The sequence below is a fragment of the Arthrobacter zhaoxinii genome, from assembly GCF_025244925.1.
Taxonomy (GTDB): Bacteria; Actinomycetota; Actinomycetes; order Actinomycetales; family Micrococcaceae; genus Arthrobacter_B; species Arthrobacter_B zhaoxinii.
Genome location: NZ_CP104275.1, coordinates 2510128 through 2965197 on the forward strand (window position 1 = coordinate 2510128; position 455070 = coordinate 2965197).

At 66.3% G+C, this 455070-nt stretch carries 417 protein-coding genes, 6 tRNA genes, 2 pseudogenes and 1 riboswitch (2 of these 426 cut by a window edge); of the genes and pseudogenes, 136 read left to right on the top strand and 289 right to left on the bottom strand.

Annotated features, from left to right (window positions below):
• Both N2K95_RS11700 and N2K95_RS11705 read left to right on the top strand, forming a co-directional pair.
• A protein-coding gene (locus N2K95_RS11700) for a DUF58 domain-containing protein (protein ID WP_260651694.1) crosses the window boundary here: on the top strand, positions 1-931 show its 3' portion. The gene continues 362 nt to the left of window position 1, outside the view; 931 of the gene's 1293 nt are visible here — the last part of the coding sequence; its start codon lies beyond the left edge, outside the window; its stop codon occupies positions 929-931.
• A gap of 2 nt (positions 932-933) precedes the next feature.
• Positions 934-1608, top strand: a complete 675-nt coding sequence (locus N2K95_RS11705) for a DUF4166 domain-containing protein (protein WP_260651695.1) — start codon at positions 934-936, stop codon at positions 1606-1608.
• A 13-nt stretch (positions 1609-1621) separates the two neighbouring features.
• Here N2K95_RS11705 and N2K95_RS11710 read toward each other — a convergent pair whose 3' ends face one another.
• The 4 genes from N2K95_RS11710 to N2K95_RS11725 are packed head-to-tail and all read right to left on the bottom strand — an operon-like array spanning position 1622 to position 5519.
• Positions 1622-2740 (bottom strand): uroporphyrinogen decarboxylase/cobalamine-independent methonine synthase family protein, encoded by a 1119-nt coding sequence (locus N2K95_RS11710; protein WP_260651696.1) that lies wholly within the window; start codon positions 2738-2740, stop codon positions 1622-1624.
• Positions 2724-3101, bottom strand: coding sequence for a chorismate mutase (locus N2K95_RS11715; RefSeq protein WP_260651697.1), 378 nt, complete (start codon positions 3099-3101; stop codon positions 2724-2726). The genes N2K95_RS11710 and N2K95_RS11715 overlap by 17 nt, the downstream gene beginning before the upstream one ends.
• 43 nt (positions 3102-3144) lie before the next feature.
• Complete coding sequence (gene mnmA, locus N2K95_RS11720) at positions 3145-4296, bottom strand: tRNA 2-thiouridine(34) synthase MnmA (protein ID WP_260651698.1); 1152 nt, start codon at positions 4294-4296, stop codon at positions 3145-3147.
• Complete coding sequence (locus N2K95_RS11725; protein WP_260651699.1) at positions 4293-5519, bottom strand: cysteine desulfurase family protein; 1227 nt, start codon at positions 5517-5519, stop codon at positions 4293-4295. The genes mnmA and N2K95_RS11725 overlap by 4 nt, the downstream gene beginning before the upstream one ends.
• Before the next feature lie 157 nt (positions 5520-5676).
• Here N2K95_RS11725 and N2K95_RS11730 point away from each other — a divergent pair, with 157 nt between their 5' ends.
• The 4 genes from N2K95_RS11730 (at position 5677) to N2K95_RS11745 (ending at position 8886) form a co-directional block, all read left to right on the top strand.
• Positions 5677-6429, top strand: a complete 753-nt coding sequence (locus tag N2K95_RS11730) for a nucleoside/nucleotide kinase family protein (RefSeq protein WP_260651700.1) — start codon at positions 5677-5679, stop codon at positions 6427-6429.
• 157 nt (positions 6430-6586) lie between these two features.
• On the top strand, positions 6587-7561 hold the full coding sequence (locus tag N2K95_RS11735; protein WP_260651701.1) for a J domain-containing protein: 975 nt from the start codon (positions 6587-6589) through the stop codon (positions 7559-7561).
• Positions 7562-7602: 41 nt separating this feature from the next.
• Positions 7603-8070: a tRNA (cytidine(34)-2'-O)-methyltransferase gene (locus tag N2K95_RS11740; protein WP_255790227.1), complete on the top strand. Its 468-nt coding sequence runs from the start codon at positions 7603-7605 to the stop codon at positions 8068-8070.
• A gap of 15 nt (positions 8071-8085) precedes the next feature.
• Positions 8086-8886, top strand: a complete 801-nt coding sequence (locus N2K95_RS11745; protein WP_260651702.1) for a class I SAM-dependent methyltransferase — start codon at positions 8086-8088, stop codon at positions 8884-8886.
• A 51-nt stretch (positions 8887-8937) separates the two neighbouring features.
• On the opposite strand, the gene N2K95_RS11750 is transcribed toward N2K95_RS11745, so the two are convergent.
• From N2K95_RS11750 to N2K95_RS11765, 4 genes are all read right to left on the bottom strand, one after another.
• On the bottom strand, positions 8938-9681 hold the full coding sequence (locus tag N2K95_RS11750; protein WP_260651703.1) for a PIG-L deacetylase family protein: 744 nt from the start codon (positions 9679-9681) through the stop codon (positions 8938-8940).
• A 1-nt stretch (position 9682) separates the two neighbouring features.
• Positions 9683-10630 carry an electron transfer flavoprotein subunit alpha/FixB family protein gene (locus N2K95_RS11755; protein WP_260651704.1) on the bottom strand — a complete coding sequence of 316 codons (948 nt, stop codon included), beginning with the start codon at positions 10628-10630 and terminating at the stop codon, positions 9683-9685.
• Between the two features lie 67 nt (positions 10631-10697).
• Positions 10698-11537: an electron transfer flavoprotein subunit beta/FixA family protein gene (locus N2K95_RS11760; RefSeq protein WP_260651705.1), complete on the bottom strand. Its 840-nt coding sequence runs from the start codon at positions 11535-11537 to the stop codon at positions 10698-10700.
• Between the two features lie 237 nt (positions 11538-11774).
• On the bottom strand, positions 11775-13193 hold the full coding sequence (locus N2K95_RS11765) for a S1C family serine protease (RefSeq protein ID WP_260651706.1): 1419 nt from the start codon (positions 13191-13193) through the stop codon (positions 11775-11777).
• 326 nt (positions 13194-13519) lie between these two features.
• Here N2K95_RS11765 and N2K95_RS11770 point away from each other — a divergent pair, with 326 nt between their 5' ends.
• Together N2K95_RS11770 and N2K95_RS11775 are read left to right on the top strand one after the other, a co-directional pair.
• The gene (locus N2K95_RS11770; RefSeq protein ID WP_260651707.1) at positions 13520-15625 is read left to right on the top strand and encodes a TPM domain-containing protein; all 2106 of its coding nucleotides are present in this window, start codon (positions 13520-13522) and stop codon (positions 15623-15625) included.
• Positions 15626-15727: 102 nt separating this feature from the next.
• Entirely contained in the window at positions 15728-16462 is a 735-nt protein-coding gene (locus N2K95_RS11775; RefSeq protein ID WP_255790243.1) for a PspA/IM30 family protein, read from the top strand.
• 97 nt (positions 16463-16559) lie between these two features.
• Here the strand turns inward: N2K95_RS11775 and N2K95_RS11780 are convergent, their stop codons facing one another.
• From N2K95_RS11780 to N2K95_RS11795, 4 genes are all read right to left on the bottom strand, one after another.
• Positions 16560-17105 carry a DUF6328 family protein gene (locus tag N2K95_RS11780; RefSeq protein ID WP_260651708.1) on the bottom strand — a complete coding sequence of 182 codons (546 nt, stop codon included), beginning with the start codon at positions 17103-17105 and terminating at the stop codon, positions 16560-16562.
• A gap of 82 nt (positions 17106-17187) precedes the next feature.
• Positions 17188-17261, bottom strand: a tRNA-Met gene (locus N2K95_RS11785).
• An 89-nt stretch (positions 17262-17350) separates the two neighbouring features.
• On the bottom strand, positions 17351-20353 hold the full coding sequence (locus N2K95_RS11790; protein ID WP_407080082.1) for a UPF0182 family membrane protein: 3003 nt from the start codon (positions 20351-20353) through the stop codon (positions 17351-17353).
• Positions 20354-20565: 212 nt separating this feature from the next.
• Positions 20566-21774, bottom strand: a complete 1209-nt coding sequence (locus N2K95_RS11795) for a YlbL family protein (protein ID WP_260651709.1) — start codon at positions 21772-21774, stop codon at positions 20566-20568.
• Positions 21775-22050: 276 nt separating this feature from the next.
• Between N2K95_RS11795 and N2K95_RS11800 the strand changes: the two genes are divergently transcribed.
• Positions 22051-23541, top strand: a complete 1491-nt coding sequence (locus N2K95_RS11800; RefSeq protein WP_260651710.1) for a zinc-dependent metalloprotease — start codon at positions 22051-22053, stop codon at positions 23539-23541.
• Positions 23542-23608: 67 nt separating this feature from the next.
• Here the strand turns inward: N2K95_RS11800 and N2K95_RS11805 are convergent, their stop codons facing one another.
• Positions 23609-24193 carry a M48 family metallopeptidase gene (locus N2K95_RS11805; RefSeq protein WP_255790246.1) on the bottom strand — a complete coding sequence of 195 codons (585 nt, stop codon included), beginning with the start codon at positions 24191-24193 and terminating at the stop codon, positions 23609-23611.
• A gap of 169 nt (positions 24194-24362) precedes the next feature.
• Here N2K95_RS11805 and N2K95_RS11810 point away from each other — a divergent pair, with 169 nt between their 5' ends.
• Positions 24363-25451 (top strand): ThiF family adenylyltransferase, encoded by a 1089-nt coding sequence (locus N2K95_RS11810; RefSeq protein WP_260651711.1) that lies wholly within the window; start codon positions 24363-24365, stop codon positions 25449-25451.
• Between the two features lie 13 nt (positions 25452-25464).
• On the opposite strand, the gene N2K95_RS11815 is transcribed toward N2K95_RS11810, so the two are convergent.
• Positions 25465-27591, bottom strand: coding sequence for an ATP-dependent DNA helicase UvrD2 (locus N2K95_RS11815; RefSeq protein ID WP_260651712.1), 2127 nt, complete (start codon positions 27589-27591; stop codon positions 25465-25467).
• Positions 27588-28550 carry an NAD(+) diphosphatase gene (gene nudC, locus N2K95_RS11820; RefSeq protein WP_260651713.1) on the bottom strand — a complete coding sequence of 321 codons (963 nt, stop codon included), beginning with the start codon at positions 28548-28550 and terminating at the stop codon, positions 27588-27590. The genes N2K95_RS11815 and nudC overlap by 4 nt, the downstream gene beginning before the upstream one ends.
• Before the next feature lie 157 nt (positions 28551-28707).
• Between nudC and N2K95_RS11825 the strand changes: the two genes are divergently transcribed.
• From N2K95_RS11825 to N2K95_RS11840, 4 genes are all read left to right on the top strand, one after another.
• The gene (locus N2K95_RS11825) at positions 28708-30099 is read left to right on the top strand and encodes a phosphotransferase (protein WP_313771083.1); all 1392 of its coding nucleotides are present in this window, start codon (positions 28708-28710) and stop codon (positions 30097-30099) included.
• A gap of 162 nt (positions 30100-30261) precedes the next feature.
• Positions 30262-30642, top strand: coding sequence for a GntR family transcriptional regulator (locus N2K95_RS11830; protein ID WP_227918398.1), 381 nt, complete (start codon positions 30262-30264; stop codon positions 30640-30642).
• A complete protein-coding gene (locus N2K95_RS11835; RefSeq protein ID WP_260651714.1) occupies positions 30639-31577 on the top strand; it encodes an ABC transporter ATP-binding protein in 939 nt (312 codons plus the stop codon). The genes N2K95_RS11830 and N2K95_RS11835 overlap by 4 nt, the downstream gene beginning before the upstream one ends.
• A complete protein-coding gene (locus N2K95_RS11840) occupies positions 31574-32263 on the top strand; it encodes a hypothetical protein (protein ID WP_260651715.1) in 690 nt (229 codons plus the stop codon). The genes N2K95_RS11835 and N2K95_RS11840 overlap by 4 nt, the downstream gene beginning before the upstream one ends.
• Positions 32264-32304: 41 nt before the next feature.
• Here the strand turns inward: N2K95_RS11840 and N2K95_RS11845 are convergent, their stop codons facing one another.
• The 3 genes from N2K95_RS11845 to N2K95_RS11855 all read right to left on the bottom strand — a co-directional run bounded on the left by N2K95_RS11845 (position 32305) and on the right by N2K95_RS11855 (position 39604).
• Positions 32305-35832, bottom strand: coding sequence for an ATP-dependent helicase (locus tag N2K95_RS11845; RefSeq protein WP_260651716.1), 3528 nt, complete (start codon positions 35830-35832; stop codon positions 32305-32307).
• Positions 35829-39158, bottom strand: a complete 3330-nt coding sequence (locus N2K95_RS11850) for an ATP-dependent helicase (RefSeq protein WP_260651717.1) — start codon at positions 39156-39158, stop codon at positions 35829-35831. The genes N2K95_RS11845 and N2K95_RS11850 overlap by 4 nt, the downstream gene beginning before the upstream one ends.
• Before the next feature lie 86 nt (positions 39159-39244).
• Positions 39245-39604 (bottom strand): MGMT family protein, encoded by a 360-nt coding sequence (locus N2K95_RS11855; RefSeq protein WP_260651718.1) that lies wholly within the window; start codon positions 39602-39604, stop codon positions 39245-39247.
• Positions 39605-39679: 75 nt separating this feature from the next.
• Here N2K95_RS11855 and N2K95_RS11860 point away from each other — a divergent pair, with 75 nt between their 5' ends.
• The 4 genes from N2K95_RS11860 to N2K95_RS11875 all read left to right on the top strand — a co-directional run bounded on the left by N2K95_RS11860 (position 39680) and on the right by N2K95_RS11875 (position 43389).
• Positions 39680-40402: a 3'-5' exonuclease gene (locus tag N2K95_RS11860; protein WP_260651719.1), complete on the top strand. Its 723-nt coding sequence runs from the start codon at positions 39680-39682 to the stop codon at positions 40400-40402.
• A gap of 259 nt (positions 40403-40661) precedes the next feature.
• Positions 40662-41642 (top strand): methionine ABC transporter ATP-binding protein, encoded by a 981-nt coding sequence (locus N2K95_RS11865; RefSeq protein WP_260651720.1) that lies wholly within the window; start codon positions 40662-40664, stop codon positions 41640-41642.
• A complete protein-coding gene (locus N2K95_RS11870) occupies positions 41639-42427 on the top strand; it encodes a methionine ABC transporter permease (RefSeq protein WP_260651721.1) in 789 nt (262 codons plus the stop codon). The genes N2K95_RS11865 and N2K95_RS11870 overlap by 4 nt, the downstream gene beginning before the upstream one ends.
• Positions 42428-42549: 122 nt before the next feature.
• Positions 42550-43389, top strand: coding sequence for a MetQ/NlpA family ABC transporter substrate-binding protein (locus N2K95_RS11875; RefSeq protein WP_260651722.1), 840 nt, complete (start codon positions 42550-42552; stop codon positions 43387-43389).
• 73 nt (positions 43390-43462) lie between these two features.
• Here the strand turns inward: N2K95_RS11875 and hemL are convergent, their stop codons facing one another.
• From hemL to hemE, 8 genes are all read right to left on the bottom strand, one after another.
• On the bottom strand, positions 43463-44788 hold the full coding sequence (gene hemL, locus N2K95_RS11880) for a glutamate-1-semialdehyde 2,1-aminomutase (protein WP_260651723.1): 1326 nt from the start codon (positions 44786-44788) through the stop codon (positions 43463-43465).
• On the bottom strand, positions 44788-45771 hold the full coding sequence (gene hemB / locus N2K95_RS11885; protein WP_260651724.1) for a porphobilinogen synthase: 984 nt from the start codon (positions 45769-45771) through the stop codon (positions 44788-44790). Before hemB ends, hemL begins: the two co-directional genes overlap by 1 nt.
• 34 nt (positions 45772-45805) lie before the next feature.
• Positions 45806-46669: a uroporphyrinogen-III synthase gene (locus N2K95_RS11890; protein ID WP_260651725.1), complete on the bottom strand. Its 864-nt coding sequence runs from the start codon at positions 46667-46669 to the stop codon at positions 45806-45808.
• A gap of 24 nt (positions 46670-46693) precedes the next feature.
• Entirely contained in the window at positions 46694-47653 is a 960-nt protein-coding gene (gene hemC, locus N2K95_RS11895) for a hydroxymethylbilane synthase (RefSeq protein WP_260651726.1), read from the bottom strand.
• Positions 47653-48846 carry a ferrochelatase gene (locus N2K95_RS11900; protein ID WP_255790282.1) on the bottom strand — a complete coding sequence of 398 codons (1194 nt, stop codon included), beginning with the start codon at positions 48844-48846 and terminating at the stop codon, positions 47653-47655. Before N2K95_RS11900 ends, hemC begins: the two co-directional genes overlap by 1 nt.
• On the bottom strand, positions 48843-49550 hold the full coding sequence (gene hemQ, locus N2K95_RS11905; RefSeq protein WP_260651727.1) for a hydrogen peroxide-dependent heme synthase: 708 nt from the start codon (positions 49548-49550) through the stop codon (positions 48843-48845). Before hemQ ends, N2K95_RS11900 begins: the two co-directional genes overlap by 4 nt.
• Before the next feature lie 74 nt (positions 49551-49624).
• On the bottom strand, positions 49625-51142 hold the full coding sequence (gene hemG / locus N2K95_RS11910; protein WP_260651728.1) for a protoporphyrinogen oxidase: 1518 nt from the start codon (positions 51140-51142) through the stop codon (positions 49625-49627).
• A 3-nt stretch (positions 51143-51145) separates the two neighbouring features.
• Positions 51146-52207: a uroporphyrinogen decarboxylase gene (hemE, locus tag N2K95_RS11915; protein WP_260651729.1), complete on the bottom strand. Its 1062-nt coding sequence runs from the start codon at positions 52205-52207 to the stop codon at positions 51146-51148.
• A gap of 144 nt (positions 52208-52351) precedes the next feature.
• Here hemE and N2K95_RS11920 point away from each other — a divergent pair, with 144 nt between their 5' ends.
• A complete protein-coding gene (locus tag N2K95_RS11920) occupies positions 52352-53686 on the top strand; it encodes a glutamyl-tRNA reductase (RefSeq protein WP_260651730.1) in 1335 nt (444 codons plus the stop codon).
• Positions 53687-53692: 6 nt separating this feature from the next.
• Here N2K95_RS11920 and moeB read toward each other — a convergent pair whose 3' ends face one another.
• The gene (gene moeB, locus N2K95_RS11925; protein ID WP_260651731.1) at positions 53693-54883 is read right to left on the bottom strand and encodes a molybdopterin-synthase adenylyltransferase MoeB; all 1191 of its coding nucleotides are present in this window, start codon (positions 54881-54883) and stop codon (positions 53693-53695) included.
• Between the two features lie 118 nt (positions 54884-55001).
• Here moeB and N2K95_RS11930 point away from each other — a divergent pair, with 118 nt between their 5' ends.
• Genes N2K95_RS11930 through N2K95_RS11940 form a run of 3 tightly spaced genes read left to right on the top strand, consistent with a single transcriptional unit; the run spans position 55002 to position 56199 of the window.
• Positions 55002-55616 (top strand): TetR/AcrR family transcriptional regulator, encoded by a 615-nt coding sequence (locus tag N2K95_RS11930; protein ID WP_260651732.1) that lies wholly within the window; start codon positions 55002-55004, stop codon positions 55614-55616.
• A 47-nt stretch (positions 55617-55663) separates the two neighbouring features.
• Positions 55664-55888, top strand: a complete 225-nt coding sequence (locus N2K95_RS11935) for a DUF3107 domain-containing protein (RefSeq protein ID WP_255790299.1) — start codon at positions 55664-55666, stop codon at positions 55886-55888.
• A gap of 11 nt (positions 55889-55899) precedes the next feature.
• Positions 55900-56199: a hypothetical protein gene (locus tag N2K95_RS11940; protein ID WP_260651733.1), complete on the top strand. Its 300-nt coding sequence runs from the start codon at positions 55900-55902 to the stop codon at positions 56197-56199.
• Positions 56200-56320: 121 nt separating this feature from the next.
• On the opposite strand, the gene N2K95_RS11945 is transcribed toward N2K95_RS11940, so the two are convergent.
• Entirely contained in the window at positions 56321-57034 is a 714-nt protein-coding gene (locus N2K95_RS11945) for a ferritin-like domain-containing protein (RefSeq protein WP_260651734.1), read from the bottom strand.
• A gap of 340 nt (positions 57035-57374) precedes the next feature.
• Between N2K95_RS11945 and N2K95_RS11950 the strand changes: the two genes are divergently transcribed.
• Together N2K95_RS11950 and N2K95_RS11955 are read left to right on the top strand one after the other, a co-directional pair.
• Complete coding sequence (locus N2K95_RS11950; protein ID WP_260651735.1) at positions 57375-59081, top strand: DEAD/DEAH box helicase; 1707 nt, start codon at positions 57375-57377, stop codon at positions 59079-59081.
• 19 nt (positions 59082-59100) lie between these two features.
• Positions 59101-59997: a DNA-methyltransferase gene (locus tag N2K95_RS11955; RefSeq protein ID WP_260651736.1), complete on the top strand. Its 897-nt coding sequence runs from the start codon at positions 59101-59103 to the stop codon at positions 59995-59997.
• 21 nt (positions 59998-60018) lie between these two features.
• Here the strand turns inward: N2K95_RS11955 and N2K95_RS11960 are convergent, their stop codons facing one another.
• Positions 60019-60876 carry a PHP domain-containing protein gene (locus tag N2K95_RS11960; RefSeq protein ID WP_260651737.1) on the bottom strand — a complete coding sequence of 286 codons (858 nt, stop codon included), beginning with the start codon at positions 60874-60876 and terminating at the stop codon, positions 60019-60021.
• A gap of 102 nt (positions 60877-60978) precedes the next feature.
• Between N2K95_RS11960 and N2K95_RS11965 the strand changes: the two genes are divergently transcribed.
• Positions 60979-62562: an aminopeptidase P family protein gene (locus N2K95_RS11965; protein WP_260651738.1), complete on the top strand. Its 1584-nt coding sequence runs from the start codon at positions 60979-60981 to the stop codon at positions 62560-62562.
• 63 nt (positions 62563-62625) lie between these two features.
• Here the strand turns inward: N2K95_RS11965 and N2K95_RS11970 are convergent, their stop codons facing one another.
• The gene (locus tag N2K95_RS11970; RefSeq protein WP_260651739.1) at positions 62626-63537 is read right to left on the bottom strand and encodes a general stress protein; all 912 of its coding nucleotides are present in this window, start codon (positions 63535-63537) and stop codon (positions 62626-62628) included.
• Positions 63538-63656: 119 nt separating this feature from the next.
• Here N2K95_RS11970 and N2K95_RS11975 point away from each other — a divergent pair, with 119 nt between their 5' ends.
• The 3 genes from N2K95_RS11975 to N2K95_RS11985 are packed head-to-tail and all read left to right on the top strand — an operon-like array spanning position 63657 to position 66721.
• Positions 63657-64943 carry a magnesium transporter gene (locus tag N2K95_RS11975; RefSeq protein ID WP_255790326.1) on the top strand — a complete coding sequence of 429 codons (1287 nt, stop codon included), beginning with the start codon at positions 63657-63659 and terminating at the stop codon, positions 64941-64943.
• On the top strand, positions 64936-65526 hold the full coding sequence (locus N2K95_RS11980; RefSeq protein WP_260651740.1) for a DUF1003 domain-containing protein: 591 nt from the start codon (positions 64936-64938) through the stop codon (positions 65524-65526). The genes N2K95_RS11975 and N2K95_RS11980 overlap by 8 nt, the downstream gene beginning before the upstream one ends.
• 4 nt (positions 65527-65530) lie before the next feature.
• Positions 65531-66721, top strand: coding sequence for an Mrp/NBP35 family ATP-binding protein (locus N2K95_RS11985; protein WP_260651741.1), 1191 nt, complete (start codon positions 65531-65533; stop codon positions 66719-66721).
• Positions 66722-66746: 25 nt separating this feature from the next.
• Here N2K95_RS11985 and N2K95_RS11990 read toward each other — a convergent pair whose 3' ends face one another.
• The 4 genes and pseudogenes from N2K95_RS11990 to sigE form a co-directional block, all read right to left on the bottom strand.
• Positions 66747-67193, bottom strand: a complete 447-nt coding sequence (locus tag N2K95_RS11990) for a Sec-independent protein translocase family protein (RefSeq protein WP_260651742.1) — start codon at positions 67191-67193, stop codon at positions 66747-66749.
• A 48-nt stretch (positions 67194-67241) separates the two neighbouring features.
• On the bottom strand, positions 67242-67961 hold the full coding sequence (locus N2K95_RS11995; protein WP_260651743.1) for a hypothetical protein: 720 nt from the start codon (positions 67959-67961) through the stop codon (positions 67242-67244).
• A 138-nt stretch (positions 67962-68099) separates the two neighbouring features.
• Positions 68100-68162 (bottom strand): annotated as a pseudogene (locus N2K95_RS16330) (hypothetical protein); the annotation flags it as partial.
• A 3-nt stretch (positions 68163-68165) separates the two neighbouring features.
• Positions 68166-68771, bottom strand: coding sequence for an RNA polymerase sigma factor SigE (gene sigE, locus N2K95_RS12000; protein WP_260651744.1), 606 nt, complete (start codon positions 68769-68771; stop codon positions 68166-68168).
• 326 nt (positions 68772-69097) lie between these two features.
• On the opposite strand from sigE, the gene N2K95_RS12005 reads away from it, so the two are divergent.
• Both N2K95_RS12005 and map (N2K95_RS12010) read left to right on the top strand, forming a co-directional pair.
• Positions 69098-69733: an O-methyltransferase gene (locus N2K95_RS12005; protein ID WP_260651745.1), complete on the top strand. Its 636-nt coding sequence runs from the start codon at positions 69098-69100 to the stop codon at positions 69731-69733.
• A gap of 49 nt (positions 69734-69782) precedes the next feature.
• The gene (map, locus tag N2K95_RS12010; RefSeq protein ID WP_260651746.1) at positions 69783-70562 is read left to right on the top strand and encodes a type I methionyl aminopeptidase; all 780 of its coding nucleotides are present in this window, start codon (positions 69783-69785) and stop codon (positions 70560-70562) included.
• On the opposite strand, the gene N2K95_RS12015 is transcribed toward map (N2K95_RS12010), so the two are convergent.
• The 6 genes from N2K95_RS12015 to N2K95_RS12040 form a co-directional block, all read right to left on the bottom strand.
• Entirely contained in the window at positions 70559-72199 is a 1641-nt protein-coding gene (locus tag N2K95_RS12015; RefSeq protein WP_260651747.1) for a leucyl aminopeptidase family protein, read from the bottom strand. The two genes, map (N2K95_RS12010) and N2K95_RS12015, sit on opposite strands and share 4 nt — an antisense overlap.
• Positions 72200-72209: 10 nt before the next feature.
• The gene (locus N2K95_RS12020) at positions 72210-72377 is read right to left on the bottom strand and encodes a DUF3117 domain-containing protein (RefSeq protein ID WP_260651748.1); all 168 of its coding nucleotides are present in this window, start codon (positions 72375-72377) and stop codon (positions 72210-72212) included.
• Positions 72378-72523: 146 nt separating this feature from the next.
• On the bottom strand, positions 72524-73759 hold the full coding sequence (locus tag N2K95_RS12025; protein WP_260651749.1) for a hypothetical protein: 1236 nt from the start codon (positions 73757-73759) through the stop codon (positions 72524-72526).
• On the bottom strand, positions 73749-74327 hold the full coding sequence (locus N2K95_RS12030) for a DNA-3-methyladenine glycosylase I (protein WP_313771084.1): 579 nt from the start codon (positions 74325-74327) through the stop codon (positions 73749-73751). The genes N2K95_RS12025 and N2K95_RS12030 overlap by 11 nt, the downstream gene beginning before the upstream one ends.
• Entirely contained in the window at positions 74324-74665 is a 342-nt protein-coding gene (locus N2K95_RS12035) for a DivIVA domain-containing protein (RefSeq protein WP_260651750.1), read from the bottom strand. Before N2K95_RS12035 ends, N2K95_RS12030 begins: the two co-directional genes overlap by 4 nt.
• A gap of 43 nt (positions 74666-74708) precedes the next feature.
• Positions 74709-75479 carry an LOG family protein gene (locus N2K95_RS12040; RefSeq protein ID WP_260651751.1) on the bottom strand — a complete coding sequence of 257 codons (771 nt, stop codon included), beginning with the start codon at positions 75477-75479 and terminating at the stop codon, positions 74709-74711.
• 148 nt (positions 75480-75627) lie between these two features.
• Here N2K95_RS12040 and N2K95_RS12045 point away from each other — a divergent pair, with 148 nt between their 5' ends.
• The 4 genes from N2K95_RS12045 to N2K95_RS12060 all read left to right on the top strand — a co-directional run bounded on the left by N2K95_RS12045 (position 75628) and on the right by N2K95_RS12060 (position 79034).
• Entirely contained in the window at positions 75628-76407 is a 780-nt protein-coding gene (locus tag N2K95_RS12045; protein ID WP_255790361.1) for an amino acid ABC transporter ATP-binding protein, read from the top strand.
• Positions 76408-76525: 118 nt separating this feature from the next.
• Positions 76526-77371, top strand: a complete 846-nt coding sequence (locus N2K95_RS12050; RefSeq protein ID WP_260651752.1) for a glutamate ABC transporter substrate-binding protein — start codon at positions 76526-76528, stop codon at positions 77369-77371.
• Positions 77372-77454: 83 nt separating this feature from the next.
• A complete protein-coding gene (locus N2K95_RS12055; protein ID WP_260651753.1) occupies positions 77455-78132 on the top strand; it encodes an amino acid ABC transporter permease in 678 nt (225 codons plus the stop codon).
• On the top strand, positions 78129-79034 hold the full coding sequence (locus N2K95_RS12060) for an amino acid ABC transporter permease (protein WP_260651754.1): 906 nt from the start codon (positions 78129-78131) through the stop codon (positions 79032-79034). The genes N2K95_RS12055 and N2K95_RS12060 overlap by 4 nt, the downstream gene beginning before the upstream one ends.
• 89 nt (positions 79035-79123) lie before the next feature.
• Here the strand turns inward: N2K95_RS12060 and dapE are convergent, their stop codons facing one another.
• Positions 79124-80218 carry a succinyl-diaminopimelate desuccinylase gene (gene dapE, locus N2K95_RS12065; protein WP_260651755.1) on the bottom strand — a complete coding sequence of 365 codons (1095 nt, stop codon included), beginning with the start codon at positions 80216-80218 and terminating at the stop codon, positions 79124-79126.
• Positions 80219-80248: 30 nt separating this feature from the next.
• Here dapE and dapD point away from each other — a divergent pair, with 30 nt between their 5' ends.
• From dapD to galE, 3 genes are all read left to right on the top strand, one after another.
• Entirely contained in the window at positions 80249-81229 is a 981-nt protein-coding gene (dapD, locus tag N2K95_RS12070) for a 2,3,4,5-tetrahydropyridine-2,6-dicarboxylate N-succinyltransferase (RefSeq protein WP_260651756.1), read from the top strand.
• 13 nt (positions 81230-81242) lie between these two features.
• Positions 81243-82112: a hypothetical protein gene (locus N2K95_RS12075; protein ID WP_260651757.1), complete on the top strand. Its 870-nt coding sequence runs from the start codon at positions 81243-81245 to the stop codon at positions 82110-82112.
• Between the two features lie 64 nt (positions 82113-82176).
• On the top strand, positions 82177-83193 hold the full coding sequence (gene galE / locus N2K95_RS12080; protein ID WP_260651758.1) for a UDP-glucose 4-epimerase GalE: 1017 nt from the start codon (positions 82177-82179) through the stop codon (positions 83191-83193).
• Between the two features lie 68 nt (positions 83194-83261).
• Here galE and N2K95_RS12085 read toward each other — a convergent pair whose 3' ends face one another.
• The 3 genes from N2K95_RS12085 to fdxA all read right to left on the bottom strand — a co-directional run bounded on the left by N2K95_RS12085 (position 83262) and on the right by fdxA (position 86252).
• Positions 83262-84554 carry a citrate synthase gene (locus tag N2K95_RS12085; RefSeq protein WP_260651759.1) on the bottom strand — a complete coding sequence of 431 codons (1293 nt, stop codon included), beginning with the start codon at positions 84552-84554 and terminating at the stop codon, positions 83262-83264.
• A gap of 202 nt (positions 84555-84756) precedes the next feature.
• Positions 84757-85932: a succinyldiaminopimelate transaminase gene (dapC, locus tag N2K95_RS12090; protein ID WP_260651760.1), complete on the bottom strand. Its 1176-nt coding sequence runs from the start codon at positions 85930-85932 to the stop codon at positions 84757-84759.
• Positions 85929-86252 (bottom strand): ferredoxin, encoded by a 324-nt coding sequence (gene fdxA, locus N2K95_RS12095; RefSeq protein ID WP_230020973.1) that lies wholly within the window; start codon positions 86250-86252, stop codon positions 85929-85931. The genes dapC and fdxA overlap by 4 nt, the downstream gene beginning before the upstream one ends.
• 142 nt (positions 86253-86394) lie before the next feature.
• Here fdxA and N2K95_RS12100 point away from each other — a divergent pair, with 142 nt between their 5' ends.
• Positions 86395-86634 (top strand): putative acetyltransferase, encoded by a 240-nt coding sequence (locus N2K95_RS12100; RefSeq protein ID WP_260651761.1) that lies wholly within the window; start codon positions 86395-86397, stop codon positions 86632-86634.
• A gap of 112 nt (positions 86635-86746) precedes the next feature.
• Here N2K95_RS12100 and N2K95_RS12105 read toward each other — a convergent pair whose 3' ends face one another.
• The 6 genes from N2K95_RS12105 to N2K95_RS12130 form a co-directional block, all read right to left on the bottom strand.
• Positions 86747-87130: a hypothetical protein gene (locus tag N2K95_RS12105; protein ID WP_260651762.1), complete on the bottom strand. Its 384-nt coding sequence runs from the start codon at positions 87128-87130 to the stop codon at positions 86747-86749.
• Positions 87131-87192: 62 nt separating this feature from the next.
• A complete protein-coding gene (gene typA, locus N2K95_RS12110; protein ID WP_230020977.1) occupies positions 87193-89115 on the bottom strand; it encodes a translational GTPase TypA in 1923 nt (640 codons plus the stop codon).
• 338 nt (positions 89116-89453) lie between these two features.
• Entirely contained in the window at positions 89454-91148 is a 1695-nt protein-coding gene (locus N2K95_RS12115; RefSeq protein WP_260651763.1) for an ABC transporter ATP-binding protein, read from the bottom strand.
• Complete coding sequence (locus N2K95_RS12120) at positions 91145-92098, bottom strand: ABC transporter permease (RefSeq protein WP_260651764.1); 954 nt, start codon at positions 92096-92098, stop codon at positions 91145-91147. Before N2K95_RS12120 ends, N2K95_RS12115 begins: the two co-directional genes overlap by 4 nt.
• Complete coding sequence (locus N2K95_RS12125) at positions 92091-93017, bottom strand: ABC transporter permease (protein WP_260651765.1); 927 nt, start codon at positions 93015-93017, stop codon at positions 92091-92093. The genes N2K95_RS12120 and N2K95_RS12125 overlap by 8 nt, the downstream gene beginning before the upstream one ends.
• Before the next feature lie 133 nt (positions 93018-93150).
• Positions 93151-94800, bottom strand: a complete 1650-nt coding sequence (locus tag N2K95_RS12130) for a peptide ABC transporter substrate-binding protein (RefSeq protein WP_260651766.1) — start codon at positions 94798-94800, stop codon at positions 93151-93153.
• A gap of 368 nt (positions 94801-95168) precedes the next feature.
• On the opposite strand from N2K95_RS12130, the gene N2K95_RS12135 reads away from it, so the two are divergent.
• Positions 95169-95780 (top strand): NAD(P)-dependent oxidoreductase, encoded by a 612-nt coding sequence (locus N2K95_RS12135; RefSeq protein ID WP_260651767.1) that lies wholly within the window; start codon positions 95169-95171, stop codon positions 95778-95780.
• Positions 95781-95988: 208 nt separating this feature from the next.
• Here the strand turns inward: N2K95_RS12135 and N2K95_RS12140 are convergent, their stop codons facing one another.
• From N2K95_RS12140 to N2K95_RS12240, 20 genes are all read right to left on the bottom strand, one after another.
• Entirely contained in the window at positions 95989-98298 is a 2310-nt protein-coding gene (locus N2K95_RS12140; RefSeq protein WP_260651768.1) for a beta-glucosidase, read from the bottom strand.
• 111 nt (positions 98299-98409) lie between these two features.
• Positions 98410-99225 carry an ABC transporter ATP-binding protein gene (locus tag N2K95_RS12145; RefSeq protein WP_260651769.1) on the bottom strand — a complete coding sequence of 272 codons (816 nt, stop codon included), beginning with the start codon at positions 99223-99225 and terminating at the stop codon, positions 98410-98412.
• Positions 99225-100112: an ABC transporter ATP-binding protein gene (locus N2K95_RS12150; RefSeq protein WP_260651770.1), complete on the bottom strand. Its 888-nt coding sequence runs from the start codon at positions 100110-100112 to the stop codon at positions 99225-99227. The genes N2K95_RS12145 and N2K95_RS12150 overlap by 1 nt, the downstream gene beginning before the upstream one ends.
• A complete protein-coding gene (locus N2K95_RS12155) occupies positions 100109-101032 on the bottom strand; it encodes an ABC transporter permease (protein ID WP_260651771.1) in 924 nt (307 codons plus the stop codon). Before N2K95_RS12155 ends, N2K95_RS12150 begins: the two co-directional genes overlap by 4 nt.
• A gap of 11 nt (positions 101033-101043) precedes the next feature.
• The gene (locus N2K95_RS12160) at positions 101044-102033 is read right to left on the bottom strand and encodes an ABC transporter permease (RefSeq protein WP_260651772.1); all 990 of its coding nucleotides are present in this window, start codon (positions 102031-102033) and stop codon (positions 101044-101046) included.
• A 66-nt stretch (positions 102034-102099) separates the two neighbouring features.
• A complete protein-coding gene (locus N2K95_RS12165) occupies positions 102100-103782 on the bottom strand; it encodes an ABC transporter substrate-binding protein (protein ID WP_260651773.1) in 1683 nt (560 codons plus the stop codon).
• A gap of 233 nt (positions 103783-104015) precedes the next feature.
• Entirely contained in the window at positions 104016-105047 is a 1032-nt protein-coding gene (locus N2K95_RS12170) for a LacI family DNA-binding transcriptional regulator (RefSeq protein WP_260651774.1), read from the bottom strand.
• 280 nt (positions 105048-105327) lie between these two features.
• Positions 105328-105903: a GNAT family N-acetyltransferase gene (locus N2K95_RS12175; RefSeq protein WP_260651775.1), complete on the bottom strand. Its 576-nt coding sequence runs from the start codon at positions 105901-105903 to the stop codon at positions 105328-105330.
• Positions 105896-106426 (bottom strand): putative immunity protein, encoded by a 531-nt coding sequence (locus N2K95_RS12180; RefSeq protein ID WP_260651776.1) that lies wholly within the window; start codon positions 106424-106426, stop codon positions 105896-105898. The genes N2K95_RS12175 and N2K95_RS12180 overlap by 8 nt, the downstream gene beginning before the upstream one ends.
• 344 nt (positions 106427-106770) lie before the next feature.
• Positions 106771-107355, bottom strand: a complete 585-nt coding sequence (locus N2K95_RS12185; protein WP_260651777.1) for a hypothetical protein — start codon at positions 107353-107355, stop codon at positions 106771-106773.
• Positions 107356-107445: 90 nt separating this feature from the next.
• Positions 107446-107895, bottom strand: coding sequence for a hypothetical protein (locus N2K95_RS12190; RefSeq protein WP_260651778.1), 450 nt, complete (start codon positions 107893-107895; stop codon positions 107446-107448).
• A 219-nt stretch (positions 107896-108114) separates the two neighbouring features.
• On the bottom strand, positions 108115-108621 hold the full coding sequence (locus N2K95_RS12195; RefSeq protein ID WP_260651779.1) for a hypothetical protein: 507 nt from the start codon (positions 108619-108621) through the stop codon (positions 108115-108117).
• Between the two features lie 91 nt (positions 108622-108712).
• Complete coding sequence (locus tag N2K95_RS12200; RefSeq protein WP_260651780.1) at positions 108713-110782, bottom strand: alpha/beta hydrolase family protein; 2070 nt, start codon at positions 110780-110782, stop codon at positions 108713-108715.
• 397 nt (positions 110783-111179) lie between these two features.
• The gene (locus N2K95_RS12205; protein ID WP_146361241.1) at positions 111180-111461 is read right to left on the bottom strand and encodes a pyrophosphorylase; all 282 of its coding nucleotides are present in this window, start codon (positions 111459-111461) and stop codon (positions 111180-111182) included.
• A gap of 393 nt (positions 111462-111854) precedes the next feature.
• On the bottom strand, positions 111855-112415 hold the full coding sequence (locus N2K95_RS12210) for a hypothetical protein (protein ID WP_260651781.1): 561 nt from the start codon (positions 112413-112415) through the stop codon (positions 111855-111857).
• Between the two features lie 1182 nt (positions 112416-113597).
• Positions 113598-119060, bottom strand: coding sequence for an NACHT domain-containing protein (locus N2K95_RS12215; RefSeq protein ID WP_260651782.1), 5463 nt, complete (start codon positions 119058-119060; stop codon positions 113598-113600).
• A gap of 979 nt (positions 119061-120039) precedes the next feature.
• Complete coding sequence (locus N2K95_RS12225) at positions 120040-122562, bottom strand: DUF4268 domain-containing protein (protein ID WP_260651783.1); 2523 nt, start codon at positions 122560-122562, stop codon at positions 120040-120042.
• Positions 122563-123351: 789 nt separating this feature from the next.
• The gene (gene ychF, locus N2K95_RS12230) at positions 123352-124437 is read right to left on the bottom strand and encodes a redox-regulated ATPase YchF (protein WP_229949860.1); all 1086 of its coding nucleotides are present in this window, start codon (positions 124435-124437) and stop codon (positions 123352-123354) included.
• Positions 124438-124458: 21 nt separating this feature from the next.
• A complete protein-coding gene (locus N2K95_RS12235; RefSeq protein ID WP_255790388.1) occupies positions 124459-125544 on the bottom strand; it encodes a 4-hydroxy-3-methylbut-2-enyl diphosphate reductase in 1086 nt (361 codons plus the stop codon).
• A 67-nt stretch (positions 125545-125611) separates the two neighbouring features.
• Positions 125612-126433, bottom strand: coding sequence for a hypothetical protein (locus tag N2K95_RS12240; RefSeq protein WP_260651784.1), 822 nt, complete (start codon positions 126431-126433; stop codon positions 125612-125614).
• 144 nt (positions 126434-126577) lie between these two features.
• On the opposite strand from N2K95_RS12240, the gene xseA reads away from it, so the two are divergent.
• Positions 126578-127846: an exodeoxyribonuclease VII large subunit gene (xseA, locus tag N2K95_RS12245; RefSeq protein ID WP_260651785.1), complete on the top strand. Its 1269-nt coding sequence runs from the start codon at positions 126578-126580 to the stop codon at positions 127844-127846.
• A 71-nt stretch (positions 127847-127917) separates the two neighbouring features.
• Positions 127918-128154 (top strand): exodeoxyribonuclease VII small subunit, encoded by a 237-nt coding sequence (locus N2K95_RS12250; protein ID WP_255790392.1) that lies wholly within the window; start codon positions 127918-127920, stop codon positions 128152-128154.
• A 183-nt stretch (positions 128155-128337) separates the two neighbouring features.
• Here N2K95_RS12250 and N2K95_RS12255 read toward each other — a convergent pair whose 3' ends face one another.
• The 8 genes from N2K95_RS12255 to N2K95_RS12290 all read right to left on the bottom strand — a co-directional run bounded on the left by N2K95_RS12255 (position 128338) and on the right by N2K95_RS12290 (position 136134).
• Positions 128338-129555: a pyridoxal phosphate-dependent aminotransferase gene (locus tag N2K95_RS12255; protein ID WP_255790394.1), complete on the bottom strand. Its 1218-nt coding sequence runs from the start codon at positions 129553-129555 to the stop codon at positions 128338-128340.
• Between the two features lie 85 nt (positions 129556-129640).
• Positions 129641-130591, bottom strand: a complete 951-nt coding sequence (locus tag N2K95_RS12260; RefSeq protein WP_255790893.1) for an ABC transporter substrate-binding protein — start codon at positions 130589-130591, stop codon at positions 129641-129643.
• A complete protein-coding gene (locus N2K95_RS12265) occupies positions 130591-131352 on the bottom strand; it encodes an ABC transporter permease (protein ID WP_260651786.1) in 762 nt (253 codons plus the stop codon). Before N2K95_RS12265 ends, N2K95_RS12260 begins: the two co-directional genes overlap by 1 nt.
• Before the next feature lie 2 nt (positions 131353-131354).
• Complete coding sequence (locus N2K95_RS12270; protein WP_260651787.1) at positions 131355-132107, bottom strand: ABC transporter permease; 753 nt, start codon at positions 132105-132107, stop codon at positions 131355-131357.
• 1 nt (position 132108) lies between these two features.
• Positions 132109-133209, bottom strand: coding sequence for an ABC transporter ATP-binding protein (locus N2K95_RS12275; RefSeq protein WP_260653800.1), 1101 nt, complete (start codon positions 133207-133209; stop codon positions 132109-132111).
• A 220-nt stretch (positions 133210-133429) separates the two neighbouring features.
• Positions 133430-133873: an NUDIX hydrolase gene (locus N2K95_RS12280; RefSeq protein WP_260651788.1), complete on the bottom strand. Its 444-nt coding sequence runs from the start codon at positions 133871-133873 to the stop codon at positions 133430-133432.
• Complete coding sequence (locus N2K95_RS12285) at positions 133863-134849, bottom strand: N-acetylglucosamine kinase (protein WP_260651789.1); 987 nt, start codon at positions 134847-134849, stop codon at positions 133863-133865. Before N2K95_RS12285 ends, N2K95_RS12280 begins: the two co-directional genes overlap by 11 nt.
• Positions 134850-134886: 37 nt before the next feature.
• A complete protein-coding gene (locus tag N2K95_RS12290) occupies positions 134887-136134 on the bottom strand; it encodes an MFS transporter (RefSeq protein ID WP_255790401.1) in 1248 nt (415 codons plus the stop codon).
• Between the two features lie 133 nt (positions 136135-136267).
• Here N2K95_RS12290 and N2K95_RS12295 point away from each other — a divergent pair, with 133 nt between their 5' ends.
• Positions 136268-136744: an Lrp/AsnC family transcriptional regulator gene (locus N2K95_RS12295; protein WP_260651790.1), complete on the top strand. Its 477-nt coding sequence runs from the start codon at positions 136268-136270 to the stop codon at positions 136742-136744.
• Between the two features lie 74 nt (positions 136745-136818).
• On the opposite strand, the gene N2K95_RS12300 is transcribed toward N2K95_RS12295, so the two are convergent.
• The 4 genes from N2K95_RS12300 to galU all read right to left on the bottom strand — a co-directional run bounded on the left by N2K95_RS12300 (position 136819) and on the right by galU (position 140567).
• Complete coding sequence (locus N2K95_RS12300; protein WP_260651791.1) at positions 136819-138063, bottom strand: aminoglycoside phosphotransferase family protein; 1245 nt, start codon at positions 138061-138063, stop codon at positions 136819-136821.
• A 27-nt stretch (positions 138064-138090) separates the two neighbouring features.
• Positions 138091-138858, bottom strand: a complete 768-nt coding sequence (locus N2K95_RS12305) for a hypothetical protein (RefSeq protein ID WP_260651792.1) — start codon at positions 138856-138858, stop codon at positions 138091-138093.
• A 176-nt stretch (positions 138859-139034) separates the two neighbouring features.
• A complete protein-coding gene (locus N2K95_RS12310; RefSeq protein ID WP_260651793.1) occupies positions 139035-139655 on the bottom strand; it encodes a GNAT family N-acetyltransferase in 621 nt (206 codons plus the stop codon).
• 6 nt (positions 139656-139661) lie between these two features.
• Positions 139662-140567, bottom strand: coding sequence for a UTP--glucose-1-phosphate uridylyltransferase GalU (galU, locus tag N2K95_RS12315; RefSeq protein WP_260651794.1), 906 nt, complete (start codon positions 140565-140567; stop codon positions 139662-139664).
• 67 nt (positions 140568-140634) lie between these two features.
• Here galU and N2K95_RS12320 point away from each other — a divergent pair, with 67 nt between their 5' ends.
• The 3 genes from N2K95_RS12320 (at position 140635) to N2K95_RS12330 (ending at position 142520) form a co-directional block, all read left to right on the top strand.
• Positions 140635-141252, top strand: a complete 618-nt coding sequence (locus N2K95_RS12320) for a 5-formyltetrahydrofolate cyclo-ligase (RefSeq protein WP_260651795.1) — start codon at positions 140635-140637, stop codon at positions 141250-141252.
• A 53-nt stretch (positions 141253-141305) separates the two neighbouring features.
• Entirely contained in the window at positions 141306-141599 is a 294-nt protein-coding gene (locus N2K95_RS12325) for an FmdB family zinc ribbon protein (RefSeq protein ID WP_255790412.1), read from the top strand.
• Positions 141600-141782: 183 nt separating this feature from the next.
• Positions 141783-142520, top strand: a complete 738-nt coding sequence (locus N2K95_RS12330; RefSeq protein WP_260651796.1) for an SAF domain-containing protein — start codon at positions 141783-141785, stop codon at positions 142518-142520.
• Positions 142521-142548: 28 nt separating this feature from the next.
• On the opposite strand, the gene N2K95_RS16285 is transcribed toward N2K95_RS12330, so the two are convergent.
• The 11 genes from N2K95_RS16285 to groES all read right to left on the bottom strand — a co-directional run bounded on the left by N2K95_RS16285 (position 142549) and on the right by groES (position 157157).
• On the bottom strand, positions 142549-142809 hold the full coding sequence (locus N2K95_RS16285; RefSeq protein WP_313771085.1) for a hypothetical protein: 261 nt from the start codon (positions 142807-142809) through the stop codon (positions 142549-142551).
• Between the two features lie 3 nt (positions 142810-142812).
• On the bottom strand, positions 142813-146688 hold the full coding sequence (locus N2K95_RS12335; protein WP_313771086.1) for a DUF4011 domain-containing protein: 3876 nt from the start codon (positions 146686-146688) through the stop codon (positions 142813-142815).
• A gap of 148 nt (positions 146689-146836) precedes the next feature.
• Positions 146837-148426: a glutamine-hydrolyzing GMP synthase gene (gene guaA, locus N2K95_RS12340; protein WP_260651797.1), complete on the bottom strand. Its 1590-nt coding sequence runs from the start codon at positions 148424-148426 to the stop codon at positions 146837-146839.
• 83 nt (positions 148427-148509) lie between these two features.
• Positions 148510-148926, bottom strand: a complete 417-nt coding sequence (locus N2K95_RS12345) for a DUF3817 domain-containing protein (RefSeq protein ID WP_255790417.1) — start codon at positions 148924-148926, stop codon at positions 148510-148512.
• On the bottom strand, positions 148923-149738 hold the full coding sequence (locus N2K95_RS12350) for an SURF1 family protein (protein WP_260651798.1): 816 nt from the start codon (positions 149736-149738) through the stop codon (positions 148923-148925). The genes N2K95_RS12345 and N2K95_RS12350 overlap by 4 nt, the downstream gene beginning before the upstream one ends.
• A gap of 55 nt (positions 149739-149793) precedes the next feature.
• Entirely contained in the window at positions 149794-150270 is a 477-nt protein-coding gene (locus tag N2K95_RS12355) for a PTS sugar transporter subunit IIA (RefSeq protein ID WP_260653801.1), read from the bottom strand.
• 93 nt (positions 150271-150363) lie between these two features.
• Complete coding sequence (locus N2K95_RS12360) at positions 150364-152088, bottom strand: glycerol-3-phosphate dehydrogenase/oxidase (protein WP_260651799.1); 1725 nt, start codon at positions 152086-152088, stop codon at positions 150364-150366.
• Between the two features lie 64 nt (positions 152089-152152).
• Entirely contained in the window at positions 152153-153292 is a 1140-nt protein-coding gene (locus N2K95_RS12365) for a GuaB3 family IMP dehydrogenase-related protein (protein ID WP_255790427.1), read from the bottom strand.
• A gap of 150 nt (positions 153293-153442) precedes the next feature.
• A complete protein-coding gene (gene guaB, locus N2K95_RS12370) occupies positions 153443-154960 on the bottom strand; it encodes an IMP dehydrogenase (RefSeq protein ID WP_260651800.1) in 1518 nt (505 codons plus the stop codon).
• A 213-nt stretch (positions 154961-155173) separates the two neighbouring features.
• Positions 155174-156784, bottom strand: coding sequence for a chaperonin GroEL (groL, locus tag N2K95_RS12375; RefSeq protein ID WP_255790430.1), 1611 nt, complete (start codon positions 156782-156784; stop codon positions 155174-155176).
• Positions 156785-156860: 76 nt separating this feature from the next.
• A complete protein-coding gene (gene groES, locus N2K95_RS12380) occupies positions 156861-157157 on the bottom strand; it encodes a co-chaperone GroES (protein ID WP_087076694.1) in 297 nt (98 codons plus the stop codon).
• 336 nt (positions 157158-157493) lie between these two features.
• Between groES and N2K95_RS12385 the strand changes: the two genes are divergently transcribed.
• The 5 genes from N2K95_RS12385 to N2K95_RS12405 all read left to right on the top strand — a co-directional run bounded on the left by N2K95_RS12385 (position 157494) and on the right by N2K95_RS12405 (position 161789).
• Complete coding sequence (locus N2K95_RS12385) at positions 157494-158435, top strand: siderophore ABC transporter substrate-binding protein (protein ID WP_260651801.1); 942 nt, start codon at positions 157494-157496, stop codon at positions 158433-158435.
• 66 nt (positions 158436-158501) lie between these two features.
• Positions 158502-159542 (top strand): ABC transporter permease, encoded by a 1041-nt coding sequence (locus tag N2K95_RS12390; RefSeq protein ID WP_260651802.1) that lies wholly within the window; start codon positions 158502-158504, stop codon positions 159540-159542.
• Entirely contained in the window at positions 159535-160551 is a 1017-nt protein-coding gene (locus N2K95_RS12395; protein ID WP_260651803.1) for an iron chelate uptake ABC transporter family permease subunit, read from the top strand. Before N2K95_RS12390 ends, N2K95_RS12395 begins: the two co-directional genes overlap by 8 nt.
• A gap of 37 nt (positions 160552-160588) precedes the next feature.
• Positions 160589-161347, top strand: a complete 759-nt coding sequence (locus N2K95_RS12400) for an iron ABC transporter ATP-binding protein (RefSeq protein WP_260651804.1) — start codon at positions 160589-160591, stop codon at positions 161345-161347.
• 139 nt (positions 161348-161486) lie between these two features.
• Positions 161487-161789, top strand: coding sequence for a hypothetical protein (locus N2K95_RS12405; RefSeq protein WP_260651805.1), 303 nt, complete (start codon positions 161487-161489; stop codon positions 161787-161789).
• A gap of 10 nt (positions 161790-161799) precedes the next feature.
• Here N2K95_RS12405 and N2K95_RS12410 read toward each other — a convergent pair whose 3' ends face one another.
• Positions 161800-162948, bottom strand: a complete 1149-nt coding sequence (locus tag N2K95_RS12410) for a MalY/PatB family protein (RefSeq protein WP_260651806.1) — start codon at positions 162946-162948, stop codon at positions 161800-161802.
• A 54-nt stretch (positions 162949-163002) separates the two neighbouring features.
• Between N2K95_RS12410 and N2K95_RS12415 the strand changes: the two genes are divergently transcribed.
• Entirely contained in the window at positions 163003-164220 is a 1218-nt protein-coding gene (locus N2K95_RS12415) for a class I SAM-dependent methyltransferase (protein ID WP_260651807.1), read from the top strand.
• Between the two features lie 57 nt (positions 164221-164277).
• Here N2K95_RS12415 and N2K95_RS12420 read toward each other — a convergent pair whose 3' ends face one another.
• Positions 164278-165090: a shikimate 5-dehydrogenase gene (locus N2K95_RS12420; RefSeq protein ID WP_260651808.1), complete on the bottom strand. Its 813-nt coding sequence runs from the start codon at positions 165088-165090 to the stop codon at positions 164278-164280.
• Between the two features lie 161 nt (positions 165091-165251).
• On the opposite strand from N2K95_RS12420, the gene N2K95_RS12425 reads away from it, so the two are divergent.
• Positions 165252-166397 carry a glutamate--cysteine ligase gene (locus tag N2K95_RS12425; protein WP_260651809.1) on the top strand — a complete coding sequence of 382 codons (1146 nt, stop codon included), beginning with the start codon at positions 165252-165254 and terminating at the stop codon, positions 166395-166397.
• 60 nt (positions 166398-166457) lie between these two features.
• Here N2K95_RS12425 and tsaD read toward each other — a convergent pair whose 3' ends face one another.
• The 13 genes from tsaD to glmS all read right to left on the bottom strand — a co-directional run bounded on the left by tsaD (position 166458) and on the right by glmS (position 182528).
• The gene (tsaD, locus tag N2K95_RS12430) at positions 166458-167540 is read right to left on the bottom strand and encodes a tRNA (adenosine(37)-N6)-threonylcarbamoyltransferase complex transferase subunit TsaD (protein WP_255790446.1); all 1083 of its coding nucleotides are present in this window, start codon (positions 167538-167540) and stop codon (positions 166458-166460) included.
• Positions 167537-168019 (bottom strand): ribosomal protein S18-alanine N-acetyltransferase, encoded by a 483-nt coding sequence (rimI, locus tag N2K95_RS12435; RefSeq protein ID WP_260653802.1) that lies wholly within the window; start codon positions 168017-168019, stop codon positions 167537-167539. The genes tsaD and rimI overlap by 4 nt, the downstream gene beginning before the upstream one ends.
• Positions 168020-168048: 29 nt before the next feature.
• Positions 168049-168717 (bottom strand): tRNA (adenosine(37)-N6)-threonylcarbamoyltransferase complex dimerization subunit type 1 TsaB, encoded by a 669-nt coding sequence (gene tsaB, locus N2K95_RS12440; protein WP_260651810.1) that lies wholly within the window; start codon positions 168715-168717, stop codon positions 168049-168051.
• A gap of 140 nt (positions 168718-168857) precedes the next feature.
• The gene (gene tsaE / locus N2K95_RS12445) at positions 168858-169436 is read right to left on the bottom strand and encodes a tRNA (adenosine(37)-N6)-threonylcarbamoyltransferase complex ATPase subunit type 1 TsaE (RefSeq protein WP_260651811.1); all 579 of its coding nucleotides are present in this window, start codon (positions 169434-169436) and stop codon (positions 168858-168860) included.
• Positions 169433-170713 (bottom strand): alanine racemase, encoded by a 1281-nt coding sequence (gene alr / locus N2K95_RS12450; RefSeq protein ID WP_260651812.1) that lies wholly within the window; start codon positions 170711-170713, stop codon positions 169433-169435. The genes tsaE and alr overlap by 4 nt, the downstream gene beginning before the upstream one ends.
• Positions 170710-171234, bottom strand: a complete 525-nt coding sequence (locus N2K95_RS12455) for a GNAT family N-acetyltransferase (RefSeq protein ID WP_260651813.1) — start codon at positions 171232-171234, stop codon at positions 170710-170712. Before N2K95_RS12455 ends, alr begins: the two co-directional genes overlap by 4 nt.
• Complete coding sequence (gene mgrA / locus N2K95_RS12460) at positions 171235-172281, bottom strand: L-glyceraldehyde 3-phosphate reductase (RefSeq protein ID WP_260651814.1); 1047 nt, start codon at positions 172279-172281, stop codon at positions 171235-171237.
• Positions 172282-172413: 132 nt separating this feature from the next.
• On the bottom strand, positions 172414-174156 hold the full coding sequence (treZ, locus tag N2K95_RS12465) for a malto-oligosyltrehalose trehalohydrolase (protein ID WP_260651815.1): 1743 nt from the start codon (positions 174154-174156) through the stop codon (positions 172414-172416).
• Positions 174153-176483 carry a malto-oligosyltrehalose synthase gene (gene treY, locus N2K95_RS12470; protein WP_260651816.1) on the bottom strand — a complete coding sequence of 777 codons (2331 nt, stop codon included), beginning with the start codon at positions 176481-176483 and terminating at the stop codon, positions 174153-174155. Before treY ends, treZ begins: the two co-directional genes overlap by 4 nt.
• The gene (glgX, locus tag N2K95_RS12475) at positions 176480-178660 is read right to left on the bottom strand and encodes a glycogen debranching protein GlgX (RefSeq protein WP_260651817.1); all 2181 of its coding nucleotides are present in this window, start codon (positions 178658-178660) and stop codon (positions 176480-176482) included. The genes treY and glgX overlap by 4 nt, the downstream gene beginning before the upstream one ends.
• Positions 178661-178734: 74 nt before the next feature.
• Complete coding sequence (locus N2K95_RS12480) at positions 178735-180267, bottom strand: NAD(P)H-hydrate epimerase (RefSeq protein ID WP_260651818.1); 1533 nt, start codon at positions 180265-180267, stop codon at positions 178735-178737.
• Between the two features lie 10 nt (positions 180268-180277).
• Entirely contained in the window at positions 180278-180628 is a 351-nt protein-coding gene (locus N2K95_RS12485; protein WP_260651819.1) for a holo-ACP synthase, read from the bottom strand.
• 13 nt (positions 180629-180641) lie between these two features.
• Positions 180642-182528 (bottom strand): glutamine--fructose-6-phosphate transaminase (isomerizing), encoded by a 1887-nt coding sequence (gene glmS / locus N2K95_RS12490; protein ID WP_260651820.1) that lies wholly within the window; start codon positions 182526-182528, stop codon positions 180642-180644.
• Between the two features lie 122 nt (positions 182529-182650).
• Here glmS and coaA point away from each other — a divergent pair, with 122 nt between their 5' ends.
• Positions 182651-183631: a type I pantothenate kinase gene (gene coaA, locus N2K95_RS12495; protein WP_255790471.1), complete on the top strand. Its 981-nt coding sequence runs from the start codon at positions 182651-182653 to the stop codon at positions 183629-183631.
• 23 nt (positions 183632-183654) lie between these two features.
• Here coaA and glmM read toward each other — a convergent pair whose 3' ends face one another.
• The 36 genes from glmM to N2K95_RS12675 all read right to left on the bottom strand — a co-directional run bounded on the left by glmM (position 183655) and on the right by N2K95_RS12675 (position 210691).
• Complete coding sequence (gene glmM / locus N2K95_RS12500; protein WP_260651821.1) at positions 183655-185025, bottom strand: phosphoglucosamine mutase; 1371 nt, start codon at positions 185023-185025, stop codon at positions 183655-183657.
• 220 nt (positions 185026-185245) lie between these two features.
• Positions 185246-185743 carry a 30S ribosomal protein S9 gene (gene rpsI, locus N2K95_RS12505; protein WP_255790477.1) on the bottom strand — a complete coding sequence of 166 codons (498 nt, stop codon included), beginning with the start codon at positions 185741-185743 and terminating at the stop codon, positions 185246-185248.
• A gap of 39 nt (positions 185744-185782) precedes the next feature.
• Positions 185783-186226 (bottom strand): 50S ribosomal protein L13, encoded by a 444-nt coding sequence (gene rplM / locus N2K95_RS12510; RefSeq protein WP_146361130.1) that lies wholly within the window; start codon positions 186224-186226, stop codon positions 185783-185785.
• A gap of 307 nt (positions 186227-186533) precedes the next feature.
• A complete protein-coding gene (locus tag N2K95_RS12515) occupies positions 186534-187463 on the bottom strand; it encodes a tRNA pseudouridine synthase A (protein ID WP_260651822.1) in 930 nt (309 codons plus the stop codon).
• A 38-nt stretch (positions 187464-187501) separates the two neighbouring features.
• Positions 187502-188044 (bottom strand): 50S ribosomal protein L17, encoded by a 543-nt coding sequence (gene rplQ, locus N2K95_RS12520; RefSeq protein ID WP_260651823.1) that lies wholly within the window; start codon positions 188042-188044, stop codon positions 187502-187504.
• A gap of 65 nt (positions 188045-188109) precedes the next feature.
• Positions 188110-189120, bottom strand: coding sequence for a DNA-directed RNA polymerase subunit alpha (locus tag N2K95_RS12525; RefSeq protein ID WP_260651824.1), 1011 nt, complete (start codon positions 189118-189120; stop codon positions 188110-188112).
• A gap of 182 nt (positions 189121-189302) precedes the next feature.
• Positions 189303-189704 (bottom strand): 30S ribosomal protein S11, encoded by a 402-nt coding sequence (rpsK, locus tag N2K95_RS12530; protein WP_049829160.1) that lies wholly within the window; start codon positions 189702-189704, stop codon positions 189303-189305.
• Positions 189705-189770: 66 nt separating this feature from the next.
• Positions 189771-190148 (bottom strand): 30S ribosomal protein S13, encoded by a 378-nt coding sequence (rpsM, locus tag N2K95_RS12535; protein ID WP_230021123.1) that lies wholly within the window; start codon positions 190146-190148, stop codon positions 189771-189773.
• 202 nt (positions 190149-190350) lie between these two features.
• Positions 190351-190464 (bottom strand): 50S ribosomal protein L36, encoded by a 114-nt coding sequence (rpmJ, locus tag N2K95_RS12540; protein WP_012397712.1) that lies wholly within the window; start codon positions 190462-190464, stop codon positions 190351-190353.
• An 83-nt stretch (positions 190465-190547) separates the two neighbouring features.
• On the bottom strand, positions 190548-190769 hold the full coding sequence (infA, locus tag N2K95_RS12545) for a translation initiation factor IF-1 (protein WP_055239372.1): 222 nt from the start codon (positions 190767-190769) through the stop codon (positions 190548-190550).
• A gap of 173 nt (positions 190770-190942) precedes the next feature.
• On the bottom strand, positions 190943-191473 hold the full coding sequence (locus tag N2K95_RS12550) for a glycerophosphodiester phosphodiesterase (protein WP_260651825.1): 531 nt from the start codon (positions 191471-191473) through the stop codon (positions 190943-190945).
• A gap of 244 nt (positions 191474-191717) precedes the next feature.
• Positions 191718-192542 (bottom strand): type I methionyl aminopeptidase, encoded by an 825-nt coding sequence (map, locus tag N2K95_RS12555; RefSeq protein WP_260651826.1) that lies wholly within the window; start codon positions 192540-192542, stop codon positions 191718-191720.
• Between the two features lie 47 nt (positions 192543-192589).
• On the bottom strand, positions 192590-193162 hold the full coding sequence (locus N2K95_RS12560; protein ID WP_260651827.1) for an adenylate kinase: 573 nt from the start codon (positions 193160-193162) through the stop codon (positions 192590-192592).
• On the bottom strand, positions 193159-194469 hold the full coding sequence (secY, locus tag N2K95_RS12565) for a preprotein translocase subunit SecY (protein ID WP_260651828.1): 1311 nt from the start codon (positions 194467-194469) through the stop codon (positions 193159-193161). Before secY ends, N2K95_RS12560 begins: the two co-directional genes overlap by 4 nt.
• Before the next feature lie 244 nt (positions 194470-194713).
• The gene (gene rplO / locus N2K95_RS12570; protein ID WP_255790492.1) at positions 194714-195169 is read right to left on the bottom strand and encodes a 50S ribosomal protein L15; all 456 of its coding nucleotides are present in this window, start codon (positions 195167-195169) and stop codon (positions 194714-194716) included.
• A gap of 1 nt (position 195170) precedes the next feature.
• Positions 195171-195383, bottom strand: coding sequence for a 50S ribosomal protein L30 (gene rpmD, locus N2K95_RS12575; protein WP_227918717.1), 213 nt, complete (start codon positions 195381-195383; stop codon positions 195171-195173).
• A complete protein-coding gene (rpsE, locus tag N2K95_RS12580) occupies positions 195383-196063 on the bottom strand; it encodes a 30S ribosomal protein S5 (protein ID WP_227918719.1) in 681 nt (226 codons plus the stop codon). The genes rpmD and rpsE overlap by 1 nt, the downstream gene beginning before the upstream one ends.
• 29 nt (positions 196064-196092) lie before the next feature.
• Positions 196093-196476 carry a 50S ribosomal protein L18 gene (gene rplR / locus N2K95_RS12585; protein WP_229949992.1) on the bottom strand — a complete coding sequence of 128 codons (384 nt, stop codon included), beginning with the start codon at positions 196474-196476 and terminating at the stop codon, positions 196093-196095.
• A 2-nt stretch (positions 196477-196478) separates the two neighbouring features.
• Entirely contained in the window at positions 196479-197015 is a 537-nt protein-coding gene (rplF, locus tag N2K95_RS12590; RefSeq protein ID WP_230021134.1) for a 50S ribosomal protein L6, read from the bottom strand.
• Between the two features lie 18 nt (positions 197016-197033).
• Entirely contained in the window at positions 197034-197432 is a 399-nt protein-coding gene (rpsH, locus tag N2K95_RS12595; protein WP_146361106.1) for a 30S ribosomal protein S8, read from the bottom strand.
• A 90-nt stretch (positions 197433-197522) separates the two neighbouring features.
• Positions 197523-198092: a 50S ribosomal protein L5 gene (gene rplE, locus N2K95_RS12600; protein WP_227918727.1), complete on the bottom strand. Its 570-nt coding sequence runs from the start codon at positions 198090-198092 to the stop codon at positions 197523-197525.
• On the bottom strand, positions 198092-198451 hold the full coding sequence (rplX, locus tag N2K95_RS12605; protein ID WP_255790507.1) for a 50S ribosomal protein L24: 360 nt from the start codon (positions 198449-198451) through the stop codon (positions 198092-198094). The genes rplE and rplX overlap by 1 nt, the downstream gene beginning before the upstream one ends.
• Before the next feature lie 3 nt (positions 198452-198454).
• Positions 198455-198823, bottom strand: coding sequence for a 50S ribosomal protein L14 (gene rplN / locus N2K95_RS12610; RefSeq protein ID WP_055239356.1), 369 nt, complete (start codon positions 198821-198823; stop codon positions 198455-198457).
• 383 nt (positions 198824-199206) lie between these two features.
• Complete coding sequence (rpsQ, locus tag N2K95_RS12615; protein ID WP_279326965.1) at positions 199207-199512, bottom strand: 30S ribosomal protein S17; 306 nt, start codon at positions 199510-199512, stop codon at positions 199207-199209.
• Entirely contained in the window at positions 199509-199838 is a 330-nt protein-coding gene (gene rpmC / locus N2K95_RS16290) for a 50S ribosomal protein L29 (RefSeq protein WP_304658988.1), read from the bottom strand. The genes rpsQ and rpmC overlap by 4 nt, the downstream gene beginning before the upstream one ends.
• 2 nt (positions 199839-199840) lie before the next feature.
• Positions 199841-200257 (bottom strand): 50S ribosomal protein L16, encoded by a 417-nt coding sequence (gene rplP / locus N2K95_RS12625; RefSeq protein ID WP_055239353.1) that lies wholly within the window; start codon positions 200255-200257, stop codon positions 199841-199843.
• Positions 200258-201100: a 30S ribosomal protein S3 gene (gene rpsC, locus N2K95_RS12630; protein WP_227918732.1), complete on the bottom strand. Its 843-nt coding sequence runs from the start codon at positions 201098-201100 to the stop codon at positions 200258-200260. It lies immediately after the preceding gene.
• Positions 201101-201466, bottom strand: coding sequence for a 50S ribosomal protein L22 (gene rplV, locus N2K95_RS12635; protein WP_255790509.1), 366 nt, complete (start codon positions 201464-201466; stop codon positions 201101-201103). It lies immediately after the preceding gene.
• 38 nt (positions 201467-201504) lie between these two features.
• On the bottom strand, positions 201505-201786 hold the full coding sequence (gene rpsS, locus N2K95_RS12640; protein ID WP_104052734.1) for a 30S ribosomal protein S19: 282 nt from the start codon (positions 201784-201786) through the stop codon (positions 201505-201507).
• A 12-nt stretch (positions 201787-201798) separates the two neighbouring features.
• Complete coding sequence (rplB, locus tag N2K95_RS12645) at positions 201799-202638, bottom strand: 50S ribosomal protein L2 (RefSeq protein ID WP_146361090.1); 840 nt, start codon at positions 202636-202638, stop codon at positions 201799-201801.
• 30 nt (positions 202639-202668) lie between these two features.
• The gene (gene rplW / locus N2K95_RS12650) at positions 202669-202974 is read right to left on the bottom strand and encodes a 50S ribosomal protein L23 (protein ID WP_104052736.1); all 306 of its coding nucleotides are present in this window, start codon (positions 202972-202974) and stop codon (positions 202669-202671) included.
• Positions 202971-203585 (bottom strand): 50S ribosomal protein L4, encoded by a 615-nt coding sequence (gene rplD, locus N2K95_RS12655; RefSeq protein ID WP_227918737.1) that lies wholly within the window; start codon positions 203583-203585, stop codon positions 202971-202973. The genes rplW and rplD overlap by 4 nt, the downstream gene beginning before the upstream one ends.
• 4 nt (positions 203586-203589) lie before the next feature.
• Positions 203590-204246: a 50S ribosomal protein L3 gene (rplC, locus tag N2K95_RS12660; RefSeq protein ID WP_255790511.1), complete on the bottom strand. Its 657-nt coding sequence runs from the start codon at positions 204244-204246 to the stop codon at positions 203590-203592.
• Positions 204247-204263: 17 nt separating this feature from the next.
• Complete coding sequence (gene rpsJ / locus N2K95_RS12665) at positions 204264-204572, bottom strand: 30S ribosomal protein S10 (RefSeq protein WP_146361073.1); 309 nt, start codon at positions 204570-204572, stop codon at positions 204264-204266.
• A 498-nt stretch (positions 204573-205070) separates the two neighbouring features.
• Entirely contained in the window at positions 205071-205202 is a 132-nt protein-coding gene (locus tag N2K95_RS12670; RefSeq protein ID WP_260651829.1) for a hypothetical protein, read from the bottom strand.
• A gap of 32 nt (positions 205203-205234) precedes the next feature.
• Positions 205235-210691, bottom strand: a complete 5457-nt coding sequence (locus N2K95_RS12675; protein ID WP_260653860.1) for a hypothetical protein — start codon at positions 210689-210691, stop codon at positions 205235-205237.
• Between the two features lie 612 nt (positions 210692-211303).
• Between N2K95_RS12675 and aroA the strand changes: the two genes are divergently transcribed.
• Genes aroA through N2K95_RS12690 form a run of 3 tightly spaced genes read left to right on the top strand, consistent with a single transcriptional unit; the run spans position 211304 to position 217603 of the window.
• The gene (gene aroA, locus N2K95_RS12680) at positions 211304-214339 is read left to right on the top strand and encodes a 3-phosphoshikimate 1-carboxyvinyltransferase (RefSeq protein WP_260651830.1); all 3036 of its coding nucleotides are present in this window, start codon (positions 211304-211306) and stop codon (positions 214337-214339) included.
• Positions 214336-215586 carry an acyl-CoA dehydrogenase family protein gene (locus tag N2K95_RS12685; protein WP_260651831.1) on the top strand — a complete coding sequence of 417 codons (1251 nt, stop codon included), beginning with the start codon at positions 214336-214338 and terminating at the stop codon, positions 215584-215586. The genes aroA and N2K95_RS12685 overlap by 4 nt, the downstream gene beginning before the upstream one ends.
• Positions 215587-215605: 19 nt before the next feature.
• Positions 215606-217603 (top strand): oxidoreductase, encoded by a 1998-nt coding sequence (locus N2K95_RS12690; RefSeq protein ID WP_260651832.1) that lies wholly within the window; start codon positions 215606-215608, stop codon positions 217601-217603.
• A gap of 49 nt (positions 217604-217652) precedes the next feature.
• On the opposite strand, the gene tuf is transcribed toward N2K95_RS12690, so the two are convergent.
• The 17 genes from tuf to rpoB form a co-directional block, all read right to left on the bottom strand.
• A complete protein-coding gene (gene tuf / locus N2K95_RS12695; RefSeq protein ID WP_230021153.1) occupies positions 217653-218843 on the bottom strand; it encodes an elongation factor Tu in 1191 nt (396 codons plus the stop codon).
• A 219-nt stretch (positions 218844-219062) separates the two neighbouring features.
• Positions 219063-221177, bottom strand: a complete 2115-nt coding sequence (gene fusA / locus N2K95_RS12700; protein WP_255790522.1) for an elongation factor G — start codon at positions 221175-221177, stop codon at positions 219063-219065.
• Between the two features lie 110 nt (positions 221178-221287).
• Positions 221288-221758, bottom strand: a complete 471-nt coding sequence (gene rpsG, locus N2K95_RS12705; RefSeq protein ID WP_146361062.1) for a 30S ribosomal protein S7 — start codon at positions 221756-221758, stop codon at positions 221288-221290.
• 1 nt (position 221759) lies between these two features.
• Positions 221760-222134 (bottom strand): 30S ribosomal protein S12, encoded by a 375-nt coding sequence (gene rpsL / locus N2K95_RS12710; RefSeq protein WP_146361060.1) that lies wholly within the window; start codon positions 222132-222134, stop codon positions 221760-221762.
• 341 nt (positions 222135-222475) lie between these two features.
• Complete coding sequence (locus N2K95_RS12715) at positions 222476-223201, bottom strand: IclR family transcriptional regulator domain-containing protein (protein WP_260653803.1); 726 nt, start codon at positions 223199-223201, stop codon at positions 222476-222478.
• Between the two features lie 76 nt (positions 223202-223277).
• Positions 223278-223943, bottom strand: coding sequence for a 3-oxoacid CoA-transferase subunit B (locus N2K95_RS12720; protein ID WP_260651833.1), 666 nt, complete (start codon positions 223941-223943; stop codon positions 223278-223280).
• Positions 223940-224623, bottom strand: a complete 684-nt coding sequence (locus tag N2K95_RS12725) for a 3-oxoacid CoA-transferase subunit A (RefSeq protein WP_260651834.1) — start codon at positions 224621-224623, stop codon at positions 223940-223942. The genes N2K95_RS12720 and N2K95_RS12725 overlap by 4 nt, the downstream gene beginning before the upstream one ends.
• Before the next feature lie 32 nt (positions 224624-224655).
• Positions 224656-225855 carry a thiolase family protein gene (locus N2K95_RS12730; RefSeq protein ID WP_260651835.1) on the bottom strand — a complete coding sequence of 400 codons (1200 nt, stop codon included), beginning with the start codon at positions 225853-225855 and terminating at the stop codon, positions 224656-224658.
• A 57-nt stretch (positions 225856-225912) separates the two neighbouring features.
• Positions 225913-226317 (bottom strand): 4-carboxymuconolactone decarboxylase, encoded by a 405-nt coding sequence (gene pcaC, locus N2K95_RS12735; protein WP_255790528.1) that lies wholly within the window; start codon positions 226315-226317, stop codon positions 225913-225915.
• Between the two features lie 4 nt (positions 226318-226321).
• Complete coding sequence (locus N2K95_RS12740; RefSeq protein WP_260651836.1) at positions 226322-227134, bottom strand: alpha/beta hydrolase; 813 nt, start codon at positions 227132-227134, stop codon at positions 226322-226324.
• Positions 227131-228543: a lyase family protein gene (locus tag N2K95_RS12745; protein ID WP_260651837.1), complete on the bottom strand. Its 1413-nt coding sequence runs from the start codon at positions 228541-228543 to the stop codon at positions 227131-227133. The genes N2K95_RS12740 and N2K95_RS12745 overlap by 4 nt, the downstream gene beginning before the upstream one ends.
• A 2-nt stretch (positions 228544-228545) precedes the next feature.
• Positions 228546-229112, bottom strand: a complete 567-nt coding sequence (pcaG, locus tag N2K95_RS12750) for a protocatechuate 3,4-dioxygenase subunit alpha (protein WP_260651838.1) — start codon at positions 229110-229112, stop codon at positions 228546-228548.
• Complete coding sequence (gene pcaH, locus N2K95_RS12755) at positions 229112-229936, bottom strand: protocatechuate 3,4-dioxygenase subunit beta (protein WP_407080083.1); 825 nt, start codon at positions 229934-229936, stop codon at positions 229112-229114. Before pcaH ends, pcaG begins: the two co-directional genes overlap by 1 nt.
• A gap of 116 nt (positions 229937-230052) precedes the next feature.
• Entirely contained in the window at positions 230053-231249 is a 1197-nt protein-coding gene (locus N2K95_RS12760; protein WP_260651839.1) for a 4-hydroxybenzoate 3-monooxygenase, read from the bottom strand.
• 100 nt (positions 231250-231349) lie between these two features.
• Positions 231350-232117, bottom strand: coding sequence for an IclR family transcriptional regulator (locus N2K95_RS12765; RefSeq protein ID WP_255790535.1), 768 nt, complete (start codon positions 232115-232117; stop codon positions 231350-231352).
• Positions 232118-232197: 80 nt separating this feature from the next.
• Positions 232198-236088, bottom strand: coding sequence for a DNA-directed RNA polymerase subunit beta' (locus N2K95_RS12770; RefSeq protein WP_255790536.1), 3891 nt, complete (start codon positions 236086-236088; stop codon positions 232198-232200).
• Between the two features lie 191 nt (positions 236089-236279).
• Complete coding sequence (gene rpoB / locus N2K95_RS12775) at positions 236280-239780, bottom strand: DNA-directed RNA polymerase subunit beta (protein ID WP_255790539.1); 3501 nt, start codon at positions 239778-239780, stop codon at positions 236280-236282.
• 506 nt (positions 239781-240286) lie between these two features.
• Here rpoB and N2K95_RS12780 point away from each other — a divergent pair.
• Positions 240287-241522 carry an acetyl-CoA C-acetyltransferase gene (locus tag N2K95_RS12780; protein WP_255790541.1) on the top strand — a complete coding sequence of 412 codons (1236 nt, stop codon included), beginning with the start codon at positions 240287-240289 and terminating at the stop codon, positions 241520-241522.
• 98 nt (positions 241523-241620) lie between these two features.
• Here N2K95_RS12780 and rplL read toward each other — a convergent pair whose 3' ends face one another.
• The 8 genes from rplL to N2K95_RS12820 form a co-directional block, all read right to left on the bottom strand.
• Positions 241621-241995 carry a 50S ribosomal protein L7/L12 gene (gene rplL / locus N2K95_RS12785; RefSeq protein WP_227918771.1) on the bottom strand — a complete coding sequence of 125 codons (375 nt, stop codon included), beginning with the start codon at positions 241993-241995 and terminating at the stop codon, positions 241621-241623.
• A gap of 61 nt (positions 241996-242056) precedes the next feature.
• Positions 242057-242626 carry a 50S ribosomal protein L10 gene (gene rplJ / locus N2K95_RS12790; protein ID WP_260651840.1) on the bottom strand — a complete coding sequence of 190 codons (570 nt, stop codon included), beginning with the start codon at positions 242624-242626 and terminating at the stop codon, positions 242057-242059.
• Positions 242627-242945: 319 nt separating this feature from the next.
• Positions 242946-244028: a GNAT family N-acetyltransferase gene (locus N2K95_RS12795; protein ID WP_260651842.1), complete on the bottom strand. Its 1083-nt coding sequence runs from the start codon at positions 244026-244028 to the stop codon at positions 242946-242948.
• A 126-nt stretch (positions 244029-244154) separates the two neighbouring features.
• Entirely contained in the window at positions 244155-244862 is a 708-nt protein-coding gene (gene rplA / locus N2K95_RS12800) for a 50S ribosomal protein L1 (protein ID WP_255790545.1), read from the bottom strand.
• 113 nt (positions 244863-244975) lie between these two features.
• On the bottom strand, positions 244976-245407 hold the full coding sequence (gene rplK, locus N2K95_RS12805) for a 50S ribosomal protein L11 (protein WP_230021192.1): 432 nt from the start codon (positions 245405-245407) through the stop codon (positions 244976-244978).
• Between the two features lie 129 nt (positions 245408-245536).
• Positions 245537-246310 (bottom strand): transcription termination/antitermination protein NusG, encoded by a 774-nt coding sequence (gene nusG / locus N2K95_RS12810; protein WP_255790548.1) that lies wholly within the window; start codon positions 246308-246310, stop codon positions 245537-245539.
• 94 nt (positions 246311-246404) lie between these two features.
• A complete protein-coding gene (secE, locus tag N2K95_RS12815) occupies positions 246405-246686 on the bottom strand; it encodes a preprotein translocase subunit SecE (RefSeq protein WP_255790549.1) in 282 nt (93 codons plus the stop codon).
• Positions 246687-246770: 84 nt separating this feature from the next.
• Positions 246771-246843 (bottom strand) — tRNA-Trp (locus N2K95_RS12820).
• Between the two features lie 294 nt (positions 246844-247137).
• On the opposite strand from N2K95_RS12820, the gene N2K95_RS12825 reads away from it, so the two are divergent.
• Positions 247138-248358: a pyridoxal phosphate-dependent aminotransferase gene (locus N2K95_RS12825; RefSeq protein WP_260651843.1), complete on the top strand. Its 1221-nt coding sequence runs from the start codon at positions 247138-247140 to the stop codon at positions 248356-248358.
• A gap of 4 nt (positions 248359-248362) precedes the next feature.
• On the opposite strand, the gene N2K95_RS12830 is transcribed toward N2K95_RS12825, so the two are convergent.
• Together N2K95_RS12830 and N2K95_RS12835 are read right to left on the bottom strand one after the other, a co-directional pair.
• Positions 248363-249022 (bottom strand): LuxR C-terminal-related transcriptional regulator, encoded by a 660-nt coding sequence (locus tag N2K95_RS12830; protein ID WP_255790552.1) that lies wholly within the window; start codon positions 249020-249022, stop codon positions 248363-248365.
• Positions 249019-250404, bottom strand: a complete 1386-nt coding sequence (locus tag N2K95_RS12835; RefSeq protein WP_260651844.1) for an ATP-binding protein — start codon at positions 250402-250404, stop codon at positions 249019-249021. The genes N2K95_RS12830 and N2K95_RS12835 overlap by 4 nt, the downstream gene beginning before the upstream one ends.
• A 134-nt stretch (positions 250405-250538) precedes the next feature.
• Here N2K95_RS12835 and N2K95_RS16295 point away from each other — a divergent pair, with 134 nt between their 5' ends.
• The 5 genes from N2K95_RS16295 (at position 250539) to N2K95_RS12860 (ending at position 254699) form a co-directional block, all read left to right on the top strand.
• Positions 250539-252026: a PspC domain-containing protein gene (locus tag N2K95_RS16295; RefSeq protein ID WP_313771087.1), complete on the top strand. Its 1488-nt coding sequence runs from the start codon at positions 250539-250541 to the stop codon at positions 252024-252026.
• Between the two features lie 2 nt (positions 252027-252028).
• A complete protein-coding gene (locus N2K95_RS12845; RefSeq protein WP_260651845.1) occupies positions 252029-252409 on the top strand; it encodes a hypothetical protein in 381 nt (126 codons plus the stop codon).
• 77 nt (positions 252410-252486) lie between these two features.
• Positions 252487-252729 (top strand): PspC domain-containing protein, encoded by a 243-nt coding sequence (locus N2K95_RS12850; RefSeq protein WP_260651846.1) that lies wholly within the window; start codon positions 252487-252489, stop codon positions 252727-252729.
• Between the two features lie 71 nt (positions 252730-252800).
• The gene (locus N2K95_RS12855; RefSeq protein ID WP_260651847.1) at positions 252801-253832 is read left to right on the top strand and encodes a 6-phosphofructokinase; all 1032 of its coding nucleotides are present in this window, start codon (positions 252801-252803) and stop codon (positions 253830-253832) included.
• A gap of 150 nt (positions 253833-253982) precedes the next feature.
• On the top strand, positions 253983-254699 hold the full coding sequence (locus N2K95_RS12860) for a GNAT family N-acetyltransferase (protein ID WP_260651848.1): 717 nt from the start codon (positions 253983-253985) through the stop codon (positions 254697-254699).
• Positions 254700-254706: 7 nt separating this feature from the next.
• Here N2K95_RS12860 and N2K95_RS12865 read toward each other — a convergent pair whose 3' ends face one another.
• The 4 genes from N2K95_RS12865 to N2K95_RS12880 form a co-directional block, all read right to left on the bottom strand.
• Positions 254707-255108, bottom strand: coding sequence for an ankyrin repeat domain-containing protein (locus tag N2K95_RS12865; protein ID WP_260651849.1), 402 nt, complete (start codon positions 255106-255108; stop codon positions 254707-254709).
• A gap of 58 nt (positions 255109-255166) precedes the next feature.
• Positions 255167-256258 (bottom strand): CAF17-like 4Fe-4S cluster assembly/insertion protein YgfZ, encoded by a 1092-nt coding sequence (gene ygfZ / locus N2K95_RS12870; protein ID WP_260651850.1) that lies wholly within the window; start codon positions 256256-256258, stop codon positions 255167-255169.
• Positions 256259-256305: 47 nt separating this feature from the next.
• Complete coding sequence (locus tag N2K95_RS12875) at positions 256306-256905, bottom strand: nitrobindin family protein (RefSeq protein ID WP_255790563.1); 600 nt, start codon at positions 256903-256905, stop codon at positions 256306-256308.
• A gap of 273 nt (positions 256906-257178) precedes the next feature.
• Entirely contained in the window at positions 257179-257871 is a 693-nt protein-coding gene (locus N2K95_RS12880; RefSeq protein WP_260651851.1) for a hypothetical protein, read from the bottom strand.
• 192 nt (positions 257872-258063) lie between these two features.
• Here N2K95_RS12880 and N2K95_RS12885 point away from each other — a divergent pair, with 192 nt between their 5' ends.
• From N2K95_RS12885 to N2K95_RS12920, 8 genes are all read left to right on the top strand, one after another.
• Positions 258064-258768 (top strand): winged helix-turn-helix transcriptional regulator, encoded by a 705-nt coding sequence (locus tag N2K95_RS12885; protein ID WP_260651852.1) that lies wholly within the window; start codon positions 258064-258066, stop codon positions 258766-258768.
• 61 nt (positions 258769-258829) lie between these two features.
• Positions 258830-259819 carry a mycothiol synthase gene (gene mshD, locus N2K95_RS12890; RefSeq protein ID WP_260651853.1) on the top strand — a complete coding sequence of 330 codons (990 nt, stop codon included), beginning with the start codon at positions 258830-258832 and terminating at the stop codon, positions 259817-259819.
• Between the two features lie 89 nt (positions 259820-259908).
• Positions 259909-262134 carry an RNA degradosome polyphosphate kinase gene (locus N2K95_RS12895; protein ID WP_260651854.1) on the top strand — a complete coding sequence of 742 codons (2226 nt, stop codon included), beginning with the start codon at positions 259909-259911 and terminating at the stop codon, positions 262132-262134.
• 8 nt (positions 262135-262142) lie between these two features.
• On the top strand, positions 262143-263099 hold the full coding sequence (locus N2K95_RS12900; protein ID WP_407079903.1) for an NUDIX hydrolase: 957 nt from the start codon (positions 262143-262145) through the stop codon (positions 263097-263099).
• A 69-nt stretch (positions 263100-263168) separates the two neighbouring features.
• A complete protein-coding gene (locus N2K95_RS12905; protein ID WP_255790580.1) occupies positions 263169-263972 on the top strand; it encodes a thymidylate synthase in 804 nt (267 codons plus the stop codon).
• Between the two features lie 10 nt (positions 263973-263982).
• Positions 263983-264669: a dihydrofolate reductase gene (locus tag N2K95_RS12910; RefSeq protein WP_260651855.1), complete on the top strand. Its 687-nt coding sequence runs from the start codon at positions 263983-263985 to the stop codon at positions 264667-264669.
• A gap of 73 nt (positions 264670-264742) precedes the next feature.
• A complete protein-coding gene (asd, locus tag N2K95_RS12915; RefSeq protein ID WP_260653806.1) occupies positions 264743-265828 on the top strand; it encodes an aspartate-semialdehyde dehydrogenase in 1086 nt (361 codons plus the stop codon).
• A gap of 166 nt (positions 265829-265994) precedes the next feature.
• Complete coding sequence (locus N2K95_RS12920; RefSeq protein ID WP_260651856.1) at positions 265995-266426, top strand: hypothetical protein; 432 nt, start codon at positions 265995-265997, stop codon at positions 266424-266426.
• A 51-nt stretch (positions 266427-266477) separates the two neighbouring features.
• Here the strand turns inward: N2K95_RS12920 and N2K95_RS12925 are convergent, their stop codons facing one another.
• From N2K95_RS12925 to N2K95_RS12960, 8 genes are all read right to left on the bottom strand, one after another.
• Complete coding sequence (locus N2K95_RS12925; protein WP_260653807.1) at positions 266478-267542, bottom strand: UDP-N-acetylmuramate dehydrogenase; 1065 nt, start codon at positions 267540-267542, stop codon at positions 266478-266480.
• A 5-nt stretch (positions 267543-267547) separates the two neighbouring features.
• Positions 267548-267979 carry a MaoC family dehydratase gene (locus N2K95_RS12930; RefSeq protein ID WP_255790585.1) on the bottom strand — a complete coding sequence of 144 codons (432 nt, stop codon included), beginning with the start codon at positions 267977-267979 and terminating at the stop codon, positions 267548-267550.
• A 5-nt stretch (positions 267980-267984) separates the two neighbouring features.
• Positions 267985-268434 (bottom strand): MaoC family dehydratase N-terminal domain-containing protein, encoded by a 450-nt coding sequence (locus N2K95_RS12935; RefSeq protein WP_260651857.1) that lies wholly within the window; start codon positions 268432-268434, stop codon positions 267985-267987.
• On the bottom strand, positions 268431-268670 hold the full coding sequence (locus tag N2K95_RS12940) for a hypothetical protein (RefSeq protein WP_260651858.1): 240 nt from the start codon (positions 268668-268670) through the stop codon (positions 268431-268433). The genes N2K95_RS12935 and N2K95_RS12940 overlap by 4 nt, the downstream gene beginning before the upstream one ends.
• A 31-nt stretch (positions 268671-268701) precedes the next feature.
• A complete protein-coding gene (locus N2K95_RS12945) occupies positions 268702-269649 on the bottom strand; it encodes a DUF2797 domain-containing protein (protein ID WP_313771088.1) in 948 nt (315 codons plus the stop codon).
• Positions 269650-269730: 81 nt separating this feature from the next.
• A complete protein-coding gene (locus N2K95_RS12950) occupies positions 269731-270297 on the bottom strand; it encodes a type 1 glutamine amidotransferase domain-containing protein (protein WP_260651860.1) in 567 nt (188 codons plus the stop codon).
• 230 nt (positions 270298-270527) lie between these two features.
• Positions 270528-270601 (bottom strand) — tRNA-Met (locus tag N2K95_RS12955).
• Between the two features lie 75 nt (positions 270602-270676).
• A tRNA-Thr gene (locus N2K95_RS12960) sits at positions 270677-270748 on the bottom strand.
• Between the two features lie 175 nt (positions 270749-270923).
• On the opposite strand from N2K95_RS12960, the gene N2K95_RS12965 reads away from it, so the two are divergent.
• A complete protein-coding gene (locus N2K95_RS12965) occupies positions 270924-272306 on the top strand; it encodes a protein kinase domain-containing protein (RefSeq protein WP_260651861.1) in 1383 nt (460 codons plus the stop codon).
• A gap of 131 nt (positions 272307-272437) precedes the next feature.
• Here N2K95_RS12965 and N2K95_RS12970 read toward each other — a convergent pair whose 3' ends face one another.
• Positions 272438-274336 carry a DEAD/DEAH box helicase gene (locus N2K95_RS12970; protein ID WP_313771089.1) on the bottom strand — a complete coding sequence of 633 codons (1899 nt, stop codon included), beginning with the start codon at positions 274334-274336 and terminating at the stop codon, positions 272438-272440.
• A 403-nt stretch (positions 274337-274739) separates the two neighbouring features.
• Positions 274740-276029, bottom strand: coding sequence for a glycosyltransferase 87 family protein (locus tag N2K95_RS12975; RefSeq protein WP_260651862.1), 1290 nt, complete (start codon positions 276027-276029; stop codon positions 274740-274742).
• Between the two features lie 158 nt (positions 276030-276187).
• Between N2K95_RS12975 and N2K95_RS12980 the strand changes: the two genes are divergently transcribed.
• A complete protein-coding gene (locus N2K95_RS12980) occupies positions 276188-277366 on the top strand; it encodes an amidohydrolase (protein ID WP_260651863.1) in 1179 nt (392 codons plus the stop codon).
• On the top strand, positions 277366-277806 hold the full coding sequence (locus N2K95_RS12985; protein WP_260651864.1) for a hypothetical protein: 441 nt from the start codon (positions 277366-277368) through the stop codon (positions 277804-277806). The genes N2K95_RS12980 and N2K95_RS12985 overlap by 1 nt, the downstream gene beginning before the upstream one ends.
• A 96-nt stretch (positions 277807-277902) precedes the next feature.
• Here the strand turns inward: N2K95_RS12985 and N2K95_RS12990 are convergent, their stop codons facing one another.
• From N2K95_RS12990 to N2K95_RS13005, 4 genes are all read right to left on the bottom strand, one after another.
• On the bottom strand, positions 277903-278151 hold the full coding sequence (locus N2K95_RS12990) for a hypothetical protein (protein ID WP_260651865.1): 249 nt from the start codon (positions 278149-278151) through the stop codon (positions 277903-277905).
• Positions 278152-278429: 278 nt separating this feature from the next.
• On the bottom strand, positions 278430-280271 hold the full coding sequence (locus N2K95_RS12995) for an HNH endonuclease signature motif containing protein (protein WP_260651866.1): 1842 nt from the start codon (positions 280269-280271) through the stop codon (positions 278430-278432).
• 177 nt (positions 280272-280448) lie between these two features.
• On the bottom strand, positions 280449-281594 hold the full coding sequence (locus N2K95_RS13000; RefSeq protein ID WP_260651867.1) for a cystathionine gamma-synthase: 1146 nt from the start codon (positions 281592-281594) through the stop codon (positions 280449-280451).
• Between the two features lie 70 nt (positions 281595-281664).
• Positions 281665-283044 (bottom strand): cystathionine beta-synthase, encoded by a 1380-nt coding sequence (locus N2K95_RS13005; RefSeq protein WP_260651868.1) that lies wholly within the window; start codon positions 283042-283044, stop codon positions 281665-281667.
• A 232-nt stretch (positions 283045-283276) separates the two neighbouring features.
• Between N2K95_RS13005 and N2K95_RS13010 the strand changes: the two genes are divergently transcribed.
• Entirely contained in the window at positions 283277-284206 is a 930-nt protein-coding gene (locus N2K95_RS13010) for a DNA-3-methyladenine glycosylase family protein (protein WP_260651869.1), read from the top strand.
• A 172-nt stretch (positions 284207-284378) separates the two neighbouring features.
• Here the strand turns inward: N2K95_RS13010 and N2K95_RS13015 are convergent, their stop codons facing one another.
• Positions 284379-286031 carry an AMP-binding protein gene (locus tag N2K95_RS13015; RefSeq protein ID WP_260651871.1) on the bottom strand — a complete coding sequence of 551 codons (1653 nt, stop codon included), beginning with the start codon at positions 286029-286031 and terminating at the stop codon, positions 284379-284381.
• A 112-nt stretch (positions 286032-286143) separates the two neighbouring features.
• Between N2K95_RS13015 and N2K95_RS13020 the strand changes: the two genes are divergently transcribed.
• The gene (locus tag N2K95_RS13020; RefSeq protein ID WP_260651872.1) at positions 286144-286434 is read left to right on the top strand and encodes a putative quinol monooxygenase; all 291 of its coding nucleotides are present in this window, start codon (positions 286144-286146) and stop codon (positions 286432-286434) included.
• Positions 286435-286441: 7 nt separating this feature from the next.
• Here the strand turns inward: N2K95_RS13020 and N2K95_RS13025 are convergent, their stop codons facing one another.
• From N2K95_RS13025 to N2K95_RS13050, 6 genes are all read right to left on the bottom strand, one after another.
• Complete coding sequence (locus N2K95_RS13025) at positions 286442-288034, bottom strand: ammonium transporter (RefSeq protein WP_260651873.1); 1593 nt, start codon at positions 288032-288034, stop codon at positions 286442-286444.
• A 322-nt stretch (positions 288035-288356) separates the two neighbouring features.
• Positions 288357-289577 (bottom strand): formaldehyde dehydrogenase, glutathione-independent, encoded by a 1221-nt coding sequence (gene fdhA / locus N2K95_RS13030; RefSeq protein WP_255790625.1) that lies wholly within the window; start codon positions 289575-289577, stop codon positions 288357-288359.
• 213 nt (positions 289578-289790) lie between these two features.
• The gene (gene trxA / locus N2K95_RS13035) at positions 289791-290192 is read right to left on the bottom strand and encodes a thioredoxin (protein WP_146360930.1); all 402 of its coding nucleotides are present in this window, start codon (positions 290190-290192) and stop codon (positions 289791-289793) included.
• A gap of 63 nt (positions 290193-290255) precedes the next feature.
• Positions 290256-290693 (bottom strand): MarR family winged helix-turn-helix transcriptional regulator, encoded by a 438-nt coding sequence (locus tag N2K95_RS13040; protein ID WP_260651874.1) that lies wholly within the window; start codon positions 290691-290693, stop codon positions 290256-290258.
• Between the two features lie 92 nt (positions 290694-290785).
• Positions 290786-290867 (bottom strand) — tRNA-Tyr (locus N2K95_RS13045).
• Positions 290868-291017: 150 nt separating this feature from the next.
• The gene (locus N2K95_RS13050; protein WP_260651875.1) at positions 291018-291350 is read right to left on the bottom strand and encodes a hypothetical protein; all 333 of its coding nucleotides are present in this window, start codon (positions 291348-291350) and stop codon (positions 291018-291020) included.
• A gap of 134 nt (positions 291351-291484) precedes the next feature.
• On the opposite strand from N2K95_RS13050, the gene N2K95_RS13055 reads away from it, so the two are divergent.
• Positions 291485-291976: a YajQ family cyclic di-GMP-binding protein gene (locus N2K95_RS13055; protein ID WP_146360925.1), complete on the top strand. Its 492-nt coding sequence runs from the start codon at positions 291485-291487 to the stop codon at positions 291974-291976.
• Positions 291977-292066: 90 nt separating this feature from the next.
• Here N2K95_RS13055 and N2K95_RS13060 read toward each other — a convergent pair whose 3' ends face one another.
• The 3 genes from N2K95_RS13060 to N2K95_RS13070 all read right to left on the bottom strand — a co-directional run bounded on the left by N2K95_RS13060 (position 292067) and on the right by N2K95_RS13070 (position 295051).
• Complete coding sequence (locus N2K95_RS13060) at positions 292067-292747, bottom strand: histidine phosphatase family protein (protein ID WP_260651876.1); 681 nt, start codon at positions 292745-292747, stop codon at positions 292067-292069.
• Between the two features lie 42 nt (positions 292748-292789).
• A complete protein-coding gene (htpX, locus tag N2K95_RS13065; RefSeq protein WP_260651877.1) occupies positions 292790-293662 on the bottom strand; it encodes a zinc metalloprotease HtpX in 873 nt (290 codons plus the stop codon).
• Positions 293663-293779: 117 nt separating this feature from the next.
• Entirely contained in the window at positions 293780-295051 is a 1272-nt protein-coding gene (locus tag N2K95_RS13070; RefSeq protein ID WP_260651878.1) for an MFS transporter, read from the bottom strand.
• An 87-nt stretch (positions 295052-295138) separates the two neighbouring features.
• On the opposite strand from N2K95_RS13070, the gene N2K95_RS13075 reads away from it, so the two are divergent.
• A complete protein-coding gene (locus tag N2K95_RS13075) occupies positions 295139-295915 on the top strand; it encodes an MBL fold metallo-hydrolase (protein ID WP_260651879.1) in 777 nt (258 codons plus the stop codon).
• On the opposite strand, the gene N2K95_RS13080 is transcribed toward N2K95_RS13075, so the two are convergent.
• Together N2K95_RS13080 and N2K95_RS13085 are read right to left on the bottom strand one after the other, a co-directional pair.
• Positions 295912-296664: an esterase/lipase family protein gene (locus N2K95_RS13080; RefSeq protein WP_260651880.1), complete on the bottom strand. Its 753-nt coding sequence runs from the start codon at positions 296662-296664 to the stop codon at positions 295912-295914. The genes N2K95_RS13075 and N2K95_RS13080 overlap by 4 nt on opposite strands.
• The gene (locus N2K95_RS13085; protein ID WP_260651881.1) at positions 296661-297449 is read right to left on the bottom strand and encodes an alpha/beta fold hydrolase; all 789 of its coding nucleotides are present in this window, start codon (positions 297447-297449) and stop codon (positions 296661-296663) included. The genes N2K95_RS13080 and N2K95_RS13085 overlap by 4 nt, the downstream gene beginning before the upstream one ends.
• A 112-nt stretch (positions 297450-297561) precedes the next feature.
• Here N2K95_RS13085 and N2K95_RS13090 point away from each other — a divergent pair, with 112 nt between their 5' ends.
• Both N2K95_RS13090 and N2K95_RS13095 read left to right on the top strand, forming a co-directional pair.
• Complete coding sequence (locus tag N2K95_RS13090; protein ID WP_260651882.1) at positions 297562-298014, top strand: Fur family transcriptional regulator; 453 nt, start codon at positions 297562-297564, stop codon at positions 298012-298014.
• Positions 298015-298065: 51 nt separating this feature from the next.
• Complete coding sequence (locus tag N2K95_RS13095; protein ID WP_260651883.1) at positions 298066-299556, top strand: catalase; 1491 nt, start codon at positions 298066-298068, stop codon at positions 299554-299556.
• A gap of 81 nt (positions 299557-299637) precedes the next feature.
• Here N2K95_RS13095 and N2K95_RS13100 read toward each other — a convergent pair whose 3' ends face one another.
• From N2K95_RS13100 to N2K95_RS13125, 6 genes are read right to left on the bottom strand one after another with little or no spacing between them, the layout of a single operon-like run.
• A complete protein-coding gene (locus N2K95_RS13100; RefSeq protein WP_255790901.1) occupies positions 299638-300486 on the bottom strand; it encodes a prenyltransferase in 849 nt (282 codons plus the stop codon).
• A 35-nt stretch (positions 300487-300521) separates the two neighbouring features.
• A complete protein-coding gene (locus N2K95_RS13105; RefSeq protein WP_313771090.1) occupies positions 300522-300887 on the bottom strand; it encodes a lycopene cyclase domain-containing protein in 366 nt (121 codons plus the stop codon).
• Positions 300884-301276, bottom strand: a complete 393-nt coding sequence (locus N2K95_RS13110; protein WP_260651884.1) for a lycopene cyclase domain-containing protein — start codon at positions 301274-301276, stop codon at positions 300884-300886. The genes N2K95_RS13105 and N2K95_RS13110 overlap by 4 nt, the downstream gene beginning before the upstream one ends.
• Positions 301276-302997: a phytoene desaturase family protein gene (crtI, locus tag N2K95_RS13115; RefSeq protein ID WP_260653809.1), complete on the bottom strand. Its 1722-nt coding sequence runs from the start codon at positions 302995-302997 to the stop codon at positions 301276-301278. Before crtI ends, N2K95_RS13110 begins: the two co-directional genes overlap by 1 nt.
• Before the next feature lie 2 nt (positions 302998-302999).
• Positions 303000-303932 (bottom strand): phytoene/squalene synthase family protein, encoded by a 933-nt coding sequence (locus tag N2K95_RS13120; RefSeq protein ID WP_260651885.1) that lies wholly within the window; start codon positions 303930-303932, stop codon positions 303000-303002.
• 3 nt (positions 303933-303935) lie between these two features.
• Complete coding sequence (locus N2K95_RS13125) at positions 303936-305003, bottom strand: polyprenyl synthetase family protein (RefSeq protein WP_260651886.1); 1068 nt, start codon at positions 305001-305003, stop codon at positions 303936-303938.
• 35 nt (positions 305004-305038) lie between these two features.
• Between N2K95_RS13125 and idi the strand changes: the two genes are divergently transcribed.
• The gene (gene idi / locus N2K95_RS13130; protein WP_260651887.1) at positions 305039-305560 is read left to right on the top strand and encodes an isopentenyl-diphosphate Delta-isomerase; all 522 of its coding nucleotides are present in this window, start codon (positions 305039-305041) and stop codon (positions 305558-305560) included.
• Here the strand turns inward: idi and N2K95_RS13135 are convergent.
• On the bottom strand, positions 305551-306345 hold the full coding sequence (locus tag N2K95_RS13135; RefSeq protein WP_260651888.1) for a glycosyltransferase family A protein: 795 nt from the start codon (positions 306343-306345) through the stop codon (positions 305551-305553). The genes idi and N2K95_RS13135 overlap by 10 nt on opposite strands.
• Before the next feature lie 88 nt (positions 306346-306433).
• On the opposite strand from N2K95_RS13135, the gene N2K95_RS13140 reads away from it, so the two are divergent.
• Positions 306434-307060, top strand: a complete 627-nt coding sequence (locus tag N2K95_RS13140) for a hypothetical protein (protein WP_260651889.1) — start codon at positions 306434-306436, stop codon at positions 307058-307060.
• 129 nt (positions 307061-307189) lie between these two features.
• On the opposite strand, the gene N2K95_RS13145 is transcribed toward N2K95_RS13140, so the two are convergent.
• From N2K95_RS13145 to N2K95_RS13180, 8 genes are all read right to left on the bottom strand, one after another.
• Positions 307190-308380 carry a TerC family protein gene (locus tag N2K95_RS13145; protein ID WP_260651890.1) on the bottom strand — a complete coding sequence of 397 codons (1191 nt, stop codon included), beginning with the start codon at positions 308378-308380 and terminating at the stop codon, positions 307190-307192.
• 140 nt (positions 308381-308520) lie between these two features.
• Positions 308521-309171 carry a nucleotidyltransferase family protein gene (locus N2K95_RS13150; protein WP_260651891.1) on the bottom strand — a complete coding sequence of 217 codons (651 nt, stop codon included), beginning with the start codon at positions 309169-309171 and terminating at the stop codon, positions 308521-308523.
• 82 nt (positions 309172-309253) lie between these two features.
• Positions 309254-309553: a DUF4193 domain-containing protein gene (locus N2K95_RS13155; RefSeq protein ID WP_146360892.1), complete on the bottom strand. Its 300-nt coding sequence runs from the start codon at positions 309551-309553 to the stop codon at positions 309254-309256.
• 421 nt (positions 309554-309974) lie between these two features.
• Positions 309975-310325: a hypothetical protein gene (locus N2K95_RS13160; RefSeq protein ID WP_255790671.1), complete on the bottom strand. Its 351-nt coding sequence runs from the start codon at positions 310323-310325 to the stop codon at positions 309975-309977.
• Positions 310326-310428: 103 nt separating this feature from the next.
• On the bottom strand, positions 310429-310824 hold the full coding sequence (locus tag N2K95_RS13165) for a DUF779 domain-containing protein (RefSeq protein WP_260651892.1): 396 nt from the start codon (positions 310822-310824) through the stop codon (positions 310429-310431).
• A 129-nt stretch (positions 310825-310953) separates the two neighbouring features.
• Complete coding sequence (exaC, locus tag N2K95_RS13170; RefSeq protein WP_255790678.1) at positions 310954-312477, bottom strand: acetaldehyde dehydrogenase ExaC; 1524 nt, start codon at positions 312475-312477, stop codon at positions 310954-310956.
• 97 nt (positions 312478-312574) lie between these two features.
• Entirely contained in the window at positions 312575-313972 is a 1398-nt protein-coding gene (locus N2K95_RS13175) for a helix-turn-helix domain-containing protein (RefSeq protein ID WP_260651893.1), read from the bottom strand.
• Between the two features lie 143 nt (positions 313973-314115).
• On the bottom strand, positions 314116-315537 hold the full coding sequence (locus N2K95_RS13180) for an FAD-dependent oxidoreductase (RefSeq protein ID WP_260651894.1): 1422 nt from the start codon (positions 315535-315537) through the stop codon (positions 314116-314118).
• A gap of 171 nt (positions 315538-315708) precedes the next feature.
• Between N2K95_RS13180 and rarD the strand changes: the two genes are divergently transcribed.
• The gene (gene rarD / locus N2K95_RS13185; protein WP_407080084.1) at positions 315709-316785 is read left to right on the top strand and encodes an EamA family transporter RarD; all 1077 of its coding nucleotides are present in this window, start codon (positions 315709-315711) and stop codon (positions 316783-316785) included.
• 287 nt (positions 316786-317072) lie between these two features.
• On the top strand, positions 317073-318632 hold the full coding sequence (locus N2K95_RS13190; RefSeq protein ID WP_260651895.1) for an HNH endonuclease signature motif containing protein: 1560 nt from the start codon (positions 317073-317075) through the stop codon (positions 318630-318632).
• A 307-nt stretch (positions 318633-318939) separates the two neighbouring features.
• Here the strand turns inward: N2K95_RS13190 and N2K95_RS16355 are convergent, their stop codons facing one another.
• From N2K95_RS16355 to N2K95_RS13205, 3 genes are all read right to left on the bottom strand, one after another.
• On the bottom strand, positions 318940-320676 hold the full coding sequence (locus N2K95_RS16355; RefSeq protein ID WP_260651896.1) for a CAP domain-containing protein: 1737 nt from the start codon (positions 320674-320676) through the stop codon (positions 318940-318942).
• A 172-nt stretch (positions 320677-320848) separates the two neighbouring features.
• Positions 320849-322204, bottom strand: coding sequence for a 4-aminobutyrate--2-oxoglutarate transaminase (gabT, locus tag N2K95_RS13200; protein ID WP_260651897.1), 1356 nt, complete (start codon positions 322202-322204; stop codon positions 320849-320851).
• A gap of 51 nt (positions 322205-322255) precedes the next feature.
• Positions 322256-323686 (bottom strand): gamma-aminobutyraldehyde dehydrogenase, encoded by a 1431-nt coding sequence (locus tag N2K95_RS13205; protein ID WP_255790687.1) that lies wholly within the window; start codon positions 323684-323686, stop codon positions 322256-322258.
• A gap of 144 nt (positions 323687-323830) precedes the next feature.
• Here N2K95_RS13205 and N2K95_RS13210 point away from each other — a divergent pair, with 144 nt between their 5' ends.
• The 4 genes from N2K95_RS13210 (at position 323831) to N2K95_RS13225 (ending at position 326899) form a co-directional block, all read left to right on the top strand.
• Positions 323831-325240 (top strand): PucR family transcriptional regulator, encoded by a 1410-nt coding sequence (locus N2K95_RS13210; protein ID WP_260651898.1) that lies wholly within the window; start codon positions 323831-323833, stop codon positions 325238-325240.
• A gap of 9 nt (positions 325241-325249) precedes the next feature.
• On the top strand, positions 325250-325879 hold the full coding sequence (locus N2K95_RS13215) for a putative glycolipid-binding domain-containing protein (RefSeq protein WP_260651899.1): 630 nt from the start codon (positions 325250-325252) through the stop codon (positions 325877-325879).
• Positions 325880-325956: 77 nt separating this feature from the next.
• A complete protein-coding gene (locus N2K95_RS13220; RefSeq protein ID WP_260651900.1) occupies positions 325957-326385 on the top strand; it encodes a hypothetical protein in 429 nt (142 codons plus the stop codon).
• A 7-nt stretch (positions 326386-326392) separates the two neighbouring features.
• Positions 326393-326899, top strand: coding sequence for an HIT family protein (locus N2K95_RS13225; RefSeq protein ID WP_260651901.1), 507 nt, complete (start codon positions 326393-326395; stop codon positions 326897-326899).
• A 160-nt stretch (positions 326900-327059) separates the two neighbouring features.
• On the opposite strand, the gene N2K95_RS13230 is transcribed toward N2K95_RS13225, so the two are convergent.
• Genes N2K95_RS13230 through N2K95_RS13240 form a run of 3 tightly spaced genes read right to left on the bottom strand, consistent with a single transcriptional unit; the run spans position 327060 to position 330203 of the window.
• Positions 327060-328115, bottom strand: a complete 1056-nt coding sequence (locus N2K95_RS13230) for a polyprenyl synthetase family protein (RefSeq protein ID WP_260651902.1) — start codon at positions 328113-328115, stop codon at positions 327060-327062.
• 52 nt (positions 328116-328167) lie between these two features.
• Positions 328168-329496, bottom strand: coding sequence for a geranylgeranyl reductase family protein (locus N2K95_RS13235; RefSeq protein ID WP_260651903.1), 1329 nt, complete (start codon positions 329494-329496; stop codon positions 328168-328170).
• On the bottom strand, positions 329493-330203 hold the full coding sequence (locus N2K95_RS13240) for a demethylmenaquinone methyltransferase (protein WP_260651904.1): 711 nt from the start codon (positions 330201-330203) through the stop codon (positions 329493-329495). The genes N2K95_RS13235 and N2K95_RS13240 overlap by 4 nt, the downstream gene beginning before the upstream one ends.
• A 119-nt stretch (positions 330204-330322) precedes the next feature.
• On the opposite strand from N2K95_RS13240, the gene N2K95_RS13245 reads away from it, so the two are divergent.
• The 5 genes from N2K95_RS13245 (at position 330323) to N2K95_RS13265 (ending at position 335212) form a co-directional block, all read left to right on the top strand.
• A complete protein-coding gene (locus tag N2K95_RS13245; protein WP_260651905.1) occupies positions 330323-331672 on the top strand; it encodes an isochorismate synthase in 1350 nt (449 codons plus the stop codon).
• Between the two features lie 195 nt (positions 331673-331867).
• Complete coding sequence (locus tag N2K95_RS13250) at positions 331868-332647, top strand: basic amino acid ABC transporter substrate-binding protein (RefSeq protein WP_260651906.1); 780 nt, start codon at positions 331868-331870, stop codon at positions 332645-332647.
• Positions 332648-332810: 163 nt separating this feature from the next.
• Positions 332811-333599 carry a basic amino acid ABC transporter substrate-binding protein gene (locus N2K95_RS13255; RefSeq protein ID WP_260651907.1) on the top strand — a complete coding sequence of 263 codons (789 nt, stop codon included), beginning with the start codon at positions 332811-332813 and terminating at the stop codon, positions 333597-333599.
• 72 nt (positions 333600-333671) lie between these two features.
• Positions 333672-334457 (top strand): amino acid ABC transporter permease, encoded by a 786-nt coding sequence (locus N2K95_RS13260; RefSeq protein ID WP_255790698.1) that lies wholly within the window; start codon positions 333672-333674, stop codon positions 334455-334457.
• 5 nt (positions 334458-334462) lie between these two features.
• Positions 334463-335212 carry an amino acid ABC transporter ATP-binding protein gene (locus N2K95_RS13265; RefSeq protein WP_260651908.1) on the top strand — a complete coding sequence of 250 codons (750 nt, stop codon included), beginning with the start codon at positions 334463-334465 and terminating at the stop codon, positions 335210-335212.
• Positions 335213-335581: 369 nt separating this feature from the next.
• Here the strand turns inward: N2K95_RS13265 and menD are convergent, their stop codons facing one another.
• Positions 335582-337348: a 2-succinyl-5-enolpyruvyl-6-hydroxy-3-cyclohexene-1-carboxylic-acid synthase gene (gene menD / locus N2K95_RS13270; protein ID WP_313771091.1), complete on the bottom strand. Its 1767-nt coding sequence runs from the start codon at positions 337346-337348 to the stop codon at positions 335582-335584.
• 222 nt (positions 337349-337570) lie between these two features.
• Here menD and N2K95_RS13275 point away from each other — a divergent pair, with 222 nt between their 5' ends.
• Complete coding sequence (locus tag N2K95_RS13275) at positions 337571-338659, top strand: tartrate dehydrogenase (RefSeq protein ID WP_260651909.1); 1089 nt, start codon at positions 337571-337573, stop codon at positions 338657-338659.
• 106 nt (positions 338660-338765) lie between these two features.
• A complete protein-coding gene (locus tag N2K95_RS13280) occupies positions 338766-340394 on the top strand; it encodes an SLC13 family permease (RefSeq protein ID WP_260651910.1) in 1629 nt (542 codons plus the stop codon).
• 36 nt (positions 340395-340430) lie between these two features.
• On the opposite strand, the gene N2K95_RS13285 is transcribed toward N2K95_RS13280, so the two are convergent.
• Positions 340431-341372, bottom strand: coding sequence for an o-succinylbenzoate synthase (locus N2K95_RS13285; RefSeq protein ID WP_260653812.1), 942 nt, complete (start codon positions 341370-341372; stop codon positions 340431-340433).
• A gap of 148 nt (positions 341373-341520) precedes the next feature.
• Here N2K95_RS13285 and N2K95_RS13290 point away from each other — a divergent pair, with 148 nt between their 5' ends.
• Complete coding sequence (locus N2K95_RS13290) at positions 341521-342429, top strand: phosphatase PAP2 family protein (protein ID WP_260651911.1); 909 nt, start codon at positions 341521-341523, stop codon at positions 342427-342429.
• Between the two features lie 114 nt (positions 342430-342543).
• Here N2K95_RS13290 and N2K95_RS13295 read toward each other — a convergent pair whose 3' ends face one another.
• The 5 genes from N2K95_RS13295 to pdhA all read right to left on the bottom strand — a co-directional run bounded on the left by N2K95_RS13295 (position 342544) and on the right by pdhA (position 348689).
• Positions 342544-343773 (bottom strand): MFS transporter, encoded by a 1230-nt coding sequence (locus N2K95_RS13295; RefSeq protein ID WP_260651912.1) that lies wholly within the window; start codon positions 343771-343773, stop codon positions 342544-342546.
• A gap of 41 nt (positions 343774-343814) precedes the next feature.
• A complete protein-coding gene (locus tag N2K95_RS13300; protein ID WP_260651913.1) occupies positions 343815-344672 on the bottom strand; it encodes an MBL fold metallo-hydrolase in 858 nt (285 codons plus the stop codon).
• Positions 344673-344734: 62 nt separating this feature from the next.
• Positions 344735-346312 (bottom strand): dihydrolipoamide acetyltransferase family protein, encoded by a 1578-nt coding sequence (locus N2K95_RS13305; protein WP_260651914.1) that lies wholly within the window; start codon positions 346310-346312, stop codon positions 344735-344737.
• A complete protein-coding gene (locus N2K95_RS13310) occupies positions 346309-347445 on the bottom strand; it encodes an alpha-ketoacid dehydrogenase subunit beta (RefSeq protein WP_260651915.1) in 1137 nt (378 codons plus the stop codon). The genes N2K95_RS13305 and N2K95_RS13310 overlap by 4 nt, the downstream gene beginning before the upstream one ends.
• Before the next feature lie 26 nt (positions 347446-347471).
• Positions 347472-348689: a pyruvate dehydrogenase (acetyl-transferring) E1 component subunit alpha gene (gene pdhA, locus N2K95_RS13315; protein ID WP_260653813.1), complete on the bottom strand. Its 1218-nt coding sequence runs from the start codon at positions 348687-348689 to the stop codon at positions 347472-347474.
• A 184-nt stretch (positions 348690-348873) separates the two neighbouring features.
• Here pdhA and N2K95_RS13320 point away from each other — a divergent pair, with 184 nt between their 5' ends.
• Positions 348874-349326 (top strand): Lrp/AsnC family transcriptional regulator, encoded by a 453-nt coding sequence (locus N2K95_RS13320; RefSeq protein WP_260651916.1) that lies wholly within the window; start codon positions 348874-348876, stop codon positions 349324-349326.
• A gap of 128 nt (positions 349327-349454) precedes the next feature.
• Here N2K95_RS13320 and N2K95_RS13325 read toward each other — a convergent pair whose 3' ends face one another.
• The 7 genes from N2K95_RS13325 to paaA all read right to left on the bottom strand — a co-directional run bounded on the left by N2K95_RS13325 (position 349455) and on the right by paaA (position 354680).
• Positions 349455-349703 carry a DUF6480 family protein gene (locus tag N2K95_RS13325; protein WP_227918970.1) on the bottom strand — a complete coding sequence of 83 codons (249 nt, stop codon included), beginning with the start codon at positions 349701-349703 and terminating at the stop codon, positions 349455-349457.
• 215 nt (positions 349704-349918) lie between these two features.
• Positions 349919-350686 (bottom strand): enoyl-CoA hydratase/isomerase family protein, encoded by a 768-nt coding sequence (locus N2K95_RS13330; RefSeq protein ID WP_260651917.1) that lies wholly within the window; start codon positions 350684-350686, stop codon positions 349919-349921.
• Between the two features lie 9 nt (positions 350687-350695).
• Positions 350696-351829 carry a 1,2-phenylacetyl-CoA epoxidase subunit PaaE gene (gene paaE, locus N2K95_RS13335; RefSeq protein ID WP_260651918.1) on the bottom strand — a complete coding sequence of 378 codons (1134 nt, stop codon included), beginning with the start codon at positions 351827-351829 and terminating at the stop codon, positions 350696-350698.
• Positions 351830-351833: 4 nt separating this feature from the next.
• Positions 351834-352352 (bottom strand): 1,2-phenylacetyl-CoA epoxidase subunit PaaD, encoded by a 519-nt coding sequence (gene paaD, locus N2K95_RS13340; protein ID WP_260653814.1) that lies wholly within the window; start codon positions 352350-352352, stop codon positions 351834-351836.
• A 119-nt stretch (positions 352353-352471) separates the two neighbouring features.
• Entirely contained in the window at positions 352472-353290 is an 819-nt protein-coding gene (gene paaC / locus N2K95_RS13345) for a 1,2-phenylacetyl-CoA epoxidase subunit PaaC (protein WP_260651919.1), read from the bottom strand.
• Entirely contained in the window at positions 353287-353706 is a 420-nt protein-coding gene (paaB, locus tag N2K95_RS13350) for a 1,2-phenylacetyl-CoA epoxidase subunit PaaB (protein WP_260651920.1), read from the bottom strand. The genes paaC and paaB overlap by 4 nt, the downstream gene beginning before the upstream one ends.
• Positions 353707-353708: 2 nt before the next feature.
• Positions 353709-354680: a 1,2-phenylacetyl-CoA epoxidase subunit PaaA gene (gene paaA, locus N2K95_RS13355; protein ID WP_260651921.1), complete on the bottom strand. Its 972-nt coding sequence runs from the start codon at positions 354678-354680 to the stop codon at positions 353709-353711.
• A gap of 139 nt (positions 354681-354819) precedes the next feature.
• Here paaA and N2K95_RS13360 point away from each other — a divergent pair, with 139 nt between their 5' ends.
• Together N2K95_RS13360 and N2K95_RS13365 are read left to right on the top strand one after the other, a co-directional pair.
• A complete protein-coding gene (locus N2K95_RS13360) occupies positions 354820-355530 on the top strand; it encodes a hypothetical protein (RefSeq protein WP_260651922.1) in 711 nt (236 codons plus the stop codon).
• A 72-nt stretch (positions 355531-355602) separates the two neighbouring features.
• Positions 355603-357780, top strand: coding sequence for a S9 family peptidase (locus tag N2K95_RS13365; RefSeq protein WP_260651923.1), 2178 nt, complete (start codon positions 355603-355605; stop codon positions 357778-357780).
• A 390-nt stretch (positions 357781-358170) separates the two neighbouring features.
• Here N2K95_RS13365 and N2K95_RS13370 read toward each other — a convergent pair.
• Positions 358171-358851 (bottom strand): annotated as a pseudogene (locus N2K95_RS13370) (VTT domain-containing protein); the annotation flags it as partial.
• 156 nt (positions 358852-359007) lie between these two features.
• On the opposite strand from N2K95_RS13370, the gene N2K95_RS13375 reads away from it, so the two are divergent.
• From N2K95_RS13375 to N2K95_RS13390, 4 genes are all read left to right on the top strand, one after another.
• Positions 359008-359502 (top strand): hotdog fold thioesterase, encoded by a 495-nt coding sequence (locus N2K95_RS13375; protein WP_260651924.1) that lies wholly within the window; start codon positions 359008-359010, stop codon positions 359500-359502.
• Positions 359499-360863: a phenylacetate--CoA ligase PaaK gene (gene paaK / locus N2K95_RS13380; RefSeq protein WP_260651925.1), complete on the top strand. Its 1365-nt coding sequence runs from the start codon at positions 359499-359501 to the stop codon at positions 360861-360863. Before N2K95_RS13375 ends, paaK begins: the two co-directional genes overlap by 4 nt.
• Positions 360864-360880: 17 nt before the next feature.
• Entirely contained in the window at positions 360881-361600 is a 720-nt protein-coding gene (locus N2K95_RS13385) for a TetR/AcrR family transcriptional regulator (RefSeq protein ID WP_260651926.1), read from the top strand.
• A 128-nt stretch (positions 361601-361728) separates the two neighbouring features.
• On the top strand, positions 361729-362775 hold the full coding sequence (locus tag N2K95_RS13390; RefSeq protein WP_260651927.1) for a hypothetical protein: 1047 nt from the start codon (positions 361729-361731) through the stop codon (positions 362773-362775).
• Between the two features lie 29 nt (positions 362776-362804).
• Here N2K95_RS13390 and N2K95_RS13395 read toward each other — a convergent pair whose 3' ends face one another.
• The gene (locus N2K95_RS13395; RefSeq protein ID WP_260651928.1) at positions 362805-364106 is read right to left on the bottom strand and encodes an MFS transporter; all 1302 of its coding nucleotides are present in this window, start codon (positions 364104-364106) and stop codon (positions 362805-362807) included.
• A gap of 206 nt (positions 364107-364312) precedes the next feature.
• Between N2K95_RS13395 and N2K95_RS13400 the strand changes: the two genes are divergently transcribed.
• On the top strand, positions 364313-365023 hold the full coding sequence (locus tag N2K95_RS13400; RefSeq protein WP_260651929.1) for a CGNR zinc finger domain-containing protein: 711 nt from the start codon (positions 364313-364315) through the stop codon (positions 365021-365023).
• Positions 365024-365054: 31 nt separating this feature from the next.
• On the opposite strand, the gene paaZ is transcribed toward N2K95_RS13400, so the two are convergent.
• Positions 365055-367130: a phenylacetic acid degradation bifunctional protein PaaZ gene (gene paaZ, locus N2K95_RS13405; protein WP_260651930.1), complete on the bottom strand. Its 2076-nt coding sequence runs from the start codon at positions 367128-367130 to the stop codon at positions 365055-365057.
• Positions 367131-367378: 248 nt separating this feature from the next.
• Here paaZ and N2K95_RS13410 point away from each other — a divergent pair, with 248 nt between their 5' ends.
• Positions 367379-368350, top strand: a complete 972-nt coding sequence (locus tag N2K95_RS13410; protein ID WP_260651931.1) for an SGNH/GDSL hydrolase family protein — start codon at positions 367379-367381, stop codon at positions 368348-368350.
• Here N2K95_RS13410 and N2K95_RS13415 read toward each other — a convergent pair.
• From N2K95_RS13415 to N2K95_RS13425, 3 genes are all read right to left on the bottom strand, one after another.
• The gene (locus tag N2K95_RS13415) at positions 368347-369726 is read right to left on the bottom strand and encodes an FAD-binding oxidoreductase (RefSeq protein WP_260651932.1); all 1380 of its coding nucleotides are present in this window, start codon (positions 369724-369726) and stop codon (positions 368347-368349) included. The genes N2K95_RS13410 and N2K95_RS13415 overlap by 4 nt on opposite strands.
• Before the next feature lie 115 nt (positions 369727-369841).
• Positions 369842-370909 carry an ATP-dependent DNA ligase gene (locus N2K95_RS13420; RefSeq protein WP_260651933.1) on the bottom strand — a complete coding sequence of 356 codons (1068 nt, stop codon included), beginning with the start codon at positions 370907-370909 and terminating at the stop codon, positions 369842-369844.
• A 10-nt stretch (positions 370910-370919) separates the two neighbouring features.
• Positions 370920-371471 (bottom strand): RBBP9/YdeN family alpha/beta hydrolase, encoded by a 552-nt coding sequence (locus tag N2K95_RS13425; protein ID WP_260651934.1) that lies wholly within the window; start codon positions 371469-371471, stop codon positions 370920-370922.
• A gap of 74 nt (positions 371472-371545) precedes the next feature.
• Here N2K95_RS13425 and N2K95_RS13430 point away from each other — a divergent pair, with 74 nt between their 5' ends.
• Both N2K95_RS13430 and N2K95_RS13435 read left to right on the top strand, forming a co-directional pair.
• A complete protein-coding gene (locus tag N2K95_RS13430; RefSeq protein ID WP_260651935.1) occupies positions 371546-372565 on the top strand; it encodes an LLM class flavin-dependent oxidoreductase in 1020 nt (339 codons plus the stop codon).
• Positions 372566-373392: 827 nt separating this feature from the next.
• A riboswitch (SAM riboswitch) is annotated at positions 373393-373526 on the top strand.
• 15 nt (positions 373527-373541) lie between these two features.
• Entirely contained in the window at positions 373542-373946 is a 405-nt protein-coding gene (locus N2K95_RS13435; protein ID WP_260651936.1) for a hypothetical protein, read from the top strand.
• A gap of 73 nt (positions 373947-374019) precedes the next feature.
• On the opposite strand, the gene N2K95_RS13440 is transcribed toward N2K95_RS13435, so the two are convergent.
• The 8 genes from N2K95_RS13440 to N2K95_RS13475 all read right to left on the bottom strand — a co-directional run bounded on the left by N2K95_RS13440 (position 374020) and on the right by N2K95_RS13475 (position 384717).
• Positions 374020-374784 (bottom strand): CPBP family intramembrane glutamic endopeptidase, encoded by a 765-nt coding sequence (locus N2K95_RS13440; protein ID WP_260651937.1) that lies wholly within the window; start codon positions 374782-374784, stop codon positions 374020-374022.
• Positions 374785-374825: 41 nt separating this feature from the next.
• Positions 374826-375707 carry an NAD(P)H-hydrate dehydratase gene (locus N2K95_RS13445; RefSeq protein WP_255790744.1) on the bottom strand — a complete coding sequence of 294 codons (882 nt, stop codon included), beginning with the start codon at positions 375705-375707 and terminating at the stop codon, positions 374826-374828.
• Positions 375688-376428 carry a histidine phosphatase family protein gene (locus N2K95_RS13450; protein ID WP_260651938.1) on the bottom strand — a complete coding sequence of 247 codons (741 nt, stop codon included), beginning with the start codon at positions 376426-376428 and terminating at the stop codon, positions 375688-375690. The genes N2K95_RS13445 and N2K95_RS13450 overlap by 20 nt, the downstream gene beginning before the upstream one ends.
• Positions 376429-376466: 38 nt before the next feature.
• Positions 376467-377699: an MFS transporter gene (locus tag N2K95_RS13455; RefSeq protein WP_260651939.1), complete on the bottom strand. Its 1233-nt coding sequence runs from the start codon at positions 377697-377699 to the stop codon at positions 376467-376469.
• A 34-nt stretch (positions 377700-377733) separates the two neighbouring features.
• Positions 377734-378480, bottom strand: coding sequence for a respiratory nitrate reductase subunit gamma (gene narI, locus N2K95_RS13460; protein WP_260653815.1), 747 nt, complete (start codon positions 378478-378480; stop codon positions 377734-377736).
• A gap of 65 nt (positions 378481-378545) precedes the next feature.
• A complete protein-coding gene (gene narJ / locus N2K95_RS13465; RefSeq protein ID WP_255790748.1) occupies positions 378546-379244 on the bottom strand; it encodes a nitrate reductase molybdenum cofactor assembly chaperone in 699 nt (232 codons plus the stop codon).
• A complete protein-coding gene (gene narH / locus N2K95_RS13470; RefSeq protein WP_260651940.1) occupies positions 379241-380998 on the bottom strand; it encodes a nitrate reductase subunit beta in 1758 nt (585 codons plus the stop codon). The genes narJ and narH overlap by 4 nt, the downstream gene beginning before the upstream one ends.
• Positions 380998-384717 carry a nitrate reductase subunit alpha gene (locus N2K95_RS13475; protein WP_260651941.1) on the bottom strand — a complete coding sequence of 1240 codons (3720 nt, stop codon included), beginning with the start codon at positions 384715-384717 and terminating at the stop codon, positions 380998-381000. The genes narH and N2K95_RS13475 overlap by 1 nt, the downstream gene beginning before the upstream one ends.
• Before the next feature lie 150 nt (positions 384718-384867).
• Here N2K95_RS13475 and N2K95_RS13480 point away from each other — a divergent pair, with 150 nt between their 5' ends.
• Genes N2K95_RS13480 through N2K95_RS13490 form a run of 3 tightly spaced genes read left to right on the top strand, consistent with a single transcriptional unit; the run spans position 384868 to position 387900 of the window.
• The gene (locus tag N2K95_RS13480; RefSeq protein ID WP_260651942.1) at positions 384868-385821 is read left to right on the top strand and encodes a 1,4-dihydroxy-2-naphthoyl-CoA synthase; all 954 of its coding nucleotides are present in this window, start codon (positions 384868-384870) and stop codon (positions 385819-385821) included.
• A gap of 7 nt (positions 385822-385828) precedes the next feature.
• Positions 385829-386965 carry an AMP-binding protein gene (locus tag N2K95_RS13485; RefSeq protein WP_260651943.1) on the top strand — a complete coding sequence of 379 codons (1137 nt, stop codon included), beginning with the start codon at positions 385829-385831 and terminating at the stop codon, positions 386963-386965.
• A 50-nt stretch (positions 386966-387015) separates the two neighbouring features.
• Positions 387016-387900, top strand: coding sequence for a 1,4-dihydroxy-2-naphthoate polyprenyltransferase (locus N2K95_RS13490; RefSeq protein WP_260651944.1), 885 nt, complete (start codon positions 387016-387018; stop codon positions 387898-387900).
• Between the two features lie 14 nt (positions 387901-387914).
• On the opposite strand, the gene N2K95_RS13495 is transcribed toward N2K95_RS13490, so the two are convergent.
• Positions 387915-388220, bottom strand: coding sequence for a DUF4229 domain-containing protein (locus N2K95_RS13495; protein WP_260651945.1), 306 nt, complete (start codon positions 388218-388220; stop codon positions 387915-387917).
• Between the two features lie 84 nt (positions 388221-388304).
• Between N2K95_RS13495 and N2K95_RS13500 the strand changes: the two genes are divergently transcribed.
• Positions 388305-388685 carry a PLD nuclease N-terminal domain-containing protein gene (locus N2K95_RS13500; protein ID WP_260651946.1) on the top strand — a complete coding sequence of 127 codons (381 nt, stop codon included), beginning with the start codon at positions 388305-388307 and terminating at the stop codon, positions 388683-388685.
• A gap of 136 nt (positions 388686-388821) precedes the next feature.
• On the opposite strand, the gene ccsB is transcribed toward N2K95_RS13500, so the two are convergent.
• From ccsB to N2K95_RS13525, 5 genes are all read right to left on the bottom strand, one after another.
• Positions 388822-389850: a c-type cytochrome biogenesis protein CcsB gene (gene ccsB, locus N2K95_RS13505; RefSeq protein ID WP_255790756.1), complete on the bottom strand. Its 1029-nt coding sequence runs from the start codon at positions 389848-389850 to the stop codon at positions 388822-388824.
• Entirely contained in the window at positions 389850-391571 is a 1722-nt protein-coding gene (gene resB / locus N2K95_RS13510; RefSeq protein ID WP_407080085.1) for a cytochrome c biogenesis protein ResB, read from the bottom strand. The genes ccsB and resB overlap by 1 nt, the downstream gene beginning before the upstream one ends.
• Positions 391572-391632: 61 nt before the next feature.
• Entirely contained in the window at positions 391633-392430 is a 798-nt protein-coding gene (locus N2K95_RS13515) for a cytochrome c biogenesis CcdA family protein (RefSeq protein ID WP_260651947.1), read from the bottom strand.
• 5 nt (positions 392431-392435) lie between these two features.
• Positions 392436-393071, bottom strand: coding sequence for a TlpA family protein disulfide reductase (locus N2K95_RS13520; RefSeq protein WP_407080086.1), 636 nt, complete (start codon positions 393069-393071; stop codon positions 392436-392438).
• A gap of 59 nt (positions 393072-393130) precedes the next feature.
• Entirely contained in the window at positions 393131-393793 is a 663-nt protein-coding gene (locus N2K95_RS13525; RefSeq protein WP_260651948.1) for a histidine phosphatase family protein, read from the bottom strand.
• Positions 393794-393952: 159 nt separating this feature from the next.
• Here N2K95_RS13525 and N2K95_RS13530 point away from each other — a divergent pair, with 159 nt between their 5' ends.
• From N2K95_RS13530 to N2K95_RS13540, 3 genes are all read left to right on the top strand, one after another.
• A complete protein-coding gene (locus N2K95_RS13530; protein ID WP_260651949.1) occupies positions 393953-394492 on the top strand; it encodes a YceI family protein in 540 nt (179 codons plus the stop codon).
• A gap of 207 nt (positions 394493-394699) precedes the next feature.
• On the top strand, positions 394700-395389 hold the full coding sequence (locus N2K95_RS13535; RefSeq protein WP_260651950.1) for a hypothetical protein: 690 nt from the start codon (positions 394700-394702) through the stop codon (positions 395387-395389).
• 358 nt (positions 395390-395747) lie between these two features.
• On the top strand, positions 395748-397409 hold the full coding sequence (locus N2K95_RS13540; protein ID WP_260651951.1) for a hypothetical protein: 1662 nt from the start codon (positions 395748-395750) through the stop codon (positions 397407-397409).
• Here N2K95_RS13540 and N2K95_RS13545 read toward each other — a convergent pair.
• Together N2K95_RS13545 and N2K95_RS13550 are read right to left on the bottom strand one after the other, a co-directional pair.
• Positions 397406-398167 (bottom strand): redox-sensing transcriptional repressor Rex, encoded by a 762-nt coding sequence (locus N2K95_RS13545; RefSeq protein WP_260651952.1) that lies wholly within the window; start codon positions 398165-398167, stop codon positions 397406-397408. The genes N2K95_RS13540 and N2K95_RS13545 overlap by 4 nt on opposite strands.
• Entirely contained in the window at positions 398167-398418 is a 252-nt protein-coding gene (locus tag N2K95_RS13550) for a glutaredoxin family protein (RefSeq protein ID WP_255790764.1), read from the bottom strand. The genes N2K95_RS13545 and N2K95_RS13550 overlap by 1 nt, the downstream gene beginning before the upstream one ends.
• Positions 398419-398484: 66 nt before the next feature.
• Here N2K95_RS13550 and N2K95_RS13555 point away from each other — a divergent pair, with 66 nt between their 5' ends.
• Entirely contained in the window at positions 398485-399297 is an 813-nt protein-coding gene (locus N2K95_RS13555; protein ID WP_260651953.1) for an HAD family hydrolase, read from the top strand.
• 124 nt (positions 399298-399421) lie between these two features.
• Here the strand turns inward: N2K95_RS13555 and N2K95_RS13560 are convergent, their stop codons facing one another.
• The 5 genes from N2K95_RS13560 to N2K95_RS13580 all read right to left on the bottom strand — a co-directional run bounded on the left by N2K95_RS13560 (position 399422) and on the right by N2K95_RS13580 (position 403330).
• Positions 399422-399520 (bottom strand): 30S ribosomal protein bS22, encoded by a 99-nt coding sequence (locus tag N2K95_RS13560; RefSeq protein ID WP_003792170.1) that lies wholly within the window; start codon positions 399518-399520, stop codon positions 399422-399424.
• 207 nt (positions 399521-399727) lie between these two features.
• A complete protein-coding gene (locus N2K95_RS13565) occupies positions 399728-399940 on the bottom strand; it encodes a helix-turn-helix domain-containing protein (RefSeq protein ID WP_255790768.1) in 213 nt (70 codons plus the stop codon).
• A gap of 197 nt (positions 399941-400137) precedes the next feature.
• On the bottom strand, positions 400138-401478 hold the full coding sequence (gdhA, locus tag N2K95_RS13570; protein ID WP_260651960.1) for an NADP-specific glutamate dehydrogenase: 1341 nt from the start codon (positions 401476-401478) through the stop codon (positions 400138-400140).
• A 104-nt stretch (positions 401479-401582) separates the two neighbouring features.
• Positions 401583-402071 carry an ArsR/SmtB family transcription factor gene (locus tag N2K95_RS13575; RefSeq protein WP_260651961.1) on the bottom strand — a complete coding sequence of 163 codons (489 nt, stop codon included), beginning with the start codon at positions 402069-402071 and terminating at the stop codon, positions 401583-401585.
• 50 nt (positions 402072-402121) lie between these two features.
• A complete protein-coding gene (locus tag N2K95_RS13580) occupies positions 402122-403330 on the bottom strand; it encodes an acetoin utilization protein AcuC (RefSeq protein ID WP_260651962.1) in 1209 nt (402 codons plus the stop codon).
• A 195-nt stretch (positions 403331-403525) separates the two neighbouring features.
• On the opposite strand from N2K95_RS13580, the gene N2K95_RS13585 reads away from it, so the two are divergent.
• On the top strand, positions 403526-404848 hold the full coding sequence (locus N2K95_RS13585) for a TrkH family potassium uptake protein (protein ID WP_260653818.1): 1323 nt from the start codon (positions 403526-403528) through the stop codon (positions 404846-404848).
• 22 nt (positions 404849-404870) lie between these two features.
• Positions 404871-405509 (top strand): potassium channel family protein, encoded by a 639-nt coding sequence (locus N2K95_RS13590; protein ID WP_255790914.1) that lies wholly within the window; start codon positions 404871-404873, stop codon positions 405507-405509.
• Between the two features lie 1232 nt (positions 405510-406741).
• Here the strand turns inward: N2K95_RS13590 and proC are convergent.
• From proC to trhO, 7 genes are all read right to left on the bottom strand, one after another.
• Positions 406742-407587: a pyrroline-5-carboxylate reductase gene (proC, locus tag N2K95_RS13595; protein WP_255790775.1), complete on the bottom strand. Its 846-nt coding sequence runs from the start codon at positions 407585-407587 to the stop codon at positions 406742-406744.
• Positions 407588-407666: 79 nt separating this feature from the next.
• Positions 407667-408521 (bottom strand): sugar phosphate isomerase/epimerase family protein, encoded by an 855-nt coding sequence (locus N2K95_RS13600; protein ID WP_260651963.1) that lies wholly within the window; start codon positions 408519-408521, stop codon positions 407667-407669.
• Positions 408505-409527, bottom strand: coding sequence for a Ppx/GppA phosphatase family protein (locus N2K95_RS13605; protein WP_260651964.1), 1023 nt, complete (start codon positions 409525-409527; stop codon positions 408505-408507). The genes N2K95_RS13600 and N2K95_RS13605 overlap by 17 nt, the downstream gene beginning before the upstream one ends.
• Positions 409528-409552: 25 nt before the next feature.
• A complete protein-coding gene (gene topA, locus N2K95_RS13610; RefSeq protein ID WP_260651965.1) occupies positions 409553-412285 on the bottom strand; it encodes a type I DNA topoisomerase in 2733 nt (910 codons plus the stop codon).
• A 167-nt stretch (positions 412286-412452) separates the two neighbouring features.
• Complete coding sequence (locus N2K95_RS13615) at positions 412453-414066, bottom strand: class I SAM-dependent methyltransferase (protein WP_260651966.1); 1614 nt, start codon at positions 414064-414066, stop codon at positions 412453-412455.
• 87 nt (positions 414067-414153) lie between these two features.
• Positions 414154-416073 carry an FAD-dependent oxidoreductase gene (locus N2K95_RS13620; protein ID WP_260651967.1) on the bottom strand — a complete coding sequence of 640 codons (1920 nt, stop codon included), beginning with the start codon at positions 416071-416073 and terminating at the stop codon, positions 414154-414156.
• A gap of 158 nt (positions 416074-416231) precedes the next feature.
• Complete coding sequence (trhO, locus tag N2K95_RS13625) at positions 416232-417125, bottom strand: oxygen-dependent tRNA uridine(34) hydroxylase TrhO (protein WP_255790783.1); 894 nt, start codon at positions 417123-417125, stop codon at positions 416232-416234.
• Between the two features lie 83 nt (positions 417126-417208).
• Between trhO and N2K95_RS13630 the strand changes: the two genes are divergently transcribed.
• Both N2K95_RS13630 and N2K95_RS13635 read left to right on the top strand, forming a co-directional pair.
• Positions 417209-417862, top strand: a complete 654-nt coding sequence (locus tag N2K95_RS13630; RefSeq protein WP_260651968.1) for a GNAT family N-acetyltransferase — start codon at positions 417209-417211, stop codon at positions 417860-417862.
• 69 nt (positions 417863-417931) lie between these two features.
• Positions 417932-420274, top strand: coding sequence for a DEAD/DEAH box helicase (locus tag N2K95_RS13635; protein WP_260651969.1), 2343 nt, complete (start codon positions 417932-417934; stop codon positions 420272-420274).
• Here the strand turns inward: N2K95_RS13635 and N2K95_RS13640 are convergent.
• From N2K95_RS13640 to ssd, 7 genes are all read right to left on the bottom strand, one after another.
• Positions 420271-420756: an Rv3654c family TadE-like protein gene (locus N2K95_RS13640; protein ID WP_260651970.1), complete on the bottom strand. Its 486-nt coding sequence runs from the start codon at positions 420754-420756 to the stop codon at positions 420271-420273. The genes N2K95_RS13635 and N2K95_RS13640 overlap by 4 nt on opposite strands.
• Entirely contained in the window at positions 420734-421171 is a 438-nt protein-coding gene (locus N2K95_RS13645) for a TadE family type IV pilus minor pilin (RefSeq protein WP_260651971.1), read from the bottom strand. Before N2K95_RS13645 ends, N2K95_RS13640 begins: the two co-directional genes overlap by 23 nt.
• A gap of 10 nt (positions 421172-421181) precedes the next feature.
• The gene (locus tag N2K95_RS16300; protein ID WP_313771097.1) at positions 421182-421634 is read right to left on the bottom strand and encodes a DUF4244 domain-containing protein; all 453 of its coding nucleotides are present in this window, start codon (positions 421632-421634) and stop codon (positions 421182-421184) included.
• A 196-nt stretch (positions 421635-421830) separates the two neighbouring features.
• The gene (locus N2K95_RS13655; RefSeq protein ID WP_260651972.1) at positions 421831-422451 is read right to left on the bottom strand and encodes a type II secretion system F family protein; all 621 of its coding nucleotides are present in this window, start codon (positions 422449-422451) and stop codon (positions 421831-421833) included.
• Positions 422448-423260, bottom strand: a complete 813-nt coding sequence (locus N2K95_RS13660; protein ID WP_260651973.1) for a type II secretion system F family protein — start codon at positions 423258-423260, stop codon at positions 422448-422450. Before N2K95_RS13660 ends, N2K95_RS13655 begins: the two co-directional genes overlap by 4 nt.
• 7 nt (positions 423261-423267) lie before the next feature.
• Entirely contained in the window at positions 423268-424500 is a 1233-nt protein-coding gene (locus N2K95_RS13665) for a TadA family conjugal transfer-associated ATPase (protein ID WP_260651974.1), read from the bottom strand.
• Positions 424501-424502: 2 nt separating this feature from the next.
• The gene (gene ssd / locus N2K95_RS13670; RefSeq protein WP_260651975.1) at positions 424503-425672 is read right to left on the bottom strand and encodes a septum site-determining protein Ssd; all 1170 of its coding nucleotides are present in this window, start codon (positions 425670-425672) and stop codon (positions 424503-424505) included.
• A 227-nt stretch (positions 425673-425899) separates the two neighbouring features.
• On the opposite strand from ssd, the gene N2K95_RS13675 reads away from it, so the two are divergent.
• Positions 425900-428341, top strand: a complete 2442-nt coding sequence (locus N2K95_RS13675) for an alpha/beta fold hydrolase (RefSeq protein WP_260651976.1) — start codon at positions 425900-425902, stop codon at positions 428339-428341.
• Here the strand turns inward: N2K95_RS13675 and N2K95_RS13680 are convergent.
• Positions 428338-428604 carry a hypothetical protein gene (locus N2K95_RS13680; RefSeq protein WP_260651977.1) on the bottom strand — a complete coding sequence of 89 codons (267 nt, stop codon included), beginning with the start codon at positions 428602-428604 and terminating at the stop codon, positions 428338-428340. The two genes, N2K95_RS13675 and N2K95_RS13680, sit on opposite strands and share 4 nt — an antisense overlap.
• Positions 428605-428731: 127 nt before the next feature.
• On the opposite strand from N2K95_RS13680, the gene N2K95_RS13685 reads away from it, so the two are divergent.
• Positions 428732-430435, top strand: coding sequence for a bifunctional 3'-5' exonuclease/DNA polymerase (locus N2K95_RS13685; RefSeq protein ID WP_260651978.1), 1704 nt, complete (start codon positions 428732-428734; stop codon positions 430433-430435).
• Positions 430436-430442: 7 nt separating this feature from the next.
• Here N2K95_RS13685 and N2K95_RS13690 read toward each other — a convergent pair whose 3' ends face one another.
• The 3 genes from N2K95_RS13690 to N2K95_RS13700 all read right to left on the bottom strand — a co-directional run bounded on the left by N2K95_RS13690 (position 430443) and on the right by N2K95_RS13700 (position 433224).
• The gene (locus N2K95_RS13690; RefSeq protein WP_407080087.1) at positions 430443-431120 is read right to left on the bottom strand and encodes an NUDIX hydrolase; all 678 of its coding nucleotides are present in this window, start codon (positions 431118-431120) and stop codon (positions 430443-430445) included.
• Positions 431117-431845 (bottom strand): endonuclease III, encoded by a 729-nt coding sequence (gene nth, locus N2K95_RS13695; RefSeq protein WP_260653820.1) that lies wholly within the window; start codon positions 431843-431845, stop codon positions 431117-431119. Before nth ends, N2K95_RS13690 begins: the two co-directional genes overlap by 4 nt.
• Positions 431846-431970: 125 nt before the next feature.
• The gene (locus N2K95_RS13700; RefSeq protein WP_260651979.1) at positions 431971-433224 is read right to left on the bottom strand and encodes a hypothetical protein; all 1254 of its coding nucleotides are present in this window, start codon (positions 433222-433224) and stop codon (positions 431971-431973) included.
• A 302-nt stretch (positions 433225-433526) separates the two neighbouring features.
• Between N2K95_RS13700 and acs the strand changes: the two genes are divergently transcribed.
• A complete protein-coding gene (gene acs, locus N2K95_RS13705; RefSeq protein WP_260651980.1) occupies positions 433527-435515 on the top strand; it encodes an acetate--CoA ligase in 1989 nt (662 codons plus the stop codon).
• 103 nt (positions 435516-435618) lie between these two features.
• Here acs and N2K95_RS13710 read toward each other — a convergent pair whose 3' ends face one another.
• Positions 435619-436038 (bottom strand): organic hydroperoxide resistance protein, encoded by a 420-nt coding sequence (locus N2K95_RS13710; RefSeq protein ID WP_260651981.1) that lies wholly within the window; start codon positions 436036-436038, stop codon positions 435619-435621.
• A 95-nt stretch (positions 436039-436133) separates the two neighbouring features.
• Between N2K95_RS13710 and N2K95_RS13715 the strand changes: the two genes are divergently transcribed.
• The 4 genes from N2K95_RS13715 (at position 436134) to N2K95_RS13730 (ending at position 439587) form a co-directional block, all read left to right on the top strand.
• The gene (locus tag N2K95_RS13715; RefSeq protein ID WP_260651982.1) at positions 436134-436706 is read left to right on the top strand and encodes a TetR/AcrR family transcriptional regulator; all 573 of its coding nucleotides are present in this window, start codon (positions 436134-436136) and stop codon (positions 436704-436706) included.
• A 79-nt stretch (positions 436707-436785) separates the two neighbouring features.
• Positions 436786-438123 (top strand): MFS transporter, encoded by a 1338-nt coding sequence (locus N2K95_RS13720; RefSeq protein WP_260651983.1) that lies wholly within the window; start codon positions 436786-436788, stop codon positions 438121-438123.
• A gap of 19 nt (positions 438124-438142) precedes the next feature.
• The gene (gene aroQ, locus N2K95_RS13725) at positions 438143-438604 is read left to right on the top strand and encodes a type II 3-dehydroquinate dehydratase (protein WP_260651984.1); all 462 of its coding nucleotides are present in this window, start codon (positions 438143-438145) and stop codon (positions 438602-438604) included.
• A gap of 2 nt (positions 438605-438606) precedes the next feature.
• Entirely contained in the window at positions 438607-439587 is a 981-nt protein-coding gene (locus N2K95_RS13730; RefSeq protein ID WP_260651985.1) for a DUF2332 domain-containing protein, read from the top strand.
• A gap of 9 nt (positions 439588-439596) precedes the next feature.
• On the opposite strand, the gene N2K95_RS13735 is transcribed toward N2K95_RS13730, so the two are convergent.
• Positions 439597-440778, bottom strand: coding sequence for a MarP family serine protease (locus tag N2K95_RS13735; RefSeq protein WP_260651986.1), 1182 nt, complete (start codon positions 440776-440778; stop codon positions 439597-439599).
• 222 nt (positions 440779-441000) lie between these two features.
• Here N2K95_RS13735 and N2K95_RS13740 point away from each other — a divergent pair, with 222 nt between their 5' ends.
• Positions 441001-441678 (top strand): Crp/Fnr family transcriptional regulator, encoded by a 678-nt coding sequence (locus N2K95_RS13740; RefSeq protein ID WP_146360700.1) that lies wholly within the window; start codon positions 441001-441003, stop codon positions 441676-441678.
• A 115-nt stretch (positions 441679-441793) separates the two neighbouring features.
• Here N2K95_RS13740 and N2K95_RS13745 read toward each other — a convergent pair whose 3' ends face one another.
• The 3 genes from N2K95_RS13745 to N2K95_RS13755 are packed head-to-tail and all read right to left on the bottom strand — an operon-like array spanning position 441794 to position 443335.
• Positions 441794-442705 carry an NUDIX hydrolase gene (locus tag N2K95_RS13745; RefSeq protein WP_260651987.1) on the bottom strand — a complete coding sequence of 304 codons (912 nt, stop codon included), beginning with the start codon at positions 442703-442705 and terminating at the stop codon, positions 441794-441796.
• Positions 442698-443180, bottom strand: coding sequence for a RidA family protein (locus N2K95_RS13750; RefSeq protein ID WP_260651988.1), 483 nt, complete (start codon positions 443178-443180; stop codon positions 442698-442700). Before N2K95_RS13750 ends, N2K95_RS13745 begins: the two co-directional genes overlap by 8 nt.
• On the bottom strand, positions 443177-443335 hold the full coding sequence (locus N2K95_RS13755) for a DUF4177 domain-containing protein (RefSeq protein WP_255790806.1): 159 nt from the start codon (positions 443333-443335) through the stop codon (positions 443177-443179). Before N2K95_RS13755 ends, N2K95_RS13750 begins: the two co-directional genes overlap by 4 nt.
• Positions 443336-443370: 35 nt before the next feature.
• Here N2K95_RS13755 and N2K95_RS13760 point away from each other — a divergent pair, with 35 nt between their 5' ends.
• From N2K95_RS13760 to N2K95_RS13770, 3 genes are all read left to right on the top strand, one after another.
• A complete protein-coding gene (locus N2K95_RS13760; protein WP_260651989.1) occupies positions 443371-445638 on the top strand; it encodes a transglycosylase domain-containing protein in 2268 nt (755 codons plus the stop codon).
• On the top strand, positions 445638-446594 hold the full coding sequence (locus tag N2K95_RS13765; RefSeq protein WP_260651990.1) for a metallophosphoesterase: 957 nt from the start codon (positions 445638-445640) through the stop codon (positions 446592-446594). The genes N2K95_RS13760 and N2K95_RS13765 overlap by 1 nt, the downstream gene beginning before the upstream one ends.
• A gap of 150 nt (positions 446595-446744) precedes the next feature.
• Positions 446745-446821 (top strand) — tRNA-Pro (locus N2K95_RS13770).
• 70 nt (positions 446822-446891) lie between these two features.
• Here the strand turns inward: N2K95_RS13770 and N2K95_RS13775 are convergent.
• Entirely contained in the window at positions 446892-447800 is a 909-nt protein-coding gene (locus tag N2K95_RS13775) for a phosphoribosylaminoimidazolesuccinocarboxamide synthase (RefSeq protein WP_260651991.1), read from the bottom strand.
• Complete coding sequence (gene purD, locus N2K95_RS13780) at positions 447797-449137, bottom strand: phosphoribosylamine--glycine ligase (protein ID WP_260651992.1); 1341 nt, start codon at positions 449135-449137, stop codon at positions 447797-447799. The genes N2K95_RS13775 and purD overlap by 4 nt, the downstream gene beginning before the upstream one ends.
• Before the next feature lie 296 nt (positions 449138-449433).
• Between purD and N2K95_RS13785 the strand changes: the two genes are divergently transcribed.
• From N2K95_RS13785 to purM, 5 genes are all read left to right on the top strand, one after another.
• The gene (locus tag N2K95_RS13785) at positions 449434-450438 is read left to right on the top strand and encodes an asparaginase (protein ID WP_255790812.1); all 1005 of its coding nucleotides are present in this window, start codon (positions 449434-449436) and stop codon (positions 450436-450438) included.
• A gap of 4 nt (positions 450439-450442) precedes the next feature.
• Positions 450443-450808, top strand: coding sequence for a sterol carrier family protein (locus N2K95_RS13790; protein WP_260651993.1), 366 nt, complete (start codon positions 450443-450445; stop codon positions 450806-450808).
• An 81-nt stretch (positions 450809-450889) separates the two neighbouring features.
• Complete coding sequence (locus N2K95_RS13795) at positions 450890-451210, top strand: hypothetical protein (RefSeq protein WP_260651994.1); 321 nt, start codon at positions 450890-450892, stop codon at positions 451208-451210.
• 50 nt (positions 451211-451260) lie between these two features.
• Positions 451261-452820 carry an amidophosphoribosyltransferase gene (gene purF / locus N2K95_RS13800; protein WP_260651995.1) on the top strand — a complete coding sequence of 520 codons (1560 nt, stop codon included), beginning with the start codon at positions 451261-451263 and terminating at the stop codon, positions 452818-452820.
• The gene (purM, locus tag N2K95_RS13805) at positions 452817-453935 is read left to right on the top strand and encodes a phosphoribosylformylglycinamidine cyclo-ligase (protein ID WP_260651996.1); all 1119 of its coding nucleotides are present in this window, start codon (positions 452817-452819) and stop codon (positions 453933-453935) included. The genes purF and purM overlap by 4 nt, the downstream gene beginning before the upstream one ends.
• Before the next feature lie 155 nt (positions 453936-454090).
• Here purM and N2K95_RS13810 read toward each other — a convergent pair whose 3' ends face one another.
• Positions 454091-454324: a DUF3073 domain-containing protein gene (locus N2K95_RS13810; protein WP_227912583.1), complete on the bottom strand. Its 234-nt coding sequence runs from the start codon at positions 454322-454324 to the stop codon at positions 454091-454093.
• Positions 454325-454601: 277 nt separating this feature from the next.
• Between N2K95_RS13810 and N2K95_RS13815 the strand changes: the two genes are divergently transcribed.
• Positions 454602-455070, top strand: the 5' end (the start) of a protein-coding gene (locus N2K95_RS13815) for a septum formation family protein (protein WP_260651997.1). 893 nt of this gene lie beyond the right edge of the window; only the first 469 of its 1362 coding nucleotides appear in the window; it begins with the start codon at positions 454602-454604; the stop codon falls past the right edge of the window.

Consider the following 455070-nt stretch of genomic DNA (forward strand, 5'->3'; position numbering starts at 1 on the left):
CGGAATCCTGACGAGCGGGCATGTGGCGGTGCGCAGTTTCGGGCCGATGGGGCTGGCGGCGCGCCAGCGGACCCTCCCGGTGCCGGGGGAAATCCGCGTACTGCCTCCCTTCCATTCCAAACGGCATCTGCCCTCCAAACTGCGCCGGCTGAGGGAGCTGGACGGCAACACGTCGGTGCAGCTCCGCGGGGCCGGAACCGAATTCGACTCCCTGCGTGAATACATCCGCGGAGACGATGTCCGTTCCATCGACTGGCGTGCCACCGCCCGGCGCCAGGACACTGTGGTGCGGACCTGGCGTCCGGAACGCGACCGCCGGGTGGTCATTGCGCTGGATACCTCCCGGACGTCGGCTGCCCGGATCGAGGACGAACCCCGCCTGGACACCGGCATCGAGGCCACCCTGCTTCTGGCAGTGCTGGCCCGCAGCGGCGGGGACCGGGTGGATTTCCTGGCCTTCGACCGGCGGATCCGGGCACGCGTGGACTCCGGCGGCCGGGAAAACCTGCTGAGCCGGCTCGTTTCGGCCGTGGCTCCGCTGGAGCCCGAACTCATTGAGGCGGACTTCTCCCTGCTGCCCGGAGCAGTGCAGGCCGTGACTGCGCGCCGCTCGCTGGTGGTCCTCATCTCCGCGCTGGATTCCGGCGCTGTCGAGGAAGGGCTGGTGCAGGTCCTGCCCCGGCTGCTGGAAAAGCATGTGGTGGTGGTTGCCTCCGTCCGGGATCCGGGCCTGGATGAGCTGCGCAGCGGCGGCGGAACCACGCCGGCGGTCTTCCGTGCCGCTGCCGCCGAGCGGGCACTCCTGGACCGGGCTGCCGTCAGCGCGCAGCTGCGTTCCATGGGCGCGGAAGTCGTGGACGAGCCGCCGCATGAACTGGCCCCGAAGCTGGCAGACATGTATCTGCGGCTCAAGGCCACCGGAAGGCTGTAGCCGTGGACTCCGTGTACCGGCAGGTCCTGGGGTCCCGTTTTCAACGCCTGCAGCCGGAGCTGCAGCAGTATTTCAGCCTGGGGGCGGACAGCGGCCGGTTCGGGGAAGGCACCGGCGTCTTCCTCCGGGCCGGCTGTCCGCGGCCCTGGCTGCGGCCGCTGCTGCCGCTGGTTCCGGTGTCCAACGCGTTCTTCCCGGAGTTCGGAACCTCGGTCCCCTTCTCCATCCGCAACTTTCCGCACCGGGACCCGTGGGGCAGGCCGGCGCTGACCGCCGTCCGCAGCTTTGATTTTCCCGGCCGGCGCCGGATCTTCGAAGACACCACGGTGCTGACCGGCCCCGGAACGCTGACCGACTATCTCGGACGGCGGCGCAACCTCGCAACGGACCTGGTCCTGCGGGTCACGGAGGACGGGCATCTGCACATGAATTCGCCGGGCAGCCGGCTCTTCCTGGGTCCGCTGCGGCTGCCCCTCCCCCGCGTCACGGGTGCCGACGCGCAGGTGGAACAGTGGTGGGACCCGCAGCAGCAACAGTTCCGGATCCGTACCCGGGTGATCCAGCGCCAGGTCGGCACCGTCTTCGAATACGACGGCGCCTTTAGCTACACATACCGCGGATTCGACGGCACCCTGCCGCCCGGCGTCGAACCGGAACGCTGGCAGCACCGAACCTAGTGCGGTGATCCGGCTATGCCTCGGCGACCACCTGGTCCAGGGCGGAAGCCGTCTGTGTAAGGCGTGCCAGGACCTTCCGCGCTGCCTCCGGAGGCAGCTCCGCGAGGCCAGCTGACGGTGTGAGCCGAAGCGCGGGCAGGTCCTGCAGCGACAGCCCCAGTTTCCGCCAGGGCCGCAGCACCCGCTCCACCAGGGCACTCACCTGGGGCAGTTCGGTTCCGGCTGCCGGCACGGGCAGGATACCCAGCCAGATCCGCCGGCCGCTTTCGACGGCCTCGGCAATGCCTTCCCAGTCCCGGGCATCCAGCCCGTCCGCTGCCAGGGCCGCGCCCTGCGCACCGGCCCCCAGCGCCAGTTCAAACGGAGACTGCGTGCCGGACCGGAGCGGACCGAAGCCTTCTGCCCGGGGCAGGGAAAAGACTGCGTCCGCGCCCACCGCCTCAACTGCGTCACAGACCTGGTGCCAGGCGCCGGAGACCTCGGAGGAGGGTACGGACCGGAGGGTGCGGTACCCGCTGGCCGTGGGGATTCCGCCGGCCAGGACGGCGGCAATGTCCGGTTCCTCGATCTGCACCGTGATCCGTGCCCCGGGTGCCGACGACGCCGCACGGGCCACGTAGTCCCCGATCCCGGCGGTGAACGACTGGACCATGTCCCGGCGGGCTCCGGCGTCGGACAGCGCCCGCTCACCGTTGTGCAGATACAGGTTCGCGGCAAGCGAGAGCGGCCCGCGGAGGGAGATTTTCAATGCCTCGCCGGTACGTTCCTCTGCGCCGATGACGTCCGCCAGGACGTTCAGGTCCTGGGTCAGCAGGGAAACCGCGCGGCGGTGGTCCTTGCCGGGGCGTTCCACCAGGCGCCAACCGTGCGGCTGGATGTCCACGAAAAGATCCACCAGCAGGGAGGCACTGCGTCCCAGCGCGTCCGCGCCGGGACCGCGCTGCGGCAGTTCCACCAGGAAGGGCAGGTGCGGATCGCCCAGCTCGCCGCGGACCACCCGGCTGGATTCGACCGGATCGGTCCCCGGCCAGCTGCCCGCCGCCGTCGCGGTGACCAGGCCGTTGCGCGCTTCGGGGCGGGAGGGGACGTCCGGAGCTGCCGGGCCCTGTTCCGGTTCAGGCCTCTGCGGCATCTGTTCCACCGTTGCGGGTCTGGGAAATCGCCTGATGGTGGCGGATTACCTCGCTGATGATGAAGTTCAGGAACTTCTCCGCGAAGGCAGGGTCGAGGTGCGCGTCCTCGGCGAGGCGGCGCAGACGGGCAATCTGGGCTACTTCCCGTCCCGGGTCGGCCGGCGGCAGATGGTGCTCCGCCTTCAGGTGGCCCACCCGCTGGGTTGCCTTGAAGCGTTCGGCAAGGAGGTACACCAGGGTCGCGTCGATATTGTCGATGCTGCTGCGCATGGCAAGCAGCTCTTCCATGACGCCCTCGGCGACCTTCCCGGAAAGGGAACTTGCCCGCGGATCAAAGTCTTCGTCGGGTGATTCACTCATTGGTCCTGTATGGCTCATTGGTCCAGTTTAGGTGGACCCGGAGCTAGGCGACGGCGGCCGGGTTCCATTCCAGGGAACGCGCCGAGTCGATGGTCGCCTGGCCCAGCACGCGGGTGCCCTGGTAGAGCACCATGGACTGGCCGGGGGCAACTCCGCGCATGGGTTCCGTCAGGCGGACCACAAGCTCTTCACGGAGGTCTCCGGTGGCGTCATCGGTGACGTCTTCCATCCAGCCGGTGGCTGCCACGGGGTCTCCGTGCGCCCGCACCTGGACCTTGCAGTCAAACTTCGTCCGGGCAGCGATCTCGGGGATGGGACGTCCCGCCCAGGAGATTTTGATGCCGCGCATCTGGTCGATGTTCAACAGCTGCTCGGGCCCGACCACAACCTTGTTTTCCTTGGGCCGGATCTCCAGGACGAAGCGGGGCTTGCCGTCCGCGGCGGGCGTGCCGAGCTTCAGGCCGCGGCGCTGGCCCACGGTGAACGCATTGGCGCCGGGATGGGTGCCGAGCTTCTCGCCCGTCTCGTCGACAATGTCGCCCTCGGTCATGTCGATGCGCTCTTCGAGCCAGCCGCGGGTGTCGCCGTCGGGAATGAAGCAGATGTCGTGGCTGTCCGGCTTGTTGGCCACGGACAGGCCGCGGCGCTCGGCCTCGGCCCGGACCTCGGCCTTGGACGGCGTCTCGGCGAGCGGGAACATGCAGTGGCGCAGCTGTTCTTCGGTCAGCACACCCAGCACGTAGGACTGGTCCTTGGCCCAGTCGGCGGCCCGGTGCAGCTCCGGATCGCCCTCGGCGTTGGTGATCACCTTGGCGTAGTGGCCGGTGCATACGGCGTCGAAGCCCAGCGCCAGCGCCTTTTCCAGCAGGGCGGCGAACTTGATCCGTTCGTTGCAGCGCATGCAGGGGTTGGGGGTGCGGCCGGCGGCGTATTCGGCCACGAAGTCGTCCACCACGTCTTCCTTGAACCGCTCGGAGAAGTCCCAGACGTAGTAGGGAATGCCCAGGATGTCGCAGGCACGCCAGGCGTCCCGGGAGTCCTCAATGGTGCAGCAGCCGCGGCTGCCGGTACGCAGGGTGCCCGGCATCCGGGACAGCGCCAGGTGGACGCCGACGACGTCGTGTCCGGCCTCAACTGCCCGTGCCGCGGCCACGGCGGAGTCGACTCCGCCACTCATTGCTGCCAAAACCTTCATGAAGTAAAACCTGTTCCTGCTGTCTGGATGCTGCTTACGTGTCCGGCCATGCCGGCTTTCTTGGCCCGCTCATATGCTTCTGGAAGTGCCTGCAACAAAATGTCAACGTCTTCGGCGGTCGTTGTATGCCCGAGGCTGAACCGCTGGGCCCCGCGGGCCTCGGTTTCGGTCAGTCCCATCGCCAGGAGTACGTGCGAGGGGCGCGGGACACCGGCCGTGCAGGCGGACCCCGTCGAGGACTCGACGCCGGCCAGATCCAGCAGGAAGAGCAGCGAATCGCCCTCGCAGCCCGGGAACGTGAAGTGGGCGTTGCCCGGCAGGCGGCGCCCTCCGCCGTCGTCGTCACGTGCCCCGCGCAGGACGGCCTCCGGAATGGCCCGCTCGACGCCGGTGATGAGGTAGTTCCGCAGGGTTCGCAGGCGTTCGGACTCGTCCGCAAGGTGCTCGGCGGCGTCCTGCGCTGCGGCAGCGAAGGCTGCGATTCCTGCAGTGTCCAGGGTTCCGGAGCGGATATCGCGTTCCTGCCCGCCGCCGTGCTGCACGGGAGTCAGCTTCACTGACCGGCCCACCACGAGCGCCCCTACGCCCACCGGACCGCCGATCTTATGGGCGCTGAGGGCCATCGTGTCCAGGCCGGCGGCACGGAAGCCGATCGGCAGCGCGCCGAAAGCCTGGACCGCATCCGAGTGCACGGGCACACCGTATTCGTGGGCCAGGGAAGCGATCGCGCGGATGTCCTGGACGGTACCGACTTCGTTGTTCGCCCACATGGCGGTGAGCAGCGCCGTACTGTCCGCATTGGCCTCGAGTTCCCGGCGGATGGCCTCGAGGGAAATGACGCCGTCGCTGTCCACCGGGATCCAGACCGGCACCGCGCCTTCGTGTTTCTCCAGCCATTCGACGGCGTCCAGCACGGCATGGTGTTCGATGCCTGAGACCAGGATCCGGTTGCGCACCGGATCGGCGTCGCGCCGGGCCCAGAAAAGACCCTTGACGGCGAGGTTGTCCGCTTCGGTGCCGCCGGAGGTGAAAATGATCTCGGAGGGATGGCAGCCTGCAGCAGCGGCCAGGATTTCCCGGGAGTCTTCCACCACCATTCGGGCGCGGCGGCCCGAACCGTGCAGCGACGAAGGGTTGCCGCTGCGGCTGAGTTCTGAAGTGAGTGCGGCGAGGGCCGAAGCCGAAATCGGCGTGGTCGCCGCGTGATCTAGATACACGGGCACCAGCCAATTCTAGCCGCCTCGGCTCCGGTAACCGATTCGGGTGGCTGCGATTTTCCTGACCCTCAGCCTGGGCGCGGCAGCGCAGGCCCCTGGCTGCTCCCGAGACCCGCTTATTCCGTGACCCTTCCGGGACGGGGAGTCGTGGCAGACTGACCCGATGCAGCCTCATGACCCGGTGACCCGGCAGGTTCTGCACCCGCACCCTGCGCGGAAACGGAACGCAGTGATGTCGGATCTGGCCGTGCTGTTGCTGTCCCGGCGGCCCGGCAGGCGTCTGCTGGTAGCAGTCGACGGTGTGGACGGAGCAGGTAAAACCACCTTCGCGGATGAACTTGCGGTTGCCCTTAGTTCCGCCGGCGGTGCTGCTGGCCGGCAAATTCTGCGGGTCGGCATGGATGACTTCCACCATGTACGTGCGGTCCGGCACCGGCGTGGACGCTGCTCGCCGGAAGGTTTCTGGCTGGATTCCTACAACCTGGACCAGTTCACGGAGTACGTCCTGGCGCCCCTGGCCTCCGGCGCCGCCGCGTTCCGGGACCGCGGCCACGACCTCTCTACGGACGCGGTCCTGGCGCCCGAACCCGTGATGGCCGCCAAGGATGCCGTAGTGCTTATCGACGGGCTTTTCCTGCACCGGGAGGAGCTCCGACACTATTGGGACTTCTCCGTGTTCCTGGACGTGCCGTTCGATGTGACGGCTGCACGTATGGCAGCCAGGGACGGCACAGGGACGGGTCCCCGGCAGGCCGGGGTACTGACTCCGGGCAAGGACCGGTATGTCGGCGGACAACAGCTCTATTTCGCTGCGGCGGACCCCGCCGCACGGGCGGACCTGGTGCTGGACAACAGCCGCGCGGACACGCTGCGGGTGATCAACGGGAGCGGCGCCGGCTACCGGAAGCAAGGGTGACCGCACGCCTGGAAAGCTCCTCACGGACGGCCGTCCCGGACACTCATTGGCGCGGAGAATTCATCTGCCCGAATAGCCCTCCCCGCCCAGGCCGCGGCGCAGGGACGACCGGTAGACTTGCCTCACGCAGCCGAACCCGCCCTCGAGAGGAACCGCTTTGAGCCCGTCAGACCCGACGCTCTACGAGGTCCTGGGCCTGACGCCCGCGGCATCGGCGGTCGAAATCAAGACCGCCTACCGGAAGGCAGCCCGCAACGCCCACCCGGATCAGGGCGGCACAAGCGAGCGCTTCCACCGGGTCACGGAAGCCTACCGGGTGCTCTCGGACCCGCGGCAAAAGGCCTCGTACGATCAGCGGCTTGGCCGGAGCGCGGGTGCCACGGACGGCGGCACAGGCAGCGGCACCAGCGCAGGCCGTCCGGCCAGCCGTGCCGCGGGGCCCCGGTCCGCGCCGGAACGGACCGCCGCGGATCTGGACCGGCCGCCGGTCTTCGTCCCCGACTTCTCCCCGAAGAATCCTCCCCTCATCCCCCTCACCCTGGCCGGGCAGCAGGTCCACGGCGTACCGCGCCGTCCGGGTTTCCTCGCGCGGATAGGTTCCAATGCCGCCGGACGCTTCGACGCGGAAAACCGGACCATCCGCCTGCTGGAGCGTGAGCTCCTGGATGAATACCCGGCCGGGCGCCTGGTCAACGGCCTCCATATTCCGGACGCGGGCCCGCGCGGCGGCAACCTCGACGTCGGCCACGTACTGCTGGGCGGCTACCGCATGGCCGTCCTGGGGTCACTGATGGCTTCACCCGGCAACTACCGGTGGGACGGACAGCATCTGCTGCACCGGGGCCGGGAGGTTTCCACCCTGCGGCTGGCCGATGCAGTGCGTACCCTCCAGACCCGTTTTCCCGAGTGCAACGCCACCGGCTGGCTTGTCCTCCACAGCCCCAACGGCAACCCCTTCGAGCCCATCGTCGATTACCCGCCGACGCTGAGCCGGTCAGCACCCGCCACGCTGCACATCGCGAACCCGGGCGGCCTGCTGCGGGAACTGCGCCGGTTCTTTGCCGAAGGCCCCTCACCGAACACCGTCCAGCTGCCGGTGCTGGCACCGTTGATCGACGCGTCCACCCGGTGACGGATGCTCCCGGGCACCGGCGCCGGGCATAGGATGGGGGTGTGTTCCGTATCCTTTTCCACTCCCCTGAAATCCCCGGTAACACCGGAAACGCCATTCGCCTTGCCGCCATCACGGGCGCCGAACTCCATCTGGTTGAGCCCCTCGGCTTCAGCCTGGAGGATTCCAAACTGCGCCGCGCCGGCCTGGACTACCACGACCTTGCCGTCCTGCATGTCCACGCAAGCCTGCAGGATGCCTGGGAGGCCCTGCAGCCCGAACGCGTATATGCCTTCACCTCGGACGGCGATACGTCCTACACGGATGTCGAGTATCGTGCCGGAGACGTCCTTATGTTCGGCCGCGAGTCGGTCGGGCTTTCGGACGAGGTGAAGAAGGATCCGCATGTCACCGCCCGGGTCCGGCTGCCCATGCTGCCGACCCTGCGCTCCCTGAACCTGGCAAATTCCGCCTCCATAGCCGTCTACGAAGCCTGGCGCCAGCACGGCTTCGCCGGTGCCCAGCTCTAGCGAAGGACACTTCCCATGCCTGAACTCCACCTCGGCAACGCGTTCGACGACGGCGCCGCCGACTTCGAGCGGCTCGCACCTTCGCTCTGGAATCCCATGGGAAACGCCCTCGTGGCGGCGGCGGACATCGCCCTCGGTGACCGGGTCCTGGACGCCGGCTGCGGCAGCGGTGCCACCACCATTCCGGCCGCCCAGTTCGCCGGCCCCGACGGCCTCGTCGACGGCGTGGATCTCAGCGCCCGGATGCTGTCCCTGACCCAGGCCAAGGCAGACACCCTCGCACTCAGTAACGTCTATCTGGCGCAGGCCGACATCACGGCATGGACGGCCGAGGCGCCCTACGACGCGGTGGTCTGCGCTTACTCCCTGTTTTTCCTTCCGGATATGGATGCCGGCGCCGCCCACCTCGCGTCGCTGCTCCGCAGCGGGGGGCGCTTCGCCCTCAGCACCTGGGCGGAAGGATCCTGGGAGCCCTTCAGGGAGCTGCTGTGGAAAGCCTGCCTGCAGGAACGACCCGAGCTTGAGACCCTTCCCCAGCCGGGTGCGGACAACGTGCAGCGGCTTCAGACACCGGAGAAACTCGCGTCCTGGCTCGAGTCCCTGGGCCTGACCGACATCACCGTGGCGGCCACGCCCGGGCGCGTCCAGCTCAGTCCGTCCCTCGCCTGGTCGCTGGTGCTCGGCGGCGGCTACCGGATGCTGCTGCCCGAGGACCCGGCAGCCGTGGACCGGGTCCGCACTGCTTTCCTCGCAGAGCTGGGCGATGACTTCGAACTCAATGCCGACACCCTGATCGCCACCGCCGTACGCCCCTAGTCCGCCCGATCACGGTCCGGGGGCCGGGGCGGCCGGCGGCCCCGAAGGCCGCTAGAACCCGGCGATGGTCTCCGGGGTATTCACACCGACCGCGTGGAACGTCTCCGCACTGGCACCCTCGGGCAGGCCGTGACGGCGGGCGTTGTCCTGCAGGAACCGGCGGACCGAGGCGTCCATGCCCTCAAGGTCCGGATGCTGGCTCGCGTGGACCCGGATGGCAGCGAGTTTGACTTCCACCGTGGAGCTGACGTCCACGGCAATGTTCTCCCGCTCCCGCGGCGCACCGTAAAACACCAGCCACGGCACCTTGTACGCTTCCAGCCCCTGCTCCGCGAGTTCCGGGTAGGCAAAGGGGTTCTCGGCGGCAGGGTAAACCGCGCGGGTGACGATTTCGCCGCAGGCCAGATGGTCCGGATGGCTCGCCTGGAGGCGGTCCCAGTTCCGCTCGGGATGCAGGGAGAGTACGACGTCGGGACGCACCCGGCGGATCTGCTCCACCACACGGGCGATCACCGCGTGGTTAACCTCCAGATAGCCGTCCCGCTCCCCCAGGAACACAATGTCCTGCACCCCCACCTGGCGGGCTGCTTCGCGCTGTTCCGCGCTGCGGAGCGCACTGACACCGGAGCGGTCGGCAGGGTCGAAGCCGCCGGCATCGCCGGCGGTCATGATGCAGTAGGTGATTTCCGTACCCTCGCGTGCCCAGCGGGCCAAAGTCCCCGCAGCGCCGAAGTCGATGTCGTCCGGGTGCGCGGCGAAGGCCAGGACCCGGGCGGGAGCCGACGTCGGAAACATGTCAGGCCCTGCGCTTCCGGATTTCGTCGGCGGCCTGGGGCAGCACGGAGAACACATCGCCGACAATGCCGAAGTCTGCGATCTCGAACACCGGAGCGTCGGCGTCCTTGTTTACCGCAACGATGACCTTGGCGGTCTGCATGCCGGCCTTCTGCTGGATGGCGCCGGAGATGCCGGCGGATATGTACAGCTGCGGGGAGACCGTCTTGCCGGTCTGTCCCACCTGGGCGGAATGTTCGATCCAGCCGGCGTCCGTGGCGGCACGCGAGGCGCCCACGGCTCCGCCGAGCAGGTCCGCCAGATCCTCCACGGGACCGAAGTTCCCGTCCATGCCGCGTCCCCCGGCAACGATGACCCGGGCCTCGGCCAGTTCCGGACGTCCGCTGACGCGCTTTCCGGAACGGCCGGTCACCCGTGCGGCAGGGCCGGCGTCGGAAAGCGGCACCTCGACGCGCTGCGGAGCCGCGGCAGCCGGATCAGCCGGCGCGGGCTCGACGCTGTTGGCCTTGACCGTGATGACGGGCGTGCCCGTCCGTACCCGGCACGTTGACGTGTAGGACCCGGCCAGCACCGACTTGGTGACGGCGAGATCGGGCGCCACGGCAACTGCATCGGTGATGACGCCGGACCCCAGCTTGATGCCGGTGCGGGCAGCGATCTCCCGGTCTTCGAAGGAATTGCCCAGGAGGATGGCTGCGGGCTGTTCGGTCTTCGCAGCGTCGGCCAGGAAGGCAGCCTTGGCGGCCACCAGGACGGTATCCAGTTCCCCTGCCGGCTCGTAGACCTTTACCGCGCCGTGGGAGGCAAGCGCATCGAGCATGGCCTGATCCGCACGGTGTGCCGCGGCGACCACCGGTTCGCCGACGGTGCCGGCAAGGGTCAGCAGTTCACGGGCAGCCCGCGGCAGGGGCAGGGCTGGGACATCAAGAAAAACCAGGACGGACGCCATGATGCGCTCCTTCGGGACGTAGGCGGCGGCGCCTGCGGAGCGCCGGAAAGCAAAGCAGGGAGAAGTCTTAGATGAGTTTCTGGGCGGCGAGGTATTCCACCAGCTGCACGCCGGCGGTGCCGTCGTCGGTGATGATGGTTCCCTGCGAGCGCGGCGGCCGCGGCGCAGAGGCGGCTACGGCTGTCCAGGCGCCGTCGTGCCCCACCTGGGCGGGGTCCACGCCGATGTCGGCGAGCGTCAGCACGGTGACGGGCTTCTTCTTGGCCGCCATGATCCCCTTGAAGTTCGGGTAGCGCGGGCTGTTGGCCTGGTCGGTCACCGAGACGAGGGCCGGCAGCGGTGCCTCGACGGTCTCGGTGAAGGAGTCGCCGTCGCGGCGGGCCTTGACCACCGGGGCGCCGTCGACGTCGGCCACTTCGAGTTCGGAGGCAAAGGTCACCTGTGCCAGCTGCAGCCGTTCGGCGAGCTGGGCGGGAACCAGCGAGGTTTCACCGTCGGTGGACGCCATGCCCGTGATGACCAGATCCACCGGCCCGTTGGACTCTGCGACGGCACGCACGGCGGCGGCAAGAGCCAGTGAGGTACCGGCCGCATCGGAGCCGGCGAGGGCGTCGTCGGCCAAATGCACGCCGGCGTAGGCGCCGATCTGCAGGGACTTCTTCACCGCGTTCACTGCCGCCGCCGGCCCCATGGCCAGGGCGGTCACCCGGTTCCCGGCACTCTCCCCGCCGCGTGCTTCGGCCAGCTGCAGCGCGGCTTCGAGGGCATACTCGTCCAGCTCGGAGAGAATGCTCTCGGCGCGGTCCAGGGTGTGCCCGGGTCCGGTGAGGTGCCGGTCAAACTGCGCGTCCGGGACGTGCTTGACCAAGACAACAATGTTCAGCGGACGGGTGGCTGACTCCTGCATTCGGCGCCTTTCCGGTAGGAAAATCGATTCCGGCGGCCTGGAAATCCTCCCGCCGACGCGCACCGCCCTATGGAGCGGTGCGTTTAAAGCTAATCACACACTGGCGGGGCTTTCCCGTCGGTGCAAATGGAAGGCCTGCAGACAGCCGAAGGGCCGCCTCCGGATACTTCCGGAGGCGGCCCTTCCTGTCCTGCTGGATGCAGCGCTGCTAACCGCTGCCCTGCCGAAACAGCGCCGCTACTGCTTCGCCGAATCGCCGAGGGTAACGTCCGTACTGTCCGCGTTGCCGCCGCGGGTGTAGTCGATGGTCGCCTTGCCGCCGGCCGGCTGCATGCGGATTGCAGCGGTGAGTGACTGGGCATCGGTTACCGGGATGCCGTTCACCGAAGTGATCACGTCCCCTTCGCGCAGGCCAGCCTTTTCACCGGGCGAACCGGACACCACCTCGGCTACTTCGGCCCCTACCGTGAAGGTCGACGCCGAGTCGGACGCGGTTGCCGGGGTGACGGACACGCCGAGGTAGCCGTGCGTAGCGGAACCGTTGTCGATGATTTCCTCGGCAACCCGCTCGGCGTAGCTCATCGGGACGGCAAATCCGACACCGATGTTGCCGCTGTCCTCACCGGCGGAGCCCGATGCTGCGGAGGCGATAGCAACGTTCACGCCGATAACTTCACCCTCGCTGTTCACCAGTGCGCCGCCGGAATTGCCGTGGTTGATGGCGGCGTCTGTCTGGATGACGTTGAGGAAGATCGAGCTTTCCGCGGCGCTCTGGTTCTGCGACGATCCGTCCGGCGGAGCGAAGCGGAAGCCGAAACCGTTGTCCTCGGGTTCATCGGAGCTTTCCGATTCCTCCGGTGCCGCGGAGGACTGGACACTGATCGTGCGGTTCAGCGTGGAGACGATACCGTCCGTGACGGTTCCGGACAGGCCAAGGGGTGCGCCGATGGCAATCACGGTGTCCCCGACGTTCAGCTTCCCGGAGTCCCCCAGGGCGGCCGGCGTGAGGTCGTCGGCATCCACCTTGATCACGGCGAGGTCCGATACGGGATCCGTGCCGACGATGGTGGCGGTCAGTACCCGCCCGTCGGATGTCTGGACTTCAACCACGGGGTCCCCCGCGGTGCCTCCGAGCGTCACCACGTGCGTGTTCGTGAGGATGTGGCCGTCGTCGTCGAGGATGATCCCGGACCCGGTGCCGGTGCTGCCCGAAGCGGCGACTTCAATGGTCACTACGCTCGGAGCCGCCTTCACTGCCGCGGCCGTGACTGCGTTGACGCTGTCTTCGTTGTTCACCACAACCGTCTGCGGCTGGGTGGCCGAGCCGGCGGTGTCACTGTCCTCCATGAGGGCGCCGGCGCCCACGGCCACTCCGCCGCCGAACAGCCCTGCCAGCAGCATGCCCGCCACCAGCGTTCCGGCCCCGAACTTCTTTGACCGGGACTCGCCGGCCGGTGCGGTGCCGGCCGGGGCGGTGAACGCCGTACCCGGGTCCGCCGACCCGTACGGGGACGATCCGTGAGCCGCTCCGTGGGCGGCGGGGCCGTTGCCGGTGGAGGCCTGGTCCCCCTGCGCTGCGCCAGGGAACGACGACGGCGGAGCGGGCGGCCGGGGAGGCAGCGGACGCTCGTCGGCTCCCCCGTGTTGCTCAGTCATGTGGGTTGTCCTTTCAAGGTTCGTTTACCCATGGTCTAGCCACAACGTGTTGTTACCACTATGACAGTGCAAGCTGGGACATACGAGGACGGTTGCTGGACATCAGCTGTGAACATCCCGAATGCCGTTGTAGCGGCAGCATGCGCGAGGGAAGCGGCAAAAGCGCAGGTCAGACGGCCATGCCCGACGTCGACGGAGCGTTGGGCCGCCTGGTACGCGGTGGACGCGGCATTGGACGGCCCCTAGAATCGGTACCAAGGTCCGTGGCCGCATGTGCTGCCCCCTACGGCCCCTGGAACCGAGCAGGACAAACCAAAGGATATTTTATGCGGTCACGGAACAGGTTGGGGGCCGTACTAGGCCTGAGTGCAGTGACGGTCCTGGTCCCGGCCGCTGCCTTCGCCGGGCCCGTGGACCCCTCCCGGTCCGCAGTCGGATCGGTGCTCCAGGTTCCGGTTGAGTCCCCCGTGCGGATACCGCCCGGCGAATACGTGGTGGACCCGGCCAACGTGCTGGGCGGCGATGCTTCCGAGGTGGATGCGGCCATTTCCGAGGTGCAGCGGAACACCGGGTACACCCTCTACGTCGTCTACGTGGATTCCTTCACCAGCCCCTCGGACCCGGCCGCCTGGTCGGAGCAGGTGGTCCGGGGCAAAGGGATGGGCGCCAAGGAAGCCCTTCTGAGCATTGCTACCGAGGACCGTAAAATCCAGGTTTCCACCGGGGACCAGAGCGTCCTGAACCAGGCACGCCGCAATGCCATCCTCGCCGCGGCCACCGACCCCCTGCTGGGGTCCTCCGACATTTCGTCCGCACAGTGGGCCAACAGCGCGGTGAACGCCGCTGAGTCGCTGGAAGATATTGCCCGCGGCGGAAACGGAGAAGTTGCCGCCGCGGAAGAATCCGGCGGAGCGGACATTGCGCCCCTGCTGGTCGGCGGCGTTGTGGTTGCCGGCGGACTGGGAACAGCCCTGCTGGTCCGCAGCCGCCGCCGCAAGTCCGTTGCTGCCGCTCCCGTTCAGCAGCAGGGACCGGCTGCACCGGTGGATCCGCTGGACACCATGAGCGTTCCCGACCTGCGCAAGCGTGCCGGAAGCCTGCTCGTCGCTGCCGACGATGCCATCAAGTCCAGCGAGCAGGAGCTCGGTTTTGCGATGGCCGCCTACGGCGAGGACGCCGTCACCACCTTCTCCGAGGACCTGGCCGCGGCACGCGCCCACATGGGCGAGTCCTTCAAACTGCAGCAGCAGCTCGATGACCACATTCCGGACACCGAACAGCAGCAGCGCACCTGGCTGAAGGAAATCATCCGCCGGTGCGAGGCGGTCAACGATTCCCTGCAGGCGCACAAGGAAGAGTTCGATTCCCTCCGGGAACTGGAGAAGAATGCCCCTGCCGCACTGGCGGCGGCACGGGCAGCTGCGGATCAGACCTCCTCACGTCTGAGCACCTCGGCGGCAACACTTGATTCGCTCCGCTCCCGTTATGCCGCCTCGGCTGTCAGCCAGGTCAGTGACAACATCGACCAGGCCCATGAGCGCCTGGCGTTCGTGACCAATGCGGCCGCAACAGCAAACGAGAAGCTGTCCGAAGGTGACACGTCCTCGGCGGTGGTTTCCGTCCGCGCGGCCGAAGAAGCCGTCCATCAGGCGGACGTGCTGCTGGATGCCATCGACAAGCGCAGCCAGGAACTCGACAGTGCCCGGCAGGAGCTCCAGCGCGCCGTAGCGGATGCCAACCAGGACCTGGCCCAGGCCGGCGCCATCGCGGCGGGGGGAACCACCCCGGGCCTCGCCGGCCCGGCGGCAGGCGTCCGTGCCGCCCTTGACGCAGTTCACCAGGCGACGCAGGCCGGGCCGATTGACCCGGTGGATCTGCTGCGTCGGCTGGAGGCGGCCAACAGCCAGCTGGATGCAGCGCTGGAAGGGATCCGTGACCGCCAGGAACAGGAGCGGAGGGCACGCGATTCCCTGCAGCACGCCATCATGGCCGCGCAGGCCCAGATCTCCGGTACCTCCGACTACATCCGCGCACGCCGCGGCGGCGTGGGCAGCGAGGCACGCACGCGCCTGGCCGAGGCGGAACGGAACCTGCAGCAGGCCGTGGCCATGCAGGCCGGCGATCCGGTGAGTGCCCTGGCCTATGCCCAGCAGGCCAATGCCCTGGCCGCCCAGGCTGCGGAAATGGCGCAGCAGGACGTTGACGGTTTCGGCGGCGGCGGCTTTGGCGGCGGGTTCGGCGGCGGAGGCGGCGGCAACGGGCTGGGAGGTGCCCTCCTGGGCGGTATCCTCATTGATTCCATCCTGCGCGGCGGCTCACACGGCGGCGGATGGGGCGGCGGCGGGTTCGGCGGCTTCGGCGGCGGCGGTTTCGGCGGAGGCGGAGGGTTCGGCGGGGGCGGCGGCTTCGGCTCCTCCGGAGGAAACTTCTAGACGGTACGAGCCAAACACGCGAAAGTACACCAAGATGTACCCGTAACGTCCCATGGCGGAGACGGGATTTTTCCGAACACAGCAGATTGAAAGGCAGACACCGTGGTTAAGCAGTCGATTTTCGGACGTATCACCCAATTGGCCAAGGCCAACATCAATGCCATCCTCGACCAGGCCGAGGACCCGCAGAAGATGCTCGACCAGATGGTGCGCGATTACAGCAACAACATCGCCGAAGCCGAGAGCGCCGTAGCGCAGACCATCGGCAACCTGCGGATGCTCCAGGACGACTACAACGAGGACATCCAGAATGCCCAGAACTGGGGCAACAAGGCCCTGGCTGCGTCCCGCAAGGCCGATGAATTCCGCGCCGCCGGCAACACAGCGGATGCCGAGAAATTCGACAACCTTGCCAAGGTGGCCCTCCAGCGGCAGATTGCCTCCGAAAACGAAGCCAAGGGCGCCCAGCCGACCATCGCTTCCCAGGAAGAAATCGTAGAGCGCCTCAAGACCGGGCTGAACCAGATGAAGGGCAAGCTGGACCAGCTCCAAAGCAAGCGCGATGAACTGATTGCGCGCGCCCGCAACGCCTCGGCCCAGACGCAGATGCACGATGCCATGAAGAGCATCGACGTAATGGACTCCACGTCCGAGGTCGGCCGCTTTGAAGAGAAGATCCGCCGCGAAGAAGCACGCGTCCGCGGCGCCAACGAGCTCGCGTCCTCTTCCCTGGACGCACAGTTCGAGTCGCTCGAGGATCTCGGCGAGCAGACCGAGGTGGAAGCCCGCCTGGCGGCCCTGAAGTCTTCGGGCACGAAGTCCGCCATCGAGGACTAGCCGCTCCGCTGCAACCAGTACTGCCCGAAGGGCGGGCACCGCTTCCGGTGCCCGCCCTTCGTCTGTCTGTCCCCGTCCCCGGCTGCCGGCGCTTCGGCTATCCGTCCTTTGGCTCTCCGTCCCGGTGCCGCCGGTGCCGGGACTGCCAGGCGCGGCGCCGCAGCGCACGCCGCCGCAGGAGGAGGGGAAGCAGCAGCCAGAGCAGCGCCACCAGCACCGCGACCGACACTGCGGCAACGGCACCCGCGGCACCGGAGAGCACCAGGTCGAACACCAGGCCGATGGTGCCGACCAGGATCAGGCCAACCAGGACCAGCGTGACCCGCAGCAGCAGGTCCGCGCTGTCCACCAGGTCCCGTTTGATCCGCCGCTGAAAGAAGGTGCGGTGCATCACCACCGTGGACAGCAGCAGTGCAGTGACAAGGACCGACAGCACTACCAGGGACAGGTAAATGCCCACCTGGGCCGGATTCAGCGCCGTGAACCGCTGCTGGAACGGCAGCGTCAGGAGGAAACCGGTCAGGATCTGGATGCCGGTCTGAAGCACCCGCAGTTCCTGCAGCAGGTCCGTCCAGTTCCGGTCCTGTTTCTGCAGCGGGGTCTCGCCGCGGTCCGGGTCCCGTTCCGCCGGGGTATCGCCCATACGGGGAGTCTAGTTTGTCCTCCGGAGGACAAAACAGAAGTCCCCCGAGGTTCCTTGCGGATCCTCGGGGGACTTCCTTTTGTTGCGGGGGCAAGATTTGAACTTGCGACCTCTGGGTTATGAGCCCAGCGAGCTACCGAACTGCTCCACCCCGCGGCGCAATATCTAACTCTACCCGCCGCAGGTCGAGGGTGCAAACCGGATGCCGGCCGGCGGCGGAGCACGGGGTGCTCCGCCGCGGCGGGTTAGCTGCCTTCGCCGTCCTCCGCCGGTGCGGTGGCGTCGTCGGCCGGCGCTTCGGCGTCGTCCCCGCCGGCGTCGCCCTCCATCCGCTCCTGCGCTGCGGTTGCGCGGGCGATGGCGTCCTGGAGCCGGGTCTGCGCCTCGCCGTACGCGGCGAAGTCGCCGCTGCCGAGGGCTGCCTGGCCGTCCTGGATGGCCTGTCCGGCGTCGGAAAGCGCCGTTGCCAGTTCTGACTGGGCCGTGACGTCCGCCCCGTCTTCCGGAGCCGGCGGTGTGGCTCCGACGTTGCCGGCGTCGCCGGTGGCCGCACCGGAGTCGCCGCCGAAGATCTGGTTCAGCGCTTCATCCAGGGTCGGAGCGAAGCCGACCTTCTCGCCGAAGTTGACCAGCACGCGCTGAAGCGTCGGGTACGAGGCCTCGCCGGAGGACTGGACATAGACCGGCTGGACATACAGGATGCCGTCGCCGACCGGCAGGGTCAGCAGGTTGCCGTTGATGACTTCCGATGCACCCTGGCGCAGCAGGTTCAGGGCGTTGGAAACGGTGGGATCGGAGTTGAACGTGTTCTGTGCCTGGCCGGGGCCGGGCACAGCCGTGTCCGTGGGCAGTGCCAGCAGCCGGAGCTTGCCGTAGTCCTCGCTCCTGACACCGGGTTCACCGGTGCCTGCGTCCGCCTCTGCGGAGAGGAAGCCGTAAAGGACGTTGCGGGGGTCGCCGCCTTCGCTCACGAAGGGGATAAACGGCGTCGTCAGGGAGAAGGTCGCTTCGTCCTGTCCGGGCATCTGCAGCGACAGGTAGTACGGAGGCTGCTTGATGTTGCCGTTGCCGCCCGTGGGGTCGGCAGGAACGCTCCACGCGTCGTCGTTCTGGTAGAAGGAATCCGGGTCGGTGACGTGGTACTTGCCGAGCAGTTCACGCTGGACCTTGAACTGGTCCTCCGGGTAGCGGACGTGGGCCATCAGTTCGGCGGACATGTCGCTGTACTTCTTCAGGGTGGAGGGGAAGACACTCTGCCAGGACTGAAGCAGCGGATCCTCATCATCCCAGGCGTACAGCTCGACGGAACCGTCGTAGGCGTCAACCGTGGCCTTCACCGCGTTGCGGATGTAGTTCACCTGCTCCTGCGGGAGGGCCGCGGCGCCGGGGGTCAGCGAGTCAGTGGTGGCGTCCTGCAGCTCCTGCTGGGTGGAGTACGGGAAGTACTTGCTTGTGGTGTATCCGTCCACGATCCACTTCACACGGCCGTCAATGACCGCCGGGTAGGCGTTGCTGTCCACCGTCAGGTACGGCGCAACCTTCTCGACCCGCTCGCGGGGGTCGCGGTCATACAGGATCTGCGATTCCTCGTTGATCGCGTCCGCAAGAAGCAGCTCGGTGGACTGGAACTTGATCGCGTAGACCAGCTGGTTGAAGAGGTTCCCGACACTGGGTCCGCCGTCGCCGCTGAAGGTGGTCTGCGATTCCTCTTCCGAGTTGCCCGTCTGCGGACGGTCGATTTCCACCGGAGCGGTGCCCTCGGGGGCGCCGACCACGGAGTACGCCGGGGAGTTCTCCCCGAAGTAGATCCGCGGTTCGTATGCGCCGCCGTCGGTGAGGACGCCGGTGGAGGGGATGCCGGATTCCATGAAGCTCGGCTTGCCGTCCGGCCCGACGGTCGAGCCGCGTGCCGCCACCACGCCGTAGCCGTGGGTGTAGAGGATGTGTTCGTTGACCCAGCCGGTGGGTACGCCGCCGACATTGAGTTCACGGACGGCAATAACGGTGTCCTGCACCTCGCCGTCGATCTCGTAGCGGTCCACGTTCAGGGTCTGCGGGAACTGGTAGTACTGGCGGAACTGCTGCAGCTGGCCGAACGCGTCGGAGACGACGTTCGGGTCCAGGAGCCGGATATTGGCGGTGGTGCCGGCGTCCTGCGCGAGGGCTCCGGCATTTGCGTTCACCGTGGCGTCGTAGGGGATGACCTCGGTGTCGGTCAGCCCGTAGGCCTCCCTGGTCAGGTCGATGTTGCGCTGGATGTATTCCCGTTCCAGGCTCAGCTCCGAGGGCTGCACCTGGTAGCGCTGGACAATCCAGGGGTAGACGCCGCCGGCCACGATGGCCGTAATGATCAGCATCGCGGTGCCGATGATGGGCAGGCGCCAGCGGCCGATAACGGCGGAAAGGATGAACAGGACGGCAACAATCACGGAGGCGACGGCCAGGATGGCCTTCGTCGGGATGACGGCTTCCACATCGGTGTAAAGCGCGCCGGTCCAGGTTCCGGAGGTGCTCAGCAGGGTGTCGTAGCGGTCAAGCCAGAAGTTGATGCCCTGCAGGATGAGGAAGGCTGCGGCGATGATGGCCAGGTGCAGGCGGGCCGGGCGGCTCACGAACACGCCCTTCTCCTCCAGCCGGATGCCGCCGTAAAGGTAGTGGGTCAGCAGGCCGGCAATTCCGGCAATAACGACGACGCTGATCAGGAAGCCTACGAGGAACCCGATAAACGGCAGGGTGTTCAGGTAGAAGCTGAAGTCCATGTTGAACTGCGGATCGGTCTGGCCGAAGTCGCGCCGGTTGAAGAAGAGCAGCGCCTGCTGCCACATGGACATGGCAGCGGTGCCGGCGAAGCCGCCGACCAAAACCGGGATGCCGATCATCAGCAGTTTGCGGACCGGCTCCAGCTGGGCCTGGTAGCGGTTCAGGTTGTCCTGCAGCGCACTGTCCGGCGCGTAGATGGGCCGCGAGGTGTAGGCCACCCGGATGCTCGCGAACACGCCGGCGGCCATCACGAGGAACGCCGCCAGGAACATGGAGATCCGGGTCAGGTTCTCCTTGACGAAGACTTCCAGATAGCCCAGCTGGTTGTACCAAAGGACGTTTGCGTAGACCTGGGAGAAATACACAAAGCCAATGACCAGTACGGCAACAACGATCAGCGTCGCGATCAGCGGGCTGCGCCGTCGTCGCCTGCCGACGGCCGTGGCCGTGCCGGGTCGGGAAAATGGGCCGTTTGGTCCGGAAGTCACAGTTACCTCATCGTTCGGTGCGTCGGCTCGCGGCCTCCCCGGGGTTCACCGGCGGGAATGACTTCGGGCCGTGTCTTCCGCCCTGTGTCCCCGCCGGACGGCCGGGAAGCCGTCCGTAAGTCATTCTGCCTTGGATTGCTCTGTGGCTGCCACTTCGATCCGGTGCCGCAAACAACCTTGTCCCGATCGTAACTAGGGCGGGCCATCCACCACTAGGGGGTGCACTGAGGCAGGTCCGCCGCGCTTCCACCGGCGGCGAGCTTTTCCACCGCCTGGACAGCTTCATCCAGGGTGGACACCTTCACCACCTCGAGGCCGTCAGGGATGTGCCCGACAACTTCGCCGCAGTTGTCCGCAGGGGCAAGGAAATACTCCGCGCCGGCGTCGGACGCCCCGATGAGTTTCTGCCGGATTCCACCGATGGGACCTACGTTGCCGGCCGCGTCGATGGTCCCGGTTCCGGCGAAGTGCCTGCCGCCCGTGAGCGGTTCCGGGGTGAGCCGGTCCACGATCCCCAGGGCGAACATCATTCCGGCGGACGGTCCGCCCACCTGTTCCATTCCCGCGCCGATGCTGACCTCGAAGGGGAACTCGAAGGACGTCGCCAGCTCAATGCCGAGCTGATAGACACCCGAGTCGGACTGCCGCGGCGTCACGGATTCGGTGACTTCGTTCCCGTCCCGGCGCACCGTGATCTCCGCAGCCGAGCCGCCGCCGTCGTTCAGTACCGCACGCAGGCTGTCGATGCCGTCAATCAGGGTGTCCCCCACCGCGGTCACGGTGTCTCCCGCCTGCAGCACGCCTTCGGCCGGCGAGCCTTCAACCACGGCGGCGACGGTGAGTTCCTGTGTAAAGGGGATGTCCAGCTGCGTCAGGGCAGCGGCGACGGCGGATTCCTGCGACGACGTCATGGCAGCGGCGTTTTCCTCGTCCACCTCGTCGCTGGTGGTTCCCGGCGCGTAGAGGAATTCGGTGGGGTACACAACGTCGTCGTTGTTCGCCCAGCCCCCCACAGCCTGGAAGATGCTGATATTGGTGCTGGGTCCGCCGGAAACGTACACCGTGGTCAGGTCCAGTTCACCCTTCGTGGGATAACTCCGGCGCCCCTCGATTTCAATGATCTCCGAGTCTCCGGCGCTGCCCAGCGTGTTGAACGTGGGCCCCGGGGACTCCACCACGTACTGGGCGGGCAGCAGCACGGCGGCGGCACCAAGTACGACGGCGAGCGCTCCCGAGACGATCATTGCGCGGGAGCGGACGGTGCGTTTCGCCGGTGCCGGGCGTCCCGGGCCCAGGCCCTGATAGGGGTACACGGAGTAGCTGCCGTCCGGCTGCGGGGCCGGGACGGGGAACTCCCCGGGTGCGGGACTGACCGGCCCGCCCTGCGCCGCGGTCCTGCTGTCGTCATGAGAGGGGCGCAACTGACCAACCTTTTCCTGCGCTCGTGTGCTGTGCTCGTGCTGTGCGTCTGCGGTAACGTGCCGGTGCCCGCTGTCAGGCTGCCAACCCTGCAAGCCTACGCCCGGCTCCGTACCCGGGTGTGCAGGGCAGGCTTTGCCTACAGCGAACGAAAACAGGCTGTGCGGGACAGGGGTTGGCCGCTGCCGGTAACGTGGTGGGAATATGCTCGGCCGGTGTCGGGCACCGCAAGCCGAACTTTCCGCTTTATTTTCTTCCACAGGACCGGTGGTTATCCCATGAGCTCCAATCCATCCGACCGCGGCGACGACCCGCAGGATCCGCTGTCCGAAATGCTCGCGCGCCTGTTCGGCGCCGGCGGAGCAGGGGGCATGGATCCCTCCGAGCTGGCGAAGGCCGCCGGACTGCCCTCGGACCCCAACGCGATGGCGATGATCTTCCAGCAGGTCCAGGCCATGTTCAGCTCATCCTCGGACGGTCCGGTGAACTGGCAGCTCGCCAAGGACAACGCCAGGCGGGTCGCGGCAACCGGCAGCGACCCCTCCACCAGCCCGGCCCAGGCCCGCGAGGTTGACGAAGCCCTGCACCTGGCCGAGCTCTGGCTGGACCCTGCCACCGATTTTGCGTCCACCGCCAGCCTCGGCCGCGCCTGGTCGCGGGCGGAATGGGTGGAAGCCACCATGGATTCCTGGCGCCGCCTGACCGAGCCCGTGGCCGTGAGTATTTCGGAGGCGCTGTCCAACGCCATCACGGCGCAGATGCCCGAGGAAATGAAGTCCATGATGGGCGGAGCATCCTCCATGCTCGCCAATATGGGCGGGGCGATGTTCGGCATCCAGCTCGGCCAAGCGGTGGGAGCACTGTCCAAGGAAGTGGTCAGCTCCACCGATATCGGCCTGCCGCTGGCCGCCGGAACCATGGCGCTGCTGCCCGCCAACGTTGCCGCCTTCGGCGAAGGCCTGGACGTACCCGAGGCGGAGATCCGCCTGTACCTGGCCGTCCGCGAAGCCGCGCATGCACGCCTCTTCGCGCGGGCTCCGTGGCTCGCATCGCATCTCTTCGGCACCATTGAAAGCTATGCCCGCGGCATCCACATCGATATGTCCAAGATCGAGGAAGCCGCCCGGGACATCGATCCTTCCAATCCGGAATCCATCCAGTCCGCCCTTTCCGGCGGCGTTTTCCAGCCCCAGCGCACGCCGGCGCAGGACGCAGCCCTGGAACGGCTCGAGACCGCACTGGCACTGGTGGAAGGCTGGGTGGACGAAGTCACCGCAGCAGCCACAGCGAACCTTCCCTCGGCAGGCGCCCTGCGCGAAATGATCCGCCGGCGCCGTGCCAGCGGCGGCCCGGCAGAGCACACCTTCGCCTCCCTGGTGGGGCTTGAGCTCCGTCCGCGGCGGCTGCGCGATGCCGCCGCTCTCTGGGCGCACCTGACGGAGGAACGCGGCATCGAAGGCCGCGACGCCGTCTGGGAGCACCCGGACCTGATGCCCACTTCCGAGGACCTGGACGATCCGAAGGGCTTCGGCCGGCGGCGCGAGCTGCTGGAGGCTGCCGACTCCGACGTCGATGCCGCCCTTAAGCGCCTGCTCGAGGGCGGATTCGATACCCCTGCAGAGGGATCGGAGGAGGCTGCTCCGGACGCCCCGGACGCAGGAACCGAGACCCCGGACGCAGGATCCACCGACGGCGGCGCCGACCAGGCCGGCGGCGAAGGCGACACCGATAACGGAAACGGCGGGGACGGCAAGCCCGGAGCCAGCTGACGCGAACCGCTCCACCACAGTTACTCCAGAGGCAGCAGTCTCTGGAGTAACTGCGTTAAAGGGCCGCTCAGTCCTCCCCCATCTCCCCCTTCAGGCCGCGGGCGCTGGCGAAAGCGGCGCCGGAGAGGAAGGCCTTGGCGGTCTCTGTCTGCGGATAACCTTCCAGCAGACGCCAGAAGGCCGGACCGTGCGAGGGTACGAGCAGGTGGGCGAGTTCATGCAGCAGCACGTAGTCCACCACCCACTGCGGCATGCCCTGCAGCTTGTCTGACAGCCGGATGGTTCCCCTGCCCGGCGTGGCCGACCCCCAGCGCGAGTTCTGGTTGCTGACCCAGCGGACGGACTCCGGACGGGCCCGGCCGGAGAGATAGGTCCGGGACAGTTCCGCGGCACGCAGCATCAGGTCATCTTCCCCGGTTCCGGAATCCGACGCACCGGCCACGCGCTCTTCCAGCCGCACCACCATCCTCCGCACCCATTCGGCTTCCTGGGCGGCGGAGAAATGTGCAGGGATGGAAATCAGGGCGACCCCGTCACGGAAAACAGCGTTGACGGTCCGCTTCCGACGGGCGGACCGGCGCACCTGGATGGGTGTTCCATTGCTGGTGGTGGCCGGGATGGAGGCATCAACGGTCTGGTGCGGGGAAGGCATATTCCAAGCGTAGCCGCCGCCGCTGACACCCCTGCTGCCTGTGGATAACGCCGCCCCCCGGGGTCCGGCGTGCCAGCATGGTTCCCTGCCCGGATGAGCGGGCAGTGCTGCCGGTGCGGAGAATACGTTCCGGAACCGGGCAGGAAGAACCAGACCACGGGAGCAGACCATGCGGATCAATCCGGGAATTCACGTGCTCGAGGTTTCGCCGGGGGCCCGTCAGCTGGGGATCGGTCCGGGGTCCCTGCTGCTGCGCAACCTCCAGGACGCGGATGTCGCGTTTCTGGCGGTCCTGCGGCAGGGTGTTCCGGACGGAACGGAGCAGGAGGCGGCAGCGGCCCTGTTCCTGCTTCCGGACCGCGCAGCTTCGCTGCTGCAGGTGCTGGGCCCGCTGCTGGTACCGCACGAAGGAACAGCGGACCCCATCCCCTCCCTGCGTTCGGAACGGCTGCTTCCCGACGCGCAGCGTCTCTCGTCCGCTTACCGGGTCAACGGCGAGGAATCCATCCGGCGGCGCGCCACGGCAGCCGTGTCCGTGGACGGACTGGGACGGGCAGGGGCCCTGCTGGCACGGACCCTTGCCTCCGCAGGTATCGGAACCCTGCTGCTGACGGACCCGGCAGTGGTGTCCCCCGCGGATGTCGGCAGCGCCTATGCCATGACGGACATCGGGATGAACCGCGCAGCTGCCGTGAAGCGCCACCTGTTCCGGGTGGATCCCACCGTCCAGGTGCTGACCATGTCCTCCGGCCGTGGCCGGCAGGTCCCCGCCGCGGTGGACCTCGCCGTCGCCGTCCGTGCGGTGGGCGCGGTTCCGCCGGACCGGCCGCCGGAGCTTCCCGGAGGCGACGGCAGCGTTCCGCGCCTGATACTGACTGCACAGGAAGGCGGATGGGACGTCGGCCCGCTGGTGGTCCCGGGACTCACGCCGTGCCTGGAATGCCTGGACCGGCACCGGGCAGACACCGATCCGGGGTGGTACGCCGCCATAGGAGCCCTCGCGAAGGGCAGCCGGGAGGTGCCCGTCCCCTCCGGAAACCCGTTCGGTCCCGAGGGCGAGGAACTTGCCGGGTCAGTGCTCGCCGCCGGGGCTGCAGCCATGGCAGCACTGGTGTTTCTGGACGGCATCAATCAGCCGGCCGTGCTTTCCGCGGTCCTGCGGCTGCGGACCTCCGACGGGTACCCGCAGCTGAGGAAGCTGGACTACCACCCGGCCTGCGGCTGCCGGCTGCAGCGCAGGGGCACCCGGGTGGCCTAGAACAGCCGCCCGGCTAGGCCTCGGTGCTCTCCGAAAGCACCTTCAGGACTGCCTCGCCGTAGCGCTCCAGCTTGGACGGCCCCACCCCGGGGAGGGTGGCCAGCCGGTTCAGGGACGGCGGGCGGTCTTCGGCAATGGCAACCAGCGTGGCATCGGTAAACACCACAAAAGCCGGAATGCCTGCCTCGGCGGCCGTCGCACGGCGCCATTCGCGCAACGCGTCGAAGGTAGCCTCCTCGTACGTCACAGGGCAGTCCCCGCAGCGTCCGACCTTGCGTTCGGCCCCGGTGGTCAGCAGGGCACCGCAGCTGCGGCACTTTGCCGGCCCGGTGACCTTGCGCCGGGTCTGCCGGGCCGGTCCTGCGGTACGCCCGGCGTCCCGCTCGGTCCGGGGCCGCAGCCCGTCCAGGAACCGCGACGGTTTCCGGTTGGCACGCCCGCCCGGCGTCCGGGCCGTGGACCAGGACAGGGCCAGGTGCTCCCGGGCACGGGTAATGCCGACGTACAGCAGCCGCCGTTCCTCATCGACGGCTTCAGGCGTGTCGGCAAACGAGATCGGCATGAGGCCTTCGCTCAGCCCTACCAGGAAGACGGCATCCCACTCGAGGCCTTTCGCGGAGTGCAGGGACGCGAGGGTCACCCCTTGGACCCGGGGCGCGTGCTGGGCTGCAGCACGTTCCTCAAGTTCCGCCACGAAGTCCTGCATCGTGAAGATGCTGTCCGGGTCGCGGGTCCGGGTGACCTGCAGCTCTTCGGCCAGGGACACCAGGGCGGCCAGCGATTCCCACCGCTCGCGGGTGGCTCCGCCGCCGGCCGGCGCCTCGGGGGTGTAGCCCAGGGAAGCCAGGATGTCCCGCACCAGCTGCGGCACAGGTTCGTTGCCCACGGACCGGGACGCCGCGCGCAGCTGGAGCACGGCGTCGCGGACCTCGCGGCGGGCGAAGAACCGTTCTCCGCCGCGCAGCTGATAGCCGACGCCGGCCGACGCCAGCGCCTGTTCGTAGGCCTGCGACTGCCCGTTGGTGCGGAAGAGGACAGCTATCTCGCTGGCCTGGACTCCCTGTTCGATCAGTGCCTTGATGGACGAGGCTACGTGCGCGGCCTCTGCCTCGTCGTCGGCGCATTCGGTGAACGTCGGCTCCGGGCCGGCGGGCCGCTGGGCCACCAGCTCCAGCGGAGTGGGCCAGGCCGGTGCCGTCCGGTTCCGCTCCCCTTCGGCCGTGCGGGCGGCGAGGATCCGGTTCGCCAAGCCGACCACCTGAGGGGTGGAACGGTAGTCGCGGACCAGTTTGACGACGTCGGCGTTCGGGAACCGCTTGGTGAAGTCGAGCAGGTGCCGCGGCGTGGCACCCGTAAAGGAGTAGATGGTCTGGCTGGAATCGCCCACCACGCACAGTTCGTCCCGCGGCCCCAGCCACAGGTCCAGGAGCCGCTGCTGCAGCGGCGAAACGTCCTGGTACTCGTCCACGACGAAGTGCCGGTACTGGTCCCGGACCATGGCCGCCACCCGCTCGTCTTCCTGCAGGATTCCCACCATGATGAGCAGGACATCCTCGAAGTCGATGATGTTGCGGTCCACCTTGACGTCCTCGTAGGACTGGAAGATCCGCGAAATAGCAGTCAGGTCAAAGCCTGCCGGTGGCTCCCGGTCCCCGGCTGCCTTCACGTAGCTGTCCGGGGTGAGCATGGAGACCTTCGCCCACTCGATCTCCGCTGCGACATCGCGGATGGCGGCGCGGTCGGTGGACAGCCGGAGTCGGCGCGCGGCTTCGGCGATGATTTGGGCCTTGTGGTCCAGCAGCCCGGGCATCGCTCCGCCCACGGTGTGCGGCCAGAAGTACTGCAGCTGCTTCAGAGCGGCAGCGTGGAAGGTCCGCGCCTGCACACCGCCGGAGCCGAGGTCCCGCAGCCGGGTCCGCATTTCCGCTGCGGCCCGGGCCGTGAACGTCACCGCCAGCACCTGCTGCGGCTTGTAGACGCCGGTGGCCACGCCGTACGCCATCCGGTGCGTGATGGCACGGGTTTTACCGGTGCCGGCACCGGCCAGGACGCAGAGCGGGCCGGTGAGGGTGGTGGCTACTGCGCGCTGCTCGTCGTCAAGCCCTGCCAGGATTCGTGCTTCGGGTGATCCACTGCTCATGGGCGGGCGTTGGCCTCCGGTTCAATAATGGTCCCGCCGTACCAGCGCTCGATCAGGTTCCGGGCGATGGAAATGGGTCCCGCGATGGTGATTTCGCCGCTGGACACGGCGTCGGTGAGTTCCGCGCGGCTGAACCAGCGGACGTCGGACATTTCGACGCCGTCGGCCCGTGCCTCGGCGTTTACAGCCCGGGCGGTGAAACCCAGCATCAGTGAACACGGGAACGGCCACGGCTGCGACCCGAGGTACTGCGGGCTGTGGACAACCACCCCGGACTCTTCGGCCACTTCGCGGATGACCGCGGCCTCCAGCGACTCCCCCGGTTCCACGAAGCCGGCGAGCGTGGAATACCGGTTTCCGGCCCAGGCTGCGGCCGAGCCCAGCAGGATGCGGTCCTCCTCGTCAACAACGGCGACGATGATGGCGGGGTCGGTGCGCGGGAAGTGGGAGCTGTCATCCTCGGGACAGCGGCGGACCCAGCCGCCCTGTTCCGGAACGGTCTGCGCCCCGCAGCGCGGGCAGTGGGTATGCACGGCGTGCCAGTTGGCTATTGCGGCTGCCTCGACGAACAGTCCGGCATCCAGCGCGCCCAGATGCGTGGCAGATTCGCGCAGGCTCACCCAGGCGGCGCCGTCCACGGCGAGCGCGGGATCCGGTTCGGGCAGCGTCATCAGGACGACGTCGGTGCCCAGCGGCACCTGTGCATCCTCCAGGGTCCGGCCGAGGTAGACGGGGACATCACCGAAGCCCGACGCCGGCGGGTTCAGGAGCACCAGCGCGCCGTCGCGGACCAGGGCGCGGCCGCCGGCCAGGTACATCACGCGGGTCCCGCCGTCGGCGCGGATGGTGTCGAACAGATCCGGGGCGACACGGCGGTCGGACCCCCGGTCCACGGCCGTCCGGGCCAGCGGTAACAAACCCAGGGGAAAAACTTCTGCTGCCGGTGCCGGGATACTCATACCACCTACCGTACTGACTACCTCCCCCCAAACTGTAGTTGGCCCCCTGCGCCCTACCCGGTCTGAGGTTTTCCTCACGGTTTAGGCGACTCGCCGCCCGGCAATGGTTATCCGGAGCACATCTGCCCCTACGGTTGAACATGTGAAACGGACCCCCATGGAATTGGCTGCAATGGCCAGCGCTGCCGTCCCAGGGCTGACCCCCACCGGCGTTGCCGGTTCCCCGGACGACGCTGCGGATTTTGACGCGGCACTGCTGATTGACGATGCCGGCCGCAGGTGGCGCGTCCGGTCCCCCAAACATCTCGAGGCCAGCATGCGACTGGAGACCGAGCTACTGGTCCTGCGCACGTTTGTGCCTGCGGTCCGGGCCGAGCTGCCGTTTGCCCTGCCGTACGTGGCGGGCACCGTCCGCCAGGGTGATCTGTGCACGTTTGTCTACTCGCACCTCCCCGGCGCCCTCCGCAGCATCGACTCCCTGATGACGGCCGGAAGTTCCGTAGCAGCGGAGATCGGCCGCGCCATGGCCGCTATCCATGCCATCCCCCGCGACCTGGTCACTTCCGCGGACCTGCCCAGCTACAGCGCGAACGAGTTCCGCCAGCGGCGTTTGAATGAACTGGACCAGGCAGCCACCACCGGAAAGATCCCCTCCGTCCTGCTGCGACGCTGGGAACACGCGCTGGAGGACGTCTCACTCTGGCGTTTCAAGCCCACCGTGGTCCACGGCGACCTGCATGAAGACAACATCCTGCTCACCGGCGAACGGGTCAGCGCGGTGACCGGCTGGACCGATCTTCGGGTCGGCGACCCGGCGGATGATTTTGCCTGGCTGATCGCCGCCAACGATCCCCGCTTCACGGAGGCCGTACACGGCGCCTACCTGGCGGCGAGCAAGGATCCCGAAGACCCGCATCTGATCCGCCGTGCAGCCCTGTCCGCGGAATTCGCCCTCGCCCAGTGGCTGGTGCGCGGCGTCGCCGCCGAGAACTCCACCATGGTGGACGAAGCCGTGGAGATGCTCGGCACCCTCGAAGAGGATGTACGGGCGCAGGAAGCATCTGACCGGCGGGACAGCGAGGCCCGCGCTGCCGATGCCCGGGCCGAAGCTGCTGCCGGTGCCCAGGCCGAAGCCGCAGCCCGAGCCGCAGCCACAGTCCGACCGGCGGCTGCCAAGGTTACCGTCGTCCCCATGGCCCCGGCCACGGCTCCTGCCGTGTCGGGCGCGGACGACGCCGGCGTTGCCGATACCGGAACAGAGCCGGCCACGGAAAACGGCACGGATTCCTCAACGGCAACGGAGAACCGCGGACCCGATGGGACTGCGCAGGGAATGGCCGCACCCGACGCGGGAAGGCCCGGAGAACCCGGCCCGGCTGAAGCTGCAGCCCCCGCCGCGGACGCCCCTGCCGGGAAACCGGACGCCGGCACCAACGAAGACAGTGCCTCCGGCGACACCGCTCCGCGCGACAGTGACGGTGACGGTGACGGCAACAAGCCGGGCACCGAAACCACAGCCCTCCCGCTGACCCCGGTCCCGGAGAAATAGCCCCGCACGCCCGCACTCCGGTGCCCCGCCGATTTCGGCGGGGCACCGTTTTTCTTTTAAAGCTGTTGCAATGCCCCGGTTCCTGCCTTAGGTTAGTTACATCAGTAATGAACCAAGGAAGTAGTGAACCGGGGTCTCCGGCACGAAAACACAGGAGCCGCTTTGATAGATGACAGCAGGCCGATCTTTCAGCAGATCGCCGAACGCGTCGAAGGCGACATCCTTGACGAAACCCTCAAGGAGGAAAGTCAGGTGCCTTCCACCAATGAATTCGCGGCCTTCTACCGGATCAACCCGGCAACGGCGGCCAAGGGCATCAATCTCCTCGTGGATGAGGGCATCCTCTATAAGCGCAGGGGCATCGGCATGTTTGTGGCGCCAGGAGCCAGGGAAGCCGTCCTCAAAAAGCGGCGGGAACAGTTCTACGAGCAGTACGTCCGACCGCTGACAATCGAAGCGCGGAAGCTGGGTATTGACGGCACCCAGCTCGCCGGATTGATTCAGCGCAGCGCCGTCGACACCGAAGGGAGCATGGCGCCATGACTGCCGGCACCACGAACGTGATAGAAACCCGGAACCTCACACGCCGTTACCGGGACCAGCTAGCGCTCGACAACGTTGACCTGGATATCTCCGGCGGCCGCATTTATGGGCTGCTCGGACGCAACGGGGCGGGCAAGACAACCCTGATGTCCATCCTCACGGCCCAGGGCTTTGAGTCTTCCGGTGAGGTACGGGTTTTCGGAGAACACCCCTTCGAGAATGACCGGGTGCTGCGACGGCTGTGCTTCGTCCGCGAATCGCAGAAGTACCCGGACGATTTCACCGCTGCCAACGCCTTCGCATCCGCCGGGCTCCTTTATCCCAACTGGGATGCCGGGTTCGCCGCCTCGCTCGCGGAGGAATTCCACCTCCCGGTCAAGCGCCGGTTGAAGAAACTTTCCCGCGGCCAGCTGTCCGCCGTCGGAGTGGTTCTCGGACTGGCATCGCGTGCCGACATCACCTTCTTTGACGAACCCTACCTGGGGCTCGACGCCGTGGCCCGGCAGATCTTCTACGACCGGCTGGTCGAAGACTTCGCCGAGCATCCGCGCACCATCATGCTCTCCTCGCATCTGATCGACGAGGTCGCCCTCCTCCTGGAGCATGTGATCGTGATCGACAACGGCAGGATTGTCCTGAATGACGACGCAGAGAACATCAGGGGCAGTGCCGTGACCATCAGCGGCACGGCGGACATCGTCGAGGCTTTCATCGCCGGGTATCCGGTACTGCACCGCGAAGCCCTGGGGTCCCTCGCTTCGGTGACCGTAGAGCACCGGCTCGGCGACGCCGGGCGCCGGGAAGCCGCCGAGCTTGGGCTGCAGCTGACGCCGGTGTCCCTGCAGCAACTCATTGTCCGCAAGACCCTGCAGGCCGACGGCGTAGAGAAGCCGTCCGGCACTGCGGCAACAGACAGCCTGGAGGCGTTCCAATGAACCGTGCAGTAGCCGTGGCGCGGATGCAGCTGACCAATAAGTGGATCTACCTGTGGATTCCGCTGATTATCCTGGCATCCTCCACGCTGATTTCGCTGGCCATCTTCGCGATGATCCCGGATGATGCCTCGAACGTCATTTCGGGCTCCGGGCAGGCGGTGATGTGGTACTTCTTTGCCCTGGGGATCCAGGCCATGACCCTGCTCTTCCCCTTCTCGCAGGCCCTCAGCGTCAGCCGGCGCGCCTTCTACATCGGCACGATCGGGTTGTTCTCCCTGGTCGCCCTGGCTCTGGCGGTCCTGTACTGGGTACTGGGGCTGGTGGAGCAGGCGACCGACGGCTGGGGCATGAAGGGCGCCATCTTCGCCATCCCGTGGATTGCCGAGGGCGCCTGGTACACCCAGATCCTCTTCTATTTCGCGGTCACCATCCTGCTGTTCCTGCTGGGCTTCTGGAGTTCGACCATCTACAAGCGGTGGCGGACGATTGGACTCACGGCAGCGCTGGTGGGTGCCGGCGCCGTCCTGCTGGGAGTCATCGCCTTGATCACCTGGCGGGAGGCCTGGGCTTCCGTCGGCGCCTGGATAGTGCAGCTGACGCCGCTCTCCCTGGCCGGCTGGCTGCTGGCTGCCGGTGCACTGCTTGCCCTCACGTCCTACGCCACGCTTCGGCGAGCTGTCCCCTGACCCTCCCCCAACCGGTTCAGCAACCGACCCCGTCCGCCGGATCAGAACCCGGCGGACGGGGTTTTTGCTGCCTCGCGGATGATCTCCTCGAGTTCGGCTTCACCGGCCAGGTTGTAGGGGCGGATCAGCTTGTCCGCCGCCACATAGTAGAAGGCGGCGCGCACCTTCTCCAGGGGAACCCCCTTGAGCCGCGCCCACGCCAGCCGGTACACCGCCAGCTGCACGGACCGCACATCAAGCTTCTGCGACGACGGCGGGGCGCCGGTTTTCCAGTCGATGAGGTCCCAGGTGCCGTCCGCGTCCTGGAACACCGCGTCGATCCGGCCGCGGACGACGACGGTGTCCACCTTGGTCTCCACCGGCACTTCGATGAAGGCAGGCGTCCGCTGCGCCCAGTCCGAGGCCTCGAACGTGGCGATCATGTCCTCGAGCTGATAGGCCTCATCCACATAGGCGTCGGCGGCCCCCGGGTATTCGTCGATGTCCAGCATTCCGCTGGTACCGAAGAATTCCTCGACCCACGCGTGGAAGGCGGTGCCCTTGCGGGCGGCCATCCCCGGCTGGCGCGGAACCGGCCGGCGGAGCTGGCGGGTGACCTCCGCCGGGTTGTCCTTCAGATCCACCAGCATGGACGCTGAAATGTGGGCGGGGAGTTCCACCTGCACCACTTCGTTCGGCGGCCGGTGCCGGGCCAGGACGAGTTCCGTTTCCCGGCTCCAGCGTCCGGAGGGGGCCGGAGCCTGAGCCGTATCCGGTGCGGCCTCCCCCACGGGGGAAACATCGTCCTCCGCCCGGCCTTCCTCCCGGGCCGCGGCCCGTGCCGCCCGGTGTCCGGCAGACTCCAGGACGGCCTCCGCAGCGGCTTCCATTGCCTGCCTGCGGGGTCCGAGCGGATCAATCGGCCACTTGGCCCGCTCCGTCTCGGCATTGGCAGGGTTTTCCGTGCCCTCGTCTTCGGGCGTCACCCAGTGCAGGAGCCGGTAGCCCGCGGCGCCGGACTGTTCCAGGTCGTAGAGGTCCTGGAGGTACCGTGACACGCCCAGCGGTTTGGACCGTCCTCCGCCCCAGGCGGAGGAGGTGCAGATCAGCACGGACTTGGCGCGGGTGAACGCCACGTAGGCCAGCCGCCGTTCCTCCCGTTCGGCGTGCCCCTTGGCGTCTTCGCTGAAGAGCTTTTCGCTGTCCAGCCAGGACTTCTGGTCCACCTGTTCCCAGTCCCACTGCGGCAGGTCCAGGCTGTCGCCGCGCAGGGTCCACGGGATGGAGGAATCTCCGCTGCTCCAGCGCGAATCCTTGTCGCTGGGGAACGAGGCTTCGTTCAGTCCGGGGACCACCACGATGTCCCATTCCAGGCCCTTGGACGCATGGACGGTGAGGAGCTGGACCGCTTCGCGGCTCGGTTCCAGCGGTGTCACGGGCAGGCCGTTTTCCTCGGAGTTGGCGGCTTCCAGCCAGGCGAGGAAGGCGGCCAGGTCCACCCGCTCCGCGGAGGAGCTGAACGTGGCTGCGGCGTCGATGAATGCGTCCAGGTTCCGCCGGGACTCGTGCAGGGTAACCCCGGGCTTTGCCGCGACCTCGATGTCGAGCAGGATCCGGCGCTCCACCTCGCCGATCAGCGTGGTCAGATCCTCGCCGACAAACCCGCGCAGGTCCCGGAGCTCGTTCCGCAGCTGCGTCAGGCGCTTCAGCCCCTCCTCGGAGAGGGACCGTCCGGCGCTGGAGACCCAGCCGGGACGCGGCAGGGAGTCCACGGCTTCCACCAGACTGCCGGCCTCCACCAGGTCCGCCTCCACCACCAGGTCCGGAGCTTCATCCGGGCCGTGGATATCGGCGGCGTCGGCCACCCGGACGGCCCGTTCACGGACCCGGACCAGGTGCCGGGACCAGTCCGCCAGCGCCATAAGGTCCGCCGGACCGATCCGCCACCGGGCTCCGGCCAGGATCCGCAGCATGGAATCCGAACGTCCCGGATCGCCCAGGACCCGCAGGACCGCGAGCAGGTCAACCACTTCGGGGGTGGACAGCAGTCCGCCCAGGCCGACAATCTGCACCGGAATGCCGCGCTGCTCCAGTTCCTTGCGGATCGGCTCGAACTGCTTGCGTCCCCGACACAGCACCGCCACGGTGGGGGTCTGTTCCTTGCCGCGGTCATCAAACCCGCCCAGCTCGGCTTTGCGGCTGCGGTGGAAGGCCACCTGCTCCGCCACGGCTTCCGCCTCCCCCAGGATCCGCTCCGGAGTGCCCTTGCCGGGCTCCACCGAGACATCACAGAGGTAACGGCCCAGATACACCTCGCCGACGGGGGCATTTTCCCTGGCCTGCAGCTCGGGTACGTGCGGCAGGCGCTGGTGCTTGAGCCAGGGGGCAACGCCGTTGAGCGCGGTGGAGACGGTGTTGGCCGCGGCCAGCACGGAGGTGGAGTTCCGCCAGGCCACGGACAGATTGGCCAGCGGCGCGAGCTGGCGGCCGGTGTCGGTGAACAGCGGGAACTTCTCCCGGAAGGTGCCCAGCTGGCCGGCGGAGGCCCCGCGGAACCCGTAAATGGACTGGTGCGGATCCCCGACGGCGGTGACGGAGCGGCCGTCGCCGAACAGGTTGGAGAACAGGACCATCTGCGCGTGGGAGGTGTCCTGGAACTCGTCCAGCAGGACCACCTTGTACTTGGCGCGTTCCATCTCCACCGCTTCGGGGATGGTGGCCGCGATCCGTGCCGCCAGCTCCACCAGGTCGCCGAAGTCCAGCTGCCGGCGTTCCGCCTTGGCCCGCTGGTAGGCCTCCACCAGTTCGGTCACGGAGATGCGCGTCCGCAGGCGGTTGATCAGCTTCCGAGCGGCCTGGGTGGGTTCCTTGGGTTTGCCGAACTGATAGGGCAGGGCTGTGACCGCGTCCACGTGGGCAGCGAGTTCGGCACGGACCTCGGCAGGGGTGCGCAGGTGCTCGGAGCATTCACCGGCCATCTGCAGCACTGCGCCGACCAGGGTGGACTTGGCGGCAGTGAAATGTTCGTAGTCCCCGGAATAGGCTTCCACCACCTCATTGGCCAGCTGCCACGACTGCGCGCCGCCAAGCATCACGGAATCGCGTTCGACGCCGATCCGCAGGCCGTAGTCGTTCACGATGCCGTTCGCGTAGGAATGGTAGGTGGAGACACTCGGCTCCATCCGTTCCTCGCCGCCGCCGGCGGTATCCGGATCCGCTGCTCCGCCGGGTCCGGCGTCGAGCTGGTGGTAGAGCAGGTTCAGGCGCGCCCGGATGCGGGAGGCCAGCTCGCCCGCTGCCTTGCGGGTGAAGGTGACCCCGAGGATCTGTTCGGGCCGGACCAGTTCGTTGGCCACCAGCCAGACCACGCGGTCCGCCATCGTCTTGGTTTTGCCCGACCCGGCACCGGCGATCACCAGCAGCGGCTCAAGGGGACCCTCGATGATGCCGATCTGGTCGTCGGTGGGGTACTGCACGTCTGAGTTCGGATCGGTATGCAGCAGTTCCGCCAGCCGCCTCGCGGAGTACTTCGGGACGGGCGCGGCCTGCGGCAGCCCGCCGGGAACCTCGTCGGTTACGGACGCACTCACTCGGTGACCTGCTTTCCTTCAGCGCAGAGAGGACAGATTTCGGGCAACCGGCAGCCGTTGCCGCCAAAGCCGCTGCGGCCCGGATCGTGGACCGTTTCGAAGAATGCCGCGGACATCAGCGCGGCCGCGTTGCGGACCATGTCCCGCGCCGTGGTGTCGTCCGGGTCCAGGGGCTGCTGTTCCTGCACGGAAACCCCCTTGTTGGTGGTGCCCAGCTGCACCAGGGCGGCGCCGCCGGGCACCCTCGGGGCGTCCGGCAGGGCACCTTCCCGAACGGCCTCCTGGTAGGCGGCCAACTGCGGATGCCCCTGCAGATCGTCCTTCTTCGGGGCGGACTTGCCAGTCTTCAGGTCCACGATGAACAGGCGGCCGTCGGCATCGACTTCCAGGCGGTCGATCTGGCCGCGCAGCAGGGCGGTGCGGACCGCGCCGTCGATCTCCACCGGCAGCTCCACCTCGAAGTCCTTTTCGACGGCGACGAGCGAGCGGCCGCTGCGGCGCATGGTGATGACGTATTCGGCCAGTTTGCGGACCATGGTTTCGGCCCGCTGGTAGTCCATCTGGCCTTCCCAGTTGTCCTTCATGCCCAGGGACGGCCAGCGTTTCTGCAGCTCCTGCACGTATTCGCTGCCGGCGGCGTCCGGCATGTCCTGCGCGATGGAGTGCACCAGCGTGCCCAAGGACCGGGCGAAGTCGGTGGCCTGCTCGCCGCCGGCCGCGGAGACGAACCAGCTCAGCGGAGATTTCAGCACGGCGTCGACCTTGGAAGGCGACACCGGAATCCGGGCCTCCGGGGGCAGGATCGGAGCTTCACTGGACAGCGGCGCGAGTCCCCACCACTTCCCGGGGTGGGCTCCCGGGACCGGCACGGCGTGGTTCACCATGGTGCCCAGGTGATGGACGGCTTCGGCGGCCAACTCAGGGTCTTCGTCCGGCTGCTGGGCGTACCGGCGCAGTTCGGCGACCAGCGAGCGCAGCGTGTACGGGCGCAGGACCTCGGTGCGCTGACGCTTTTCGGCTCCCGGCTCCAGCGGTGCCACCAGGTCCAGGAAGGCGGAGGGCTGTTCGTCCTCGGAGGAGACCGCCGTGCAGATCAGCACTTCGCGGGCACGGGAGATGGCGGTGGAGAAGCTGCGCAGTTCGTCGAAGCGGATAGACTGCATCAGCGTCAGCGGGCTGCGGTGGGCACGGAAGTTGTCCCCGTGTTCCACGGCCGCCACGAGTTCCCCGCTGCCCAGCAGTTCGCCGCGGAGGCGGAGGTTGGGCCAGACATCCTGCTGGATGCCGGCGACAATCACCATCGGCCATTCGCGGCCTGCCGCGCTGGCAGGGGTCAGCAGTTCCACGGCCTCGCGGCGCTGGGCCCGTGCGGCCAGGGTATCCATGGGCAGTTCGGAGCTGGTGAGGTAATCGAGGAACTGCGCCGGGGTGGAACCGGGCAGCTGGTCAACGTACCGTTCCGCGGTCTGGAACAGGGCCATGATCGCGTCCAGGTCCCGGTCCGCGCGGGAAGCACCCGGGCCGCCGGAGAGCGCCGTTTCCGCCCACCGCTTGGACCAGCCGGAGACGGACCACAGTGCCCACAGGACCGTCTCCGCCGTGGCACCGGGTTCCCGGGCAGCCTCCCGCCCGGCGGCGAGCATGGCGGAAATGCGCTGGGCGGCCGGACGGGCATCCCAGCTCAGGCCGGCCAGTGCCCGCCCGGACTCCGACTCGGGGTCCAGCAGCGATTCCACCAGCAGTGCGTCGCTGGTCCGTCCGCCGCCTGCGCTGCGCTCTTCGCGGCGCAGTGCCTGCCTCAGCCGGCGCAGTTCCAGCGTGCTCGCGCCGCCGATGCGCGAGGTCAGCAGTGACACTGCCAGTTCGGGGGTGAGCAGCTCCGGGTCCAGGACGACGGCAAACGCGTCCAGCAGCGGACGGACGGCGGCTTCATCGCGCACCGCCCGTTCCGCGACGGGGACCTTGACCTCAATCCCCTGTCCGGTGAGATAGCGCTGGAGGGCAGCCAGCTGGGCGCCGGTGCGGACAATGACGGCGATGTCCTCGAGCGAGCGGTCCTGCAGCAGCTGGGCTTCCAGGATCCGCTGCGCCACGTAACGCTGCTCGTGCATGGGAGTGTCCACGACATGCGCCTCGGCCGTGCCCGCAGCCGGTATCTCCGGGACTTCGGGGGTCTCCGTGGCCTTCTGGGCCGCAGTTGTTTCCGGAGCCTCGAGTGCCTCGGGTGCCTCCTGGACGTTGCCGCCCCCGGGCGCCGTCCCGATGAACCGGGCATCTGCCACGGCAGTGCGGTAGGAGGGCAGCTGGCCGACCACGGAAATCCTCGAGGCAGTCCGGGTCCAGGCACCGGCCAGCGACCCGGTCAGGCGGTGTGAAGTGGTCAGGACGCGGGTATCGAGCCTGCCCTCGAAGCGTTCGGCCAGCCGGCCCACCAGATCCGGGCGCGCACCGCGGAAACCCTGCACCACGGTGTCGGGGCAGGCGGCGGCGATGGAATCTCCGGTACCGGCCAGCAGTGCGTAAAGGCTGTGGATGGCGGGGTTGGCTTCCTGCAGGTCATCCACCAGCACCAGCTGCTGGCGCTCCTGTTCGGCGGCCAGGAACTCCGGGTCCGAGTGCAGGATGTTCAGGGCCGAAGTAATGATGCCTGCCGGGTCGAAGGACTCGGGCATGCGCAGGTCCAGGACGTCCCGGTACTCGGCGTAAAGCTCTGCGGCCGCCTCCCAGTCCGGACGGCCGTGCCGCTGCCCCAGTTCACGCAGTTCTTCGGCGGAGATGCCGTACTCGATCACACGGTCGAAGAGCTGGCGGATTTCCTGGCGGAAGCCGCGGGTGCCCAGAGCCTGGTCCAGGCTGTCCGGCCATGGAAGTTCCGGCACTCCCTGCTGTCCGTGTCCGGCCAGCAGTTCCTTGATGATGACGTCCTGTTCGGCGCCGGAGAGCAGCTTCGGCGCCCGCGTGAGGTACGGCAGGCGGCCTTCGGTCTTGGCGCGCCGGATCAGGTCGAAGGCGTAGGAGGCCCAGGTCCTGGCGGGCGCGGTGCTCAGGGTTCCCTGCAGCCGGGCCGAAAGCGCATCCCGCAGGCCGGCCGCGGCAAGCCGGGAGGGTGCCAGCATCAGCAGATGGGAAGGGTCCAGCCCGTCGCGTTCGATCCGTGCGACGGCGGCTTCCACCAGGACGGTGGACTTGCCGGTTCCCGGCGCTCCCAGGACAAGGACGGGTCCGCTGCCCGTGGGCAGGTCCACCACGGCCTGCTGGTCCGCGCTGAGCCGGGGCGCGGACAACGCGCTTGCAGCCGGCCCGACGAGTTGGAGTTCAACGCTCATGGTTCCACTTCATCATGTCCCTCCGACATTCCTGATATCGGCGCTTCGAAGCTCCCGGTGTCCGGGTCGACGCCGCCCGGGCCGGACTAACGCAGACCTCCCCGGAGGCTGTCCAGGAGTTTCCATTCCGCCTCGCCGGGCTGCCAGCGGGCACTGTCCATCCGCACCCGATAGCCGGCGCCGTCGTCGTCCGCCGTCCCGCGCACCGGGGTGCCCTCCTGCCGGTAGTGCTCCCAGGCGCGCACCTCGTGGTATCTCAGCGGCTGCCCCGAGGACCGCAGGACCCGCCACCAGCAGACCTCGGAGCCCCGCGCGGACATCACCGCGCCCACCTGCCGCGGACCGCCGGCGTCGAGCAGCTCGGCAATGTCGCCGTAGGACAGCACACGTCCGGGCGGTATGAGATCGGCCACAGCGAGCACCGCGTCGGCATAGTCCCTGCGCATATCCAGTAGGGTACCGACGCCGCCGCGGCTGCCGCCAATCCCGGGAATGTCACCGCGCCCGGATAGGTTTGTTGCATGAACAGCTGGCATGAACTTCCCCGCGCGGCCTTCGATCTGGAGACCACCGGCCGGGATCCGCAGACCGCGCGGATCGTCACCGCATCCATCATCCTGGTCAACGGCCGGGGCGAGACCCTGCAGCACCACGAGTGGCTGGCCTGCCCGGAGATCCCCATCCCGGCAGAGGCGGCAGCCATCCACGGCATCACCAACGAACGCGCCCGGGCGGAGGGCGGGAACCCCGCCGCAGTCACAGCCGAGGTGGCGGAGGTGCTGGCCGGTATGTTTGCCGCCGGGATTCCGGTCCTGGCGTTCAACGCCTGCTATGACTTCACCGTGCTGGCCCGCGAATGCGAGCGCTTCGGGCTGACGGTCCCCCATCCCATGCCCGTGATCGACCCGTACATCCTGGACAAGCAGGTGGACCGGTTCCGCCGCGGCAAGCGCACCCTCACCGCCATGGCCGAGCACTACGGCGTCGGCTTCGAGAACGCCCACACCTCCGCCGCCGACGTCGCGGCCACCCTGTCCGTGGCCGCGGTCATGGCGGAAAAGTATCCGGAACTCCAGTGCGACGCACGCACCCTGCACGATTCCCAGGTCAGCTGGGCCGCCGGCCAGGCCGCCAGTTTCCAGGACTACCTCCGGCGCCGGGACCCGGAAGCCGTCATTGACGGAAGCTGGCCGTTCCGGGCCGCACCGGACCGCGAACCCGGTTCCGTCCTGGATCCCGCCTGATTCCTGGCTGCATACCTCCTGCGAACCTCTTCACAGGCCGTCACTTTGGCCGGGTCGCCGCAGCCATCATGCGATACTGGTTACTGTGTTTGGCGCTGATGGCGCCCCAGGCGTACCCGCGTGTACTGAACGCGCGTGACGTCTCGCGCCACGAGATTGGCAGACACCCCTCCGCACGGCCGGCATCCAGGCACGGCACAGAACCGTGCCCCTTTCTGCATGCTCCGGGCCGGCCATCTAACGCATATGACGAGGACGAATGATCACAGTTACCGACCTTCGCAAGGTCTACCGGCAGGGCGAGCGAACCGTCACCGCACTGGACGGCGTGAGCCTGAGCGTGCCCAAGGGGTCGATCCACGGGATCATCGGGCACTCCGGTGCCGGTAAGTCCACCCTGGTCCGCTGCCTGACCCTGCTGGACCGGCCGACGTCGGGCTCCGTCACCATCGACGGCCGTGAGCTGACCGCGGTCAAGGACTCCGAGATCCGTGCGGCCCGCCGCCGCATCGGGATGGTGTTCCAGCACGCGAACCTCATGGATTCCCGCACAGCCGCCGCCAACATCGCGCACCCGCTGGAACTCGTCGGCACCAAGAAGAGCGTCATCGATGCCCGCGTACAGGAACTCCTGGCCCTCGTGGGACTGGAAGGCAGTGCCGGGGCATACCCCGCCCAGCTTTCGGGCGGACAGAAACAGCGTGTGGGCATTGCCCGGGCGCTGGCCTCCGATCCGGACGTACTGCTGTGCGACGAGCCGACCTCGGCACTGGACCCCAGCACCACGGATGACATCCTGGACCTCATTTCCGACCTCACCCGCCGCCTGGACCTGACGGTCCTGATCATCACGCACGAAATGAACGTGGTGAAGCGGATCTGCGATTCGGTGTCCCTGCTGGAAGCCGGACGCGTCGTGGAACACGGCCCGCTGCGCGAGGTTGCCTCGGACCTGCGCGGCCGGCTGGCCAAGCAGCTGATCCCGCTGCCCGTCACTCCGCCGTCACCCGGCGGTCCGGTCCTGGAACTGCTGTTCACGGGCCAGACCACCTCGGATCCGGTGCTGTCCGCACTGACCCGCCGGTTCGACACCGACGTCAACGTTCTTGCCGGCAGCGTAGAGCTGCTGGCCGGCACCCGCTTCGGACGGCTGCGCATCCAGTTGGATACGCACACCGACATGGCCGCCGTCCATGAATACCTCGCCCTGCAGGGCGTCACCGTGGAGGTGGCAGCATGAACTTCCTGACCGGACTCTTCGACAACCCCGGAATCACCAAGGCCCTGCCGGAGGCCGTGGTGGAGACCCTCCAGATGGTGGGCATCGCCGGGTTCTTCACCCTGCTGATCGGGCTGCCGCTGGGCGTGTTCCTGCACGTCAGCGCCCCCGGGGGCCTGCTCCCCATGAAGATCGTCAACCGGATTGTCAGCGACATCATCGTCAACATCACCCGGTCCGTGCCGTTCGCCATCCTGATGGTCACCCTGATTCCGCTGGCACGCCTCATCACCGGCACCTCGATCGGCCCCGTGGCGGCCTCGGTTTCGCTGAGCATCGCGACCATCCCGTTCTTTGCCCGGCTGGTGGAAAACGCGCTCCGCGACGTCTCCGGCGGCAAGATCGATGCGGCCCTGGTGATGGGCTCAACCAAGATGCAGGTGGTCACCAAGGTGCTGCTGCGCGAAGCCCTGCCCGGACTCGTCGCCGCCCTGACCACCACATTGGTGACCCTCGTGGGCTACTCCGCCATGGCCGGCATCGTCGGCGGCGGCGGCCTCGGCCGGCTGGCCTACAACTACGGCGTCCAGCGCTTCGACACCCAGGTCATGGTGGTCACGATCGTCATCATCGTGGCCCTCGTCCAGATCATCCAGCTGGCCGGCGACTTCGCCTCGCGCCGGGTGGACCACCGGTCGGCCTCAGGTACCGGACGGCGCAGCCGCCCGGCTGCCGCGGCAGAAGGCATCAGCCCCGCCGCCGCCCCCGCCGGCACCGCCCGCGAACCCGATAAGACCATGGTCTAACCTCCGTCTTCGCAGAGCCCGGCATGCCCGGGCCCTGCGGACCTGCAGCCAGTAGCCGCTAGCTGCACCTTCCCCGGACGGCGGACATCCGCTTCCCGGGTTACGTGAAAGGAACGCATTCGATGCGTAAAACACTTACCCTCGTTGCCACCGGTGTGGCCACGGCTCTGGCGCTGACGGCTTGCGGCGGATCTGATTCCGCCTCCAGCGCCGTAGACAGCCTTGACCCGGAAAAGCCGGTCACCCTCACCGTGGGTGCCAGCCCCACGCCGCACGCCCGGATCCTGGAGTTTGTCCGCGACAACCTCGCCGAGGGCACCGGCCTGGACCTCGAAATCCAGGAGTTCGACGACTACGTGACGCCGAACATTTCCCTCAACGACGGCGACAGCGACGTCAACTTCTACCAGCACCTGCCCTACCTGGAATCCCAGATGGAGAGCCAGGGCTACGACTTCGAGCACGGCGCCGGCATCCACGTGGAGCCCTACGCCGCGTTCTCGGAGAAGCACGAGGACGTTTCCACCATCAAGGAGGGCGCCCGGGTCATGGTCACCAACGACCCCTCGAACCAGGCACGCGCCCTCAAGATGCTTGAAGAGGCCGGACTCATGAAGGACATCGCGGACGACTCCTCCGTGCTGACCCTGACCGAGGAACAGAATCCCAAGGACCTGGACTTCCAGGAAAACCAGCCGGAACTGCTGGTCAATGACCTCAGTGATCCCACCGTGGACCTTGCCATCATCAACGGCAACTACATCCTCGAAGCCGGGCTGAACACGGACGATGCCCTGCTGGTGGAATCTGCCGAGGACAACCCGTACGCCAACTTCCTCGTCTGGAAGACCGGCAACAAGGACGCACGGATCGACAAGCTCGAGGAACTGCTCCACTCCCCCGAAACCAAGGCCTTCATTGAAGAGACCTGGCCGAACGGTGACGTGACCGCCGCTTTCTAGGCCGGACACGAAAAACCCCGCACCTCCCGTCAAAGGGAGGTGCGGGGTTTTTTACTGCCCTAAACCGCCGGACCTACGGCTGCGCCTCGGCTGCCGCCTTCGCGGCGGCGGGGAGGGCGTCGTAGATCCGGTTCATCGCGGCGTCGTCGTGGGCGCCGGAGAGGAACCAGGCCTCGAACACGGACGGCGGCAGGTACACGCCGGCGTCGAGCATCGAGTGGAAGAACGGCTTATAGCGGAAGGACTCCTGCGCCTGGGCCTGCTCATAGTTGTGCACGCCGGTGGCGGAGGTGCCGAAAGCGACGCTGAACAGGCTGCCCGCGCGCTGGATGCTGTGGTCCACGCCCGCGGCTTCCAGTGCGGCGGAGACGGCGGCGGAAAGCTCCGCGGAGCGTGCATCCACCGTGGCATAGACCTCGGCGGTGGCGGCCTTCAGCGTGGCCACGCCGGCTGCCATCGCGATCGGGTTACCCGACAGGGTGCCGGCCTGGTAGACCGGGCCCAGCGGGGCCAGGTAATCCATCACGTCGGCACGGCCGCCGAGCGCGGCTACGGGCATGCCGCCGCCGATGACCTTGCCGAAGGTGAACAGGTCCGGCGTCCAGCCTTCCTGCGCGCCGGTCAGGCCCCAGTAGCCGCCCGGTCCGGTGCGGAACCCGGTGAGTACCTCGTCGAGGATCAGCAGCGCGCCGTGCGCGGAGGTGATGCGGGACAGGGCGGCGTTGAAGCCCTCGTCGGGGGTGACCACGCCCATGTTCGCGGGTGCTGCTTCGGTGATGACCGCGGCAATGTTCGCGCCGTGTTCAGCGAAGGCCTTCTCGACGGCGGCTACGTCGTTGTACGGCAGCACCAGCGTTTCCGCGGCAGTGGCTTCGGTGACGCCGGCCGAGCCGGGCAGCGCCAGGGTGGCCAGGCCGGAGCCGGCGGAGGCCAGCAGCCCGTCGAGGTGGCCGTGGTAGCAGCCGGCGAACTTGATGACCAGGTTCCGGCCGGTGTAGCCGCGGGCCAGCCGGATGGCGGTCATGGTGGCTTCCGTACCGGTGGACACCATGCGCAGGCGCTTCACGCCCGGCACCCGGTCCATTACCAGCTGCGCCAGTTCCGCTTCGGCCGGAGTGGACGCACCGAAGGACAGCCCGTTGTCGACGGCGGCGTGGACGGCCGCCAGGACGTCCGGGTGGGAGTGGCCCACCAGGGCCGGACCCCAGGAGCAGACGAGGTCCACGTATTCGCGGCCCTCCGAGTCCGTAATGTACGGGCCCGTGGCGGAGACCATGAAGCGCGGCGTGCCGCCCACGGAGCCGAAGGCCCGGACCGGGGAGTTCACGCCACCGGGCATCAGGGCCCGGGCGCGGTCAAAGAGTTCTTCGGAGGAAGACGGTGAGACAGGTGAGGACATTACTTGCTTTCCTTCAGCCAGGCCGCCAGCTCGGTGGCCCAGTAGGTGAGAATCATGTTGGCGCCGGCCCGCTTGATGCCCAGCACGGACTCTTCGATGGCCCGGCGGCGGTCGATCCAGCCGTTGGCGGCAGCCGCTTCAATCATCGCGTACTCGCCGGAGATCTGGTAAGCGCCCACGGGGACCGGGGACATGGCGGCTACGTCGGCCAGCACGTCGAGGTAGCTCATGGCCGGCTTGACCATCACCATGTCGGCGCCTTCTTCGAGGTCCAGTTCAACCTCGAGCAGCGCTTCGCGGCGGTTCGAGGCGTCCATCTGGTACGTGCGGCGGTCACCCTTCAGCTGCGAGTCCACGGCTTCGCGGAAGGGGCCGTAGAACGCGGAGGCATACTTCGCCGCGTAGGCGAACAGGGAGACGTCGGTGTAGCCGGCGGTGTCCAGCGCGTGGCGGATGACGGCGATCTGCCCGTCCATCATGCCGGACGGGCCCAGCACGTGGGCGCCGGCGCGCGCCTGCTCCACGGCCATCCGGCCGTAGATGTACAGGGTGGTGTCATTGTCCACCACGCCGTTTTCATCCAGGACCCCGCAGTGTCCGTGGTCGGTGAATTCGTCCAGGCAGACGTCGCTCATGATGACCAGTTCGTCGCCCACTTCCTCACGGACGGCAGCGATGCCGCGGTTGAGGATGCCGTGGGGATCGGTGCCGGCACTGCCCACGGCGTCACGCTCGGCGGGGATGCCGAAGAGCATGATGCCGCCGATGCCCAGCTCTGCCGCTTCGGAGGCGGCTTTTTTGAGGCTGTCCAGGGTGTGCTGGACGACGCCGGGCATGGAGGTCAGCGGGTTGGGCTCGGTGATGCCCTCACGGACAAAGGCCGGAAGGATCAGCTCGGCGGGATCCAGCCGGAACTCTGCGGTCAGCCGCCGCATGGCGGGGGTGGTGCGGAGGCGGCGGGGGCGGTGCTGGGGGAAGCTCATGGAGGTAATTCTGCCTTCCGGTAAAGATGGGGAACTAGGGGGTAGGACCCGTAGACATAGCAATGGACAGTGCCTGCGCTATTCCCGCCGGGGTTGGCTGCTTCGCCACGGCATCCGCGTCCGCGCCCAGCTCGCGCATCCGCGCCGCCGTGCTCTCGCCGATGGCGACCAGCAGTGTTCCGGCGGGGACCGGCGCGCAGCGGCGCACGAACCGGCGGGCAATGCTCGGCGAGGTGAGGACGACGGCGCGGGGTCCGGCGGGTGCCGATGCGGCAAAGGCTTCCGGGTCCAGCAGCCCCTCCCCGGGGACCGCCGGGGTAAAGCGCACGCCGGCGGCGGGATAGTCCACGGTGCAGTATGCGGTCACGGCCCGCACGTCCCACCCCAGTGATGTCAGGGCATCGTTCAGGGACGGATCGGCGACGTCGGCCTGCGGGAGCAGCACCCGCAGGTCCCCGCCCTCCGGATCGGATCCCGACGGATCCGGCCAGGAGGCGGCCAGGCCGCGGGCGGACTGGTCCGTGTCCGGCAGGAAGTCGATATCGAAGCCGATCTCCTCCAGTGCCTGCCGCGTGCCGGCGCCGACTGCCGCGATGCGGGTGTCCGCGGGAACCACGGCGTCGGGGCGGATGCCCAGCGCTGCGCACCGGCGGGTCACGGCCCGGACGGTGGTGACACTGGTGAAGACCACCCAGGCGAACCGGCCGGCCTTCAGTGAATTCAGGGCGCGGTCCAGCAGGGCGGTGTCCGCGGGGAACTGGAAATCAATCAGGGGCATCAGCGCCACGGATGCCCCGCAGTCTTCCAGCTCCCGGACCATCGCCGAAGCACGGTCCGGGGTGCGTGGAAGAACAACGAACAGTCCGGCGAGGTCCGGCCCCTGATGCCTGGCTGCCATCTCAGCGGCTCCCGAAGCCGGGCATCAGCTGGCGGGCAGGTCGGTGAGCTGCCCGGCGCCTGCCGCGAGCAGCTCCTCGGCCACCTGCACGCCAAGGGCACGGGCGGCGTCTTCGGTGCGTTCGCCGGCGACGGCGGTGCGGCGCATCAGGCGCGTGCCGTCGTCGCTGCAGACCACTGCCTCGAGCGTGATGCCGTCGGCGTCGACGCGGGCCAGTGCCCCGACCGGAGCTGTGCAGCCTGCTTCAAGCCGGCCGAGCATGGCCCGTTCGGCAGCCACGGTGAGGCGGCTGTCGGCGTGGTCGTAGGCAGCAAGTGCCTTGGCGAGCTGACCGCCGTCGGCTGCGTCCGCGGCACGGCATTCCACGGCCAGGGCTCCCTGTCCGGGGGCGGGCAGCATCACGGCGGGGTCGATGTACTCGGTCACCATGTTCAGCCGGCCCAGCCGGGCCAGTCCGGCGGCAGCCAGCACCACGGCGTCGAGGTCTCCGGGGGCGCCTTCGACGAGGCCGGCAACCCGGCCCAGGCGGGTGTCCACGTTGCCGCGGATATCCACGATCTCGAGGTCCGGGCGGGCGGCCCGGAGCTGGGCGGCGCGGCGCGGGGAACCGGTGCCGATCTTCGCCCCGGCGGGAAGCTGTGCCAGGGTCAGGCCGTCCCGGGCGCACAGGACGTCGCGGACGTCCACGCGTTCCGGAACCGCACCCAGGGCCAGGCCGTCCGCCGGAGCGGTGGGCAGGTCCTTGAGCGAGTGCACGGCGACGTCGCAGTCACCGCGCAGCAGCGATTCCCGCAGCGCTGCCACGAAGACGCCGGTGCCGCCGATCTGCGACAGGGCGGCACGGTTGATGTCACCCTCGGTGCGCACCCGCACCAGTTCGATGTCGAAACCGCCCAGCCCCGACAGTGCCTCGGCGACGGTGGTGGTCTGGGTGACGGCCAGGGCGCTGCCGCGGGTGCCGATGAGGACGGGCGACTGTGCCACTACTCGACGCCCACGGTGGAATCGGCGCCGGCGATGGTCGGCTTTTCGCCGCGCAGGTTGGCGCAGCAGCCGGGACGGCAGACGTCGTACCAGGGGCCGAGGTCGGTCATGGCGGGGCGGATGGCAATGTTGTTTTCCAGGGTGCGTTCCTGCAGCAGGTCCACCAGGCCGGACACGAAGGTTTCGTGGATGCCCGGGGTCGGCGTGCGGTCAGCCGCCAGGCCCAGTTCCTTGCAGGTATCCATGGCCTCGGTGTCGAGGTCCCAGAGGACTTCCATGTGGTCGCTGACGAAGCCCAGCGGAACAATCACTACGCCGTTGACGCCCTTGGCGGGCAGTTCCGCAATCGCGTCATTGATGTCCGGTTCCAGCCAGGGGATGTGCGGGGCGCCGGAGCGGGACTGGTAGACCAGCTGCCAGTCCAGGCCTGCGGCTTCGGGGATACGGTCCATGATGGCGCGGGCGTTGGCCAGGTGCTGGGCGACGTAGGCGCTGCCTTCTTCGAACTCGCGGTCGCGCGGGCCGGAGGCTTCAGCGTCGGCGGTGGGGATCGAGTGGGTGGAGAAGAGGATCTCGATCTTTTCGTTCTCCACGCCCTTGGCGGCGAGCTGGGCCCGGACCTTGGCCACGGACTCGCGGACGCCTTCGACGAAGGGTTCCACGAAGCCGGGGTGGTCGAAGTACTGGCGGACCTTGTCCACGTGCAGCTTCTTGTCCAGTCCGGTCTTCAGGAGGTTCATGCCCAGGTCTTCGCGGTACTGGCGGCAGCTGGAGTACGAGGAGTAGACGCTGGTGGTGATCATGAGGATGCGGCGGTAGCCGTTGTCGTAGGCGTCCTGGAGGACGTCCTTGATGTACGGCGCCCAGTTCCGGTTGCCCCAGAGCACGGGCAGTTCGACGCCGCGGCGCGCGAGTTCGGCTTCCAGTGCCGCCTTCAGTGCACGGTTCTGCTCGTTGATGGGGCTGATGCCGCCGTTGGCGCGGTAGTGGGTGGCCACCTCTTCCAGCCGTTCATCGGGGATTCCGCGCCCGGCAGTGACGTTGCGGAGGAAGGGGATGACGTCTTCCTGGCCTTCGGGACCGCCGAAGGATGCCAGCAGGATGGCGTCATAGTGCTTCGGGGCCATGCGGCCGTTGTCGTCGACGCCCTCGAACGGGTCGAAAGCGGGCTCGTTGGAAACAGCGGATGTCATTTGAGTACCTCGGCAACTTCGGCGGCCGGAATACGCCGGCCGGTATAGAACGGGACTTCTTCACGGACGTGGTTGCGGGCCTCGGTGGCACGCAGGTGGCGCATCATGTCGACGAGATCAACCAGATTGGGAGCTTCCAGGCCCAGGATCCATTCCCAGTCGCCGAGGGCGAAGGAGGCCACGGTGTTGGCCAGGACCTGGGGGAATTCGCGGCCGAGCATGCCGTGGTCACGCAGCATCTTGCCGCGTTCCTCGGCGGGCAGCTGGTACCACTCATAGGAGCGGACAAACGGGTAGACGCAGATCCAGGTCTCGGGGTCGATCCCCCGGGCAAAGGACGGCCAGTGGTTCTTGGAGAACTCCGCATCGCGGTGCACGCCCATGGCGGACCAGGCGATCTCGGTGCCGGCGAAGAGCTCGGTCCGGCGCACCTGGCGCAGGGCCGCCTGCAGCGCTTCGGGGGCGCTGCCGTGCAGCCAGACCATCACGTCCGCATCCACGCGCATGGCGGAGACATCGTAGAGGCCGCGGAGCGTGACGTTGCTGGCGGTCAGGTCCTTGGCGAGGGCTTCAAAGGCTTCAACCGCACCGTCGGAAACAGGTGCTTTGGGCGTGGAAGACCGCTTGAAAACGGTCCAGAGGGTAAAGAACTGTTCTTCGTTGCCGGCCGCCTCGGCGGGGCTGCGGTCCATCGTCTCACTCATGTTTAACAGTCTGCCCTTTGCATATAGGTAAGTCGAAACACAGCACTTCTACCATGTGTAGAAAGTGTGCAAGGTCACAGCAGGGCGCGGAAAAGCGCTGCCATCCGGGTCCGGGTGTCGGCAGTGACTGCCGCCAGGCCGGTGCCGGCCAGCCAGGCCCCGACCGCTTCCAGTCCCGGTGCTTCGGCCACGGCCGCACGGACGGCCTCCACCCGGTCCTTATGCCCGACGACGGCGGAGGGCAGGGCCCCCACCCACCGGACAACGTCCCAGCCCACGACGTCGTCGGCCTTGATCCGGACCTGCAGCAGGCCGGACGCATCGGCAACGGCCTGCCGGAAGAGATCGTCATCCGCGCGGTCCACGTGCGCCGGTTCCGCCGCGGCATCCTCCGGGGAGAGCGCCCGGCCGTAGGACAGGCGCAGCACGTGGGTTCCGGGACCGGTGGACTCCGCGAGCCACTGCCATTTGGCGGTGGCGTGGGTGATGGCCTTGGCATCGATGCCCTCCACGTCCCGGGCCACCAGCACTCCGGTGCCGCGCGGCATGGCATCCAGTTCCGGCAGGTCCACCACGAGGGTTACCAGGGCAACGCCCGGACCCGGCTGCGGCCGGTAGGCGGATACCTCGGGCAGTGCGGTGGCGATCAGGTCCACGGCGGCCGGACCTTCGGCGGCCACCACTACGGCGTCGGCGGCCAGTTCCTGCCCGTCGCTGCAGCGGATCCGCCAGTCTTCGGCGTCACGGGCCAGGGATTCGGCACGGATGCCGGTGCGCAGGAGGGCCCCGGAGGTTTCCAGGTCGGAAACCAGAGCCTCCGTGAGCCGGCCCATGCCGCCGTCGAGTCCGGCCACTGCGGATCCGGCGGGGGCCGCCGCACGCAGAGCACCCACGGCTGCGGCAAGGGAGCCGTGCCGGGAGATGGCAGCGCGCAGCCCCGGCGCCACGGAATCGACGTCGAGCATGTCGGGGTCGGAGGAATAAACGCCGCCGACCACAGGGGTGACGAGCCGGCGGAGCACTGCCTCGCCCATCCGGGTCCGCACCACCTCGCCCAGGCTCATGGACCCGCGGCGGTTCAGGGAACCCACCGGCAGGACCTTGTCCATGGCCGCCCGGGCCGCACCGGCACGCCCCAGGGCATGGACAATGTCCGGGTGCCTCGGGTCGGCGGGAATGCCGAGCAGTCCGCTGCTTGGCATCCGCTGGGCGCCCGAGGGCAGGTCTTCCGCTGCCAGCTGCAGCCAGGACCCGGCCGGGTTGGGCGCCGCCACCGAGTCGGCCAGGCCAAGTTCCCCGATCAGTTCCGGAACGGCGGGTGAGCGCGTGGCGAAGGACTCCGCGCCGCTGTCCAGCTGGATGCCGGCGACGGTGTGCCGCCCGACGCAGCCGCCGAACGTTTCCGAAGCCTCCAGTACGGTGACGCGGATGCCCGCACGCTGCAGGTCCCGGGCCGCGATCAGCCCGGAGATGCCGCCGCCCACAACGACGGCCGAGGGGCCTGCCGGCGTTTCGGGCGGATGCTGTGCACCGGTTTTACGGGCACTCCGGCCGGCTGCGTTCTCCGGCTTGGCGAGGAAACGGTGCGGCATGGGTTACGGCTCCACCGAATGAATCAGTTCAACCACCCGTGTGAGGACGGCTGCGTCCGTTTCCGGCGGCACGCCGTGGCCCAGATTGACCACATGGCCCGGCGCGGCGGCACCGGCGGCGAGGACCTCGCGGACGTGTGCCTCCAGGATGTCCCACGGGGCGCGCAGCAGCGCCGGGTCGATGTTGCCCTGCAGCGGTGTCGTCCCGCCGAGGCGGCGGTTGGCTTCATCCAGCGGCAGCCGGTAGTCCACGCCGACCACATCCACGCCGACGTCGCGCATGGCCACCAGCAGCTCGGAGGTGCCGGTGCCGAAATGCACCAGCGGCGCGCCGAGGCCGCGGACATGGTCCAGGGCCCGGGAGGAGGCCGGGGCCACGTGCCGAACGTAGTCCGCCAATCCGAGGGAGCCGGCCCAGGAGTCAAAGAGCTGGCCGGCGCTGGCGCCGGCTTCGAGCTGCGCGCGCAGGAACATTCCGGACGCGTCGGCGGCCCAGGCCGTCAGGGCCTGCCAGGCATCGGGATCGGCATGCATCATGGTGCGCGGGCCGAGGTGGTCGCGGGACGGCTTGCCCTCCACCATGTAGGCGGCCAGGGTGAACGGTGCACCGGCGAACCCGATCAGCGGCTTGGAGCCGAGCTCGGCCACCGTCAGCCGGACGGCCTCGCGGATGGGTTCGAGCGCTTCTTCGGTCAGCCGGGGCAGGGCGGCGACGTCGGCGGCGGTCCGCACCGGGCGGCCCAGCACGGGGCCGACGCCGGGAACAATGTCCACGTCCACGCCTGCCAGTTTCAGCGGAATCACGATGTCGGAGAAGAAGATGCCCGCATCGACGTCGTGCCGGCGCACCGGCTGCAGGGTGATCTCCGCCGCGAGCTCGGGACGGAGGCAGGAATCCAGCATGCCGATCCCCTCCCGGGCCTTAAGGTATTCGGGCAGGGAGCGGCCGGCCTGGCGCATGAACCACACCGGACGGCGGGCGGGAGTGCCGCCGCGGTACGCAGTGATCAGGGGCGAGTCGGCCGTGCGGCCATCCAGCAGCGGGTGAGTGGCGCTAAGAGTCATACCTTGATTCTCTCCAAAATCCGGGGCAAGCGATAACCGGGCCCTTCCGGGCGGCCCCGGTGGCGCTTCTCACACCTCTAACGATCGATTTCCGGCCGGACCGATTGAAGGTATCCTCCCGGGCGTGGCTAGTATTGACCTACTGTGGTTCTACTTTCCCTCATTGCTACGCACACCGACGTAGACCTGGAGACTGTCGCCCGGCTGAGTGCCGGCGCATCCGAGGTCTCGTCTTCGCTGGTCGATTCCGGAACCGCCGTCTCCGGCTCCGTTGTCCTCGCAACCTGCAACAGGTTGGAGGTGTATTGCGAAACCGGCTCGGACGCCGATATTGAAGCCGCCCGTTCGGCTGTTGTTGCAGAAATCAGCCGGCACTCCGGCATGAGCGAAGACCTCGTCTCCCGCTCCTTCGCCACGAACATCGGCGAATCCGTACCCCAGCACCTGTTCGCCGTTGGCGCGGGACTGGATTCCGCCGTCGTGGGCGAACGCGAAATCGCCGGCCAGGTGCGCCGGGCACTTATTGAAGCCCAGGAGAGCGGAACCGCCAGCGGCGGCCTCACCCGCTTATTCCAGACCGCTTCCCGCACCGCCAAGGATGTTGGCGCCCTGACAGCCCTCGGTAAACGGGGGCTTTCCATTGTGTCGGTGGCCCTGGGCCTGGCCACGGACTTGTCCGAAGACCGCGACTGGTCGAAGAAATCGGTGGTGGTGTTCGGTACCGGCGCGTACGCCGGCGCCACCATGGCCCTCCTCAAGGAGCGCGGCTGCACCGATATCAGCGTCTATTCCTCCTCGAACCGTGCGGAGTCCTTCGCCGCCTCACGCGGCGGAAAGCCCCTGACCCGCGAGTCCCTGCCCGCCGCGCTGACCCGCGCCGACGTCGTCATCGGCTGCAGCGGCAGCGACAGCCAGGTCAGCGCCGAAGATGTCCGCCGGGTCCGCGAGGCAGCCGGCAAGCCGCTCATCATCATTGACCTTGCGCTGACCCATGACTTTGAGCCGGCGGTCCGCGAGATCGACGGCGTCGAGCTGATCACCCTGGAATCCGTCCGGCTGGCCGCACCGGCCGAGCAGGCCGAATCCCTGAAGCAGGCGAGCACCATCGTTGCCGACGCCGCGAAGAACTTCTCGAAGCAGCAGCTCAGCCGCGAGATGGACTCGGCCATCGTCGCCCTGCGCCGGCACACCCTGGACGTGCTCGAATCGGAGCTGGAGAAGGTCCGCGCCCAGCACGGCTGCACCGGCGCCGCCCAGGAAGTGGAGTTCGCCATGCGCCGCATGGTGAAGCAGCTGCTCCACGTCCCCACGGTCCGGGCCCGTGAACTGGCCGCCAGCGGTCAGCAGGAGGACTACATCCGGGGCCTGGAGGCCCTGTACGGCATCACCGTGGAGCGCGGCGACGCCGCCGCTCCCGCCAAGGATGCCGGCTCCGGCACCGCCCCCAGCGAGGACGACGCCGAGCCGAAGTCCGCGTAGCGAACCTCAGTAGACCGGCTTCTCCGGTTCCACCCGTCGCACCCACTCCAGGATCCCGCCGGTCACGTTGTAGACCTCCGGATACCCCTCGCGGCGCAGATAGGCTGCGACCTCCGCGGACCGCACGCCTGACTTGCAGTGCACGTACACCGGCCGGTCCCGGTTCGGCCGGAACTCCCCCGCCAGCACCGCGGCCCGCGGCGCCAGGCGGGCGCCGTCGATGCGGACAATCTCATGCTCCCCCGGCTCGCGGACATCCAGCAGCTCGAAGTCCAGCGCTCCTGCCGAGCGTTCCGCCAGCAGGTCCCGCAGTTCCGTCACCTCGACTTCGGCTCCGGCCGGGCCGGGTTCCGCGGGCGCAATGCCGCAGAAGGCCTGGTAGTCGCTCAGCTCGGTCACGCGTTCCGCCTGCGGATCCCGGCGGACCCGGAGTTCGCGCCAGCTCATCTCCAGGGCATTAAACACCAGGACCCGGCCCAGCAGGGTCCGCCCCGTTCCGGTGATGAGTTTGATGGCCTCGTTGACCATGACCGAGCCGATCTGCGCGCAGAGCACCCCGAGCACTCCCCCTTCCGCGCAGGAGGGCACGGACCCTGCCGGGGGCGCCTGCGGGAACAGGTCGCGGTAGGTGGGTCCGTGTTCGCCCCAGAACACGCTGACCTGGCCGTCATACCGGAGAATCGATCCCCAGACGTACGGCTTGCCCAGGATTTCGGCGGCGTCGTTGACCAGGTAGCGGGTGGCGAAGTTGTCGGTCCCGTCCACAATCAGGTCATAGCCGGAGAAGATGTCCAGGACGTTGGAGTTGTCCAGCCGCTCCCGGTGCAGGATGACGCGGACCAGCGGGTTCAGTTCCGCGACGGAGCGGGCGGCGGACTCCGCCTTGGGGGTGCCGACGTCGGACACGCCGTGGATGACCTGGCGCTGCAGGTTGGAGACGTCCACGACGTCATCGTCGACAATTCCCAGCGTGCCCACTCCCGCGGCTGCCAGGTACAGCAGGGCCGGTGATCCCAGCCCTCCGGCCCCCACCACCAGCACCCGGGCGTTCTTCAGGCGGCGCTGCGCTGCGGCGCCGAAGCCGGGGATGATCAGGTGCCGGGAGTAGCGTTCGGTTTCATCGCGGGTCAGGTCCTCGCCGGGCGCCACCAGGGGCGGTAGTTCGCCGGCGGGAACGGATGCACTTGCTATGGTCATGAAGTCCAATCTAAGCCACGGGTATGGCGGTTGGGCCTGTCGCTTCGAATACCCGCAGGTAAACTAAGGGTCATTGTCCGTGCAGCTCAGTGCTCCGGAACTGTTGAGAGGTCCACCAGTGAGTAACCAGGCAGCCGGCAAACCGGTTCGGCTCCCGCGGGAGGAACGCCGCCGGCAGCTGCTCAGCGCAGCGCAGGAAGTGTTCGTCAGCAACGGCTTCCACGGCGCGGCCATGGACGAGATCGCCGAAGCGGCGCACGTCAGCAAACCCGTCCTGTACCAGCACTTCCCCGGCAAGCGGGAGCTGTACATGGCCCTGCTGGACAACCACTTGAATACGCTCACCGAGTTCCTGGCGACCGCACTGAACTCCACCACGGACAACAAGCTCCGGGTCCGGGAGACCATGCGGGCCTATTTCCGCTTCGTGGCGCAGGACAGCCAGGGACACCGGATGGTGTTCGAATCCGACCTCACCAATGATGCCGAGGTCAGCGCCCGCATCGAGGAATTCAATGCCCGCTTCGCCAACAGCATTGCCGGGGTCATTGCCGAAGACACCAAGCTTTCCCACCTCGAGGCCACCCTGCTGGGCCGGGCCCTGGCCGGAATGGCGCAGGTCAGCGCCCGGTACTGGCTGGAAACGGACGGCGACCTGGACATCGATGCGGCCAGCGAGCTGGTCTACCGTTTAGCTTGGCGCGGAATCAGCCGGTTCCCCAAAGAGATCTAGAGTAGATTTCGGATTAGTTCGTAAATCGTTAATCAGGAGGCATCACGGTGGAAGTAAAAATCGGCATTCAGAATGTAGCCCGCGAAATTGTCTTCGAATCCGGCCAGAGTGCCGATGAAGTTGCCGACGCCGTGGAGCAGTCCCTCGCCAGCAGCGCGCTGCTGCGGCTGAAGGACATCAAGGGCCGGCTGATCGTTGTTCCCGGCGCTTCCATCGGCTACGTCGAAATCGGTGCCGAGGAAGTCCGCCGGGTCGGCTTCGGGGCCCTCTAGCCCGCCGCGCCATGCTCAGCCTGATCCTGGTCACGTTGACCGCCGCCGCCGCAGGTTTCGCGGTGTGGGCGGTTGACCGCCATCGTGCCCTCTACGGTGCGCTGCTGCTGCCCGGCATCGCCGTGTGCGCCGCACTGCTCACCTGGCTGGCGCTGCGGGCCGCAGGCGCCGCTTCCTTTGAAGCGGACTGGGTCGGCTGGGCTGTTCCGGTTGCCGTATCGATCCTGGCGCCCATCGTGGCTGCTGTTCCGATCGGCCGCAGCCGCGCCAGGGCGGACACCGCCGAGACCGAGCGCATCCTGCGCCTGTAGCTCCGGTGACGCGGTGCCGGCCCGGAAGCGGGAACAGGACAGACGTACAGGACACGGAAAAGGGCGGTGCTTCGGCACCGCCCTTTTCTATGTTCTGCACCGGGATAAGCCCGGTGCACGGCTAGGCTGTCAGGCCGAGAAGACTCATGCGTTTTGAGTGGTTCCGTGTCAGCTGCGCCGTGAGCGACTTGATTTCGGCGTCGACGGCCCCCTGGCCTTCACCATCGAGCAGCCCGCCCAGGAAGGCCCGTTCCATCAGGACCCGCTGGGCCTGGGTGAGTGCTTCACCCACCAGCCGCCTGCCCCACAGTGCCAGCCGCGAGGCCAGCCGCGGGTCATCCGCAAGGGCTTCCCGCAGCCGGCCGAGCAGGATTTCGCCCGGCTGCTCCGTGGCCTTGAGTCCCTGGAACAGGCTGTTGGTTTCCGCGTCCAGCCGGGACGCCACCGCGGAATAGAAATCGTCGGAGATGGCGTCCGTGACATAGAACTTCATCAGGGACTCGTACCAGTCCGCAGGCCGGGTGCGGTCGTGGAACGCGTCCACGGAGGGCTGGAAGGGCCGCATGGCTTCTTCCGGGTCCGCGCCCATGGCACTGAGCCGGGCACAGATCAGTTCGAAGTGCGCGTATTCATGCACCGCGAGGCGTCCCAGGGTGGCGCGGTCATGCAGTGTCGGGGAAAAGCGGGCGTCGGAGGACATCCGTTCAAACGCCGACAGTTCGCCGTAGGCGATGGCTCCGAAAAGGTCCGTGAGGAACCGCTGGTAAGTGTCTCCGGTGTGCTGCGCGGCCGCACCGGATGCGGCCGGATGATCCGAATGGTGCCCGTTAGTCATACCCGCCAGCGTACCCGCCGCCGCCGGCGCGGGCCGCGCCCGCAGCCGGATGCGCGGTGTTCAGCGGCTGGCGGGTAGACTGGGAAAGTAGAAATTGGATGCCCGGTCGTCTGTCCTTGAAGTTGTTGTTTTTGCTGTACTGACCAGACCCGCAAACCCTACGCGATCTTGAATTTTCGGCCGCCGCCGTGGCCAATGGAGCACAGGCGGCCAGCAGTTGTTAGCCCGCGATCGGCTTCCGCTGGACGCACCGCGTGCGTGCCATCCGCTCCGGGATGGGCTGTAACAGCCACTCGTCGAGCCTGGCGCCCCCGCGCTGCCTAAACTGAACGGTATTTAATTGAACACTGAACTTTCCGAGGTTGACGATCGTCACCTCACTGCCGATGACAGCACCGAAGCACTTGCGGTCGCCGACACCCTCGCCGTCGAGGCGAAGGCTGCCGAGATTCCCGAACTGACCTTCGCCGACTTCGGCGTCCGAGCAGACATCGTCGAATCCCTTGCCGACGCCGGGATTACCCATCCCTTCCCCATCCAGTCCATGACGCTGCCCGTTGCCCTCGGCGGCCACGACATCATCGGCCAGGCCAAGACCGGCACCGGCAAGACGCTCGGTTTCGGCATTCCCGCTCTCCAGCGGGTGGTGGGTCCCGAAGACGAGGGCTACGCCGAACTCGCCGTTCCCGGCGCGCCGCAGGCCCTGATCGTGGTGCCCACCCGTGAACTGGCAGTCCAGGTGGCAGGCGACCTCACCACCGCCGCCCGCCGCCGCGGCGCCCGCATCGTCACGATCTACGGCGGCCGTGCCTACGAACCGCAGACGGAAGCCCTGGCAGCCGGCGTCGAAATCGTGGTCGGCACCCCCGGCCGCCTGATCGATCTCTACAACAAGAAGCACCTCTCGCTGAAGAACGTCCGGGTCGTCGTCCTTGACGAGGCCGACGAAATGCTGGACCTCGGCTTCCTGCCCGACGTCGAAACGCTGATGGCCGCCACCCCGGCCGTGCGCCAGACCCTGCTGTTCTCGGCCACCATGCCGGGCGCCGTCGTCGCCATGGCCCGCCGCTACATGACCAAGCCCACCCACATCCGGGCCGCTGATCCCGACGATGAAGGCCTGACGAAGAAGGACATCCGGCAGGTCGTCTACCGGGCGCACAACCTGGACAAGGCCGAAGTAGTGGCCCGCATCCTGCAGGCACGCGGCCGCGGCCGGACCATCATCTTCACCAAGACCAAGCGCACCGCCGCGAAGCTGTCCGAAGAGCTCGTGGACCGCGGCTTCGCCGTCGCTGCCATGCACGGCGACCTGGGCCAGGGTGCCCGCGAGCAGGCCATGCGCGCGTTCCGCAATGAAAAGGTCGATGTGCTGGTGGCCACCGACGTCGCCGCGCGCGGCATCGACGTCGACGACGTCACCCACGTCATCAACTACCAGTGCCCCGAGGACGAGAAGACCTACCTGCACCGCGTTGGCCGCACCGGCCGCGCCGGCAACAAGGGCACCGCGGTGACCTTCGTGGACTGGGACGACGTCCCCCGCTGGGGCCTGATCAACAAGGCCCTGGGCCTGGACCAGGCGGAGCCGGTGGAAACCTACTCCTCCTCCCCGCACCTGTACACGGATCTGGACATCCCCGAAGGCACCAAGGGGCGCCTGCCCCGCAACAAGCGCACCCACGCGGGCATCGATGCCGAAAAGATCGAGGATCTCGGCGAAACCGGCAAGTCCGGCGGACGCAGCGCATCCTCCTCCCGTGAGGGCGGCCGCTCCGGCTCCGGGCGTCCGGAGCGCAGCGGTTCCGGGCGCTCCTCCGACCGTGCCCGCAGCGGCGGACAGGGATCCCGCCGGGGCGAGTCGCGCTCCGGTGACTCCCGGTCCGCAGACCGTCCTGCTGAAGCGCGGACCGCCGAAACCCGTCCGGCCGAAGCGCGGACCGCGGCTCCGGCAGCGGACGGCACGGCCGCCGACCGCCCGCGCCGGAGCCGGACCCGCCGCCGCAACGGCGAGGTTGTTCCCAAGACCGGCCCGGCCGCCGAATAGCGGCGGCGCAGGCCCTGCCATGAGCACCCCTCTGTGGACGCCGGACGGCGGGTCGCTGGTGGTACACGCGGATAACGCGGAGTTCCTCCCGACCCTGCCGGACGGCTCCTTCACCATGATTTATGTGGACCCGCCCTTCAACACGGGGCGGGCCCAGCGCCGCCAGCAGACCACTATGGTCCGCAACCTGGACGGCGCCGGCGACCGGATCGGCTTCAAGGGCCGCAGCTACAGTACGGTCAAGGGGCTGCTCTCCAGCTACGACGACGCCTTCGAGGATTACTGGGCGTTCCTGGAACCCCGGCTCGCGCAGGCCTGGCGGCTGCTGGCCGATGACGGCACCCTGTATGTGCACCTCGATTACCGCGAGGTGCATTACGCGAAGGTCATGCTGGACGCGTTGTTCGGCCGGGACTGCTTCCTGAACGAAATCATCTGGGCCTACGACTACGGCGGACGGGCGAAAAACCGCTGGCCCGCCAAGCACGACAACATCCTGGTCTATGTCAAGAACCCGGAGACCTACCACTTCGACAACGCCGAGGTGGACCGCGAGCCGTACATGGCCCCGGGTCTCGTGACGCCCGAAAAGGTGGCACTGGGCAAGCTGCCCACCGACGTCTGGTGGCACACCATCGTGTCCCCCACCGGCCGGGAGAAGACCGGCTATCCCACGCAGAAACCCGAGGGGCTGCTGCGGCGTGCCGTCGCAGCCAGCAGCCGCGAGGGCGACTGGGTACTGGATTTCTTTGCCGGGTCCGGCACGCTGGGCGCCGTTGCAGCCAAGCTGGGTCGGAAGTTCGTCTGCGTGGATGCCAACCCGCAGGCAATCGATGTTATGGCCCGGCGGCTGGGTTCGGCCGCGACGGTGGTTTCCGCCGACACAGGTTCGCCGCTGCCGGCGGCCGGTATCTAGGTCCCGGCTCCGGACCGTCCCCTACCGCGGCAGCGGTCCGACGACGGCGGCTCCGGTTCCCAGCCCGGCGATGCGTTCCAGCACCGCCGGTTCCGTCGTGAACTCGCCCAGCAGGTTCGGCTTCCCGGTGCCGTGGTAGTCGCTGGAACCCGTGACCAGCAGGTCATGTTCCTTTGCCAGCCGGCGGAGCCATTCCCTGCCCGGCTCGGGATTATCCCGATGATTCACTTCCACACCCAGCAGGCCGGCGTCGATCATTTCGGCGAAAACCGCCTCTCCAACCACCCTTCCCCGTGAGGAAGCGACGGGGTGTGCGAAGACAGGCACTCCGCCCGCCTTCCGGATCAGTTCCACTGCCAGCGCCGGATCCGGCGCGTAATGCGCCACGAAATAGGGCGACCTCGCCGTCAGGATTCCGCTGAAGGCAGCTGACCGGTTCGGCACGACGCCGGCGGCCACCAGGGCGTCGGCAATGTGCGGGCGCCCGATGGTCGCTCCCGGGGCCACCTGTTCCTGCACGGATGCCCAGTCGATGGGGAAATCCTCCGCCAGCCGCTGCACCATCAGTTCCGCCCGGGAGACGCGGGCTGCGCGCGACCGGGCAATTTCCTCGAGCAGTCCCGGATGGCGCGGATCATGCAGATAGGACAGCACATGGACGCTGATCCCCTCGCTGCTGCGGCAGGAGACCTCCATCCCGGGCACGAACGTGATCCCGTGGCTCCGGGCGGCAGCAGCGGCGTCGTCCCAGCCCGCCGTGGTGTCGTGGTCGGTGAGGGCAATTGCATCGAGTCCGGCTGCGGCGGCGGAGGCGATCACGTCCGCCGGCTGCTCGGTGCCGTCGGACACGCAGGAGTGGGTGTGCAGGTCGATTTTCACGCTTTCAATCTACGCCCCCGGACGCCGTGTCCCGTTCCGGGCCGGTACCCCGGGCAGTCCGGGATGTTTTGCCCGCCCGGGAGGCAATGAGACCATGGAAGGGTGACTACTGAAGCGAATTCGACGACATCCCTGCCCGAGCCCTCCGAAGGCCAGCCGCTGGAAGACCGGGTCAACAACCGGTCCCAGCGCCCCTCCTCCGAAGCCTTCAAGAAGTTCATGTCCTCCGGCTGGGCCGCGGAATCCGGCGAGCTGCCCGAACCCGACGCCGTGGCGCCGTTCGCAGCTCGCCGCCGCCGCGCCCTCTCCGAGCGTTTCCCCGGCGAACGGCTGGTTATCCCGGCCGGCCCGCTGAAGGTGCGCTCCAATGACACCGACTACCGCTTCCGCGCGCACTCCGGCTTTGCGCACCTGACCGGCCTCGGCGTGGACCGCGAGCCGGATGCCGTGCTGGTGATGGAGCCCACCGAACCGGGTGCAGGCGACGACGGCGGCAACCACACTGCGGTGCTCTACTTCCGCCCGCTGGCCGGCACTGAGAGCGACGAGTTCTACTCCAACGCCCGCTACGGTTCGTTCTGGATCGGGGACCGGCTCGGCCTGGCGGAAATCAGCGCGCTGATCGGCCTGCCCACCCGGCACCTCGACGAGGCGGAAACCGCCATCACCAACAACATCGGCGACCCGCAGTTCGGCGGCATCTCCGTGCGCCTGCTGCGCAGCGTCGACGAAATGGTCGATGCCCTGGTGGACACCGTCCGCTACAACACCGCCCTGGACCCGGAGAACGCCGATCTCAGCGCATTGGATGCCCTCGACGGGGAACTGACCGAGGCCCTCTCCGAACTCCGCCTGGTCAAGGACGAGTGGGAGGTCGAGCAGATGAAGGCAGCCGTTGCCGCTACGGTCAACGGTTTCACCGAAGTGGTTAAGGCACTCCCCCGCGCCATTTCCCACCCCCGCGGCGAACGCGTCGTCGAAGGCGCCTTCTTTGCCCGCGCCCGGGAAGAAGGCAATGACCTGGGCTACGACACCATCGCCGCCTCCGGCAACAACGCCACGGTCCTGCACTGGATCCGCAACAACGGCGCCGTCTCCGCCGGGGACCTGCTGCTGCTGGACGGCGGAGTTGAGGCCGAAAGCCTCTACACAGCCGACATCACCCGCACCCTGCCGGTCAACGGCACCTACACCGAGGTCCAGCGCCGGGTGTACCAGGCAGTGCTCGACGCCGCCGATGCGGGCTTCGCGGCCGCCAAGCCCGGTGCCAAGTTCCGCGACGTGCACGCCGCAGCCGTGAAGGTCCTGGCCGAAAACCTGGATGCCTGGGGCCTGCTGCCCGTGCCCCTCGAGGAAGCCCTGTCCCCCGAAGGCCAGCAGCACCGCCGGTGGATGCCGCACGGCGTCAGCCACCACCTGGGCATGGATGTGCACGACTGCGCCCAAGCCCGCGCCGAGCTGTACCTGGACGGCACCATCACCGAGGGCATGGTCTTCACCATCGAACCCGGTCTTTACTTCAAGGACACCGATCTGTCCGTGCCCGAGGAATACCGCGGCATCGGCGTGCGGATTGAGGACGACGTCCTCATCACCGCCGACGGGCCCGTGAACCTCAGCGATGCCCTGCCGCGCAACCCGGGAGACGTCGAAGACTGGATGGCCGGCATCTACGCCGCCGAGTAACCCTCCGGTTTCCACAGAAAAGGTCCGCATCCCCGAAGGGATGCGGACCTTTTTTCGTGCGTCCTACTGGCGGGGCTGCTCGTCCCGCGGGCCTTCCGGCTGCCCGGACGCGGGCTGCGTTGCCGCCGGCTGCGCAGAATCCGGCTGTACGGCCGGCTGCGCAGAATCTGGCTGCCCGGAATCGGACTGCACGGCGGGCTGGACGGGACGGCGGACACCGTACTGCGGGCGGCCGTCCGGAAGGTCGGGGAACTGGCCGCGCGGCGTAGCGGGCTTGGCGCCGGAGGCGGCTGCTTCTGCGCCGGCTTCCACGGCGTGTGCGCCGCCGGCCGGAGCCTGCCCGGCGGGATCGGAGTCCGGAGCGGGGCTCCCGTAGGGGTTGGCCCAGCCGGACGGCCGTTCCGGTGCCTGCTGTCCGCCTGCCGGCGGGCGTAGTGCGTCATGGCGGGGACCGGCGGCCGGGGCCTGCGGATGCCCGGCCTGGCCGACCATGGGCAGCCGGTGCAGCAGCTGCCGGGCGTCGTTGGCAGCCTCGCGGGCCACAATGACGTCGTAGCTGGTGGCGATGACCTGGCTGGTGGAGGTGAAGTCCCTGCGTCCGCGCTGCAGGGCATAGGCCAGGACCCCGAAGAGCACCCAGAAAACGGCGCCCAGCGCCATGGACGGAAGGATGGAGATCGCGGCGGCGCTGCCCCCGAAGAGCATCAGGGCAAGGCCCACAAAGAGGCCGAACCAGGCACCCGTCAACGCGCTGGAGCCCGCCACGCGGGGGTACGTCAGGCGGCCGGTCACCCGTTCAACGGACTTGAGTTCGTTGCCGACAATCGAGACCAGCTGGACCGGGAACTTGTTGTCGGCAAGGTAGTCCACGGCCTTCTGGGCGTCGAGGTAGGCCGTGTAGCGGCCCACCGTTTCACCCTGGGGCAGGCTGCGGCCCGCGTCACGCGGAGGGGTGGCACCAAATAGGTTCGACATTGCTCCATTCTCGCCCATACCTGCCCCGGACGGTGAACGTATCGCTCGCAGTGAACGGACTCACCTCCCGCGTACCCCGTGATACCGCGTTACCGGCGGGCACAAAGTAGCCTTATAAGGTGAGCACAAATCCAACCCGAGTCTTTATTGCGCGCCTGCTCGGCCTTGACGTCTTCGACCCGCTGGGTGACCGTCTCGGCCGGCTGCGCGATGCGGTCGTGCTTGACCGCGGGCCCGGCCGGCCGCCCCAGGCCGTAGGCATTGTCGTGGAGGTCCCCGGCAAGAAGCGCGTCTTCGTCCCCCTCACCCGCATCACCTCAATGGATCCGGGGCAGATCATCTGCACCGGGCTGGTCAACCTGCGCCGCTTCGAACAGCGCGGGGCCGAGATGCTGGTGGTCGCGGAACTCTTTGACCGCCGCGTGCAGCTGCGCGACGGCAGCGGCGAAGCCACCATTGAAGACATTGCCATTGAGCAGAACCGCGCCGGAGACTGGCATGTCTCCAACCTCTTCGTCCGCCGCGGCGGTTCCCCCTCCCGCCTGCGGTCCCTGCGCCGCAGGGGGGAACAGATGATCCTGGACTGGAAGGACATTAAGCACTGGGATGCCACCGGCCCCCAGGCCGCCACGTCCTTCGTCGCCCAGAATGATGACCTCAAGGCCGCGGACTTCGCCGACGCACTGCACGAGATGAGCGGCAAGCGCCGGATCGAAGTGGCCAGCGAGCTGCAGGACGAACGCCTGGCAGACGTCCTGCAGGAGCTGCCCGACAACGACCAGGTCCAGATCCTGCAGTCCCTGGACCTCGAACGGGCCGCGGACGTGCTGGAGGAAATGGACCCCGACGACGCCGCGGACCTCCTCAACGAGCTGCCCGAGGAGCAGAAGGAAGAGCTCCTGGCACTGATGGAGCCCGAGGACGCCCGGGACGTGCGGCGCCTGCTGAACTATGACGAAGACACGGCCGGATCACTGATGACCCCCGTGCCGGTCATCCTGCCGCCCGAGGCCACCGTGGCCGAAGCACTGGCGCACGTACGCCGCGAAGAGCTCACCCCCGCCCTTGCCTCGTCGATCTACGTCTGCCGGCCGCCGCTGGAAACACCCACGGGCAAGTACCTCGGCGTGGTGCACATCCAGCAGCTGCTGCGCTCGGCACCGCCGGAAGCACTGGGCAACATCCTGGACACGGACCTGGAACCGGTGCGTGACCACGCCACCATCAGCGAAGTGTCGCGGATGCTGGCCACCTACAACTTGAACTCACTGCCGGTGATCAACGACGCCGGCCGCCTGGTCGGTGCGGTGACAGTGGACGATGTGCTGGACCACCTGTTGCCGGACGACTGGCGCATCTCCGACGAAACCGGCCCGATAACGCAGCAGGGAAGGACACATGGCTGAAAAGATCAAGTCAACAACCGCCGGCCTCGACACTCCCCGCTCTGCACGGACCCGATGGCTCCCGAGGCTCTCCCCGAACCCCGACGCCTTCGGCCATGCCACGGAGAACTTTGCCCGGTTCATGGGCACCCCGCAGTTCCTGGTCTACATGACGGTCTTCTGCCTCGTGTGGCTCGCCTGGAACACCTGGGGGCCGGAATCGGCCCGCTTTGACAGCGCAGCGCTGGGCTTCACCGTCCTGACGCTTATGCTCTCCCTGCAGGCCTCCTATGCCGCTCCCCTGCTGCTGCTGGCCCAGAACCGGCAGGATGACCGGGACCGCGTCTCGGTGCGGCAGGACCGTGAACGCGCCGAACGCAATCTCATGGACACCGAGTACCTCACCCGCGAGATCGCCGAACTGCGGATCGCCCTGCGTGAGGTTGCCACCCGCGACTACGTGCGTTCCGAGATCCGCGGACTGCTGGAGGAACTCCTCGAGGCCAACGATGACCGCGAGGACGGCGGCACGCGGCGGCGCCGCCGCAGCCCGGAAGGCACCGACAGCATGCCGAAACTGAATCCCGGCGGGAGGGAACGCTAGAGCCGTGCCAGTATCCGAATCTGCTTCCGCACTGGAAGCGCAGGTGCGCCGCGCCCTGGACACCGTCCAGGACCCGGAGCTGCGCCGGCCCATCACCGAACTCGGGATGCTCAAGGACGTGCGGCTCGACGCCGAGGGCGGCGTGAGCGTCGACGTACTGCTCACGATTGCCGGCTGTCCGCTGCGGGAGACCATCACGGCCGACGTCGAACGCGCTCTTGCCGCGGTGCCCGGAGTGAACACCGTGGACGTGAACCTGGACGTGATGACGCCGGAGCAGCGCAACGCGCTCAAGGACCGCCTGCGCGGCGGCGACCCGGTACGGACCATCCCGTTCAACCGCCCCGATTCGCTGACCCGGGTGTACGCCGTGGCCAGCGGCAAGGGCGGCGTGGGCAAGTCCAGCGTCACCGTCAACCTCGCAGCGGCCATGGCCTCGCTCGGCCTGCGTGTGGGGATTGTCGACGCCGACGTCCACGGGTTCTCCGTGCCCGGCCTGCTCGGGATTACCCGGCCGCCCACCCGTGTGGACGAGATGATCCTTCCCCCGGTGGCCTACGGCATCAAGACCATTTCCATCGGGATGTTCGTGGACGGCAACCAGCCCGTGGCCTGGCGCGGACCCATGCTGCACCGCGCACTGGAACAGTTCCTGACCGACGTGTATTTCGGGGACCTCGATGTCCTGTTCCTGGATCTTCCCCCCGGCACCGGCGATATCGCCATCTCCGTGGGGCAGCTCCTGCCGGGGTCCGAAATCCTGCTGGTGACCACACCGCAGAGCGCTGCGGCGGACGTCGCCGAACGTGCGGGCAGCGTGGCCCGGCAGACCGGGCAGAAGGTCACCGGCGTGATTGAGAATATGTCCTGGCTGGCACTGCCCGGCGGCGAACGCCTGGAAGTGTTCGGTTCCGGCGGCGGTGCCGCGGTTTCCGGACGGCTTGGCGAGACGCTGGGCTATCCCGTTCCGCTGCTCGGCAGCATCCCGCTCGACGTTGCCCTCCGTGAAGGCGGCGACGGCGGCCTGCCCGTCGTGTTGGCGGACGCGGAGGCAACGGCTGCGGGACACTCCGTGGGCGCTGAGGAGAACCCCCGGGAAGATACCGCGGCAACCGAACTGCGGCGCATTGCCCGGGAACTGGCACACCGTCCCCGCGGCCTGGCCGGACGCAGCCTGGGGGTCAGCCCGGTCTAGGCGCCCGGCGAGGTGATGAGTGGCCCTACGTTGCTTCGATGTCGAACGGGGCTGGCTCTCCCGCAGCAAGGCGTTCCAGCGGTTTGACCGCAGGCGGCCGGCTCTCCGCCGACGGCGCCGCAGCGGATACCGGGGAGGGTGCGGCAGGCTGCGCGCCTGAAACCGGAGGGGCCGGCGCCGCGGACGACTGCCCCTTCACGGCTTTGGCGGCGTCCTCGAAATCGTCCAGCAGCGCTTCCTTGATGATGCGCCGCGGGTCGTACTGCCGAGGGTCCAGCTTCCGCCAGTCCACCTCGTCAATTTCGGGGCCCACTTCTTCGCGCAGTTGTTCACGGGCACCGGAGGCCATCCGCCGCACTTCCCGCACCAGCCGGGCCAGCTGCGAAGCGTATTCGGGCAGGCGTTCAGGACCCAGTATCACGACGGCGATTATTGCCAGAAGGATGAACTCGTAACCGTTGATTCCTACCACTCTTGAAGACTACCTTTTCCCGGGAGCAGCGAGCTACTTGCCTGCACGCTAGAGGCTCCAGCCGGCGCGCGTAAACATGGCCAGGCCCCGGACAATGCGCTCCATCGGCTCCGGATCGGCGCCGGCGCGTGCGAGGCGGGCGGATTCGAGCAGCGACAGCTCCTCCACGGCCCGCGGGAGTGATTTCACCGGGAGGCTGGATTCGAAGGTGTAGGTGACGCTGCCCGCCGCCACCACCTTCCGGCCGGGATGCTCGTCCGAGCCGAAGACCGCCGGGCCCGCCGGCGACCCCGCTGCGGAGAACCCGTCTGCGGCGACGGGCCGTCCGGTCACCCCGTTGATCACCGGCTGGCCGTCTTCACCCGGCAGCGGATGCTGCTCCACGAGCATCAGCCGTTCGCCGTCTGCCGTGAAGGTCATTTCGACTGCAGGACGCCCGTTGACCTTGAGGGAGCGGGCGGACTCCAGCGTCAATCCCAGATCCGCCAGTTCGGGGCAGGACCAGCCATGTGCACGCAGCTGCTGCAGCTGATCGGCTGTGAGGGTTCCGTCTCCCGCAACTTCCTCCCACCCCGCGGTCATGGCGGCCTCTGCACCTGCCGGGGCGGGGACCTCCAGGATGCTTCCGGCGATATAGGCACCGCCCAGCAGCACCGCACCTGCAGCAGCCACCGCCCCGGCAGCGGCCAGGGCATGGCTGCGCCGGTCCAGCATTTTCGGATCCCGCCCCGCGGCGGATTCCGGGCAGGCGGACTGCGCTGCGGTCAAGCTCTCCGCAATCCGTGCCGAGAGCTCCGGCCCGGCCGGAGGAACTTTGAGGGAACGCAGCCGACTGCGCAGCCGGCGCTCTTCCGCGGCGGCGGCCCGGCAGGAGGCACACCGGGAGAGATGTGCCTCGATGGCGCGGTGGCGCCGAAGGGGCGTTTCGCCGTCGATGTAACTTCCTAAATGCCGCGTGGGGTGTCGCACTCTTCAGTTTGCTCCCGCGACTCGGGGCAGTTTAAGGCGCGGACGCGCAGCCGGCCGCAGCTGCGGGTCACGGTGTGAGAGTTTTTCCTTCAGCATGGCCCGGCCGCGGTGGATCCGGGAGCGGACGGTGCCGAGCTTGACGTCCAGCACGCGGGCAACTTCGTCGTAGGAGAGGCCCTCCAGATCACACAGGACGACGGCGGCACGGAAGTCGGGCGGCAGTTCTTCCAGTGCGCGGGCAATGTCCACATCCAGATTGTTGAATTCGAAGCTTCGCTCCGGGCCGGGGCCGTTGCTGGGCAGCTTGCTGGAGGTTTCCTCGGTCATGCCGTCAAAACGGATCCTGCTGCGGCGGCGGGCCTGGTCCAGAAAGAGGTTGGTGGTGATGCGGTGCAGCCAGCCGTCGAGGGTACCCGGCTGGAAATTGGCCAGTGACCGGAAGACCCGGACGAAGACTTCCTGGGTCAGGTCTTCGGCATCGTGCTTGTTGCCGGTCAGCCGGTAGGCGAGCCGGTATACCTTCGCCGAATGCGCCTGGACCACTTCCTCCCACGTGGGGCGCACCCATTCCGCGGCCATGTCCGCTGCTGTGTCCGGCGTGGTTGCCATAGTCTTCCTCCTCCCTTCCAAGCTGCGCACCGCTCCTGCATTCCACCTCTACAGCCGCTTCGCGCGGTCCCGTTCGTCGGCGGAAAACCGGGATGTGCGGGGGAGGAACTGCGGCTGCCCTGAGGGGTGCCGCGGCGGATCCGGCGGGGATGTGCATTACTGCTAATAATGGTCACGCATCAATCTGGGAGTTGTCTGTTAGCACGCCTTTAGCAGCACGCCTGGTACTGGAACAAGGCGTCGAGGGTAATGCATACGCGGTTACGCCCTGCTTGGCCTTAAGCTTGTCGAAGCAGGAATTCCTCCGGACCGAAAGTGATAAACCCATGCGCGCCGACAAGCAGACCAGTTGGTCCTACACGGAGGCCCTGCCGACCGAGGATGAGGTGCTGATCCGCGCCCGTGAGCGCTCCTTTGAATTGGGCGTCAGCGCCGTCTCCAGCGGGGTGGGTGCGGCACTGACCGTCCTGGCCGCGGCAAGCAAGGCCACCACGGTGGTGGAGATCGGCACGGGTGCAGGAGTATCCGGCGTATGCCTGCTCCGCGGCCTGGGCCGCAACGCGGTGCTGACCACCATAGATTCCGACGTCGACCACCTCCGTGCGGCCCGGGAGGCCTACGCCGAGGCAGGCATTCCCGGTAACCGTACCCGCACCATCTCCGGCCGCGCCGCCGAGGTACTCCCCCGCCTGACGGATGCCGCTTACGACATGGTGTTCATTGACGCGGACAAGCCTTCGTTCCCGCTCTACGTCAACCAGGCGGTCCGCCTGCTCAAGCGCGGCGGGCTGCTGGTGGTCAATGATGCACTGGACCACGGCAAGGTGGCGGATCCGGCCGTCCGTGAGGCCATCACCAACACCATGCGCAAGGTGGGCAAGGCCATCCGGGACAACGAAGACCTCGTCTCGTCCCTGCTGCCCACGGGTGACGGCCTGCTTCTGGCCGTGAAGACCGCCTAGCCCGCTCCATCACACCTGCCTGTGCGCAGGATCCCCAGGAAGGCGCCACATGATCGAGATCCTCAACCCAGCCGAGCTGTCCCGGGCGAAGGACACCGGTGCGTTGGTGGCCGATATCCTGCAGACGGTCAAGGCCCGCACCACTGCGGGCACCAACCTGCTGGACATCGACCAGTGGGCCAGGACCATGATCGTCGAGGCCGGTGCCAAGTCCTGCTACGTGGACTACGCGCCGTCGTTCGGACGCGGTCCGTTCGGCCATTACATCTGCACGTCCGTCAATGACGCCGTGCTGCACGGCCTCCCGCACGACTACGTGCTGGCCGACGGCGACCTGCTGACGCTGGACCTGGCCGTATCCCTCGCCGGGATCGTCGCCGATTCGGCCATCACTTTCACCGTGGGCGGCTCCCCCTCCCCGGAGGATGCCGCCATGGTCAACGCGACCGAACGCGCCCTGGCCGCAGGAATAGCCGCAGCCCGCCCCGGTGCCCGCATCGGGGACATTTCACACGCCATCGGCTCGGTCCTCACTGATGCGGGGTATCCGGTCAACACCGAATTCGGCGGGCACGGCGTCGGGTCCACCATGCACCAGGACCCCCACATCGCGAACAACGGACGGCCGGGCCGCGGCTATAAACTGCGCCCCGGGCTCCTGCTTGCCCTGGAACCGTGGGTCATGGCGGATACCGCCGCCCTGATCACCGACGCAGACGGCTGGACGCTCCGCAGCGCCACGGGCTGCCGGACGGCCCACAGCGAACACACCATCGCGGTCACCGCCGACGGAGCGGAAATCCTCACCCTGCCGAAGGCCGCCCGCTAGCGGGCGGTCCGGCCCAGCCCGGCAAGATAGGACAGCAGCAGTCGCACGCCGAAGCCGGTGGCTCCCTTGGTCAGTTCGCGGCTGTCCTTGGTGGCACGCGAGGGACCCGCAATATCGATATGAGCCCAGGGAACGCCGCCGGTGAACCTCTCCAGGAACAGCGCGGCAACAATCGCCCCGGCACCGAATTTCGCCTGGACGGGCGCAATGTGGGAAACATCGGCAATGTCGGAGTCCAGCACGTAGCCGTAGTCGGCCACCAGCGGCAGCTGCCACACGGCGTCGCCGGAATTCTGACCGGCCGCTTCCAGCCGGGCCAGCAGCTCCGGGGTGTTGCCGAAGAGGGCTGCGTGGTGCATTCCCAGCCCCAGGGCAGCCGCACCCGTCAGGGTGGCGACATCCACCAGCACATCGGGAGCGAGCTCGGCGGCAGCGTACGCCAGGGCGTCGGCAAGGACCATCCGTCCCTCGGCGTCGGTGTTGCCCACTTCCACGGTGGTCCCGTTGTAGGTGGTGACGACGTCGGCGGGCCGGTACGAGGCAGCGCCGATGGCGTTCTCGGCCAAAGCCAGGACCGCGGTGACCTTCACCGGAAGCTTCAACGCAGCGGCAGCCTCGGTCACGGCCAGTACGGCGGCGGCGCCGGCCATGTCCGTCTTCATGGTCATCATGGCATCCCGCGGCTTGAGCGAGATTCCGCCGGAATCGAAGGTGATGCCCTTGCCCACGAGGACCACATGCGGCGCCTCGCCGCCGTCGGGCTGATAGACAACCTCCACCAGCCGCGGCGGATGCTCGGATCCGGAGCCCACGGCAAGCAGCCCGCCGAACCCCTCGGCTCTGAGTTCATCTTCGGCGCGGACCCGCACAGTGAGTCCGCTGTTCCCGGCGATGCTCCGGGCCTGCTCCGCGATCCAGTCCGGCGTGGCCGTCCCGGCGGGAGTGTTGGTCAGGTCGCGGGCAGTCCACACGGCGCGGGCGGTCACGGCTGCACGGGCGGCTGCTGCCTCGTCCAGTCCCGTCAGTTCAAGGGATGCGGCAATCGGTGCCGGAGCGTCGGTGATGCCGGCCCGGGGCGGACGGTACCCACCCAGCAGGAAGCCCTCAAGGAAGGCTTCCTGCCTGTCCGGGTCCAATCCGTCCACAACGCTGCCCCGGATCCGCCGGGCGCCCATAGTGGCGCGGGCAAGGGCGGCACCGGCCCGCCGCAGGGCAGCCGGCGACTCGTCGCCGGCGCCTACATAAATCAGTTTGCCGGGCAGGTCCGCGGCATCGCGGGGCGGCTCGATCACAAGGATCTCACCCGCCCTGCCCGTCACCTTGGCGCTGCGGGCGCGTGCAGCGACGTCGACGCCGTAGCGTACTGCCGCTTCGACCGCGCCGCGCCGCGGCTGCGGAACCGGGTTCGCTGCCTCGTCCGCGTCCTCCCGGCCTGAACCGGCCGGAGCCGGCGTCATGGCGACGGCGAGGATATCCACGCCTTCCTCCGGGACCGGCTGCAGCCCGCTGCCGGACTCCGCCGTTCCAGTGCGCGGGTTCAGCGCCGCCAGGGCAGTGACTCCCGGCAGCGATGCGGTGATGAAGGGCGATGCCGGAGTGGATCCGGTCCGGGCTGAAGACTTCGGAGGCAGCTGCATGAATTAAAGGCTAGCCCGTAACGCCCACAAGGCAGTCCTTGAGCTTGCCTGCTTCTTCCACATTAAGCTCAACCACCAAGCGGCCGCCGCCGTCTATCGGCACCCGCAGAATAAGGCTGCGCCCCTCCTTTGTAACCTCCATTGGACCGTCGCCAGTACGTGGTTTCATCGCAGCCATTTCGAGATTCCCCTTTCACAGCGCCCGGTTTACCCGGATCACCTGTAATCCGCTGCCTGCGAAAGTAAAATATCCGCCCGGCAATTGCTGTCATTATTCCGCACAAGTACCGAGCAAACGAAATTCCGTGTGTCGCGTGCCACAAACTAGGGTGGGTAATCCCCTCCGCCGGGTAATTCCGTCCACCGCCACAGCCACACCACCCAGACAATCTGCAGCACCGCGAACGCTGCAGCGACGGTCCCCCGGTAGGCCCTGGACCGGCTGAGCCACGCCGTCGAAAGTGCCAGCGGGAACAGCGGCAGCAGGAGCCGGAACGTACTGGTCTGCGGATTCAGGAACACCAGCAGGTACAGCAGGTAGGCCGCACACCACAGCTGCAGTTCCAGTCCGAGCCGCCGGACCGGTGCAGACATCAGGTAAAGCGCCGCGGCTCCGACGAGCACTACCAGCACCAGGGGCCCGAACAGCGGACCGAAGAGGTACCCGGACATGGTCAGCCAGGGCTTGAACGGGACCAGGTCCCCGAACCGCCAGGCACTCTCGGTATCCGTGTAGGCGCGGAGGTCTCCCGTGGACGCCCAGGCGATGACCGGCCAGGCCAGCGCGGAGAATCCCGCCGCCGCCGCCAGCCCCGTGAGCCGCCATGCCTCGCCGGCAGGGAAGTCCACCCGGTGCCGGCGCAGGAACCGCACGGCCAGCACCACGCCGACGGCGAGCGCGAAGGGAACCCCCACGGGCCGGGAGAGGCACATCAGGGCCACGACCGGGATGGCCGTGAGATAACGGCCGGCCACGAACAGATACAGCGACCCTGCAAGGAGCAGCAGATTCAGGGACTCCGCATAGGGGATCTGCAGGATCGGCGACACGGGGAAAACCGCCACGAAGACCACGGCCCACATCGCAGTACCGTGTCCTGCCCGGAGGCGGAACAGCCGGTAGATGACCAGTGAGGCGGCGAAACCCGCGACCGTGGCAACCACGGGAGCCAGGACGGCCCAGCCCAGGTGCGTGACGGCGTCGAGCCCGCGCACCAGCAGCGGGAACAGGGCGTAGAAGGCCCATTCGTTTTCCTGGGCATTGCCGGCGGCGTCACGCGGCACGCTCGCGGGATAGCCGTCGGCGAAGATCCGGGAATACCACTCGGCATCCCAGATATTGATGAAGTTCCAGTACGACGGAGACGCGCCTCCCCACGGACCTGCCGGCTGGAACCGGGCGGTGGCGGCCAGGACCGCAAAGGAAAAGAGCCGGGCGGCCAGCCACAGGGCCAGGACCTGGACGTACCAGGGCCACCGCTGGACGACGGTGCGGGCACGGTGCGCCGCGGCCTGTGCCCGGTCGTTTGCGGACGGACGCCGGGATGCTTCAGTCTCCATGGCGGACCCAGCAGTCGGCGAGGTGGTCGTTGACGTAGCCGGTCGCCTGCAGCATCGCATAGGCGGTGATCGGCCCGACGAAGCGGAAACCGCGTTTCTTCAGGTCCTTGGCCAGGGCCGCGGAATCGGCCGTGGAAGCGGGGACCTCGGCCGGCGTCTGCGGTGCAGGCCGGTCCGCAGGTGCCCGGTACCGCGCCAGCAGGCCGCCGAGGCTCTCGCCGTCCGGCAGTGCCAGCAGCGCACGGGCGTTGCTGATCACGGCATCGATCTTCGCGGCATTGCGCACAATGCCCGGGTCGGACAGCAGACGCGTCCGGTCGGCGTCGCCGAAGGCCGCCACGGCGTGCGGGTCGAATCCGGCGAAGGCGGCGCGGAAGGCCTCCCGCTTGCGCAGGATGGTGATCCAGCTGAGGCCGGATTGGAAGGCTTCCAGGCTCAGTCGCTCAAAGAGTGCCGACTCCCCCTCCACGGCGCGGCCCCATTCAGTGTCGTGGTACCGCTGGTAATCCTCGCTGGCCAGTGCCCAGCCGCAGCGCAGCCGGCCGTCAGCGCCCGGCACAGCGCTCAATTTCCGCTCCCGCCGGGGACGGTATCCCCTCCGGCCGCTTCAAGCTCGCGGATCCGGGCATCACGTTCCGCGAGCGCTCCGGCCAGCCGGTCCAGCACCGCGTCAACCTGGTCCATCCGGTAGCCGCGCAGTGCCACCGGGAACCGCAGCCGGGCAACGTCGCCGGCTGCGGGATGCTCGGGCAGCAGTACGGGCGGCAGCCGGGGGTCCGGCTCCGCCAGGCCCTGCACGGTATTCAGGACAGCGGTTCCGGACGACGACGGGCGCAGCCGGCCGATGCCGAAGACGGCTGCCAGGCCCAGTACGGCAATGGCAAGGAAGACCAGGAGGAGTGTCACAGGACAATGGTGCCAGACGCCGCGGCTTCCCGGCCGCTGTCCCCTAGGGGGAAACGTGTCCTGCCGCGTCGGCAATCATCAGCCGCACCGCCTCCGCCGGGTCATCCACCACGTGCAGCAGCTTGAGGTCCGCTTCACCCACCATTCCCTCGGCGAGCAGGGTTTCACGGATCCAGCCCAGCAGCGGATTCCAGAAATCGGTACCGATCAGCACGATCGGGAACGATGTGACTTTTTGTGTCTGCACCAGGGTCATGGCTTCGAAGAGTTCATCCAGGGTCCCGAACCCGCCGGGCAGCACGATGAACCCCTGCGCGTACTTGACGAACATGGTTTTGCGGACGAAGAAGTACCGGAAGTTGACGCCCAGATCCACCCATTCGTTCAAACCGGTCTCGAAGGGAAGTTCAATGCCGAGACCTACGGACAGGCCGTCTGCTCCCACTGCCCCCTTGTTGGCGGCTTCCATGGAGCCGGGGCCGCCGCCGGTGATCACCGCCAGGCCCGCTTCGGCCAGCAGCCGGCCAACCTCTTCCGCAAGCTTGTAATAGCGCGATCCGGGGACGCTGCGGGCGGAACCGAACACACTCACCGCCGGCCCCAGCTCGGACAGGGTGCCGAATCCTTCCACGAACTCGCTCTGGATCCGCAGCACCCGCCAGGGGTCGGTATGCGTGAAATGGGCGGAGCCCGCCGTGTCCAGCAGGAAACGGTCCGACTGCGGGGTCAGGGCCGCTCCCCGGCGCAGCTCCACCGGGCCCCGCTTTCGCGGCAGGTCGGCGGGCACGGGACGGGGATCATCACTGATAGGCATGCCTCTAGGCTATCCATGATGACGCCGGTGGCAACGCGGCCGGCGTCATCGCCAGGGTTCGCGCCGGACAGGTTGCGCTTGAGTCACAATTACCTGCCCCGGTGGATCGTGTCACACGCCGGCAATAATCAATGGTTAGATTTTCCTTATGACCAGTGACACATCACCAGGCACATCCGTGCCTGAATCCGCTGCACCGCTTGTTTCGCTGAAGAACGTGAACAAGCATTTCGGGGACCTCCATGTCCTGCAGAACATCAATCTCGATATTGCCCGCGGCGAGGTAGTGGTGGTGATCGGACCTTCCGGGTCCGGCAAGTCGACCCTGTGCCGTGCCATCAACCGCCTTGAGACCATCGACGACGGCGAAATCACCGTTGACGGCGCCGTCCTGCCGTCCGAAGGCAGGGCGCTTGCCAAGCTGCGTGCCGACGTCGGGATGGTTTTCCAGTCCTTCAACCTGTTTGCCCACAAGTCCATCGTGGACAACGTTTCGCTGGGACCGGTCAAGGTCCGCAAGTCCAAGCCGGCTGAGGCGAAGAAGCTGGCCATGGAACTGCTGGAACGCGTGGGCGTGGCCAACCAGGCCAACAAACTCCCGGCGCAGCTCTCCGGCGGCCAGCAGCAGCGCGTGGCGATTGCCCGTGCCCTGGCCATGAAACCGAAGGTCATGCTCTTTGACGAGCCCACCTCGGCCCTTGACCCGGAAATGATCAACGAGGTCCTGGACACCATGGTGGGCCTGGCGAAGGACGGCATGACCATGGTGGTCGTGACCCATGAAATGGGCTTCGCCCGCAAGGCTGCAGACCGGGTGATCTTCATGGCCGACGGCCAGATAGTCGAAGAAGCCACTCCCGAGGAGTTCTTCACGAACCCGAAGAGCGACCGCGCCAAGGATTTCCTGGGCAAGATCCTGTCCCACTAGCAGGTTTCCGGCACTACCAGCTCCACCAGCAGTACCGGGGTTTCACCACTTGGCAGCAACCCTTATGAGGCTAGGAACTCCGCTTTTGCGCGGAGGACCGCAATGCAAGGAGAAAAACATGCGCAAGACCCGATACGCCGCAGCGGCCATCGCCGCCGTGGCAGCACTGACTCTGTCCGCCTGCGGCGGCGATTCCGGCTCCGAATCCGGCAGCTCCGAAGGCTCCGGCGAGAAGATCCGCATCGGCATCAAGTTCGACCAGCCGGGCGTGGGCTTCAAGGACGGCAACGCCTACACCGGCTTCGACGTCGACGTCGCCAAGTACGTGGCCAATGAGCTCGGCTACCCGGAGGACCGGATCGAGTTCATCTCGACGCCCTCCCAGCAGCGCGAAAACATGCTCGAGAATGACCAGGTTGACATGATCTTCGCTAGCTACTCCATTACGGATACCCGCAAGGAGACGATTGCTTTCGCCGGTCCGTACTTCGTGGCCGGGCAGGACCTTTTGGTCCCGTCCGACAGTGACATCGGCGGACCCGAGGAGCTCGACGGCAAGACCCTTTGCTCCGTGACCAGTTCCACCTCCGCCCAGAAGATCAAGGACAACTACGCTGCGGGCGTGAACCTGCTGGAACAGCCCAGCTACGCCGAGTGCGTGACCGCCATGCAGGGCGGTTCCATTGACGCGGTCACCACGGATGACATCATCCTTGCCGGCCTGGCCTCCACCGACGCCAACAAGGGCAAGTTCAAGGTTGTCGGCAACACCTTCTCCGAGGAGCGCTACGGCGTCGGCCTGCCGAAGGAAGAAGGACTCGTCACGTGTGAAGACATCAACACCGCCATCACCAAGATGGTGGAAGACGGTGCCTGGGACGAAGCCATCAAGAAGAACACCGAGGGCGTCGACTACACCTTCAATGCAGAGCTGAACCCGCCGAAGACGGACGCCTGCGCCTAGTTCATTCCGTTCCACCCTGCGCGGGGAAGCCGGCACTGCCGGCTTCCCCGCTGCGGGCTTCTCCCACCATAAAGAGGTGAAACATGGAGGGTTTTACTGCCCTCTTCGAGCAGTACGACGTCGTCGGCGCTTTCTGGGTGAATATCCAGCTCGCGTTCTGGGCGGCGCTCTGGTCGCTGATTCTCGGTACCGTCCTGGCGCTGATGCGGATCTCCCCGGTCCCCAGCCTGCAGTGGTTCGGTGCCGCCTACGTCAATATCTTCCGCAACACACCGCTGACCATCATCATGGTGTTCGGTTCGCTTGCGCTGTGGTCGCAGCTGAACGTCAGCCTGTCCAGCGACTTCACCACGAATTTCTTCCGCCTGGCCGTCCTGTCCCTGACCATCTACCACGCGGCGTTCTTCTGTGAGGCGATCCGCAGCGGTGTAAACACCGTTCCGCTGGGACAGGCCGAAGCAGCGCGGGCCATCGGTCTGGGCTTCCTTCCGGCGGCACGGATCATCATCATGCCGCAGGCCTTCCGCGGCGCCATCGCCCCGATCGGCAACGTCCTGATCGCCCTGGTCAAGAACACCACCGTGGCCGCAACGGCCGGCGTTGCCGTGGAAACCTCCAGCACGATGAAAACAATGATCGAGTTCTACCCCAACCTGATGACGCAGATCTTCCTGACCTTTGCCATCGGCTACGTCATCATCGTTATTCCCATCGGCCTGCTCACCACCTGGGCCTCGAAGAAACTGGCGGTGGCACGATGAGCGCACAGAACGTCCTGTTTGACGCTCCCGGGCCCAAGACCCGCCGGAACATCAGAATCGGCAACATCCTGGGTGTGCTGCTGATCGCAGCGCTGCTCTGGGTGGCAGTGTCCGGGTTGGCCGAGAAGGGCCAGTTCGAGGCAGCCAAGTGGACGCCGTTCCTGGAGTGGGGCACGTGGGAGTTCTACATCCTCCCGGGGCTGCTCTCCACCTTGAAGGCCGCCGCCGTTGCCGTGGTGACGTCCATTGCCTTCGGCCTGCTCTTCGGCATCGGGCGTCTTTCGTCCTTCAAGCCGATCAGCTGGATCTGCGGGATCGTGGTGGAATTCTTCCGCGCCGTTCCCGTGCTGCTGATGATGGTGTTCTTCTACCAGTTCCTCTCCAAGTCCACGTCCGTGGAACCGGCGCAGGTCCCGTTCTTCGCGGTGGTCATTTCGCTCACCCTCTACAACGGTTCGGTAATCGCGGAGCTGGTCCGCTCCGGCGTCTTCGGTCTCCCGAAGGGCCAGCGCGAGGCCGGCCTGGCCATCGGCCTGACGCCGGGACAGTCGCTGCGCACCATCGAGATGCCGCAGGCCCTGGTGGCCATGCTGCCGGCCCTGCTGAGCCAGTTCGTGGTGATCCTGAAGGATTCGGCCCTGGGTACCTTCATCGGCTACACGGAACTGCTGGAGTACGCCCGCCGTCTGGCCTCGGGAGAGGGCAACATCCTGCCCGCCCTGCTGGTGACCGCGGCGATCTTCATTGCCATCAACTGGCTGCTCACCTTCGCCGCCCAGCGCCTCTCCCGGCGCCTGGGTGCGCGGGCCGGCAAGGTCCTGAAGATTGAGGACACCATCGAGCCCGAGGGCATCGAAGCTCCGGTACCGGCTGCCGCACCGGCAAAGGGTGCGGCCCAATAGCCCCACCCTGAGGCAGTCTGCACAAAGAAAAAGGAGGGGACCGGCACGGCCGGTCCCCTCCTTTTCTGCTGCTTCCCTGCTGACCGTAGCTAGCCCAGCCAGGACTTCAATGCACCGAGGCAGTCCCGGATGGCGGAGGCAGACACGTGTTCGTTGTCGGTATGGGCCAGCAGTGCGTCCCCGGGTCCGAAATTCACGGCGGGAATCCCCAGCGCACTGAACCGGGCGACATCGGTCCAGCCGTATTTGGGCTTCGGCTCGGCACCCACGGCGGCCACGAAAGACGCAGCAGCGGGCAGGTTCAGCCCCGGCCGGGCACCCGCCGCCGCATCGGTGCGCACGACGTCGAACCCTGCCAGCAGCTCCCGGACGTAGGCTTCGGCTTCCTCGATGCCCTTGTCCGGGGCGAAGCGGTAATTGATTTCCACGGTCGCCTCATCCGGAATCACGTTGCCCGCGGTCCCTCCCCAGATCCGAACGGCATTGAGGGATTCGCGGAAATCCAGCCCCTCCACGTTCACCGTGACCGGAGAGTGGTCGCGCAGCCTTACCAGGATGTCCGCTGCTGCGTGGATGGCGTTCTCCCCCATCCAGGCGCGGGCGGAGTGCGCGGCGCGGCCGGTGGTGGTGGCGTGGAAGCGCATGGTGCCGTTGCAGCCGCCCTCCACAGTCCCGTTGGTCGGCTCCAGGAGAACGGCGAAGTCCGCCTTCAGCCACTCCGGATGGCTGCGCTCCAACCGTCCGAGCCCGCTGAGCGAGGCATCGACTTCTTCGTGGTCGTAGAAAACGTAGGTAACGTCCCGGGCCGGTTCCGTCAGCGAGGCCGCCAGGGCCAGCTGGACTGCCACCCCGCCCTTCATATCGGTGGCGCCCCGGCCGTAGAGGAGCTCGCCGTCCCACGCCGAAGGCACGGTTCCGCGGGATCCCGGCACCGTCGGCAGCGGCACGGTATCCAGGTGTCCGGCGAGGATCACCCGCTCCGCCCGCCCCAGCCGGGTCCGGGCCACCACGGAGTCACCGTCCCGGGATACTTCAAGGTGCGGGTAGGCGCGGAGGGCGGTTTCGACGGCGTCGGCGAGGGCGGTTTCGTTGCCGGAAACGCTCTCGACATCCATCAGGGCCGCCGTCAGGTCTGCCACATCGCCGGTCAGGTCCAGGGGGATCACAGCTGCGTCAGTCACCATCCCACAGTACCGCTCGGTAGACTGGGGCTCATGACTTCACGCTCTACCCCCACCCCCGCCGACTCCGACAACGCCGGCCGCACTGCCTCAGGCCTCGGCCTGGCCACCGTCACTTCCGACGGTGTTGTCCTGGATGTCTGGTTCCCCCGACCCCTGCTGGGCGCCTCCGTTCCCGACGAGGAGCTGCAGGCTGATCTCGAGGCCGCCGCCGAAGCCATGGCCGACGGCATCCGCGGCACCTACGGCGAAGTGCTCGCCACCGAGATCGACCTCGACGCCGCGCCCGCAGATACAGCGGACGCGTACCTGCGCCTGCACCTGCTTTCCACCCGCCAGGTAACGCCGAACAGCATCAACCTTGACGGCATCTTTGCCGCCCTGCCCAACGTGGTGTGGACCAACCACGGCCCCTGCGCCGTGGCCGACTTCGAGGCCGTCCGCCTGCGGCTGCGCAGCCGCGGCACCGTGACCGTCTACGGCGTGGACAAGTTCCCCCGCATGACCGACTACGTGCTGCCCTCCGGCGTCCGCATCGCCGACGCCGGACGGGTCCGGCTGGGTGCGCATCTGGCCGAGGGCACCACCGTAATGCACGAAGGCTTCGTCAATTTCAACGCCGGAACCCTCGGCACCTCCATGGTTGAAGGCCGCATCTCCGCCGGCGTCGTGGTGGGCGACGGAACCGACGTCGGCGGCGGCGCCTCCATCATGGGCACCCTCTCCGGCGGCGGCAAGGAAAAGATCACGCTGGGCGAACGCGTCCTCCTGGGCGCGAACTCCGGCGTCGGCATCAGCATCGGTGATGACAGCGTCGTGGAGGCAGGGCTGTACGTCACGGCCGGCACCCGGGTCAGCGTGCTGGACAGCGACGAGCCCCGCCTGGTCAAGGCCGCCGAGCTCTCCGGCGTTCCGAACCTGCTGTTCCGCCGCAATTCCGCCACCGGCGCCGTGGAGGCCCTGCCTCGCAACGGAAGCACCGTGGAGCTGAACTCCGCGCTGCACGCGAACTAGCGGCCCTGTCACCATGCAACTGCTCCAGCAGCATGAGACGCGCAGCTTCCGTGTGCTGCTCCTGCTGCTGGTGCTTTGCCTGGCCGCATTCGCCGCGCTGTTCGCGGTATCCGCCCTGACGGGAAAGAAGGAGGCGCCGGTGATTGCCGAACGCTGCGTCGCCGTCGTGGGCGGCGCCGAATACCGGCTGACGCTCGAGCAGGCGGCACATGCCTCGACTATTTCCGGCGTGGCGGTGGCCCGCGGGCTGCCGCCGCGCGCCGTTTCGATAGCCCTGGCCACGGCACTGCAGGAATCGGGCCTGCGCAACGTGGATTACGGTGACGACGCCGGCCCGGACTCCCGCGGTCTCTTCCAGCAGCGTCCGTCCCAGGGCTGGGGCAGCCAGGAACAGGTCATGGACCCCTTCTACGCCGCAAACGCGTTCTACAACGGGCTGGAGCAGGTGCCCGGCTACCTGGATCTCCCGATCACGGAAGCAGCACAGACCGTCCAGCGCAGCGCCTTCCCTGATGCCTATGCCAAGCACGAAGGCCCTGCCCGGGCCTTCGCGTCCGCCCTCACCGGGCAGACCCCCGCAGCCCTGTCCTGCACCCTGCACACCCCTACTGCCACCGCTGATCCCGCGCAGAGTGCTGCCGCCGTCGAGGAAATCTACGGACCGCTGAACGGTTCCGTGCTGGGACCCCTCTACCTGGCCGACGTCGAGGGCGCCTACGGCTGGTCCGTGGCGCAGTGGTTCGTCGCCAATGCCAAATCCCTCGGCATCGAGTCGGTGGCCTACGAAGGCCGGACCTGGCACCGGGGCACAGCCGTCTGGGAAGAGTCGGATGCCGCCGCAGGCCAGGTCGCCGTCACCGCATTCACCCTTCCGGCGGACTAAACCGTCCGTGTCTTCGGCCAACTACGCTGCGGATCCCGCTGCGGAAACGTTTAGGCTTAGGACCATGCGTATTCTAGTCACCGGTGGCACCGGTTATATCGGATCCCACACCACTCTCGCCCTCCTCGAAGCGGGCCATGACGTGGTGGTCGTGGATAACCTCCTGAACTCAAGCAGGGAATCCCTCCGGCGGGTCCAGGAGCTGACCGGCTGTAAGGCCGAGTTCATCCAGGCAGACCTGCTGGACAAGGCCGCACTCGACGCGGCCTTCGAAGGGCGGTCCATCGACGCCGTCATCCACTTCGCCGGTCTGAAAGCCGTGGGCGAATCCGTGGCCAAGCCCCTGTACTACTACTCCAACAACGTGGTCGGCACCATCAACCTGCTCCATGCCATGGACCGCCACGACGTCCGGACCATTGTCTTCAGCTCGTCCGCAACCGTTTACGGTGCGTCCGAAGAGGTTCCCCTCACCGAGGACTCCCCCATGGACGCAGTGAACCCGTACGGGCGCACCAAGGAGCAGATCGAGGACATCCTCAGTGATCTGGGCGCCGCGGATCCGCGCTGGAGCATTGCCCTGCTGCGGTACTTCAACCCTGCCGGTGCCCACGAATCCGGCCGGATCGGTGAGGACCCCACAGGCGTCCCGAACAATCTGCTGCCGTTCGTGGCACAGGTTGCCGTGGGCCGCCGCGACAAGGTTATGGTTTTCGGCAACGACTACCCCACACCGGACGGCACCGGAGTCCGCGACTACATCCATGTAGTGGACCTCGCCGCCGGCCACCTGGCCGCCCTGAACTTCCTGGGTGAAGCCCCCGGTGTCCACCGCTGGAACCTTGGCACCGGAAACGGTTCTTCCGTCCTTGAGGTCCTGACCGCCTTCTCAGCCGCGGCCGGCAGGGAAATCCCGTACGAGTTCGCCGCCCGTCGCCCCGGGGATGCCGCCGTCAGCTACGCGGACCCCGCCGCTGCACACGCGGACCTGGGCTGGCGTGCCGAACGCACGCTGGCGAGCATGTGCGAGGACCACTGGCGCTGGCAGAAGAACAACCCCCAGGGTTATGCCGCCGAGTAGTAAATAAACAAAAAGGGAAGGTCCCCGGAATTCTCCGGGGACCTTCCCTTTTTCTCTTTCCAAACAGATCAGCGCTGCGGGTAGTTCCGCTCCGGCGCGCCCGTGTAAAGCTGGCGCGGGCGGCCGATCTTCGTCTGCGGATCCTGCATCATTTCGCGCCACTGGGCAATCCAGCCCGGCAGGCGGCCAATGGCGAACAGGACCGTGAACATCTTCTCCGGGAATCCCATGGCCTTATAGATCAGGCCGGTGTAGAAGTCCACGTTCGGGTACAGCTTGCGCTCGATGAAGTAATCATCGGCCAGGGCCTTCTCTTCAAGGCGCATGGCGATGTCCAGCAGCTCGTCGTTGCCGCCGAGCTTGGCGAGGATATCGTGCGCCGTCGCCTTGACGATCTTGGCGCGCGGATCGTAATTCTTGTAAACACGGTGTCCGAAGCCCATGAGCTTCACACCGTCTTCCTTGTTCTTGACCTTCTCCATGAAGGTTTCCGGCTGCATGCCGGTGGACTGGATGTCCCGGAGCATGTTCAGGACCGCTTCGTTGGCGCCGCCGTGCAGCGGGCCGAAGAGTGCACTGATGCCGGCCGAAACGGACGCGAACATGTTGGCGTTGGAGCTGCCGACCAGGCGGACCGTGGAGGTGGAGCAGTTCTGCTCGTGGTCTGCATGCAGGATCAGCAGCAGGTCCAGGGCCTTCACCAGGTCCGGATCCACGTCGTACGGCTCGGCAGGCAGGCCGAAGGACAGCCGCATGAAGTTCTCCACCAGGTTCATGGAGTTGTCCGGGTAGAGCATCGGCTGGCCGATGGACTTCTTGTGCGCGTAGGCCGCGATCACGGGCAGCTTCGCCATCAGGCGGACCGTGGAGAGCTCCACCTGCTCTTCATCGAACGGGTCCAGGGAATCCTGGTAGAAGGTGGAGAGGGCGCTGACCGCAGAGGAGAGCACCGGCATCGGATGTGCATCGCGCGGGAACCCGCCGAAGAAGCCCTTGAGGTCCTCGTGGAGCAGGGTGTGGCGGCGGATGCGCTGGTCGAAGTTCTCCAGCTCGGTGGGCGTCGGCAGTTCCCCGTAAATCAGCAGGTACGAGGTCTCGAGGAAGCTCGAGTGCTTGGCCAGCTGCTCAATCGGGTAGCCGCGGTACCGCAGGATGCCCTGGTCGCCGTCGATGTAGGTGATCGCGGAGGTGGTGGCCGCCGTGTTCATGAAGCCGGGGTCAAAAGTGACGGTACCGGTCTGCTTCAGCAGTTTGGAAACGTCGAAGCCGTTGTTTCCCTCCGCTGCGGCAACGCGGGGCAGTACAAGCTCGTCTTCCGGGTTTGGCCCGTACTGGAGCTTGGCACTTGGTTGCTCAGTCATTAATTCTCCTTTAGGAGTTTTCGAAACCGCCGCTATGTACATCCGCTTCCGGCGGACATAGTGCATTCCACTAAACTATTTCGCTAAAACGCTACCGGTTTCAGTGCCCTTACCACTAATCGGGGCGGGCACTGTTGTACAAGCGCAACATGGCCAGGCGCCGCATGCCGGTGCAGTGCCCAATACTATTCCTACCCGGTGCTTATCCGCGCCCTGTGCTGTCGGCCCCGGCAGCTGCGTGCAGGCGCTGCGCAGCGGCTCTGATGCCCTCATCGGTGCCGGTGAGGGCAATCCGGACGAATCCTGCCCCCGCGTCGCCGTAGAAGACCCCCGGACCCACCACTATGCCGCGCTCCGCAAAACGTGCAACGGTCGTCCAGGTGTCCTCGCCCGCGCTCGCCCAGAGATACAGCCCTGCCTCGGAGTGCTCGATTTTCAGTCCGAAGGCTTCCAGAGCAGGGAGAAGCAGGTCCCGGCGGGAGCGGTAGAGGTCCTTCTGCGCGGCCACATGCGTATCATCGCGCAGCGCTGCGGCCATGGCGGCCTGCACCGGGGCCGGAACAATCATTCCGGCATGCTTGCGGCTGTTGACCAGGTTCGCGATCAATGCCGGGTCCCCGGCCGTGAACGCGGCACGGTAGCCGGCCATGTTCGACTGCTTGCTCAGGGAGTACACGGCGAGCAGCGACTCGGTGCTTCCGCCGCTGATCCGCGGATCCAGGATGCTGGGGACGGGTTCGCCACCGCGGGAGGGATCCCAGGAGTCCCAGCCGAGCTCGGCGTAGCATTCGTCGGAGGCGACTACGGCGCCCACGGCCCGGGCCTCTTCCACGAGCGTGCGCAGCGAGTCTACGGAGCGCACGATGCCGGTGGGATTGCCCGGGGAGTTCACCCAGACGAGCCGCACGCGGGAACGTGTCTGCTCATCCAGATCCGACAGGGAATCGGCAGCGACCGCCGTCGCCCCGGCGAAAACTGCTCCCATGTCGTAGGTGGGGTAGGCCACCACAGGGCGGACGACGACGTCGCCCTCCCCCAGCCCGAGCAGCAGCGGCAGCCAGGCGACGAGTTCCTTGGAACCGACGGTGGGCAGCACTGCCTCCGGATCCAGTCCGGGGACGTTCCGGCGCCGGGCAAACCATTCCGTGACGGCGGCACGCAGATCGGCGGTGCCGTGGGTGGTGGGATACCCCGGAGCATCCGCTGCCGCTGCCAGCGCCTCACGGACGACGGCGGGCGTGGGATCGACGGGAGTACCGATGGAGAGGTTCACGGGCCCGTCGGGGTGCTCTGCGGCCCGGCGCTGGTACGGCGCCATGGCGTCCCAGGGGTATTCCGGCAGATCCAGGCCGAACGCCCGGGACGCCGCCGTGCTCATGCCTGGTTCTGCGGCGGCAGGGCCGCGATGATCGGGTGGTCGGTGTGGGTGTTGCCTACCTTGGCTGCGCCGCCGGGGGAACCCAGGACGTCAAAGAACTCGACGTTGGCCTTGTAGTAGTCGGCCCATTCCTCGGGAGTGTCATCCTCGTAGTAAATGGCCTCCACCGGGCAGACGGGTTCACAGGCACCGCAGTCGACGCATTCGTCCGGGTGGATGTAGAGGGATCGTTCGCCTTCATAGATGCAGTCCACGGGGCACTCTTCAATACATGCCTTGTCTTTGACATCCACGCATGGCTGCGCAATTACGTACGTCACGTCCCTTGCCTTCCTGATCTGCGGACCGTCGGCCGGTAGGACGGCGGGTCGCTGGGTGTTGGTTCCACGTTAGTAGCCTTGTCCATTATCTCCCAGCCGGAGCGTCCCGGTGACTACTCCGGCCCCGCCGTAGGATGGAGGGATGACTTCCGACGCCGCCGCCCTGCTGCGCGGACTGCAGCCCGGCGTACGGGTGGTGGTCCGCTACCGGATCGACGGCGGCTTTACGGACGCACTCGGCACCCTCACGGACATCGGGAAAGAGGAATGCACCGTTTCCACCCGTCGCGGCCACGTCGTGATTGCCTATCCGCTGGTCACCGCTGCCAAGCCGGTCCCGCCGGCTCCCCCGCGGCGGCCGGCCCGGGCACGCCCACTGTAGGGCCAATGCCGGGGCGCTGCCGGGGCGCTGCCGGGGCGATGCCGGGGCGATGCAAAAAGGCCGCCGGAACCAATGGTTCCGACGGCCTTTTGCCTTTAAAACTTGCGCGGAGCTACCCGGCGGTTCCTGCTGCGCGGTCCCGGCCCAGCACGCGGGCACAGGCAAGGACGGCTGCCACAGTGGCAACAGCCTGCCCGAACAGCCAGACCAGTCCGGCGATAACCACCGGCGGCTGCTCCGGCGCGGACGAGCCGGTCACGATCAGCGGCACTTCGCTGACCAGGGCCAGCGAGAAAAGCCCCAGCACCAGGTACGTAACCACACCGGTCACGGCGCTGAGCAGCGCGCTGCGCTGCCACAGGCCGATCAGCAGGGCCACGGCGCAGCTGAACACCACGGCCAGCAACGCACCGACCGGCAGACCGCTGTCACCGGTATACACCACGTGGCCGTGCAGGGAGGTGCCCAGCACTGCCGCGAGGATTCCGCCGGCCACGGCGGCAAGAGGCCCCCGCCAGCGCGGGGACCTCTTGCCGGTGTCAGCCGTAGCGGAAATGACTAGGCCTTGGCGCGGGCGCGGTTGGCCTTGGCGCGGTCGTTCGCGTTCAGGACCAGCTTGCGGATGCGGATGGACTCCGGGGTGACCTCGACGCATTCGTCCTCACGGGCGAATTCGAGCGACTCTTCCAGGGTGAGCTTCCGCGGCGGGGTCAGGTTCTCGAAGGTATCCGAGGACGCGGCACGCATGTTGGTGAGCTGCTTTTCCTTGGTGATGTTCACGTCCATGTCATCCGCGCGGGAGTTCTCGCCGACGATCATGCCTTCGTAAACCTCGGAGGTGGGCTCCACGAAGAAGGAACCGCGTTCCTGCAGCTTGATCATGGCGAACGGGGTGACGACGCCGGAGCGGTCGGAGATCAGCGAACCGTTGGTGCGGTACTCGATCGGACCGGCCCAGGGCTCGTAGCCCTCGGCGATGGACGAGGAGATGCCGGCGCCGTGGGTTTCCGTCAGGAACTTGGTGCGGAAGCCGATCAGGCCGCGGGCCGGAACGATAAATTCCATGCGGACCCAGCCGGTGCCGTGGTTGGCCATGTTGACCATCCGGCCCTTGCGGACAGCCATCAGCTGCGTAACGGCGCCCAGGTATTCCTCGGGTACGTCGATGGTCATGTGCTCCATCGGCTCGTTGACCTTGCCGTCAACGATCTTGGTGACTACCTGCGGCTTGCCGACGGTCAGCTCGAAGCCTTCGCGGCGCATCTGCTCCACGAGGATGGCCAGGGCGAGCTCGCCGCGGCCCTGGACTTCCCAGGCATCCGGACGCTCGGTCGGAAGGACCTTCAGCGACACGTTGCCGATCAGTTCCTTGTCGAGGCGGTCCTTGACCTGGCGGGCCGTGACCTTGGCGCCCTTGACCCGGCCGGCCAGCGGCGAGGTGTTAATACCGATGGTCATGGAGATCGCGGGATCGTCCACGGTGATCAGCGGCAGCGGCTTGGGGTTGTCGACGTCGGTCAGGGTCTCACCGATGGTGATGTCCTCGATGCCGGCAACAGCCACGATCTCGCCCGGTCCGGCGGATTCGGTGGGAACGCGGTCCAGTGCCTTGGTCGCCAGCAGTTCGGTGATCTTGACGGTCTTCATGGTGCCGTCGTGGCGGGCCCAGGCAACGGTCTGACCCTTGCGCAGGGTGCCGTTGAAGATACGCAGCAGGGCCAGGCGGCCGAGGAACGGGGAGGCGTCCAGGTTGGTGACGTGCGCCTGGAGGACACCCTCGGGGTCGTACGTGGGAGCCGGGATGTGGTCGATGATCGTCTGGAACAGCGGTTCCAGGTTGTCATTCGCGGGGGCTGAGCCGTCGGCCGGCTGCTCCAGGGAGGCTGCACCGACGCGTGCGGCGGCGTAGACAACGGGAACGTTCAGGACCAGGTCAAGGTCGAGGTCCGGAACTTCGTCGGCGAGGTCGGAGGCGAGGCCGAGCAGCAGGTCCATGGACTCGCTGACAACTTCGTCGATCCGGGCATCGGGACGGTCGGTCTTGTTGACCAGGAGGACTACCGGCAGCTTCGCGGCCAGCGCCTTGCGCAGCACGAAGCGGGTCTGGGGCAGCGGTCCTTCAGAGGCATCAACGAGCAGCACAACGCCGTCGACCATGGACAGGCCGCGCTCGACCTCGCCGCCGAAGTCGGCGTGGCCGGGGGTGTCGATGACGTTGATGGTGATGGTTTCACCCTTGGCGGCCGGACCGTTGTAGAACACGGTGGTGTTCTTGGCCAGGATGGTGATGCCCTTTTCGCGCTCCAGGTCACCGGAGTCCATCACGCGGTCTTCCACGTCACCGTGGGCGGCAAACGAGTTCGTCTGCTTCAGCATGGCGTCGACGAGAGTCGTCTTACCGTGGTCAACGTGGGCCACAATCGCAACGTTGCGGAGATCGCTTCGTACTGCGGTATTTACGGCCGTGTTGGTTTCTGACATGCGTGAGGACTCAATTCATAGGAGATCAGTTCGGGGTGTATCTTTTTTCGGCCGGATTGGTACCGGCGTTTCCGGCTGTTCTGTACGAATGCTGATTCAATCGCTTGCTCAATCACCAGTCAGAATCCACCGAAGGCCCCGCCGTCAGCGGGCACGCTAACATTCTAGTCGCAATACCATACGATCCCTAATGCGTGCCTCTGCGGGGAGAAACGGAGCAGGCTGCTCCGGGGCCCGGACAGGGACCGGGACAGGCGCGGCACGGGGGCCGTTCCGGACGCAGCGAAGGCGGGAAACCTGTCCGGTTCCCCGCCTTCAGTACATGTGCTTCCGGGCCGCTAGGCGACTTCCGGCGGCAGTTCCAGCCGGGATCCCGGGATGGCGGCGAGCAGGGCCTGCGTGTAGGCCTGCTGCGGGGCGTCGAACACCTCGTCAGTGGTGCCGGTCTCCACGAGCTTGCCCTTTTCCATCACGCAGACGAAGTCCGCAATCTGCCGGACAACCGCCAGGTCATGGGTAATGAACAGGTAGCTCAGTCCCAGCTCCGACTGCAGGTCCGCCAGCAGGTTCAGGATCTGGGCCTGCACCAGGACGTCAAGCGCAGAAACCGCTTCGTCGCAGATGACAACCTCGGGATCCAGTGCCAGGGCACGGGCGATGGCTACGCGCTGGCGCTGGCCGCCCGAGAGCTCGTTCGGGAACCGGCGCATGACCGAGGACGGCAGGGCCACCTGGTCAAGGAGCTCGCGCACCTTGGCCTCGCGGCTCTTGGGCGTACCGATCTTGTGCACCCGAAGGGGCTCTTCAATGGTGCGGAAGATGTTGTACATCGGGTCCAGGGATCCATAGGGATCCTGGAAGATCGGCTGGACCCGGCGGCGGAACTCGAACAGGCGCTTGCTGTTCAGCGTGGTCATGTCCACCCCGTCGAACAGAATGGATCCGCTGGTAGGCGTCTCCAGGTTCAGCACCATGCGTGCCACCGTGGACTTGCCCGAACCGGACTCCCCCACGACGGCGGTGGTGGTGCCGCGCTTGATATTGAAGGACACGTTGTCCACGGCGGTGAAATCGGTGGACTTGCCGAGCCCGCTGCGGAGCTTGAAGACCTTCGTCAGGTCCTTCACTTCAATGACGTTATCCGCAGCCTTAAGCTTGGCACCGTCTTCGGAGGTGAGCAGGTCTGCGCTTTCCAGGCCGCGGCTCTTCGCCGAGTCGATGCGCTTGGAGGCCAGCGACGGCGCCGATTCCACCAGCTTGCGCGTGTAGGGGTGGCGGGGGTTGGTCAGGATTTCCAGTGCCGGCCCGGATTCCACCACCCGTCCCTTGTACATCACAACAACCTTCTGTGCCCGTTCCGCGGCGAGGCCGAGGTCGTGCGTAATCAGCAGCACCGCGGTGCCCAGTTCATCAGTCAGGGTGCCCAGGTGGTCCAGGATCTGCCGCTGGACGGTGACGTCCAGCGCCGACGTCGGCTCATCGGCGATCAGCAGCCGCGGCCGGCAGGACAGGCCAATGGCGATCAGTGCCCGCTGGCGCATACCGCCGGAGAACTCGTGCGGGTACTGCTTGGCGCGGTTTGCCGCATCCGGCAGGCCCGCCTGCTCCAGGACCTTGGCAATGTCTGCCGCGGAATGCGGCAGCCCGTTGGCGCGCAGGGTTTCCTTGACCTGGAAACCGATCTTCCAGACCGGGTTCAGGTTGGACATCGGGTCCTGCGGAACCATGCCGATCGAGTTGCCGCGCAGCTCCTGGATCCGCTTGGCGCTGGCATTGGAAATGTCCTCGCCGTCAAAGAGGATCTGGCCCGAGCTGACCCTGCCGTTGCCGGGCAGCAGGCCGATGGCCGCCAGCGCCGTCGTCGACTTGCCGGAGCCGGACTCCCCCACGATGGCCACGGTCTCGCCGGGCATGATCGTCAGGTGTGCGTCACGGACTGCTTCAACGTCGCCGTTGGCGGTGGCGAACGTGATCGCCAGGTCGCGGATTTCCAGCAGTGGCTGGACGGGGGTGTTTTGGGTATTGATGGTCATCGTTTGCGCGCCTTCGGATCAAGAGCATCACGGACCGCGTCGCCGAGCATGATGAAGCTCAGCACGGTGATGGAGAGGGCGGCCGCAGGCCAGAGCAGCGTTGAGGGGTTGGACCGCAGCGAGGACTGGGCAGCCGAGATGTCATTTCCCCAGGACATGATGCCCGGCGGCAGCCCGATGCCCAGGAAGGACAGCGTGGCTTCCGCAACGATGAACGTTCCCAGCGAGATGGTGGCGATCACGATCACGGGAGCGGTCGAGTTGGGAATAACATGCTTCACCAGCGCCGAGAACCGCGAGACCCCGAGGGAGCGGGACGCCACCACGAAGTCCGAGTTGCGGACCGAGATCACTGCGCTGCGGGTAATGCGGGCCACCTGGGGCCACCCGAAGATCAGCAGCGTGAAGACCACCGTGATGACCGTGCGGTTCTCGCGGAAGGTCGGCAGCTGCATGATGATGATGGCGCCGAGGATCAACGGCAGGGCGAAGAAGATATCGCCGACCCGGGCGAGGATGGCGTCGAGCCATCCGCCGTAGTAGCCGGCCAGTGCTCCCGCGATGCCGCCGATGATCACGACGGCGATGGTGGTCAGCAGACCCACCAGGACGGACGCGCGTGTGCCGTAGATGACCCGGGCGTAAACGTCGCAGCCCTGGAAGGTGAAGCCCAGCGGGTGCCCCGCCGTGGGTGCCCCGTTGGAGTTGGCGAGCAGGCAGTTTTCATCCGGTGACGCATTCGTGAACAGGCCAGGGAAAGCCGCAACCGTCAGGATCAGCAGGATAAGCAGGGCGGAAATGATGAACAGCGGCTGGGTGCGCAGGTTGCGCCAGGCCTCCCCCCAGAGGCTTAGCGGCTGAACATCTTCCTTGACGCTGTCCGTCGCCGCCAGTGGGGTTTCCTCCAGCGGGGCGACGTAGTGCTCAATGTGTGTGGTGTCTTTATTCATAACGGATCCTCGGATCAAGCCAGGCGTACAGGAGGTCTACCAGGAGGTTGGCGATGACGTAGACAAAGACGAGGACGCTCACGATCGACACGATCGTCGGCCCCTCTCCCCTGATGACTGACTGGTAAAGTCGCTGTCCCACTCCGGGGACGTTGAAGATGCCTTCGGTGACGATGGCGCCGCCCATCAGCGCACCCAGGTCTGCCCCGAGGAAGGTCACCACGGGAATCAGCGAGTTGCGCAGGATGTGCACGGTGACCACGCGCGGCCGGGAAAGCCCCTTGGCGGTGGCGGTGCGGACGTAATCGGCGTTCATGTTCTCGATGACCGATGTGCGCGTCAGGCGCAGGACGTAGGCGAAGGACGCCAGGCCCAGGACCACTGCCGGCAGGATCAGGTCCGCCCAGCCGGCGTCGCCGCCAACCGTTGGGCTGGTCCATTGGAGTTTGACGCCCACCAGGAACTGCAACAGGAAGCCGAGCACGAACACCGGGATCGCGATCACAATCAGGGAGACAACCAGGACGGTGCTGTCGAAGATCTTGCCCTTCTTCAGGCCAGCCATGAGGCCGAAGGCAATACCGAAGACCGCTTCGAAAAGCAGGGCCAGCACGGCGAGGCGCATGGTGACCGGGAAGGCCTGGGCAAGGACGGCCGAAACTTCGCGGCCGGAGAAGTCGACACCCAGGTCAAAGGTGACCAGGTTCTGCAGGTAGAGCAGGTACTGGATGATGAAGGGCTGGTCCAGGTTGTACTGGCTGCGCAGCTGTGCGGCAACGGCTTCGTTAACCGGCTTATCGCCGAAGAGCGCGGCGATGGGATCTCCCGGCAGGGAGAACACGAGGAAGTAAACGAGGAAGGTGGCCCCGAAGAAAACGGGGATCATCTGGAGGAAGCGTCGAAGGACGTAGCCCGCCATTAGGGGTGGCCTCCTGCCAGCTGTGGGGGATTGGAGTCTCGCATTTTTTTGTATGCCTGTTCTTGGTAGAACCCGAATACAAGCCGGGGCCCGGCCTTCTGGCCGGGCCCCGGATCGGTCGGTCTAGATACTGCTACTTGGCCGTGACTTCGTAGTACACCGGGACGCCGTTCCAGCCGGTTTCAACGTTGTCCACGTTTTCACTCCAGCCGGACTGTGCCACCTGGTACCACAGCGGGATGTTGGGGAGGTCCTCGAGCAGAACTTCCTGCGCCTTGTTGAGCGTTTCAGCGCCCTCTTCCGGCGTGGAAGCACCGAGGCCTTCGTCCAGGAGCTTGTCGAACTCTTCGCTCGAGTAGCCGCCGTCGTTGGAGCCGCCGCCGGTGCCGTAGTTCGGGCCGAGGAAGTTGGCCAGCGACGGGTAGTCCGCCTGCCAGCCGGTGCGGATGGCACCGGTCAGGGTCTTGGCAGTGGCGTCCGCGCGCAGTTCCTTGAACGTTGCGTAGGGCTTGCCTTCGGCCTGGATACCGAGGTTGTTCTTGAGGCCGTTGGCGACGGCGTCAATCCATTCCTTGTGGTTCGCGTCGGCGTTGTAGCCGATCGTGAAGGTCTGGTCGGCGGGCCAGGGCGAAACCTTCTCGGCTTCTTCCCACAGTTCCTTGGCCTTTTCGGGGTCGAACTCGAGCACCTCGTTGCCGGGGATGCTGTCGTTGTAGCCGTCGATCACCGGGGCGGTGAATTCGGTGGCCGGTTCGCGGGATCCCGAGAAGACAACGTCGGTGATTTCGTCCCGGTTGATGGCCATGGAAATGGCCTGGCGGCGGAGCTGGCCCGCTTCGCCGGAGAACTCCGGAAGGTAGCCGGGGATGGTGATGGTCTGGTTGCCGGCGTAGGCCTTCTCGTCGAAGCGGCCTTCACCCAGATCCGTCTTGAACGTCTTCAGCGCCATGTTGGGAATGGTGTCGAGGATGTCCAGCTCGTTGGACTGCAGGTCTGCGTAGGCTGCGTCGAAGGAGGAGTAGAACTTGAAGGTCACTCCGCCGTTCTGCGGTACACGGGTTCCGGTGTAGTCCGGGTTGGCGACCAGGTCGATCTGGATCTCGTGCTGCCAGGCGTCGTCGCCGTCCAGCATGTACGGGCCGTTGCCGATGGGATCCTCGCCGAACGCGGCGGGGTCCTCGAGGGCCTCGGCGGGCAGCGGGAAGAAGGCGGTGTAGCCGAGTCGCTGCGGGAAGTCGGATTCCGGCTGGCTGAGCTTCACGGTGAACGTGCTGTCATCCACCACGGTCAGACCGCTCATGGTGTCGGCCGTTGCGCCTTCCGCACTGACTACGTCGTAACCTTCGATGCTCTCGAAGAAGTACGAGTTGAGCTGGGCGTTCTTGGCAGCTGCACCGAAGTTCCAGGCGTCAACGAAGGACTTGGCCGTGATGGCCTCGCCGTTGGTGAACTTCTGGTCCGCCTTCACCTTGATGGTGTAGGTCTGGGAATCTTCGGTCTCGATGGACTCGGCGAGTTCGTTGACCGTATTGCCGTCAGCGTCGTAGCTGACCAGGCCTTCGAAGAGCAGGTCCATGATGCGTCCGCCGCCAACTTCGTTGGTGTTGACCGGCATCAGCGGGTTCTGCGGTTCGGTGCCGTTGGCAGTGATGATCGCGGTGCTGTTGCCCTCGGTCTCACCCGAGCCTTCGGCCGATTCGTCGGATCCTCCACCGCAGGCGCTCAGCGTAAGTGCGGCAAGTGCCGCTACGCTCAGCATTTTGGAAGTGCGTGTGACGCGCATTCCGCCTCCTAGTTCTGTTCGGTTCCGGCGTTGATAACGCCGGTGTTGCGGCTCTGCCAAATGGTGAACCGACTCACAAAGCCAAAAGCATAAGCCCACTTTGTTGCCTAGACGTAACCAAGTCCGCCATGTGGCACCCGTATGGGCACCGTGTTGCCGATCACACGGCGCCAAAGACCCTGATGACGTGGGGAAAGGCCGGACCACACCGTCTGGTAACGATTTGGCATACGGGGACTGTATTACATGCAATGACATGTCATATGGCGTGTTTTTGTGTCTCACCCGGGCAAGGGAGGAGTCGGTTCCAGCCATGAGTGGGATGCTCATGGGGTACCAACCGCACGACATCTCGAAGTAGGGGTTCCATGAAAATTACGATTATCGGCGGCTCGCAGGGCACCGGTGCGCAGCTCGCTTCCCTCGCACAGGACGCCGGCCATGAGGTCACGGTGCTCTCCCGGTCCGGCCGTGCGCCCTCCGGTGTTTCCACGCTCACCGGCGACGCTGCGGATCCCGAAACAGTGTCCGCCGCGGTGTCCGGGGCCGACGCTGTGGTCGTCACCGTGGGCGGAGCCAAGGGAGTCCCCCACCAGAGGGCTGCAGTTACCCGGGCAACCGTTAAGGCGATGCAGGCGCAGGGCGTGCGGCGCCTCGTTGTGCAGTCCTCATTGGGCGCAGGAAATTCCTCCTCGCAGCTGCCCGGTCCGCTCGGACTGATCACCCGGGTGGCGCTGGCCAAACCGCTGGCCGATCACAACGAGCAGGAGTCCGCCGTGACCGGCTCCGGGCTGGACTGGACACTCGTCCGCCCGACCGGACTCACCGACAAGGATCCGACCGGTACCTGGCGTGCCCTGGAGGTCGGCAGCGAGGGAAAGCTGCGAGGTTCGGTCCCCCGCCGCGACCTTGCGGCCTGCATGCTGCAGATCCTCACGGACGATTCCACCGTCGGCAAGGCCCTGGGCGTGAGCAGCTAGGGCGCCGGACCCAGCGGCTTCACCATGATCGACGCCGGTGCCGTGAGCAGCGCGCTCGACCACGGTCAGTGCTCGTAGACCATCTCCGTGAAGACTGCCCCGGTGCCGGGTGTTCCCATCGAGTAGCTACTGTGTGGCTCTCTCCGCCCAGGGTCCGGGTGCATCCCCGCCAGCAGCGGGTTGGTGAAACGCATCCGTGCTCCGGCTTTCATGCACCGGCTACCGCCACCGGCGTGACCAGGATGCGGTCGCTACCTAGAACGCGGCGCTGCCCGGTGACGGTGATCCGTGCCTGCTGGCCGTCGTCCTCGGCATCGTGGGCCACTGCGAGGGTCGCTTCGAGCGGGCCGATTTCCCACTGTCCCGACTGTCCCACGTAGCTGAAACGCTCGGCGGACACCGTGAAGGTGACGGTTCGGCTGCCTCCGGCCTCGATTTCCACAGCCGCGTACCCGATGAGCGTCGAAACGGGGCGGGTGACGTGTGCTGCGACATCCCGCAGGTACAGCTGCACCACATCGGTACCGTCACGCTCACCGGTGTTCTGCACCTTTAGGCTCACCTGCACCGTTCCCGCGCTGTCGATCCGGTCTGCATCGAATGCCAAGTCGGAGTGGGTGAAGGTTGTGTAGCTCAGGCCGTGGCCGAACGGGTACACGAACTCGGCCCCCAGTGCGGTCACCGCCGAAGTCCCGGCGAGCGCCGGACGCAGATAGGTGGCCGGCTGGCGACCCGCAGAGTGCGGGAAGGACAACGTGGTGCGCCCGCGGGGATTGATGCGGCCGGAGAGGGCTCCCGCCACGGCCGAAGCGCCTTCCTGTCCGGGGAACCACGACTGCACGATCGCCGCGCACCGGTCCGTGGCCCAGGAGATGTCGTACGGGCGCCCTGTCACCAGCACGAGCACAACCGGCGTCCCGGTGGCGAACAGCGCTTCAACAAAGCGACGCTGCAGCCCGGGCAGCTCGAGCGAGTCGACGTCGTTGCCCTCTCCCACCGTGCCGCGGCCGAACAGCCCTGCCTGGTCTCCCATCACGGCTACCACGACATCTGCGGCGGCGGCCTGCGCCACAGCTGCATCGAACCCTCCGGCGTCATCGCCTTCCACCTCGCAGCCACGGGAGTAGTCAACGGAACCGAATTCGATCCCCATGGCGTCGAGGATGGTCGGAATATTGATTCCGTCAGCGACGTCCGGATAGTGGGCTTCCACGTGGTTGGTGAAACTGTAGTCACCAAGCAGGGCGGTTCGGCTGTGTGCATTCGGCCCGACGACGGCGACCCTGGTGGCGGCGGACAACGGCAACGTCCCGTCGTTGGCCAGCAGGATTGTCGACTTCTCCGCCACTTCCCTGGCGAGGTTGCGGTGTCCGTCCGGGTTGAGGTCGGGAGCAACCGCTTCGGTGCCGGCCCGCTCTGCATAACCGGGGGCCGCCTCCAACCCGGGCAGCAGTCCGTAGTGCTGCTTCTGCCGCAGAACCCGGCGGAGGGCCGTGTCAACGGCGGCTTCCTCCAGAACCCCGGAGCGAACGGCGGCCACAAGGTGCGGGAAAGCTGCGGCATCGGGAAGTTCGATGTCTACGCCGGCCGAGAGTGCTCGTACTGCTGATTCCGGGCGGGACCGGGTGACCCCTTGGGTGGTTTCCAGGAAGTTGACTCCAAAATAATCGGAGACGACGGTGCCGTCGAAACCAAACTCACTGCGCAGCACGTCGGTGAGCAGGTGCTTGTCCCCGTGCGAGGGCACGTGATCGATGGCTGCATACGACGGCATGATCGATCGCGGCGAGCTCTCGCGGATTGCGATCTCGAACGGGTAGAGGAACACCTCGGCCAGTTCGCGGGGACCGGCATCGACGGGGCCGTGGTTGCGGCCGGCCCTGGAGGCGGAATACCCCACGAAGTGCTTAGGGGTCGCGATGATGTCGCTGCTTTCCAAGCCGCGGATATATGCAGCGCCCAGTGTGCCCACGACGTACGGGTCTTCTCCGAAGGTCTCTTCGACTCGTCCCCAGCGAGCATCACGGGCTACGTCGAGCAGGGGCGCGAGCCCTTGGTGAACTTCGAGCTCCCGCAGGCTGTCACCGATCGCCGCGCCCACCCGCTCGATCAGCTCGGGATCCCAGGTCGCCGCATATGCGGGCGGTGACGGGAACGTGGTGGCTCCCCAGGCTGACACGCCGGTCAGGCATTCCTCGTGCACAATCGCGCCAATCCCGTGCGGAGCGGCATCGCGCAGGCCGGCTTGCAGTCGGCGGAGCGTCTCCAGTCCGTACTGGGCCGACACCGGGCGGGTGCCGTAGAGACGAGTGATCTGGCCGAGGCCCTCCGCTGCGGTTTTTTCCCAGGGCTTGGACTCACCGGTGTTCTCTGCCTGCGCGGGCGCCACCTCACCGCCATCCGCTACCCCGATCCAGAGGCCCACGAGCTGGGCCACCTTCTCCTCCAGTGACATCGCGGCGATGAGGCTGTCCACGTCGGGGGCTTCGGTCAAGGTGTGTGAGGTCGAGTCAGTCATGGCGTACTTCCTTTGGAACGAGTCGAATCGAGGAACGACGGAGTGAACAGGGTTCGGGTCAGTGGGGTATTGGAGGCGGGTGGCCGTGCGGTCACAGCAGAGCCCGCGGGACTACGCTTTGCTGCGCAGCCCAGCAAAACGGGGGTGGGTTCCCGGGTCGGGGGCGGCCGCCAGCAGGCGTTTCGTATACGCGTGCTGGGGGTCGAGGATCACGGCATCGGACGGTCCGTGCTCAACTACCTCGCCCCGATACATCACCAGAATTTCGTCCGAGAAATGCCGGGCTGTTGCCAGATCGTGGGTGATGTACAGTACGGCCAGGTCTTCCTCCCGTTGCAGCTGTGCCATCAGGTTGAGCACGCCGAGCCGAATCGAGACGTCGAGCATTGAGACCGGTTCGTCCGCGATGAGTACCCGCGGTTTCGGCGCCAGGGCCCTGGCGATGGCGACCCGCTGGCGCTGCCCGCCGGAGAGTTCGTGCGGTCGGCGGTGGATGAAATCGACCGCCGGGGAGAGATTCACCCGCTCGAGCAGCTGGAGCACCTTTTCGTCATACCCGTCGGCGGATGCGGCCTGCCTATTGAGCTGCAACGGCCGCCGCAGGTGATGGCTGATGGAGTGGTAGGGATTCAGGGAAGCGAACGGATCCTGGAACACCATCTGCACTGCGCTGCGGTAACGGCGCAATGCCCGGCCGGCAGAGGCGATCTTTTGTCCATCGAGTTCGATGGTGCCGGCGGTGGGTTTTTCCAGTTGGGCGATCATGCGGGCCACGGTGGACTTGCCGCTGCCGCTCTCCCCCACCAGCGCAACCGTCTTTCCCGAACTCAGTTCGAACGAAACGTCGTTCACTGCGCGCAGTTTTCGCCGGGTACCGGAGGGGGCGGGGAAATCCTTTACGAGGCCTGTGACGGAAAGGGTGGACATCAGAGGACCCCTGCGGTTGTGGTTGAACTGTTGATGGACTCCCCGGTGCGGATGAAGTCCCCGCGTGCCCCGGTCAGCGACGGGAACGACTTGAGGAGTTTGCGAGTGTACGGGTGGGCGGCGTCGGCATAAATCTCCTCGGCCGTGGCCAGTTCCACAATCTCGCCGGCGAGCATCACGGCTATCCGGTCGGAGATCTCGAGCAACATGGGCAGGTCATGGGTGATGAAGATCACTGCGAATCCGAACTCGTCGCGCAACCGCTGGATTTCACCGAGAATTTCCCGTTGCACCACTACATCCAGGGCAGTGGTCGGCTCGTCCATGATCATCAGTTGAGGGTTCAGGGCCAACGCCATGGCGATCATCACCCGCTGCCGCATGCCGCCGGACAGCTCGTGCGGGTAGGCCTTGATCCGGTCGGCGGACACTCCGACCAATTCCACAAGGTGGCGGATGCGTTCGCGCCGTTCCGCACGCTTCATGCCCGGTCGATGAGTGGTCAGGACGTCGTCTATCTGGTCGTACAACGACAGAACAGGGTTAAGCGAGTTCATTGCCCCCTGAAACACCATGGAGGTCTTATCCCACCGGTAACTCCGCAGCTTTTCGCCGGACAGGGCGAGAATGTCGATGTCACTGCCCGAGGAATCGTGGAAGGTCACCGCACCGCTTTCGATGGCGGCGGGCGGCTTGAGCAGTTGGTTGATGCCGTACGCCAGGGTCGATTTGCCGCATCCGCTCTCCCCGGCCAGGCCGAGGATCTCGCCGCGGCGAATCGTGAGGCTCACGTTCTTGACCGCGTGCACCCGGGTGGCGGCGTGATAGACCACGTTCAGGTTTTCAATGGTGAGGAGGGCATCGGTCGGTTCGATCTGGCTGCTCATCGAGTGCCCTTTCGTGTGGCCTTGGCCGCAGTGCCCAGGCGTAGCTTGGGGTTGATAACCTCGTCGATGGCGAAGTTGATCAGAGCCAGCCCGGCTCCGAGCAGGGCGATCATCAGCCCCGGCGGCATGAACCACCACCACGCACCAAGTTTCAGCGAGAAGGCGTTCTGCGCGAAGAACAGCATGCTGCCCCAGGAGAACGTGCCCGAGACACCCAGACCGAGGAACGAGAGGCTGGACTCACCGAGGATCGCGAAAATAACCGCGAACACGAACTGGGAGGCGAGGACGGGCAGCAGGTTGGGCAGGATCTCGACGAGGATGATGCGCCAGGTCGGTTCACCGGCCACCTTGGCTGCAAGCACGTAGTCGCGGTTGCGCATCGACAGGGTTTGGGCCCGAAGCACCCGGGCGCCTCCGGCCCACGAGGTGAGGGTGAGGACCAGGATGATCATCATCAGGCCTTTTTGCTCAACGTAGCTGGCCACAACGATCATCAGCGGGATGCCGGGGATAACCAGGACCACATTGGTGAAGAGGGAGAAGCCTTCATCCCAACGCCCGCCGAGGTAGGCACCCAGGATTCCGATAAGTCCGGAGAGCACCACAGCAAGAAAACCGACGGTGATGCCCACGACGAGCGATCCGCGGGTGGCGTGAGCGAGTTGGGCGAGGACGTCCTGTCCCGTCTGGGTGGTGCCCAGGAGGTGGTCCCCCGATGGACCGGACAATCCAACATCATTGATCGCCATGGGGTTGACGACCAGCAGCGGTCCGACAAGTCCGAACAGTGCAATCGCGAAGGTGATGCCCAGACCGATGACGAGTTTCGGAGTCCGGGGCGGAAGGCTCCGCCGGATCCCGTCGAAGCGTGGCTTCGGTGCGGGAGCGTAGGTGGCCAGTTGCGCGGTGGAGGTCATGATCTGGCCCTCTATCCTTGGTGCCGGGTTCGGGGATCGATGAGTCCGTAGACCATGTCGATGAAGAAGTTGGTCAGCAGCACCGAGGTGGTGATGACCAGGAAGACACCCTGCATGAGTGCGTAATCGTTGTTCTGTACGGATTGCAGCAGGGTCTGGCCGATACCGGGATACGAGAACACCTGTTCGGTGAGAATCGCCCCGCCTACGACGGCGCCCAGCGCGATGCCGAAGCCCGCCACCGACGGGAGGACTGCATTGCGTCCGGCGTACATTGTCATGATCCGGCGGGGCCGGAGCCCCTTGGCCTCTGCGGTGACAATGTAGTCCTCGGCCATGGTGGAGACCATCATGTTGCGCATACCCACCAGGCCGGCACCGAGGGAGCTGATCACGATGGTCAACGCCGGCAGGGTGCCGTACTTGATCGCGCTTCCCAGGAATTCCCAGGTCCAGCCGGCACTCACCGTACGGTAGTCATATCCGCCGCTGATGGGGAAAACCCCCAGGGTCACGGCGAACACGTAGCTGAGGATGAGGGCCAGCCAGAAATAAGGCACCGCCTGCAGAACTGTCGACGCGGGGATGAAGCTATCCAGCCAGCCGCCGCGCTTCCAACCGGCAAGCATCCCCAGCAGCTGCGCGATGACGAACGACATCACGGTGGCGATGCCCACCAGCAGGATGGTCCATGGCAGTGCCTGGCCGATCACCGTAACCACCGGCGTCGGGAAGAAAGTGACTGAGACTCCCAGGTCCCCCTGGAAGATGTTGACCAAGTAGTCGCCGTATTGGGAAAGAAGCGAGGCGTCGTCGGTAGTCCCCAACATGGCCTCGATAGCTTCGCGTGTTTCGGGCGCCACCTGACCGCGCTGGGCCAGCTTCGCCAGCATCACGTCGACGGGGTTGCCGGGCAGGAGGCGGGGCAGGGCAAAGTTGATGGTGATCGCCGCATAGAAGGCAACGATGTAGAAAAGGATTTTCCTCAGCAGGTATCTCACGCGGTTCTCGTTCCGACATAGACCAGTGGCGGGCTCGTAAGCCCGCCACTGATCCCGATGGGATTCTTACTTGACGGTGAGGTTCTTGAGTACCTGACCGTAGTCGGGTGCCTGCCACACCATGGGAAGCGCGTAGAGGTCGTCATCGCTGGGCCAGCCGGTGACAACGTCCGTGCGGAACGTGCTCAGGCTGCCGTAGGACTGAATGGGGATGTACGGCATGTCCTCCACGATCGCCTCCTGAATGATGGCGTATTGCTCCATTTTCAGTGCCTCGTCGGTCGTGGCATTAAGAACGTCCAGCGCCGCGTCCACGTCCGGGTTCGAGTAGCGGGCCCAGTTCGGGTTCGCCGACTCACCGACCGGTGCGGTCGATTCGCTGTCGAAGAAAGACTTGTAGAGGTAGTAGGGCTCAGAGCCCGCACCGGGCCACAGGTTGTTGACCAGCAGCTGGAAGTTTCCGGTATTCGTGGCTTCCGTCCATTCGTTCCAGGACATCTGCTCGGCCTTCAGCTCGATCCCGACCGGCAGCAACTGCTGAGCCATGGTCTCGATTCCGGCAATCCAGTCCGTCCAGCCGGTTACGGTCTTCACCGAGAAGCTCAGCCGCTCGCCGTCCTTCGCATAGATGCCGTCGGCTCCCTTGGCATACCCGGCATCGGTCAGAAGCTTCTCCGCCTTGTCGGCGTCGCCCTTGTTGGAGGCGACCGGCTCATCAATCGACGGAGAGATCCACTTCTCGTCCCGGGGAAGGAGCGCATAGGTAGGACTCACGTCACCGTTGAGATCGGAGAAGGCGAGGGAGTTGAGCTGGTCACGGTCCATCGCTGCATAGATGGCCTGGCGAACGGCCGGGTCAGTTTGCGGGCCGGTGCAGCCGAGGTCCACGTTTGAGCAGGTCACGAGCGACAACTGGTTCTGGACGGTGTTGACGTATTCCACGTCTTCCTCCGGCCCCAGGAGAGTTTCGACCTCGGGAATGAACATACTCATCCAGTCAACGTCGCCGTTGAGGATCGAATCGACGCCGGCCTGGTTGCCGGACAGGGACACGTAGCGAACGCCGTCGAGCTCAGGCTTGCCTTCTTCCCAGTAACCGTCGTTCTTTTCCAGCAGGTAGCTCTGCGGGGAGAAATCGGACACGGTGAACGGTCCGGTACCGACGGCATCTTCGTTGATGAAAGTGGCCGGATCGTCGACCTCGGACCAGATATGCTCCGGCACGATGTAGATGGAGCTGAGCGCGCCGATGGAGTTGAGCACATCGGGCTTTGGGTACGTGACCGTGAGCTCGTTGTCGCTCGTGGCCGCAGCGACCCCGTCAAAGCCGCCGGTGTTCAGCGCGGGTGTGTTGGCTATCAGGTTGAGGGTGTAGACGACGTCGTGGGCACTGAAGGGCTCGCCGTCGCTCCACTCGACGCCCTCCCGGGTGGAGATGGTGAGGACAGTGCCCTCATCGTTGTACGAGTATTCGGTGCCGAGGAGTGGTACGGGTTCGCCTTCGGCTGCCCGGTTCACGAAGAACAGGGTCTCGTAGACGGTGGACTGCACACCGAGGAGGGCCGTGGTGGAGAACGGGTTGAAGTTTTCGGTGAACTGGGTCGACGAGTTGCCGGGAATTGTCAGGATGGCCTTGCCGGCGTCCGCGTTTCCCTCGTCTCCGCCGCCGCCTGCCTGGCATCCGCTGAGCAGCAGGGCCGTGGCTGCCAGCGCGGCGACTCCGGTGAGTCTTTTCCGTGAAGTGAACATCATTGTCCTTTCATGAGATCGAGTCTGCCTCGACCGCTGTGTGCCCGAACCCGCATCCAAGCGTCAGACTTGGGATGCCTCAGTAAGCGCTATCTCGGAGACTAGCGGCGAAATCTGGGCGCGTCAATGAATCATTTTGGGAGGTTCGCAGGACTGACTCAGCCCGTCAGTCATTTCATGAGTAAGCGCGTGCACGGGTCGTATGGAGACATCACCCGCAAACGGACGGCTTTCTAGAGGGAGTCTCGCCGCGTGAGGGTGCTCGGCAGAACGCGCTGCACGACCGCGGTGCCGGAGGTTGCCATAAGGGAGGCCAGCGCGTCGACCATCTGTTCGCCCATCAGCTCCAGTGGCTGATGTACCGAGGACAGCGGCGGATTCGCCACCTCTGCCAGGACCGAGTCGTCATAACTGACCACCGAAACGTCGTGCGGTACGCGGCGCCCGGCTGCCGCCAGAACCTGCAGTGCTCCCGAGCCCATGTAGTCCGAGCTTACGAAGACACCGTCGATGTCGGGATAGGCGGCGAGTAGCCGGGTCATGGTGTCGGATCCACCGGCCGGCGAAAACGCCCCGCGGGCAATTCGGTGGGCATCGAGGCCGTGCTCGGCCAGGCTTGACCGCCAGCCGTCGAGACGGTCCCGGGCCGCCGTCAGCCGATCGTTGCCGGCCAAAATGGCGATGCGGGATCGTCCCGCTTCAATGAGAGCCTCGGTGGCCAGCCGCGCACCGCCCACGTTGTCGACGTCGACATAGGACTGGGCCTCGGCGTTTCCCAGCGGCCTGCCCAGGTACACGACGGGAACCCCTGCATCGCGGAGAAGCTCGGGCAGGTGGGAAATCTCGTCTTCGAGGATGACCATCGCGCCGTCCACACCGGTGCGGCCCAGGTACTCGAGGAGGTGTGATTCCTGTTGCGGACTGCCCGACAGAAGTATCACAATCTGCAGGTCATGCCGGGCGACTGCCGACAACACGCCGTGCAAAGGTGCCGAGGTGAAGGAATATGGCTGCGAGAGGTCGGCCTCGGAGATGATCAGGGCTACGGCCCCGGTGCGGCCCGTGGCCAGTGTGCGGGCGGCCGCGTTGAATTGGTAACCCATCTGCCGGGCAATCGCCTCCACCCGAAAGGCCAGGTCGGGATTGACCGTCGGAACGCGGTTCATCACGCGGGATACCGTGGCAGTGGACACCCCGGCTGCCGCCGCGACGTCGGCAAGGGTGGTGACGGACCTCCCTGGGCGCCTCGCTCGAGTCTCGGTCATGGCTACAAGTTTGTCACAGCACCGCGGGCGGACACGCCGCTCGGTAAGCGCTTACGACGTTATTCCTTTCGGCGTCTGGCATGGAGGGTGAACCTTTTTCATGGCGACGGGCCGATCAGGCACCCTCGGGACTCGCAGACAGCGGGGCCGGGTACGGGCCCAGCCGTCACAGGCGCAATGTTAGCCGTACCTGAGTCGACCTCACCATGAGTAGCCCAACGTGGCGGCACAGCCCGCTCCGGACCGCGGCGGCCTTCGTGCGGTGCGTCGTACGCTGCACTCACTTCCGGGCGATCGGCTTCACCATGATCAGGCACGGTGTGGCGTCTCCCCACAGGTCCGTCTCTTCCAGGGGCAGGAATCCCCACGTCTCATAGAAGTGTCGGGTTCGCGCGTAGCCGGAGTCCGGATGCGAAGGGCCGAGGGTCTTCACCTCAAGGATTCGTACCCCGCGCCTGACCGCGTCGGCTTCGATGGCCGCGAGCATCGCAGTGCCGACGCCGGTGCCGTGAGCGGCGCGCTCGACCACGGTCAGGTGAATCTCCGCCACGTGCGGAAAGTGCCGGTCCACCAGGGTGACCCCGACGACGGACCCGTCGACGTCGCGCACGGTCCAGGTTTCCTTGCTTCGGGCAGCGTCGATGTGCTCGGCATTCGAGTCGGGCTGCCCGAACCATTCGGGCACGCTGGCGAGAAGGCGGGCGACGTCGTCGGGAACGGGGTGATCCTGAGTCGCCGTCCAGGACCGGGCGATTTCACCTTGGGCCGTGGAGTCGGTGCCATGTATTGCCGGGTCCGGCCCGGCCTGCGCAGTCATGGCGCCGGTGCCGCGGCCGCGACGGTAGAACCTAGGCAATCTGGACCTGAATCTCACGGATTGCCGCTCCCAGGATGCCGCGTGACAGCAGTCCCTCTCCCAGTGGACCGGCGGAGTCAGCACCTACGGGCGGAAGCAGCCGCAGCACCGCTCGCTCGCTCTCGCTCAGATGTGCCAGCTGCCACCGGATTTCCTGCTGGACCGCCTCCGGTTGATCTGCGTTCGCGAGCGAGACTGCCTTCACCGCGTAGGCGGCCGCACCCAGAGCATGGGCGCCCATGTGGGCGACCGCGGCTGCCTGGGCGACGGCGCGGGCTGCCGCAGCGCCGGCCGGCGTGGTCGCAGCATTCGCGATCTTTACGACGATGAGCCGCTTACTGATTTCTTTGGCGGCCGTGCCCGATCCTGCACTGTACGCACGGGTGCGGGCGAGCGCATTCCGGGCGGTTTCTTCCGCGGCCTCATCTGCTTTGTAGAGCGGGAGGACACGTTCAGCGCATGCTGCCGCCCATCGTGCGATGACGCGCCGGTTCGGATCGCTGAGAGTCTGGGGTGGGGCCATCTCCAGATGATGCCACACCGGCTTGCGGGCCCGCCCTGGTGCTGGTGGACGACGCCTCCCCGCTGAACCCCAGCCAGAAGTCGGGACGCCCTTAAGACTGCTGCTTCGCCGCAGCCGGGTCCAGAGGGGAGCGCTGCTTCTGAAGCTACCTATAACAGTCGAAGCAGCTCGCCTGCGGAACACCCTCGTAAGTGAAGAGCAGGTTCCCCGTTCAAGAATGGGCGCCTTGATGTCCAGGGAAGAAAGTAGCAGCGCTCAGACGGTTACTGGGAACACACCCAATCAGAACTGCCCGACTGTCGGTCGGCGCCCGGTATCGGAGCGGCTGGGATTGTCTCGTGGAGTTACTGCGGAGGCTCTTCCTTAAGCACGAGGCCTTCGTCTCCGGGGAGTACTTTGCCTTGATCCCGCTCTGCACTGTCCTCCTCATTCAAGGTCCAAGCGTCGCCCGGCGAGCAGGGAGCAGTAGCCCCGATACTGTACGACTCGTCGGACGCATAAGTATCGAATTCAGCCCGGAGGACGGGACCGCCCTCGGCGAAGACAGTCGGGTGGGTTGTCGGATTTACCGTGCGTACGCTCATGCCCAGGGACTCCCAATACTCGGCGACGCGTTTGGCGTCCCCAACATGGTCGGTTCCACGGGGGGCCCAGCGGTCGTAGCTATAACTGGCAGTTGCATCCTCGATACCGCTGCGGCTTTTGGGGATGCACTCATCAGCCGCCGCCGCACCGTTGCGGGGCCACCACCCGGTGATGTCGAGCTGTTCGGCAGTATTGAACACGAGTTCCACCACCCGGTCCCGCCCTTCCCTGGCACTGATTGCCGTACTGGGCTCCTTCTCGGCGCAGGCCGTTATTGTCATTCCCATCATGAGCGCGGAAGCCGCTGCCGTGAGGATCCTTATATGTGGCTTAGCGGCGGACATTTCATTCCTTCGATTAAGGGCTTTAGAAGACCAGCCGGTCCCACCGGAACCTGCGGGCGGGGCACCGGGAGGGGTAATTGCTTCGTGGAGTTACTGCGGAGGGTCCTGAAGGACGAGGCCTTCGTCTCCCGGGAGGACTTTGCCCTGATCCCGCTCGGCACTGTCCTCCTCATTCAAGGTAAAGGCGTCGCCCGGCGAGCAGGGGGCAGTAGCCCCGATGCTGTACGACTGTTCAGGTGCATCAGTATCGAATTCAGCCCGGAGGACGGGACCCCCCTCGCCAAATACGACCGGGTCTTTTGTCGGGTTTATGGTGCGTACGCTCATGCCCAGGGACTCCCAATACTCGGCGACGCGCTGGGCGTCCTCAACATGGTCCGTTCCTTGAGGGGCCCAGCGGTCGTAGCTGTAACTGGCAGTGGCATCCCCCAGTCCATGGCTGCTTTCGGGGGTGCACTCCCGCGCCCCCGCTGACCCGTTGCGGGGCCACCATCCGGTGACATCGAGCTGTTCGGCGGTATTGAACACGAGCTCAACCACCCGGTCCCGCCCTTCCCTGGCACTTATTGCCGGACTGGGTTCCTTCTCGGCGCAGGCCGTTATTGTCATTCCCATCATGAGCGCGGAAGCCGCTGCCGTGAGGATCCTTATATGTGGCTTAGCGGCGGACAATTCATTCCTTCGATTAAGGGCTTTAGAAGACCAGCCGGTCCCACCGGGACCTGCGGGCGGGGCGCAGGCTGGGATTGCTTCGTGGAGTTACTGCGGGGGCTCTTCCTGAAGCACGAGGCCTTCGTCTCCGGGGAGGACTTTGCCTTGATCCCGCTCTGCACTGTCCTCCTCATTCAGTGTGTAAGCGTCGCCCGGTGAGCAGGGGGCGATAGCGCTAATACTGTACGACTTCTCCGGTGCATCAGTATCGAATACGGCCCGGAGGACGGGACCACCCTCGGCGAAGACGGTCGGGTGCGTTGTCGGATTCACCGTGCGTACGCTCATGCCGAGTGACTCCCAATACTCGGCGACGCGTTTCGCGTCCTCGATATGGTCAGTGCCCTGGGGCGCCCAGCGGTCGTAACTATAAGCGGACGTGGCGTCCCCCCGTCCATGGCTGCTTTCGGGGGTGCACTCCTGCGCCCACGCTGCGCCGTTGCGGGGCCACCACCCGGTGACGTCGAGCTGTTCGGCGGTATTGAAAACGAGTTCAACCACCCGGTCCCGCCCTTCCCTGGCACTGATTGTCTCCGGCGTCTTCTTCTCCGACATTGTCGTGCTTATCTCCTTCTCAGTGCATGCGGTCATTGTCAGTCCCATCAGGAGTGCGGCTGTCGCGGCCGTGATCATCCTAAGGCGCGTCTTACGGGGCATATTTCATTCCTTCCAGCCAGATCTCCTGTTGATCAGTCGGCCCCAAGGGAACATACGGGGTGACCTTCTCCGTTTCTCCTCCAATCACCCAAGCCGTGTTGTATAGGGATTCTGTTCCTTTGTCAAAGTATCCGGCCTCTTCGCCGTCATCAGACATATGCGTGGAGTGGTCCGTGACGGCCCGTCCGGCGCCACCCCCGGTATCAGTGCCAAAAGCGTGGGACCCGAACCCGGGTGTCATTGGGTTCACGTGATGATCTTCGCTAAAATCCCGACCGGTCCAAGCCCATTGGTCCCCGCTTTCGGATTCAATAAAAGGTATCTTGTCCCTCGCATGCCCTGAATATACCTGTCCTGCGTTGAGATCGGCGGCACTATCGACGCTGTCTGGCAGGCCTGCCGAGCCGAGGGTGATGAAGTTATCCACGTGGATGCCCGGCTGTGTGAGGGTCACCGCTGCCGTCGTCGTCCCATATGAGTGGGCCACGATGTTAACCTGCGGCATGGTCTCACCGCGGACTGCGGCCAGGCCACCAAGCGCACCGGCAAGGTTTTGCCCGCCAGCTACTGCTCGATTCACATCGAGAACGCCGAAGTCGACATTTCCCTCTCCCGGCACGGGCGGGGTCTCGTATCCGATCCATGCCACTACGGCGCTTCCCGGAGGAAGCAGGTCATGCAGGTTTTGGCCGGATTTTGTCCACCCGGTCATGTCCTTATAGGAAGTTGTGCCCATTCCCGGAACGGCGTAGGTAACACTGTCAGCGGTATCGAGATCACCGATCGACACCGCAGCCAAGGGAGGATTGTCTTCGGTGAAGGTGATCAATTGCCTTGTTGCCTTTCCTTCTGGAGATTGGAGCGCCTTTTGGATGTTGTGCAGCCCGTCGAGCTGCTCCTGCAAAAGTGAATTTTTCACCACGTCCGCGAACGGCGGCATCCCGCCGTCGACCTCGGTGCCGTCGAGGAGACACTGCTTTTGCGCTAGTTGCGCCTCCAGGTCGGCTATGGCCGACTTGAGTGCGGTTTGGTTTGCGTGGTCCCGGGCGGTGTACGGGAGACCTTCCAAATTCCCGAAGACCTCTGGGAAATTGGTCAGCAAGAGGTCCTGCCGGGTTGAGAACGGGGTTCCGGTGCCCGTTTGCGGGTTCATGGCCGTCCACCACGAATGGATCTCGGCGGGGTCTATCGACATGAGCTGTGACTTCAACTCAGGAGAGGCCGCCAGCATGGCGGCAAGCTCCTTCGCCGGCAGGGACGAGAGCTCATCCAGCAGTTCCTGGTCGCTCAATGGAGCGGCAGCAGTGGCTACCAGATCAAGCGCATGATCCAACAGGGCACCCCCGCCGGCGGCAGCGAACGCGTTAGCTACATTTTCGATCCAATCGGCATCCGACCGATTTTCGTCCAAGAGCCGTTCGAACCCGCCAAGGAACGTGTTGTTGTGCAGCGGAACCCAGGAACACGAAGAGGTGAATGCCGTCCACGCGTTCCCCAGCCGTGTGAATTCGTGGCTCAGTCCTGAGTCATCCGCTCTGGCCTGGGACACGAAGGTGCGTAGATGGTCCGGATCAGCAGAGCTTTCCGATGTCGACGAAGCACCTCCTCCTGAGGCGCGGATGCGTTCCGTGGGAGAGAATACCGCCCAGATGAAAGGAGGCGCTTCGGGTGTCTCAGAGGGTTTCGGATCAAACAACCTGTCCATGCCGACGCCGATATCTCCGAAGAAGTTCTCGTTTTCACGCCTGGTTTCACGTTCAGCCTCGCGTTCCCGCCAATCGGCCAGTTCGGTCTGCCTGTCATTTTCCTTCCGTGCTTGCTCTCGTGCCACTTCCACCTGCGCAGCAAGATCGTCAAGCACAGTGGCCAGCCTGCCGCGATCCTGGACCTCAATGGCCGCAGCGGCTTTGAACAACTTCGCATACCCGCCAGCGAAGTCCGCTGCCGCAGTCTCAACGGCGCCACGACGCAGCACACCTACATCGCGGAGCCGCCCGTCCACCTCACGGGCAACCCTGACCAGCGACGCGGCAGCGTCATCGTCAAACTCAACCGACACAGTTTGCTCCTTCAACAAGGACGGACTCATTCTGTGTCTGTTCTTTCGGCCGCGACGCTGACTCGAATGTCCGCCGCACCGACCCAGCTACCCTGTAGCCGAACCGCTCCCGGTCATCCTCCGGTAATGGCCGCACCTCAGTTAAACGATCCAACCCAAACATGCTCAATGCCCCCCACTGGAAAAATACGAAAAGAGAAAAACTACGGCCACGGCCTTTTTAGGCCGAGGAACGAACACGCACCCACAATCGGGCCCCGAAATGGAAGGACAAACCCTTCAGGACCGAAAACCTGCACCGCAGACAGAACCGGCAGCCGCAGTCACGTCCGGGCCGCCGGTCCGCTCAGCGGAGCGAACCGACTCCCCGGATGCTAGGTGCAGACATGTGTGAGGCTTAGGCGCCGCCGCCGGCGGAGAAGATGTTCTCTGAGATCTTCTGGAGCTGGGTGCGGAGCTCTTCAAGTTCCTGGCGGGCCTTATCCAGGGCGGCCTTGGTTTCCGGCCACGTGGATCCGCGGAACTGGGCAGCCAGCGGGCCGTCCCAGGTGTTCGGATCGGACAGGATCTTGCCCTGCGCATCCAATGCCGAGATCTGGTCGGTGAAACCGCCGTTGATGATGGACTGCACCTGGTTGATGGCGGACTTGGCCTGCTCAGTAGACAACACACGTGACATATAGATTCCCCCGTTGCGACAGTTGTTTCCTCACCGGCATACATACCGGCGACCGAATGGGGTTGACGGTACCAACACGACCGCTATAAATCCACTGTGATAAATGAACTGTCATCCAGGCAAAGTGTCTACCGGTTCCCCTGCGCACGTCGTGGGTAGCGCATATTCGCGGCGCTTCAGCTTCCATTCCCCAGGAACAGCACATCTTTAAAGCTATCGACCCCGGCTATAAGAAATGCCGCCCCTCGAATACTTACGAGGACGGCATTTATTGTTTCAGGCGAAAAACCTAGATGTTGAAGCGGAACTCCACCACGTTCCGTGGCCGAATAACCTTACGATCATGTGGAGTGAGGTCCTGCCTCAAGGCATCGTCGAGCCCGCACCCCTGACTCATCCGGTGGGTCCGCTGCCCCAAACAATCTCACTATCCAGCCCGTCCAACTCCGTGGGGTAACCATCCGGAAAGCTCGGCGGGTCCTGTACCTTCGGCCTTCCGAGTTCCTCGGGGCCCAGTTCCTCGTGCAGCGCCAGGATGCCCGGAAGAGTCCATTCCCTGGCCACAAACAGCTGTCCTTCCCCGAACGGGGCCATGCGCTCCCCCTCGACCGCGGGAACCTGATCGTGGGCCTTGGCCGAAACCCAAGCCAGATAGGCCGCATGCGAAACGTATCCCTTACCCATGCGTGCGCGGATGGCCGATATCGTCATGAACCTCGCTGCGTCAGGCTGCCAGATTCGCACCAGATCCAGGAACAAACGGGCAGCGGCAGACGGTGGGCCAAGTGGAAAATCTTCCGGAAGGTCGACTGTGACCTCGTTATCCCTCGTAAATCCCGCAGCTACGCTGATACTCGCCAACGGGTTCATCCGCTGCGCTGGATCCTCGTACAGGAAGAGGTAGGTACCCGAGCTGTCGAACTCGCTTCCCGTCGTCGCTTTGGTCTCTTTCACGACACTTTCCAAAGAGCCCGGATCCTCCGGGACAGGAACCGTCCCTCCGCCGTTCTCGTCCGTGGGTAGATACCAGTTCACGGATCCTGCGGGGTATCTGTCGGAGATGAGAGACATGGTTGGGGCCAGCCGGCGGGAAACCTCCAGCGCAGATTCCTTCCGGCCTTCCCAGATCAATGAGATAAACGGCTTGCGGCACTCCGGCCCCAGGACCTCTCTGACAGTTCTCATGCCCCCCAATGTAATAGTCCGCCTCTACCAACCAACGATTAGACCTACCTTTCCACAATAAAAATGCCGCCCTCATTCACCGAGGGGCATTTCTATTGGTTCAGGCGAAAGATCTAGACATTAAACCTAAATTCCACCACGTTCCGTAGCGGAATAACGTCTAAGCTAACCGTGGTTTGTCGGCTTCGGGATCGAGGCCCTCTTCGTTCAGCCCCTGCTGGTCGGGGCCCGAAGCCTCTGTCAGCGCCCTTGAACGGCGTGCACCACCAGAAGTCGGGACGCCCTGAAAGACTGCTGCTTCGCGGCAGCCAAGTCCAGAGGGGAGCACTGCTTCTGAAGATACCTATAACGGTCGACGCAGGTCGCCTACGGAACACCCTCGTACGTGAATAGCCACGCTCGACCATGGGCGACTTGATGTCCAGCGAAGAAAGTAGCAGCGCTCAGATGGTTACAGGGAACACACCCAATGAGAACTGCCCGACCGACGGTCGGCGCTCGTTGGCCGGGATTCGGCTGGGATTACTTCGTAGAGTTACTCGGGGGCTCTTCTCGAAGACGAAGCCTTCGTCTCCCGGGAAAGTACTTTGTCTTGATCCCGCTCTGCTTCGTCCTCTTCATTTACGAGGTCCACTTATCCCAGCTGTTTTCAAGACGCAGACTTTTCGGCTGGGCAGTCAGATTCGAAGAAAGTACTCGGACATCCGTGGGCCCGAATCCCGTCTCTCGCGAGAATACAGGAAGGACGCCCGAACAGAGTCAGCATGCCGCCGATGAGCTTTATCACACCACCGAGTAATCCCGGCACTGGGCCCAGAGTCGCCGCCTTTGCCCACCACATCCGGCTCCGCCCTTTTCTCGCCTTTTCCCGCTACACCGCCGCATAGGTCAAGAATCCTGGACTTATCAGCGGGCACGGTCGCAGGTGCACTGCCGTCCTAAGATGAGCCGCTATTGCCCACGCAGCAGCGAAATACCGGCAGACCAAACTGGCCCAGCTCTGTTCAAGAAGGGGTCGACAACCACAGTGCGAGGATCGACCCTACTCAAGGTTTCTAAGCACGCATTGAGATCGGCTCGCTCTAGCTGGCCACTACGTTGCAACGCGAGCGCACTCACGAATGTTCGCTGCGCATTGCGCTCCAACGATTTGACGTGCGTATCCTCTTCGGGCTCCCGGCGCCACAAAGCGTTCGTCGAGTCTTTCGCGAACAATGGAGAGTCTTCGTTCACGGCCTCGACTCCAAGAGATGCGCGTAGGGACTCGGCGGCGGCTCGGTCGTGTCGCACTCGGTGGAGCAGTGGTGCTGTCAGCTCCCAGAGTGAATCGCTCATCATCTCCAAGCGCATTGGTTGGAAGACTCGCTCGACAATCGAGGGCAGTACCTCAGTGGGTGATGCTCCGAACGATATTGCAGATAATTCCAACCAGGAGGCAGGTGCACCTGCGGGATTAACGCCGTCTGTAAACCATGATCCAAGGCCCCTCAGCCATTTCTGGGTGAGGGCGTCCTTTGGATACAGGAGGGCCCAGACTGAGCGACGGAATACGAACCGCTCGTCTTGCCATGCACGATCTGAATCCCAGACACCCGGCTCATTAACCGACTGGGAGTCGCGCGGCGGTACGGTGCTTCGTGCTCGTTCAACCACACCGGCGGCCAGTACTTCGCGGACGTCGGAGGTCCTGACCTGCCACTGCTCGGCGTCCAGCAGTTCGGTGAGCGCCCATTTGGTAATTCCGTCGAATAGATCGTGGTTGTCCCAGCTCTCGTCCGCGGACCGGACAACCAATTCGAGGCTTGACCGGTCCGCCCTGAGACGCCGCTTTTTCGCCTGGACGACGGGTAACGAAAGACTGAGCGAATCGCCGCCGCTTTCAGTCTGTGCTGCCAGATATTCGTCGACCAAGTCGGCGATGGCAGGGTTGCGGCTGGCGCTAGTTGCTAACGCCCTTACCGCTCGGAGTCCGTGCCTGTCCTGCTCAGATGGCTTGAGCCGACTAGCGGACAAGCGTCGAATGAGCGAGTCCCCGAAGTGAGCCTTCAGCTCTTCCCATCGGTCGGCGACCAAGGTGACGAGGAGCGAATCTGGTGACCCATAGATGTCTGCCAGGTCGACGCCTGGCTCTTCAGGATCGCCGATCGTCTCTTTCAGCCCGTCAATCAGGGTGAGGTCGTTAAGGAGCAGCATACTCAACCACGCGTGGCGACGGTTTGAATCCATGTGCGGCCCGTACCCACAGAGGTCCTGACGAACCGATTCTCGCCATTTCTCCATCTCGGGAGTCACATGGGCGCGGCTCGCCTGCTCGCGAATGAGGGCCTGTGTAAGTCCTACTGCGATGGTCCGTCGTACACCGTCGTCCGGGTCGTTCTTCCAGGAGCTAAAAATACTCAGAAGGTCGTTCCCCGGGATGCTACTCATGCACAGTTCGTGCGCCAAGACCTCTCGGACTTCGGGGTCGAGAAAGAGCATTAGTCTCATAGCGAGATCTACTACACGGGCGGAATCGGCTCCGGGTTGCTTCACGTGTGCTCTCAGAGCTGCGGAGTGAATTGTGTCGGCGATTCCTTCTGTTACGTGCCGATTATTCAGTAGCGCCGCAATCGCATAGTCGACGGTCAGTTTAGGCCAAGTGTAGATAACGTCAGCGACTTGCCATCCGAGGTAAGAGTCTACGGCGGTGCACGCACCGCAAATATCTACTTCAGCGTGCTCGGCCAAGACTCGACGGGCCTGAATCAGTCGCTCCTCAGGGGTTGAGTCCGCCGTGCCGAGCAGCTCTTCCTCCGGCTCTTGCCCGGCTTCGTTGGCTGCGACTGCGTTCCGCATGTGTCGCCATGCTGTTGCGACGGCTTCGGCAAGGAGGACTTGCTGCTCGCCATCGGCTTTCCAGTTGGGGGCCAAGGTGTTCTTCAAGAGACCGAGGATTCGAACAAAGCCAGCTTCGGTTCCCAGAACCGAGACAGCGACCGAGGCAATATTGCCGGCCTTGTCGTCGTCAGCGAGGATTCCTCGCAGGGCCTCGTCAACGTCTTCGTCGTCTGGAAACTCCTGCACAAGACTCCAAGCGACGCCCTGAGGGCGAAACCCTGTCAAACCCTTCAGCAACAGGGCCTTGCGCTGCTCCACCGGAAGATGTTGGGCGATCACCTGTGTAGCGCCAAGGGCCCCTTCAATCTGCCTATCGGCGTAATCTGCCAAGGCTTGTGCGAAGGCAGGGTCGTTGCTCCACTTGCTGGGCACCAAAGCGACGTTGTAAAGGACCAATCGGTGTTTATCCGGTGAGCTGAGTTCGCCCCGGACCCAGTCCCGCATTCGGTCCTCGTCGGCAAGCGCCTCACACGCCAGCCTCCAGCACAGGCTTCGATTGCCACCCGTGGCGCCGTTTGTCTTTAGCGTCTCCAGTACGAAATCAGCGATCTCGGTGCGGTACCCCACTGGTGCTTCGGCGGTGAGACACAGTACGAGCTCAGTGGTCATCTCGGACCACTCGTGCTCGGAGATCCACCGCTCTTCGTAGATGTGCCCGAGTATCCAGTCGATTTCGTCCTTGCGAAGCAGAGAAGACAGCCTGGTGTCGGGTTCATTCTTCATGAGCAGGTACATCGATGTGATGCGCAGCGTGACGCGGCTCTGTCGCCGTCCCCATTCCAAGTGCTCGCGCGTTGTCTCTTCATCTGGCCAGCCGGTTGCCAGTGCAAGGAGCGCAGTTGCCTGCGCTTTGACCGTTGGGCCTTCCTTCACGAGGCGAAGCAGCGGATGAAGGTGCTTTGGGTCCGCGTCCTCCCTAGGCTCAGGGAGGACAGCCGTATTAGTGTCGTGGTCAAGCCTCGGGGACCCGAAACGATGTGCGTACGCATAAGCCGCGTTCCCGCGCACATCGCCCGCTTCCGCTCTCATTGCGTGCAACAGAACTGTAGCTGCGGAGTCATCCAGGACATCGAGGTCCCGGAGTGCATACAGGGCAGGCGCTGGATACGGTCGAGTTGCGTCGAGCCAACGAATGAAGGTCGGAAGGAGTCTCCGACGCACTGAGGGGTTGGCACATGCCCGAACCAGAGCGGCAACGACGTTCACCCTGTGCTCCACAGTTGGTGACGTCTCCACCTCGCGAACCAGCTCGTCAATATAGGCAGCGGTTTTCCATGGGGGAAGCTCGACTTCTGAGGCGAGTGCATGAGCAACTAGCTCGATCGCCGACTCAGTTTGGAACTCCTGGAGCGGCCAATGGGTGTCCTCTTTGGGCGCCGACACCTTGTCCAGTAAGTCGGCCACCGTGTGCGGATTGGACTGCGCTGTGAGCGATGCCAGAAGAACGTCTAGCCAGGCAGGGTCGGTGAGGCGTTCCTTGAAGACCCTTTCCTGCTCAGCGGGCGCCATTCGGGCAAGCCGCCTGCCTGCGAGGTGGTCGAGAAGCACTCGGTGAACGAATCCGACGTGGTCAGCGCCTTGAGGAACGAGGAGACCGAACTCATCTTCAGCCATCCGCAGGGCCGCCTTAGCCATCCGGTGGGACTCGGCAGCCGGGTAGCCCAAGACATCGCCGTCGCAAAGCGCCTGCATCACGAGTTGCTGCATCTCAAGAACGGGGACCGCGTATGTGCTGCCGGCACTCACTAAGGCGTAAGCCACGGCTTCCATCAACGTTTTGAATTCACGTTCGTCCAGTGGAAGATCGACCATTACTGAGAATCTGCGACGCATTGCCGGATGGCGACGAACCATCAGGTCGACGATCTCATCGTAAAGCGCAAAACGCTTTGGCGGCAGCGGCTCTCCGTGCCAGCTTTTAGCCAGGAGGGCAAGGAACAACGGTTTCCGTGCCAGGACCGCGAGCTCAGGCACACCTGCGAGCTCGTCGAGGAACGGGGTTACGTGCGCGCGGTCCCAGACGGCAACATCCTCGACTGCTGGCTTGTCGTCGCCCTCAAGGTTCAGATCGGGGGCGTCCGGAGGCGACAAGTACTGCGAAGACATGGCGCGCTGCTGTCCGTCATCTAGGTCGGCGATGTCAGCGCGTGACCACGGCAATGAAAAAGTCAGCCGCTCGACGCCGTAGGGCCGTGAGGACAAAACGGCAGCCGCCTCAGGCCGCTGACCAAGGAACGATTCTAATGCGCCGAGGGCATCGTTAGCAGCGGCTGGGCTCTTCCACTCGTCAATTCCATCGACCAGCAGCAGGAGTCGGTCATCGCTAAGGGCACGTTCGACCAGCGGCCACGTCTCGGACATGCCGCGGGCCTGCATCCAGGCCTTAGCCGCCGACACGAGCGAGTTTCCGTCGTCGTCGGCGAGGTGACGAGTGAGGAAACCGAACGGCAACCAAACGGGCAACCGACCGCCGTATGCTTGCTGGAGTGTGGTCGATTGCGGAGCCAGGCTCAGCACGTCAACCGCTACGAACCGCAGCAGGCTCGACTTTCCCGATCCCGGGGCCCCGACTAGGAGCGCACGTCGGCTGCTAGTGAGCCAATCGTCAGCGGTCTGCCGGAAGCTGTCGTCACCTGAGCTGGTCCGGTTCTCGCCGAGCAGCGCTTCGACTGCTCGGAACGAGCGTCGCGGGCGGCCCAAGCCAGTCTGGGCACGAGCCTCGCCCTTCCGCGTAGCAGCAATGTCAGCCGGCTCTCGGCCTGAGGTGCGCGATGTTTCTCTCCTCGAAACACGCGCGTCGGCTCGGTCGCCTGTGCCAGATGACGTTCCCTCGTCACTGGGGCTCACCGTTCCAAGGCGTGGAGTCACATCGACGACGATGAAATCATTACTGGGCGGTGCGGGCCTGCTGGTGTCGCCGCCGAGGCTGCCTGTGGTGTGCGGTGTCGGCCGCGGGACAGCATTCTGTGCTGCGAAAATCGCCAGGTAGTGCGCCGAGAGTTTCTCACGCAGCGACTGAGCATCAATCCATTCGAGCCTTCGTTGGACGCGTTGCAGTCCCTCCGGGCCGCAGAATGGTTCAACCCACGCCCTGCCGAAGAAGTCATCAACGAGTTCGGGCAGTGTTTTTAGCATATTGCTGATCTCGACCGCGCCCCACGGTTCGAATTCAATCTCTCGTGCGCCTAGAGTTATGGCGGCTCGGCGTACTGCGGCGTCCAATTTTGTATCGGTCAGGTCATAGCTGGTCGCGAGGATGTACTTGCTTGTTTCTTCGGGCCAGTTTCCCTCAAGAAAATCTGCAATGGCGGCATCGATATCGGCCGCCCCCAGCTTCTTCACTCGTCTTGACTGAAGCACTACGTACGGGCGGCCCGCTGGACCGCTCGAACCGGTTGTCTGCATTCGTGCATATGCGTCGATGCCTTCTTGGTCCTGGCCACGGGTACCGTACAGCTTCGCCCACTGGACTTCACCCACGCTGGCGAGCATGCGCATGAACAATCTCTCGACGTTCTCCCACTCCAGTTCGCCCACTGGGAGCTCTGTGATCCGTGTTTCGACCGGCGGAGTGGGCATCTGGCCGTTAGGTGGTGACCATAGCCAACCTGCGGGATACACCAATTCTGCAGAGACGACATCATTACGGCAGACGGTCGCGGAGCCATCAGGTTCGCCTGCAAGTTTGGGCACGGTTCATTATCCACTACAAATCTAAGGGTCTGCTCTGCGATGGCGTGTCCATCCATCCCGCTGGCTGTTAGCGCGGCCCTTTCCCGTGCCACCATGCAAAGGGCTCAGCGATGGCCCGCATTTCCCCTGACCCAGTGGAGTCACTAACTCGCTGATTTCACAGCCAAACCTAGGCTAATAACGAGTTTAAGCGAGATCGGCCCCTTCTGAGCAGGCGCTAAACGCAAAACCTAAACTCCACCACGTCCGACGCTGAATAACGCGTGAACCAGTGCCCGACGCTCCACGGACAGCGAAGTCCCGGCTCACACTCAGTCGCGCTCGATGGGGAACCAAAGTTCGCACGTCGCCGTGCTGAAGCCCGGGCACGGTCGAGTACAGAGACGATAGACGGACCTGGCCGCAACCGCCACGGGTTGGACGGGATTCACCCGCCGCCGACGCCGCGTATGCCTCCTATAGGGCCGAGGGATGCGGACCTGAATCCCTGAACCACCCAGTTACTGCGTCCACGTCGATCACGACGAGGTCGTTGGGAACCTTGGCGGCGGAGTCGACCTCCACGTTCGTGCAGGCACTTCGAGGGTCCTCGATCCCCCGCTGACACCGGGGTTTGTATCCGCCCGATGGATCATCCCCCGGCACTGGGCCGACGCCGCGACTACTATCGATTCTCTAACAAGAAATGCCGCCCTCATCCGTTTCACGGGGGCGGCATTTCTATTGCTTCAGGCGCGGGATCTAAACGTCAAACCTAAATTCCACCACGTTCAGTAACCGAATAACCTTTGGTGAAGCCTCGAAAGCCGGCACAAGTAAATTTTCATAGATATTTCGGCAAGACCCTCGCAAACGCGTCTGCCGTATCGACAAACCAGTCAACTAGCTCTTGTGTCTGGGCTTCATCTAGGAAGTTGCCAGGACGATGAATGGCGAGCTTTGATGCCTTCCTGTTTGGCTTACTGCTCCACTCCAATTCGAAACCGAGGTCCTCCTCTATCGCGGCGCGCTGAGACAGTAACTTGGAGTAGAGGTCTTTGTCATGGTTGATCCAGAAATGCGTGGTGACAAGTGTCTTCTCTGTGTTCACCAAGATCGTGAGCTGTCCGCTCTCGAATCCGATGACGTCGTAGTAGTTCTTTTTCGAAGGCTTGCGCCACGCTTCGATGTTGGGGGCGTTCTCCACGCCTTGGTCTCGCACTCGCTTGAAAAACTCAAGTTGGGCGTCCTTCAGAGGGGCCCCGCTACGAGCAATCACAGGCTTGCTCCCTTTGCGACGCCTGGCTATCACGTCCTCATTTAGGTCGAGACCCACCGCTGTCGCTAGCTCTTCCGCCCCAATGAACTGGTCGCGGTTCGCACGCCCGTCGGCATCGAATTCCACCCCTTCCCCCTCCAGCACAGTCCTAGGGTCATCGGATCTACCAGGCTCACTCCAACGGAATCCAGTTGAGATCGTCCCGCCGCTCTGCAGGACTCGCCACGCGTTGGCCATTGGGGAGCTAGATAATACGGCAGCCAACGGTTGAGGGTATGTGTTCGCCACGATTGCGACGTCACCATACGATGTCCAGCGGCCGGCCGGAATCCCTGCGATAATCGACGCAACTTGGCTGCGAAATTCGGACGGTTCACGGTTCGCAACGGCGCTCTCATCCGGCCCCGGCCACAACTCAATGATCTTCTCTGCCAATTCAGCGCTTCGGGTATCAATCTCCAGAGCACCCCAAGTCACGTGTGCGGCGATTGCCTGGTTCATCGAGAGACCGCTCTTGGCTAGCAACTCGCGCTTCTCAGCGAATGGCTTGTTGCTGAGCTCGCTGTTATACCCACTTAGCGTGAGGTTTCCAAGCGTGTGAACGATCCGCTCGTGTTCGTAGTTGATATCGGCCTCTGCACTGAAGCCAGCGGCAAACGCCTCGCGGACAGAATCGGACATCGTCTGGGGCAACACGTGTTCAATCGTCAAATGCTGCGGGGCAATGTCGACGATCTCCTTCGGGCGATAAGCCTCTTCTAGCCACTGCAAGATGAGCTTTTTCTGTGTACCGCGACCCTGCCAATAAAACGGGACCGTCTTCGTAGCTTCGCGAACCTGTAGATCAGTCGCGAAGTACTTGCGGCCTTGCGACAAATAGTCCCGCAAAGCGACGTCGATGTGGTCCGCTTCGCTGATGGCACTGACGGCCTGGAGAAGCGTTCGATTGAGATTCGCAGTAGCCCGCCCGATCACGACGCGCCGCACGAAGTATGACTCCAGATACATCAGCGCGCGCGCAGTTTCATCATCCGAAGTGCGGCCGACGGCGCGTCGAGCGAGGATCTGCATCACCACCGGATAGGCGGTGGTCGAGCCCCAAGACTTAATCCTGGCAAGGCGACGGCGTATCTCAGTGTGCTTCTCCGTGGCAGGCATGAGTATCGTCGCAAGAACGTCGCCCAGTTGAGCGATGCGCACCACCTCCGCCTCAATCTCATCGACAGTCCTGAGCCGATCGAGCCGTCGTTGCTGGCCAACGTAGGTATCAGACTGTTTCGCCCGCTCGTCTCGCTGAGCGAGATCGAGCCAAAACAACAATTCGAGGTTCTCAGAATCGAGCTTTCGCTCCAGCGGGAGCCAAATGTTCTCATAGACCGACTCCGCGCGGTCACCTAGTCGCATGAACAGGTAGTTCTTAAGCAGGTCACTCTGCGTCAGGCGTAGACCCGTATTGTTCAGCGACTCGAAGATCCGGTGTGCGTTGTCGGATGGCTCTGCCGTAACGACGACGAGCGCAAGACCACGGACGACGGCGGCTTCCAGCAACTCCAGGTCGTGAGGATCATCCGGGTCATCAGCTGCGGCAATCTTCGCGAGGAAGAACCGGTAAGCGTAGCCGACGCCATCTTCCCCGCCCGCCTGGGGAGCCCTATTAAGAACCGCCATGTAGGCAAACCGATCCGTTTGCGTCGGCATGACCTTAAGCGGCTTACCGTTGTCATAGATGTTAATCAAGTACTGCGCGTCAATACCGTTTGCCCGCTCGGTATGCCCCGTACCGATCAGATGATCCCGAAGCGCAGCCAGAAGCAGGGTCAGTGTAGTCAGCCGTTGTTGGCCATCGACAACGAGGAACTTGTTAACGCCGATAGCACCGACATCAGGACTGCTAGCAAGGACGAGCGAGCCGATGAAGTGCGATGCCGTGGGATCCTCTGCTCGAGTGCGCTCCAACTCGACAACGTCTGACCATAACTGGTCCAGCTGTTTCTTGCGCCACGAGTAGACACGCTGATAGAGCGGAATCTGGTATTGCTTCTTGCCTTCCAGAACACCTGCAAGCGTCCCGTTTTCCGCCCTAACCACATATACCTCCCTGTACCAACCCAATGGAACGAGAGTACAGGTGGAATTCAGCGGGAGTTGATGTGTGCCTTGCCCTTATGCGCGTCGATGAGCCTTATCCAACTATTGGTCATGATGATTGGAAGAACCCTGGGACTGCAACTAGGGAGTCGTCGCCAACGCAGTCAGCAGACCACCAACGAGAGCCATAACACCGCAGACCAATCCCGGCACCCCTTGGGTCCAGAGACGACCCCATTCGCGTTCAACTTCATCCAGCTCCCGGGCCTTCCTCGCCTTTTTCCCGCTCGACGGCAGCATAAGTAAGGACCCAATCATCCTCCCCTCGCTTCTCAAGAAGGTTAGCTAGCTCTGCCCGCAGACGATCTAGCTCTGGCTCTGGCCGGTATTCCGATTGCTCCTCATAATTGCTGATATCCGCATCGTGATCCCCCCACCACTCCCGCAGTTTCTCCTTGAGTTCAGCGATGCGGGCCTCACGGACATTCGATTTAATTTGTCCATTCCTCAACTCGGCGCGTCTACGCCCGGTCGCCACGATTACCCAAACTGCTTGGAGCATTGCAAGGGCCGGACCCGATCAGTACTTGCCACGTTCCGAGTGTTGTCATAATGAAAAGACTACGTTCATCTACTGACGTCTGCCTTCTGTCATTCCTCTATCCGCCACTCACGAACCCTCGGATCGGGGCGTGACAGCCCTGCGCCCTTTTCCTCTACTACATACGAAAATGCCGCCCCCGAAACTTAGCAGAGAGCGGCATTTCTGTGTTGAATCAGGCAAGAAATCTAAACATTAAATCTAAATTCCACCACGTCGCCGTCGACCATGACGTAGTCCTTGCCTTCGATGCGGACCTTGCCGCGGGACTTGGCCTCGGCCATGGAGCCGGCGTCGACCAGATCGTCGAAGGACACAACTTCGGCCTTGATGAAGCCGCGCTGGAAGTCGGAGTGGATGACGCCGGCAGCCTGAGGCGCGGTGTCGCCCTTGCGGATGGTCCAGGCGCGGGTTTCCTTGGGGCCGGCAGTCAGGTAGGTCTGCAGGCCGAGGGTGTGGAAGCCGACGCGGGCCAGCTGGTCCAGGCCGGATTCTTCCTGGCCGTTCATTTCCAGCATTTCGCGGGCTTCTTCTTCGTCCAGCTCCACCAGGTCGGCTTCGAGCTTGGCGTCGAGGAAGATCGCGTCCGCGGGTGCCACCAGTTCGCGGAGCTCGGCCTGGCGGTCCGGGTTGCCCAGCACGGCGTCGTCGACGTTGAACACGTAGATGAAGGGCTTGGCGGTGAGCAGGCTCAGCTCGCGCAGGTGTTCCATGTCCAGTTTGTCGCTGGCCACGGAGGAGAAGATCGTGTCGCCGCGTTCCAGCACAGTGCGGGCGGCCTCCATGGCAGCCAGCTGCGCGGCGTCGCGCTTCTTGATCTTGACTTCCTTCTCCACCCGCGGGATCGCCTTTTCCAGCGTCTGCAGGTCAGCCAGGATCAGCTCGGTGTTGATGGTTTCCATGTCCGAACGCGGGTCCACCTTGCCGTCCACGTGGATGACGTCGGGGTCATCGAACACGCGGATAACCTGGGCAATGGCTTCGGCTTCGCGGATATTGGCGAGGAACTGGTTGCCCAGCCCTTCACCCTCGGAAGCGCCCTTGACGATCCCGGCAATATCCACGAAGGACACCGTCGCCGGGAGGATGCGCGCCGAACCGTGGATTTCGGCCAGCTTGGCCAGCCGCGGATCGGGAAGGGACACGACGCCGACGTTCGGTTCGATGGTGGCGAACGGATAGTTCGCCGCCAGCACGTTGTTGCGGGTCAGCGCATTGAACAGGGTTGATTTGCCGACGTTGGGCAGGCCGACGATGCCAATAGTAAGAGCCACGTTAGTAAATGATACCGGGCGCTAGGACTCGTCGGCACGACGGCGGCCGCCGAGGCCGCGGGAGGAGTCCCCCATGGCCTTGAGCGTGGCACGGATTTCCTTCGGCAGGGAGAAAATGATGTCCTCTTCGGCCGTCACTACCTCTTCGACGTCGCCGTAGCCGTACTGCGCCAGCAGGTGCAGCACGTCCTGGACCAGGTTTTCCGGCACGGAGGCGCCGGAGGTCACGCCGACCGTGGCCACACCCTCGAACCAGCTTTCATCCACCTCGTTGGCAAAGTCCACGCGGTAGGAGGCCTTGGCGCCGTATTCCAGCGCCACCTCCACCAGCCGGACGGAGTTGGATGAGTTCGCCGACCCCACCACCAGCACCAGGTCCGCTTCCGGGGCGATCTTCTTGATCGCGGCCTGGCGGTTGGACGTTGCGTAGCAAATGTCATCGCTGGGGGGATCCTGCAGGGAGGGGAAGCGTTCGCGCAGCAGGTTCACGGTGTGCATGGCTTCATCCACGCTGAGGGTGGTCTGGGAGAGCCAGATGACCTTGTCCGGGTCCCGGACGGTGACCTTGTCCACGTCTTCGGGACCGTTGACGATCTGCATGTGCTCCGGCGCTTCGCCATAGGTGCCTTCGACCTCTTCGTGGCCTTCATGTCCGATCAGCAGGATGTCGAAGTCGTCGCGGGCAAACCGGACGGCTTCGCGGTGCACCTTGGTGACCAGCGGGCAGGTGGCGTCGATGGTGCGCAGCTGCCGGTCCGCCGCGGACTGCACGACGGCGGGTGAGACGCCGTGGGCGGAGAAGATCAGCAGCGAGCCCTCGGGCACCTCGTCGGTCTCGTCCACGAAGATTGCACCCTTTTCCTCCAGCGTGGTGACCACGTGGAGGTTGTGGACAATCTGCTTGCGGACGTACACGGGCGGACCGTAGGCTTCCAGCGCCTTTTCGACGGCGATGACCGCCCGGTCCACTCCGGCGCAGTAGCCGCGCGGTGCCGCCAGCAGCACGCGCCGCGGACCGAAAACGGGAGCGGCAGCTGCCACTTCCTCGGGGGTGCGGCGCCGCCGGGGCACGGTGGGCATCGGCACGGAGATAACTGTGCTGGTCATGTCCCTATGCTATCGGGTGGGCTATGCGATCCCGTCCCCGCGGGCCGTGGGTACGCTCACAGCGGAGCTACCGCCCGGACCTGCTCAGCACCCTCGCCAGGAGCCCGGCGACGAACACTCCGGCACCGGCCAGCATCAGGCCGACGGTCCAGGTGCGGAAGCTGTCCGCTGCCTGCCCGGCGAAGGCCTCTGCGAAGGCAGACGCCACCGCGCTGCCCACCTGCTGCGCGGACACCATGCCCGGCAACATCCCCGCCGCCAGCCACAGCACTGCACCGGCAAGCGCCACCCCCACCCCCAACAGCGCGAACGTCGTGGACCGGCGTCGTGCAGCGATCAGGGCAAGGAGGCCTGCGACGGCGGCGGCGAGCGCCAGGAGCGGCCAGGCCTCGCCGGCCCGCTGGACGTTGGAGATCAGGTCCGCATGCCCCGCTCCCCCAATCTCCACCGGAACCTGCTCCGGTGCCGGCACCGATGTGCCGAGTTCCCCTCCCACGCTTCCGGTGACAAGTCCCACCAGGGGCGCGACGTCGAGCGTCACCGCACTGCCCGCCCCCTCTGCGGCATTGCCGAAGGTCAGTGCATGCGAGCGGCGCAGCGTCTCGCTCCAGGCCTCCGGGTACTCCGGCAGCGACTGGACCTGTTCCACGGCCGACGTAATGAGCGGCCCCACCAGCCCGGCCAACGGCGCGGGAACCTCCGCCGACACGGCATCGGACAGGGACAACGCGAGTTCATCCTGAAGGGATTCGTCCCGTGCCAGCGGCTCCCCCAGAGCGGCAAACCCGTTTTCCGAGACCACGTTCGTGTTCAGCCACGCCCCGCAGAAGGCCGCTGCGGCAAGCAGGACGGCGAGCAGGCCGAAAACGGCCGAGACGAATGTGCGCATAAAAGTTCCTTGTCCGTGGGGTTCCGGGCGGCCGCTGGAAGGCCGGGAGAACCGGACCGGGGGAAGCACCTGATAGACATTAAGCCTGGGCCGGTTCCTCCACCGGACCGATAGCCAGTGCCAATCCACCGCGGGAGCATCCAGATGCAAGACGACAGCGGACCGTTGAGTCCCGAGAATACCCCGGAGCAGACCACCCTGCCCGCCACGGCCGCGCAGACGTCCCCGGAGAACCCCTGGCCGCTTGCCCTGCTTTCAAAGAACCTCAAAAGCTACATTGACCGCGCCCCGGCCACCTGGGTGGAGGGCCAGGTGATCGAACTGAACCGCCGGGCCAATGCCTCCTACATCACGCTGCGCGACGTCGACGCCGAGGTCTCGCTGTCCCTGACGGCGTGGAGCACGGTCATGAACCGGCTGGAGCTGCCGCTGGAGCGCGGTGCCCGGGTGGTGGCCCTGGTGAAGCCGGATTTCTGGGTCAAGACCGGACGCCTGTCCATGCAGACCCGCGACATCCGGCCGGTGGGGCTGGGCGATCTGCTCGCCCGGATTGAACGCCTGCGCCATGCCCTGGCCGCCGAAGGACTCTTCCGCGAGGACCGCAAGCTCCCGCTGCCGCTGCTGCCGGGCAGGATCGGGCTGATTACCGGCCGGAACTCCGACGCCATGAAGGACGTGATGCGCAATGCCGCGCTCCGCTGGCCGGCCGTCGAGTTCGAAGTCCGCGAAGTGGCGGTCCAGGGCGTCAATGCGGTGGCCGAGGTGTCCCGGGCCCTGGCGGAGCTCGATGCCATGCCTGAAGTGGACGTGATCATCATTGCCCGCGGCGGCGGCTCGCTGGAGGACCTGCTGGCCTTCAGCCACGAGGATCTGGTCCGTGCGGTCTCGGCGGCCTCGACTCCGGTGGTCAGCGCCATCGGCCACGAAGCGGACCGTCCCCTGCTCGACGACGTGGCCGACCTGCGTGCCTCCACCCCCACCGATGCCGCGAAGCGCGTGGTGCCCGACGTCGGCGAGGAACTGGCACGGATCCGGCAGTCACGGGCCCAGCTGCGGCGCATCCTCGACGCGGTGCTGAGCCGGGAAACGGACCGACTGAACCACGTCCGCTCCCGCCCGGCCCTGGCCGCACCGCTGTCCATGGTGGACCGGCGCCAGGAAGAGGTGTCCCGGCTGCGGTCCCGCGCCCTGTCCGCTGTTACTGCGGAGGTCCGCCGCGATGCGGACCGGATCGGCCACCTGCGCGCACAGGTCCGTGCCCTGTCGCCGCAGAACACCCTGGACCGCGGCTACGCCGTCGTCCAGCTCCAGGACGGCTCCGTGGTGCGCGAGGCCGAAACGGTCCCGGCCGGCGCGCAGCTGCGGATCCGCGTGGCCGTCGGCGCACTCACGGCCACCGAAGGCACCCGCTAGCCGGCCCGGCTGCCCACCCCGTTTACCCAGCCCGTTTACCTACCCCCAGCAAGCCCGTAAAGGACAAGAACATGAGTGAAACACCGGCAGTACCCGCAGTACCGGCAGACATCGAGGCCATGAGCTACGAGCAGGCCCGCGACGAGCTCCTGTCCGTCGTGGGCCGGCTCGAAACCGGCGGCGCCAGTCTGGAGGAGTCCCTGGCCCTGTGGGAGCGCGGCGAGCACCTGGCCACCCGCTGCGAATCCTGGCTTGAGGGCGCCCGCCAGCGCCTGGACGCTGCCCGCGGGCAGGCTGCCGGCGAGTAAGGCGGGGCTGGGCAGGGCTGGGACAGCCCGTGAGCCCCGCATCGCCGAGCGAGGAACGAGCGGGGAAGCAGCGAACCAGAGTTCCCTGACCGAGCATGCGAGGCGAGGGGTGGTTCGCTGCGCTAAGGGGCGGCGGGCTGTCGCCTGCCCTGCCCCCAGCAGGGCCCTGCCCCCGCCTGACCCCTACGGCTTGTAGCTCCCCAGGAACTCGGCCAGACGTGTCATGGCGTCCTCAATGTCCTCCACGTTGGGCAGGGTCACCATCCGGAAGTGGTCCGGGCGCACCCAGTTGAACGCGGTGCCCACCGATACCAGGATCTTCTGCTGCTTGAGCAGGTCCAGGGCGAACTGTTCGTCGTCCTTGATCGGATACACCTCGGGGTCCAGGCGTGGGAACAGGTAGAGGGCGCCCTGCGCCAGTTCACAGGTGACGCCGGGGATGGCGTTGAGCATCTGGTGCGCCTTGTCGCGCTGGGCGCGCAGGCGTCCGCCGGGCAGGATCAGGTCATTGATGCTCTGATAGCCGCCGAGAGCGGTCTGGATGGCGTGCTGGGCGGGCACATTCGCGCACAGGCGCATGTTCGCCAGCAGGTTGATGCCCTCGATGTAGTCCGCTGCGTCCCGCTTGGGGCCGGAAATGGCCATCCACCCGCTGCGGTAGCCGGCAATCCGGTAGGCCTTGGACAGGCCGCTGAAGGTCAGGCAGAGAACGTCGTCGCCGGTGACCGTTGCCGAGTTCACGTGCACGGCGTCGTCGTAAAGGATCTTTTCGTAGATTTCGTCCGAGAAGATGATCAGCCCGTGCTTGCGGGCCAGGTCCACGATGGCCTTCACCACGTGCTCCGGGTAGACGGCACCGGTGGGGTTGTTCGGGTTGATCAGGACAATGCCCTTGGTGCGGTCCGTGATCTTGGAGGCGAGGTCCTCCACGTCAGGCCACCAGTGCTCGGATTCGTCGCACAGGTAATGCACCGCCGTGCCGCCGGCCAGCGAGACCGAGGCGGTCCACAGCGGGTAGTCCGGCGCCGGGACGAGGATCTCATCGCCGTTGTTCAGCAGCGCCTGCATCGAGAGCGTGATCAGTTCGCTGACGCCGTTGCCCAGGTACACGTCATCGACGTCGATGTTGTTAATCCCGCGGCTTTGGTAGTACTGCACGACGGCGGTGCGGGCGGAGAAGATGCCGCGGGAGTCGCTGTAGCCCTGGGCCTTGGGCAGGTGCCGCATCATGTCCACCAGGATGGCTTCGGGCGCTTCAAAGCCGAACGGGGCGGGATTGCCGATGTTCAGCTTGAGGATCCGGTGGCCTGCTGCTTCCATCCGCTGCGCGTGTTCGAGCAACGGTCCACGGATGTCATACAGGACGTTGTGGAGTTTGTGCGACTGCTTGAATTCTGCCATTTCCTTAGGATGCCACAGGCGGCGTCCGGAGCAGCGTATGTTTCGCTGCTCCGGGCGCCGCCTGCAGCCCGGAAGGCAGGACGGGTCAGGCCAGGCCCTTTTCCTCCAGCCAGTCCTGCGCGGCCTCGGCCGGGTCGAGCTTCTGGTCACCGCTGACGGCCTGGTTCAGGGCAATGAGGTCTTCGGTGGTCAGCTGGGCGGATACCTCGTCCAGCACCTTCCGGGCCTCGTCGTTCACGCGGTCATCGGCGATCAGCGGGATGACCTGCTGGGCCGGCCAGTTCTGCTTCGGGTCCTCCAGAACCACCAGTCCGTTTTCCTCGATGGCGGGGGTGGTGGTGTAGATGTCCGCCACCTGGACGTCGTCGTTCAGCAGGGCGTCGACGGTCAGCGGGCCGCCGCTGTCACCGATGGGAGTGAATTCCTTGAATTCGCAGCCGTACTTTTCCTTCAGGCCGGCGAGGCCCTGGGTCCGCTCCGCGAACTCGGCAGGTGCACCGAGGGTCAGTTCGCCGCAGACCTTGGCCAGGTCCTCGATGCTCTCAAGCTGGTACTTCTCGGCCGTGGCGGCAGTGACCACCATGGCGTCCTTGTCTTCGGCCTCGGAGGGCTCCAGGACCACCAGGTTTTCCGGCAGTTTTTCGCTGAGGGAATCCACTATTTCGCCGGCGTCCACCAGGTCCGTTTCCGGGTCCGCGTGGACCAGCAGGGCTCCGGTGTACTCCGGAATCAGGTCGATCGAGCCGTCCTCGAGGGCGGGGATGTAGACCTCGCGGGAGCCGATGCCGAGCCGGGTTTCGGTCTCGATGCCCGCCGCGTTGAGGGCGCCGGCGTAAATCTCGGCAATGGTGCTGCTTTCCGGGAAGTCGGCCGAGCCCACCACCAGTGTCTGCTCGGTGCTGCTGCCGGAAGCTTCGGGGGTGGCTTCGTTTTCCAGCGGGTCCCCTCCTCCGCTGCAGCCGGCCAGGGCCAGGGCCATGCCGCCGGCCAGGACGGCCAGGGCCTTCCGGCGTGCGGTGGGGCGCGGGTGCTGCATCATGGTTTTCCTCCTTGTGCGCCGGCTGCGGGTACTCCGCTGCCGGTCGATGTACCGGCCGCGCCGGGGCGGCCGAGTCCTGACGGGATCAGAAAGCGTGATCCCAACGCAATCACGGCATCCACGGCGAGCGCCAGCAGGGCAATGATGACCGCTCCTCCGAAGACCCGCCCGTAGTCCCCCACCGCCAGGCCGTCGATCAGATAGCGGCCCAGGCCGCCCAGGTTGATCGTGGCCACCACGGCGGCCGTTGCCACCACCTGCAGGGTGGCACCGCGCAGCCCGCCCAGGATCACGCGCATCCCGTTGGGGACCTCCACCCGGAACAGTACCTGTACCTCGCTCATGCCCAGGCTGCGGGCGGCGTCGACGACGGTCCGGTCCACCGAGGCGACCCCCGCGTAGGTCCCGGCCAGCAGCGGCGGAACGGCAAGGAGCACCAGTGACCAGATGGGCGGCATCAGCCCCAGCCCGGCCAGCAGGACGAACAGGGTGAGCATGCCCAGGGTGGGCAGTGCCCGCAGCAGCCCGGAGACGGCCACAACCGCTACCTGCCCGCGTCCGGTGTGCCCGATGAACAGGCCCAGCGGCACCGCGATGAGCGCGGCGATCAGCAGGGCCAGGCCCGTGTACTGCAGGTGCTCCAGGGTCCGCACCGGGATGCCTGCCTGTCCGGACCAGTTGGCCGGGTCCAGAAGCCATTCCCAACCCTGCCCGAGGGCGTTGGTACTGGTGTAGTCGGTGCGCGGGATGCCAACCATGCCTACGCCCCCTTCAGCGCGACGTCGGGCGCGGCCGCCGCCGGGCGGGCGGCGGGTGCCGGTCCCCCGCCCTCCGTGCCGCCGGTGCGGTTGGCGCGGCTACGCGCCGCCCGGCCGGATCCGCCGGCGCGGGTCCAGGGCGTGAGCAGACGCTGCGCCAGGACCAGGACAAGGTCCATCAGGAACGCCAGGACCAGGGTGGCGATGATCCCCACCACGATCTCGGTCAGGAAATAGCGGCGCAGTCCGTCGGTGAAGAAGAACCCGAGGTTTTCGACGCCGATCAGGGCACCGACGCTGACCATGGAGATGTTGCTGACCGAGACCACGCGCAGCCCGGCGATGAGTACCGGAACGGACAGCGGCAGATCCACGGTGAGGAACCGGCGCAGCGGCCGGTAGCCCATGGCCACCGCGGCCTGGCGGACGCCGTCGTCCACGGAATCAAACGCGTCGATGCCCACGCGCAGCATCAGGGCCACGGCATAGATGGTCAGGGCCACGATGATGTTGGCGAGGTCGAGGATGCGGGTGCCCAGGATGGCCGGAAGGGTGACGAACAGGGCCAGCGACGGAATGGTGTACAGCAGTGACCCTGCGGAGAGGACGAAGCCCCGGATCTTCCGCCGGCCGCGCACCAGCTGTGCCAGGGGAAGGGCAATCAGGACGCCGATCACCAGGGGCAGCACCGACTGGTAGAGGTGCAGCCCGCCGAGCCGGAAAACGTCGTCGGTGTGGGCCAGGAACCATTCCATCTCAGCCCCCGGCCCGCTGCAGGCGTGCGGCCTCGATCAGGGCCAGGATTTCGGTGGCCCGGACGACGCCGGTCACCCTCCCGGCCGCGTCCACGGCCACGCCCAGCCCGGACGGGGAGGAGAGGGCAGCGTCCAGCGCGCGGCGCAGGCTGGTTCCCTCCGGATAGAGGGAACCGCCCGGCACCAGGTCCCCGGTGCCGGTGATGGAACCCCGGCGGCCTGCGGGCACCCAGCCCAGCGGGGCGCCGTCGGCATCCACGCACAGGGCCCAGCCGTCGTCGACCGTTGCGGCGGGGTCCGGCAGCCTGTCTGCGGCGATGAGCTGCACCGGATGCAGGGGCACGGCGTTGCCGTCCTGGAAGGACAGGTGCCGGAAGCCGCGGTCCCTCCCGACAAAACCCGCCACGAAGTCATCAACGGGCGCCCGGAGGATCTCCTCGGGGGCGGCATACTGGGCGAGCCTGCCGCCGGTGGCGAAGACCGCCACCTTATCCCCCAGAATGGTGGCCTCATCGATGTCGTGGGTGACGAACACGATGGTCTTGGCCAGTTCCTTCTGCAGCCGCAGCAGCTCTTCCTGCAGTTCGGCCCGCACCACCGGATCCACTGCGCTGAAGGGTTCGTCCATCAGCAGCACCGGCGGGTCCGCGGCAAGGGCGCGGGCAACACCGACCCGCTGCTGCTGTCCGCCGGAAAGCTGGGCCGGATATCTGTCGCCCAGGCCGGAGGCCAGCCCGACGACGTCGAGCAGCTCCGCGGCCCGGCGCCGCGCCTCGCGCCGCGGGGTGCCGTTCAGGCGCGGCACCGTCGCCACGTTGTCCAGGACGGTCCGGTGCGGCAGCAGGCCGGAGGACTGCATCACGTAGCCCATGGAACGCCGCAGCTGCGCGGCCTTGACGGTGGAGATGTCCCGGCCGTCAACCTCGATGCTGCCCGCCGTGGGTTCGACCATCCGGTTGATCATGCGCAGCGAGGTGGTTTTCCCGCAGCCGGACGGGCCGACAAAGACGGTGATGGACCCGCGTTCGATGTCCAGGTTCAGGTTCCGGACCGCCGGCGCGGCATCGCCGTAGGTCTTGGTCACTGTCCGGAACCGGATCATCGGCCGGTCGGCGGCGGTGCCGGCGGCCGGCCGGAGGGACTCGGAACGATCAGCGGGTTCTGGCGGCGGAGTCATTGGTGCATGCCTTCCGTGGGGGTGCCGGTGTGCCGGGCAGCTCGCGACGTGCCGTGAAGCATCACGGTATTTCACACGTGCGGCGCTAGTCCAGCGTCCATAAGGTCCGGAATGGAAAGGGGGACGGGGAGTGGTTGTGTGCCTCTCAGGGTATCCGGCGGCCGGAGGCGAGCATTCGCAGGCCGGTGTCCACCAGCTCGGTCCGGTTGAGGGCCGGGACCTCGTCCAGCGGTATCCACGCGGCCTCATCCGTGCTTCCGCTTTGTTCATGGCGCAGCGAGCCGCCGGTCAGCGTGGCCCGGTAGATGATCCGCAGGGCATGCAGCATCCGGGGTTCCCCGCGCATGCGTTTTTCCGGAGGAATGAAGATGCTGTCCACCCCCAGCAGCTCCTCGAGCCGGGCGTCATAGCCGGTTTCCTCCCGCACTTCCCGCAGGGCGGCGGCGGGGGCGTCCTCGCCCCGTTCCAGTCCCCCTCCGGGGAGCGTCCAGCGGGAGTTGCCGTGCTCGTTCCAGTGCGCCAGGAGCAGCTGCCCCTCACGGACAACAACTGCGTACGCCCCGACCCGGACGTCGAAGTCAGCGGACATTGCCGCTGCCGACCGGGTTGCTGCCCGCGGGCCCGGAACCTCCGGCGCCGAGCAGGTAGGCCACGCCGAAAACGGGGTCGGCCGTGAGGAAGCGGATGTCCGTCAGTCCTGCTGCGGACAAGCTGTCCCGCAGCAGATCCTGCAGCATCGGCTGGTGCATCCCCAGTCCCCCGCCGATCACCACCGGTCCGGAGACCTGCAGCAGGCCGGCTACGTCCAGGATGAGTCCGGTCAGGTGTCCGGCGGCCTCGGCCACGATTGCTGCGGCTGCGGAGTTCCCTTCCTGCGCCGCTTCGAAGACCAGCCCCGCCTTGCCTGCCCAGTACCGGCGGTCGGTGGGCCCGTGGAACAGGCCGATCAGCGACTCGGGGTCAGCCGCACCGCACCCGCGCAGCAGGGCAAGGCTGAGCGAGTCCGGTTCGAGTGCCAGGTTGCTGCGGCGGAGCGAGTGCCGGACGGCTTCGCGTCCCATCCAGTAGCCGCTGCCCTCGTCGCCGAGCAGGTAGCCCCAGCCGCCCGAGCGGGCCTGCCTGCCGGCGCCGTCGATGCCCCAGGCCACGGAGCCGGTGCCGGCAATGACCGCGATACCCTCCGAAGCTTCACCTGCCGCCAGGATCAGCCTGGTGTCGTGGATGACGTCGACGACGGCGCCGGGCACGTGTTCTGCGATCAGGGCGCGCAGGGCGTCCTCGTCCTGTGCTGTGTCCACTCCCCCGGAGCCGGCGATCACCCGGCCTACGCCGTCGGTTCCCAGCGCGGCGAAAACTTCCGCGAGGGATTCCCGGGCGGCCGCTACCGGAACATTCTGCACGTTGGCGCTGCCGGCAATGAATTCGGCTGCGGCAGTGCCCCGGTGCAGCCGGATGCCGTGTGTCTTGGTGCCGCCGATGTCGAGGCCGATGGTGTCGAGGCCCGTGTCGTGGCCGGCGTCGTGAGAGCCGGCGTCGTCGGTAGCGGGAGGAGGGAATGCTTGCATTCGTCCACCCTACGTTCGGCGCCGGTGCGGGGCGAACCTAGCCGGCGAAGCTGCGGCGCCGGTTCCGCCGCAGGCTCAGGACGGCCAGGGTCAGGCACGCTGCGGTAATCAGTCCGGAGAACCAGGCCACCGAAACATCCAGTCCCCAGATGCCGCCGGCGGCACCGAGGCCGAGCACCGGGATGGCGCTGCCGAGGTATGTAATGACGTAGACCGTGCTGATGATCCGGGCGTGCTCGGCCGCCTCGACCGCTGCGGCAACTTCGTTGAACACCACCCGGAAGGCCATGCCCTGTCCGAAGCCTGCCATGAGGCAGCCCACCGTCAGGAGCACGAGGCTCCCGGTGGCCCCGGCCACGGGGATCAGCGCAATGCCGGTGCCCATGGCGGCGAGCCCAACGGGTGCCGTGTAGCGGCCGCGGATGCCGGTGAGCTGACTGACCGCCGACGCCCCCAGCGCCAGGGCGGCCAGCAGTCCGATGGCGGGCCGCCACGTGGTGCCGGCGATCGAGGAAAAGTAGGTGGGCGCCAGCGACAGGCAGAATCCGAAGGCCGCGAAGCTGAGGAACCCGGTGGTCGAGGCAATCCAGAACTGCGAACGGGCCCGGTGCGAGACAGCAGGCTTGCGCGGACGCAGCATCGCCAGCGGCCCGCCGTCGGGAAGGGAGATGGCCGGGCGTGCCTTCAGTAGGCACAGCGGAACCAGAAGTGCGGCCAGGACTGCCGAGTGGATGAGGAACGGCGTCATGGTGGGCGAGGGCAGCAGGGACAGCAGCCCGCCGATCACCGGGCCCGCCGCAACACCGCCGGCTGAAACGAGCAGAGTGAACCGGGTGGCCCATTCGGGTTTATGCGGCAGCAGCTCACGCAGGGCGGCGGAGCTGGCACCGGTGGCCAGGGCCACCGAGGCGCCCTGGAGGGCGCGGCCGAGCATCAGGGCGCCGACCCCGGTGGCGGTGCCGAAGATCAGTCCGCCGGCGAGGGAGACGACGCCGGCCACCACCATGGCGGCCCGGCGGCCGATGTAGTCGGACCAGTGCCCCACCAGCAGCAGGCCTGCCACCAGGACCAGCACATAGGAGGCGAACGCCAGCGTGACGCCGAAGTAGGACAGGCCCAGCGACTCGCCCAGCAGCGGGTACAGCGGGGTCGCGAGGTTGGCGCCGATCAGCAGGGTGCCCATGACGGAAATCGTCAGGATCAGCCGGGGCCGGATGGCCGCATCCCACTCCTTCCGCCTGGTGCGGGCGGCGGGCTGCATACGCAGCTCACTAAGCACTGTCACGGGGCACATCCATCCTATTTGTAGCTAATGCTCCTACAGGATGAAGGACCGGCGAGCAGTGCAGACACATTAGACTGGTTTTTTGATCGATCCGCTCAATAAAGTCTTGAGTTGCTGACAGGAGCTGCGCTAGATGGCCAATCTGGACTCGCTGGACCGCCGGTTGCTGCTGGAATTGGTTCGGGACCCCCGGGCGCAGATCAGCGACCTGAGCGAGAAACTCGGTGTGGCCCGCAACACCGCCCAGAGCCACGTACGCCACCTGATGCGCACCGGCGTCATCCGCAACAGCGGCCGCGACGTCGATCTGGCCAAGCTGGGCTACGACGTGCAGGCCTTTGTCACCATCGAGGTGAACCACCGGGATCTCGACGGCGTCATTTCCGGACTGCGCACGCTCCCCCAGGTGCTTGAAGTGCACGAGATTTCCGGGCGCGGTGATGTCTGGTGCCGGCTCACCGCCACGGACACGCAGCAGCTGCAGCAGACCCTGCGTTCAGTCCTGAGGATCAAGGGAGTGATCCGGACGGAAACGGTGCTGGCCCTGCACGAACACATTCCGTACCGCACCGAACCCCTGCTGGAAAAACTGGTCCCGCCCACGGTGTGATGCTGCAGGCAGTGGCTGCCCCGGCTACAGCCGGGGCAGCGGCTACCGTCCGGCGGCTCCTACTATCCGGCGGCCTATCCGGCGGCGCGAAGCAGCCGGTGTGCCGTTTCCAGCCGGACCAGGGCATTCCGGGTTCGGCTTGCCCCCTGTCCGGCACGTGCACCGGACACGAGCGTGAGCACGACGCCGGCGGCCCTGGCGTTCAGCGCTGCCGGATCCACGGCCTCTTCAAAGACCCGGCGGTAACCGGCCAGTGCCCGGTCCAGCTGGGGGCGCCCGGGATTGGCGGCGGCAAGGACGGCCAAATGTCCCAGCAGGCAGGCCAGATCATCCACCCGCCGTCCCGGGCCCAGTCCGTCGACGTCCAGCAGGCCGGTGACCGTTCCCCCGTTCAGCAGCAGGTTGCCCTCATGGAAGTCCCCGTGGGCCGGTACGAGCGGCCCCGCCGGAGCGGAGTCCACTGCCTCCCGAATGCCGCGGGCAAGGTCGCGGATGCGGGCTGCCTGCCCGGGCAGGGCTGCGGCCGCAGTTGCGGCATAATCCTCGGCACGGTCCGCCCAGGACCGGCGCAGCGGCAGATCCAGCGCGGCGGACGGCAATGCGTCCAGCAGCTCCAGGAATGTTTCGGGCCGTACCTTCGCGGCGCCGTCGTCGACCAGGAGCCGGAACAGGGAGGTGCCGGGAAGAGCGCTGAGGACGGCTGCGCCGCGGGCAGCGTCCGCGGGAGCCGGAAGGAGCCGCGGGGCCGGTACGCTGCCGGCCTCCAGCAGGCGGTGCCGCCGGCGCAGGCCGGGCAGCAGCGCCGGAGGAAGAAGCTTCAGGTACGCTGCCTGGCCGGAGTGTTCGGCGCGGAGCACGGCCCGGCGCAGCGGCCGGTAGGCGACGAGCGAAAGCCGGACCGGCTCCGCTGCGGCAAAGACGTCCCTGGCCACGGCCGCGGCATCAGTGGCCCAGGGCAGGGACCGGAGCACCGGGTCGTGGGGGTGGACCCACAGCTGGAGCTCCAGCCCGGCGATCCGGGCCGCGGCGACCTCGGGTCCGGCGGCGACGGTGCCGTCCGCGGTGGTGGCTCCGAGGTGAAGGGTGAGGTCCGTTCCGGGGTTCGGCCCGCCGCCCCCGGCCGGCCTGCGGCAGCGGACCCGGTAAAGGGCCGAGACGGCCCCTCCGGGACGGTGGTGGCTGCGCAGGTGTTCCCAGTGCTCCAGCTTCAGCCCCCGGGCCCGGAGCAGGTCCTGCAGGGGTCCCCGCATCGCGGCGCTGCTGAGGACGGAAAGTGTATCTGCAGCCGGCACGTGGCGGCGGTTGGGTACGGCCGGCACGGCAGGCGCCTAGCCTAGCGTCGGGGCCTAGGCCCGCCGGCGCTGCAGGACGTCGTCGAGGTTGATCTTGCCGGTCTCCGGGCGTGCCTGGTGGGCAGGCGCAGCAGGTGCAGCGGGTGCGCTGGAAGGGCGCAGCGGAGTCTTGGCCAGGGACCGCGGGGTTTCGGGCAGGACAATGGGTTCCGGGGCCGGGCGCTCCGCCTTGGGCGCATCGACGTACACCGGCTTGGGCAGCTCAACCGGCTGCCACGGCGTGGTGCTGGGCCGGGCGGGGGGCTGAACGGCGGCTGCAACGGACTGCAGGGCCTCCGTGCGCGGTTCCTCAGCCGTGGTCCGGGCCGGGAGTGCACCCCCTCCGGCTACGGTTTCCTCCGGCACGGGCGCGGACTCTCGGTCAAAAAGGACCGTTTCGCGCTGCGGCTCGGTGTCCGCTTCGGGGATCTCCAGCTCTGCGGCGGACAGGTTCTGCAGCTCACGGGGGTCGGCTCCCATGGCGGCGCGGAATGCGTTGTCGACCCGGCGCCTGCGGTCGCGCAGGGCGAGGGAGCGGAGCATCGCGACAACCGCGGCCAGCGCGCCCAAGCCGACGACGGGGAGGAGCCAGGATACGGCGGTGAAGGCGGCAAGAAGCGTGCCGATGACAACCGTCAGGACGGCGGCAAGGCCGGCAGCTGCAAGGACGGTGCGGCCGGTGCGGATCCGGAAGGCCTGTGCGGGCTCCGCCGGGCGCGCGGCTTGCTGACCGTAGACGTGCAGCGACCCGCCCCCGCTGGGTGTGGTGCTGATGTTGTTCATGATGATCCCCTGGGACCCCTTGTCCGGTGAGGCGGACGGGCGGATGGTGTTGGCGGACGTGGTCTGCTCAGCATGCTGTTTAGAGAGAAGTCCACACCTATGACGGTAGAAGCTCCGGACCACCGGTACCCGCATTCGGTCCGGTGTGTCGGCGTGTCCGGCTGGAAAATCGCTGACTAGTGGCCGCGCCGGGATTTCCAGCGGTTCAGCAGGCCCTCCGGGACCTCCTCGGCAGTGAGCGCAAAGCTCCGGTGGTCGGCCCACGCGCCGTCGATATGCAGGTATCGCTCGCGCATGCCTTCGTCCCGGAATCCGAGCTTTTCCACCACCCGCAGGCTTGGGCCGTTCTCCGGCCGGATGTTGATTTCCATCCGGTGCAGGGCCAGCGCCTGGAAGCAGTGGTCGGTGGCCAGCGCCACCGCCGTCGGTACAATCCCCCGGCCGGCCCTGGCCTGGTCCACCCAGTAGCCCAGGGTCGCCATCCGGGCCGATCCCCAGACGATCGTGGAAACAGTCAGCTGTCCCACGATCGCCGGCGGCCGGGACGGATCCTGCCGCTCCGTGATGAGGAACGGCAGGGCCGAATCCTGCCGCGCCTGGCGGTTGAGGCTGCGCACCATGTCACCGTAGGTCGGCGGCTCGCCCCCGGAGACGGGATTGCTCGCCTCCCAGGGGCCTACCCAGCCGGCATTGCGGGAACGGACTTCCGTCCATTCCCGCCGGTCCCGGTGCCGGATCGGCCGGAGGATGACGTCGTCACTCTCCAGCACCACCGGCCACGCCACCGAATCAGGCATCAGTAGTTACTCTTCGAGCGTGCCGGTGAAATCCTTCAGCCAGTCCCGCAGCGCCGGGCCGAGATCCTCGCGTTCGGATGCCAGTGAAACCACGGCCTTGAGGTAGCTCAGCTTGTCGCCGGTGTCATAGCGGCGGCCGCGGAAAACGACGCCGTAGACGCCGGAGCCTTCGCCCTCACCGGCAGCCAGCGTCTGCAGTGCATCCGTCAGCTGGATTTCGCCGCCGCGGCCCGGACCGGTTTCCTCGAGGACTTCGAAGACCGACGGGTGGAGGACGTAGCGCCCGATCACTGCCAGGTTGGAGGGCGCATCGGCGACGTCGGGCTTTTCCACGAGCTTGTTGACGCGGACGTAGTCCTCGCCCTCGACCACGGAGATATCGGCACAGCCGTAGGCGCTGATCTGCTCCGGATCCACCTCGATCAGGGCAATAACGGAACCCCCGGTCTTTGCCTGGACCTCGACCATCTTTTCCAGCAGGTCGTCACGGGCGTCGATCAGGTCATCGCCCAGCAGGACGGCGAAGGGTTCGTCGCCGATGTGCAGCTTGGCCCGGAGCACGGCATGGCCCAGCCCCTTGGGGTCGCCCTGACGGAGGTAGTGGATTTCACCGAGCTCGGAAGCAGCCCGCACCAATGCGAGCTTTTCCAGGTCGCCCTTATCTTCCAGCGTCTTCTCGATGAAGGGCACCCGGTCGAAATGGTCCTCAAGGGAGCGCTTGTTACGCCCGGTGATCATAAGAATGTCCGGCATGCCCGCGTTGACGGCTTCCTCGACCACGTACTGGATGGCCGGCTTATCCACCACCGGAAGCATTTCCTTCGGCATGGCCTTGGTGGCGGGGAGGAAGCGCGTACCCAGGCCGGCGGCGGGGATTACGGCTTTGGTTATGGAGGGGCGTGACGTCGTCATAGTCGTAAGCGTACCTAAGAGGTCTTAGATTGCACCAAATAAGCATCCGGATAGGGACAATGGGCATATGCGTGCACTAAACAAGGACCAGGCCCGAAGAGATTTCCTGCGCTTACGCCGGGAAATGACGGATGCCGAAAAAGCCGATGCCGCCTCCGGCCTTGCCCGGCTCGGACTCGCCTGGGCGCAGGAACTGGTGCCGCACGGCGGAACGGTGGCCGGATACCTGTCAGTGGGGAGTGAGCCTGGCACGGGCGAGTTGTTGGAGGGCCTGTGCACAGCCGGGTACCGCGTTGTGGTCCCGGTGTGCGAACCCGGACGCAGGTTGTCGTGGTGTGACTGGACACCCGAAACCGTGCTGGCACCGGGACTGCACGGCTCGCTCCTGGAACCGACCGGAGAACGTTTCGCCGCCGCCGATTTGACGGAGCTCGGCCTCGTGCTCGTACCGGCACTGGCAGCGGATTCCAGCGGCGGGCGGATGGGCAAGGGCGGCGGTTACTACGACCGGTTCCTGGCACGTCTGCGTGCGGACGGCAACCCCGCCCCCGCGGCCGCAGTGGTCTACGATCACGAGTTCGTTCCGGCCGGGAGCTTCGAAACCACACCCCTGGATGCAGCGGTGGACGCTGTGCTCACACCCTCCGCGTGGCGGCAGGTGCCATCGGACCCCATGTATACTTAGCACTCAAGGCTTGAGAGTGCCAGCTTGAGAGTTGCCCAAGGAGGATCACCAGAGTGCCCACGTATGCCTACGCCTGCAAGGACTGCTCCCATTCGTTCGATATCCAGCAGTCCTTCAGTGAAGACTCCCTGACGGTCTGCCCCGAGTGCGGCGGCCGCCTGCGGAAGAAGTTCAACAGCGTCGGAGTTGTCTTCAAGGGCTCCGGTTTCTACCGCACCGATTCGCGCGACGCCGCATCCACGGTCCCCGCAGCTCCTGCCAAGTCGGATAGTTCCCCCGCGGCACCTGCCGGAGCCGGAACCTCCGCACCTGCCCCCGCCGCAGGTTCGGGCAGCTCACAGTCCTAAGTTCCGCCGCCGGACCGGGCTTCCCGGCACCGTAACTGCCCCGCTGCCGCGGCGGAACCCCGGGCCGGCCTTTCTTCGACCTTTCCTCCACATCGGCACTTTTGCCCGGACGTAGCTGGCACCGCGGGTGCTTCCGGAACCGCGGCTGCTGCCGCGAAGCGTCCCATGGCTAGCGTGGCTGCCATGCCTTTTCGCCGCCTTATCGCCCGGCCGTTTGCCGGTCCCTATCCGGGCCTGCCTTCCGGTTCCACAGGCCCTGCGGGACGTGTTCGCCGCTTTATTGTCCGCCACCGCCGTCTGCTGGCAGCCCTGGCCTGCTGTGCGGCCGCCGGATCCGCTGTGGAGGCGTTGGTCCCGGAGACCGCGGTACGGTCCGCAATGGTCCGCGCTGCCCGGGATTTGCCCGCCGGTACGGTGCTCAATGCCGGAACCCTGGAGACGGTACGTGTGCCCGCAGAGGCCGTTCCGCCGGGCGCCCACAAACAGCCGGAGGCCTTGCTGGGCCGGCGTCTCGCTACCCCGCTGCTCCAGGGCAGCCCCGTCACTGAAGTCTCCCTCGCCGGCGCCGGGCTGCTGATCGGCTCTCCGCCCGGGTCCGTGGCCGTTCCTCTGCGCCCTGCAGATCCTTCCGTCCTCGATCTGCTCGGTCCGGGGCAGCTTGTCAACGTTGTTGCAGGGGCCGACGGTGCGTGGGGCAGCACGGCAGCCGGCGACACGACGGCGGAGGGCGGCGGTGCGGTTGTCCTGGCCGCCTCGGTGCCGGTGCTGTGGGTCTCCGGCGGCGATGCGGCCGGCGGGTGGCCGGGCAGCGGCGGCGGCGAAGGGTTGGTGGTGGTTGCGGCGGACCGGGACAACGCCGCCCGCCTCACAGCGGCCTCCGGGTCAGGCGGGGTCTATCTGGTTCTGACGGACGACGGCTAGGCTGCCGCGGTGCGGGCAGCCCTGCCGGTCATCCCCAGTGCGGGGGGCGCTGTTCCCGCAGCCAGGAATCGCTGTCCTCAAGGCTGTCGCCCCACACCCGGGGATCGTCCTCCTTGGCGGTCACGGGCAAAAGCCCGGCCGCACCGACCGATCCCGGTGAAACCGCCCGGCGGTTGCCGCGCCGTCGGGGGCTGCGCGGGGCCTCGTGCTCCCCCGCAGCCGGGGCGTTCCCGGAGGCTGCGGCGGTGTTCTCCGCTGCAGCCTCCGGGTCCACCGGTTCCTCAGTCATCGATTACTCTCCTGCAGTGCTGTCCGGGACGGGGCCCGGCCTCCGGTCACGCATCCGGCTGCTTCCGTGCGGGGTCACCTTCACCTGTTCGGTCTCCCCCGCGGCATCGTTGGCATCGCTTCCGCCCCCGCTGTTTTCGATCACGTCGTTTTCGACCGCTTCAGCGCTGCGGGGCACGGGCTTCTGCCCCACGGGTGGATCCGGCAGCTCAAGGTACCGGCTGACAAGGTCAGCACAGGCGGACGGGTCGCTGAAGACCTCGATGGTCCACAGCGGCATGTACCGCCAGCCGCGGCGTTCCAGCAGCTGCGGACGGAGCCGGCTGCGTTCACGGACGGACATGGCACGGTACCGTTCCGTGCCGTCGGATTCGATGGCCAGCGGTGCGGGCGTACCCGCGGGACCGGCCGAATGGGGAGCCGCAGCGACAATGTCGATGGTGCCGTCGTAGTGGTCCCAGACCTTGGCGCCGCGTTCACGCAGGCGGCCCACCAGGTCCGCGACCAGCGGATCCTCTTCCATGATGCCTCCGGCGGCGGGGGCTTCCACCCGGCCGGTTTCCGGATCGAGTTCACGCTTAATGAGCTCGTAGAAGTCCAGTGCGCCGTAGCCCAGGCGCGTCCGGTCCAGGTCCGCGGGTTGGAAGCAGGTCAGCACGTGCTGCTTGTACCGCGCCCGGGTCATGGCAGTGACGAACTTCTTGCGTCCGTCAGGTGCCGAAAGCGGCCCGAAGTTGTGCAGGGCGCGCCCGTGCGGGGTGCGGCCGAAGCCGAGGGAGAAGATCACGCAGTCCCGGACCATGCCTACGGCACGGTCCACCGGGACCACCCGGAAGGACTCCGACTTCGCCGTGAAGAAATCGGCTGCCCAGGGGAAGTTGGCCATCTGGACGCGGATTGCCTCGGCTACCCGCACGGCGTGGCGCGGGCTGGCGGTAATGACACCGAGGGACTGGTGCGGGCGGCGCCGGATGTGCTCGAAGACCAGGTCGACCACGCGGTTGACTTCCGCCGCAACGCTTTCCACGCCTTCATGGTCGGCGCTCGGCATGCCGGTTCCGTCGGGCAGGTATTCCACGGAGAGTGCGCGGTGTCCGGTGGTGACTTCGTCGGCACTCGGGACCATGGTGAGGCGGCCGCTGTAGAAGGACTCACTGAGCTGGCGCAGCAGTGCCTTGTCGGTTCCCCGGTACACGGTGGAGAGGGAGCGGCTGGGCAGGACACGTTCCAGCGCTTCGAAGGCGCTGATCAGTTCCACGTGCTGCGGAGCCGTACCGGCGGGTTCGACGCCGATGGTGAACGGCCGCGGGCCGCCCAGGCAGCTGTCGCCGAAGGCAATCACCTGCGAAGCGCGGGCCAGTGCCGGAACCGCGGACTGCAGGCTGGTGGACTCCGCATCAAGCAGGACCACGGTGTCGAAGCGGCGGTGCTCAGGGAGGACCATCGGCAGCACCAGGGGGCTCGCCGCCCACACCGGCAGCAGGGACGAAACAAGCTCCTCGGACTGCTGGCCCAGGCTCTCCAGGGACAGCTCGCCGTCCTTGAGCAGCTCGCGCAGGTCCTCGGCAGCACCGCGTGCCGCCTGGACGCCGGCACGCCAGCGTGAGGCAAGGCTCCAGCGCAGGCGGGCGGCACCGGAGGCAATGTGGGCGTTGTCCGCCAGGCGGTACTCGGCTTCCAGCCGGCGCAGGCTGTTGCCGTCCGACATGGCAAGGTAGTCGTCCCCGCTGATCATGGCTTCGAGGGCGGACTGCCACCAGGCCAGTTCCAGCTCATAACCGACGTGGCGGGGCTGGACCTCGCGTGCGCTCAGGTCATCCAGCAGTTCACCGAGGCCCTGGGCACGCATCTCGTCGAGCAGCAGGGTCCGCTCGGGCAGCGTTTCCAGGGTTTCCCGGTCCCCCGCCAGCTCGCTGAGCTGCTTCTCGAGTTCATCAAGCGGCAGGGAGGCCAGATCCGGGTGGAACGGGGTCTCGGCCAGGATCTCGGTGAGGGTATCCAGCTGGCGCTTCACCAGCAGGTAGGAGCGGTTGATCTCGGCCAGCCCGGTGGGCACCGAGGGGTGGCGCTGGGTGGTCGCATAGCGGGTCCAGACCGCACGCTGCTGCTGGACTTCGGCCAGGGAAGCGTGCAGGTCTGAAATGTGGACACCGGGACGGACATATTCCTTGGCCACGCGCCGCAGGCGGGAGCGGGTCATGGAACTCATGTCGATGCCGCGCTCGCGCCGCCAGGAAGACGAGGCGGTTGCGGAGATCAGGTCCGTTACCGGGCGGTCGAAAATGTCCGGGGTGAACTTGTCCAGGCTTTCCCGCACGGCAACGAGCAGTTCAAGCTGCTCGCCCCACTGGGCAAAGGTTTCACCAAGGCGGATTTCGGAGTGCCCGGCCACGTCCTGGACCTTGGCGCGCAGTGCCGGAAGGTCCGCGGCAAGGGTCTGGGTCAGCGTGTACGCCTCTTCCGTTTCCTTGCGGTTGAGCAGTTTGGCGCCGTACCACGGGCTGGTGGTTGCGGCCCGGCTGAAGCTGCCCAGTTCGGCGGCCCGGCGCAGGCGGCCGGAAAGTTCGGTGCGGTCGGTGATGCTGTCCAGGACGCTGCGCTTGAGCCGGACGGTGGTGGCCGGCGCCGGGTTCATGGAGGTCAGCTCGGCCAGGGACTGCATGGCCTGGTAGGGCGAGCAGCCCCAGCGGCGGCGGACGTTGTGCAGCGACTTCACGTGGTCGCGGAGCTGGTGGCGGTTTTCGAGCAGGACCTTGTGCAGGCTCTGCAGTTCCGGGGCCTGCGACTTTTCGTTGCGCACGATGGCCCGGACCAGCTGGTCCTTCAGCTGCTGCTGGGTGAGCCCGGCGTTAACCTGCAGGATCAGGGAGCCGAGCTGCATTGAATCCAGTTCGGAGACGAACTGGTTGAGGGTGCCGCGGCGTTCGGCGACTACCAGGACGGACTTGCCGGCGTTGGCCAGTGCGGCGACGGCGTTGAGCGCCGTCTGCGTCTGGCCCGTACCGGCCGGCGCGGAGACCACCAGTGACTGGCCTGCGTTGATCAGGTCCAGGACTTCCTGCTGCTGCCGGTCGGCGTCGAGGATGAGCAGTTCGTCCGCGGGGTCGCGCTCGTCCAGTGCCGGAAGGTCCAGCGGTTCGGCGACGACGGGACCGGCAGAGCCGTCCCGTGCAGCATCGATCAGGGCGCGGAGGATCGGGTGGGCGGGATCCAGGGCAGGATCCTCGCTCAGGTCCGACAGGTCCGCGAAGGTGGAGACCAGCAGACGGTGTTCAATATTGATCCCGCGGACGCTGCCGGTGACGGCGCGGAGCTTTTCCAGCACCGGGTGGGGATCGAAGCGGGCGGTGCCGTACGCCAGGCGGGTCAGCGCGTCGACGTCGATGTCCAGGCCCTGTTCCTGCTGCAGGTGCCGGACCAGGGCAGGATTCAGCGCTGCCTTTTCGGTCAGCTGCAGCTCGTAGTCATCCTGCGATGCGTGGACCGTCAGGGCAACCGGGGTCAGCAGCACGGGCGCGGTCAGGGACTCGGGCCGCACCGCATCGTCGGAAGCGTAGCGCCATGACGCGGTGCCGGCAGCCATGTAGCCGACGTCGATACCGCGGTCAGTGCCCAGCTCATAGATCTTGGCACGCAGCAGGCGCCCTGCCTTCATGGCGGCACCGTACTGATCTGCGTCCCGCAGCAGGGTCGACAGGCGGGTACGCCGGCCGGCAAGCAGCTGCGCCAGGCCGGAAGGATGCGCGTGCGTGAGGTCGATGCTGTTGGCTGCGGACGGCGTGAAATGGAGCAGTGTGTCCGTTCCGGCGTGCTGTCCCAGTTGTCCCAGCCACGGCAGCAGGAAGTCCGAGGGATTCTCCCCGGTATTCTGCTCAGACACTAGTGCCCTCTTTTCTGCACTTCCGCGCGTTCTCGACCAAATTGGCATACCTTCAAAACTATCGCGTCGGAGCGGGTTTCCCGAACATAGCAACGCGGGGAGACAAAACAGAGGACGGCCGAAACGGCCGTCCTCTGTCCCCGTTACGCTATTCCCACTCGATTGTTCCCGGCGGCTTGCTGGTTACGTCCAGCACCACGCGGTTAATTCCGTCCACTTCATTGGTGATGCGGTTGGAGATCCGGGCCAGCAGATCGTACGGAAGCCGGGACCAGTCAGCGGTCATCGCGTCTTCGCTGGACACCGGCCGCAGCACGATCGGGTGCCCGTAGGTCCGGCCGTCGCCCTGCACTCCGACGCTGCGCACATCGGCCAGGAGCACTACCGGCATCTGCCACACTTCATCGTCGAGACCGGCGCTGGTCAGTTCGGCGCGGGCGATGGCGTCCGCGCGGCGGAGCAGGTCGAGCCGCTCCTGAGTGACCTCGCCGACAATCCGGATGCCGAGCCCGGGACCGGGGAAGGGCTGGCGCCCGACGATTTCGGCCGGCAGGCCGAGCTCGGCGCCCACGGCACGGACCTCGTCCTTGAAGAGCGCCCGCAGGGGCTCCACCAGTTCGAACTTCATGTCTTCGGGAAGCCCGCCCACGTTGTGGTGGCTCTTGATGTTGGCTGCGCCTTCACCGCCGCCGGATTCGACGACGTCCGGGTACAGGGTGCCCTGGACCAGGAAGCGGATGGGTTCACCCTCTGCCTCGGCCTTGGACATGATGGACCGTTCGGCTTCTTCGAAGGCGCGGATGAATTCGCGGCCGATGATTTTGCGCTTGGTTTCCGGGTCGGAGACTCCGGCCAGCGCGGTCAGGAAGCGTTCCTGTTCGTCGGCGACGTACAGGTTGACGCCGGTGGCAGCCACGAAGTCGCGTTCCACCTGCTCGGCTTCGCCTTCGCGGAGCAGACCGTGGTCAACGAAGACACAGGTCAGCTGGTCACCGACGGCGCGCTGCACCAGGGCCGCTGCCACGGCGGAGTCGACGCCGCCGGACAGGCCGCAGATAACCCGCGAATTGCCCACCTGGGCGCGGATACGTGCAACCTGCTCTTCAACGATGTTGCCGGTGGTCCAGCTCCGTTCGAGCTTGGCCCCCTTGAAGAGGAAGTTCTCCAGCACGGCCTGGCCGTGGGCGGAGTGCTTGACCTCGGGGTGCCACTGGACGCCGTACAGACCTTTCGCCTCGTTGGCGAAGGCAGCGACGGGGGCGCCTGCGGTACTGGCCAGGACATCGAAGCCCTCGGGCGCTTCCTGCACGCTGTCGCCGTGGCTCATCCAGGTGTTCTGCTCGTCGGGGGTGCCTTCAAGGATCGAGCGGGCGCCGCCGACGGCGCGTGCGTCGGTGGAGCCGTACTCCCGCAGCCCCGTCTTGGCGACCTTGCCGCCCATGGCGGCAGCCATGGCCTGGAAGCCGTAGCAGATGCCGAAGACCGGAACACCGGATTCGAACAGGTCTGCATCGACCTTGGGGGCGCCTTCGGCGTACACGCTGGAGGGGCCGCCGGAGAGAATAATGGCAGCCGGATTCTTCGCGAGCAGCTGCTCGGTGCTGTAGGTGTGGGGAACCACCTCGGAGTAGACATCTGCTTCGCGCACCCGGCGGGCAATCAGCTGGGCGTACTGCGCTCCGTAGTCCACAACAAGGACGGGCCGCTCTTCAATGGGATCAGTCGCGGGATTAGTCACGTTTCAAGGATAGTCGGCCCGCCGCCGGCCGCGCACACCGGACCGCGGCTGCGGAACGGCCGGGCGGACGGCGATCCGCTCCCCTAGTAGCGCTTGGCCGCTTCAGGATGGGCTTCGAGCTCGGTCAGGACCTGCTTGTGGATCCGGCCTTCGACCACAAAGGAGAGGAACGGCACAACGCCGCCCAGCGCAATCAGGATGAACTTGGAGAACGGCCAGCGCATCAGCTGCCACAGCCGGAAGTCGGACAGCAAGTACACCACGTACATCCAGCCGTGCAGGATGAGCACGCCGATGGAGAGGTTGACCCCGCCGACAATGATCTCAGTGTCGAAACCGTACTTCGCGATCATCTCCACCACGAGGGCGAGCAGCAGCACACCGGTCACATAGGAAAAGACCTTGTAGAACTTCAGGGCCGAGCGGATCTGGGCATGGGTACCGCCGAACCGGCGCTTCTTTTTCCTCGGTGCCTTGGCGGTGCTTGCGGATTCGCTCACTTGGTTACCTCACTGCTGGGGTGTTCGTTGTCGGGTTCGGGTGCGTCGTCGTCGTGGTCGTCGTCCTCGTACTCATCGTCCTCGAGGCTGCGCTGGTACTCGTCGGCCACCAGGCGCCACCAGAGGAAGACGGAGAAGCCGGCGAAAACGATCCACTCGAGCGCGTAGAAGATATTGAGCCAGTTGACCGGGGTGTCCTCGGGCTGGGCATCCACGACCACGGGTTCCATGCTTCCGGTGTCAACGGCCGCGCCGTCCACGGTGATCTCCGAGGCGGTGACGAAGGCGGAGTAGGCGGGCGCGTCCCACAGGTTGATGAGTTCAGCGGTGGACAGCGCGGCCACGCGGCCCTCCGTGGGCGTCGTCGCCACCAGCGGTGCCTCCGAAGGCAGGAGCCGGCCGACGACGGCGGCCTCGCCGTCCGGTACGTCGGTCACGTCGTCCGGGTCGGAAACCCAGCCGCGGACCACCGGAATGAATTCACCCGCCGGTGCGCCGTCCACGGTGAAGGCGGTGACCGCCCAGTAGCCCATGTCGCCGTCCTGGAGCCGCTGCTCCACGAGGACCGACTTGTCCGGGTCAAAGGAACCGGTGAACGAGACCATCTGGTCCGCTTCGGTTTCATACATCGGTTTGCCCGGGGTGAAGGCCTCGGTCAGCGGACGGACGTCCTCGGTGGCCCGGGGCTCCGCGGATTCGTCAGTGTCGGCATTGGAAAACTGCCACTGGCTCAACAGCACAAAGACCGTCGAGAGGATCAGGGCAAAGAGCAGTCCGGCGATCCAACGCGGCTGCAGAGCAGTTTTGAGCACCTGTTAACGGTACTTCGTGAAGCTGTAGAAAACCCAATGCCGGTGAGCGGCCGCCTCAGTGGTCAAAAAAGACCAGCGAAGAGTTGATCAGTTCGGCTATGACCTCGGCATCATTGGCCCGGCGCAGGGAGTCCCGGAAGGAAGGCCGGAACAGGGACCGGGCAATCGTGGCAAGGACTTCCAGATGGTGGGAGAAGGACGCCGCCGGCGTGGCAATCAGCAGGACAACGGTGGCCGGACCGTCCGACGCCCCGAAATCGATGCTGTGGCCGTAGCGGGCGATCCCCACCGCGATGGAGGTTTCCTGCACATACTCGCTGCGCGCATGGGGCAGGCCGATCCCGCCGGGCAGGCCGGTTGCCATCTGGTGCTCCCGGGCATTCACCTGCTCCAGGAAGCCCTCCAGGTTGCTGATCCGCCCGGCCCGGAACAGCCGTTCCGCCAGCTGCCGTGCGGCGTCGTACCGGTCTGCGGCTTCCATGGAGAGAATCACCAGGCCGGGTTCGGTCAGCACTGCTCCGGCTTCATTCAGGGTAAGTTCCCCGTCCCGGGGCGGCACCGGGGATTGTCCGGCCGACTGTTGTTCATTCAAGGAGCGTTCGTCGTTTCCATTGGTCGCGGTGCGCTAGATGCGCGGGGCTATGTCTTCGGCCGCCAGGCGGGCGGCGTCGGCACTCTTGTCATCGGGCTGCTCCTGGCTGCGGCGCTCAGCCTCGACCCGGGCAAGGTAATGTGCAACTTCGCTTTCCACCCGCTCAACGTCCCAGCCCAGCAGCGGAGCCATCAGTTCGGCGACCACGGGTGCAGCGGAGACGCCGCGGTCAAAGGTCTCAATGGAAATCCGGGTCCGCCGGGCGAGGACATCCTCGACGTGCCGGGCCCCTTCATGCGTGGTGGCGTACACGGCTTCGGCGCGCAGGTAGTCGTCGGCGCCGGGCAGCGGCTCGGCGAGTGTCGGGTCCGCCTTGATGAGCCCGAGCAGGTCGTCCGCCATGGAACCGTAGCGGTTGAGCAGATGCTCCACACGCACCACGTGCACCCCGTACTCCTCGGCAGTGCGGTGCCGCCGGTTCCAGGCCGCCTTGTAGCCCACTGCGCCCAGCAGCGGGATGGTCTGCGTGCAGCTCTCGGGAACCTTTTCATCCAGTGCCCGGGCCGCCTCGTCCACGGCGTCCTTGGCCATCACCCGGTAGGTGGTCCATTTACCGCCGGCCACCACTACAAGGCCCGGGACAGGGTGCGCCACTACGTGTTCGCGTGACAGTTTGGCCGTGGAGTCGTTTTCCCCGGCGAGCAGCGGGCGCAGGCCGGCGTAGACCCCTTCGACGTCTTCGCGGGTCAGCGGGGTTTTAAGCACCAGGTTGACGTGTTCCAGGATGTAGTCGATATCCGCGGAAGTGGCCGCCGGGTGCGCCTTGTCCAGGTGCCAGTCGGTGTCCGTGGTGCCGATGATCCAGTGCCGGCCCCAGGGGATGACGAACAGCACGGATTTTTCTGTCCGCAGGATCATGCCGACGGTGGACTGGATCCGGTCCTTGGGAACCACCAAGTGGACGCCCTTGGACGCGCGGACCTTCAGCTGCCCGCGGTCCGTCACCATGGCCTGGGTTTCATCCGTCCAGACGCCCGTCGCGTTGACCACCTGGCTCGCGGCAATGTCGAACTCGCTGCCGGTTTCCTGGTCACGGACCCGGGCGCCGACCACGCGTTCCCCCTCCCGCAGGAAGTCGACGACGGCGAGCCGGTTCACCACGGCCGCACCGTAATGCGCGGCCGTGCGGACCATGTTGGCCACGTACCGGGCGTCATCCACCTGGCCGTCGTAGTACCGGATGGCGCCCACCATGGCGTTATCCTTCAGGCTCGGAGCCATCCGAAGTGTCTGGCCCCGGGTCAGGTGCTTCTGCATGGGCACCCCCCGGGAATTCCCGGAGGTCATGCCCATGGTGTCGTACAGGAAAATACCGGCGCCCACGTACGGCCGCTCAATGAACCGCTTGGTCAGCGGGTACAGGAAGGCCACCGGCTTGACCAGATGGGGGGCGATCCGCTGCAGCAGCAGGCCGCGCTCCTTCAATGCTTCCTGGACCAGCGCAAAGTCCAGCATCTCCAGGTAGCGCAGGCCGCCGTGGATCAGCTTGGAGGAGCGCGACGAGGTGCCCGATGCCCAGTCCCGGGCCTCCACCATGCCGACCTTCAGCCCCCGCGTCACCGCGTCCAGCGCCGCGCCGGCGCCGACCACGCCGCCGCCGACGATCAGGATGTCCAGCTCATTGCCCGGCCGGGTGGTTGCCTGGAGCCGGTCCATGGCATCCATCCGGTACTCGGGGCTCAGGGCGTCTGCAGTCATGGTCCAGGTTCCTCTCTAGGGTCCTGCCGTAGCTGCGTCCACTCTATGGGCTGGGCGCCGGTATTTACAGGTTGTACTGGTACGGCGATACCAGCACTTCGATGCGCTGGAAGGCCTTCAGGTCCGAGTAGCCGGTGGTGGCCATTGCCCGGCGCAGGGCACCCATGAGGTTGGAGGTTCCGTTGGTGTGGTGCGAGGGGCCCCAGAGGACCTCCTTCAACGGTCCCACCGTGTCCAGGCGGACCCTGTCGCCGCGCGGCAGCTCGCTGTGGTGCGCTTCCTGCCCCCAGTGCCAGCCCTGCCCCGGTGCCTCTTCGGCACGGGCCAGCGCGGAACCGAGCATCACGGCGTCGGCGCCCATGGCGAAGGCCTTGATGATGTCGCCGCTGGTGCCCATGCCGCCGTCGGCGATCACGTGTACGTACCGTCCGCCGGACTCGTCCATGTAGTCCCGGCGGGCCTCGGCGATGTCGGAAATGGCGGTTGCCATCGGGGCGTGGATGCCCAGCGCCCGCCGGGTGGTGGTGGTGGCGCCGCCGCCGAAGCCGACCAGGACGCCCGCGGCGCCGGTGCGCATCAGGTGCAGGGCCGGGGTGTAGCCGGCCGCTCCGCCGACGATCACGGGAACGTCGAGTTCGTAGATGAACTGCTTCAGGTTCAGCGGTTCCACGGTCTTGGACACGTGCTCGGCGGACACGGTGGTGCCGCGGATGACGAAGACGTCGACGCCGGCGGCCAGGACGGTCTTGTAGAACTCCTGGGTGCGCTGCGGGGTGAGCGAGCCGGCAACCGTCACGCCGGCGTCGCGCATTTCGGCCAGGCGGGAGCTGATCAGTTCGGCCCGGATGGGAGCGTTGTAGATTTCCTGCAGGCGGCGGGTGGCTTCGGGGTTGAAGTTGTCGCTGCTGAGGGCGGCAATCTCGTCCAGCAGCGGTTCCGGATCCTCGTACCTGGTCCACAGGCCCTCGAGGTTCAGTACGCCGAGCCCGCCGAGCCTGCCGAGGGCAATCGCCGATGCCGGAGACATCACCGAGTCCATCGGGGCGCCGATGACCGGCATCTCGAACTGATAGGCATCGATCTGCCAGTTGATGGAAACATCCTGGGGGTCACGGGTGCGCCGCGAGGGCACAATCGCTACGTCATCCAGGGAGTAGGCTCTGCGCCCATGCTTGCCACGGCCAATTTCTATCTCGTTACTCACGTCCCTAGGTTATCCCAGTGCACGTCCTGAGCCGGAAAGCTGCCGGTAATGGCCCTCGGGAGTCAGCGAACAGCCGCCGCCGCGGCCCTTAAAGCCCGAGGGCAGCCCCCGCACGGTACGCGGGAGCTGCCCTCGGCATTCGGAACCGGTTTAGCGGCGTCCGTAGTTCGGCGCTTCGGCCGTCATCATGATGTCGTGCGGGTGGGATTCCTTCAGCCCGGCCGGGGTGATCCGGACGAACTTGCCCTTTGCCTTCAGCTCGGGGATGGTGCGTGCACCCGTGTAGAACATGGTCTGGCGCAGGCCGCCGACCAGCTGGTGGGCCACGGCGGACAGCGGACCGCGGTAGGGCACCTGGCCCTCGATGCCTTCCGGGATCAGCTTCTCGTCGCTGGGGACGTCGGCCTGGAAGTAGCGGTCCTTGGAGTAGGAGGTGTTCTTGCCCCGGGACTGCATGGCGCCCAGCGAACCCATGCCGCGGTAGGACTTGAACTGCTTGCCGTTGACGAAGACCAGGTCGCCCGGGCTTTCGGCGGATCCGGCGAGCAGGCCGCCGAGCATGACGGTGTCGGCGCCGGCCACGATGGCCTTGCCGATGTCGCCCGAGTACTGCAGGCCGCCGTCGGCGATCAGCGGAACGCCGGCCGGAATGGCGGCCTTGGAGGCCTCATAGATGGCCGTGATCTGCGGGACGCCCACACCGGCAACAACGCGGGTGGTGCAGATGGAGCCCGGTCCGACGCCCACCTTGACGGCGTCGGCGCCGGCGTCGATCAGGGCCTGGGCGCCTTCGCGGGTGGCTGCCTGGCCGCCGATGATGTCCACGTGTGCGGCCGCAGGGTCCTTCTTGAGGCGGGCAATCATTTCCAGCACGCCTGCACTGTGGCCGTTGGCGGTGTCCACCACGAGGATGTCGACGCCGGCCTCCACCATGGACATGGCGCGTTCGTAGCCGTCGCCGAAGAAGCCGATGGCTGCGCCGACGCGCAGGCGGCCCTCGTCGTCCTTGGTGGCGAGCGGGTACTGCTCGGCCTTGTCAAAGTCCTTGACGGTGATCAGGCCCTGCAGCTTGCCTGCGTCGTCCACCAGCGGCAGCTTCTCAATGCGGTTCTTGCCCAGCAGCTCCATTGTTTCTTCGGCGCTGATGCCGACCCGGCCGGTGATGAGCGGCATGCGGGTCATGACCTCTTCGACCTTGCGGCTCGGGTAGTCGGCACGCGGAATGAAGCGGGTGTCGCGGTTGGTGACGATGCCCAGCAGGGTGTTTTGGGTGTCCACCACCGGCAGTCCCGAAACACGGAAATGTGCGCAGAGGTCGTCGAGTTCCTGCAGGGTGGCGTCCGGGGAAATGGTCACCGGGTTGGTGATCATGCCGGATTCGCTGCGCTTGACCCGGTCAACGTGCTCGGCCTGGTCGGCGATGGAAAGGTTCCGGTGGATCACGCCGAGGCCGCCCTGCCGGGCCATGGCGATGGCCATGCGGGATTCGGTCACGGTGTCCATCGCGGCCGAGAGCAGCGGAGTCTGTACGGTGATGCGCTTAGACAGCCGGGAGCTGGTGTCGGCTTCAGAGGGAATGACATCCGTCGGGCCGGGCAGCAGGAGGACGTCGTCGTAGGTGAGGCCGACGAAGCCGAACGGATCGTGTTCTGGGTACTGCTGACTCAAAGCTGCGCCTCTTTCGGGGATGAGAGGAAGGAAAAGGCCCGATTTAGCCTGTACCCATCGTAAAACGAAAGCGGGCCCGCCCCTATTCCGCCCCGAAGGTATCTGCCGTGTGTGAGAGATGCCACGGCAAAGCAAAGGCCCCGCCCCCGGAAGTGACTTCCAAGGGCGGGACCCGGGCCGTTTTCCGCACGGTGAGGTGCGGAGCAGGGCTAATTAGTGCTGGTGACCGTGGTCATCATCCTGTTCAGCCGGCTTGTCCACCACGAGGGCTTCGGTGGTGAGCACCAGCGAAGCGATCGAGGCAGCATTGCGCAGTGCCGAGCGGGTGACCTTGACCGGGTCGATGATGCCGGCAGCAATGAGGTCTTCGTACTCGCCGGTGGCGGCGTTGAAACCGTTGTTGATTTCCAGCTCGCCAACCTTGGCAACGACGACCATGCCTTCGGAACCGGCATTCTCGGCGATCCAGCGCAGCGGCTGGGCCAGTGCACGGCGGACCAGGCCGACGGCGGTGGCGGCGTCGCCCTGCAGCTTCGTCACCTCCGGATCGGTGTCCAGTGCGCGGGCGGCGTGGACCAGTGCGGAACCGCCGCCGGCCACGATGCCTTCTTCGAGTGCGGCGCGGGTGGAGGAAACGGCATCTTCGATGCGGTGCTTCTTTTCCTTCAGTTCCACCTCGGTGGCTGCACCCACGCGGATGACGCCGATACCGCCGGAGAGCTTGGCCAGGCGTTCCTGCAGCTTCTCGCGGTCCCAGTCGGAATCGGTGCGCTCAATCTCGGCACGGATCTGTGCCACGCGGTCGGCGACGTCGGCTTCGGAGCCCGTGCCGTCAACAATCGTGGTGTTGTCCTTGGTGACCGTGATGCGGCGGGCGGAGCCCAGCACCTCAAGGCCAACCTGGTCCAGCTTCAGGCCGAGGTCGGGGCTGACCACCTGCGCGCCGGTGAGGGTCGCGATGTCCTGCATCATGGCCTTGCGGCGGTCACCGAAGCCCGGTGCCTTGACGGCGACGACGTTCAGGGTGCCGCGGATCTTGTTGACCACCAGGGTGGACAGGGCTTCCCCGTCAACGTCTTCGGCGATGATGAACAGCGGTTTGGAGGTCTGCAGTGCCTTTTCCAGCAGCGGCAGGAACTCGGCAACCGAGGAGATCTTGCCGGAGTTGATCAGGATCAGCGCGTCTTCGAGGACGGCTTCCTGGCGCTCGGCGTCGGTGACGAAGTACGGCGAGAGGTAACCCTTGTCGAACTGCATGCCCTCGGTGATGGCCAGTTCGGTCTGCGTCGAGGAGGACTCCTCGATCGTGATCACGCCGTCCTTGCCGACCGTGTCGAAGGCCTGGGCCAGCAGTTCGCCGATTTCCGTGCTCTGCGCGGAGATGGCGGCAACGTGGGCAACCTGGTTGCCTTCAACTTCCTTGGCGTTCTCCAGCAGGCGCTTGGCAACGGCGTCGACGGACACCTCGATGCCCCGCTTGAGCTGCCCGGGGGCAGCACCGGCGGCAACGTTGCGCAGGCCTTCCTTGACCAGGGCCTGTGCGAGCACGGTGGCCGTGGTGGTGCCGTCGCCGGCAACATCGTTGGTCTTGGTGGCAACTTCCTTGGCCAGCTGTGCGCCGAGGTTCTCGTACGGGTCTTCCAGCTCAACTTCGCGGGCAATCGTGACGCCGTCGTTGGTGATGGTGGGAGCGCCCCAGGTCTTGGCCAGGACGACGTTGCGGCCGCGCGGGCCGAGGGTCACCTTGACCGTGTTGGCGAGCTTATCGACGCCGGCTTCGAGCGAGCGGCGGGCGGAGTCATTGAACTCCAACTGCTTTGCCATGTGTGTGTCCTTTCCGACAACTACATCTGCATCAGAAAACCCCGGCCAGAATCTTGGCCGGGGTTTTCCAGGGGAACTACTTTACGACGACGGCCAGCACGTCGCGGGCGGACAGCACCAGGTATTCCTGGCCGCCGTGCTTGACTTCGGTTCCGCCGTACTTGGAGTAAATGACTACGTCGCCTTCGGCAACGTCAACCGGGACGCGGTTGCCGTTGTCATCAACGCGGCCGGGTCCAACTGCAACTACTTCACCCTCCTGGGGCTTTTCCTTTGCAGTATCCGGGATAACGAGGCCGGAAGCAGTGGTCTGCTCGGCTTCGAGCGGGCGGACAACAATACGATCCTCAAGGGGCTTAATAGAGACCGACACTCGGGCTCTCCTTTGCGTAGTTTCTAACGGAATGGGGCCGTTGGTCTGGCGCTGGCCGTCGTCGCGGTGCCGGTTCGCGCTTTCCCTTCGGGAGTTAGCACCCTCACGTTCGGAGTGCTAACTCAGACTTTATGCAACGGTTAGCACTCGGTCAAGGTGAGTGCCAGCACGCCCCGGTTTCCCCGCCCCTGCCCGCGGACTGCCGGGCCCCGGATGCGTAAACGGAATTTGCTTAGGCTCACCTAAGCGGGATAGCTTTCATCTGCGCGCACTATTAGAAAACATTTCTGTGCCCTATTCCCCCGGGTAGGCACAACGACTCTTACCGGAGCCCCCATGATTCCCAAGTCCCGCCTGCTGGCCGGAACCGCCCTTGTATCCCTCCTCGCGCTCAGCGCCTGCTCCACTGAAGCAGCAGATGCCGACGTCGAGTCCGCGCAGGCTAAAACCGTGACGGTTGAGCATGCCCAGGGAAGCACCGAAGTTCCGGTGAACCCGGAGACGGTCTACACCTTCGACCTCGGTGCCCTCGACACCATGGATGCCCTCGACATCGACGTCGACGGCGTGCCCGCCGCCAACTTCCCGGAGAGCCTCGCCAAGTACGGCGCCGAAGAGATCACCAAGATCGGCAGCATGAAGGAGCCCGATTTTGAGGCGATCAACGCCGGAGCTCCCGACCTGATCATCATTTCCGGCCGGGTGGCCGACTCCTATGACGAGCTGAGCGAGATTGCCCCGACCATCGACCTGAGCGTCGACAACGCCGACGCCTGGAGCTCCTTCACGGAGAACACCCAGACCCTCGGCACGATCTTCGAAAAGGAAGACCTGGTCGAAGAGAAGCTGAATGCCCTCGAAGGCAAGGTTGAAGACACCAAGGAACTGGCAGCCGATGCCGGCAACGGCCTGATCGTCCTGACCAGCGGCGGCGAAATGACCGCTTACGGCGCGGGCTCGCGCTTCGGCATCATCCACGACGTCCTCGGCGTCACGCCGGCCGCAGAGGTCAAGTCCGAAGGTGCCCACGGCGAAAAGGTTTCCTTCAACTACGTCGCGGATACCAACCCGGACCACCTGTTCGTGATTGACCGCGACGTCGCCGTCGGCACCTCGGGTGAAGCCGCCTCCGCCGTACTGGACAACGATCTGGTCAAGAGCACCAAGGCTGCGCAGAACGACAACATCACCATGCTGGATTCCGCCAGCTGGTACCTGGTCGGATACGGCCTGAACAATGTGGACACCATGGTTAACACCGTCCACGACGCTCTCTAGCCGCACTTTTGCTCTCCGCGGCCCGGAACTCCGGTGCCGGGCCGCGGAGGAACTGGACACCGATATATGACCGCCCCCGCCGCGCCGGCGAAAAAACCGGCCTCCGCTTCCGCCGCCGCTCCCCCGGAACGGCGGCGCTTTGTGCGTTCACGCGCCGCACTGGCCCTGGGAATCTGCCTCGTCATCCTCCTGGCGGCCGTCAGCCTCTTTGTAGGCGTCGGCGACCTGTCGCTGTCCTCGCTTCTGGCTGGGGACCCCACCACGCACATGCTGTTCTGGGCCAGCCAGCTCCCCCGCACACTGAGTATCGTCCTTGCGGGGATGGCACTGAGCGTGGCCGGCCTGATCATGCAGCTGATGGCCCGGAACAAGTTCGTGGAACCTTCCACCGTCGGCACGGTCGAATCGGCGCAGCTGGGGATCCTGGCGGTGACCGTACTGCTGCCCGGCGCCTCCATGTTTATGAAGATGTCCACCGCATCGGTCTTTGCCGCGGCCGGAACCGCGCTCTTCCTGCTGGTACTGCGACGGATCCCGCTGCGCAACACCTTGATCGTCCCCCTGGTGGGCATCATGCTCGGCGGCGTGATTTCCGCCGTCACCACCTTCTTCGCCTACCGCACCGACCTCCTGCAGACACTCAACAGCTGGATGGTCGGCGACTTCTCCGGTGTCCTGCGGGGCCGCTACGAACTGCTCTGGATTGTGGGCGCCCTGACCGTCATCGGATACCTGGCGGCGGACCGGTTCACGGTTGCGGGCATGGGAGCCGACTTCACCACCAACCTCGGCCTGAACTACAACCGGGTCATGGCGCTCGGACTGGTCATTGTCTCCCTCATCAGCGCCGTTGTGGTGGTCAGCGTCGGCTCCATCCCCTTCCTGGGCCTCATCGTGCCCAACCTGGTGTCCCTGCTGATCGGTGACAATGTCCGCCGGGCAGTGCCCTGGGTTGCCGTCTTCGGGGCGGGCTTCGTCCTGCTCTGCGACATCATCGGGCGCACCATCCGCTACCCCTACGAAATCCCGGTCGGCGTTGTGGTCTCCGCGGTAGGCAGCGTCATCTTCCTGTACCTCCTCCTACGCAAGCGCGGTTCCCATGCCTGAGACCTCCACCAACGCGCTGCCCGCTGCACTGACCGGACACCGCCGGCATCCGGTCCGGACCGTTCCGGCGAAGTTCTGGATCATCACCCTCGGCATCGCCGCAGCGGCGCTGATTGCGGTGTTTATGACCATCGAGCTGCGCGGCAACCTCGGCTACGCGCTGCCCCGCCGGGCGGTCAAGGTCGGCTCCATGATCCTGGTGGCCTACGCCGTGGGCGTCTCCACCGTCCTGTTCCAGACAGTCACTGCGAACCGGATCCTGACGCCGTCGATCATGGGCTTTGACGCGCTCTACGTGCTGATCCAGACCGTCCTGGTGTTTACCCTGGGCGGCGGCGCCCTGCTGTCACTGGGCGCACCGGTCCGTTTCTGCCTCGAAGTGCTGCTGATGGTCGGATTCTCGTTCCTGCTCTACCGCTGGCTCTTCACCGGCGGCGGGAAATCGCTGCACCTGATGCTCCTGGTCGGCATTGTCTTCGGCACCATGTTCCGCGGCTTCTCCTCGCTGCTGCAGGTGCTCATCGACCCCAGCGAGTTCATCATCCTGCAGGACCTGTTCTTCGCGAGCTTCAACAATGTGGACGCCGCCCTGCTGGGCTACTCCGCCGCCGCCGTCGCACTGGTCAGCGCCCTGGCCTGGCGGATGCGCCACTCCTTCGATGTCCTGGCCCTGGGCCGGGATACCGCGGTGAACCTCGGAGTGGACCACAAACGGGCAGTGACGCTCACGCTGATTATCTGCTCCGTGCTCGTCGCGGTGTCCACGGCGCTGGTGGGACCGGTGACGTTCTTCGGCCTACTGGTGGCCTCGCTGGCCTATCAGCTGTGTGCCAACTTCCGGCACGCCGCGGTACTGCCCATCGCCGTACTGCTGGGAATCATCGCCCTGGTGGGCGGCCAGCTGGTGCTGGAGCGGATCTTCGATTTCGACACCGCGCTGAGCATCGTCATCGAATTCGTGGGCGGCATCGTGTTCCTCGTCTTGCTCCTGAGGGGAAAGGTGAAATGACCTTCCTCCCCCTGCACCATTCGAAAGGCCCCGCCTCATGATCTCCGTCAACGGCGTTACCAAGCGCTATTCCTCCACGGTTGTTGTGGACGGGGTGAGCTGCGGGATCAAGGAAGGCGGCATCACCTCGATCATCGGACCCAACGGTGCCGGCAAGTCGACCCTGCTGTCCATGATCAGCCGCCTGCTCCCCATGGACTCTGGGTCGGTTACCGTGGACGGGCTCGACGTCGTTTCCACCCCGGGCCGGGACCTCGCCCGGAAGATGGCCATCCTGCGCCAGGACAACCAGCTCACCGTGCGCCTGACGGTGCGGGACCTGGTGGGGTTCGGCCGCTACCCGCACAACGGCGGCCGGCCGGGTCCAGCGGACAAGGTCTCCATCGAGACGGCCATGGCCTACCTGGACCTGACGGCACTGGCGGACCGGTTTGTGGACGAGCTCTCCGGCGGCCAGCGGCAGCGGGCGTTCATTGCCATGGTGCTGGCCCAGGACACGGACTACCTGCTGCTCGATGAGCCGTTGAACAACCTGGACATGAAGCACTCCGTGGAAATGATGCGGCTGCTGCGCCGGCTCACGGACGACTTCGGGAAGACCGTGGTCCTGGTCATCCACGACATCAACTTCGCCTCCTGCTATTCCGACGACATCATCGCCATGCGCGACGGCCGGCTGATCCACCAGGGGCCGCCGTCGGCCATCATGCAGCCGGAGGTCCTGAAGGACATTTACGACATCGATATCCGGATCGAGGAGATCGACGGCAACCGGATCGGCGTCTACTTCGCCTGACGGGCCTTACCGGGGGGCCGCCGGCAGAAACTGCACTGCCCGGGCAGGCAGTATGGGCCGTGTGCATTGTGCCGTCCCGCGCGGCGCTCCTAGGTTGGAATCCGTCGCACTTCTGCGGCCCTTCGGGGAAGGACCTGCCATGGAGCCCAAACTGCGTGTCGGCATTCGGTTTGATCTTGACCGCCGCATGGCACGGCTGGAAGTCCGCGGACGCGTCACCGAACAAAACAGCAGGGTGCTTTACGTCCTTGTGCGGAGGGCCAACACTGCCCTTCCCGGCCTCACGGTGCTCCTGGACCTGCGCCGCGCTACGGTAACCGAGGACGCGATGGCCGGCCTGGTCCGCAGCTCGGAAACCGGGTCCCTCCCCGTGCCCGTCGTGCACATCAAAGGCGGGACGCTGGCGCCCCGCCAACTGAGCATCCTCGCTCCGGCGGCATAGCCCCGGCAGGCTAGACGGCAGCTGCGGCAAGCCGCTCCACGGCCTCGGCCAGGACCTCCGGGGAGCAGGCGAAGTTCAGCCGGACAAACCCGGCGCCCTGGTGTCCGAACCGCAGCCCCGGTTCCAGCGCCACCCGTGCCCGTTCCAGGGCCGCCGCCGCTGGATCATCACCCCAGCCGAGGGCCCGGAAATCCAGCCAGGCGAGGTAGCCGGCCGAGGGCGGACGGTATCCCGTGCCCGGCAGCCGCTCCGCCAGAAGCTCGGCCAGCAGGGTCCGGTTCGCGGCGAGGGACTCCATCACTCCGGCAAGCCACGGACCGCCGTCGTTATAGGCCGCTGCCGTGGCATGCAGGCCGAGGATGCTGGTGCGCGCGGAGACTTCCTCGGGCATGGAGGCCAGCATCAGCCGGGTCCGCTCGCTCTGCGCCACCATCACGGCGCACTTGGTGCCGGCGATGTTCCAGGCCTTACTGGCAGCGGTGACGCAGAGGCCGTATTCCCGCGCGTTCTCCGAGACGGCGAGGTACGGGGTGAACTCCCCTGCTTCGTACGTCAGCGGGGCGTGGATCTCGTCGCTGATTACGGCCACGCCGTACTTCGCCGAAAGGTCCGCGAGCGCCCGCAGGGTATCGGCGGAATGTACCAGTCCCAGCGGATTGTGCGGGTTGCACAGCAGCAGGGCATCGGCGCCGCGGGCAAAGGCCCGCTCCAGCCCGGCAAGGTCCAGTGCCCACCCGTCGCCGTCGGACAGGAGCGGTACTTCCATGACCAGGGAATCCGCTTCCAGCGGCAGCTCAAAGAACGGCGGATAGACGGGCGGAGTGATGATGACGACACCGTCCACGGGTACGGCCTGGCGCAGGCACTCCACAATCGCCACACTCACATCCGTGGTGCTCCGTACATCCCCGGGGTCCACCGCCCAGGCCCAGGTCCGCGCAGCATACCCCGAGAAGGCCTCCGCCACCGGCTGAGGTCCGGCGATATATCCGGTGTCGGAGGCTAGCACCCGGTCAATGATGGCCTGCTGCACCGGTCCGGCCAGCGGATAGTCCATTTCGGCCACGAACAGCGGCAGCACGTCCGCCGGATAGGTCTGCCATTTGTAGCTGGTACGCGCCCGCAGTGCAGCCAGCGGCTCGGCGGCGATCTTCGTCATGCCGCCCAACCTACAGCTAACGTGCCCGCAGGCAGAACAACTAGGCTGGAGGGCATGCCCGATACTTCCCTTGCCCATGTTCTGACCCCCGAGGGATGGCAGCTGCTGAACTCGCTTCCCCCCTATCTCGAATCCGAGTCCCTGAAGCTGAACACGGACCTGCGCAAGGCCGGGCATGCCCCCGAGCTGGTGGCCGCCGTCCTGACGCAGGCAAAACTGCGGATGAAGGCCCGCGGAAAGTTCGGTCCGTTCGCCGAGCACATGGTCTTCACACAGCCCGGCCTGGAACAGGCCACCCGCCTGAACGTAGCCGCCCTGCACGCCCGCCGCTACCAGGAGGCCGGGCTGGATAAGGTCGCGGACCTCGGCTGCGGCATCGGCGCCGATTCCCTGGCCCTGGCCACCCTGGACCGGCAGGTGACCGCCGTCGAGCTGGATGAAATCACCGCCGCGGCAGCAACCATCAACCTCATGCCCTGGCCGGAGGCCACGGTGGTCCAGGGCCGCGCCGAGGACTTCGACCTGACCGGGTTCGACGGCGTCTGGCTGGATCCGGCGCGCAGGACCACGTCGACGTCGGGTACCACCCGCATCTTCGATCCGGAGGCCTTCTCCCCTCCCCTGTCCTTCGTGGAATCGCTGGCGGATGCCGGCCTGCCCGTCGGAGTGAAGATGGGACCCGGCATCCCGCACGAGGCGCTGCCCGCCAACTGCGAGGCGCAGTGGGTGTCCGTGGACGGAGACGTCACCGAGGCCACCCTGTGGTTCAACGCGCTGCGCCGCGAGGGCGTCCGGCGGGCCGCCCTGGTGATCGGCTCCGGGGGCGCGGCGGAACTGACCTCGCCGGTGGATTACGACGCCGGTGCCCAGGACGTGGCCATGGGTCCGGTCGAAGGCTACCTGTATGAACCCGACGGCGCCGTGATCCGTGCCGGGCTGGTGGCCGACGTCGCGGCCACCCTGGACGGACACCTCCTGGATCCGCACATCGCCTACATCTGCGCCCCGGAACTGCGCGAAACCCCCTTCGCCCGTGCCTACCGGATCCTCGACGTACGCCCGTACAACATCAGGGCGCTGAAGGCCTGGGTCCGGGAAAACCGCATCGGTGTCCTGGACATCAAGAAGCGCGGCATGTCCGTGACGCCGGAGGAGGTCCGCAAGGCCCTGCTTACGGGCTCCGGTAAAGGTCCGAACAAAGCCACGCTGGTCCTCACCCGGATCGGCGAGGACCGTGTGGCCCTGGTGGTGGAACCGGTGCCGGCCGCCTAGGCGGTACGGCCCCGGGCGTAGATGCCTGCCCCGGGCGTAGATGCCTGCCCCGGACGGTCAGGCGCGGGAGAACTCGCCGGCTTCGCGCACCTGCTCCGGTGTCGGCCGGAGACCGGTGTAGAGCACGAACTGTTCCTCGGCCTGGATGGCAATTACCTCGGCACCGGTAATCACCGGTTTCCCGGCGGCCCGTGCCGCGGCGATCAGCGGGGTTTCGGCGGGCAGCGCGACGACGTCGAACACCGTTTTCGCCCCGGCCACCGCGTCGTCGCCGAAGGACTGCACGTCCTCGTCCTGCCCGGCCATGCCCAGCGGGGTGACGTTGATCAGCAGGTCCGCAGTGGAGGTCCCCGGTTCCGCCTGCCAGGCGAAGTCGTAGAGGTCCGCCAGCGCCCGGCCGGTGGCCTCGTTGCGGGCAACCACCGTGACATCGGAGAACCCGGCGTCCCGCAGGGCGGCTGCCACTGCCTTGGCCATGCCGCCGGAACCGCGCAGCAGCACTGAGTGCGTGACCGGCACCCGGTGGTCCCGCAGCAGCCGGGCGATGGCCAGGTAGTCGGTGTTGTAGGCGGTGAGCACGCCGTCGTCGTTGACGATGGTGTTCACGGAACTGATGGCTTCCGCGGACGGATCCATCCGGTCCACCAGGGCAATCACGTCCTCCTTGTACGGCATGGAGACGGCGCAGCCGCGGATGGGCAGGCCCCGCACCCCGGCAATGGCCTGCGCCAGGTCCGCGGGGGCGAAGGCCTTGTAGACGTAGTTCAGGCCCAGCTGGTCATACAGGTAGTTGTGGAAGCGCGTGCCGATGTTGCTCGGCCGCGCGGCCAGGGAAATGCACAGGGTCATGTCTTTGTTCAGGATCGGCATCCACCCATTATGTCCGTGCAGGTGCCGTCTCCCCCGGGTTTGGCGGCCGGTTCCGGGCCGAGGCCCGGCAACCGCGCGTGCGGCTATAGGATTGATAAGGTTCTCAACGCAGTGATGCGGGTCCGGGTACTTCAGTGGTAACGCATAAAGCAGGAGACAGTTTGGAAATCGAGTTCGCCAAATCGGCCCAGTCAACACTGGGAGTCGAGTGGGAACTGGCCCTCGTGGACGGCACCACCGGAGATCTGGTCTCCGTGGCGGATGAAGTGCTGCGTGGTGTGAACGTCAATGACCCCGCACTGCGGGAAGACGACGAGCATCCGCACATCAAGCAGGAACTGCTGGAGAACACCGTTGAACTGGTGACCGGCATCTGCAGCACGGTGGCGGAGGCCAAGGCGGATCTTTCCCGCTCCCTCGCAGCAGTGCGGCGGGTGACGGACCCCATGGGGGTGGAGCTGTTCTGTGCCGGGTCCCACCCGTTCAGCACCCCGCGCTCGCAGCCGGTCACGGACAAGGAACGCTACGCCAAGCTCATCGACCGGACCCAGTGGTGGGGCCAGCAGATGCTCATTTACGGCGTGCATGTCCACGTGGGCCTGGACAGCCGGGACAAGGTCCTGCCCGTCCTGGACGGGCTGGTGAACTACTTCCCGCACTTCCAGGCGCTGTCTGCTTCCTCCCCCTACTGGTCCGGGGATGACACCGGCTACGCCTCCCAGCGGGCCCTGATGTTCCAGCAGCTGCCCACCGCGGGGCTGCCGTTCCAGTTCGCGTCCTGGAGCGAGTACGAGTCCTACGTGCAGGACATGTTCACCACCGGAGTCATCGACTCAATCAGTGAAATCCGCTGGGACATCCGCCCCGTCCCGGGACTGGGCACCATTGAGATGCGGGTCTGCGACGGGCTGGCGGATATCCAGGACGTGGGCGCCATTGCTGCCCTGACCCAGTGCCTGGTGCACGAGTTCTCTTCGATCATCGACGCCGGCGGCACCATCCCCACCATGCCGCCCTGGCACGTCCAGGAAAACAAGTGGCGGGCAGCCCGCTACGGCCTGGAAGCCATCGTCATCCTCGACGCCGAGGGCAACGAGAAGCTGGTCACCGATCACCTGCTCGAGGACGTCCTCCCCCGGCTGACGCCGATTGCCGCCGAGCTGGGCTGCAGCGCCGAACTGGCCGACGTCCGGACCATCATTGAGCGGGGCGCCGGCTACCAGCAGCAGCGCCGCGTAGCGCAGGAGAACGACGGCGACCTGCGCGCCGTTGTCTTCGACGGTATCCGCCGGCTCCGCGGAGCCTAAGCATCCACAGAGAAGGGCCCCGGCGAACCATCGCCGGGGCCCTTCTGCATTGCGGCCGGGCTAGGCCGGGGCTGCAGCGAGGTGGATGCTGGTGACCGGCAGTGACGGGTCCGTGCCGAAGCCGATCCCCGAAGGTTCACCGCCGGCCATAACCACCTGCGCGCCCAGCGCCGCGACCATGGCGCCGTTGTCCGTGCACAGGGAGATCGGCGGCACGCGGAGCGTGATGCCCGCCGCGGCGCAGCGCTCACCGGTCAGCTCCCGCAGCCGGGAGTTCGCGGCCACTCCGCCGCCCAGGAGCAGGTTGGTAATTCCGTGCTCGGTGCAGGCCAGTACCGCCTTGGCCGTAATCACGTCCACCACGGCTTCCTGGAAGGACGCGGCAATGTCCGCCACGGGCAGCTCCTGGCCTGCCGCCTCGTACTGCTCCACGCAGCGGGCCACGGCGGTCTTGAGGCCGGAGAAGGACCAGTCGTAGCGGTGCGGCCCCGGAGCTTCGGCGGTGCCCATGTATTTGGGCTGGGTCAGTCCGCGCGGGAACCGGATGGCCTTGGGGTTGCCCTCGCGTGCCAGCCGGTCGATGGCCGGACCGCCGGGGTAGCCCAGCCCGAGGATGCGGGCCACCTTGTCATAGGCCTCGCCCGCGGCGTCGTCGATGGTGGAACCGAGCAGTTCCACGTCGGAAGTCAGGTCCGCCACACGCAGGATCTCGGTATGTCCGCCGGAGACCAGCAGCGCACCGAGGTTCTCCGGCAGCTCGCCGCCGTCGAGCACGCCCACGCCTACGTGGGCCACCAGGTGGTTGATCGCATAGAGCGGCTTCCCGGTGGCCAGGGCCAGGGCCTTGGCGGCGCTGACCCCCACCATCAGTGCCCCGGACAGGCCGGGGCCGGAGGTCACCGCAATCGCGTCCAGCTCCGCCAGGGTCACTCCTGCTTCGGCCAGCGCCGCCTGCAGGGCCGGGACCATCGCATCGAGGTGCGCGCGGGACGCGATCTCGGGGATGACGCCCCCGAACCGGACGTGTTCGTCCATGGAGGAGGACACCGTGTTGGTCAGCAGGTCGGTCCCCCGGACAATGCCGATCCCGGTCTCGTCGCAGGAGGATTCGATGCCGAGCACCAGGGGGTCGGTGCGGTTCATTTACTGTCCTTCGTTTCTGTGGCAGTCCCGGCCGTCGGCGCGCCGGACCACCCGGCCAGGGGCAGGCGCATGATCAGGGCGGAGGCGCCGTCGCGGTAATAGCGCGGCCGGACGTGGATCTGTTCAAAGCCGAACCAGCGGTACAGGCGCTGGGCGCGGGGGTTGTCGTCCCGGACTTCCAGGAGTACGTCGTCGGCGCCGCGCTGCTTCGCCTCGTCCACCAGGGTGGTGAGCAGCCGCGAGCCGATGCCTGCGCCTTCGCTTTCGGGGACGACGGCGATGGTCTGGACATCCGCGATCGGCAGCACGCACATCAGGCCGGCATAGCCGATGACGGTGCCGGCCGGGTCCACCGCCACGTAGTAGGAGCGGGTGGACGTCTGCGCCAGCTCGTCGTGGAACATCTGCAGCGGCCACGCGTCGACGGGGAACAGCCGCCGTTCCAGGGCATCGACCGCGGGAATGTCTTCGGCGTCCATCCGCCGGATGCGCACGGTTCCGGGGGCGGTCACAGGGCGCGCTTCCGCGGGCCGGGAACCTTGGCGTCGGACTCACGCAGGTACAGCGGGGTGCTGGGCAGCAGCGGCAGTCCCCGCACCAGGCGGACGACGGCGGTGCGCCCCAGTGCGGCGGCGGTGGGCTGCGCATCGGCAAAACCCTCCACCGCGTGCAGGGCTTCGGGGTACAAGCCGGCCCCTGCTCCGTAGACGGGGAGCGCGGGAACTTCGGCGGGGTCCGTCACGTGCGGGCCGTCCAGCAGTTCGGGGGTGCCGCCGGTGCTGCGGTAGGCAGCCCAGTAGACCTCTTTGCGGCGGGCATCGGTGGCGACGGCGAACTCGTCGATGCCGTGGCGCCACGCATCCAGGGCAGCGTCCACGGCAATGGCATCCAGGCTCATCACTCCGTGCAGCGGCTTGTCCCACGCGAAGGCCAGGGTCCGCGCGGTGGCGATCCCGGCGCGCAGCCCGGTGAAGGGACCGGGTCCAACCCCCACAACCAGGGCGTCCAGGTCCGGTCCGGCAACCCCGGCGTCGGCCAGCAGGCCGGCGATGGCGGGGGCGAGGACTTCGGCATGGGAACGGGTGTCTTCGCTGGCGAAGGACGCCAGGACCTCTGACTCCCCGTTGAGCAGTGCCGCACTGGCTATGGCGGAGGTATCAATGGAGAGAATCAGCACGGTTCCTATTCTACGGCGCTGCCCGCGGGACGGATTTCGCCCGACCCCCGCCGCCACAGCCCCCAGTACCGTCAGCCCGGTCAGCCCGGTCAGCCCGCCCCGGTCCAGCGGCCCACCCGGGTCCGGCACCCCGGCGTCCGTCAGGCCAGGTCCGGGGCCTGCTGCCAGCGCGGTCCGAAGCCGGCCAGCCGGATGGTGCGTTCCTCGTCAGTGTCTTCGGCGGAGAAGTCAGTGGAGAAGTCCATGGACGGGGCCGTCCCGGTGTCACGCGGGCCGGTCCCGGTGGCTGTTCCCGGACCGCCCCCGACTGCACGGATCAGGGTGATTTCCAGCCGGCTGTCGGAGAGGTGCTCCACCAGCCCCCGGCCCCATTCGACCACGGTGACGGAACGGTCCATGGAGGCCTCGAGGTCAATGTCGTCGACTTCGCCTTCGGAGCCCAGCCGGTAGGCATCCACGTGGATGAGGTCAGGTCCGTCGCCCAGGTTCGGGTGCTCGCGGACCAGGACGAAGGTGGGCGAAATGATGCCCGGACGCACACCGAGTCCGGCGCCGAGCCCCTGGGTGAAGGTGGTCTTGCCGGCGCCGAGTTCACCGGTGAGCAACAGCAGGTCCCCCGGGCGCAGGACACGGCCGAGCCGTTCGGCGAGCGCCTGGGTTTCGTCGGCGCCGGACGTGCGGTATTCCGCTTCCCATACTGGCGTGTCCGTGCCCGTCACGGGGCCTCTACCGCCTGTGCCGCGTGCGTCTCCGGGTCTGTGGCGCCTTCCGGGGCCGTAGTACTTTCCGGCGCCGCCTCCAGGGCAATGGGCAGCCCTTCGGTGTCCCCTGCCCCGCCGCGGGGTTCGCTGTCGATGTAGGTGCGCGGCACGCGGCCGCCGATCCTGCTGATGATCTCGTAGTTGATGCTGCCGGCTGCGGAGGCCCACTCATCAACGCTTGGCTGGCCCTCTCCGCCGAAGAGGACGGCTTCCCGTCCCACGAGCGAGTCCGGGGTACCGGCGATACCGGTCCGGCGCAGGTCAATCACCATTTGGTCCATGGCAACGCGTCCCACCACCGGATACACCTGCCCGTCCACCTGCACGGGACCGCCGGTGGCGACGCGCGGGATACCGTCGGCGTACCCCAGCGGGATGAGGGCCAGGGTTGTGGGCTCCTGGGTCCGGTAATGCAGGCCATAGGAAACACCCTGGTCGGCAGGTACTTCCTTGCAGGCCGCAATGGTGGTCTTCACCGTCATGGCCGGCCGCAGGCCCAGTTCCGCCGAGGTCTGTCCTGCAAAGGGCGAGAGCCCGTACATGCCCAGTCCGATCCGGACCAGGTCAAAGTGCGCATCGGGACGGGAGAGGGCTCCGGGAGTGTTCGCGATATGCCGCACCTCGCGGTCCACACCTGCGTCTTCGGCGACGGCGACAGCGTCACGGAACTTCTGCAGCTGCTCATCGGTTTCCGGACGGTGTGGTTCATCCGCTACGGCAAAGTGGGAGAAGATCCCCACAACCCGCAGGAGGCCTTCCTCCTGATAGGCCAGCGCCCTGCCGACGAAGGCTTCCCAGAGGTCTTCCGGGCAGCCGTTGCGGCCCAGTCCGGTGTCGATTTTCAGGTGTACGCGGGCCGGCATTTCCAGTTCCCGGGCGGCCGCGACCACCTCTTCCAGATCCCAGCCGGAAACCCCCAGATCCACGTTGGCCCGGATGGCTTCACCGAATTCCGCCTCACGGGTATGCAGCCAGGCGAGTACGGGTTCGGTGATGCCGGCGGTCCGGAGCGCCAGCGCTTCGCTGATATGGGCGACTCCGAGCCAGGCCGCCCCGGCGGAGACCGCGGCCCGCGCGGTCTCCACCGCACCGTGCCCGTACGCATCGGCCTTGACTACTGCCATGACGCGGGCGGGACTGACCACATGGGACAGATGGCGGACATTATGCCGGATGGCAGCCAGGTCGATAACGGCAGTACGCTCGGCCGGCGCCGGGAATTCAGGGTAGTTCACGACCCTATTGTTTCACTCCTGCCAGCCTCCAGGGTGCGGTACATGATGTGCAGCCCGGTGAACCCCTCGGTTGGATGCCGGAAGGCCCCGGGCACCGTGGCAAGGATGGAAAATCCCAGGGACTGCCAGAGCTTCACCGCCCGTGTGTTGGTTTCCACCACGGCATTGAACTGCATGGACCGGTAGCCCCGGCGCGCAGCCTCGGCCAGGACGTGTTCGGCCAATGCCCTGGCGATGCCCTGTCCGCTGAACTCGGCGGCGGTCATAAAGGACGCGTTGGCTACGTGGCTGCCGTTGCCGGACCTGTTGGGGTGCAGCTGGGCGGTGCCTGCCACCGCTCCGTCCTTCTCGGCCACGAACACCACCGTAGGGGCAGGCTCCAGCCACAGCTGCCGGGCCTGCTCCTCGGTGGTATCGGTGTCCCAGCAGTAGGTTTCCCCGGCACGCACGATGGGTTCCATCAGGCTCCAGATGCCCGGCCAGTCAGCCGGCCGGGCCTCCCGGATGGTCAGTGCGGCCATTTACGCCTCGAGGGCTGCTGCCCACAGGTTGATCTTGGAGTCGACGGCGTATTCGTCGATCCGGCGCAGTTCATCCGCGGTGAACTCCAGGTTGTTCACTGCTGCCAGCGAGTCCTCCAGCTGCTTCACGCTGGAGGCGCCGATGAGGGCGGACGTGATGGACGCGCCGTCGGGCCGGGTGCGCAGGACCCAGGCGATGGCCATTTGGGCCAGGCTCTGGCCGCGGGATTCGGCAATGCTGTTCAGCCCGCGGACCCGTTCCAGGTTTTCCTCCGAAAGCTGGGACTGGTCCAGTGACTTGCCGGCGGCGGCGCGGGAGTCTTCCGGCACACCGTTGAGGTACTTGTTGGTGAGCAGGCCCTGGGCCAGCGGCGAGAAGGCAATCGATCCGGCGCCTACTTCCTGCAGTGCCGCGAACAGATCCGGCTCCCCGTCCTCCACCCAGCGGTTGAGCATGGAATAGGACGGCTGGTGGATGAGCAGCGGGGTGCCCATTTCACGCAGGATCCGGGCCGCCTCGATGGTCTTTTCCGGCGAGTAGGAGGAGATGCCCGCGTAGAGCGCCCGGCCGGAGCGCACGGCTGTGTCCAGGGCGCCCATGGTTTCCTCCAGCGGGGTCTCCGGATCCGGGCGGTGGCTGTAGAAAATGTCCACGTAATCCAGGCCCATGCGTTCCAGGGACTGGTCCAGGGAGGAAAGCAGGTACTTGCGGGATCCCCAGTTTCCGTAGGGGCCCGGCCACATGTCGTATCCGGCCTTGCTGGAAATCACCAGCTGGTCGCGGTACGGACCGAAGTCGTCCCGGAAGTGCCGGCCGAAGTTGGTTTCGGCGGAGCCGTAGGGCGGGCCGTAGTTGTTGGCCAGATCGAAGTGGGTGACACCGAGATCGAACGCGCGGCGCAGGATGGCCCGCTGGGTTTCGAAGGGCTTGTCATCACCAAAGTTGTGCCACAGCCCCAGCGAGACCGCCGGCAGCTGGAGTCCGCTCTGTCCGACGCGGCGGTAGGGCATGGATTCGTATCGGTTGTCTGCAGCAACATAAGTCATGGGCACCATACTGCCACTGTTGCCGGGCTCACGTCGCCGGGCCGTTCTCCTGCTCCGGGGCCCGGTTAAGCCGCTGCAGCCGGCACCCGCAGTTACCTGCGGGTGCCGGCTGCAGCGGCAGGCCGGGGTTTGCTATCCGGCCAGAATCGCCGCACCGTACGCGGGGAGCTGCACGGTATCGCCATCGAGTTCCACCGGAGCGGTCTCGAGCAGCACGTCCGGCCGCCTGCCGAACGGAAGCGGCACCTCGCGCGGGGCGTCGGCAAAGTTCAGCGCCACTGCCGTGGAACCGCGCTGCAGAACCAGCCAGCCGCCCGCCTCGTCATAGTCCACGCGGACGTTGCGCAGGTCCGGATCCATCAGGTCGGGGGTTTCCCGGCGCAGCGTCAGGAGCCTGCGGTACAGGTCCAGCAGCCGCCCGTGGTCCCCCTCTTCCGCCTCGGACCAGTCCAGCTTCGAGTTGGTGAAGGTCGTCGGATCCTGCGGATTGGGAACCGTGGCCGGATCCCAGCCCATCCGCTCGAATTCCTTCAGGCGGCCCTCGGCCGTGGCCTTGCCCAGCTCGGGTTCCGGATGGGACGTGAAGAACTGCCAGGGCGTGGACGCCCCGAACTCCTCGCCCATAAACAGCATGGGGGTAAACGGCGAGGCCAGGCTCAGCACCGCACCGAGGGCGAGCTGCTCGTACCCCAGGGTCGCGCTCAGCCGGTCACCGGCGGCCCGGTTGCCGATCTGGTCGTGGTTCTGGATGGCGGTGACCAGCTGGCGTGCGGTCACCACCTCCTTGTCCAGGGGACGGCCGTGTCCGCGTTCCCGGAAGGTCGAGAACGTTCCGTTGTGGAAGAACCCTTCCTGCAGGACCTTCGCCAACGCACCAACCGAGTCGAAGTCCTCGTAGTAGCCGCCGTTTTCACCGGTGAGGTTGGTGTGGGCGGCATGGTGGAAGTCATCGGACCACTGGCCCGCAAGGCCGTAGCCGTTGACGTTCCGCGGGGTAATGAGCCGGGGGTTGTTCAGGTCCGACTCCGCGACCAGGAACAGCGGCTTGCCCAGGGCTTCGGCGCATTCGTCCGTCGCGGCGGCCATCTCTTCGAGGATGTGCACTGCCCGTTCGTCGTGCAGGGCGTGCACCGCATCCAGCCGCAGTCCATCCACGTGGTAGTCGCGGAACCACATCAGGACGTTGTCCACGATGTACTCGCGGACGACGTCGGAGAGCGGGCCGTCCAGGTTGACCGAGTCCCCCCAGGTGTTCGACTTGCCCTCGGTGAGGTAGGGGCCGAACATCGGGAGGTAGTTGCCGCTGGGGCCCAGGTGGTTGTACACCACGTCCTGGATGACGCCGAGGCCCGCCTGGTGGGCCGCGTCCACGAAGCGCTGGTAGGCCTCGGGACCGCCGTAGGTCTCCTGCACGGCGTACCAGAGCACACCGTCATAACCCCAGTTGTGGGTTCCGTTGAACGCGTTGACCGGCAGCAGTTCGACAAAGCGGACCCCCAGGTCCACCAGGTAGTCCAGCCGGCCGATGGCTGCGTCCAAGGTTCCTTCGGGGGTGAAGGTGCCCACGTGCATTTCATAGATCGCGCTGCCGTCGAGGCCCGGGGAGACCCAATCGGAGTCGTGCCACTGGTACAGATCGGGATCGAAGGTGCGCGAAAGTGCGTGCACACCCTCGGGCTGCCGCCGGGACCGGGGGTCCGGCACGGGGGTCTCGGCGCCGTCAATGAGGTAGCCGTAGTCAATGTCCTCGGTGAGTTCGGCGTGCTGGACGTGCCACCAGCCGTTTTCGCCCCGGGTCATCGACAGGTGCCGGCCGTCGGCCAGCAGCGTTACGGTGCCGGCCTTGGGAGCCCACACATCGAAGTTGGTCCTCATTTGCCGTCCTCCCGAACAAGCAGGGCCACCGGATAGGTGCTGAACAGATCTGCAGCTGCCACCCGGCCGCTGCTGTCGTGCGTTTTCCCGGTAACCACGTCGCGGTAGGTGCCCGGTGCCAGGACGACGGCGGTGTCCTGCCATCCGCCGTCGCGCTCAAGCCCCAGCGGAAGACGGGTCACCAGCGTGACCGCACCGCCCCGGTCAAACCCGAAGAGGTGTTCAGCCGCGGATCCTTCCACCGCTACGGGAACGTACCCCGTGAACAGCTCGGGCCGGCCGTGCTTGAGCTGCAGCGCACGGGTGGTGACCAGCAGCTTCGCTGCCGCATCCTCGTCCACTGCGGGGGCACCGGCGTCGGCGAACGACGCCGCTACCTCGCGGCGGCGGGCAAAGTCCACCTCGCGGCGGTTGTCCGGGTCCACGAGCGAGCGGTCCCAGAATTCCGTGCCCTGGTAGACGTCGGGTACGCCGGGCATGGTCAGCTGCAGGAGCTTGGCCGACAGTGAATTGCTGTACCCGGCTTCGCGGATCCGTTCCACCAGTGCGGTGATCACCGCGCGAACGTCCGGGTTGTCGAACGCCGCATCAATGGCTGCATGCATCCGCTCTTCGAATTCGGCGTTGGGAGCCGTCCAGGTGGTGCTGCTGGAGGCTTCTCGGGCGGCCTTCTCTGCGTAGGCGTGCGCACGTTCCCGGCTCAGCGGCCAGGCCCCGACGAAGGTCTGCCAGAGCAGGTTCGCCATCGGCCCGTCATTCATCGGAGCCAGGGCATCGAGGCGCGTGAACGCCTCGCTCCACTCCCCCGGGATTTCCGCGAGTACGGAGATCCGGGCGCGGGTGTCCTCGCTGCGCTTGGTGTCATGCGTGGTCAGGGCCGTCATGGCTGCCGGCTGTTCCAGCTGCCGGCGGATCAGGCGCGTGTGCATGTCAAACGGCGCCACCGAGAAGTGCGCCGGGTCGGCGCCCACCTCGTTCAGGGACGTCAGGCGGGAGTAACGGTAGAACGCCGTGTCCTCGACGCCCTTGGCCATCACCATGCCGGAGGTCTGCTGGAAGCGGACTGCGAGCTCGCCCAGGCGGGAAAGGGAAACCTCGGTTTCTCCGTCCGCCAGCGGGTTCAGCAGCCCATGCAGGCGATCCAGCGCGGCCGCGAGATCCGGCCGGTGGACCTTGGCCGCAATCACGGCGTCGGTCAGGTACCCGGCGCCTTCGGGCAGGTAGCTGCGGTAGACCGGGAAGCAGGCCAGCAGCTCCGCGAGCGCATCTGCAGCCGTTTCCGGGTCCAGCCCGCTGTCCGCCGGGAGCAGGCGCACGAGGCGCTGCACCTCGGAGTGCAGCAGGTTGTCTGCGATGACCCGCTTGGTGCCGTGGATCATCTGTGCGTACGGTTCCATCGGCACCAGTGCGGTCAGCGTGTCACTGCCCGCCGGGTCCACGAACAACCGGTCAATGTCGGCCAGCGCGTCGTAGCCGGTGGTGCCTTCGGTTTCCCAGTCCGCGGCGAGCTTTTCGCCCGGTTCCAGGATCTTTTCGACGAGGATGTAGGCACCGCCGGTGATCTCGCGCAGCCGTGCCAGGTAGCCCTTGGGATCGGCAAGACCGTCCGGATGGTCGATGCGCAGGCCGTCCACGAGGCCTTCGTCGAACCAGCGCTTGATTTCGGCGTGTGCCTCGTCAAAGACCCAGGGCTCTTCCACGCGGATACCGGCCAGGGTGTTGACCCCGAAGAACCGGCGGTAGTTCAGCTCATTGTCGGCGCGGCGCCAGTTCACCAGTTCGTAGGACTGGCGGGCGTGCACGTCCTGCGCGCTGTCCCCTTCCGAGGCAGTGCCTTCGGCCACCGGGAACCGGTGGTCGTAGTAGTGCAGTTCGTTGCCCGCCAGCTTGAGCTGCTCGAGCTCGTTGTCGCCGTCGCCCAGGACGGGCAGCCGCAGCTTTCCGTTCCCGGCGTCCCAGTCAATGTCGAAGGCCTCGGCATACCGGGAGCTGCGGCCTTCGGCCAGCACGGACCACCACCACGGATTCCGGAACGGGGTGGCGATGCCCATGTGGTTGGGCACAATATCCACCAGCACGCCGAGACCCGCCGAGTGGGCGGCGTCGGAGAGGGCCTTCAGCCCCTCCGCTCCGCCGCGGGTCGGGTCGACGGCTGAGGGGTCGGTGACGTCATAGCCGTGATCCGAGCCCGCTTCCGCCGTGAGGATGGGTGAAAGGTAGACCCAGTCCACTCCCAGGTCAGCCAGGTACGGCACCAGCTCCGCGGCGTCGAACAGGGTGAAGGACGGACGGATCTGGAGGCGGTACGTGGAGAGCGGTGTCCTCATTCAGCAGCCTCTGTGTTCTGGGCTGCCATGGCAGCGAGTGACGCCGCCACGGAGTGGTCGTGCTCCTCTTCCTCAGCGTGTGCCCGCAGGACCACCATCGACTTGGCAGCCACGGTCATCTGCGCGTCAGCGGCAACCGGCTCGGAGTCCGCGTATTCACCGGCGGTGTCGATGACCGTGTCCCACATCGGGGCGTATTCCTTGGCCGGAAGGGTGATCTTCACTGCTTCGTCGTGCGCGTTGAAGTACAGCAGGAAGTTCAGGTCCGTGATGCGCTGTCCACGTGCGTCCTTGCCGGAAATGCCCTGGCCGTTCAGGAACACGCCCAGGGAACGGCTGACCGGGGTGTCCCAGTCATCCGGGGACATGGTGGAGCCGTCCTCGTTCAGCCAGACGATGTCCGGCAGTGCCTCGCCCTCGCCCCGCCGGACCGGTCGTCCGTCGAAGAAGCGGCGGCGGCGGAACGTGGGGTGTTCGGCGCGCAGGGTGTTGACCGCTGCGGTGAATTCCAGGAGCGGCGCATCCATGGTCTCCCAGTTGATCCAGCTCAGCTCGGAGTCCTGCGCATAGGTGTTGTTGTTACCCTGCTGCGTCCGGCCCAGCTCATCGCCGTGGGCGATCATCGGCACGCCCTGCGAAAGGAGCAGGGTGGCAATGAAGTTGCGCTGCTGGCGTGCGCGCAGCGACAGGACCGAGGGATCATCCGTGGGGCCCTCAACGCCGCAGTTCCAGGACCGGTTGTGGGACTCGCCGTCGTTGTTGTCTTCGCCGTTGGCCTCGTTGTGCTTTTCGTTGTAGGCCACGAGGTCATGCATCGTGAAGCCGTCGTGGGCGGTGACGAAGTTGATGGACGCCACGGGGCGGCGTGCGGAGGACTCGTAGAGGTCCGCGGAGCCCGTGATACGGGAAGCGAACTCGCCCAGTGTGGAGGGTTCTCCGCGCCAGAAATCGCGGACGGTGTCCCGGTACTTGCCGTTCCATTCGGTCCACTGCGGGGGGAAGTTGCCCACCTGGTAGCCGCCGGGACCAACGTCCCACGGCTCGGCGATCAGCTTGACCTGGGAAACTACCGGGTCCTGCTGCACCAGTTCGAAGAAGGCGGAGAGGCGGTCGACGTCGTAGAACTCGCGGGCCAGCGTCGAGGCCAGGTCAAAGCGGAAGCCGTCGACGTGCATTTCGGTGACCCAGTAACGCAGCGAATCCATCAGCAGCTGCAGCGAGTGCGGGTTGCCCACGTTGAGGGAGTTGCCGGTACCGGTGTAGTCCATGTAGTACTTCTTGTCGTCTTCCACCAGCCGGTAGTAGGACGCGTTGTCGATGCCACGGAAGGACAGCGTGGGACCCATGTGGTTGCCCTCGGCCGTGTGGTTGTAGACCACGTCGAGGATGACTTCGATGCCGGCCAGGTGCAGCGCACGGACCATGGCCTTGAACTCCTGGACCTGCTGGCCCTGGTCGCCGGTGGCGCTGTAGGTGTTGTGCGGGGCGAAGAAGCCGATGGTGTTGTAGCCCCAGTAGTTCGACAGCCCCTTTTCCTGCAGGGTGGAGTCGTTGACGAACTGGTGCACGGGCATCAGTTCGATCGCGGTGATCCCGAGCTTCTGCAGGTGTGCGATCACGGAGGGATGGGCAACGCCGGCATAGGTGCCGCGCTGGTCCTCGGGCACGTCGGGGTGCGTTTCCGTGAGGCCCTTGACGTGCGCCTCGTAGATCACGGTCTGGTGGTACGGGATCTTCGGCTTCCGGTCCCCGTCCCAGTCGAAGAACGGGTTGATGACGACGCCCATCATCATGTGCGGGGCGGAGTCCTCGTCATTGCGCGAGTGTTCGTCGCCGAAGTTGTAGCCGAACAGCGCCTGGTCCCAGTCGATCTCGCCGGCAACGGCCTTGGCGTAGGGGTCCAGCAGCAGCTTGTTCGGGTTGCACCGGTTGCCGTTCTCCGGATCGTTCGGCCCGTCCACGCGGTAACCGTACTTCTGCCCCGGCATGACCTGCGGCAGGTAGCAGTGCCAGACATACCCGTCGACCTCAGTCAGGCGGACCTGGTGCTCGGTGCCGTCCTCATCGAACAGGCACAGGATTACGGAATCTGCCACCTCGCTGTAAAGCGCGAAGTTGGTGCCGTTTCCGTCGTAGGTTGCGCCCAGCGGATAGGCATCTCCCGGCCAAACTTCCATGTAGTGCTCCTGACTAGTTCCCTGACAACACGTAATTGATATGTCTACTTACTTTTTTACCCCAGAGTTGGAGCTTACTTGAATTTGCGGTGCGACTGCTTGGTGAGATTCGCAACAATCGCCCGGATCCGGGGCTCCAGCAGTGACGGCTGAACCGGACCGTCGGCGGCTGCCAGCGTTCCGGCCCGGCCGTGCAGGTGGGCTGCAGCTGCCGCCAGGCGGGCGTAGTGGCCCGGTCCCCGTTCGGAGTCCGGCGTCCGGTCGGTGGCCAGCAGCGCGCCCAGGATGCCGGAGAGCGTGTCGCCGCTCCCCGCCGTCGCAAGCCACGGCGTGGCCTCGGCCTGGCTGTACAGTTCGCCGGTGGGAGCGGCGGCCAGCGTGGCCCACCCCTTGAGCAGGACGGTGGCACCGGTGCGTGCGGCCGCCAGGCGGGCGTAACGGATCGGATCGGCTTCGATCTCCGCGCGGTCGGCGTCCTCGCCCAGGGACCGCAGCAGCGCAGTGAGTTCACCGGCATGCGGGGTCAGGATGACGGCCGGGTGCAGGCCGGGTGCCACGACGCCGATCGCGTCGGCGTCGATCACGGCCGGCAGCCCCGAGGCCATGGCGTCCCGGGCCCGGCGGCGCTGGTCTTCGTCCTTGCCGGCGCCGGGTCCGGCGACCCAGGCCTGGACGTGGATGTCCGCGACCGCGTCCGAACTGCAGACCGCTTCCGGGTGCGCCAGGTTGATTAGCCGGGCCACCGTCGCGGGTCCCAGGTAGCGGAGCATGCCGACGCCGGTGGCGAGGGCTGCTCCCGCGGCCATCAGCGCTGCTCCGGGGTAGGTCTCCGAGCCGGCGGCTACACCGAGGACGCCGCGGCTGTATTTCTGGTCCGCGGGGGTGGGAACCGGCAGGAGCCCGGCCAGGTCTTCGGCCTGCAGCCGGTAGGCGTCCGGGGTTCCGAGGTGCGGGCCGAGCCCGATGTCGATGCACCGGATTTCCCCGGCCGCTGCCGCGCCGGGCCCGGCCAGCAGTCCCGTCTTGACGGCGCCGAAGGTGACTGTGAGGTCCGCCTGCAGGCAGGTTCCCGCCACCCGGCCGGAATCGGCATCAACTCCGCTGGGCAGGTCGCAGGCCACGACCAGCGGGGCCTTTCCCTGCAGCCGGGCCGTGTTCAGTGCCTCCGCGAGTATCCGGGCGGGTCCGCGGAGCCCGCCGCTGCCGCCGGTGCCCAGGACGCCGTCGAGCACGGCGTCGGCGGCCAGCGCGGCGCCGGAAACCGCTGCGGCGTTGGACTCGGTAAGGGCGAGGGTCTTTCCGCCCTGTGCCCGGAAGGCCGCCAGCGCTTCGGGGTGGGCTGCGGCAGACGTAAGCACCGCCGTCGCCGCCGCTCCGCGCCGGGCAAGCCGGGCGGCCGCGTACAGCGCATCGCCGCCGTTGTTGCCGCTGCCGGCAAGCACGGTGACGCTCGAACCGTAGATCCGGCCTCGGCGGGCCGTCAGTGAGGCGGCAGCGGCGGCGTACAGCCCGTAGGCTGCACGCTGCATCAGTTCCCCGCCCCGGCCTGCGGCCAGCAGCGGGGCTTCGGACCTGCGGACCGCGGTACCGGTATACGCACGAATCATGCGCTTCGTCCTAGCCTTCGGCGATGACCATTGCAGTAGCCATGTCGCCATCGTGGCTGAGCGACAGGTGCCAGGTCTGCACACCCTTGCCCTCCGCCACGGCGGCCACTGTTCCGTCGATCTGCAGCATCGGGGCCCCGGCGGGATCCAGCACAACCTGGCAGTGCTGCCAGTTCATGCCGGCCGGTGCGCCCAGGGCCTTGGCGACGGCTTCCTTCGCCGCGAACCGTGCTGCGAGGGAACGCAGGTTCAGCTCACGTTCCGCCGGAGCGAACAGCCGGGCGCGCAGCCCGGGGGTGCGTTCCAGCTGACGGCCGAACCGCGGTACATCCACTACATCGACGCCGATTCCGATAATCACCGAATCCCGCTCCTTATTCCACTGTGACGGACTTGGCGAGGTTACGCGGCTGGTCCACGTCGAAACCCTTGGCCGTGGCCAGTTCGCAGGCGAAGATCTGCAGCGGCACCGTGGTGAGCAGCGGGGCCAGCAAAGTCGGGGTTTCCGGCACGTAGAAGATGTGCTCGGCGTAGGCCTTGACGGCGTCGTCGCCCTCTTCTGCGATCACGATCGTCTTGGCGCCGCGGGCACGGATTTCCTGGATGTTGGAGACCACCTTGGCGTGCAGCGAATCCCGGCCGCGCGGTGAGGGGACCACCACGAACACGGGCTGGCCTTCCTCGATCAGTGCGATCGGGCCGTGCTTGAGCTCGCCGGCGGCGAATCCCTCGGCGTGGATGTAGGCGAGTTCCTTCAGCTTCAGGGCGCCTTCCATGGCCACCGGGAAGCCGACGTGGCGGCCGAGGAACAGCACCGACTTGGTGTCCTTCATCAGCTGCGCCAGTTCCCTGATCTGGCCGGAATTGTCCAGCACCTGCTGGATCTTCTCCGGCACCTTCCCCAGATCCGCAAGAATGTCCTTGATCTCGCCCTGGAACTTGTTGCCGCGGATCTGCGCCAGGTACAGGCCAAGCAGGTAGGCGGCAGTGATCTGCGCCAGGAACGCCTTGGTGGAGGCGACGGCGATTTCCGGTCCGGCGTGCGTGTACAGGACGGCATCCGATTCGCGCGGAATGGTGGAACCGTTGGTGTTGCAGATCGCGAGGATCTTCGCGCCCTGCTCCTTGGCGTAACGGACCGCCATCAGCGTGTCCATGGTTTCTCCGGACTGGGAGATCGCCACGACCAGCGTGTTCGAGTCGACGATCGGATCCCGGTAACGGAACTCGTGGCTGAGCTCCACCTCGACCGGCAGCCGGCACCAGTGCTCGATGGCGTACTTGGCTACCTGTCCCGCGTAGGCAGAGGTACCGCAGGCCAGCACCATGATCTTGTTGACGTTCTTGAGCTCTTCGGGGCTGACGCGCAGCTCGTCGAGGGTGAGCCGTCCGTCAATGTCGGACCGCCCCAGCAGGGTGTCACCCACTGCCTGCGGCTGGTCGTTGATTTCCTTCTCCATGAAGGAGTCGTAGCCGCCCTTTTCGGCTGCCGCGGCATCCCAGTTCACATAGAACTCGGTGCCGGCGGCTTCTTCGCCGAAGAAGTCGGTGATCAGGACGGAGTCAGGGGTGATGGTGACTACCTGGTCCTGCCCCAGTTCGACGGCGCGGCGGGTGAAGTCGATGAAGCCCGAGACATCCGAGCCCAGGAAGTTCTCGCCGTCGCCCAGCCCGACGACGAGCGGGGAGTTGCGGCGGGCGGCAACCACGGTGCCGGGAGAGTCGGTATGCACGGCCAGCAGGGTGAACGCACCCTCGAGCTGCTGGCAGGCGAGCTGCATGGACTTTGCCAGATCCGCGTCGCCTTCGCCGCGGTAAACGGAGGCCAGCAGCGCTGCGGCCACCTCGGTGTCGGTTTCGGAGACAAAGACCGTGCCGGCGTCCAGCAGTTCCGCCTTGAGCTCGGCGAAGTTCTCGATGATGCCGTTGTGGATCACGGCCAGGCGGCCGTTGTCCGCCAGGTGCGGGTGGGCGTTTTCGTCGGTGGGGCCGCCGTGCGTGGCCCACCGGGTGTGGCCGATGCCGGTGGTGGCCGGGGTCAGCGGTGCCGATTCCAGTTCGGCCACCAGGTTGGCCAGCTTGCCGGACTTCTTGCGGTATTCAATGCCGAGGGGCGTGAGGACGGCGACACCGGCCGAGTCGTAGCCCCGGTATTCCAGCCGCCGAAGGCCTTCCATCACTACGTCGAGGGCTCCGTGCCCGCCTGCGCCAATACCTGGGACGGCGTCCGGACGGCCTGCATATCCAATAATTCCACACATAGCACTAAGAGTACCGGCCTGCGGACGGGATGCCGAAAGCTTGCCATCTCCGGCCGGTTACGGGGGCCTGCAGCAGTTCCGGCCGTTTGGGTTTGCCTGCTGTTCAGGGCAGAATTCCTAAGGTGACCGAACGCCATGTCAAGTCCTCCGCGGCCCAGCCGCCCGAAAGCAGTTTCACTCCCTTCGTCGAACTGGACCGCAAGACCTGGTCGCGGCTGTCACACGAGATCCGTTCCCCGCTCAACCAGGATGACATCCTGCGGCTGCGCGGCCTCGGCGAGCAGCTGAACCTCGATGAGATCAGGGAGGTCTACCTCCCGCTCTCGCGGCTGCTGAACCTGTACGTGGCTGCCGCCGGCCGCCTGCACAGCGCCACCACCACGTTCCTGGGCGAGAAGACCACCCGCACCCCGTTCGTGATCGGAGTGGCCGGATCCGTGGCAGTGGGAAAATCCACCACCGCCCGGGTGCTGCGCGAGATGCTGCGCCGCTGGCCGGAGACACCCAACGTCGAACTTATTACCACCGACGGTTTCCTGTACCCCAACGCGGAGCTTGAGCGCCGCGGGCTGATGCAGCGCAAGGGCTTCCCTGAATCCTATGACCGGCGCCGGCTGCTGCGCTTTGTCAGCGAGGTCAAGAGCGGGGCCGAAGAAGTCCGGGCGCCGAAGTATTCCCACCTGACGTATGACATTGTCCCGGGCGAGGAAGTGGTGGTCCGCCGTCCTGACGTGCTGATTGTCGAAGGGCTGAACGTCCTTGCCCCGGCCCGGACCCGCGCCGACGGCCGTGCCGGCCTCGCGCTGAGCGATTTCTTCGACTTCTCCATTTACGTGGACGCCCGCACCTCATACATCGAGGAATGGTATGTCCAGCGTTTCCAGTCGCTGCGCACCGGGGCCTTCGCCGACCCGGCGTCGTACTTCCACCGCTACGCGGACCTGACGGACGACGAGGCGAGGGCCACGGCCCTGGACATCTGGAAGCGGATCAATGAGCCGAACCTCATCACCAATGTCCTGCCCACGAGGGGCCGCGCCCAGCTGGTGCTGACCAAGGACGCGGACCACTCGGTGAGGCGGATGCTCCTGCGCAAGACCTGAGCCGGGGGCCGGACCGTGTCCGGTTAGACCGCGGCGCCTGCGCCGGCGTTGAGGGCCAGGTTGATTTCGACGGTTTCGGCGAGACGGCGGGCGGTGTCTGCGGCGGTTTCCATGTCGGCTGCCTCGACCATGACCCGGACCACCGGTTCCGTACCCGACGGGCGCAGCAGCACCCGTCCGGTTTCGCCCAGCGCCAAACCTGCCTGCTCGACCGCGAGCCGCACCGGCTCGTTGGTCTCCACGGCGGACTTGTCGACACCCTTGACGTTGATCAGTACCTGCGGAAGCTTCTGCATGACTCCGGCAAGCTGCTTCAGGGTCTGCCCGGTCCGCGCCACCCGTGCCGCCAGCTGCAGGCCGGTGAGGACGCCGTCGCCGGTGGTCGCGTACTCGGAGAAGATGACGTGGCCTGACTGTTCCCCGCCGAGGCTGTAGCCGCCGCTGCGCATTCCTTCGAGCACGTAGCGGTCCCCCACCCCTGTTTCAATGACCTGGATGCCTGCATCGCGCAGGGCGAGCTTCAGTCCGAGGTTGCTCATGACCGTGGCCACCAGGGCGTTGTCCTTGAGCTTGCCGGATTCCTTCATGGCCACGGCCATGATCGCCATGATCTGGTCGCCGTCCACCACCGCGCCCTCGTGGTCCACGGCAAGGCAGCGGTCGGCGTCGCCGTCGTGGGCGATGCCCAGATCGGCACCGTGCGCGACGACCGCGGCCTGCAGCTGCTCAAGGTGGGTGGATCCGTAGCCGTCGTTGATGTTGATGCCGTCCGGCTCTGCACCGATGACGATAACCTCGGCGCCGGCGTCGGCGAAGACCTGGGGCGAGCAGCCGCTGGCTGCTCCGTGGGCGCAGTCCAGGACCACTTTCAGGCCCTCGATCCGGTTGGGGAGGGTCTGCAGCAGGTGGACCACGTATCGGTCCTCGGCGTCCGCGAAGCGGTGGATCCGTCCCACGTCGGCTCCGGTGGGGCGCATGCTGGGGCGTGCCATCTCGGCTTCGATGGCGTCCTCGACGGCGTCATCCAGCTTCTGGCCGCCGCGGGCCAGGAACTTGATGCCGTTGTCGGGGGCGGCGTTGTGGGAAGCGGAGATAACGACGCCGAAGTCGGCCCCGAGGTCAGCGACCAGGTACGCAGCAGCCGGGGTGGGCAGGACACCGGCGTCGTAGACGTCGATGCCGGAACTGGCCAGTCCGGCCTCCATGGCGGCGGAAATAAAGTCGCCGCTGATGCGGGGGTCCCGTGCAACCACGGCGACCGGACGACGGCCCGCTTCCACGCGGCGGTGGCCGAGCACCACCGCGGCGGCCTGGGCGAGTCCGAGGGCAACTTCGGCGGTGATTAGCCCGTTGGCCAGCCCACGGACGCCGTCCGTTCCAAACAATCTAGTCATTACGTATCCTCAAGCAGGTTATAGCCACATCGGGAGCCATTCAGGGCAACTTACTGGCCCATTCTGCCACCGGTTCACCCCTGTCTCCGAAACGTGAAAACCCAAAGTACAGAGCGGGCGGCAAAATATCCAGAGCAAGTGTGGTCAACCCAACGCCCGGGCCGGTGCCTTAACGCCAAAAGGCAGCCGCCGTAGCGACTGCCTTTTGGTGAAGCCTGAATTAGCGCTTGGAGTACTGAGGTGCCTTGCGAGCCTTCTTAAGACCGGCCTTCTTACGCTCGATGACGCGGGCGTCACGAGTCAGGAAGCCTGCCTTCTTCAGGGCGGGGCGGTTGTTCTCGCGGTCGATCTCGTTCAGCGAGCGGGCAACGCCCAGACGCAGCGCGCCGGCCTGGCCGGAGGGGCCGCCGCCGTGGATGCGGGCGATGACGTCGTAAGCGCCTTCGAGCTCAAGAAGCTTGAACGGCTCGTTGACTTCCTGCTGGTGCAGCTTGTTCGGGAAGTAATCCTCGAGCTCGCGGTCGTTGACGATCCACTTGCCGGTGCCCGGCACCAGACGCACGCGGGCAATAGCCTGCTTGCGGCGTCCAACGGCAGAGCCGGGGACAGTCAGGGCGGGGCGTTCCTTGACGTCGGCCTGAACCGAGTCAGAGGATTCCGAGGTGTAGCTCGAAAGCTCCTCGGTGTTTTCATTCAGCTCTTCAGTGTTCTGAGCCACGATTCTCCTTGAATTAATTTCTTAGTTGGCGGGCCAGAACTACTGGGCGACCTGGGTGATTTCGAAGGTCTTCGGCTGCTGTGCGGCGTGCGGGTGCTCTGCACCGCGGTAGACCTTCAGCTTGCTGATCTGGTCAGCAGCCAGGGAGTTCTTGGGCAGCATGCCGCGGATGGCCTTCTCAACTGCACGTACCGGGTTCTTTTCCAGCAGTTCGGCGTAGTTGACGGAGGACAGACCGCCCGGGTAACCCGAGTGGCGGTAGGCACGCTTCTGTTCGAGCTTGGCGCCGGTCAGGGCAACCTTCTCAGCGTTGATGATGATGACGAAATCGCCCATGTCCATGTGGGGAGCAAAGGTCGGCTTGTGCTTTCCGCGCAGCAGTGTTGCGGTCTGGCTGGCAAGACGGCCTAGGACAACGTCGGTGGCGTCAATGACGTGCCACTGGCGGTTGATGTCGCCGGGCTTCGGGGTGTACGTACGCACGGTGTTTGCCTTCGTTTCTTCTTCTTAGGTGGCGCGCCGCCCATGGATGCCATGGACAGTGCAGCTTCTCTATGCGTTACCGGATGGTCAGGTGAGGACTGAATTAACCAGTGGTCCTGATATCTCGGCTATTTCCCCGGGGCCAGGTGGCTCTGCAACTGAGCCGCTCCCGTGGGCATAGGCCTATCGAGGTAGGACACGCACAACGACTATAAACAATAGCCTGCTTACGTAGTCTGGTCAAAAGCTGCCGAGGCGCCCGGATATGGGATTTGCCCCCATTTTACGACCCCACCCCGTGGATGCGCTATTTGCGGTGTGCGCGGGTGAGTTCCGCCCGGCCGGCCAGCTCCGCTGCCGCCGGGTAGCGGACCTCTTCCAGCACCAGCGGGTGGGGTGGGGCCAGCAGCGATTTCGAGTCCCGGATCCTGGCAGCAAGGCGGTCCGCCAGCCACTGGGGGCGCCGCTCCCCCAACCCGACCAGCAGCGAACCGCCCACCAGCGAACGGACCATATTGTGGCAGAACGCGTCGGCCTGGATGTGCGTGGTGATCACGCCGTCGGCACCGCGCCGGAAGTGAAACTCCTGCAGTTCGCGGATGGTGGTGGAACCGTTGCGGGGCTTGCAGTAGGAGAGAAAATCCCGGACGCCCAGCACCCCGGCCGCTGCTTCGTTCATGAGCGCGGTATCCAGGGGCGCCTTGAACCACAGAGTGGTGTGCCGGGACAGCGGGTCCCGGGTCTCGGGCAGGTCGCAGATGCGGTAGCTGTAGCGCCGCCAGAGGGCGGAGAAGCGGGCGTCGAAGCCTGCGGGGGCCGGCACCGCTGACAACACCTCCACAGCGCCGCCCAAGGCGTCTATGGCGCGCCGCTGGAGGCCGGCCTCCCGGGCCGCCATGGTCAGCTCCTTGTTGATCACCCCGTGCAGCCTGCGCCGCAGCGAGACGCCCGGGTCCAGGTCCCGGCCCCGGGCCAGTTCGTGCCATTCCGCGGCGGTGAGGTCGAAATGGACCACCTGCCCGCGGGCGTGGACGCCGGCGTCGGTCCGTCCCGCGACGGTGATGCGGACCGGCCTGCGCAGCAGGACAGCCAGTGCGTCCTCCACGAGGCCCTGGACGGTCCGCAGGCCGGGCTGGGCCGCCCATCCGGAGAAGGAAGCCCCGTCATACGCAAGGTCCATCCGGACGCGGAAAGGCCCGCCATCCATTTCGGGGACGGCGGGCCTTTCAGTAGTCATAGCACCCATATTAAGGGCACCGGGACGTCAGCGAAGAATTACTTCTTCTCTTCGGTCTCTACGACTGCTTCGGGTGCCTCTTCAGCGGAGTCGGCAGACTCAGCGGAATCAGCGGATTCGGCGGAATCAGCGGAGTCGGCAGACTCAGCGGACTCGACCGGAGCCGGAGCAGCAGCGGCTGCTGCGGTGCTGGCTTCAGCCACTACCGACTGCTTGGCAGAAAGCGGTTCCAGGACCAGCTCGATGACAGCCATGGGAGCGTTGTCGCCCTTGCGGTTGCCGATCTTGGTGATACGGGTGTAGCCGCCGTCGCGCTTCTCGACTGCCGGAGCAATGTCGGTGAAGAGCTCGTGGACGATGCCCTTGTCGGAGATCAGGGCCAGGACGCGGCGGCGTGAGGACAGGTCCCCGCGCTTTGCGAACGTGATCAGGCGCTCTGCGTAGGGACGCAGACGCTTGGCCTTGGTCACCGTGGTGGTGATCTGCTTGTGCTCGAACAGCTGCGCGGCAAGGTTGGCCAGCATCAGGCGCTGGTGTGCCGGGCTGCCTCCGAGGCGCTTACCCTTGGTGGGTGTAGGCATTACTTTTTCTCCTCAAACGGTGCCGCGCGGTGCTCAAAGGCCCGAACGGCAAGAATTTGCTTCAGTTAGAGCTCGTCGTCCGAGTATTCGGACTCGTCCTCTTCAATAGCTGCGGCACGGGCGGCCAGGTCGAACCCGGGAGGGGAATCCTTCAGGGACAGACCCAGTTCAACCAGCTTTGCCTTCACCTCGTCGATGGACTTCGCGCCGAAGTTGCGGATGTCCATCAGGTCAGCCTCGGAGCGGGCTACGAGTTCACCCACGGTGTGGATGCCTTCGCGCTTGAGGCAGTTGTACGAACGCACGGTCAGCTCGAGGTCTTCGATCGGCAGGGCCATGTCGGCTGCCAGTGCGGCATCCGTGGGGCTCGGACCGATTTCGATACCTTCAGCGGCGGTGTTGAGTTCACGTGCCAGGCCGAACAGTTCAACCAGGGTGGTACCGGCAGAGGCGACGGCGTCGCGCGGTGCAATGGCATCCTTGGTCTCAACGTCAACGATCAGACGATCGAAGTCGGTGCGCTGCTCAACGCGGGTGGCCTCCACGCGGAAGGTCACCTTCAGGACCGGCGAGTAGATGGAGTCGACCGGGATGCGGCCGATCTCCTGGTCACCGGACTTGTTCTGGCTGGCCGACACGTAGCCGCGGCCGCGCTCGATGGTCAGTTCGAGTTCGAACCTGCCCTTCGAGTTCAGCGTGGCGATGTGCAGGTCGGGGTTGTGGAACTCCACGCCGGCCGGCGGAGCGATGTCCGCAGCCGTAACCACGCCGGGGCCCTGCTTGCGCAGGTATGCCACAACGGGCTCGTCGTGCTCGGAGGAAACCGAGAGGTTCTTGACGTTCAGGATGATCTCAGTGACATCTTCCTTGACGCCGGGAACCGTCGTGAACTCGTGCAGCACGCCCTCGATGCGGATGCTGGTTACAGCGGCACCGGGAATGGAGGACAGCAGGGTACGACGGAGGGAGTTACCAAGGGTGTAACCAAAACCGGGCTCCAGGGGTTCAATGATGAACCGTGAGCGGTTGTCGGCTACGACTTCTTCAGTGAGGGTGGGGCGCTGTGCAATGAGCACTTGCATTTCCTTTCAGCGAGCATCCGCTATATGACGCAACACAAATGGTGGAAACGACGACGACGGGTCTTCCGCGGGCGTCTTGGACGGCTTACAGCCAGCCCGGGACCGGCGCCCGCCGGCGGGCAGGCCACTTAGAGAAAGTGGACTGCCCGCCGGGGGAACCGGAACCGCAGTGCTGCTTATACGCGGCGGCGCTTCGGGGGACGGCAACCGTTGTGTGCGCTCGGCGTGACGTCCTGAATGGAGCCAACCTCCAGGCCGGTGGCCTGGAGCGAACGGATTGCGGTCTCGCGACCGGAGCCCGGACCCTTCACGAAGACGTCGACCTTGCGGACGCCGTGCTCCTGTGCGCGCTTTGCGGCAGCTTCAGCAGCCATCTGAGCAGCGAACGGGGTGGACTTACGGGAGCCCTTGAAGCCAACCTCACCGGCGGAAGCCCATGAGATAACAGCACCGGACGGGTCCGTGATGGACACGATGGTGTTGTTAAAGGTGCTCTTGATATGCGCCTGGCCGAGCGCGATATTCTTCTTATCCTTGCGACGCGGCTTGCGGACCGCTCCACGAGTCTTGGGGGGCATTACTTCTCCTACAAAGAGTTTGGTTTAGGTGGCCCGGATTCGGGCCCTGGCCGGAAGACCGCTTATTTAGCGGCCGGCCTTCTTCTTACCGGCAACGGTGCGCTTCGGGCCCTTGCGGGTGCGAGCGTTGGTCTTCGTGCGCTGACCGTGGACGGGCATGCCGCGGCGGTGCCGGATGCCCTGGTAGCTGCCGATCTCGACCTTGCGGCGGATGTCGGCGGCCACCTCACGGCGGAGGTCACCCTCAACCTTGAAGTTGCCCTCGATGTAGTCACGCAGCTGAACGAGTTCAGCGTCGGTGAGGTCCTTGACGCGAGTGTCCGGGCTGATGCCGGTCTCTACAAGGGTCTGCTCTGCACGGGTCTTGCCCACGCCGTAGATGTAGGTAAGCGCAATCACTACCCGCTTTTCGCGGGGAATGTCAACGCCAGCGAGACGTGCCATATCGGCGGTTCTCCTTTGGTTATTACCGGAGGTCTGAAGCAGTGCGTCCCTGTTGCCAGGTCCCCGGCCTCCGTACCGGGGGTATGCGTCACGCGTATAGACGCTGCACTGCCATATTCAATTAACTACGCGTGGGCTGAATCCCTGTAAACAGGGGCCCTCTTACCGGTGCCCTTTCGGACCTCGGAGCCAGAGAGGCTGATTAGCCCTGGCGCTGCTTGTGGCGCGGGTTCTCGCAGATCACCATGACTCGACCGTTACGGCGAATCACCTTGCACTTATCGCAGATCTGCTTGACGCTCGGCTGGACCTTCATGGTTTTCCTTTGCGTGGTTGCAGGGTTGAGCTTGAACGGTCAGCGGACCGGTGTACCGGAACGCTGTCCGTCTTGGCAGCGGTTTATTTGTAGCGGTAGACGATGCGACCCCGGGTGAGGTCGTACGGGCTAAGTTCCACCACAACGCGGTCTCCTGGGAGGATGCGAATGTAGTGTTGACGCATCTTTCCCGAGATGTGTGCGAGCACAATGTGGCCGTTGGCCAGCTCAACGCGGAACATCGCGTTGGGCAGGGCTTCGTTGACCGAGCCCTCGATCTCAATGACGCCGTCTTTCTTGGCCATATCCTCCGCTAACGTCTGTGCCACCGGCTTTGACGCCGGCAACGGTTTTTCGAATGTGGCCGCTCCGTCCGGTTCCGGCAACCGCATCGGCACACAGGGCATCGAAAGCGGTCAATCCGGGCACGAATGTAGAGACAACCAACAGATAACTCTACGGGAAGACCCCCCATAAGTTAAATCGCTCCTGCTGTCCAGTTTCCGTTCCGGGTGTTTGCCCACGCTGCCAGTGCGCCGGGACGGTTAGTGATGATCCCGTCCGCCCCCGCCTCAAGGGCTTCGATCCACTGCGCCGGGAGGTCCAGCGTCCACGGAAACACGGCCAGCCTGTCACAGTGCGTCGGCAACCGGCTCCAGTTCGCGGGGACTCCACTCCCCCTTGAATTCCAGGACCAGTCCCAGCCCGTTCCAGTCGGACAGGAACGTGATGAGGTGTCCCCTAGCGTCGGAACCGGCACACCCCTGTGGCTTTCGGAGAACCAGGCGCCGGCGTCTGCTCCGGCAAGCCGCGCGGACGGAGTGCGGTCCACCCGCCCGCGCAGGTTCGTGGTTCGGCGGAGATCCGCATCATGCAGGAGCACCGCGGTTCCGTCGGCCGTGAGGCGGATGTCCGTTTCGATCATGGCAGCCCCGGCTGCTGCGGCGGCGGCGAACGCCGGAAGGGTGTTTTCCGGTGCCGCGGTGCTGTGCCCTCTGTGGGCGATCACAGCCGGCAGGCGGCTTCCCCTGGGGAAAGGGACGGTCGGGGCTGTTTCCCGGTGTGTTGAGGCCATAACCTCACGGTAGAGTTCCGGACCGCCCGGAAACCGGGGAAAGGTCACTCTTCACCGGCTCCCCGCCGGGTGTTCCCCGCGGCGTTGAGTGCCGTTTACCCTGACGGGTCCGAAGGAGAACAAAAACAGCAGGCCCCGTTCCGGAAGGAACGGGGCCTGCTGTCTTGAGTCGGGAACCCTAGGGAATCGGCACCGGGGTGACGCCCAGCGGCTCCAGCCGCGAGGCACCGCCGTCGGGCGCCGTCAGGACCCAGATTCCCTTGTCATGGATCGCCACAGAGTGTTCCCACTGGCTCGACCGGCTACCGTCCTCGGTGACAACCGTCCAGTCGTCGTCGAGGGTGCGGGTGAGGATCTTGCCCCGTACCAGCATCGGTTCGATGGCCAGGCACAGGCCGGGCCGCAGCTTGGGGCCGCGGTGTCCCGTGCGGTAGTTCAGCACGTCCGGGGCCTGGTGCATTTCGGTCCCGATGCCGTGGCCGACATAGTCTTCGAGGATCCCCAGCTTCCTGCCCGGGACGCTGCTGACGTAGTCGTCCACGGCGTCGCCGATATCCCCCACGAACTTGCCCTTTGCGGCGGCGGCAATGCCGTGCCACATGGCGTTCTCGGTGACGTCGGACAGCCGCTGGTCCTCGGGATCCGGGGTACCCACAATCACGGTACGCGCGGAATCCGAATGCCATCCGTTGACGACGGCGCCGCCGTCAATGGAAATGATGTCGCCGTCCTGCAGCACCCGGTTGCCCGGGATGCCGTGGACCACTTCCTCGTTCACGGAGGTGCAGACCGTGGCCGGGTAGCCGTGGTAGCCCAGGAAATTGGAGGTTGCTCCTGCTTCCTTGAGCACCCGTGCAAATACTGCGTCGATCTCGCGTGTGCTGACGCCGACGTCGGCGGCCTTCACGGCCGCGTCGAGGGCGGAGATCAATACAAGGCCGGCTTCACGCATAATGCGCATCTGCTCGTTGGTTTTGTATTCGATTCGAGGCTGGCCGAACATGTGTCTTCTAACTTCCTAGCGGGATAACTTTTAGCGCCGGTCCTTCTTTAGCGCAGGTCCTTCAGTGCTTCCATAACGCGCTCGGTGACATCGTCGATGGCGCCGAGGCCGTCCACGCGGGTCACGATGCCGCGGTCCTCGTAACGGGCGACGACGTCGCCCGTCTGCTTCTTGTAGAGGCTCAGGCGGTGCCGGATGACGTCTTCGGTGTCATCGCTGCGGCCTTCGAGTTCTGCACGGCGCAGCAGGCGGGCAACGAGTTCGTCGTCGTCCGCCGTCAGCAGGAGCACGGCGTCGAGCTTCTGGCCGTTGCCGGCGAGGATATCGTCCAGTTCCTCCACCTGCGCCACGGTGCGCGGGTAGCCGTCGAGCAGGAAGCCCGATTCGACGTCGTCCTCGGTGAGCCGGGTGCGGACCATGTCGTTGGTGACGGAATCCGGAACGAAGTTGCCGGCGTCGATGTACTTCTTGGCTTCCACGCCGAGCGGAGTCTGCTCCTTGACGTTGAAGCGGAAAATGTCTCCGGTCGATATTGCCGTGACACCGAGGCGGTCCGAGATTCGTGCCGCCTGAGTTCCTTTACCGGCGCCGGGAGGCCCGATAATGAGCATTCTTGTCATCGCAATAACCCTTCGTAGTGACGTTGCTGGAGCTGCGCGTCAATTTGCTTAACCGTTTCCAGTCCCACACCAACCATGATGAGGATTGACGTTCCGCCGAACGGGAAGTTCTGGTTAGCTCCAACCAACACCAGAGCAATCAGCGGGATCAGGGCGACAAAGCCCAGGTAAAGGGCGCCGGGCAGCGTGATCCGGGAGAGCACGTACTGCAGGTATTCGGCGGTGGGGCGGCCGGCCCGGATGCCGGGGATGAAGCCGCCGTATTTCTTCATGTTCTCCGAGACCTCGTCCGGGTTGAACGTGATGGAGACGTAGAAGTAGGTGAAGAAGACGATCAGCAGGAAGTACACCAGCATGTAGAGCGGGTGGTCGCCGCTGACGAGGTAGTTGTTGATCCATACCACCCATCCCGGGGGCGTGCCCTGGCTGGGCGTATTGAACTGCGCCAGGAGGCTGGGCAGGTAGAGCATGGAGGACGCGAAGATCACGGGGATCACGCCGGCCATGTTCACCTTGATCGGGATGTAGGTGTTGGTTCCGCCGACGGTGCGGCGTCCGACCATCCGCTTGGCGTACTGCACCGGGATGCGGCGCTGGGACTGTTCCACGAAGATGACCAGGGCAACCGTCAGGACGCCGACGGCGATGACGGCCAGGAAGATGGTCCAGCCCTGTGCGGTGAGGATGGCGCCGAGGGCGCTGGGGAAGGAGGCTGCGATCGAGGTAAAGATGAGCAGCGACATACCGTTGCCCACACCCTTTTCGGTCACGAGCTCGCCCATCCACATGATGACGCCGGTGCCGGCGGTCAGCGTAACAATGAGCAGCAGGACCGTCACCAGGTTGTCATCCGGGATGATCGGCAGGGCGCACTGGTTGTTGAAGAGTGCACCGGAGCGGGCCAGCGAGACGACAGTGGTCGCGTTGAGCAGGCCCAGCGCGATGGTGAGGTAGCGCGTGTACTGGGTCAGCTTCGACTGGCCCTGCTGGCCTTCGTCGTAGAGAGCCTGGAAGTGCGGGATCACGACGCGCAGCAGCTGAACAATGATGCTGGCGGTGATGTACGGCATGATGCCGAGGGCAAAGATGGAGACCTGCAGCAGCGCACCGCCGCTGAAAAGATTGACGAACTGGTAAATGCCGCCCGAGGTGGCACCCAGATTCAAGCACTGCTGCACATTGCCGTAGTCAACACCCGGGGCCGGGATAAAAGCACCCATGCGGAAGATAGTGATGATTCCCAGCGTAAACAACAGCTTGCGTCGCAGATCTGGTGTCCGGAAAGCCCGGCCAATAGCGCTAAGCAAGCGTCCTCCTGAAGTTTGGGAAGTCCAATGCGGACTTGTGACAGAAACAGAGTCTAGCCGCTCGCGGCCCGTACTGCGTTAACGCCGTACGGGACGCGGTAGTTGCCTTAAACGGAACTGAACTCCCGGCGGACCGGATGGGCCCGCCGGGAGTTCAGTGGTGAAACGTTGGATCGTGCGCCCCTCCCCTGCCGGCGCGCATGATGCGTCCGGACGGGGAGGGAGACAGACCCGCCACGAGGTCTTAGACCGTGGTGGTGGATCCGCCGGCTGCGGCGATCTTTTCTGCGGCGCTGGCGGAGAAGGCGTTCGCGGAGACGTCAACCTTGACGGTGATGTCGCCGGAGCCGAGAACCTTCACGGGCTGGTTCTTGCGAACCGCACCCTTGGCAACCAGTGCTTCGATGCTCACGGCGCCGCCTTCGGGGAACAGCTCCGAGATCTTGTCCAGGTTGACAACCTGGAACTCGACCCGGAACGGGTTCTTGAAGCCGCGCAGCTTCGGCAGACGCATGTGCAGCGGAAGCTGCCCGCCTGCGAAGCCTGCCTTGATCTGGTAGCGGGCAGCCGTACCCTTGGTACCGCGGCCTGCCGTCTTACCCTTGGAACCTTCACCGCGGCCGACGCGGGTCTTGGCCGTCTTGGCACCGGGTGCCGGACGCAGGTGATGGACCTTCAGAGTTCTGTTTTCTTCGGGCATGTTACTTCGCCTCCTCAACCTTCACGAGGTGCGGAACCGTGTTGATCATGCCAACGGTCACTGCATCAGCAGTACGGACGACGGAGTCGCCGATGTGCTTCAGGCCCAGTGAACGCAGCGTGTCGCGCTGATTCTGCTTACCACCGATGGTGGACTTGATCTGAGTGATTTCCAGCCGAGCCGTGCTAACGACGACGTTCTTCGGAGTCGACATCAGGCACCTGCCTTCTGCATGTTGCGGAGCATCGCGTAGGGAACGACCTGGTCGAGCGGAAGGCCGCGGCGTGCTGCCACTGCCTGGGGCTCTTCGAGGCGCTTCAGCGCATCAACCGTGGCGTGCACGATGTTGATGGCGTTGGAGGACCCGAGCGACTTGGACAGGACGTCGTGGATACCGGCGCATTCGAGAATGGCGCGGACCGGACCACCGGCGATAACACCGGTACCCGGGGAAGCCGGACGCAGCAGGACAACGCCTGCAGCAGCTTCACCCTGGACGAGGTGCGGGATGGTTCCACCGATGCGCGGGACGCGGAAGAAGGTCTTCTTGGCTTCTTCAACGGCCTTTGCGATAGCGGAGGGAACTTCCTTTGCCTTGCCGTAGCCAACGCCGACCATGCCGTTGCCGTCACCGACAACAACGAGGGCGGTGAAGCTGAAGCGACGGCCACCCTTGACCACCTTGGCAACGCGGTTGATGGTCACGACGCGTTCAATGAACTTGTCCTTCTCATCGTTGCGTCCGCCGTCGCGGCCACCGCGGCCACCGCGTTCGCCGCGGCCTCCACGGTCGGAACCGCGCTGCTCGCCGCGACGTCCGCCGCGGCGGTCGTCGGTACCGGTGGCTGCGGCTTCCTTGGTCTCAGTTGCCTCAGCAGCTGTAGCTTCAGTCACCTGATTTTCCTTTTCCTTGTTTACCTCGGTCACAGTGCCAGCCCACCTTCACGTGCGCCGTCTGCAACTGCGGCAATACGGCCGTGGTAGCGGTTACCACCGCGGTCAAAGACAACGGCTTCGATGCCGGCGGCCTTGGACCGCTCAGCAACGAGTTCGCCGACGCGCTTGGCCTTGGCGGTCTTATCGCCGTCCAGTGCACGCAGATCCGCTTCCATGGTGGAGGCGGAAGCCACGGTTACGCCGCGGGTGTCATCGACAACCTGGACGAAGATGTGGCGGGCAGAGCGGTTGACCACGAGGCGCGGACGAACCGCGGTTCCGGAAATCCGCTTGCGGATACGCAGCTGGCGACGGCTGCGCAGGGCAGACTTGCTCTTGCTGTTTCGCTTCTTATTAATGCTGATGGCCATGGTTACTTACCAGCCTTTCCGACCTTGCGGCGGACAATCTCGCCGGCGTAACGAATACCCTTGCCCTTGTACGGGTCGGGCTTACGCAGCTTGCGGATGTTGGCGGAAACCTCGCCCACCTGCTGCTTGTCGATACCGGACACGGTGACCTTCGTCGGGCCAACCACGGTAAGCGTGATGCCTTCGGGGGCCGCGACAGGGACCGGGTGGCTGTAGCCCAGGGCGAACTCGAGGTCCGAACCCTTCGCGACTACACGGTAACCGGTACCAACGATTTCCAGATCCTTCTTGTAGCCCTCGGTCACGCCGGTGATCATGTTGCTGATCAGCGTGCGGGTCAGGCCGTGGAGGGAGCGGGATTCACGCTCGTCGTTCGGGCGGGTAACGGTGATGGTGCCGTCTTCGAGGGTGGCCGTGATCGGGCTGGGCACAGTGTGGCTCAGCTCTCCCTTGGCACCCTTGACGGATACAACGTTGCCGTTGATGGCGATATCTACTCCGGCAGGAACCGGGATGGGCAGACGTCCAATACGTGACATTTTTCTTTCCCTTCCCTGCTACCAGACGTAGGCGAGGACTTCCCCACCTACACCCTTCTTGGCGGCCTGACGGTCGGTCAGAAGACCTGACGACGTCGACAGGATTGCGATGCCCAGACCACCCAGCACGTGCGGCAGGTTGGTGGACTTCGCGTAAACGCGCAGACCGGGCTTGGAGATGCGGCGAACGCCGGCGATGGAACGCTCGCGGTTCGGACCGAACTTGAGATCCAGGGTCAGCTTCTTGCCGACCTCGGCCTCTTCTTCCTTCCAGCCGGCGATGTAGCCTTCGGCCTTCAGGATGTCAGCAACGCGCGCCTTGAGCTTGCTGTAAGGCATGGACACGGAGTCGTGGTATGCCGAGTTTGCATTGCGCAGACGCGTGAGCATATCTGCGACAGGATCTGTCATTGTCATTTGGGCTCTTGCCCTCCCTCGTAACGGTTTCCTGCAGGAGTGCCGTGCGGCGTTGCCTCACGGACCTCCGTCGGACCTGTTACGTAGTAATTAATCTTCGGATTTGAACGGGAAGCCGAGCGCCTTCAGCAGCGCGCGTCCCTCGTCATCGGTCTTTGCAGTGGTAACCACGGTGATGTCCATGCCGCGTACGCGGTCGATCTTGTCCTGATCGATTTCGTGGAACATCGACTGTTCGGTCAGACCGAACGTGTAGTTGCCGTTGCCGTCGAACTGCTTGCCGTTCAGACCGCGGAAGTCACGGATACGGGGCAGGGCCAGGGTGACCAGCCGGTCCACGAATTCCCACATGCGGTCGCCACGCAGCGTAACGTGCGTACCGATCGGCATGCCTTCGCGCAGCTTGAACTGTGCGATGGACTTGCGTGCCTTGGTGACCTGGGGCTTCTGGCCCGTGATCTGGGTGAGGTCCCGGACAGCACCGTCAATGAGCTTGGAGTCCTTGGCGGCATCTCCAACACCCATGTTCACAACCACCTTGACGAGGCGGGGAACCTGGTTGACGTTCGAGTAGTTGAATTCGTCCTGCAGGGTCTGCTTGATCTCCGCTGCGTAGCGGGTCTTCAGACGGGGAACGATCTTGGTGACAGTCTCAGTCATTAGAGGTCCTTCCCAGAGCCCTTGGCCACGCGGATACGCACAATGCGCTCACGGCCATCTTTTTCGACGGTTGCAGTGCGGAAGCCAACGCGGGTCGGCTTCTTGGTCTCCGGGTCGACAATGGCGACGTTGGAAACGTGGATCGGGGCTTCAACAACCTCGATGCCGCCGGTGTTGGAACCGCGGGAGGTCTGGCCAACCTTGGTGTGCTTGGTGACACGGTTGATGCCTTCGACGAGAACGCGGTTGCTCTCGGGGAAGACCTTCAGTACCTTGCCCTGCTTGCCGCGGTCTCCGCCGCGCTCAGCCTTTGCACCGGTGATGACCTGAACGAGGTCACCCTTCTTGATTTTTGCCATGGACTACAGCACCTCCGGAGCCAGCGAAATGATCTTCATGAACTTCTTGTCGCGAAGTTCGCGGCCGACCGGCCCGAAGATACGGGTACCGCGGGGGTCGCCGTCATTCTTCAAGATCACTGCAGCGTTCTCATCGAACTTGATGTAGGAACCGTCCTGGCGGCGGCGTTCCTTCTTGGTACGGACGATGACGGCCTTGACCACGTCGCCCTTTTTGACGTTGCCGCCGGGAATTGCATCCTTGACGGTGGCAACAATGGTGTCGCCAATGCCTGCGTAGCGACGGCCGGATCCACCGAGAACGCGGATGGTCAAGATTTCCTTGGCACCCGTGTTGTCGGCGACCTTCAGTCGCGACTCCTGCTGAATCACTTATTACTCCTGTCGTCGCGCCGGTTCTCTTCAAAGAGCCTTGCGGAACGGATATGGGTGGACCCCGTAATACTGGTACTCAACGCCCTTCGGCGGGCCGCACGCCAGTGCAGCCGCCGTCGAAGCGTCGAACAAGATTATCGGGCTTTTGTCTCATTCGGCGGTGAGAAGGCCGGCCGGCTTCGAGACCCGATTCGGGTCCGGATTCCGGACACACTTCCCCACCACACAGACAAGATTTCAAGTTTATCGCGAAAAGGCCCCGGATGCGAAATCGAAGATGATAACGCGGCCGGGGCCCTCACGCTGTGGACGGTGCCGGTGTGTCCTGCGCTTACTGCAGGAACACACCGGCGGGCCGGCCGGTACTTCTTACTACTAGGTTACTTGGCCTTTTCGAGGATCTCGACCAGGCGCCACCGCTTCGTAGCGGACAGCGGCCGGGTCTCCGCGATCAGCACGAGGTCACCAATGCCGGCAGCGTTCTGCTCGTCATGGGCCTTGCGCTTCTCGGTCCGGCGGATAACCTTGCCGTAAAGGGCGTGCTTCACGCGGTCTTCAACCTGGACAACGATGGTCTTATCCATCTTGTCCGAGACCACGTAGCCGCGTGCGGTCTTCCGGTACCCGCGGGCATCGGCTCCGTTTGCGTCAGTTGTCACTGCTGCCTCATTCTTGTTTTCGCTCACTTGGCATCATCCTCAGCGACCTTGGCTTCAGCTTCAGACTTGGTAGCCTTCTTCTTTGACTTCTTCGGTGCCTCGGGTGCTGCTTCCTCAACGGGAGCGACAACCTCGGGACGAATGCCCAGCTCGCGCTCACGCAGCACCGTGTAGATGCGGGCGATATCGCGCTTGACTGCACGCAGACGACCGTGGTTTTCCAGCTGGCCGGTAGCCGACTGGAAGCGGAGGTTGAACAGCTCCTCCTTGGCCTTGCGCAGTTCTTCTACGAGACGGTCCTTATCGAAGCCGTCCAGCTGCTCAGTTGTCAGCTCTTTTGATCCAACTGCCATTTCTATTCACCACCCTCGCGACGCACAATGCGTGCCTTCAACGGCAGCTTATGGATCGCCAGGCGCAGGGCCTCACGAGCTACCTCTTCGGAAACACCGGAGAGTTCGAACAGAACCCGGCCCGGCTTGACGTTTGCAACCCACCACTCCGGAGAACCCTTACCGGAACCCATACGGGTTTCAGCAGGCTTCTTCGTCAGCGGACGGTCCGGGTAGATGTTGATCCAGACCTTACCGCCACGCTTGATGTGGCGTGTCATGGCAATACGCGCAGCTTCAATCTGGCGGTTGGTGACGTACGCAGGCGTCAGAGCCTGGATACCCCACTCGCCGAAGCTGACGGCGGTGCCGCCGGTTGCAGCGCCGGAGCGACCCGGGTGGTGCTGCTTACGGTATTTGACTCGACGTGGGATAAGCATTTAAGCCTGTCCTCCTTCTGCTGCGGGGGCAGCTGCCTCAGCGGCCGGAGCCTCTGCAGCAGCAGGCGCGGCGGCTTTGTCGCCGCGCTCGGGACGACGACGGCGGTCGCCGCCACGGTCGCCGCGGTCGGCCGGGCCGCGGCCCGGACGATCGTTGGAGCGTCCGCGGGACGGTGCAGCAGCCTGCTGTGCAGCCAGTTCCTTAGCGGTAACGTCGCCCTTGTAGATCCAGACCTTTACGCCAATGCGGCCGAAGGTGGTCTTGGCTTCGAAGAAACCGTAGTCGATCTGCGCGCGGAGGGTGTGCAGGGGCACACGGCCTTCGCGGTAGAACTCCGAACGGCTCATTTCAGCGCCGCCCAGACGGCCGGAGCACTGGATACGGATACCCTTGGCGCCTGCACGCTGTGCGGACTGGATGGCCTTCTTCATCGCACGGCGGAAAGCCACGCGGGAAGAGAGCTGCTCAGCGACGCCCTGGGCAACCAGCTGTGCTTCCATCTCGGGGTTCTTGACCTCGAGGATGTTCAGCTGGACCTGCTTGCCGGTGAGCTTTTCGAGCTCGCCGCGGATGCGGTCCGCTTCGGCGCCGCGGCGGCCGATGACGATGCCCGGACGTGCAGTGTGGATATCCACACGGACACGGTCGCGGGTGCGCTCGATCTCTACCTTGGCGATGCCGGCGCGGTCCATGCCGGTGGACATCAGCTGACGGATCTTGATGTCCTCGCGGACGAAGTCCTTGTAACGCTGTCCCGGCTTGTTGCTGTCAGCAAACCAGTGCGATACGTGGTCAGTGGTGATGCCGAGTCGGAACCCGTGCGGGTTTACCTTCTGTCCCACTTAGCGTTCCTCCTCGATCGTAGGGGTTGCGACTACCACAGTGACGTGGCTGGTCCGCTTGTTGATGCGGTAGGCGCGGCCCTGGGCCCGCGGCTGGAACCGCTTCATGGTGGGTCCTTCGTCAACGAATGCTTCGCTGATGAAGAGGTCACCCTCGTCGAAGGCCACGCCGTCACGGTCCGCGAGGACACGTGCATTGGCCATAGCCGACTGAATTACCTTAAGTACCGGCTCCGAAGCTGCCTGGGGGGCAAACTTCAGAATTGCCAGAGCCTCATTCGCTTGCTTGCCACGAACAAGGTTGACGACGCGCCGGGCCTTCATAGGCGTTACGCGGATATGACGCGCAATTGCCTTGGCTTCCATTGCTTTCCTTCTCTCGTCTTCTGCCGAAAGAGCAGCGCCTAGCGGCGCTTGCCCTTGCGGTCGTCCTTCACATGGCCGCGGAATGTCCGCGTCAGAGCGAATTCGCCGAGCTTGTGCCCGACCATCGACTCGGTGACAAACACCGGAATGTGCTTACGTCCGTCGTGTACGGCGATCGTGTGCCCGAGCATGTCGGGGATGATCATCGAACGGCGAGACCACGTCTTGATGACGTTCTTGGTGCCCTTTTCGTTTTCGGCCGCTACCTTGAGAAACAGGTGCTGGTCGACGAAGGGGCCTTTCTTCAGGCTGCGTGGCATGTTTCCAGGCTCCTATCGCTTGTTCTTGCCGGAACGACGGCGACGCACAATGAGGTTGTCGCTCTCTTTATTGGGACGGCGGGTACGGCCTTCGCGCTTACCGTTCGGGTTGACCGGGTGGCGTCCACCGGAGGTCTTACCTTCACCACCACCGTGCGGGTGGTCGACCGGGTTCATGGCGACACCACGGACGGTCGGGCGGACGCCCTTCCAGCGCATACGGCCGGCCTTGCCCCAGTTGATGTTCGACTGCTCGGCGTTGCCGACCTCGCCGATCGTGGCGCGGCAGCGCACATCAACGTTGCGGATTTCGCCGGAGGGCAGACGCAGCTGGGCGAAGCGGCCTTCCTTGGCGACAAGCTGAACGGACGCACCGGCGGAGCGGGCCATCTTGGCACCGCCGCCCGGACGCAGTTCAACAGCGTGGATGGTGGTACCCACGGGGATGTTACGCAGGGGCAGGTTGTTGCCGGGCTTGATATCAGCGCCGGCGCCGGCCTCTACGAAGTCGCCCTGCTTGAGCTTGTTCGGAGCAATGATGTAACGCTTGGTGCCATCAACGTAGTGCAGCAGCGCAATACGGGCGGTACGGTTCGGATCGTATTCGATCTCGGCAACGCGTGCGTTGACGCCGTCCTTGTCGTGGCGGCGGAAGTCGATCAGACGGTACTGACGCTTGTGTCCACCACCCTTGTGCCTGGTCGTGATCTTACCGGTGTTGTTACGGCCGCCCTTTTTGGGCAGCGGACGTACCAACGACTTTTCCGGCGTCGACCGCGTGATTTCGGTGAAGTCGGCTACGCTCGAGCCGCGACGGCCCGGGGTAGTCGGCTTGTATTTACGGATTCCCATTATTTATTCCTCGTTAAAGTGGTCTCCGCCCTAGCTGAGCGGACCGCCGAAGATGTCGATTGTGCCGTCCTTGAGGGTGACAATGGCGCGCTTGGTGTTCTTGCGCTGTCCCCATCCGAACTTGGTGCGCTTACGCTTACCGGCACGGTTGATGGTGTTGATCGAGTCGACCTTGACGGAGAAGATTTTCTCCACGGCCAGCTTGATCTCGGTCTTGTTGGAGCGGGGGTCGACCAGGAAGGTGTACTTACCTTCGTCGATCAGGCCGTAGCTCTTTTCCGAGACGACGGGTGCAAGCACTACGTCGCGCGGATCCTTAGCGGTGGTCGCGCTCACTTGGCGTCCTCCTTGACTGTGTTCTTGCCGACGAACTCGTCGTAGGCAGCCTTGGTGAAGACCACGTCGTCGGCAACAAGCACGTCATAGGTGTTCAGCTGATCTACGTAGATCACGTGAACAGCCGGAACGTTGCGCACGGAAAGTGCGGCAACATCGTTGGCGCGCTCGATAACAACGAGCAGGTTCTTGCGGTCGGAAACCGAACGCAGGGCGCTCAGTGCGTCCTTGGTGGAAGGCTTGGTGCCTTCAACCAGGGATTCGAGGACGTGGATACGGCCGTTGCGTGCCCGGTCCGACAGGGCGCCGCGCAGTGCAGCAGCCTTCATCTTCTTGGGGGTGCGCTGGCTGTAATCGCGGGGCGTCGGTCCGTGGACTACGCCGCCACCGGTCATGTGAGGAGCACGGATGGAGCCCTGACGAGCCCGGCCGGTGCCCTTCTGCTTGAACGGCTTGCGGCCTGCGCCGCTTACCTCGGCACGCGTCTTCGTCTTGTGCGTACCCTGGCGGGCGGCTGCAAGCTGAGCAACTACCACCTGGTGGAGCAGCGGTACGTTCGTCTGAACGTCGAAGATCTCTGCGGGGAATTCAACAGTGGTTTCGTTAGCCATGAGACTAATCTCCCTTCACGGCAGAGCGTACGAGGACGACCTGGCCGCGGGCGCCGGGAACGGCACCCTTGATCAGCAGGAGCGACTTCTCGGCGTCCACACCGTGAACCGTGAGGTTCATGGTGGTGTGACGGACGCCGCCCATGCGGCCCGCCATCCGAACGCCCTTGAAGACGCGGCCCGGGGTGGATGCGCCACCGATGGAACCCGGCTTACGGTGGTTCTTGTGTGCACCGTGGGAGGCACCAACGCCATGGAAGCCGTGACGCTTCATGACACCGGCAAAGCCCTTACCCTTGGAGGTTCCGACGACGTCGACCTTCTGGCCGGCTGCGAAAATCTCAACGGAGAGTTCCTGGCCCAGCTCGTAGGTGTCGGCATCGGCGGTACGCAGTTCAACTACGTGGCGGCGCGGCGTGACGCCGGCCTTTTCAAAGTGGCCGGCCAGCGGCTTGGTCACCTTGCGCGGGTCGATCTGGCCGTAGCCGATCTGAACGGCGGTGTAGCCGTCCTTTTCCGCGTTGCGCAGCTGCGTGATGACGTTGGAGTCAGCCTGGACGACGGTTACGGGGATGAGCTTGTTGTTCTCGTCCCAAACCTGGGTCATGCCGAGCTTGGTGCCCAGCAGTCCCTTTACCTGGCGTGTAAGTGAAGTAGACATAAGTATCCGCTCCCCCCCTACAGCTTGATTTCGATGTTCACGTCTGCAGGCAGGTCGAGACGCATAAGCGAGTCAACGGCCTTGGGCGTGGGGTCAATGATGTCGATCAGGCGCTTGTGCGTGCGCATTTCAAAGTGCTCGCGGCTGTCCTTGTACTTGTGCGGCGAACGGATAACAACGTAAACGTTCTTTTCCGTGGGCAGCGGCACGGGGCCTACTACCGTTGCGCCTGCACGCGTGACCGTTTCAACGATCTTCCGTGCTGATACGTCGATGACCTCGTGGTCATACGACTTCAGCCGGATGCGGATTTTTTGTCCCGCCATGGCGTCGTGCCTCTTTCTTCGAGTAATGCTCTCTGTACAGTTTTTGCACCGAACTGCCTTACGGCCTGGCGCCCCTCCAACAGACTGAATCCGGATAATTCCGGGTTCCTCACCCTGCCGAGGCTCCGACCCCCGCGCTCGGGCGTGTCGCGGTTTTGAGACCGACGACGCCGAGCAAGAGTAGGGGCGGGTTATATATGGGCTCTTTCCCCTAAGGATCCGACCCTGCATCAGGCATTATCCTGACCGGGACGCAATCTCACCACTGCCTCATTCCCTGCTGTTCGCAGGAACGTGGGCGCGTGTGGGCACAAAAGCGCTTGAACAACTTCTCTAGTCTGCCAGACTCGGGCATGGATGGCTAATCAGGCATCACTCGCCGGAGGTCTCCCTCCAGGGCTTCCCGAGTCCGGGAACGCCGCTCCCCGGAGTAAACCCCCGGGAGCAGCGTTTTCAGCTTCCCCCAGTCTAACGCACCGGCGCGGGCCGGCGGAAAAGTCAGGGCCGGTCCTCCCGGTTGGCCCGGCGGATCCGCTTTGTCCGCTCGATCTCGGGGCGGAACCGCTTGCGGGACCACCCAATGCCTGCAGCTAATGCGGCTGCGATACCCAGAAGAATGAGAAATTCCATCCTCCGAGCCTAGCGGAGCCGTGATCCCGGTGTCAGTGAGTGCGGTCCTCCTCCGCAGATGATGCCCGGTCGGGTGCGTCTGTCTCCGATCCGGTTCCCGCACCGCTGCGGGGCTCGGCCGCCGTGCTTCCCGTGCCGGCAGTGGTGTCCGTGGTGTCCGCCTCCGGGTACCCGGATGCCGACGGCCCACTCCCCCGGGCCGGCTCCACGGGCGGTGCATACCCGGCCTCCGGAGCAGGCGGCGCGTACCCGAGCCCAGGTGCAGGTGCAGGTGCAGGTGCAGGTGCAGGTGCAGCGTACCCGGCATCCGGCGAAGTCGGGGCGTACCCGGCACCCGGTGCAGGCGGGGCATATCCGGCACCCGGTGCAGGCGGGGCATATCCGGTTTCCGGAGCACCCGGAGCATTCCCGGGCGTCGGAGCACCCGGAGCGTATCCGACTTCCGGAGCAGCCGGAGCAGCCGGCGCATACGCGGGCGTCGGAGCACCCGGGGCACCCGGAGTACCCGGAGTACCCGGAACATTCCCGGGCTCGTCGGTCCGCACCCGCGTCAGCCGCCAGACGGCCAGGGCGATCAACCCGATGCCCAGCAGTGCCAGGAGCAGGAAGGTGTAGCCGCGAAGGTACCAAAGCACCGCCAGCACAACACCGGCCGCACCCCACAGGGTGAACAGCCTTCTACTGGCGAGGAGACCGAACACCAGAAGTCCGGCGTGTGCCACCAGTGCCCAGAGCTGCCTTCCGCCTCCCCCGAAAATAGCCGTGGTGAGTCCGCTGGCGGACAGGATGACGGCCGCAACCGCCAGGATCACGGTGCCCCGCTGGTCACGCTTACGCAGGAACTCGTAGGCAGCCAGGCCGGTCAGCACTGCGGCCCAGTACTGCAGGGACCAGAATCCATTCACGTCACCCAGGACGAGCCAGCTGATTCTCTGCACTGCCAGTGCGGCCACGAGGGCCGCAGCTTGGACGGCCGGTTCCCGGAACCGGGCGGGTACTTCGAAGAGCGCAAGCACCACGGCAACAACGACGGTCAGTGATCCGGCTGCAGCAGAGACATCCGGTGCCATTGCGGGAACGGCAGCAAAGGCCAGCACAAAGGCGGAGGCCGAGCCCAGGATCCTCCGGCGGAGCAGCGACGGCGGCACGGCACCGCGCGCGGCATTGCCGGGCCCGGACGTTTCGACCTGCTTCAGCGGGGTGGCCAGGCGGACTGCCTGAAGGACGGCCGCGGCGGCCCATATGGGCAGGAGGGACGCGAACCCCGCATCTTCGATGCCGCCGAGCACAGTATCGGTGAGCCCCTGGAACACGAACATCATCCCGACAACAAGCAGGGGCGGCAGGCCAACCGCCAGCCACGGCTGGCTCCGGGTGTAGGAGAGAACCAGGAAAACCGCCCCGCCCACTGCGAAGGCTGCCGCCGACAGGAAGCTGTTGTCCCCCGGCGCAGTGGTTACCAGGACCGTCGCGGTATAGGTGACGGCGATGACAAGCAACGCCGTGCGGGTGGGCTTATCGAGGGACCGGCGGGCTTCCCCCCACAGTGCTGCCACAGCAAGGGCAAGCAGGAGCGCCCCTGCCGCTCCACGGGCAAGCAGCGGGTCCGGGACGAACCCTCCGCTGCTGAGGACCACCGGCATCGCACCCAGTGCGTATCCGGCGGGATAGAGAACCCAGGCTGACCGGGGCCCGCCACCGCCGCGCCGGCGCATAAACGCCGCGGACCCGGTGACGAGGAGCAGGAAGAGGTGAAGGGCCACAACGAGGCGCTGGGTTGTTGGTCCGGCCTGGAAACCGTAATAGAACGGAAGGAGCGCCAGCAACGCGAGGCTCAACCACTGCGACGTTTCCGAATATCCGTGCGAGTCGAGGCGGCGCTCCAGCAGCGTACGGAGCAGCTGCTGGATCGCCAGCGCCGTTGCGCCGGCGATATAGAGGCCGTGCATGCCGGCTCCAAGATCGGCCGCTGCAAGGACCGTCAGCACCACCAGAAGCCCCTGTACGCCGAGCAGGTAGAGACCCTTATTCGTCTCTTCCCGCTTCAACGCGAGATACGCCGCGTAGGCCAAGGCTGCCAGGACCAGCAGTTCGTAGCCGCGCAGCCCCAGGACGCCGGCACCTATGGCTCCGGCGGCAGCAAATCCTGCCAGCGCCGCTACTTCATACCTGTCGGAAAGCAACAGTGAGGTGGCAGCATTTGCCGCCAGCGCGGTCCACAGCAACACCAGGGTCCAGCCGATCCCCTGCCCTTCGATTCCACGGGAGGCAACCGTTGCCAGCAGTGCCACGAGTGCAGCCGCGGTGAGGAACCCGGCAGCCGACGGAAGCGGCTTTCCCCTGCGCACCTGGACGACGGCGGCCAGCTGGCTGAAGACCGCCACCCCGGCTGCACACAGGAGAAGGAACATCAGCATGCCGCTTTGGGCTGCCTGCGCCTGCAGCCCGAGATATGCCAGGGGAACTCCGGCGGAGGCGGCCAGCCCGCCCCACCGTGCCCATGATGCCAGGCCCAGCGGTTCCAGCCTCCCGGCAAGGAAAGTCCGCAGCACCTGTCCGACGGCGATTGCGACGGCCACGGTGGCGAAGACCGAATGGATGCTTCCGGTGAGATCGGCCGCCACCAGCCCGGCCAGAACAAAGGCAAGAATCTGGGCAGCCAGGAGATAGGCGCCGCGGAAGGCATTGTTCCGCCCCAGGACGAGGTAGGCACAGTAGCCAAGCGCCGCCAGCACGAGGATCTCGTAGCCCGCCAGTCCCAGTGTCCCCGCGCCGATGACGGCCGCAGCGGCGAAACCGGCGGGTGCCGCCAGTGCAAGCCAGCTGCGGCGCAGCATCAGCGCGGTAAAGATGTTGACGGCCAGGGCACCCGCCAGAACAGCCACAGTGGCAATGCCGCTGTTTTCCTCGGCCATCCGCACACCGGCGCTGAGCAGCATTACCAGCGCTGCTGCAACTGCGGTACCAATGGCAGCAGTGGATCCGGCAGCGTACGGACCGCCCGCTGGAGGTAGAGTCCCGGCAGCCTTCGGAGCGGAATCGATTCCGGTCCGGTGGAGCGCGCCGAAACCGATGCGGCCCGCAGCGCCGAGGGTATAGGCCCCCTGAGTGAAGGCCGCAGTCCCGGCACCGATCAGCAGCAGGACAACGCCGGTGTCCGAACGTGCCGCGGTATAGGTGAGGATGTAGTAGAGCGGCGGCAGCATCCCGAGCAGGGTCAATGCTGTCCACAGGATGGTCCTGGACAAGCCGAAACCGTGAAGCCGGCGGTCAAAGACGATACGGGCCAGGTGCTGGACAGCCAGACAGACAGCCACGGTGATAAAGATGCCGTGCACGCCGGCACCGAAGTCTGCGGCAACCAGTCCGGTAAGGACAGTCAGTTGCACCTGGCCTGCCGCTATGTAGTAGCTCCGGTGTGTCCGGGGTGCCAGTTTCCCTGCCTGGACCGCGCAGTAGCAAAGGGCCGCGGCTGTGAGCAGCTCGTAACCCCTGACGCCGAACACGCCCGCACCGATGAGCGCTGCGGCAGAGAATCCTGCGGGTGCGGCCAGGAGGTACAGTCCGCGGGGCCGCAGCGCGGAGGTCAGCGCGTTGGAGGCCACAACAGCCCACAGTCCGGCCAGGGTCAGCGCCACGCCGGGCCGCTCCTGGACACTTAGCAACAGGGTCAGCCCGGCGGCACCGGCAGCTGCTGCGCCGATGGCGGTACCCGGGAACCGTTCGTCCTTTCCGCGCGAGATACGGATAACCGAGACAGTTTGGTTGACCGCCAGTGCCAGCACGGCGGAGACGAGGGCCCAGGCTGCTGTGTTTGCTCCTGCGGCGCCGGCAAGGGCGGCCAGGACCACCAGGGGTACCAGCAGGACGGCCGCCGCGCGTGCTGCGAGGACGAACACGGGGCGCGCCTGCGCATCGCTTCGCACAGCGCGGACCACCAGGTAGGCGACGAGGACTGCGGTAGCCGTGACTCCCGGCCACAGGGTGCCGCCGGGCACGAGCATGTTGGGAATGAACGCGAGGGCGACGGGTACCACGACGGTGAACTCAAGCCGTCCGCCGAGTTTCCACGCGGCAGCCAAATACGTCAGCAGGACCACGACGGCGGTTCCGGCGAAGGCAGCGGAACCACCCGCAGTCTGCCGCTCGGCAAACACATACCAAAGTCCCGCGGCCAGAGCGGTGCCCGCCTGCAGAATCAGAAGCGCGGCAACATCCACCCGGAAGAATCTGCGGGCCGCCACTTCGGGAGCCACGGCGGGTTTCTTCTTGAGGCTGACAGTAGCGGCGGGGGCAGGGGCGGGCGGGGACACGGCTGCCGGCGGAGCAGGGGGTGCCGGTGGTGCCGGCGGTAGTGACACCGACTTCCCACCGGTGCCTGCAGCAGCTGCGTGCAGAGCGGCATCCGTGCCGGATACCGCTCCTGCTTCCGTCCGCGGACGGTGATCGACTTCCAGCGGCAGGCCGGTGCTCCTGGCCGCCACCTGCAGCAGGGCGGCGGTACCGTACAGCGGGCGTCGCGCCAGGACCCCCGCGGTCTGGGCGGCGACCTGGACGGCGAAGGCCAGCAGCGTCAGCTGGCTGCTGTCCGTAAAGGAGTAGAACAGGGACGTGAGCCCCACGGTGCCCGCCGCCCGCAGCCCGTAGCTGTTGACGAGCTGGTTGCGGGTAGGTCCCTGCCAGAGCATGACCGCGTAGTAAACGGCGAAGGAAAGGAACAGGATGCCCAGCTGCGCCGCGCTCAGCTGCCCGGAGATCTGGACGGAAGCGATGGCCGTGGCCGGAACCAGATAACGGTGGGAACGGACAAAGGCATCTACGTAGAGGTTGTTCAACCAGGCGGGACGCCGGATGGCGGCGAGGCTGATCAAGGTGGCGAGGATAACCGTGAAGAGGAAATACCAGACAATTCCCCAGCGCAGTGCGGCACCGGAAGCAAGACCCGAGGACAGCAGGAAGGTCAGGGCAAGGTAGGTGACCACCCTGCTCTCGATCTTGGCAGCGGCAAAGGCAAACGCCGCCGTTCCGACCACCGAGGTCACCAGCCAGGCTGCCGGACCGTCAGGCAGCACAAAATTGAACAGAGCGAGTCCCACCACGGGGATCAGGGCCAGGCCGGTGCCCGTGAAGGCAACGGCTGCCGGCTTCAGACGCGTGCTGCGGGAGTGTATGACCAGTCCGGAAACATAGAAGAGCGCAGTGACGGCAACGACGCCGAAGAAGCGTGCCTCGGCGGGGATGGCCAGGCCAATGAACAGTGCCGCAGCAGCAACCAGCAGGAGGCTGGCTGAGTAGAGCGTGATGTTGATGTTGCGCAGGTCCCGCCGGCGCTTCTCTTCCTTCAGCTGTGCTTCGGTCTTGACCGGCGGAGCCGGCCTGGGGGGAACGGGCCTGGGCTGATCAGCAGCGTTCCGGTGCGAGGTACCCGGTGCCGGGGCAGGGGCTGCCCGCCGCCCGACGGGGACCGGGACGGGCTGCGCTGCGGGCATCGGAGCCCGAGGAGCCGCCGGGACGTCACGGGGGGAACCAGTGGGAGCCGTGGGGACGGAGGGTGACGCCGTCCCGGGGCGGGTCGGGGGTCCCGCAGGAGCGACAGGGGCAGTGAACCCGGAACCGGCCGGCGGGGGCGTAGCCGGGGATGGGTCGGATGCAGGAGCCGAACCAGCGGAGGACCGCATTGAGTCGCTGAATCCCGCCCGGTAGCCCTCCTCGTAGATCTGGGCCGGCGGCGGCAGCGGCCTGCCCTGGCTGTCCACGGGCCGGGCAGCCTTCCTGCCCACCGTCCTGCCGACGAAGAAACTGGCGGTGACCGCGGCCAGGAATATAAGGAAGACCCCCATGAAACTGCTACCTTCCGGTTTTGTGCTCGACTGGAGACCATCCTAGGGTGCTCCGGCTCACATCCCGGTAACTATTCCGCTCCGATGTGCGCGGTGTTGCCTGCCGGCTGCGTCCTGGTGTCCTGTGCAGGGACAGTCGCCCGGATGGTGCCGGCCGCCCGCCGGTTTGCCCGCGGGCTGTTCCCGCCGGGATTCCGAACTGCTAGCGTCGGCGCACGAGATGAGCCGGAGGCTCCCGACGAACGGAAAGGCCCTGCGGCCATGTATCTTTCGGTCCTGGGAACACACGCGGGCATCACCGGAACGGTGCAGGTCCCCAATTCCAAATACCACGCCCACCGGGCCCTCATCCTGGCTTCCCTGGCTCCGGGCACGAGCCGGATTTCGGGGCTCACCGATGCCCGCCATGTGCAGTACACGGTCTCCATGCTGCGCCAGCTCGGGACCGGAATAGAGGTGCAGGATGACACGTTCATTGTCCACGGCGGCCCCTACACTGCGCGGCGGCCGAGTGTCTCCGCAGGCAGCTCCGGCACCACCCTGTACTTCATGGCCGGACTCGCGGCGCTCGGGACACGCGACGTCGTCGTCACCGGGCAGAAGTACTTCCAGCGCCGTCCCATCGGTGCGTTGCTGGCGGCCCTCCGGGACATGGGCGTGGATATCGCTTCGAGTAACGACTGCCCGCCCCTCCGGGTGGCTCACGGGCGGCCGCGCGGCGGCGAAGTCCGCATATCCGGAACTCTGTCCCAGTGGATCTCCGGCCTGCTCCTGCTGGCACCGTTTGCCCGTTCCGAAACCACGGTGGTGGTGGAAGGCGTACAGAACGAAACCAGCTATGTGGACCTGACACTCGCCATGATGGCGCGCTTCGGCCTGCAGGTGGACGCCTCCGCGGACCGTCGGCGCTTTCGCATCCCGCCGGACCAGCAGGCAGTTCCGGCCGATGTGAGGATGCCCCCGGATATCGGATCCGCCGCTTTCGGCCTGGCCGCAGCAGCCCTGCATCCGGCCGATGTTGCCCTTGCCGGGCTGCGTTCCACCTCCTCGGCCGGCTCCGACCATCCCGAAGCCGATTTCCTGGACCTTGCCGCCCACATGGGTGTGCCCATGGCCTACGATCCGGCAGCGGACGCGGTGCGGATCCGCCATCAGGGGCTCACCCTGCAGCCGATCGACGTGGATTGCCGCCGCGTGCCGGACATGCTTCCCGTGCTGACCGTCATGGCCTGCTTCGCGAAGGGCCGCAGCGTCTTCCGGAACATCGACCACGTGCGGATGAAGGAGTCTGACCGGGTGGCTGCCATGCTGCAGCTGAACTCAATGGGCGCGGACCTCACCGTGGAGGGTTCCACCCTGGCGATCCGCGGCACCGGCGGCCTGGACGGCGCCGATCTGTCCTCCTTCAACGACCACCGGGTCCTGATGTCCCTGGCCGTGGCAGCTTCAGCTGCGGAGGGACGCAGCACCCTGACCTATCCCCACGCCTACCGCATCTCCTACCCGGAATATCTGGCCGCCATGACCACTTTCGGGCTGCGGATGCAGGTCGAAGACGGCGCGATTCGCCGTCCCCTTCCCAGCCGCCCCGCCAGGACGGCAAGGGGGAGCCGGCCCCGGAATTTTGCCGGGCCGGCTGCTGTGGAAGCCTGCGCCGCCGTGACCGGCGCGGACTGGGTGCGGCGGTGGGCCGCGGAACGGCCCAACGAAACAGCAGTGGTCGACGGCGGCACCGGGGCATCGGGGCACCTCACCTGGGCCGAGCTCGACACGCAGGCGGACCGCGTAGCCGCGGCGCTGCTGGCGCTGGGGGTGCGGCCGGGTGACCGGGTGGCCTTCCAGCTCCCCAACCGAAGCGAATTCGTTGTCCTCACCGTGGCGGTGCTCCGACTCGGCGCCGTCGCCGCGCCGATCATGCCGATCTTCCGGGAGCGCGAAGTGGCACTGGCACTGCACCGCGCCGCCGCCCGGGTATTTGTCACCGTGGAGGAGTTCCGCGGACGCCTGCCGGCCGAGGAACTCGCCGGCCTCCTCCGGCGGCCGGACGGAACCGGCGCAGCGCCGCTTGCCCTGGCCCACGTCCTTGTGCTGCGGGAGCCGGCGTCCACCCGTCCTCTCCCCCGCATCAGCGGCGGCCCGCGGTTCGCCGACTGGGACACGGTCCTGCGGCAGGAGCGCCCCGCGGCAGCACCGGATCCCGGGTCCGCGCCGACTGCCCGGGACGCGGCGCAGCTGCTGTTCACCTCGGGCACCTCCGGCGAACCCAAGGGCGTGGTGCACCGGCATGGAACACTCAGCCGCGCTGCGGCCATGGAAGCCGTGCACCTGGGGCTCACCAGCGACGACGCTGTCTTCATTCCATCGCCACTGGCCCACCAAACCGGCTTCCTCTACGGCATGTGGCTCTCATTCGTGCTCGGCTGTCCGCAGATCCTGCAGCCGGCCTGGAACCCGGAACGCGCCCTGCAGCTCATGCGCGGCTGGCGGGCCACCTTCGTCCAGGCCGCCACCCCGTTCCTGGCCGATCTGGTGTCCGCAGTGGACGCGGGCACCCCCGCGCCGCCCACCCTGCGCATCTTCGTCGCCACCGGGGCGGCGGTCCCCCGGCACCTCGCCGAACGTGCCACACGCATCTTGGGCGCCGGGATCTGCGGTGCCTTCGGCACCACTGAAACCTGCCTGGGCACCCTGGCCTCGCCCCGGGACGAACCGGTAAAGGTGTGGGGCACCGACGGCCGGGAGCTGGCGGGCGTGCGGACCCGGGTGGTCGACGACGACGGCCGCCTCCTGCCGCCCGGGGTGGAAGGCAACTTCGAGCTCAGTTCTCCCACGGTCTTTGACGGTTACCTTGACCGCCCGGACTTGACCAAGGAAGTCTTTACCGAAGACGGCTGGTACCGCACCGGCGACACGGCGATCCTCGACGAAGCCGGGTTCCTGCGCATTACCGGCCGGGTTCGCGACATCATCAACCGCGGAGGGGAGAAAATCCCGGTGGCCGAGATCGAGCAGCTGATCTACCGGCATCCAGCCGTACGCGACGTTGCCCTGGCCGCCATGCCCGATGAACGCCTCGGCGAGCGGGCCTGCGCCTTCGTGGTCCCGGAACCTGGGAATCGCCCGCTGCTGGCGGACCTCACCGCGTTCCTCGACCGCCACCATGTCTCAAGGCACTACTGGCCCGAACGCCTTGAGCTGGTCGACGCCCTCCCCCGCAACGCCGTCGGCAAGGTGCAGAAGTTCCTGCTGCGGGAAATCACCCGCAGCTTCCCCGCACCGGATCGGAGCAGCCAGTGACCACTGCAGCCATCACCGCCGACGGACGGGGCAGCAGCATCCCGGAGCCGGAATACCTCGACCTGCTGGCGGCCGTTACCGCCTGGGTCGAGGGTCCCGGCGAGGAATGGGCCGGACTCATCGAAACCACCGGCACCGTGCCGGACGCCCTGTGGAAGGAACTGCGCGGGGCCGGGTTCCTCTCCCTGGCAGCTCCGGCGAATCTCGGCGGGCGGGGGCTGAGCTTTGTCCAGTGGATGGGGCTGATGGAAATCTTCTCCCGTTCACACGCCTCGGTCCGCATGATTGTGCACGTGGTCAACGGCACCTGGCGGGCCATGAACCCGCACGTTGACGACGTGCAGCGCCGGAAGTTCATCCGCCCGTCCGTCGCCGGCGACCTTCTGGTCGCCTTCACCCTGACCGAGCCCGGCAACGGCACGGGCGCCGACATCAGCTCGAGTGTGCGGCGGGCGGGCGACACGTACTACCTCACCGGCCGCAAGCATCTGATCACGTTCGGGGTGCGGTGCGATTATTGGCTGCTGTTTGCCCGGCTGGCCGGGAGCACGGGAAGCGGGGGCACGGTGGCACTGCTGGTGGACCGGCACGCCCCCGGCGTCGAAGTGGAAGACACGTCCGACACCCTGGGCGTCCGCGGCACCGACCACGCGTCCCTGACGTTCACGGACACCCCCGTCCCTGTCGCCAACCGGATCGGGGAGGAAGGGGACGGATTGGCCGTCGCGCTGGGCGGCTTCCTCACGCCCAGCCGGATCTCCGTAGCGATGAGCTGCGTCGGCCTGGCCCAGCGCGCCCAGCAGCTGGCGGTCTCCTACGCCCTGGAGCGCACCACCTTCGGGAAGCCGCTCGCCTCGCGGCAGGCCGTCGCCTTCGCCCTGGCGGAAAACGCCGCTGACATCGCGGCGGCCCGCGCGCTGACCCTGCATGCCGCCGCCGCGTGGCAGGACGGCACGGCCGACGCCGGCTCCCTATCCTCGATGGCCAAGCTCACCGCCGTCGACATGCTCACCCGCGTAACGGACAAGGCCCTGCAGGTCCACGGGGGCGTGGGGTACTGGAAGACCATGCCCATTGAACGCGTGTACCGCGACGCACGGGCGCAGCGCTTCGAAGAAGGGACGAACGAGATCCAGAAAACCGTGATTGCCCGCGGCCTTCTTGGCCGGTTCCAGGCACCCGCGCCCGACGGCGGACGCGTCCCTGCCCCTGCCGGCCCCGGCACGGCTCCGGCCGCCCGCCCCTGATACCGTCATGCTGGACCGGGTGTTCTCCCCCGTCTCCCTCGGTCCGCTGCACCTGGACCACCGGATCGTGATGGGGTCGATGCATCTGAACCGGGAGGACGATCCCCGGGCCCTCGCAGCGTTCTACCGCGAACGGGCAGCCGGCGGAGCCGGCCTGATTGTCACCGGAGGCGCTGCGGTCAGCCGGGCCGGTGCCGGCGGTCCCAACTACCTGCTGATCAACGAACCCGCAGCGGCAGCCGTGATGATGCCGGTCCTGGACGCCGTGCACGACGCCGGCGGGAAACTGGCCCTGCAGTTGTTCCATGCGGGGCGCTATGCCTTCGAAGCCAGCTTCGGCATCCGCCCCGTGGCGCCGTCGGAGGTTTACTCGGCCTTCTCCCGATGCCTGCCCCGCGCGCTGACGCTGGCGCAGATCGAGGACACCCTTGCCGATTTCGCTGCCGGCGCTGCCGCAGCGCGCGCCCTCGGCTTCGATGCCGTGGAAATCATGGGCTCCGAGGGCTACCTGATCAACCAGTTCGCCTCTCCCCTGACGAACCGGCGCCGGGACCGCTGGGGAGGGGATCCGCAGCACAGGCAGGCCTTTCCGCGGGCGGTGCTGAAGGCCGTCCGGGAGGCCGTGGGCACCGGTTACCCGGTCATTTACCGCACGTCCGGTGCTGACTTCACGGCGGGCTCCAGCACCCGGGCGGAGTCAGCTGACCTGGCGGTGGCACTGGCACGGGACGGGGCGGACGCGGTCAACGTCGGCATCGGCTGGCACGAGTCCCGGGCCCCCTCGGTGCAGGCTTTGGTTCCCCCCGGCCGCTGGCTGGACATTGCCGGCGGGATCCGCGGAGCACTTGCTGCCGCGGACGTTCGGGTCCCGGTGATCGGCAGCAACCGGATCAACTCGCTGGAATCCGCGGAGCGTGCCCTGGCCGCCGGGCACGCGGACCTGATCTCGATGGCCCGCCCCTTCCTCGCCGACCCGGACATCGTCGCCAAGTCCCGGCGCGGCGAGTCCCATCTCGTCAATACCTGCATCGCCTGCAACGAGGCCTGCATCGACCGGTCCCTGGGTACCGAGCCGGTCTCCTGCCTGGTGAACCCGCGGGCCGGGCGCGAAACCGTCTTCCCGCTGCGGGCAGTTCCGCCGCCCGCCGGAGTACGCGTGGCAGTGGTGGGAGCCGGTCCGGCCGGTATGCAGGCCGCGGCGACGCTCGCGGAGGCCGGGCATGCGGTGGATCTTTATGAACGGGAGGGTGCCATTGGCGGCCAGTTCCGGCTCGCCGGGCAGGTGCCGGGCAAAGCCGACTTCCTGCAGACCATCCGCTATTTCACCAATGAACTGGCGCGGCTGGGCGTACACGTGCTGACAGGCGCGGCCCCCGGCGTCGCGCATCTGGCCCGCTACGCGCACGTAGTCCTGGCCACGGGGGTGCGCCCGCGGCCCGTGCCGCTGCCCCGCAGCGGCCTGCTTCCCGTGCTGGATTACCGGCAGGCGTTCGCGGACCCGGCGAGGCTGGGGGCTCGCGTGGTGATTGTGGGTGCCGGCGGAATCGCAGTGGATCTCTCCCGCCTGCTCGTGGATCCAGGGGCACCCGGCGGCGCCCGGGACGTCACGATCCTGCGCCGCGGCAAACGGATCGGTGCAGGCATCGGCCCGTCCACCCGGTGGGCGGTGCTGCAGGAGATCCGGGCCGCCGGTGTCCGGACCCTGCCCGGCACCACGCCGCTGGAAGTATCCCGCCAGGGGCTCCGGGTGCGGGACGGGAACGGGGCCGCGGCGCTGCTGCCGGCCGACGCCGTCGTGCTGGCCGCCGGGCAGGTGCCGCACAATCCGTTCCACGCACCGTTGGCGGTCCGCGGTGTCCCCTGCACGGTGATCGGCGGAGCACTGGATGCGTCCGGGCTGAACGCGGTCCGGGCCTTCGACCAGGGCCTGACCGCAGGGACAGCGGTAGCGCGCCAGCTGGTCGGGCGGACACCGGGGCAGCCGGGGGTTAAAAGCAGCAGGGCCCCGCTGCCATAAGCAACGGGGCCCTGCTAAGAACCGATGAGGTTCAGGCTAAACCATCAAATTACTTGATGATCTTGGTGACGCGGCCTGATCCAACGGTGCGGCCGCCTTCGCGGATAGCGAAGCCGAGGCCCTCTTCCATTGCGATCGGCTGGATGAGCTCAACGCTCATCTCAGTGTTATCGCCGGGCATAACCATTTCAGTGCCCTCGGGGAGGGTGATGACGCCGGTTACGTCCGTGGTGCGGAAGTAGAACTGCGGGCGGTAGTTCGAGTAGAACGGGTTGTGGCGTCCGCCTTCATCCTTGGACAGGATGTAGACGTTGGCCTCGAAGTCGGTGTGCGGGGTGATGGAACCCGGCTTTACGACAACCTGGCCACGCTCTACGTCTTCGCGCTTGATGCCGCGGAGCAGCAGGCCACAGTTCTCGCCGGCCCATGCTTCGTCAAGCTGCTTGTGGAACATCTCGATACCGGTAACCGTGGTCTTCTGGACCGGACGGATGCCGACGATCTCGACCTCGGAGTTGATGGCGAGGGTACCGCGCTCGGCGCGGCCCGTGACAACGGTTCCACGACCGGTGATCGTGAAGACGTCCTCGATCGGCATCAGGAACGGCTTGTCCTTGTCGCGAACGGGGTCCGGCACGTTGTTGTCAACGGCTTCCATGAGCTCTTCGACGGCTGCAACCCACTTGGGGTCGCCTTCGAGAGCCTTGAGGCCGGAAACGCGGACGACGGGAGCGTTGTCGCCGTCGAAGTCCTGGGAGCTCAGCAGTTCGCGAACTTCCATTTCCACGAGGTCGAGCAGTTCTTCGTCGTCAACCATGTCGGACTTGTTCAGTGCGACCAGCAGGTAGGGAACGCCAACCTGGCGGGCGAGCAGAACGTGCTCGCGGGTCTGGGCCATCGGACCGTCGGTAGCGGCAACCACGAGGATTGCGCCGTCCATCTGAGCTGCACCAGTGATCATGTTCTTGATGTAGTCAGCGTGGCCGGGGGCGTCTACGTGTGCGTAGTGGCGCTTCTCGGTCTGGTACTCGATGTGAGAGATGTTGATGGTGATGCCGCGCTGGCGCTCTTCAGGTGCAGAGTCGATAGCAGCGAAATCGCGCTTTTCATTCAGATCAGGGTACTTGTCAGCAAGCACCTTCGAAATGGCAGCGGTCAACGTCGTCTTACCATGGTCAACGTGACCAATGGTGCCGATGTTGACGTGCGGCTTAGTCCGCTCGAACTTTGCCTTCGCCACGGGTTCCTCCTAGAGAGTTAGAAGACTCAATCTCCAGCCGCGCTTTTCGCAACTGAAACTGATGTAAGTCTACTTGGGGCTGTTTATTTGATGAAATTGCCGATTTCCGCAGCAGCCTCGTAAGGCCGCTCAGTCTGGCTATGCGCCCGGTCCGGGCCGAAGCCCGGACCAGGCGCACACGGCGGGTGGTCCGGTCGAAACCGTTCCACCCTCCAAGTTTTACTCGCCGCGCGTCTTCTGGATGATCTCGTCGGCAACTGCCTTCGGGACCTCGGCGTAGCTGTTGAAGGACATGGAGTACACGGCGCGGCCCTGGGTCTTGGACCGCAGGTCGCCGATGTAGCCGAACATGCCGGACAGCGGGACGTGTGCCCGGATGACCTTTACGCCGGCTGCGTCTTCCATGGACTGCATCTGGCCGCGACGGGAGTTGATGTCACCGATAACTTCACCCATGTATTCCTCAGGGGTGCGGACTTCAACATCCATCAGCGGTTCGAGCAGGACCGGGCTTGCCATACGTGCGGCTTCCTTGAAAGCCTGACGTCCGGCAATCTTGAACGCCATTTCCGAGGAGTCGACGTCGTGGTACGCGCCGTCAAGCAGCGTCGCCTTGATGCCGACAACCGGGTAACCGGCGAGCACACCGTCAGTAAGTGCACTCTGGATACCCTGGTCAACGCTGGGGATGTATTCGCGCGGAACGCGACCACCGGTGACCTTGTTCTCGAATTCGTAGAACGTGCCGTCGGACGTGTCCAGCGGCTCGATGGCGATCTGGATCTTTGCGAACTGACCCGAACCACCGGTCTGCTTCTTGTGCGTGTAGTCGTGCTTGGCGACTGCACGGCGGATCGTTTCGCGGTAGGCGACCTGGGGCTTGCCCACGTTTGCCTCGACGCGGAACTCGCGGCGCATGCGGTCCACCAGGATGTCCAGGTGGAGCTCGCCCATGCCGGCGATGATGGTCTGGCCGGTGTCTTCGTCGAGGGAGACCTGGAAGGTCGGATCCTCTTCGGAGAGCTTCTGGATGGCCGTGGAGAGCTTCTCCTGGTCACCCTTCGTCTTCGGCTCGATGGCCACGGAAATCACGGGCTCCGGGAAGCTCATGGATTCCAGCACGATCGGCTCCTGAAGGTCGCACAGGGTGTCGCCCGTGGTGGTGTCCTTCAGGCCGATGGCGGCGTAAATGTGGCCCGTCGTGATTTCCTCGACCGGGTTTTCCTTGTTGGCGTGCATCTGGAAGAGCTTTCCGATGCGCTCCTTCTTCTGCTTGGTCGCATTCATGACCTGGGCGCCGGAAGCAGCGTGACCGGAGTACACGCGGATGTAGGTCAGACGGCCGAAGAACGGGTGCGTCACAACCTTGAACGCCAGAGCCGAGAACGGAGCCTTGGCATCAGCGGCACGCTCGAGGATGACCTCTTCGTCGCGGATGTCGTGGCCCTTGATGTTCGGGACGTCAAGCGGGCTGGGCAGGTAGTCGACGACGGCGTCCAGCATCGGCTGCACACCGCGGTTCTTGAAGGCAGAGCCACAGAGAACCGGGTAGACCTCGGAGTTGATGGTCAGCTTACGGATGCCGGCCTTCAGCTCCGGAATGCTGATCTCTTCGCCTTCGAGGTACTTGTTCATCAGTTCGTCGCTGGCTTCAGCAACGGTCTCGACAAGCTGCGCGCGGTACGATTCGGCCTTTTCCTGCAGTTCTGCGGGGATCGGTTCGATTTCGTACTTGGCGCCCATGGTCACGTCACCCTTGGCGTCGCCGCGCCAGGTGAGTGCACGCATTTCGATGAGGTCAACGACGCCTTCGAATTCGCTTTCGGAGCCGATCGGCAGCTGGAGGACCAGCGGCTTGGCGCCGAGGCGGTTGATGATCGTGTCTACGGTGAAGTAGAAGTCAGCGCCGAGCTTGTCCATCTTGTTGACGAAGCAGATACGCGGAACGTCGTACTTGTCGGCCTGGCGCCAGACAGTCTCGGACTGCGGCTCCACGCCTTCCTTGCCATCGAAGACAGCAACGGCGCCGTCGAGGACGCGCAGGGACCGCTCAACCTCGACAGTGAAGTCAACGTGACCCGGGGTGTCGATGATGTTGATCTGGTTGTTGTCCCAGTAGCACGTGGTAGCTGCGGAGGTGATGGTGATGCCCCGCTCCTGCTCCTGTGCCATCCAGTCCATCGTGGACGCACCGTCGTGGGTCTCGCCGATCTTGTGGTTGACACCCGTGTAGAACAGGATGCGCTCAGTGGTAGTTGTCTTGCCGGCATCAATGTGGGCCATGATGCCGATGTTGCGGACCTTATTCAGGTCGGTAAGCACGTCAAGTGCCACGGTTTCTCCCTTTTTTGGTTGCTTCCGTCAACGGCGCTTATCCGGCTGAAGCCCTGCGGCCCGCAAAAGCGGGCCACAGGGCCTTCAGCGGCTGCCGTCAGCTTGGCGTATTACCAGCGGTAGTGGGCGAAGGCCTTGTTGGACTCGGCCATCTTGTGGGTGTCCTCGCGGCGCTTCACAGCTGCACCAAGACCGTTGGAAGCGTCCAGGATTTCGTTGCGCAGACGCTCAGTCATCGTCTTCTCGCGGCGGGCCTTGGAGTAGCCGACCAGCCAGCGCAGAGCCAGTGCGGTTGCACGGCCCGGCTTGACCTCGACGGGAACCTGGTAAGTAGCGCCGCCAACACGGCGGGACTTGACCTCAAGGCTCGGCTTGATGTTGTCCATTGCCTTCTTCAGGGCTGCAACCGGATCCTGTCCGGTCTTCTCCTGGGCGCCTGCAAGTGCACCGTAAACGATGCGCTCTGCGGTGGACTTCTTGCCGTCTACCAGAACCTTGTTGATCAGCTGCGTGACCAGCGGGGAGCCGTAGACGGGATCCAGTACGAGCGGCCGCTTGGGGGCCGGACCCTTGCGGGGCATATTACTTCTTCTCCATCTTCGCGCCGTAGCGGCTGCGAGCCTGCTTGCGGTTCTTGACACCCTGGGTATCGAGGGCACCGCGGACAATCTTGTAGCGGACACCGGGAAGGTCCTTCACACGACCGCCGCGCACCAGCACGATGGAGTGTTCCTGAAGGTTGTGACCCACACCGGGGATGTATGCGGTTACTTCGATGCCGCCGTTGAGGCGGACACGTGCAACCTTACGCAGAGCCGAGTTCGGCTTCTTCGGGGTGGTGGTGTAAACGCGGGTGCAGACACCACGGCGCATCGGGCTGCCCTTAAGGGCAGGAGCCTTGGTCTTGGAGACCTTGGGTGAGCGGCCCTTGCGGACCAGCTGCTGAATCGTAGGCACTTTCGTGTTCTCCGTTTTTTCTCGAGATAATTCTCTGGTTGCCTCGTCCCGCTGCCGGCTGAGAGCCGAATCCGGAGCGACGCGCTTCAAGTCGTTGCCGCAATGCCCCGAGAAGTTCCGATATTCTCGCCGAAAGCGACCGTAGGCGTGCAAAAGTGTGGCATTCGTTGCGCAAGGACCCCGCAACCCGGAAACAGGCCCGCCCATTCCTTACGGAATGCATTCCTCCGAGTATCTCTCCACGGAGGGCACGCGAGCGGCCTTCATCCACTGCCACACAAACAATTGGTTTTCAGTCTAGCAGACTTAACGCCTCCCCGAGGAAAGTGCGTGCAGCGTCACTAACTGCGGGCGGCCAGGGCCGCGGTAATCGTGGCCGACGCCTGCTGCAGATGCGGCAGCACGCGGGCGGCCGCCTCTTCCAGCGTAAGCCCTGCCGTGGCCTGCATGGAGGTATTAAGTGCTGCCACCACTGTTCCCTGCGGGTCCAGGACCGGAACGGCCACGGAACGCAGCCCCAGTTCCAGTTCCTGGTCCACAAGGGCCCAGCCCTGTTCCCGCACCTGCGCCACAGCGTCACGCAGGCGGTCCGGGTCCGTGACGGTGCGCTCCGTCAGGGGACGCAGCTGCACGGCGGAGACGTAGTCCTCGAAGCGGTCCTCGGGAAGCCCTGCCAGCAGCACCCTGCCCATGGAGGTGGCGTAGGCGGGGAACCGGGTGCCCACGCTGATGCCGACGGTCATCAGCCTGCGGGTGTGGATGCGGGCAATGTAGACAATCTCGTCTCCGTCCAGCACGGACGCCGACGTGGATTCGGAGATCTCCCGGGAGAGGTCCTCCAGCACCGGCTGCGTGAGCTGGGGCAGGGACTGGCCGGACAAATAGGAGTACCCCAGCTGCAGCACCAGCGCCGTGAGTTCGAAGGTCCGCCCGTCGGTGCGGACGTAGCCCAGCTCCGTCAGCGTGAGCAGGAAGCGGCGGGCCGTTGCCCGGGTCAGTCCGGTGCGGCGGGAGACCTCGCTCAAGGTCATCTGCACGTGGTCGGCGTCGAACGCCCGGATCACCATCAGGCCGCGGGCCAGCGACTGAACGAACTGGTCGCTGGCCGGTGCCGTCTCGCTCACATGTCTCCCAAGGTGTCGGTTACTGCTGGCCGCCGGCCGCGGCGCGGATCAGCGGGATATCCATCTTTGCCGCCAGGTCTTCAAACGTGGTGCCGAAGGTCTCGCGGACATGGACGCCGTCCTCCTTCAGCAGGAAGACCGCCTCACTAGTGTAAACGCGGGTGACGCACCCCACGCCGGTGAGCGGGTAGCTGCATTCCTTCACGAGTTTGCTGAGGCCGTCCTTGGTGAACAGGGACATCATGACGTAGACGTCCTTGGCGCCGGTGGCCAGGTCCATGGCGCCGCCCACTGCGGGGATGGCGTCGGGCGCGCCGGTGTGCCAGTTGGCCAGGTCGCCGGACGCGGAGACCTGGAACGCCCCCAGTACACAGACGTCCAGGTGCCCGCCGCGCATGATCGCAAAGGAGTCTGCGTGGTGGAAGTAGGCAGCACCGGGCAGCTCGGTCACCGGGATCTTGCCGGCGTTGATCAGGTCCGGATCCACCTCGTCACCGGTGGCTTCAGGCCCCATGCCCAGCATCCCGTTTTCGGTGTGCAGGGTGACGTTCTGCTCGGGCCGAAGGTAGTTCGAGACCAGGGTCGGCTGGCCGATGCCCAGGTTCACGAAGGACCCGGGGGCAATGTCCGCTGCCACCAGGGCAGCGAGGTCGTTCTTTCCCAGCTTTTCGGTTCCGTTGCTCATGCTGCAGCCGGCGCTTTCTCCCGGTCCACGCGGACCAGGCTGTTGACGTAGATTCCCGGGGTGACCACGGCTTCGGGGTCTATCCCGCCGATGTCGACAATCTCCCGGACCTGCACAATGGCGGTCTTCGCCGCGGTGGCCATGATCGGGCCGAAGTTCCGGGCGGTCTTCCGGTAGATCAGGTTGCCTGCCTTGTCGGCGCGCAGTGCCTTGACCAGGGCGAAGTCCGCATGCAGCGGAGTTTCGAAGACGTAGCCGCGGCCGTCGATCATCCGGGTTTCCTTGCCTTCGGCCAGCGGCGTGCCGTAGGCGGTGGGCGTAAAGAATCCGCCGATGCCGGCCCCGGCGGCGCGGATGCGCTCGGCCAGGTTGCCCTGGGGCACCAGTTCCAGTTCGATCTCTCCGGCGCGGTACTTGGCGTCGAAGATCTGCGAGTCGGACTGCCGCGGGAAGGAGCAGATGATCTTCTTCACCCGGCCGGCGCCGATCAGGGCGGCGAGGCCCTGTTCGCCGTTGCCGGCGTTGTTGTTGACGACGGTCAGGTCCTTGGCGCCCTGGCGCAGCAGCGCCTCGATGAGCTCCACGGGCTGCCCTGCCCGGCCGAACCCGCCGATCATGACGGTGGCGCCGTCATGGATGGGCGCGACTGCCTCATCGACGTCCTGCACAATGTTGAGCACGTTATTCCTTACGTCTTGTAGCGGCTGGATTCTTAGTTGGCGTTTTCGAGCACGACGGCGAGGCCCTGGCCCACACCGATGCAGATCGCGGCCACGCCCCAGCGCTCCCCCGATTCCTGCAGCCGGCGGGCCAGCGTCCCCAGGATGCGGGTGCCGGAGGCGCCGAGCGGGTGGCCGATGGCTACCGCGCCGCCCCAGGCATTGACGATGCCGGGGTCCACGTCCCAGGCGTCCAGGCAGGCCAGGGACTGGGCCGCGAAGGCCTCGTTGAGTTCGACGGCGCCGACGTCGCTCCAGCTGATGCCGGCCCGCTTCAGCGCGGTGTTTGCCGCCTCCACCGGGGCGTAACCGAAGAACTGGGGTTCATTGGCTGCGGCTCCGCGGCCTGCGATCCGGGCCAGCGGAGCCAGGCCAAGGATCCCGGCGGCGTTTTCGCTGCCCAGCCAGGCGGCGGAAGCGCCGTCGTTCAGCGGCGAGGCGTTGCCGGCGGTGACGGTGCCGCCTGAGACATCTTCGGAGGCCGGGCGGAAAACGGTGCGCAGCGTGGCGAGCTTCTCCACGGTGGAGCCGGCGCGGATGCTTTCATCGCGGTCCAGGTCCACACCGTCGACGGCGACCGTCAGGTTCGCGTACTTGCCCTCGTCCCAGGCCTTTGCGGCGAGGGCGTGCGAGGCTGCGGCGAACGCATCCTGGCGCTCACGGGTGATGCCGTACTTCTCGCGCAGCTGCTCGGTGGCCTCGCCCAGGGAAACGGTCCATTCCTTCGGCATGGCGGGGTTGACCAGACGCCAGCCCAGGGTGGTGGAGGCTAGGGTCTGGTCTCCGGCCGGGTACGGTTTTTCGTTCTTGGGCAGCACCCAGGGGGCACGGCTCATGGACTCGACGCCGCCGATCAGCATCAGGTCCGCTTCGCCGGTGTTGATCTGCCGGGAGGCGATCAGTGCCGCGTCGAGGGACGAGCCGCAGAGCCGGTTGACCGTGGTGCCCGGGATCGAGGTGGGCAGGCCGGCCAGCAGGGTGGCCATGCGGGCCACGTTGCGGTTTTCCTCGCCGGCGCCGTTGGCGTTGCCGAAGACCACTTCGTCAATCCGCTCGGGGTCCAGGCCGGGGGCCCGGGACACGGAGGCCTTCAGGACCTGTGCGGCCAGATCGTCCGGGCGGACTCCGGCGAGGGCCCCGCCGAATTTGCCGAAGGGGGTACGGACTGCGTCGTAGATATAGGCCTGGTTCACCGGTGCTCCTTGAACTGAAAAGCGGAAACTGGAAGAGGGGGAAGGGCTGCCGCCGGCTCAGGCCGCAGCGTCAATCTCCCGGAAGACGCCCTGGGCCACCTTGAAGGCGGAGTTGGCGGAGGGGACGCCGCAGTAGATGGCGGACTGCAGCACAATCTCCTTGATCTCGTCGCGGTCCAGGCCGTTGCGCAGCGCGGCGCGGACGTGCATGGCGAACTCCTCCAGGTGTCCGTGGGCAATCAGGGCGGTCAGCGTGACGGCGCTGCGCATGGTGCGCGGCAGGCCTGGACGGGTCCAGATGGTGCCCCAGGCGTACTGGGTGATCAGGTCCTGGAAGTCGGTGGTGAATTCGTCCTTGCCGGCGTTGGCCCGGTCCACGTGTTCGGCGCCGAGGACCTCGCGGCGCACTGCCATGCCCTCGTTGTATACGTCCTGCCGGCTCTTGTTGGCATCTGCGATCACTGGGTTAGTTCCCTTCGAGGTACTGTGCGCCGAAGAAATCCTTCAGCAGTTCTGCGGTGGCCGCCGGCTGCTCCACCGGGACCAGATGTGCGGCGTCGTCGACGACGGCGGCGGTTCCGTTGGTTACGCGGTCGGCAATGAGCTGCGCGAACGACGGCGGCGTGACGGCGTCGTCGGCGCCGGCAACAGCGAGCACGGGGACCGTGATGTCCGCGAGGCGGTCTCGGACGTCAAAGCCCGCCAGCGCACGGCAGCACAGGGCGTAGGAGAAGCGGTCTGCGTCCTGGAGCGAGTGCAGCAGGGCCGCTGCGGCGGCGGGCTCCCGGTCCATAAAGCCCGGCGCGAACCACCGCTGCCCCGAGCCCACCACCTGGGTGGGCGTGCCCTGGAGGCGCACCGTTTCGGCGCGTTCCTCCCAGGCGTCTGCGTCTCCGATCTTGGCGCCGGAACACAGGACGGCCACGCCGTCGAACAGGGACCCGTGGTCCAGGCCCAGCTGCAGCCCGACGGCGCCGCCCAGCGATACCCCGGCATAGAAGACCGGGACATCCGCGGGAATATCTCCGGCGCTGCGGGCACCGGTCACCAGTGCGGCGACGGCGGACGCCAGATCCGCGATACTGAAGGGTTCCCCTGCAGCGGGGCTGGCGCCGTGGCCGGGCAGGTCCCAGGCAATGACCGTGAAGCTGTCCAGGGCGGCGGCAGCCCGGCTCCACAGCGGCATGGACGCGGTGCCCAGTGACGGGCCGGCAATCAGGACGGGGGCCGCGGGGCCGGCGTTGGAAAGGCGGGACGCCTTGATGGCGGGGATGCTCATGCTGGAGGCTTTCCGGGGTAGGCAGCGGTGATCCGCTCAATGAGGGCGGCGGCCTCCCCTAGGTATTCGGCGGGGTCGAGGACACTCTTGAGTTCCGCATCGGAAAGGACCTCCGGGGGAACCGCAGCGCGCAGCAATTCCTCGAAGGGCTCGCCGGAGGACAGCGAGCGGGCCACCGTGGCGGCGACGGTTTCCTTGCCGCGTCCGGGCACGCCGTCGTCGAGCAGGGGCGCCACGACGGCCATGATCTTTTCACTGACCACTAGCGGTCCGGCGGATTCCAGGTTCCTGGCCAGGGCGTCCGTGGACACCTGCAGGCCTTCGGCCAGTTCGGCCAGCTTGGCCGCCGCTCCCCCGGCGAGGCGCAGCAGGGAGCGCAGGGCCTGCCATTCCACGTGCCAGGAGCCGCTGGGCCGCTCATCATCCGCGGCGGCGGCGGCGGCGTTGAGCTGCATGCCGTAGCCGGGGGCGGCCAGGGCTGCGCTGCGGATCAGGACGGACAGGACGGGGTTCTGCTTCTGCGGCATGGCGGAGGAGCCGCCGCGGCCGGCGGCGCGGGGTTCGGAGACCTCGCCGATTTCCGGGCGGCTGAGCAGCAGGACGTCGTTGGCAACCTTCCCGGCTGCGGCGGTGAAGTCCTGCAGGGCGGCCCCCAGGGCGGTCACCGGCAGCCGGTTGGTCTGCCAGGGTGCCACGGGGTCGGCCAGGCCGAGGCCGTGGGCCAGCCGTGCGGTGAGGTCGAAGGCAGTGATAGTTCCGCCGCCGGGTGCGGAACCGGCGGCCAGGGTGAGCGCCGCCAGCGTTCCGGAGGCACCGCCCCACTGCAGCTGGAGGTTGTCGGAGGCGGTGCGCAGCCCCTGGGCGGCGGAGCCGATGCCGTGCAGCCACTGTGCGGCACGCAGGCCGAAGGTGGAGGGCAGCGAGTGCTGGGTCAGGGTCCGGGCCACGCACAGGGTTGCGGCGTGGCGGCGGGCCAGGTCACCCAGGGCGGCCGCAGCGCGGTCTGCATCCGCCAGGACCGTGTCCAGGGCCCGGCGGGCCATCAGCATCAGGGCGGTGTCCATGATGTCCTGGCTGGTGGCACCGCGGTGGATCGCGGCCGCAGCCTTCGGCGAAACTTCCCGGGCCTGGGCACGGAGGTCCGCCAGCAGCGGGATGACGGGGTTTCCGCCGCCCTGTGCCCGCTCGGCGAGGGACGCGGCGTCGTACCGGGAGGCGTCGCTGACGGCCGCAACGGCAGCCGGAGCGTCCGGATCGGCCAGCCCGGCGGAGGCCAGCACGCGGACCCATTCCAGTTCCACGTCCAGGAGGGCCTGGAGCAGCTGGCGGTCGCCGGTCAGTTCCGCGGCCGGCGTTCCCGCCCAGGCCGGGGAGAGCAGTCCGTAGTCCGCACTGTCCGCTGCACCCACCGCTACGCTCCGGGGTAGGTGAGGAAGACGGTCTCGTCCTCGCCCTGCAGGCAGATGTTCCAGCGCAGGCCGCCGTCGGCTTCGCGGGCGGCGATCAGGGTGCGGCGGCGCTCCTCGGGCAGCGAGGACAGCAGCGGGTCGCGGGCCAAGGCCTCTTCGTCGTCCGGCAGGTACATCCGGGTGTGCAGCTTGTTCAGCAGGCCGCGGGCAAAGATGACGAAGGAAATGAAGGGGGCCGATCCCGCTTCCGTCGGACCCGGGTTCACCGTGGTGAAGGTGTAGTTGCCGGTGTTGTCGACGGCGGTGCGGCCCCATCCGGTGAAGGTGTAGCCGTCGCGGACCAGGGAGCCGGTCCGCTGCGGGATGTTCCCGTCGGCGTCGGCCTGCCAGATTTCGAGCAGCGCGTCCGGAATGGTGTCACCGGCGCCGTCGGTCACGGTGCCCTGCAGGCGGATACTGCCGGGCATGCCCGGGGGCAGCAGCTGGTTGTCCTTGTCGAAGGGGAGGGCGTAGCCGTAGAACGGGCCGATGGTCTGGCCCGGGGTGGCGGTTAGCTTCTGCTCGCTCATTACTCTGCGTCCTCGTCTTCCATCCAGGTGCGGTTGCTGCCGGTGAGCACGATGTCCCAGTTGTAGCCGGTGGCCCATTCATGCGAGGTGATGTTGTGGTCGTACGTGGCCACGAGGCGGTCGCGGGCCTTGGAATCGGTGATCGACTGGTAGATCGGATCCAGGGCGAACAGCGGATCGCCGGGGAAGTACATCTGGGTGATCATGCGCTGGGTGAAGTCGGTGCCGAAGAGCGAGAAGTGGATGTGTGCGGGCCGCCAGGCGTTGTAGTGGTTCTTCCACGGGTACGGTCCGGGCTTGATGGTGGTGAACTCATAGAAGCCGTCATCGGTGGTGATGCAGCGGCCGACGCCGGTGAAGTTCGGGTCCAGCGGGGCGGGGTGCTGGTCGCGCTTGTGGATGTAGCGGCCGGCGGAGTTGGCCTGCCAGATTTCCACCAGCTGGTTGCGGACCGGGTGCCCGTCGCCGTCGAGGATGCGTCCGCGGACGATGATCCGCTCCCCCATCGGCTCGCCGTTGTGCTGGATGGTCAGGTCGCTCTCGAGCGCGTGGACATCCTGGTGGCCGAAGGCCGGGGACCACAGTTCAATGGTTTCGGGGTCCACGTGGTGCGGATCCTTAGTGGGGTGGCGCAGAAGGGAGCTGCGGTAGGGAGAGAAATCGATGCGGGGCTGGGTCTCCTCCGCGGCGCCGTCGTCCACCCCCTTGGAGTATTCGGCGTGGACCGACGCGATTTCAGCGGAGATCTGGTCCTGCGAGGCCTCGGCGGCGTCCAGCTTCTCGATGACATGGCTGTTCGAGAAAAGATCCTCTTCCATTTCCATGGGTCTTCCTTTCAATGAAGCGCGCCCTCGCGCTCCGGCTTTCCAAGCATCCACGTGGTCGAAACCACAGTACACGGCTTGTTCATTGGATGTACAGGTGTTCGCTATACGAACATTTAGTCGTTCGGCCAGCCGGTGTAGGCCTCGGCAAGGTAGGCGCTGCCGTGCCGGGAGGCGACGACGCCGCTCAGCTCTCCCAGCGCACGCTTGCGCTCGAAGGAACCGGCATCCGCCCGGGTGTGCAGCATAGAGGTCATCCAATAGGAAAAGTTCTGCGCCCGCCAGACCCGCTTCAGCGCCTTGTCGCTGTACCCGTCCAGCAGGTCCGCGGACCGGGTGGCGTAGAACGAATCGATGGCTTCGAACAGCACCCGAACGTCGGCCAGGGCGAGGTTCAGCCCCTTGGCTCCCGTGGGCGGAACGGTGTGCCCGGCGTCGCCGGCCAGGAACAGGTTTCCGTACCGCAGAGGTTCGCAGACGTAGCTGCGGAACTTCAGGACGGTTTTTTCGAAGATGGGTCCCCTCGTCAGTTCGAAGCCGTCCGGGCCGTCCACCCGGGCCTGGAGCTCGTCCCAGATCCGGTCTTCGCTCCAGGCATCCGGGTCTTCGTTCGGGTCGGACTGGAAGTACATCCGCTGGACCTCGTCGTTGCGCTGGCTGATCAGGGCGAAACCGCGGTCCGAGTTGGCGTAGATCAGTTCCGGTGCGCTGGGGGCTGCCCGGGTGAGGATGCCGAACCAGGCGAAGGGGTATTCGATGAAGTTGTCCGTGCGGGCTTCCTTGGGGATGGAGCGCTTGCAGATGCCGGCGGAACCGTCGGAGCCCACCAGAATCTCGCAGTGGATCTCATAATCCCGGCCGTCGCTGTCCGTGAAGAGGATCTTCGGGGTGTCCGTTGCAAGGTCCACCACGGCGGTGTCGCTGACTCCGTAGCGGACATCCCCGTGGTCCCGTTCCCGGGCGGCGGCCAGGTCGGTGAAGACTTCATTCTGCGGATACAGCCACACGGACTCCCCCACCAGGTCTTCAAAGTCGATGCGGTGGCTCTCGCCGCCGAAGCGCAGGTCAATCCCCTCGTGCCGGTAGCCCTCGGTAAGCACCCTGTTGCTGACACCGGTCTCGGTGAGCATCCGGACGCTGCCGTGCTCCAGGATCCCTGCCCGATGGGTGGTGCGGATGGTCTCGTGGTCCCGCTTTTCGACCACGATGTTTTCAATGCCGGACTTGGCCAGCAGGTGCGAAAGCATCAGTCCGGCCGGGCCGCCGCCCACAATGCCGACCTGCGTCTTGAGAATTGTGCGCTCTGCACCCATCTGGAACTCCTTTGGAAACTCTGTAGCGGACACTACCTCCCAGTGTGACTGCCGGCACAAGGGGAGCTCCAAGGACATTCTCATTCATTGGGAAACCGGATCAGCGCCGGTAGTGCGGTCCCGCCGCTTCGGTGCGCACTCCCAGTCCCCGGGAAATGCCGCGGGCAGCGGTCATCAGGGCCGGGACGGTTGCGGGGATATCCTCCCCTCCGGTAGGCACGACAACGCCGATCGCCGCCACCGCGGTGCTGCCCGCTCCGAACACGGGCACCGCTATCCCGGTGGTCTCCGGGACGACGGCGCCGGGCAGGCTCGCGCTGCCTTCCAGCCGCATCCGGGCCCAGGAAGCCCGGAGGACCTTCTCGGCGGCGGCATCCAGGTCCCGCCGCTGCAGATAGGCCTCCTGCACGTGCCGGGGCGAGTGGGCCATCATCACCATCCCCGAAGACGAGACGTGGACGGGGAGCCGGCCGGCGACCTTGGCGTGGTTCAGCACCGAGCCGTGGCTGGACAGCCGTTCGATGAACAGGACCTCGTCCTGGCGCAGCACGGACAGCTGCGTGTGCTGCCGGACCACTGCCTGGATGTCCTCCATGAACGGCATCGCAATCTGCTTCAGGCCCAGCGCCGCAGAACTGCGGTTGGCCAGTTCCCACAGGCGAAGGCCGAGGCGGATGCCGCCGTCCGGCTCGCGCTGGAGGAAGCCGTGCCCCATGAGGTCCTTCACGATCCGGTGTGCGGTGGACAGGGGCAGCTCCGCGCGGCGGGCCAGCACGGCCACGGGCATGGACTGGTGCGTGTCGTCGAAGGCGCTGATAATCCGGACGATCCGGCTGGTCATGGATTCGCCGGTCGGGGAATTCGCCATGTTCCCAGTCTGGCACAGCCGTTAAACGCGGCAGGTCCCGCACCACGAGGGTGCGGGACCTGCCGTTGGTTGCGCTTTCCTTAGCGGAAGTCGCTGCCCATGTCGTAGTCATCCAGCGGGATGGCGTGGAACTCGGGGCTCAGACCGCCGTCAACGCCGGCGTAGTCGAAGTCGCTGAAGGCGCTGGGGCCGGTGAACAGATTGGCCTTTGCTTCTTCGGTCGGCTCGACAGTGACCTCGGTGTAACGGGGCAGGCCCGTTCCGGCCGGGATCAGCTTACCGATGATGACGTTCTCCTTGAGGCCGAGCAGCGGATCGCTCTTGCCTTCCATGGCAGCCTGCGTCAGGACGCGGGTTGTCTCCTGGAAGGAAGCTGCGGACAGCCAGGACTCGGTGGCCAGGGAGGCCTTGGTGATACCCATGAGTTCCGGACGGCCCGAAGCAGGCTTCTTGCCTTCCGAAACCACGCGGCGGTTCTCGCTCTCGAAGCGGCGGCGTTCGGTCAGCTCACCCGGGAGCAGATCGGAGTCGCCGGACTCGATCACGGTTACGCGGCGCAGCATCTGGCGGACAATAACCTCGACGTGCTTGTCGTGGATGCCCACACCCTGGCTGCGGTACACGCGCTGGACTTCGTCCACCAGGAATTCCTGTGCCTTGCGCGGGCCGAGGATACGGAGGATCTGCTTGGGATCCACCGCACCGAAGACCAGCTGCTGGCCAACCTCGACGTGGTCGCCGTCGGCAACCAGGAGGCGGGCACGGCGCAGGACCGGGTAGGCGATTTCCTCGGAGCCGTCGTCGGGAGTGACAACCAGACGCATCTGGCGGTCGGTCTCTTCCAGCGTGACCCGGCCCGCGGTCTCGGAGATCGGAGCAACACCCTTAGGCGTACGTGCTTCGAAGAGCTCCTGGATACGGGGCAGACCCTGGGTGATATCTTCCGCGGAAGCAACACCACCGGTGTGGAAGGTACGCATGGTCAGCTGGGTACCCGGCTCACCAATGGACTGTGCGGCAATGATGCCCACGGCCTCGCCGATGTCCACGGTCTTACCCGTGGCCAGGGAGCGGCCGTAGCACAGTGCACAGGTACCGACGGCGGACTCACAGGTGAGTACGGAGCGGACCTTGATGTCGGTGACGCCGGCTTCGAACAGCTTGGCGATGAGGACGTCGCCCACATCGTCGCCGCCCTTGGCCAGGACGTTGCCCTGTGCATCGGTGACGTCGGTGGCCAGCGTACGGGCGTACGCCGAGTTCTCGACCTCTTCGTGCAGCTGCAGTTCGCCGTTGGCGTCCGGAACAGCGATGGTCACGTTCAGGCCGCGCTCGGTGCCGCAGTCTTCCTCACGGACAATGACGTCCTGGGAAACGTCCACCAGACGACGGGTCAGGTAACCCGAGTTGGCGGTACGCAGAGCGGTATCGGCGAGACCCTTACGGGCACCGTGGGTGGCGATGAAGTATTCCAGCACCGACAGGCCCTCGCGGTACGAGGACTTGATCGGACGCGGGATGATCTCACCCTTAGGGTTGGCCACCAGACCACGGATACCAGCAATCTGCCGGACCTGCAGCCAGTTACCACGTGCACCGGAGGACACCATGCGGTTGATGTTGTTGAATTCGGGCATGTTCGCCCGCATTGCAGCAGCAACCTCGTTGGTGGCCTTGTTCCAGATATCGATCAGTTCCTGGCGGCGCTCGTCTTCAGCGATCAGGCCCTTGCCGTACTGGCTTTCAACCTTGGCAGCCTGGGCTTCGTAGCCTTCCATAATGGCCGGCTTATCGATCGGAGCCGCGATATCGGAGATGGCGACGGTAACGCCCGAGCGGGTGGCCCAGTAGAAACCGGCATCCTTCAGGTTGTCCAGCGTGGCAGCCGTGACGACCTTCGGGTACCGCTCGGCGAGATCGTTGACGATCGCGGAGAGCTGGCCCTTATCGGCAACTTCCTTCACCCACGGGTAATCCGCCGGCAGCGTCTGGTTGAAGATGACCTGTCCGAGGGAGGTTTCGATGAGGGCAGGAGTGCCCTCTTCCCAACCTTCCGGAGCGGGCTGGGTTGCGCTGGGAACGAAGCCGTCCACGCGCATCTTCACCAGCGAGTTCAGGTGCAGCTCGCCCATGTCGAACGCCATGATGGCCTCGGACATGGAGCCGAACACGCGGCCTTCGCCAACAGCGCCGGGGCGCTTGGTGGTGAGGTGGTGCAGGCCGATGATCATATCCTGCGAGGGCAGGGTGACCGGGCGGCCGTCGGACGGCTTCAGGATGTTGTTCGAGGACAGCATCAGGATGCGTGCTTCAGCCTGGGCTTCGGGGCTCAGCGGCAGGTGGACTGCCATCTGGTCGCCGTCGAAGTCAGCGTTGAAGGCGCCGCAGACCAGCGGGTGCAGCTGAAGGGCCTTGCCCTCAACAAGCTGCGGCTCGAAGGCCTGGATGCCGAGGCGGTGCAGGGTGGGTGCACGGTTGAGCAGCACCGGGTGTTCGGTGATGATCTCTTCCAGTACGTCCCAGACCTGCGGACGGAAACGCTCGACCATGCGCTTGGCGCTCTTGATGTTCTGTGCGTGGTTGAGGTCAACCAGGCGCTTCATCACGAACGGCTTGAAGAGCTCCAGAGCCATCTGCTTGGGCAGACCGCACTGGTGCAGCTTCAGCTGCGGGCCGACAACAATCACGGAACGGCCGGAGTAGTCAACGCGCTTACCGAGCAGGTTCTGGCGGAAGCGGCCCTGCTTGCCCTTGAGCATGTCGGACAGCGACTTCAGCGGACGGTTGCCCGGTCCGGTGACCGGACGGCCGCGGCGGCCGTTGTCGAACAGGGAGTCAACGGCTTCCTGGAGCATCCGCTTTTCGTTGTTCACGATGATCTCGGGGGCACCGAGATCCAGCAGGCGCTTCAGGCGGTTGTTGCGGTTGATCACACGGCGGTACAGGTCGTTAAGGTCCGACGTCGCGAAACGGCCGCCGTCGAGCTGGACCATCGGGCGCAGTTCCGGCGGGATGACCGGAACGGCGTCGAGGACCATGCCCAGCGGGCTGTTCGTGGTGGTCAGGAACGCGTTGACAACCTTCAGGCGCTTCAGGGCACGCGTCTTGCGCTGGCCCTTGCCGTTCTGGATGATGTCGCGCAGGTTCTCGGACTCGGCCTGCATGTCGAAGTCTTCAAGACGCTTCTTGATGGCTTCGGCACCCATGGAGCCTTCGAAGTACAGACCGAAGCGGTCACGCAGTTCGCGGTAGAGCCCTTCGTCGCCTTCGAGGTCGCCGACCTTGAGGTTCTTGAACCGGTCCCAGACCTGCTCGAGGCGCTCGATGTTGTTGTCGGCGTCGCGGCGGACCTTGGCCATCTGGCGGTCGGCGGAGTCGCGGGCCTTCTTCTTGTCGGCAGCCTTGGCGCCTTCGCCTTCGAGGCGGGCAAGCTCGCCTTCGAGGTCCTTGGCGATCGCGGCAATGTCGGAGTCGCGCTGGTCGACGAGGTGCTTGCGCTCCAGGTCGTGCTCGGCCTGCAGGTTCGGCAGTTCCGCGTGGCGGTTTTCTTCGTCGACCGAGGTGATCATGTAGGCAGCGAAGTAAATGACCTTTTCAAGGTCCTTCGGTGCCAGGTCCAGCAGGTAGCCCAGGCGGGACGGAACACCCTTGAAGTACCAGATGTGGGTGACCGGAGCGGCGAGCTCAATGTGGCCCATGCGTTCGCGGCGCACCTTGGCACGGGTGACCTCGACGCCGCAGCGCTCACAGATGATGCCCTTGAAGCGGACGCGCTTGTACTTACCGCAGTAGCATTCCCAGTCGCGGGAAGGACCGAAGATCTTTTCGCAGAAAAGACCGTCCTTCTCCGGCTTCAGGGTTCGGTAGTTGATGGTTTCCGGCTTCTTGACTTCGCCGTAAGACCAACCGCGGATTTCATCCGCGGTGGCAAGGCCGATTCGCATGAGGCCGAACGTGGAATCGTTGGACATGGGTCCCTGTTCTCTCTTGTTCTCTAAATCTGAATGTCTCGGGGTACGGAAAGAGCTCTAGGTGACCATCCCACTGGCGCCAGGCGGTCCGGGTTAGGCGGCTTTAATATTCCGTTGCGAGCTCTGCGAGCCGCGGAATTTCGTTGCCGCCGTTCCGGACCGTCCCGGCACCAGCCGGGACGGTGATACTGCTAAACCTCTTCGACGGAGCTGGGCTCTGCACGGGACAGATCGATACCCAGTTCCTCCGCGGCCCGGAAGACTTCTTCATCCGAGTCACGCATTTCAATCGTGTTGCCTTCGGTGGAGAGGACTTCCACATTCAGGCAGAGCGACTGCATTTCCTTGATCAGGACCTTGAACGATTCCGGAACGCCGGGCTCCGGGATGTTCTCGCCCTTGACGATGGCTTCGTAGACCTTCACGCGGCCATGGATGTCATCAGACTTGATCGTGAGCAGTTCCTGCAGCGTGTAGGCAGCGCCGTACGCTTCCAGGGCCCAGACTTCCATCTCACCGAAGCGCTGGCCGCCGAACTGTGCCTTACCACCCAGCGGCTGCTGCGTGATCATGGAGTACGGTCCGGTGGAGCGTGCGTGGATCTTGTCGTCCACCAGGTGGTGGAGCTTCAGGATGTACATGTAGCCGACCGAGATCGGGTCCGGGAACGGCTGGCCGGAGCGGCCGTCGTACATCCGGGCCTTGCCCGAGGCACCGATCAGGCGGTTGCCGTCACGGGTCACGTTGGTGGAGTCGAGCAGGTTGATGATCTCATCCTCGCTGGCACCGTCGAACACCGGGGTTGCAACCGTGGTGGGACCGGTCTCGCGGGGCAGGTTCGGCAGGTCCTTGACCCAGTCCGGCTCGCCCTCGATCTTCCAGCCCTGCTTGGCAGCCCAGCCCAGGTGGATTTCCAGGACCTGTCCAACGTTCATTCGGCCCGGAACACCCAGCGGGTTCAGGATGATGTCGACGGGGGTTCCGTCTTCCATGAACGGCATGTCTTCGATCGGGAGGATCTTGGAGATGACGCCCTTGTTGCCGTGGCGGCCGGCCAGCTTGTCGCCGTCCGTGATCTTGCGCTTGTGCGCCACGTAGACGCGGACCAGCTGGTTGACGCCCGGGGGCAGCTCGTCGTCGTTGTCGCGGTCGAAGATACGGACGCCGATGACGGTGCCGGACTCGCCGTGGGGAACCTTCAGGGAGGTGTCGCGGACTTCGCGGCTCTTCTCGCCGAAGATGGCGCGCAGCAGGCGCTCTTCCGGGGTCAGTTCCGTTTCACCCTTCGGGGTGACACGGCCAACCAGGATGTCGCCTGCTTCAACCTCGGCACCGATGTGGATGATGCCGCGCTCGTCGAGCTGCGAAAGCACCTCTTCGGAGACGTTGGGGATGTCGCGGGTGATTTCCTCGGCACCAAGCTTGGTGTCGCGGGCGTCAACCTCGTGCTCCTCAATGTGGATGGAGGTCAGGACATCGTCGGAGACCATGCGCTGGGACAGGATGATGGCATCTTCGTAGTTGTGGCCTTCCCATGACATGAATGCCACGAGCAGGTTCTTACCAAGGGCCAGTTCACCCTGGTCCGTTGCGGGACCGTCGGCGATGATGCTGTTGACCTCAACCCGGGCACCTTCGGAAACCAGCACGCGCTGGTTGTAGGCGTTGCCCTGGTTGGAGCGCTCGAACTTCATGATCGGGTAGCTGGTCTCGGTGCCGTCGTCGTTCATGACGGTGACGATGTCAGCGGAAACCTCGGTGACAACACCGGGCTTCTTGGCGGTCACGGAGTCGCCGGCGTCAACTGCGGTGTACTTCTCCATGCCGGTGCCCACGACGGGGCGCTCGGAACGGAGCAGCGGCACAGCCTGGCGCTGCATGTTCGCACCCATGAGGGCACGGTTGGCATCGTCATGCTCGAGGAACGGAATCAGGGCCGTAGCCACCGACACCATCTGGCGCGGGGAGACGTCCATGTACTCGACCTCGTTGGGCTCAACGAGGACGGGCTCACCGGAGCCGCCGCGGGCACGGACGAGGACAAGGTCCTCGGCGAAGTGCTGGTCGGCGCGCAGCGGGGCGTTTGCCTGGGCAATGGTGCGCTCAACTTCGTCATCGGCGGTCAGGTAGTCAACCTTGTCGGTGACTACGCCTTCCTCGACCTTGCGGTACGGGGTTTCGATGAAGCCGAAGGCGTTGATGCGGCCGTAGGAAGCCAGCGAACCGATCAGGCCGATGTTCGGGCCTTCAGGGGTTTCGATGGGGCACATACGTCCGTAGTGGGACGGGTGCACATCTCGGACTTCCATGCCTGCACGGTCACGGGACAGACCGCCCGGGCCCAGTGCGGACAGGCGGCGCTTGTGCGTCAGACCGGCCAGCGGGTTGTTCTGGTCCATGAACTGCGAGAGCTGGGACGTTCCGAAGAACTCCTTGATCGCAGCAACCACGGGACGGATGTTGATCAGGGTCTGCGGCGTGATGGCCTCGACGTCCTGGGTGGTCATCCGTTCGCGGACCACACGCTCCATACGGGACAGGCCCGTGCGGATCTGGTTTTCGATCAGTTCGCCGACGGCGCGGATACGGCGGTTGCCGAAGTGGTCGATGTCGTCGACCTCGACGCGGATGTCCACGTCGGCACCGTTGCGCTTGCCCGGAACCGTCTTCTCGCCGGCGTGCAGTGCCACGAGGAACTTGATCATGGCGACGATGTCGTCATTGTTCAGTACCGACGCGTCGGAATCCGTCAGGGGCTTGTCGATGCCGAGCTTGCGGTTGATCTTGTAGCGGCCAACCTTGGCCAGATCGTAGCGCTTCGGGTTGAAGTACAGGTTGTCCAGCAGCGTCTGGGCAGCCTCGACCGTGGGCGGCTCGCCCGGACGGAGCTTGCGGTAGATGTCCAGCAGGGCATCTTCGCGGGTTTCCGTGGGGTCCTTTTCCAGGGTGGCCCGGATGGAGTCGTATTCGCCGAAGGTCTCGAGGATCTGGCCTTCGGTCCACCCCAGTGCCTTGAGCAGCACGGTGACGGACTGCTTGCGCTTGCGGTCCAGGCGGACGCCCACCTGGTCGCGCTTGTCGATTTCCAGTTCGAACCATGCACCGCGGGAAGGAATGATCTTCGCGGTGTAGATGTCCTTGTCACTGGTCTTGTCAGCGGTGCGCTCAAAGTAGGCGCCCGGGGAACGGACCAGCTGGGAAACAACAACACGCTCGGTGCCGTTGATGACGAACGTTCCCTTGTCTGTCATGAGGGGGAAGTCGCCCATGAACACGGTCTGCTGCTTGATCTCACCCGTGTTGTTGTTCATGAATTCGGCTTTAACGTACAACGGGGCCGAGTACGTAGCGTCCCGGTCCTTGCACTCCGCCATGGTGTACTTCGGGTCGGCAAACTCCGGCTCCGAGAAGCTCAGGGACATGGTGCCCTGGAAGTCTTCAATCGGGGAGATTTCCTCGAAGATGTCGGCCAGGCCGGATGTGGTGGCAATACCCTGTTCGCCGGTCTCCCGCGCCTTTTCAACGCGCGCCTTCCAGCGCTCGTTGCCGACGAGCCAGTCAAAGCTGTCCGTCTGCAGGGCAAGAAGATTGGGAACGTCAAGCGGTTCGTGAATCTTTGCGAATGAAATCCGGGAAGCTGCGTTCTCCGGATTAGTAGCGGTTTCGTTATTAGAGGTGCTCGAGGCGACCAAGAGGGATCCTTCCACAGACCTTCAGGCGTGTTTCACGCCTCCTCCCCTGCACAATGCGGACCGAGTCCGTGTGCGTCCCTATGTCCGGCGTGCGGCACATCCACAGGTTGCGGATACTGCCCGGCACGGAACGAAGCCCACCGCTATATGAAGGCTGAAGGTTAACAGGAGGAAGCAAATATCCACTATAGGGCATTATGGGCAGACAAGTCTACCCGGTATTTGAACCCTGCTTCGCTCAACCCCTCCAAACGGAGGTTCCGGGGTGGGGGATCCAGTCTCGAATCCCGGCAATCGATTCCCGGTCAAGGGGGAGCTACAGGCAACACCGGCGTACCGTTTCCGCATCGGATACAGATACCTTACCGCACAACGGGGCTTTTATGCTTGCCGGGGCGGCGTGCGGCGCCGCCGCCCCTGTGACGGCGCTCTCCCCGGGGCTCCCGGGTTGGCGTAGCCTTATCCCTGTCTTCAATGACGAATACAACGACGAAAGCGACCCACGAGTGACTCACGCACCCATAAACACCTCCGCAGCCCGTGAGGGCGCAGCCGTTCCCGAAGTGGTTATCGTTGGGGGTGCGCGCACTCCCCAGGGCCGCCTGAACGGCCAGCTGTCCGCGTTCACGGCCGTCGAACTCGGCGCCTTTGCCATCAAGGGCGCACTGGAGAAGTCCGGTGTTGACGCCGCCGACGTGGATTCGGTCATCATGGGCCACGTTGTGCAGGCCGGCTGCGGGCAGAATCCCGCCCGCCAGGCATCCATCAAGGCCGGTATCGGCTGGGACGTCCCGGCGGTCACCGTCAACAAGGTCTGTCTCTCCGGCCTGGCTGCGGTGATCGACGCCGCCCGGCTGATCCGGGGCGGCGAGGCCACTGTGGTGGTGGCCGGCGGCCAGGAATCCATGACCCGCGGCCCGCACCTGCTTCCCGGCTCCCGCCAGGGCTGGAACTACGGCAACATCTCGGCCCTGGACTCCGTGGCCCACGACGGCCTGACGGATGCCTTCGACAACGACTCCATGGGCATTTCCACCGAACGGGGCAACACGAAGCTGGCCATCAAGCGGCTGGAACAGGACGAAGTAGCCGCAGCCTCCCACCAGCGGGCGGCAGCGGCAATGGCGGCGGGGATCTTCGACGCGGAAATTGTTCCCGTGACCGTGCCGCAGCGCCGCGGCGAACCCGTGGTGCTTACTGCGGACGAGGGCGTCCGCCCGGGCACCACGGTGGACACCCTGGCGGGCCTGAGGCCGGCCTTCGATGCAGAGGGAACCATCACGGCCGGCAACTCCTCCCCCCTTTCGGACGGCGCCGCAGCACTGATCCTCACGACCCGGGACTTCGCCGAAGCCAACGGGCTGAACGTCCTGGCCGCCGTCGGGCTCCCCGGCCAGGTTGCCGGTCCGGACAACACGCTGCATTCCCAGCCGTCCAACGCCCTCTTCGCCGCGCTTCGCCGGGCGGGCTGGAGCACCTCGGACCTGGACTTCATCGAGATCAACGAGGCCTTCGGTGCCGTGGCGGTCCAGTCCCTGAACGAACTGGGCATGGATCTGGAACAGTGCAACCTGCACGGCGGAGCCATCGCGCTCGGGCATCCGATCGGTGCCTCGGGCGCCCGTCTGGCCCTCACCGCAGCACATGAACTCGCCAGGCGCGGATCCGGCCGGGCCGGGGTTTCCCTCTGCGGCGGCGGCGGCCAGGGCGAAGCTCTCCTGCTGTACCGCGAAGAGGCCTAACCGCCCCGGAGCAGCCGCCCCGAGAGAATACAGAAGGCCCCGTTCCTTGCGGAACGGGGCCTTTTGTAAAGCGTTTTTATGCGGTGAGGCAGTAAAAACTACTTGACGGTGACGGTGGCGCCGGCAGCTTCGAGAGCTTCCTTGGCCTTGTCAGCGGCTTCCTTGTTGGCGCCTTCGAGGACGGCCTTCGGAGCGCTGTCAACCAGGTCCTTGGCTTCCTTCAGACCCAGCGAGGTCAGGGAGCGAACTTCCTTGATCACTGCGATCTTCTTGTCGCCGGCTGCTTCGAGGATGACGTCGAATTCGGTCTTCTCTTCAGCGGCTTCAGCGGCACCGGCAGCGGGGCCGGCAACTGCGACAGCAGCAGCGGTGACGTCGAACGTCTCCTCGAAGAGCTTCACGAAATCGGAGAGCTCGATGATGGACAGTTCCTTGAAAGCTTCAATGAGCTCTTCGTTGGTGAGCTTCGCCATGGTGTGGCGTCCTTCCTATAGTTGGTGCACGCAGGCACCGGAGATTGATGGAGAAGAGGTTCTACTCTTCGGTGGCTGCTTCTGCTGCCGGAGCTTCTTCTGCAGCGGCCGGGGCCTCTTCTGCAGCGGAGGCAGCGGGAGCGCCGCTTTCCTCTTCAAGCTTCGTACGCAGAGCGTCAGCCGCACGGGCGAGCATGGACATCGGTGCCTGGAGGACACCGGCGACGCGTGCAAGCTGGAGCTCACGGGACTCAAGGGCAGCCAGTGCGGCTACGCCGGCGGCATCCAGGGCATTGCCCTCGAAGACACCGGTCTTGATGATGAGCTGCGGGTTGGTCTTGGCAAAATCCGTCAGGCTCTTTGCAGCTGCAACTGCGTCACCCTTGATGAAGGCAATTGCAGTAGGTCCGGCAAGCTGGCCTTCGAACGCGTCGATGCCGGCTTCCTTGGCTGCAATGCCAGTCAGGGTGTTCTTTACGACCGAGTACTTGGTGTCCTGGCCGAGCGAACGACGCAGCTCCTTGAGCTGTGCAACGGTGAGCCCGCGGTATTCGGTTAGGACAGCAGCGGTCGATTCCTTGAAATCGGTGGTGATCTCCTCGACTGCTGACACCTTTGTTGGCGTTGCCATAACCCTCCTTCCGGGGAAATAGTGCCGGTGGATCGGGTCCCGAACATAAAAAACGCCCCGGGCAGATGCACGGGGCTTCACTCAACGGACACACAAAGTTCCGGAGTTCAGTTCGTTCACCTGCGCAGGCCGCCCTATCAAGGGACTTTCGGATGTTTCTCCAACCGGGTTCCACGCGTGGAGGGCTGAAGGTTCAGCCTTACGGTGGGATTGAATGCACATCGACCGACGGTCTTTGGTAGTTCCAGAGTACGGGAGAATCCGGCAGGGAACAAATCCCGGCAGCGGTGCCTGCTCGGACGGCAGCCGCACCCGGATTTCACTCGGCGGACAGCTCCTTTTGCCACTCTCCGGAGTAGCCGATGGCCCGGAACCCCAGCCGCTCATTGATGGAGAGCATGTGGCGGTTTTCCTCGGCGTTCCAGGTGTAAACCCGGAGCGCTTCGGGAACCGCCTCCCGGAGGCGGACCAGGTTCGCGGCTTTGAGCAGCATGCCCAGCCGGTTCCCCCGGTGGCCTTCCAGCACCAGGGTGTCGTCCTGGTAAACCACAGCGGGGTTGTTGCGGAAAACCTCCAGGACAGTGTGGCCGGCAAGCTCACCGGTGGCAACGTGCCGGGCGGCGCTGACCAGCACCTCTGCGTCCATGTCGCGGGCCAGACCCTCGGCTTCCCGCACCCGGGCTTCGTCCCAGACTTCCTCCGCCAGGTCCAGTCCTCCCATGGGTGCATCGGTGCTCATCTTCTGCCGCAGACGTGCGTAGGCCGCTATCAGGTCCTCGGGACATGCGCCGCTCCAGAACACGAGTTCGTAGCCTGCTCCCGCGGCGGTCCTCGCCTGTTCCAGCACGGCCTCATCATCTGCAGGGCTTCCCAGCTCGAGCCGGCTGACGCGGTCCACCAGTTCCAGCCGGAAACCCAACGCGGAAGCGAATAAGGCGGCGGCGTCCTGCGGGACCAGCGACGCGTTGCCGGCGAACGGTCCCGCCGGCTCACCGGAGAGCAAATGGTCCGTCTCCGCCATGAGCATGCGCCGGTTGTCCACCACCGCCAGTTGCTCCGCCGCGGCGTAGAGCCGCGTTCCGACGCCGCGGCGTCGGGCGGAAGGTGCCACCACAATGTCGACCGTTCCACTGTGCAGGTTGTCGGTCAGCGGGAGGTTTATCTGGGCCACCCCCACGATGTCGGCCCCGGCACGGGCGGCCAGGAGCTCTCGCCGCCGGGTCGGGGTGCTCCCCCGGCCGGCAAGCTGCGCCTGCGGCGGACCGTAAAAGTCATTGTTGCCCCAGAATTCCTGCTGCTGGGCATTGAACAGTTCGGCAACGGCAACGAAGTCCGCCGCCCCCGGTGCGTCCAGTCCGGCCGGAACGGCAATCGGCTCAATCGAGACCTGCATCTGCGTCATGGCCGACATCCTTCCGCACGCAGTCCCCGATACCAAACGCCAAGGCCCGGGAACACAAAAAAGCGGCCGCAGCGAAAAGCTGCGGCCGCCCTTTGGAGGGGAAGAATCCCCAGGTACTACTGCTGACTATGCGTCTGCGAGGACCTTGGTGACGTTGGGATCAACGCTGATGCTCGGGCCGAACGTGGTGGACACGGTCGCCTTGGAGATGTAGCGGCCCTTTGCTGCGGACGGCTTGAGGCGAAGGACCTCTTCCAGAGCTGCTGCGTAGTTCTCAGCCAGCTTCTGGGCGTCGAAGGACACCTTGCCGATGATGAAGTGCAGGTTGGAGTGCTTGTCGACGCGGAAGTCGATCTTGCCACCCTTGATGTCCGTGACAGCCTTGGCCACGTTCGGGGTAACCGTACCGGTCTTCGGGTTCGGCATGAGGTTACGCGGGCCGAGCACGCGGCCCAGGCGGCCGACCTTGCCCATCATGTCCGGGGTAGCCACTGCGGCGTCGAAGTCGGTCCAGCCTGCTGCAACCTTTTCGATCATGTCGTCGGAACCAACGAAGTCGGCGCCGGCAGCGATTGCTGCTTCAGCCTTCTCGCCGGTTGCGAAAACGAGGACGCGGGCCGTCTTGCCGGTGCCGTGGGGCAGGTTGACCGTGCCGCGGACCATCTGGTCAGCCTTACGGGGGTCAACGCCCAGGCGGAAAGCCACCTCAACGGTTGCGTCGAACTTGGAAGGATTGGTGTCCTTCGCCAGCTCTACAGCCTCGACCGGTGCGTACTGCTTGTCCGCATCGATCTTGGCTGCAGCTGCTTCATATGCTTTGCTGCGCTTTGCCATCTGCTTTTTCTCCTTGTGCAGTTGTGGTCTATCGGACCGCGCCCGGCCCTGCCACGCGCCGTCGCCCGTTAGGGGCGGCGGCAGTTATGTGAAATTGAAACCAGTACGGGGACTTAGCCCTGTACGGTGATGCCCATCGAGCGGGCGGTGCCTGCGATGATCTTGGCAGCTGCCTGGACATCGTTGGCGTTGAGGTCTTCCATCTTCATGGTGGCGATCTCTTCGACCTGAGCCTGGGTCAGGTTGGCAACCTTGGTGGTGTGCGGGGTTGCGGAACCCTTGGCTACACCGGCAGCCTTCTTGATCAGCTGTGCAGCCGGAGGGGTCTTCGTGATGAAGGTGAAGGAACGGTCTTCGTAGACGGTGATTTCCACCGGGATAACGTTGCCGCGCTGGGATTCCGTTGCAGCGTTGTACTGCTTGCAGAATTCCATGATGTTGACACCGTGCTGGCCAAGTGCCGGACCAATCGGAGGAGCCGGGTTGGCGGCGCCTGCGTTGATCTGCAGCTTGATGAGGCCGGTGACCTTTTTCTTGGGGGCCATGAAAGGGTCCTTCTCTAAATTATGTTCCCGAAGGACAGGAGCGTCCGTCCGGGGTGGTGGCCGCCATGGCTTGGCGGCCGGACGCTGTCTGCAGGTTAAAGCGGACCTGCGGGCAGCGAAGTCTGGAAGCTACTGGAGCTTGGTGACCTGGCCGAAGCCAAGGGTCACAGGCGTCTCGCGCTCGAAGATGGTCACGAGAACCACCAGCTGCTGGGATTCGGGCTTGATCTCGGAGATCGTGGCCTGAAGCGTTTCGAACGGTCCTTCGTTGACCGTGACGGGCTCGCCGATTTCGAAGTCCACTGCAATGTTCGACGACTGCTGCTGCGCGGGCTTGCCGGCCTCGGTCTTGGGCGAAACCACGGTGTGCTCGAGCATCGAGTACACCTCGGAGAGGCTCAGCGGAGTCGGGTTGTGTGCGTTGCCAACGAAGCCGGTGACGCCGGGAGTGTGCCGGACAACGCCCCAGGACTCATCGGTGAGGTTCATGCGCACCAGCACGTAGCCGGGGATACGCACGCGGTTGACGATCTTCCGCGTGGTGTTCTTGATCTCGACGACTTCCTCCATCGGGACCTGGATCTCGAAGATGTCCTCTTCCATGTCCAGTGTCTGGATGCGGGTCTCAAGGTTGGACTTCACGCGGTTTTCGTAGCCGGCGTAGGAGTGGATGACGTACCAGTCACCCTCCTGGCGGCGCAGCTTGGCCTTGAAGGCCTCGGCCGGATCTTCCTCAGGCTCAGCGTCTTCTGCGGAATCAGCAGCTTCTTCAGCTGCGTTTTCTTCGTCGGCCGATGCATCAACAGCAGCGGGCGCCTCGTCGACGTCGGCTGCGGCGATCTGATCCTCGGTATCCAGATCAGCGTTGTCATTGATCTGTGATTCGAGTTCTTGCTCGGACACGTAGATTCCTGCTTTCTTCTTCAGAGCACTATCGGGTTTGTCACTAGCTCATGGTCTCCGGTTCCGCCCAGCGGGCGAAGCCTTAGGTCTTTGGCTAGCTTTCGCCGCCGCCCGAGCCGAAGATCCACAGTGCGCCCCTGCCAAAGGCAAAGTCGAGAGCCGTAACGATAAGCATCATCACCAGCACGAACGCGAGGACAACGAGTGTGTACCTCAGCAGTTCCTTACGGGTGGGGGTGACGACCTTTTTGAGTTCGGCGATCACCTGGCGCAGGAAGAGAGCGATACCGGCGAAGAAACCCCGCTTTTTGGGCCCGCTGGAGGGGTGTCCCTTGGAGCTGCTGGCAGCTGTCTCGGTCACCTTCGCCTCACTCATCTGTGTCGGTTCACAATCGCAGCATGCGCTGGGACTGCTCATTCCATGAAGGACTGCTGAGCTGCCGGAAATGACAGTTCTGCGCAGGGCAGACAGGACTCGAACCTGCAACCTGCGGTTTTGGAGACCGCTGCGCTACCAATTGCGCCACTACCCTATGGAGGAAAATTTCCCTACCGCACCATTGTAGCCACAGCGGAAGGACGTTAGTTTCCCAACAGGTCCGCTTGCAAGACACAATCCACTCGAAAGACACGAGACAGCGCGGTGAGGACAACCACCGAAGAACCAGTCTACGCAAACTTTGGCGTCCCGTCGAACCGGGCGGCTCTGCCGCGGGCCGGGCGTGCCTGCGGCGCGGATTCCGAGCGCCTAAACTGGTGGAATGCCGCCGTCGTCCGGCAGGACCGACGGGGCGCACCTAAGCTGCCACACACCAGACGGGAACCCCATGTCTTCCACCGGCCGTATATCAGAGCGCATCGCATCCATTGCCGAGTCCGCAACCCTGGCAGTGGATGCCAAGGCCAAGGCCCTCAAGGCGGCCGGGCGCCCGGTGATCGGTTTCGGCGCCGGGGAACCGGACTTTCCCACCCCCGACTACATTGTCGACGCCGCCGTGGACGCCGCCCGCCAGCCGCGCTTCCACCGCTACTCCCCCGCCGGAGGGCTGCCTGAACTGAAAAAGGCCATTGCGGCCAAGACCCTGCGGGACTCCGGTTACGCCGTCGAGCCCGCACAGGTCCTGGTGACCAACGGGGGCAAGCAGGCCGTGTACGAATCCTTCGCCACACTGCTGGATCCGGGCGACGAAGTCCTGGTTCCCACCCCGTACTGGACCACGTACCCGGAGGCGATCCGGCTGGCCGGCGGTGTTCCGGTGGAGGTCTTCGCCGGGCCGGAACAGGGCTACCTGGTGAGCGTCGAGCAGCTCGAGGCCGCCCGCACGGAACGCACCAAGGTCCTCCTTTTCGTCTCGCCGTCGAACCCGACGGGCGCGGTGTACCCGCCGGAGCAGGTGGCGGAGATCGGGCGGTGGGCTGCGGAACACGGGCTGTGGGTCATCACGGACGAGATTTACGAGCACCTGACGTACGACGGCGTGCCCTTTACCTCCATTGCCACGGCTGCACCGGAGCTCGGCGACAAGGTAATTGTGCTCAACGGCGTGGCCAAGACCTACGCCATGACCGGCTGGCGGGTCGGCTGGATGATCGCCGCCCCGGACGTCATCAAGGCCGCCACCAACCTGCAGTCCCACCTGTCCTCCAACGTGTCCAACGTGTCGCAGATGGCGGCGCTGGCTGCGGTGTCGGGACCATTGACCGCCGTGGACGAAATGAAGCAGGCCTTTGACCGCCGCCGCAAGGCCATGGTTTCGGCCCTGAACTCGATTGACGGTGTGGAGTGCCCCATGCCCGAAGGTGCGTTCTACGCCTACGCGGATGTCCGCGGACTGCTTGGACGCGAGTTCCCGGGCAAGAACGGTCCGGTCCGGCCGCAGACCTCCGCCGAGCTGGCAGCCCTGATCCTGGATACCGTGGAAGTTGCCGTGGTGCCGGGCGAAGCCTTCGGCCCCTCGGGCTACCTCCGCCTCTCGTACGCCCTGGGCGACGAAGACCTCGCCGTCGGCATGGAGCGGCTGCAGGACTTCCTCGGCAAGGGCCGGTAGGCAGCTAGAGCAGGCGGCGGTCCGCGGCCCAGCGGGTGAGCTCGTGCCGTGAGGAGAGCTGGAGTTTGCGCAGCACCGAGGAAACATGGGTTTCCACGGTCTTCACGGAAATAAACAGCTCGCGGGCCACCTCCTTGTAGCTGTAGCCGCGGGCGATCAGCCGCATGACCTCCAGTTCGCGCGCCGAGAGACGGTCCAGTTCGTCATCGACCGCCACGCTCGCCGTACCGAAGGCATCAAGCACGAATCCGGCCAGGCGGGGCGAGAAGACGGCGTCGCCGCCGGCCACCCGGACAACGGCGTCGGAAATCTCCGGCCCGGAGATGGTTTTGGTGACGTAGCCGCGGGCACCGGCACGGATCACCGTCACCACGTCTTCGGCGGCGTCGGACACGCTCAGCGCCAGGAACCTGGTGACCCCGAGCAGCCCGGCGCACCCGGCGAGCACTTCCGCGCCGCCGCCGCCGTTGCCGCCGGGCAGGTGGACGTCCAGGAGGACGACGGCGGGCCGCCGGGCCGTGATCACTGCAACTGCCGTTTCCACGCTGTCTGCTTCGGCCACCACGTTGATCCGTGCGTCCAGGTCCGCCCGGAGGCCGGAGCGGAAAATGGCATGGTCATCGACCACCACGACGTCGATGGGCAGCTGCGGGTGGGCCGTCATTGAGGTTGTGCTCCGTTGCTCGAGACATGGATTGGAGAGTTCTTCCCGGCCTCCCGGGGGCGTGCTGCCCTGGCGCCGTGCGCCGTATTGCCCGCGGTACCGCCCGTTCCCGGCTCACCGGAACCGTTCTCGGGGCCGTTCGGCAGCGGCAGCACCAGCCGGACCTCGGTGCCGTCCGAAGTGCTGCGGATGGCGGCGCTGCCCCCGGCGCGCTGCATCCGTCCGATAATGGAGCCGCGCACACCGATGCGGTCCGGGGGCACCGCCTCCGGATCGAATCCGGGCCCGCGGTCCCGCACAAAGACTTCGAGCTGCTCGGGCCGGCATTCAACATAAACGGAAACCGTTCCGCCGGCATGCTGCGCAGCGTTGAGCACGGCCGCCCGGGCGGCGGAGGCCAGGGCTTCGGTCCGCTCATCCAGCTCCGCGTCCGAAACGGCCACCAGCTCAATCGGGTGCCCGTAGGCGTCCTCTATTTCAGCAGCCATGCGGCGCAGGCATTCAACGAGGTGGTCTTCCGCCCGGGCCCGGTCAGAGTACAGCCACTGCCGCAGCTCCCTTTCCTGGGCCCGGGCGAGCCGGATCACATCCTGCTCGGAGCCGGCCCTTTTCTGGATCAGGGCCAGGGTCTGCAGGACCGAGTCGTGCAGGTGGGCCGCAATTTCAGCCCGTTCGGTCTGCCGGATCCGTCCGGACCGTTCCGCTTCCAGGTCCCGCCAGTGTTTTACGGCCCACGGTGTGAAAACCAGTGCCACGCCGGCCAGCACGGCGGCGGAGGCCAGCAGCCCGGACATCAGGACATCCCAGCTCACGGCCCCCGAGATAACCACCAGCACCCCGGCCACCACCAGCAGCAGGCCTGCTGTGAGCCGGATCAGGCCGGAGGCACGGTCCGCGCCGGCGCTGTTCATCAGCCCTGCCCGCCGGCGCTCATCCAACTGGGACCAGGCCAGCACCGCACCGCCGGCAATCGCGGCGACCGGAACAAACAGCCCCCAGTTCAGGTCCGCGCCCAGCCGCTGGGCAATGACGGCTGCAGCCACCAGCAGCAGGGCAAGGCCGGCTGCCACCTCCCGCTGCCCTGCCTTTCCTGGACCCTTTCCGGGACCGTGCGAAGGCACTGCGCCTTCCCGCAGCTGCCGGGCATAGTTCTCGGCAATACTGCGCGGGTTGGCGGAGACCTGCTCCTTTTTCTCCTGCTCCTCCTGCGTCGGCACCATGACCCACAGCCAGCCGTAGAGAATGACGCCGCTTCCGGCACCCAGCACCAGCACGGCCATGAGGATCCGGGTCAGCTTCACGGGCCAGCCCAGGTGTGCTGCGAGTCCGGCGCAGACGCCGGCAATAATCCGGTCGCGGGGACGCACCAAGGGTTCTCTCATGGCCCCATCCAAGCACGCCGGAGGTGCCGGGGACCGGCCCGGAGGCCAATTAGTGTGTTTCTTCAGGGCACGTTCAGGGGCAGCTCAGGGTAGTCCCTGATGCGGCCGGGCGGCAGCGGGAGAAGACTGGAGGCATGAACCCTTCCCCATTTCCTGATTCCGGAGCACAAGACCCCGCACCGCAGCCTGCAGCTGAGCAGCGGCCTGCCCCGGCAGGCAGCCATGCAGCCGGCACCGGTGCGGAAGGTGCCGGGCCGGCACCCTCCGCCATCCACGGCGGTTTCTTTCGCTGGGTCCGCTCGTTCGGCGTCGTGCGCGGCGGTGACCGGTGGTTCGGCGGAGTAGCCACCGGGATCGCCGCGCGGACCGGACTGGATCCGGTGCTTATCCGCGGCCTGTTTGTAGTCCTGGGTGTCTTCGGAATCGGTTTCCTGGCGTACGGGGTCGCCTGGGCACTGCTTCCGGAACCGGACGGCAGGATCCATCTCGAAGAGGCGGGCCGCGGAACCTGGACATCGGGCATGACCGGGGCGCTCATTTTCGCCCTCATCGGCATGGGCGGCCCCGGCGCTTCCTTCCTCGCAGACAGCTGGTTCGGCGCCGCCGTCTGGACGCTGTTCTGGATCGGTGCGGGTGTGGCCGCCATTTACTGGTTCTCCACGGGGAAGGGACACAAGCTCGTTTCCGGCCATGGAGCCGCTGCGGATGCGTCCGGGGACCCGGCGGCCTCAGGCGCCGTCACTCCTCCCGCCGGTGCCGGGACTACCGGAACCCAGGAGTCCCGTCCCGGCAGGCCCGTTTCGCTGGCCAAACCCGGTATGGACGCCACCGGCACCGCCCCTGCCGGTTCTGCACCTGCCGGCGGCACAGCTCCCTTTACCGCCGCACCGCACGGCGGGTTTGCCGTTCCGCCCGGACCAGTTCCGCCGCCGGCAGCCGACTCGAAGCGGAACGCCGAACGCACCGAAAAGGCAAAGCGCATCCCGGGAGCCCCGGGGTCCTTCGCCGCGGCTCTCTTCGGTGCCGCCCTGCTCGCAGGCGGAACCGTCCTCGCCCTGGATTACGTCAACGTCCTTTCCCTGGGCGCACCGGTATCGGTTGCCTTGGCAGCGGCCGCTGCCGTCCTGGGCATCGGCATCGTGATCCTGGGCGTGGTCGGCAGGCACTCCGGCGGGATCGGCACGGCGGCAGTGGCAGCCCTCGTAGCCTCCCTCCTGACCCAGGGCAGCATGGCCAACGCCAACCTGCTGGTGGCCAGCAATGCGGAGTGGGCGCCGCGGGACGCTGCCCAGGCGGGCGGCGGCTACACCGTGATCGCCGCCAACGGCACAGTTGACCTGCGGGAGACCGAGACTTCGGGGAACTTCGAGATCCCGGCCAGCGTCGCCGCAGGGAACCTCGCCATCCTGGTTCCCGACGATGCGCCGGTAACGATCCGGTTCGGCATGACTGCGGGAAATGTCGAGGTAAACGACGGATCGGACCGGCAGGAATACAGCGGGCTGTGGCAGCCATCCGACGAGCGCACGCTCAACGACGGCGCCGACGGAGACCGGATCACCATTGATGTCCGCGGACTCGCGGGGAACGTACTCGTCACGACTGAAGAAAGCGATCTTTAACCATGGAACAGGACAACGAGAGGGATTATCTGGGACGCCAGTACGGACCGGAAAGCTATGAAGCCCCGGACCGTCTGTCGGCACCGGCCGCGGACCCGGGTCCCGGCAGTCCCGCAACAGACCCGGTGGACCCCCGCGGCTCCGCTGCACCGGCGGTGGAGACCGATGACAGCCCGGTCCCCGTCCCTCCCCGCGCACTGCAGGTGGGGACAGTGGTGTGGGGCCTGGTGTTGACCGTCCTGGCCGTACTCGTACTGCTGATCAACACCGTGAACCTTTCGGTGGATCCGATGGTGCTGGCCCTTTGCCTCGCCCTTGGTGCCGGCCTGGCCCTCCTGGTGGGCGGGTTCCTGTCCGGCCTTCAACGGAACCGCTCCCGTTGAGGCGGATTCCCCTCCGCACCCTCCCCCAGCCTGTCCCTCATTTCCCTATTCCGACACCATCAGATAAGGCTTAGTCCATGGAAAAGTTCTTCAGCATTGTGCGCTCCTCCCCGATCAAACGGCGGAAAGGCTGGCTCGGCGGGGTCTGCGCCGGTATTGCCGCTGCCTACGGCTGGGATGTGTCCCTGGTCCGGATCGGCGTCCTCCTCAGTTTCCTGCTGCCTTTTGTAGGGATCGGCACCTATCTGGTGGCCTGGCTGCTGCTGCCGAAAACCGATGGAACCATCCTCCTGCAGTCACTGGTGAGTCCCCGCGCTTAGTCGGTGCCCTCAGGGCTGGCTAGAATCAAGGGCAAGACCCACCCACCGCCAGCAGATCCAGGGGTAATCACATGAAAATCGGTATCCTCACCAGCGGAGGCGACTGCCCCGGGCTGAACGCCGTGATCCGCGGTGCCGTCCTCAAAGGCATCAAGGAATACGAGGACATTGAGTTCGTCGGCTTCCGTGACGGCTGGCGCGGCGTCGTCGACGGCGACATCATGGACCTCCCGCGCTCCAGCGTCCGCGGTATCTCCAAGCAGGGCGGCACGATCCTCGGGACCTCCCGCACCAACCCGTTTGAAGGCCCCAACGGCGGCCCGGAAAAGATCAAGGCAACGCTGGAGCGCCTGGGGATCGACGCAGTCATCGCCATCGGCGGCGAGGGCACCCTTGCCGCTGCACAACGGCTGACGGACGCCGGACTGAAAATCGTAGGCGTCCCCAAAACCGTCGATAACGACCTGGACGCCACGGACTACACCTTCGGTTTCGATACCGCCGTGGAGATTGCCACCGAGGCCTGCGACCGGCTGCGCACCACCGGTGAATCCCACCACCGCTGCATGGTGGCCGAAGTGATGGGCCGGCATGTCGGCTGGATTGCCCTGCATACCGGTATGGCGGCCGGCGCCCACGCCATCCTGATTCCCGAGCACCCGGTCAGCATTGACCAGATCTCCCAGTGGGTCAGCGATGCCCGGGACCGTGGACGTGCACCGCTGGTGGTGGTGGCCGAAGGATTCGTCACCACCGACATGGAGATGCCGCATTCGGAGCGCGGCCTCGACAGTTTCGGCCGTCCGCGGCTGGGTGGGATCGGCGAACTGCTGGCCCCGGAGATCGAGGCACGGACCGGCATCGAAACCCGGGCCACGGTACTGGGCCATATCCAGCGCGGCGGCGTGCCCACGGCCTTCGACAGGGTCCTGGCCACCCGGCTGGGCATGGCGGCAGTGGATTCGGTGGTGGACGGCCTGTGGGGAACCATGGTGGCGCTGCACGGTACGGATATTGTCCACGTCGGCTTCGAAAAGGCCCTGGGCAACCTCAAGACGGTGCCCGAGCAGCGCTACGACGAGGCTGCCATTCTCTTCGGCTAGGCCGGGTCTGGGGTTCCTGCCGCCCCGTTGCCCGCCGCGCGCCCTGCCGCCGTACGGAATCCGTCAGCGATCCTGTGTATTTGCTGAGGATTCCGCCCGCCCGGCAGGGCGTTTACGTGGGCGCACAGTGCGCGGTGTAGTTTGAAAACCATGAATCTGGACTCGGGAACCATCGCGATTATCCAGCTGGCCTGGTCCCGCCACCTGGGCCTGGCAGACAATGCCCTCGCAGAGACAGGGACCGGTGAACGCATTTACAGCGTCGACGAGCAGGCCGAAACCGCCTGCTTCCTACGCCTTTTCGGCACCGAGGTCTTCAGCGGACCGGAATGGGCCGCAGACCGCGCCCGCTCCCAGAGCGCAGCGGAGCTTACCCGCAACTCCGGACTCATCAAGATGTCCATGGAACACGGCGGGAGGGTGCTGGGCGCCGAACAGCTGTTTTTCGCCGACGCTTTTCCCAGCATGGTTCCGCTCGAAGACCTCGCCGTAGCCTACGAACCGGACCTGGCCGCCGCCCTGGAGCGGCTCTGCCCTCCGGACGACGTGGCCGAGGCCTCGCTGGCCGGCAAGGAAGAAGTCTTTGTCCTGGTGGACGATTCCCTCGACATCCCCCGGCCGGTGGCCGGCGCCGGCTACAGCGTGACCGACGGCATCCTGGCGGATATGAGCGTGCTGACGGCGCCTGGCCACAGGCTGCAGGGACTGGGCAGCTACATCAGCGCGGTGGCCCTTGAAGACGCCATGGCCGGCGGCCTCATTCCGCAGTGGCGTGCCCGGCTGGACAACATCGGTGCCGCCAGGACCGCCGTCGGCTCAGGATTCATCCCGGCAGGCAGCCGGACTTCCGTAGCCCTGTCCGCGTAGGGCAGGGCTAGCCGAGCAGGTCCAGCATTTCCTGCCGCTTGAAGAAGCCAGCCGTGTCCCGTCCCGTGGGGGATCCGGCGTCGGGATCCGCGCCCGCCTCGGCAAGGAGACGGAAGATTTCGACGTACCCCTTGAACGCGGCACCGGCCAGCGGGGTCTGGCCGCGGTCATTCTGGGTGTTGACGTCCGCACCGCGCTCCACCAGCAGTGCCGTGAGCTCTGCGTGCCCGTGGTACGAGGCAAGCATCAGCAGGTTGTCCCCCGAACCGTTGGTCAGGTTCACCGGCACGCCTGCGTCGAGATAGTAGCGGATGCCTTCGGTGTCGCCGGCCCGTGCGGCGTCAAAGACCATGCCTGCGAGCTCAATAACGTCGTCGTCGATTTCTGGGCGGGATTCGGGGGTGCTCATGGCGCTCCTGGAGATATCGGTTTTCTTCGGCTGTACATGTGGCAGAGGGAAAGCGGGGTTAGCGCCGCGGCGCCTTCAGGAAGCCCGAGGCACGTCCTACCACTGCCCCTGCATCGGGGGCGACGATGGGTTCCTGCGCGGCCGCGTACAACTCACCGTCGTCGTTCACCACCAGCTGGACGGTCGGATCGACGGAGCGCTTCACCACGGCAAGGCCCACCGGGCCCATTTCGTAGTGCGCACCGACGGAAGTCAGGGTTCCCACCTGACGCTCCCCCAGCAGAACCGGGCTGCCGGCGGCCGGAAGGGTGTGCTGCGAACCGTCCAGCTGCAGGAACACCAGCCGGCGCGGCGGGTGCCCCAGGTTATGGACCCGGGCCACGGTTTCCTGGCCCTTGTAGCAGCCCTTGGCCAGGTGCACTGCGGTGCGGATCAGGTCCAGTTCGTGCGGGATGGTCTTCTCGTCCGTTTCCGCTCCCAGCCGCGGCCGCCAGGCGGCGATGCGCAGGGCTTCGGAGGCCATGGAGCCGGCGAGGGTGCGGCCGGAGGCATCGATGGCGCTTGCGAACCCGGCGCGCGGAATCAGGTATTCGAACCAGGGCCGCTCGTATCCGGGGTGCTCGTCCTCCGGCACGGCGGTATAGGCAAATCCCCCGGTTCCGATGTGCGGCCAGGGATCGGTCCAGCGCAGGTACTGCTTCCACTGCGGCACCTCGGCGGTGGCGCCGGCGACCGCCCACTGGTCAGTGACATCCGCGATGTCGACGCGGAGCATGAACTTCATCCGGTTCAGCCATTCGGTCAGGCCGGGCGCTTCGGCGGCCTCCACGAGCAGCCAGGCCGTGGCGCCGTCGTCAATGATCCGTGCGTCGTAATCGATGCGGCCCTGCACGCTGAGCAGCAGCAGTTCGGAGCTCACTCCGGGCTGCAGATCGGCCACCTGCTGGGAGGACAGGGTGTTCAGCCAGCTGAGCCGGTCGGGTCCGGTAACGGTGACAACGCCGCGGAAGGACAGGTCGACGACGGCGGTTCCGCGGGCGAGGTCGCGTTGTTCACGCAGCGGATCGCCGTAATGCGAGGCCGTACCGGCGTCGAGTCCGCCGGCTTCAACGGCGCCGTGGCGGGAGAGCAGGGGGCTGGAATACGTCATAACAGATGCAACGTCCTAGCGGCGCGGGCCTATTCCTGAGGCCCGCTTCAGGAGGTCTTGTTCAGGATGGCCGACGCATGGGCCTTGAGGGCTTCGCCCTCGGAAGCAACGTCCCAGCGCCAGTAGAGGTCTCCGTTGACCAGCCCGTAGATACGGGTGGCTGCGGAGTACTGCTTGGAGTTCACGCCCCGCATGACCACGTCCGTGGTGAGCTGGATCTGCGGTCCCTTGATCTGGCCGTAGTACAGCTCTGCGATGCCGCCCGGGTGGACGATGGTTGCGGTGATATCGAAGCCGCCCGCATCGTTGCGCAGCTCTTCGACCTCGTCCGCACTGCGGAGCGCGGGCACAATGTCCGCCGGTACCAGGCCGGGGCCGCCGTCGGCGTCATTGAGGGGACGGTCGAGGGCCCAGAAACCGGTTTCCACTGCCAGCGGCCGCAGCCGGGTGCCCTGCTCATCGGTGAGCCAGCTTTCCGCGGTGTACTGCAGGTACGGCAGGCCGTTCTGGGTGAAAGTGACCTTCTGGGCGAAGTGCTCCGAATCGGCTTCCCCCTCGCCCAGGCGTCCGGACCCTTCCCAGGTACCGATGAGCCAGGACAGCGGTACCAGTTCCGGGGTCAGATCGGTGGGGATCTCCATTGGCATGGCGGGACCTGTCCTTCGGTATTACGGGTGGGAAGCCGGTTTTTGCTTCAGGCGGTGTTTACTTCTGGCCGGTGTTTACTTTTGACCCTTGTACAGGCGGGAGACGACCAGTGCAGCGAATCCGGCCATGCCGAGGCCGGTGATGCCCAGCAGGGCAATAAAGAAAATTTCGAGAGCAACCATGGCTACATCCTAACGCGCGGAAGGAACAGTTTCCTTTCCGCCATTCGATCATGACAGGCACCCGCGGGCAAAAACCATGCCCGCCGAGGCCTAGGAAACCAGGAGCCTGCCGAGGAAGTAGACCACGGATCCCACAACGAGGACCGGGGCCAGGCCCAGTGCCAGCCGTCCCGCAGCGTTGGACGCGTCATTCCGGGACAGGGCCAGGCGGCGGAAGGCCATCACGACGGCGGCAATCACCACGCCGCTGAACGCTGCCACGTGCCAGGGAATGCCCGCAACCACCAGTGCCACCAGTGATGCGGCCAGGCCGCCGACGAGCAGGCCCAGCGGTGCAGCCATCCGGTCAGGAAGCGGAATCAGGGACACGGCAACGGCTGCCAGTGCGGCGCTGCCGGCCACTGTAAGGAGTCCCGGATCCCCGTCGGTGCCGACCAACCGGGCGGCGGCCACCCAGCCGGAGCCCAGGGCGGCAACCAGCACGCCGGAGATGATGCCGACGATGGACTCGAGGCGGTGTGCCTGTCCCGTGCCGCGGAGCAGCTGGATCAGGAAGACGGCGCCGACGCCCACCGCGACGGCGGCCGGCAGCCAGGTCAGCATGGCCGCGGCGGGCGCGAAGTACGCTGCCACCACTGCTGCTGCACCCACCAGACCCAGCGCCGCACCCTGCGTCCTGCGGACCGGCACCCCTATCAGGTGCGGCCAGCTGACGCCGGTCAGGAGGGCGGCCACGCCGCTGATCACTGCCACCGCGGGCACGGACACGTAGGAAGCGCTCACGATACCGATAATGGCAAGCGCCGCCGGCACCGCTAAACTCCAAAGTTTCACCCTAGTTATCCTGCCTTATTACGGGCTCCAGAAGAAAAGCGACAGGCCCGGCAGCTCGATGGGTATACTTCGATCACTTCAAGCCAAGCGGATCGGCGAAGAAACGTGCCCAACGATGTGCGCCCAACACTCGGAGGACCTATGTCGCACATTTTGCTCCTGACCAACAGTTCCGGTTCTTCTGTGCACATCCTTCCTGCCCTGGAGCTCCTTAACCACAAGGTCCATGTGGTGCCGGCGGAACCGACGGCCCTGCTGGATACCGATCCCAGCGACGTGATCCTGGTGGATGCCCGCAGGGACCTGGTCGGTGCGCGTTCCCTGACCCAGCTCCTGAAGGCCACAGGCTTGGGTACCCCGCTGATCCTCATCCTGACTGAGGGCGGAATGGCCGCCGTCGCCCCGAACTGGCTCGCCGACGACGTCATCCTGGACTCCGCCGGTCCCGCCGAACTGGAGGCACGGCTGCGGCTGGCCTCGGCGCGGGGCGCCGGCGCCGCCGAGGCACCGTCCACCGAGATCCGCGCCTCCGGCGTCGTCATTGACGAGGCCAGTTACACCGCCCGTGTCAACGGAACGGCCCTGAACCTGACCTACAAGGAGTTTGAGCTCCTTAAATACCTGGCGCAGCATCCCGGCCGGGTCTTCACCCGCGACCAGCTGCTCCACGAGGTGTGGGGCTACGACTACTACGGCGGCACCCGGACCGTGGACGTGCATGTCAGGCGGCTGCGGGCAAAGCTGGGACCGGACCACGAAACCCTGATCGGCACGGTCCGCAACGTCGGCTACCGGTTCACCCGGTCCCGGGCGGAAACAGCGGCAGCCGCCAGCCAGGACGCCTGACGCCTGGCCCTGCACGCGGCGCCGCCCAGCGGAGCCGCACCGGCCGCGCTAGGCTTTCGTCATGAGTGAAGAACCGCAGACAGCCTGGCCCGTGGTCGAGACCCGTGGCACGCCCGAGCCCGCCGCCCTCGCCGACATCCTGCAGCTGGCGTCCGCCGCGCAGGACGCCGACGGCAATCCGCCGCTCTCCGAGCAGACGCTCGTGGACCTGCGGTCCCCCGGCGCCGATCCGGACACGTTGTCCGTCTTCACCACCCATGCCCTGGACGCCGGCCCTGACACCGGCAGCGGACAATATCTGGCCGGGGTTGCCGTCCTGATCTCCGAAACCCCGCAGGACCCGGGCGTACTGGAACTGGTGGTGCACCCGAACTACCGCAGCCAGGGCGTCGGCACTGCCCTTGCCGCCGCCGTGCAGGACTCGGTGCGCAACGCCTCCTCCCCCGGCGAAGGCGACCCCCGGCCCGCTGCCTGGTCGCACGGAAACCACGAGGCCGCCGTCGAGCTCGCTGCCCGCTTCGGCTACCGGCCCGTGCGCGACCTCTGGAAGATGCGCCTGAGCCGGTCCAATGCCTCCCTGCCCGAGGCGGAATTCCCGGCCGGGGTGTCGCTGCGTGCCTTCGAACCCGGCCGCGACGAGCAGGCCTGGCTGGACGCGAACGCCGCCGCGTTTGCGCACCACCCCGAGCAGGGATCCATGAGCCTTGCAGACCTGCAGGCCCGCATGGACGAGGACTGGTTTGATCCGGCAGGCTTCCTCCTCGCCGTGGACGACGACGGGAAGATCCTCGGCTTCCACTGGACCAAGATCCACCCGGGCACCGGCGGACATCCGCCCATCGGGGAGGTCTACGTGGTGGGGGTATCCCCCGAGGCGCAGGGCCGGGGCCTGGGCAAGGCCCTGACCGTGGCCGGCATTGAGCACCTGCACGCCGCGGGCCTGGACGCCGTCATGCTGTACGTCGACGCCGACAACACGCCCGCCGTCGCCCTGTACCGGCGGCTCGGCTTTGTCCGCTGGGACCAGGACGTGATGTACGCACCCGCATAGGGTGAGCAGCTTGTAATGTTGTTTGCAGGGCCAGGCGGTCCGCCCGTACCGCCTGCCCTGATCCGCCGCCAGCACCCCAGGGAGACACTATGAGTTTCGATACCGACGCCGAGCCCCGGTCGACCTTCGGGTCCGCAGAGGCCATGTCGGCACCGCGGGCCACCCAGGACCGCATCGACATCCCGGACTTCGGTCCAGCCCTTGTTCCCAGCGGGGAGATCACCCCGGAACGGTTCCTGGACCGGGAGATCAGCTGGCTGGACTTCAATGCCAGGGTGCTGGAACTGGCCGAGGATCCGGAGCTGTACCTGCTGGAACGGGTGAACTTCCTGTCCATCTTCGCCTCCAACCTGGACGAGTTCTTTATGGTCCGGGTCGCCGGACTCAAGCGGCGCATCGCCACCGGGCTGGCCGTCCCCTCTGCTGCGGGCATGAGCCCGATTGAACAGCTCGAGGAAATCGTGGCTGCCGGCTATCAGCTGCAGCAGCGCCATGCGGACGTCTTCGCCCACCAGATCCGCCCGGCGCTGGCGGAGGAACAGATTTACCTGGTCAGCTGGGACGAGCTGGACGATGCCGCCAAGACGAGCCTGCACAAGCAGTTCGCGGCGAAGGTCTTCCCCATCCTGACCCCTTTGGCCGTGGACCCGGCCCACCCCTTCCCGTACATTTCAGGCCTTTCCCTGAACCTGGCCGTGGTGGTGCGCAACCCGGTGAGCGGCAAGGAGTTCTTTGCCCGCGTCAAGGTTCCCGACCAGCTCCCCCGGCTGATCTCCGTGGACGGTCCCCGCGCCGGAAACGTCGCCGGCCGTACCGCCCGGTTCATCACGCTCGAAGACGTTATTGCCCAGCACCTGGACCAGCTTTTCCCCGGCATGGACGTCATTGAGCACTACACCTTCCGCGTCACCCGCAACGAAGACCTCGAGGTGGAGGAGGACGACGCCGAGAACCTCCTCCAGGCCCTGGAAAAGGAACTGCTGCGCCGCCGTTTCGGACCGCCGGTGCGCCTGGAGGTCACCCCGGAAATGAACCCGAATATCCGGGAGCTGCTCGAACGCGAACTGGGTGTGGAGTCGGACGAGGTCTATGTCCTGCCCGCACCGCTGGACCTGCGCGGGCTTTCCGGCATCAGCCGGATCGACCGGACGGACCTGCACTACCCGAAGCAGGTGCCGCACACCAACCGGCACCTGAAGGAGTCCGAGACCTCCAAGCCGGCGAACGTGTTCGCCGCGATGCGCCGCCGCGACATCCTGCTGCACCACCCGTACGACTCCTTCTCCACGTCCACGCAGGCGTTCCTGGAGCAGGCGGCCGCCGATCCGCGCGTGCAGGCCATCAAGCAGACGCTGTACCGGACCTCGGGCGACTCCCCCATTGTCGACGCGCTGATCGACGCCGCCGAGGCCGGCAAGCAGGTCCTGGCACTGGTGGAAATCAAGGCCAGGTTTGATGAGCAGGCCAACATTTCCTGGGCGCGCAAGCTCGAGCAGGCCGGCGTGCACGTGGTGTACGGCATTGTGGGCCTGAAGACGCACTGCAAGCTGTCCCTGGTGGTCCGGCAGGAAGTGGACGGACTGCGCCGCTACTGCCATATCGGTACGGGCAACTACCACCCGCGCACGGCCCGCTATTACGAGGACCTGGGCCTGCTGACCGCGAACGAGCAGGTGGGCGAGGACCTCACCAAGCTGTTCAACCAGCTCTCGGGCTACGCCCCGAAGTCCACGTTCAAGCGCCTGCTCGTGGCCCCGCGGTCCGTCCGGTCCGGCCTGATCGACCGGATTGAGCGCGAGATCGCGAACAAGAAGGCCGGGCTGAACGCGCGGGTGATCATCAAGGTCAACTCGATGGTGGACGAGGCAATCATCGACTCGCTCTACCGTGCCTCCCAGGCCGGGGTGCAGGTGGACGTGATTGTCCGCGGCATCTGCTCCGTCCGCCCCGGCGTGCCGGGACTGAGCGAGAACATCACGGTCCGCTCCGTGCTTGGCCGGTTCCTGGAGCACTCACGGGTATTCGCCTTCGCCAACGGCGGGGACCCCGTGGTCTTCATCGGCTCGGCGGACATGATGCACCGCAACCTGGACCGCCGGGTCGAAGCCCTGGTCCAGCTTGTGGCCCGCGACGACGTCGCCGACCTCATCGCCCTGATGGACCGGTACATGGACCCGGGCACGGCCAGCTGGCATCTGGATCCGGAAGGCACCTGGACCCGGCACCACAAGGATGAGGAAGGCAACCCGCTCCAGGACGTCCAGTCCTGGCTGCTGGCCTCACGGTCCCGCCAGCGTTCGGCGGCCCGGCGCTAATGGAGGCAATGCAGTCCCCGGCCCCCGCAGCTCAGGAAGACACCCCCATCAAGGTGGTGGCAGCGGGGGCCCTGTGCTGGCGCGTGCGTGAAGGCAGGCTCCAGGTCCTGATGATCCACCGGCCCCGGTACGACGACTGGTCCTGGCCCAAGGGCAAACTGGATGAGGGTGAAACAACCCCCGAATGCGCAGTGCGCGAGGTCCGGGAGGAAGTGGGCCTGCGGATCAGCCTCGGCATCCCGCTGCCGTCCACCGTCTATCCGGTGGGCTCGGGCATGAAGATGGTGCACTACTGGGCATCCCACGTGGATTCGGACAAGGCCCGGCCCGACGGCAAGGAAGTGGACGGAACGCGCTGGTGCAGCCCGGAAGAGGCTGCCGAAGCACTAACCAACCCCACGGACAAGCTGCCGCTCGAGGAACTCGTGGCGGCCTACAACGAGCAGCGGCTGAGGACCTGGCCGCTGATTGTGGTCCGGCATGCCAAGGCCAAGCCGCGTTCCGCGTGGACCCGTGCCGAAGGGGAACGTCCGCTGGTCGCCACGGGACTGCGCCAGGCCATGGCCGTCTCCCGGCTGCTGGTGTCCTGGCGGCCCAAACGGGTGGTCTCCAGCCCCTGGGTACGCTGCGTGCAGACCGTCCGCCCCTATGTAAAGGCCGAGGGCTCCAAGTTCAAGACGGTCGACGCGCTCACGGAGCACAACGCCAGGCGCAAACCCGGAAAGGCCCGCAACGCCGTCGAGGGTCTGTTCGACAAGGCCAAGCCCGTGGCGGTGTGCACGCACCGGCCGGTGCTGCCCCTGGTCTTCGACGTGCTGGCTGCGCACATGCCCGTGGACATGGCCGCCGGACTGCCGGCCAAGGACCCGTATCTGGCCCCGGGCGAGTCCGTCATCTGCCAGGTGAGCAGCGCGGACGAGGGCCGGATCGTGTCCCTGGAAAAATACCGCGCGTTCGACGACTAGCGGCGCCGGGTGCTGTGGCCGCCGTCGCATTCCGGCAGCCCTCGGACTGACCTGTTCTAGACTGGCGGGGTGAGTATTCCTACCCCCTATGAAGACCTGCTGCGCGATGTCATGGCCAACGGAACGCAGAAGTCGGACCGCACCGGCACCGGCACGCGCAGCGTGTTCGGCCGCCAGATGCGCTTTGACCTGAGCGAATCCTTTCCGCTGATCACCACCAAGCGGGTGCACTTCAAGTCCGTTGCCCTTGAGCTGCTCTGGTTCCTGCGCGGCGACTCCAATGTCCGCTGGCTGCAGGAGCGCGGCGTGAGCATCTGGGACGAATGGGCGGACGACGACGGCGAGCTGGGCCCGGTCTACGGCGTGCAGTGGCGTTCCTGGCCCACCCCGGACGGCGGGCACATTGACCAGATCGCGAAGCTGGTGGAAGGAATCAGGAAGAACCCGGATTCCCGCCGCCACATCGTCACGGCCTGGAACCCGGCCGAGGTCGAGAACATGGCCCTGCCGCCCTGCCACGCCCTCTTCCAGTTCTACGTCGCGGACGGGAAGCTGTCCTGCCAGCTGTACCAGCGTTCAGCGGATACCTTCCTCGGCGTTCCGTTCAACATCGCCTCCTACGCGCTTCTGACGCTGATGGTCGCCCAGCAGACCGGGCTGGAGCCCGGCGAATTCGTCTGGAGCGGCGGAGACGTCCACATTTACGACAACCATGTGGACCAGGTCCGCGAACAGCTCAGCCGGGAGCCCTTCCCGTATCCCCAGCTGCGCATCCGCCGCACCCCCGAGAGCATCTTCGACTACACCCTGGAGGACTTCGAGGTCCTCAACTACCGGCACCACCCCGGCATCAAAGCGCCGATTGCCGTCTGAGAGGACCTGCATGAGCTCCCCAGCACCCATCCCCACCCGCTACTACCCCGTGGGCGGCGCAGCCCGGGACGGCGAGGACCTGGAGCAGGTCCTCGCCGGGCACGGCACGGTACCCGACGGAGAGCCGCTGATCGGCCTGGTGTGGGCCCAGACCGTCGACGGCGTCATCGGGCGCGACGGCGGCATGCCGTGGCACCTGCCGGAGGACATGGCGCATTTCAAGGCCACGACGTCGGGACACCCGGTGATCATGGGCCGCCGGACCTGGGAGTCCTTCCCCGCGGCGTACCGTCCGCTGCCCGGCCGGACCAACATCATTGTGTCCTCCAGCTCCGAGCTGCGGGACGAAGCAGCAGGGGCCGGCACCGTCGTCGTCGACTCATTGGAGGATGCCCTGGCGGCTGCCGGCACCAGTCCCGGCAGCGGGGAGATCTGGATCATCGGCGGCGCGCAGCTGTATGAGGCTGCCGTTCCGCTGGCCAACACCGCGGTGGTGACGGTCATCGATCTGGAAACCGAAGGCGACACCTTCGCCCCTCCCCTGGGACCGGACTGGACCTTCACCGGCGTCAGCCCGGCCGCCGATTGGTACACGTCCGCCAACGGCACCCGGTACCGGATTGCCCTCTGGACCCGGAACCGCGAGGCCGCCGGCCGTGACGCAGACAACGCAGACGCAGCCGCACCGCTGGCTTAGAGTGGAAACCATGACTTCTTCCCCCGTTTCCCCTGCAGGCATTCCCACTGCGGGTTTCATCGGCTGGCGCGGCATGGTCGGCTCCGTCCTGATGCAGCGCATGCAGGACGAAGGCGACTTTGACCTGATCAACCCGGTGTTCTTCTCGACCTCCAACGCCGGCGGCGACGCGCCGGCCTTCGCAACAGGTGCCGGGCCGCTGCAGGATGCGTACGACGTCGACGCGCTGGCCAAGCTGCCGATCATCGTCACCGCCCAGGGCGGGGAGTACACGGCGGAAATCTTCCCGAAGCTGCGCGCAGCGGGCTGGGACGGCATCTGGATCGACGCCGCTTCCACGCTGCGGATGGAAGACGACGCCATCATCGTGCTGGACCCGGTGAACCGCGAGGTCATCGACGCCGGACTGGCCCGCGGCGTGAAGAATTTCGTGGGCGGCAACTGCACGGTGTCCTGCATGCTGATGGGCCTGGGCGGACTGTTCCGCAACGGCCTGGTCGAGTGGGGTACGTCCATGACCTACCAGGCGGCCTCCGGCGGCGGCGCCCGGCATATGCGCGAACTGCTCAACCAGTTCGGAGCGCTCAACGCTGCGGTGGCGCCCAACCTCGCCGATCCGGCCTCGGCCATCCTGGAGATTGACCGTGCGGTCCTGGCCCAGCAGAAAAACCCGTCCATGGACTCCTCCCAGTTCGGCGTGCCGCTGGCGGGATCCGTCATCCCGTGGATCGATGCGGATCTGGGGAACGGCATGTCCAAGGAAGAGTGGAAGGGCGGGGCGGAGACCAACAAGATCCTGGGCCGCGGGGCCGACGGACGGATTCCGTTCGACGGGCTGTGCGTGCGGATCGGTGCCATGCGCTCCCACTCGCAGGCCCTGACCCTGAAGCTGACCGAGGACCTCTCCGTGGCCGAGATCGAAAAGATCATCGACGCGGACAACGAGTGGTCCAAGGTGGTGCCCAACACCAAGGAAGCCACCATGGCCGAGCTGACTCCGGTGGCGGTGACGGGCACGCTGGACATCCCCGTGGGCCGCATCCGCAAGCTGGAAATGGGGCCGGAGTACATCAGCGCGTTCACCATCGGAGACCAGCTGCTCTGGGGCGCTGCCGAGCCGCTGCGCCGGATGCTGCGCATCGCCACCGGCAACCTCTGATTTTCCCTTCCCCACCGGGTCCGCCTCCTTCGGGAAGCGGGCCCGGTCCGGGTTAAGGGGCGATGGCGGAACCGGCGGCGATGTGACGGGCGGTAGCGCCGAGGACCGGTTGGTGGCTTAACCAACAGCGCCTCAAATTGTCAGTGCCGGGTGGCATGGTGTCCGCATGGAGCAGCAAAGCGTGGATGCCATCCTCAACACTTTCTTCACCTTCAGCTGTGTCGGGAAGCAGACCCCCACCCGGGCCCGCTATCTCCGCGTGGCCCTGCAGCTTCGCCGGTATCTGGAAGCCGAGGGGTCCGGCATCCTCGGTGCGGAGGACCGGGCGCTGCTGGCGCTTGAGCGGAGCCTTGAGCCGGAGGCGGCCTTTGCCCGGCTGTTCGGCGCCCACGAGCTCGTCTATGCCCTCAGCGGCTTCCTCGAACCGGAGTGGCTCCTGCCGGACCTGCAGGACCGGCGGACCCAGGTGGCCCTGACACCGCGGCTCATCCAGTGGCTGTGCAACAGCTGCCTGCTGGACGCACGCCGGGACAGTCCTGCCATCCGGAGGGCACGGGCAGCCGCCGCGCAGGCGCGGAAGCGACCGGCACGGGAGTAATCCTGCAGCTTGTGCTGCGGCGCATCCCTGCCGGCCCGGCAGCGGGCCTCATTAGAGCGCGCAGTTCACCAGCAGCGGCTCGGGGTGGAGCCGGATGCCGAAAGCCTTCTCCACGCCGGACGCGACCGCCCGGGCGACCACCAGCAGGTCTTCGGCAGTGGCCTCCCCGCGGTTCGTCACAGCCAGGGTGTGCTTGGTGGACAGTGAAGCCCGCCCGCCGGTCCCGTCTTCCGGTGCCAGTCCGAAGCCCTTGCGGAAACCGGCGTGGCTGATGAGCCAGGCCGCGCTGAGCTTCACCCTGCCGGGCTCCGCCACGGGGTAGCGGGGAGCGTCGGCGGGCAGTTGTGCCGCCGCTGCTTCGTCCACGATGGGGTTCGTGAAGAAGGAACCGGTGCTGTAGGTGTCCGGGTCCGAAGCATCCAGGACCATACCCTTGCCTGCCCTCAGCTGCAGGACCTCGCGGCGCACGTCCACGGCGTCGGCGCGTTCGCCGATATCCACGCCCAGTGCCCGTGCCAGCTCGGCGTAGCGGACGGGGGCGCTGGTGGATCCCTTGGTGAGGGCAAACTCCACGGTCAGAACCACGTAGCGGGGCGAGCCGTTGACCGTGCTGCGTTTGAGCACCGAGTCCCGGTACCCGAATCCCAGATCGGCATTGGCGAATTCCACCACCGTGCGCTCGGTGCGGTCCCAGGCGCGCACCGAAGTGATGGACTGCGAGACGTCGGCGCCGTAGGCACCCACGTTCTGCACCGGCGTCGCGCCGGCCAGTCCGGGAATGCCGGACAGCGCCTCCAGGCCGGAGTAGCCCTGCGACAGCGTGTACGCGACCAGTTCGTCCCACGGGTGCCCCGCCTCGGCACGCAGGACGGCCGTGCCGTCGCCGGCCTCCCGGAGGTCCAGGCCGCGGCTGGCGATGTGGATGACGGCGCCGTCGAATCCTTCGTCGGAAATCAGCAGGTTGGAGCCGCCGCCGATGATCAGCAGGGGCTCCCCCGCTTCATCCGCGGCGCGGACGGAGATGATCAGTTCGTCTTCGGTTTCCGCCTCGAGGTAGCGGCGGGCGGGGCCGCCGACGCGTGCCGTGGTCAGGGAGGCCAGCGGCATCCGGGTCAATGCTGTCACCAGATCCGCACCACTGCCTGGGCCTTGACCAGTACCTTCTGGCCGTTGAACGTCACCGTGAGGTCAACGCGTGCCGTCGAGTTGTCCGCGTCGATGGCTCCGATAACTCCCACCACCTCCACGACCGCCCCGGGGGCGCCGTCGATGTCCTCCACCAGGACGGGCCGGGTGAAGCGCGTCTGGTAATCGATCACCGCTCCCGGGTCTCCGATCCAGTCGGTCACCAGCTGGACGGCGGTGCCCATGGTGAACATGCCGTGTGCAATGACGCCGGGCAGTTCCACCCCGCGCGCGAAGCGCTCGTTCCAGTGGATGGGGTTGAAGTCGCCGGAGGCACCGGCGTAGCGGATCAGGTCCGCGCGGGAGATTTCCAGCGCGGTGGAACCGATCTCGCTGCCCTTGGACAGTTCACTCAGTGCAATGGACATAGCGGTTACTGCCCCTCTCCGCGGACGAGGATGGATGAAAGGGTGGTGGCTACCTGCTCGCCCTCGGTCGTGGAGATCTCCGCGCGGGTGGTGATCAGGGCGCCGTCGCCCATCGCCCGGACGGCGTCCACGTGCAGCTCGGCCACCAGTTCGTCTCCGGCCACGATAGGCCGGTGGTGGGTGAAGCGCTGGTCGGCGTGGACCACCCGGGAGAAGTCAATGCCGGCCTCGGGATCGGCGACCAGCAGTGCATCGGCACGCTGGGCAACAATGATGGCGAACGTGGGCGGGGCGACAAGGTCGGCGTAGCCCAGCTCCTGCGCACGGGCGACGTCGAAGTGGGCCGGGTGCGTGGCTTTGACGGCCGTGGCGAATTCGCGGATCTTTTCGCGGCCCACGGAGTATGCCGCCCCTGCCGGGTAGGTGCGGCCCAGGAGTTCGGGGTTGATGCTCATTTGTTGCCTTCCATGCCCTTGATACGGCGCCGGGTGTCCTTGGCGCGGACCACCATGCCGGTCAGGTGTGTGCTCAGGCCCACCACAATCAGGGGAAGGGCAATGTACATCAGGACTTGGTTGTCCAGGACCGCTCCCAGGAGTACTAGCAGCACCCCGGCGCCGCTGATGGCCAGGGCGCTCAGGACAAGTTTCCGGTACAGGGGCGAACCGGTTTCCCAGGGGGTATTTAGCATGTCTTCAGAATACAGGGGCGGCCGGGGCGGCTTAGAACAGCGCGGCCTGCAGCGCCGGGACCGCGGTACGGAAGGGGCCGTACTCCAGCCGTCGGCCCTTCAGCCGGGACAGATCCGCGGCGAACAGGGTCTCCTCGCCGTCCACCCGGACCAGCGCCGTGGCGCCCAGGACCGCCGATATGACCATGCCGTGCTCCCCGGCTCCGGGATCGCATGGATACAGTTCACACGGCGTTTCCAGGACGGTGGCGAATTGGGCCGGCGCCTCCCAGACTTCGTCGGCCGTCCGGAACCCGGTAACCCCCGTGTCCGCCAGCATGGTCCGCACCGACTCGGCAGCTTCGGCGTTGCGTGCATCCAGTTCCCCGGCGGCCAGCGGGCGGGTCAGCGCTGCCGTTTTGGTTCCAGCCCGGACTGCCTGCTGCAGACCCACTACGGCGGTGACTGCGTCTTCCAGCACCCGCACCACCATGCCGTCGCCGGCCCGGGCAACGTACCGGGCGCAGACCGCCCCCTGCTCGATCAGGCGGAGCTGTTTGCGTCCGTCCGCGGCAGTGCCGACCTTGGTGGACCCGTCGGCGAACGTGGCCACGTACAGCCAGTGCGGCTGCTCCAGGTAGCGGCGCAGCGCCTCGGGGATGTTGTCCACACGGTGGCTGTTGTGGATGCCGCGCACCTCGTCGCGGATGAAGCAGCTGCTGCACTGATAACCGCGCTCGGCAGGAGCCTGTCCGGGACAGGGCGTGTGGGACTGGACGCCGTCGTTCACCTGCCAGGAGCCAAGGCAGAACTTCCCGTTCCCGTTGGTGTCCGTCAGGACACGGAACCGGAGTTCGGTGCCCGGGGAAAGCCGCTGCCTGGAGGGCGTCCCGTCGGGCAGGTGCAGTGCCAGATTCGGTCCGGAGGAGTCCCAGGACGTCCCCGAGCACAGGAACCTGCCGGCATCGGCGGACGCTGCGGTGCTCCCGGCTGCGGGCAAGGTGGACCTCCCGGAAAACGCCAAAAGGGTGGGATAACGTTTTTCACGTTACCCCACCCTTCGGCGGTGTTTTGGGAGGCGTCAGGCGTGCTGGCCCGCGTGTTCCCCTTCTGCGATTTCCTCAACGAGCTTGTCGTTGAAGGCCGGCAGATCGTCCGGGTTGCGGCTGGTGACGAAGCCCTGGTCCACCACCACTTCCTCGTCGGTCCAGTTTGCGCCGGCGTTCCGCAGGTCCGTTGCCAGCGTGTGGTAGGACGTCAGATCGCGTCCCTTGACGACGCCGGCCTCGATCAGCAGCCACGGGCCGTGGCAGATGGAAGCGACGGGCTTGTGCGCCTCGAAGAAGGCACGGGCAAACTGCTGGGCGTTCTTGTCCACGCGGAGGAAGTCGGCGTTGACGACGCCGCCGGGCAGGACCAGCGCGTCGAAGTCGCTCGCGTCTGCGTCGGCCACGTCCAGGTCGACAGTGAAGGTTTCACCCTTGTCCATGCCGTCAAACCCCTGGACGGTGCCCTTCTTCGGGGACACGAGGACCGGCTGTCCGCCGGCGCTCTTCACCGCTTCCCAAGGGCTGGTCAGCTCAATCTGCTCCACGCCGTCGGTGAGGAGGAAAGCTACCTTCTTGCCGGAAATGTCGTGCTCTGCCATGGGAACTCCGTTCGTTTCAGCTGCGGCGGAAACATTCAGCCGCAGCGGTGCTTCTACGGTGGTGGTGCCTGGATCCGGAAACCTTCCGGTTCCCGCTATGGCCACCCTATGGAAAACCGGCATTGGTAAGCAACCTTATGGAGCTTCCGGCGAGCGGGACCGGGCGGGCCTGGGGCGGGCCTGGGCAACGAAAAAACCCCCGGAATCCTAGGATTCCGGGGGTTTGTCCGTAGCGGTGGGGAGGCTCGATCTCCCGACCTCACGATTATGAGTCGTGCGCTCTAACCAACTGAGCTACACCGCCATAAATGAGTGAAGCCCGCCCTACCTAGGCCTCTGCAAAACAAACAGCCTTAGCAACGCGGGCCCTCCCATTGAGAGCCCCGACCGGGAATCGATCCCGGGACCTCCATCTTACCAAGATGGCGCTCTACCACTGAGCTATCGGGGCAACGACATAAAACTCTACCAGCACTTTTCGGGAACATGAAATCGAAACGTGCCATATCCGGGAAAGGTGACCAGCGACACTTTTCCGACCCTCCGACACACGGTCCGCGACGGTCCCAAAGTAAGCCCGGACACCATTTTGTCAGTATGCTTATGCTACGAGAAAGCGAGGGCACGTGAGCATAGTGCCGAACCACGTTTCAGACGGCCTCTTCCTGGGTGGAAGATACCGGCTCCTGAATCAGATCGGGGCAGGTGCCATGGGCACCGTCCACCGGGCCAAAGATGAATTCCTCGGCCGCGACGTAGCGGTGAAGATCATCCGCCCGTCGGCCACCAGCGACGTGGACCTTCGGCGCAGCGACGCCGAGGCCAAGATCCTGGCGCGCCTGAACCACCACAGCCTGGTCACCCTGCTGGATGCCGGGTCCGACTCCTCCGACCCGGACTCGCCGCTGATTTATCTTGTGATGGAACTTGTCCAGGGCCTGGACCTGCGCGAGCGGCTGAAAGAGGGCACGCTGCCCCGCCGGCAGGCCGCCCTACTGGGGTATGACCTCGCCATCGGCCTGGAGTACATCCACGACAACGGCGTGGTGCACCGGGACGTAAAGCCCGCGAATATCATGCTGTTCGACTACCGCAGCGCCGATGCCCGCATCCGGGCCAAACTCACCGACTTCGGTGTTGCCCTCGTGGCCAATGATCCGCAGTCACAGCACGGCACGTTCTCCGGCACCGCGGCGTTCATGAGCCCCGAGCAGGCCCGTGGAGAACAGGCCGGCCCGTGGAGCGATGTCTATTCCCTGGGCCTGGTGCTGCTGCAGTGCCTCACCGGGAAACCCGCCTTCCCCGGTCCCGCCCTGGAAAGCGCCCTCGCACGCCTCCTGAGGGACCCTGAGATCCCGTTGGAGCTTGGTTCTGACTGGCAACCCCTGCTGCGGGCCATGACCGCACAGGACGCCGCAGAGCGCCCCAGCGCCCATGACGTGTCCCAGGTCCTCTATGACATGATCGTCGCCGCACGCGGCCGGCACCGGGTGAATCCGGAAATCCTGCCCGCCGATGAAGCGCAGCGCATGGATGCGGTGCGCCGCTACGAGCTGCTGGACACTCCCCCGGACGGTGCCTTCGACCGGGTCACTGCGCTGGCATCCCGGCTCTTCGACGTCCCGGTGGCCATCGTCAGCGTGGTGGACACGGACCGGATCTGGTTCAAGTCCCACCACGGCACCGAAGCGGTCGAGATCGGCCGGGACCCGGGCCTGTGCGCCTCTGCCATCCTGCAGGACGGCGTCTATGTGGTCGACGATGCCCGGCGGGATTCGAGGACGCTGGCCAACCCGCTGGTGGCCGGGGACTTCGGCCTGCAGTTCTACGCAGGCGTTCCGCTGCAGACCAGTGACGGGTTCAACCTGGGCACGTTCTGCATCCTGGATACGAAGCCTCGGACTTTCTCCCCCGAGGACGAGGCAACCCTCTCGGACCTGGCCGCGATTGTCATGAACGACCTGGAAATGCGCCTCGAGAGCCGCCGTGCCGGCGCGGCCGGGCAGTAGCCGGACGAGTCAACCGGACAAACAACCACCCGGACAAACAAAATAAGAAGGGCGCCTCCCGCTTCGGGAGGCGCCCTTCTTATTGTCCGGAACTGCGGTGCGGCGCCTTAGGCTACGGGCGCCGCTGCTTCCTAGTCGCGGAAGCGGGGCTTGCGGGCACCGGTGGCGGCTGCGTCGCGGAAGCCGCCTTCACGCTTCTTGAACGGGCGGTCGCTGCCGCGGTCCCCGAAGGAACGCTCGCCGTCGCGCTTCTTGAAATCCTTCTTGAAGCCGCCGCGGTCGGCGCGGTCGTTGAAGCTGCCGCCGCCTTCACGCTCGCGGGCCGGCTTGCGGCCCTTGTCCAGCTCGAGGTGGATCAGCTCGCCGCCGATCCGGGTGCGGGACAGGGCGCGCAGCTGATCCTTGGACAGGTCAGCGGGCAGCTCCACCAGGGTGTGGTCGGCACGGATATCGATGCCGCCGATCTGTGCGGAGGACAGGCCGCCCTCGTTGGCAATGGCGCCGACAATCGAGCCGGGCAGGACGCGCTGGCGACGGCCGACGGCGATGCGGTACGTTGCATTGCCTTCGGTCAGCGGGCGCGTCGGGCCGCGGGAGCCGACGCCGTCGTTGCGGCCTTCGGAACGCTCGCGCTGGCGGGCCGGAGCCACCGGGATTTCCCGCAGCAGCAGGTCGCGGCCACCCTGGGCCATGACGGCCAGGGCTGCTGCAACGTCTTCGGCGGGAACTTCGTGCTCGGCCAGGTACTTGGTCACCAGGTCCCGGAACACCGCGATGTCCTCGGAACCGAGGGTTTCCGTGATCTTCTCGGAGAACTTGGCCAGGCGCTTCTCGTTGACAACGTCGACGCTGGGGAGCTGCATGTGCTCCACCGGCTGGCGGGTTGCCTTTTCAATGGCCCGCAGCAGGTACTTCTCGCGCGGGGTCATGAACAGGATGGCGTCGCCGGTGCGTCCTGCACGGCCGGTGCGGCCGATGCGGTGGACGTAGGACTCCGTGTCGTGCGGGATGTCGTAGTTGACGACGTGGCTGATGCGCTCGACGTCGAGGCCTCGGGCGGCAACATCCGTGGCAACCAGGATGTCGATCTTGCCGTCGCGGAGGGCCTCGACCGTGCGTTCGCGCTGCTGCTGCGGGATGTCGCCGTTGATGGCGGCGGCGTTGTAGCCGCGGTCCTTGAGCTTGTCAGCCAGGTCTTCGGTGGCAGCCTTGGTCCGGACGAACGCGATAACGCCGTCGAACTCTTCGGTTTCCAGGATGCGGGTCATTGCATCGAGCTTGTGCGGGCCCATGACCTGCACATAGCGCTGGCGGGTGTTGGCACCGGTGGTGGTCTTGGACTTGACCGTGATTTCCGCAGCGTTGTTCAGGTACTTCTTGGCAATCTTGCGGATGGCCGGCGGCATGGTGGCGGAGAACAGGGCAACCTGCTTGCTCGCCGGAGTGGAGGAAAGAATCTGCTCCACGTCTTCGGCGAAGCCCATGCGCAGCATTTCGTCAGCCTCATCGAGCACCAGGTACTCGAGGTTGGACAGGTTCAGGGAACCCTTGGCGATGTGGTCAATCACACGGCCGGGGGTGCCAACAACAACCTGGGCGCCGCGGCGGAGGCCGTTGAGCTGGGGGCCGTAGGCGGAACCGCCGTACACGGGAAGCACGGTGATGCCATCCATGTGGACTGCGTAGGAGGTGAAGGCTTCTGCAGACTGCAGGGCCAGTTCACGGGTCGGTGCAAGCACCAGGACCTGGGTGTCCTTGGTTGCCGGGCGGCCGGCGAGCAGGGACAGGGCGGGAACCGCGAATGCCGCGGTCTTGCCGGTACCCGTCTGGGCCAGGCCGACGACGTCGCGGCCTTCGAGCAGCAGGGGGATGGTAGCTGCCTGGATGGGAGACGGCGTTACGTAGCCGACATCCTTCAGGGCTGCCAGGACGCGCTCGTCCAATCCGAAGTCACTGAACAGCACTGTGTTCTCTTCGGTTTCGGGAGCGGCATTTTCGACGTTGGTGTTTTCCAGCGTGGCTTCAGACAAGAGGTAATCCTCATTCAATCGGGGACCAGGCAACCAAGAGGCTGCGGGACGTAAGTCCGGCGCTGTTGCAATCCCAGGCAGGACTTTCCGTCACAGCTGTGGGCCGATTTCACTGGATTGTGTCTACGACCGGTGTGACGATTTCTTTGCCGGCGCTCCCCAAAAGATGAATCTGCCCGCATAAGAAATGCGGGCCCCAACACAACGTACCGTACGGGTTTCGGTGGTGATTTTCGATGAAAATCTCGATGAACCGCAGGAAAATAAGGGAATACCGGAGTGGGGGATGTTTTCCAGTGTACGGCATCCCGGCGTCGGGCACGTGGTCGGGAGCGGTGACCTTGGGCACAGGCCCTTCCAACAGTCTCCGGCCAGTCCCCGCGGATGGACCTTCCCCGGCAGTCTAGGGCTGCGGCTCCGGGGCGCGCAGCAGCTCGGGCGGGTTGTTGCGCCACCACTGGCGCGGGCGGCTGCCCCAGTACCCCGCCAGCCACCAGGCCAGCAGTCCGATGCCCCAGAAGACACCGATGCTGGAAGCCATCAGCCACGGCTCGGGCAGCTGGGAGTCCAGGTTAGGCGCGTTGAACAGCTCGCCGATTGTCTTGGGTGAGTAGATGAAGATGACCAGCGAGGATGCGAGCAGGATGAGGCCCGCGATCCGCAGCTTCCGCTGCCCGGGGCCGAGGTCCATGAGGTTCCGTGCCAGGACGGGGATGAAGAGGGCCACCCAGACCCAGTGGTGGGACCAGGACACGGGGGAAATGAGCAGCATCAGCAGTGCGGCGGCGGCCAGCGCGGTGAAGGTCTGTCCGCGGTTGCCGGCAATGCGGATGATGACGGCCGTAGCAGCAACGGCCGCCAGGGACAGCACCAGCCACGGAAGATCGACGGGGAAATCCGGGCCGCCGAAGTGCAGGATCGCACCCTTGATGGAGAGGTTGTCCACGTAGCCGGCCCCGCCGATCCGTGAGGTGTCCGGCAGCAGGTCCAGCCAGTAGGTGCGTGATTCGCGCGGGAGGATCAGGAACCCCAGGGCGAAGGTTGAAAGGAAGCCGTAGGTCATGTTGCGCAGCCCGCGCCAGTCGCCCCGAGCCAGGAAGTACAGGCCGAACACCAGCGGGGTGAGCTTCAGTCCGGCCGCCACTCCGGTCAGCAGGCCGGTGGGCCAGCCCTCCTTCTTGATCACGAAGTCGGCCATGATCAGCCCGAAGAGCAGGATGTTGATCTGCCCGAAGGCCTGCGTTTCGCGCCACGGTCCGAACAGCACGATCAACCCTGTGCCGGCGATCGCCAGCGGCCGGAGCCAGGGGTGGCGGAGTACGTCCACCGCGCCCCGGCGGCGGAAGACATAGCGGACTGCCCAGACGGCGGTGGCTGCGGCAATGGCGATGGAGATCCCGGTGAAGATGTTCAGCCCCAGGCTCTGGCCGAACGGGGCCAGCACGGCAAAGACCAGCGCCGCGAAAGGCGGATAGGTGAAGAGCAGGCTGCTGTCGGCGTCGTACTGGACCGACTTCGTATACAGTTCCCCGGCGGCGTCGAGGACGCTCTGCCCGCCGGAAAGGTAGACACTGAAGTCGAGGCCGTGGCGCGGCGACAAGTCGAAAGCTGTCCATACGAGCAGCCCGGCAAGTGCCAGCGCCCCCAGGGTCGCAACGGTCCGCACGAAGGCGGATCGGTGGATCTGGCCCATTGTTCTCCCTGCAAAGACGCCGGCCGCGCACGTGGCGCGGCATGGCGTTGTTCGGCGATATTGATCATGGCAAGTCTACCGGCCAGCCCGCCCTGCCTCCCCCGTCCAAAGGCAGGCGATAGGCTGGCCGGACCAGATCAGCAAGCGAAAGGTCCTCGATGTCCCCCGCGCTTCTTGCCCTCACCAACGCCCGCGTGGTTCCTGTCACGGGCGCCCCCTTCCACGGCACCGTCCTCGTCGAAGACGGACGGATCCGCGAGCTGGGTCCCGACGTCGTTGTGCCCGGGGACGCAGAGGTGCTCGACGCCGGCGGGCAGTGGCTGCTGCCCGGGCTCGTGGATGCGCATACCCACCTTGGCGTGCATGAAGAGGGCGAAGGCTGGGCCGGCAATGATTCCAACGAAATGACGGACCCCGTGATGGCCGGGGTCCGGGCGCTGGATGCCGTGAATCCCTTTGACACGGGGTTCGACGACGCCCTTGCCGGCGGAGTGACCACCGCGAACATCAATCCCGGATCCGGCAACCCGATCGGCGGCCAGGCAGTGGCCCTGCACACGCACGGGCGCTACCTGGAGGAAATGGTGCTGCGTGCGCCCAGCGGGCTGAAGTCCGCGCTGGGCGAGAACCCGAAGCGGATCTACAGCGACAAGAAGCAGACCCCGTCCACCCGGCTGGGCACGGCGATGGTTATCCGGCAGGCGTTTATGGAGGCGCAGAACTATCTGGGCAAGGCCGACCCGAACATGCGCGACCCTCATCTGGAGGCTCTGGCCATGGTGCTGCGCCGGGAAATCCCGTGGCGCCAGCACGCCCACCGCGCTGATGACATCGGCACTGCGCTGCGCCTCGCCGAGGAGTTCGGCTATGACCTGGTGCTCGACCACGGGACCGAGGCCCACCTGTTGGCCGATGTACTGGCCGAACGGGGCGTGCCGGTTTTGATCGGCCCGCTGTTCACTACCCGCTCGAAGGTGGAGCTGCGGGGCCGCAGCATGGCCAATCCGGGGAAGCTGGCGGCAGCGGGAGTGGAAATCTCCATCATCACCGACCATCCCGTGGTACCCATCAACTTCCTGATCTTCCAGGCCGCACTGGCCGTGAAGGAGGGTCTGGACCGCGACGAGGCTCTGCGTGCGGTGACCATCAATCCCGCTCGGGTTCTGGGCCTTGCGGACCGGCTCGGCTCGCTGGAACCGGGCAAGGATGCGGATCTGGTCCTGTGGAGCGGCGATCCGCTGGACGTGATGCAGCGGGCGCTGAAGGTGTGGATCGGCGGCCGCGAGGTCTACCGCTACGACCTTGACGCCCACGAACAGATTGTGGCGCCGCGCTGATGGGACCGGGTTCAGGCAAATCCGCGGGTCCGGCCACTACTCCGTGGCGCACTCCTCCGCCCGGCATTATCCGGGCTGCAGGGGCTGCCTGGCTGGTGGCTGCCCTCCTGGTTGCCGTTGCGGGCGTTTCCTTTATTGTTTCGGCCCGGACCCAGCATCAGGACAGTGCTGCGCTGACCCTGCTGGGGATCCTTGCGTTGGTGCTCGCCGCAGTCAGCGCCTACAGCGTGCTGCGGCTGCGTTCGGGTAAGCGCAGCGCCCGGGAAACTCTCAGCAGCATCGGCGTGATTGCCGGGTTCCCGTTCCTGTTTCGCGGACCGGCCCTCGTAGCCGTAGGCGTGGTGCTGCTGGCCTGCACGGCGCTGCTCTGGCTGCCGCAGAGCAACAAGTATTTCCAGCTTCGCGACCCGAAGAAGCGTAAGGCCCGCAGGCCCCGCTAGACCTGAAACCGCTCAGCCTGAACGGCACGATATGCCCCGGGCGCTTTCCCGTCGGCCAAATTCGTCAATGCCGGGGAGAACTCTCCAACCTACTTCTTATTTTCTAGCCGCTTCCTGAACCATAAAGGTTGCACAAGCCAAATCGAGGCTTGTGTCCCGCTTACGCAGCTCCCTAATCAGGCGAACCTGGTCCTTTTGCAGGTCCAGTCCTGCCTCCCGGGCAACAGACCTGCTCCAAGCTACGGCAGCCTGGTCGGGGTCGGGATGGCTGGCGAAAATCTCCCTGACGATTAGCCTCGGGTTCGCGGCCCGGTTTCCGAAGAGGTTCATAATTTTCTTCTCCAAGTTCCAATGACTTTATTTAGGTGCGAAGTTAGCAGCGCAGAAGGTGTAATCGGAAGGCACAGGAAAGCCATTTGACAGTAATTTCCGAAGACGGACTGTCGTCACCGGCAGATGCCGTGAGGGATAAAAGTCGTCCGTGACTTCTGCTCCGGAAAAGTCGCGGCTGCCGCGTTCAGTTCCCCAGCCATCACGACCGGTACTTGCGTCCTGCGCGTACCTCAGCGCGCCTGCCTGCCTGCCTGCCTGCCTGCCTGCCTGCCTCACAGGATGGTGTCTGCTCAGAACGGCGGCACCGATTCCGGTTCGGTCTGCCCTGAATCCTGTTGCTGTGAATCCTCTTGGTTGGGGTCCCCGCAATGTTCCCAGCGTTGATCGCGGCCTCCATTCGGTGACCTATCCGGTGGTCCGAGTTCCAGAAACGGTTCGGTCCGGTAGACGCGTCCGGTCGGTGAGGTCCACTCGATCACTCCGGGGGTCGGTTGGGAGGCCGTCCAGTAGCCCATGGTCTTGAACCGGTGGTGCCGTCGGCAAAGGTGCTCCAGGTTCCCGTGGTCCGTTGGGCCACCCTGCGCCCAATCGACGGTGTGGTCGACGTCCGTGTTCGCGGTGCTGACCCGGCAGCCGGGGAACCTGCAGGTTCCGTCGCGTGCCCGGAGCCAGCGGCGGAGCCCGGCCGGAACCTTTCTGCGCCGTCCTACTCCGAGGATCTCTCCCGTCTGCGGATCCTGCGCCAGGCCGGTCCAGCCGGTGGCGTTCCGGGCCAGCCTGCGGGCAGCTTCGGCACTGATGGGACCGTAACCGTGCAGTTCGGCGGGCTGGTCATCGGCTCCGAAGAGGGTTTCAGCATTGATAAGGACCATGATTTCCGCCCGCGGAATGATTCCTGTTTCATCGCAGCCGGTCCTGCCGGCGCTTGCCGTCCCGGCTGCCCCACCGCCCGCTCCGCCGGGCCGCGCTGGGGCTGGGCCGGTAACGCGCCCCGCCCGGCTGGTCCCTTTATGGACCTCGTCGCTGCCAACTGCACCTGCCCGCGTCGAGCCGAGGCCGCCCATCAGCAGCTGGGCCAGGATGTCCGCACGCAGCTGATCCGTGTTCCGGGAATCCCCGGCTGCCTGCTCACCACGGGCGGCGGTACTCAAGGTGGTGTAGATCTGCTGGGCTTCCTCGGCCCGAAGGTGGGCGGACAGGCAGGACATGCCGTCTTCTTCCCGGTCCAGAGTGACCTTGCGCAGCTCGAACGCCGTCAGATGCCGTTTGGTGATCGTGTCCGGAAACTTGGTTTCGCGCAGCCGGCGGGCCTTGCAGGCAAACTGGGCCCGGGTCTTCCCCTCCGCAGCCTTCAGCAGGTCCGCCTCGAATTCCGGAAGCACCGCATCGGGTATGTTCTGGCACTGATCCAGCACGACCTGCGCATGCTGGTAGGACAGCCGACCTTCTTCCAGACCGGCCAGGGTCGCGGCATGGGTCCCGCACAGCATGCCGGCCTCAAACATCAGGCGTTGGGCCGTGACCTGCGGAAGGTTCAGGATGGCGGCGCATTCAGACGCCGCAAGACTGAACGCCATCCCCGGTTCAAGCCGCCCCGACGCGACGTGAAAGCTGTCCTGGAAAATATCCTTCATCCGGTTGATCAAGCGGGCCTCCTGCGCCTGCACCCAGGACATCGCATGCGCCATCCGGGACAGAGCTTCGCCGACCGCTTGCTCGTCAAAGGATTCGAGGTTCTGCAGGGCCAGTGTTCCGGTAAACCCGTCCGGGTACCCTTCGGTAGGACTATCGCCCTCGGAAGCGGCGGCTGTGGCGGCCGCGGAATCGGGGTTAGAGGCTGAAGCTCCGGAAGGGGCAGACCCTCCCTCGGGAACGGGATTGTCGGCTGGCTGGGTGCCGGCTTCCGCGTCGTTCTCATGAGCTGTGGCAGCTCCGGGATCAGCTGGTGCGGCGACGGATTTGCCCTCGGCCGCATTAGCAGTCCCGACAGGTTCGACAGTCAGTTCAGCCCGATACACCGACAGTGTGCACGGCTTACGGGACGCATCCGCTTCACCAGTCTGCCCTGCCGACTGCTGGTCTTCACTGCCCTGCTCTTCGGCTGTCCGTTCGGTGTTCCCGAGCTGATCCATACCCTCAGAATTTCATCCGGCACTGACATTCCCGGCCGGAAAAGAGCCTCAAACCGGCGTTCCTGGAAACTCGGAATACCTGTCTTTCGAACGGCACTACCTAGTCATGAAAGGGCCATTGGGTTGGACCCGAAACAGACAGTGGTTGCCCCCGAGGAACCGCCCGCGCCGGAACAGCTAGAGCTGCCGGAACGCCTGATCCAGATCCGCGATCAGGTCCTCGACGTCCTCCAGACCCACTGACAGCCGAAGCAGGTTTTCCGGTACGGCCAGCTCGGTGCCCTTGACCGATGCATGGGTCATTTCCGAGGGGTAGTTCATCAGGGATTCCACCCCGCCCAGGGACTCGGCCAGCAGGAACAGCCGGGTGGCTTCAGCCACCTTCCGTGCCGCAGCCTCGCCGCCCTTGAAAGACACCGACACCATGCCGCCGAAGTCCTTCATCTGGGCCTTGGCCAGGTCATGTCCCGGATGCTCTTCCAGCCCCGGATACAGCACGTGCTCCACGGCAGGCTGCTCCTTGAGCCACCGCGCCACCGCCATGGCACTGGCGGAGTGCCGGTCCATCCGCACCGCAAGGGTCTTCAGCCCGCGGGTGGTCAGCCAGGCTTCCATCGGCGCGGACACCGCACCGACAGCAAACTGGATGAACCCGATCTCCTCCGCCATGGCGTCGTCGTTCAGGATCACGGCGCCGCCCACGGCGTCGGAATGCCCGCCAATGTACTTGGTGGTCGAATGCACCACGACGTCGGCACCCAGGGCCAGCGGCTGCTGAAGGTACGGCGAGGCAAAGGTGTTGTCGACCACCAGGAGAGCCCCGGCGTCGTGTGCCGCCTGCGCCGCTGCGGCAATGTCGCTGATTTTCATCATCGGGTTCGACGGCGTTTCCAGCCAGACGATCTTCGTGTTCCCGGCCGCAATGGCAGCCGCGAGAGCCGCGGCGTCGGACATGTCCACCGCCGTATTGGTGATCCCCCACTTGCCCAGCACCTTGTTGATCAGCCGGTAGGTTCCGCCGTAGGCATCGTTGCCCAGCACGATGTGGTCCCCGGGAGCCAGCAGCCCCCGGATCAGGGCGTCCTCCGCTGCCAGGCCGGAGCTGAAGGAGAAGGCATGCTTTCCGCCTTCCAGTGCGGCGAGCTGTTCCTGCAGCGAATCCCGGGTGGGGTTGGTACCGCGGCCGTACTCATAGCCGTTGCGCAGCCCGCCGACGCCGTCCTGGGCATAGGTGGTGCTCTGGTACAGAGGCGGAATGACCGCTCCGGTGGTGGGATCCGGTGCCTGGCCCGCATGGATGGCGCGGGTGCTGAAGCTCGTCATGGTGTTCTCCTTGCGCCGGCCGGGGCCGGCAGATTGGTGCAAAACAGCGCCCCTGCGAAGGCGTGCCGGGTTAGAGGCTCAAGTACGAAAGTAGGTCGTGCCGGGTCAGCATGCCAACGGCCGTGCCATCGGACGTAACCATCACGGCGTCGTCGTCCGTCAGTTTCTCCCGGGCGGAAGCTACAGTGTCCCCCGTCCCCACGAGCGCCGGACGCGGCCCCATATGCTCGCTGATCCGGTCGGTGGGCTTGGCCTCGCCCCGGAACAGCTTCTCCGTCAGCGAGCGCTCATCCACGGACCCGAGGACTTCACCCAGCATCACCGGAGGTTCCTGCGAGAGCACGGGCAGGCAGGAGACGCCGTATTCGTTGAGGATGGCAATGACGTCCCGCACCGTTTCGTTCGGGTGGGTGTGGACCAGCGCCGGCAGCGAACCGTCCTTGGTCGCCAGTACGTCGCGGACGGAGGCCTGTTCCCCGCCGTCCTGCAGGAAACCGTAGGAACGCATCCAGTCGTCATTGAAGATCTTCCCCATGTAGCCACGGCCGCTGTCCGGGAGCAGGACCACGACGACGTCGTCGGGCCCCAGCGAGCGCGCAGCTTCCAGTGCCGCCGTCACCGCCATGCCCGAGGAACCGCCTACCAGCAGGCCTTCCTCCCGCGCCAGGCGGCGGGTCATGGCGAAGGAATCGGCGTCCTTGACCGCAATCACGTCATCCGGCACGGATGCGTCATAGTTGTCCGGCCACATGTCCTCCCCCACGCCCTCCACGAAGTAGGGGCGTCCCGTGCCGCCCGAGTACACGGACCCGTCGGGATCGGCGGCGATGACGCGCACCGGACCGGAGTCCCGGTCGGCGGAGACTTCCTTCAGGTAGCGTCCGGTGCCGGTGATGGTTCCGCCCGTACCGGCACCGGCCACGAAGTGGGTGACCCGCCCGTCGGTGTCGGCCCAGATTTCCGGTCCGGTGGATTCATAGTGGCTGGCGGGTGCGGATGGGTTGGAGAACTGGTCCGGCTTGTAGGCCCCGTCGATCTCGCGCACCAGCCGGTCGGAGACTCCGTAGTAGGAGTCCGGGCTGTCAGGGGCAACCGCCGTCGGCGTCACCACTACCTCGGCACCGTAGGCCCGCAGGACATCCCGCTTCTCCACCCCTACCTTGTCCGGGGTAACGAAGATGCACTTATAGCCCTTCTGCTGGGCAACCAGCGCCAGACCGACGCCGGTGTTGCCGCTGGTGGGCTCGACCACCGTGCCGCCGGGCAGCAGTTTGCCCTCACGCTCCGCCGTTTCAATCATCTTCACGGCGATGCGGTCCTTCACTGATCCGCCCGGGTTCAGGTATTCCAGTTTCACCAGAACGGTGGCACGGATGCCCTCGGTGACGTGGTGGAGCTTCACCAAGGGAGTGTTGCCGATCAGGTCCAGGACAGTATTGGCATACTTCATGTGACCCACGTTACTTGCTCCATCGGCCTGCGGCAGGGGAGATGGAACGCGGCGTAGCAAAAGCCACAGGCGGGCGGCCCGCCGTGCGGGCAGGAGTGGGGGCGGCGCGTGCAACCATAGTTGCATGTCCTTCACCGCCGCTGCTCCAGTGCGGTCTGTTCCAGCACCGCCTGTTCCGCTGCAACACGTTCCTGCGGCCCGGGAGTCTGGCGCATCCGGTCCTGCGGGCCTGGTGCGTTACTGGGACTCACCCGCCCCCTACTGTCTGCAGACCTCGCTGCGCATCCTGGTCCGGGGAAAGCAGGACCCGACCATCCGGCTCGGACCGGGCATTGCCTGGCTGACCTTCCTCACCCCGGAAGGCCCGGCCACCCTGAACCTGCGCGAGGAACCCGTACCCGCCCCCGGTGCCCGGGTCCGTGCCTCCGCGTGGGGACCGGGTGCCGAGTGTGCCCTGGCGTCGGTGCCCGCGCTGCTCGGTGAACAGGACGACTGGTCGGAGTTCGACGACGACGCGTTCCTCGCGACGCTGCCCCGGATGGTCACGGAGACCCGACGGCGGAACCTCTCCCTGCGGCTGCCAAGCACCGGCCGGATCATGGACACCCTGATCCCGGTGGTGCTGGAGCAGAAGGTGACCGTCCTGGAGGCCTACTACGCCTGGCGGTACCTCGTGACGCGATACGGCGTTGATGCCCCCGGCCCGGCGCCGGCAGGCATGAAGGCCGCGCCGGCACCGGAAACCTGGCGGCGGATCCCCAGCTGGGACTGGCACCAGGCACGGGTGGACCATTCCCGGTCCACCACCATCCTGCGGGCCTGTTCGCAGGCGTCGGCACTCCAGCGGCTGGCGGACGCTCCCCTCGGCGAGGACCTGACCGCCAAGCTGTGTTCGGTTCCGGGGATCGGAGTGTGGAGTGCAGCAGAAATCACGCAGCGGACGCACGGGGCTCCTGATTCCGTGTCCGTGGGCGATTACCATCTGGCCGCGTATGTGGGCGCTGCCCTGACCGGACGGCGCACCGACGACGCCGGCATGCTGAAGCTGCTCGAACCCTGGCAGGGACACCGGCAGCGGGTGGTGCGGATGATTATGCTCAGCGGCTACCGCAAACCCACCTACGGACCCAAGCTCGCGCCGATGGACCATCGGCGGCGCTGAGGTGAGCCCGGGGTGCCGGTCGGTCGGGTCGGGGCCCGGGTCGGCGGCAACGAAATTCCACGCTCGCAGAGCTCGCAGGAATATTAAAGCCGCCTCCTCCGGACCCCTCCTCCGCTCGCTCCCGCGTACCCGGTATCCTCCCGCTTCCTCCCACATACCCCGCATACCCCCGCTAGGAGACCGCAGGGGTGCCGGTGCCCGCCAGCCCGATGGTCGCTTCCTCGCGCATGGCCACTTTGCGGATCTTGCCGGAGACCGTCATGGGGAAGCTGGCCCGGATCTGGACATACCGGGGAATCTTGTAGTGGGCCAGCCGGTCACGGCAGAACTCCGCAATGGCCGCCGCATCCGGTTCCGGTGCGCCGGGAACCGGGATGATGCACGCCATGAGTTCCTCTCCGTAGCGCTCGTCCGGAACGCCGATGACCTGGACGTCCTGGATTGAGGGGTGCGTGTAGAGGAACTCCTCGATTTCCCGCGGATAGATGTTCTCCCCGCCGCGGATAACCATGTCCTTGATGCGTCCCTCCACGCTGACGTAACCCTCTTCGTCCATCCGGGCCAAATCCCCGGTATGCATCCAGCCCTCGGAGTCGACGGCCAGCGCGGTGGCCTCCGGCTGGTTCCAGTAGCCCGCCATCACGCTGTAGCCACGGGTGCACAGCTCGCCGATTTCACCGCAGGGCACCTGCTTCCCGGATCCGGGATCCACCACCTGGGTTTCCATGTGCGGCATGGTCCGTCCCACGGTGCGGGTGCGGCGGGCCAGGGAGTCGCCGCGGCGGGTCATGGTGGAAACCGGAGACGTTTCGGTCATGCCGTAGCAAATAGCCACCTCGGCCATATTCATCTCGCCGATGACCCGTTTCATGATTTCCTCCGGACAGGGTGAGCCAGCCATAACGCCGGTCCGCAGCGAGGAAAGGTCGTACCGGTCGAAGTCCGGCAGCCCCAGTTCGGCGATGAACATGGTCGGCACTCCGTACAGGGAGGTGCCGCGGTGTGTTTCGACGGCGGCGAGCGCCCGGCCGGCGTCGAAGGTGCGGGACGGAATGATTGTCGCGGCACCGTGGGAAAGGGCAGCAAGGTTGCCTATGACCATTCCGAAGCAGTGATAGAAGGGCACCGGAAGCACCACCCGGTCTGCCTCGGTGTAGCCCAGCAGTTCGCCGATGAAGTATCCGTTGTTCAGGATGTTCGAATGGGTCAGCGTTGCACCCTTCGGGAAGCCCGTGGTTCCGGAGGTGTACTGGATATTGATGGGATCCCCGGGCTGCAGCCCCGCCATCCGTTCCGCCAATGCCGCAGCCCCCGGCCCGCCGGAGTCCCTTCCCTCTGCCTCCAGTGCCGCGAAGCTGCCGGCGCCGTCCCCGGACAGGAACACCAGCGTGTCCAGGCTGTCCCCGGTCTCGAGGGCGGTCCGCGCCATGGCCTCATAGTCGTTGCGCTGGTCGCTCGGAGCAGTGAGCAGCATCCGCATTCCGCTCTGCTTCACCACGAAGTCCAGTTCAGCCTGCCGGTAGGCCGGATTCACGTTCACCAGAATGGCACCGGCCTTCGCAGTGGCGTACTGGGCAATGGTCCATTCCGCACAGTTCGGTGACCAGATGCCTACCCGGTCCCCGGCCTGGATGCCGCGCAGAAGCAGACCGGCTGCGACGTCGCTGACCTGCCGGTCCAGTTCGGCGTAGGTCCAGGACCGGTTGGTGGGGACATCGATCAGCGCGGGAGCGTTCGGAAAACGGCGGGCGGTCGACTCGAAGTTATCCCCGATGGTTTCCTCCAGCAGGGGACTCTGCGACGGGGAAGCGGCGTATGAAAGCAAGGCAGACTCCTTTGGCTGCAGGACAGATGGCGGCAACGCTACCAACAGTTTGCTTCCCTGCGAAGGGAGCGCCCTGCACCCCGGTTTCGCTCAGAAGTCCTATGGTGGGGGAATGACTGAAGAAACCAACACCCCCATCAATCTCCGCGCCACCATGGTCCCGAACCCCGGCGAACACATGCGGGTGAAGCTGGCCCTGGACATCGCCATCGAGCAGGTACGGACGGAACCGGGCTGCCTGCGCTACGAAATCATTGAAGACTCGGAGGCAGCCATTGTGCTGGCGGAACAGTGGGCCTCCCGCGAGGACCTGGAGCGCCACGCCCGCGGTGCCGCCCTCCAGGACCTGCAGGAATCCCTCAGCGCCCTGCTGGCCGAACCGCTGAAGGTGGAACAGGTCTAACCGGGCGTCAGTACGGGGTGATTGCCACCCGGTAGATGGATTCCGGCTCCGCCCCGAACCGTTTCAGGACCGCGACCACCGCTTCCTCATGCTCCGAGTCCACCGCTGCATGCACCCGGAACCGCTCATCGAAATCGATCAGCCGCTTTTCGCTGCGGAAAGTATCGGTCCGGATCTTCCCGGAGTAGACAGCGGTGTCGGAGAGCTCCAGGGAGCGGGCGCCGGCCATCAGCAGTGCGTCCCGCAGTCCGTCAACCCGCCCGGTGTTGACCACGGCGCTGATGAGGTGGCTCGGTGCGGAGTGCCGGTCCGCGCCACCGGCGCCCCCGTCCACCGCCGCCCTGCCGGCTGCCGTGGGCCGGGCACCGATTCCGCTGAGTGAATATGCGGACGAGTCCTGCTGGACGTGGTCCAGGTCCTCCTGTTCGGAGCCGGGTTCCTTCAGGCCCACCGTGCGGGAAATAACGACGGCACAGAGCCAGCTGAGCACGAAGGAGAAGACCACCACGCTGACAATGGCCACGGTCTGGTGCCACAGCAGCGTTCCCCCGCCGCCGGAGAAGATACCGTCATCGCTGGCCGCGTTCACCGTGCTGTCCGCGAAGAAACCCAGCAGGAAGGACCCCAGCACACCGCCCACGAAATGGACGGCAATGACGTCCAGGGCGTCGTCGTAACGCAGGACGCTCTTGAGCCGCACCGCCAGCACGCACACGCACCCCGCGATCAGTCCGATCAGCAGGGCCGCCCCGGTGCCGACATAGCCGGCGCAGGGCGTGATGGTGGCCAGTCCCGCAACTGCACCGGAAACTGCTCCCACCAGGGTGCAGTGCCCTGTGGTGATCCGCTCCACGAGCAGCCATGAGAGCATTGCGGCTGATCCTGCCACGTGGGTGTTGATCAGCGCCTGTGCAGCAATGTCATTGGCCTGCAGCCCGTCACCCGCATTGAATCCGAACCATCCGAACCAAAGAATGCCGCCGCCCACCAGCATCAGCGGAAGGTTATTGGGCGAGTTCCGAAGGTTGGGCCAGCCGCGCCGCCGGCCCACCACCAGCAGCACCGCCACGGCAGCGGCACCGGCGGAGGCGTGGACCACCATTCCCCCGGCCCAGTCCTGGGCGCCGAGCTGGAACAACCATCCCTTGGGGTGCCAGAGCCAGCGCGCCACCTGCGGATATACCAGGATGGAGAACGCGGCAAGGAAAAACACCCAGCCGCCGAACCGGAGCCTGCCGGCCGTCGCACCGGTGAGCAGCGCGGGAGTGATCACGGCGAACATCATCTGGTAGGCCACGAAGGCCAGCGTTGGAATGGTCACGCCCGCCGCCACGGTGTGGAACTGCGGAGTATCCAGATCCAGGAGCGCAAAAGCGTCGAATTCACCGACTACGGAGTTGCCCCCGTTGCTGAAGGCCAGGGTGTACCCCACCAGGACCCAGGTCACCGAGATGATTCCGAGCGGGATGATGTTCTGCATCATCATGGTCAGGACGTTGCGGACCGGAACCATCCCGCCGTAGAAGAGGGCCAGGCCCGGGGTCATAAACAGCACCAGCCCGGCGCAGATCAATACCCACGCGGTGTCCGCCCCGTTCATTGAGCACTCCCGGGGGTGTCAGGTGTTCCGGTGCCGCCTCTGCCATGTGTTCCGCTGCTGCCGCACATATGATTCCCGCTTCCAACTCCGCTTTGATAAGCCGTGGGCGTTCGAGTGGCGGAGGCCCGGAAAGCTGTGCCGGCCGGGACCCCGGACCAATCGAGCGTACCGCCGGGCCGGGAGGCACCAGAAGTGCACAGGCGCAAACGGCAGCCGGCAGGACCGATTCTGTTTCGGTCCTGCCGGCTGCGCTGCTGCTCATCGGTCCTCCTGCGGGAGGAGGGCCGGCGGGCTGAGGGCCCGCGGGCTGAGGGCCCGCGGGCTAGTGGGAGCCCACCATGCCGTTCGGATCAATGACGTATTTCTTCGCCACACCCGCATCAAACTCGCGGTAGGCCTCCGGCGCCTGGTCCAGGCTGATCGGAGTGGCGCTCACGGCCTTGGCGATCTGCACCTTGTCATGCAGGATCGCCATCATGAGCTCCCGGTTGTACTTCATCACCGGACACTGCCCGGTGGTGAAGGACAGCGACTTGGCCCAGCCCGCCCCCAGGTTGATGCTCAGCGACCCCTTCTGTGCAGCCTCATCGACGCCGCCCGGGTCACCGGTGACGTACAGTCCCGGAATGCCCAGCGCTCCGCCTGCCGCGGTGATGTCCATCAGCGAATTCAGCACCGTGGCCGGTGCTTCGCTGCTTGAACCGGCACCGTGCCCGCGGGCCTCGAACCCCACGGCGTCCACGCCGCAGTCCACTTCCGGCACACCCAGGATTTGTTCGATCTGGTCCCGCGGGTCCCCCAGCGAAACGTCCACGGTTTCGCAGCCGAAGCTGCGGGCCTGGGCCAGCCGTTCCTCGTTCAGGTCGCCCACGATCACCGCGGCGGCGCCCAGCAGCTGTGCCGAGACGGCTGCGGCAAGGCCTACCGGACCCGCACCGGCGATGTAGACGGTGGAGCCCACACCCACGCCGGCGGTGACTGCGCCGTGGTAGCCGGTGGGGAAGATGTCGGAGAGCATGGTGAGGTCAAGGATCTTCTCCATGGCCTGGTCCTTGTCCGGGAACCGCAGCAGGTTCCAGTCCGCGTACGGCACCAGGGCGTACTCGGCCTGGCCGCCCACCCAGCCGCCCATATCGACGTATCCGTAGGCACTGCCGGGACGGTCGGGGTTCACGTTCAGGCAGATGCCGGTTTTGCGTTCCTTGCAGTTGCGGCAGCGGCCGCAGGAAATGTTGAACGGCACCGAAACCAGGTCGCCCACCTTGATGAACTCCACGTCGGATCCGGTTTCCACCACTTCCCCGGTGATCTCATGACCCAGGATCAGGTTGGGCGGCGCCGTCGTCCTCCCGCGGACCATGTGCTGGTCGGATCCGCAGATGTTGGTGGTGACCACCTTCAGGATGGCGGCGTGCGGGAGCTTGCGTCCGACGTTGGCCGGGTTCACACCCGGACCGTCCTGCAGTTCAAAGGTCGGGTAATCGATGTCCTGGACTTCAACTACACCCGGTTCAAGATAAGCAATGCCTCGGTTGGAACTCATTGCGGCCTCACAGTCGTTTCGTCATCGTTGACGTCCCCGCTGGGATGCTTCCTGCGGTGCGCCCTGTGTGAGCGACATTACAGCGGGTGCAGGGGTGGCGCTACCGGTGGACCCGGCGGATTTCCACCGGCGGGAGCACCGGCCGAAAGCGCCTTAACGCACCCAGGGAGGCATCCTTTGACGGATGCCTCCCTGGCGAAGGAACGGGCGGAGCTAGGCCTGCTTGGCCTGGCCGTTGGAGCCTGCGGCTGCCTCGCGCTCCTGAGCGGCAATCTGCTCATGCACGGCCTTCATGTCCAGGCCCTTGACTGCTTCCACCAGTTCGCTGAACTGGCTGGCGTTGAGGGCGCCGGGCTGGGAAAACACGAGCACCTTTTCCCGGAATGCCATGAGGGTGGGGATGGAGGTGATGCCGGCGGCAGCTGCCAGACCCTGCTCGGCCTCGGTGTCCACCTTGGCAAAGGTGATGTCGTCGTGCTGCTGCGATACGGAGTCGTACACGGGTGCAAACTGCTTGCAGGGACCGCACCAGTCCGCCCAGAAGTCCACGAAGACTATGTCATTTTCCTCGATGGTCTCGGGGAACGTTGCTTCGGTGATGTCGATAGTAGCCATGGTTCAACGCTAACCGGGCCTGCAGGCATTGTCTGTAGCTGTTCGCTGACCGGTGAAGCCCGCTCAGGCGCCGGGAAGCTTCGTGAGCCGGCGGATCACCGGCAATGCGGCTGAGAGCGCGGCCCGTTCCTCGCTGCTGAGCTGTTCCAGCAGCGCTGCCATCAGTGCGGTCCTGCTGCCGTTGGCTTCCCGGAGCGACTGCTCCCCCTTCGGCGTCAGCGTCACCCGCACACCGCGGGAATCATGGGGGTCCGGGCTGCGCTTCAACAGGCCTGCCCCTTCAAGACGGATGATCTGCTCCGTGGCGCTGGGGACCTTCACCCCGAGGTTGCGGGCAATCCCGCTCACCCGCATCCCCTCGCCGGCGGCCATCTTCATGATGCTGACCTGCGTGGCGCTGAGGTCGGTGTCTGCATCCATGTTGCGGGCAATGTACAGTGCCAGCCGGAGGGATTCGCGGAATTCCTCGGCGAGCTCATCCAGGGCGGGATCGCTAGTCATATTTAGGGAGCCTAATATCTAGGAGTTTTCGGCGCAAGGTCCCCGGTACCTGAAAAACCCGCCCTCACCAGTGGTGAGGACGGGTTTGTCGGTGGCAGATACTGGATTCGAACCAGTGAAGGCGTTGCCAGCTGATTTACAGTCAGCCCCCTTTGGCCGCTCGGGTAATCTGCCGAGCGTCTTCAAGCGAAGACGTTGTCCGCAGCGGCTGCGGACAAGACAACTTTACCGAAGATTTTCCAAAGTTACGAATCGGGCCTCAAATGCTTTCCGCAAGGAGTCCCGGGGCCCCCTTCGACTGTCTTTTTAGAGGCCCTTCCGCGGCTACAGTCCCCGTGCTATCCGGCCCTCGAGCTGCGCATAGAACCGGTCCGCCTGCGCCTGGGTCACCGAGCCCCAGGCCACGGCGTTTCCCAGATCAGCGCGGATTCCGGCGAGCCGTTCCCGGGTCCCCTGTTCGACGTCGGCGACTGAAGACCCGCAGTCCACCAGGGATGAGACAGGACAAATGGCTGCCCGTGCCGGCGGAGCGCCGATGACTCCGAGTCCGGCGGCCGAAGCTGCAGCGAGGAACGAACCGGCCGCGGCAGTACGGAGACGGACGGCGGCGGGACGGCGGACAGACGGACGCGATGCGGCGCCGGGATAGTTTTCCACCCCCTCACCTTTCCCCGCATCGATGTGACAATGCCGGGTGTTGGCTGGGCGGGTCCTGTGAGCAGGGCGCCATCGGTGCCCGGACCTACTACGCTAAGTAGCAGGAAAAGTCACCAACTTAGAGGAGTCCCGAAATGGCCAGCGAGTCCACGTTCGACGTCGTCAGCAAGATCGATAAGCAGGAAGTGGCCAATGCGCTGAACCAGGCGCAGAAGGAAATCGTCCAGCGCTACGACTTCAAGGGCGTAGGAGCCGAGGTGGACTTCAGCGGCGAGAAGATCCTGATGAAGGCCAACTCCGAGGACCGGGTGAAGGCGGTCCTGGACGTCCTGCAGTCCAAGCTGGTCAAGCGCGGCATCTCCCTGAAGTCCCTGGATGCCGGCGAGCCGTTCGCCTCCGGCAAGGAATACCGGATTGAGGCCTCCATGAAGGAGGGCATTGCCCAGGACCAGGCGAAGAAGATCAACAAGCTGATCCGCGACGAAGGCCCCAAGGGCGTCAAGTCCCAGATCCAGGGCGACGAGCTCCGGGTCAGCTCCAAGTCCCGCGACGACCTGCAGGCCACCATGGCGCTGCTCAAGGGTGCGGACCTCGAAGTGGATCTGCAGTTCATCAACTTCCGCTAGAACGCACGCACAGCACACACGACGACGGCGCCTCCCCCTTGGCGGGGACGGCGCCGTTTGCCGTTCATCAGCAGTACGCCGGGCCGCTGCCTAGAGCGCGACGTCGTCGGCGGCCGGGCCGTCGTCGCCGTGGTCCTCGAGGTCCCCGCCGCCCACCGCTTCGCCCATCCAGGTGAGCAGCTGCCAGGGGCCGAGGCCGCCGCCGCCGGGCAGATCTTCCGCTTCCAGCACGGCAACGCCGGTGTTGCTGAGCGCGTTCGCCACAATGAAGTCCGGCCCCACGTTCCCGGCACGCGCGGTGGCCCAGGCCCGGATGATCGCCCCGTGGCTGAAGATGGCCGGGGATTTCAGTCCCGCGGCAGCCAGTTCCTCGACGACGGCGTCAAAGCGGCCCAGCGTCTCGGCACCGTCCGGTCCGCCGGGCATCCGGACGGCGGTGTCGCCGGAAACCCAGCTGTAGACCGTCTTCAGGTAGGTAATGATCGAGTCACGGTCATTACGCATCTCCAGCTCGCCGGCGGAGACTTCCCGCAGCCCGTCGCGGATCCCGACCGGGAGCCCCAGTGCGGCAGCCAGGGGTGCGGCTGTGAGCTGGGTGCGGACCAGGTTGGAGGCAAAGATTCCGTCGATCGGTTCATGTCCGAGCGCCTCGGGCAGCGACGCCGCCTGTTCCCTTCCCAGCTCCGTCAGTCCCGGGCCGGGAACGGCGGTGTCGAGGAAGTGCTCCACGTTGGAGGGAGTCTGGCCGTGGCGGACGAGTATCAGGCGCATGCTCGAAGCCTACTTTGTCACCGGGAGCAGGTCAGGTGCCGGTCAGGCGCCCAGGGTCCGGCCGGCCATGCGCTCCAGGCGCTGGATGCGGTCGGCCATGGGCGGGTGGGTGGCCAGGAGGCCGCGTGCCCCGGCGCGGAACGGGTTCGCGATCATCAGGTGGGACGTGTTGGCCAGCTTCTGGTCATTGGCCGGCAGCGGGGCGCGCTGGGTGCCGCTCTCCAGCTTGCGCAGCGCAGACGCGAGCGCCAGCGGATCGTTAGTGAGCTTCGCCCCGTCTTCGTCGGCGTCGTACTCGCGGGTCCGGCCGATTGCCATCTGGATCAGCGAGGCAGCCAGAGGCGCCAGGATGGCCATGGCAATCATCGCCAGCGGGTTGGCGTTGCGCCGGTCCCCGCCGCCGAAGAAGAGCAGGAACTGTCCCAGCGAGGTAATGACGCCGGCAATGGCGGCTGCCACCGAGGAGGTGAGAATATCGCGGTTGTAGACGTGCATAAGCTCGTGGCCGAGCACGCCGCGCAGTTCACGCTCGTTCAGCAGGGCCAGGATGCCCTGGGTGCAGCACACGGCAGCGTGCTGCGGGTTGCGGCCCGTCGCGAAGGCGTTCGGTGCCATGGTGGGCGAAATGTAGAGCCGCGGCATGGGCTCACCGGCCTGCAGGGAAAGCTCCCGGACAATGCGGTACATTTCCGGAGCCTGCGCCTCGGTGACGGGCACCGCACGCATGGCCCGAATGGCCAGCTTGTCGCTGTTCCAGTAGCTGTAGGCAGTAGTGGCAAGGCCGATCAGGAGGAAGACCCAGATAAACGCCGGGCTTCCGGTTCCGCTTGAAAGCAGGGCCCCGATTCCGAGCAGCACGGCGAAAAGCACGCCGAACAGGGCTGCTGTCTTGAGGCCGTTGAAGTGTCGGTGCACGGGTACAGAGTCCTTTCAGGCAGGCCGTTTCAGGCCTGCAACGTCCGTTGGATACGTATACTTCAACGTTTAACCGGGCGTGACTGTTCCTGCTCCTGCTCCTGTATCAGCGAGGTCTCAGGGCTCCGGATGCAGCGCGTCGTAGCGCGCAAACCGGGGCTGGGTCCGTGCCAGCACCGCCACCAGGGCCAGGCAGATCAGTCCCCCGAGCACTGCCGCCCACCCCTCTCCCACCAGGGAGGCATCCACGCCCGCCACCAGGTCCCCCAGCCGCGGGCCGCCCGCCACCACGACCACGAAGACGCCCTGCAGCCTGCCGCGCATGGCATCCGGGGTGGCGGACTGCAGGATGGTGGACCGGAAGACGCCGCTGATGGAGTCGGCAATCCCGGCGCAGGCCATCGCGAGCGCCGCCGGGATCAGCCACCGTGACGGGACCGCGCCGTCGTTGGATCCGGCCAGGACCACCACGACGCCGAAGGCCGTCACCGACAGCCCCCAGGCGGCAACGGACCAGAGCACGGCCAGGCCCTGCCGGCGCACCAGTCCGAGCGGCCCGGAAAACAGCCCGGCGAGGAAGGCGCCCACGGCGGTGGCTGCCAGCAGCACACCCACCGTGGTCGCGCCGCCGCCGAGCATCAGTGCACCGATGGCCGGGAGCAGCGCACGCGGCTGGGCGAAGACCATGGCGCACAGGTCCACCACGAAGGTCATGCGGATATTGGGCCGGGTGCCCAGGAACCGGAATCCCTCCAGCACGGAACCCAGCCCGGCCTTCTGCACCTTGCCCACCGGCGGCATGGGTGCCAGCCGGTACAGCGCCCACATGGCGGCAGTGAAGGTGACGACGTCGATGGTGTAGGTCCAGCCGTAGCCCACCCGGGCCACCAGCACTCCTGCCAGCAGCGGCCCCGCTGTCATGGCCACGCCGAAGGTCATCATGCTCAGCGCATTGGCGGCAGGCAGCAGCTCGGCGCGGACCAGGCGGGGAATGATGGCGCTGCGCGCCGGGTGGTTCAGACCGCCCGCGCCGGCGTTGACGGCCACGAGGAAATACAGCAGCCAGACATTGCCCACCCCGGCCCAGGCCTGGGCCGCGATGCCGATGGTGCTGAGCCAGAGCAGTCCCGATGAGAACAGCGCCACCTTGCGCCTGTCGTACGCGTCCACCACGGATCCGCCGTACAGTCCGGCCAGCACCAGCGGCACCAGGCCCACCAGGCCCAGCAGGCCGACGTTGAAACTCGACTTCGTCAGTTCGTAGACTTCCAGGCTGACCGCCACGAGGGTGAGCTGCGTGCCAATGGCGGAGAGCGCGGTGCCGGTCCAGAGCCGGCGGAATTCGGGGCTTTCACGCAGGGGTGTGAGGTCAGCGAGCAGTCGGGGCACCAGAGCAGTCTAGGGTCCCGCCGGCCCGGATCCGGGCCGCCACACGCGCACGGCAATAGAAAGCATGCTTAGGATGGGACGACACCGATGTCCCCGCATCCCACCGAAGGAGCAGCCGCCGTGTTTACCCGCAACGTTGCCGATGGAATCCACCGCCTTGAACACGCCCATGTGAACGTCTATCTGGTTGAGGACGACGACGGCGTGGCAGTGGTCGACGCCGGCCTGCCGGGGATGTGGCCGCACCTGACCGGTGCACTCGACGAGCTGGGCTACGGTCCGGGGGACATCCGGGCCCTGGTGCTGACGCACGCGCACTTCGACCATGTGGGCACCGCCGCCCGGCTCCGGCAGGAGTACCGCACGCCCATCCTGGTGCACGATGCCGACCGGTACATCGCCGCGCACCCCTACCGCTACCGGCACGAGACGAACCGGTTCCTGTATCCGGTCCGCTACCCCAAGGCAGTCCCCGTCCTGGGCGCTATGACCCTCGCCGGGGCGCTGAATGTGCGCGGCGTGACCGACGTGCACAGCCTCACCGCGGATTCGGGTGATGCCCTGCCGGGCAGGCCGCGGATCCTGTACACACCCGGGCATACCGCCGGATCCGTGGCCCTGCATTTCCCGGACCGCGGCGCACTCATCAGCGGTGATTCGTTGGTGACCCTCGACCCCTACACCGGAGCCAAGGGGCCGCAGATTGTCTCCGGCGCGGCGACGGCGGACAGTGCTCTGGCGCTCGAGTCGCTGGCACTGCTGGCCGAGGCTGATGCACCGTTGCTGCTCACCGGCCACGGGGAGCCGTGGCGGGACGGTTCGGCGGCGGCCGTGGAGCAGGCCCTGGCCCGCGGGGCGTCCTAGGCCTGGCCGCCGTCCCGTGATCCGGCGTCGTCCAGTTCCTGTTCCAGCACGTCGAGCAGCCGGGAATCACCGATGGGCCGGAAGTGTCCCATGGTCTGCAGCTGGATGTTCCGCGCGCCGGCCAGGTGGCTGCCCGTCGGGATATGCGGGTCGAAGCTGCTGTAGACAGAGGTGATCCGGGCGTTTACGTCCTCGTTGCGCAGGAGCCGCTGCAGGAACGGGTTCCGGGGCGAGAAGGCGCGGATCGACGCGAGCGGAAACAGGTTGGCGTAGACGGAGCCGGAGAAAGGCGTGTTGACGGCGATCATCCGGTCCACCCGCGGCCCGCCGTCCGGCAGGGTCATCAGGTGCTTGCCGATCAGTCCGCCCTTGCTGTGGGCCAGCACCAGGACGTTCTGCAGGTTCTGTTCCGCCAGGTAGCGTTCCACCAGCACCGCCATGTCCTCGATGGTGCCGCGGTTGTAGCCCAGCGGGGCAACGGTGTGTACCGGATGACCGCGCTCGTAAAGATAGTCGGCCACCGGGCGCAGGAACTGCCAGTTCTCGAAGACGCCGGGGATCAGCACCACCGGAGCCCGCACCGTACCCTCCGGATGCAGATACGCTGCCGGGTCCCGGCGCAGGACGAAGCCGTGCACCTGCCAGTACGCCACGTAGAGATAGTCCGAGGCCCAGCCCCGTGCCTGGCGCGCCCAGCGGAAAATCCGTCCCTGCCGGCGCGGCCGGACACCGGGACGTGGAGACGTCACTGGACAGCGGCCGCCGTGCGCATCAGGGCGGCGGTTTCCTTCGGACGGGTGTACATCAGCACGTGCGGCTGGCCGGGGATCTCCGCCGTTACCGCACCGGGGCGGGCACGAGCGAGCCGGGCCAGCCAGTCGGCGCGCACCACCGGGTCCTTGCCGCCGCGCACCAGCAGCACCGGGGGCTTGACCCCGCCGATCCGCTCCTCGAGCCGGTGGTGGATCATCACGGGCAGCGTGGACAAATACCAGCGGGGACCGGCGCGGAGATAGTCGGTGACCAGCATGTAGTTGACCGCCGGCGGTTCGCCCAGGCAGTCCTGCAGCAGCCGCAGCGCCTGCAGCGGGGCCGAGCGCTCGGCGGCGTTGATGGTCGGTCCCAGCAGGACCACCGAGGAGGCGGCCTCCGGAGCGGCGAGCGCCATCTCCACCACCACCTGGCAGCCCATGGAATGGCCTACCCACTGCGCGCCGGAAATTCCGGCAGCGTCGAGGGCCTGCACGGCAATGCGTCCGAAGTCCTCCATCTGCAGCTGCCCGTCCGGTGTCGGGGTGCTGCCGAAACCGGGAAGTTCCAGCGTGTGCACAATCGAGGTGCGCGCCAGTTCCCAGATCAGCGGTCCGTAATACCGCTCCGAAGCGCCGATCCCGTGCACCAGGACCACCTCGCTGCGGGTCCCGGACCATTCGGGCGTCCCGGCGTCGTCAAAGCGCTGGTAGGTACGGATATCCACCTGCGTCTGGCCTACTGCTATCCGCTGGTATCCGGTTCGGATTTCTGCTGCCGGCACTGTGCCTCCGCTTGATGTTCCGTTGAATCGATCTACGCCCAGCGTACCGGGGCCCGGACGGGTTAGGCGATCCTTATTATGAATAACTCAGAATAAGACTAGGATGATGGACATGACCGAAACCGCAGCAGCCCAGGAGTCCACCGCCAGGTGGTCCAACGAGCTGCGCGGCCACGGCCGGCGCGTCACCAAGCAACGGCTGGCGGTGCTCCGCGCCGTCGACGCCGCGCCGCACTCGGTGGCGGACGACGTCGCCGCCGCCGTGCGCGGGGAGCTTCCGGACATTTCGCTGCAGTCGGTCTATGTGGTCCTGGCGGACCTCACCGAAACCGGCCTGCTGCGGAAAATTGAAACCCCCGATTCCCCGGCCCGGTACGAGACCCGCGTGAATGACAACCACCACCACGCGGTCTGCACCGGCTGCGGCCGGATCGAAGACGTGGACTGCGCCGTCGGCCACGCCCCGTGTCTGACCCCCGGAGATACCCACGGCATGACCATCCAGATTGCGGATGTGCTCTACCGCGGGCTCTGCACCGACTGCGCCGCCGCAGCTGCGTCTTAGCCCTCCCCCGAATTTCCTTCCCTTTTTGTCAGCTCCAGAGAAAGAACACGCATGTCCAACTTCACCACCACGCAGACCGGCACCCCGGTTTCCAGCGACGCACACTCGCTGAGCACCGGCGCCGACGGCGCCATTGCCCTTCACGACCGTTACCTCGTCGAGAAGCTGGCCCAGTTCAACCGGGAACGCATGCCGGAACGCATCGTGCACGCCAAGGGCGGCGGCGCATTCGGTGAGTTCGTTGTTACCGAGGATGTTTCCAAGTACACGCGTGCCGCTGTCTTCCAGCCCGGCACCGTCACCGAGACCGTCCAGCGGTTCTCTTCCGTTGCCGGTGAAATGGGTTCCCCCGACACCTGGCGCGACGTGCGCGGCTTCGCGATGCGTTTCTACTCCACCGAGGGCAACTACGACATCGTCGGCAACAACACCCCGGTGTTCTTCATCCGCGACGGCATCAAGTTCCCGGACTTCATCCACTCGCAGAAGCGCCTGCCGGGCTCCGGCCTGCGCGATGCGGACATGCAGTGGGACTTCTGGACCAACTCCCCCGAGTCCGCACACCAGGTCACGTACCTGATGGGTGACCGCGGCCTGCCGACGTCCTGGCGTGAAATGCCCGGCTTCGGCTCGCACACCTACCAGTGGATCAACGCCGCCGGCGAGCGCTTCTGGGTGAAGTACCACTTCACGTCCAACCAGGGCAACCATGAAATCACCGGTGCAGAGGCCGAGAAGATTGCCGGCGCCGACGCCGACTACTACCGCCGCGACCTGTACGAGGCCATTGAGGCCGGCAACTTCCCCTCCTGGGACCTGCACGTCCAGGTCATGCCGTACGAGGATGCCAAGACGTACCGGTTCAACCCGTTCGACCTGACCAAGGTCTGGCCGCACGCGGACTACCCGCTGATCAAGGTGGGTACCCACACCCTGAACCGCAACCCGGAAAACTTCTTCGCGCAGATCGAACAGGTTGCCCTGTCCCCCGCGAACCTGGTTCCCGGCATTGACGCCAGCCCGGACAAGATGCTGATGGCCCGCATCTTCTCCTACCCGGACGCCCAGCGTTACCGCATCGGCGCCAACTACAACCTGCTGCCGGTCAACGCACCGAAGGCACCGGTCAACAACTACTCGCAGGACGGCGCCATGCGCTTCTCCTACAACTCCCCGGAAACCCCGGTCTACGCACCGAACACGCTCGGCGGCCCCGCGGCCGACGCAGCGCTGGCAGGTGCCGGCAGCTGGGAGAACGACGGCGCCCTGGTGCGTTCCGCCGCGACCCTGCACTCCGAGGACAGCGACTTCGGCCAGGCCGGCACGCTGTACCGCGAGGTTTACGACGACGCCGCCAAGCAGCGTTTCCTGGAAACCATCACCGGCGCCATCTCCGGTGTGAAGCGTCCGCACATCCGCGAAGCAGCGATCCAGTACTGGACCAACGTGGACGCGGTCCTGGGCGAGAAGCTGCGCCTTTCCCTGGCGCAGGGCGAGACCACGGCCAACGAAAAGGCCGAGTTCGTGGGAGTTGCTGAGTAACTTCAGCCCCCCGCTAGCCAGCTGAAACCAGCAGCGGCCGGTCCCTTCGGGGGCCGGCCGCTGCTGTGTTTTCCGCCCGTTCTACCGGGAAGGCCAGTACCAGATGAGCAGCATCGTCACCAGGAAACCGGTGAGGAAGTTCAACTTCAGGAACCGCTTCCAGCCCGCATTCGCAGCACCGGAGCCGGCGTCGGTGATCCGCAGGAACGGCAGCAGGTTGAGGATGTAGGGCAGGGCGAGCAGGCAGCCCAGAACCGCGGGCCACGGGGTGAAGAGCATCAGCAGCCCGGCAGCAAGATAGGCAGCTGCGGCGAGCACCACAACCGGCCGTGCCCCCAGCACCGTGGCAATGGATCCGATGCCGCCCTCACGGTCCGGCACCACGTCCTGCACCGCGCCGAAGGCCTGGCTGGCCATGCCCCAGAGGAAGAACGCGCCCAGCACCGCCCACAGCCCCGGTGTGAACACTGCACCGGCCAGGACCAGCCCGTACACCGCCGGGCTGACGAAGTGGGTGCTGGACGTGAGGGAATCCAGGAACGGTCGTTCCTTGAACCGCAGTCCCGGGGCGCTGTACGCAATCACTGCAAACACGCTTACCGCCAGCACCAGCCAGGACAGCGGGCTTCCCAGCAGGACCAGGGCGGCCAGGAACGGCACATTGGTCAGGACTGCCGCCCACAGCGTGGTGCGGTGGAAGCTGCGGTCCAGGACGGCGCCCTCCACTCCCCCCTTGCGCGGATTGTGCAGGTCCGACTCGTAGTCGAAAACGTCATTGATGCCGTACATGGCCAGGTTGTAGGGCACCAGGAAGTACAGCGTGCCGATCACCCAGGCCAGGTCGATCCGCCCGGTGGTGAGCAGGTATGCCGCGGCGAACGGATACGCGGTGTTGACCCAGGAAAGGGGCCGCGAGGACACCAGCAGCATCCGCAGCGTTCCCGCTGTTCCGGTGGCGGCGGGACTCACGGCTGCTCCTTGGTGGTTGGTTTGCGGGTGGCTGGTTTGCGGGCGGATGTCCCCGGACCGGGGGCGCGTCCGGGCAGCAGCACCCAGAGCGCGGGCAGCAGGAGGACGGCCGCTAGCGGGTAGGCGAAGTCCTCCAGCGGCGCGGCTCCGGCAAACGCTCCGGAAATACGGTGCTCGTTGTACCAGAAGAGGCCCACGCGGATCATGAGGTTGTCGAAGACCGCTGTCAGCGCCAGCAGCACGACGCCGGTCACGGCCGCCGCGGACACGAAGTACCGCGGGCGGTGCCCGCGCAGCAGGACCACCGCGCAGATCAGGGCTGCCGGGACGAGGAAGAAAGCGTTGAGGGTCCAGTAGGTCACGGCCGGGTCCTCTCCACCGGCCGGCGCCGGGAGTTTCCGGCGGCCCGCCCTTCGGTCCGTCCGGCAACGCGTCCGGCAACATGTCCGGCAACCAGCCGCACCAGGCCGAAGACCACCATGGTCAGGTAGCAGAGGAAGGCCAGGAAAAAGATCTCCTCCACCGGCAGGTGTGGTGCCAGCGTCAGGCCGAGCATGAACGGGGTCTCGCCCCGGTAGAAGATGTCGGAGCCAATGCCGGCCACGTCCCAGCCGGTGAAGAACACCACCCCGACGGCCAGCACGACGGCGGCCCGCCGGGCATCGGCGAAAAAGAACAGCCGGAAGCGGTGGTCCAGCAGCATCATGCAGCCCAGGGACAGCAGCAGGAAAAGCAGGTACAGCACACCCATTACGCGCCCGCCCCGGCGGACGGCGGACTGGAAGACGGCGGTACATCGGAGGATGCCAGGCCGCCCGGCGGTACGGCGGAGGATGCCAGGCCATCCGGCCACGACGCTGCCTGTGCCGACCAGGGCGGGGGCTCGGGCAGTGCCTCGGTGCCGGTCTCTCCGCGCAGCCGTTTGAGGATCAGTTCCGCGCTGATCAGGCACATGGGCAGGCCGATGCCCGGAAGGGTGGAGCCGCCGGCGTACAGCAGTCCCTCCACTTTCCGGCTGGCGTTCGTTCCGCGGAAGAACGCGCTTTGTTTCAGGATGTGCGCCGGTCCCAGCAGGGTTCCCCGCCAGGAGTTGAGGTCGGCGACAAAGTCCTGCGGTCCCACGGTCCGCCGGATGATGATGCGCTCGGCCAGGTCCGGGATACCGGCCCAGGAAGAGAGCTGGGCGATGACGGCGTCGGCCATCTTCTCGATCTGCGGATCCCCGGCGCCGTCAATGCCTCCGGCGCCAAGGGAAGGATCCGATGGCACCGGTACCAGCACAAACAGGTTTTCATGTCCTTCCGGCGCGGCGCCGGGGTCTGTGGCGCTCGGACGGCAGACATACAGGGACGCCGGGTCCGGCACCGAGGTGTCCGCGCCGAAAATCTTCTCGAAATTGGCTTCCCAGTCCCGGGTGAACAGCAGCGTGTGGTGTTCCAGCTGCGGCAGGGTCCCCTGCACGCCCAGGTGCAGCAGGAGCCCGCCGGGCCCGGGGACGCGGTGCTCCCAGTAGGTCTCGGGATAGGTCTGCAGTTCTTCAGGCAGGAGCGCGGTCTCGGTGTGGTGCAGGTCCGCCGCCGACACCACCAGGTCCGCGTCCAGCGACACCACGGTCCCCTCGGCGTCCCGGTAGTCCACTCCCACGGCGCGCGGCCTGCGGCGGCGGAGGTGGCTGCGGCCCCGCCCCGGCCCGGACGGCGCGGATGTGCGGATCCGGGTGACCTCGGCACCGGTGATGACCTTGGTGCCTTCGGCCCGGGCCAGATCGGAGATCACCGACACGATCCGGTGGAAGCCGCCCATGGGATAAAGCACCCCGTCGGCCAGGTCCAGCCGGCTCATCAGGTGGTACATGCTGGGTGTGGTGAACGGCGAGGAGCCCAGGAAGACCGCGGGGTACCCCAGGATCTGCCGGATCCGCGGGTCCGTGAAGCGCTTGGCAACAAAGGTGCTCAGGGGTTCCAGCAGCAGCCGGGCGAGCCGGGGTCCGTTGCGCAGGACATCCGGGCGCAGCAGCGGCAGGAACGAGGCGAACGTGGTGTAGAGGAAGCGCTTTTTGGCCATTCCGTAGACCTCTTCGGCGGATTCCAGATACTTCTGGAGCCGGTCACCGGCCCCGGGTTCCAGGGATTCGAAGAGGGCGATGTTCCCCTCTCTGGTTGCGGCCACGTCCACCGGTGCCGCAGTGTCCTCGAAGATCACCCGGTAGCCGGGATCCAGCCGGACCAGTTCCAGCTGGTCCGCAGCGGAGGTGCCCAGCAGCCGGAAGAAATGGTCGAAGACCTCCGGCATCAGGTACCAGGACGGTCCGGTGTCAAAGCGGAACCCTCCGGTTTCCCAGCTGCCTGCCCTGCCGCCGGTCTCCGGTTGCTTCTCCAGGACCGTGACCTGCAGGCCTTCCCGGGACAGGAGGGCCGCGGTGGCCAGTCCGGTGATGCCGCCTCCGATCACGACGGCGGTGCGCGGACGCATGCTCATGGTTGCCTTTCGTTTCCCGCGGCGTCGCGGGAGTGGTTTTCACTGCGGTCGCGGTGCCCGGCGACTCGGCGGGTCAGGACTGCGCGCGCTGCGATGCGCGCCTTCACCGGGTTGGGGACGCGGACCCGGGTGGTGCGCAGCTGCTCCGCGGGGGTGGTGCGGAGCCGGCGGGCCAGTTCGCTGAACAGGTCCTGGGCGAGCGCGACGGCGGCCCGGCAGTTTGCGGGCAGCTGCGCGACGGCGGCGCCCGAAACCAGCAGGTCGGCGTCAATGCCGTCCAGGATCCGGTGCTTATCCGCCTCGGTGAAGGCCTCCACGGTGACCCCGGGGAAATAGCTGCGTCCCAGGGTCTCGAAGTCCTGGGCCAGATCCCGTAGGAAGTTGACCTTCTGGAATGCCGCGCCCAGGCGCTGGGCGCCTTCGCGCAGCGCCTTGGCTTGGTCATCGGGCAGCGACATCCCGTGCAGGAAGCACTCCAGGCACATCAGTCCGATCACCTCGGCGGAACCGTAGACGTACTCGTTGAAGCTGGCTTCGGTGTGTGCCGTCTGTTCCAGATCGGCCCGCATCGAGGCGAAGAACGGCCGTGTGAGGTCGGGTCCGATCCCGGTTTCCCGCGCTGTCACCGCAAACGCGTGGACCACCAGGTTGACGCTGTAGCCGGTCCGCAGGGCACGTTCAGTGTCCGCTTCCAGCTCATCCAGCAGCACGCCGACCTCCGCGTGGGGAACCAGCGCCTCCGCCGCCACGCCATCGACAATTTCGTCCGCCAGCCGGACCAGCGCGTAGATGGTTTCAATCTGCCTGCGCGTCCGGGCGGCCAGCAGTCTCGAAGCCAGCCCGAACGACGTCGAATAGGACCGGATCAGCACGGCTGCGGTTTGCCGCGCCACAGTGTTGTAGAGGGCCAGGCCCTGCTCAGCTGCCACGGATTACCGCCCCCGGTTCACGGCGCGGTCCGTGACCGCGGACAGGGCGGTGCGCAGGGCGGGCGGTATGGCCGGGTACTGCAGGTGGAGGCGGGCCCGCTCGGCGTAGTCGAGGACCAGGCCCCGCGCATAGTCCCGGGCTCCGCAGGTCACCAGCAGTTCCCGGGCGCGGGCGGCATCACGGGCGGTCAGTGCAGGGCTGCCCAGCAGTTCCGACAGTTCGGCCCATTGGGGCGTTCCCGCAGCGTAGGAGACCAGGACCGTGCGCTTCCCCTCGCGCAGGTCGGAGAAGCTGGACTTGCCCGTTGCGCTTTCGGCACCGAACACACCCAGCAGGTCGTCCACCACCTGATAGGCGATCCCGATGTCCCTGCCGTACAGGCCCAGGACGTCGACGACGTCGTTCGACGCCTCTGCCAGCACCGCGCCCGCCTGCAGCGGGGCCTCGAAGGAGTAGACAGCGGTCTTGAGGCGCTCCATCTGCAGAATCTCGTCAACCGGCGGCGCCCCGGGCTGGAAGGACAGGTCCACATCGATCAGTTCGCCCCCGGCCGAGGCAAACACTGCTTCGTCAAGGATGTCTGCCAGGCGCAGCCGCACCTCGGTGTCCACCTCAAGACGGTCCAGCAGCCGGAAGGCTCCGGTCAGCGCCAGGTCGCCGGCAATCACCCCTGCGGACAGTCCGCGGTGCCGGGCGGCGCGTTCTTCGACGCCGGCTGCGGCTGCGAGCCCCCGGAAGACGCCGGCCACGTTTGCCTGGCCGCGGCGGGTGAAGTCGAGGTCAATCACATCGTCGTGGACGATCAGCGCGGTGTGCAGGAGTTCAAAGGCCGCACCCACCCGGGCAGCAGCGCCGCGGTCCGTGCCTCCGAGGGTGAGGTAGGACGTCAAAAGGATCCGGGGACGCACCCGTTTGCCGCCGGCAGCCGAATTTTCCAGTGTCTGCCAGAGGGACAGATAGGCGGGTCCCAGCTTCGCCGCCCGGTCCTTGGCCTGCTCAAAGAACTGCTGCAGGACAACCTCCACCTGGTCCTCGCCGGCGGACAGGTCGAGCGGGGGGTGCGTTTCCATAGGTAAAGTAAACACGTATGGGACAAGGGGAAGAAATGACGGGGAGCACTGAACAGGTGGTTCTCGTCGATAATGACGGCCGTCCCGTGGGCGTCCGGGACAAAGCCAGCGTGCACACCACGGATACCGAGCTGCACCTGGCGTTCTCCACACACGTCTTCAATTCCCGCGGCCAGCTGCTGGTCACCCGGCGGGCGCTGTCCAAGCTGACCTGGCCGGGAGTGTGGACCAATTCCTTCTGCGGCCATCCCGGTCCCGGGGAAGCCACCGAGGACGCCGTGGTCCGGCGTGCCCGGCGCGAGCTCGGGCTCGAAGTGCGGGACCTGACGGTGCGGCTTCCGGATTTCCGTTACCGGGCCGTGGACGCGTCCGGAATTGTCGAGCACGAGATCTGCCCCGTTTACACGGCTGTTGCCGACGCCGATCCGCTCCCCGCCGCGGACGAGGTCATGGACTGGGAGTGGGCCGATCCGGCCCAGCTAGTTCCTGCGGTCCGGCTGACGCCCTGGGCGTTCAGCCCGTGGCTGGTGCTGCAGCTGCCGCTGCTTTATCCCTGAGGCTGCACTGAGTCTGCCGGTGCCGCGGTTCCGCTGCCCGTAAACCGTCGCGCCCAGCGGACCCAGGGATATTCCCCGGGCCAGTGACAGGCCAGGGTGTGGAAGGCCCGGCGGAAGCGCAGGAGAATTCCGGCCCGGCTTTGCACCGCCCGCGGCGCCATCCCTACAACCAGGCTCCGGTCCAGCCGGCACCGCCGTCCCTGGCCAAGGTGGAAACTGAGGCACACGTCGTCGTGCATCTCCGGATCCCCGCGGTGCACTTCGCGGCTGACTTCCTCCCAGGCCCCGGCGCGGAGGGCCAGGTTGGAGCCGAAAAACGGCCAGTGGGCCAGGGCCGACCCCATCGCCAGGTAATACGACCCCAGATACAGCCGGGACAGCAGCAACGCCCGCAGCCGGGGCATGCCGTAGAAAACCCCGGGGCCGCTGAGCACTTCCAGCCGCGGATCCGCAGCGAAGGCTTCAGCTATCCGCGCAATCCAGTCCGGGGGAAGGACACAGTCGGCGTCACATCTCGCAATAATGGAGTCCGGTTCCGTGTTTCCTGCGGCGGCGTCGTACCCGGCGCCGGCAGCGGCAGGTATTCCGGGAACCGCCTCGAAGACCACCCGGGCGCCGAACCGCCGGGCAACCTCGGCGCTGGCATCGCTGCTGTTGTTGTCCACCACCACTATTTCCCGGGGCGGCACACTCTGCCGAGCCAGTGACGACAGACAGGCTTCCAGGAAGACAGCGTCGTCTCGGCACGGGATGACCACGGACACTGCCGGAAGCTCGGAGGGCATGGGCTGAGTTTAGCGCGGAGCCGGGGGCTCTCCGGGCGGTTTTCGATGTGTACTGCTTCCTACGGGGGTGCCGGGCTACCGTAGGAGCATGATCGATGCGCTGCTCCGCCCGCCGGGGACCGGGAAAGAGTACCTTGCGGACGCGGTGCGTGTGCTGGGCGTGCTGAGTGCTGCCGCGGCTATGGTGCTGCTGGGACCGGTGGAAACGGCCCTGTTCCTGCTGGTGCTGCTGGGACTTCTGGTCTCCCGGGCGCTGGCCGTCTTCCCCGGTTTCGACGCCGTCTACGGCCTGGTGCTGCTGACCGCCGCATGGAGCAGTGTTGCGGACCTCTACGCCCGCATCCCGTGGTGGGATCTGGCCGTGCACTGCGCCGCCACCGGTGTCCTCGCGGTGATCGCCTATTTCCTGCTCGTGCAGTTCGGCGCCGTTCCCGCGGTTCAGCGTCCGCATCGGGCCTCGCGGTCGCTTCCGGTGGTGGTTCCGCTGCTGGTGCTGGCACTGGGGCTGGGAATGAGTGTGCTGTGGGAGATCGGTGAATGGTGGGGCCACACGTATGTGGATGCGCGGATCAACGTCGGCTACGCGGACACCATGACAGATCTGGTTGCCGCCGGGCTGGGTTCGTTGGCCGCCGGACTGTGTCTGGGTTTTGCCGTCCGGCGTTCCGGTGCGCTGCTGCATGCTCCGGTAGCGCACCACCGTACCGGCCGCTAAGCAGCGGGGCCGGGGCCGGGGCCATCGGCGCACCGGTCCCGCCGGGGCTTCACTGCGAAGGGCATCCCGGGCAGCACTGTGGCTGCCCGGGATGCCCTGTTTTTCTGCAGGTGCCCGCCGGCGTATCCGCTAGCGGGAGAGGTACCGCTCGTGCTCGCTGTGTGCGCGGGCTACGGTTTCGCGGATCTCTTCGATGTCCTTGACCTTGTCACGGTACTTGAGGTCCATCTTCAGGATGTCCTGCTCTTCGTCGCACAGGGCCTTGTAAACGCGCTCCCGCTCGGCGGGATCGGCAGTGTAGGTCAGGTCCAGGTAGGCGTCCGCATGCCGCCGTGCGTTGTTGACGGCGGTCATGGCCTTGCCCGCGGGGCTGACCAGGGACGCAATGACGGTCACGACGAGAACGCCCACGATGACGGAGAGCGAGAGGCCGGTGGTGATCTCGATGACCGGAACATGCTCGCCGCCGTTGATGAAGGGCAGCGTGTTCTCATGCAGGGCGTGCAGGACCAGCTTGACGCCGATGAAGGCCAGGATGGTTGCCAGGCCGTAGCTGAGGTAGATCAGGCGGTCCAGCAGGCCGTCGATGAGGAAGTAGAGCTGGCGCAGGCCCATCAGCGAGAACGCCGTGGCGGTGAAGACGATGAAGACGTTCTGGGTCAGGCCGAAGATCGCCGGGATGGAGTCGAGCGCGAAGAGGATGTCGGTGCCGCCGATGGCCACCATGACCAGGAGCATCGGGGTGAGGACGCGCTTGCCGTTCTCCATGGTGAACAGCTTGTCCCCGTCGTAGTTCTCCGAGGTGTGGAAGATCTTGCGGGCCAGCCGAATGATGAAGTTGTTGGCTTCGTCGTCGCCCTCCGTGCTTTCCGGCTTGAGCAGGTTGCCCGCCGTGATCAGCAGGATCAGGCCGAAGATGTAGAAGACCCAGGAGAAGGAGTTGATCAGCGCGGCGCCGAGAAGAATGAACGCGGTACGGGCGATCAGGGAGAAGACGATGCCGAAGAGCAGGACCTTCTGCTGGTCTTCACGCGGAACGCGGAAGCTCGCCATGATGATCAGGAAGACAAACAGGTTGTCTACCGAAAGCGCCTTCTCGGTGATGTATCCGGCGAAATACTCGGTGCCCATCTGGGCTCCGCCAAGGACCCAGACAACACCGCCGAAGACCAAGGCGAGGCCTACATAGATGGAGGACCAGATGGCCGCTTCCTTCAGCGTAGGAATGTGCGCCTTGCGGATGTGGAAGAAGTAATCAAAGGCCAGAAGGGCCAGGATGACCACAATGGTCACTCCCCAGGCCAAGGGGGAAACAGTCATGAGATGTCTGCTTTCGTAGGGTACGCCAAAGGAGCATAGGTCTCTCCCGCCAGTCTGAACTGACCGCTGAACCCGGCGGAGCGTCGGTGCTCCACGTGTTGACGGATATCGGCGTTTCGGGATACTCCCCTACGAAGCCATCAGTCTAACAGGACGAGGTCCGCTTCGGTGTCCACATCGCGCCCATCGGCCAGGTCGGAACAGTCAATGACGTCCACCAGCTCCGGACGGGCTTCGAGGAAGGAACGGGCGCCGGTATCCGGATCGACGCCCGGCTTTCTCTTCCGTGCATGTTCAGCCGCGGAATAGCCGGCATCCGGGCCCAGGCTTCGCACGGCCAGGGAAGCATCGAACAGAACAGGGTGTCCGCGCCGCAGCCTGCCTTCGGCTGTCCGGTACCCTGCGGCGGCGATCCTGCCGGGCTGCCCAGCGGCGAGGACGCGTGCCACCACGGCCGGGCTCAGGCCGGGCTGGTCCACGAGGGCTATGAGCACGGCCGCGGGGCCGTGTGCCAGCGCCGCCTGGACCCCGCAGCGGTAGCTGGTGCCCATCCCGAGCTCCCAGCGGGGGTTCACCGCCACTTCCGTGTTCTGCAGCCGGGCGGCGGCCAAAACCTCCGAGTGCCCTGCCCCCAGCACCGCCACCACACCGGTACAGCCGCCGGCAAGAAGAACCCGGACCTGATGTTCGATGAGGGGCCGGCCATGGAAAGGCAGCAGCGCCTTTGGCCCGCGCCCGAGGCGTACACCCGCACCGGCAGCCAGCAGGACCGCCGTCGTCGTTCCGGTCATCTGCGTTCCCTTCTTACTGTCCGGCCCATTAAACAGGTAGCCGCCGCACCCTGGCGGTGCGGCGGCTGAGGTAGCGGGGTGGTTAGCCTTCACAGTCCTTGCAGTAGGCCAGGCCGTTCTTCTCCACGGCAAGCTGGGAGCGGTGGCGGACGAGGAAGCAGGAGTTGCAGGTGAATTCGTCTTCCTGCGGCGGCACCACCCGGACGAGCAGTTCTTCGCCGGACAGGTCTGCACCGGGCAGCTCAAATCCTTCGGCCGCTTCCGTTTCATCCACGTCAACTACGGCAGACTGCTTATCGCTGCGCCGGGCCTGAAGCTCTTCGATCGAAGCCGGACCGGCCTCTTCCTCAGTCTTGCGCGGCGCGTCATAATCTGTAGCCATATTCTCGGCTCACACTCCAAATCCGTAGTTTCTATTGCTTCGGGGCACTCGATACTAGCCGAAGATAACGGACACACGGTTGCCTGTTATTCCCGTCGGCGGTCCCCCGGGGGTTTTCCTTCTTCGAACATCCACTTCCCGGCACCACCGGCGCCGTCGTCCCTCGGTGGGGGCGCTGCTGCAGGACGAACCGCCCACAGCCAAATCCGCGTTCGATCCCCGGGCGTCCCCCGTACACCCCCGTGCACCCGTTGCATGTCCAACGTGCATGCTGCCGTGCAGGTTCCGCTTTTTCGGCGGGACTTATTATCGGTTGAAGTTATCGGTTGAAGTGGCAGGGACCGGCGGCATCGCCCAAGCGCCGGGAACGAAAAAGCGCCGGACGCCGGGCTTTCGCCCGCCGTCCGGCGCTTTGATCAGACTAGGCCTCGGGCTGGGGTTCAGCCGGAGTCATCTTCTGCTCGCCGCCGGAAGTGTAGGAACCGTTGGTTCCCGTGCTGCCCGCTGCGGAAGAGCCCGTGGACGTGCTGGAGCCGGACTCGGTGCTGCTGGAGCTGCCGGAGCCCGTGACCTTGGATGCGGCATCCTTGGCGGCGCCCGTTACCTTGTCCTGCAGGCCCGGAGCCTTTTCCTTTGCCCAATCGGTGCCGTGAGACACGGTCTCCTGCACCTTCGGGTCATTCCAGAGCTGCATCAGCTTTTCGCGGCCGCCCTTGGAGCCAACCAGGTAGCCAACACCCGCGCCCGCCAAAAATACAAACTTCTTTACCATGGTCTTCCTCTTCTCCTGCCCTCACTGGGCTTTGATAAGTTCCGTCCACATGCACACTACCGTCCGAAACGGCAGGTTCAACAGTCAGCTTACTATTTGGATCCTACCCAAGCAGACGGGACCGGATGAGGAAGCGTTTTCCCTCGGGCGCTTCCACGGAAAACCCACTCCCCCGTCCCGTCACTACGTCCACGGTCAGATGGGTGTGTTTCCAGTACTCAAACTGCTCACGCGACATCCAGAACTCCAGTTCCTCACCCTCCACGTCAAAGACCCCCAGGAGCACGTCCGCTTCTGAAGTGAGGAACTCTCCCTTTGGATAACACATGGGCGAGGACCCGTCGCAGCAGCCGCCTGACTGATGGAACATCAGCTCACCGTGGATCGGCCGCAGCCGCAGCAGCAGTTCTTTAGCCTCCGGGGTGAGTGCCACCCGGGAAAAATTCTCTCCGGGCAGCACCGCAGCCGCGTCCAGCTCAGAAGCGATGGAGGAATCCATCAGTACCCACTCACCCTGCGGCCGTGGACACGGCCTTTCCGGGGTTCAGTCATGCCGGTCATGGAAATCCTCTATTCATTGACGGAACAGGGCGGGTGACACCCCAGCCTAGGCGGGGGCGGGGACTGTTTAGAAGAACCCCTGCTTGTTTTCGGCGTAGCTGACCAGCAGGTTCTTGGTCTGCTGGTAGTGGTCCAGCATCATGGCGTGGTTCTCGCGTCCGATGCCGGAGGACTTGTAGCCGCCGAACGCGGAATGGGCAGGATAGGCGTGGTAATTGTTGACCCACACCCGGCCGGCCTGGATATCCCGGCCCGCCCGGTACGCGGTGTTGCCGTCCCGGGACCAGACACCTGCACCAAGTCCGTACAAGGTGTCATTGGCAATGGCCATGGCCTCGCCGTAGTCGGAGAACCGTGTCACTGAAACCACCGGGCCGAAGATCTCCTCCTGGAAAATCCGCATGTTGTTGGTGCCCTCGAACACGGTCGGCTGGACGTAGAAGCCGCCGGCAAGGTCGCCGTCGAGGTGGGCGCGCTCGCCTCCGGCCAGGAGCTTCGCACCCTCCTGCTTGCCGATATCCAGGTAGGACAGGATCTTCTCCAGCTGGTCGTTGGAAGCCTGTGCACCCACCATGGTGTTGGTATCGAGCGGGTTGCCCTGGATGATCTGTGCCGTGCGGGCCAGCGCGTCGGCCATGAACGAGTCATACATGGAGTCCTGTACCAGGGCGCGGGACGGGCAGGTGCAGACCTCGCCCTGGTTCAGGGCGAACATGTTGAAGCCTTCGAGTGCCTTGTCGTAGAAGGAGTCATCGGCGGCTGCGACGTCGGCAAAGAAGATGTTCGGGCTCTTGCCGCCCAGTTCGAGGGTGACCGGAATCAGGTTCTGGCTGGCGTACTGCATGATCAGCCGGCCCGTGGTGGTCTCACCCGTAAAGGCGATCTTCCGGATCCGGTTCGAGGATGCCAGCGGTTTGCCTGCCTCCACGCCGAAGCCGTTGACCACGTTCAGCACGCCTGCCGGCAGCAGGTCCGCGATCAGCTCCATCAGCACCAGGATCGACGTCGGCGTCTGCTCTGCAGGCTTCAGCACGATCGCGTTGCCCGCAGCGAGCGCCGGAGCCAGTTTCCAGACGGCCATGAGGATGGGGAAGTTCCAGGGAATGATCTGCCCCACCACGCCGAGCGGCTCGTGGAAGTGGTACGAGGTGGTGTTGTCATCAAGCTGGGAGATGCCGCCCTCCTGCGCGCGGATGGCGCCGGCGAAGTAGCGGAAGTGGTCGATGGCCAGCGGCAGGTCTGCGGCCAGGACTTCCCGGATCGGCTTGCCGTTGTCCCAGGTTTCGGCGACGGCGAGCATCTCGAGGTTGGCTTCCATCCGGTCCGCGATGCGGGTCAGGACCAGGGCACGTTCGGCCACCGCGGTCTTGCCCCAGGCTCCTGCGGCCTTGTGGGCGGCGTCCAGCGCGAGGTCAATGTCAGCAGATGTGCCGCGGGCTACTTCGCAGAACGGGCGGCCGTTGATCGGCGAGATGTTCTCGAAGTACTGTCCCTTGACCGGGGCTACCCATTCCCCGCCGATCCAGTTCTCGTAGCGCGGTTTGAAGGTGACTTTCGATCCTTCGGTGCCTGGCTGTGCATAAACGGTCATGATGGGCTCCTTGTGCGTTCGACGTCGATGTCGGTTGCGGACATCCCCGAGGCTACGGAACGCAACGTTGCAAGCGGGTTGCAACGACCGAATCCGGTCAGGCCAAGTCCCGTTCGATGCGCTCCAGGGCGGCGGCGACGGCGGCCCGGCGGGGCGAGCGCGGCGGAAGCACCCGCAGGGCACGCTGCCAGGCCTCGGCGTCGTGCTCCGCTTCCGGCAGGTGCAGGTACTGCAGCAGGGCGTCCGGCCCGGCGTCGGAGAGCATCGCCTTCCGCAGGACGGCCGAGACATCGCCGCGCAGCCGGATGAGGGCAGGGGCTTCGGAGCGCGGCAGCACCTGTCCCCGGTACATCCCCAGCGCCAGCCGGTGCGCCCCCTGTTCCAGGAACCGCAGGACCTGCGCGGCGTCCACCACCAGCGGCCTGGCCAGGCGGTAGGGGCGGGAGCGCGGGACCAGCGGTTCGGCCGGTGTCCCGGCGGCGACGGTTTCCATCAGGTTGCGCAGCCGCAGCATCTCCGCCCGCACCGTGCCCGCCTGTCCGCCGTCCGGGTACGCGAGTGCGGCCAGCTCCTCGGCGGTAAGGCCGCCGGGGTGCAGGGCCAGCACGGCCAGCAGCTCCCCGTGCCGGGAGCTGAGCTCCACGGACCCGCCCCGGGTATGCAGCACCGCACGCTCCCGGCCCAGCAGCTCCAGGCGTTCCGTGTCGCTGGCGGGCGGTGACGCCGGGCGGCCTGCACGACGGCGCGGCGGCGCTCCGAAGCCGGCGAGGGATCCCTTCTGCGGGGCGTCTCGGTCTGCCTGCAGTCGCTGGACCTGGAGCCCGGCTTCCGCGGCGGCGACGGCTGCCCGGACCAGGGCCAGGGTATGCGGGGCGACGGCTTCGGGACCTCCGGTTACGTCCACAACGCCGAGCACGGAGCCGGTGTCGGGGTCATGCACGGGGACGGCGGTGCAGCTCCAGGAGTGGACGAGCCGGCTGAAGTGTTCCGGCCCGGCAATCTGTACGTCGGAGCCGGTAGCGAGGGCGGTTCCGGGGGCACTGGTGCCTACCGTGCGTTCGGACCAGTCCGCGCCGGGAACAAACAGCATGTCTTCGGCACGCCGGCGCAGCACCGCGTCGCCGTCCACCCACAGCAGCCGGCCCAGCTCATCCCCCACGGCCACCAGCAGCCCGGAGTCCTCTCCCGGCCCCACCAGCAGGCGGCGGATGACCGGCATCACGGCAGAGAGCGGATGGGTCGCCCGATAGCGGGCCAGGGCGTCGTCGTCGAACACCAATTCCGGACGCGGGACGTCCGGGTCCGGGTGGTGCTGAAGCGACCGCACCCAGGACTCCCGGACGGACGGCCGCAGCCGTTCCAGCCATCCGCTGCCGGAGGAGAGCGCCTCATGCGCCCGCACCGCGTTCCGGCGTAAGGCTTCCGCAGGTATCCGCGGCAGGACGCCGGACGGCCCGTTCAGGGCAACACTTTGATTCTGCGCCGCAATGCGCACGGCCCCCGCCTATCCACGCTGACAATCGGACAACGTCTTCCGTAGCGGACGCTGCCCGGTGAGGGAACAACAACTCTTCGTTGGACATGCTCCCATGCGCGGACCGGCGGAGGCCAGAGGAACTGCGGTTTACCGGCGAACGGTTACTCGCCGCGGGAAATGCGGGTCATTTCCTCGCGGTCAACCACCTTGACGCGCTCGCGGACGAGTTCTCCGGTCAGCGGGTCGGGGTGGATGTAGGACGCGCCGAGGCTGCGCTCGTAGGCATCCAGTTTCAGCCAGCCCTCCCACGTCGTGTACTTGACGCCGCGCTCCTCGAGCAGGTCGATGATCGACGACGGGTCCGGGTGCGTGGCGGCCGGCAGGTTCAGCCGGTCCTCCAGCAGGAATCCAATGGTTTCCAGCGCATCGCCCTTGGTGTGCCCGATCAGCCCGACGGGGCCGCGCTTGATCCAGCCCGTGGTGTAGATGCCCGGCACCGGAGCGCCGTCTTCGTTGATGACGCGGCCGCCCTCGTTGGGAATCACGCCGCGCTGCGCGTCGTAACCCACTTCGGGCAGCTCGGAACCGAAGTAGCCGATGGCCCGGTAGACGGCCTGGACCGGGTAATCCACAATCTCCCCGGTGCCGCGCACATTTCCGGTGCCGTCCAGCTCGGTCCGCTCGAACTTCATACCGGCGACCTTGCCGGGGTTGGAGGGATCGTCGTAGATCTCCACCGGGCTGTGCAGGAAGTGCAGGTGCAGCCGGCGGGAAGCCCCGGTGTCCTGCTCCTCCACGAGCCAGTTGGTGAGGGTGTTGACCATGGTCTTGGTCTGGTTGTTGGTGCGGATCTGCTCGTCGGAGCCCTCGTCGAATTCGAAGTCCTCGGGGTACAGGACAATATCGACGTCACGCGAATGCGAGAGTTCACGCAGTTCCAGCGGCGTGAACTTCACCTGCGCCGGTCCGCGCCGGCCGAAGATATGCACGTCGGTGACCGGGGACTTCTTCAGGCCCTCGTAGACGTTCGTCGGAATTTCCGTCGTGAGCAGGTCGTCGGCGTGCTTGGAGAGGATGCGGGCGACGTCGAGGGCCACGTTGCCGTTGCCGATCACTGCCACCTCCTTGGCGTCCAGCGGCCATTCCCGCGGAACGTCGGGGTGGCCGTCATACCAGGACACAAATTCCGCACCGCCGAAGGAACCCTCGAGGTCGACGCCGGGCACGTTCAGCGGGGCGTCCTTGATGGCTCCGGTCGCGAAGATGATGGCGTCATAGAAGTGGCGGAAATCCGCCAGCGTCAGGTCGCCGCCGTAGTTGACGTTGCCGAGGAACCGGATGTCACCACGGTCCAGGACCTTGTGCAGGGCGTTGACGATCCCCTTGATGCGCGGGTGGTCCGGAGCGACTCCGTAGCGGATGAGGCCGTAGGGCGCGGGGTACTGGTCGAAGAGGTCAATGCTGACCTCGAAGTCCCGGTCGGCTTTGGTAAGGATGTCGGCGGCGTAAACACCGGCGGGGCCTGCGCCGATAATGGCGACCCTCAAAGGACGCTGGGCGCTGTCCGCGGCAGGGTTTGTCACTGATAGTCCTTCTTCTCTTCTGAGCTTCTGGGTGCGCAATTAACACACAGTTGTTTATTCTAAATGCCGGGTTCGCCGTCGTCTAAACGGTCCGGAAAAGCGCCCGGAAGGCCTCCCGGGAATACGCCTCCGCACCTGCGTGTTAAGCACCACGTGCCTTACTCAAAACCCGTGCCCGCCGTCCGTAACGCTGCAGCCGATGCCGGCGTCGTTCCGTCCTCCGGTAGTTCCGCGTCGTCGGGTGCGTTGTCGTCGCCTGATCCGGCGTCGGGAGACCTGACGTCGACCGGGAAGCCGGGGACGGCCGGAGCGCCGGCGGCAGGAACGCCGGCGGCAGGCCGCGAAAACCTGCCCGGCATTCTCTTCGGAGTCGGCGCGTACGGGCTCTGGGGCCTGCTGCCGCTCTACTTCATGGTTCTCAAGCCGGCGGGAGCGGTGGAAATCGTAGCCAACCGCGTCGTCTGGTCCCTGGTCTTCTGCGCCATCCTGCTCACCGTCATGCGGGCATGGAAGCCGATGCTCGCTGCCCGACGAAATCCGCGGACAGTGGGAACACTTGCCGGCGCCGCCCTGCTGATCGCGGTGAACTGGCTGACATATTCATGGGCGGTGCTGAACGAACACGCAGTGGAAGCAGCACTGGGCTACTTCATCAACCCGCTCGTGTCGGTTCTGCTTGGCGTACTGGTGCTCAAGGAAAAGCTGCGTCCGCTGCAGTGGGCAGCCATGGCAGTGGGGTTCATTGCCGTGCTGGTGCTGGCACTGGCGTACGGAACCGTGCCGTGGGTGGCCCTGGCCCTGGCCTTCAGCTTCGGGTTTTACGGACTGGTCAAGAAGGGCATCGGCTCCCGCGTTGACGCGGTCTCCAGCCTGACCATTGAAACGGCGGTCCTCACACCGATCGCCGCGGGCGTCATGATCTGGCTGTCCATGACCGGTGCCGCAACCCTGACCTCCAACGGTGCGGGGCACTTCTGGCTTCTGGTCGCCTCCGGCGTCATTACCGCCGTGCCGCTGATCTTCTTCGGCGCTGCTGCGCGCCGCCTGCCCCTGTCCACGGTGGGACTGCTGCAGTACCTGGCGCCCACCCTGCAGTTCATCCTGGCCCTGACTGTCTTCAAGGAAGCCATGCCGCCTGAGCGTTGGGCAGGCTTCGGTCTGGTCTGGCTCGCGCTGGTGATGCTGACCATCGACATGATCGGCGGTCCGCGGCGCAACCGCAGGCTGCGTGCTGCCGCTGCCGTCTAGCGGGTGCGCCGGGGGCGTGACCGGTCCTCCACAGCCCGCTTCTTCACCGGGCGTCCGCGTTGTTGCCCCCGGCGCCGAGGAATGCGCCCGGCGCCTGCCGGTCGGTGCGTCACGCTTGTCGTATGGCTTTGGAACCATTGAACGAGTTACAGCTGCCGACCGGATTTCCCTCGGTGGATGCATCCGGTGTGTCACTGGTCCACCACACTGAACGAGCCCTTAGCGCAGCGTCTACCCTGCGTGTGGAAGCGACGGAGGAATGGGAGCTTCTCAGCCTTCAGGATGCCGTGGAGTTCGCCTCTGCGGTCGAGGAAATCTCCCGCATCGCCGACTACCTGAAGTTAACCGCCGCTGCTGCCGTTGACCGACAGCGTCCTGCCCGGACGTTCAGTACCGCAGACGGGTTGCGGGATTCCGAAGCGGGGCAGGACCCCGGCACAGCATCCCCTTCCTCCACAGCCAACCCTTCCTCGCCGATGCCCGGCGGGCGATGGCGCGAGTTTAGGAGCACAGCGGATTTTCTTCGTTCCCGGCTGCGCATCTCACGGGGAGACGCTCGTCGCCGGCTGGCTCTGGCCGCGTCTGTCCTTCCCCGGCAGGCACTGACGGGTGAAACACTGCAGCCGGTGTATCCGCTGCTTGCCGGCGCATGCGCCGAGGCTGCCCTGGCGGCCTCGGACCTGGACGTCATTGCCCACGCCCTGGAGGAAGCGCTGCCCCGGCTGGAACCGGAAGCGTTCAGGGCCATGGAGAAGCAGCTCGCGGATATTGGCTCTCATCAAGACCACGACTTCCTCGTCCGCACGGCAAAACACTGGATTGCCCTTCTGGACCAGGACCAGCCGCCCAGCGAGGAAGAGCTCAGCCGTTTCCAGGGAATCTTCCCGGGCCGGCGGCGGAACGGATTGAACCATCTGCACATTTACTGCACCGACGAGCAGCACGAAGCATTAACCACGCTGACCAATAGTGCCGCTAATCCGCACCAGACGGTGCCTGCGGGGAACCCACCCGTATCCAGCGGGCCGCATACGAGTCCAACGGCGGTGGACGCAACCGCCGCTCCCGGGTCCGGCCTTCCGGATCGGCTGCCTCGGCCGACCCGCCCGCAAATGCTGCTGGAGGGGTTGCTCGCGGCCGTCCGCGCGGCTCTTTCATCCGGCGGTCTGCCAGCTGCCGGAGGTCTGCGGCCGCAGGTTATGGTCACCATCAGCCATCAGGCCCTCCTGGCCGGATTAGCGCATGGACCCGACAGCGATGTCGCAGGCAGGAACAGGAAGCCATCGGGACCGGGAAATCCGAAGAATCGGGACGACGCTACCGACCCGGATCATCAGCACCTTCACACCGCCGATCCTGGCAGCACCCCCCACCGTGAACCTTCCGGGGGCCGGAGTACCCGGGAGCGTCCCGTACCCGGCCGCGCCGCCTTCACCGGACCTATCGGGGTAAGAGACGTTCGGAAACTGGCCTGCGATGCAGATCTGATTCCTGTCGTCCTGGGGACCCAGGGGCAGGTCCTGGATCTGGGACGAGCGGCACGACTTTTTCCACCGCACCTGCGCAAGGCACTGCAGGCCAGGGACCGCGGCTGCACTTTTCCGGGCTGCACTATCCCGGGGCCGTGGACGGAAGCTCATCACGCCACGTTCTGGGAGCGCGGAGGAGGCACGGACCTCGGGAATGGAATGCTGCTGTGCTCGTTCCACCACCACCTGATCCACCAGGAGAAATGGCGGGCTTACATGCGGGCAGGAGTTCCATGGTTCGTGCCGCCGCCCTACGTTGATCCGGACCGCCGACCGCTGCGGAACGCCTACTTCCATCCGGAATTCCTCACATCATGAAACGGCTGCCGTGACTGCGTAGGACGTGCGGCGTGCGGTGTGCGGTGTGCGGTCAAGCAACACCCTCTGGCCGCCCATAGCAACGAAGGGGGCACCACAGCCGGAACGAGCCGCGGTGCCCTTGCAGATTGTGGGAGATAGCGCTGCGCAGGCTCCGGCGGACGAGCAGCACCCGCCCCGCAAAACCTGCCTTTCGGCCGAGGAACCCCATGTTGTCCTAAGACGTCCATGGCCTGCGTACAAAAGCTGCCCTTCACCGCCCCGTCGGCAACGGGAGGTGAAGGGCAGCGTTCGCTGTGTTTCTTGTCTATGCCTGGCGCGTGCGGCGCTGGGCCATAACGACGGCGGCGGTACCGGCGACCACCAGAAGACTTCCGAGCACGGCCGTCAGCAGCTGCCAGGAAGCCAGGCCGGTCGCGGCCAGCTCTCCCCCAGCAACGCCGGCGGGCATGGCGGCAGAAACCTCAGCAGTCGGGGCATCGGCTTCCAGACCCGTCTCCGTGCCTGCAGCAGCTCCCAGGACCGTCACGGACTCTTCAACGGAGAAGGACTGCCAGCCGACAAACTCGGCGCCGAGCGTCAACGCAACCCGATGGTCGCCCGCAGGCAGATCTGCAGGAACATCAACAGCAAGATTTCCCGCGGAATCGGCAGTCATGGTTCCGAGATCGATGGCGTTCGAATGCAGCACCACGCGGTAGGCCGCATTCGGTTCCAGGCCGCTCAGGGTCAAGAGGCTTCCACGGGGAGTGGCTACGAAACCGCCGCGGTTGGCCTCGGTGAGGTTCGCCTCGTTCCACTGATCAATCGCGGCCGGGGCCTTGGGTGCGGCCTTTACAGGTGCGGCATCGGTGGCCGGCTTTGCGTCAGCAGCATCTTCTCCGGCTTTCTCATCGACGTTCGCTGTCGGCAGCTGTGCGGGCGCCGGTTCTGACACGGTTTCGTCGACCACGGGGGCTGGCACTTCTACCGGTGCGTCTGTCTCAGCGGGGGCAGCCGGTTCAACAATCGGCTGATTCTTTTCCGCTGCAGCCTCCTCAGCGGCGGCCTTCTCGGCTGCGGCCCTATCAGCCTGTGCCTTCGCGGCGGCGGCAGTCTCAGCAGCGGCCTTCTCGGCGGCAACAGTCTCGGCAGCAGCCTTCTCGGCGGCAGCCCTGTCAGCCTCTGCCTTCGCGGCGGCGGCAGTCTCAGCAGCCTTGTCGGCCTCGGCCTTCTCAGCGGCAGCCTTCTCGGCAGCGCCAGTGTCAGCTCCCGCCTTGTCCGCGGCATCCTTCTCAGCTGCGGCTTTCTCAGCGGCGGCCCTGTCAGCTTCTGCCTTCTCGGCAGCAGCCCTGTCAGCCTCTGCCTTCTCGGCGGCAGCCCTGTCAGCCTCTGCCTTCTCAGCGGCGGCCTTCTCAGCAGCAGCGTTGTCGGCTGCGGCCTTCTCAGCAGCAGCCTTCTCGGCGGCGACCCGCTCGGACTCCTCCCGTGCGGCGGCTTCCTGCTTGGCCTTCTCTGCCGCGTCATCCACCACTGGCTGCGGAGCGGGCGCAACCGGCTGTCCGCCACCGCTGCCCGGATACCTCCCGAAGTCTGCAGTGATCAGATAGGCACCTTCGTTAGGGCCCGCTGTCAGGCGCACCGCCCCTATACCCACGTCCGTGAAGGACGGGTTGAGCATGTTCATGTTGTGCGGTCCGGAGTTTACCCACCAGTAAAACGCCTGGTCGACGTCGTAGTTCCAGACAATGTTCTCCGACCAGCCCTGTGAACCGGCGGGATATCCGGCCGGCAGGGTCGGGTTGTGCCCGTAGGTGTAGGCGCCGGCGCTTTCAGCACCAACGGCGGAACCAGCGGTCCACTCCTGGGCAACGGAACCGATCTGCGGGTTCCAAGCCAGCGGTGCGAGTCCTGACTCCGCACGGTAGTTGTTAATCAGGCTGAACATCCGGCCCGCAGTCTGAGCCTCCGATGTGGCTGCCGACGCGGTAGGAAGCGCCACGAGGGCACTCACCACGGTAATCAGGGCAACCGCCAAGGCGCTTACAGGTTTTCTTACACGCACTACAAAGTCCTCTGCGTCCGGACCCGCAGGGCCCTGGTCTGCCCGCGCTGGAGAGATCAGCAATCGGGGGCGCCCGCCATACCGGGGGCGCCCCGCGAATCTACACGACGTAGATCACACAAACAACACCAGTCACATTGGTGACGCTGCTAAACCCGGACGCCTCTAGTTATCAGAGGCGCCCGCGGACAGCAGTTTCCAGCACGTCCAGTGCGTCCAGCAGCAGGTCGTCACCGATGGTCAGCGGCGGCAGCAGCCGGATCACATTTCCGTAAGTGCCGCAGGTCAGCACAATGACGCCCTCCTGCAGGCAGGCTGCCGCGACAGCCTTCGCCGCCTCGGCGTCGGGCGCCTTGGTACCCGGCCGGACGAATTCCATGGCGAGCATGGCACCGCGTCCGCGGACATCGCCGACGACGCCGCTTTCCACCGCAAGTGCCTGCAGCCGGGGCAGCACAAGCTCCTCGATGTGTCGTGCCCGACCGGCCAGGTCCTGGCTGACCATGGTGTCCATTGCCGCCAGGGCAGCTGCACAGGCCACCGGGTTGCCGCCGTACGTGCCGCCCAGACCTCCCGGATGGACAGCGTCGAGCAGCTCCGCACGCCCGGTAACGGCGGAGAGCGGCATACCTCCGGCAATGCCCTTGGCCATGGTGATCAGGTCCGGAACCACTCCTTCGTGCTGCACCGCGAACCATTCGCCGGTGCGGCAGAAACCGGACTGCACCTCGTCGGCAATGAAGACCACGCCGTTGGCACGTGCCCACTCGGCAAGCCGCGGCAGGAAGCCTTCGGCAGGGACAATGAACCCGCCCTCACCCTGGATCGGTTCAATCAGAAGCGCCGCAAGCTGGTCCGCGCCGATCTGCTTCTCGATGGCCAGGATGGCACGGTCTGCGGCCTCTGCACCGGTGAGGCCCGGGTTCTCCTCGCGGAACGGATAACTCATGGGCATCCGGTAGATCTCCGAAGCGAACGGACCGAAGCCGGTCTTGTAGGGCATCGCCTTCGCAGTCAGTCCCATGGTGAGGTTGGTGCGGCCGTGGTAGGCGTGGTCGAAAGCGACGACGGCGTCGCGTCCCGTTGCCGAACGGGCAATCTTCACGGCGTTCTCCACCGCTTCCGCGCCGGAGTTGAACAGCACTGTCCGCTTCTCGAAGTCCCCCGGAGTGACCTCAGCGAGACGTTCGGCAACGGCCACGTACCCCTCGTAGGGAGTCACCATGAAGCACGTGTGGGTGAAGTGCTCCACCTGTTCCTGCACGGCAGCGACGACGGCGGGGTCGGAAGCGCCCACGCTGGTCACGGCAATGCCCGAACCGAGGTCGGTGAAGGCGTTGCCGTCCACGTCCATAATGATCCCGCCGTCCGCGTCAGCCGCGTATACGGGAACGCTGGAGGCAACCCCCTTGGGCACCACGGCAGCACGGCGTGCCGCCAGTGCAGCGGATTTCGGGCCCGGGAAGGTGCCGGTAATCCGGCGTCGCTGTTCAAGGCGGTAGCTGGGGGTAATAACGGGTGTACTCATGAAGCTGCCTTTCGGAGGTACCGCTGAAGGAGTAGGGAAACGGGCGCGGATCTAGGCGTCCAGTGCGCTCATCACATGCTTGATGCGGGTGTAGTCCTCCACGCCGTACATGGAGAGGTCCTTGCCGTAGCCGGAGCTCTTGAAGCCGCCGTGCGGCATTTCGGCCGTGAGCATGATGTGGGTGTTGATCCAGACCGCGCCGAAATCCAGATCCCGGGACAGGCGCATCGCGCGGCCGTGGTTCGTGGTCCAGACACTGGAGGCCAGGGCGTATTCGACGTCGTTGGCCATGTCCACGGCCTGCTCTTCGGTATCGAATTTCTGCACGGTGATGACGGGACCGAAGGTTTCCTTCTGCACCACGTCGTCATCCTGGCGCGCTCCGGTAATGACGGTGGGTTCGAAGAAGAATCCCTTCGACCCGGCCCTCCGCCCGCCGGTCTCCACGCGGCAATGCGCGGGCAGTGCTTCGATCACGGCATTCACCGAGTTGAAGTGGTTGATGTTGTTCAGCGGTCCGAAGTAGTTTTCTTCGTCGTTGTCGCTGCCGGTCCGAAGTTCCTTCGCCGCAGCCACCAGCTTGTCCACGAGGGCGTCGTGCACGGAATCCTCCACCAGCACACGTGTGATGGCAGTGCAGTCCTGACCGGCGTTGAAGAACGCGAACTCGGCAATGGCTGTGGCAGTCCGGTCCAGGTCGGCATCCGCGAAAACAACTGCAGGCGCTTTGCCGCCCAGTTCCAAGTGGGCCCGCTTGAGGGTCTTTGCGGCGCCGGAGGCCACGGCGACGCCGGCCCGCACGGAGCCGGTGATGGAGACCAGGCCGGGCACGGGGTGCTCCACCATCAGCGCACCGGTCTCACCGGTGCCAAGGACCACGTTGAGCACGCCGGCAGGGAAGATGTCTGCCGCCAGGCGGGCAAGGACCAAAGTGGATTCGGGGGTGGTGTCGGACGGCTTGAGGACCACCGTGTTTCCGGCGGCCAGGGCAGGACCGATCTTCCATACCGCCATCAGCAGCGGATAGTTCCACGGGGCCACCTGGGCAACGACGCCGATCGGCTCGCGGCGGATGAAGGACGTGAACCCCTCCATGTACTCCCCGGCAGACTTGCCCTCCAGAAGCCTGGCTGCACCGGCAAAAAAGCGAAGCTGGTCCGCGCCAACGGCTACTTCCTCTGCAGCAATCAGCGAGCGCACCTGTCCGGTATTCCGGTGCTGCGCTTCCACCAGTTCGTCGGAATTGGATTCCAGGGCATCGGCCAGGCGAAGCAGCATGCGCTGGCGGTCGCTGGGAGTAGTGCGCTTCCAGGTGCGGAACGCAGCGGCGGCTGCGTCCATCGCTGCGTCGACGTCGGCCTGCACGGAGACCGGCGACACGGCAACCACTTCGCCGTTGGTCGGATTCACGACATCCAGTACGTCGATTCCGCGGGAGGGGACAAAAGCCCCGTTGATGAAGTTCTGCAATGTCTCAGCCATGCCGGACGTCCTTTCGGGGCGGGCGCTGCGTAGGTGGTTCCCTCAAACCTACTGTGAAGCACCTCTCACACGAAGGGCCACCTGCACAGCCCCACAGTACGACCGCAGTGCAACCGCCTAAAGTTCTCCACCTATAGTGGTGCAATGCCCATCACACTTTCGGACCTGCTGGCTGCGGGCGGCCTGGAATTGACGAGTCACGGATCCTCCGAGCTCTCCGATGAGCCCATTCAGTGGGTGGCCGTCACGGAGCTGGAGGATCCCTCCCCTTTCCTCGGCGGCGGCGAGGTGGTGCTGACCACGGGGCTGCGCCACCGCAGCAGTGCGGCCCAGCACCGCTTCGTGCAGAGCGTCAAACGCGCCGGCGCGCTCGGGATCGGGTTCGGTACCGGCCTCAGCCATGACACGGTGCCGGCACCCCTGCTGGCCGAGGCGGACCGCTTGGGACTCCCCGTGTTCGAGGTCCCCTACCGCACCCCCTTTATGGCCCTGGGGAAGCTTGTTGCGGATTCCCTCTCCGCCGAGCACGTCACCCAGCTCCACCAGCTGCTTTCCGCCCATCGGGTTCTGGCGGAGGCGCTGCTCAGCGGCAAGGGACTGCCCCGGCTACTGACGGAACTGTCCCGGCTGGTGAAGGCCGACGTCGCCCTGTTCCAATACGGTGCTCCGGTCTTCGCCACAGCCGAGCCGGATGCCTCCTGGCCGCGGATCCCTGTCCCCACCGGAATGCGGGACCGCTGCACGCTGGCCATTGCGGAACCGTCCGTGCAGCCGGACATTGTTGCCTATGCGCAAAGCCTGATCGGGGTGGAACTGAGCAACCAGGCGGCACGGCGGGCCAGCAGCAGGAAGGTCACCGGACAGCTCCTGGGAGACGTGGTGGACGGCCTGCTCTCGGGACAGGACGCAGCTGTGAGGCTTCAGGCAGCCGGCATCAACGCTGACCGGAGGCAGGCCGTGCTGCTGGTGGAGGTGGCCTCCGGCCAGATCCGTGCACTGCCTGCACTGCCGCTGCCTGCAGAATTCAGCGGCACGCCCACAGCCATCCATGAAAGCCGCCTCGCCCTGGTGGTTCCCGCGGCGGAGGCCAGCGGGCTGGCCGGGAAGTTGAGCGATTACCTCTTCGGAGCCGGGCTGACGGCAAAGGTGGGAATCGGCGGTTCCTACACTGAACCCGCGGGACTGCGCTGGAGCTACTTCGAGGCACGGGAGGCGCTGCGGAACGGTGCGTCAGTGAACGAACCCGAGCGCTTGAACCTGACCTCCCTCCTGATGGCCAGCCGTGATGTTCCACTCACCGATCTGGCTGCCGAAGCCCTGGACCCGCTGGTTGCCTTCGACGACCGGCACGGTGCGCACCTGATCCCCACCCTGGACGCGTACCTGCTCCTGAACGGATCAGTTGCCGCCGTTGCCGCGGATCTGGGCCTGCACCGCAACACTGTCCGCTACCGGCTGGCGCAGATTGCGGAGCTCACCGGGTACGACCCGGCGGTCACCGCCGACCGGGTACACCTCTACTTGGCGCTGAACGTCCGCCGTCTGGGCGGTTAACCTGTAGGAATGACTACCACCGCGCAGGCCAGGACCGTCCGCTGGCAGGGTCAGGATGATCCGGACCGCACGGACACTGCAGTGGTGTCTTTCCGGGACCGGGAACTTGCCGCCGCCGGCACCTCGATCACCTCCGAATACCGGGCGGCCTGGACCCTGTCCACCACCCCGGGCTGGGTCACCCGCCGGCTGACGGTGGAGGTGAAGGGCAAGGGCTGGTCGCGAAGCCTGCAGCTCGAACGCAGCACCCAGGGCCGATGGAGTGCCGAGACAACCACATCCGGCCTCACGGACCTGCCCGCCCCCGGTATCGCAGACCCCCGCAGCTTGGATGAGGCCCAGGACTGCGACCTTGGCCTGTGCCCGCTCACCAACACCATGCCGATCCTGAGGCTGGACCTGCTGAACGACTCCGCTCCCCCGGATGAAACAGAGCTGACCATGGCCTGGGTGGAAATGCCCAGCCTGCGGGTGCTCCCCGGAAAACAGGTCTACTCGCAGGTTCGGGCCTATTCGGCGGATCCGGGCCACGCCGTCGTCCTCTACAGCTCGGCTAACCGCGGGTTCACCGCCGAACTCACCGTTGATGCCGACGGCACCGTCATCGACTATCCCGGGCTGGCAACGCGCCTGCCGTAGGTCCGCCGGCGTCCGGACCGGGTCCGCGACCCGGCTAGGATTGGAATACATCCACTCAACGCACGCTTGGAGACCTCATGAGTGAAATTTTCCTGGATCGATTCCGCGCCTTGGTCCCCAAGTATCTTGAGGACAACTGGCGGGAAGAAGACGGCATCCCCGCGCGGGAGCTGGACTCCATGCTGGCCGCCCACGATTTCACCATCCCGCTGGTGCTGCGCGAGTTCTACCTTGCCGTCGGCGGCTGCGAAGACCTCATGGAGGCCTTCCACTTCTTCTGGGATCCGGACGAGCTCGAGATCGAAGACGGCTACCTGCTGTTCCTCGAAGACGAGGATGAGAAGTTTGTCTGGGGCATCCGGGCGGACCAGCTGGACGTTCCGGATCCCATTGTCTGGCGGCGCAACAACGCCCGCGGTGACTGGCAGAGCGAGGAAGGCACCCTCAGCGAGTACGTCCTGGACATGTTCGAGTGGATTTTCGAAGAGGATGAGGACGAGGACTGAGCCTTCAATGAGGGACGTTTTCCGCGAAGAAACCTGGCACAGCCATGCACCCGAGGGCTATGAGTGCCCGTTCTGCGACCTGGCCTCGGGCGAGCTCCGGTATCCCGGCAACCTGTGCGAGCCCGGCGACCTGATCTACTCCGACGACCTGGTCCTTGCGTTCATCGCTTCCCACGGCTTCGACCCGGAGCCGGGACATGTTCTCGTCACGCCTCGGGAGCATTACGAGCTGCTCTATGAACTGCCCGACGACGTCGCGGCGCGGATCATGCTGGTCACCCGGGACATGGCGGTGGCCATCAAGAAAGCCTGGAACCCGGACGGCGTCACCACCCGCCAGCACAACGAGCCTGCCGGCAGCCAGCACGTCTGGCACTACCACCAGCATGTACTTCCCCGCTGGACCGACGACGGCCTGTACTTCACGCCGAAACGGCCCATCGTGCCGCCCGCTGTCCGTGCCCGCAAGGCCGCAGAGCTGCGCGCCGTCCTGGAGACGGCCAACCAACACTGATCCGCCGGGCCGCGAAAGCCCCATGCCCAGCACCCAGATCCGGTCCACAGGCCCGAGGGCCGTCATGCCGGGGCCCGGTCTCGGGGCCCGTCCCGAGACCGCTCCCGCGCACCCGCACGCGGCCAGCGGCACGCGACCGGCCGGGCACCCGGCAGTACCTCTAGACCTCGCGGTTGACGACTGCCCGGGCAAAGGCGGCCAGGGCTTCCTTCACCACGGAGTCCGGCAGCGGCGCCAGGGCGGCAACTGCATCTTCGGACCAGCTGCGGGCCACTTCCCAGGACTGCTCGGTCACAGGGCTGCTGCGCAGCGCTGCTACGGCTTCAGCCAGCGCCTCGTCAGAGCTGAGGTCCCTTTCCACCAGTTCCAGTACGGCAGCGGCGTCGCTGTCCCCGCCGGCAGCAGCACGGCGGAGCAGCAGCACGGGCAGGGTGGGAACCCCTTCACGCAGATCAGTGCCGGGAGTCTTCCCGGACTTGACCTGCACTCCGGTGACGTCAATGACGTCGTCGGCCAGCTGGAAGGCGATACCCACCTTCTCGCCGTATTCGACCATGATGTCAATGACGTCCTGGCCTGCTCCGGAGAACAGTGCACCGAACTGGCCGGACGCGGCAATCAGGGAACCGGTCTTGTCCGCGATGACGGAGAGGTAGTGCTCCAGGGGATCCTGGCCCTCGGCAGGGCCGACGGTTTCATGCAGCTGGCCCAGGCACAGGCGCTCGAACGTGTGGGCCTGGATGGCCAGGGCCGGACCGCCCAGAGCGGAAACCAGACTGGAAGCGCGCGCAAAGATGAGGTCGCCGGTAAGCACGGCCACCGAATTGCCCCAGATTTCATGTGCCGTAGGTGCGCCGCGGCGATACGGTGCTTCGTCCATCACATCGTCGTGGTAGAGCGTGGCCAAATGCGTCAGCTCAACAACCACGGCCGACTGGATGACCTTGTCGGGCGCATCCTCTGCACCGAGATGGGACGCCAGCAGCGTCAGGAGCGGACGGATCCGCTTGCCGCCGGCCTCCACGAGGTGCCGGGAGGTGGTGTCGGCGAAAGGATCGGAGTTCGCGACGGCTTCACGCAGCCGCACTTCCACCTGCTCCAGGGATGCGGCCATCGAAGGGCCGAGCCTCGGGTCCTCCGCCAGCAGGGCGAACCCCGGCGGCAGGGCGGAAGTGCTCGGCGCGGTCTCCGGGCTGGTGTTGGTGGATTCAGTCACTGTTCAAGACTCACTATTTGTCGGAACGGGTGGACACAACAGGCATTGAACGTCACGGGTGCTGCACGGGCTGCCGGGAAATCGCCGGCGTTCCCTGGTTGCTTGCCGCCGGGACCAGCATTTCCAGTAAGGCAATCACTCTATCCTCTATGCCCTTGGAGCTGCGGTCCGTGAGGTTGGCGAGCATCCGCACCACAAACCGCATCAGCACGGGAATCGGCATTCCTGTGCGCAGCGCCAGTTTCATGACGGCCGGCCGGCCGATCATGCCTGCGAAGATACGGCCGAGGGTGAAGTGGCTTCCCCACTCTTCCCGCACGTGTCCGGCATAGCCGCGCAGTTCGACGTCGAACGCTGCACGCGAGGTCAGCAGGCCCGGGACAAGCGCAGCCCCCTGCCCCTCGATGATGTGTTCGGCGGCAAACCGCGCCGACTCCATGGCATAGGAGATGCCTTCGCCGTTGAACGGGCTGACCATTCCGCCCGCATCGCCGAGCAGAAGCAGTCCCGGGGAGTAATGCGGGGTGCGGTTGAAGCCCATCGGCAGCGCTGCGCCGCGGATCTCGCCGACCTGGTTTTCCGGGGTGAAGCCCCACTCCGCAGGCATGCCGGCAGTCCAGTCGCGCAGAACCTTGCGGTAGTCCAGCTTCCCGAATTCCTTGGAGGAGTTAAGGATGCCCAGGCCTACATTGGAGGTTCCGTCTCCCACGCCGAAGACCCAGCCGTAGCCGGGCAGCGGATTACCGGAGGCGTCGGGCAGCTCAAGCCAGCCTTCCATCCAGTCGTCATTGGTGCGCGGGCTCTCGAAATAGGTGCGCACAGCCACGCCCATGGGCCGGTCATCGCGCTTTTCGATGCCCAGGCTCAAGGCGGTACGGCTCGAGTTTCCGTCGGCGGCCAGAACGACGTCGGCGAAGAACTCGCGCCGTTCACCGGTGCGCCTGCCGTTCTCGTCCAGGATGTTGGCGACGGCGCCCTCGACCCGTCCGTCCTCGCCGCGGATGGCGGAGACCACGGTGTGCCGCTCGAGGATCTTCGCTCCGGCCGCCTGCGCGTGGCGGGCCAGGGCTTCGTCGAAACCGAGGCGGGTGCGGATCAGGCCGTAATCGGGGAAATCCGAGAGTACCGGCCACGGCAGCTCGAGTGTGCGGCCGCCGGCGATCAGGCGCAGGCCCTTGTTCCGGCGCCAGCCTTCGGCTTCGTCGTGCGGCAGGCCGAGGTACTGGATTTCACGCACGGCGCGCGGCGTCAGGCCGTCGCCGCAGACCTTCTCCCGCGGGAAGGCGGTCTTCTCAAGAACGGTGACGTCCACCCCTGCAGAGGCGAGGTAGTACGCGGCAGTGGAACCGGCGGGACCGGCACCGACAATAAGGACCTTCACTTTGCCGGATGTCCTCCGGGCTTGACGGCGCGGTGTACGGCCACGATGCCGCCGGTGAGGTTGCGGTAGGCAACGTCCTCCCAGCCGGTTTCGGCGATCCAGGCAGCCAGGCCGTCCTGGTTCGGCCAGGCGCGGATGGATTCCGCCAGGTACACATATGCATCGGGGTTGGAGGCAACCTTGCGGGCGATCGACGGCAGTGCACGCATCAGGTATTCGGTGTACATGGTGCGCCACACCGGAACCACCGGTGAGGAGAATTCCGCAATGACGAGGCGTCCGCCGGGCTTGGTGACCCGGAGCATTTCCGCCAGGGCCTTCTTGGGCTCGTTGACGTTGCGCAGGCCGAAGGAGATGGTGGAGGCGTCGAAGGAGTTGTCCTCGAACGGCAGGTTGGTGGCATCGCCGGCAACGAAGTCGATATCCGGGCGGCGCCGCTTGCCTACCTTGAGCATGCCGAGCGAGAAGTCGCAGGCAACGACGTCGATGCCGGCGTCGGCGTAGGGCTCGCTCGAGGTGCCGGTGCCGGCGGCAAGGTCCAGGACCCGCTGGCCGGGCACGGCTCCGACGGCGTCCACCACAATGCGGCGCCAGCGGCGTGTCTGCCCGAGGGACAGCACGTCGTTTACGACGTCGTATTTAGGTGCCACGTCATCAAACATGGCAGCAACTTCATCCGGGCGTTTTTCCAACGATGCGCGGTTCACTCTGTCATTGTCTCAAACAATAGGAGGGCCGCCGAACAGGCCGCCGCGCTGTCTTGTTCCTCTCAGCCGGGGGCCCCGATATCCGGCGTGCACCGGCGGCGGAGTACTGTGGAACCACTATGACCACCCTGCGTTCTGTGACCGTGCCCGTCGGTGAGCTTTCCGCCACCATTGGTCTTCTGGAGTTCCTGGTACTTGACGAGCAGCTGTGCTGGATCCGGCGCCAGGAGGGACTCATAGGGTTCGGCGAAGCCGCCCGCTTCACCTCCAGCGGCCCTGACCGGTTTGCCCGGGCGCAGGATTGGTGGCGGTCCCTCCTGGCGCAGGCCGAGGTCGACGACCCTCTGGCAGCCCCCGGCACCGGCATCGTGGCCTTCGGATCCTTTGCCTTCTCCAAGCGCTCCCCCTTCGAATCCCGCCTGGTGGTTCCGGAAATCGTCGTGGGCCTGCGGAACGGTGCCGGCTGGGTGACGTACACGACGACGGATCCCGAGGTGAAACTCGACGCCGAGACGGCAAAGGCTGCACTTGCCCGCTATCTGGAGGATCTGCCGCACTACCGTGAAAGCGACCCGGCGGACCAGGTCCTGCCCGGCATGCTGAGCGAGGCGGAATGGAAGAACGCCGTGGCACGCTCGGTGGCGCACGTCGCCGCCGGCGACCTCAGCAAGATTGTCCTGGCCCGCGATATTGCTGTGAAGCTGGCCAGCCCCCTGGTGGCTTCGCAGGTGCTCCGCGAACTGGCCGTGCGTTACCGGGACTGCTGGACCTACTCTGTGGACGGATTGATCGGCTCCACGCCGGAGATGCTGATCCGGGTGCAGGACGGCACGGCGCAGGCACGTGTGCTGGCCGGCACCCTGGACCGCGCCACCGCCCCCGTCGATGATCCCGACTATGCCCAGCGGGTTCTTGCCGGCTCCGCCAAGCAGCAGCACGAGCACCAGATCGCGATCGACTCCCTCACCCGGTCCCTGGAACCCTTCACCTCCTCGATGACCTCCCACACCGAACCGTTTGTCCTCGAACTGCCCAACGTCTGGCACCTGGCCTCCGACGTCACGGCCGAACTCGCTCCGGATCACAACGGAACGGTCCCCACGCCGCTGACTCTGGTCGAGGCGCTGCACCCCACTGCCGCCGTCTGCGGGTTCCCCACCAGCGTGGCCGGCGAACTGATTAGTGAGCTTGAACACATGGACCGCGGTCCGTACGCGGGACCTGTGGGCTGGATGGATGCCGCCGGAAACGGTGAATGGGGCATCGCCCTGCGCGGCGCCGTGATCGAAAGCCCCACCGACGTCCGGCTTTATGCAGGCTGCGGCATCGTTGCCGGCTCCAATCCTGCGGCGGAACTAGAGGAAACCTGGAGCAAGTTCCGGCCAATGCTCGAGGCCCTCGGTCTGGACCGGCCGGGTGCCGTTCCGCTGCGCAGCCCCGATTTCGCATCCTCGCCTGCGGGTTCCTGACCCGTACCGGCACTGCTCCGGACACCCCGCGAGACCGACTGCATAGCCACATGGTTTCTTGCATAAAATTACAGTGAGTAGAATAGAAACTCGGAAGTCGTCTCCGGGCGCTTCCGCGCGACGCCGCTTTGGAGACGGTTCGGTTTCCGCCTGCGGCCCAATCCATTCCTGCCACAAAAAGGTCCTGAAATCGTTATGCCGCACAAAGCCCGCACCACCGTTGCCGCCCTGCTTGCCATCTCGGCACTGTCCCTGACCGCTTGCGGCGGTGGAAGCGACAGTGATGAATCCGGCCTCTCCATGGTCAACGAGGGCACCCTTACGGTCTGCTCCAACGTTCCTTTCAAGCCGTTTGAATACGTGGTGGACGGTGAGTTCACCGGTTTCGACATCGAACTCACCCGCGAAATCGCCAAGGGCATGGGCCTGGAGCATGAGGTGCAGAACGTTGGATTCGACGGCCTGCAGAGCGGAACCGTACTGGCTGCCCGCCAGTGCGACGTGATTGCCGCAGCCATGTCCATCACCGACGCCCGTGCCGAGAAGCTGGCATTTTCGGACCCGTACTATGACTCGCCGCAGACCCTCCTGGTTCCCGCCGATTCCTCAGTCGCCTCCCTGGCAGATCTGGCGGGCAAGAAGGTAGGGGTCCAGCAGGGCACCACCGGCGAGAGCTATGCACGGGAAAATGCCGCCGATGCAGAGATCATGTCCTTCCAGACCGATGCAGAGCTGTTCCAGGGACTGCAGGCCGGAAACATTGATGCGGTTCTGCAGGATCACGCGGTGAACCAGGACCACACCGAGGACGGCAAGTTTAGGATTTCGGCCAGTTTCGAAACGGGTGAGTCCTACGGCTTTGCCATGAAGAAGGACGGCAGTGAGGAACTCGTTGCCGAGGTGAATAAACAGCTTGCTGATCTGCGGGAGAATGGGAAGTACCAGGAGCTCCATGACCGGTTCTTCACGAAGTAGCCACGCCGCAGACCGGGTGCCGGGAGCGGCACGGGGCTTCTGTCCTGTTGCCGGCAGTGGCGGACACGTTACCGAAATATGGACTACGTACGCTCTAGACTGCATCCCAATACCCAGCTACGGGTGAGACTGCTCACTCCGTCCGACGTAAGGTTGTAAACCAATGCCGTACAAAGCCCGCACCGCCGCCTTCACCTTTTTGGCCATCGGCGCCCTTTCGCTGACCGCCTGCGGTGGTGACGACGCCGGAGCCTCCGACGGCGCTGCCAACGGATTCAATCTGGTCTCCGAGGGCACGCTGACGGTCTGCTCGGACATCCCGTACGTACCGTTCGAGTATGAAGAGAACGGCGAGTACACCGGGTTCGACATGGAACTGGTCAAGGAGATCGCGGCGGGTCTCGACCTTGAACTGGCAGTCCAGGACGCCGGGTTCGAGGGAATTGCCAGCGGCACCGTGCTCGCGGCCGGACAGTGCGACCTTGAAGCCAGCGCCATCACCATCACCCCGGAACGTGAAGAGGCCATGGGCTTCGCCGATCCGTACTACGACTCGCTGCAGTCGCTGCTGGTCCCTGCCGGCTCGGACATCAAGAGCATTGATGACCTGGAGGGCAAGAAGCTCGGCGTCCAGGGAAACACCACCGGTGAGTCGTACGCCCGGGAGAATGCTCCCGGCGCGGAAATCGTGGCTTTCCCGAGCGACGGCGAACTGTTCCCGGCTATCCAGTCCGGTAACGTCGATGCTGTGCTCCAGGACCTGCCGGTGAACATTGGACACACGGAGGATGGAGACTTCACCATCGCCGAAGAGTATGAGACCGATGAGTCCTACGGCTTCGCCATGGACAAGGACAACACCGAGCTCATCTCCGCCGTTAACGAGCAGCTCACTGAGCTGCGGGACAACGGCAAATACCAGGAGATTTACGACAAGTACTTCACCGAATAACGCCTAGACCACTGAGTCGTCCCGGGCCGGGTGCCCGGGACGGCCCCTTTTCTTCCCCGGAAGGCCCCCATTTTGAAACCCTCCACCCGTAGACGCCTGTTCCGGGGCGTCCTGTACGCCGTTTTCGTCATCGCACTGGTAGCCGTAGTGCTGGCTGCGGATTGGGAAGCCATCCGCGAGAACTTCTTCGACGCCGAGGTGGCCCGTGAGGCCTTCCCCACCATCATCACGGTGGCGGTCAAGAACACGATTATCTACACCGTCATCGCTTTCGCCGGCGGGCTCCTCCTGGGCCTGCTGCTGGCGCTGATGAAGCTTTCCCCCGTTGCGCCGTACCGCTGGGCCGCCACGGCCTACATCGAACTCTTCCGCGGACTCCCTGCACTGCTGGTGATCTTCGGATTCGCCTTCGCAGTTCCGATTGCCTTTGACTGGCGTCCGCCGGGAGGCAGCGCAGGCGCAGGGCTCCTGGCCCTGATCATTGTCTCCGGCGCTTACATCGCCGAGACCATCCGCGCCGGGATCCAGGCAGTCCCCTCCGGCCAGGCCGAGGCTGCCCGCTCGCTGGGCATGGGTCCGGCCTGGACCATGATCTCCGTGACCCTGCCCCAGGCTTTCCGGATCATCACGCCGCCGCTGACCAACGAACTGGTCATCCTGATCAAGGACACCTCGCTGCTCTTCATTGCCGGCATGGCCCTGCAGGACCGCGAGCTGACCACCTTTGCACGCGACTCCGTATCGCAGACCGCGAACGCCACACCGCTGGTTCTCGCTGCCCTGATGTACCTGATCATTACGCTGCCGCTGACCCAGCTGGTGGCAAAGCTTGAACGACACAACCAGAGAGGCAGGTAGCAGCCATGAGCGTTCCCAACACCAACGCCCCTGCCATCGAGGTCCGCAACCTTCACAAGTCCTTCGGAAGCAACGAGGTCCTGAAAGGCATCGACTTCCATGTAGACCAGGGCGAAGTGGTCTGCGTGATCGGTCCGTCCGGTTCCGGCAAGTCCACCCTGCTGCGCTGCGTCAACCGCCTGGAGGAGCCCACCAGCGGCACCGTTCTGGTGGAGGGTGTGGATATTACCCACCCCGACACGGACCTGGACAAGGTACGCACCCGCATCGGCATGGTCTTCCAGCAGTTCAACCTCTTCCCGCACCTGAACGTGCTGCGCAACCTGACCCTGGCGCAGCGCCGGGCGAAGAAGCGCGGCCAGGAGGAAGCCTCCAAGATAGCCCTGAAGAACCTCGCCAAGGTGGGTCTGGAAGACCGCGCCACGGCATTCCCCGCCCAGCTCTCCGGCGGCCAGCAGCAGCGTGTGGCCATTGCCCGTGCACTGTCCATGGATCCGGACATGATGCTGTTCGACGAGCCCACCAGCGCGCTCGACCCGGAACTCGTAGGCGACGTGCTCGCCGTCATGCGCCAGCTTGCCGAGGAAGGCATGACCATGATGGTGGTGACGCACGAGATGGGCTTCGCCCGTGAAGTAGGCGACCGCGTGGTCTTCATGGACGGCGGCGTCGTTGTGGAACAGGGACGTCCCGAGGACGTCCTGGGCAACCCGCAGCACGAACGCACCCGGGCGTTCCTCTCCAAGGTTCTCTAGAAGGTTCCTGCCGCCGCCGGTTCATCCAGCCCGGCGGCCGGAAGCTAAGCAACACACCCGCCAGCGCGGCCTGCATCTCTAAGGTGCAGGCCGCGCTGTGTTTCCCGGGCTTGGGAAGCCGCTCCACTCAGCCCAGAGCGAGTCCGTGTTCTTCCATCGCCTGCACTATGAGCCGCAGCGTCTTCGGACCCATGCCGTGCAGGGAGGCGAGTTCCGCCTGCGGGACGCCGGTCAGTTTGCGCAGTGAGTCATATAGCCTGCCCCGGCCAGGGCACGGGCAGCCGGCACCCCAATCTTCGGTAAGGCATCGAGCGGGGTAACCATGCAGCGACGCTACGCTTCGCCGGGGCGGGCGTACAGGCCGCCCGGTTAGCTCCGCACCGCTGCACTCACTGCCGCCTGCACCTGCTGATGCAGACCACGCAGCGTTTCCCGTGCCGTGCGTACTTCCAGCACCGACCGTCCACGAACCGGCTCCGCAAGTGCCGCAACAAGTTCATCGGCAGAGCGGACCATCTGGTGCCGGACACCGTAGCCGCGGCACAACGCGGCCAGGTCGGCGCGGTGCGGTGTCCCGAAGAAGCGTTCCACCAGGGCTGTGTACCGGGGGTCCTCCCCCAGTGCACCGTGTTCAAGGACTGAGAAGATGCCGCCGCCGGCGTCGTTCAACACGATCATCTGCAGGTCCGGCTCGTCCTCCCCATTGCCCAGGAGCAGCGCTCCGGCGTCGTGCAGGAACGTGAGGTCCCCCAGCAGCAGCCGGGTGGGAATACCGTTGGCGAGCGCAATGCCCGTGGCAGTGGAGATGGTCCCGTCGATCCCGGCGAGGCCACGGTTGGCGTATACGTCCAGCGGATGCCAGCCCGGAGAGGCAACCAGGTCCATGTCCCGGATGACGTTGGAGGAACCGAGCACCAGGTTGGCGTCTGCGGCATCCCACACCAGGTCGGCGACCTGGAGCCCGGTCAATTCGGTCTGCTGTTCCAGCAGGTTGTTCAGCGTGTTCATGGCTGCTTCCGAGGCCGTCCGCCACTGCTCCAGCCAGCCGGGCGCACCGGTTCCCGCGAACGCGAAGAGCCCGGGAATGTCGCTGATGATGGTTTCCGGACGCCGTCCCTCGGTAAACCAGTTCACCGGCCGGGGCAGGTACAGGGCCTTCTCGACGTCGGTGCGGGCCAGCAGCGCCGCCACCGGACGGGAGAGCGTGGGGCGGCCGAACACCACGACTCGTTCAATCATCGGGCCGAGTTCCGGCAGCAGCAGGCGGTAGGCACCCACGGCGTTGGGACCGATGCGGGCATTGGAGGACGGTTCCGCCAGCAGCGGCAGCCCGGCACGCAGGGCAAAGAGCGCAGCGAGCTCCCCGGCGCCGTCGCCCGCCACCACCACGGTGCGGTGGGTGCCGGGAATCGGCGGATCGGCGGCAGGGATCCGGTCCTCCGCCGGAACCGGAGCGGAGAAGGGCAAAGGCTCCGGAACGGAGCCGGATTCGAGGAACAAGGGGTCGGTCTCGCCGGGGGTCAGCGGATCCCGGAACTGGAGGTTCACATGCACCGGCCCCACGGGAATCCCGTTGCCGAGGCGGGCCAGGGCGGCGGAAATGGCTTCGGCAGGATCGGTGCCGGCCTCCACATCCGCAGCCGTCACCGGGAAGTGGGCAAAGAGGCCCGGCTGCACCGTGGTCTGGTTGGCACCGGTGCCGTGCAGCTCCGCCGGCCTGTCCGCGGAGAGGACCACCAGCGGAACACCGGCATGGTGGGCTTCCATCACGGCAGGCATCAGTTCACCCACGGCAGTGCCCGACGTCGTCACGACGGCTGCGGGACGACGCCCGCCGCGGGCCAGGCCGAGGGCAGTAAAGCCGGCAACCCGTTCATCAATCCGTACGTGCACCCGCATCCGCTCCTGCAGTTCCGCTTCCGCCAGCGCGTAGGCCAGCGGTGCGCTGCGCGATCCCGGGGCCAGGACGACGTCGCGCACTCCTGCGGAAGCCAGGGCGGCGACGGCGGAGCGGGCTGCCTGGAGGGAGCTCAATCCGGTCCGTGCCGCATCCGCCAGGTCAGAGGTGCCGGTCGCAGAGGAGGCAGACGGCCCGGCTGCCGAGGACGGGTTGGGAGACTTCGGGGTTCCGTTCACTCTTCCATCCTAGGGTTCGTCCGGACCGTAGCGCCCGCATTGCAGGGGTCACCGGTGCGTGCTTCCGCTCCGTGCTGCATCCCCAGCCGAATCCCTTCTTTCTGAACGGGGCATCATGCTTTGCCGGGAAGGTCTAACCGTACGTTCATGCCGTCCCTACACTGATGGAACCAGCACCTTGAGACTCGCATGGCGCATGCCGCCGCGACCGGAAGGTCCGCTATGACGCAGACCCACAAAATCGCAACCATTGCCGGAGACGGGATCGGACAGGAAGTGGTGCCTGAAGGAATGCGGGCGTTGGCTGCCGCAGCTGAGGCCTTTGACTTCACCTTGAAGAGCACCGACTTCGACTTTGCCAACGGTGACTATTACCTCAAGCACGGCAGGATGCTGCCGGACAACTGGGTTGAGCAGCTTGAGGGTTTCGACGCCATCTTCTTCGGTGCTGTCGGCTCCCCTGAGACAGTTCCGGACCATATATCCCTGTGGGGAAGCCTCCTCCAGTTTCGCCGCCATTTCGACCAGTACGTCAACCTCCGGCCGGTGAAGCTGCTGGCCGGAGTCCGGAGTCCGTTGGCGGACCGCCGGCCCGGGGACATCGACTTTTACGTTGTCCGCGAGAACACCGAGGGCGAGTATTCCAGCATTGGCGGGCGGATATTCGAGGGCACCGACAGGGAAACGGTGATCCAGGAAACGGTGATGACCCGGACCGGTGTAGACCGCATCCTCAAGTACGCGTTCGACCTCGCCGGCAGCCGTCCCGAAAAGCACCTGACCTCCGCCACCAAAAGCAACGGGATTTCGGTGACCATGCCGTACTGGGACGAGCGTGTAGCTCAAATGTCCGGCAATTACGCAGAGGTGAGGGTCGACAGCTACCACATCGACATCCTGACGGCGCACTTCGTGCTGCATCCCGAAAGGTTTGACGTAGTCGTGGCCAGCAACCTCTTCGGCGACATCCTCTCGGACCTGGGCCCGGCATGCACGGGCACCATCGGCATCGCGCCCAGCGGCAACATAAACCCCGAACGCCGCTTCCCGAGCCTTTTCGAACCCGTTCACGGATCTGCTCCGGACATTGCCGGCCAGGGTATCGCGAACCCCATCGGCCAGATCTGGAGTGCGTCCATGATGCTGCAGCACCTGGGTGAGCCTGCAGCAGCAGCCGCCGTGGTCCAGGCTTTCGAGAACGTGCTGGCCCGGGGAGATGTCTCCCTCACTCCCGATCTGGGCGGCAACGGAACCACCGAGCAACTGGGAAAAGCCATCGCCGATGAAATCAGTGCCGTAGCCGCCGGATGACCCGCAGGGGTTATCCGGCGGTTGTGCCGTTTCAGTTCCACGGCGGCACACCACGGGCCGCGGCCCGTCGAACCGAAAAATTGCACCCGATGTCCGGAGGACGAAGATGTCCCAGAATGCGCCGCTGTCCATGCCGGCCCCGAAGACGCCGGGGTTCACCGACGTCAAAGCCGCCCTGCTGGGCGGGAAAACGTTCCGGAGCCTAAGCGAACAATCCCTCTCTCCCCGCGAGGAAAAGTTTGAGCGGGCACGCCAGACCCTGGGGTTGTTCCTCGCCCCAGCCGTCGCAATCGTCTTCGCACTCCTGCCCACAGCAATGGACCCGACCCAGCAGCTGCTGGCTGCGGTCCTGCTCGGCGTGATCATCCTGTGGATCTGCGAACCGGTGCCCATCCCCGTGGGTGGCCTCATGGGGGTTGCCGCCGTAGTGATCCTCGGGATCGCACCGGCCGCGGAGGTCCTGCAGCCCTTTGGCTCCACAACCATCTTCACGTTTATCGGCGCCTTCATACTGGCCCAAGCCATGCTCAAACACGGCATCGCGCAGCGGCTGGCCTTCGCCGTTCTCTCCGTCCCCGGAGTGGCAAAGTCGACGTACCGTATTATCACCGCCTTCGGAGTGATCACCTGCCTGCTCTCTGCTTTCGTGTCGAACACCGCAACGGTGGCTATGCTGCTGCCTACGGCTCTGGGCATCCTCACGGTCATCGGCGAACTTCTGCAGAACCGTGGCGTCGTCAAGTCCGACTTCGACCCGTTGCGCCTGCGCGTCGGTGCCGCGCTGATGCTGATGCTGGCCTACGGCGCCAGCGTGGGCGGACTGCTCACGCCTGTGGGTTCTCCGCCGAACCTCATCGGCCGCGGCCTGATCGAGGAAGCGACGGGCGTGCGCATCTCGTTTGCCCAGTGGGCCGCCACCGCTGCACCGCTCTGCCTCGCCATGTTCATCGTGCTCGCCCTCGTTATGTTCCTGCTCAATAAGCCCGAGATCCGCAGGATTGAAGGCGTTGACGGGTTCATCAGCGAGAAAAAAGCCGAGCAGGGGAAAATGAAGCGGGCAGAGGTCAACACCCTGATCGCCTTCGGTTTTACCGTCACTCTCTGGCTGCTCCCCGCGTTCGCGAGCCTTATCTTCGGCACGGAATCCGAGCAGTACATCTTCCTGGACGACAGGCTGGACGAAGGCATCGTGGCAGTGCTCGGGGCCTCACTGCTGTTCATCCTCCCCACCGATTGGAAGAAGCGCGAAGCCACCCTCACCTGGTCCGATGCAGCCAAGATCGACTGGGGAACCATCGTCCTCTTCGGCACGGGCATCATCTTCGGTTCCCTGCTGTCGGCCACGGGTCTGGCGGAAACCATCGGAACCACCGCCTCCGACACCCTGGGCGTCACCAGCGTCATCACCATCACCGCCTTCTCAGTGATACTGGCTATCCTCATCTCGGAAACCACCAGCAACACCGCCTCTGCGGCCGTCGTTGTGCCCATCGTGATTCCCCTGTGCGTGGCGATGGATGTGGACCCCTTCATTCCCGCCCTGGCGGCGACTTTCGCGGCATCCTTCGGCTTTATGCTCCCGGTATCGACGCCGCAGAACGCCATTGTCTATGGGTCCGGAACCATACCCATCACCAGGATGATCCGCACGGGACTCGTCTTCGACATCCTCGGGGCAGCGCTCATCATCAGCATTGTCCCCATCATGGTCGGGGTCACCGGCATCGGCGGCTGACGCCGACGCCGGCGTGACATATGTGCGGATCGGCGCCTAGCGCTGCTCCGCCGTCACCAACTGCGCATGCACCCGTTCCAGCCTGTCCAGCCACCACTGCCGGCGCTCCGGTGAGGCGCCATACCGCTCCAGCAGCTCCTCGGACACCGGCACGTCGCGCACGGCCAGGGCACCGCCGTCGGGCAGCAGGGACTCCTCGGTCACGTCCCCTGCCATCAGCGAAAGCGTCCCCAGACCGCAGGCGTAGGGAAGCTCGGGCAGCGCTGCGGCCAGTGCCACTCCGGTGCGGATCCCCACCGAGGTGTCGATGGCGGAGCTCACCACGGCGGGCAGTCCGGCCTGCGCAACGATCTGCACTGCGCGGCGCACGCCGCCGAGCGGTGCCGCCTTGATGATGATCAGATCCGCCGCGTCTTCCCGGGCCACCTTCAGCGGATCGGTTTCCTTCCGTACGCTTTCGTCGGCGGCAATCAGCACCGGAACCCCGCGCCGGCGCAGCTCGGTCCGCACGGCACGCAGGCCCGCAATTCCGGCGACGGGCTGCTCAGCATATTCCAGCCCGGCCTCCGCCAGCAGGGTCAGCGTGTCGACGGCGGTGGGCACGTCCCAGCCCGCGTTCGCATCCACGCGGATACCGGCGTCGGGCAACAGGCGGCGGACCTCGGCCACCCGGGCCAGGTCCTCCTGCGGGGTCTGGCCGGTCTCGGCAACCTTGACCTTCACGGCAGGGACCTTTCCGAACCGGGCCAGCACGGCTTCCACCTCGTTGACTGCGACAGCGGGAACCGTGCCGTTGACCGGGATGGAGCTGCGCACCGGCTCGGGATAGCCCTCCTCCGCGGCTTCCAGGGCGGAAGCGAGCCAGGGTGCGGCCTCGGCGTCGGAGTACTCCGGGAAGGGCGCGAATTCACCCCAGCCGGCCGGGCCCGAAAGCAGCAGGGCCTCGCGGTGGAGGATGCCGCGGAACTTCACCCGCATGGGGATGGAAACAACGCGTGCTCCGGCAAGGAGGACGGACAGATCGGGACTCTTCGGCACCCTGCCAGCCTACGCTTTGACGTCCGGTGCCAAGGCTCCGTTCGACGCGAACAGGTAACCATCACGATGATGTGGCAGTCTGGAAGCGATGGATACTCGCAACTTGCTGGCACAGCGCGCCCGTGCCCAACGACCGGCTGCGCATAATCCGGCTCTCTTCCTTTTCGCCGCCCTCATGTGTGCTGCCGGCGTTGCCGCAACCTACTGGTTCTTCGTCCGCACCACCACCGGCCAGCTCGCCGATGAGTCGGCCTTCAAGGAAGCCGAGCTGATCGCTCCGGCCACGGAACGGCCGGCGATCGCCTTCCTCGACGAGCTGCCGCTGATCTCGGTGTTCATTGCCGTGATCGTGGTCGTGTTTGTGACCATCCTGCGGCACCGGATTTCACCGGCGGTTATTGCCCTGGGCACCTTCGGGGCCGCGAATGTCAGCAGCCAGCTGCTGAAGCGGACCGTGCTGGACCGTCCCGACCGCGGGGTGGTGACGCTGGACTTCAATTCGCTGCCGTCCGGCCACACCACGCTGGCCGCCTCTGCCGCTGCTGCGGTATTCCTGCTCGCCTCGCCGCGCTGGCGGCCCCTCGCTGCGCTTTTTGGCGGCAGCTATGCCGTGCTCGCGGGTGCTGCCACATTCCTGAACCTCTGGCACCGGCCGGCCGACGTCGTCGCCTCGCTTCTGGTGGTGGCGGCCTGGACACTGGTCGGCGGCCTGGTGATGATGCGGACCAATCCTGAGTGGAACCGCTGGCCGGCCAAGGGAGCCGCACAGGGCTCCGCAAAAGCCATAGCCCTGCTCTGCGCCGTACCGGGAGTGCTGGCCACGGCCGCGAGCCTGGGCCTGTATTTCTATGCCCGCATGGATCCGGCGGCTGCCACCACGTCCGCGCCGCTGTATTTCTGGGCGGGCCTGACGCTCATTGTGGGCGTGGGTTATCTGGTCAGCGCCCTCGCCTGCTGGCTTTTCAGCCAGCAGGCCGGAGACCCTGCCCGGCGTTAGCGCAGCACTAAACGGGCAGACTGCGATGTAGAGGCCGGGAGGCCTAAGTGCCGGGATGCTCGCGGAGCGCACGTGCAGGCAGCCCGAGGTGGAAGGTGGGGGCCATGTGCGGCGCTAGCGTCCCCGGGGCAAGGTGGCGGAACCGGCCGCGGCTTTCCGGCCGGGCACCCAGATCCAGAGCACAACGGCGCCCAGCAGCCCCAGGACCGCGGTGGCCCCGATTCCCGCCGAGAGTGACACCAGTGCGGTAACGCCGGAGAGGATGCCGGGCCCGCCCATGGTGCCGAGGTCCGCCAGCAGCCGCCAGATCCCCAGGAACTGCGGGCGTCCGGGTGACGGTGAAAAGTCCGCCCCGAGGGTCATGACAATCCCGGAACCGATGCCGTTGCCGAACCCGATGAGCAGCGCTGCCAGCAGCAGTCCGGTCGCTTCGGACGCCAGCGGCAGCAGCCCGAGGCCCAGCCCCATGATCAGCATGCAGGGTACTGCCACGGAGCGCCGTCCCCAGGTGTCCATCGCTTTGCCTGCGGGGTAGAAGATGAGCATGTCGATGGCCCCGGAAAGCCCGTAGATCAGCGCCGTCTGCGTGGGATCCAGGCCGATGTGCTGGCCCCAGAGCGGAATGACCGCCTGGCGCGTGGCGCGGACGGCAGCGATCAGCAACACCCCGATGCCGATGGTCCGGAACACCCTGGCATGGCTGCGCAGGATGGACCGCACCGTGGGCGCGGGGCCGGCGTCGGCTCCGGAAACCTTCGTCCCGGATCTCCCTGGCCGGACAGCAAGATCGGGGACCTGCAGGCTGAGGATTCCGGCACCGACAGCTGCCGCGGCACCCACCCAGTACGCTCCCGTGGTGCCGAAGAGGGCGATGGCACCGGCGGCGGCGAAGGGGCCGATAAAGACGCCGATCCGGTTGACGCCGCCGAGGGTGGACAGGGCACGCGCCCGGAAGTGCGCCGGGACCGCCTCCGTCAGGTAGCTCTGGCGGGCAAGGCCGAATACCGAGCCGGCCATGCCGACCATAAAGACGGCCAGGGCGAAAACCTCCAGCACCGGGACGGCTGCGGCCAGGACCATTGCCAGCGCGCACCAGGCCGACGCGGCAACCAGCGCCCATTTCTCCCCGAAGCGTGTGGTCACAATAGTGGCCGGCACATTGGTTAGGAGCGAACCGACTCCGGTCAGCGTGATGACCAGGGCAGCCAGCGCCACGGTGGCGCCAAGCCCGCGGGCGGTGAGTGCAATCACCGGCAGGATGGCACCGGTCGCCAGCCCGTAGAGCAGGGTAGGCCCGTAGGCCGGAATGGCAATTTTCCGAAGGCTGAACTCGTCCGCTGGCACGGCCCCAGACTATCGCTGAACGGGTACCGTTCCGGCCCGGACTACTTCTTGAGCCACTTCCACCGGGCGAGGGTCCGCAGGCGTGTGAGCAGTGCGCGGGACTGGTCCGGACCGTACGGCAGGATGGGAATTGCCTTCGTCATGTCCACCGAGGCCTGGTCCATTGCGCTGCGGGTGACGGCGACGGCGGTGCGCATCTTGTTCATCTGGGTGGTGATGAATTCCACGGTGACGGGTTTGCCGTGGCCCGGGACGAACACCGTGTAGAGATCTTCGAGCGCCGCGATCTTCCCCAGGGTGCGGATCCAGTCCTTCGGGAACGCGTCCTCGAAGGCGGGGTCAGCCCCCTGTTCCACGAGGTCGCCGGTGAAGAGGACATCCCCTGCGCCGACCAGCAGGTCGTGGTCCGTATGCCCGCGTCCGAGGTGGAAGAGGGTCACGGAGATGCCGCCCAGGTCAAGGTCCACCGGGGTGTCCTCCACCAGCTTCGTGGGTTCGGCAAGCTCCGTGTTTCCGCCCATGGCCACGGCCATTTCCGGTTCCGCGTCAGCGGCCTGCGGACGGTGGCTGTTCCCGTTTTCCCGGATGCTGGCAGCGCATCCGGCGGTAGCCCAGATATCCTCCACACCATTGGCGAGCATCAGGGCGTTGCCGAAGTAATGGTCAAAGTGCGCATGCGTGTTCACCGCCGTCAACGGCAGGTCCGTCAGCGTCCGGACGGCGTCGTAAATCTCCTGTGCCATTGCGGGGCCTGCACCGGTATCGATGAGCAGGGCCCGCTCGTCGCCGATCACCAGCCCGGTGTTGACGGCGAAGGCAGCATTCGGGCGCACCCAGATCCGGGGCGCCACCTCCTGCCATCCGCGCTGGGTGGTGACGTGCTGCGGTGTTTCGGTCATGTCAGCTTTCCTTTTCCCCGGCCGGATTCCAACCTATCGCGTGCGGCTTCCCATTCCACGTATTACAGGTCCACCAGGATGCGGCCGGGATTTTCGACGGCATCGGCGACGTAGCGCAGGAAACCGCCGGCGGTCGCGCCGTCGCAGACGCGGTGGTCGAACACCAGGGTCAGCTGGGTGAGTCTCCGGACCGCAAGCTGGCCGGAAACCACCCACGGTTTTTCGATGATGCGTCCCACTCCGAGGATGGCCGATTCCGGATAATTGATAATCGCGGCGCTGCCGTCCACACCGTAGACACCGTAGTTGTTCAGGGTGAAGGTGCCCGAGGAGAGTTCGGCAGGTGTCGCCTTGCCTGTCTGGGCGGCCGTGGTGAGGCGGCGGATTTCCGTGTCCAGGCCCCGGGTAGTCAAAGCATCCGCCCGCCGGACGGACGGGACCATCAGGCCGCGATCGGATTGGACCGCAATGCCCAGGTTGACGCCGTCGAAGGCTTCAATCACGGCCTGCTGTCCTTCGCCGCCGTTTCCCGTGTTTTCCCGGGACCTCTCCCCTCCGACGTCCCCCGCAGGGACAAAGCGGGTGTTCAGCTCGGGGAACCGTGCGAGTCCGGCCAAGGTGAAACGGGCCAGGAAGGCCAGCAGAGAGGGGACGTCCTGGCCCTGCTGCGACAGGTCCGCCCGCAGGTCCATCAGGGCCGTCGCATCGACATCCACCCAGACGGTAGCTTCCGGGATGAGGCTGCGGCTGCGGCTGAGGTTGGTTGCTATGGTTCGCCGGAGACCGCGCACCGGGGTGCGCGAGGCGACGTCCAGCCCTGTCCGCGCGTCCGTTGGGGCCGCGGCCGTGCCTGTGTCCGCCGGGGTCGCGGCCGTTCCTGCGTCCCCCGGAACCGCGCCTGCCGCCGGAATCGCTCCCGCAGGAGCCACCATCAGTGCTTCGATGTCGCGGCGCAGGATCAGCCCGTCGGGTCCGCTGCCGGACACATCCGTCAGCCTCAGTCCGGCATCCCGGGCTCTCCGCCGGACCAGCGGAGAGATGCACCGGGGAGCTTCCGTGGGCGCGGATCCTGCGGCATCGGAGCCGGCAGCCGGACCGGCAGCCGCCGCGGCAGCCGCGCCGCGTCGCGGTGCACGGGAACGCCTCGCCGACTGGCCGTTGGCCGGAGTGCCATAGCCGATCAGTACGTTCCCCGACCCGGCTTTCTCTTCCTCCCGGTAGGCCTCCCCCTCCGCAGACGCCGCGGACGCCGCAGACGCCCCGGCCGCCCCCGCAGCCGCCGCAGCGACCACTGCCTCGGCCGCTTCCGTAGGCCCTACAGCTGCTGCAGGTGCCATCGCTTCGCCGCTTCCCGAGACCGTCATTCCGGCGGCGGGCCCGGCTCCCGCCGTTGCGTCAGCGGCAGTCTCCACCGAGATCAACGGACGCCCGACGTCGACACTCTCACCTGCCCGGCCATGCAGCTGCGCCACGCGTCCGGCAAAGGGCGACGGAACCTCCACCAGGGACTTGGCTGTTTCCACTTCCGCCACCGGCTGGTCCACCACCACGGTGTCCCCCACGGCCACCAGCCAGTTGACGAGTTCCGCCTCGGTCAGGCCCTCACCGAGGTCGGGCAGCAGGAAGGTACGCACACTCATCGCGGATCCGTCCCGGTTCCGGCGGCCGCGGTGGAACCGGGAGCATCCGGCTCATCCCACTGCAGCTCATCCACGGCGTCCAGGATGCGGTCCACCCCGGGAAGGAACCAGTGCTCCAGCTTGGGTGCGGGATACGGAATGTCGAACCCGGTCACCCGCAGCACCGGTGCGGCGAGGGAATGGAAGCAGCGTTCGGAGATGCGGGCGGCGATTTCCGAGGCCACGGAGGCGAACCCCGGCGCTTCGGCAACGACCACGGCGCGTCCGGTGCGTCGAACAGAGGCATCCACGGTCGCGTCGTCGTACGGAACGATGGAGCGGAGGTCGATCACTTCCAGGGACCGTCCTTCGGCTTCCGCAGCGGCCGCCGCAGCCAGCGCCGTCGACACGGACGGACCGTAGGCCACCAGGGTTGCATCAGTTCCGGGGCGTGCCACCGCAGCAGTGCCGATACCGCCGGAAATCCGTCCACCCGTGCGCAGTGCCTCGTCGGCGGCACGGCGCAAAGCGGCCAGATCCACCGTTTCCTTGCTCCAATAGAGCTTCTTCGGTTCCAGGAACACCACGGGATCGTTCAGCCGGACCGCATCACGCAGGAGCGTATAGGCATCCGCCACGGTTGCCGGGGCGACGACGGTCAGGCCCGGGGTGTGGGCATAGTAGGCCTCGGAGGAATCGCAGTGGTGTTCCACCCCGCCGATCCCGCCCGCGTACGGAATGCGGATCACCAGCGGCAGTTTCACCTTTCCGCGGGTCCGGTTGGACATCTTCGCCACGTGGCTGACCACCTGCTCGAAGGCAGGGTAGGCGAAGGCGTCGAACTGCATCTCCACCACCGGACGCAGCCCGTTCATCGCCATGCCCACGGCCATCCCCATGATCCCGGATTCGGCCAGCGGAGTGTCGAAGCAGCGGTCGGCACCGAACCGGGCGGTCAGTCCGTCGGTAATCCGGAAGACACCACCCAGCGGACCCACGTCCTCGCCGAAGACCACCACCGTCGGATCGGCGGCCATCTCATCGGCGAGCGCGGCGTTGAGTGCTTTGGCGAAGGTCAGGGTTTCCGGCCCGGAGTCCGTTGCCGCTTCCGGCACCTCCCGTGCCTGGGGCCGGGTGTCCGTGGAGGGTGCCATGATGCTGCCTTTCGGATCGGGAGGGGTCACCGCGAAGCACCTGCAGTGCCGGAGTTGCCGGTAGCGCCGGTAGCGCCGGTAGCGCCGGGAGCAAGTGCGTCGCGTTCCGCCGCGTCCCGCTCCAGTTCGCCGCGCAGCAGCTCGGCCTGCTCGCGCAGCTGAGTGGTGCGTGCGGTGTAGACATGCTCGAACAGGGCCATTGGATCGGGGTCGACGTCGGTGTTCAGTCCGTTCCGCATTGCCGCTGCGATTTCCTCGGCCGCCTGGGCCAGCTCTTCCTCCCGGGCGTCGTCCAGTAGCCCGAGGCCGCGCAGATAGCTCCGGGTCCGGACCAGCGGATCCCGCGGCACCCAGTCCTGCACTTCTTCGGCTGAGCGGTACCGGGTGGCGTCGTCGGCGTTGGTGTGGGCCTGCATGCGGTAGGTATGCGCTTCGACCAGGGCAGGGCCGCCGCCTTCCCGCGCACGCTGGACAGCCGCTCCGAGGACGGAGAGGAGGGCGGCGACGTCGTTACCGTCCACCCGCTCCCCCGGCATCCCGTAGCCGACGGCCTTATGGGCCAGCGACGGAGCCACCGACTGGTTCTTCAACGGCACCGAGATGGCATATTCGTTGTTCTGGATGAAAAACACCACGGGCACATGGAACACCGCAGCGAAATTCAGCGCCTCATGGAAGTCGCCCTCGCTGGTGGCACCGTCACCGCACAGGGCCAGCACCACGGTGTCCTCTCCCTTGAGCTTGGCGGCGTGCGCGACGCCGACGGCGTGCAGCAGCTGGGTGGCCAGCGGGGTGGCCTGCGGAGCCACCCGGTGCTCGTAGGGGTCATATCCGCTGTGCCAGTTTCCGCGCAGCAGCGTCAGTACCTGCAGCGGGTCCACTCCGCGGGATATGACGGCAACGCTGTCCCGATACGTGGGGAACAGCCAGTCCCGGGTTTCCAGCACCGCAGCGGCGGCCACCTGGCATGCTTCCTGACCGTGGGAGGAAGGGTAGACGGCCAGCCGGCCCTGCCGCACCAGGGCGTTGGCCTGGTCGTTGATCCGCCGGCCGGCCACCAGACGGGCATACGCCTCCAGCAGCAGGTCCCCGGCGGGCAGCGGGTACCGGGAATCCCGGTGGGCGGCACCGTCGGCATCTATCAACCGGACGGGAACGTCCGAGGGCAGCAGGGCACTTACGGCACCCGAACCGCTTTCGGCGCCCACGGCAGCCTGCGGCGTCCTGCCGGTAGAGATGGTCATCATGAGCCTCCGTCCGCAGTGCCGCGGCATCGTTGCACGCGGAACTTCTGTCTTGCCAGTATGCTTTCGGGCGCTGAATCGTTACCAGCATTCCCGCAAATCTTGGACGACTGCGGCGTGCGGGGGTAATCTGATGGACACCTTGCAGATGTGACGCAGATTACTTGGGGAGAGCGTGGACATTATGACGACAACGCAGGTACAGCCTCTTGATGATGTTGACCGGAAGATCCTCGCCGTCCTGCGGGCCGACGGCAGGGCCTCGTTTACCGCCGTCGCGCAGGCAGTCCACATTTCCCGGGCGCATGCCTATTCACGGATTGCCCGGCTCACCGAGTCCGGTGTGCTCAGCCGCTTTACGGCACTGGTCGATCCGGAGAAGGCCGGCCTGGGTTCCTCCGCCTATGTGACGCTGAAGGTCCGCCAGCATGCCTGGCGGGAGCTGAAGGACCGGCTCAGCGAGGTTCCGGAGATCCACCACATCGCCCTGGTGGGCGGGTCCTTCGACGTTATTGTCCTGGTCCGCGCCGAGGACAACATTCATCTGCGCCGCGTCATTTTCGACCAGCTGCAGTCCATGCCGGGAGTCCTGGACACCCAGACGTTCCTGGTGTTTGAGGAGCGCGATACCCGCTAGCCGCGCAGCGGGACGACAAAAAAGCAGGGCCTGCAGCTGCAGGCCCTGCTTTAGCGATCGGGCGGGCTCCCACCGCCGGGCGCCGGCCCGGTGGGCGGCTCCATCGCCGGCCGCCGGTGTTCTGCAGCTTAGTTTTCGTCGTGGCCCTGGTCGGTGCTCATCTGGTCCTCTGCCGGAGGGGTCTCTCCCGGAGGAACACCGCCGCCGGGCTCGAGGCCGGTGATGTTGCCGTCCATCGGATCAGGATTGGTGCTTCCGGCCTTGGCCTCGCTGTGGGCGTGGTTGCCGGTGCCCTCCTGCGTATCGGAGCCCTTTTGCGCATCCTTCGGCTTATCCGGGTTCGCCGGGTCATTGTTCGGATTGTAGCTGTCGGCCATGTTCCGCCTCCTCGGTGTCTCAGGGTTCTCTAGCGCAGGCAAGCACCTGTTGTAAGCATGCTTACGAGTTAGTTCCAACCTAGTCCGGTGTCCGCCGCATCACAAGCCGACCCGGAACGGCCCCGGCCAGCCATCCGGCCGGCCGGCTATCCGGCCAGCTATCCAGTCAGACGGGCCGGTGAGACCGCCGGCCAGCTATCCGGTCAGCCGTCCGGTCAACCCTGGAAAACCGGCCTGCGCTTACCCAGGAAGGCGTTGATCCCCTCCGCATAGTCGGGGGTGCCGCTGAGTTTTTCCTGCACGGTGTTCTCGGCCTCCAGCGCCTCCCAGAAGCCCAGCCGCCGGTCCCGGATCTGTGCCACCAGTTCCCGGGACGCGGTGAAGGCCTGGGTGGGGCCCGCCGCGACGCGCACGGCCGTCACCCGGGTGCTCTCCAGCAGATCTGCCGGGTCCAGGGCACGGCTGAACAGGCCGCCGGCTACGGCCTCGGCGCCGGTCATCAGGTCCGCGGTGTAGATCAGGTCCAGGGTGCGGTGCGGTCCCAGCCGTTCGGTGAACAGCCAGTGCCCGCCCGAATCCAACGCAGCGCCCAGGTTCGCGAACGGCGAGCCGATCTTCGCGTCGGCAGCCACATAAACGACGTCGGTGGCCACCAGCAGTCCGAGCCCTACTCCCAGGCACGCACCCTGGGCTGCGGCGAAGGTCGGAGCCGGGAAGTCGGACATCTTCTGCAGCAGCGGCAGCAGGTCATCCACGAGGTAGCCGCGGGCGTCGTCGTGTTCCGGGGAGACGGTGGAAAGGTCCCGCCCTGCACAAAAGCTCCTGCCCTCCCCGCGCAGCAGGAGGGCCCGTACCCCGGCGGCCGCGGCGTCGTCGTAGGCCGATCCCAGCTCCCCCAGGGCGGAACCGTCCAGTGCGTTGAGTTTTTTCGGCGCGTTGAGGACAACTTCGGCCACGCCGTCGGAGATGGTCAGGTCGATCATTGGGTGCTCCTAGGCGTCGTAGTCAACGGTCACCTGCGGGCTGGTGGGCCGGCTCTGGCAGGTCAGGACGTAGCCGCGTTCCAGTTCCTCGGGTTCCAGCGCATAGTTTTCCTCCATGTCCACTGTGCCGGAGACCAGTTTGGCCCGGCAGGTTCCGCAGACCCCGCCGGCGCAGGCGAAGGGCACATCAGGGCGTACGCGGAGGGCCGCATTGAGCACGGATTCGCGGGCATGGACGGGGCTGGCCACCTTGCCCTGGAGCCCGTCCAGCCGGAAGGTGATGTCGTAGTTCTCCCCGGAGCTGTCGGGGAGGACCGGCCGCCCGGCGGAGCCTTCCGGTCGGTCGGGCCGCCCGGTGGTGAACAGTTCAAAGCGCACCCGGGCGGGGTCGACGCCGCGTTCGGCCAGGGCATCGCGGCAGAGCTGGACTAGGTCGAACGGGCCGCAGAGGAACCATTCATCCACCGTGGCGGCCGGCAGCACGGAGTCGATCAGGGTGGTGAGTTTGCCGGCGTCGAGCCGTCCGCTGAGCAGCGGCGAGATCCGCTGCTCGCGGGAGAGGACATGGTGCAGGGCGAACCGGGACGGATAACGGTCCTTCAGGTCCGCAAGCTCCTCCAGGAACATCACGTCCATGGCCGCCTTGTTGGCGTAGACCAGATCGAAGCGCGTTGTGGTGGAGGAAGCCAGCACGGTACGGGCAATCGCGATCACCGGGGTAATGCCGGATCCTGCGGCGACCGCGGCAAACACCTGCCCCGAGGCCGGACCCAGATCCGGGGTGCCGGGCGCATGCCGGGAGGTGAAACTGCCGGCCGGGCTCATCACGTCCAGCACATCCCCTGCCTTCAGGTGTTCATTCACCCAGGAGGAAAACAGCCCGCCCAGGTCCCGCTTGACGGCCACCCGCAGTTCGCCGGGTCTCGGCTCCGCGCAGATGGAGTAGCTGCGCCTCAGTTCCGTGCCGTCCAGCACCGTGCGGAGGGCAACGTATTGTCCCGGGAGATAGGAGTAGGCCTCCACAAGCCCGGACGGCACCGCGAAGGTGACCTCCACGGCGTCGCCGGTCAGCCGGCGCACGGCGGCAACGGTCAGGGGATGGAAGGCTCCGCGGCGGGGCGGGGCATCGGGAAGAGCGGTCATCGCTTCAGAGCACCTTGAAGTAGTCGAACGGTTCCCGGCAGTCGCCGCACACCCACAGCGCCTTGCAGGACGTGGATCCGAACCGGGTCAGCTCGCGGGTATTCAGGGAGGAGCACTGGGGGCATTTCACGCTCAGGCCCACCCGGACCGGACCGGCGGTAGCCCGGCCCGACGGCGGCGCGATGCCGTAGGCGTCCAGCTTGGCTTTGCCGGCGCTGCTCATCCAGTCGGTGGTCCACGCCGGCGCCAGCTCGAGGGAAACCTGCACGCTGGGATAGCCTGCAGCGCCCAGGGCAGCGGTGACGTCCTGTCGGATGGCGTCCATGGCGGGGCAGCCCGAATAGGTGGGGGTGATGGCCACGTGCACTCCGGCATCGGAAAGTTCCACCCGCCGCAGCACACCGAGGTCCTCGATGGTCAGCACGGGAATCTCCGGATCACACACCGTGGCGGCGACGTCCCATGCAGAAGCAGCCGCGGGGTCCGCCGGGCGTTCTGCGGTGTGCTCGGCCGGATGTTCCACCGGATACTCCCCGGCGTGCTCGGCGGCGTGGCCCGGCGGACGTTCACCGGGATGTTCAAACCGCTCGGCGGCACGCCCCGCTGAATGGTCCACGGAACGGAACGGGGACGTCACGGCCGTCACCATGTGGCACCGGGGTGTTCGCGGGCCAGGACCTGCATTTCGGCCAGCAGGTACCCGAGGTGCTCGCTGTGCTGCCCCCTCCGGCCGCCGCCGGGAGCGGCCGGCACCGCAGGCACCTCCAGCTCGGCCTTGCGTAGCACGGCGGTGATGCCGCGGTCGAAGGCCGGCTTCAGGGCCGAGGGCAGGACCGCCCGGCCGCCGAGGATGCGCACCAGCTCGTCGTCGTCGAACAGCTCACCCACATACGGCCAGGTCAGTTCCAGCGCCCGGATCATCCGGCGTCGGGATTCGTCCGTGCCCAGGCCGAGCCGGAGCACCCACTGGGCGCTGTGGTCCCGGTGGTAATCCACTTCCTTGACCGCCTTTGCAGCGATCGCGGCAAGGGTCGGGTCGGCGGAGTGCTGCAGGGCGGTGTACAGCTCGAAGGAGTAGAACGAGACGGCCAGCTGCCTGGCGATGGTCCGGGCAAAGTCGCCGTTGGGCTGTTCCATCAGGTGCGCGGACCGGAACTCGGTTTCCTTCCGCCAGTACGCGAGGTCGTCCTCGGTGCGGCCGTCCGCGCTGCCCGCATAGCTGAGGAAGGAGCGGGCATGGCCGATCAGGTCCAGGGCGATGTTCCCCAGCGCCACGTCCTCTTCCAGCTCCGGGGCACGGGAAATCCACCAGCCGAGCCGCTGCGCCAGAACCAGCGCGTCGTCGCCCAGGCGCAGGGCATAGGCGGCAACGTCCGGGTCGGCACGCGTTCCGGCGGCGGCAATGTCCTCAGGCCGCAGCGCGTTGCCGGGCGTAATGCGGGTGGCACTGTCCGAACTCACAGGTGCTTCACCCCTTCCGACTTGGTGTAGTAGGTGGCGTGCCGGTAGTCCTTGCCCTGCGGGGATTCGAAGAACTGTCCCTTGGCATCGGGGTCGCTGGCGATGATGGCCGACGCCGGCACCACCCAGAGCGAAACGCCTTCGTTGCGCCGGGTGTAGAGGTCACGGGCATTGCGTACGGCCATGTCCGCGTCCGGTGCGTGCAGGGATCCGGCATGTACGTGGGAGAGACCGCGGGAGGAACGTACGAACACTTCCCACAGCGGCCAGCCCGCAGCCGGGGCGGGAGCGGGGGCTGCGGGTGTTGTGCCGGCGGCAGGTGTTGTGCCGGCGTCAGGGGGCGTACCGGCGTCCGTCGCCGTGCCTGCCGTGACCGGAACGGAACCGTCGTCGCCCGTTGTTGATCCACCCGTCATGGCTACGCCGCCCCTGCTTCTTCAGTCGAAAGTGCATTGTCCCGGGCGGTCTGCCGCGCGGCGTAGGCTGCCGCCGCTTCGCGTACCCAGGCGCCGTCTTCGTGGGCTTCGCGCCGACGGGCCAGACGCTGTGAGTTGCAGGGCCCCCGCCCGGCGAGGACTTCGGAGAATTCATTCCAGTCCAGCGGCCCGTGTTCCCAGCGTTCTGTCTCTTCGTTGTACCGGATCTCGGCATCGGGAAGGGTCAGTCCGAGGACCTTCACCTGCTCCACGATCATGCCGACAAACCGGGAACGCAGTTCGTCATTGGAGAAGCGTTTGATGTTCCAGGCCATGGACTGCTTGGAGTTGGGCGAGTCGTCGTCAGGCGGGCCGAACATCATCAGCGACGGGGCATACCAGCGGTTGATGGCGTCCTGGGCCATTTCCCGCTGCGCCGGGGTGCCGTTGGCCAGTTCCAGCAGGATTTCGAAGCCCTGCCGCTGGTGGAAGGACTCCTCCTTGCAGACCCGCACCATGGCCCGACCGTACGGGCCGTAGGACGCACGGCAGAGCGGGACCTGGTTGCAGATAGCGGCGCCGTCCACGAGCCAGCCGATGGCGCCCATATCCGCCCACGTGAGCGTGGGGTAGTTGAAGATGCTTGAGTACCGCGCCTTGCCGGCAATGAGGTCGGCGGTCATCCGGTCCCGGGGAGTGCCCAGGGTCTCGGCGGCGGAATACAGATAGAGTCCGTGGCCCGCCTCGTCCTGGACCTTGGCCATCAGGATGGCTTTGCGCTTCAGGGAGGGCGCACGGGTAATCCAGTTCGCTTCGGGCTGCATGCCGATGATTTCCGAGTGCGCGTGCTGCGAGATCTGCCGGACCAGGGTCTTGCGGTACCCCTCCGGCATCCAGTCGCGCGGCTCCACGCGGGCATCCGCCGCTATCAGCGCATCAAAATGCTCCTGCCCGTTCACGGTTTCTCCACTCATCGGTTACCTGCCTCATCGCTGCTTGTCGGGCCGCCTCAAATATTTACCGACCGTTCGTTCAGAATATGGAGGCCGTGCGTGCAGGTCAAGGGCCCCGCTATGGAAAACTGGAGAGCAGTAACGGTTCGAAAGGAGGGTCATGGGCAACCCCCAGCCCGACGCCGACAGCCGGATTTTCTCCTCCGGCAAGCCTTCCGGCGCGGCTTCCGACGCGGCTTCCGACGTCGCTTCCGACGTCGCTTCCGACGTCGCTTCCGGCGAAGCCTCCGGCACGGCTTCCAGTGTCGCTTCCGGCAGCGGCGAACCCTGGGCCTGGCAGGCAGGAACAGAGCAGGCAGAACCGGGACAGGCAGCGCGGCCTTCTGTGGCTGCCGTTATCGTGCCCACACTCCTGGGCCTACTGGGCTTTGTAGCCGTGGCGGCCGCCGTGACCGCTGATGCTGCCACGGTCAGCGTCACCGTCCCCGGACTGCTCCTGGCCCTCACCGCGCTGGTGGTGGCCGGCGCCAGCCCCCTCTATGCAGGGAATCCCACCTGGGCGTCCCTGCGGCGGCCGGTCTTCGTGCTGGCCATGTGTCTGGTGGCGGAAGCCGCGCTGTTCCTGTTCGCTCCGCAGCTGATCCTGTTCTCCGTTCCCGCATTGCCCCTGGCCCTGGGCGGAGGAGCGGTCCTGATGTCCACCAGCCTGTGGGGCCAGTTCCGCAGAGGCCCCGTCCCGGAACCGGTCCTGCTCCCCCGCCGCGACGCGGCGGCCCGTCCCTTCGCCTCCACCCTGCTGGTGGTGGCGGTGAACTGGGCCCTCTTCCTTGCCGCCGGAGCTTTCTGCGCGTGGCTGCTGCTCGGAGACTAGGACGCACTAAGCCGCGAGCATAACGCCAGCGAGGTCCTTCGACGCCGTCGCCCGGATCGATATATTCGAAGTATGACTACTCCTCAGCCCCCGGTTGCCAAGAAAGTCCCCACCGAACGTACCCGCCACGGCGACACGTTCATTGACAACTACGAGTGGCTCCGGGAGAAGGAAAACCCGGAGGTGGTGGAACACCTCAAGGCGGAGAACGCCTACGCCGCAGCAATGACCGCGGATCAGGAAGAGCTGCGCGGGGAGATCTTCAACGAAATCAAGAACCGCACCGAGGAAACGGACCTGTCCGTCCCGGCACGCAAAAAGGGCTGGTGGTATTACACCCGCACCGAGGAAGGCAAGCAATACGCCATCCACTGCCGCACGGCGGCGCAGGACACCGGGAACCTCGACGCCGACTGGACGCCGCCCGCCGTCGTCCCCGGCGTTCCGGTTCCGGGCGAACAGATCCTTGTGGACGGCAACGCTGAGGCCGAAGGCAAGCCGTTCTTCTCGCTCGGCGGACTCGCTGTCACAGAAGACGGCAATCTGCTGGCCTACTCCGAGGACAACGCCGGAGACGAGCGATTCACCCTGCGGATCAAGGACCTGCGCACCGGGGACCTGCTTCCGGATGTCATTTCCAATGTTTTTTACTCCCTGGCCTTCTCCCCCGACGGCCGCCGCGTGTTCTACACAGTGGTGGACGATTCCTGGCGCCCGTACCAGGTCAAGGCCCACACGCTCGGCACCCCGGTTCAGGACGACGTCGTCATCTACCAGGAAGACGACATTGCCATGTGGACCGGCTTCGACCTCTCGGCCGACCGCCGGCAGCTGCTGATCGGCATCAGCAGCTCCGAGTACAGCGAATACCGTGTCCTGGACTTCGACGACCCCACGGACACCGTCCGCACCCTGATCCCCCGCAGCGAACACATCCTTTACGAAGCCGAGCCGCTGACAGTCGACGGGACGCGCCACTACCTGCTTACGCACAACCGCAACGCCCTGAATTCGATGCTTTCGCTCGTCGCCGAGGAGGAATTCTCCAAGCCGCTCGAGGAGCAGCACTGGCAGACCGTCATTGCGCATGATGACACCGTGCGCGTTAACGGAGCCGCAGTAACCCGGTCCCATGTGCTCGTCTCGGTCCGCAAGGACACCACCGAGCGGGTGCAGATCCTTCCCGTGGACGGTCTCGGCACCCCGGCGCAGGGCACTCCCGTGGAACCGGCCTTCGACGAAGAGCTCTACACGGCCAACCTAGCCAATGCCGAGTTCGATTCCCCGATCATCCGGCTCAGCTACACGTCCTTCCTCACGCCTCCCCGGGTCTACGACTATGTGCTGGCCACCGGTGAGCTGGAGCTGCGGAAGGAAACCCCGGTGAAGGGCGGCTACCGTTCCGAGGATTACGTGGCGGAACGGGAATGGGCGACGGCGGCGGACGGCACCCGCATTCCGCTCTCGGTCATCCGGCGGGCAGACCTGCAGAAGGACGGCAGCAACCCCGCCCTGGTCTATGCCTACGGCAGCTACGAACTGAGCATGGACCCGGGATTCAATGTTGCCCGGCTGTCCCTGCTGGACCGAGGCGTGGTCTATGTGGTGGCGCACATCCGCGGCGGCGGCGAGATGGGCCGTGCCTGGTACGACGACGGCAAGAAGCTGAACAAGAAAAACACGTTCACCGACTTCGTGGATGCCACGGACTGGGTAGCCTCCTCCGGGTGGGCGGATCCGGACCGGATCGCGGCCATGGGCGGCTCCGCCGGCGGTCTGCTGATGGGCGCCGTCGCGAATCTTGCCCCGGAGAAGTACCGGGCGATTGTGGCGCAGGTGCCCTTCGTGGATGCGCTGACCACCATTCTGGATCCGGACCTGCCGCTCTCGGCCCTGGAATGGGAGGAATGGGGCAACCCCATCACCGATCCCGAGGTCTACCGGTACATGAAGGAGTACAGCCCGTACGAAAACGTCCGGGCCGTTCAGTACCCGCAGATTGCCGCGGTCACCAGCTTCAATGACACCCGGGTGCTGTACGTGGAACCGGCCAAGTGGGTGGCGCAGCTGCGTGAGACCACTACCGGCAGCGAGCCGATCGTGCTGAAGATCGAGATGGACGGCGGCCACGGCGGGGCGTCCGGCCGGTACGAAGCCTGGAAGGACCGGGCGTGGGACTACGCCTTCATCCTGTCCGCACTCGGCGCACGGGAACTGCTTCCGGCCGCCAGCCGGGCGGACGCCGCCTAGGCAGCCGGGCAGCCGTCCGGGGGCATGCCGGGACGAAGCTTAACGCGAGCAGGTCCGGACCTTTCGGGGTCCGGACCTGCTCGTTTATCGATGCGGGTTCTGTGGCGAATCCGCCGGGGGCGAGGACTATTCGGCCGCGCCTTCGGCTTTCGGCTTCGGCGTGACGAGACGGCGACCGTCCGCCGCGGCGGTGCGGCGGCCCTCCGCCGGTGCCGTGGAGCGGCCTGCACCCTCGACACCGTTGGGAGCGCGTCCGGCGTCGGCGGTGCGTCCGGCGTCGGAGCTGCGGACGGGTCCGGCGTCGGCTGCGGGGGCAGCCGCTTCAGCAGTGCCGTCCGTGGCGGCGTCATCCTCGTCGGAATCATCTTTGCTCACCGCTTTGTGGGACTGGCGCACCACCTCAATGACGATCGGGATCACGGAGAGCACCACCACGGCCACGAAGATCAGGTCGAGGTTCTCGCGGACAAAGGGCACCCGGTCACCGAGCACGTAGCCCAGCAGGGTCACCCCCACACCCCAGACGAAGGCACCTACCGCGTTGAAGGAAACGAACGCCTTGTAGTTCATCTCTGCAACGCCGGCCACCACCGGAGTGAAGGTCCGGACCACAGGTACGAACCGGGCCAGGATCACGGCTTTGCCGCCGTGGCGGTCAAAGAACACCTGGGCGCGCTTGACGTTCTCGCGTTTGAAGAGCCTGCTGTCCGGCCGGTTGAAGACGGCGGGGCCGGCCTTCCTGCCGATGTAATAGCCGGTCTGGTCGCCCACGAAGGCGCTGATGAAGACCAGGACTGCAAGCAGCCACACGTTGATGTCGATGGTGCCCGTCGCCACCAGGAGCCCGGCAGTGAACAGCAGGGAATCCCCCGGCAGGAAGAAGCCGATCAGGAGCCCGGTCTCCGCAAACACGATGCCGCAGACCATCAGGACCACCCACGGTCCGAGGGCCGGGTCGGCGAGGAATACCTGGGGGTCCAGCCACTCAGGCAAAAGGGAAGATGTTGGAGGGCGGACAGGACCGGAGACGGCTGTGGCCGCAGATAGAGTCACCCCACTAGGGTACGTCATGGCCCCCGGTTGCCTCCGGCTGATCCGCAAGTCCTGCCCGTCGCCGGAGCCCGGACCAGAACGATCCAAGGGCGGAACCGGCGCGACGCGGCGGTCCTTGACAGCCGTCCCGTATCCGGATTACCTAATGAACATTCGGTAAAGAAAAGAGGTCCCATGGCTGACACCGACGTCACCCGGGGCACCGCCCCTGCCCACCCCATCCTGGTTGACGACGCCGCTTCGGCATGGCTGGGCATCGACGTTTTGGACACCGGCCCGGGGACGGCGCGCATTTCCATGCGCCTCCGTCCCGAGATGCTGAACGGGTTCGGCATGGGCCACGGCGGGATGGTCTTCGCGTTCGCCGATACCGCGTTCGCACTGGCCTGTAATCCGGAAGGCGGCGGCTCTGCCTTGGAACGGGAAACCATCACGGTCGCTGCCGGCGCCGACGTCACCTTCATGGCGCCCACCATGGCGGGCGACCTGCTGACCGCTTCCGCTGAGCACCGTGCCGGCAACGGCCGCAGCGGCGTCTACGACATTGAGGTCCGGTCCGAACGCCCCGACGGCACCGCCGCCGTCGTCGCCCTCTTCCGCGGACGTTCACGCACCATCCGCAACCCCGCCCGGACACCGTCTGAGAGCCCGACAGAAAGCCGCGCATGAAAGCCACAGCCGCTCCGATCAAGTCCACCGCCGCAGACTCCTCTATGTGGGACCCGGAGGAACGCATGAGCCGCGACGAGCTGGAGGCCCTCCAGCTGACGCGCCTGAAGCAGACCCTCGCCTACGCCTACGAACGGGTTCCCCTGTACCGGAGCAAGTTCGACGACGCCGGCGTGCACCCCTCCGACCTGCACGAACTGGGCGATCTGGCCCGGTTCCCGTACACCACGAAGGAAGACCTGCGCTCAACCTATCCGTTTGGCATGTTCGCCGTTCCGCAGCAGCAGGTGGCCCGCATCCATGCCTCCTCCGGAACCACCGGGCGGCCCACCGTCGTCGGCTACACCTCCGGCGACGTGGACCGTTGGGCGACGCTCGTGGCCCGTTCGCTGCGCGCCTCGGGAGTGCGCCCGGGGTACAAGGTGCACAATGCCTACGGCTACGGGCTCTTCACGGGCGGGCTCGGAGCGCATTTCGGCGCGGAGAAACTCGGCTGCACGGTGATTCCCATGTCCGGAGGACAGACGGAACGGCAGATCCAGCTGATTCTGGACTTCGAACCGGACACCATCCTCTGCACTCCGACCTATCTGCTGGCCATCGCGGACGCGATGACGGCAGCGGGCATCGATCCGCGCTCCACTTCGCTGAAGAATGCCGTGCTGGGGGCCGAGCCGTGGACCGAGGAAATGCGGCACGAACTCGAAACACTGATGGACCTGGACGCCTGCGACATTTACGGCCTCTCGGAGGTCATGGGCCCGGGCGTGGCCGGCGAATGCGTGGAAAGCAAGGACGGTGCACACATCTGGGAGGACCACTTCCGGCCCGAAATCATCGACCCGTTCGATGACACCCGGGTTCTGGGCGACGGCGAACCCGGCGAGTTGGTCTTTACCTCCCTGACCAAGGAGGCCCTGCCGATCATCCGCTACCGGACGCATGACCTCACCCGCCTGCTACCCGGCACCGCCCGGCCGTCCATGCGCAGGATGGGACGCATCACCGGCCGCAGCGACGACATGATCATCCTGCGCGGAGTGAACCTTTTCCCCACGCAGATCGAGGAAATCGCGCTCCGCATTCCGGCCCTGAGCCCGCACTTCCAGCTCGAAATCACCCGGCCGGGACGCCTGGATGAGCTCACGGTGCGGATCGAGCGCCGGGAGGACTCCTCCACACCGGAGTCGGCGGCGGCTGCGTTGGAACTGTCGGCCCAGATCAAAATGCACGTCGGCTCCACCTGCACCGTTCAGATAGTCGAGCCCGGAACGCTGGCACGCTCCAGCGGCAAGCTGCGCCGGATCTACGATCTGCGCCGCAACACCGATCCTGCCCCGGCACAGGGAAGCGCCCGTTGACGTGGGAAAATGGCGCCATGCCTGCTGTCTCTTCCGGGTCGTCCTCCGACCCTGCCCCCGTTCCCGCTGTTGACGCCGGACCCGCTGAGTCTGCAGCAACCGGTGAGCCCGCGGCCGCCGTCGCCCCGGTATCCGATCCGGTGTCCGGTCCGCGCCGGGGCCGGCCGGGATATGACCAGCAGACAGTGCTTAACGTGGCTGTGGACGTCTTCAACCGGCACGGCTACGAAGCCACCTCGATGGGTATCCTGGCCGAGAACCTGGGCATTACGAAGTCCGCGATCTACCACCACGTAACCTCCAAGGGCGATCTGCTCCGGCTGGCCCTGGACCACGCGCTGGACGGGCTTGAGGCGGTGCTGGACGATCCGCGGGCCTCGTCCGGTGCTGCGGATGCCCGGCTGGAATTTGTCCTGCGCGGCACCATCGAGGTGCTGACGGAGCGGCTCCCGTTCGTGACGCTGCTGCTGCGCCTGCGCGGCAACACGGAGATTGAACGCAGCGCCCTGGCCCGCCGCCGGGAGTTCGACCACCGGGTGGCCGGGCTCGTGGACGCGGCGCGCAGCGAGGGATCGGTACGCAGCGACATTGATCCGCGCACCACCACGCGCCTGCTGTTCGGCACCATCAACTCGATCGTGGAATGGTATCGGCCCGGCGGGCCGCTGCCCGCAGAGAAACTCGCGGACAACATCATCACCATGGTCTTTGACGGGCTGCATACCCGCCGGGCCTAGCGGATCCGTCTGCGGAAATCGGCTCCGGGCTCCGGCGCCGTCTGCGGAAAGCTGCTCCGGTCGTGGCCTTGAAAATCAGCGTCCTGCCTATCCGCGCCGCAGCCGGACCCCCGTGCAAGGATGTGCCCATGACGAAACCGGCGGAACTGCTCCTGGAAGGACCAAGGGGCCGGCGCCTGTGCCTTGAGCTTGCAGCCGAGTTGAACCAGGACGTCCGCTCGGCGGTGTTCTGGCTGGGCTACGAACTCGACCCGGGCAAAGGAACTTCAACGGTATTGTTCGGCTCCGCCGGCCCCGGTGATTTGCCCTCCCTCGAACACCTGGCCGGCACTATTGTGTCCGTCGACCTCCAGCAGATGAACGACGAGCAGATCCAGGCGGCCCTCCAACGGTCCGTCGACACGGCCCGGTACTGGCAGGAACCCGACGGGGAGGATGCGCTGGCGGCGCTTCCGGTCATCCGCAACGCCCTTCACCACGTGGCTGAACGCGTGCTGGACGCACCCGCAACGCAGGCGTGGGATTCCCCCGGCCCGCTGGAACAGTGGGCCATCGACTGGCGGCCGGGTGCGGACCCGGCACCCCTGCCCCGGGACCCCCAGAGCACGCTGCAGAAGTGGGGTGTGGCTGTCCGCACCGAGGAAGCGCTGGCCGCACAGGACCGGCCGCAGGATCCGCGGGCACCTTTCAGCGGAAGCTGGTGGTCCATCCCGCTCGGGCTGGTCCGCACCGTGGGGCAGATTCCGGCCGGGTTGAGCCTGATCGAGGACTCGAGTGATGTGGAAGAAGCGACCGCCATTCCGGTCAGGGGCATCGGCAGGATCCTCCACATCCGCTCCCCCGAAGACTGGACAATGCTGTGCCGTGCCTACCCGCTGGAGGTCACCGCCTCCCGCAGGCATAACTGGTTCCAAACCACGGGACGCATTGGCCGCTGGGTGATCCCGGACTGGGAACGCGCCGCCGGACAATGGGACGCCGTGCACCTGACGGTCCTGGGCTACCTCAGCGGTGCAGGGCACGCCCTCCCCGTCGACGCCGGCACCGCCTCAGTGATTGCCGGCTGGGACCCAGACAGCACCATGTGGCTGACCGACCGCGTCCGTGAGGTCGAGGGGCCGCGGCAGGTTTGGCGACGGACGCAAATGGGCGATATCTGGCTCCGTGTCACCTGACCCTAGGCCCGCCCCCGCAGGCCGGGAGGTTAGGCGGCGGCCGGGACGGGGATGGTGCGGAGCCGCAGGAACGCCGGGGTGAGCATCGGCAGGGCAGAGAGCACCAGCCCTGCGGCCCCAATCAGGACCCCGGCGCGAACCCCCAGTGTTTCGCCGACGACGCCGGCCAGCAGGGCTCCCAGCGGAATGGAGCCGTACATCACCTGGGTATAGGCACCGGCGGATCGCGTGAGCTCCTCCCGCGGAATGAGCTGCTGACGCATCGTCAGGGAGTAGATATTGGCGTTGCCCTCCCCTATGCCCCGCAGCAGCATGACCCCAGCAATGACAGCTGCCAGAGTCCACCCGGTGACCGGCCAGACCGGCAGCAGCAGCGGTACCGCACAGGACAGCAGCAGTGAAACGGCGAAGGCCGGCCCAAGGCCTGCCTTGTCGGCCAGGTGGAGCGCAGTCAGTGTCCCGAGCAGACCGCCGATGCCGGCTCCGGCCAGGGCCAGACCATAGGCGCCAACACCAACATCCTGCTGTTGCACCGCCCAGAGAATCAGGTTCAGCATCAGGATCTGTTCCGCCGCGTTATAGGTCGCCGCATGGACGGTCAAGGCGCGCAGGTGGCGGTCACCGAACAGGATCCGCAGTCCGGTGAGGAGGGTGGGCCGCTTCTCCGGAACCGGGTTCCGGTTCTCCTTCCCCGCAGGCATCGAGGCCCCCGACGCCGGAGCCGCCGCAAGGGAACGTTGTTCCCGCGGGCGGCTCGAGGCTACTCCCGCAGCGGAAGCCAGGTGCCCAAGCATGGTGGCAATCAAGGCGCCGGGAGCACCCACCGCCGCGACCAGCAGACCGGCCAGTCCCGGGCCGCTGATCTCCGTGACGGTCCGGGTGGCCTGGACGGCACGGTTAGCCGGCGCGAGGTCCTGATCCGCAACGAGCGCGGGTACAAAGGCAAAGGCGGACAGCCCGAAAACGAGCGCACAGCAGCCACTAAGGAAGGTAATGGCTGCGAGCAGGGGGACACTGAGCCATCCTCCGGCCCAGGCAAGCGGGATCTGGGCCAGGAGGACGACCTGGGCAAGATCGGCCGCCACCATGGAGCGCCGCTGGTCCCGCCCCTGCAGGAGATGGCCGGCCAGCAGCGAGAACAGCAGGTACGGCAGGGTGCCGGCCGCGGCTACAAGGCTGACCGCCGCCGGGCCGGCATCGAGGGCGATCGCCGTCACCAGCGGAAGAGCGATACCCGTGACCTGGGCCCCGGCACTGGCAGCGCCCTGCCCCAGCCAGTAGCGGCGGAAACTGCGGTCGGTGCGCAGCAGCACCCAGCTTGGGTCCTTCACGCCGCGACCATCGACTGTGCGGCGGCTGCGGGCGTGACGGGCAATAATGAAGGCATGTGCCGGATATGGAGACCCGCTGCGACGTGGAATCGAGCCTGGCCGTTGGGACGACGAGCCATCCACAATCGAGTTGATGAGTGCATCGCTGGGTCCCCTGCCAACTCGTCCTTTTCCGCTGCTCCGGCACACGTTACCGGCAATCAACTATGAGTGGTAACAGTTCGGAACAAAACGTTCCCGCGGACAGCGGATACCCGGAGCCGGGCGGGCGCGCACCGGCCCCTGCTCCTCTGCGGCTCCTCCAGATGTTCGTCAATACTGCTGACCGGGAAGCCGGAAAGGACGCCCTGGACAGCCCCGGCGGACTGGCCGCATGGCTGTCCGGCTATGGGCTTGTCGGGGCAGGCACGCAGGCTACTGATGAGGATCTTGCCCTGGCGATCGATCTTCGGGAGGGGCTGCGCTCCCTCTTCCTCACGCACCACGACGGCGGGTACAGCGAGGCTGCGCACCACGACGGCGGGGACAGCGAGGCTGCGCACCACGACGGCGGGGACAGCGAGGGCACGCACGACGACGGCGGAGCCCCGCACGGCGCGCCGGCTCCCGGCGTCGTCGTCGGCCTGCAGCGCCTGGACCGTGCCCTGGAGCAGCTTCCCGTTCGGGTCGTGCTTTCCGGAGGGATCCCGCGCGTCGAACCCGTGCCCCGGACTGCCGTCCGCGAGGCACTCGCCCGGATCGGAGCGGTCCTCGTCCATGCCGATCCGGCCCAGCTTCAGCGCCTGAAAGCGTGCCGGCGGGATGTCTGCCGCTGGGTCTTCTTCGATACTTCCCGCAACCGGGGCGGAACCTGGTGCGCCATGGATATCTGCGGCGCCCGCACAAAGATGCAGGCCTACCGGAAGCGGAATGCCTAGCCCGACCTCCTAGCCCTGCCGCCTCCGGGACTTACTTCTCCACCAGGGTCAGCACGTCGTAGGTGGCCACCAGTTCGTCGTTCTGGTTGGTCAGCACGGCATCCCAGGCCACCTCGCCGTACTCGTCCGTTTCACGCGGCGTGATCTTCTTGGCGGTCAAAGTGACGCGGATGGAGTCCCCGGCTGCCACCGGAGTGAGGAACCGCAGGTTCTCCAGCCCGTAGTTGGCCAGCACCGGCCCCGGTGCGGGATCCACGAACAGGCCCGCACCCCAGGACAGCAGCAGGTAGCCGTGCGCCACGATGCCCGGGAAGAACGGATTCGCCTCCGCGGCTGCAGCGTCCGTGTGGGCGTAGAACGTGTCCCCCGTCGTCTCCGCAAAGGCAGCGATGTCCTCAAGGGTCACTTCCCTCAGGTCCGACCGCACGGCGTCACCCACCCGCAGCTCACTGAGCGGTTTGCGGAACGGATGGCCGGCGTCGAACCGGCGGTCCCCCCCCGAATGCCAGATACCGGTGAGGGCGGTGAGCATATTCGGTGAACCCTGCACCGCGGTCCGCTGCATGTAGTGCCGCACCGCACGGATGCCGCCCAGCTCCTCGCCACCGCCGGCGCGGCCCGGCCCGCCGTGCACCAGGTGCGGCACCGGTGACCCGTGGCCCGTGGAACTCCGGGCGTCTTCACGGTTCAGGATCAGCACGCGTCCGTGGTGTCCGGCGATGCCGGTGAGGATCTCCCGGGCGGTATCCGGGTCATTGGTGCAGACCGTGGCGACCAGCGAACCTCCGCCGCGGGCGGCCAGCCGGACGGCATCGGCGACGTCGGTGTAGCCGACCACCGAGGCCACGGGTCCGAAGGCCTCGATGCTGTGCAGGGCATCGGCGTCGCTGTCCGGCCAGGAAAGCAGCAGCGGCTCCATAAAGGCACCGCCCCCTGCAGGTCCCGTGCTTCCGTCGGCACGGACGACGTCGGGAGCCTCCAGGGACCCCAGCGCCAGCTGCGCGCCGGCAGCCAGCATCCGCTGCACCGCTTCCCGGACGCCGTCGAGCTGTTCCCGGGAGGCGAGGGCGCCCATGGTCACGTTCCCGGCGCGGGGATCGCCCAGGACCACGCGCGCACGGATGCGGTCCGCGGCGGCGGCAACCACTTCATCGACCAGCCCGGCAGGGACGATGGCCCGGCGGATGGCGGTGCATTTCTGGCCGGCCTTGGCCGTGATTTCGGTGACCAGGGAGCGGATGAAGGCGTCGAACTCGGGGGTGCCGGGAACGGCGTCCGGACCCAGAATGGCGGCATTCAGGGAATCAGTCTCGGCAGTGAAGCGGACACCTCCGACGGCGATCTGCGGATGCGCACGCAGGCGTTCGGCGGTCGAAGCCGAACCGGTGAAGGAGACCATATCCCGGTAGTCGAGGTGGTCCGGGAGGTCCCGCGCGGAGCCGGAGATCAGCTGCAGGGATCCGGCCGGGAGGATGCCCGAGTCCACGATCATCCGCACGGCCGCTGCCGTGATGTATCCGGTGGGGCTGGCGGGCTTGACGATGCTGGGCACTCCGGCGAGGAACGCCGGGGCCAGTTTTTCCAGCATGCCCCAGACCGGAAAGTTGAAGGCGTTGATCTGTACGGCGACGCCGGGAATGCGGGTGTAGATGTGCTCGCCGAGGAACGAGCCGTCCTTAGCGAGCTGCTCCACGGCGCCGTCGATGATCACGGTGGAGTTCGGCAGTTCGCGGCGGCCCTTGGAGCCGTAGGCAAACAGAACGCCGATCCCGCCGTCAATGTCCACCAGGGAATCGGTCCGGGTGGCGCCGCTGCGGGCGGAGACGGCGTACAGCTCCTCGCGCTGTGCATTGAGGTGCATGGCGAGTTCCTTGAGCAGCAGCGCCCGCTGGTGGAAGGTGGACTTCCCCAGTTCGGCCTGGCCCACGGTCCTGGCATGTTCGACGGCGGCGGCGGTGTCCAGGCCTTCGCTGCTGACCAGGGCCAGCAGTTCGCCGGTGCTGGCATCATGCACCTCGGCGCCGCGGGCGCCGGCGGGATCCGGCATCCACCAGGCGTCCCTGACGTAGCTGGGAACGGTTTCGACGTCGATGGCGGTTGCCGTCATTTCGGTACCTTTCGAAACGGGGAGAAACCGCAGCCGTCCTCCGGCAGGCATCCTTGCCCGTCGGATTACTGACCATGCGGTCGGTATATCGCCAGCGTAGCCGAAAGCAAGGAGGAACACACCCGTCTCGCTGAGGCTGAAATCCTCCCCCTGCACCCAATAGCCGGGTCTGCGGTTGCCGCGGAAAATCCGCTGCGACAGACTCGTGCCCTCGAACGTTTGCAGTACCCCCGCCAAGGAGCACGATGATGAGCCCCAAACCGCTGCCTCTCCGCCGTCTGGCTGTCCTGACCCTGACTACCGCCGCCCTCCTGGCCGGAGGCGCTGTCCCGGCGAGCGCCGGCGGCGCCCATGGACCTGATTCCCGCAGCGGGCATTCCCTTGAGCACCGCGACGGCCACGGGCACGGCGGCAAACCCGGCGGTCACGAGCACGGCGGCGGGCATGGCAAGGGGAACGGCAGGGTCGACTACGTGGCGTTCGGTGACTCCTATGCCTCCGGCTTCGGCGGCGGCCCCGTGCTGGACACCTGCGGCCGCACCGCGCAGGGCTACCCCGCGCTTCTGGATACCCTGGACCGGGTGGAGCTGGACGGTAATGTCACCTGTTCGGGCGCCACTGCCCTTCCAACCCCGCTCGACGCGCCGGTGGACCTTCCCGAGCAGATCGACGACGCCGCTGCCCGGGGTCTGCTGAATCGAAGGACGGACACCGTCACGGTGACCATCGGCGGCGATGACGTCCGGTTCGTTTCCGTGATCCTCGCCTGTGCCGGGCCGCAGCTGCCGGCCACCTGTGCCCCGGCCATCGACTCCGCTGTCGCCTATGCACAGACCGTCCTGGCACCGCAGCTGGCAGCGGAGTTTGCCCGCATCACTGAACTGGCTCCGAAGGCAACCCTGGTGGTGACCGGGTATCCGCACCTGTTTGAAGCCGGAACCCCCGGACCGATCAGTACCGAGGGGCAGACCCTCCTGAACGAGGGAACCGATGCCTTGAACGCGGTCATCGCCGGTCAGGTTCCGGACAGCGGAGTGTTCGTGGATGTCGTGGACGAGTTCGCCGGGCACGGTGTCGGTTCCGCCGATTCCTGGATCATCTTCGAGGGCGGCCAGTTCGACCTACACCCCACGGAAACGGGGTACCGCGAGGGTTACACCGCCGCCATCCTCGAGGACGCGGGCAGCGAGTTCGGAGCCGGCTGCCGCGGACGGCGCTAGACCGGCAGCGGAACCGTGTGGCCGAACCGGAAGAGGTTCTGCGGATCGTAGGCGGCCTTGGCTGCCTGCAGCCGCCCGAAAACCTCCGGATCCCACGCAGGCTGGGCGCCCGCCGCCGTGCGTGCCGGTCCGCGAAGGTTGATCAGCGCACCCGCTGTGTAGGGGCCGACGACGACGTCGAGCCGATCCAGGGCTGCTGCTGTGACGTCCGCAGCCGGCGGAACATTGAGTCCCACGGAGTAGAGGTTGTAGGCTGCTTCCCGGCCGGACACAGCATCCTCGAACGGAGGATCCAGGGCCAGTGATCCGCCCATCAACCGGAGTTCCGTCATCATCAGCGGCGTATGCGATCCCGGCCCCACCTGGCCCAGCAAACCGGCCGCCAGTTCATCGGGCAGCTCGGCCAGCAGGGTCCCGCGGTCCAGGCTGGGCACCGGTTCGTCCGGATCCATGTGGATGCTGCCTACCGCCCCGTAGTCCATCGGTCCGGCGGTATCCATGAAGGGCGCGGATACATGCCGCATGGGTTCCAGCAGAGTGTCGCCCTCTTCCCGGCTGCCGAACACCGCGAACCGCAGGTGCACCGGCGAGGTACCGCGCAGTTCCTCAGGCAGGAACGGGACATCCGGCAGGTGCAGGAACGCCAGGGACGCTGAAACATCCGTCGGCAGCTGGGGTGTCCAGGCGCGGAACGCAGCCAGGGCCTCCGTGCCGGCATCTTCCGGGTACATGATGCCGCCGCCGTAAAATTCTTGGAACGGGGTCAACCCGAGCGTCATGGACGTGATGACGCCGAAATTGCCCTTGCCGCCGCGCAGCGCCGCGAACAGCCCGGCGTCTTCGGCACTGCCTGCCTCGAGGTGCCTCAGGCTGCCGTCGGGAGTCACAACATCGATCGCCTGCACATGGTCGCTGGCGAATCCCAGCGCCCGGCCCATCAGCGGCAACCCTCCGCCTGACGCGTAACCCGCCACTCCTACCGTTCCGGAGGAGCCATGCGGGCCGGTAAGCCCGAGCAGCACGGTCTCCTCCAGCACCGCGCGCCAGCGGACACCGGCACCCACGGTGACCGTGCCGGCGTCGGGGTCCACCGCCAGGTCCTGCAGCCGGGACGTGTTGATCAGCAGGCCCTCGTCCATCGCGGCCGCGGCACCGTGGCCGGTCGCCTGGATCCCGACAGGAATGCCGCGCTCAGCTGCCCAGCGGACGGCGTTCTGTACATCCTCGACGGCGGCTGCACCGAGCACCGCATCGGGACGCTGGATCACCGAGGGGTTGAAGCCGGCGGTGTCGTCGGCGTACCCGGGTTCCCCGGGACTGTTCAGCGGGCCGTGGACAACCTTGCGGAGGGTTTCGAGGTCGGCTTCCTGGATCATCTTCGGCTCCTTGTGGGCGGGTGTCCGCGGCCGCCGGTCCCGCGGACCGGAGATGCTGCCAAAAAATGCTAGGCATCGAAGTGCTGCCCTGCCTAGCCCCGCCGGAAAACTTCCGCTAGCTGCCGAGCACCTCCGCCAGATCGAACTTCACCGGTTCCTCCAGCTGCTCATAAGTGCAGGATTCGGGCGTGCGGTCCTGCCGCCAGCGGGAAAACTGGGCCACATGGCGGAACCGCTCCCCCTCCATGTGGTCGTAGCGGACCTCCACCACCCGTTCGGGGCGCAGCGGCACAAACGAGAAGTCCTTCTTACCGCTCCAGCGGCTGCCCTCGGAGTTGCGCGGGGTGCGGGTCCCGTTCTCCTGCTCCCCCTCGGCCCAGGGATGTCCGTCCTCGACGGCGACCAGCGGCTGGAGTTCCTCGAACAGCTCCCGACGGCGGTCCATGGAGAACGAACTAGCCGCGCCCACATTCACCAGCACGCCGTCGTCGTTATAGAGCCCCAGCAGCAGGGAGCCGATCAGATCGGGGCCGGACTTGTGGACCCGGTAGCCGGCGAGCACGCAGTCCGCCGTGCGTTCGTGCTTGAGCTTGGCCATGGTGCGCTTGTTCGGTGCGTACGGGCCGGCCAGGGGTTTGGCCACCACGCCGTCCAGGCCCGCACCCTCAAAACGGCCGAACCAGTCCTGCGCCAGGTCGGCGTCGTCGGTGGCTGCGGTGACGGACACCGGTGCCTGCGCCGTTTTCAACGCCTCGACCAGGGCCTCCCGGCGTTCGGAGAACGGCCGGTCCCGGTAGTCGACGTCGCCCAGGGCCAGCAGGTCGAAGGCCACGAACCGGACCGGGGTTTCCTCCGCGAGCAGTTTCACCCGGCTGGCGGCGGGATGAATCCGCTGCTGCAGCAGTTCGAAGTCCAGCCGTTTGCCGTCCGGGGCCACCATAACGATCTCGCCGTCCAGCACGCACCGCTCCGGCAGGTTCTGCCGAAGGGCGTCGACGAGTTCGGGGAAGTACCGCGTCATCGGCTTCTCGTTCCGGGAGCCGATCTCGACGTCGTCGCCGTCCCGGAAAATGATGGACCGGAATCCGTCCCATTTGGGTTCGTACAGGTAGTCCCCGCGGGGCAGGGCGCTGACGGATTTGGCCAGCATCGGGGCAACCGGGGGCATCACGGGAAGGTCCATGTGCCCATTCTTATCCGATGGCGGCCGGTTCCCCCAGCCCTGCGGTGAACGCGGTGAGCAGGTCGCGGCCCTGTTCCCAGTAGCCGACTCCGCTCTTTTCGTTGATGTGGGCGAGCTCGCCGGCGTTGATGACGGGCAGTTTCCAGGCGGCGGCGATGGCCTCTGCCGCCGGGAGAGCACAGTACGGATCGCTCTCGCTGGCAATCAGCAGGCCGGGCACGGGCAGCTCCTGCAGCCGCGGATTCCGGAATGTTGCGGCGGCCTGCGGAAACGATGCGGCAACGGGATCCGGCGGGCTGACCAGGAAAACCCCGCGGGCGCCGTCGGGGTTCCGCAGCAGCCACTCGGCCGCAGCAAGGCAGCCCAGGCTGTGGGCCACCAGGACTGTCTGCCCGTTCCGGGCTCCGGCTGCCCGGTCCAGCGCTGCCATCCAGTCCTCCAGTTCGGGTTCATCCCACGACGACGGCGCTATGCGGGTGACGTCCGGCAGGTCCGCCTCCCAGCGGCTCTGCCACTGCTCCGGCGGCGAGCCCTGATAGCCCGGGATCATGGTGATATGCACTGAAGCTGTATCCTTTCACTGGTTCGGCGCATGTGGGCGGGAATACTGCCGGCCCCTCAGGCGCTGGAGCTTTTATGAAGAAAATAGGGTTCCTGTCCTTCGGACATTACCGGAATGCCATCGGGTCCCTGACCCCTTCCGCCGGGGACGCGCTGCGCCAGCAGGTCGAGCTAACCGTGGCGGCGGAAGAGATCGGCGTCGACGGCGCGTACCTTCGGGTCCACCATTTCGCTCCGCAGTTCTCCGCACCGTTCCCGCTGCTGGCGGCCATGGCTGCGCGGACCAGCAGGATCGAGCTGGGTACGGGCGTGATTGATATGCGTTACATGAATCCGATCGGGATGGCCGAAGATGCTGCCGCCGCCGATCTGATCAGCGAGGGCAGGCTGCAGCTCGGCATCAGCCGGGGATCCCCCGAGCCCGCCCTGCGCGGATATGAGTCCTTCGGTTACGTGCCCGGGCCGGATTTCTCCGACGCCGAGATGGCCCGCCAGCACACGGAAGTCTTCCGGGCAGCCATCGCCGGAGCCGGCGTGGCACAGGCAGATCCGGCAATGACCGGCAGCACCGGCGCCATGGCCGTCGATCCCCTCTCCCCCGGTCTGCCGGAGCGTATCTGGTGGGGTTCCGGAACCCGGGCCACCGCCAAGTGGACCGGCGAACAGGGCATGAACCTGATGAGCTCCACCCTCCTGACCGAGGACACCGGCGTGCCGTTCGATCAGCTGCAGGCTGAGCAGATAGCGGTGTACCGGAAGGCCTGGGCGGACGCCGGACATCAGGGCACCCCGCGGGTGTCCGTCAGCCGCAGCATCATTCCGCTGGTCACCGGGCAGGACCGGCACTACTTCGGGGTGCGGGCGCAGGCCGAGGGCCGGGACCAGGTGGGGCACCTCGACGGCGGACTGGCCCGGTTCGGGAAGAGCTACATCGGCGAACCGGACGTTATTGCCGCCGAGCTGGCCGCCGACGCTGCGGTGCAGGAGGCCGATACCGTCCTGGTGACCGTGCCGAACCAGCTGGGCGTGGACTACAACGCGCATCTGTTGGAGAGCATCGTGAAGCTTGTGGCTCCGGGGGCCGGCTGGCGGTAAGGAACCTTGGCACCCTTCGGGGCCTGGATCCGGCGGCAACGAAATTCCCCGCTCGCAGAGCTCGCGGAGAATATTAAAGCCGCCTTCTCCAGGCCCCTTCGTGCGTCCGTCACCGTCCACCAGGCGGCGGGTACCGTTGCATCGTGGTCCCTCGAGGGCTCCGTCTCCCATAGCGATGTACCACCCGAAAAGACGACCAGTGCCACTCAGCACTTCGCGGATATCGATCGTTGCAGACCTCCGTTCCTACGGTGAGGAAGCAGCTGCAGAATGGGCATGGGAAGCACCCCCGGAGACTCTGCAGGATGTTCTGACCGTTGCAGATTGGATGCTCTATTACGGTCCCGGCCTCCCCAGCGGGGCATCCTTGACCATCAGCAAGGCGGTCGCACTGGGCGGAATATATATTCATGAGTCCCGTCCTCGGGACCTGCGCCGCAAGCGAAGAGACTTGAAGGTTTGGTATTCAACTGTCGCCGCCAATACCCCATACGCGCAGGAACGCTTCCTCGGAAGCAGTGACTATGCTGTGGTCGGCCCAGATGCACGTAGCTATTGGGGACGAGAAAATAAGCCTTAGTCACCTTTGGTGTGCAGCTGTCCCCTGTCCTGCGCCGGGCGGAAGGCGAGGTGCAGGTGCGAACGGGAGTGCCGGACGGGCCGGGTTAGGCGGCTTTAATAATCCTTGCGAGCTCTGCGAGCAGGGATTTTCGTTGCCGCCGTTCCGGTCCGCCCGGCGCCCACCCACACGACGCACGCCCACCCAGCGCACCTCGGAAACAGCCCACTGTCGAAATGTCAGTGGCCTCCGCTAGAGTAGTTTTCAGCTTCACGAGATGTGGCCTTCGCCCGGCACCCCCGGGCACAAAAGCTCCGACTGGCCCCACACCAACCCCACTGTTCGGCGGGTGGTTCGGATGACGAAGCGGCCTGCGTCATTCGTCGCAGGCAAGGACAACCTGCAAAGGAACCCACTGTGAGCATTTCCAGTGTCAGCAAATCCGGCCTCAGCAACTGCAGCGGCTTCGCCCCGGGGCACAACATCCATTGGATCCACGCCCGCCGCCTCGAGGGGTGGGAGCAGTGGTCGGACGTCGAAGTCACGGCCGATCCGCAGCTGGACCTCATCTATCTGGTGTCCGAAGGCACCCAGCAGCTGATGTGGTTCCACAATGTCGGGGCCGTCGCCACCGCGCTCGCGGCCGCCGTCGACACCCCGCAGTGGTGCCAGCGTTATTCCACCCTGATGGTGCCGGGCGGATTCGATTCCGATGCCCGGAGCTCTTTTTTCTACTTGGCCCGGCCGGAACGGGTGGTTCCCTGCAACGGCTCCCTGGTTCGGGCACCGGAAACTGAGCGGATTGAAAAAGCCGGCTCCTAGCTGCTGCCCCGCCCTGGAATTCCGACGGATTCCGGGGCGGAGCCAGCCCTGTCGGCGCCGGCCGAGACGGCAGCTACTGCTGCAGCAGCTCCGGCGGCACGGTGTAAATGAGGATGACACCCAGCAGGTTCTTCGCGGCGTGCACGCCGTAGGACAGCATGAAGTTGTTGCCGGCCCAGACGTAGATGCCCACGAGAGTGGCACCCATCGCCAGGTAGGGCATCAGCACCGGAAGGGACAGGGATTCCTTGCCCACAATGTGGATGGAGGCGAACAGCAGGACCGACAGGATGCAGCAGCCCCAGAGGTTCCAGTACCGGCTGAGTTTGCCGATCAGCAGGTGCCGGAAAATGTACTCCTCGACAAAGGGCGCCAGCACCACCAGCAGAGGTACCACCAGCCAGGGCGACACGGATCCCACGAATCCCTCTACGGCTTCCTGGTTTACCGCCGTTTCGACCTGTCCGGTCAGCAGTGCCCCGATCATGGTGACAATGAGCATAGCGATGACGCCGACAGGAATCAGGGACAGGGACAGCACCGGCCGCGTGGCAAGGATCTTCGTTTCCCGCACCACATAGGGCCGGGCCGCGACAAAGGCCAGCAGGCCGGCAACCCCGTAAAACGCCAGGTTCAGGACGTAGGCGGCGGCCACCGGATCCGGAACCAGCATCACCAGGACAGGCATGACAAGTCCGGGCGCAAAGCTCAGGACCAGCAGGAACACTACGTAGAAGCCCGCTGCCACGGCGTCGCGCCGGGTGTAACGGTAGGAAAGCCAGGGGATCTGCGCCGCAGGGCGCCCCGAGGGGCCGGTCCGGTATTCGTTGGCAGTCATCACCTCAGGATATGGGCCATTCCCCCGGGTTACACCCTGTGCTAGTTCAGCTCCGCGATCACCGGCGGCATCGCTTCGAGCAGTTCCCGTGCCAGGAAGCTGAGCGGACCCCGCGAGGCGGAGAGCCGGTCCCCGCTGACGGCATGCAGGTACGTGCCCCAGCAGGCCGCCTGTTCGGGCGTCGCCCCGCGGGCCAGGAATCCGCCCACCGCACCGGCCAGGACATCGCCGGAGCCCGACGTCCCCAGACCGGAGTTCCCGGCAGGCACCTCCCAGCTCCTTCCGTCGGGAGCGGTAATGACGTTGTGCGCGCTGACCACCGCGGAGTATTTCCGGGCCACTTCCAGGGACGCTTTCGGCAGGTCCAGGGAGTCTTCGTCGGCATCCTCGTCCTCGAGGAGGCGCAGGATTTCGGCGCCGTTCGGGGTCAGGACCAGCCGTCCGGCCAGGGCATCGTAAAGTTCCGGCAGCCCGGGCAGCACGCCGAGAGCAAAGGCATCCAGTACCACCTGGGTCTTCTCCCCGAGCAGCGGAACCACTGACTGCAGGAGCGCTGCTGCCTGCTCGGCGTCATCCAGGCCCGGGCCGATCACCACCGCTGACGCCGTTGAAAGTTCGGATTCAAGCACTTTGCCGGCCGCGCCGCCGTCAATGCCCCCGTCTTCCTCGGGCAGTCCCACCACCCCGGACTCGGGGATGGCCACGGCGACGGCGATAGCTGCCGAATCCGCCAGCGCCATGGTCAGGCGGCCGGCGCCGACGCGCAGCCCGGCAAGCCCGGTCAGCATCACCGCTCCCGGCGTGCTGCGGGCTCCGCCGATCACCAGCACGGTGCCGCGGTCCTCCTTGCCGGAGGCCTCGGTGGAGAGCCGCCAGCCGCGCAGCAGCGCGGGGGTAACAAGCTCAGCGGGGGTGGATGTCATCAGTTTCTCCTGCATGTTCGGTTACGGGTGCTCCGCCGTCCTGCAGGTGGAGCACGCTGTTAAAGGTGTGCAGCTTCCAAGGCCCGGTGCCGTCCGGACGCACAAGTCGGGTCACGGAGCCGTTGCGCACGCTGTTCGCGGCTGCGGTGTCCAGCAGTTCCTGCTCGCTCATCCGTTCCAGCACGTAGCGGATCAGCAGGATCACGGCGTCGTGGCAGACCACGGCCACCCTTTTGCCGTCTTCGTCGTCGTCGAGGTCACGGAACACGGAGCGCAGCCGGAGTGCGACGTCGGCCCATGACTCGCCGCCCGGCGGCCGGTACGCGAATTTGCCCAGCCAGGACCGTCGTTCGGCTTCCTCGGGGAAACGTGCCGCAACGCCGGCGGAAGTCAGCAGGTCCAGGATCCCCAGTTCCCGGTCCCGAAAGCGTTCATCGACGCGCATGCCGCCGGTGATGCCGGGAAGCCCCGCGAGTTCGGCCGTTTGCCGGGCCCGCAGGTAGGGCGAGCACCAGACGGAATCGGGCAGCTCGTCGGCAGGCAGCCCGGCAATCCACCGGCCAAGCGCCGCCGCCTGCTGCTCGCCGTCGGCGCTCAGCGGGACATCGGGGTCCCGCCAGGGAAGGTCGATACGTTCGGCGCCCTCGCGGTCGGCGCGGGTAGCGGCCACATTGCCGGCAGATTCGCCGTGGCGGACCAGAATCAGTTCAGTTGCACCCATGCTCCGACTCTACCCGCCGGGCTCCGAAGGCCAAGGGCTCAGGTACCGGAGCGAGTGTCCACCCGGCCGCCGTTGCGCACCGTGAAGGTCAGCAGCAGGGCGACGGCGGCGAAGGCTGCGAGCAGCATGAGGCCCACGAAATAGCTGCGGTTCGCCGGATCATAGGTTGCCCCCATGACCAGCGGCGGGAAGTAGCCGCCGAGCCCGCCGGCGGCGGCAATAATCCCGCCGACGGTACCCACGTCCTTCGCCGGAGCGGCACGGCCCACCCAGGCGAACACTCCGCCGGTGCCGAGCCCCAGGAACAAGGCCATCAGGATGAACGCCGTGCCGTAGACCTCCTCCTCCTCGGGCCGGAGGGCAACAATGACGGCCAGGACCGCCGTGCCGGCAAAGGACGCGAGCGTGACCAGCTTCGGCCCCACCTTGTCCGCGATGGTTCCGCCGATCGGGCGGGCGATGACAGCGGCCACGGCGAAGCCTGCGGTCCGGGTTCCTGCCGCGGTCGCGTCGTAATCGTAGACATTGCCCAGATACGTGGGCAGGTAATTGGAGAACGCCACAAACGCACCGAACACCACCCCGTACAGGAAGCACAGCTGCCAGGTGACGCGCAGGGTGAAGGCGTGGGTGATCTTCGGCAGCACCGGTTCCGTGGGTTTTGACCAGGCCGGGGATTCACGGAGGATCAGCCAGCTCAGCACCGCCATGGCTGCGACGACGACGGCGATGGTGATGTGGGTGCCCATGTAGCCGACGGCGGCCACCAGCCGCGGGGTGAAGAACGCCGACACGGCCGTCCCCACCATGCCGGCCCCGAACACCCCGGTCGCGAAGCCCTTCCGACTGCGTTCGTACCAGGCGGAGCAGAAGGGGATGCCGATGGCGAAAACGGTCCCGGCGATGCCGAGGAAGAACGCGATGACCACCAGGAACGGGAAGTTGCCCTGCTGGCCGACGATTCCGGTGAGCAGCACCAGCGGCGCCGTCACGCCCAGGATCACGGTGAACATGACCCGGCCGCCGTAGCGGTCCGTCAGGGCGCCGACGGGGATCCGGGCCACCGAGCCCACCAGGATGGGCATGGCCACAAGGACCGAGGTCTGTCCGGCGCCCAGGTCCATGTCTGCGGCGTAGCGGCTGGAGAGCGGCCCGATGATCGTCCAGGCCCAGAACCCCACTGTGGAGGCAATGGTTGCCACGATCAGGTTCCGCAGCTGGCCGGACCGGAGGTCCGCGCCTGCGGCCGGAGGAGAAGATGCTGTGGACATGGGCTGCCTGCCTTCCGCCGGATGAATTCAGTTCCTAAGGACCGCCCGGACGGTCCCGATCGGGGGTCCCCACGGGGTCCCAGCCGCCGCGGGGCGTCCTCGACCCCGGAACCGGCCGCCGGCCCCGTGAGCGGTAGACGATGTAGGGCCGGAACAGGTAGTGCACGGGCGCGGTAAACGCATGGACCAGGCGGGTGAAGGGCCAGAGGGCAAAGAGCACCAGCCCGAAGACCGTATGGATCTTGAAGGACATGGAGGCAGCCGTCATTCCCGTGATGTCGGGCTGCAGGATGAAGACAGAACGGAACCACGGCGCCACGGTGTCCCGGTAGTTGACGATGTTCGTGTCGAAAACGGAAAAGACCGTGGTCGCCAGTCCGGTCAGGATCGCCGCCAGCAGGAAGATGTACATCCCCTTGTCGTTCCGGGTGGTGGCCATGAAGACCGGGCCCGTGGCCCGGCGTCGGTAAATCAACAGCACTATCCCCACCAGCGTGGCTACGCCGGCCAGGATGCCCACGCTCAGGGCGAAGAAATGGTAGGTGTCCTCGTTGAGTCCGATCGCGTCCATCCAGGTTTTCGGAATCACCAATCCGACGAAATGCCCCACAATCACCGCCAGGATCCCGAAGTGGAAGAGCGGGGAAGCGATGCGCAGCAGCCGTGACTCGTAGAGCTGGGATGACCGGGTGGTCCAGCCGAACTGGTCATACCGGTACCGCCAGATGGAGCCGAGCACCAGGATGGCCAGCACCAGATAGGGCAGCACTCCCCACAGCATGACGTCGTCCACGCCCACCTGCACGTCCCCCGGCGGCGGCACGTCCCGAGGCGCAGGTACGGCAGTCACGGGTGGCTCCTTTCGCTCACCGGGAGCAGCCGTGAGCTGTACGGTTCCAGGCCCACGGTTTCGGTCGGCGGGCCGTAGCCCGCCGTTCGCATCACGGCGGCCTGGGTCTCGGGCGAAACACCGGGAAGGGTGGAGCAGACCAGGGTCAGGACGCCTTCGTAGGGCAGGCTGTCGTCCCGCAGGGCCAGCCGGAGCAGTTCCACTGACGGACGGTAGCGCTGCAGCAGTTCGTACCCGTCCTCCGGAGACACCTTGGCGGCGAATTCCAGCACCAGGGGCAGGTAGTCCGGCAGCTCGGTGCCTTCCGGCAGCACGCCGTGGGAGCGGTAGATCTCCTTGAAGGCAGCGAGCGCCTCGCCCCGGCGCCGGGTATCACCGTCGGTCCAGTAGGTCAGGTGCAGGCTGTGCCGCTTGGACAGGTCGAATTCCTGCACATAGGCCGCCTGCACGTCCGGCAGCGGCCGGGACGACAACCAGGCGAAGAGAGGTTCCAGCTCCCCGGCCGGCGCCCCGGCTTCGGCCAGGGCCGCGCGGATTCCCGGGATCAGCTCCACCAGCTGCTCGTCGGGGTATTCGAGCAGCAGGGCCGCGGCCTGCCGGATCACCCGGCTGCGGCCGGGCCGGGCATCGGCGTAGGGCTCGGGCGCGAGGGTGCCCTTCCCGGGTTTGCCGAGCAGCTTCTCCAGCAGGCTCATTTATCCGCCCTGCCTTGATCCGAGCCAGGCCCGTCGCCCTCTGCCTGGTCGTATCCCGCACCCAGGCCCTCACCGGCACCCTCATCGGGTGCGCCGCGGTTGTTATTGGCCGGAAACAGCCCCTGGGGGGAGCCCCGCCCGTCCCAGTTGAGCAGGTTCACCCGCCCGCCCAGGTTGCCGTTGCCCGTCGGGTCCTCCCCGCGCTGCCGGGCCTGCAGGGCTTCGAAGTTCTCCACCGCCACGGGCATCGGCCGCCCGGAAGCCTCACCGAAAACCCCTGTCTGTCCCATCCCGGGGCCGCCCTCCACGTCCAGCGAACAGCCGATCTCCTCGAGGTTGTGCGCATCCTCCGCGTGCGCGGCGGGAATCACGTACCGCTCCTCGTACTTCGCAATGGCCATCAGCCGGTACATCGCAACAATCTGCGCGCCGGTCATACCGACGTCGGCCGCAATCTGCTCGTCAGGCTCATCGCCCAGGGTGATGTTCCGCATGTAGGCGCGCATGGCGGCAAGCTTCCGCAGCACTGCGGTGACCAGATCGGTGTCTCCGGCAGTGAACAGTTCGGCGAGGTATTCCACCGGAATCCGCAGGGCCTCGATGGCGCCGAAGAGATTCTCCGCCGCTTCGCCGTCGTGCCCCTGCTCCTTCAGCACGTCCACGATGGGGGACAGCGGCGGCACGTACCAGACCATCGGCATCGTCCGGTATTCGGGGTGCAGCGGCAGCGCCACCCGCATTTCCTTGGCCAGGGCGTAGACCGGCGAGCGCCGGGCTGCGTCCAGCCAGTCCTCCGGGATGCCTTCGGCCCGTGCGCCGGCAATGACCTCCGGATCGTTGGGGTCCATCATCAGGTCCAGCTGGGCCTCGTACAGGTCCTGCTCGTTGGGCACGGATGCGGCGGCAGTGACCCGGTCGGCGTCGTACAGGAAAATCCCGATGTACCGCAGCCGGCCCACACACGTTTCGGCGCAGACCGTCGGGATGCCCACCTCGATCCGCGGATAGCAGAACGTGCACTTCTCCGCCTTGCCGGAGCGGTGGTTGAAGTACATCTTCTTGTACGGGCAGCCGGTGATGCACTGCCGCCAGCCCCGGCAGCGGTCCTGGTCCACCAGCACAATGCCGTCCTCTTCGCGCTTGTAGATTGCACCCGAAGGGCAGGAGGCCATGCAGGAGGGATTCAGGCAGTGCTCGCAGATCCTCGGCAGATAGAACATGAAGGTGGAATCGAATTCCAGCTTCACCTTCTCCTCCGCGTCCCGGCGCATCTTCTCCAGCACCGGGTCCTGCCCGCCGGTCCGCTCGGACCCGCCCAGGTCATCGTCCCAGTTGGCCGACCAGGTGATTTTCATGTCCTTGCCGGTGATCAGGGACTTGGGCTTGGCCACCGGAAAGTCGTTGCCGGCCGGTGCGTTGATCAGGTTTTCGTAGTCGTAGGTCCAGGGCTCGTAGTAGTCGTTCAGCTCCGGCTGGACCGGGCTGGCAAAAATGCCGAAGAGCTTGGCCAGCCTCCCGCCGGCTTTGAGCTTCAGCCGGCCGCGGCTGTTCAGCTCCCAGCCGCCCTTCCACCGCTCCTGGTCTTCGTACCTGCGCGGATACCCCTGCCCCGGCCGGGTTTCCACGTTGTTGAACCACACGTACTCGGTGCCGGCCCGGTTGGTCCAGGCCTGTTTGCAGGTCACCGAACAGGTGTGGCAGCCGATGCACTTGTCCAGCGCCATCACCATTGCTGTCTGCGCCATGATCCGCATCAGTACTGCACCTCCTGGGAACGTTTGCGCACCACGGAGACAATGTCCCGCTGGTTGCCGGTGGGGCCGAGATAGTTGAAGGCCCAGGACAGCTGGGCATACCCGCCGATCATGTGGGTGGGTTTGACCAGGATCCGGGTCACCGAATTGTGGATGCCGCCGCGCCGGCCGGTGGCCTCGGACTTGGGCACGTCGATGATGCGTTCCTGCGCGTGGTAGACGTAAATCACTCCGGCCGGCATCCGGCTGCTGACAATCGCCCGGCCCACCAGCACCCCGGAGTTGGACACGCATTCCACCCACTCGTTGTCCGATACCTCGATCAGCGCGGCGTCCTGCGGGCTCATCCATACCGATGTTCCGCCGCGGGACAGGGAGAGCATCAGCAGGTTGTCCTGGTATTCGGAGTGGATGGACCACTTGTTGTGCGGGGTCAGGTAGCGCACGGCCACGGAGAGCTCCCCTCGGGTGCCCAGCTGCGGTTCACCGAACAGGCGGTGCATGTCCAGCGGCGGCCGGTAGATCGGCAGGGCCTCGCCCATGTCCAGGATCCAGTCATGGTCGAGGAAGAAATGCATCCGACCGGTGAGGGTGTGGAAGGGTTTGAGCCGTTCGATGTTGATCGTGAACGGCGCGTAGCGCCGGCCCCCGGTCTCGGAGCCGGACCATTCCGGGGAGGTCAGCACCGGCGTCGGCCGGTCCTGGGTGTCGCGGAAGGTGATCTGCCGGTCCTCGGCGCCCTCGGCCAGATCCGCCAGCGGCGTGCCGGTCCGTTTCTCCAGGGTCCGGAAACCCTGCAGTGCCAGTTCCCCGTTGGTGGTACCGGAAAGCAGCAGGATCGCTTCGGCCATGCGCGCATCGGTGTCCACCGCCGGGCGGCCCGCCGCCGCGCCCCGGTCAAAGACGCCGTGCTTGCGGGCCAGCTGCGCCAAAGGCCGGGATACGTCGTACTTGACGTATTTGGTGGTGAATCCCAGTTTGTCCGCCAGCGGCCCGACGGCGGCGAACTTCTCGGCGATGGCCGTATAGTCCCGCTCCACCACGGCAAGGGAGGGCAGGTTCTTTCCGGGGACCGCGGGGATGTCCGTGCCCTTCCAGTCCGGGGCGTGCCCGCCGGGCTGCGCGATCTCCCCGGGAGTGTCATGGGTCAGCGCCGTGGCCACCAGATCCTTTCGCACGCCCAGATGCGTCGCGGCCTGCCGGGAGAACTCCTCCGAGAGCAGGCGGAACAGATCGTAATCCGTCTTCGCTTCCCACGGGGGCGGGATCGCGGGCGTGAACGCGTGGACGTAGGGGTGCATGTCCGTGGAGGAAAGGTCGTATTTCTCGTACCAGGTGGCAGCGGGAAACACGACGTCGGACAGCAGCGTGGAGCTCGTCATCCGGAAGTCGGCGGAGACCAGCAGGTCGAGCTTGCCCTGCGGTGCTTCGTCGCGCCAGACGACGTCGTGCGGCCGGGACTCGCTGTGATCCGCACCCATCACATTGTTCAGCGTGCCGAGCAGGTGTTTCTGGAAATACTCCTCCCCCTTGGCGGAGGAGCCCAGCAGATTCGACCGCCACAGGATCAGCGTCCGCGGCCAGTTTTCCGGGGCGTCCACGTCCTCCACGGCGAACCGGAGCCGCCCGTCCTTGAGTTGCTGCGCCACCCACCCCGGCTCGTCGGTCGCCTCGCCCCGGGCCACCCCGGCAGCCGCCTCGTCGGCGACGTCGAGGGAGTTCTTTGCATCGAACTGGGGGAAGAAAGGCATCCAGCCCATCCGGGTGGACTTCGCGATGACATCGGCGGTGTGCAGTCCGCGCAGGTGTCCGCTGGCCAGGGGTGACTGCATCGAATCGGAGGAGTAGCCGTCGGAACGGAACTGGTCGGTATGCATGTACCAGAACGCGGTGCCGATCATGAAGCGCGGCGGCCGGTTCCAGTCCCCGGCCGAGGCCATGGCCGCCCAGCCGGTGATGGGCCGGCACTTTTCCTGGCCCACGTAGTGGGCCCAGCCGCCGCCGTTGCGGCCCTGGCAGCCGCAGAGCATCAGCAGCGCCAGGATGGCCCGGTAGGTCACGTCCCCGTGGTACCACTGGCAGATGCCGGCGCCGAGGATAATCATGGACCGGCCGTTCGATTTCTCCGCGTTGGCTGCGAAGTCCCGGGCCGTGCGGATCACTGCTTCCGGGGCCACGTTGGTGATTTCCTGCTGCCACGCCGGAGTGTAGGGGGTGCCGGCGTCGTCGTAGCCCGCCGACCAGTCCCCCGGCAGGCCGTTCCGCCCGAGTCCGTACTGGGCGAGCATCAGATCGAACACGGTGGTCACGGTTTTCCCCGCCACGGTGGTCACCGGCACGCCGCGGCGCAGCACGGACCCCGCGCCTCCGGGGTCCGTAAAGGCGGGCAGGTCCACCCGGCTGGTCCCCTGCCGGACGGTAGCGGCATCTGCGATGGACAGTGCCGGCACCACACCCTGCAGGTCCAGGTTCCATTTGCCGGCGTCGGCCTCGTTGTACCGGAATCCCACCGATCCGTTGGGCACTACCGGGGTGCCGGCACCGCGGTCCAGCAGGACCGTCTTGAACGCGGAGTCGGAGGCCTTGGCTTCGCGGCGTCCCAGGTCCGCGGCAGTGAGGAACTTCCCGGGCACCACGGTGCCGTCGTCCCGCTCCTCGAGCGTGACGAGGAACGGCAGGTCGGTGTACTGCAGCACGTAGCCTTCGAAGAACGGCACGCGCCGGTCCACGAAGTTTTCCTTGAGGATCACGTGTCCCATGGCCATGGCGAGCGCGCCGTCGGAGCCGGCGGCGGCAGGCAGCCATTCATCCGCGAACTTCGTGTTGTCCGCATAGTCGGGACTGACGGAGACCACCTTGGTCCCGCGGTAGCGCCCTTCCACCATCCAGTGCGCATCCGGGGTGCGGGTCACCGGGATGTTGGACCCCCACATCATCAGGTAGGTGGCATCCCACCAGTCTCCGGATTCCGGGACGTCCGTCTGGTCGCCGAACACCTGCGGGCTGGCCACGGGGAGGTCCGCATACCAGTCGTAGAAGCTGTTCATCACCCCGCCGATGAGGTTGATGAACCGCGCTCCGGCCGCGTGCGACACCATGGACATCGCCGGAATCGGCGAGAAGCCCGTACAGCGGTCCGGCCCGTAGTTCTTGATCGTCGAAATGTGCGCTGCGGCCGTCATCTCCAGGGCTTCGGCCCAGCTGGAGCGCACCAGTCCGCCCTTGCCGCGGGCCTGCTGGTACGTCCGGCGGCGCTGCGGGTCGCGGACAATCTCTTCCCAGGCCAGCACCGGGTCTCCCGTACGCCGTCTGGCCTCCCGGTACATTTCCAGCAGCACCCCGCGGATGTAGGGGAACCGGACCCTGGTGGGCGAATAGGTGTACCAGGAAAAGGCCGCACCGCGGGGGCAGCCGCGGGGCTCATACTCCGGCCGGTCCGGCCCCACCGAGGGATAGTCGGTTTCCTGCGCCTCCCAGGTGATGATCCCGTCCTTGACGTACACCTTCCATGAACAGGACCCGGTGCAGTTCACGCCGTGGGTGGAGCGCACCACTTTGTCGTGGCTCCACCGGTTCCGGTAGAAGGCGTCTCCCTCACGGCCGCCTTCGCGGAACACGGCCCGGCCGTCACCCGTTTCGTCCCACCGGGTGAAGAACCTGCCGAGAGAGAGCATTGCATCGGATGCGGGGCCATCGATCCCCGAAACGGAACCAGCCATACCTCCAAGCTTGGGGCAGGGGTGCCCGGAGCCGACAGGGGTAAGCGGAGAACTGCCTCCGGACGGGGGCACACCGGCGCCCGGCGGGTGCTTTTGGCGAGCGGGAGCCCGCCGTCCGGCGGTTTTGTCCACTGGCGATAAACTCGGTTTGTGAGCACAGAACTTCCAACACAGGTGTCCGATATCTTCGACCCGCAGCAGTGGCGTCTCGTTTCCGGGTTCGAGGACCTGCAGGACATGACGTACCACCGCCAGGTGGAGCGCGACGCCGACGGCGGCGTTGTGCGTGACCTGCCGACCGTGCGCATCGCGTTCAACCGTCCGGAAGTCCGCAACGCCTTCCGCCCCGGCACCGTTGACGAACTGTACCGGGCCATGGACCACGCCCGAATGACACCCGATGTTGCCACCGTGCTGCTCACCGGCAACGGCCCCTCCCCCAAGGACGGCGGCCACTCGTTCTGCTCCGGCGGGGACCAGCGGATCCGCGGCCGGGACGGGTACCGTTACGCCGAGGGTGAGACAAAGGAAACCATCGACCCGGCACGCGCCGGCCGGCTGCACATCCTGGAGGTGCAGCGCCTGATGCGCACCATGCCCAAGGTGGTCATCGCCGTGGTCAACGGCTGGGCCGCCGGCGGCGGGCACAGCCTGCACGTGGTCTCGGACCTGACCATCGCCTCGCGCCAGCACGGCAAGTTCAAGCAGACCGATGCAACCGTGGGCAGCTTCGACGCCGGCTACGGCTCGGCGCTGCTGGCCCGGCAGATCGGCCAGAAGAAGGCCCGCGAGATCTTCTTCCTGGCCCGGGAGTACTCCGCCGAGGACATGGTGGCCATGGGCGCCGTCAACGAAGCAGTGGACCACAAAGACCTCGAGAAGGTCGCCCTGGAATACGCCGCGGACATTGCCCGGCAGTCGCCGCAGGCGATCCGCATGCTCAAGTTCGCGTTCAACCTGGCCGACGACGGCCTGGCCGGGCAGCAGGTCTTTGCGGGCGAAGCCACGCGGCTGGCCTACATGACGGACGAGGCGGTGGAGGGCAAGGAGGCATTCCTGGCCAAACGCGACCCGGACTGGTCCTCGTTCCCCTACTACTTTTAGGACCTCCTTGGAACTGCTCCCAGTCCTGATTACCCCCGGCTTCGACGCCGGCATGCTGCTCTCCCCGCTGGCCGACGCGCTGGCCGGGGAAGGCCCCGCGGTGGCACCGCACACCGATCCGGCCCAGACCTTCACCGGTGAACTGCCCAATGACGACATTGCCCTGGTGGTCAGTACCTCCGGCTCAACCGGCACCCCGAAGCAGACCATGCTCAGCACGGACGCGCTGGCTGCATCCTCGATGGCCACCGCCATGGCCCTGAAGTCCGACGGCCAGTGGCTGGCTGCCCTGCCGGTCAATTACATTGCCGGAATCCAGGTCCTGGTCCGCTCCCTGTATGCCGGAACGCAGCCGGTCTTCATGGACCTGTCCGTGCCGTTCAGCGCCGAGGTGTTCACCCGGGCCGCGGAAGACATGACGGACCGCAACCGCTTCACCTCGCTGGTACCCACCCAGCTCCACCGCCTGCTGCAGGATCCGGCGCCGGAAACCCTGCGCGTGCTGCGCCGGTTCAACGCCATCCTGCTCGGCGGCGCACCGGCCGGCGCTCCCCTGCTGGAAAAGGCCCGAGGCTACGGGCTGAACATCGTGACCACCTACGGAATGAGCGAAACGTGCGGCGGGTGCGTTTACGACGGCGTGCCGCTGCCCGGCGTCGACGTCATCCGGTGGGAGGGGCGCCTCTGGATTGCCGGTGACGTCCTTTCGGACGGGTACATGGGCCGGCCGGACCTGACCGAGGACCGTTTCCGGTTCAACTCCGGACGCCGCTGGTTCCGCACGGATGACACCGGCACAGTGGACGACGCCGGCAAGGTCACCGTCTCCGGCCGGCTGGACGACGTTATTGTCAGCGGCGGGATCAAGATCTCCGCGCAGGCCGTGGCCGAAGCCGTGGAGACTGTGGACGGCGTAGAACAGGCGTTTGTTCTGGGTCTGGACGACGCCGAGTGGGGCTCCCGTGTGGGCGCCGCCGTCGTCGGCAGCGTGGATCCGGAACTGGTCCGCAACGCCGTCCGCTCCAGGCTCGGCGCCGCCGCGGTCCCAAAGGTGGTCCTCCTGCTTGAATCCCTGCCCCTGCTGCCCAACGGCAAGGCGGACCGAATGACCCTGCTGCGGCTGCTGGCCGCCGCGCAGCACTGAACCGCCGCTTTCCCCACCTGTCTCAACTCAAGAACTAAGGAAACAACACCGTGGCTACAGCCGCCCAATGGTTAGAAGGCGCCCGTCCCAGGACGCTGCCGATGGCGATCGCGCCGGTCATCATCGGATCCGCCGCCGCCTACGATCTCGGGGACTTCCACCCCGTCCGGGCCGTCCTGGCTGCCCTGATTGCCGTGCTGCTGCAGATAGGCGTGAACTACGCCAATGACTATTCCGACGGCATCCGCGGTACCGACGACAACCGGGTGGGCCCGCTGCGGCTGACCGGTGCCCGGCTGGCGTCCCCGAAACAGGTCAAGTACGCGGCGTTCAGCTGCTTCGCCGCGGCCATGCTGGCCGGAGTGGCCCTGGTGCTCCTGGCCGGCACGCCGTTCCTGATCCTCGTGGGCGTGGGCTGCGTCGCTGCCGCCTGGGGGTACACCGGCGGCAAGAACCCCTACGGATACCGGGGGCTGGGCGATGTGTTCGTCTTTATCTTCTTCGGGCTCGTGGCCACACTGGGCACCACCTACACGCAGGCGCTGGAAATCAACACAGCCGCGGTGCTGGGCGCCGTCGGTACCGGCCTGATCGCCATGGCCCTGCTGATGGCCAACAACGTCCGCGATATTCCCACGGACCGGGTGGCCGGAAAACGGACCCTCGCGGTGCGGCTGGGTGACGGCGGAGCGCGGATCAGCTACGTGATGATGCTGGCCCTGGCACTGCTGCTGCCGCTCTTCATCGCAGGCAGCTACCCGTGGATCCTGCTGGTGCTGCTGCTCATTCCGGCATGTATCCTGCCCTGCGGGCTGATGCTCACCGGCAAGAAGGGCTCCAGCCTGATCCCGGTCCTGAAACACACCGGACTGATCAACCTCGGCTTCAGCGTGCTCTACGGCGCCGGACTCGTCATCACGCGGCTGCTGGCCTAGCTTCCGCCGGCGGGCTACGCCTCGCGGCGGCGGTCGTTGTCGATCCGGACGTCCGGGTTTTCGGCCACCAGGGTGTCCTCGGCCGCCGAATCGTCCAGTTCGCCGCGGTTGCGCTTGGGTGCGCGTTCCTCAGTGAAGCGCCGCTGCACGGTACGGGCTGCTTCGTCCCGCATATCGCGGGCAAAGAGGTAGGTCACGCACCAGGCCAGAACTGCGGCGGCAAGCGCCGAGAGCAGGAGCCCCAGCTGCAGCAGCATGCAGATCACAAAGAAGACGGCCACCAAACCCAGGCGGAGAGCAGTAAATTTCCAGAAAGCCACGCCTTCATTCTAGGCGCTCGGCGTCCTGAGCGTTCCTTCGGTTCATCCGGCGCCGCCGGTGGCGGGCTCCACTACAATGTCCGTATGCCCCGTCTAGTCTTGTTCGGCGTCATCATCGTCGCTGCTGTGATCATTTACGCCGTCATCGACTGCATCATGTCCCGCGCCGATGAGGTGCGCAGCATCTCCAAAGTGTCCTGGCTGTTCACCATCATCCTGATTCCGGTCCTGGGCGCGCTCCTCTGGTTCCTCTTCGGCCGCCCCACCGGCGGTTCCAACGGAGGTTCCGGCCCGCGTGAGCCGCGGCGCCCCTCGGCCCCCGACGACGATCCCGAGTTCCTGCGCAACCTGGAGATCCGGCGCCGCCAGGAACAAAAGGAAGCCGAACTGCGGGCCCGTGAGGCCGAGCTGCGGGCGAAGGAAGGCCGCGGCACACAGAACGACGACGACAAGCCCGGCACGTAGGGGCCCGTTCAACGGCGGGCCTTGCCGCTTCCGACGCACCGCCTCTGCAGCCGATCAGCCCGTAAAAAAGACCCGTTCCGGATGGTTCCGGAACGGGTCTTTCTTTGTACTGCTGCGGGCGGCTCTGCCCCGCGGTTTAGACGCCGGAGTAGCTGTGCAGACCGGAGAAGAACATGTTCACGATCGTGAAGTTGAAGACCACGCAGAGGTAGCCGACGATCGAAAGCCAGGCGGAACGGGTGCCCGTCCAGCCGCGGGTGGCACGGGCGTGCAGGTAGCCGGCGTAGACCACCCAGATGACGAAGGTCCACACTTCCTTGGTGTCCCAGCCCCAGTACCGGCCCCAGGCCTGTTCGGCCCAGATTGCTCCGGCCATGAGGGTGAAGGTCCACAGCACGAAGGCAACGGCGTTGATCCGGTAGGACAGATTCTCCAGGCTCTGCGCAGAGGGCACGATGCGCATGAACGGCAGCCGTTCCTTGCGGCCGGAGCGGATCCGGGTCTCCCGGTCCGCCTGCAGCAGCTGCAGCACGGACATGGCGAACGTCAGGGTGAACAGTGCCGAGGCGATCACGGCCACGGAGACGTGGATGATCAGCCAGTAGCTCTGGAGCGCGGGAACCAGGTGGGCCACCGGCGTCGGGAACCCGATGGTGGCGGCCATCATCATGACCAGCACCAGGCCGAGCACCACGGTGCCGAGGAAACGGAGGTCGCGGCGGGTCAGCACCAGCAGGAACACCACGGCGACAACGAGGGCGCCGGTGGTGCAGAACTCGTACATGTTGCCCCACGGAACCCGGTGCGCGGCCATGCCGCGGGTGATGACGCCCGCCGCGTGGATAGCGGCGGCGAGCACGGTCAGGGCCACGCCCACCCGTGCTGCGTTGCGGCGCGGACCGGTGTAGCCCATGGCGCTGTCGGCGGTCTGTGCTTCCCGGCTGCCGTCCGCGTCCCAGTCCCGGGCCGAGCCGTTGCCGGCCCCGGCGGGGACGGTTTCCCGCACGGCGGTCTTTTCTTCAAGCCGGCTCTCCACCGCCCGGATGGTCTTGCTGCTCTTAGCGAGGTCCCACGAGAAGGCCAGGAAGGCGATCGTGTAGGCAAATGCCGCCAGCAGCATAAAGAGCTCGCTGTAACTGGCGAGGGTGTAATCGATGGAGGGCATTACCGGTCCTTACGTGATTCTTCTGCGGCGCTGCTGTCCGCCGATGCGTTTGCGGGTACGCTGACCCGCCCAACATTGTGTGCCTGCGGGTCCTGCGGTGCCAACCACTTCGCGGCAAACAGCCCGCGGAGGGCAGCGGCTTCACTGGTGAGCCGGGGATCTTCGCCCCGGGCCAGGAGCCCGTATTCAACCATGACCCGGCCGTCCGGATGCTGGCCTGCCCGGACCCAGACCCGCCGGCGCGCCAGGAACAGCGACGCCGCGAGGCCGGAGAGGGCAAGCACCGCAAACACGAGGACACCGGTTTTCGCCGGGTCGTAATGGATGTCCAGTGCGGCGTACCGCTTGAGGCCGTCGAAGGTGATTGAGCCCTTGCCGTCAGGCAGTTCGTAGGTCTCGTTGGCACCCAGGACAATGCCGCCGGCGTCGAGGTCGCGGTTATTCAGCGGCGTCAGGTCTTCGGTCTCCAGCACATAGACGTTGGAGGGCACGCCTTCGTCCAGCCCCAGGTCTCCGAAGTAGGAGTTGAGGTTCAGCTGGGGGTTGATCGGATCGGGATCACCGGAGTAGCTGACCCCGGCGTCGTCAATCATGGCGGTCGGCAGGAAGAATCCGACGAAGCCCAGCTGGTCGGGCTTGGCGTCCGGCGCCTTGATCACGGCGAGGGAGGTGTACATGGCATCGGTGGGCACCGCTACAACCGGGCCTTCCAGGGCCACGTTGCCCTCGCCGTCGCGCACGGTCACTACCGGAGCGTAGCCGTTGCCGACCAGGTACACCCGGGTGCCGCCCAGAGTCAGGGGTGAGTTGACCTTCAGGACCTGTTCCTCCGGCTCGGCGTCCGGGTCTTCCTTCACCGTCACATTGGCGGTGAAGTCCAGGGGCTGGCCGTAGTGGGTTTCGGATTCACGGTCGAATTCAATGTCGAACTTATCCAATGTCAGCGAGTACGGGCTCAGCTGGCTTTCGGAGAAGTTGGAGCCGGGCGTGAAGGTGTCATAGCTGACCAGGGTGTTGACGAAGGACTCGCCCTCCACCACGATCTTCTGCCCGCTGTAGCCGAACAGCCCGCCCAGGGCCACGCAGGCCAGGACACCGATGAGGCTGGTGTGGAAGACCAGGTTGCCCAGTTCCTTGGCGAACCCGCGCTCGGCGCCGACGGAGGGCCGGTCACTGTCCGCATCCCTGACATCCACGCGGTAGCCGCGGCGGCGCAGGATCTTCGCGGCGTCCCGCACGGCGTCCGCCGGGCTGAGCGACGCGTGTGCCGGAACTGCCAGCGTGCCGTATTCGGGCATCCGGGAAAGGCGGCTCGGCGTGCGCGGCGGCTTGGAGCGCATGGCCTTGTAGTGCGCCTTCGCCCGGGGAATAACGCAGCCGATCAGTGAGATGAACAGCAGCAGGTAGATGGCCGAGAACCAGACGGAAGAGTACACGTCGAAGAGCTGGAAGCGGTCCAGCCACGGTCCTGTTTCGGGGTTGTCCTTGAGGTACTGCGTCACCACCGAGGGATCGGCGGGGCGCTGCGGAAACAGTGATCCCGGCACGGCGGCGACGGCGAGCAGCAGCAGCAGGAACAGCGCCGTCTTCATGCTGGTCAGCTGGTTCCAGGCCCAGCGCAGCGTGCCAAGCAGCCCCAGTGCGGGCAGCGCGACGTCGTCCCGGCGTCCCTTGGCGGGGCGGGGGTTGGACGGGCGGGGCGTTGTTGCTTTGTCTGTCACGTCATCCGGTTCCGGGGTCAAAGTGTTCTCATTGGTCGTGTGTTCTTCACTGGTTTAGGCATCAGATCGGCAGGGTCACGTTACCCAACCAACCTTGGAGCTGGTTGATCCACAGGTTCCAGACTCCGCTGACCATCAGCAGGCCGAGGGCAATCAGCATGCCTCCGCCGAAACGCTGCAGTGCCAGGCGGTGGCGGCGGAAGATGCCCAGGGCACCCATTCCCCGGCGGAACCCGATGGCGATGAGCAGGAACGGCAGCCCCAGCCCGAGGCAGTACACGAAGGTCAGCAGTGCGCCCTTGGCGGCGCTGGCGTCGCTGCCGGAAAAGGAAAGCAGCTGGACGGCGGAGAGTGTGGGGCCGATGCACGGCGCCCAGCCCAGGCCGAAGGTGATGCCCAGCACCGGGGCACCCCACAGTCCGGCCGGAGGTTTGGCTTCGATCTTGCGGTCCCGCTGGAACCAGCTCATGCCGCCCATAAAAACTATGCCGAGCAGGATCACAACGAGACCGAGGACCTGCGAAATCCATGCCTGTTCGGAGCCTTTCAGCCATGCGCCCAGCTGCCCGATTCCGGCGCCGAGCGCAACGAAGACCACGGAGAACCCCAGCACGAACAGTCCGATACCCGCGAACATCCGGCCCCGGCGCTGCTTCTGCAGGTCAACACCGGTGAGTCCCGTGACGTAACCGAGGTAGCCCGGCACCAGGGGCAGCACACAGGGGGAAAGGAAGGATACGAGCCCGGCCAGGGCCGCCACCGGGATGGCCAGCAGCACGGAGCCGTTGAGCACGGTATCGGCAAACGTATTGGCAGTGGACTCGGCCACCGGGGCCACGACGGCGGGGAGGAAGGACACTGTCCCTACGCTGCCAGCGCGTCGGTGATGAGGGCCTTCAAGGTGCCCTTGTCCGCCAGTCCGAGGATGCGGGCCGCCACACGGCCCTGCCGGTCCAGCACCAGTGTTGTGGGTACGGCCGACGGCGGGACGAAGTTGGTCATGGCCAGCAGCACGCCGCCGTCCTTGTCCCGGAAGCTCGGGTACGGAATGTTGAAGTTCCGTTCGAACGCTTCCGCGGTTGCCTTCTCGTCCCGAATGTTCACGCCGTAGAAGCGTGCGCCGTCGCCGGCAAAGTCATCATGCAGCTCCACCAGGTCCGGGGCTTCCTTCCGGCAGGGAGCGCACGCGGCGTACCAGAAATTGAGCACGACGACGTCGCCGGTCCAGTCGGAGGATGCCACCTCGGTGCCGTCGAACAGGGTTCCCGTGAGCTGCACGGCTTCGCCGCGCTCGGAGGGATCGTATTCGGTCACCGAGCCGTCTCCGGCAATGTAGTTCTTGTTGTCTCCTGCGTTTGCCTGCTCGGCCAGCGGGTCATCCGTGGAGCAGCCGGCAGCGGTTGCGGCAAAGGGGACGGCAAGGGCCAGTCCGGCACCGAGCCGGAGGAAGGAGCGGCGGCCTAAGGACTCCGGTTCAGCAGGGCGTGGGCGGTTCTTCAAGGATTTCCAGCTTTCATCGCGGCAGGGAGAAGCCACTTCTACAACGCGTAGTAATTCTATTATGCTCCCGGAACATTCGCTGCACCGGGGAGGAGGTCCTCGCTCGGCTCTGCGTAGCGCACGCCGGTGAGCACGGCGCCGTCGAACTCCAGGGTGGTGACGGAGGTGAGGGTGCACTCGCGCTGGCGGGGATCGTGCCAGAGCTTTTTACCCTCAGCTGCCAGCCGGGTGACCCAGATGGGCAACTGGTGGCTGACCAGAACGGCTTCGGCGTTGTCTCCGCCAAGTTCCACGGCGCGCAGTCGTGCGTCGTCGACGGCGGACATCACGCGGGCCACCTGCTTGGCATACGGCTCACCCCAGGACGGGCGCATGGGATTGCGCAGGAGCGGCCAGTACCGCGGGTTGCGCAGCTGGCTCTTGATGCGGGACATACCTTCAAAGCGGTTCTCCGCTTCGAGGATCCGCTCATCAGTGACGATTTCGAGGTTCAGTGCAGCTGCCAGCGGCGCCGCCGTTTCCTGGGCGCGGGTCAGCGGAGACGCGGCCAGGTAGACGAGGTTGGCCCCCTGGCTGCGCTGTTCGACGAAGTGCTCCGCAACCCGGTCCGCCATCTGGCGTCCCAGGTCCGACAGATGGAACTCCGGGAGGCGGCCGTACAGAACCTTGTCGGGATTGAAGACTTCACCGTGGCGCACGAGGTGTATGGATGAGCGGGACATGTGTCCCAGTTTCGCAGAGTTGGGGCCAGCAGCTAAATTATTGGATCTCGCCGCAGATTTCACTTGAACCTTTAACCAAACCGTGCAACACTGTATGCAAATGCATGAATATGCCGCCCGGGAGCCTCCCGCCGGCACAGCAACCATAAGGAGCTCTCCATGATCCCCAGCGGCCTCACCACCGGAACCTGGAATTTCGACGCCTCCCACAGCGAAGTCGGCTTCACCGTCCGTCATGCCGGCATCAGCAAGGTCCGCGGCAACTTCGACAAGGTTGAGGCTACCCTTACGGCAGGCGAGACCCTGGCGGAAACCACGGTCACGGCCGTGATTGCCGCTGATTCCTTCAACTCCAACGATGCGAACCGCGATGGCCACGTCAAGGGCGCGGACTTCTTCGACGTCGAGCAGTTCCCGGAACTGACCTTCACCTCCACCGGCATCGAGGGCTCCGGCTCCGATTTCAAGGTCACCGGCGACCTGACGATCAAGGGCATCACCCGCTCGGTAGTCATGGATGCCGAGTTCAACGGTGTGGCCGTGGACCCCTTCGGTGCCACCCGCTCCGGTTTCTCCGCCAGCACCGTGATCAGCCGCAAGGACTTCGGCCTGACGTGGAACGCTGCACTGGAAACCGGCGGCGTGCTGGTAGGCGACAAGGTCACCATCAACGTTGACGCAGCCTTCGTGGCTGCCTAGCAACCTCCCCATTCCCCCCCCACAGGGCAGCCCCGGACCTCTCGGTCCGGGGCTGTATTTTTTGCAGCCATCTTTCCGGGACCCCTGACCCTCCGAAGCCTGCGGCGCTACGCTGGTTACTTGGCTGCGGGGGGCGCCCCCGGCCATTTCCCGCCGATGGCACACCCGTCCAGCCGCTCCAAGCCACCAACCAGCAGGCAGGCGGACATGAGTACACCAGAGAACACTCCCGAGCCAGGCCGCGACCCGAATTACCCGAATAACCCCCAGGTGCCCGGCCGTTCCGGGGCTCCCGGCGGCCCCCCGGTGCCCGGCGGTTCCGGGGCTCCCGGCGGACCTGCTGATCCCGCGCCTCGTCCAGTCCCCCAGTACGGCCAGTATGCTCCAGGCCCCTACGCCTCCGGCCAGGCCTCCTATCCGACGCCGCCGCCGGTCAACCCTGCAAAGGGCGCCCCTCCGCGCGAGGTCGTCACCGGTTCGTGGCTGATCATCGCGGCAGGTGTGTTGAGCCTTATCAACAACGTGATCACGTCGTTCAGCCTTCCCTCCCTGCTGACGTCCCAGGAGCAGCAGACGTTCAACGACGCCGGATTGGATGAACGGAGCATGACCACCTTCCTTATTGCCTTCGGCATTGTCGTAGCGCTGATCAGCTTCGGAATCTACGTACTGATCGCGCTCTTTGTCCGGCGGGGAAAGAACTGGGCCCGTATCCTCGGCACCGTGTTTGCCGCCTTCTCGCTGATTGGCATCTTCACGATGCTCGGCGCCTACTTCACCTCACCGCTGAGCCTGATCTCGCTGGCTTCCAGCCTGCTGGGAATTGCGGGCATTGTGATGCTGTACCTGCAGCCGTCCAATCCGTACTTCCGCAAGGCTCCGCTGTACCCCTACTAAGCAGGCCTACTGAGAAGTCCCGGCGGTATCCGCCGGGACTTCTCCCCTGCCGGGCCGGGTTCTGCGGAGTAGGGGTCACAGGCCGGTCTTGCCCGCGTAGCGTTGTGTTCTCTTCCGGCGATGGGTTGCTTCCGCAGGGCGCGCCGGAGGATGCCGTTCCGCCGTGAAGGGGAGGACCATGGCCGCACTGCTTCCCAACCCGCCACACCAGAAGAAGCGTCTGCCGCTGCGCTATCTGCACCCATCAGCCGGTGCTCCGGGCAATGCCGGGCCCGACATTTTGATTCCCGAACCGCCGCCGTATCCCCCGGCAGTATCGGGGAGTACTACAGCATCCGGCGGTTCAGGTGAATCCAGCGTGCCTGCTACCGGCGCCGGGCCGGACAGCGGCAGGCATGGCGCCTACCTTTGGCTTCAAGCGGGCCTGCGCGGTGCCTTCGCCTGGCTGGGGACAGGGCTGCGCGGCATCTTCGCCTGGCTGGGGACAGGGCTGCGCGGCATCTTCGCCTGGCTGGGGACAGGGCTGCTCGGCATCTTCGCCTGGCTTGGGACAGGGATACGCGGCATCTTCGCCTGGCTTGGGACAGGGGTGCGCGGCGTCTTCGTTTGGGTCCGTGCCGGGGCGCTGGGCACCTATGCCTGGGTCCGCAGCCTCGCTCACCGTACGTCCGATCACGTCCACTCCGGGGCGCATGCCGTCTCGCTGCAGGTCCAGGCCGGAGCTTCCGCGACGACAGCGGCAGCACACACCGGCGCTGTTCGGGTACGCAGCGGGGCGCACGCTGTCTCGCTAGGGGTCCAGGCCGGAGCCCGCACAACCTCCGCCGCAGCTCATGCCGGAGCCAACAGGGTTACCAACTGGGTCCGCACAGCGACCCGCACCGTCTGGAGTTGGATCCAGGCCGCCGCACACGGCGTATCGGAGGCTGCGCGGACCGTGGCGCACGCCGTCGTAGTCTCCGCCCAGGCCGCTGCGCACGCCACCGCCGTCGCAGCCCGCACCACAGCCCACGCCGTTTCAGTCTCCGCCCAGGCCGTCGCGCACGGCGTATCGGAAGCTGCGCGGACCGTGGCCCACGCCGTTGTTATCTCCGCCCAAGCCGTCGCGCACGCCACCACCGTCGCAGCCCGCACCACAGCGCACGCCATTTCGGTCTCCGCCCAGGCCACCGCGCACGCCGTATCGACAGCTGCCCGGACCGTGGCCCGCGCCGTCGTCATCTCCGCCCAGGCAACCGCGCACGCCACCGCCGTCGGAACCCGCACCACAGCCCACGCCGTCGTCATCTCGGCCCAAACGACCGCGCACGCCACCGCCGCCGCAGCCCGCACCACAGCCCACGCCGTTTCAGTCTCCGCCCAGGCCACCGCGCACGCCGTATTCATCGCGGCCCGCAGCACGGCACTCTTTGTGTGGGTCGTAGTTCGCACTATCGCCCGCATCGTTGCATTTGCTGTCCGTATCAGTGCACGCGCCGCCGCCATGCTGGTCCGCGCTGTCCAGCGTCATCTGCCGGCAAACACCGGCAATCCCGTTCCTGCCATAGCTGCCGCTTGTGTCTTGATCGCAGGTTCCGGGCTGGTCAACCTTGGCGGCACTCTCTCTACGGTTTCCCGCATGGCCGTACCCGAGTCGCTGCCGCCGATGCTGGCACTCCTCGAACGATACGGAGTCACCGGCACCCACTATGTCAGGACCATCGCCGCCGTCGAAATCGCGTATGCCCTGGTGATCCTCGGAATTGCACTCCTGCTTGCGGTTACCCTCCGGGACAAGCGCCGCTGGGCGCGGATCGTCTCGGCGCTGCTTGCGGGAGCAGCACTCTTTTATGCGCTCAATGCGGGAACGGGGACCCAGGCGGCGGCGGCAGCCCTCGCCGCGGCAGGAGCCGGCATCACCTTTACCAAGGGAGCAGCTCCGTGGTTCCGCCGGCGGACCTACGAAAGCGAACCGGTCCCGGACGAGCCTTTCCCGACGGATCAGATCCCGGCCGAGCTGCTCCGGGCAGATCGGTCCTAGCGAGCCAGGCGTGCCCGGGCGGCGATCTGCGATGCCTGGGCACGCTGTGCGTGGTACGCCAGGATCTGGAGTTCGGTTGCCATGTCCACCTTGCGGATCTGGACATTCTCCGGTGCCTGAAGCACCACGGGGGCAAAGTTGAGGATGCTGGTTATGCCTGACTCCACGAGTCGGTCGCATAGGTCCTGGGCCACCTCGGCAGGCACCGAGAGCACAGCCATGTTCGCCCTCGTCTTTGCCAGTACGGCTTCAAGTGAGTCCACCGGGCTGATCCTCAGCCAGCCCACTTCCTGGCCGATCACCATCGGGTCGGCGTCGAACAGTGCCACCACCTCGAAGCCCCGGGAGCCGAAACCGGGATAGCCTGCCAGCGCCCGGCCCAGGTTGCCTGCACCGACTATGGCCACCCGCCAGTTCAACGTCAGGCCAAGCGCGGCGGAAATCTGTCCGCTGAGATACAGAACGTCATACCCCACCCCCCGGGTCCCGTACGACCCCAGATAGGACAGGTCCTTCCGCAGCTTGGGCGAATTCACGCCGGCGGCTTCGGCAAGCTCCTCCGAGGACACCCGCTCCCTGCCGTCACTGAGCATGGCGGTCAGCGCACGGAGGTATATGGGCAGGCGGGCCAACGACGCCGGCGGTATATGCCGCTGGGCAGCGGCACCTGCCGCCGAGGTTCCGGCAGATGATGATTCGCCGTTCTCTGTTTCCCGCTCCAGCTCCGTGGGCTTTGAACGGATCTCTTCGGGTGCCATTACGCTCCCAGCAGGCGCCGCAGCCGTGATTCGTCGATTGTCCAGAAGTCCCGCTGGACTCCGTCGATAAACAGCACGGGGATCTCCTCGCCGAAGCGTGCGGCCAGTTCCGGTTCGTCTTCGGCGCTGCGTTCCTGCCACGCAACACCAAGGTCCTCCCCCACGCGCTTGAGCACCAGCCTGGCATCTTCACACAGGTGGCATCCCGGTCGGGTAAGGAGGACTACTTGCGGTCCGGCGGATTCGCTCATACCTCCAAAATAGCCCCATATCGTCCTATCACCGCGCCCGGGACGGGTTTTGCGTAGACTCGGACCATGCCCCGAGCCACTGTAGTCCGAGCCACCGGAACTACTCATGCGGCGGGCAAACCCGGCGAGGCCGCCTTTTTCGACGTCGACAATACGCTGATGCGCGGCGCGAGCCTGTTCCACGTGGGCCGGAAAATGTACCAGCGAAAAGTCTTCACGATTCGTGAAGCGGCCGGATTCGCGAGCAAGCAGCTGAGATTCATGCTGCAGGGGGAAAACCTCAAGGACGTCCACTCCGTCCGGGACGCTGCACTGGCTTTCGCCACCGGACTCTCCTCGGAGGATGTCCGCACGCTCGGCGAAGAAGTCTACGACGAGATGATCGTGTCCAAGATCTGGCCCGGCACGCGGGCACTGACCCAGCAGCACATGGAATCCGGCCGGCCCGTCTGGCTGGTGACCGGAACCCCCATTGAAGTGGCCTCCGTCATCGCGAGCCGGCTTAACCTCACCGGTGCCCTCGGCACCGTCAGCGAGGTCACCGACGGCATGTACACCGGACGCCTGGTCGGCGAATTCCTCCACGGACCGGCCAAGGCGGCCGGGGTCCGGGCGCTGGCGGAAAAGGAAGGCCTGGACCTGCAGAGGTGCTGGGCGTACAGCGATTCCTACAACGACGTTCCGATGCTGAGCCTGGTGGGGCATCCGGTGGCGATCAATCCGGATGCCCGTCTGCGCCGTCATGCCCGCGACCGCAACTGGCCCGTGTATGACTTCCGCTCCGGCCGCCGGGCGGCGACGCTGGGCCTGAAGTCGGCCACCGTCGCAGGGGCCGGCTACGGCCTGTGGCGGGGATTCTCCTGGGTCCGGGACCGCTGACCGTTAGGCATCACGCGTTAAAAACCGGAGCCCGCCTATCCGTGAGGACTGGCGGGCTCTGCCGTACCGGATCCGAGACTGCATTTGCAGGCGCGGAACCGTTACAGCGGTCGCTGAGAAGGGTCTACTTCTTATTGCGACGCTGGTGACGGGTCTTGCGAAGCAGCTTGCGGTGCTTCTTCTTGGCCATACGCTTGCGGCGCTTCTTGATTACTGAACCCACAGAGTCCTCACAAACTTATTAGGAGTCACCGGCCTTCATCCCCTGCTGCCGTGGGCGCAGAGGCTAAATGCCGGTAGTTACTGGCTTTCGATTAAAACGTTCCTTAACAGGGTACAGCTTCGACGCTGTGGAATTTGACAGCCGGCAAGTGCAGCCGGAAACAGCCGTTCCCGCACTGTTCATCGGCGCCGTCCACCGGCAGCAGCGCTAGGCCGAGTCCGAACGGCGGTCAATGACGGCGTCGCGCAGCACCTTCTGGACAGCCGATTCCGGTACACGGTAAGACCGGCCGAAACGGACCGCCGGCAGTTCGCCGGAATGCACCAGGCGGTACACGGTCATCTTGGAGACGCGCATAACACCGGCGACTTCCGATACCGTCAGAAACCGCACATCCGAGAAGTTTCCCTCGTCTGCCATTTAGTCCCGTTCCTTTGCTCATTGCCGCTGCTCCCCGCAGCAAGCCAATGGGAGCACCTGTGGCTGAAGGACATCGCCTTACCGGCCTGTTGCGACGTGCGTCACTGATGGCCCCGTATGGACCCTACTGTAGTGGCAGGAGTAACCATAGTGGAAGTTCTTTCGGCAGCCGCGGGCAGGGAGGGACCAAGCCGGTCCTAGATCACGCCCTGGGCGAGCATGGCATCGGCAACCTTCACGAAGCCGCTGATATTGGCACCCACCACGTAGTCACCGGGCGCACCGTATTCCTCGGCCGTCACGGCACACCGTTCATGAATATTGACCATGATTTCGCTCAGCCGGCGTTCCGTATGCTCGAAGGACCAGGAGTCCCGGCTCGCATTCTGCTGCATCTCCAGGGCGGAGGTTGCGACGCCGCCGGCGTTGGCGGCCTTGCCGGGACCGAACAGCACGCCGGCGCTTTGGAAGGCGGCAATGGCCGCCGGGGTGCACGGCATGTTCGCGCCCTCGGCCACGGCCCGGACCCCGGACTTGATCAGTGCCAGCGCGTCCGTTTCGTCCAGTTCGTTCTGGGTGGCGCAGGGAAGTGCGACGCCGGCACCCGCGTTCCAGATGGATCCGTCCGCCACGTAGCTCACGGAATGTCCACGGCGCTCGGCGTACTCCGCGATCCTTCCCCGCTCCACTTCCTTGATCTGCCGCAGCAACGGAACATCGATGCCCTTTTCATCCACGACATACCCCGAGGAATCCGAGCAGGCCACCACCGTGGCGCCGAGCATCTGGGCCTTGTCTATGGCGTTGATGGCCACGTTGCCCGAGCCGGAGACGATCACACGCTGCCCGTCCAGGCTCATGCCCTTGGTCTTGAGCATTTCCTCGACAAACATCACCGCGCCGTAGCCGGTAGCCTCGGGACGGACCAGGGACCCGCCCCAGCTCACGCCCTTGCCGGTAAGGACGCCCGATTCGTAGCGGTTCGTGATCCGTTTGTACTGTCCGAAGAGGTAACCGATTTCGCGGCCGCCGACGCCGATGTCCCCGGCGGGAACGTCCGTATACTCACCGATGTGCCGGTACAGCTCGGTCATGAAGGACTGGCAGAAGCGCATTACCTCGGCATTGGATTTGCCGCGCGGGTCAAAGTCGGAGCCGCCCTTGCCGCCGCCGATGGGCATGCCGGTCAAGGCGTTCTTGAAGATCTGCTCGAACCCAAGGAACTTGATGATGCCCAGATACACCGAGGGGTGGAACCGCAGTCCGCCCTTGTACGGGCCCAGCGCGGAATTGAACTCCACCCGGAAGCCCCGGTTGATCTGCACCTGGCCCTTGTCATCCACCCAGGGCACCCGGAAGATGATCTGCCGTTCGGGTTCACAGATCCGCTGGAGGACCGCTGCTTCGGCGAACTCGGGATGCTTCCGCAGCACGGGTGCGAGGGAATCGAACACTTCCACCACTGCCTGATGGAATTCCGTCTCTCCCGGATTGCGGCGGAAAACGTCGTCGCGTACGCGTGTCAGTACACGTTCCATGTGCTGCTCCTTAGAGGTAGGGCTCCCCCGCTAAGGACTACGCTAGCCCCGCGGGTACTGGCGAAGCGATACAGGACAGGCCCAATGGTCCGGCGGCCTCGTCCCTAGGGCCGGCGGCGGCGGAACTTGGGCAGCTGGCCGAACAGGTCTGCTGCCCGTTCCGCTGCGCGGCCCACGGTACGGCCGAGGTTCTGCACGCCCGCATCCGCAGGCAGCGGCGGCCGGGTTTCGGCAGCACCGGGCACCAGCGCACCGGCGGCAACGGCAGCAGCCGTGGCGCGCGGCGGCGTGGCCGGAACGGAGGCAAGGAGCGGCGTCGTATCCGTGAGGGACGGGAGGTCGAAGGCCCGCAGCCACAGGACCATTTCCTCCAGCGGAGCAGTCTCCAGGGAGTAGAACCGCCGCTGGCCTTCGGCGCGCATGGAGACGAGCCCGGCTTCACGCAGCACCTTGAGGTGTTTGGAAACCGTGGGCTGGCTGACCTCGAGCTCCTCCACCAGCGTCCCTACGGACTTGTCGCCGGTACGCAGGGCACCCAGGATTTCGCGCCGCGTACCTTCCGCGATTACTGCAAACACATCGTCACACACCATGGCATTTACCCTAGCGGATCCGGGGCCCGGAGCCTCGCGAGGGAACGAGGCTAGTCGAACCACGGATCTAGCCCGTGCAGCGGGAACAGCTCCTTGCGGGTAGCCATGACGGTCCGGTCAATCTCGTCATTCGGGTCGTAGCCCACTTCCCAGGACCGCCACCAGATATCAGCCCCGTCGCCCAGCGTCTCGCCGGACTTCACGCCGTGCTTCTCGAGCACGTAGGTCCGCCAGGCCTCGGGCAGCGGGGTTGCGGGACGCACCCGCCCGTTGGCGGCCACCGACATCAGCAGCGCCCAGGACCGCGGCACCACGGAGGCCACGTTGTAGCCGCCTCCCCCGGTGGCGATCCAGCGGCCTTCGCACAGCCGGCCGGCCAGGTCGCTGATGGTCAGGGCAACCTGCCGCTGGGCCTCCACGCTGATCCGCAGCGCGGTCATGCGATCATCCTTGTGGCTGTCGCAGCCGTGCTGGCTGACAATTACTTCCGGAGCGAACGCTTCGGTCAGCTGGGGAACCACTGCGTGGAAGGCCCGCAGCCACCCGGCGTCGGTGGTGCGTGCCGGGACGGCAATGTTGACCGCGGTTCCTTCCGCTGCCTTGCCGCCGGTTTCATTGGCGAATCCCGTCCCCGGAAACAGGGTCAGTCCGCTTTCATGCAGCGAAATGGTCATCACACGCGGATCGTCCCAGAAAATGTTCTGCGTTCCGTCGCCGTGGTGGGCGTCAACATCGATGTACACCACCCGCTGCACGCCGTTCGCGAGGAGCCGCGCGACGGCGGCCGCGGCGTCGTTGTACACGCAGAAGCCGGACGCTTTTTCATAGCCGGCATGATGCATCCCGCCGGCGAAGTTCACCGCGTGCGTCGCCTCGCCGGACAGGATGGCGTCGGCGGCGGCCAGGGAACCTCCGACCAGCCGGGCGCTGGCCTCGTGCATGCCGGCGAAGGCGGGGGTGTCCTCGGTGCCCAGCCCCAGCAGCGTATTGCAGTTCGCCGGATCGGCGCCGGCGGCCTGCACGGCGCTGATGTAGTCGTAGCCGTGGACGGTCAGCAGATCGGCGGCGGAGGCGACATAGGGTTCGGTCATCCGGACGCCTTCGAGGTCGAAAAGCCCCAGTTCACGGGCCAGCCGGGCGGTAAGATCCAGGCGCACCGGGCTCATCGGGTGGCCTGCGCCAAAGTCGTAAGCCAGCATGGATTCATCCCAGACAATGCACGTCGGCATAATGGGAAGGCTTAGCCCGGAACTGATCATGCAGACAGGCTACGTGATGCGGGCGCTACTCTGATATTGGTGTCCGCGCCCATCTCACGGATAAGTACTCCTACTGTGCGGAACCACCGCGGAAAAGAACTGACCACTATGGCCTTCCCACGGCAATCCCTGCTGGAGAAAGAGCAGCACCGCGGTTACGCCATCGTTGCCGGGATCCGCGGGTTCGTGGGCGGGATGGTCACCGGCCGGCCCGCGCGGCTGGCGCTGATCGTCTTCAGCCTGGTCATCCTGCTGTTCACTGCCCTGCTAAGCCTTCCGGCCGCCTCCAGCAGCGGAGAATCCGCACCGCTGCACGATGCCTTCTTTACCGCTGTCTCGGCGGTCTGCGTCACTGGGCTGACGGTGGTCTCCACCGCCACCTACTGGTCCACGTTCGGGCAGGTGCTGATCCTGATCGCAATCCAGGTGGGCGGCCTGGGCATCCTGACCCTGGCTTCCCTGCTGGCCCTGGCCGTGAACAAGCGGCTCGGCGTCCGTGGCAAGCTCATGGCGCAGGAGGGCATGAACACCGGCCGGCTCGGCGAGGTAGGCCACCTGCTCCGCATTGTCTTCAGCACCGCCGTCGTTATTGAGCTGGCCCTGGCCCTGGTCATGGCGCCGCGCTTCATGATCCTGGGCGAGTCCCCCGGCCAGGCCATCTGGCATGCGGTCTTCTACTCGATCTCTGCGTTCAACAACGCCGGTTTCACTCCGCACTCCGACGGCCTGGTGCCGTATGAAGAGGACCTGTGGATCCTGGTGCCGCTGATGCTGGGCGTGTTCATCGGCTCGCTCGGCTTTCCCGTCATCATGGTCCTGCTGCAGACGCGTGCGCGGGTCAGCAAATGGAACCTGCACACCAAGCTGACCGTGCTGGTGTCCTCCATCCTGCTGGTGGCCGGCGCCGTGATCTGGGGTGCATTCGAGTGGTTCAACTCCCGCACCATCGGGGACCTGTCCCTGGGCGACAAGATCATCCACTCGATCTTCGCTTCGGTGATGACCCGCTCCGGCGGCTTCAACCTGGTTTCCATGACGGATCTGGACTCCAGCACCCTGCTCATCACCGACATGCTGATGTTTGCCGGCGGCGGTTCCGCCTCAACGGCGGGCGGCATCAAGGTCACCACCATCGCGGTCCTGTTCCTGGCCGTGGTGGCCGAAGCCCGCGGCGACGCCGATGTCCGCGCCTTCGGCCGCACCATCCCCCAGGGCGCCATGCGGGTCGCCATCTCGGTGACCATCCTGGGCGCCACACTGGTTGCGGTCGCCACGTCCGCAATCCTGGTCATCACGGAAGAGTCCCTGGAGCCGGTTCTCTTCGAGGTGATTTCCGCCTTCGCCACGGTGGGGCTGAGCACCGGCCTCAGTGAGGCGTTGCCGCCCTCGGGCAAATACGTCCTGTCGATGCTGATGTTCGCCGGACGCGTCGGCACCATCACCCTTGCCGCGGCCCTGGCCGTGCGCCACCGCAACACCCTTTACCACTACCCCGAAGAAAGGCCGATCATTGGCTGACAGACCCCCCCACAATGCCCCGGTGCTGGTCATCGGACTGGGCCGCTTCGGTGCAGCCACCGCCGAGCAGCTGGTCCGGCAGGGCCGCGAAGTCCTGGCCGTGGAACGCGATCCGGCGCTGGTGCAGAAGGCCTCGGGCCTGCTCACGCACGTGGTCCAGGCGGACGCGACGAACATCGAGGCACTCAAGCAGCTGGGCGCCGAGGATTTCTCTGCCGCCGTCGTGGGCGTGGGAACCTCGATCGAGTCCAGCGTGCTCATCACCGTGAACCTGGTGGACCTGGGCATCGAGCACCTGTGGGTCAAGGCCATCACCCCGGCGCACGGCAAGATCCTCACCCGCATCGGCGCCAACCACGTGATCTATCCGGAGGCCGACGCCGGCCGGCGGGCCGCGCACCTGGTGGGCGGCCGGATGCTGGACTTCATCGAGTTCGACGACGGTTTTGCCATCGTGAAAATGTACCCGCCGAAGGAGACGCAGGGCTTCACGCTGGGCGAGTCCAATGTGCGGGCCAAGTACGGCGTCACTGTCGTCGGGGTGAAATCCCCCGGCGAGGACTTCACCTACGCGCAGCCGACCACCAAGGTCTCCAGCCGCGACACCCTGATCGTGTCCGGCCACGTGGATCTGCTCGAGCGGTTCGCCGCACGGCCGTAGGGTTCATGCGCTGCAGTGCCTGCCCCGGTGGTCCTGTGCGGCTACCGTGGTGGGTGCTGTGGTCGCCTGCTGCTGGGCGGTCCGCCTACGGGTCTGGCTCCGGCGGCAACGAAATTCCTACGCTCGCAGAGCTCGCTTGGAATATTAAAGCCGCCTCCGCCAGACCCTGCGGCGGCACGGTGCCTGCACACACCCTGCGGTGGCGGGACGGTGCCTCTCGGTGCGGGCGCAGGTCCTGCACCAGAGCCACGCGGTGAGCTGCTTTCGTGGTTTCCCGGGTGCGGATAGACGAAGGCCTCGCGGGGGCGGGGGCGGGGACGGTGATGCTTGGTAGGTTCAGGTCATTGAAGGTCCGGATGACTGCTCCGATGTCCCGTTGGACCTGGTGGCCCGGCAACAATCCGTGCTCGACCGAACGCAACAACGTCCGCACCCTTCAACGCACGTCCCTTCAACGCACGACGGCGGGTCCCGGGCTTCCGGGGTCCGCCGTTGTGCTGTGCACGGCGGGGTGCTGGTGACGTGCCGGCACGGGGTTTCTGAGCGGATCGGCATCCCGGATCTACTGAGCAGATAACGGGGTTATGCGCCGGGGTTCCGGATCTACTGAGCAGATAACGGGGTTATGCGCCGGGGTTCCGGATCTACTGAGCGGATAACGGGGTTATCGGGCGGCTATAAGCCCATTATCTACTCAGTAGATCGTTGCAGGACGGGGAAGCGTCTGGATGGCCAGCACAGGGTCCCACCGGGTGGTGCTCATGTTGTTGGTGGGACCCCTTGTGCCACAGCAGCACCAAAGGGTGGGATAGCCTGTCCGCTGCCGGCGGACCTTTTGTGCAATTCCCTGCGGTTTGTACACTTTCCTACGCGGCGCGGCGAGGGGATTGCCACAAACCGAAGGGATCCTGACGCGGTGCCTACCTTGCAGCATGTCCGACCGGGCCAAAGGCTCTGGCGCAGGCTGCACCGTGTCCGACCGACCATAAACTTTGGTGCCGGCGGCTCAACCCACCGGACCGCAGGGCCTGGCGGAGGCGGCTCAACCCACCGGACCGCAGGACCTGGTGCCGGCGGCACGACCGTCCGACCGCAGGGCCTGGCGGAGGCGGCTTTAATATTCCGAGCGAGCTCTGCGAGCGTAGGAATTTCGTTGCCGCCGGAGCCAGGCCCGGAGGCCGGGCCTGACCGGCACAGTCGGCCCGTCCACCAGGCCCAGCCAGGCACCGGAGCTACGCGGTCAGTTGCTTCGTGATTTCCTGGGCACGGGCAGCTGCTGCGCGGGCACCGGATTCGATGATGCCGGGCAGGTTCAGCTCGTCGAAGGTCTTGATGGCCGCTTCGGTAGTGCCGTTGGGGCTGGTAACGCCGCGGCGCAGAGTGGGGGCATCGGCGTCGGGCTCGGCCAGCATGAACCCGGCACCGGCCACGGTTTCGCGGGCCAGAAGCGCGGAAAGGTCAGCGTCCAGGCCGAGCTCGACGCCGGCACGGGCCATGGCCTCGGCCAGGTAGAACGCGTAGGCGGGGCCGGAGCCGCTGACGGCGGACACCGCGTCCACCTGCTCTTCGGGAACCTCCACCACCGTGCCGGTGGCGGACAGTACCCGGCGGGCCAGTTCCATGGCCTCCGGTCCGGCGGAGCTGCCGGCGGAAATGGACGTGACGCCGCGGCCAAGGCGGGAGGGGGTGTTGGGCATCGCGCGGATCACCGGCTGGCCGTCCGGCAGCAGTGACTCCATCAGCGCGAGCGGCACGGCTGCCGCGACGCTGAGCACCACGGCACCGCGGGGCAGGTCCGCCGCAATCTGCCGCAGGAGATCCGCTACCTGCACGGGCTTGACGCCGACAATGACCAGGTCCGCGCCGGCCACGGCTTTCCGGTTCGCGTCCGCATCCTCGCTGCCGGCAAGGACGGTGATGCCGTGGGCGGCGCGGAGCTCTTCGGCCCGCTCGGACCGCCGGACGGTGGCGGTTACCTGCTCGGCGGCAAGGCCGCCGGCGAGGATTCCGCCGAGGATGGCTTCGTTCATCGAGCCGCAGCCCAGGAAGGTAAGTCGGGGATTCTGTGCGCTGTCCATGACTCCGATTCTGTCATGCTGCGCGGAGGCCGGACGGCGCGGAGCCCGTACTACAGGACGTACCGGTACTACTGGGAGACTATTGGGAAGAGTGTCCGGCCAGGACGGCCTTCGGACCCAGGTGCTCCCGGGCGAATTCCAGAGTCTGCTTCAGCTGGTCCTCCCGCTCCCCCGGCCCCCGGGCCTTCCGGGTGCTGACTTCCACGGCCACCACGCCGGTGAACCCGGCACCGGCCAGATAGGAGAGTGCCTCCGCGCAGCGCTGGGTGCCCTCGCCGGGAAGCAGGTGCTCGTCCTTGCCGTTGCCGGTTCCGTCCGTCAGGTGGACGTGCCGGAGCCGTTTGCCGAGCCGGCGGATCTGCTCGAACGAGTCCATGCCGGCGATGGCCGCATGGGAAAAGTCCCAGGTGACGTTTTCGTACGGTTCCGGAACGGGATTCCAGTGCGGCAGGTAGGCCTTCGCCTCACGGCCGCGGACCCGCCACGGGTACATGTTCTCCACCGCGATGGTCACACCGTACTGTTCGGCGAGGGCCTGCACGCCCTCGGCGAAGTTCTCGGCATATCCCGTCTGCCAACGGAACGGCGGGTGCGTCACCACTGTGGCAGCACCCACTTCCGCGGCCATGGCCGCCGACAGCTCGATCTTGGTCCAGGCCGCACCCCAGACCTGCTGCGTCAGGAGCAGGGTGGGGGCATGGATCGCGAGGATCGGCTGCTGGTACCTTTCGCTCAGTTCCTTCAGCGAATCCGGGTCCTGGCTCACCTGGCTGTTGGTGACCATGATTTCGACGCCGTCATAGCCCAGGTCATGGGCCACGGCGAAGGTGTCATGCACGGACAACGGGTAAACGGATGCGCTGGACAGTGCCACCGGGATGGCGGCGTGTCCGGATGACGGCAGGGACGTCGGCATGTCAGCTGGGCTCTCCATTGGCGGAAGGACCCGCCCCGGCAGCCACGAGGAATTCTTCCCCGTCCGCAGGCCCGCGGGGCAGGTCACCGGTGGTTTCAAAACGCAGGGTGTCGAACCGGCGCAGGATCAAACCCTCGCGCAGCGCCCAGGGGCAGATCTTCAGCACCGGCACGTCGAAGGCTTCCATGGCGGCCTGCGCCACGAGGGCACCGGCAAGCATCTGCGGCGCACGCAGCGCGGAGACACCGTCCAGTCCCGCACGGTCCCGGGAGCTCAGTGCACCCAGCCGCTTGGTCCAGAGGGACAGGTCCTCCAGGGTTAGCACCCGGGGCACAAACGGACCGGCGGCCGACGGCGCGGCTCCGGCAATGCGGGCCAGGGAGCGGAAGGTCTTGGACGTTCCGGCCACGAGGTCCGGGCGTCCGAAGCCGGCGAACTCCTCTGCCGCCTCCCCCACCATGCCGCGGATGTACTTGCGCAGCTTCTTGATGCTCTTGGGCGACGGCGGATCCTCGGGAAGCCAGTCCCGGGTCAGCCGGCCGGCACCGAGGGGCAGTGACCGGGCAATCTCCGGAAGCTCGTCCTGGCCCAGGGCCATCTCGAACGAGCCTCCGCCGATGTCCAGGTCCAGGATGGACCCGGCGCCCCAGCCGTACCAGCGGCGTACGGCCAGGAAGGTCATTGCCGCTTCGTCTCCACCAGAGAGTTCCTCCAGCCGCACCGGGGTTTCCCGGTGCACCCGCGCCAGGACCTCGGCGCCGTTGGCTGCCTCCCGGATGGCCGAGGTGGAGAAGGCCAGCAGGTCCTGGGCGCCGTGCCGGCGGGCAAAGTTCCAGGCCTCGTTGACGAACCCGATGAGTTCATCCTGCCCGGCCACGCTGATCGCGCCGTCGGCGTCCAGATAGGACACCAGCTGCAGCGGCCGCTTGTGCGAGGCGAAGGGGAAGGGACGGGCACCGGGATGCGCGTCCACCAGCAGCAGGTGGACGGTGTTGGACCCGATGTCGAGGACGCCTAGGCGCATGATTCCATTATCGCTCTACCGGTCCCTACTTCTTCGCTGTAGCTTTCCGCGGGGCAGCGCGCTTCTTCACAGGCTTCTTCGCAGGGCCCTTCTCGCGCTTCTCCGCCAGCAGTTCAATGGCCTGCTCGCGGGTCAGCTCCTCGATGGCCGTGGAGCGGGGCACCGTGATGTTGGTGATGCCGTCGGTGATGTACGGACCGAAACGGCCGTCCTTGACCACAATCGGCTTCTCCGACACGGGATCCGCACCGAACTCCGCCAGCGGTGCCGCCGCCTGCCGCCCACCGCGCTGCTTGGGCTGGGAGTAAATCTCCAGCGCCTGCTCCAGCGTGATGGTGAAGATTTCCTCTTCGGAACCGATTGAGCGCGAGTCCGTTCCCTTTTTCAGGTACGGGCCGAACCGGCCGTTCTGGACGGTGATCTCGTTGCCCTCGGCGTCGGTGCCCAGGACGCGCGGCAGCTTCATCAGCTTCAGCGCCTCCTCCAGGGTGACCGTTTCCACGCTCATTGACTTGAAGAGCGAACCGGTGCGCGGCTTGACCTTGACCGGCTTCTTCGGAGGCTTGGGCTTGCCGTTCTTGTAGTACTCCACCGGCGCGTTGGCCAGGTCCTCTTCGGTGGGTTCCGGGATCAGCTCGATCACGTACGGGCCGTAGCGGCCGTTGCGGGCCACGATGGTCCGGCCCGTCTCCGGGTCGGTGCCGAGCACGCGTTCCTCGGGAGCTGCGGTCTCCATCAGTTCCACGGCCTTCTCGGCCGTGAGTTCGTCCGGGGCCAGGTCCTCGGGGACGTTTGCCCGCTCGGGTTCGGTGCCTTCGGGGGCGTCGGCGGGCAGCGGACGTTCCAGGTACGGGCCGAACTTGCCCACGCGCAGCACAATGCCGTCGGCAATCTCGATCGAGTTGATGGCCTTGGCGTCGATTTCGCCGAGGTCATTCACGATGGTGTGGAGGCCCGTTTCTACCCGGTCGCCGTAATAGAACTGATTCAGCCACTCCACGCGCCCGGCCTCGCCGCGGGAAATGCGGTCCAGGTCCTCTTCGAGTTCTGCGGTGAAGTCGTAATCCACGTAGTCCGTGAAGTGCTCCTCCAGCAGGCGGACCACGGAGAACGCGATCCAGCTCGGCACCAGTGCCTGGCCGCGGCTGGTGACATATCCGCGGTCCATGATGGTGGAGATGGTGGCGGCATAGGTGGACGGGCGGCCGATGCCGAGTTCTTCGAGCATCTTCACCAGCGACGCTTCAGTGAACCGCGGCGGCGGGGAGGTCTCGTGGCCGCCGGCGGCAATGTCCGCTGCGGTCAGGGTGTCCTGGGCCTTCAGCACCGGCAGGCGGGCGCCGTCGGTGCCCTCGGCCTCGTCGTCGTCGCGGACGGCGTCGCGGCCTTCTTCATAGGCAGCCATAAAGCCGCGGAAGGTGATGACCGTGCCGGACGCCGAGAACTCGGCGTCGCGCCCGTCGGTCGAGACGGCACCGATGCGCACGGACGCGGTGGATCCCTTGGCGTCGGCCATCTGGGAGGCGACGGTGCGCTTCCAGATCAGTTCGTAGAGCCGGAACTCGTCGCCGCGCAGCGAGGAGGCCACCTGCGCCGGGGTGCGGAAGGAGTCACCGGCGGGGCGGATGGCTTCGTGCGCTTCCTGGGCGTTCTTGGACTTGCCCTTGTAGACGCGCCGCGCTTCGGGCACGTACTCGGGGCCGTAAAGCTCCGAGGCCTGGCGGCGGGCCGCGTTGATGGCCTGGTCCGACAGCGCCGGGGAGTCCGTACGCATATAGGTGATGTAACCGTTTTCGTACAGCCGCTGGGCCACCTGCATGGTCACCCGGGAGGAGAAGCGCAGCTTGCGGCCGGCTTCCTGCTGCAGGGTGGAGGTGGTGAACGGCGCCGCCGGACGGCGGGTGTACGGCTTGGTGTCGACGGAACGGACGCTGAACGCGGCCGATTCCAGGCCGGCGGCCAGCGACACGGCCGCGGCTTCGTCCAGGTGTACGGCGGTCTTGGACTTCAGTTCGCCGCGGTCGGTGAAGTCCTTGCCGGTGGCGACGCGGGCGCCGTCGACGGACACCAGGCGGGCCTTGAATTTCTCGGCTGCCTCGGTGGCGAAGGTGCCCACCAGATCCCAGTACGACGCCGGGCGGAACGCCATGCGCTCACGCTCGCGTTCGACCACCAGGCGGGTGGCGACGGACTGCACGCGCCCGGCGGACAGGCCGCGGGCCACCTTGCGCCAGAGCACCGGGGAAATCTCGTAGCCGTAGAGCCGGTCAAGGATACGGCGGGTTTCCTGGGCGTCCACCATGGCAACGTCGACGTCGCGCATTTCCAGCAGGGCGCGCTGGATGGCCTCGCGGGTGATTTCCGGGAAGGTCAGCCGGTGAACGGGGACCTTGGGCTTGAGCACCTGCAGCAGGTGCCACGCGATGGCTTCGCCTTCGCGGTCACCGTCAGTTGCGAGGTAAAGCTCGTCGGCGTCCTTCAGGGCGGCCTTGAGTTCGGCCACCTTCTTCTTCTTGTCGGCGGACACCACGTAATACGGCTCGAAGTCGTTGTCGAGGTCCACGGCGAACTTGCCGACGCCGGTCTTCTTCAGCTCGGCGGGCAGGTCGGAGGGCTGCGGAAGGTCGCGGATGTGACCCATCGACGCCGTCACCTCGAAGCCTTCGCCCAGGTACCCGGCGATGGTCTTGCCCTTGGCCGGAGACTCGACAATTACAAGCTTCTTGCCGGTCTTCTTGTCCGTTGCCTTAACTGGCACTGTTCTCCTACGTAACGGGTGGTTCAAATGAATTAGGGCGCTTCGTTCCGGGCGCTTGCGGTGCATCCGCAGTCCGGTACATCCACAGACAGTATGCGCGATGCCCCAGCACTAGGGTAACCGGAAAGCATCGCAGGCCTTCACCCGCCCGAGGGTTGGCCCGGGGCCTACCAGCGGTCCGGAATGAGGAACCCGTCCAACACCAGATTACGCACTTCCGAGATCAGGTTTTCGCCAAACTCCGGATCCGGGCGGTCCAGCAGTGCGGCCAGAGCCGCCACTATCTGCCCCACGGAGAGCTCCCCGTCACACGCCGAAACGAAACCGGTGAGCTCGGTGCTCATGAGGTTGGTCCGCCGCAGACCGGCGCCCTGACGGAGCAGGATCACTCCCGGATGCTCCGCCCCGGGGCGCTGATGGCGTTCCTCCGTGACGTCGTCGGCGACGCGGAGGTGCACATCCGCCAGATTGGTGCAGGCACTGACCCAGTCGAACCGGCGGACGGCAGCATCCAGGTGCGGCCCCACAGGCTGTTCGATGGGGTGGGTGATGTCCTCGAACCGGCGCAGCGGCTCGGCGCCGGGCTTCCGGCGCCGCAGCCACAGTGAGCCGAAGCCCACAGTTCCGACGTCCCGGGAGGCGAAGTCCTCCAGATAGCCGGCGTAGGCCGCCGCGTATTCCTCGCGTTCACGGCCCTGTGCGGCGTCGCGCAGCCACATTTCGGCGTATTCGGGCGGGGTCAGGGTCTCCCGCTGGATCACCCAGGCGTCCGTTCCGTCCGGAAGCCACTCTTCGAGACGGGCGGACCAGTCCTGCTCCCGGCCGGCGGGGATCTCCCAGTTGCCCAGCATCTGGGCGGTGCCGCCCGGCCGCAGGACTGCTTCCAGACCGGCGACCAGGGCGGCGACGATGCCGTCTCCGGCCAGTCCGCCGTCGCGGTATGTGTACCGCTCGCCTTCCCCGCCGGTACGCGGGGTGATGACGAAGGGCGGATTGGAGACCGCCAGGTCAAACTTCTCTCCTGCCACCGGCTCCAGCAGGCTTCCGAGCCGAAGGGTGAACCGTTCCCCGGGCTGCTCCGGGTTGATGTCCAGCTGGGGTGCGTTGAGCATCAGGTTGAACCGTGTGAACCCGAGGGCACGCTCGGAAATGTCGGTGGCTGTGACGTGGTCCGCGTGCCGGAGCAGGTGGAAGGTCTGGATGCCGCACCCGGTGCCCAAATCCAGGGCCCGGCCCACGGGGGCACGGACAGTGAGCTGGGCCAGGCTCAGGGATGCCTGGCCGATGCCGAGGACGTGGTCGCGGCGCAGCACGCCCGGGCGCTGGTGGCTGCCCAGGTCACTGGCCACCCAGAGGTCGCCGTCGGGATTGCCGGCGGAACCGGTGCCGCCGTCGTCCGTGCCGTAGGGACGCAGGTCCACGGCGGCGCGGAAGGTACCTGCAACCCGGCCGCGTTCAATCAGCCCGAGTTCCAGGAGGCCTTCGGTGCCGGTGCGGGGCAGTGCCGCGTCCAGCTGGGCGCGTTCCACTGTTTCGCCCAGCAGCCAGAGCTGGACCGGAACGGCTATCCGGCGGGGAGCTGCCGCTTCGGCCTCGGCCCGGCAGGCCAGCAGGGCAGGGACCAGCTGGTCCCGTTCCAGGGCCGCCGCCGCGTCCTCGCCGAGGAACGCGGCCACACCGTTCACGGTGTATTCGGCCTCCTCCAAATCGGCGGCGAGCGCCTGAAGCAGCCAGATGTCGCGGCTGCGGGGTGCGGAAGGAACAGAAGAGAAATCACTCACATTCCCAGTCTATGGCCGCGCTATCGGTGCTCCGAACGGGCACTGTTTCGGGTGCCCGTTCGGATTCCACCTGCCGGTTGCGCTTACCTACCGGACCGTTTCCTGCGCCGTCGTGTCGGCGGCCGCAGCGCCTGCCGGCACGGGGACCGGTTCGGCCGCTGCTGCTTCCGCTGACTGCGCGGAGGCCGGGTCGGCTGCCACTGCCGCCACTGCCGGCGCGGAGGCGCGGTCCGCCGAAGCCTGCCCGTAAGCAGCGGCGTGCCGGGCCGCGCGGTAACCGAAGACGACGGCAGGCGCGATGGTTGCCCCCGCTCCGGGATACGTGCGGCCCATCACGGAGGCGGTGGTGTTTCCGGCTGCATACAGGCCGGGGATGATGCTGCCGTCCTCGCGGAGCACGCGTGCATCGGCGTCCGTGACCAGCCCGCCCTTGGTACCCAGATCTCCCGGGTACAGGCGGACGGCAGAGAACGGACCCTTTTCCAGCGGTCCGAGGTTCGGGTTGGGCTTGACCCGCGGGTCGCTGTAGTAGTTGTCGTAGACGGTGTTGCCGCGGTGGAAGTCTTCATCGATTCCGGTCTTCGCAAAGCCGTTGAACCGTTCCACGGTGGCCTCCAGGGCGCCCGGCGGAAGACCCATCTTCTCAGCCAGGCCCGTCACCGTGTCGTCCCGGAGCAGCAGTCCCTGCCGCGTCCAGTCCTTACGCCCGATCAACAGGGCGTTGAACAGGTAGCGGCGGGCGTGCCGGGCTTCGAACACCAGCCAGGCGGGATCCCCCGGCACTTTTTTGTTGTTCTCGAGCATGTGGTGGCCGAAATCCACGTAGGATTCGGACTCGTTCAGGAACCGCCTGCCCGCAGCGTCCACCACCATGGAAAACGGCATGGACCGCTCCGCAAGCGTGAACGTGACCTTCCCCTTCGGCCCGACGGCCGTCGGTCCCCACCACGCGTCATCCATGAGCGCCAGCGCGCCTCCGCGGGCGGCCACAATGTCGATGGCCTGGCCGAGGTCACCTTCCGGCGCCGAGGAATACTCCTGCTCCAGGCCTTGGTACTTTTCCCGCCATGCCGCGTTCCGCGCGAAACCGCCGGCGCCCAGCACCACGCCGCGCCTTGCCCGAATCCGGATGTCCCGGCCCTGCCGGCGGACCACGGCGCCCAGCACCGCGCCGTCGTCGTCCTCGACCAGGTCCGTGAGCGGCGTCGACAGCCAGACCGGCGTCTGCTGGTTACGCACGATGTACATCAGCGACGACGAGAGCGCCCCGCCGAGCCCGTATAGCCGCTTGCCCCGGAGCAGTCCCCCGAGGGTGCGGAAAACGAAGCGCGCACCGCGGATGAAACCGCTGGGCGTGGACCAGGCCCGGGACAGCTCCCAGACGTCATCAGTGGCCAGCGGCGCGGGGATGCCCGACGCCTTTGCGCGGGAGTGCTTGAACCAGGGGCCCAGGAGCTTGGTGTCGAAGGGCTTCACTTCCAGCGAGCGTCCGACCATGCCGCCGGGGCGGTCCGGGTAGTAGTCCGGGTAGTCCTTGGAGCGCATCCACTGCACCCCGAGGCCGCCCAGGAACGTCACGACTTCGGGCACGGTGCGCAGGAACGCGAGCTTGCGTTCACGCGAGGAGACGGGGCCGACGTCGGCAATCACCTCCTCCATGTAGGTGAGCGCGTTTTGCTGGCTGTCCTGCACCCCTGCCGCTTTCATCAGGGGGTTGTTGGGCATCCAGAGGCCGCCGCCGGAAATGGAGGTGGTGCCGCCCCAGAGCTTGGTGCTTTCCACCACCAGGACATCGAGCCCCTCGTCCGCTGCGGTGATGGCCGCGGTCAGTGCGGCCGCCCCCGACCCCACGACCAGGACGTCGACTATCCGGTCCCATTCGGGAGCCGGCGCGTCGGCCGCCGCGGAGCCGGTTCCGCGCTCCCGTCCTGCGTGTTCGTTCCGTGCCTGGCCGTGTGTCTCGTTTGTTTCCGCTGCGGCTGCCGCCGCCGTTCCGTCAGTTTCCATGCTCCCCCGCCTCTGGGCCGTGCCCGAGCGCTGGATGCCCGGCAGCCGGGGTCCTCGTCGGGCCTGTCCGGGCAGCTCGCCCGTGCGGGGGATGCTAACAATGGCTGGCGGGGAAGTATAGAGGTAGTTAGCCGTCGGCTAAGTATCCTGCGGGGCGGTCAGTCGTCGCAGCCGCCGGGGCAGCGGAGCGTTGCGGGGTCCGAGGCACAGTCCGCGCAGTACAGGGTCAGCTTCCGGCAGGACGGGTTGGAGCAGTTCTCGAACTTGCTCGTGGGTGCCTGGCAGCGCACGCATTCGCCGATGGTCACGGCGTCGTCCGTGAACTCGGTATGCATCCGCTTGTCGAAGACGTACAGCGAACCCTCCCAAAGGCCCTTGTCCCCGTAGGTTTCCCCGTAGCGGACAATGCCGCCCTTCATCTGGTAGACCTCGGAGAACCCGCGGTTCACCATGAGGCTGGAGAGCACCTCGCAGCGGATCCCGCCGGTGCAGTAGGTGACTACGGGCTTGTCCTTGAGGTCGTCATACTTGCCGGATTCCAGTTCGGCGATGAAGTCATGCGTGGTCGAGACGTCGGGCACCACGGCGCCCTTGAACTTGCCGATCTGCGCTTCGAAGGCGTTGCGCCCGTCGAAAAAGACCACTTCCTCGCCGGCCTTTTCCTTCTCCTCGACCAGCTGGTGGAGTTCCTCCGGGCGCAGGTGCGTGCCGCCGCCAACCACACCGTTTTCGTCCACCTTCAGCTCGCCGGGTGCGCCGAAGCTCACGATCTCGTCGCGGACTTTCACGCTCAGGCGCGGGAAATCCTCCGCCGAGCCTTCGGAGTATTTGGTGTCCATCTTCTTGAAGGCGGGATATTCCCGGGTCGCCTTGACGTAGGCCTTGACGGCATCCAGTTCCCCCCCGACGGTGCCGTTGATGCCGTCTTTGGAGATCAGGATGCGCCCGCGCAGGCCCAGCTTTTCGCAGAGAGCGCGCTGCCACAGACGGATTGCGTCCGGGTCGGGAAGAGGAGTGAAAGCGTAATACAGTGCAATTCGGTTCAGTGCCACAAGATAAGGGTAGACCGCGGCGGGCACCCGCTTTTCCTCTCCTATGCATACCGTTCGTACCGGACGGCCGCTAATGTGCATCTATGAGAGCGCTGGATGACGACTTGCTTGAGATCTGGGTCTCCGGATGGGCCCAGGCCCGGGGGTACCGGACCCGCCATGAGGGACGTTTCCCGGCAGCACTGCTGCACGACCGGACCAACGACTGGGAGTATTTCGCCCTCGAACCCTCCCATGACGAGTTCGCCGCGCTCGCCTCCTCCGCCCGGCACAGCCCCACCCGGCTGTTCACCATCGTGACCACGCGGGTGAACGAAGTCCACGGGGCGGCGTCGGTGTACGGGATGCAGATCCGTTCGTCCGATGAGGTCCTGATGGTGGCGGATATGGAGGGCCAGGACATCGAGGCCCCCGTGCTGCCGTGGGATCACTTCAGCGTGGAAAGCACGCACGAGAACCAAGTGGGCATCGTGACCGTGTTTGATGCGGATTCGCCGATAGCCTCCGGACGGATGGCCGTGACCGACGGCTACGCGGTGTTCGACCGGATTGTCACCGAGCCCGCCTACCGGCGGCGCGGCCTGGGCAGTTATGTCATGCGGGCACTGACCGCCCTGGCGCTGGAGGACGACGCCGATGCCGGGTTGCTCATCGCCTCGGCGGACGGCCAGGAACTCTACCGCTACCTGGGCTGGGAGTCCCTGGCCGCCGTCGTGATGTTCGAGCCGCGGCTCTGATTTCCGCCGGCAGGTTCCCCCGGCAGTGAACATGCGCTGCCGCGGATTTTCCGGTGGGAGAATGAGCACGTGGCTCTTCATGATTCCCTGATTCCGCTGCTGGGCGGCGGTGCCGAGCCCGAGCAGCTCATGCACGTGCATCAGATTCCTGCGCGCCGGGCGGTCACCGCACCCTGGCCGGAATGGGCGCATCCCGACGTCGTCGCCGCCTACCAGCGCCGCGGCATCCACGAGCCGTGGGCGCACCAGATGGAAGCCGCCGAAGCCGCACACAGCGGGCAGCACACGATCATTGCCACCGGCACTGCCTCCGGAAAATCGCTGGCCTACCAGCTGCCCGTCCTGGACGCGATCCACCGCACCTCCCTCGATGACCGCGCCACGCTGGAGCCGTCCGGCGCCGTCGCCCTGTATCTGGCGCCCACCAAAGCGCTGGCCGCCGACCAGCTTGCCGCGGTGAAGTCGCTGCAGCTTCCTACAGTCCGGGCCGAGACGTACGACGGCGACACGGACACCGGCGCGCGGCGCTGGATCCGGGACCACGCCAATCTCGTGCTCGCCAACCCGGACATGCTGCACTTCGGCGTGCTGCCGAACCATGCCTGGTGGGCCCGGTTCTTCCGGCGCCTGAAATACGTCATCATCGACGAGGCGCACAGCTACCGCGGGGTGTTCGGCTCGAATGTCGCCAACCTGATGCGCCGGCTGCGGCGGATCTGCCGGTACTACGGCGCCGATCCCGTGTTTATCGGTGCCTCGGCCACGTCGTCCGCACCGGAGGACTCCTTCAGCCGGCTGATCGGTGCGCCGGTCACCGCCGTGACCCAGGACCATTCCCCGCACGGATCCACGACGGTGGCCCTGTGGGAGCCGCAGCTGACCGAGCTCAAGGGTGAAAACGGTGCCCGGTCACGGCGCACGGTCGTGGCCGAGACCGCCGATCTGCTGGCCAACCTGGTGGCTGCGCAGGTCCGCACCATCGCCTTCATCAAGTCCCGCCGCGGGGCCGAAACCATTGCCACCATCACCCGCCGGCTGCTGGACGAGGTGCATCCCTCCCTGCCGGACCGGGTGGCGGCCTACCGTTCCGGCTACCTGCCGGAGGAACGGCGGGAGCTGGAGCGGCGGCTGCGCAGCGGCGAGCTGCTGGGTATCGCCAGCACCTCCGCTCTGGAGCTGGGCATCGACATCTCCGGGCTGGACGCGGTGCTGGTTGCCGGCTGGCCGGGGACCCGCGCATCTCTGTTCCAGCAGATCGGCCGGGCCGGACGCTCCGGGCAGGACGCCCTCGCTGCCTTTGTGGCCAGCGACGACCCGCTCGACACCTATCTGGTGCACCATCCCGAAGCCATCTTCGACAGGTCCGTGGAGGCGACGGTCTTTGACCCCTCCAACCCGTATGTGCTGGGCCCGCATCTGTGCGCAGCCGCGGCAGAGCTGCCGCTGACCCCGGACGAGCGGGAATTGTTCGGTCCCACCGCGGGCGGGCTGCTGGAGCAGCTGGTGGATCAGGGCTACCTGCGGCGCCGGCCTTCCGGCTGGTTCTGGACGCATCCGGAAAGCGCCGCGTCCATGGTCAATCTGCGGGCCGCCGGCGGGGGTCCGATCAACATTGTCGAGACCGAGACCGGCACGCTGCTGGGCACCATGGATTCGCCGCAGGCCCAGTACCAGGCGCATACGGGGGCGATCTACGTTCATCAGGGGCAGACCTTCCTGGTGGATGAACTCAACGAGGCCGACCACTGCGCCATGGTCACCCGCACCAACCCGGAGTTCTACACCCAGGCCCGGGACATCACCCAGGTGGAAGTGCTGGAAACGGACCGGACCTCGGAGTGGAACGGCATCCAGGTCTGCTTCGGCACGGTGAAAGTCACCACCCAGGTGGTCTCCTATCAGCGCAAGGCCCTGATCTCGAATGAAATCCTCGGCGAGGAGCCGCTGGAGCTGGAAGCCAAGGAGCTGTTCACCAAGGCCGTCTGGTTCGTCATTGACGAGAAGTTCCTGGTGTCGGCAGGGCTTGCCCCGGCCGACTTCCCCGGTTCCCTGCACGCCGCCGAACATGCCTCCATCGGCATGCTGCCCCTGGTGGCCACCAGCGACCGGTGGGACATCGGCGGCGTCTCCACCGCCCTGCATGCCGACACCGAGAAGCCGACCATCTTCGTCTATGACGGGCACCCCGGCGGCGCCGGTTTCGCTGAGCGCGGCTACGAGGCCGCGCGGATCTGGCTGGCGGCCACCCGTGATGCCATCCGTGCCTGCGAGTGCGACGGCGGCTGCCCCTCCTGTGTGCAGTCCCCCAAGTGCGGCAACAAGAACAATCCGCTGGACAAGAAGGGCGCCGTCACGCTGCTGAACGTGCTGCTGGATCATGCGCCGGACGAGGCCCTGGCCCTGACCTCCTAACCCGGCGGTCCCGCACGTGCACGGGCTGTGGCAGGGACCGGCAGTACAGGCACGTCCACCTCCGTTTCCACGGTGAGGGTGTCGGTTTCCGGGTTCACGGTGCAGGCGCGCAGGAAAGCGTTGTTGCGTGCTGCTACCTCTCCAGCCACACCGCAGGCATCGCCGGAAGCGGCGCCGGGAGGATCCCCCGCCGCCGGCAACTGTAGGCCACGGAGAGTATCCGCCCCGGCGAGCGCCGCCAGGTCCGCGGCGGTGGCGGCCCGGACAGCGGCAACCGATGCCTGCACCATCAGCAGTGCGACCACGGAAAAACCCAGCAGGATCAGGCAGATCCCGATCGCGGCGACCGTCCCTGCACCTCTGTCATTCGGCTCCCGGCCGTTACGGTCCTGAGCCTTCCCGTAGCGGCCGTCCCGGACCCTTGCAGGCCGGCATTCATCGGCGGACCGGACCCCGGTTCTATCCTTCGGGTTGAATCCCATCAGGCAGGCCTCCGTCCCCGGGGAAGGCAACAGCATCGGCGGAAAGTTCCAGCGGCAACAGGGACAGCACAGGAAGCGACAAGACGCTGCGGACCTCGACGGCTGTCCACTGCCCCTCTTCCGAGAGCACCAGCTGCGCCGACGTGCCAGCCAGCCGTTCCACCGCGGCCTCGGCGGCGGCCGGATCCGCCCGCATGATTTCCCGCGCTGCGGCCCGGGCAGCTTCCTCCAGACGCAGCTGCGTGACCCCGGCCGATATGCCGGTGAGTCCGCCCACCAGCACGAGCACGATGGCCGGGAGCGCGACGGCGAACTCCGCTGTGACTGCGCCCCGCTCCCGGCCCCGCTCCCGGCCCCCTTTCCGCACCCGCTTCCACTCCCCCAGCGGAGTGCCGGCGCCGGTTCCCGCTGCCACTGGTCCGCTCTTATCCGAGGGTCAGTGCGGACCGGATCAGGGACACCAGCATCGACCGGACTTCGTCGCTGCCCAGCACTACCGCCAGCAGCCCGGCAAAGGCCACGGCGGCCAGGGTGGCAATGGCATATTCCGCCGTCGCCATCCCCGCTTCCCGGTCCGACCAGGCCGGACCCGCAGGTGCCGGACGGGACGCGGTGTCGCGCAGTTCCGTACCCGAGGCCCCGCGGCTGGAAGAGCCGCAAAGCGGCTTCACCAGGGTCAGGCGCCGGGTCACGGGAACGGCCCGCCCGGACAGACTGTGCACGCCGTGGCTTCCGTCCGTCCACGGGTCGGGGCACAAGGCGCCGTCCGCGGAGCGGCCTGCCGCGGGTTCGGCAGCGCCGGTTGGTTGGACAGCACCCGGGAGAAGGTGCTTGCTTACCGGGGAAAGACGTCCGAAGGACGCGGGGATCAGTGCCATGGTTTCCTCCTGCTGGAAAGTTCTGCGGGACTCGATCCTGCCGCCGACGCTCCCTTGCCGGGTGCTCCGCCCATGCTGCTGCGTACAACCGGAGGACGGCAGTAGCCTGTGGAGGAGTACAGCCTCCCGCCGCGGCAGGGACCGGTGCGGGACAGGGACAGTGCAGGCGGGACCTTTACGGGACGGCAGTAGCCGGTTAGGTCCATCCCGGCAGCAGGGACATCAGCAGCGGCACCACTGTCAGTGCCACGAAGGCGGGCAGCGAACACAGCCCCAGCGGCATCACCAGACGGACCCCGAGCGCCGCTGCGCGCCGCCTGCTCTCCGTCTGCCGGCGTCTCCGAAGGGCATCCGCCTGGGAATGAAGCACCGCAGCCGACGGTGCCCCGGTCACGGCCGTGAATCTCAGGGCAGGGCCGAGTGCTGCGAGTGCCGAGGCCTGTCCGGTCGGCACCCCGCCGGCCCGGGACCCCGGCTCCGTACCTGACCGCTGAGTTCCGGCGGGGGCGGAACCGGCGGACAACTGCCACGCGGCGTCCCAGGGAATTCCGAGGTCCAGTGCCTGCAGCAGCCGGTCGAGGTCAAGGGATGTGGCCCGGTCCACGCCGTCGCGCAGGATGGCCAATGCAGCGGACAGCGGTTGTCCCGCTTCCAGCATGGCTGCGATCAGGTCCAGCATCAGGGCGGGGTCCCCGGTGCTGCTCTCCGTTCGAGATTCGGTGCACCGCCGGAAGTGCTGCTGCCGCGGATGCCCACCGGATCCGGTCAGCAGCAGGGCAGCCGCGGAAAGGAACGCGAACACCAGCAGTCCGCTCATCCGAAGTTGCCCTGCACGGGGGCCTGGGCGTTCCGCACCAGGCGTGCAGACCATAAACGCCCGGCCAGCCAGAAAGCGCTTCCGGCAGCAGCCGCTACCCACCCCAGCGGTGTCGCCGTCAGGATCTGCAGCGGGTTGCCGCCCAGCAGATAGCCCAGGAGTATCCCGCCGCCCGGCAGCCAGGTCAGGAGCCGCATGGTGGCCCGCGGGCCGGCCATGGCCGCCTCCCGGTCCGCGGCGGCGTCACGGGCGGCTTCCAGTTGTCCGGCATACCGGCTAAGCACTGTGGCCAGCGGGGCTCCGCTCCGCTCCGACACACGCAGGCACACAGCCAAGCCGGACCACAGCTGCTGCAGCGCCGGATCCGTTGCCCCGTTACCGCGCTCCGCGGCGGCGAGCACCGGCACCGGGCTGAGGCCCAGGGCCGCCGACGCCGCTGCCGCCTGCAGCACCGGGAAAAAGGGATGAGCTGAGGTTCCCGCGGGACCCGGCGCTTCGTACAGTGTGGCTGCGTCCGCCCAGATCCGGTGGGCCGAGCGTCCCGCCGCCAGCAGCCCGGCCAGTTCCCGCACGAGCAGCGCCGGGGCATCGCCGTCGAGCCTTGGGATCCGGCGCCGGCGGAAAAGCCGGCCTTCGCCTTTGGACGCCGGGGCATCGCCGTCGAGCCCCGGATAACGACGACGGCGGAGAACGCGGACTTCCGCCGTGCGTGCAGACTTGACCGATCCAGCCTGCGGCCGGGGCGGTGGAAACCCGATCATCAGGGCCGCTGCCGTGGCGAGCAGTACCGCGACGGTCAACCCTGTCACGCCGACACTAACTGTCCGCCGGCGCGGATCCGGCACCGCTGTCAGCGGCCGCGCGTGCCTCCAGCCGCCGTTCCAACTCCGTCCATCCACTGCCGCGCCGGTATTCCCCTCCGCTCCGGACCAGGGCCGGAACGGCCGTCAGCTTCCCGTCGGCGATCGTCAGCACCGCAATCTCTGAAATCCTCCGGGTGCCGGCGGACCGGTGCAGATGGACCACCACGTCCAGCGCTGCCGCCGCCTGCAGTGCAACCGCCCCCGGCGCCATACCCGCAAGTGCACCCAGGGCCGCCAACCGGGCCGGCACTCCCGCGGCAGAGTTGGCGTGAATGGTTCCGCCGGCTCCGTCATGGCCGGTGTTCAGCGCTGCCAGCAGTTCCCGGACCTCGGCTCCCCGGCACTCACCCACCACCAGGCGGTCCGGCCGCATGCGCAGGGCCTGACGCACCAGTTCGGCCTGATCCAGCACCCCGCCGCCCTCCACGTTTCCGTGCCGGCTCTGCAGGCCCACCACATGAGGATGGTCCGGCTCCAGTTCCGCTGCGTCCTCCACCAGCACCAGCCGTTCCTGCGGTCCGCTGAGGGAAAGCAGCGTGGCGAGCAGCGTCGTTTTCCCGGTGCCTGTGGCTCCGCTGACCAGAAAGTTCAAGCGCCGGCGGACAATGGCGCGAAGCAAGGCTTCACACTGAAGATCCAGGGTTCCGCCGCGGGTGAGCTCCCCCAAGGTGAAAGACCGGTTCCGGTGAATGCGGACGGACAGGAGTGTGGAGCCGGTGGAAACCGGGCGAAGCACCGCATGCACGCGGTACCCCTGCAGCTGGACATCAACGCAGGGACAGGAATCGTCCAGCCGCCGGCCTCCTGCCGCGACCAGCCGCGTGGCAAGGGCCTGCACCTCCGAGTCCGAGGCAAACCTGATGCCGGTCAGTTCCAGGCCGCGGCCGGCATCGACCCAGACCCGGTCCGGCCCGTTCACCAGGATGTCGCTGACGCCGGGCAGCAATGTCAGCGGCTGCAGCGGCCCCAGGCCCTGCAGCTCGGCGCGCATCCGGTCCACCGCGTGCAGTGTCCCCTCCGAACCGAGGAGGTGCCCGCTGGCCTGCACCGCTGCAGCAAGGCGTGCACCTGTCACCGGTTCAGAGCGTGCCAGCATCCGGTCCCGCACCCGGGCCAGCAGCGGATCCGGTCCAAGCGGCTGACTCCCCCGTGGGCGGTGCGGCCCGCCGGTTCCGGAACCGGACATACTCACGATGCCACCCCGACCGGGGCGGGCAGCACCGTTGCCAGTATCCGCTGCGAGGCGCGCCGAATCCGCGGTCGTCCTGCGCCGGCCAGCACCTGCCCGTACTCCCGGCCTGTACCCCGGTGGAAGGGCAGATAACCGGACAGCGGGGAGCCGAGGGCTTCAGCCACCAGGACTTCGTCCAAGCCGTTCCCGAGCGGGCCGCGGACCACTACGCGGGCAGGTACCGGCCCGAGATGCGGCAGCAACGCCTGGGCACCCAGGACTCCGCTGGTCCGGCCCGGCACCACCATCAGCGCCTGATCGCAGAAACGCAGCGGGGAGGCTGCGCCGATAGCCCGGCCCAGATCAACAATGGTCAGCTGATACGCGCTGCGCGCTGCGTCCAGGACTGCCCCGACCACTGCCTCGTCAGCCGACGGGCTCCCTGTTCCCCTGCCCAGAAGTGAAAAGCCTGCAAGCGCGGGTAACCCGGCCGCCAGCTGCACCGGATTCAGGCTGCCGCTTACCCCCTCCAAGTCCGGCCAGCGGATACCCTCCAGGTCGGCAGCACCCAGTGCCCACTCCAGGCCGGATCCCCAGGCATCGCCCTCCAGCAACAGCACCGAAGAACCGGCCTCTGCGGCATTCGCACTCAGCCAGCAGGCGACGGTGGAGGCACCGGCGCCGCCGCCGCCCAACACCCCCACAACGGTCCCGCCGGAAAAGCTGCGCCGCCTGCCCAGGAAGCCTGCGAGCCAGCCGGCAGCCGCGGGGAGGACCGCAACCCGAGCCGCGGAACTTCCTGCCGCTAAGTCCCAGACGGTGCTGTCCTCCGACAGGCCAACCACAATGGTCTCGGGTTTCCCCGTTCCCGCCGGAATGGGTCGGGCGGCTGCGAGCGCACGCGACGCTCCCCTCTGTTCGGCCAGGAATCGGAGGTGGCCGCTACCCAGCAGCAGCACATCCGGAGCCAAAGCCAGGGCGTCCGGGATGCCCGGAGCCACAGGAATGTCCACGCCGGCAGCTGCAGCGACCCGTGCCACTTCGTCCTGGAGAGCCTGGTCCTCCGCGACGAGCACCGCGAGGACGGCTTCTCCGTCGCCCGTGCCCAACAGCCGACGGCCATGCCGGGTTTCCGGCAACCGGGAAACTGCCCGGCCGGCGCCCGACGCGCTTCGTTCTCTGTCCATGCGCCCTACCGTGGCACCGCGGACAGGACGCGCGGATTCCTCGACCGGACCGTTCGGGAAACTCCCGTCAGCAAGCCGGTTGTGGAGGAGAGGCCGGACTGCATCAGCTACCACCGGAGGAATCCGATAGGGTCGGCGCTAACCGGGAGGAAACAAACGAACCGGCAGAGATCACCAAGCACCGGCAACCCGGCACAGCGGCGTTCCGGTGAAGGGAACAGGGAGTCATGGAAACCGGCGTGGAACATCTGGACGTGCTGATCATCGGAGCCGGCCTGAGCGGAATCGGCGCGGCCTGCCGCCTGCGGCAGGATCATCCCGGCCGTTCCGTGGCCCTGCTGGAATCGCGGAGCCGTTCGGGCGGCACCTGGGATCTGTTCCGGTACCCCGGGATCCGCTCCGACTCGGACCTGTACACCTTCGGCTATGACTTCCGGCCGTGGCGTGAAGAAAAAGCCATTGCCGACGGTCCCGGCATCCTGCAGTACCTGCAGGACACGGCTGCGGAGTACGGAGTGGATTCCCTGATCCGCTACCACCACAGGGTCCTCTCGGCGGACTGGTCCAGCCGGGACTCCCGCTGGAGCGTCTCCGTGGAACGCACCCGGACGCCTGGCCCCGGTCCGGATGGACGACGGCCCGAGCCGGTGGGAACCGGCGAGATCCTGCATCTCACCGCCGGCTGGATCTTCAATGCCGCCGGGTACTACCGCTACGACGAGGGCTATACCCCGGACATCCCCGGTGCGGAGCGCTTCCCCGGGCGGGTTGTCCATCCGCAGCACTGGCCCGAAGACCTGGATGCCGCAGGGAAGCGGATTGCCGTGGTTGGCAGCGGTGCCACCGCGGTGACGCTGGTTCCGGCACTGGCGGAGCTGGGCGCAACGGTGACAATGGTCCAGCGCACCCCCACCTATATCCTTCCCGTCCCGGCGAAGGATCCGCTGGCCCGGCGGCTGCGCGGCGTCGTCGGCCCCGAACGCACCGGACGGATCATGGCCGAGGTCAGCGCCCGCCGGCAGCGGGCCATCTGGGTGTTCTGCCAGCGGTGGCCAGCCCTGGCCCGGAAGCTCATCCGCGGCATCCAGTCCCGCGCGGTACCGGAGGGATTCGATCTGGACGTGCACCTGAATCCGCCGTACCGGCCCTGGGACCAGCGGCTGTGCGCCGTGCCGGACGGCGATTTCTTCAGTGCCCTGCGCAGCGGCAACGCAACCGTGGTCACCGGGCGGACCACCGGATTCACTGAAGACGGCCTCCGCCTGGCGTCAGGCGAGGACGTGGCGGCCGACGTCGTCGTGACCGCCACGGGCTTCACCGTCCAGATCCTGGGCGGCATGGAACTGCGGCTCGACGGCGTTCCGGTGAACCTGGCCGAACACGTCGCCTACCGCGGTGTCATGCTCAGCGGCATCCCCAATATGGCCTTCGCCATCGGCTACACCAACGCTTCCTGGACACTCAAAGTGGGACTGCTGACCCGCTGGTTCTCCCGGCTGCTGACCCGGATGGATGAGCACGGGCACACCGCTGCGGTGCCCGTGGCGCCGGCCGGCATGCCGACGCGGCCCCTGCTGGACTTCGGTGCCGGGTACGTCCAGCGCAGCCTGGATTCCCTGCCCCGCCAGGGGACGCAGGCACCATGGCTGATGACCATGAATTTCCTGGCCGACCGCCGGGACCTGCAGAAGGGTGCGCTGGTGGACGAGCACCTGCACTTCAGCGGCGGCTCCGGCACGGCCGCCGGCCCAAGCGAAGACCAAGTCGAAGACGAAGACCGCTTCGTCACCCTCGAATCCGGGCTGCGGCTGTGTTACCGGGTCGAAGGGCCCGACGACGGCGAGCCGGTGGTCCTTTTGTCCGGCCTCGGCCTGGACCTGGCGTCGTGGCCGGCGGAATTTGTGAACGGACTGGTTTCCGCCGGCTACCGCGTCATCCGGCTAGACAACCGGGATGCGGGACGCTCGGACCGGATGCATACCCCCACTCCCACCCTGCTGCATCAGGCCCTGGGCCGGCCGACGCCCGGCGCCTACCGGATCGAGGACATGGCCGACGACGTCGCGGGGCTGCTGGATCATCTGCAGGTGGGCCGGGCGCATGTGGTGGGGATGTCACTCGGCGGCATGATCGCCCAGTCCGTGGCCGCCCATCATCCGGACCGCGTCCTGACCCTGACCTCCCTTATTTCCACCACCGGAGCCCGGGACGTGGGTGCGGCAGCCTTCTCCACCAAGCGCCGGTTCGCGGCACGGCCCCCGAGAACCCGTGAGGAGTTCATCCGGGCCCGGGTTGCCATGATGCGTCATCTTTCCGGGCGGACCCACCCGGCGGATCCGGTAGCGGAAGCCGAACTGGCCGGCCGGGCCTGGGACCGCGGAGCCTATCCGGACGGCGGGAGGTCCCGGGCCCGGCAGCTCGGTGCCATCAATGCCTCCGCGGACCGCACCGGGGCCCTGGCCGGAATCCGGGTTCCGACCCTCGTGATCCACGGCGACCGGGATCCGATTGTGCATCCCAGCGGCGGCGCGGCGACGGCGGCCGCCGTTCCCGGTTCACGGCTGGTCACGATCCCCGGGATGGGCCACTACTTCTCCCCCGTGGTGGTGCCCGAGCTGCTGAGGCTCGTCACCGGGCATCTGGGTGCCCGCGTGGCGGATTCCGCCTAGCTGCCCATGCCCGGCCGGACCGGAACGAAATCGATCTTGTTGGCGGCGCTGAAAGCCTTTTTCGGCCTGCGGGAGAAACCCTTGGCGTCCAGTCCGTTCTTTTCGCGGAAAACGGCAACGGCGTCGTCATAGGCCTTATTCAGGACGGCGCCGGTGAGCACTTCGCTGCTGCCGTCGGTGAACGTGACGTTGACGGAAAGGGATTCGGGGAGGTGCCGGTCCATGCGAATGAAGCCGTCAGTGTCCTGCGCAAAAGTGATCAAGGGGGTCCGCCTTTAGTAAATGGTGAACCTCCAGTCTTCCCTATCCTTTGGCAGCGGCGGTACAGGGTGCAGCCGGCCGACGGCGGTCCTGGAACGGGATGTCACTGCTCCGGGTGAGAATAGAAGCATGTACATCGTCCTCGCACCCCGCCCCGCAGCACGGGAAGAGGACGACACCTGGACCCTGCAGGAAACCGACGGCGCAGGCGCGCCGTCGGCACCCGCCGTCGTTATTACCCCCGACCGGCTGGCCGCCGCCGTCCGGCACTACGAACACCGGCCCGTCCGCTGGGTCTGGGAATCGGCCCGCGGCGTCTATTCCCGTCTGCTGGCCGCCGGACTCACCGTGGAACGGTGCCACGACCTCGCACTGGTCCGGGGCATCCTCCGGTTCGCCGCGTCCGTGCCTCCGACGCCCTACATCGAAAAGCTGCGCACGGAGGAGCCTGCGGAAGATCCGGCACCCCGGCAGCTGCTGCCGGTCCAGCACTCCCCGGACCAGACCTCCATCTTCGACACCCTCGGCGCTCCGGACGGCCCCGGACCGCAGCAACGCACGGCCGCGGAGCTCGCCGCCGAACTGGCGGACCAGCTGGACGCGATCGCCCGCTCGGAATCCCCGGCGAAACTGAACCTGCTGGCCGCAGCCGAATCCACCGGCGGGATGATCGCCGTGGAAATGGAAAACTCCGGCATCCCCTGGCGCCGGGACATCCACGAGGCACTGCTGCGCAACTCCCTCGGTCCGCGTCCGCCGGAAGGCCAGCGGCCCGAAAAACTGGAACAGCTCGTTGCGGAGATGCGCCGGCTGCTCGGCAACCCCGGCTTCACTCCGGACTCCCCGCAGGAGCTGCTGCGGGCGCTGCACCGCGCCGGCATTGAGGTCCGCAGCACCCGCTCCTGGGAGCTGCAGCAGCATCACCATCCCGTCATCGAGCCGCTGCTGGAATACAAGAAGCTGTCCCGGCTCCTGACCGCCAACGGCTGGGCCTGGCTGGACGCCTGGGTGGACGGCGGCCGCTTCCGTCCCGAGTACGTGGTGGGTGGTGTGGTGTCCGGGCGCTGGGCCTCCCGCGGCGGCGGAGCACTCCAGATTCCCAAAACCGTCCGCGATGCCGTCCGGCCGGATCCCGGACACCGGCTGATCGTGGCCGACGCCGCGCAGCTGGAACCCCGGGTCCTGGCGGCGCTGGGGCAGGACAATGCGCTCGCCGCCGCGGCCCGCGGCAAGGACCTGTACCAGGGCATCGCCGACCGCAGTTTCGACGGCGACCGGGCCAAGGCGAAAATGGCGATGCTCGGCGCCATGTACGGCGCCACCAGCGGGGAATCCGGCCGGCTGATGCCGGTGCTGACCCGCGCCTATCCCCAGGCCATCGGCGTGGTGGAGCGCGGCGCCCGGGCGGGTGAAGCCGGGCAGGTGGTCAGCAGCCACCTGGGCCGCAGCTGCCCGCCCGTCTCGGAACGGTGGAAACGCGCCCAGCAGAGCACCACCGCCGAAGAACAACGCCGCGCGGATTCCCTCGCCCGGTCCCAGGGCCGGTTCACCCGCAACTTCGTGGTCCAGGCGACGGCCGCGGAATGGGCGCTGTGCTGGCTGGCGGAGATCCGACGGCGGCTGCGCGCGGCGTCGTTGTCCTCGCCCGCCGGCGAGCTGGTGTTTTTCCTGCATGACGAGGTCATGCTGCATGTGCCCGCCGACCGCGTCGAGGAGGTCGGGGCGCTGGTGACGGAGGCAGCGTCGGCAGCCACTCGGCTGCTGTTCGGACAGATCCCGCTGGAGTTCCCGGTGGTTGCAGTTGCCGTCGACTCCTACGCGGACGCCAAATAGTGCCCGCTCAGAGCGTGGGCACGATCTCCCGGCTCTGATCCCACGGCTGCGTCCAGCCGAGCTCATCGAGCAGGCCCGCGAGGATGATGCCGGTGAATCCCCACACCAGCACCCCGTTCACCAGGAAGGCAGGGGTCCGGGGCGCACCTTTTCGGCCCGGCAGGACCGCGGTGCGCCGGTTTTCCGGATTGAGCAGGTCCGCGACGGGAACCCGGAATACGGACGCCGATTCCCCGTAGTCCACCACGTCCACGGGGGTGGGTTTGTCCCACCAGCCTAGGACGGGAGTGACCAGGAAGTTGCTGACCGGCAATCCGATCGGCGGCAGGGCACCGAGGACCCGGACGCCGGCCGGGTCCAGCCCGGTTTCCTCCCGGGCCTCCCGCAGGGCAGCATCCACCACCGTGGCATCCCCGGCATCCACCGAGCCGCCGGGGAAGGCTACCTGGCCGGGATGGTCATTGAGGGTCGCCGCCCGTTCGATCAGCAGCACGTCGACGTCGCCCGGCACGGCGTCGGCGGAAAAGTCGGCAGGGCGGGTGTCCAGGACACCGAAGAGAATCAGCACCGCGGCCGGACGCGCCGTGGCCGGATCCACGCTCCGGCGCAGCTGGGCTATGTGGGTGTTGAACGCTGCTGCTCCGGCGCCGGCAGCCAGGGCTTCGAGGTCCGTGAGTGCGCTCACGCTTCGAGCCCGTAGCCGGCGGCCCGCAGCTGGGCACGGGTTTCCGCGGCCATCATCCGGGCGTGGAGTTCCTCGCGCCCGGGAGCGAGTTCGTACTTGAGCAGCTTCCGTGCCTTCTCCGGATCGGTCTCGCCTTCGCCGTAGGAAGGGCAGAGCTGGGCCACGGGGCAGGCGCCGCAGGCAGGCTTTTTGGCGTGGCAGACCCGCCGGCCGTGGAACACCACCCGGTTGGACAGCGGCGTCCAGTCCTTCGGTTCGAAGAGCGCCGCGACGTCCTCCTCCACCTTCACCGGGTCCGTAGCCGTGGTCCAGCCGAACCGGCGGGACAGCCGCCCGAAGTGGGTGTCCACCGTGATGCCGGGAACGCCGAACGCATTGCCGAGCACCACGTTGGCGGTCTTTCGCCCGACGCCCGGGAGGGTGACCAGGTCCTCGAGCCGGTTCGGCACCTCGCCGTCGAACTCGTCGACCAGGCGGGTGGACAGCGCCTTGATGCTGGCCGCTTTGGCCCGGAAGAACCCGGTGGGCCGGATGATTTCCTGCAGTGTCTCTTCGTCCGCCTCGGCCATCGCCTTGGGGTCGGGGTAGCGGGCAAACAGGACGGGTGTCACGGCGTTGACCCGGATGTCGGTGGTCTGCGCGGAAAGGACAGTGGCCACCAGCAGCTCAAACGCGTTGGTGAAGTCCAGCTCTGCAACGGCATAGGGATAAACCTCCCCGAGCATCCGGTTGATGCGCCGTGCCCGCCGTTTCACTGCAAGGAGGGACGGATCGCTGCCGGTTGCCTTTGCCACTGCTGGAAGTCCTTCTACTGACGGTTGGTGCTGCTGATGGCCGCTGGTGAAACGGACTACTGGTCGGCGTCGACGCGCTCGATGTTGCTGAGGTCGCGCAGGACACCGATGCGTCCCGTGCGCTTGTCCTGGACGAGGAATTCGTCGCCGCGGTCCTCGAGTCCCAGCTCCCAGTCACCCGGCTGGAACATAAACAGCGGGAGGCCGGTGCGCTCATCGACAATCTGGCGGGGGGTGCCTACGGCAAACCAGAAGGCCTCCACCACTGCCTCGTCGCGGGTAGCGGTAATCGGTTCCGAGTTGCCGGCCTCCGCTTCGTGGGCGCCTGCTGCGGAAACCGCGTGGCTGCCTGCGTCGCGGACCACCGGATTCACAGTGGTGGCGGCCATGGGCTCTTCAGTCTGCATACCGGCGGCAGGCGTAGCAGTGGGTTGGGCCGAGGTGGCCGGCGACGGCACCGCCGGGGCTACCTGGGTGGCCGGAGCCGACTCGGGCTGGGCCGAGGTGGCCGGGGCTGCCGCGGAGGCGCCGGCAGCGGGGGTTCCGACGACGGCGGTGCCGCCCGGAGCGGACACCTCTGCACCGTCCTGCACAGGTGCGTCATGCACGGTTGTGCCGGCGTCGTTGCTGCGGCGAAGCGGGTTGGTGAAACGGCGGCTGCCACCGGCGTTGTCCGTGTCCGTGTCCGACTTCGGTTCCGGCTTCGGGCGGGCCGGGCGCGGGCGCAGCGGCAGGGCGTTGCGGGCCGTCAGGGCGGCGGGGGCTTCGGGGCGGTTCCGGAATTCCCGGGCAAAGAACGGGAGGTGGGGAGCCAGCGTGGTGGACACCAGCAGGCCCAGGGAACCGATCAGGGCGACCATCGCGCCGACGCTGAAGTCGGTGACGGTCTGGAGGAAGAAGAAGGCCACGGCCAGCACGGCGGTGACGGAAGCGAACTGGTCCAGGGAAAGCGAGCCGATTCGGGGCTTCATCCCCGGGGCAAGGCGGCGGCCGGCAAACAGCCCGGCAACCAGCAGCGGCAGGAGGATCCCGATCCCCACGAAGAACAGCGGGAACGCGTTCCAGAGATTGAAGTCCTCTTCGAAGCCAAGCCCGGTCACGGTGAAGAAGGGCAGGATGCTGCCCACGAGCATCACGAGCACGGAGATTCCCACTACGGTGTCGCGCAGCCCGAAGGGGCCCACGAGGGCCATCTGGTCTCCGGCAGCCGGTGCTGCCTGCACGCCGTTGTCTGCTGCGGAGGGATGTCCGCCGGCTTCCGAAGATCCGGCCACAGTGCGGGCCTCGTTTTCAACAGGGGGGTTGTTCATACTGATCTCCATTCACGACCGCCGTTCCATGACGCAGCTGGTGCGCGCCGGAACCGGAGGCCGCATCTACGGTACGTAGGCGGTTGCTTCCTTCTGACAGCCTAATCAACGACGGCGAGGCACACTAGCGCAGCGGCGGCGCGTCCCGGCGGCGTGACATACCGCTCACCGCATAATCGCACCGTTTTGCAACCGATTATGTGAGCGGGGACACAGCGGCGTAAATCCGGCGATAGGGTGGTTGGCAGCCATGCACGATTCCCCAAGTGATGGATTTTGAAGCGAAGTGAAAGGGTTCAACCATGTCTGATCAGTCCCCTGCAAAGAAGCACGGAGACGCCTTCGAGAACCTGCTGCATGAAAGCCGAAGCTTCCCGCCGAGCGCCGAATTCGCAGCATCAGCGGTGGCCAAGCCGTCGCTGTACGAGGAAGCGGCAGCCGACGGCCCCGAGTTCTGGGCCCGCCAGGCCCGGGACATCCTGACCTGGGACCAGGACTTCACCCAGGCGCTGGACTGGAGTGATGCACCGTTCGCCAAGTGGTTCGTGGGGGGCACCCTGAACGCCGCCTACAACGCCCTGGACCGGCATGTGGAAGAGGGCCGCGGAGACCGCGTGGCGATTTACTTCGAGGGCGAACCCGGGGATACGCGTACCTATACCTATGCGCAGCTGACTGAAGAGGTCAAGAAAGCCGCCAACGCCTTCGAATCCCTGGGCGTCCACAAGGGCGACCGCGTTGCGGTGTACCTGCCGATGATCCCCGAAGCCGTCATCACCATGCTGGCCTGCGCCCGGATCGGCGCCGTGCACTCGGTGGTCTTCGGCGGGTTCTCCGCCGATGCCCTGCGCAGCCGGATCGACGACGCCGAGGCGAAGCTCGTCGTCACGGCGGACGGCTCCTACCGCCGCGGCAAGCCCAGTGCGCTCAAGCCCGCCGTGGATGAAGCCCTCGCCAAGGACGGGCACACCGTCGAAAACGTAGTGGTGGTCCGCCGCAACGGCGAGCCCGTTCAGTGGAACGACGGTCTGGACCGCTGGTGGCACGACGTCGTGGACACGGCAAGCGCCGACCACACGGCTGTGGCCCATGACTCCGAGCACCCGCTGTTCATCCTCTATACCTCCGGCACCACGGGAAAGCCCAAGGGCATCCTGCACACCACCGGCGGCTTCCTCACGCAGACGGCGTTCACGCACCGGAACACCTTCGACCTGCACCCCGAAACAGACGTGTACTGGTGCACCGCCGACATCGGCTGGGTCACGGGCCACAGTTACGTGACGTACGCTCCCCTGGTCAACGGAGCCACCCAGCTGATCTACGAAGGCACTCCGGATACCCCGCACCAGGGCCGCTGGTGGGAGCTGGTGGAGAAATACAAGGTGTCCATCCTCTACACCGCCCCCACCGCCATCCGTACCTGCATGAAGTGGGGCCGGGACATTCCGCAGAAGTTCAACCTCGATTCCATCCGGGTGCTGGGGTCCGTGGGTGAACCCATCAACCCGGAGGCCTGGATGTGGTACCGGCAGGTCATCGGCGGCAACGGCGGCAAGAAGGAAAACCCCGCCCCCATTGTGGACACCTGGTGGCAGACGGAAACCGGCGGTCACATGATCGCACCGATGCCGGGCATTACGGCCACCAAGCCGGGCTCGGCCCAGGTGGCTGTACCGGGCATTTCCGTGGACGTGGTGGATGAGATGGGCGAATCGGTCCCCAACGGCTCCGGCGGCTTCCTGGTGGTCAAGGAACCCTGGCCGTCCATGCTGCGCGGTATCTGGGGAGACCCGGAACGCTTCAAGGAGACCTACTGGTCCCGGTTCGACAACATGTACTTCGCCGGCGACGGCGCCAAGAAGGACGAGGACGGCGACATCTGGCTGCTCGGCCGCGTGGATGACGTTATGAACGTTTCCGGCCACCGGCTGTCCACCACGGAAATCGAATCCGCCCTCGTCAGCCACCCGTCGGTCGCGGAAGCCGCCGTCGTCGGCGCTGCTGACGAGACCACGGGCGAGGCCGTGGTGGCGTTCGTGATCCTGCGCGGCAGCGCGAAGGACGACGACGACATTGTCACCACCCTGCGCAACCACGTCGGCAAGGAGATCGGCCCGATCGCGAAGCCGCGGCACATCCTGGTGGTTCCCGAACTGCCGAAGACCCGCAGCGGCAAAATCATGCGCCGTCTGCTCAAGGACGTGGCCGAGGGCCGCGAGGCCGGCGACTCGAGCACGCTCGCGGACAATACGGTGATGCAGCAGATCGCGGCTTCCCTCAAGAAGTAGGCACCGCGAAGTAGGCACAGCGAAGTAAGTACAGCACCAAACGGCAGCAGGTGCCGCCCCCTTGCCGGGGGCGGCACCTGCTTTCTGCTATTGGAGCTGGACCTTAGGCGACGGTGACGTCCAGGTTGACGTCGATGTTGCCGCGGGTGGCGTTGGAGTAGGGGCAGACCTGGTGGGCGGCCTGGGTCAGCTTGTCCGCAGTGGCTTCATCGACACCGGACATCTCCACGTGCAGTTCAACGCCCAGCTTGAAGCCGTCGCCGTCCTTGAAGATGCTGACGTCGGCAGTTACGGCGGCGTCGGCGATCGGCGCCTTTTCAGCACGGGCAATCATCTTCAGTGCCGAGAGGAAGCAGGCCGCGTAGCCGGCAGCAAACAGCTGCTCGGGGTTGGTGCCTTCGCCGGAGCCGCCCATTTCGGTGGGAGTGGACAGGTTCACCTCGAGCTTGCCGTCACTGGTGCGGGCTTCGCCGTTGCGTCCGTCGCCGGTGGCGGTGGCAGCTGCTGTGTACAAGGCACTCATGGGAACTCCTTTTGTGGGGAAAGTCAGTAGGCTTCAAGGTAGACTAACTAGTACGTCTACTGCAAGTGCGGCAACCATGAAGCGAGGGAACTACGATGGCAGCGAAATTGTCCGGCGTACGGGAACGGATCCTGGCGCAGGCCTCGGGCCTGTTTTACCGGGAGGGCATCCGGGCCGTGAGCGCTGACAAGATCATTGCCGCTGCCGACACCACGAAAGTGACCTTTTACCGCCACTTCCGCTCGAAGGATGACCTGGTGATGGCCTACCTGCAGGAGCAGTCCGCACGGATGCGCGCGTGGGCCGCTGACCTGGACCCTGATCCGTGCACCGGGCTGCTCCGGTTTGCCGAAGCCACGGGTTCCCAGGCATGCGAGGCCGGATTCCGCGGCTGTCCCTTCATCAACGCGGCGGCGGAGTACACGGACCCCGACCATCCCGTCCGCGCCGTGGTCTCCGAGCACCGCGCCTGGCTGCATTCCCTGGTCACCGGACGGCTGCAGCAGCTCGGCGCAGCGGACGCGGGCCGGCTCGCGGACCAGCTGCTGATGCTGCGGGACGGCGCCATGGTGCACGGCCATGTCGGGGACGGCACCGCCGTCGGGCCGGCCCTTGCCGCCGCCGGCAAGGCGCTGGTCCTCCCCCACCTGGCTACGCCGGCGCCCTAGCCGGCCCGATTTCCGGGCGGATGTGACCTTGGACTCATACGTTTGGTGAATGCTCCGGCGGATAGGACAATTCCTTCTCGTGTCTACTTCACCCGCAGCGGCCGCACCAGCCGCATCCCCCACTCCGCAGTCTTCCAAGATGGCCCGCAAGGTCGCGGGCGCCTCCTTTATCGGCACTGCCCTGGAGTCCTACGACTTCTACGTTTTCGGCACCGCTGCTGCCCTGATCCTGAACCGGATCTTCTTTCCCGACGTGGACGCAGCCACCGGCATCCTGCTGTCCTTCCTCACCCTGGGCATGGGCTTCATTGCCCGGCCGCTGGGCGCCATCCTCTTCGGCCACATCGGTGACCGGGTAGGACGCAAAACGTCACTCATCGGAACCATCGTCCTGATGGGCACGGCCACCGGCGCCGTGGGCCTGCTGCCGGATTACAACACCATCGGAATCTGGGCGCCGCTGCTGCTGGTGGTTCTCCGCCTCCTCCAGGGCCTGGCCGTCGGCGGCGAATGGGGCGGCTCCATCCTCATTGCCACCGAACACGCCGCTCCCCGCAAACGGGCACTGTATGCCGCCATCCCGCAGATCGGTTCCCCGGTGGGCACCATCATGGTCACCGGCATCTTCCTGCTGCTGGCCACCGTCTCCGACGACGCCATGGAGGCCGGCGTCTGGCGCATCCCGTTCCTGCTCGCCTTCCCCTTCATGGGCATTGCCCTCTACCTGCGCCTGGCCATCGATGAAACCCCCGTTTTCAAGGACGTGGCGAAGGCACACCAGGTCACCCGGATTCCGCTGGCAGAGGTGCTGCGCCACCAATGGCTGGCCGTCCTGGTGGCGGCAGCGGCAGCGCTGCTGGGCATCGGTTCGTATTTCCTGATGACCACGTACACCCAGGCCTACGGTGTCTCGGAGCTGGGACTGTCCGAGTCCACGGTGCTGAACGCCGCACTGGTCGGCTCGGTGCTGCAGCTGGCAACCATCCCCGCGTTCGGGCTCCTGGCCACCCGGATCGGCTCGGCGCGCATGGTGCTGGCCGGCGCCGTCGCCACGCTGCTCATCTCCTTCCCGCTGTACTTCATCATCAGCAACGCCACCGCACCGGTGTACATCCTGACCATCCTGATCGGCGGCATCGCGCCGACGGCGGCGTGGGCGGCACTGGGCGGCCTGATGGCCGATCTCTTCCCGGCCCGCACCGGATTCACGGCCATGTCCCTGGCGTACAGCTTCGCCGGCATCCTGTCCGGGTTCACTCCCTCCATCACGCAGGGATTCTCCAGCGCCACCGGCGGCGCATGGTGGCACCCCGGCGTCGTGCTGGCCCTGATGTCCCTGATCACCATTGCCGGTGCACTGGCCGCCCGCCGGATGTCCGCGCGCAACACGGAGGCGCAACTGCCGGCCCGGGCCTGAGCTCCGGCATAGTTAAGCCATGACTACAGCCAGCACCCGCAGCCTTCTGGTCCTCAACGGCCCCAACCTCAACCTGCTGGGAACCCGCGAACCGGCGATCTATGGAAGTTCCACCCTGGCCGATGTGGAGGCTGTGGCTATGGCCGCGGCCTCCGCCCACGGCTGGACCGTGGACTGCGTGCAGTCCAACCATGAAGGCGATCTGATCGATGCCATCCACGCGGCGCGCGGCACCGCGGACGGCATCGTCATCAACCCCGGCGCCTACAGCCACACTTCGGTGGCCATCCCGGACGCGCTGTCCGGCGTGGAACTTCCGGTGGTCGAGGTGCATCTGAGTAACATCCACCGGCGGGAGGAGTTCCGCCACCACTCCTTCGTCTCCGCGGTGGCGCAGGCGGTGATCTGCGGGGCCGGAATCAGCGGCTACCGGATGGCCGTGGACTACCTGATTGAGTCTGCTGAACCGTCCGGCAGCTAGCCATGGCGTCCACGGCCCGGCGCTATGAACGGTTCGCAGGGGTTGAGGCCCACGGATCGTCCGATGTGTATGAGCAGTGGAGCCGTGGCATCAGCACGGACGCCGCGGTGCTGGAACTGATCGACGGGCTGCCGGAGAACAAGCGCCAGCCCAACCTGGTGCTGGCGGCGGCACGCAGCTGCGGCGCGGACGCCGGACCCTACTCGCAGTTCCGGTCCTTTCTGCAGGAGCACTGGGAAGACATCCGCCCGGTCATCCTGCACCGCAGCACGCAGACCAACGAGCCCCGCCGCTGCGCCGTGCTCCTGCCGCTGCTGGCGGAAATCGCCCGGACGGAGGAGCGCCCGCTGGCCCTGATCGAAGTCGGAGCCTCAGCGGGGCTGTGCCTGTACCCGGACCGCTACGGCTACCGGTACGACGACGGCGGCCTCCTCAACGATCCAGGCCGCCCGGATCTGGTTTTGGAGTGCGCAACCACCGGCAATCCGCCGCTGCCGCGGTCCTGTCCGGAGATCATCCACCGGGCCGGAGTGGACCTCTCTCCGCTGAACCCTGCCGATCCCGAGGACCTGGCCTGGCTGGATGCCCTGATCTGGCCCGGCATGGAGGACCGCCGGGCCCTGCTGCAGGCAGCGGCGGGTGCCGCCGCGATGTCCCCCGCCCGGATCATCAAAGGCGACCTCAATGCGGAAATCGCCGAACTGATCGAGGCAGCCCCGGCCGAGGCCGCCGTCGTTGTGTTCCACACCGCCGTTCTGGCCTACCTTCCGGCAGCGGACCGGGAAATCTTCCGGGACACCATGCTCAGCAACCTGGACATCCCCGGACGGCCGGTGCACTGGATCTCCAACGAGGGCGGCTCAGTAATTCCGGGGCTGGCGGCGCCGGCAGGGGATGCGGATCCGGGATTGTTCGTCCTGCACCACAACGGCACGGCCGTGGCCCGGACCGGCCCGCACGGGCAGTCCCTGCACTGGCTCTAGCCCGGCGTCCTACTTACTGGTGCACTGCCCGGCTGAGACCGGGTCGGTGTAGCCGGAGGCGGCGTTCACCACGGGCCCTACCTCGGCCAGTGAGAGGGCGTAGCCGATGGGCTGGTCGCTGGTGGTCTTGGCGAAAATGACACCGGCGAGACGTCCGTCCATGTCCAGCAGCGGGCCGCCGGAGTTACCCTGCTGCACGTTTGCAGCCAGGGTATAGACCTCCAGCACCTCGGGCGAGGCTCCGTAAATGTCCCGGACGGCCACGTTGGAAAGGCCCTCGACATTGGCGGCCTGCAGCCGGAACGGGCCGCCGGCCGGATACCCTGCGAAGGCTGCGGTGGTTCCGGCTGCCAGCGGCTCCCCCAGCGGAAGGGGATCGGCGTCGAGCCCTTCAACTGCGAGCACGGCGAGGTCCCGTGACGAATCGAAGTGGACCACCCGACCGGGCAGCACACTGCCGTCCGGCACCTCCACCACGGGTTCATTCACGCCGGCCACCACGTGGGCATTGGTGACCACACGGTCATCTGCCACGACAACGCCCGAACCCGTCTGGTTCTGTCCGCACTGGTAAGCCGTGCCCGTGATCTTGAGTACCGACGCCGATGCGGTCCGCAGCGCCTCGGAGTCCACCTCCGCACTGGGCGGGACGGCGGTCTGCGGCGCGGCGCTGTCCAGGATGGTCGGCAGGCCCTCGGAAACGGTGAAGGAACGGATCTGCGCGCTCCAGGATTTCACCTGCTCGGGAGTGGCTTCATCAATGCTGGTGAGCACCTTGGAGGCGGCGATCTGCTGGGACAGGAACGGTACGCCCAGCGTGGTCACACTGAAGGCCAGCATGGCCATCACCAGGGCCGCCACCACGAGGTTGGCAGCACCGCCGAGCAGTCGGTCCAGGAACCGCAGCGGCGGGAAGTTCAGCCACCGGCGGATCATTCCGCCCAGCGCCGCGCCGGCGGCGTGGCCCACCAGTACGAGGATGACCGCCGTGGCGATCACCACCGTCAGGCGCCACCCGTTGTCCGGCACCCAGCCGGCAACCAGCGGAATTGCGAAAAAGGCGGCCACCGCGCCGGCAACGAAACCGACGATCCCGCCGAGGGTGACCACCAGCCCGTTGCGCAGGCCGGCAACCAGGTAGAAGAGCAGGACAAGGAGCAGGATGATGTCCAGAAGTGTCAATCCGAGCACAAAGAGCTCCAAGCATGTAAATCGGGGCGGCATGGCGGTGGAAGGCCGCTGCAGTTGCGAGTTTATCCGGACAACCTGCACAAGCCGTTACCAGGATTGGCTCTCCGGCTGTGGTCCTGCCCTCTTTTTCGAACCGATCGGTGAACAAACGTGCTTCAGGTATCACTAGGGGGTGACGTGCGGCAAGATAATAGGTAGAGACCACTATTTACAGGAGATTTCATGGATATCGAGGTACTGCGCCGCGCGCCGTTGTTCGCCTCTCTGGGAGACGACGTTTTCGCCGCCCTGACCGAAGAGCTCACTGAGGTCGACCTCTCACGCGGTGCCTCCGTCTTCCGCGAGGGCGATCAGGGCGACCAGCTCTATTTCATCGTCTCCGGCAAGATCAAGCTGGGCCGCTCCGCTCCGGACGGCCGCGAAAACCTGCTGGCGATCCTCGGCCCGGGTGAACTGTTCGGCGAGATGGCCCTTTTTGATCCGTCTCCCCGCAACGCCACGGCCACCGCCGTTTCGGAAACCCGCCTTGCCGGCCTGCGGCACGAGAACCTGCGCGCCCTGATTGAAACCCGTCCCGAGGTTTCCGTCCAGCTGCTGCAGGCCCTGGCCCGCCGGCTCCGCCGCACGAACGAGTCCCTGGCAGACCTCGTGTTCTCCGATGTTCCCGGCCGCGTTGCCAAGGCACTGCTGGACCTGGCCGACCGTTTCGGGCGTCCGGCGACTGACGGCATCCTGGTCGCTCATGAGCTGACGCAGGAGGAACTGGCCCAGCTGGTCGGCGCCTCCCGCGAGACGGTGAACAAGGCCCTGGCGGAATTCGTCCAGCGCGGCTGGCTGCGCCTGGAAGCCCGTGCCGTTGTGATTCTCGACGTCCAGCGGCTGCGCCAGCGTTCCCGCTAACGCACGAAATACCTAGAAAGGCGGCGCCGGTCCTGCAGGACCGGCGCCGCCTTTCTTTGTATGTCTTTGCATGCTTTCGTGCACAAACGTGCAGAAGGACCGGAATCGGCACGCACTAGCGTCCGTGCTGCGACGACCCTTCGGCGGCGCTGCCCGTACGTACGGCGACACAGGGCTTGCCGTCGATTTCCACCAATTCGGGCCGGTACACGGCAGCGGGCCGGCGGCTGGAGAGATAGGCGATGCAGCCGCGGGCCGAAGCCAGCTTTTCCAGTGTCAGTTCGACGGCGGGAACCGCCAGCTCGCCCAGGGTCAGTCCGGAGGTGTCCGGCTGGCCGATTTCGTCGCCCAGTGCAGTGCTCTCCCGTGCGGCGATGACTTCCGCGGCCGGTTTCCACTCCGCCCAGACTCCCTTGCCCGCCAGCAGCGTGGCGTCCTGACCCATCGGCTGCACCGCTGCGAAGTAATGGGTATCGAAACGCCGCAGCGCAAAATCCGCACTGTGCCAGTTGAACAGCGGGCGCAGCAGGTCCGTCCGCAGGCCGAGGCCGCGCCGTCCGAGCAGTTCCAGGAAGGAGGCTTCCTGGGTAGCCACCGCGGTCCGTGCAGCCATCCATTCCGGACCCCGGTTGCCTTCGAGCAGCGTTGATTCATCGGGTCCCGCAAGCAGGATGCCGGTTTCCTCGAACAGCTCGCGGATTGCCGCAACGACGTGGCGGCGGGCCAGACGGGCATCACCGGTACCCAGGGACTTCGCCCAGGCGGCCGGAGCCGGACCGTACCAGGTGACCGCGGCGTCGTCGTTCTCCTCGATGCTGCCGCCCGGGAAAGCCACCTTGCCCAGGGGCGATTCGCCCCGCCGGTAGGAAAGGTAGGTCTCCGTGCCGCGCGGGGAGTCCCGCAGCAGGACCACGGAGGACGCCAGCCGCGGTTTGCGGGGCGTCCGGTCGGCACGTTCGAACCAGCTTTGGGCCGCCACCCGCTGGGAGGGGGCGACCGGAAACAGCCGGACTGTCGAGTTAGGCAAATTCAACGATCATTTCTATTTCAACGGGCGCGTCCAGCGGCAGGACGGCAACGCCGACGGCGGAGCGTGCGTGGCTTCCCGCGTTGCCGAAGATCTTGCCCAGGAGTTCCGAAGCGCCGTTAATGACGCCGGGCTGGCCGGTAAAGGCGGGGTCGGAGGCGACGTAGCCCACCAGCTTCACCACCTTGCTGATGCGGTCAAGGTCACCGATCTGGGCTTTCACGGCGGCCAGTGCATTAATGGCACAGATTGCTGCGTAGGACGCCGCTTCTTCTGCACCCACCTCTGCACCCACCTTGCCCGTGCCCGGCAGGACCCCGTCCACGAACGGCAGCTGGCCGGACGTGTGGACGAGGTTCCCGGTGATGACCGCCGGAACATAGACAGCCACCGGAGATGCGACCGCGGGAAGGCTTAGCCCCAGTTCCCGTAGCCGGATCTCAACGGCCGATACTGCACCGACGGTCCCGGTCATGAGCTTTTTTCGCGTTTCATGTAGGCGACGGAACCGGTTCCGTTCGGGGCTGCGGCGATCTGCACCAGTTCCCATCCTTCGGCCCCGTGCATATTGAGGACTTGCCCGGGTGTGTGCAGTGGAAGAGGCGTTATGAAGTATTCCCATTTGGTCATAAGGGAAAGCCTAACGTGCTTGTAGACTGTCTCGCATGGCAGCACGCAACTCACCGTTCTTTGACACGGCGACCACTCTCGGAAAGCTCGTCGCGTTCTTCGGCATCAGTGCTCTTTGCGGGGTTCTGGCGGCGGGACTCCTGGTCCCGGTGGCCGCAGCAGCCGGCACCGCTGCCTCCGGATCCATCCAGTTCTTCGACCAGCTTCCATCGGAACTGGAGCGCGGGGCGCTGGCTACGCCCTCAAAAATCCTGGCCAACGACGGTTCACTGATCGCCACGGTGTATGACGAGAACCGCCAGCCGGTGACTCTCGACCAGGTCTCCCCCCACATGGTGGACGCCATTCTGGCCATCGAGGATGACCGTTACTACGAGCACGGCGGCGTGGACCTGCAGGGCATCGTCAGTGCCCTGGTCTCCAACGCGACCAGCGACAACACACGCGGCGCCTCCACCATCACGCAGCAGTACGTGAACAACGTCATCATTGACACCAACCGGCAGAACGACGAAGAAGTCGTTTTCAGCGGTGACAAGGATTACGGTGACAAGCTGCGGGAAATGAAGCTTGCCATCGCCGTCGAAAAAGAGCTGAGCAAGGACGAAATCCTTGAGGGCTATTTCAATATCGTCCCCTTTAGCGGCACGACTTACGGCGTGCAGGCTGCCGCACGCTATTTCTACAATGTTGATGCCAAGGACCTGAACATCGCCCAGTCTGCGCTGCTGGCGGGCGTGGTCAACGGCACCACCTACTTCAGCCCCGAGGCGAATCCGGAACGCTCGCTGGAGCGCCGGAACCTGGTCCTTCAGCGGATGCTCGACACCGGACGCATCACCCAGGAAGAGCACGACGCCGCGGTGGTCACCGGGATCGACCTGCAGGTCACGCCGGTGTCCAGCAACTGCGTCGGTGCCGCGCAAGCACCCTATTTCTGTGATTACGTCACCCGCCTGGTGCTCAATGACGAGAGCTTCGGCGCCACCGGGGAAGACCGGGACAAGCTGCTCAGGCGCGGCGGCCTGACCATCAAGACCACGCTGAACCCTACGTTCCAGCAGGCCGCCCAGACTGCGGTCAACGAGACCGCAAATCCGGACACCACGGATGCCGAGATCGGCCACGCGATGGTCAGCCTGGAACCCGGGACCGGCAAGATCCTGACCATGGCCCAGAACACCCGGTACACACCGGAGCTGGCGGATGGCAACTCGGTCCAGAACTTCAACGTGGATTCGTTCCAGGACGGCGATCCGAACAAACCCCTGAACGGGCTGGGCGGTTTCCAGCCGGGGTCCACCTACAAGCCGTTCACGGTCGCGGCCTGGTTGGATGCGGGCAAGACCCTGAACACCACCTTGAACGGTGCCAAACGGACTTACCCGGTGGGCACCCGTTGGAACGCAAGCTGCTTTGGCGGCGCTTATGTAAGCACCACCGAGTGGACCCCGATCAACTACGGCGACACGAACTACAGGAACACCACCGTTCTGGACGGCCTGGCCAACTCGCTTAACACCATCACGCTGGCCGAAGCCCGGGAGCTGGACCTGTGCAAGTTCCAGCAAATGGCCTTCGCGGCCGGTGTACACAACGGCAAGGGCAGTACCGGCGAAGAGGAGATGCTCGAGATTAATCCGCCGTCGACCTTCGGCGGCGGCGGTGACGCTTCCCCGATGTCCATGGCCACCGGCTTCGCCACCTTCGCGGCCGACGGCCTCAAGTGCGATCCCATTGCCCTTGAATCCGTCACCGGTGCAGACGGCACCGAGTACGCGGTGCCAGCCCAGTCCTGCGAGCAGGTTATGCGTAAGGAAGTTGCCCAGGGCGTGAATATGGCCACCCAGCGGGTGATGACCAACGGCTCGGGCATCAATCTGCAGGTCGGGGTTCCGACCGCCGGTAAGACCGGTACCAACGACACCCGGTCGCAGACCTGGTTTATGGGTTACAGCACCGGAATGGTCACGGCCTCCTGGATCGGCAACTGGAAAGCCAACAACACCACCATGTCGGACAAGCTGATCGGCGGACGGATCTACCCCGAGATCGACGGCTCGCTGATTGCCGGCCCGTCCTGGAAGAACTTCATCCAGCGCATTGCAGGCCAGTACGAGGCTGCTCCGTTCCCCAACCCGCCGGCCAGCATGGTCGGCGGCAGCACACCTCCCCCGCGCGCCAGCACGCCCGTCCCCCCGCCGGCTTCGCCGCCGGCCGCTCCGGCCGCGGAACAGAAGCCCCCGGCCGGCGACAACGGCGGTGAAGGTGACGGTGGCGGCGGCGAAGGCGGGAACGACTAATGGTTGATTCCTCCCTTGCGTCCGCAGGGCGAAAGGCAGCATGGCTGGCCGGCGGCATAGCCGGAACCGGTGCTGCAGCGCTGGCGTACGGCTGCCTGATTGAACGGAACCTATTCGGCGTCCGGGAAGAGACGGTCCGGGTCCTCCCCGCCGGAAGCGCTCCCCTGCGGGTCCTGCACCTGTCTGACATTCACTTTGTCCCCGGCCAGGACCGGAAGGTCCGCTGGCTCCAGGAACTGGCGGAGCTGGAACCGGACCTCGTGGTGAACACAGGCGACAACCTCAGCCACCCGCAGGCCGTGCCTGCGGTACTTGAGGCCTTGAAGCCGGTGATGCGTTTCCCCGGGGTCTTCGTTCCGGGTTCCAATGATTACTACGCGCCGGTGCTGAAGAATCCGTTTACGTACTTCACCGGTCCGTCCAAGCACCGGCGCGAACCGGAAAAGCTGCCCTCGGGTGAGCTCTTCGGGGCTTTCGCGGACGCCGGCTGGCAGGATCTGACCAACACCGCCAGCGTGATGGACCTTTCCGGTCTGCGGCTGAACTTCTCCGGTGTGGATGATCCGCATCTGGGGCTGGACCGGTATCAGGGCTTTGCCGATTCCTCATCGGAACCGGACACCGCCGGGGCGGACGGCGCCACACCCGAAGTCAGGATCGGCGTGGCGCATGCTCCCTACCAGCGCGTGCTCAACCAGTTCACCGGGGGCGGTGCGGAGATCATTCTCGCGGGGCACACCCACGGCGGCCAGGTCTGCGTGCCGGGTTACGGCGCCCTCGTCAGCAACTGCGACCTGCCCACCTGGCAGGCCCGGGGTCTGACCTCCTGGGCCCACGCGGGGCGCCGGGTGCCGCTGAACGTTTCCGCCGGCATCGGCACGTCGCGCTACGCTCCGGTGCGTTTCGCGTGCCGTCCCGAGGCGGTCCTGCTGACGCTGACGGCACGCGACTCCTGACGGAAACCCGAAATACCGGGCGCTGAAATACGCGGCGGAGGGCGCCGGCGACACGTTCCGGGAGGCCCGTTTCGCGGAATCGGGTTTTGTCTAGTATCCTTGTAAAGTTGCTTCGCGAGGTCGTCAAACACTTCGACGAAGCAGTGGTTACGGGGTGTGGCGCAGCTTGGTAGCGCGCGTCGTTCGGGACGACGAGGTCGCAGGTTCAAATCCTGTCACCCCGACCAGCAAGGACCCGGTCAGAGAAATCTGACCGGGTCCTTTTGCGTTAAGTAACGGAAGCTGCGCCGGGGAGGGCTAGACGAACTGCTCCCCTGTGAGCCGCTCATAGGCCTCCACATACCGCTCCCGAGTCCGTTCGACGACGTCGGCGGGCAGCGCGGGCGGCACTGCCCCCGAGTGCCGGTCCCAGCCCGAGGCAGGCGACGTAAGCCAGTCCCGGACGTACTGTTTGTCGAAGGACGGCTGCGCCTTGCCGGGCGCATACAGTGCAGCGTCCCAGAAACGGGACGAATCCGGCGTCAGCACCTCGTCCCCCAGGGTGACTGCGCCGGTGGCAGGGTCTTTGCCGAACTCCACCTTGGTATCGGCAAGGATGATGCCGCGGTCCCGTGCAACTGCCTCGGCCCGGGTATAAATCTGCAGAGTCAGCGAACGCAGCTGTTCAGCCGTTTCTGCTCCGACCGTCTTCTCGGTTGCTTCGTAGGTGATGTTCTCGTCATGTTCCCCCTGCTCCGCCTTGGCCGAGGGGGTGAAAACAGCCGGTTCAAGCCGCGAACCGTCCACCAGCCCGTCCGGCAGCGGCAGCCCGCAGACCGTTCGGGACACCGCGTACTCGGCCAGGCCGGAACCGGTGAGGTAGCCGCGGGCAATGCACTCAATCGGAAACATCTCCAGCTTCCGGCAGATCATTGCCCGGCCTGCCACCGCTTCCGGAACGCCCTCCGCCGCCGAGATCACATGGTTGGGGATCTCCGGCAGCTGGTCGAACCACCAGAGGCTGAGCTGGGTGAGGATCCGGCCCTTGTCCGGGATGGTGCTGGCGAGCACATGGTCATACGCGCTGATCCGGTCGCTGGCCACCACAAGCACGCGGTCGGCGTCGTTCCCGCCCGCCGGCACGTACAGGTCCCGGACTTTGCCCGAATACACGTGCTGCCAGCCGGGCAGCTCCGGAGCGGAGCCCGTACCGTCCGTCCCGCTCATGCGGGTTTCCCTTCGCGGACTGCGGCGGTCTCCGGCACCGGGTTGCCCGCCTGTCCCGCGCTGCCGTCTGGAACCCGCACTTCACCGCGGGCGGCCTTCAGCGCAATATCCGTGCGGTGCTGCGATCCCTCCAACCGGATCAGATCGACGCCGGCGTAGGCACGGTCCCTCGCTTCGGCCAGGTCGGAACCGAGAGCGACGACGGAGAGCACCCGCCCGCCGGCGCTGCGCACCTTGTCCTTCCTGAGCCTGGTCCCGGCGTGCAGCACGTGCACACCCTCCAGCCGTCCGGCTTTCTTCAGCCCCCGCACCCGGTCACCCGTCCGCGGGGTGCCCGGATAGTTTTCAGCGGCCACCACCACGGCGACGGCGGGCCGCGGGTCCCATTTGAGCTGTTCCATGGCATCCAGCCCGCCCTTGGCCGCCGCCATCAGCAGGCCGCCAAGCGGGGTTTTCAGCCGGGCCAGCACCGCCTGCGTTTCCGGATCACCGAAGCGGGCATTGAACTCGATGACCCGCACCCCGCGCGCGGTCAAAGCGAGCCCGCAGTAGAGCACCCCCACGAAGGGAGTCCCGCGGGAGGCCATTTCATCGATGGTCGGCTGCGCGACCCGGCTCACCACGTCCTCCACCAGACCGGCGGGCGCCCAGTCCACGGGCGAGTAGGCTCCCATGCCGCCCGTGTTGGGGCCGGCGTCGTCGTTGAAAATCCGTTTGAAGTCCTGGGCCGGAGCCAACGGCACCACGTGCCGTCCGTCGGAAAGGACGAAGAGCGAGACTTCCGGCCCGTCCAGGAATTCCTCGATCACCACGCTGCCGCCTGCCTCAATGCAGGCCCGCGCGTGTTCCAGCGCTTCCTCCCGGTCCGAGGTGACCACCACGCCCTTGCCTGCGGCCAGCCCGTCGTCCTTGACCACGTACGGGGTGCCGAAGGTGTCCAGGGCGTCGGAGGCTTCCTCGACGGTGCCGGCCAGGCGGGCCATCGCCGTGGGGACGTTGGCAGCCGCCATAACCTGCTTGGCAAAGGCTTTGGAAGCTTCGAGCTGGGCGGCGGCCTTCGACGGTCCGAAGACGGCGAACCCGGCCTCCCGCAGCGCGTCCGCCACACCGGCCGCCAGCGGTGCCTCCGGGCCGATGACCACCAGGTCGGACCCGAGGGAGCGGGCCAGATCCGTGACCGCGGAGGGATCGGTGGCATCCACCTGGTGCACCGGAACCATCCGGGCAATACCTGCGTTTCCGGGGGCCGCGTGGACCTCGCGGACGTAGGGGTCGGCCAGGAGCGCTTGGACAAGGGCATGTTCGCGGCCGCCGGGGCCTACTACTAGAACCTTCACAGTAGATCAGGGTACTTGCTGGGATGGACCTCCTGAAAGCATTCGCCCAACATGACGCCGCCGGCCCGTGCCGGGGCCCGGTGCAGGTGTTCGGCCCGGGGCTACCCTATTTACACCCGTACGCCGCCGGTATCCCGATGCCCCATTGCAGGTAGCCGGAGCGTGCCGTGATAGTGGAACTGCGGGCGCTGCACCAGGCAGCGCAGGCTGCGGAGCAGCGGGGGGCAGCGAGATCGACGGCGGTGCCGGGGCCGTCATCGCCGGTTCGCCCCCCGCTCCCCCTTAGACTGAAGAACATGAACGCAACTTTTACCGCGTCCGACGCCGTTGAACTGGCCGTGCTCGAGCGCAACGGTTTTATTGAATCCCGCCACATCGGCTCCGCCGTCGTGATGGCCGGCGACGGCACCGTGGTCACGGAACTCGGTGACATCACCACACCCGTTTTCCCGCGCTCCACCCTCAAGCCCTTCCAGGCCATTGCAGCCATGCAGTCCGGGGTGCCGCTTCGCGGGCCGCAGGTGGCACTTGCCGCCGCGAGCCACGTCGGCTCCCGTGAACACACCGATGTCGTCCGCGGCATGCTTGCCGCCGCCGGCGTCACCGAGGGTCACCTGCAGTGCCCCGAAGACTGGCCGCAGGATACCGAGGCACGCAACGAACTGATCCGCGAGGGCAAGGGCCCGCAGCGGATTGCGTTCAACTGCTCCGGCAAGCACGCCGCCTTCCTCTGGGCCTGCACCGAGAACAACTGGGACCACGCCACCTACCTGGATCCCCAGCATCCGCTGCAGCGCCGCATCGCCGAGGTCATCGAAGAGTTCACCGGTGAGACCGTGCAGCACTGGGCAGTGGACGGCTGCGGCGCGCCGCTGGCCGCGGTCTCGCTGACCGGCCTGGCCCGGGGCATCGGCCGGCTGGCCAAGGCACCGTCCGGCAAGCACGGCAATGCCCGCGCGGCAACCGTTGCCACTGCCATGCTGGATTACCCGTGGGCCGTCCACGGCCACGGCCGTGAGAACTCGATCGTTATGGAAGACCTCGGAATCATCGCCAAGAACGGCGCCGAAGGCGTCCTGGTCCTCGGCACCGACACGGGCGTGTCGGTGGCCCTGAAGATGCTCGACGGAAACACCCGTGCCGCTTCCCTGGTGGGACTGACCCTGCTGGCAGCCAGCGGCGCCGTCGATCCGCTGGCGGTGGAAAAGGTGCTGGACAAGATCATGCAGCCGGTGCTCGGCGGCGGCCAGCCGGTGGGAAGCCTGCGGCTGGGCGCGCCGGTCACGGCGCTGCTCGGCTAGGACCGTGGCACGGCGCCGGATCACCGGCGAGGACGGCCGGGCAGCCCTGCAGGCAGCAGCAGCCGGAGCAGCGGACCGCGGCACCACCGCCATGGCGGTGCGCTACGCGTTGGAGGAACTCGCCGAACGCGCCCCCGGCAACAGCGTGGAGGTCCGGGTTCCGCCGTTCGGGGTCACCCAGTGCGTGGCCGGGCCGCGGCACACGCGCGGCACTCCCCCGAATGTCATCGAGACCGACGGCGCCACCTGGCTGGCGCTGGTCACGGGCCGGCAGTCCTGGGCCGACGCCGTCGCCGCCGGGAAAGTGGCAGCCTCGGGACTGCGCGCCGACCTGTCGGACGTCCTGCCGCTCTTCCGTACCGGTTCCTAGGGATCCGGGCCAGGTTCTCAGCCAGCCCTCCGGATTCTCCACCCGCACCGCCGGAGACCGCCCGACCGGTAGAATCGAAGCATGGTTTCCGAGCAGCACAGCCCTGAACGCCGCGAGATTACGGTCCGCCGCGCCCCCCGCTTCGTCCCCTTCCTGGCACTGGGCGTGGTCGCCGGGTTCATTGCTGCCCTCTTTGTCGCCTACGGCGGCGCCGAGAACCCCAGCTTCACCCGCGAGGCCACCCTTGGTTTCTTCACCATGATGTTCGCGCTGCCGGGTCTGCTGTTGGGAGCCCTGACGGCCCTCGCCCTGGATTGGATCAGCGTCCGCAAGGCCCGCCGGTCCATGGTGGAAAGCGTTGACCCCGCAGACCCGGAGAGCCGGGAACAGCCTTCGTCGTAACGGTTGCGCACAGATCCCTTTCCGGCGCGGGCACGTGAGAGAATGCACACATGGCACGCGGAGACGGACAGCTTTCCCATGATCTGATGCCCGGCGAGAAAGGCCCGCAGGACGCCTGCGGAGTCTTCGGAGTCTGGGCTCCCGGCGAAGAGGTAGCGAAGCTTACCTATTACGGGCTTTACGCTTTACAGCACCGCGGACAGGAATCCGCCGGCATCGCCGCCAGCGACGGCCGGCGCATCAGTGTGTACAAGGACATGGGGCTGGTGTCCCAGGTTTTCGATGAGACCACGCTCAACACCCTTCTGGGGCACATCGCCGTCGGGCACTGCCGGTATTCGACCACGGGCGCGTCGCACTGGGCCAATGCCCAGCCCACCCTCGGGGCCACCGCCAGCGGTACCGTGGCCCTGGCCCACAACGGCAACCTGACCAATTCCGCCGAACTGTATGAACTGATCCTCGAACGCGAGGGCCGTCCCCGCGCCGGCGAAATTGCCCAGGGCAACACCTCCGATACCGCGCTGGTGACGGCGCTGCTCAACGGCAGCGACGAACGGTCGCTGGAGGACACGGCCATGGAATTGCTGCCCAAGCTGCGCGGCGCGTTTTCCTTTGTGTTTATGGACGAGGGCACCCTCTACGCCGCGCGGGACACCTACGGCGTCCGCCCGCTGGTGCTCGGACGCCTGGAACGGGGCTGGGTGGTTGCTTCCGAAGGGTCCGCCCTCGCCACGGTCGGTGCCAGTTTCATCCGCGAGATCAAGCCGGGCGAATTCATCGCCATTGACGAATCAGGGGTCCGCAGCCGCACCTTCGGCGAGCCGACGCCGGCGGGCTGCGTGTTCGAGTACGTGTACCTCGCCCGCCCCGATGCAACCATCGCCGGCCGGTCCGTGTACGAATCCCGCGTCGAGATGGGCCGCCAGCTGGCCCGGGAACACGCCGTCGAAGCGGACATTGTCATTCCCGTCCCGGAATCCGGTACCCCGGCTGCGGTGGGTTATGCCGAGGAATCCGGGATTCCCTTCGCCCACGGGTTCGTCAAGAACTCCTATGTGGGACGAACCTTCATCCAGCCCAGCCAGACCCTCCGCCAGCTCGGCATCAAACTGAAGCTGAACGCCCTTGAATCCGTGATTCGCGGCAAGCGGGTGGTGGTGGTGGATGACTCGATTGTGCGCGGCAATACCCAGCGGGCCATTGTCCGGATGCTGCACGAGGCCGGCGCCGTCGAGGTGCACGTCAAGATCTCCTCTCCCCCGGTCAAATGGCCGTGCTTCTACGGCATCGACTTTGCCTCACGTGCAGAGCTGATCGCCAACGGCGCCGCGGTGGAGGAAATCCGGGCATCCATCGGCGCGGACAGCCTGGCGTACATCTCCGAAGACGGAATGATCGACGCCACCCGGCAGCCCCGGGAGCGGCTGTGCACCGCATGCTTCACCGGTGTCTATCCGATCGAGCTGCCGACCGCGGACCGGCTGGGGAAGAACCTGCTGGAGCCGGCCAATCCCGCGGAGGACGCCGGAGCCAACGGCTGCGATCCGGGCCCGGACAGCGAATACGAAAACCTGCTCAACGCCGCCGAAAAGAAAGAGGCCGTATGAACGCCGCCCCCGCCACCTCCATTACCTACGCCTCGGCCGGGGTGGATGTCGAAGCCGGCGACAAAGCCGTTGAGCTGATGAAGGCAGCGGTGAAGGCCACCCACAATTCATCGGTGCTGGGCGGCGTGGGCGGTTTTGCCGGGCTTTACGACGCCTCCCGGCTGCTCGCGTACCGCAAACCGCTGCTGGCGACCTCCACGGACGGCGTCGGCACCAAGGTAGCCATCGCACAGGCCATGGACATCCACGACACCATCGGATTCGACCTGGTGGGCATGGTGGTCGATGACATTGTGGTGGTGGGCGCCGAGCCGCTGTTCATGACCGACTACATTGCCTGCGGCAAGGTGGTGCCCGAACGCATCGCCGACATCGTGCGCGGCATCGCGGCGGCCTGCGAGATAGCCGGCACGGCACTGGTGGGCGGGGAAACGGCGGAACACCCCGGCCTGCTGGGTGAGCACGAGTACGACGTCGCCGGTGCCGCCACCGGCGTGGTGGAGGCAGACCGCCTCCTCGGCCCGGACCGCGTCCGCAGCGGCGACGTTGTGATCGGCATGGCATCCTCCGGTATCCACTCCAACGGCTACTCCCTGGTCCGCCGCGTGATCAACCATGCCGGCTGGCAGCTCGAGCGGCAGGTGTCCGAGCTGGGGCGCACCCTGGGTGAGGAACTGCTCGAACCCACCCGCGTGTACGCCGCGGACTGCCTGGACCTTGCCCGCCACGAGGCGGCCGGGGTGCACGGCTTCAGCCATGTGACCGGCGGCGGCCTGGCTGCGAACCTGGCACGGGTGCTGCCCAAGGGGCTGCAGGCCACCGTGGACCGCTCCACCTGGGAGCTCCCTCCCGTGTTCAAGCTGATCGCCGAACTGGGCAATGTGCCGCAGCCGGATCTGGAACGCACCCTGAACCTCGGTGTCGGGATGGTGGCGATTGTTGATGCCGGGAGCGCCGATGCCGCCCTGGAACGCCTCGCTGCCCGCGGCGTCCCTGCCTGGGTCATGGGCGGCGTCGGCGAGGCCGAAACGCCTGCCGGCAGCGACTCCGATTTTGTGCAGGGTGCCAAGGGCGTTGACGGCGGCGCAGTGCGGCTCGTCGGGGCTTACGCATAATCCCGCTGCCCTTCCACAGTAAAAGGCCCCGGACGGGTACCCGGTCCGGGGCCTTTGGCGTGGAAGAAACCTGCCTTAACGCCGTTCAGCGGATCCACCCTAAGGTGATCCGCTGAAAGGATGGCAATTGGCCAACGTCTTTGAGGAACGTACCGCTACCCTGCGCGGCGGTTGCCCTCATCATCGTCATCGTCGCCAAATTGATCCGCGTACTTATCTTCGTACGCCGAGTAGTCGGGCTCAGCCGGCTCCTCGGGATATCGACTGGATGGACGACTCGTCGGTCCTGAAAGCTCACGCTGGAGCGCCGAGTAGTCCGTGGCCGGGGTGAAGTACTTCATTTCCCGGGCCTGCTTGGTTGCCTTTGCCTTTTGACGGCCGCGCCCCATGGCGTGACCCCCTTTTTGCGTCGATCCGGTGGTTAGTCGTTCGGGCAGATGAACGAGGCCCCCGGAATATTTGGTCAATTTGTCGTAAGTACAGGTTACATGTTTTCCCGCTGCCTTGTGCCCCCTCCACCGCAGCAGGACCGGCGGCAGGCACAGATGTGCAGCACCTCCGGCATGGCGTTCGCCACTCCCGCGCCTCGATATTGGCTAAAGTCAGGGGTAGAGACAGTCTTGGAGTGCTTCACGGCACCGCCTACAGGGAGGACAAACGTTCACCATGAGCGATCAGAAAAATACACCGGGAGCGGCTTCTCCGCCACCGGAGAAGGAAGGTACGCCGGGTGCCTTCCCCGATCTGAGCGCCCATTCGGACTCCCCCGCATGGCTCTCCGCGGACGGAAGCCACGACACGGGGGTCTGGGAACGCAGCTTCGACGGCGTTGCGGGCGGTGACGCCACCCCCGCGGCCGGCGATGCGGACTCCGCTGTGGATACAAGCCCCGGAGCCGTCCCGGGCGGGGACCCGGCCGCAGCCTCCGATCTGCCCGCCGAGCCGGCGGTGGTCGCCCCCGAGGACCTCAAACTGGAGGAGCCGACCCTGGCCGAGCCGGCACTGAGCGACGAAGCCGTGGAAGCGGCTGCGCTCGACCAGATCGCCTCGGAAACCGCTGCGGCGGAGGCCGACGCAGCCGAAGCCGGACGCCTTTCCGGACTCGAACCCGCGCCTGCCGGCGCCGAAATCCGGG

Excerpts from the sequence above, each read along its gene's own strand:
- N2K95_RS12135 (WP_260651767.1), top strand. The coding sequence starts at position 95,169 with ATGAAAATTACGATTATCGGCGGCTCGCAGGGCACCGGTGCGCAGCTC.
- N2K95_RS13475 (WP_260651941.1), bottom strand. The coding sequence starts at position 384,717 with ATGGCTGGTTCCGTTTCGGGGATCGATGGCCCCGCATCCGATGCAATG.
- N2K95_RS13450 (WP_260651938.1), bottom strand. The coding sequence starts at position 376,428 with ATGGGTGCAACTGAACTGATTCTGGTCCGCCACGGCGAATCTGCCGGC.
- paaE (WP_260651918.1), bottom strand. The coding sequence starts at position 351,829 with ATGACCGCTCTTCCCGATGCCCCGCCCCGCCGCGGAGCCTTCCATCCC.
- N2K95_RS12060 (WP_260651754.1), top strand. The coding sequence starts at position 78,129 with ATGAGCGCACAGAACGTCCTGTTTGACGCTCCCGGGCCCAAGACCCGC.
- N2K95_RS12940 (WP_260651858.1), bottom strand. The coding sequence starts at position 268,670 with ATGCTAAATACCCCCTGGGAAACCGGTTCGCCCCTGTACCGGAAACTT.
- N2K95_RS11805 (WP_255790246.1), bottom strand. The coding sequence starts at position 24,193 with ATGCCTTCCCCGCACCAGACCGTTGATGCCTCCATCCCGGCCACCACC.
- gabT (WP_260651897.1), bottom strand. The coding sequence starts at position 322,204 with ATGAGTACACCCGTTATTACCCCCAGCTACCGCCTTGAACAGCGACGC.
- N2K95_RS12320 (WP_260651795.1), top strand. The coding sequence starts at position 140,635 with ATGCGTGCACTAAACAAGGACCAGGCCCGAAGAGATTTCCTGCGCTTA.
- N2K95_RS12865 (WP_260651849.1), bottom strand. The coding sequence starts at position 255,108 with ATGAGCACCCCCGAATCCCGCCCAGAAATCGACGACGACGTTATTGAG.
- asd (WP_260653806.1), top strand. The coding sequence starts at position 264,743 with ATGGTCGGCTCCGTCCTGATGCAGCGCATGCAGGACGAAGGCGACTTT.
- infA (WP_055239372.1), bottom strand. The coding sequence starts at position 190,769 with ATGGCCAAGAAAGACGGCGTCATTGAGATCGAGGGCTCGGTCAACGAA.
- N2K95_RS12405 (WP_260651805.1), top strand. The coding sequence starts at position 161,487 with ATGGAGCCCAAACTGCGTGTCGGCATTCGGTTTGATCTTGACCGCCGC.
- N2K95_RS13440 (WP_260651937.1), bottom strand. The coding sequence starts at position 374,784 with ATGACTGCCAACGAATACCGGACCGGCCCCTCGGGGCGCCCTGCGGCG.
- rplF (WP_230021134.1), bottom strand. The coding sequence starts at position 197,015 with ATGTCACGTATTGGACGTCTGCCCATCCCGGTTCCTGCCGGAGTAGAT.
- N2K95_RS11715 (WP_260651697.1), bottom strand. The coding sequence starts at position 3,101 with ATGAGTGAATCACCCGACGAAGACTTTGATCCGCGGGCAAGTTCCCTT.
- hemB (WP_260651724.1), bottom strand. The coding sequence starts at position 45,771 with ATGAGCTTCCCCCAGCACCGCCCCCGCCGCCTCCGCACCACCCCCGCC.
- N2K95_RS12765 (WP_255790535.1), bottom strand. The coding sequence starts at position 232,117 with ATGGCGAATTCCCCGACCGGCGAATCCATGACCAGCCGGATCGTCCGG.
- hemQ (WP_260651727.1), bottom strand. The coding sequence starts at position 49,550 with ATGAGTGAGACGATGGACCGCAGCCCCGCCGAGGCGGCCGGCAACGAA.
- N2K95_RS12995 (WP_260651866.1), bottom strand. The coding sequence starts at position 280,271 with ATGGATCAGCTCGGGAACACCGAACGGACAGCCGAAGAGCAGGGCAGT.
- N2K95_RS12285 (WP_260651789.1), bottom strand. The coding sequence starts at position 134,849 with ATGCAAGCATTCCCTCCTCCCGCTACCGACGACGCCGGCTCTCACGAC.
- N2K95_RS13300 (WP_260651913.1), bottom strand. The coding sequence starts at position 344,672 with ATGACCGAAACACCGCAGCACGTCACCACCCAGCGCGGATGGCAGGAG.
- N2K95_RS12140 (WP_260651768.1), bottom strand. The coding sequence starts at position 98,298 with ATGACTGACTCGACCTCACACACCTTGACCGAAGCCCCCGACGTGGAC.
- N2K95_RS11945 (WP_260651734.1), bottom strand. The coding sequence starts at position 57,034 with ATGACTAACGGGCACCATTCGGATCATCCGGCCGCATCCGGTGCGGCC.
- N2K95_RS12980 (WP_260651863.1), top strand. The coding sequence starts at position 276,188 with ATGTCCCCCGCGCTTCTTGCCCTCACCAACGCCCGCGTGGTTCCTGTC.
- N2K95_RS12795 (WP_260651842.1), bottom strand. The coding sequence starts at position 244,028 with ATGACGCAGATGCAGGTCTCGATTGAGCCGATTGCCGTTCCGGCCGGA.
- rpsH (WP_146361106.1), bottom strand. The coding sequence starts at position 197,432 with ATGACAATGACAGATCCTGTCGCAGATATGCTCACGCGTCTGCGCAAT.
- N2K95_RS13630 (WP_260651968.1), top strand. The coding sequence starts at position 417,209 with ATGAGAGCGCTGGATGACGACTTGCTTGAGATCTGGGTCTCCGGATGG.
- N2K95_RS13360 (WP_260651922.1), top strand. The coding sequence starts at position 354,820 with ATGGGCAACCCCCAGCCCGACGCCGACAGCCGGATTTTCTCCTCCGGC.
- dapE (WP_260651755.1), bottom strand. The coding sequence starts at position 80,218 with ATGGTGACTGACGCAGCTGTGATCCCCCTGGACCTGACCGGCGATGTG.
- N2K95_RS12845 (WP_260651845.1), top strand. The coding sequence starts at position 252,029 with ATGGAACAGGACAACGAGAGGGATTATCTGGGACGCCAGTACGGACCG.
- N2K95_RS12205 (WP_146361241.1), bottom strand. The coding sequence starts at position 111,461 with ATGTCACGTGTGTTGTCTACTGAGCAGGCCAAGTCCGCCATCAACCAG.
- N2K95_RS12560 (WP_260651827.1), bottom strand. The coding sequence starts at position 193,162 with ATGACAAGAATGCTCATTATCGGGCCTCCCGGCGCCGGTAAAGGAACT.
- sigE (WP_260651744.1), bottom strand. The coding sequence starts at position 68,771 with ATGGCAACCACGCCGGACACAGCAGCGGACATGGCCGCGGAATGGGTG.
- N2K95_RS12855 (WP_260651847.1), top strand. The coding sequence starts at position 252,801 with ATGAAAATCGGTATCCTCACCAGCGGAGGCGACTGCCCCGGGCTGAAC.
- N2K95_RS12280 (WP_260651788.1), bottom strand. The coding sequence starts at position 133,873 with ATGTCCGCTGACTTCGACGTCCGGGTCGGGGCGTACGCAGTTGTTGTC.
- N2K95_RS13455 (WP_260651939.1), bottom strand. The coding sequence starts at position 377,699 with ATGTCCACAGCATCTTCTCCTCCGGCCGCAGGCGCGGACCTCCGGTCC.
- exaC (WP_255790678.1), bottom strand. The coding sequence starts at position 312,477 with ATGACCGTTTATGCACAGCCAGGCACCGAAGGATCGAAAGTCACCTTC.
- N2K95_RS11865 (WP_260651720.1), top strand. The coding sequence starts at position 40,662 with ATGATCACAGTTACCGACCTTCGCAAGGTCTACCGGCAGGGCGAGCGA.
- N2K95_RS13155 (WP_146360892.1), bottom strand. The coding sequence starts at position 309,553 with ATGGCTACAGATTATGACGCGCCGCGCAAGACTGAGGAAGAGGCCGGT.
- N2K95_RS13400 (WP_260651929.1), top strand. The coding sequence starts at position 364,313 with ATGAGTGGTAACAGTTCGGAACAAAACGTTCCCGCGGACAGCGGATAC.
- N2K95_RS16285 (WP_313771085.1), bottom strand. The coding sequence starts at position 142,809 with ATGACTGAGGAACCGGTGGACCCGGAGGCTGCAGCGGAGAACACCGCC.
- N2K95_RS13040 (WP_260651874.1), bottom strand. The coding sequence starts at position 290,693 with ATGACTAGCGATCCCGCCCTGGATGAGCTCGCCGAGGAATTCCGCGAA.
- N2K95_RS13605 (WP_260651964.1), bottom strand. The coding sequence starts at position 409,527 with ATGCGCCTAGGCGTCCTCGACATCGGGTCCAACACCGTCCACCTGCTG.
- N2K95_RS13685 (WP_260651978.1), top strand. The coding sequence starts at position 428,732 with ATGTACATCGTCCTCGCACCCCGCCCCGCAGCACGGGAAGAGGACGAC.
- N2K95_RS13535 (WP_260651950.1), top strand. The coding sequence starts at position 394,700 with ATGAGTACACCAGAGAACACTCCCGAGCCAGGCCGCGACCCGAATTAC.
- N2K95_RS12900 (WP_407079903.1), top strand. The coding sequence starts at position 262,143 with ATGCAGTCCCCGGCCCCCGCAGCTCAGGAAGACACCCCCATCAAGGTG.
- N2K95_RS11940 (WP_260651733.1), top strand. The coding sequence starts at position 55,900 with ATGCTCAGCCTGATCCTGGTCACGTTGACCGCCGCCGCCGCAGGTTTC.
- N2K95_RS12025 (WP_260651749.1), bottom strand. The coding sequence starts at position 73,759 with ATGGAGACTGAAGCATCCCGGCGTCCGTCCGCAAACGACCGGGCACAG.
- N2K95_RS13420 (WP_260651933.1), bottom strand. The coding sequence starts at position 370,909 with ATGGACCTTCCCGTGATGCCCCCGGTTGCCCCGATGCTGGCCAAATCC.
- N2K95_RS13145 (WP_260651890.1), bottom strand. The coding sequence starts at position 308,380 with ATGACTGTTTCCCCCTTGGCCTGGGGAGTGACCATTGTGGTCATCCTG.
- narH (WP_260651940.1), bottom strand. The coding sequence starts at position 380,998 with ATGCGGATCATGGCGCAGACAGCAATGGTGATGGCGCTGGACAAGTGC.
- trxA (WP_146360930.1), bottom strand. The coding sequence starts at position 290,192 with ATGGCTACTATCGACATCACCGAAGCAACGTTCCCCGAGACCATCGAG.
- N2K95_RS12235 (WP_255790388.1), bottom strand. The coding sequence starts at position 125,544 with ATGACCAGCACAGTTATCTCCGTGCCGATGCCCACCGTGCCCCGGCGG.
- N2K95_RS12050 (WP_260651752.1), top strand. The coding sequence starts at position 76,526 with ATGCGCAAGACCCGATACGCCGCAGCGGCCATCGCCGCCGTGGCAGCA.
- rpmC (WP_304658988.1), bottom strand. The coding sequence starts at position 199,838 with ATGGCAGTTGGATCAAAAGAGCTGACAACTGAGCAGCTGGACGGCTTC.
- N2K95_RS13385 (WP_260651926.1), top strand. The coding sequence starts at position 360,881 with ATGCCTGCTGTCTCTTCCGGGTCGTCCTCCGACCCTGCCCCCGTTCCC.
- N2K95_RS13255 (WP_260651907.1), top strand. The coding sequence starts at position 332,811 with ATGCCGTACAAAGCCCGCACCGCCGCCTTCACCTTTTTGGCCATCGGC.
- N2K95_RS13665 (WP_260651974.1), bottom strand. The coding sequence starts at position 424,500 with ATGTCCGGTTCCGGAACCGGCGGGCCGCACCGCCCACGGGGGAGTCAG.
- N2K95_RS13575 (WP_260651961.1), bottom strand. The coding sequence starts at position 402,071 with ATGGTGTGTGACGATGTGTTTGCAGTAATCGCGGAAGGTACGCGGCGC.
- N2K95_RS13165 (WP_260651892.1), bottom strand. The coding sequence starts at position 310,824 with ATGGATTCCTCCATCGCTTCTGAGCTGGACGCGGCTGCGGTGCTGCCC.
- N2K95_RS12420 (WP_260651808.1), bottom strand. The coding sequence starts at position 165,090 with ATGCCGATCCTGAACAAAGACATGACCCTGTGCATTTCCCTGGCCGCG.
- N2K95_RS11710 (WP_260651696.1), bottom strand. The coding sequence starts at position 2,740 with ATGCCGCAGAGGCCTGAACCGGAACAGGGCCCGGCAGCTCCGGACGTC.
- tsaD (WP_255790446.1), bottom strand. The coding sequence starts at position 167,540 with ATGAACCGCACCGACCCCCTGGTGCTCGGCATCGAATCCTCCTGCGAC.
- N2K95_RS11770 (WP_260651707.1), top strand. The coding sequence starts at position 13,520 with ATGCGGTCACGGAACAGGTTGGGGGCCGTACTAGGCCTGAGTGCAGTG.
- N2K95_RS12165 (WP_260651773.1), bottom strand. The coding sequence starts at position 103,782 with ATGTTCACTTCACGGAAAAGACTCACCGGAGTCGCCGCGCTGGCAGCC.
- N2K95_RS11815 (WP_260651712.1), bottom strand. The coding sequence starts at position 27,591 with ATGAGCAGTGGATCACCCGAAGCACGAATCCTGGCAGGGCTTGACGAC.
- N2K95_RS13785 (WP_255790812.1), top strand. The coding sequence starts at position 449,434 with ATGAACGCAACTTTTACCGCGTCCGACGCCGTTGAACTGGCCGTGCTC.
- nth (WP_260653820.1), bottom strand. The coding sequence starts at position 431,845 with ATGCTCGGGGAGGTTTATCCCTATGCCGTTGCAGAGCTGGACTTCACC.
- N2K95_RS12305 (WP_260651792.1), bottom strand. The coding sequence starts at position 138,858 with ATGAACAACATCAGCACCACACCCAGCGGGGGCGGGTCGCTGCACGTC.
- N2K95_RS13700 (WP_260651979.1), bottom strand. The coding sequence starts at position 433,224 with ATGAACAACCCCCCTGTTGAAAACGAGGCCCGCACTGTGGCCGGATCT.
- N2K95_RS13135 (WP_260651888.1), bottom strand. The coding sequence starts at position 306,345 with ATGCCCTCCGAGCTTCCGGCAGTGTCCGTGGTCATCCCGTGCCGAGAC.
- mnmA (WP_260651698.1), bottom strand. The coding sequence starts at position 4,296 with ATGAAGGTTTTGGCAGCAATGAGTGGCGGAGTCGACTCCGCCGTGGCC.
- N2K95_RS11825 (WP_313771083.1), top strand. The coding sequence starts at position 28,708 with ATGGAATTGGCTGCAATGGCCAGCGCTGCCGTCCCAGGGCTGACCCCC.
- rplP (WP_055239353.1), bottom strand. The coding sequence starts at position 200,257 with ATGCTTATCCCACGTCGAGTCAAATACCGTAAGCAGCACCACCCGGGT.
- N2K95_RS13225 (WP_260651901.1), top strand. The coding sequence starts at position 326,393 with ATGAGGGACGTTTTCCGCGAAGAAACCTGGCACAGCCATGCACCCGAG.
- rpsJ (WP_146361073.1), bottom strand. The coding sequence starts at position 204,572 with ATGGCGGGACAAAAAATCCGCATCCGGCTGAAGTCGTATGACCACGAG.
- N2K95_RS12850 (WP_260651846.1), top strand. The coding sequence starts at position 252,487 with ATGGAAAAGTTCTTCAGCATTGTGCGCTCCTCCCCGATCAAACGGCGG.
- map (WP_260651826.1), bottom strand. The coding sequence starts at position 192,542 with ATGTTCGGCCAGCCTCGAATCGAATACAAAACCAACGAGCAGATGCGC.
- galE (WP_260651758.1), top strand. The coding sequence starts at position 82,177 with ATGCGTATTCTAGTCACCGGTGGCACCGGTTATATCGGATCCCACACC.
- N2K95_RS11780 (WP_260651708.1), bottom strand. The coding sequence starts at position 17,105 with ATGGGCGATACCCCGGCGGAACGGGACCCGGACCGCGGCGAGACCCCG.
- N2K95_RS12410 (WP_260651806.1), bottom strand. The coding sequence starts at position 162,948 with ATGACGAAGATCGCCGCCGAGCCGCTGGCTGCACTGCGGGCGCGTACC.
- rplA (WP_255790545.1), bottom strand. The coding sequence starts at position 244,862 with ATGGCAAAGCGCAGCAAAGCATATGAAGCAGCTGCAGCCAAGATCGAT.
- N2K95_RS13750 (WP_260651988.1), bottom strand. The coding sequence starts at position 443,180 with ATGACCGGGACCGTCGGTGCAGTATCGGCCGTTGAGATCCGGCTACGG.
- N2K95_RS13205 (WP_255790687.1), bottom strand. The coding sequence starts at position 323,686 with ATGGCTGAGACATTGCAGAACTTCATCAACGGGGCTTTTGTCCCCTCC.
- N2K95_RS12985 (WP_260651864.1), top strand. The coding sequence starts at position 277,366 with ATGGGACCGGGTTCAGGCAAATCCGCGGGTCCGGCCACTACTCCGTGG.
- N2K95_RS16295 (WP_313771087.1), top strand. The coding sequence starts at position 250,539 with ATGAACCCTTCCCCATTTCCTGATTCCGGAGCACAAGACCCCGCACCG.
- N2K95_RS12670 (WP_260651829.1), bottom strand. The coding sequence starts at position 205,202 with ATGGAATTTCTCATTCTTCTGGGTATCGCAGCCGCATTAGCTGCAGGC.
- mgrA (WP_260651814.1), bottom strand. The coding sequence starts at position 172,281 with ATGACTTATGTTGCTGCAGACAACCGATACGAATCCATGCCCTACCGC.
- N2K95_RS11955 (WP_260651736.1), top strand. The coding sequence starts at position 59,101 with ATGAGCACCCCTCTGTGGACGCCGGACGGCGGGTCGCTGGTGGTACAC.
- N2K95_RS13620 (WP_260651967.1), bottom strand. The coding sequence starts at position 416,073 with ATGGAAACTGACGGAACGGCGGCGGCAGCCGCAGCGGAAACAAACGAG.
- N2K95_RS12360 (WP_260651799.1), bottom strand. The coding sequence starts at position 152,088 with ATGACTGCAGACGCCCTGAGCCCCGAGTACCGGATGGATGCCATGGAC.
- N2K95_RS13430 (WP_260651935.1), top strand. The coding sequence starts at position 371,546 with ATGAAGAAAATAGGGTTCCTGTCCTTCGGACATTACCGGAATGCCATC.
- narI (WP_260653815.1), bottom strand. The coding sequence starts at position 378,480 with ATGCTGTGGGGAGTGCTGCCCTATCTGGTGCTGGCCATCCTGGTGCTC.
- N2K95_RS12180 (WP_260651776.1), bottom strand. The coding sequence starts at position 106,426 with ATGGCCCCACCCCAGACTCTCAGCGATCCGAACCGGCGCGTCATCGCA.
- N2K95_RS11860 (WP_260651719.1), top strand. The coding sequence starts at position 39,680 with ATGAACAGCTGGCATGAACTTCCCCGCGCGGCCTTCGATCTGGAGACC.
- N2K95_RS12400 (WP_260651804.1), top strand. The coding sequence starts at position 160,589 with ATGATCTCCGTCAACGGCGTTACCAAGCGCTATTCCTCCACGGTTGTT.
- paaB (WP_260651920.1), bottom strand. The coding sequence starts at position 353,706 with ATGACGGGTGGATCAACAACGGGCGACGACGGTTCCGTTCCGGTCACG.
- N2K95_RS13330 (WP_260651917.1), bottom strand. The coding sequence starts at position 350,686 with ATGATCGACCTGACCATCTCCGACGGCGTGGCCGAAGTTGTCCTCAAC.
- N2K95_RS12885 (WP_260651852.1), top strand. The coding sequence starts at position 258,064 with ATGTCGCACATTTTGCTCCTGACCAACAGTTCCGGTTCTTCTGTGCAC.
- crtI (WP_260653809.1), bottom strand. The coding sequence starts at position 302,997 with ATGCGTCCGCGCACCGCCGTCGTGATCGGAGGCGGCATCACCGGACTG.
- rpmD (WP_227918717.1), bottom strand. The coding sequence starts at position 195,383 with ATGTCGACTCCGAAGAACGTCGTCGTTAGCACGGCTCGGCTGGAAATC.
- N2K95_RS13075 (WP_260651879.1), top strand. The coding sequence starts at position 295,139 with ATGTCCCCGCATCCCACCGAAGGAGCAGCCGCCGTGTTTACCCGCAAC.
- N2K95_RS12155 (WP_260651771.1), bottom strand. The coding sequence starts at position 101,032 with ATGACCTCCACCGCGCAACTGGCCACCTACGCTCCCGCACCGAAGCCA.
- N2K95_RS13055 (WP_146360925.1), top strand. The coding sequence starts at position 291,485 with ATGGCCAGCGAGTCCACGTTCGACGTCGTCAGCAAGATCGATAAGCAG.
- N2K95_RS12895 (WP_260651854.1), top strand. The coding sequence starts at position 259,909 with ATGAGTTTCGATACCGACGCCGAGCCCCGGTCGACCTTCGGGTCCGCA.
- N2K95_RS12740 (WP_260651836.1), bottom strand. The coding sequence starts at position 227,134 with ATGAGCATCCCCGCCATCAAGGCGTCCCGCCTTTCCAACGCCGGCCCC.
- N2K95_RS12075 (WP_260651757.1), top strand. The coding sequence starts at position 81,243 with ATGCAACTGCTCCAGCAGCATGAGACGCGCAGCTTCCGTGTGCTGCTC.
- N2K95_RS13775 (WP_260651991.1), bottom strand. The coding sequence starts at position 447,800 with ATGAGCGGGACGGACGGTACGGGCTCCGCTCCGGAGCTGCCCGGCTGG.
- N2K95_RS12390 (WP_260651802.1), top strand. The coding sequence starts at position 158,502 with ATGACCGCCCCCGCCGCGCCGGCGAAAAAACCGGCCTCCGCTTCCGCC.
- N2K95_RS12015 (WP_260651747.1), bottom strand. The coding sequence starts at position 72,199 with ATGCAGCTGCCTCCGAAGTCTTCAGCCCGGACCGGATCCACTCCGGCA.
- N2K95_RS11840 (WP_260651715.1), top strand. The coding sequence starts at position 31,574 with ATGAACCGTGCAGTAGCCGTGGCGCGGATGCAGCTGACCAATAAGTGG.
- N2K95_RS12480 (WP_260651818.1), bottom strand. The coding sequence starts at position 180,267 with ATGATTCGTGCGTATACCGGTACCGCGGTCCGCAGGTCCGAAGCCCCG.
- N2K95_RS13110 (WP_260651884.1), bottom strand. The coding sequence starts at position 301,276 with ATGGGTGTGCTGTACCTGCTTTTCCTGCTGCTGTCCCTGGGCTGCATG.
- N2K95_RS12045 (WP_255790361.1), top strand. The coding sequence starts at position 75,628 with ATGACCAGTGACACATCACCAGGCACATCCGTGCCTGAATCCGCTGCA.
- paaA (WP_260651921.1), bottom strand. The coding sequence starts at position 354,680 with ATGAGTGGAGAAACCGTGAACGGGCAGGAGCATTTTGATGCGCTGATA.
- N2K95_RS13390 (WP_260651927.1), top strand. The coding sequence starts at position 361,729 with ATGACGAAACCGGCGGAACTGCTCCTGGAAGGACCAAGGGGCCGGCGC.
- N2K95_RS11850 (WP_260651717.1), bottom strand. The coding sequence starts at position 39,158 with ATGAGCGTTGAACTCCAACTCGTCGGGCCGGCTGCAAGCGCGTTGTCC.
- N2K95_RS12835 (WP_260651844.1), bottom strand. The coding sequence starts at position 250,404 with ATGAGAGAACCCTTGGTGCGTCCCCGCGACCGGATTATTGCCGGCGTC.
- treZ (WP_260651815.1), bottom strand. The coding sequence starts at position 174,156 with ATGAGGACCAACTTCGATGTGTGGGCTCCCAAGGCCGGCACCGTAACG.
- N2K95_RS13100 (WP_255790901.1), bottom strand. The coding sequence starts at position 300,486 with ATGCTGCTGGTGTCCTCGCGGCCCCTTTCCTGGGTCAACACCGCGTAT.
- rplK (WP_230021192.1), bottom strand. The coding sequence starts at position 245,407 with ATGGCCCCCAAGAAAAAGGTCACCGGCCTCATCAAGCTGCAGATCAAC.
- rplO (WP_255790492.1), bottom strand. The coding sequence starts at position 195,169 with ATGCCCGAAGAAAACAGAACTCTGAAGGTCCATCACCTGCGTCCGGCA.
- N2K95_RS12005 (WP_260651745.1), top strand. The coding sequence starts at position 69,098 with ATGCGCGCCGACAAGCAGACCAGTTGGTCCTACACGGAGGCCCTGCCG.
- N2K95_RS12055 (WP_260651753.1), top strand. The coding sequence starts at position 77,455 with ATGGAGGGTTTTACTGCCCTCTTCGAGCAGTACGACGTCGTCGGCGCT.
- N2K95_RS13285 (WP_260653812.1), bottom strand. The coding sequence starts at position 341,372 with ATGCGGGTGAAGTTCCGCGGCATCCTCCACCGCGAGGCCCTGCTGCTT.
- N2K95_RS13125 (WP_260651886.1), bottom strand. The coding sequence starts at position 305,003 with ATGGAAACGCACCCCCCGCTCGACCTGTCCGCCGGCGAGGACCAGGTG.
- N2K95_RS12935 (WP_260651857.1), bottom strand. The coding sequence starts at position 268,434 with ATGAGCATCAACCCCGAACTCCTGGGCCGCACCTACCCGGCAGGGGCG.
- N2K95_RS12875 (WP_255790563.1), bottom strand. The coding sequence starts at position 256,905 with ATGCCAATGGAGATCCCCACCGATCTGACCCCGGAACTGGTACCGCTG.
- N2K95_RS13525 (WP_260651948.1), bottom strand. The coding sequence starts at position 393,793 with ATGTCCCGCTCATCCATACACCTCGTGCGCCACGGTGAAGTCTTCAAT.
- N2K95_RS12760 (WP_260651839.1), bottom strand. The coding sequence starts at position 231,249 with ATGGGTGCAGAGCGCACAATTCTCAAGACGCAGGTCGGCATTGTGGGC.
- N2K95_RS12830 (WP_255790552.1), bottom strand. The coding sequence starts at position 249,022 with ATGACGGCCCACCCGCAGCTGCCCATCGACGTCGTGGTGGTCGATGAC.
- N2K95_RS12975 (WP_260651862.1), bottom strand. The coding sequence starts at position 276,029 with ATGGGCCAGATCCACCGATCCGCCTTCGTGCGGACCGTTGCGACCCTG.
- N2K95_RS13150 (WP_260651891.1), bottom strand. The coding sequence starts at position 309,171 with ATGACCGGAACGACGACGGCGGTCCTGCTGGCTGCCGGTGCGGGTGTA.
- N2K95_RS13585 (WP_260653818.1), top strand. The coding sequence starts at position 403,526 with ATGGTCACCGGCCGGCCCGCGCGGCTGGCGCTGATCGTCTTCAGCCTG.
- N2K95_RS13320 (WP_260651916.1), top strand. The coding sequence starts at position 348,874 with ATGACGACAACGCAGGTACAGCCTCTTGATGATGTTGACCGGAAGATC.
- N2K95_RS11810 (WP_260651711.1), top strand. The coding sequence starts at position 24,363 with ATGCGGATCAATCCGGGAATTCACGTGCTCGAGGTTTCGCCGGGGGCC.
- N2K95_RS13445 (WP_255790744.1), bottom strand. The coding sequence starts at position 375,707 with ATGACATCCACCCCCGCTGAGCTTGTTACCCCCGCGCTGCTGCGCGGC.
- N2K95_RS13020 (WP_260651872.1), top strand. The coding sequence starts at position 286,144 with ATGACTGAAGAAACCAACACCCCCATCAATCTCCGCGCCACCATGGTC.
- typA (WP_230020977.1), bottom strand. The coding sequence starts at position 89,115 with ATGTCAGAAACCAACACGGCCGTAAATACCGCAGTACGAAGCGATCTC.
- N2K95_RS13740 (WP_146360700.1), top strand. The coding sequence starts at position 441,001 with ATGGATATCGAGGTACTGCGCCGCGCGCCGTTGTTCGCCTCTCTGGGA.
- N2K95_RS12770 (WP_255790536.1), bottom strand. The coding sequence starts at position 236,088 with ATGTCCAACGATTCCACGTTCGGCCTCATGCGAATCGGCCTTGCCACC.
- N2K95_RS11875 (WP_260651722.1), top strand. The coding sequence starts at position 42,550 with ATGCGTAAAACACTTACCCTCGTTGCCACCGGTGTGGCCACGGCTCTG.
- xseA (WP_260651785.1), top strand. The coding sequence starts at position 126,578 with ATGCAAGACGACAGCGGACCGTTGAGTCCCGAGAATACCCCGGAGCAG.
- hemG (WP_260651728.1), bottom strand. The coding sequence starts at position 51,142 with ATGCCGCACCGTTTCCTCGCCAAGCCGGAGAACGCAGCCGGCCGGAGT.
- N2K95_RS13530 (WP_260651949.1), top strand. The coding sequence starts at position 393,953 with ATGATCCCCAGCGGCCTCACCACCGGAACCTGGAATTTCGACGCCTCC.
- narJ (WP_255790748.1), bottom strand. The coding sequence starts at position 379,244 with ATGAGCCTGCTGGAGAAGCTGCTCGGCAAACCCGGGAAGGGCACCCTC.
- N2K95_RS12455 (WP_260651813.1), bottom strand. The coding sequence starts at position 171,234 with ATGGCCGCACTGACCATCCGGGAGGCCCGGCCGGCTGACTGGCCGGGC.
- N2K95_RS12675 (WP_260653860.1), bottom strand. The coding sequence starts at position 210,691 with ATGCCCGCAGCGCAGCCCGTCCCGGTCCCCGTCGGGCGGCGGGCAGCC.
- galU (WP_260651794.1), bottom strand. The coding sequence starts at position 140,567 with ATGACGACGTCACGCCCCTCCATAACCAAAGCCGTAATCCCCGCCGCC.
- hemE (WP_260651729.1), bottom strand. The coding sequence starts at position 52,207 with ATGACTCTTAGCGCCACTCACCCGCTGCTGGATGGCCGCACGGCCGAC.
- N2K95_RS13500 (WP_260651946.1), top strand. The coding sequence starts at position 388,305 with ATGCCCCGTCTAGTCTTGTTCGGCGTCATCATCGTCGCTGCTGTGATC.
- N2K95_RS12125 (WP_260651765.1), bottom strand. The coding sequence starts at position 93,017 with ATGGCGGGCTACGTCCTTCGACGCTTCCTCCAGATGATCCCCGTTTTC.
- N2K95_RS13290 (WP_260651911.1), top strand. The coding sequence starts at position 341,521 with ATGGATACTCGCAACTTGCTGGCACAGCGCGCCCGTGCCCAACGACCG.
- glmS (WP_260651820.1), bottom strand. The coding sequence starts at position 182,528 with ATGTGTGGAATTATTGGATATGCAGGCCGTCCGGACGCCGTCCCAGGT.
- paaK (WP_260651925.1), top strand. The coding sequence starts at position 359,499 with ATGAAAGCCACAGCCGCTCCGATCAAGTCCACCGCCGCAGACTCCTCT.
- aroA (WP_260651830.1), top strand. The coding sequence starts at position 211,304 with ATGTATCTTTCGGTCCTGGGAACACACGCGGGCATCACCGGAACGGTG.
- N2K95_RS13545 (WP_260651952.1), bottom strand. The coding sequence starts at position 398,167 with ATGGCACCCGAAGAGATCCGTTCAAAGCCCACGGAGCTGGAGCGGGAA.
- N2K95_RS13095 (WP_260651883.1), top strand. The coding sequence starts at position 298,066 with ATGTCCAACTTCACCACCACGCAGACCGGCACCCCGGTTTCCAGCGAC.
- N2K95_RS13760 (WP_260651989.1), top strand. The coding sequence starts at position 443,371 with ATGGCAGCACGCAACTCACCGTTCTTTGACACGGCGACCACTCTCGGA.
- N2K95_RS12860 (WP_260651848.1), top strand. The coding sequence starts at position 253,983 with ATGAATCTGGACTCGGGAACCATCGCGATTATCCAGCTGGCCTGGTCC.
- purM (WP_260651996.1), top strand. The coding sequence starts at position 452,817 with ATGAACGCCGCCCCCGCCACCTCCATTACCTACGCCTCGGCCGGGGTG.
- purF (WP_260651995.1), top strand. The coding sequence starts at position 451,261 with ATGGCACGCGGAGACGGACAGCTTTCCCATGATCTGATGCCCGGCGAG.
- N2K95_RS13565 (WP_255790768.1), bottom strand. The coding sequence starts at position 399,940 with ATGGCAGACGAGGGAAACTTCTCGGATGTGCGGTTTCTGACGGTATCG.
- N2K95_RS13675 (WP_260651976.1), top strand. The coding sequence starts at position 425,900 with ATGGAAACCGGCGTGGAACATCTGGACGTGCTGATCATCGGAGCCGGC.
- N2K95_RS13550 (WP_255790764.1), bottom strand. The coding sequence starts at position 398,418 with ATGAGCGAATCCGCCGGACCGCAAGTAGTCCTCCTTACCCGACCGGGA.
- N2K95_RS13795 (WP_260651994.1), top strand. The coding sequence starts at position 450,890 with ATGGTTTCCGAGCAGCACAGCCCTGAACGCCGCGAGATTACGGTCCGC.
- N2K95_RS12415 (WP_260651807.1), top strand. The coding sequence starts at position 163,003 with ATGCCCGATACTTCCCTTGCCCATGTTCTGACCCCCGAGGGATGGCAG.
- rpsG (WP_146361062.1), bottom strand. The coding sequence starts at position 221,758 with ATGCCCCGCAAGGGTCCGGCCCCCAAGCGGCCGCTCGTACTGGATCCC.
- N2K95_RS13090 (WP_260651882.1), top strand. The coding sequence starts at position 297,562 with ATGACCGAAACCGCAGCAGCCCAGGAGTCCACCGCCAGGTGGTCCAAC.
- N2K95_RS13280 (WP_260651910.1), top strand. The coding sequence starts at position 338,766 with ATGTCCCAGAATGCGCCGCTGTCCATGCCGGCCCCGAAGACGCCGGGG.
- N2K95_RS12020 (WP_260651748.1), bottom strand. The coding sequence starts at position 72,377 with ATGGCTGCGATGAAACCACGTACTGGCGACGGTCCAATGGAGGTTACA.
- secE (WP_255790549.1), bottom strand. The coding sequence starts at position 246,686 with ATGAGTGAGGCGAAGGTGACCGAGACAGCTGCCAGCAGCTCCAAGGGA.
- N2K95_RS13765 (WP_260651990.1), top strand. The coding sequence starts at position 445,638 with ATGGTTGATTCCTCCCTTGCGTCCGCAGGGCGAAAGGCAGCATGGCTG.
- N2K95_RS12115 (WP_260651763.1), bottom strand. The coding sequence starts at position 91,148 with ATGACCATCAATACCCAAAACACCCCCGTCCAGCCACTGCTGGAAATC.
- rpsK (WP_049829160.1), bottom strand. The coding sequence starts at position 189,704 with ATGCCCCCCAAGACTCGTGGAGCGGTCCGCAAGCCGCGTCGCAAGGAT.
- N2K95_RS13060 (WP_260651876.1), bottom strand. The coding sequence starts at position 292,747 with ATGCGCCTGATACTCGTCCGCCACGGCCAGACTCCCTCCAACGTGGAG.
- N2K95_RS13410 (WP_260651931.1), top strand. The coding sequence starts at position 367,379 with ATGAGCCCCAAACCGCTGCCTCTCCGCCGTCTGGCTGTCCTGACCCTG.
- N2K95_RS13210 (WP_260651898.1), top strand. The coding sequence starts at position 323,831 with ATGCCCATCACACTTTCGGACCTGCTGGCTGCGGGCGGCCTGGAATTG.
- rpsM (WP_230021123.1), bottom strand. The coding sequence starts at position 190,148 with ATGGCACGTCTCGCTGGCGTTGACATTCCCCGCGAAAAGCGGGTAGTG.
- N2K95_RS12330 (WP_260651796.1), top strand. The coding sequence starts at position 141,783 with ATGCCTTTTCGCCGCCTTATCGCCCGGCCGTTTGCCGGTCCCTATCCG.
- N2K95_RS12240 (WP_260651784.1), bottom strand. The coding sequence starts at position 126,433 with ATGCGCACATTCGTCTCGGCCGTTTTCGGCCTGCTCGCCGTCCTGCTT.
- N2K95_RS13580 (WP_260651962.1), bottom strand. The coding sequence starts at position 403,330 with ATGATCAGTTCCGGGCTAAGCCTTCCCATTATGCCGACGTGCATTGTC.
- N2K95_RS12825 (WP_260651843.1), top strand. The coding sequence starts at position 247,138 with ATGTCTTCCACCGGCCGTATATCAGAGCGCATCGCATCCATTGCCGAG.
- N2K95_RS11755 (WP_260651704.1), bottom strand. The coding sequence starts at position 10,630 with ATGGCGTCCGTCCTGGTTTTTCTTGATGTCCCAGCCCTGCCCCTGCCG.
- N2K95_RS12395 (WP_260651803.1), top strand. The coding sequence starts at position 159,535 with ATGCCTGAGACCTCCACCAACGCGCTGCCCGCTGCACTGACCGGACAC.
- ygfZ (WP_260651850.1), bottom strand. The coding sequence starts at position 256,258 with ATGACGTATTCCAGCCCCCTGCTCTCCCGCCACGGCGCCGTTGAAGCC.
- N2K95_RS13005 (WP_260651868.1), bottom strand. The coding sequence starts at position 283,044 with ATGAAGTATGCCAATACTGTCCTGGACCTGATCGGCAACACTCCCTTG.
- N2K95_RS11760 (WP_260651705.1), bottom strand. The coding sequence starts at position 11,537 with ATGCAGGAGTCAGCCACCCGTCCGCTGAACATTGTTGTCTTGGTCAAG.
- N2K95_RS12130 (WP_260651766.1), bottom strand. The coding sequence starts at position 94,800 with ATGCGCGTCACACGCACTTCCAAAATGCTGAGCGTAGCGGCACTTGCC.
- N2K95_RS11730 (WP_260651700.1), top strand. The coding sequence starts at position 5,677 with ATGCAGCCTCATGACCCGGTGACCCGGCAGGTTCTGCACCCGCACCCT.
- N2K95_RS12310 (WP_260651793.1), bottom strand. The coding sequence starts at position 139,655 with ATGCCTGATTCGGTGGCGTGGCCGGTGGTGCTGGAGAGTGACGACGTC.
- N2K95_RS13365 (WP_260651923.1), top strand. The coding sequence starts at position 355,603 with ATGACTACTCCTCAGCCCCCGGTTGCCAAGAAAGTCCCCACCGAACGT.
- N2K95_RS13325 (WP_227918970.1), bottom strand. The coding sequence starts at position 349,703 with ATGGCCGACAGCTACAATCCGAACAATGACCCGGCGAACCCGGATAAG.
- N2K95_RS13810 (WP_227912583.1), bottom strand. The coding sequence starts at position 454,324 with ATGGGGCGCGGCCGTCAAAAGGCAAAGGCAACCAAGCAGGCCCGGGAA.
- dapC (WP_260651760.1), bottom strand. The coding sequence starts at position 85,932 with ATGAGCACGGCGGCGTCCCGGGCGTTCGGCCTGGATCTGCCGGAATAC.
- N2K95_RS12720 (WP_260651833.1), bottom strand. The coding sequence starts at position 223,943 with ATGAGCAACGGAACCGAAAAGCTGGGAAAGAACGACCTCGCTGCCCTG.
- N2K95_RS12185 (WP_260651777.1), bottom strand. The coding sequence starts at position 107,355 with ATGTCCGCCGCTAAGCCACATATAAGGATCCTCACGGCAGCGGCTTCC.
- glmM (WP_260651821.1), bottom strand. The coding sequence starts at position 185,025 with ATGACTAGATTGTTTGGAACGGACGGCGTCCGTGGGCTGGCCAACGGG.
- N2K95_RS12270 (WP_260651787.1), bottom strand. The coding sequence starts at position 132,107 with ATGGAATGGTTCCTGGCCCACACCGACGACGTTTTCCGGCTCGGCGGG.
- N2K95_RS12715 (WP_260653803.1), bottom strand. The coding sequence starts at position 223,201 with ATGGTGATCCGGGCGTTCGACGCCGACCACGTGCAGATGACCTTGAGC.
- N2K95_RS11750 (WP_260651703.1), bottom strand. The coding sequence starts at position 9,681 with ATGTTTCCGACGTCGGCTCCCGCCCGGGTCCTGGCCTTCGCCGCGCAC.
- gdhA (WP_260651960.1), bottom strand. The coding sequence starts at position 401,478 with ATGGAACGTGTACTGACACGCGTACGCGACGACGTTTTCCGCCGCAAT.
- N2K95_RS13025 (WP_260651873.1), bottom strand. The coding sequence starts at position 288,034 with ATGAACGGGGCGGACACCGCGTGGGTATTGATCTGCGCCGGGCTGGTG.
- N2K95_RS12195 (WP_260651779.1), bottom strand. The coding sequence starts at position 108,621 with ATGTCGGAGAAGAAGACGCCGGAGACAATCAGTGCCAGGGAAGGGCGG.
- pcaG (WP_260651838.1), bottom strand. The coding sequence starts at position 229,112 with ATGAGCGAGCAGAAGCTAACCGCCACCCCGGGCCAGACCATCGGCCCG.
- N2K95_RS12150 (WP_260651770.1), bottom strand. The coding sequence starts at position 100,112 with ATGAGCAGCCAGATCGAACCGACCGATGCCCTCCTCACCATTGAAAAC.
- N2K95_RS12275 (WP_260653800.1), bottom strand. The coding sequence starts at position 133,209 with ATGATCCGGTTCCGGACAGTGACCAAGACCTACGGCGATGCCGCGCCG.
- N2K95_RS13250 (WP_260651906.1), top strand. The coding sequence starts at position 331,868 with ATGCCGCACAAAGCCCGCACCACCGTTGCCGCCCTGCTTGCCATCTCG.
- N2K95_RS12255 (WP_255790394.1), bottom strand. The coding sequence starts at position 129,555 with ATGGCAGAATTCAAGCAGTCGCACAAACTCCACAACGTCCTGTATGAC.
- N2K95_RS13310 (WP_260651915.1), bottom strand. The coding sequence starts at position 347,445 with ATGGCACCCTCCACGGACACCCGGCCCCAGGCACGGGAGGTGCCGGAA.
- acs (WP_260651980.1), top strand. The coding sequence starts at position 433,527 with ATGTCTGATCAGTCCCCTGCAAAGAAGCACGGAGACGCCTTCGAGAAC.
- N2K95_RS12100 (WP_260651761.1), top strand. The coding sequence starts at position 86,395 with ATGACTTCCGACGCCGCCGCCCTGCTGCGCGGACTGCAGCCCGGCGTA.
- N2K95_RS13555 (WP_260651953.1), top strand. The coding sequence starts at position 398,485 with ATGCCCCGAGCCACTGTAGTCCGAGCCACCGGAACTACTCATGCGGCG.
- groL (WP_255790430.1), bottom strand. The coding sequence starts at position 156,784 with ATGGCAAAGCAGTTGGAGTTCAATGACTCCGCCCGCCGCTCGCTCGAA.
- N2K95_RS11855 (WP_260651718.1), bottom strand. The coding sequence starts at position 39,604 with ATGCGCAGGGACTATGCCGACGCGGTGCTCGCTGTGGCCGATCTCATA.
- N2K95_RS12295 (WP_260651790.1), top strand. The coding sequence starts at position 136,268 with ATGGCCAATCTGGACTCGCTGGACCGCCGGTTGCTGCTGGAATTGGTT.
- N2K95_RS13655 (WP_260651972.1), bottom strand. The coding sequence starts at position 422,451 with ATGAGCGGACTGCTGGTGTTCGCGTTCCTTTCCGCGGCTGCCCTGCTG.
- N2K95_RS13640 (WP_260651970.1), bottom strand. The coding sequence starts at position 420,756 with ATGGGATTCAACCCGAAGGATAGAACCGGGGTCCGGTCCGCCGATGAA.
- N2K95_RS13600 (WP_260651963.1), bottom strand. The coding sequence starts at position 408,521 with ATGGAGAGCCCAGCTGACATGCCGACGTCCCTGCCGTCATCCGGACAC.
- pcaH (WP_407080083.1), bottom strand. The coding sequence starts at position 229,936 with ATGGAAATGGAAGAGGATCTTTTCTCGAACAGCCATGTCATCGAGAAG.
- N2K95_RS12040 (WP_260651751.1), bottom strand. The coding sequence starts at position 75,479 with ATGCCTATCAGTGATGATCCCCGTCCCGTGCCCGCCGACCTGCCGCGA.
- N2K95_RS11800 (WP_260651710.1), top strand. The coding sequence starts at position 22,051 with ATGAGCTCCAATCCATCCGACCGCGGCGACGACCCGCAGGATCCGCTG.
- N2K95_RS13215 (WP_260651899.1), top strand. The coding sequence starts at position 325,250 with ATGACTACCACCGCGCAGGCCAGGACCGTCCGCTGGCAGGGTCAGGAT.
- N2K95_RS13265 (WP_260651908.1), top strand. The coding sequence starts at position 334,463 with ATGAGCGTTCCCAACACCAACGCCCCTGCCATCGAGGTCCGCAACCTT.
- aroQ (WP_260651984.1), top strand. The coding sequence starts at position 438,143 with ATGACTACAGCCAGCACCCGCAGCCTTCTGGTCCTCAACGGCCCCAAC.
- N2K95_RS13715 (WP_260651982.1), top strand. The coding sequence starts at position 436,134 with ATGGCAGCGAAATTGTCCGGCGTACGGGAACGGATCCTGGCGCAGGCC.
- N2K95_RS13755 (WP_255790806.1), bottom strand. The coding sequence starts at position 443,335 with ATGACCAAATGGGAATACTTCATAACGCCTCTTCCACTGCACACACCC.
- mshD (WP_260651853.1), top strand. The coding sequence starts at position 258,830 with ATGAGTGAAGAACCGCAGACAGCCTGGCCCGTGGTCGAGACCCGTGGC.
- rpmJ (WP_012397712.1), bottom strand. The coding sequence starts at position 190,464 with ATGAAGGTCCAGCCGAGCGTCAAGCAGATCTGCGATAAGTGCAAGGTG.
- rpsS (WP_104052734.1), bottom strand. The coding sequence starts at position 201,786 with ATGCCACGCAGCCTGAAGAAAGGCCCCTTCGTCGACCAGCACCTGTTT.
- N2K95_RS11890 (WP_260651725.1), bottom strand. The coding sequence starts at position 46,669 with ATGGCAGCCAGGCATCAGGGGCCGGACCTCGCCGGACTGTTCGTTGTT.
- N2K95_RS12265 (WP_260651786.1), bottom strand. The coding sequence starts at position 131,352 with ATGGTTGGCATCCCGCGCACCGACTACACCAGTACCAACGCCCTCGGG.
- moeB (WP_260651731.1), bottom strand. The coding sequence starts at position 54,883 with ATGACCATAGCAAGTGCATCCGTTCCCGCCGGCGAACTACCGCCCCTG.
- N2K95_RS12910 (WP_260651855.1), top strand. The coding sequence starts at position 263,983 with ATGAGCTCCCCAGCACCCATCCCCACCCGCTACTACCCCGTGGGCGGC.
- N2K95_RS11765 (WP_260651706.1), bottom strand. The coding sequence starts at position 13,193 with ATGACTGAGCAACACGGGGGAGCCGACGAGCGTCCGCTGCCTCCCCGG.
- N2K95_RS11870 (WP_260651721.1), top strand. The coding sequence starts at position 41,639 with ATGAACTTCCTGACCGGACTCTTCGACAACCCCGGAATCACCAAGGCC.
- rplR (WP_229949992.1), bottom strand. The coding sequence starts at position 196,476 with ATGGCCATCAGCATTAATAAGAAGCGAAACAGCAAGAGCAAGTCTGCC.
- rplB (WP_146361090.1), bottom strand. The coding sequence starts at position 202,638 with ATGGGAATCCGTAAATACAAGCCGACTACCCCGGGCCGTCGCGGCTCG.
- N2K95_RS12515 (WP_260651822.1), bottom strand. The coding sequence starts at position 187,463 with ATGACTACTGAAAGGCCCGCCGTCCCCGAAATGGATGGCGGGCCTTTC.
- N2K95_RS12920 (WP_260651856.1), top strand. The coding sequence starts at position 265,995 with ATGGAGCAGCAAAGCGTGGATGCCATCCTCAACACTTTCTTCACCTTC.
- N2K95_RS11835 (WP_260651714.1), top strand. The coding sequence starts at position 30,639 with ATGACTGCCGGCACCACGAACGTGATAGAAACCCGGAACCTCACACGC.
- pdhA (WP_260653813.1), bottom strand. The coding sequence starts at position 348,689 with ATGACCATCTCTACCGGCAGGACGCCGCAGGCTGCCGTGGGCGCCGAA.
- N2K95_RS13245 (WP_260651905.1), top strand. The coding sequence starts at position 330,323 with ATGACCACCCTGCGTTCTGTGACCGTGCCCGTCGGTGAGCTTTCCGCC.
- N2K95_RS12385 (WP_260651801.1), top strand. The coding sequence starts at position 157,494 with ATGATTCCCAAGTCCCGCCTGCTGGCCGGAACCGCCCTTGTATCCCTC.
- rplD (WP_227918737.1), bottom strand. The coding sequence starts at position 203,585 with ATGGCTAACGAAACCACTGTTGAATTCCCCGCAGAGATCTTCGACGTT.
- N2K95_RS12250 (WP_255790392.1), top strand. The coding sequence starts at position 127,918 with ATGAGTGAAACACCGGCAGTACCCGCAGTACCGGCAGACATCGAGGCC.
- hemL (WP_260651723.1), bottom strand. The coding sequence starts at position 44,788 with ATGTCCTCACCTGTCTCACCGTCTTCCTCCGAAGAACTCTTTGACCGC.
- nudC (WP_260651713.1), bottom strand. The coding sequence starts at position 28,550 with ATGAGTATCCCGGCACCGGCAGCAGAAGTTTTTCCCCTGGGTTTGTTA.
- idi (WP_260651887.1), top strand. The coding sequence starts at position 305,039 with ATGACGGGGAGCACTGAACAGGTGGTTCTCGTCGATAATGACGGCCGT.
- N2K95_RS12085 (WP_260651759.1), bottom strand. The coding sequence starts at position 84,554 with ATGACTGAGCAACCAAGTGCCAAGCTCCAGTACGGGCCAAACCCGGAA.
- map (WP_260651746.1), top strand. The coding sequence starts at position 69,783 with ATGATCGAGATCCTCAACCCAGCCGAGCTGTCCCGGGCGAAGGACACC.
- N2K95_RS12260 (WP_255790893.1), bottom strand. The coding sequence starts at position 130,591 with ATGCAGCACCCGCGCCCCACCGCACGCCGGAAGGCCCTGGCCGTCCTG.
- fdhA (WP_255790625.1), bottom strand. The coding sequence starts at position 289,577 with ATGAGTTCCAACCGAGGCATTGCTTATCTTGAACCGGGTGTAGTTGAA.
- treY (WP_260651816.1), bottom strand. The coding sequence starts at position 176,483 with ATGAGGACACCGCTCTCCACGTACCGCCTCCAGATCCGTCCGTCCTTC.
- N2K95_RS13415 (WP_260651932.1), bottom strand. The coding sequence starts at position 369,726 with ATGATCCAGGAAGCCGACCTCGAAACCCTCCGCAAGGTTGTCCACGGC.
- N2K95_RS11745 (WP_260651702.1), top strand. The coding sequence starts at position 8,086 with ATGCCTGAACTCCACCTCGGCAACGCGTTCGACGACGGCGCCGCCGAC.
- N2K95_RS11970 (WP_260651739.1), bottom strand. The coding sequence starts at position 63,537 with ATGTCGAACCTATTTGGTGCCACCCCTCCGCGTGACGCGGGCCGCAGC.
- N2K95_RS12930 (WP_255790585.1), bottom strand. The coding sequence starts at position 267,979 with ATGTCCATTGCACTGAGTGAACTGTCCAAGGGCAGCGAGATCGGTTCC.
- rimI (WP_260653802.1), bottom strand. The coding sequence starts at position 168,019 with ATGGACGCCGAAGACATTCCCGCGGTCGATGCCCTGGAACGGCGGCTG.
- rplJ (WP_260651840.1), bottom strand. The coding sequence starts at position 242,626 with ATGGCAACGCCAACAAAGGTGTCAGCAGTCGAGGAGATCACCACCGAT.
- rplQ (WP_260651823.1), bottom strand. The coding sequence starts at position 188,044 with ATGCCTACACCCACCAAGGGTAAGCGCCTCGGAGGCAGCCCGGCACAC.
- N2K95_RS13375 (WP_260651924.1), top strand. The coding sequence starts at position 359,008 with ATGGCTGACACCGACGTCACCCGGGGCACCGCCCCTGCCCACCCCATC.
- N2K95_RS12170 (WP_260651774.1), bottom strand. The coding sequence starts at position 105,047 with ATGACCGAGACTCGAGCGAGGCGCCCAGGGAGGTCCGTCACCACCCTT.
- ccsB (WP_255790756.1), bottom strand. The coding sequence starts at position 389,850 with ATGCCCTCCATCGATTACACCCTCGCCAGTTACAGCGAGCTCTTTATG.
- glgX (WP_260651817.1), bottom strand. The coding sequence starts at position 178,660 with ATGGAAGTTTGGCCGGGAGATGCCTATCCGCTGGGCGCAACCTACGAC.
- rplX (WP_255790507.1), bottom strand. The coding sequence starts at position 198,451 with ATGGCAAAAATCAAGAAGGGTGACCTCGTTCAGGTCATCACCGGTGCA.
- N2K95_RS13000 (WP_260651867.1), bottom strand. The coding sequence starts at position 281,594 with ATGACGAGCTTCAGCACCCGCGCCATCCATGCGGGCCAGGCACCGGAT.
- N2K95_RS12120 (WP_260651764.1), bottom strand. The coding sequence starts at position 92,098 with ATGAATAAAGACACCACACACATTGAGCACTACGTCGCCCCGCTGGAG.
- dapD (WP_260651756.1), top strand. The coding sequence starts at position 80,249 with ATGACTTCACGCTCTACCCCCACCCCCGCCGACTCCGACAACGCCGGC.
- rplE (WP_227918727.1), bottom strand. The coding sequence starts at position 198,092 with ATGACTGAGACTGTCACCAAGATCGTTCCCCGTCTGAAGACCCGCTAC.
- N2K95_RS13275 (WP_260651909.1), top strand. The coding sequence starts at position 337,571 with ATGACGCAGACCCACAAAATCGCAACCATTGCCGGAGACGGGATCGGA.
- N2K95_RS13220 (WP_260651900.1), top strand. The coding sequence starts at position 325,957 with ATGAGTGAAATTTTCCTGGATCGATTCCGCGCCTTGGTCCCCAAGTAT.
- rplC (WP_255790511.1), bottom strand. The coding sequence starts at position 204,246 with ATGTCTACTTCACTTACACGCCAGGTAAAGGGACTGCTGGGCACCAAG.
- N2K95_RS12950 (WP_260651860.1), bottom strand. The coding sequence starts at position 270,297 with ATGGCAGAGCACGACATTTCCGGCAAGAAGGTAGCTTTCCTCCTCACC.
- N2K95_RS13730 (WP_260651985.1), top strand. The coding sequence starts at position 438,607 with ATGGCGTCCACGGCCCGGCGCTATGAACGGTTCGCAGGGGTTGAGGCC.
- N2K95_RS11900 (WP_255790282.1), bottom strand. The coding sequence starts at position 48,846 with ATGACATCCGCTGTTTCCAACGAGCCCGCTTTCGACCCGTTCGAGGGC.
- N2K95_RS13710 (WP_260651981.1), bottom strand. The coding sequence starts at position 436,038 with ATGAGTGCCTTGTACACAGCAGCTGCCACCGCCACCGGCGACGGACGC.
- proC (WP_255790775.1), bottom strand. The coding sequence starts at position 407,587 with ATGGACAGCGCACAGAATCCCCGACTTACCTTCCTGGGCTGCGGCTCG.
- rplL (WP_227918771.1), bottom strand. The coding sequence starts at position 241,995 with ATGGCGAAGCTCACCAACGAAGAGCTCATTGAAGCTTTCAAGGAACTG.
- N2K95_RS16300 (WP_313771097.1), bottom strand. The coding sequence starts at position 421,634 with ATGGCACTGATCCCCGCGTCCTTCGGACGTCTTTCCCCGGTAAGCAAG.
- rplV (WP_255790509.1), bottom strand. The coding sequence starts at position 201,466 with ATGGAAGCCAAGGCAATTGCGCGTCATATCCGCGTAACGCCTATGAAG.
- N2K95_RS13160 (WP_255790671.1), bottom strand. The coding sequence starts at position 310,325 with ATGGTAAAGAAGTTTGTATTTTTGGCGGGCGCGGGTGTTGGCTACCTG.
- ssd (WP_260651975.1), bottom strand. The coding sequence starts at position 425,672 with ATGGACAGAGAACGAAGCGCGTCGGGCGCCGGCCGGGCAGTTTCCCGG.
- paaZ (WP_260651930.1), bottom strand. The coding sequence starts at position 367,130 with ATGACGGCAACCGCCATCGACGTCGAAACCGTTCCCAGCTACGTCAGG.
- N2K95_RS12145 (WP_260651769.1), bottom strand. The coding sequence starts at position 99,225 with ATGTCCACCCTTTCCGTCACAGGCCTCGTAAAGGATTTCCCCGCCCCC.
- N2K95_RS13305 (WP_260651914.1), bottom strand. The coding sequence starts at position 346,312 with ATGAGTGTGCGTACCTTCCTGCTGCCCGACCTCGGTGAGGGCCTGACC.
- N2K95_RS11980 (WP_260651740.1), top strand. The coding sequence starts at position 64,936 with ATGGCTGAAAAGATCAAGTCAACAACCGCCGGCCTCGACACTCCCCGC.
- N2K95_RS13140 (WP_260651889.1), top strand. The coding sequence starts at position 306,434 with ATGATCGATGCGCTGCTCCGCCCGCCGGGGACCGGGAAAGAGTACCTT.